This is a genomic window from Curtobacterium poinsettiae, from assembly GCF_025677645.1.
GTDB lineage: Bacteria > Actinomycetota > Actinomycetes > Actinomycetales > Microbacteriaceae > Curtobacterium > Curtobacterium poinsettiae_A.
In genome coordinates, this window is the sequence record NZ_CP106879.1 from 2,910,797 (window position 1) to 3,368,963 (window position 458,167).

At 71.3% G+C, this 458,167-nt stretch carries 432 protein-coding genes, 7 tRNA genes, 1 other RNA gene, 5 pseudogenes and 1 riboswitch (2 of these 446 cut by a window edge); of the genes and pseudogenes, 193 read left to right on the plus strand and 252 right to left on the minus strand.

Annotated features, from left to right (window positions below; genetic code table 11):
- The 4 genes from OE229_RS13850 to manA all read right to left on the minus strand — a co-directional run.
- Positions 1–525, minus strand: the 5' portion of a protein-coding gene (locus tag OE229_RS13850; protein WP_262138516.1) for a glycosyltransferase. The gene continues 2,313 nt to the left of window position 1, outside the view; 525 of the gene's 2,838 nt are visible here — the first part of the coding sequence; its start codon is at positions 523–525; the stop codon falls past the left edge of the window.
- Between the two features lie 178 nt (positions 526–703).
- Positions 704–1,036 carry a WhiB family transcriptional regulator gene (locus OE229_RS13855; protein WP_081827389.1) on the minus strand — a complete coding sequence of 111 codons (333 nt, stop codon included), beginning with the start codon at positions 1,034–1,036 and terminating at the stop codon, positions 704–706.
- Between the two features lie 188 nt (positions 1,037–1,224).
- Positions 1,225–2,187, minus strand: coding sequence for a UDP-glucose 4-epimerase GalE (gene galE, locus OE229_RS13860; protein WP_182065953.1), 963 nt, complete (start codon positions 2,185–2,187; stop codon positions 1,225–1,227).
- 100 nt (positions 2,188–2,287) lie between these two features.
- Positions 2,288–3,496 carry a mannose-6-phosphate isomerase, class I gene (gene manA / locus OE229_RS13865; protein ID WP_259579310.1) on the minus strand — a complete coding sequence of 403 codons (1,209 nt, stop codon included), beginning with the start codon at positions 3,494–3,496 and terminating at the stop codon, positions 2,288–2,290.
- Positions 3,497–3,562: 66 nt separating this feature from the next.
- Between manA and OE229_RS13870 the strand changes: the two genes are divergently transcribed.
- Entirely contained in the window at positions 3,563–4,942 is a 1,380-nt protein-coding gene (locus OE229_RS13870) for an O-antigen ligase family protein (protein WP_182065955.1), read from the plus strand.
- Between the two features lie 13 nt (positions 4,943–4,955).
- On the opposite strand, the gene OE229_RS13875 is transcribed toward OE229_RS13870, so the two are convergent.
- Positions 4,956–6,308, minus strand: coding sequence for a hypothetical protein (locus tag OE229_RS13875; RefSeq protein ID WP_262138522.1), 1,353 nt, complete (start codon positions 6,306–6,308; stop codon positions 4,956–4,958).
- 92 nt (positions 6,309–6,400) lie between these two features.
- On the opposite strand from OE229_RS13875, the gene OE229_RS13880 reads away from it, so the two are divergent.
- Positions 6,401–7,702: an O-antigen ligase family protein gene (locus tag OE229_RS13880; RefSeq protein WP_263344595.1), complete on the plus strand. Its 1,302-nt coding sequence runs from the start codon at positions 6,401–6,403 to the stop codon at positions 7,700–7,702.
- 169 nt (positions 7,703–7,871) lie between these two features.
- Here the strand turns inward: OE229_RS13880 and OE229_RS13885 are convergent, their stop codons facing one another.
- Both OE229_RS13885 and OE229_RS13890 read right to left on the minus strand, forming a co-directional pair.
- The gene (locus OE229_RS13885) at positions 7,872–8,618 is read right to left on the minus strand and encodes a polyprenol monophosphomannose synthase (RefSeq protein ID WP_182065958.1); all 747 of its coding nucleotides are present in this window, start codon (positions 8,616–8,618) and stop codon (positions 7,872–7,874) included.
- Positions 8,615–11,101: a glycosyltransferase gene (locus OE229_RS13890; RefSeq protein ID WP_209135155.1), complete on the minus strand. Its 2,487-nt coding sequence runs from the start codon at positions 11,099–11,101 to the stop codon at positions 8,615–8,617. The genes OE229_RS13885 and OE229_RS13890 overlap by 4 nt, the downstream gene beginning before the upstream one ends.
- Positions 11,102–11,239: 138 nt before the next feature.
- Here OE229_RS13890 and OE229_RS13895 point away from each other — a divergent pair, with 138 nt between their 5' ends.
- Positions 11,240–12,526, plus strand: coding sequence for a glycosyltransferase family protein (locus OE229_RS13895; protein WP_209135153.1), 1,287 nt, complete (start codon positions 11,240–11,242; stop codon positions 12,524–12,526).
- 140 nt (positions 12,527–12,666) lie between these two features.
- Here the strand turns inward: OE229_RS13895 and OE229_RS13900 are convergent, their stop codons facing one another.
- Positions 12,667–15,234, minus strand: coding sequence for a hypothetical protein (locus OE229_RS13900; protein WP_262138525.1), 2,568 nt, complete (start codon positions 15,232–15,234; stop codon positions 12,667–12,669).
- A complete protein-coding gene (locus tag OE229_RS13905; RefSeq protein ID WP_262138527.1) occupies positions 15,234–15,833 on the minus strand; it encodes a hypothetical protein in 600 nt (199 codons plus the stop codon). Before OE229_RS13905 ends, OE229_RS13900 begins: the two co-directional genes overlap by 1 nt.
- A 189-nt stretch (positions 15,834–16,022) precedes the next feature.
- On the opposite strand from OE229_RS13905, the gene OE229_RS13910 reads away from it, so the two are divergent.
- From OE229_RS13910 to OE229_RS13930, 5 genes are all read left to right on the plus strand, one after another.
- On the plus strand, positions 16,023–16,925 hold the full coding sequence (locus OE229_RS13910) for an ABC transporter permease (RefSeq protein WP_111235512.1): 903 nt from the start codon (positions 16,023–16,025) through the stop codon (positions 16,923–16,925).
- 3 nt (positions 16,926–16,928) lie between these two features.
- Positions 16,929–18,158: an ABC transporter ATP-binding protein gene (locus OE229_RS13915; RefSeq protein WP_262138529.1), complete on the plus strand. Its 1,230-nt coding sequence runs from the start codon at positions 16,929–16,931 to the stop codon at positions 18,156–18,158.
- Complete coding sequence (locus OE229_RS13920) at positions 18,077–19,252, plus strand: glycosyltransferase family 2 protein (RefSeq protein ID WP_259362824.1); 1,176 nt, start codon at positions 18,077–18,079, stop codon at positions 19,250–19,252. Before OE229_RS13915 ends, OE229_RS13920 begins: the two co-directional genes overlap by 82 nt.
- Positions 19,253–19,326: 74 nt before the next feature.
- Positions 19,327–20,496, plus strand: coding sequence for a glycosyltransferase family 4 protein (locus tag OE229_RS13925; protein WP_220456601.1), 1,170 nt, complete (start codon positions 19,327–19,329; stop codon positions 20,494–20,496).
- Positions 20,493–21,347, plus strand: a complete 855-nt coding sequence (locus OE229_RS13930) for a glycosyltransferase family 2 protein (RefSeq protein ID WP_182065857.1) — start codon at positions 20,493–20,495, stop codon at positions 21,345–21,347. The genes OE229_RS13925 and OE229_RS13930 overlap by 4 nt, the downstream gene beginning before the upstream one ends.
- A 141-nt stretch (positions 21,348–21,488) precedes the next feature.
- On the opposite strand, the gene OE229_RS13935 is transcribed toward OE229_RS13930, so the two are convergent.
- The 3 genes from OE229_RS13935 to OE229_RS13945 all read right to left on the minus strand — a co-directional run bounded on the left by OE229_RS13935 (position 21,489) and on the right by OE229_RS13945 (position 24,761).
- Entirely contained in the window at positions 21,489–23,177 is a 1,689-nt protein-coding gene (locus OE229_RS13935; protein ID WP_262138531.1) for a glycosyltransferase family protein, read from the minus strand.
- Between the two features lie 101 nt (positions 23,178–23,278).
- Positions 23,279–24,142 (minus strand): glucose-1-phosphate thymidylyltransferase RfbA, encoded by an 864-nt coding sequence (gene rfbA / locus OE229_RS13940; RefSeq protein ID WP_262138533.1) that lies wholly within the window; start codon positions 24,140–24,142, stop codon positions 23,279–23,281.
- Between the two features lie 10 nt (positions 24,143–24,152).
- The gene (locus OE229_RS13945) at positions 24,153–24,761 is read right to left on the minus strand and encodes a dTDP-4-dehydrorhamnose 3,5-epimerase family protein (protein WP_071406436.1); all 609 of its coding nucleotides are present in this window, start codon (positions 24,759–24,761) and stop codon (positions 24,153–24,155) included.
- An 85-nt stretch (positions 24,762–24,846) separates the two neighbouring features.
- Between OE229_RS13945 and OE229_RS13950 the strand changes: the two genes are divergently transcribed.
- The 6 genes from OE229_RS13950 to OE229_RS13975 all read left to right on the plus strand — a co-directional run bounded on the left by OE229_RS13950 (position 24,847) and on the right by OE229_RS13975 (position 32,069).
- Positions 24,847–25,788, plus strand: coding sequence for a glycosyltransferase family 2 protein (locus tag OE229_RS13950; RefSeq protein ID WP_071406435.1), 942 nt, complete (start codon positions 24,847–24,849; stop codon positions 25,786–25,788).
- Positions 25,778–27,337 carry a glycosyltransferase family 39 protein gene (locus OE229_RS13955; RefSeq protein ID WP_262138535.1) on the plus strand — a complete coding sequence of 520 codons (1,560 nt, stop codon included), beginning with the start codon at positions 25,778–25,780 and terminating at the stop codon, positions 27,335–27,337. Before OE229_RS13950 ends, OE229_RS13955 begins: the two co-directional genes overlap by 11 nt.
- Positions 27,334–28,890 carry a glycosyltransferase family 39 protein gene (locus tag OE229_RS13960; RefSeq protein ID WP_262138537.1) on the plus strand — a complete coding sequence of 519 codons (1,557 nt, stop codon included), beginning with the start codon at positions 27,334–27,336 and terminating at the stop codon, positions 28,888–28,890. Before OE229_RS13955 ends, OE229_RS13960 begins: the two co-directional genes overlap by 4 nt.
- Entirely contained in the window at positions 28,887–29,873 is a 987-nt protein-coding gene (gene rfbB, locus OE229_RS13965; RefSeq protein ID WP_110892679.1) for a dTDP-glucose 4,6-dehydratase, read from the plus strand. The genes OE229_RS13960 and rfbB overlap by 4 nt, the downstream gene beginning before the upstream one ends.
- Positions 29,874–29,884: 11 nt before the next feature.
- Positions 29,885–30,736 carry a dTDP-4-dehydrorhamnose reductase gene (gene rfbD, locus OE229_RS13970; protein ID WP_182065851.1) on the plus strand — a complete coding sequence of 284 codons (852 nt, stop codon included), beginning with the start codon at positions 29,885–29,887 and terminating at the stop codon, positions 30,734–30,736.
- A gap of 190 nt (positions 30,737–30,926) precedes the next feature.
- Positions 30,927–32,069, plus strand: coding sequence for a glycosyltransferase family 4 protein (locus OE229_RS13975; protein ID WP_182065850.1), 1,143 nt, complete (start codon positions 30,927–30,929; stop codon positions 32,067–32,069).
- A 13-nt stretch (positions 32,070–32,082) separates the two neighbouring features.
- Here the strand turns inward: OE229_RS13975 and OE229_RS13980 are convergent, their stop codons facing one another.
- The 6 genes from OE229_RS13980 to OE229_RS14005 all read right to left on the minus strand — a co-directional run bounded on the left by OE229_RS13980 (position 32,083) and on the right by OE229_RS14005 (position 38,095).
- Positions 32,083–32,850, minus strand: a complete 768-nt coding sequence (locus OE229_RS13980) for a family 16 glycosylhydrolase (RefSeq protein WP_262138539.1) — start codon at positions 32,848–32,850, stop codon at positions 32,083–32,085.
- A 237-nt stretch (positions 32,851–33,087) separates the two neighbouring features.
- Positions 33,088–33,360, minus strand: coding sequence for a hypothetical protein (locus tag OE229_RS13985; protein WP_182065849.1), 273 nt, complete (start codon positions 33,358–33,360; stop codon positions 33,088–33,090).
- Between the two features lie 40 nt (positions 33,361–33,400).
- Positions 33,401–33,868: a 5-(carboxyamino)imidazole ribonucleotide mutase gene (gene purE / locus OE229_RS13990; RefSeq protein ID WP_182065864.1), complete on the minus strand. Its 468-nt coding sequence runs from the start codon at positions 33,866–33,868 to the stop codon at positions 33,401–33,403.
- A 54-nt stretch (positions 33,869–33,922) separates the two neighbouring features.
- Positions 33,923–35,020, minus strand: coding sequence for a glycosyltransferase (locus OE229_RS13995; protein ID WP_262138542.1), 1,098 nt, complete (start codon positions 35,018–35,020; stop codon positions 33,923–33,925).
- 60 nt (positions 35,021–35,080) lie between these two features.
- Positions 35,081–36,736: a glycoside hydrolase family 6 protein gene (locus OE229_RS14000; RefSeq protein WP_262138544.1), complete on the minus strand. Its 1,656-nt coding sequence runs from the start codon at positions 36,734–36,736 to the stop codon at positions 35,081–35,083.
- Positions 36,737–36,958: 222 nt separating this feature from the next.
- The gene (locus tag OE229_RS14005) at positions 36,959–38,095 is read right to left on the minus strand and encodes a 5-(carboxyamino)imidazole ribonucleotide synthase (protein ID WP_182065846.1); all 1,137 of its coding nucleotides are present in this window, start codon (positions 38,093–38,095) and stop codon (positions 36,959–36,961) included.
- A gap of 113 nt (positions 38,096–38,208) precedes the next feature.
- Between OE229_RS14005 and OE229_RS14010 the strand changes: the two genes are divergently transcribed.
- Complete coding sequence (locus OE229_RS14010; protein WP_259579361.1) at positions 38,209–38,697, plus strand: GtrA family protein; 489 nt, start codon at positions 38,209–38,211, stop codon at positions 38,695–38,697.
- 15 nt (positions 38,698–38,712) lie between these two features.
- Entirely contained in the window at positions 38,713–40,269 is a 1,557-nt protein-coding gene (locus OE229_RS14015; RefSeq protein ID WP_259579364.1) for a DUF2142 domain-containing protein, read from the plus strand.
- 298 nt (positions 40,270–40,567) lie between these two features.
- Here OE229_RS14015 and OE229_RS14020 read toward each other — a convergent pair whose 3' ends face one another.
- Both OE229_RS14020 and OE229_RS14025 read right to left on the minus strand, forming a co-directional pair.
- Entirely contained in the window at positions 40,568–41,599 is a 1,032-nt protein-coding gene (locus tag OE229_RS14020) for a lysylphosphatidylglycerol synthase domain-containing protein (protein WP_182065843.1), read from the minus strand.
- Positions 41,600–41,710: 111 nt separating this feature from the next.
- Positions 41,711–43,573, minus strand: a complete 1,863-nt coding sequence (locus tag OE229_RS14025; protein WP_263344607.1) for an ArnT family glycosyltransferase — start codon at positions 43,571–43,573, stop codon at positions 41,711–41,713.
- Between the two features lie 115 nt (positions 43,574–43,688).
- Here OE229_RS14025 and OE229_RS14030 point away from each other — a divergent pair, with 115 nt between their 5' ends.
- Both OE229_RS14030 and OE229_RS14035 read left to right on the plus strand, forming a co-directional pair.
- Positions 43,689–44,966 carry an acyltransferase family protein gene (locus OE229_RS14030; protein WP_259579377.1) on the plus strand — a complete coding sequence of 426 codons (1,278 nt, stop codon included), beginning with the start codon at positions 43,689–43,691 and terminating at the stop codon, positions 44,964–44,966.
- Between the two features lie 136 nt (positions 44,967–45,102).
- Complete coding sequence (locus OE229_RS14035; RefSeq protein ID WP_263344609.1) at positions 45,103–46,047, plus strand: GH25 family lysozyme; 945 nt, start codon at positions 45,103–45,105, stop codon at positions 46,045–46,047.
- Between the two features lie 6 nt (positions 46,048–46,053).
- On the opposite strand, the gene OE229_RS14040 is transcribed toward OE229_RS14035, so the two are convergent.
- Both OE229_RS14040 and OE229_RS14045 read right to left on the minus strand, forming a co-directional pair.
- Positions 46,054–46,281, minus strand: a complete 228-nt coding sequence (locus OE229_RS14040; RefSeq protein ID WP_259579381.1) for a hypothetical protein — start codon at positions 46,279–46,281, stop codon at positions 46,054–46,056.
- 129 nt (positions 46,282–46,410) lie between these two features.
- Positions 46,411–47,634 (minus strand): polysaccharide pyruvyl transferase family protein, encoded by a 1,224-nt coding sequence (locus OE229_RS14045; RefSeq protein ID WP_259579383.1) that lies wholly within the window; start codon positions 47,632–47,634, stop codon positions 46,411–46,413.
- Between the two features lie 47 nt (positions 47,635–47,681).
- Between OE229_RS14045 and OE229_RS14050 the strand changes: the two genes are divergently transcribed.
- Positions 47,682–48,884: a glycosyltransferase gene (locus tag OE229_RS14050; protein ID WP_262127025.1), complete on the plus strand. Its 1,203-nt coding sequence runs from the start codon at positions 47,682–47,684 to the stop codon at positions 48,882–48,884.
- On the opposite strand, the gene OE229_RS14055 is transcribed toward OE229_RS14050, so the two are convergent.
- The 4 genes from OE229_RS14055 to OE229_RS14070 form a co-directional block, all read right to left on the minus strand.
- Positions 48,851–50,269 carry a hypothetical protein gene (locus OE229_RS14055; protein ID WP_262138547.1) on the minus strand — a complete coding sequence of 473 codons (1,419 nt, stop codon included), beginning with the start codon at positions 50,267–50,269 and terminating at the stop codon, positions 48,851–48,853. The genes OE229_RS14050 and OE229_RS14055 overlap by 34 nt on opposite strands.
- Positions 50,270–50,280: 11 nt before the next feature.
- Positions 50,281–51,588 (minus strand): UDP-glucose dehydrogenase family protein, encoded by a 1,308-nt coding sequence (locus OE229_RS14060; RefSeq protein WP_259579387.1) that lies wholly within the window; start codon positions 51,586–51,588, stop codon positions 50,281–50,283.
- A gap of 69 nt (positions 51,589–51,657) precedes the next feature.
- The gene (locus OE229_RS14065) at positions 51,658–52,206 is read right to left on the minus strand and encodes a PH domain-containing protein (RefSeq protein ID WP_259579388.1); all 549 of its coding nucleotides are present in this window, start codon (positions 52,204–52,206) and stop codon (positions 51,658–51,660) included.
- A 4-nt stretch (positions 52,207–52,210) separates the two neighbouring features.
- Positions 52,211–53,011, minus strand: a complete 801-nt coding sequence (locus OE229_RS14070) for a biotin--[acetyl-CoA-carboxylase] ligase (RefSeq protein WP_259579390.1) — start codon at positions 53,009–53,011, stop codon at positions 52,211–52,213.
- Between the two features lie 74 nt (positions 53,012–53,085).
- Here OE229_RS14070 and OE229_RS14075 point away from each other — a divergent pair, with 74 nt between their 5' ends.
- Positions 53,086–54,681 (plus strand): acyl-CoA carboxylase subunit beta, encoded by a 1,596-nt coding sequence (locus tag OE229_RS14075; protein ID WP_071406413.1) that lies wholly within the window; start codon positions 53,086–53,088, stop codon positions 54,679–54,681.
- Entirely contained in the window at positions 54,681–54,986 is a 306-nt protein-coding gene (locus OE229_RS14080; protein WP_262138550.1) for an acyl-CoA carboxylase subunit epsilon, read from the plus strand. The genes OE229_RS14075 and OE229_RS14080 overlap by 1 nt, the downstream gene beginning before the upstream one ends.
- Before the next feature lie 656 nt (positions 54,987–55,642).
- On the opposite strand, the gene OE229_RS14085 is transcribed toward OE229_RS14080, so the two are convergent.
- The 4 genes from OE229_RS14085 to OE229_RS14100 all read right to left on the minus strand — a co-directional run bounded on the left by OE229_RS14085 (position 55,643) and on the right by OE229_RS14100 (position 60,124).
- Positions 55,643–56,692 carry a hypothetical protein gene (locus OE229_RS14085; protein WP_209135093.1) on the minus strand — a complete coding sequence of 350 codons (1,050 nt, stop codon included), beginning with the start codon at positions 56,690–56,692 and terminating at the stop codon, positions 55,643–55,645.
- Positions 56,689–57,942, minus strand: coding sequence for a sensor histidine kinase (locus OE229_RS14090; RefSeq protein WP_209135091.1), 1,254 nt, complete (start codon positions 57,940–57,942; stop codon positions 56,689–56,691). Before OE229_RS14090 ends, OE229_RS14085 begins: the two co-directional genes overlap by 4 nt.
- Before the next feature lie 5 nt (positions 57,943–57,947).
- Positions 57,948–58,667 (minus strand): response regulator transcription factor, encoded by a 720-nt coding sequence (locus OE229_RS14095; RefSeq protein ID WP_017888757.1) that lies wholly within the window; start codon positions 58,665–58,667, stop codon positions 57,948–57,950.
- A gap of 197 nt (positions 58,668–58,864) precedes the next feature.
- Positions 58,865–60,124, minus strand: a complete 1,260-nt coding sequence (locus tag OE229_RS14100) for a class I SAM-dependent RNA methyltransferase (RefSeq protein WP_262138551.1) — start codon at positions 60,122–60,124, stop codon at positions 58,865–58,867.
- 14 nt (positions 60,125–60,138) lie between these two features.
- On the opposite strand from OE229_RS14100, the gene OE229_RS14105 reads away from it, so the two are divergent.
- Positions 60,139–60,927 (plus strand): Maf family protein, encoded by a 789-nt coding sequence (locus OE229_RS14105; protein WP_262138553.1) that lies wholly within the window; start codon positions 60,139–60,141, stop codon positions 60,925–60,927.
- 79 nt (positions 60,928–61,006) lie between these two features.
- Positions 61,007–62,791, plus strand: coding sequence for an acetyl/propionyl/methylcrotonyl-CoA carboxylase subunit alpha (locus OE229_RS14110; protein WP_262138555.1), 1,785 nt, complete (start codon positions 61,007–61,009; stop codon positions 62,789–62,791).
- Between the two features lie 82 nt (positions 62,792–62,873).
- On the opposite strand, the gene OE229_RS14115 is transcribed toward OE229_RS14110, so the two are convergent.
- The 13 genes and pseudogenes from OE229_RS14115 to OE229_RS14175 form a co-directional block, all read right to left on the minus strand.
- Entirely contained in the window at positions 62,874–63,800 is a 927-nt protein-coding gene (locus OE229_RS14115) for a hypothetical protein (protein WP_262138558.1), read from the minus strand.
- A gap of 173 nt (positions 63,801–63,973) precedes the next feature.
- Positions 63,974–65,650 (minus strand): phospho-sugar mutase, encoded by a 1,677-nt coding sequence (locus OE229_RS14120; protein ID WP_262138560.1) that lies wholly within the window; start codon positions 65,648–65,650, stop codon positions 63,974–63,976.
- Positions 65,647–66,488: pseudogene (locus OE229_RS14125) on the minus strand (purine-nucleoside phosphorylase). Before OE229_RS14125 ends, OE229_RS14120 begins: the two are co-directional and overlap by 4 nt.
- A 29-nt stretch (positions 66,489–66,517) precedes the next feature.
- Complete coding sequence (locus OE229_RS14130; protein ID WP_259579403.1) at positions 66,518–66,796, minus strand: PTS sugar transporter subunit IIB; 279 nt, start codon at positions 66,794–66,796, stop codon at positions 66,518–66,520.
- Positions 66,793–67,239, minus strand: coding sequence for a PTS sugar transporter subunit IIA (locus OE229_RS14135; protein ID WP_140448904.1), 447 nt, complete (start codon positions 67,237–67,239; stop codon positions 66,793–66,795). The genes OE229_RS14130 and OE229_RS14135 overlap by 4 nt, the downstream gene beginning before the upstream one ends.
- Before the next feature lie 3 nt (positions 67,240–67,242).
- Complete coding sequence (locus OE229_RS14140; protein ID WP_262138561.1) at positions 67,243–68,355, minus strand: adenosine deaminase; 1,113 nt, start codon at positions 68,353–68,355, stop codon at positions 67,243–67,245.
- A gap of 120 nt (positions 68,356–68,475) precedes the next feature.
- Complete coding sequence (locus tag OE229_RS14145) at positions 68,476–69,774, minus strand: thymidine phosphorylase (protein ID WP_262138562.1); 1,299 nt, start codon at positions 69,772–69,774, stop codon at positions 68,476–68,478.
- Position 69,775: 1 nt separating this feature from the next.
- Positions 69,776–70,258, minus strand: a complete 483-nt coding sequence (locus tag OE229_RS14150; protein WP_182065823.1) for a cytidine deaminase — start codon at positions 70,256–70,258, stop codon at positions 69,776–69,778.
- 19 nt (positions 70,259–70,277) lie between these two features.
- Positions 70,278–71,570 carry an ABC transporter permease gene (locus tag OE229_RS14155; protein ID WP_182065822.1) on the minus strand — a complete coding sequence of 431 codons (1,293 nt, stop codon included), beginning with the start codon at positions 71,568–71,570 and terminating at the stop codon, positions 70,278–70,280.
- Positions 71,567–72,934, minus strand: coding sequence for an ABC transporter permease (locus OE229_RS14160; protein ID WP_262138563.1), 1,368 nt, complete (start codon positions 72,932–72,934; stop codon positions 71,567–71,569). Before OE229_RS14160 ends, OE229_RS14155 begins: the two co-directional genes overlap by 4 nt.
- The gene (locus OE229_RS14165; protein WP_262138564.1) at positions 72,931–74,451 is read right to left on the minus strand and encodes an ABC transporter ATP-binding protein; all 1,521 of its coding nucleotides are present in this window, start codon (positions 74,449–74,451) and stop codon (positions 72,931–72,933) included. Before OE229_RS14165 ends, OE229_RS14160 begins: the two co-directional genes overlap by 4 nt.
- A gap of 87 nt (positions 74,452–74,538) precedes the next feature.
- Positions 74,539–75,603, minus strand: coding sequence for a BMP family lipoprotein (locus OE229_RS14170; RefSeq protein WP_182065819.1), 1,065 nt, complete (start codon positions 75,601–75,603; stop codon positions 74,539–74,541).
- 198 nt (positions 75,604–75,801) lie between these two features.
- Positions 75,802–76,917 carry a mannose-1-phosphate guanylyltransferase gene (locus OE229_RS14175; RefSeq protein ID WP_110861300.1) on the minus strand — a complete coding sequence of 372 codons (1,116 nt, stop codon included), beginning with the start codon at positions 76,915–76,917 and terminating at the stop codon, positions 75,802–75,804.
- Positions 76,918–77,083: 166 nt separating this feature from the next.
- On the opposite strand from OE229_RS14175, the gene OE229_RS14180 reads away from it, so the two are divergent.
- The 6 genes from OE229_RS14180 to OE229_RS14205 all read left to right on the plus strand — a co-directional run bounded on the left by OE229_RS14180 (position 77,084) and on the right by OE229_RS14205 (position 82,616).
- Entirely contained in the window at positions 77,084–78,319 is a 1,236-nt protein-coding gene (locus OE229_RS14180; protein ID WP_262138566.1) for a glycosyltransferase family 4 protein, read from the plus strand.
- A gap of 78 nt (positions 78,320–78,397) precedes the next feature.
- The gene (gene sdhC, locus OE229_RS14185; protein WP_017888739.1) at positions 78,398–78,847 is read left to right on the plus strand and encodes a succinate dehydrogenase, cytochrome b556 subunit; all 450 of its coding nucleotides are present in this window, start codon (positions 78,398–78,400) and stop codon (positions 78,845–78,847) included.
- 11 nt (positions 78,848–78,858) lie between these two features.
- Complete coding sequence (sdhD, locus tag OE229_RS14190; RefSeq protein WP_027466446.1) at positions 78,859–79,305, plus strand: succinate dehydrogenase, hydrophobic membrane anchor protein; 447 nt, start codon at positions 78,859–78,861, stop codon at positions 79,303–79,305.
- A 49-nt stretch (positions 79,306–79,354) separates the two neighbouring features.
- A complete protein-coding gene (gene sdhA / locus OE229_RS14195) occupies positions 79,355–81,148 on the plus strand; it encodes a succinate dehydrogenase flavoprotein subunit (RefSeq protein WP_262138567.1) in 1,794 nt (597 codons plus the stop codon).
- A 1-nt stretch (position 81,149) separates the two neighbouring features.
- Positions 81,150–81,923, plus strand: a complete 774-nt coding sequence (locus OE229_RS14200) for a succinate dehydrogenase iron-sulfur subunit (RefSeq protein ID WP_262138568.1) — start codon at positions 81,150–81,152, stop codon at positions 81,921–81,923.
- A 51-nt stretch (positions 81,924–81,974) separates the two neighbouring features.
- Entirely contained in the window at positions 81,975–82,616 is a 642-nt protein-coding gene (locus tag OE229_RS14205; protein ID WP_262138570.1) for a TNT domain-containing protein, read from the plus strand.
- Between the two features lie 68 nt (positions 82,617–82,684).
- Here the strand turns inward: OE229_RS14205 and OE229_RS14210 are convergent, their stop codons facing one another.
- The 5 genes from OE229_RS14210 to OE229_RS14230 all read right to left on the minus strand — a co-directional run bounded on the left by OE229_RS14210 (position 82,685) and on the right by OE229_RS14230 (position 86,500).
- Positions 82,685–83,389, minus strand: coding sequence for a DUF805 domain-containing protein (locus tag OE229_RS14210; RefSeq protein ID WP_262138572.1), 705 nt, complete (start codon positions 83,387–83,389; stop codon positions 82,685–82,687).
- The gene (locus OE229_RS14215) at positions 83,386–83,970 is read right to left on the minus strand and encodes a DUF805 domain-containing protein (RefSeq protein ID WP_182065814.1); all 585 of its coding nucleotides are present in this window, start codon (positions 83,968–83,970) and stop codon (positions 83,386–83,388) included. The genes OE229_RS14210 and OE229_RS14215 overlap by 4 nt, the downstream gene beginning before the upstream one ends.
- 82 nt (positions 83,971–84,052) lie before the next feature.
- Positions 84,053–84,625 (minus strand): DUF805 domain-containing protein, encoded by a 573-nt coding sequence (locus OE229_RS14220; protein ID WP_262138573.1) that lies wholly within the window; start codon positions 84,623–84,625, stop codon positions 84,053–84,055.
- A 121-nt stretch (positions 84,626–84,746) separates the two neighbouring features.
- On the minus strand, positions 84,747–85,691 hold the full coding sequence (locus tag OE229_RS14225; RefSeq protein WP_262138574.1) for an NADP-dependent oxidoreductase: 945 nt from the start codon (positions 85,689–85,691) through the stop codon (positions 84,747–84,749).
- A gap of 161 nt (positions 85,692–85,852) precedes the next feature.
- A complete protein-coding gene (locus OE229_RS14230) occupies positions 85,853–86,500 on the minus strand; it encodes a hypothetical protein (protein ID WP_262138576.1) in 648 nt (215 codons plus the stop codon).
- A gap of 149 nt (positions 86,501–86,649) precedes the next feature.
- On the opposite strand from OE229_RS14230, the gene OE229_RS14235 reads away from it, so the two are divergent.
- A complete protein-coding gene (locus OE229_RS14235) occupies positions 86,650–87,300 on the plus strand; it encodes a TNT domain-containing protein (RefSeq protein WP_262138578.1) in 651 nt (216 codons plus the stop codon).
- A 175-nt stretch (positions 87,301–87,475) separates the two neighbouring features.
- On the opposite strand, the gene OE229_RS14240 is transcribed toward OE229_RS14235, so the two are convergent.
- Genes OE229_RS14240 through OE229_RS14260 form a run of 5 tightly spaced genes read right to left on the minus strand, consistent with a single transcriptional unit; the run spans position 87,476 to position 91,436 of the window.
- Complete coding sequence (locus OE229_RS14240; RefSeq protein WP_262138580.1) at positions 87,476–87,997, minus strand: hypothetical protein; 522 nt, start codon at positions 87,995–87,997, stop codon at positions 87,476–87,478.
- Positions 87,994–90,372 (minus strand): TNT domain-containing protein, encoded by a 2,379-nt coding sequence (locus OE229_RS14245; protein WP_262138582.1) that lies wholly within the window; start codon positions 90,370–90,372, stop codon positions 87,994–87,996. The genes OE229_RS14240 and OE229_RS14245 overlap by 4 nt, the downstream gene beginning before the upstream one ends.
- A complete protein-coding gene (locus OE229_RS14250; RefSeq protein ID WP_262138584.1) occupies positions 90,369–90,752 on the minus strand; it encodes a DUF6507 family protein in 384 nt (127 codons plus the stop codon). Before OE229_RS14250 ends, OE229_RS14245 begins: the two co-directional genes overlap by 4 nt.
- 1 nt (position 90,753) lies before the next feature.
- Complete coding sequence (locus tag OE229_RS14255) at positions 90,754–91,071, minus strand: pore-forming ESAT-6 family protein (RefSeq protein WP_262138586.1); 318 nt, start codon at positions 91,069–91,071, stop codon at positions 90,754–90,756.
- 29 nt (positions 91,072–91,100) lie between these two features.
- Positions 91,101–91,436: a WXG100 family type VII secretion target gene (locus OE229_RS14260; protein WP_027466433.1), complete on the minus strand. Its 336-nt coding sequence runs from the start codon at positions 91,434–91,436 to the stop codon at positions 91,101–91,103.
- Between the two features lie 99 nt (positions 91,437–91,535).
- On the opposite strand from OE229_RS14260, the gene OE229_RS14265 reads away from it, so the two are divergent.
- The 8 genes from OE229_RS14265 to OE229_RS14300 are packed head-to-tail and all read left to right on the plus strand — an operon-like array spanning position 91,536 to position 101,237.
- Complete coding sequence (locus OE229_RS14265) at positions 91,536–92,648, plus strand: FHA domain-containing protein (protein WP_262138588.1); 1,113 nt, start codon at positions 91,536–91,538, stop codon at positions 92,646–92,648.
- Entirely contained in the window at positions 92,645–93,754 is a 1,110-nt protein-coding gene (locus OE229_RS14270; protein ID WP_262138590.1) for a DUF6177 family protein, read from the plus strand. Before OE229_RS14265 ends, OE229_RS14270 begins: the two co-directional genes overlap by 4 nt.
- Positions 93,738–94,016, plus strand: coding sequence for a hypothetical protein (locus tag OE229_RS14275; protein ID WP_262138591.1), 279 nt, complete (start codon positions 93,738–93,740; stop codon positions 94,014–94,016). The genes OE229_RS14270 and OE229_RS14275 overlap by 17 nt, the downstream gene beginning before the upstream one ends.
- Positions 94,013–95,380, plus strand: coding sequence for an EsaB/YukD family protein (locus tag OE229_RS14280; RefSeq protein WP_262138593.1), 1,368 nt, complete (start codon positions 94,013–94,015; stop codon positions 95,378–95,380). Before OE229_RS14275 ends, OE229_RS14280 begins: the two co-directional genes overlap by 4 nt.
- Positions 95,381–95,382: 2 nt before the next feature.
- Positions 95,383–96,237, plus strand: a complete 855-nt coding sequence (locus tag OE229_RS14285; RefSeq protein WP_262138595.1) for a hypothetical protein — start codon at positions 95,383–95,385, stop codon at positions 96,235–96,237.
- Positions 96,234–100,298, plus strand: coding sequence for a type VII secretion protein EccCa (gene eccCa / locus OE229_RS14290; RefSeq protein ID WP_262138596.1), 4,065 nt, complete (start codon positions 96,234–96,236; stop codon positions 100,296–100,298). The genes OE229_RS14285 and eccCa overlap by 4 nt, the downstream gene beginning before the upstream one ends.
- Complete coding sequence (locus OE229_RS14295; RefSeq protein WP_262138597.1) at positions 100,288–100,632, plus strand: hypothetical protein; 345 nt, start codon at positions 100,288–100,290, stop codon at positions 100,630–100,632. Before eccCa ends, OE229_RS14295 begins: the two co-directional genes overlap by 11 nt.
- 35 nt (positions 100,633–100,667) lie before the next feature.
- Complete coding sequence (locus OE229_RS14300; RefSeq protein ID WP_262138599.1) at positions 100,668–101,237, plus strand: hypothetical protein; 570 nt, start codon at positions 100,668–100,670, stop codon at positions 101,235–101,237.
- A 72-nt stretch (positions 101,238–101,309) separates the two neighbouring features.
- Here OE229_RS14300 and OE229_RS14305 read toward each other — a convergent pair whose 3' ends face one another.
- The 4 genes from OE229_RS14305 to ptsP all read right to left on the minus strand — a co-directional run bounded on the left by OE229_RS14305 (position 101,310) and on the right by ptsP (position 106,273).
- On the minus strand, positions 101,310–102,467 hold the full coding sequence (locus tag OE229_RS14305) for a mannitol-1-phosphate 5-dehydrogenase (protein WP_262138601.1): 1,158 nt from the start codon (positions 102,465–102,467) through the stop codon (positions 101,310–101,312).
- Positions 102,464–102,901 (minus strand): PTS sugar transporter subunit IIA, encoded by a 438-nt coding sequence (locus OE229_RS14310; protein WP_182067233.1) that lies wholly within the window; start codon positions 102,899–102,901, stop codon positions 102,464–102,466. The genes OE229_RS14305 and OE229_RS14310 overlap by 4 nt, the downstream gene beginning before the upstream one ends.
- An 88-nt stretch (positions 102,902–102,989) precedes the next feature.
- The gene (locus OE229_RS14315) at positions 102,990–104,546 is read right to left on the minus strand and encodes a PTS mannitol transporter subunit IICB (protein ID WP_182066618.1); all 1,557 of its coding nucleotides are present in this window, start codon (positions 104,544–104,546) and stop codon (positions 102,990–102,992) included.
- 68 nt (positions 104,547–104,614) lie between these two features.
- On the minus strand, positions 104,615–106,273 hold the full coding sequence (gene ptsP / locus OE229_RS14320; RefSeq protein ID WP_182066619.1) for a phosphoenolpyruvate--protein phosphotransferase: 1,659 nt from the start codon (positions 106,271–106,273) through the stop codon (positions 104,615–104,617).
- A 251-nt stretch (positions 106,274–106,524) separates the two neighbouring features.
- On the opposite strand from ptsP, the gene OE229_RS14325 reads away from it, so the two are divergent.
- From OE229_RS14325 to OE229_RS14370, 10 genes and pseudogenes are all read left to right on the plus strand, one after another.
- A complete protein-coding gene (locus OE229_RS14325; protein WP_071406394.1) occupies positions 106,525–107,295 on the plus strand; it encodes a DeoR/GlpR family DNA-binding transcription regulator in 771 nt (256 codons plus the stop codon).
- Positions 107,296–107,364: 69 nt separating this feature from the next.
- A complete protein-coding gene (locus OE229_RS14330; protein WP_022905912.1) occupies positions 107,365–107,637 on the plus strand; it encodes an HPr family phosphocarrier protein in 273 nt (90 codons plus the stop codon).
- Positions 107,638–107,765: 128 nt separating this feature from the next.
- Positions 107,766–108,608 carry an exodeoxyribonuclease III gene (locus OE229_RS14335; protein ID WP_182066621.1) on the plus strand — a complete coding sequence of 281 codons (843 nt, stop codon included), beginning with the start codon at positions 107,766–107,768 and terminating at the stop codon, positions 108,606–108,608.
- A gap of 40 nt (positions 108,609–108,648) precedes the next feature.
- Entirely contained in the window at positions 108,649–109,659 is a 1,011-nt protein-coding gene (gene trpS, locus OE229_RS14340) for a tryptophan--tRNA ligase (RefSeq protein WP_262138603.1), read from the plus strand.
- A 2-nt stretch (positions 109,660–109,661) separates the two neighbouring features.
- Positions 109,662–110,216 carry a GNAT family N-acetyltransferase gene (locus OE229_RS14345; RefSeq protein WP_262138605.1) on the plus strand — a complete coding sequence of 185 codons (555 nt, stop codon included), beginning with the start codon at positions 109,662–109,664 and terminating at the stop codon, positions 110,214–110,216.
- A 91-nt stretch (positions 110,217–110,307) separates the two neighbouring features.
- Positions 110,308–111,402 (plus strand): bifunctional diaminohydroxyphosphoribosylaminopyrimidine deaminase/5-amino-6-(5-phosphoribosylamino)uracil reductase RibD, encoded by a 1,095-nt coding sequence (gene ribD, locus OE229_RS14350; protein ID WP_262140040.1) that lies wholly within the window; start codon positions 110,308–110,310, stop codon positions 111,400–111,402.
- A gap of 8 nt (positions 111,403–111,410) precedes the next feature.
- Positions 111,411–112,055, plus strand: a pseudogene (gene ribA / locus OE229_RS14355) (GTP cyclohydrolase II); the annotation flags it as partial.
- A 219-nt stretch (positions 112,056–112,274) separates the two neighbouring features.
- Positions 112,275–113,654, plus strand: coding sequence for an MFS transporter (locus tag OE229_RS14360; protein WP_262138607.1), 1,380 nt, complete (start codon positions 112,275–112,277; stop codon positions 113,652–113,654).
- 143 nt (positions 113,655–113,797) lie between these two features.
- Positions 113,798–114,013 carry a hypothetical protein gene (locus OE229_RS14365; RefSeq protein ID WP_262138608.1) on the plus strand — a complete coding sequence of 72 codons (216 nt, stop codon included), beginning with the start codon at positions 113,798–113,800 and terminating at the stop codon, positions 114,011–114,013.
- A gap of 7 nt (positions 114,014–114,020) precedes the next feature.
- Entirely contained in the window at positions 114,021–115,874 is a 1,854-nt protein-coding gene (locus OE229_RS14370) for an ABC transporter ATP-binding protein (protein WP_262138611.1), read from the plus strand.
- 46 nt (positions 115,875–115,920) lie between these two features.
- Here the strand turns inward: OE229_RS14370 and OE229_RS14375 are convergent, their stop codons facing one another.
- The 16 genes and pseudogenes from OE229_RS14375 to OE229_RS14450 all read right to left on the minus strand — a co-directional run bounded on the left by OE229_RS14375 (position 115,921) and on the right by OE229_RS14450 (position 130,568).
- Positions 115,921–117,426 carry an NAD-dependent succinate-semialdehyde dehydrogenase gene (locus OE229_RS14375; protein ID WP_410007317.1) on the minus strand — a complete coding sequence of 502 codons (1,506 nt, stop codon included), beginning with the start codon at positions 117,424–117,426 and terminating at the stop codon, positions 115,921–115,923.
- A complete protein-coding gene (locus OE229_RS14380; protein WP_182066628.1) occupies positions 117,423–118,043 on the minus strand; it encodes an isochorismatase family protein in 621 nt (206 codons plus the stop codon). Before OE229_RS14380 ends, OE229_RS14375 begins: the two co-directional genes overlap by 4 nt.
- A gap of 23 nt (positions 118,044–118,066) precedes the next feature.
- Positions 118,067–119,578 (minus strand): D-alanyl-D-alanine carboxypeptidase/D-alanyl-D-alanine endopeptidase, encoded by a 1,512-nt coding sequence (gene dacB / locus OE229_RS14385; protein ID WP_262138613.1) that lies wholly within the window; start codon positions 119,576–119,578, stop codon positions 118,067–118,069.
- Positions 119,579–119,651: 73 nt separating this feature from the next.
- The gene (locus OE229_RS14390) at positions 119,652–120,647 is read right to left on the minus strand and encodes a Gfo/Idh/MocA family protein (protein WP_182066630.1); all 996 of its coding nucleotides are present in this window, start codon (positions 120,645–120,647) and stop codon (positions 119,652–119,654) included.
- Between the two features lie 52 nt (positions 120,648–120,699).
- Positions 120,700–121,140: a BLUF domain-containing protein gene (locus tag OE229_RS14395; RefSeq protein WP_071404995.1), complete on the minus strand. Its 441-nt coding sequence runs from the start codon at positions 121,138–121,140 to the stop codon at positions 120,700–120,702.
- Positions 121,141–121,328: 188 nt separating this feature from the next.
- Positions 121,329–122,126, minus strand: coding sequence for a glycoside hydrolase family 16 protein (locus OE229_RS14400; RefSeq protein WP_182066631.1), 798 nt, complete (start codon positions 122,124–122,126; stop codon positions 121,329–121,331).
- A gap of 181 nt (positions 122,127–122,307) precedes the next feature.
- Positions 122,308–122,380: transfer RNA gene (locus tag OE229_RS14405), tRNA-Thr, on the minus strand.
- Between the two features lie 44 nt (positions 122,381–122,424).
- Positions 122,425–123,060, minus strand: a complete 636-nt coding sequence (locus OE229_RS14410) for a TetR/AcrR family transcriptional regulator (protein ID WP_182066632.1) — start codon at positions 123,058–123,060, stop codon at positions 122,425–122,427.
- A 24-nt stretch (positions 123,061–123,084) separates the two neighbouring features.
- On the minus strand, positions 123,085–124,227 hold the full coding sequence (locus OE229_RS14415; protein ID WP_259579474.1) for a DNA polymerase III subunit delta': 1,143 nt from the start codon (positions 124,225–124,227) through the stop codon (positions 123,085–123,087).
- A gap of 25 nt (positions 124,228–124,252) precedes the next feature.
- On the minus strand, positions 124,253–124,888 hold the full coding sequence (gene tmk / locus OE229_RS14420) for a dTMP kinase (protein ID WP_262138614.1): 636 nt from the start codon (positions 124,886–124,888) through the stop codon (positions 124,253–124,255).
- Positions 124,885–127,712 (minus strand): annotated as a pseudogene (gene topA, locus OE229_RS14425) (type I DNA topoisomerase). The gene tmk and the pseudogene topA overlap by 4 nt, the downstream one beginning before the upstream one ends.
- Positions 127,688–128,167, minus strand: coding sequence for a hypothetical protein (locus tag OE229_RS14430; RefSeq protein ID WP_209135065.1), 480 nt, complete (start codon positions 128,165–128,167; stop codon positions 127,688–127,690). The pseudogene topA and the gene OE229_RS14430 overlap by 25 nt, the downstream one beginning before the upstream one ends.
- Position 128,168: 1 nt before the next feature.
- Entirely contained in the window at positions 128,169–128,474 is a 306-nt protein-coding gene (locus tag OE229_RS14435; RefSeq protein WP_262138618.1) for a TadE family type IV pilus minor pilin, read from the minus strand.
- 10 nt (positions 128,475–128,484) lie between these two features.
- Entirely contained in the window at positions 128,485–128,724 is a 240-nt protein-coding gene (locus OE229_RS14440) for a DUF4244 domain-containing protein (protein WP_262138619.1), read from the minus strand.
- An 84-nt stretch (positions 128,725–128,808) separates the two neighbouring features.
- Positions 128,809–129,642: a type II secretion system F family protein gene (locus OE229_RS14445; protein ID WP_262138620.1), complete on the minus strand. Its 834-nt coding sequence runs from the start codon at positions 129,640–129,642 to the stop codon at positions 128,809–128,811.
- Positions 129,639–130,568 carry a CpaF family protein gene (locus tag OE229_RS14450; protein ID WP_209135059.1) on the minus strand — a complete coding sequence of 310 codons (930 nt, stop codon included), beginning with the start codon at positions 130,566–130,568 and terminating at the stop codon, positions 129,639–129,641. The genes OE229_RS14445 and OE229_RS14450 overlap by 4 nt, the downstream gene beginning before the upstream one ends.
- A gap of 802 nt (positions 130,569–131,370) precedes the next feature.
- Between OE229_RS14450 and acs the strand changes: the two are divergent.
- Positions 131,371–133,322: pseudogene (gene acs, locus OE229_RS14455) on the plus strand (acetate--CoA ligase).
- Between the two features lie 78 nt (positions 133,323–133,400).
- Here the strand turns inward: acs and OE229_RS14460 are convergent.
- Positions 133,401–133,862, minus strand: coding sequence for a RidA family protein (locus OE229_RS14460; protein ID WP_209135056.1), 462 nt, complete (start codon positions 133,860–133,862; stop codon positions 133,401–133,403).
- Positions 133,859–134,017, minus strand: a complete 159-nt coding sequence (locus OE229_RS14465) for a DUF4177 domain-containing protein (RefSeq protein ID WP_017888699.1) — start codon at positions 134,015–134,017, stop codon at positions 133,859–133,861. The genes OE229_RS14460 and OE229_RS14465 overlap by 4 nt, the downstream gene beginning before the upstream one ends.
- A gap of 50 nt (positions 134,018–134,067) precedes the next feature.
- Between OE229_RS14465 and OE229_RS14470 the strand changes: the two genes are divergently transcribed.
- From OE229_RS14470 to OE229_RS14490, 5 genes are all read left to right on the plus strand, one after another.
- Positions 134,068–136,632: a transglycosylase domain-containing protein gene (locus OE229_RS14470; protein WP_182066641.1), complete on the plus strand. Its 2,565-nt coding sequence runs from the start codon at positions 134,068–134,070 to the stop codon at positions 136,630–136,632.
- Positions 136,629–137,585, plus strand: coding sequence for a metallophosphoesterase (locus OE229_RS14475; protein ID WP_182066642.1), 957 nt, complete (start codon positions 136,629–136,631; stop codon positions 137,583–137,585). The genes OE229_RS14470 and OE229_RS14475 overlap by 4 nt, the downstream gene beginning before the upstream one ends.
- Positions 137,586–137,678: 93 nt before the next feature.
- Positions 137,679–137,752, plus strand: a tRNA-Pro gene (locus OE229_RS14480).
- A gap of 156 nt (positions 137,753–137,908) precedes the next feature.
- Entirely contained in the window at positions 137,909–138,934 is a 1,026-nt protein-coding gene (locus OE229_RS14485; RefSeq protein WP_262138622.1) for a sensor histidine kinase, read from the plus strand.
- Positions 138,931–139,548, plus strand: coding sequence for a response regulator transcription factor (locus OE229_RS14490; RefSeq protein WP_182066644.1), 618 nt, complete (start codon positions 138,931–138,933; stop codon positions 139,546–139,548). Before OE229_RS14485 ends, OE229_RS14490 begins: the two co-directional genes overlap by 4 nt.
- Before the next feature lie 85 nt (positions 139,549–139,633).
- Here the strand turns inward: OE229_RS14490 and OE229_RS14495 are convergent, their stop codons facing one another.
- The 13 genes from OE229_RS14495 to ffs all read right to left on the minus strand — a co-directional run bounded on the left by OE229_RS14495 (position 139,634) and on the right by ffs (position 153,551).
- On the minus strand, positions 139,634–140,680 hold the full coding sequence (locus OE229_RS14495) for an LLM class flavin-dependent oxidoreductase (RefSeq protein WP_262138623.1): 1,047 nt from the start codon (positions 140,678–140,680) through the stop codon (positions 139,634–139,636).
- 128 nt (positions 140,681–140,808) lie between these two features.
- Entirely contained in the window at positions 140,809–141,435 is a 627-nt protein-coding gene (locus OE229_RS14500; protein WP_182066646.1) for a thymidine kinase, read from the minus strand.
- Positions 141,435–142,136: a response regulator transcription factor gene (locus tag OE229_RS14505; RefSeq protein WP_247737937.1), complete on the minus strand. Its 702-nt coding sequence runs from the start codon at positions 142,134–142,136 to the stop codon at positions 141,435–141,437. The genes OE229_RS14500 and OE229_RS14505 overlap by 1 nt, the downstream gene beginning before the upstream one ends.
- Entirely contained in the window at positions 142,123–142,563 is a 441-nt protein-coding gene (locus OE229_RS14510) for a hypothetical protein (RefSeq protein WP_263344640.1), read from the minus strand. Before OE229_RS14510 ends, OE229_RS14505 begins: the two co-directional genes overlap by 14 nt.
- Positions 142,564–143,353: 790 nt before the next feature.
- The gene (locus OE229_RS14515; RefSeq protein ID WP_262138626.1) at positions 143,354–144,574 is read right to left on the minus strand and encodes a sensor histidine kinase; all 1,221 of its coding nucleotides are present in this window, start codon (positions 144,572–144,574) and stop codon (positions 143,354–143,356) included.
- Between the two features lie 170 nt (positions 144,575–144,744).
- Positions 144,745–145,899, minus strand: a complete 1,155-nt coding sequence (locus OE229_RS14520; protein ID WP_262138628.1) for an Rv2578c family radical SAM protein — start codon at positions 145,897–145,899, stop codon at positions 144,745–144,747.
- Between the two features lie 47 nt (positions 145,900–145,946).
- The gene (locus OE229_RS14525; protein ID WP_262138630.1) at positions 145,947–147,434 is read right to left on the minus strand and encodes a malate:quinone oxidoreductase; all 1,488 of its coding nucleotides are present in this window, start codon (positions 147,432–147,434) and stop codon (positions 145,947–145,949) included.
- A gap of 96 nt (positions 147,435–147,530) precedes the next feature.
- Positions 147,531–148,583 (minus strand): aspartate-semialdehyde dehydrogenase, encoded by a 1,053-nt coding sequence (locus tag OE229_RS14530; RefSeq protein ID WP_182067004.1) that lies wholly within the window; start codon positions 148,581–148,583, stop codon positions 147,531–147,533.
- Positions 148,584–148,626: 43 nt separating this feature from the next.
- Complete coding sequence (locus OE229_RS14535; protein ID WP_017888681.1) at positions 148,627–149,892, minus strand: aspartate kinase; 1,266 nt, start codon at positions 149,890–149,892, stop codon at positions 148,627–148,629.
- Positions 149,893–150,008: 116 nt separating this feature from the next.
- On the minus strand, positions 150,009–150,608 hold the full coding sequence (recR, locus tag OE229_RS14540; protein WP_017888680.1) for a recombination mediator RecR: 600 nt from the start codon (positions 150,606–150,608) through the stop codon (positions 150,009–150,011).
- A complete protein-coding gene (locus OE229_RS14545) occupies positions 150,608–151,198 on the minus strand; it encodes a hypothetical protein (RefSeq protein WP_263344642.1) in 591 nt (196 codons plus the stop codon). Before OE229_RS14545 ends, recR begins: the two co-directional genes overlap by 1 nt.
- A 28-nt stretch (positions 151,199–151,226) precedes the next feature.
- Positions 151,227–153,359 (minus strand): DNA polymerase III subunit gamma and tau, encoded by a 2,133-nt coding sequence (locus tag OE229_RS14550; protein ID WP_263344644.1) that lies wholly within the window; start codon positions 153,357–153,359, stop codon positions 151,227–151,229.
- A gap of 95 nt (positions 153,360–153,454) precedes the next feature.
- Positions 153,455–153,551, minus strand: an RNA gene (gene ffs, locus OE229_RS14555) — signal recognition particle sRNA small type.
- Between the two features lie 37 nt (positions 153,552–153,588).
- Here ffs and OE229_RS14560 point away from each other — a divergent pair.
- On the plus strand, positions 153,589–154,263 hold the full coding sequence (locus tag OE229_RS14560) for an SDR family oxidoreductase (protein WP_182067000.1): 675 nt from the start codon (positions 153,589–153,591) through the stop codon (positions 154,261–154,263).
- Between the two features lie 207 nt (positions 154,264–154,470).
- Here OE229_RS14560 and OE229_RS14565 read toward each other — a convergent pair whose 3' ends face one another.
- Together OE229_RS14565 and pta are read right to left on the minus strand one after the other, a co-directional pair.
- Positions 154,471–155,667, minus strand: a complete 1,197-nt coding sequence (locus OE229_RS14565; protein WP_259579519.1) for an acetate/propionate family kinase — start codon at positions 155,665–155,667, stop codon at positions 154,471–154,473.
- Between the two features lie 49 nt (positions 155,668–155,716).
- Positions 155,717–157,825, minus strand: a complete 2,109-nt coding sequence (gene pta, locus OE229_RS14570; RefSeq protein WP_182066996.1) for a phosphate acetyltransferase — start codon at positions 157,823–157,825, stop codon at positions 155,717–155,719.
- 119 nt (positions 157,826–157,944) lie between these two features.
- Here pta and OE229_RS14575 point away from each other — a divergent pair.
- A tRNA-Ser gene (locus OE229_RS14575) sits at positions 157,945–158,029 on the plus strand.
- Positions 158,030–158,330: 301 nt separating this feature from the next.
- On the plus strand, positions 158,331–158,972 hold the full coding sequence (locus OE229_RS14580) for a YdbT family protein (RefSeq protein ID WP_182066994.1): 642 nt from the start codon (positions 158,331–158,333) through the stop codon (positions 158,970–158,972).
- A gap of 148 nt (positions 158,973–159,120) precedes the next feature.
- Here OE229_RS14580 and OE229_RS14585 read toward each other — a convergent pair whose 3' ends face one another.
- Positions 159,121–160,377 (minus strand): multidrug effflux MFS transporter, encoded by a 1,257-nt coding sequence (locus OE229_RS14585; protein ID WP_209133789.1) that lies wholly within the window; start codon positions 160,375–160,377, stop codon positions 159,121–159,123.
- 227 nt (positions 160,378–160,604) lie between these two features.
- Here OE229_RS14585 and OE229_RS14590 point away from each other — a divergent pair, with 227 nt between their 5' ends.
- Complete coding sequence (locus OE229_RS14590; RefSeq protein ID WP_262138634.1) at positions 160,605–161,186, plus strand: TetR/AcrR family transcriptional regulator; 582 nt, start codon at positions 160,605–160,607, stop codon at positions 161,184–161,186.
- A gap of 11 nt (positions 161,187–161,197) precedes the next feature.
- Here the strand turns inward: OE229_RS14590 and OE229_RS14595 are convergent, their stop codons facing one another.
- The 5 genes from OE229_RS14595 to OE229_RS14615 all read right to left on the minus strand — a co-directional run bounded on the left by OE229_RS14595 (position 161,198) and on the right by OE229_RS14615 (position 167,943).
- Complete coding sequence (locus OE229_RS14595) at positions 161,198–161,800, minus strand: substrate-binding domain-containing protein (RefSeq protein WP_111022264.1); 603 nt, start codon at positions 161,798–161,800, stop codon at positions 161,198–161,200.
- A gap of 1 nt (position 161,801) precedes the next feature.
- The gene (locus OE229_RS14600; RefSeq protein ID WP_262138636.1) at positions 161,802–163,232 is read right to left on the minus strand and encodes an MFS transporter; all 1,431 of its coding nucleotides are present in this window, start codon (positions 163,230–163,232) and stop codon (positions 161,802–161,804) included.
- Positions 163,233–163,370: 138 nt separating this feature from the next.
- The gene (locus OE229_RS14605) at positions 163,371–164,516 is read right to left on the minus strand and encodes a cystathionine gamma-synthase (protein ID WP_056070707.1); all 1,146 of its coding nucleotides are present in this window, start codon (positions 164,514–164,516) and stop codon (positions 163,371–163,373) included.
- 13 nt (positions 164,517–164,529) lie between these two features.
- Complete coding sequence (locus tag OE229_RS14610) at positions 164,530–165,894, minus strand: cystathionine beta-synthase (RefSeq protein ID WP_262138637.1); 1,365 nt, start codon at positions 165,892–165,894, stop codon at positions 164,530–164,532.
- Between the two features lie 174 nt (positions 165,895–166,068).
- Positions 166,069–167,943, minus strand: a complete 1,875-nt coding sequence (locus OE229_RS14615) for an ABC transporter ATP-binding protein (protein ID WP_209134225.1) — start codon at positions 167,941–167,943, stop codon at positions 166,069–166,071.
- 125 nt (positions 167,944–168,068) lie between these two features.
- Here OE229_RS14615 and OE229_RS14620 point away from each other — a divergent pair, with 125 nt between their 5' ends.
- Positions 168,069–169,493: an amino acid permease gene (locus OE229_RS14620; RefSeq protein WP_262138638.1), complete on the plus strand. Its 1,425-nt coding sequence runs from the start codon at positions 168,069–168,071 to the stop codon at positions 169,491–169,493.
- A gap of 357 nt (positions 169,494–169,850) precedes the next feature.
- Positions 169,851–170,609 carry a hypothetical protein gene (locus OE229_RS14625; RefSeq protein ID WP_259579528.1) on the plus strand — a complete coding sequence of 253 codons (759 nt, stop codon included), beginning with the start codon at positions 169,851–169,853 and terminating at the stop codon, positions 170,607–170,609.
- A gap of 162 nt (positions 170,610–170,771) precedes the next feature.
- On the opposite strand, the gene rplL is transcribed toward OE229_RS14625, so the two are convergent.
- The 4 genes from rplL to OE229_RS14645 form a co-directional block, all read right to left on the minus strand.
- Positions 170,772–171,155 (minus strand): 50S ribosomal protein L7/L12, encoded by a 384-nt coding sequence (gene rplL, locus OE229_RS14630; protein WP_027466380.1) that lies wholly within the window; start codon positions 171,153–171,155, stop codon positions 170,772–170,774.
- 51 nt (positions 171,156–171,206) lie between these two features.
- The gene (rplJ, locus tag OE229_RS14635; protein ID WP_182065696.1) at positions 171,207–171,722 is read right to left on the minus strand and encodes a 50S ribosomal protein L10; all 516 of its coding nucleotides are present in this window, start codon (positions 171,720–171,722) and stop codon (positions 171,207–171,209) included.
- A gap of 281 nt (positions 171,723–172,003) precedes the next feature.
- A complete protein-coding gene (locus OE229_RS14640; protein ID WP_262138640.1) occupies positions 172,004–173,515 on the minus strand; it encodes a sensor histidine kinase in 1,512 nt (503 codons plus the stop codon).
- On the minus strand, positions 173,512–174,252 hold the full coding sequence (locus tag OE229_RS14645; protein WP_110861513.1) for a response regulator transcription factor: 741 nt from the start codon (positions 174,250–174,252) through the stop codon (positions 173,512–173,514). The genes OE229_RS14640 and OE229_RS14645 overlap by 4 nt, the downstream gene beginning before the upstream one ends.
- Positions 174,253–174,355: 103 nt before the next feature.
- Here OE229_RS14645 and OE229_RS14650 point away from each other — a divergent pair, with 103 nt between their 5' ends.
- From OE229_RS14650 to OE229_RS14670, 5 genes are all read left to right on the plus strand, one after another.
- Positions 174,356–175,390: an acyl-CoA dehydrogenase gene (locus OE229_RS14650; protein WP_262138641.1), complete on the plus strand. Its 1,035-nt coding sequence runs from the start codon at positions 174,356–174,358 to the stop codon at positions 175,388–175,390.
- A complete protein-coding gene (locus tag OE229_RS14655) occupies positions 175,387–176,742 on the plus strand; it encodes a PIG-L family deacetylase (protein WP_262138643.1) in 1,356 nt (451 codons plus the stop codon). Before OE229_RS14650 ends, OE229_RS14655 begins: the two co-directional genes overlap by 4 nt.
- Positions 176,739–177,449 carry a glycosyltransferase family 2 protein gene (locus OE229_RS14660; RefSeq protein WP_182065692.1) on the plus strand — a complete coding sequence of 237 codons (711 nt, stop codon included), beginning with the start codon at positions 176,739–176,741 and terminating at the stop codon, positions 177,447–177,449. Before OE229_RS14655 ends, OE229_RS14660 begins: the two co-directional genes overlap by 4 nt.
- 129 nt (positions 177,450–177,578) lie before the next feature.
- Complete coding sequence (locus OE229_RS14665; RefSeq protein ID WP_262138645.1) at positions 177,579–179,129, plus strand: ABC transporter permease; 1,551 nt, start codon at positions 177,579–177,581, stop codon at positions 179,127–179,129.
- Positions 179,130–179,230: 101 nt separating this feature from the next.
- Positions 179,231–179,980 carry an ABC transporter ATP-binding protein gene (locus OE229_RS14670; RefSeq protein WP_263345289.1) on the plus strand — a complete coding sequence of 250 codons (750 nt, stop codon included), beginning with the start codon at positions 179,231–179,233 and terminating at the stop codon, positions 179,978–179,980.
- Between the two features lie 8 nt (positions 179,981–179,988).
- Here the strand turns inward: OE229_RS14670 and OE229_RS14675 are convergent, their stop codons facing one another.
- From OE229_RS14675 to OE229_RS14700, 6 genes are all read right to left on the minus strand, one after another.
- Positions 179,989–180,936 (minus strand): TolB family protein, encoded by a 948-nt coding sequence (locus OE229_RS14675; RefSeq protein ID WP_182065690.1) that lies wholly within the window; start codon positions 180,934–180,936, stop codon positions 179,989–179,991.
- Between the two features lie 144 nt (positions 180,937–181,080).
- Entirely contained in the window at positions 181,081–181,920 is an 840-nt protein-coding gene (locus tag OE229_RS14680; RefSeq protein WP_017888647.1) for a carbohydrate ABC transporter permease, read from the minus strand.
- Positions 181,913–182,908, minus strand: coding sequence for a carbohydrate ABC transporter permease (locus OE229_RS14685; RefSeq protein WP_017888646.1), 996 nt, complete (start codon positions 182,906–182,908; stop codon positions 181,913–181,915). The genes OE229_RS14680 and OE229_RS14685 overlap by 8 nt, the downstream gene beginning before the upstream one ends.
- Positions 182,909–183,089: 181 nt before the next feature.
- Positions 183,090–184,391 (minus strand): ABC transporter substrate-binding protein, encoded by a 1,302-nt coding sequence (locus OE229_RS14690; RefSeq protein ID WP_209133804.1) that lies wholly within the window; start codon positions 184,389–184,391, stop codon positions 183,090–183,092.
- A 114-nt stretch (positions 184,392–184,505) separates the two neighbouring features.
- Entirely contained in the window at positions 184,506–185,657 is a 1,152-nt protein-coding gene (locus OE229_RS14695) for a Gfo/Idh/MocA family protein (RefSeq protein WP_262138651.1), read from the minus strand.
- Positions 185,654–186,400: a sugar phosphate isomerase/epimerase family protein gene (locus OE229_RS14700; RefSeq protein WP_262138653.1), complete on the minus strand. Its 747-nt coding sequence runs from the start codon at positions 186,398–186,400 to the stop codon at positions 185,654–185,656. The genes OE229_RS14695 and OE229_RS14700 overlap by 4 nt, the downstream gene beginning before the upstream one ends.
- 144 nt (positions 186,401–186,544) lie before the next feature.
- On the opposite strand from OE229_RS14700, the gene OE229_RS14705 reads away from it, so the two are divergent.
- A complete protein-coding gene (locus tag OE229_RS14705) occupies positions 186,545–187,756 on the plus strand; it encodes an ROK family transcriptional regulator (RefSeq protein ID WP_182065686.1) in 1,212 nt (403 codons plus the stop codon).
- A gap of 67 nt (positions 187,757–187,823) precedes the next feature.
- Positions 187,824–188,537: a YqaJ viral recombinase family protein gene (locus tag OE229_RS14710; RefSeq protein WP_182065685.1), complete on the plus strand. Its 714-nt coding sequence runs from the start codon at positions 187,824–187,826 to the stop codon at positions 188,535–188,537.
- Here OE229_RS14710 and OE229_RS14715 read toward each other — a convergent pair.
- The 6 genes from OE229_RS14715 to OE229_RS14740 all read right to left on the minus strand — a co-directional run bounded on the left by OE229_RS14715 (position 188,534) and on the right by OE229_RS14740 (position 192,204).
- Positions 188,534–189,142, minus strand: a complete 609-nt coding sequence (locus OE229_RS14715) for a Pr6Pr family membrane protein (protein ID WP_262138655.1) — start codon at positions 189,140–189,142, stop codon at positions 188,534–188,536. The two genes, OE229_RS14710 and OE229_RS14715, sit on opposite strands and share 4 nt — an antisense overlap.
- 142 nt (positions 189,143–189,284) lie before the next feature.
- The gene (gene rplA, locus OE229_RS14720) at positions 189,285–189,974 is read right to left on the minus strand and encodes a 50S ribosomal protein L1 (protein WP_017888639.1); all 690 of its coding nucleotides are present in this window, start codon (positions 189,972–189,974) and stop codon (positions 189,285–189,287) included.
- A gap of 90 nt (positions 189,975–190,064) precedes the next feature.
- Positions 190,065–190,496, minus strand: a complete 432-nt coding sequence (gene rplK, locus OE229_RS14725) for a 50S ribosomal protein L11 (RefSeq protein ID WP_017888638.1) — start codon at positions 190,494–190,496, stop codon at positions 190,065–190,067.
- A 158-nt stretch (positions 190,497–190,654) separates the two neighbouring features.
- The gene (gene nusG / locus OE229_RS14730) at positions 190,655–191,698 is read right to left on the minus strand and encodes a transcription termination/antitermination protein NusG (RefSeq protein ID WP_262138656.1); all 1,044 of its coding nucleotides are present in this window, start codon (positions 191,696–191,698) and stop codon (positions 190,655–190,657) included.
- Between the two features lie 134 nt (positions 191,699–191,832).
- Entirely contained in the window at positions 191,833–192,096 is a 264-nt protein-coding gene (secE, locus tag OE229_RS14735; RefSeq protein WP_371830607.1) for a preprotein translocase subunit SecE, read from the minus strand.
- Between the two features lie 35 nt (positions 192,097–192,131).
- A tRNA-Trp gene (locus tag OE229_RS14740) sits at positions 192,132–192,204 on the minus strand.
- Positions 192,205–192,355: 151 nt separating this feature from the next.
- Here OE229_RS14740 and OE229_RS14745 point away from each other — a divergent pair.
- Positions 192,356–193,582, plus strand: a complete 1,227-nt coding sequence (locus OE229_RS14745) for a pyridoxal phosphate-dependent aminotransferase (protein WP_262140045.1) — start codon at positions 192,356–192,358, stop codon at positions 193,580–193,582.
- 117 nt (positions 193,583–193,699) lie between these two features.
- Here OE229_RS14745 and OE229_RS14750 read toward each other — a convergent pair whose 3' ends face one another.
- The 3 genes from OE229_RS14750 to OE229_RS14760 are packed head-to-tail and all read right to left on the minus strand — an operon-like array spanning position 193,700 to position 195,602.
- Positions 193,700–194,728, minus strand: coding sequence for a UDP-N-acetylmuramate dehydrogenase (locus tag OE229_RS14750; RefSeq protein WP_262138658.1), 1,029 nt, complete (start codon positions 194,726–194,728; stop codon positions 193,700–193,702).
- Between the two features lie 2 nt (positions 194,729–194,730).
- Positions 194,731–195,156 (minus strand): MaoC/PaaZ C-terminal domain-containing protein, encoded by a 426-nt coding sequence (locus OE229_RS14755; RefSeq protein WP_071247385.1) that lies wholly within the window; start codon positions 195,154–195,156, stop codon positions 194,731–194,733.
- Positions 195,153–195,602: a MaoC family dehydratase N-terminal domain-containing protein gene (locus OE229_RS14760; RefSeq protein ID WP_262138661.1), complete on the minus strand. Its 450-nt coding sequence runs from the start codon at positions 195,600–195,602 to the stop codon at positions 195,153–195,155. Before OE229_RS14760 ends, OE229_RS14755 begins: the two co-directional genes overlap by 4 nt.
- A gap of 131 nt (positions 195,603–195,733) precedes the next feature.
- Here OE229_RS14760 and OE229_RS14765 point away from each other — a divergent pair, with 131 nt between their 5' ends.
- Both OE229_RS14765 and OE229_RS14770 read left to right on the plus strand, forming a co-directional pair.
- Complete coding sequence (locus tag OE229_RS14765; RefSeq protein ID WP_262138662.1) at positions 195,734–196,132, plus strand: hypothetical protein; 399 nt, start codon at positions 195,734–195,736, stop codon at positions 196,130–196,132.
- Positions 196,133–196,243: 111 nt separating this feature from the next.
- Entirely contained in the window at positions 196,244–198,139 is a 1,896-nt protein-coding gene (locus OE229_RS14770) for an ABC transporter ATP-binding protein (RefSeq protein WP_182065679.1), read from the plus strand.
- A 75-nt stretch (positions 198,140–198,214) separates the two neighbouring features.
- Here OE229_RS14770 and OE229_RS14775 read toward each other — a convergent pair.
- The 5 genes from OE229_RS14775 to OE229_RS14795 form a co-directional block, all read right to left on the minus strand.
- A tRNA-Met gene (locus OE229_RS14775) sits at positions 198,215–198,288 on the minus strand.
- 32 nt (positions 198,289–198,320) lie between these two features.
- Positions 198,321–198,392 (minus strand) — tRNA-Thr (locus tag OE229_RS14780).
- 93 nt (positions 198,393–198,485) lie between these two features.
- Complete coding sequence (locus tag OE229_RS14785; RefSeq protein ID WP_262138663.1) at positions 198,486–199,655, minus strand: M23 family metallopeptidase; 1,170 nt, start codon at positions 199,653–199,655, stop codon at positions 198,486–198,488.
- Positions 199,656–199,803: 148 nt separating this feature from the next.
- Positions 199,804–200,634: an inositol monophosphatase family protein gene (locus OE229_RS14790; protein ID WP_262138666.1), complete on the minus strand. Its 831-nt coding sequence runs from the start codon at positions 200,632–200,634 to the stop codon at positions 199,804–199,806.
- A gap of 58 nt (positions 200,635–200,692) precedes the next feature.
- A tRNA-Tyr gene (locus OE229_RS14795) sits at positions 200,693–200,777 on the minus strand.
- A 223-nt stretch (positions 200,778–201,000) separates the two neighbouring features.
- Between OE229_RS14795 and OE229_RS14800 the strand changes: the two genes are divergently transcribed.
- Positions 201,001–201,489, plus strand: a complete 489-nt coding sequence (locus OE229_RS14800; protein WP_182065676.1) for a YajQ family cyclic di-GMP-binding protein — start codon at positions 201,001–201,003, stop codon at positions 201,487–201,489.
- A gap of 39 nt (positions 201,490–201,528) precedes the next feature.
- Positions 201,529–202,989 (plus strand): cardiolipin synthase, encoded by a 1,461-nt coding sequence (cls, locus tag OE229_RS14805; protein ID WP_262138668.1) that lies wholly within the window; start codon positions 201,529–201,531, stop codon positions 202,987–202,989.
- Positions 202,990–203,149: 160 nt separating this feature from the next.
- Here cls and OE229_RS14810 read toward each other — a convergent pair whose 3' ends face one another.
- The 4 genes from OE229_RS14810 to OE229_RS14825 form a co-directional block, all read right to left on the minus strand.
- Positions 203,150–204,265: a heparan-alpha-glucosaminide N-acetyltransferase domain-containing protein gene (locus tag OE229_RS14810; protein ID WP_262138670.1), complete on the minus strand. Its 1,116-nt coding sequence runs from the start codon at positions 204,263–204,265 to the stop codon at positions 203,150–203,152.
- A 7-nt stretch (positions 204,266–204,272) separates the two neighbouring features.
- On the minus strand, positions 204,273–205,646 hold the full coding sequence (locus OE229_RS14815) for an FAD-dependent oxidoreductase (protein ID WP_259579554.1): 1,374 nt from the start codon (positions 205,644–205,646) through the stop codon (positions 204,273–204,275).
- Between the two features lie 82 nt (positions 205,647–205,728).
- A complete protein-coding gene (locus OE229_RS14820; RefSeq protein WP_209133828.1) occupies positions 205,729–206,805 on the minus strand; it encodes a polyprenyl synthetase family protein in 1,077 nt (358 codons plus the stop codon).
- 31 nt (positions 206,806–206,836) lie between these two features.
- The gene (locus OE229_RS14825) at positions 206,837–207,628 is read right to left on the minus strand and encodes a demethylmenaquinone methyltransferase (RefSeq protein WP_017888622.1); all 792 of its coding nucleotides are present in this window, start codon (positions 207,626–207,628) and stop codon (positions 206,837–206,839) included.
- A gap of 86 nt (positions 207,629–207,714) precedes the next feature.
- Between OE229_RS14825 and OE229_RS14830 the strand changes: the two genes are divergently transcribed.
- On the plus strand, positions 207,715–208,974 hold the full coding sequence (locus OE229_RS14830) for an isochorismate synthase (RefSeq protein WP_209133829.1): 1,260 nt from the start codon (positions 207,715–207,717) through the stop codon (positions 208,972–208,974).
- A 77-nt stretch (positions 208,975–209,051) separates the two neighbouring features.
- Here OE229_RS14830 and menD read toward each other — a convergent pair whose 3' ends face one another.
- Together menD and OE229_RS14840 are read right to left on the minus strand one after the other, a co-directional pair.
- Complete coding sequence (gene menD, locus OE229_RS14835) at positions 209,052–210,800, minus strand: 2-succinyl-5-enolpyruvyl-6-hydroxy-3-cyclohexene-1-carboxylic-acid synthase (protein ID WP_262140047.1); 1,749 nt, start codon at positions 210,798–210,800, stop codon at positions 209,052–209,054.
- On the minus strand, positions 210,793–211,152 hold the full coding sequence (locus OE229_RS14840; RefSeq protein WP_182065670.1) for a PLDc N-terminal domain-containing protein: 360 nt from the start codon (positions 211,150–211,152) through the stop codon (positions 210,793–210,795). The genes menD and OE229_RS14840 overlap by 8 nt, the downstream gene beginning before the upstream one ends.
- Before the next feature lie 64 nt (positions 211,153–211,216).
- On the opposite strand from OE229_RS14840, the gene OE229_RS14845 reads away from it, so the two are divergent.
- Positions 211,217–211,552: a DUF4229 domain-containing protein gene (locus OE229_RS14845; RefSeq protein WP_182065669.1), complete on the plus strand. Its 336-nt coding sequence runs from the start codon at positions 211,217–211,219 to the stop codon at positions 211,550–211,552.
- Between the two features lie 47 nt (positions 211,553–211,599).
- Here the strand turns inward: OE229_RS14845 and OE229_RS14850 are convergent, their stop codons facing one another.
- From OE229_RS14850 to OE229_RS14865, 4 genes are read right to left on the minus strand one after another with little or no spacing between them, the layout of a single operon-like run.
- Positions 211,600–212,601, minus strand: coding sequence for a 1,4-dihydroxy-2-naphthoate polyprenyltransferase (locus OE229_RS14850; protein ID WP_262138673.1), 1,002 nt, complete (start codon positions 212,599–212,601; stop codon positions 211,600–211,602).
- Positions 212,602–212,641: 40 nt separating this feature from the next.
- Positions 212,642–213,781 (minus strand): AMP-binding protein, encoded by a 1,140-nt coding sequence (locus OE229_RS14855; RefSeq protein ID WP_262138675.1) that lies wholly within the window; start codon positions 213,779–213,781, stop codon positions 212,642–212,644.
- Positions 213,781–214,710 carry a 1,4-dihydroxy-2-naphthoyl-CoA synthase gene (locus tag OE229_RS14860; protein ID WP_182065666.1) on the minus strand — a complete coding sequence of 310 codons (930 nt, stop codon included), beginning with the start codon at positions 214,708–214,710 and terminating at the stop codon, positions 213,781–213,783. The genes OE229_RS14855 and OE229_RS14860 overlap by 1 nt, the downstream gene beginning before the upstream one ends.
- 31 nt (positions 214,711–214,741) lie before the next feature.
- Entirely contained in the window at positions 214,742–215,287 is a 546-nt protein-coding gene (locus OE229_RS14865; RefSeq protein WP_262138677.1) for a hypothetical protein, read from the minus strand.
- Positions 215,288–215,406: 119 nt separating this feature from the next.
- On the opposite strand from OE229_RS14865, the gene OE229_RS14870 reads away from it, so the two are divergent.
- Positions 215,407–216,402, plus strand: coding sequence for an o-succinylbenzoate synthase (locus OE229_RS14870; RefSeq protein WP_262138679.1), 996 nt, complete (start codon positions 215,407–215,409; stop codon positions 216,400–216,402).
- 274 nt (positions 216,403–216,676) lie between these two features.
- Here the strand turns inward: OE229_RS14870 and ccsB are convergent, their stop codons facing one another.
- The 6 genes from ccsB to OE229_RS14900 all read right to left on the minus strand — a co-directional run bounded on the left by ccsB (position 216,677) and on the right by OE229_RS14900 (position 223,024).
- Entirely contained in the window at positions 216,677–217,696 is a 1,020-nt protein-coding gene (gene ccsB, locus OE229_RS14875) for a c-type cytochrome biogenesis protein CcsB (RefSeq protein ID WP_263345291.1), read from the minus strand.
- A 5-nt stretch (positions 217,697–217,701) separates the two neighbouring features.
- Positions 217,702–219,426 (minus strand): cytochrome c biogenesis protein ResB, encoded by a 1,725-nt coding sequence (gene resB / locus OE229_RS14880; RefSeq protein ID WP_262138681.1) that lies wholly within the window; start codon positions 219,424–219,426, stop codon positions 217,702–217,704.
- Complete coding sequence (locus OE229_RS14885; protein WP_110861628.1) at positions 219,410–220,108, minus strand: cytochrome c biogenesis CcdA family protein; 699 nt, start codon at positions 220,106–220,108, stop codon at positions 219,410–219,412. The genes resB and OE229_RS14885 overlap by 17 nt, the downstream gene beginning before the upstream one ends.
- A 45-nt stretch (positions 220,109–220,153) precedes the next feature.
- On the minus strand, positions 220,154–220,810 hold the full coding sequence (locus OE229_RS14890; protein WP_262138682.1) for a TlpA family protein disulfide reductase: 657 nt from the start codon (positions 220,808–220,810) through the stop codon (positions 220,154–220,156).
- Positions 220,807–221,463: a histidine phosphatase family protein gene (locus OE229_RS14895; protein WP_262138683.1), complete on the minus strand. Its 657-nt coding sequence runs from the start codon at positions 221,461–221,463 to the stop codon at positions 220,807–220,809. The genes OE229_RS14890 and OE229_RS14895 overlap by 4 nt, the downstream gene beginning before the upstream one ends.
- A 67-nt stretch (positions 221,464–221,530) precedes the next feature.
- Entirely contained in the window at positions 221,531–223,024 is a 1,494-nt protein-coding gene (locus OE229_RS14900; RefSeq protein ID WP_262138684.1) for a SulP family inorganic anion transporter, read from the minus strand.
- A 42-nt stretch (positions 223,025–223,066) separates the two neighbouring features.
- On the opposite strand from OE229_RS14900, the gene OE229_RS14905 reads away from it, so the two are divergent.
- Positions 223,067–223,468 carry a MerR family transcriptional regulator gene (locus OE229_RS14905; RefSeq protein WP_410007318.1) on the plus strand — a complete coding sequence of 134 codons (402 nt, stop codon included), beginning with the start codon at positions 223,067–223,069 and terminating at the stop codon, positions 223,466–223,468.
- A gap of 169 nt (positions 223,469–223,637) precedes the next feature.
- Here the strand turns inward: OE229_RS14905 and OE229_RS14910 are convergent, their stop codons facing one another.
- Complete coding sequence (locus tag OE229_RS14910) at positions 223,638–223,991, minus strand: hypothetical protein (protein ID WP_262138685.1); 354 nt, start codon at positions 223,989–223,991, stop codon at positions 223,638–223,640.
- 171 nt (positions 223,992–224,162) lie between these two features.
- Here OE229_RS14910 and aspS point away from each other — a divergent pair, with 171 nt between their 5' ends.
- Positions 224,163–225,503, plus strand: a complete 1,341-nt coding sequence (gene aspS / locus OE229_RS14915) for an aspartate--tRNA(Asn) ligase (protein ID WP_209133834.1) — start codon at positions 224,163–224,165, stop codon at positions 225,501–225,503.
- Positions 225,504–225,628: 125 nt separating this feature from the next.
- Here aspS and OE229_RS14920 read toward each other — a convergent pair whose 3' ends face one another.
- From OE229_RS14920 to OE229_RS14940, 5 genes are all read right to left on the minus strand, one after another.
- Positions 225,629–225,922: a Dabb family protein gene (locus tag OE229_RS14920; protein ID WP_182065657.1), complete on the minus strand. Its 294-nt coding sequence runs from the start codon at positions 225,920–225,922 to the stop codon at positions 225,629–225,631.
- Positions 225,919–226,173 carry a glutaredoxin family protein gene (locus OE229_RS14925; RefSeq protein ID WP_182065656.1) on the minus strand — a complete coding sequence of 85 codons (255 nt, stop codon included), beginning with the start codon at positions 226,171–226,173 and terminating at the stop codon, positions 225,919–225,921. Before OE229_RS14925 ends, OE229_RS14920 begins: the two co-directional genes overlap by 4 nt.
- 87 nt (positions 226,174–226,260) lie before the next feature.
- Positions 226,261–226,359, minus strand: coding sequence for a 30S ribosomal protein bS22 (locus OE229_RS14930; RefSeq protein WP_003792170.1), 99 nt, complete (start codon positions 226,357–226,359; stop codon positions 226,261–226,263).
- Positions 226,360–226,468: 109 nt separating this feature from the next.
- Positions 226,469–226,663, minus strand: a complete 195-nt coding sequence (locus OE229_RS14935; protein ID WP_017888579.1) for a helix-turn-helix domain-containing protein — start codon at positions 226,661–226,663, stop codon at positions 226,469–226,471.
- A 156-nt stretch (positions 226,664–226,819) separates the two neighbouring features.
- Entirely contained in the window at positions 226,820–227,335 is a 516-nt protein-coding gene (locus tag OE229_RS14940; protein WP_110861584.1) for an ArsR/SmtB family transcription factor, read from the minus strand.
- Between the two features lie 74 nt (positions 227,336–227,409).
- On the opposite strand from OE229_RS14940, the gene OE229_RS14945 reads away from it, so the two are divergent.
- Together OE229_RS14945 and OE229_RS14950 are read left to right on the plus strand one after the other, a co-directional pair.
- Positions 227,410–228,843 carry a TrkH family potassium uptake protein gene (locus OE229_RS14945; RefSeq protein ID WP_182065654.1) on the plus strand — a complete coding sequence of 478 codons (1,434 nt, stop codon included), beginning with the start codon at positions 227,410–227,412 and terminating at the stop codon, positions 228,841–228,843.
- On the plus strand, positions 228,836–229,531 hold the full coding sequence (locus OE229_RS14950; protein ID WP_259579571.1) for a potassium channel family protein: 696 nt from the start codon (positions 228,836–228,838) through the stop codon (positions 229,529–229,531). The genes OE229_RS14945 and OE229_RS14950 overlap by 8 nt, the downstream gene beginning before the upstream one ends.
- An 85-nt stretch (positions 229,532–229,616) precedes the next feature.
- Here OE229_RS14950 and proC read toward each other — a convergent pair whose 3' ends face one another.
- Positions 229,617–230,447, minus strand: a complete 831-nt coding sequence (proC, locus tag OE229_RS14955; RefSeq protein ID WP_259579572.1) for a pyrroline-5-carboxylate reductase — start codon at positions 230,445–230,447, stop codon at positions 229,617–229,619.
- A 64-nt stretch (positions 230,448–230,511) separates the two neighbouring features.
- Between proC and OE229_RS14960 the strand changes: the two genes are divergently transcribed.
- Complete coding sequence (locus OE229_RS14960; RefSeq protein WP_259579573.1) at positions 230,512–231,468, plus strand: cation diffusion facilitator family transporter; 957 nt, start codon at positions 230,512–230,514, stop codon at positions 231,466–231,468.
- Here OE229_RS14960 and OE229_RS14965 read toward each other — a convergent pair.
- On the minus strand, positions 231,449–231,883 hold the full coding sequence (locus OE229_RS14965) for a nucleoside deaminase (protein ID WP_259580320.1): 435 nt from the start codon (positions 231,881–231,883) through the stop codon (positions 231,449–231,451). The genes OE229_RS14960 and OE229_RS14965 overlap by 20 nt on opposite strands.
- 76 nt (positions 231,884–231,959) lie before the next feature.
- Here OE229_RS14965 and upp point away from each other — a divergent pair, with 76 nt between their 5' ends.
- From upp to OE229_RS14990, 5 genes are all read left to right on the plus strand, one after another.
- Positions 231,960–232,595, plus strand: a complete 636-nt coding sequence (upp, locus tag OE229_RS14970) for a uracil phosphoribosyltransferase (RefSeq protein WP_110861591.1) — start codon at positions 231,960–231,962, stop codon at positions 232,593–232,595.
- A gap of 518 nt (positions 232,596–233,113) precedes the next feature.
- Entirely contained in the window at positions 233,114–233,881 is a 768-nt protein-coding gene (locus OE229_RS14975) for a winged helix-turn-helix domain-containing protein (protein WP_182065651.1), read from the plus strand.
- Positions 233,882–234,139: 258 nt separating this feature from the next.
- Positions 234,140–234,652, plus strand: coding sequence for a MarR family winged helix-turn-helix transcriptional regulator (locus OE229_RS14980; RefSeq protein WP_182065650.1), 513 nt, complete (start codon positions 234,140–234,142; stop codon positions 234,650–234,652).
- Entirely contained in the window at positions 234,649–235,998 is a 1,350-nt protein-coding gene (locus tag OE229_RS14985; protein WP_262138686.1) for a cryptochrome/photolyase family protein, read from the plus strand. Before OE229_RS14980 ends, OE229_RS14985 begins: the two co-directional genes overlap by 4 nt.
- The gene (locus OE229_RS14990) at positions 235,995–237,446 is read left to right on the plus strand and encodes a serine hydrolase domain-containing protein (RefSeq protein WP_262138687.1); all 1,452 of its coding nucleotides are present in this window, start codon (positions 235,995–235,997) and stop codon (positions 237,444–237,446) included. Before OE229_RS14985 ends, OE229_RS14990 begins: the two co-directional genes overlap by 4 nt.
- A 29-nt stretch (positions 237,447–237,475) precedes the next feature.
- Here OE229_RS14990 and OE229_RS14995 read toward each other — a convergent pair whose 3' ends face one another.
- Positions 237,476–238,447, minus strand: a complete 972-nt coding sequence (locus OE229_RS14995; protein WP_263344666.1) for a carbohydrate kinase family protein — start codon at positions 238,445–238,447, stop codon at positions 237,476–237,478.
- A gap of 153 nt (positions 238,448–238,600) precedes the next feature.
- On the opposite strand from OE229_RS14995, the gene OE229_RS15000 reads away from it, so the two are divergent.
- A complete protein-coding gene (locus tag OE229_RS15000; RefSeq protein ID WP_182065646.1) occupies positions 238,601–239,182 on the plus strand; it encodes a TetR/AcrR family transcriptional regulator in 582 nt (193 codons plus the stop codon).
- A 149-nt stretch (positions 239,183–239,331) separates the two neighbouring features.
- Here OE229_RS15000 and OE229_RS15005 read toward each other — a convergent pair whose 3' ends face one another.
- The 5 genes from OE229_RS15005 to OE229_RS15025 all read right to left on the minus strand — a co-directional run bounded on the left by OE229_RS15005 (position 239,332) and on the right by OE229_RS15025 (position 245,523).
- On the minus strand, positions 239,332–239,946 hold the full coding sequence (locus OE229_RS15005; RefSeq protein WP_027466323.1) for a superoxide dismutase: 615 nt from the start codon (positions 239,944–239,946) through the stop codon (positions 239,332–239,334).
- Between the two features lie 44 nt (positions 239,947–239,990).
- The gene (locus OE229_RS15010) at positions 239,991–240,500 is read right to left on the minus strand and encodes a flavin reductase family protein (RefSeq protein ID WP_262138688.1); all 510 of its coding nucleotides are present in this window, start codon (positions 240,498–240,500) and stop codon (positions 239,991–239,993) included.
- A gap of 264 nt (positions 240,501–240,764) precedes the next feature.
- Positions 240,765–242,288, minus strand: coding sequence for an MFS transporter (locus OE229_RS15015; protein WP_262138689.1), 1,524 nt, complete (start codon positions 242,286–242,288; stop codon positions 240,765–240,767).
- A gap of 212 nt (positions 242,289–242,500) precedes the next feature.
- Positions 242,501–243,508, minus strand: a complete 1,008-nt coding sequence (locus OE229_RS15020; RefSeq protein WP_259579579.1) for a LacI family DNA-binding transcriptional regulator — start codon at positions 243,506–243,508, stop codon at positions 242,501–242,503.
- Positions 243,487–245,523, minus strand: coding sequence for an aldo/keto reductase (locus OE229_RS15025; RefSeq protein ID WP_262138690.1), 2,037 nt, complete (start codon positions 245,521–245,523; stop codon positions 243,487–243,489). The genes OE229_RS15020 and OE229_RS15025 overlap by 22 nt, the downstream gene beginning before the upstream one ends.
- A gap of 155 nt (positions 245,524–245,678) precedes the next feature.
- Between OE229_RS15025 and OE229_RS15030 the strand changes: the two genes are divergently transcribed.
- Positions 245,679–246,227 (plus strand): TetR/AcrR family transcriptional regulator, encoded by a 549-nt coding sequence (locus OE229_RS15030; RefSeq protein ID WP_027466318.1) that lies wholly within the window; start codon positions 245,679–245,681, stop codon positions 246,225–246,227.
- A 65-nt stretch (positions 246,228–246,292) separates the two neighbouring features.
- A complete protein-coding gene (locus OE229_RS15035; RefSeq protein ID WP_017888559.1) occupies positions 246,293–246,463 on the plus strand; it encodes a hypothetical protein in 171 nt (56 codons plus the stop codon).
- An 88-nt stretch (positions 246,464–246,551) separates the two neighbouring features.
- Here the strand turns inward: OE229_RS15035 and ribH are convergent, their stop codons facing one another.
- The 6 genes from ribH to OE229_RS15065 form a co-directional block, all read right to left on the minus strand.
- The gene (gene ribH, locus OE229_RS15040; RefSeq protein WP_262138691.1) at positions 246,552–247,031 is read right to left on the minus strand and encodes a 6,7-dimethyl-8-ribityllumazine synthase; all 480 of its coding nucleotides are present in this window, start codon (positions 247,029–247,031) and stop codon (positions 246,552–246,554) included.
- A complete protein-coding gene (gene ribB, locus OE229_RS15045) occupies positions 247,028–247,717 on the minus strand; it encodes a 3,4-dihydroxy-2-butanone-4-phosphate synthase (protein ID WP_182065641.1) in 690 nt (229 codons plus the stop codon). Before ribB ends, ribH begins: the two co-directional genes overlap by 4 nt.
- Positions 247,717–248,370 carry a riboflavin synthase gene (locus OE229_RS15050; RefSeq protein WP_262138692.1) on the minus strand — a complete coding sequence of 218 codons (654 nt, stop codon included), beginning with the start codon at positions 248,368–248,370 and terminating at the stop codon, positions 247,717–247,719. Before OE229_RS15050 ends, ribB begins: the two co-directional genes overlap by 1 nt.
- Before the next feature lie 93 nt (positions 248,371–248,463).
- Positions 248,464–248,598, minus strand: a riboswitch (FMN riboswitch).
- Between the two features lie 301 nt (positions 248,599–248,899).
- Positions 248,900–250,762: a cell wall anchor protein gene (locus OE229_RS15055; protein ID WP_262138693.1), complete on the minus strand. Its 1,863-nt coding sequence runs from the start codon at positions 250,760–250,762 to the stop codon at positions 248,900–248,902.
- 87 nt (positions 250,763–250,849) lie between these two features.
- The gene (locus OE229_RS15060; RefSeq protein WP_263344668.1) at positions 250,850–251,662 is read right to left on the minus strand and encodes a hypothetical protein; all 813 of its coding nucleotides are present in this window, start codon (positions 251,660–251,662) and stop codon (positions 250,850–250,852) included.
- On the minus strand, positions 251,659–252,144 hold the full coding sequence (locus tag OE229_RS15065; RefSeq protein ID WP_263344669.1) for a hypothetical protein: 486 nt from the start codon (positions 252,142–252,144) through the stop codon (positions 251,659–251,661). The genes OE229_RS15060 and OE229_RS15065 overlap by 4 nt, the downstream gene beginning before the upstream one ends.
- 111 nt (positions 252,145–252,255) lie before the next feature.
- Between OE229_RS15065 and OE229_RS15070 the strand changes: the two genes are divergently transcribed.
- The gene (locus tag OE229_RS15070) at positions 252,256–252,687 is read left to right on the plus strand and encodes a GNAT family N-acetyltransferase (RefSeq protein WP_182067112.1); all 432 of its coding nucleotides are present in this window, start codon (positions 252,256–252,258) and stop codon (positions 252,685–252,687) included.
- A gap of 13 nt (positions 252,688–252,700) precedes the next feature.
- On the opposite strand, the gene OE229_RS15075 is transcribed toward OE229_RS15070, so the two are convergent.
- Positions 252,701–253,228: an Lrp/AsnC family transcriptional regulator gene (locus tag OE229_RS15075; protein WP_209133844.1), complete on the minus strand. Its 528-nt coding sequence runs from the start codon at positions 253,226–253,228 to the stop codon at positions 252,701–252,703.
- 9 nt (positions 253,229–253,237) lie between these two features.
- A complete protein-coding gene (locus OE229_RS15080; RefSeq protein WP_262138695.1) occupies positions 253,238–253,804 on the minus strand; it encodes a TetR/AcrR family transcriptional regulator in 567 nt (188 codons plus the stop codon).
- 119 nt (positions 253,805–253,923) lie between these two features.
- Here OE229_RS15080 and OE229_RS15085 point away from each other — a divergent pair, with 119 nt between their 5' ends.
- Positions 253,924–255,399 carry an MFS transporter gene (locus tag OE229_RS15085; RefSeq protein ID WP_262138696.1) on the plus strand — a complete coding sequence of 492 codons (1,476 nt, stop codon included), beginning with the start codon at positions 253,924–253,926 and terminating at the stop codon, positions 255,397–255,399.
- A 174-nt stretch (positions 255,400–255,573) separates the two neighbouring features.
- Positions 255,574–256,014, plus strand: coding sequence for a phage holin family protein (locus OE229_RS15090; RefSeq protein ID WP_262138697.1), 441 nt, complete (start codon positions 255,574–255,576; stop codon positions 256,012–256,014).
- Positions 256,015–256,025: 11 nt separating this feature from the next.
- On the opposite strand, the gene OE229_RS15095 is transcribed toward OE229_RS15090, so the two are convergent.
- Together OE229_RS15095 and OE229_RS15100 are read right to left on the minus strand one after the other, a co-directional pair.
- Positions 256,026–256,532: a hypothetical protein gene (locus tag OE229_RS15095; protein ID WP_017888550.1), complete on the minus strand. Its 507-nt coding sequence runs from the start codon at positions 256,530–256,532 to the stop codon at positions 256,026–256,028.
- Between the two features lie 53 nt (positions 256,533–256,585).
- The gene (locus OE229_RS15100) at positions 256,586–256,981 is read right to left on the minus strand and encodes a DUF5997 family protein (RefSeq protein WP_262138698.1); all 396 of its coding nucleotides are present in this window, start codon (positions 256,979–256,981) and stop codon (positions 256,586–256,588) included.
- A gap of 33 nt (positions 256,982–257,014) precedes the next feature.
- Here OE229_RS15100 and OE229_RS15105 point away from each other — a divergent pair, with 33 nt between their 5' ends.
- Together OE229_RS15105 and OE229_RS15110 are read left to right on the plus strand one after the other, a co-directional pair.
- Positions 257,015–257,821: a LysR family transcriptional regulator substrate-binding protein gene (locus OE229_RS15105; RefSeq protein ID WP_220456645.1), complete on the plus strand. Its 807-nt coding sequence runs from the start codon at positions 257,015–257,017 to the stop codon at positions 257,819–257,821.
- Positions 257,818–258,288, plus strand: a complete 471-nt coding sequence (locus OE229_RS15110) for a GNAT family N-acetyltransferase (RefSeq protein WP_262138699.1) — start codon at positions 257,818–257,820, stop codon at positions 258,286–258,288. The genes OE229_RS15105 and OE229_RS15110 overlap by 4 nt, the downstream gene beginning before the upstream one ends.
- Positions 258,289–258,487: 199 nt before the next feature.
- On the opposite strand, the gene OE229_RS15115 is transcribed toward OE229_RS15110, so the two are convergent.
- The 5 genes from OE229_RS15115 to OE229_RS15135 form a co-directional block, all read right to left on the minus strand.
- The gene (locus OE229_RS15115) at positions 258,488–259,168 is read right to left on the minus strand and encodes a DJ-1/PfpI family protein (RefSeq protein WP_182067126.1); all 681 of its coding nucleotides are present in this window, start codon (positions 259,166–259,168) and stop codon (positions 258,488–258,490) included.
- A 92-nt stretch (positions 259,169–259,260) separates the two neighbouring features.
- Positions 259,261–259,881 carry a DNA-3-methyladenine glycosylase I gene (locus OE229_RS15120; RefSeq protein ID WP_209133857.1) on the minus strand — a complete coding sequence of 207 codons (621 nt, stop codon included), beginning with the start codon at positions 259,879–259,881 and terminating at the stop codon, positions 259,261–259,263.
- Between the two features lie 37 nt (positions 259,882–259,918).
- Positions 259,919–260,335 carry a VOC family protein gene (locus OE229_RS15125; protein WP_262138700.1) on the minus strand — a complete coding sequence of 139 codons (417 nt, stop codon included), beginning with the start codon at positions 260,333–260,335 and terminating at the stop codon, positions 259,919–259,921.
- Between the two features lie 176 nt (positions 260,336–260,511).
- Complete coding sequence (locus tag OE229_RS15130) at positions 260,512–260,847, minus strand: hypothetical protein (RefSeq protein ID WP_071247515.1); 336 nt, start codon at positions 260,845–260,847, stop codon at positions 260,512–260,514.
- Between the two features lie 22 nt (positions 260,848–260,869).
- Positions 260,870–262,540, minus strand: coding sequence for a sodium:solute symporter family protein (locus OE229_RS15135; protein ID WP_262138701.1), 1,671 nt, complete (start codon positions 262,538–262,540; stop codon positions 260,870–260,872).
- Positions 262,541–262,682: 142 nt separating this feature from the next.
- Between OE229_RS15135 and aroQ the strand changes: the two genes are divergently transcribed.
- Positions 262,683–263,126, plus strand: coding sequence for a type II 3-dehydroquinate dehydratase (gene aroQ, locus OE229_RS15140; protein WP_209133863.1), 444 nt, complete (start codon positions 262,683–262,685; stop codon positions 263,124–263,126).
- Positions 263,127–263,318: 192 nt separating this feature from the next.
- Here aroQ and OE229_RS15145 read toward each other — a convergent pair whose 3' ends face one another.
- Positions 263,319–263,915 (minus strand): NAD(P)H-dependent oxidoreductase, encoded by a 597-nt coding sequence (locus OE229_RS15145; RefSeq protein ID WP_209133865.1) that lies wholly within the window; start codon positions 263,913–263,915, stop codon positions 263,319–263,321.
- An 88-nt stretch (positions 263,916–264,003) separates the two neighbouring features.
- Between OE229_RS15145 and OE229_RS15150 the strand changes: the two genes are divergently transcribed.
- A complete protein-coding gene (locus tag OE229_RS15150; RefSeq protein ID WP_263344678.1) occupies positions 264,004–264,471 on the plus strand; it encodes an MSMEG_6728 family protein in 468 nt (155 codons plus the stop codon).
- A gap of 22 nt (positions 264,472–264,493) precedes the next feature.
- Here the strand turns inward: OE229_RS15150 and OE229_RS15155 are convergent, their stop codons facing one another.
- From OE229_RS15155 to OE229_RS15185, 7 genes are all read right to left on the minus strand, one after another.
- On the minus strand, positions 264,494–264,784 hold the full coding sequence (locus OE229_RS15155; RefSeq protein WP_182066123.1) for a hypothetical protein: 291 nt from the start codon (positions 264,782–264,784) through the stop codon (positions 264,494–264,496).
- 217 nt (positions 264,785–265,001) lie between these two features.
- Entirely contained in the window at positions 265,002–265,268 is a 267-nt protein-coding gene (locus OE229_RS15160) for a hypothetical protein (RefSeq protein WP_209133867.1), read from the minus strand.
- Between the two features lie 79 nt (positions 265,269–265,347).
- Entirely contained in the window at positions 265,348–266,487 is a 1,140-nt protein-coding gene (locus tag OE229_RS15165; RefSeq protein ID WP_262138702.1) for a cysteine desulfurase family protein, read from the minus strand.
- 2 nt (positions 266,488–266,489) lie between these two features.
- Positions 266,490–267,413 (minus strand): carboxylating nicotinate-nucleotide diphosphorylase, encoded by a 924-nt coding sequence (gene nadC, locus OE229_RS15170; protein WP_262138703.1) that lies wholly within the window; start codon positions 267,411–267,413, stop codon positions 266,490–266,492.
- The gene (locus OE229_RS15175; protein WP_262138704.1) at positions 267,410–269,146 is read right to left on the minus strand and encodes an L-aspartate oxidase; all 1,737 of its coding nucleotides are present in this window, start codon (positions 269,144–269,146) and stop codon (positions 267,410–267,412) included. The genes nadC and OE229_RS15175 overlap by 4 nt, the downstream gene beginning before the upstream one ends.
- 32 nt (positions 269,147–269,178) lie before the next feature.
- The gene (gene nadA, locus OE229_RS15180; protein WP_209133875.1) at positions 269,179–270,450 is read right to left on the minus strand and encodes a quinolinate synthase NadA; all 1,272 of its coding nucleotides are present in this window, start codon (positions 270,448–270,450) and stop codon (positions 269,179–269,181) included.
- Between the two features lie 8 nt (positions 270,451–270,458).
- Positions 270,459–271,166, minus strand: coding sequence for an NUDIX hydrolase (locus tag OE229_RS15185; protein WP_262138705.1), 708 nt, complete (start codon positions 271,164–271,166; stop codon positions 270,459–270,461).
- 144 nt (positions 271,167–271,310) lie between these two features.
- On the opposite strand from OE229_RS15185, the gene OE229_RS15190 reads away from it, so the two are divergent.
- The 3 genes from OE229_RS15190 to OE229_RS15200 all read left to right on the plus strand — a co-directional run bounded on the left by OE229_RS15190 (position 271,311) and on the right by OE229_RS15200 (position 274,598).
- Positions 271,311–271,592: an acylphosphatase gene (locus OE229_RS15190; protein WP_071247546.1), complete on the plus strand. Its 282-nt coding sequence runs from the start codon at positions 271,311–271,313 to the stop codon at positions 271,590–271,592.
- 168 nt (positions 271,593–271,760) lie between these two features.
- The gene (locus OE229_RS15195; RefSeq protein ID WP_262138706.1) at positions 271,761–273,242 is read left to right on the plus strand and encodes an MDR family MFS transporter; all 1,482 of its coding nucleotides are present in this window, start codon (positions 271,761–271,763) and stop codon (positions 273,240–273,242) included.
- A 108-nt stretch (positions 273,243–273,350) separates the two neighbouring features.
- A complete protein-coding gene (locus OE229_RS15200; protein ID WP_262138707.1) occupies positions 273,351–274,598 on the plus strand; it encodes a D-arabinono-1,4-lactone oxidase in 1,248 nt (415 codons plus the stop codon).
- 23 nt (positions 274,599–274,621) lie between these two features.
- Here OE229_RS15200 and OE229_RS15205 read toward each other — a convergent pair whose 3' ends face one another.
- Positions 274,622–275,131 carry a 2'-5' RNA ligase family protein gene (locus OE229_RS15205; RefSeq protein ID WP_262138709.1) on the minus strand — a complete coding sequence of 170 codons (510 nt, stop codon included), beginning with the start codon at positions 275,129–275,131 and terminating at the stop codon, positions 274,622–274,624.
- Positions 275,132–275,299: 168 nt separating this feature from the next.
- On the opposite strand from OE229_RS15205, the gene OE229_RS15210 reads away from it, so the two are divergent.
- Genes OE229_RS15210 through OE229_RS15220 form a run of 3 tightly spaced genes read left to right on the plus strand, consistent with a single transcriptional unit; the run spans position 275,300 to position 278,030 of the window.
- Positions 275,300–276,250, plus strand: coding sequence for a MetQ/NlpA family ABC transporter substrate-binding protein (locus OE229_RS15210; protein ID WP_209133885.1), 951 nt, complete (start codon positions 275,300–275,302; stop codon positions 276,248–276,250).
- On the plus strand, positions 276,250–277,359 hold the full coding sequence (locus OE229_RS15215) for a methionine ABC transporter ATP-binding protein (protein ID WP_209133887.1): 1,110 nt from the start codon (positions 276,250–276,252) through the stop codon (positions 277,357–277,359). Before OE229_RS15210 ends, OE229_RS15215 begins: the two co-directional genes overlap by 1 nt.
- On the plus strand, positions 277,356–278,030 hold the full coding sequence (locus OE229_RS15220) for a methionine ABC transporter permease (protein WP_017888525.1): 675 nt from the start codon (positions 277,356–277,358) through the stop codon (positions 278,028–278,030). Before OE229_RS15215 ends, OE229_RS15220 begins: the two co-directional genes overlap by 4 nt.
- A gap of 882 nt (positions 278,031–278,912) precedes the next feature.
- On the opposite strand, the gene OE229_RS15225 is transcribed toward OE229_RS15220, so the two are convergent.
- Positions 278,913–279,689, minus strand: coding sequence for an endonuclease/exonuclease/phosphatase family protein (locus tag OE229_RS15225; RefSeq protein ID WP_182066111.1), 777 nt, complete (start codon positions 279,687–279,689; stop codon positions 278,913–278,915).
- Between the two features lie 133 nt (positions 279,690–279,822).
- Positions 279,823–281,232, minus strand: coding sequence for an MFS transporter (locus OE229_RS15230; RefSeq protein ID WP_182066110.1), 1,410 nt, complete (start codon positions 281,230–281,232; stop codon positions 279,823–279,825).
- Positions 281,233–281,471: 239 nt separating this feature from the next.
- On the opposite strand from OE229_RS15230, the gene OE229_RS15235 reads away from it, so the two are divergent.
- The gene (locus tag OE229_RS15235; RefSeq protein WP_262138712.1) at positions 281,472–282,719 is read left to right on the plus strand and encodes a hypothetical protein; all 1,248 of its coding nucleotides are present in this window, start codon (positions 281,472–281,474) and stop codon (positions 282,717–282,719) included.
- Between the two features lie 122 nt (positions 282,720–282,841).
- On the opposite strand, the gene OE229_RS15240 is transcribed toward OE229_RS15235, so the two are convergent.
- The 3 genes from OE229_RS15240 to OE229_RS15250 all read right to left on the minus strand — a co-directional run bounded on the left by OE229_RS15240 (position 282,842) and on the right by OE229_RS15250 (position 285,676).
- Positions 282,842–283,333, minus strand: a complete 492-nt coding sequence (locus OE229_RS15240) for a pyridoxamine 5'-phosphate oxidase family protein (protein ID WP_262138714.1) — start codon at positions 283,331–283,333, stop codon at positions 282,842–282,844.
- Positions 283,334–283,701: 368 nt separating this feature from the next.
- Complete coding sequence (locus OE229_RS15245) at positions 283,702–284,364, minus strand: hypothetical protein (protein WP_262138715.1); 663 nt, start codon at positions 284,362–284,364, stop codon at positions 283,702–283,704.
- Positions 284,365–284,566: 202 nt separating this feature from the next.
- On the minus strand, positions 284,567–285,676 hold the full coding sequence (locus tag OE229_RS15250) for an LLM class flavin-dependent oxidoreductase (RefSeq protein ID WP_262138717.1): 1,110 nt from the start codon (positions 285,674–285,676) through the stop codon (positions 284,567–284,569).
- Positions 285,677–285,821: 145 nt separating this feature from the next.
- Here OE229_RS15250 and OE229_RS15255 point away from each other — a divergent pair, with 145 nt between their 5' ends.
- On the plus strand, positions 285,822–286,760 hold the full coding sequence (locus OE229_RS15255) for an SDR family oxidoreductase (RefSeq protein WP_182066107.1): 939 nt from the start codon (positions 285,822–285,824) through the stop codon (positions 286,758–286,760).
- 68 nt (positions 286,761–286,828) lie between these two features.
- Here the strand turns inward: OE229_RS15255 and OE229_RS15260 are convergent, their stop codons facing one another.
- Positions 286,829–287,620 (minus strand): NRDE family protein, encoded by a 792-nt coding sequence (locus tag OE229_RS15260; protein ID WP_262138718.1) that lies wholly within the window; start codon positions 287,618–287,620, stop codon positions 286,829–286,831.
- Between the two features lie 64 nt (positions 287,621–287,684).
- On the opposite strand from OE229_RS15260, the gene coaBC reads away from it, so the two are divergent.
- The 7 genes from coaBC (at position 287,685) to OE229_RS15295 (ending at position 293,283) form a co-directional block, all read left to right on the plus strand.
- Positions 287,685–288,953 (plus strand): bifunctional phosphopantothenoylcysteine decarboxylase/phosphopantothenate--cysteine ligase CoaBC, encoded by a 1,269-nt coding sequence (coaBC, locus tag OE229_RS15265; RefSeq protein ID WP_262140050.1) that lies wholly within the window; start codon positions 287,685–287,687, stop codon positions 288,951–288,953.
- A 46-nt stretch (positions 288,954–288,999) separates the two neighbouring features.
- On the plus strand, positions 289,000–289,398 hold the full coding sequence (locus OE229_RS15270) for a DoxX family protein (RefSeq protein ID WP_182066105.1): 399 nt from the start codon (positions 289,000–289,002) through the stop codon (positions 289,396–289,398).
- Positions 289,395–290,186, plus strand: a complete 792-nt coding sequence (locus OE229_RS15275) for a YqjF family protein (RefSeq protein ID WP_209133901.1) — start codon at positions 289,395–289,397, stop codon at positions 290,184–290,186. Before OE229_RS15270 ends, OE229_RS15275 begins: the two co-directional genes overlap by 4 nt.
- Positions 290,183–290,650, plus strand: coding sequence for a DUF1810 domain-containing protein (locus OE229_RS15280; RefSeq protein WP_262138720.1), 468 nt, complete (start codon positions 290,183–290,185; stop codon positions 290,648–290,650). The genes OE229_RS15275 and OE229_RS15280 overlap by 4 nt, the downstream gene beginning before the upstream one ends.
- Before the next feature lie 177 nt (positions 290,651–290,827).
- Entirely contained in the window at positions 290,828–291,478 is a 651-nt protein-coding gene (locus OE229_RS15285) for a GntR family transcriptional regulator (protein WP_182066102.1), read from the plus strand.
- A gap of 176 nt (positions 291,479–291,654) precedes the next feature.
- A complete protein-coding gene (locus OE229_RS15290; RefSeq protein ID WP_138803909.1) occupies positions 291,655–292,110 on the plus strand; it encodes a MarR family winged helix-turn-helix transcriptional regulator in 456 nt (151 codons plus the stop codon).
- Positions 292,111–292,407: 297 nt separating this feature from the next.
- Positions 292,408–293,283 (plus strand): aggregation-promoting factor C-terminal-like domain-containing protein, encoded by an 876-nt coding sequence (locus OE229_RS15295; RefSeq protein WP_262138722.1) that lies wholly within the window; start codon positions 292,408–292,410, stop codon positions 293,281–293,283.
- Positions 293,284–293,371: 88 nt separating this feature from the next.
- Here OE229_RS15295 and OE229_RS15300 read toward each other — a convergent pair whose 3' ends face one another.
- Genes OE229_RS15300 through OE229_RS15315 form a run of 4 tightly spaced genes read right to left on the minus strand, consistent with a single transcriptional unit; the run spans position 293,372 to position 295,040 of the window.
- Positions 293,372–293,680 carry a hypothetical protein gene (locus OE229_RS15300; RefSeq protein ID WP_262138724.1) on the minus strand — a complete coding sequence of 103 codons (309 nt, stop codon included), beginning with the start codon at positions 293,678–293,680 and terminating at the stop codon, positions 293,372–293,374.
- A complete protein-coding gene (locus tag OE229_RS15305) occupies positions 293,677–294,330 on the minus strand; it encodes an Asp23/Gls24 family envelope stress response protein (protein WP_263344693.1) in 654 nt (217 codons plus the stop codon). The genes OE229_RS15300 and OE229_RS15305 overlap by 4 nt, the downstream gene beginning before the upstream one ends.
- Positions 294,327–294,881, minus strand: coding sequence for an RNA polymerase sigma factor (locus OE229_RS15310; protein ID WP_182066098.1), 555 nt, complete (start codon positions 294,879–294,881; stop codon positions 294,327–294,329). Before OE229_RS15310 ends, OE229_RS15305 begins: the two co-directional genes overlap by 4 nt.
- 9 nt (positions 294,882–294,890) lie before the next feature.
- Positions 294,891–295,040, minus strand: coding sequence for a hypothetical protein (locus OE229_RS15315; protein WP_262138725.1), 150 nt, complete (start codon positions 295,038–295,040; stop codon positions 294,891–294,893).
- A gap of 195 nt (positions 295,041–295,235) precedes the next feature.
- Between OE229_RS15315 and OE229_RS15320 the strand changes: the two genes are divergently transcribed.
- On the plus strand, positions 295,236–295,865 hold the full coding sequence (locus tag OE229_RS15320) for an MOSC domain-containing protein (protein WP_182066096.1): 630 nt from the start codon (positions 295,236–295,238) through the stop codon (positions 295,863–295,865).
- Between the two features lie 24 nt (positions 295,866–295,889).
- On the opposite strand, the gene OE229_RS15325 is transcribed toward OE229_RS15320, so the two are convergent.
- Positions 295,890–296,273 (minus strand): MmcQ/YjbR family DNA-binding protein, encoded by a 384-nt coding sequence (locus tag OE229_RS15325; protein ID WP_262138727.1) that lies wholly within the window; start codon positions 296,271–296,273, stop codon positions 295,890–295,892.
- 141 nt (positions 296,274–296,414) lie between these two features.
- Here OE229_RS15325 and OE229_RS15330 point away from each other — a divergent pair, with 141 nt between their 5' ends.
- Positions 296,415–296,714, plus strand: a complete 300-nt coding sequence (locus OE229_RS15330) for an excalibur calcium-binding domain-containing protein (RefSeq protein WP_209049853.1) — start codon at positions 296,415–296,417, stop codon at positions 296,712–296,714.
- A gap of 138 nt (positions 296,715–296,852) precedes the next feature.
- Here OE229_RS15330 and epsC read toward each other — a convergent pair whose 3' ends face one another.
- The 3 genes from epsC to OE229_RS15345 form a co-directional block, all read right to left on the minus strand.
- Positions 296,853–297,437 (minus strand): serine O-acetyltransferase EpsC, encoded by a 585-nt coding sequence (gene epsC, locus OE229_RS15335; protein ID WP_259362860.1) that lies wholly within the window; start codon positions 297,435–297,437, stop codon positions 296,853–296,855.
- The gene (gene cysK, locus OE229_RS15340) at positions 297,434–298,372 is read right to left on the minus strand and encodes a cysteine synthase A (RefSeq protein ID WP_111022171.1); all 939 of its coding nucleotides are present in this window, start codon (positions 298,370–298,372) and stop codon (positions 297,434–297,436) included. Before cysK ends, epsC begins: the two co-directional genes overlap by 4 nt.
- Before the next feature lie 259 nt (positions 298,373–298,631).
- The gene (locus tag OE229_RS15345) at positions 298,632–299,669 is read right to left on the minus strand and encodes a dipeptidase (RefSeq protein WP_262138730.1); all 1,038 of its coding nucleotides are present in this window, start codon (positions 299,667–299,669) and stop codon (positions 298,632–298,634) included.
- A 43-nt stretch (positions 299,670–299,712) separates the two neighbouring features.
- Here OE229_RS15345 and OE229_RS15350 point away from each other — a divergent pair, with 43 nt between their 5' ends.
- Positions 299,713–300,288 (plus strand): GNAT family N-acetyltransferase, encoded by a 576-nt coding sequence (locus OE229_RS15350; protein WP_262138732.1) that lies wholly within the window; start codon positions 299,713–299,715, stop codon positions 300,286–300,288.
- Positions 300,285–300,794, plus strand: a complete 510-nt coding sequence (locus OE229_RS15355; protein WP_262138733.1) for an SRPBCC family protein — start codon at positions 300,285–300,287, stop codon at positions 300,792–300,794. The genes OE229_RS15350 and OE229_RS15355 overlap by 4 nt, the downstream gene beginning before the upstream one ends.
- Here OE229_RS15355 and OE229_RS15360 read toward each other — a convergent pair.
- The 6 genes from OE229_RS15360 to OE229_RS15385 all read right to left on the minus strand — a co-directional run bounded on the left by OE229_RS15360 (position 300,761) and on the right by OE229_RS15385 (position 308,006).
- Positions 300,761–301,594 (minus strand): MurR/RpiR family transcriptional regulator, encoded by an 834-nt coding sequence (locus OE229_RS15360; protein ID WP_262138735.1) that lies wholly within the window; start codon positions 301,592–301,594, stop codon positions 300,761–300,763. The genes OE229_RS15355 and OE229_RS15360 overlap by 34 nt on opposite strands.
- On the minus strand, positions 301,591–302,850 hold the full coding sequence (locus OE229_RS15365; protein ID WP_262138737.1) for an allantoate amidohydrolase: 1,260 nt from the start codon (positions 302,848–302,850) through the stop codon (positions 301,591–301,593). The genes OE229_RS15360 and OE229_RS15365 overlap by 4 nt, the downstream gene beginning before the upstream one ends.
- Complete coding sequence (locus OE229_RS15370) at positions 302,847–304,100, minus strand: pyridoxal-phosphate-dependent aminotransferase family protein (protein ID WP_262138739.1); 1,254 nt, start codon at positions 304,098–304,100, stop codon at positions 302,847–302,849. The genes OE229_RS15365 and OE229_RS15370 overlap by 4 nt, the downstream gene beginning before the upstream one ends.
- A gap of 43 nt (positions 304,101–304,143) precedes the next feature.
- The gene (gene allB / locus OE229_RS15375) at positions 304,144–305,520 is read right to left on the minus strand and encodes an allantoinase AllB (protein ID WP_262138740.1); all 1,377 of its coding nucleotides are present in this window, start codon (positions 305,518–305,520) and stop codon (positions 304,144–304,146) included.
- Positions 305,517–306,281 carry an aspartate/glutamate racemase family protein gene (locus OE229_RS15380; RefSeq protein ID WP_262138741.1) on the minus strand — a complete coding sequence of 255 codons (765 nt, stop codon included), beginning with the start codon at positions 306,279–306,281 and terminating at the stop codon, positions 305,517–305,519. Before OE229_RS15380 ends, allB begins: the two co-directional genes overlap by 4 nt.
- Positions 306,282–306,440: 159 nt before the next feature.
- Complete coding sequence (locus OE229_RS15385) at positions 306,441–308,006, minus strand: NCS1 family nucleobase:cation symporter-1 (protein WP_262138742.1); 1,566 nt, start codon at positions 308,004–308,006, stop codon at positions 306,441–306,443.
- A gap of 261 nt (positions 308,007–308,267) precedes the next feature.
- Between OE229_RS15385 and OE229_RS15390 the strand changes: the two genes are divergently transcribed.
- On the plus strand, positions 308,268–308,831 hold the full coding sequence (locus OE229_RS15390) for a VOC family protein (RefSeq protein ID WP_071405071.1): 564 nt from the start codon (positions 308,268–308,270) through the stop codon (positions 308,829–308,831).
- Positions 308,832–308,835: 4 nt separating this feature from the next.
- Here OE229_RS15390 and OE229_RS15395 read toward each other — a convergent pair whose 3' ends face one another.
- Positions 308,836–309,567 carry a FadR/GntR family transcriptional regulator gene (locus OE229_RS15395; RefSeq protein ID WP_182066087.1) on the minus strand — a complete coding sequence of 244 codons (732 nt, stop codon included), beginning with the start codon at positions 309,565–309,567 and terminating at the stop codon, positions 308,836–308,838.
- 86 nt (positions 309,568–309,653) lie between these two features.
- Between OE229_RS15395 and OE229_RS15400 the strand changes: the two genes are divergently transcribed.
- The 4 genes from OE229_RS15400 (at position 309,654) to OE229_RS15415 (ending at position 313,955) form a co-directional block, all read left to right on the plus strand.
- A complete protein-coding gene (locus tag OE229_RS15400) occupies positions 309,654–310,559 on the plus strand; it encodes a proline iminopeptidase-family hydrolase (protein ID WP_262138743.1) in 906 nt (301 codons plus the stop codon).
- Between the two features lie 165 nt (positions 310,560–310,724).
- Positions 310,725–312,131, plus strand: coding sequence for an APC family permease (locus tag OE229_RS15405; protein ID WP_262138744.1), 1,407 nt, complete (start codon positions 310,725–310,727; stop codon positions 312,129–312,131).
- Complete coding sequence (locus OE229_RS15410) at positions 312,128–313,057, plus strand: acetamidase/formamidase family protein (RefSeq protein ID WP_262138745.1); 930 nt, start codon at positions 312,128–312,130, stop codon at positions 313,055–313,057. The genes OE229_RS15405 and OE229_RS15410 overlap by 4 nt, the downstream gene beginning before the upstream one ends.
- A gap of 142 nt (positions 313,058–313,199) precedes the next feature.
- Positions 313,200–313,955: an SGNH/GDSL hydrolase family protein gene (locus OE229_RS15415; protein ID WP_262138747.1), complete on the plus strand. Its 756-nt coding sequence runs from the start codon at positions 313,200–313,202 to the stop codon at positions 313,953–313,955.
- On the opposite strand, the gene OE229_RS15420 is transcribed toward OE229_RS15415, so the two are convergent.
- The 3 genes from OE229_RS15420 to OE229_RS15430 all read right to left on the minus strand — a co-directional run bounded on the left by OE229_RS15420 (position 313,928) and on the right by OE229_RS15430 (position 316,346).
- The gene (locus tag OE229_RS15420) at positions 313,928–314,431 is read right to left on the minus strand and encodes a GNAT family N-acetyltransferase (RefSeq protein ID WP_262138749.1); all 504 of its coding nucleotides are present in this window, start codon (positions 314,429–314,431) and stop codon (positions 313,928–313,930) included. The two genes, OE229_RS15415 and OE229_RS15420, sit on opposite strands and share 28 nt — an antisense overlap.
- 4 nt (positions 314,432–314,435) lie before the next feature.
- On the minus strand, positions 314,436–315,839 hold the full coding sequence (locus tag OE229_RS15425; RefSeq protein WP_220032959.1) for an LLM class flavin-dependent oxidoreductase: 1,404 nt from the start codon (positions 315,837–315,839) through the stop codon (positions 314,436–314,438).
- A 138-nt stretch (positions 315,840–315,977) separates the two neighbouring features.
- The gene (locus tag OE229_RS15430; protein ID WP_111087383.1) at positions 315,978–316,346 is read right to left on the minus strand and encodes a VOC family protein; all 369 of its coding nucleotides are present in this window, start codon (positions 316,344–316,346) and stop codon (positions 315,978–315,980) included.
- Positions 316,347–316,408: 62 nt separating this feature from the next.
- Between OE229_RS15430 and OE229_RS15435 the strand changes: the two genes are divergently transcribed.
- On the plus strand, positions 316,409–316,861 hold the full coding sequence (locus tag OE229_RS15435) for a MarR family winged helix-turn-helix transcriptional regulator (protein ID WP_182066082.1): 453 nt from the start codon (positions 316,409–316,411) through the stop codon (positions 316,859–316,861).
- Here OE229_RS15435 and OE229_RS15440 read toward each other — a convergent pair.
- The gene (locus OE229_RS15440) at positions 316,849–317,418 is read right to left on the minus strand and encodes a uridine kinase family protein (protein WP_182066081.1); all 570 of its coding nucleotides are present in this window, start codon (positions 317,416–317,418) and stop codon (positions 316,849–316,851) included. The two genes, OE229_RS15435 and OE229_RS15440, sit on opposite strands and share 13 nt — an antisense overlap.
- Positions 317,419–317,471: 53 nt before the next feature.
- On the opposite strand from OE229_RS15440, the gene OE229_RS15445 reads away from it, so the two are divergent.
- Positions 317,472–317,927 (plus strand): GNAT family N-acetyltransferase, encoded by a 456-nt coding sequence (locus OE229_RS15445; RefSeq protein ID WP_262138752.1) that lies wholly within the window; start codon positions 317,472–317,474, stop codon positions 317,925–317,927.
- Here the strand turns inward: OE229_RS15445 and OE229_RS15450 are convergent.
- Complete coding sequence (locus OE229_RS15450) at positions 317,881–318,456, minus strand: TetR/AcrR family transcriptional regulator (protein WP_262138754.1); 576 nt, start codon at positions 318,454–318,456, stop codon at positions 317,881–317,883. The two genes, OE229_RS15445 and OE229_RS15450, sit on opposite strands and share 47 nt — an antisense overlap.
- A gap of 95 nt (positions 318,457–318,551) precedes the next feature.
- Between OE229_RS15450 and OE229_RS15455 the strand changes: the two genes are divergently transcribed.
- Both OE229_RS15455 and OE229_RS15460 read left to right on the plus strand, forming a co-directional pair.
- Positions 318,552–319,604: a zinc-binding alcohol dehydrogenase family protein gene (locus OE229_RS15455; protein WP_209133935.1), complete on the plus strand. Its 1,053-nt coding sequence runs from the start codon at positions 318,552–318,554 to the stop codon at positions 319,602–319,604.
- A gap of 18 nt (positions 319,605–319,622) precedes the next feature.
- Complete coding sequence (locus OE229_RS15460) at positions 319,623–320,435, plus strand: hypothetical protein (protein ID WP_262138757.1); 813 nt, start codon at positions 319,623–319,625, stop codon at positions 320,433–320,435.
- Here OE229_RS15460 and OE229_RS15465 read toward each other — a convergent pair.
- The 7 genes from OE229_RS15465 to OE229_RS15495 all read right to left on the minus strand — a co-directional run bounded on the left by OE229_RS15465 (position 320,428) and on the right by OE229_RS15495 (position 327,733).
- The gene (locus OE229_RS15465) at positions 320,428–320,898 is read right to left on the minus strand and encodes a GNAT family N-acetyltransferase (RefSeq protein ID WP_262138759.1); all 471 of its coding nucleotides are present in this window, start codon (positions 320,896–320,898) and stop codon (positions 320,428–320,430) included. The two genes, OE229_RS15460 and OE229_RS15465, sit on opposite strands and share 8 nt — an antisense overlap.
- 27 nt (positions 320,899–320,925) lie before the next feature.
- A complete protein-coding gene (sufU, locus tag OE229_RS15470; protein WP_071405057.1) occupies positions 320,926–321,375 on the minus strand; it encodes a Fe-S cluster assembly sulfur transfer protein SufU in 450 nt (149 codons plus the stop codon).
- Entirely contained in the window at positions 321,372–322,664 is a 1,293-nt protein-coding gene (locus tag OE229_RS15475) for an aminotransferase class V-fold PLP-dependent enzyme (protein ID WP_262140051.1), read from the minus strand. The genes sufU and OE229_RS15475 overlap by 4 nt, the downstream gene beginning before the upstream one ends.
- A gap of 134 nt (positions 322,665–322,798) precedes the next feature.
- Positions 322,799–323,011, minus strand: coding sequence for an antitoxin (locus OE229_RS15480; RefSeq protein WP_259579726.1), 213 nt, complete (start codon positions 323,009–323,011; stop codon positions 322,799–322,801).
- 95 nt (positions 323,012–323,106) lie between these two features.
- Positions 323,107–324,390, minus strand: coding sequence for a chloride channel protein (locus OE229_RS15485; protein ID WP_027466237.1), 1,284 nt, complete (start codon positions 324,388–324,390; stop codon positions 323,107–323,109).
- A gap of 100 nt (positions 324,391–324,490) precedes the next feature.
- The gene (locus OE229_RS15490) at positions 324,491–326,602 is read right to left on the minus strand and encodes an alpha-galactosidase (RefSeq protein ID WP_262138761.1); all 2,112 of its coding nucleotides are present in this window, start codon (positions 326,600–326,602) and stop codon (positions 324,491–324,493) included.
- A gap of 147 nt (positions 326,603–326,749) precedes the next feature.
- Complete coding sequence (locus tag OE229_RS15495) at positions 326,750–327,733, minus strand: magnesium and cobalt transport protein CorA (protein ID WP_111124308.1); 984 nt, start codon at positions 327,731–327,733, stop codon at positions 326,750–326,752.
- A gap of 153 nt (positions 327,734–327,886) precedes the next feature.
- Here OE229_RS15495 and OE229_RS15500 point away from each other — a divergent pair, with 153 nt between their 5' ends.
- Positions 327,887–328,714: a tryptophan-rich sensory protein gene (locus OE229_RS15500; RefSeq protein WP_262138763.1), complete on the plus strand. Its 828-nt coding sequence runs from the start codon at positions 327,887–327,889 to the stop codon at positions 328,712–328,714.
- A 169-nt stretch (positions 328,715–328,883) separates the two neighbouring features.
- Here OE229_RS15500 and ald read toward each other — a convergent pair whose 3' ends face one another.
- From ald to OE229_RS15515, 3 genes are all read right to left on the minus strand, one after another.
- Positions 328,884–329,993: an alanine dehydrogenase gene (ald, locus tag OE229_RS15505; protein ID WP_209133950.1), complete on the minus strand. Its 1,110-nt coding sequence runs from the start codon at positions 329,991–329,993 to the stop codon at positions 328,884–328,886.
- Between the two features lie 141 nt (positions 329,994–330,134).
- Positions 330,135–331,094: an AraC family transcriptional regulator gene (locus tag OE229_RS15510; RefSeq protein ID WP_315973829.1), complete on the minus strand. Its 960-nt coding sequence runs from the start codon at positions 331,092–331,094 to the stop codon at positions 330,135–330,137.
- 48 nt (positions 331,095–331,142) lie between these two features.
- Complete coding sequence (locus tag OE229_RS15515) at positions 331,143–332,105, minus strand: sugar-binding transcriptional regulator (RefSeq protein WP_247737623.1); 963 nt, start codon at positions 332,103–332,105, stop codon at positions 331,143–331,145.
- A gap of 192 nt (positions 332,106–332,297) precedes the next feature.
- Between OE229_RS15515 and OE229_RS15520 the strand changes: the two genes are divergently transcribed.
- The gene (locus OE229_RS15520; RefSeq protein WP_262138764.1) at positions 332,298–334,031 is read left to right on the plus strand and encodes a glycerol-3-phosphate dehydrogenase/oxidase; all 1,734 of its coding nucleotides are present in this window, start codon (positions 332,298–332,300) and stop codon (positions 334,029–334,031) included.
- Positions 334,032–334,164: 133 nt separating this feature from the next.
- On the opposite strand, the gene OE229_RS15525 is transcribed toward OE229_RS15520, so the two are convergent.
- Positions 334,165–334,821, minus strand: coding sequence for a histidine phosphatase family protein (locus tag OE229_RS15525; RefSeq protein ID WP_259579758.1), 657 nt, complete (start codon positions 334,819–334,821; stop codon positions 334,165–334,167).
- A 28-nt stretch (positions 334,822–334,849) separates the two neighbouring features.
- A complete protein-coding gene (gene ykgO, locus OE229_RS15530) occupies positions 334,850–334,972 on the minus strand; it encodes a type B 50S ribosomal protein L36 (RefSeq protein ID WP_182066828.1) in 123 nt (40 codons plus the stop codon).
- A 45-nt stretch (positions 334,973–335,017) separates the two neighbouring features.
- Between ykgO and OE229_RS15535 the strand changes: the two genes are divergently transcribed.
- Complete coding sequence (locus OE229_RS15535; protein ID WP_182066827.1) at positions 335,018–336,046, plus strand: GTP-binding protein; 1,029 nt, start codon at positions 335,018–335,020, stop codon at positions 336,044–336,046.
- Between the two features lie 114 nt (positions 336,047–336,160).
- Here the strand turns inward: OE229_RS15535 and OE229_RS15540 are convergent, their stop codons facing one another.
- The gene (locus tag OE229_RS15540) at positions 336,161–337,693 is read right to left on the minus strand and encodes an MFS transporter (RefSeq protein ID WP_262138765.1); all 1,533 of its coding nucleotides are present in this window, start codon (positions 337,691–337,693) and stop codon (positions 336,161–336,163) included.
- Positions 337,694–337,884: 191 nt separating this feature from the next.
- Between OE229_RS15540 and OE229_RS15545 the strand changes: the two genes are divergently transcribed.
- Positions 337,885–338,409, plus strand: a complete 525-nt coding sequence (locus tag OE229_RS15545) for a DinB family protein (protein WP_182066825.1) — start codon at positions 337,885–337,887, stop codon at positions 338,407–338,409.
- A 228-nt stretch (positions 338,410–338,637) separates the two neighbouring features.
- Here OE229_RS15545 and OE229_RS15550 read toward each other — a convergent pair whose 3' ends face one another.
- On the minus strand, positions 338,638–339,600 hold the full coding sequence (locus OE229_RS15550; RefSeq protein ID WP_259579780.1) for a sugar-binding transcriptional regulator: 963 nt from the start codon (positions 339,598–339,600) through the stop codon (positions 338,638–338,640).
- 115 nt (positions 339,601–339,715) lie between these two features.
- On the opposite strand from OE229_RS15550, the gene OE229_RS15555 reads away from it, so the two are divergent.
- From OE229_RS15555 to OE229_RS15570, 4 genes are all read left to right on the plus strand, one after another.
- Positions 339,716–340,198, plus strand: coding sequence for a ribose-5-phosphate isomerase (locus tag OE229_RS15555; RefSeq protein WP_182066823.1), 483 nt, complete (start codon positions 339,716–339,718; stop codon positions 340,196–340,198).
- 81 nt (positions 340,199–340,279) lie between these two features.
- Complete coding sequence (locus OE229_RS15560) at positions 340,280–341,356, plus strand: LolA family protein (RefSeq protein WP_262138767.1); 1,077 nt, start codon at positions 340,280–340,282, stop codon at positions 341,354–341,356.
- An 86-nt stretch (positions 341,357–341,442) separates the two neighbouring features.
- Positions 341,443–342,372, plus strand: coding sequence for an ABC transporter ATP-binding protein (locus OE229_RS15565; protein ID WP_262140054.1), 930 nt, complete (start codon positions 341,443–341,445; stop codon positions 342,370–342,372).
- The gene (locus OE229_RS15570) at positions 342,359–343,219 is read left to right on the plus strand and encodes an ABC transporter permease (RefSeq protein WP_259579794.1); all 861 of its coding nucleotides are present in this window, start codon (positions 342,359–342,361) and stop codon (positions 343,217–343,219) included. Before OE229_RS15565 ends, OE229_RS15570 begins: the two co-directional genes overlap by 14 nt.
- An 88-nt stretch (positions 343,220–343,307) precedes the next feature.
- Here the strand turns inward: OE229_RS15570 and OE229_RS15575 are convergent, their stop codons facing one another.
- The 4 genes from OE229_RS15575 to OE229_RS15590 all read right to left on the minus strand — a co-directional run bounded on the left by OE229_RS15575 (position 343,308) and on the right by OE229_RS15590 (position 347,220).
- Positions 343,308–344,369 carry an NADP-dependent oxidoreductase gene (locus tag OE229_RS15575; RefSeq protein WP_209133962.1) on the minus strand — a complete coding sequence of 354 codons (1,062 nt, stop codon included), beginning with the start codon at positions 344,367–344,369 and terminating at the stop codon, positions 343,308–343,310.
- A 211-nt stretch (positions 344,370–344,580) separates the two neighbouring features.
- Positions 344,581–345,501, minus strand: coding sequence for a metallophosphoesterase (locus tag OE229_RS15580; RefSeq protein ID WP_262138768.1), 921 nt, complete (start codon positions 345,499–345,501; stop codon positions 344,581–344,583).
- Between the two features lie 25 nt (positions 345,502–345,526).
- Entirely contained in the window at positions 345,527–345,868 is a 342-nt protein-coding gene (locus OE229_RS15585; protein ID WP_259579798.1) for an L-rhamnose mutarotase, read from the minus strand.
- Positions 345,865–347,220 (minus strand): MFS transporter, encoded by a 1,356-nt coding sequence (locus tag OE229_RS15590; protein WP_262138769.1) that lies wholly within the window; start codon positions 347,218–347,220, stop codon positions 345,865–345,867. Before OE229_RS15590 ends, OE229_RS15585 begins: the two co-directional genes overlap by 4 nt.
- A 408-nt stretch (positions 347,221–347,628) precedes the next feature.
- On the opposite strand from OE229_RS15590, the gene OE229_RS15595 reads away from it, so the two are divergent.
- The 11 genes from OE229_RS15595 (at position 347,629) to OE229_RS15645 (ending at position 363,462) form a co-directional block, all read left to right on the plus strand.
- Positions 347,629–348,639, plus strand: coding sequence for a LacI family DNA-binding transcriptional regulator (locus OE229_RS15595; protein ID WP_182066817.1), 1,011 nt, complete (start codon positions 347,629–347,631; stop codon positions 348,637–348,639).
- 43 nt (positions 348,640–348,682) lie between these two features.
- On the plus strand, positions 348,683–349,789 hold the full coding sequence (locus tag OE229_RS15600; protein ID WP_262138771.1) for a LacI family DNA-binding transcriptional regulator: 1,107 nt from the start codon (positions 348,683–348,685) through the stop codon (positions 349,787–349,789).
- A gap of 529 nt (positions 349,790–350,318) precedes the next feature.
- On the plus strand, positions 350,319–351,638 hold the full coding sequence (locus OE229_RS15605; protein ID WP_182066815.1) for an ABC transporter substrate-binding protein: 1,320 nt from the start codon (positions 350,319–350,321) through the stop codon (positions 351,636–351,638).
- A gap of 5 nt (positions 351,639–351,643) precedes the next feature.
- Complete coding sequence (locus OE229_RS15610) at positions 351,644–352,576, plus strand: carbohydrate ABC transporter permease (protein ID WP_241660435.1); 933 nt, start codon at positions 351,644–351,646, stop codon at positions 352,574–352,576.
- A 101-nt stretch (positions 352,577–352,677) separates the two neighbouring features.
- The gene (locus OE229_RS15615) at positions 352,678–353,484 is read left to right on the plus strand and encodes a carbohydrate ABC transporter permease (RefSeq protein WP_259580324.1); all 807 of its coding nucleotides are present in this window, start codon (positions 352,678–352,680) and stop codon (positions 353,482–353,484) included.
- A 119-nt stretch (positions 353,485–353,603) separates the two neighbouring features.
- Entirely contained in the window at positions 353,604–355,922 is a 2,319-nt protein-coding gene (locus OE229_RS15620; protein ID WP_262138772.1) for an alpha-L-rhamnosidase, read from the plus strand.
- Between the two features lie 168 nt (positions 355,923–356,090).
- Positions 356,091–357,263, plus strand: a complete 1,173-nt coding sequence (gene rhaI, locus OE229_RS15625) for an L-rhamnose isomerase (protein WP_262138775.1) — start codon at positions 356,091–356,093, stop codon at positions 357,261–357,263.
- 4 nt (positions 357,264–357,267) lie between these two features.
- Positions 357,268–359,352, plus strand: coding sequence for a bifunctional aldolase/short-chain dehydrogenase (locus OE229_RS15630; RefSeq protein ID WP_263344709.1), 2,085 nt, complete (start codon positions 357,268–357,270; stop codon positions 359,350–359,352).
- A gap of 52 nt (positions 359,353–359,404) precedes the next feature.
- Positions 359,405–360,892, plus strand: coding sequence for a rhamnulokinase (locus tag OE229_RS15635; RefSeq protein WP_262138777.1), 1,488 nt, complete (start codon positions 359,405–359,407; stop codon positions 360,890–360,892).
- Positions 360,889–362,214, plus strand: a complete 1,326-nt coding sequence (locus OE229_RS15640) for an alpha-hydroxy acid oxidase (protein WP_410007319.1) — start codon at positions 360,889–360,891, stop codon at positions 362,212–362,214. Before OE229_RS15635 ends, OE229_RS15640 begins: the two co-directional genes overlap by 4 nt.
- Positions 362,215–362,505: 291 nt before the next feature.
- Positions 362,506–363,462: a glycoside hydrolase family 16 protein gene (locus tag OE229_RS15645; RefSeq protein WP_262138778.1), complete on the plus strand. Its 957-nt coding sequence runs from the start codon at positions 362,506–362,508 to the stop codon at positions 363,460–363,462.
- A 109-nt stretch (positions 363,463–363,571) separates the two neighbouring features.
- Here the strand turns inward: OE229_RS15645 and OE229_RS15650 are convergent, their stop codons facing one another.
- Entirely contained in the window at positions 363,572–363,934 is a 363-nt protein-coding gene (locus OE229_RS15650) for a hypothetical protein (RefSeq protein ID WP_182064720.1), read from the minus strand.
- Between the two features lie 133 nt (positions 363,935–364,067).
- Between OE229_RS15650 and OE229_RS15655 the strand changes: the two genes are divergently transcribed.
- The 3 genes from OE229_RS15655 (at position 364,068) to OE229_RS15665 (ending at position 367,352) form a co-directional block, all read left to right on the plus strand.
- Positions 364,068–364,691: a flavin reductase family protein gene (locus OE229_RS15655; RefSeq protein ID WP_262138780.1), complete on the plus strand. Its 624-nt coding sequence runs from the start codon at positions 364,068–364,070 to the stop codon at positions 364,689–364,691.
- A gap of 146 nt (positions 364,692–364,837) precedes the next feature.
- On the plus strand, positions 364,838–366,379 hold the full coding sequence (locus OE229_RS15660; protein WP_315973831.1) for an MFS transporter: 1,542 nt from the start codon (positions 364,838–364,840) through the stop codon (positions 366,377–366,379).
- A complete protein-coding gene (locus OE229_RS15665) occupies positions 366,372–367,352 on the plus strand; it encodes an alpha/beta hydrolase (protein ID WP_262138782.1) in 981 nt (326 codons plus the stop codon). Before OE229_RS15660 ends, OE229_RS15665 begins: the two co-directional genes overlap by 8 nt.
- A 59-nt stretch (positions 367,353–367,411) precedes the next feature.
- On the opposite strand, the gene OE229_RS15670 is transcribed toward OE229_RS15665, so the two are convergent.
- Positions 367,412–367,783: a hypothetical protein gene (locus OE229_RS15670; RefSeq protein ID WP_262138783.1), complete on the minus strand. Its 372-nt coding sequence runs from the start codon at positions 367,781–367,783 to the stop codon at positions 367,412–367,414.
- Positions 367,784–368,363: 580 nt separating this feature from the next.
- Between OE229_RS15670 and OE229_RS15675 the strand changes: the two genes are divergently transcribed.
- Genes OE229_RS15675 through OE229_RS15685 form a run of 3 tightly spaced genes read left to right on the plus strand, consistent with a single transcriptional unit; the run spans position 368,364 to position 370,924 of the window.
- On the plus strand, positions 368,364–368,969 hold the full coding sequence (locus OE229_RS15675; RefSeq protein ID WP_182064724.1) for an acyl-CoA-like ligand-binding transcription factor: 606 nt from the start codon (positions 368,364–368,366) through the stop codon (positions 368,967–368,969).
- Positions 368,970–369,007: 38 nt separating this feature from the next.
- Positions 369,008–370,564, plus strand: coding sequence for an FAD-dependent monooxygenase (locus OE229_RS15680; protein ID WP_262138784.1), 1,557 nt, complete (start codon positions 369,008–369,010; stop codon positions 370,562–370,564).
- A gap of 3 nt (positions 370,565–370,567) precedes the next feature.
- Complete coding sequence (locus tag OE229_RS15685; RefSeq protein WP_182064726.1) at positions 370,568–370,924, plus strand: hypothetical protein; 357 nt, start codon at positions 370,568–370,570, stop codon at positions 370,922–370,924.
- 219 nt (positions 370,925–371,143) lie between these two features.
- On the opposite strand, the gene OE229_RS15690 is transcribed toward OE229_RS15685, so the two are convergent.
- Positions 371,144–372,250, minus strand: coding sequence for an SGNH/GDSL hydrolase family protein (locus tag OE229_RS15690; RefSeq protein WP_262138785.1), 1,107 nt, complete (start codon positions 372,248–372,250; stop codon positions 371,144–371,146).
- A gap of 218 nt (positions 372,251–372,468) precedes the next feature.
- Between OE229_RS15690 and OE229_RS15695 the strand changes: the two genes are divergently transcribed.
- Genes OE229_RS15695 through OE229_RS15705 form a run of 3 tightly spaced genes read left to right on the plus strand, consistent with a single transcriptional unit; the run spans position 372,469 to position 374,724 of the window.
- Positions 372,469–373,041 (plus strand): ArsR/SmtB family transcription factor, encoded by a 573-nt coding sequence (locus OE229_RS15695; protein WP_262138786.1) that lies wholly within the window; start codon positions 372,469–372,471, stop codon positions 373,039–373,041.
- Positions 373,026–374,285: an MFS transporter gene (locus OE229_RS15700; protein ID WP_262138787.1), complete on the plus strand. Its 1,260-nt coding sequence runs from the start codon at positions 373,026–373,028 to the stop codon at positions 374,283–374,285. Before OE229_RS15695 ends, OE229_RS15700 begins: the two co-directional genes overlap by 16 nt.
- A gap of 40 nt (positions 374,286–374,325) precedes the next feature.
- Positions 374,326–374,724 (plus strand): hypothetical protein, encoded by a 399-nt coding sequence (locus OE229_RS15705; RefSeq protein WP_263344712.1) that lies wholly within the window; start codon positions 374,326–374,328, stop codon positions 374,722–374,724.
- 12 nt (positions 374,725–374,736) lie between these two features.
- Here OE229_RS15705 and OE229_RS15710 read toward each other — a convergent pair whose 3' ends face one another.
- A complete protein-coding gene (locus OE229_RS15710; protein WP_262138789.1) occupies positions 374,737–375,720 on the minus strand; it encodes an aldo/keto reductase in 984 nt (327 codons plus the stop codon).
- Positions 375,721–375,809: 89 nt separating this feature from the next.
- Here OE229_RS15710 and OE229_RS15715 point away from each other — a divergent pair, with 89 nt between their 5' ends.
- Complete coding sequence (locus tag OE229_RS15715; protein WP_262138790.1) at positions 375,810–376,217, plus strand: MerR family transcriptional regulator; 408 nt, start codon at positions 375,810–375,812, stop codon at positions 376,215–376,217.
- Between the two features lie 274 nt (positions 376,218–376,491).
- Here the strand turns inward: OE229_RS15715 and OE229_RS15720 are convergent, their stop codons facing one another.
- The 4 genes from OE229_RS15720 to OE229_RS15735 all read right to left on the minus strand — a co-directional run bounded on the left by OE229_RS15720 (position 376,492) and on the right by OE229_RS15735 (position 381,262).
- On the minus strand, positions 376,492–376,797 hold the full coding sequence (locus OE229_RS15720; RefSeq protein ID WP_262138792.1) for a hypothetical protein: 306 nt from the start codon (positions 376,795–376,797) through the stop codon (positions 376,492–376,494).
- A 63-nt stretch (positions 376,798–376,860) separates the two neighbouring features.
- Positions 376,861–377,394 (minus strand): hypothetical protein, encoded by a 534-nt coding sequence (locus OE229_RS15725; RefSeq protein WP_182064734.1) that lies wholly within the window; start codon positions 377,392–377,394, stop codon positions 376,861–376,863.
- Positions 377,395–377,426: 32 nt separating this feature from the next.
- Positions 377,427–379,925, minus strand: a complete 2,499-nt coding sequence (locus OE229_RS15730; RefSeq protein WP_262138794.1) for a bifunctional lysylphosphatidylglycerol flippase/synthetase MprF — start codon at positions 379,923–379,925, stop codon at positions 377,427–377,429.
- Between the two features lie 5 nt (positions 379,926–379,930).
- A complete protein-coding gene (locus OE229_RS15735) occupies positions 379,931–381,262 on the minus strand; it encodes an alpha/beta hydrolase (RefSeq protein ID WP_262138795.1) in 1,332 nt (443 codons plus the stop codon).
- A 181-nt stretch (positions 381,263–381,443) separates the two neighbouring features.
- Here OE229_RS15735 and OE229_RS15740 point away from each other — a divergent pair, with 181 nt between their 5' ends.
- A complete protein-coding gene (locus OE229_RS15740) occupies positions 381,444–382,136 on the plus strand; it encodes an NUDIX hydrolase (protein ID WP_259579840.1) in 693 nt (230 codons plus the stop codon).
- A gap of 15 nt (positions 382,137–382,151) precedes the next feature.
- On the opposite strand, the gene OE229_RS15745 is transcribed toward OE229_RS15740, so the two are convergent.
- Entirely contained in the window at positions 382,152–382,649 is a 498-nt protein-coding gene (locus tag OE229_RS15745) for a hypothetical protein (protein ID WP_262138797.1), read from the minus strand.
- Positions 382,650–382,717: 68 nt separating this feature from the next.
- Positions 382,718–383,878: an ROK family protein gene (locus OE229_RS15750; protein WP_182064738.1), complete on the minus strand. Its 1,161-nt coding sequence runs from the start codon at positions 383,876–383,878 to the stop codon at positions 382,718–382,720.
- A gap of 132 nt (positions 383,879–384,010) precedes the next feature.
- Here OE229_RS15750 and OE229_RS15755 point away from each other — a divergent pair, with 132 nt between their 5' ends.
- The 6 genes from OE229_RS15755 (at position 384,011) to OE229_RS15780 (ending at position 391,350) form a co-directional block, all read left to right on the plus strand.
- The gene (locus OE229_RS15755) at positions 384,011–385,309 is read left to right on the plus strand and encodes an extracellular solute-binding protein (protein WP_262138799.1); all 1,299 of its coding nucleotides are present in this window, start codon (positions 384,011–384,013) and stop codon (positions 385,307–385,309) included.
- 11 nt (positions 385,310–385,320) lie between these two features.
- Positions 385,321–386,277 (plus strand): carbohydrate ABC transporter permease, encoded by a 957-nt coding sequence (locus OE229_RS15760; RefSeq protein WP_182064740.1) that lies wholly within the window; start codon positions 385,321–385,323, stop codon positions 386,275–386,277.
- Positions 386,277–387,191, plus strand: a complete 915-nt coding sequence (locus OE229_RS15765; RefSeq protein WP_262138801.1) for a carbohydrate ABC transporter permease — start codon at positions 386,277–386,279, stop codon at positions 387,189–387,191. The genes OE229_RS15760 and OE229_RS15765 overlap by 1 nt, the downstream gene beginning before the upstream one ends.
- Positions 387,192–387,314: 123 nt before the next feature.
- The gene (locus tag OE229_RS15770) at positions 387,315–388,973 is read left to right on the plus strand and encodes a glycoside hydrolase family 13 protein (RefSeq protein WP_262138802.1); all 1,659 of its coding nucleotides are present in this window, start codon (positions 387,315–387,317) and stop codon (positions 388,971–388,973) included.
- 224 nt (positions 388,974–389,197) lie between these two features.
- Positions 389,198–390,133, plus strand: a complete 936-nt coding sequence (locus OE229_RS15775; RefSeq protein WP_111235848.1) for an ABC transporter ATP-binding protein — start codon at positions 389,198–389,200, stop codon at positions 390,131–390,133.
- Positions 390,130–391,350, plus strand: a complete 1,221-nt coding sequence (locus OE229_RS15780; protein ID WP_209133993.1) for an ABC transporter permease — start codon at positions 390,130–390,132, stop codon at positions 391,348–391,350. Before OE229_RS15775 ends, OE229_RS15780 begins: the two co-directional genes overlap by 4 nt.
- A 25-nt stretch (positions 391,351–391,375) precedes the next feature.
- Here the strand turns inward: OE229_RS15780 and OE229_RS15785 are convergent, their stop codons facing one another.
- The gene (locus OE229_RS15785) at positions 391,376–392,008 is read right to left on the minus strand and encodes a hypothetical protein (RefSeq protein WP_182064743.1); all 633 of its coding nucleotides are present in this window, start codon (positions 392,006–392,008) and stop codon (positions 391,376–391,378) included.
- A gap of 90 nt (positions 392,009–392,098) precedes the next feature.
- Positions 392,099–392,764: a nicotinamide riboside transporter PnuC gene (gene pnuC / locus OE229_RS15790; protein ID WP_071404263.1), complete on the minus strand. Its 666-nt coding sequence runs from the start codon at positions 392,762–392,764 to the stop codon at positions 392,099–392,101.
- Positions 392,765–393,157: 393 nt separating this feature from the next.
- Here pnuC and OE229_RS15795 point away from each other — a divergent pair, with 393 nt between their 5' ends.
- From OE229_RS15795 to OE229_RS15825, 7 genes are all read left to right on the plus strand, one after another.
- Positions 393,158–393,712 carry an alternate-type signal peptide domain-containing protein gene (locus OE229_RS15795; protein ID WP_110862326.1) on the plus strand — a complete coding sequence of 185 codons (555 nt, stop codon included), beginning with the start codon at positions 393,158–393,160 and terminating at the stop codon, positions 393,710–393,712.
- 102 nt (positions 393,713–393,814) lie between these two features.
- A complete protein-coding gene (locus OE229_RS15800; protein ID WP_263344718.1) occupies positions 393,815–394,336 on the plus strand; it encodes a CalY family protein in 522 nt (173 codons plus the stop codon).
- The gene (locus tag OE229_RS15805; RefSeq protein ID WP_262138810.1) at positions 394,333–395,229 is read left to right on the plus strand and encodes a hypothetical protein; all 897 of its coding nucleotides are present in this window, start codon (positions 394,333–394,335) and stop codon (positions 395,227–395,229) included. Before OE229_RS15800 ends, OE229_RS15805 begins: the two co-directional genes overlap by 4 nt.
- Positions 395,226–396,041 carry a signal peptidase I gene (locus OE229_RS15810; RefSeq protein ID WP_262138811.1) on the plus strand — a complete coding sequence of 272 codons (816 nt, stop codon included), beginning with the start codon at positions 395,226–395,228 and terminating at the stop codon, positions 396,039–396,041. Before OE229_RS15805 ends, OE229_RS15810 begins: the two co-directional genes overlap by 4 nt.
- Positions 396,007–396,438, plus strand: coding sequence for a hypothetical protein (locus tag OE229_RS15815; protein WP_259579866.1), 432 nt, complete (start codon positions 396,007–396,009; stop codon positions 396,436–396,438). The genes OE229_RS15810 and OE229_RS15815 overlap by 35 nt, the downstream gene beginning before the upstream one ends.
- A gap of 247 nt (positions 396,439–396,685) precedes the next feature.
- On the plus strand, positions 396,686–398,005 hold the full coding sequence (locus OE229_RS15820; RefSeq protein ID WP_259579868.1) for a GNAT family N-acetyltransferase: 1,320 nt from the start codon (positions 396,686–396,688) through the stop codon (positions 398,003–398,005).
- Positions 398,005–398,472: a DUF2087 domain-containing protein gene (locus OE229_RS15825; protein ID WP_259579870.1), complete on the plus strand. Its 468-nt coding sequence runs from the start codon at positions 398,005–398,007 to the stop codon at positions 398,470–398,472. Before OE229_RS15820 ends, OE229_RS15825 begins: the two co-directional genes overlap by 1 nt.
- A 147-nt stretch (positions 398,473–398,619) precedes the next feature.
- Here OE229_RS15825 and OE229_RS15830 read toward each other — a convergent pair whose 3' ends face one another.
- From OE229_RS15830 to OE229_RS15875, 10 genes are all read right to left on the minus strand, one after another.
- Positions 398,620–399,624, minus strand: a complete 1,005-nt coding sequence (locus OE229_RS15830; protein ID WP_111047198.1) for an ABC transporter permease — start codon at positions 399,622–399,624, stop codon at positions 398,620–398,622.
- The gene (locus tag OE229_RS15835; protein WP_259579873.1) at positions 399,621–400,556 is read right to left on the minus strand and encodes an ABC transporter permease; all 936 of its coding nucleotides are present in this window, start codon (positions 400,554–400,556) and stop codon (positions 399,621–399,623) included. Before OE229_RS15835 ends, OE229_RS15830 begins: the two co-directional genes overlap by 4 nt.
- Positions 400,553–402,295 (minus strand): dipeptide ABC transporter ATP-binding protein, encoded by a 1,743-nt coding sequence (locus OE229_RS15840; RefSeq protein ID WP_263344723.1) that lies wholly within the window; start codon positions 402,293–402,295, stop codon positions 400,553–400,555. The genes OE229_RS15835 and OE229_RS15840 overlap by 4 nt, the downstream gene beginning before the upstream one ends.
- Positions 402,292–403,959 (minus strand): ABC transporter substrate-binding protein, encoded by a 1,668-nt coding sequence (locus OE229_RS15845; RefSeq protein ID WP_262138815.1) that lies wholly within the window; start codon positions 403,957–403,959, stop codon positions 402,292–402,294. The genes OE229_RS15840 and OE229_RS15845 overlap by 4 nt, the downstream gene beginning before the upstream one ends.
- Before the next feature lie 204 nt (positions 403,960–404,163).
- On the minus strand, positions 404,164–405,090 hold the full coding sequence (locus OE229_RS15850; protein WP_262138817.1) for a cation-transporting ATPase: 927 nt from the start codon (positions 405,088–405,090) through the stop codon (positions 404,164–404,166).
- Positions 405,091–405,184: 94 nt separating this feature from the next.
- Positions 405,185–406,459 (minus strand): D-arabinono-1,4-lactone oxidase, encoded by a 1,275-nt coding sequence (locus OE229_RS15855; protein ID WP_262138820.1) that lies wholly within the window; start codon positions 406,457–406,459, stop codon positions 405,185–405,187.
- A 17-nt stretch (positions 406,460–406,476) separates the two neighbouring features.
- Positions 406,477–408,009, minus strand: coding sequence for an L-arabinose isomerase (gene araA / locus OE229_RS15860; RefSeq protein WP_182064754.1), 1,533 nt, complete (start codon positions 408,007–408,009; stop codon positions 406,477–406,479).
- Positions 408,006–408,716, minus strand: a complete 711-nt coding sequence (locus OE229_RS15865; protein WP_182064755.1) for an L-ribulose-5-phosphate 4-epimerase — start codon at positions 408,714–408,716, stop codon at positions 408,006–408,008. Before OE229_RS15865 ends, araA begins: the two co-directional genes overlap by 4 nt.
- Positions 408,713–410,416, minus strand: a complete 1,704-nt coding sequence (locus OE229_RS15870; protein ID WP_262138822.1) for a xylulokinase — start codon at positions 410,414–410,416, stop codon at positions 408,713–408,715. Before OE229_RS15870 ends, OE229_RS15865 begins: the two co-directional genes overlap by 4 nt.
- Before the next feature lie 509 nt (positions 410,417–410,925).
- The gene (locus OE229_RS15875) at positions 410,926–411,924 is read right to left on the minus strand and encodes a LacI family DNA-binding transcriptional regulator (protein WP_182064757.1); all 999 of its coding nucleotides are present in this window, start codon (positions 411,922–411,924) and stop codon (positions 410,926–410,928) included.
- Positions 411,925–412,087: 163 nt separating this feature from the next.
- On the opposite strand from OE229_RS15875, the gene OE229_RS15880 reads away from it, so the two are divergent.
- The 4 genes from OE229_RS15880 (at position 412,088) to OE229_RS15895 (ending at position 417,411) form a co-directional block, all read left to right on the plus strand.
- Positions 412,088–414,073, plus strand: a complete 1,986-nt coding sequence (locus OE229_RS15880) for a glycoside hydrolase family 127 protein (RefSeq protein ID WP_262138824.1) — start codon at positions 412,088–412,090, stop codon at positions 414,071–414,073.
- A complete protein-coding gene (locus OE229_RS15885; protein ID WP_262138826.1) occupies positions 414,070–415,386 on the plus strand; it encodes an ABC transporter substrate-binding protein in 1,317 nt (438 codons plus the stop codon). Before OE229_RS15880 ends, OE229_RS15885 begins: the two co-directional genes overlap by 4 nt.
- A 98-nt stretch (positions 415,387–415,484) precedes the next feature.
- The gene (locus tag OE229_RS15890; protein ID WP_262138827.1) at positions 415,485–416,453 is read left to right on the plus strand and encodes a carbohydrate ABC transporter permease; all 969 of its coding nucleotides are present in this window, start codon (positions 415,485–415,487) and stop codon (positions 416,451–416,453) included.
- Positions 416,454–416,457: 4 nt separating this feature from the next.
- On the plus strand, positions 416,458–417,411 hold the full coding sequence (locus OE229_RS15895) for a carbohydrate ABC transporter permease (protein WP_027466164.1): 954 nt from the start codon (positions 416,458–416,460) through the stop codon (positions 417,409–417,411).
- Positions 417,412–417,473: 62 nt separating this feature from the next.
- On the opposite strand, the gene OE229_RS15900 is transcribed toward OE229_RS15895, so the two are convergent.
- Positions 417,474–418,523: a LacI family DNA-binding transcriptional regulator gene (locus OE229_RS15900; protein ID WP_182064760.1), complete on the minus strand. Its 1,050-nt coding sequence runs from the start codon at positions 418,521–418,523 to the stop codon at positions 417,474–417,476.
- Between the two features lie 179 nt (positions 418,524–418,702).
- Between OE229_RS15900 and chvE the strand changes: the two genes are divergently transcribed.
- From chvE to mmsB, 3 genes are all read left to right on the plus strand, one after another.
- Positions 418,703–419,830, plus strand: coding sequence for a multiple monosaccharide ABC transporter substrate-binding protein (chvE, locus tag OE229_RS15905; protein WP_182064761.1), 1,128 nt, complete (start codon positions 418,703–418,705; stop codon positions 419,828–419,830).
- Between the two features lie 102 nt (positions 419,831–419,932).
- Complete coding sequence (gene mmsA / locus OE229_RS15910) at positions 419,933–421,486, plus strand: multiple monosaccharide ABC transporter ATP-binding protein (protein ID WP_182064762.1); 1,554 nt, start codon at positions 419,933–419,935, stop codon at positions 421,484–421,486.
- Positions 421,473–422,654 carry a multiple monosaccharide ABC transporter permease gene (mmsB, locus tag OE229_RS15915; RefSeq protein WP_027466160.1) on the plus strand — a complete coding sequence of 394 codons (1,182 nt, stop codon included), beginning with the start codon at positions 421,473–421,475 and terminating at the stop codon, positions 422,652–422,654. Before mmsA ends, mmsB begins: the two co-directional genes overlap by 14 nt.
- Positions 422,655–422,725: 71 nt before the next feature.
- Here the strand turns inward: mmsB and OE229_RS15920 are convergent, their stop codons facing one another.
- Entirely contained in the window at positions 422,726–424,063 is a 1,338-nt protein-coding gene (locus OE229_RS15920) for an alpha-amylase family glycosyl hydrolase (protein ID WP_262138830.1), read from the minus strand.
- A gap of 81 nt (positions 424,064–424,144) precedes the next feature.
- On the opposite strand from OE229_RS15920, the gene OE229_RS15925 reads away from it, so the two are divergent.
- The 3 genes and pseudogenes from OE229_RS15925 (at position 424,145) to OE229_RS15935 (ending at position 425,977) form a co-directional block, all read left to right on the plus strand.
- Entirely contained in the window at positions 424,145–424,543 is a 399-nt protein-coding gene (locus OE229_RS15925; RefSeq protein WP_262138832.1) for a DUF3253 domain-containing protein, read from the plus strand.
- Positions 424,544–424,580: 37 nt separating this feature from the next.
- Positions 424,581–425,682: pseudogene (locus OE229_RS15930) on the plus strand (SDR family oxidoreductase).
- Positions 425,683–425,800: 118 nt separating this feature from the next.
- Positions 425,801–425,977 carry a CsbD family protein gene (locus OE229_RS15935; protein WP_152999032.1) on the plus strand — a complete coding sequence of 59 codons (177 nt, stop codon included), beginning with the start codon at positions 425,801–425,803 and terminating at the stop codon, positions 425,975–425,977.
- An 82-nt stretch (positions 425,978–426,059) separates the two neighbouring features.
- Here OE229_RS15935 and OE229_RS15940 read toward each other — a convergent pair whose 3' ends face one another.
- The gene (locus tag OE229_RS15940; protein ID WP_262138836.1) at positions 426,060–427,133 is read right to left on the minus strand and encodes a spore photoproduct lyase family protein; all 1,074 of its coding nucleotides are present in this window, start codon (positions 427,131–427,133) and stop codon (positions 426,060–426,062) included.
- Positions 427,134–427,177: 44 nt separating this feature from the next.
- Here OE229_RS15940 and OE229_RS15945 point away from each other — a divergent pair, with 44 nt between their 5' ends.
- Positions 427,178–427,483, plus strand: coding sequence for a biopolymer transporter Tol (locus OE229_RS15945; protein ID WP_262138839.1), 306 nt, complete (start codon positions 427,178–427,180; stop codon positions 427,481–427,483).
- Between the two features lie 111 nt (positions 427,484–427,594).
- Here OE229_RS15945 and OE229_RS15950 read toward each other — a convergent pair whose 3' ends face one another.
- From OE229_RS15950 to OE229_RS15965, 4 genes are all read right to left on the minus strand, one after another.
- Positions 427,595–429,424, minus strand: coding sequence for a glycoside hydrolase family 35 protein (locus OE229_RS15950; protein WP_262138840.1), 1,830 nt, complete (start codon positions 429,422–429,424; stop codon positions 427,595–427,597).
- 101 nt (positions 429,425–429,525) lie between these two features.
- On the minus strand, positions 429,526–430,860 hold the full coding sequence (locus OE229_RS15955) for an ABC transporter substrate-binding protein (RefSeq protein WP_209134031.1): 1,335 nt from the start codon (positions 430,858–430,860) through the stop codon (positions 429,526–429,528).
- A 97-nt stretch (positions 430,861–430,957) separates the two neighbouring features.
- Positions 430,958–431,929: a carbohydrate ABC transporter permease gene (locus tag OE229_RS15960; RefSeq protein ID WP_220032968.1), complete on the minus strand. Its 972-nt coding sequence runs from the start codon at positions 431,927–431,929 to the stop codon at positions 430,958–430,960.
- Positions 431,926–432,870 (minus strand): carbohydrate ABC transporter permease, encoded by a 945-nt coding sequence (locus OE229_RS15965; protein ID WP_182064770.1) that lies wholly within the window; start codon positions 432,868–432,870, stop codon positions 431,926–431,928. Before OE229_RS15965 ends, OE229_RS15960 begins: the two co-directional genes overlap by 4 nt.
- A gap of 197 nt (positions 432,871–433,067) precedes the next feature.
- On the opposite strand from OE229_RS15965, the gene OE229_RS15970 reads away from it, so the two are divergent.
- The gene (locus OE229_RS15970; protein WP_182064804.1) at positions 433,068–434,093 is read left to right on the plus strand and encodes a LacI family DNA-binding transcriptional regulator; all 1,026 of its coding nucleotides are present in this window, start codon (positions 433,068–433,070) and stop codon (positions 434,091–434,093) included.
- Positions 434,094–434,453: 360 nt separating this feature from the next.
- Here OE229_RS15970 and arfA read toward each other — a convergent pair whose 3' ends face one another.
- Positions 434,454–435,959 carry an arabinosylfuranosidase ArfA gene (gene arfA, locus OE229_RS15975; protein ID WP_182064771.1) on the minus strand — a complete coding sequence of 502 codons (1,506 nt, stop codon included), beginning with the start codon at positions 435,957–435,959 and terminating at the stop codon, positions 434,454–434,456.
- A 295-nt stretch (positions 435,960–436,254) separates the two neighbouring features.
- Between arfA and OE229_RS15980 the strand changes: the two genes are divergently transcribed.
- The 3 genes from OE229_RS15980 to OE229_RS15990 all read left to right on the plus strand — a co-directional run bounded on the left by OE229_RS15980 (position 436,255) and on the right by OE229_RS15990 (position 439,579).
- Complete coding sequence (locus OE229_RS15980) at positions 436,255–437,610, plus strand: extracellular solute-binding protein (protein WP_259579916.1); 1,356 nt, start codon at positions 436,255–436,257, stop codon at positions 437,608–437,610.
- 84 nt (positions 437,611–437,694) lie between these two features.
- Positions 437,695–438,666, plus strand: coding sequence for a carbohydrate ABC transporter permease (locus OE229_RS15985; protein ID WP_182064773.1), 972 nt, complete (start codon positions 437,695–437,697; stop codon positions 438,664–438,666).
- A gap of 1 nt (position 438,667) precedes the next feature.
- On the plus strand, positions 438,668–439,579 hold the full coding sequence (locus OE229_RS15990; protein ID WP_027466145.1) for a carbohydrate ABC transporter permease: 912 nt from the start codon (positions 438,668–438,670) through the stop codon (positions 439,577–439,579).
- A gap of 461 nt (positions 439,580–440,040) precedes the next feature.
- Here OE229_RS15990 and OE229_RS15995 read toward each other — a convergent pair whose 3' ends face one another.
- On the minus strand, positions 440,041–440,871 hold the full coding sequence (locus OE229_RS15995; RefSeq protein WP_138804112.1) for a siderophore-interacting protein: 831 nt from the start codon (positions 440,869–440,871) through the stop codon (positions 440,041–440,043).
- A gap of 157 nt (positions 440,872–441,028) precedes the next feature.
- On the opposite strand from OE229_RS15995, the gene OE229_RS16000 reads away from it, so the two are divergent.
- Genes OE229_RS16000 through OE229_RS16015 form a run of 4 tightly spaced genes read left to right on the plus strand, consistent with a single transcriptional unit; the run spans position 441,029 to position 445,138 of the window.
- Entirely contained in the window at positions 441,029–442,003 is a 975-nt protein-coding gene (locus OE229_RS16000) for a FecCD family ABC transporter permease (protein ID WP_259362690.1), read from the plus strand.
- 11 nt (positions 442,004–442,014) lie between these two features.
- On the plus strand, positions 442,015–443,145 hold the full coding sequence (locus tag OE229_RS16005) for a FecCD family ABC transporter permease (RefSeq protein WP_262138841.1): 1,131 nt from the start codon (positions 442,015–442,017) through the stop codon (positions 443,143–443,145).
- Positions 443,142–444,107 (plus strand): ABC transporter ATP-binding protein, encoded by a 966-nt coding sequence (locus OE229_RS16010; protein WP_262138842.1) that lies wholly within the window; start codon positions 443,142–443,144, stop codon positions 444,105–444,107. The genes OE229_RS16005 and OE229_RS16010 overlap by 4 nt, the downstream gene beginning before the upstream one ends.
- Before the next feature lie 11 nt (positions 444,108–444,118).
- Complete coding sequence (locus OE229_RS16015) at positions 444,119–445,138, plus strand: ABC transporter substrate-binding protein (RefSeq protein WP_262138844.1); 1,020 nt, start codon at positions 444,119–444,121, stop codon at positions 445,136–445,138.
- A gap of 81 nt (positions 445,139–445,219) precedes the next feature.
- Here OE229_RS16015 and OE229_RS16020 read toward each other — a convergent pair whose 3' ends face one another.
- On the minus strand, positions 445,220–447,274 hold the full coding sequence (locus tag OE229_RS16020) for a transglycosylase domain-containing protein (protein WP_262138846.1): 2,055 nt from the start codon (positions 447,272–447,274) through the stop codon (positions 445,220–445,222).
- 286 nt (positions 447,275–447,560) lie between these two features.
- Between OE229_RS16020 and OE229_RS16025 the strand changes: the two genes are divergently transcribed.
- The 3 genes from OE229_RS16025 to OE229_RS16035 all read left to right on the plus strand — a co-directional run bounded on the left by OE229_RS16025 (position 447,561) and on the right by OE229_RS16035 (position 450,266).
- On the plus strand, positions 447,561–448,130 hold the full coding sequence (locus OE229_RS16025) for a GNAT family N-acetyltransferase (RefSeq protein ID WP_259579927.1): 570 nt from the start codon (positions 447,561–447,563) through the stop codon (positions 448,128–448,130).
- Between the two features lie 55 nt (positions 448,131–448,185).
- Positions 448,186–448,377, plus strand: coding sequence for a hypothetical protein (locus tag OE229_RS16030; RefSeq protein WP_110862603.1), 192 nt, complete (start codon positions 448,186–448,188; stop codon positions 448,375–448,377).
- A gap of 122 nt (positions 448,378–448,499) precedes the next feature.
- Positions 448,500–450,266, plus strand: coding sequence for a hypothetical protein (locus tag OE229_RS16035; protein WP_182064777.1), 1,767 nt, complete (start codon positions 448,500–448,502; stop codon positions 450,264–450,266).
- 109 nt (positions 450,267–450,375) lie between these two features.
- On the opposite strand, the gene OE229_RS16040 is transcribed toward OE229_RS16035, so the two are convergent.
- Positions 450,376–450,870 (minus strand): MarR family winged helix-turn-helix transcriptional regulator, encoded by a 495-nt coding sequence (locus OE229_RS16040; protein ID WP_182064778.1) that lies wholly within the window; start codon positions 450,868–450,870, stop codon positions 450,376–450,378.
- 103 nt (positions 450,871–450,973) lie between these two features.
- Between OE229_RS16040 and OE229_RS16045 the strand changes: the two genes are divergently transcribed.
- On the plus strand, positions 450,974–451,906 hold the full coding sequence (locus OE229_RS16045) for an NADP-dependent oxidoreductase (protein ID WP_262138848.1): 933 nt from the start codon (positions 450,974–450,976) through the stop codon (positions 451,904–451,906).
- Positions 451,907–451,962: 56 nt separating this feature from the next.
- Positions 451,963–452,952, plus strand: a complete 990-nt coding sequence (locus OE229_RS16050; protein ID WP_262138849.1) for an alpha/beta hydrolase — start codon at positions 451,963–451,965, stop codon at positions 452,950–452,952.
- Between the two features lie 48 nt (positions 452,953–453,000).
- Here OE229_RS16050 and bla read toward each other — a convergent pair whose 3' ends face one another.
- Positions 453,001–453,960: a class A beta-lactamase gene (gene bla, locus OE229_RS16055; protein ID WP_262138850.1), complete on the minus strand. Its 960-nt coding sequence runs from the start codon at positions 453,958–453,960 to the stop codon at positions 453,001–453,003.
- A 42-nt stretch (positions 453,961–454,002) separates the two neighbouring features.
- On the opposite strand from bla, the gene OE229_RS16060 reads away from it, so the two are divergent.
- The 3 genes from OE229_RS16060 to OE229_RS16070 all read left to right on the plus strand — a co-directional run.
- A complete protein-coding gene (locus OE229_RS16060) occupies positions 454,003–454,560 on the plus strand; it encodes a GNAT family N-acetyltransferase (protein WP_262138852.1) in 558 nt (185 codons plus the stop codon).
- Positions 454,561–454,856: 296 nt separating this feature from the next.
- Complete coding sequence (locus tag OE229_RS16065; protein WP_209134040.1) at positions 454,857–455,495, plus strand: TetR/AcrR family transcriptional regulator; 639 nt, start codon at positions 454,857–454,859, stop codon at positions 455,493–455,495.
- 87 nt (positions 455,496–455,582) lie between these two features.
- Positions 455,583–458,167 carry the 5' portion of an MMPL family transporter gene (locus OE229_RS16070; protein WP_262138854.1) on the plus strand. 67 nt of this gene lie beyond the right edge of the window, so only the first 2,585 of its 2,652 coding nucleotides appear in the window; its start codon is at positions 455,583–455,585; its stop codon lies beyond the right edge, outside the window.

The window sequence follows — 458,167 nt, forward strand, 5'->3', positions numbered from 1 at the left end:
GAGCATGCCGCCCGCGGCGACACCGAGCACGTCGGTGTTGCGGTCGTGCTGGCCCTGGTCGAGTTCGTCCTGCACCAGCACGATCGACCGGCCGAAACGGGTCATGCTCTCGCCGAAGTCGCGGATGACCGAGGGATCGTCGTCGGCGACGAGCTTCGGACCGGCGACGACGACCGACGGCGCGATCTCGACGGCGGACAGCAGGTCGGCGAGCGCGGTTGGTGCCGGCGCATTGTCGTGGCCGAGGATCCACAGCCACTCGTCGACCGGCTCGTCGGTCGCCGCTGGTGGCGCGCTGCGTTCGCCCTGTCGGACGGCGTCACCGAACGCGGTGCCGGCGGGCAGCCGGACGAGCTGGGCAGACCCGCCGAAGGACAGTTCGGCGGTCGATCCGTCGGTCGTGCCGACGTCGACGACCACCAGATTCTCGGGGTGGCGGGTCTGGGCGGCGAGCGCGTCCAGGGTCCGGTCGAGGTGGGCCGCCCCGTTGGCGGCGACGAGGATCGCGGTGACTCTGGGCTGCATGACGGGCGTCACTCTACGGTCTGGAGGCGCGGTGTCGGCTGCGGACGGCGGCGCGCCGTGAACCTTTGGATGCGCTCACTGCACGGTGCGGGACGGGCGGAGGTGGCCGCCTTCCGGCGCCTTCGTCGCAGGCTCCTCAGGGGCGCAGTCGCACGGCGCTGGCGCGCCGAGAACGCTCCTACGCCCGTTTCCGCAGCTTGCGGCGTTCGCGCTCGGAGAGGCCGCCCCAGATGCCGAAACGTTCGTCGTTCTCGAGCGCGTACTCGAGGCACTGCGCCCGGACCTCGCACGAGGTGCAGATCTTCTTCGCCTCGCGCGTGGAGCCGCCCTTCTCGGGGAAGAACGCCTCGGGGTCGGTCTGCGCGCAGAGCGAGTCGACCTGCCAGGCGAGCGGGTTCTCCTCGTCGTCGGTCTCCGGACGTCGGACTCCCGGGACGCCGAGCGCCACGGGATCGACGTGCCAGTCCTCCGGAACTCCGGCGTGGAACTCGGAACCGTTCACCCTGATCACCCCTGCCGCCTCGACAACGAACCCCAACTCTTGCGGCCGTTGCCTGTAATTACAGCGGTGTCATTCGCCTGAGTCAAGTCGCGGATCATAGAAGGCACTGACCGCTCCAGCGTGTCATGTCCCCCGTTTGGGCGTGTCGGACCGCTCGGGTGGGCGTTCCGGGGGACAACTGACTCGTCCTCAGGCGCTCAGGAGGCGCTGCGACGGGCCTCCCAGGCGCTCGACACCATCTCGTCCAGGGAGTGCCGCATGGCCCACTCGAGGTCACGGGCGGCGGCTTCGCCGGTCGCGACGATGCGGGCCGGGTCGCCGGGGCGTCGCGGCGCGATCTCGGGCTCGAAGGCGATCCCGGTGCCCGCCGCCATGGCGTCCATGATCTGCCGGACGCTCACGCCGTCGCCACTGCCGAGGTTGTAGGCGCGCTCGAGCGGGTCCCCCGCCTCGAGCTTCCGCGCGGCCACCGCGTGCGAGTGCGCCAGGTCGGCCACGTGCACGTAGTCGCGCACGCAGGTGCCGTCCGGGGTGGCGTAGTCGTCGCCGTTGATCCGCGGCGTCCGGCCGGCGAGCAGCGCGTCGAAGACCAACGGGAACAGGTTGTGCGGGCTGGCGTCGTACAGGTCGGGCTCCCCCGAGCCGACGACGTTGAAGTACCGGAGCGACGTGGTGGTGAAGCCCGCGGCGACCTCCATGTCGCGCAGCAGCCACTCGCCGATGAGCTTCGACTCGCCGTAGGGCGACTCCGGGTTCTTCGGGGTGGACTCGACCACGGTCTCGACGTCCGGCGTGCCGTAGACCGCCGCGCTCGACGAGAAGACCGCCTTGGTGACGCCGGTCTCGGCCATGGCGCGCAGCAGGGTCGCCATGCCGGTGACGTTCTGCTCGTAGGTGTGCAGCGGGCGCTCGACCGAGACGCCGGCGTACTTGAACCCCGCGACGTGCACCACGCCGGTGACCTCGTGCTCGCGCAGGGTGCGTGCGACGAGCTCACCGTCGAGGATCGTGCCCTCGACGAACGGCACGTCGTCCGGGACGAACGCGCGGAAACCGCTCGACAGGTCATCGAACGCGACCGTGTCGATGCCGGCCGAGCGCAGGGCGCGGACGACGTGGGACCCGATGTACCCGGCACCGCCGGTGACCAACCAACTCATGCTCGCCACGCTAGCGGACGTCGGCGACGCCCCGGTGGCGGTGTGCGGCTCCACGCCACGGCGTGCGCGCCCGCGCCGGCCTCGGCGCCGGTCCGCTCCCCTAGGCGCCGGTGGCGATGAACACGGTCGACGTGATGCCGCCGGAGGAGTCCGCCTCGACCGTCACGTCGCCCTCGTCCGGCGTGATGAAGCACGACTCGCCCTTGCGGAGCAGGGTCGCCGAGTGCGCGCCGACGAGCGTGACGACGCCCTCGGTGCAGATCGCGATCGACGGCCCGTCGAGCGGAGCGAGCCCGCCCGTGCTCAGTCCCACCGGGCGGCCGTCGCCGTCCACCCGCAGCAGTGCGAAGCCGACGCCGTCCGGCGCGAACCGGTCGACGCCCGGGGCGATGCGCTCGGGCTCGAGGACCGGGGCCGGGTACGCGGAGAAGTCGAGCACCCGCAGGAGCTCCGGCACGTCGACGTGCTTCGGCGTGAGCCCGCCGCGCAGCACGTTGTCCGACGGCGCCATCAGCTCGATGCCGAGTCCGTCGAGGTAGGCGTGGATGTTGCCGGCGGGCAGGTACATCGCCTGCCCCGCGGCGAGCGTCACCCGGTGCATGAGCAGGGAGACGACGATGCCGGGGTCGCCGGGCCAGCTGGTGGCCAGGTCGCGGACGGTCGCCGTGTTCGGGGTGAGCAGGTCGTCGTCGAGCGAGACGGCCAGGTCGCTCGCGGCCTGCACCACGGCGAGCGCGGACTCGTCGGCCGTCTCGAGCCAGCGGACGGTGTCCTCGAGCCCGTGCAGCAGGTGCACTTCCAGCGGACCGAGCCGTCCGGTGCCGGCGTCGAGCACGCGCACCTCGGCCAGGGTCTCCTCGACGGGGCGGAAGCCGCTCAGCGCCTCGAACCGTTCGCTCAGCGCGACGACGAGCTCGGGCTTCGGGAACGGGTCCTTGTAGTTGCGGGCCGGGTCGTCGAGCGCGATCCCGTCGCACTCCTCGCGAGCGAACCCTTCCTCAGCCTGCTCCGGGGTGGGGTGCGCCTGCAGCGACAGCGGTGCTGCCGCCGCGAGCACCTTGAGCAGGAAGGGCAGGCCGGTGCGGTCCGGACCGAGTGCGGTCTCCGGCTCGTCGGCGATCCAGTCGCGGAGTGTGTCGGCCCCGCCGACCATGGCCGGGTTGACGACGACACTGGGGCTGCCGGCGTGGGCGCCGAGCCAGAGCTCCGCCTGCGGGGCACCCGTGACGGTGCGGCCGAGGAGCTCCGGGATCGCGGTGACCGAACCCCAGGCGTAGTCGCGGGGGGTGTTCGTGATGCCGAGGAACATGGGCCAGAGCCTACCGGCGCTGCCGAGGGAGTCCTGCGGACGGCGACCGGCCGGTAGCCTGGCGTCGTGACGAACACCTGGCCACTGGCGCGCGGGACCGTACCGGAGCGCGAGGCGTTCGCCTTCGGGGCGACGACCCTGTTCGTGCTGTTCGCGGGCGACGCCGTGCCGAACACCCTGACCTGGGTCGGGGCCGGCGTCCTCTGGGCCCTCGTCGCGGCGTGGGGCATCACGATCCTGGTCCGGGCGAAGCCGCCGCTCGTCCGCACCCCCTGGGCGCTCTGGGCGTTCCTCGGCTGGTGCCTGGTGACCCTGGTCTGGTCGCACTGGCGGTTCGCGACGATCTCGAGCCTGACCGTGCAGGTGATCTGCGCAGCCGTGGCGTTCACGATCGCGTCGACCCTGACGTGGCGCCGGATCACCGATGCCCTGAGCCTCGCGCTCCGCTGGGTCCTCGTGCTCTCGCTCCTGTTCGAGGCCGCCGTCGCGGTGTTCGTCCGGCACCCGATCGCCCCGATCTGGACGGACTACGGCGACCGCGACGTCCCCGACGCGTTCTACTTCTCGCGCGCCGAGCTCTTCACCGGTGGCCGGATCCAGGGGCTGCCCGGCAACGCCAACCTGCTCGCCATGGTGGCCCTGCTGGTCGCCATCGTGGTCGCCGTGCAGTTCGCCGAGGGCCGGATCCGCCGGAACCAGGCGATCGGCTGGCTCGTCGTCGCGGCGCTCGGCTTCGTCCTCACCCGCTCGTCAACGGTCATCGCCGCCGCGCTCGTGGTCGCCGTGGTCGCGCTGGCCGCCGTCTGGATGCGCCGTGTGCCGACGGAGCGCCGAACCCCGCGCTACCTGCTGCTCGCGGTGGGTGCCGTCATCGTCGCCGTCGCCGCGTTCGTGCTGCGCGGCCCGGTGTCCGAGCTGCTCGGCAAGGGCTCGGACGCCACCGGGCGCGGGGAGATCTGGGCCAAGGTGCTCGGCCTGATCGACCAGCACCCCGTGGGCGGCTGGGGCTGGATCGGGTACTGGTGGCCGGGCATCCCGACCCTCGCCGACCTGGCGCAGCGCAAGGGCGTCACCTACCTGCAGGCACACGACGCCTACCTGGACGTCTGGATGCAGACCGGCGTCATCGGCCTGGTGCTCTTCGCGATCTACGTGGTCACGACGCTGTCCCGCTCGTGGGCCTGCGCGACCCGCATCGGGTACGACGCAGCGCTGCGTCCGCGGGCGTTCGACCCGGTGTCGCTCCTGCCGCTCCTGGTCGTCGTCGCCCTGCTCGTGCAGTCCGTCGCCGAGTCCCGCCTGCTCTACCAGGGGAACTGGGTGCTCTTCGCCCTGCTCGCCATCAAGACGCGCATCGTGCTGACCGGCGAGGAACCGGTCTCCACCGGCGACGGTCCGCGCACGCCGCCCGCCAAGCGGGAGTTCCGCTGGGCAGGCACGCGCTGACCCGGACGCTCGCTCAGCGCGACAGCCACGAGCACGACACGGGGGACGACCACGGGTTCGACTTCACCCGGGCGACCTGGAGCGTCGGGTCCGCGTCGCACGCCTCCACCGCCGCCGGCAGCTGCCCCGCCCACACCGGCCCGCCGCTCCGCCGCGTGTCCGACGGCGCGACGTGCAGGACCGCCGACGCGACGACGGCGGTGACCACGCACCAACCGGCCAGCGCGCCGACCAGGCGACCGGGGCCTCCCGTCCGTCCTGCAGCACGCGACCAGCTGCGGGCGTCCACGAGCGTGGCGGCGGCGACGACGGCGGCGCTCACCAGCAGCAGGCCGGCGGCCGCGGCGTAGCGCTGCGGCGGCACGGCGGCCATGGCAGCGACCGGGGCCGCCCACCGAATGCCGTCGCCGCCGTTGGCGAGCAGGGCCGCCCACCACACCGCGACGGAGCCGACGGCGAGGGCCGCGACCATCCACCGGGAGCGCGCCCGCCCGACGACGACGGCCGCCACCAGGACGACGAGCAGCAGGGCTGCGGGCACCACGACCACCGCCCACCCGTGCTCGACCACCGCCGTCAGGACCGCGCCGAGGTCCGGGTCCCAGGTGCCCGCCACGGGCCGCAGCAGGTACCCCGCGAACACGTCGCGCGCCGCTGGCGACCCCGTGGCGAGTGCACGCGGACTCGTCAGGGTCGTCACGCCCTGCACCACCAGGGCGGCGACCACGACGAGGGTGACGGGCAGCGCGGTCCACCTCCCTGCCGGCCCGGGCGCACGGCCACGCGGCGTCCAGGCGAGGAGCAGGAGGGGCGCGAACAGGGCGGTGAGCGGTTCGGTGAGCACGGCCGCCCCCGCGACCACGGCGAGCGCCCCGGCCCCCCACCACGACCGAGCACGCCATGCGAAGACCCACGGCACCAGGACGAGCAGGAACCAGTGCAGGTTCGCCGCGTTGCCGCTGATCTCGTACGGAGCGAGCGGCAGGACGACGGGGACGGCGGCCAGCACCAGCCGCAGCGGCCACGGGCGGACGACCTCACGGGACAGCACGAACACCAGGGCGCACACCCCGCCGACGACGGTGCACGCGGCGAGCGCCACCACCTGCGCGTACCGCTCGGGCGGCAGCGCGTACCCGAGGTCGACGATGAGCCGTGGCAGCAGGTGCACGTACCCCGCGTAGGGGTGCAGCAGGGTGTCGACGGGCCCCATCGCGATCCGTTCGCGCAGGAACACGCCGCCGTCCTCGGCCCAGACGGTGTTCCGCGGTACCGGGCCGAGCCGGTACCAGGCCAGGGCGGTCGTGAGCATGCCGACGACGACCGCGACGAGGGGGACGCCGGCGACCCTGCGCGCGAGGTCCATCCGGTGAGGATAGTTCGGTCATCGCGCATCGTCGATACAGCCACACCGCGATGCGGTGCGCTCGTCACAAGGTCGTGCGCCAAGATGGACGCGTGACGGACGGCCGGGTGAGCAGACAGGTGCTCGGGCGCCGGTACCTCTCCGCCTGGATCGGCTTCTCGGCCGGTGGACGGTTCAGCCAGGCGCTCGCGACGGTCATCGTGCTGTTCGGGTTCGGGCAACCCACGGTCGAGGCCCTCGTCGGCCGTGCGGGCACCTGGGCCGTGCTCGTGACGCTGTTCGTGCTCGCGGGACTGAGCCTGCTCGGCCAGCGGTACCGCATCGAGTGGCACGGAGTCCTCCCCCTCTCACTGCTGGCCTTCGTCGGCTACTGCGCGTTGAGCGTGCTCTGGAGCGAGTACTCCTGGGTGGCGCTCCGCGGACTGGTGCAGACCGTGTGCTTCATCGGTCTCGGGCTGTACCTCGCCCTCGGCCGCGACCTGGTGCAGGTGATCCGGGCCTCGGGGGACGCGTTCCGGATCCTGCTCGTGACGGCCCTCGGACTCGAGGTCCTGTCCGGCCTGGTCCTCGACGTCCCGTTCCCGGCGTTCGGCATCCGCGGCGACATCGCGTACGGCGGCCCGATCCAGGGCATCGGCGGTACCCGCAACTTCATGGGCTTCATCGCCGCGATGGCCCTGGTCACCTTCGTGGTCGAGTTCCTCACCCGGTCGGTCACGGTCTGGCGGGCGATCGCCTCGACCTCGCTCGCCGTCATCGCCCTGATGCTCGTGCAGTCCCCCATCACCGGGCTCGCGATGATCGCGCTCGCCGTCACCGCGCTGGCGCTCTGGTCACTCCGGCACGCACGACCGGCGACCAGGCCGGTGGTCAACGGCGTCCTCGGCGCGGCCGTCCTGCTGACGCTGGCCGTCGGGGTGCTCGCCCGGCACCGCCTGCTCGCCGAGATCGGCGCGGCCGGCGGCACGGCCACCCGGACGGACCTCTGGTCCCAGATCCGGGTCCTGGTGGAGCGGTACCCGATCCAGGGCTGGGGCTGGGTGGGCACGTGGCCGACCGAGCCCGTCGTGCCCTACGTGACGCTCATCGACCCCGCCGGGGTCCGGTTCACCTCGGGCCTGAACGCCTTCGTGGACGCCTGGCTGCAGATCGGCTTCGCGGGCACGCTCATCCTCGGCATCACCGCGCTGCTCGCGTTCGCGCGGGCCTGGGTGACGGCGACGACCTTCCCGGGCGTGGCGTACGTGTGGCCGGCCGCCGTGCTCGTCCTGCTCGCCGTCACCAGCACGGCGGAGAGCTACCTGCTGCACGGCGCTGGGCTGATGTTCTTCGTGACGGTCCTCGTGATCGCCGCGCGGCGCCGCTCGTGGCGCCGGCACCTGCCGCGCGTGTAGCCGCGGTACGGCGCGGCCCACCGACTGCCGGGAGGCCCGTCGCGACCCCGCACAGCGTCTCCGGGCCGTCACGCCGAACGTTCCTGGCGCGCGCTTCGTGAGCAGGGGAGGTCGCTTCCGCCGAGGCGACCCGACCGTTCCTCCCCACGGAGTGGCGGGGCGGCGCGCGCTACGGGCGCGTGCGGCGACCGAGGCGGCGCTGCACACCCCACCGGGTGACGCGGAGCATCGCCTCGAGGACGATGGACCGGCTCATCTTGGAGACGCCGTGCACGCGGTCACGGAAGCGGATGGGCACCTCGACGATGCGGCCGCCGAGGGCGTCCACGCGCAGCGTCATGTCCACCTGGAAGCAGTACCCCTTCGAGTCCACCGACCCGAGGTCCATCCGCGCGATCGCCGACGAGCGGTACACGCGGAAGCCGGCGGTGATGTCCCGCACGTCGAGCCCGAGCACCAGGCGGGCGTAGGTGTTGGCCCCGCGGCTGAGCACACGGCGCCGGAGCGGCCAGTCGACCACCGACCCACCGGCGACCCAGCGGGACCCGATCGCGAGCAGGACGGCGTCGGACGCGGTCACGGCGTCGACCAGGGCCGGCAACCGGTCAGCCGGGTGCGAGCCGTCGGCGTCCATCTCGACCAGCAGCGGGTACCCGCGCTCCAGACCCCACCGGAACCCGGCGACGTACGCCGTGCCGAGCCCGAGCTTGCCGGAGCGCTGCAGCAGGTGCACACGGTCGTCCGCAGCGGCCAGGGACCGCACGATGTCCCCGGTGCCGTCCGGGCTGCCGTCGTCGACGACGAGCACGTGGGCACCGGGCACCGCCGCCAGCACGGCGGCGGTGATCGCACGGACGTTCTCGGCCTCGTCGTACGTCGGGACGATGACGAGGGCGGTGGCCTCCCCCGGGGTCACCGGTTCAGACGCCGCTTCACCTTGCCGGCGACGCTGCGGGGGCCCTCGGTGCGCAGGTAGTGCACGGCACGGCCGAGGTCGTAGCGGACGCCCGAGAGCTTCTTGCGCTCCGGGACGCGGACGCGCATCTTGTGCGGCTCGATCGACGAGGCGGTGTCACGCACCGACTTGTCCGCAGCACGGATCGGGTTCCGGCAGAACTCGACGAGTGGCGCCAGGACGTTCTCCCACGTGAACTGCTCGCGCACGCGGTCGACGTTGCCGATGAACTCGGTGCGGGCCTTCTTGTCGAAGAGCGCCGTCTCGAGCGCGGTGGCCAGCCCGTCGACGTCCTGCTCGTGCACGGCGATGCCGAGCTTCTCCTCCGCGACGAGGTCGCCGAACGAGTCGCCGGCCGTCGTGACGATCGGCAGGCGTGCCCACAGGTAGTCGAGGATGCGGGTGCGGAACGAGAACGTGGTCTCGAGGTGCTCGTAGTGCGTCGAGACGCCGGCGTCGGCCTCGAGCAGGTAGGCGCCGCGCTCCTCGTACGGGATCCACTGGTCGTTGAAGAACACGTGCTTGCCGGTCAGGCCGAGCGCGTCGGCCTCGGCGCGGACCTTCGCGACGATGTCCATCTCGGGGACGTCGGGGTTCGGGTGCTGCACGCCCATGAAGAAGAGCTTGACCGACGGACGGCGCTCGGCGAGCTGGGCGATCGAGCGGACCAGGGTGATCGGGTCGAACCAGTCGTAGATGCCCCCGCCCCAGACGACGAGCTTGTCGTTCTTGCCGATGCCCGGCACGACGCCCTTGACGCGCTGCTGGTCGTGCACCGGCGGCGTCGAGGACAGGCCGAACGGCACGACGCCGATGAGCGAGCGCAGGTCGGCGTCGCGCGAGTAGGTGCGGGCGTTCACGCGGCCGGAGCCGGCGAGCTGGCCGAGCCAGAACATCCGCTGGCGCTCCGAGGCGCAGATGAAGTAGTCGCCGAGCTCGAGCTGGTGGTTCAGCGTGTCCGACGCGTCGAGGATCTGGCGGTTCCACTTGTCGACGTCGTCGCTGCGGCCCTGTTCGAGCTGCTCGAGGTGCAGCGGGTCGTAGACGTCGACGACCAGGATCTTGCTGGTCGACTCGAGCACCGGGAACAGCCGGAGCGCGTGACCCTGCACGATGATGACGTCGGCCCAGCCCTCGTGCTCGACCATCTGACGCGGGTGGCGGTGCGGGACGGTGACGACCTCGTACGACGGGTCGATCGACGACGAGCGGGTCAGGCTGACCACGCGGACGTCGTGCTCGGACGCCAGCTGCTTGGCCATCTGGGTGGCGCGGATCGCCGGACCGGCCATCTTCGCGCCGATCGAGTCGCCCGTGATGATCAGGACACGGCGACGGGTGCCGACCTTGAGCACGCCGAGGGAGTGCACGATCTTGTCGTAGCCGGCCAGGTAGTTCTCGATCGGGTACGCGGGCTCGTCGCGGTTGCCGAACAGGCGGAGGAGCTCGCGGTCGGACCGGACACGGGTCGCCTGGATCCGGCGACGGGACTCGGTCATCGACGGCAGCTGCTCGACGAACTGGTCGACGCCGTAGATGCCCGCCATGCTCGTCTTCGGCACCGGGATCGTCGGGACGCTGTCGTCGCCGGGGTTGCGCAGGTCGAGCTCGGTGGAGTCGAGCTCCCCGCGACCCACGGCACGGCGGACGGCGAGTGCCAGGGAACCGGGCAGCGCCGCGGCGAGCTGCTCGTCGCCGAGGTTCTTGTAGAGCGTGAACAGCGCGTTGCGTTCGAGCAGGTAGGTCTCGCGGAAGTCGCCGAACTTGTTCATCGACGCGTGGTGCTTGTGGAACGCGACGGACTTCGGCTGGTACCGGAAGCGCCAGCCGAGCAGGTTGAGCCGCCAGCCGAGGTCGACGTCCTCGTAGAACATGAAGTAGCGGTCGTCGAAGCCGTCGAGCTGCTCGAAGAGCTCGGCGCGGATGAACATCGCGGCACCGGTGCCGAACAGGACGTCGGTCTCGCTCTCCCACCGGCCGGTGTCCGGTGACCCGGCGAAGGGCTTGTAGCCCATGCCGTACCAGGTCATCGCGGCCTCGGTGAAGTCGACGTTGACGCCTTCCCAGTCGAGGACCTTCGAGGCGACGGCGCCGATGTCGGCACCGGAGGCGAAGGTGGCCATCGCCTCGCGCACCCAGCCGGTGTCCGGACGGGCGTCGTTGTTGAGGAACGCCACGACCTCGCCGGAGGACTTCTCGACGCCGAGGTTGCACCCGCCGGTGAACCCGAGGTTCGCACCCGCGTCGATCAGGGTGAAGTCGAGGGTCGAGGCCTGCAGACGTCCGAGGTGCTCGGGGCCCGAACCGTTCTCGACGACGATCACCTCGAGCTTGTCCTGCGGCCAGTCCTGCTTGCGGAGTTCCGCGATGCTCGTCAGGGTGTCGTCCGTGCCCTTGTAGTTCACGAGGATGACGGACACGACTCCCGGCTTGCGCTCTGTCACGCGAGTTCCTCCAGCAGCTGCCGCGCACCGGGCGCGGGTCGATGGCTCGGCCGACGGGGTGCCGCGGGCCGATGACACCCTACAAGGCGCGCCCACGGACTCCCTGTCGCCGCTGCGGATTCGTGCAGAATGGCGTGCGTGACCGCAGTGATCCCGAGCACCCCCATGTCCTCCCCCCTCCGCGAGGACTACGCGGCCCTCGCGGCCGACGAGCACGCCGAGGGCCCCCGCGGCACGATCCGCTTCGCGGTGTCGACCGCCGACCCGGCCGAGGGCAAGGGCGACCTGTTCGTCGCGCTCGGACTGGCACGGGCGCTCCGGGCCGAGGGCTGGGGCGTGGCGATGTGGCCGCTCGAGCGCTGGGGCGAGGAGCTCCCCGCCGACACCGCCGTCGTGGTCAGCATGATCGAGTCCTTCGTGCCCGGGTACGTCCCCGCCGGCACCGCGCTGGTGGCGTGGGTGCGGAACTGGACCGCCAAGTGGGCCGCCCTGCCGTACCTCGACGAGTTCGACGCGGTCTGGACCTCGTCCGGGATCGCCCGCGATGCGATCGCCGCTGCGTACTCCGGCCCCGTCGAGGTGGTGCCGATCGGCGTCGACACCGAGCTGTTCACGACCGACACCCCCGTACCGCGGGAGCGCACGGACCGCGCCGTGACCACCGTCAACTTCTGGGGCGTCCGCCGCCGGGTGCAGGACGTCCTGGCCGAGGTCGCCCCGGCCGAACCGATCGTCTGGTTCGCCGCGAACGTCGACCACGTCGAGGCCTCCGCGGGCGTCGAGCTCCGCCCGGCCGTGTCCTACTTCGCCCTCCCCGAGGTCTACCGCGCCGCCGGCTTCGTCGTCGACGACGTCATCGAACCGGCCGCCGAGTACGGCACGCTGAACTCCCGCCTGTACGAGTCGCTCGCCTCCGGGGCGCTGCCCGTCACCGACTGCGCGCTCGGGCTCGACGAGCTCGGCCTGTCCGACGTGCCGGTGTTCGACGATGCCGACTCGCTCGAGCGCGTGCTCGCGATGCCCGGGGACGAGCGCACCGCCCTGGTCGCCCGCCTCCGCGCCGTCGTCCTCGAGCGGCACTCGTTCCGCAGCCGCGCCGAGCAGGTCGGTCCGTCGCTCGACGCCGCCGTCGCAGCCGCCTCGGGCCGGCGCGGCGAGCGTGGCGCGTTCCTGCGGTGGGCCACCGCCCAGCGCGAGACGCTCCGGCAGGCCGAACACGACCGCGACGTCCACCTCGCCGGCGTGCACGACATCAACGCGCGCCTGGTCGAATCGGAGCAGAAGGTCGGCGCGTACGACACCGCCCGCCGCCTGGCCGAGGCGGAGCGCGACCAGATCGCGGCCCGCTTCGCGGGCCTCACCCGCTCCCCCGAGTACCGGCTGCTGCACGGCGTGGGCCTGATGGCGCGGCGCGCGCGCCGCTGACGGCGGTCGACGCGACCACGTGACGGACGGGAGGCCCGGTACCAGCTGGTACCGGGCCTCCCGTCTCGGCCGTCACCCCGCTGGCGCGGTGCGCCGGTACCGGCTGGTGGGGTCCGCCTCCGGACCGTCGTGGTGGCGGCCTACTGCACCGTGACGGTCTTCGTGCCGAAGCTCTTGTAGGTGCCGCTCGGCAGGTCCTGGAAGTAGACGCGCACGGTGTGCGTGCCCTTCTTCACCCCGGTGAACTTCCGCGACAGTCCGACGTCCGATCCCCAGTCCGGGTGCACGGCCTGCACGTCGGTGCGGGTCGCGTTGACCGTTCCGGGCGCGACGGCCACGCCGTCCAGGTGGATCTTGTACTTGACCGGGTCCCAGACGTCCGGGTCGATCGCCCAGCCGGCCACGGTGATGGTGCCCGTGCCGCCGGTGACGGACTCGTACAGGCCCTTGACCGATCCGGTCTTGCCCGTCTTGCCGGTGGTGGGCGGATCGGTGACCGTCACGCTCTTCGTGCCGAAGCTCTTGTACGTGCCGCTCGGCAGCTCCTGGAAGTACACGCGCACGGTGTGGGTGCCGGCTGCCAGCTCCGGGATCTTCAGGGCGAGTCCCACGTCGGAGCCCCATGCGGGGTGCACGGCCTCGACGTCGGTCCGCTTCGCGTTCGCGGTCCCGGGGGCGATGGCGACACCGTCGACGTGGATCTTGTAGGCGACGGGGTCCCAGACGTCGGGGTCGATCGCCCAGCCGCGCACGGTGGCACTGTTCACGCCACCGACCGCGGACTCGAACGCACCCTTGACCGAGCCGGTCTTGCCCGTCTTGCCGGTCGTCCCCGACGCGTCGGGTTCGGCGGTCGACGCGGCGGTCACGGTCACGGACTTGGTGCCGAAGCTGACGTACTTGCCGCCCTGCAGGTCCTGGAAGTAGACGCGCACGGTGTGCTTGCCGGCCTGCAGGCCGGTGAGCCGGAGCGTCAGGCCGACGTCGGAGCCCCACGTGGGGTGCTCCGCCTCGACGTCGGTGCGGGTGGCGTCGGCGACCCCGCTGTCCGTGCTCACGCCGTCGACGTGGATCTTGTACTTGACCGGGTCCCACACGTCCGGGTCGATCGCCCAGCCCCGCACGGTGGCCGTGCCGACGCCGCCGGTGACGGAGTCGTACGAGCCGCGCACGGCACCGGTCTTGCCGGTCTTGCCGGTGGTCGGGGCGTCCACGACGACCGACTTCGACGCGACCTTCACGTACTTCGTGCCGGGCTTGTCCATCACGTACAGCGTCACGGCGCGCGTGCCCGCGCTGATGCCGCCGATCGTCTTCGAGAAGCCGAGGGTGCTGCCGACGCCCGGGTAGACCTTCGCCACGTCGGTGCGCGTCTTGTCCGCAGTGCCGGTCGCCTTGCTCACGCCGTCGACGAGGATCTTCCACGAGCCGGGCTTGGACGAGTCGGGATCGAGGACCCAGCCGGTCGCCGAGATCGTGCCGACGCCACCGGTCACCGAGTCGAGGACGCCCTTGGGTGCCGCGCTCGTGATGGTCCGGGTGTAGCAGCCGAGCAGGGTGTTCGCCCCGCGGCCCTGGTTGATGGCGTAGCTGCAGACGGAGTGCTTGCCGAGACTCAGCCCGGTCAGCTCGGCCGAGAACCCGTGCTTGGTGTTGTTCGCGCCGAGGGTGCCGGCGAGGTCGCTCCGGGTCTTGTCCGCCGTGACGGTCTTCGCGCCGGCGCCGTCGACGTAGAACGCGACGCGCAGGGCGTTGGTGGTGTCCGGGTCGGCCGCCCAGCCGGTGACCGTGATCGACGAGGTGGAGGTCGCGGTCACGGAGTCGACGTCGCCGTAGGGGTTGCCACCGCCGGCCGCAGCACCGAACCAGTCGGTGTACATGCGCCAGAAGTTGCGGTTGCCGTAGGCCGAGCAGCTGTCACCGGTGCCGTAGAGGTTCGACATGGCCGCGGCGTTCGGGGTGTATGGGGTGTAGATGTACAGGCTCGCGGTGGCCTGGTTCTGGATGTAGACGGACTTCCGGCCGCAGGCCGCGTTCGGGTTGAGCAGGATCGAGTTCGTCCGGCCCGCCTGGTACGCCCACGAGGTCGGCGACGCCTGGTACCGCTTGAACTGGAGCGCCGCGGCGTAGACCTGCTGGCCGAAGCCGTAGTAGGCCGGGTCGCACGGGGCGGTGTCCGGGCACGCGAAACCGGTGGCGTGCAGGTACATGTAGGACGTCGGCGAGGACGTCGTGACGATGCCCTGCTCCTTCTGCAGGAGCACGAGCAGCACCTTCTGGCTGATGCCGCACGCGGCACCGACCTGGGCGATCATCGTCGCGGCGGTCTTCGTGCCGCCGGCGATGGCCGCGCACCGGCCGGAGACGGCGCCGATCGAGCTCATCTTCTGCGAGAAGTCCTTCAGGCAGGCGGGGCCGCCGGAGGCCTTGCGGCAGTTCGGCGCGACGCTCGTCAGGAACGACTGCACGGCGGCGGCGTTCATCGCCGAGCCGTTGTAGAAGTTCGCGTCGCTGATGATGTTGCCCGGGTCGAAGTCCGAGGCGACCGCGGCCGAGGCCGCCTGGGTCGTGGTCTGCTCCGCGAGCACCGTGCCGAAGGTCAGGCCGCTCACCGCGACGGCGAGGGCCGCAACCATGGCGAGGGAGCTGCGGAGGGGACGACGGGAGCGGGCTGCTCGGGTGGTGCGGGGGGTGCGGGAGTTGCGCATCACGGGACCTCGGCGGTCAGGGGGTCGGACGTCGTCGACGCGGAGCCGACGGCGTAGGTCAGGGTGACGGACCAGGTGCCGCTCGGCACCTTCGCCGCGGGGAACGACACCTGCGCGCAGTTCACCGACGACGCACTCGCCTGTGCGGTGCTCGTTGCGGTGCGCGTGACGCCGTCCTTCGTCGCGGTGAAGGTGCACTTCCCGCTCGTGTCGGTCGTGCCGGAGACCAGGCCGCCGGCTTGGAGGGTCTTCGACCCGGTGTCCCAGCCGGCGAAGGTGACGACGGCCGTGGCCGGGTACTCCGACGGGTCGGTGTCCGGCTGGTTCGTCGCGCCGCTGCCCGGGAACGCGCCGGGGGTGTCGTCGTCGGAGGCGTCGTCGCCGTCGCCGTCGGACGCACCGTCGGTCGGCGTCGAGGCCGTGTCGGTGGGGGCAGTGGTCGCCGAGTCGTCGCCCGTCGGGGTCGCACTCGGGGTGCGCGAGACGGACGCGGACGGCGACGGGGTGGCGTCGTCGCCCCCACCGGAACAACCGGCCAAGAGGAGACTGAGTGCGCCGACCACCGCGAACGCAGCGATCGGCCTGGATGCGAGGAGCATGCTGACGGGCCGTCCTGTGGATGTTGACAAGGGTCCGGGTTGCAACAACGGTAACTCGAAAGTGAAGGTTGAGGGTTGGATCGGCCGGAATCACCCCCACTCGGGGTGCACGACGACCGTCGCCCAACCCCGTCCCGCGGGCCCGGTGAGTATGCTGTTCCGGTCCTGCCCCCACGAACGAAGAGACGTATGGTCGACCAAGCCCGCATGACCGCGCTCGCGAAGGAACCCCTCGTCGTGATCGGCGCGCCGACGAGCGCCTTCCGCGGGACCTTCCGTGAGCTGCGCGACGTCTTCCGGCAGCGCGAGATGCTCGGCATGCTCGTCCGGCGTGACCTGAAGGCGCGTTACAAGGACTCGGCACTCGGGTTCGTCTGGACGCTCGTGCGTCCGTTGACCCAGCTGCTCATCTACTACTTCGTCATCGGCAAGGTCCTCGGCGCCGCCAACGGCATCGACAACTTCGCGATCTACGTCTTCACCGGCCTGACCGCCTACACGCTCTTCAGCGAGATCGTCGCCGGGTCGACCGGCTCGATCGTCGGCAACTCCGGGCTGATCAAGAAGGTGTACGTCCCCCGCGAGGTCTTCCCGCTCGCCAGCGTCGGCGCAGCCCTGGTGAACTTCACCATCCAGTTCGCGATCCTGCTGGCCGCGACGGTCGTGATCGGCGTCTTCCCGTGGCACGAGGGCCTGGTCTACCTGATCCCGTCGCTCGCGGTGATCCTGGTCTACGGCGCGGCCATCGGTCTGGTGCTGTCCGCGCTCAACGTGTACCTGCGTGACGTGCAGTTCGTCATCGACGTCGGCCTGATGGTCCTGCTTTGGGCCTCGCCGATCGTCTACTCGTACTCGCGGGTGGTCGCCACCGTGAACGCGGACTGGCTCCTCACCGTCTACACGAACAACCCGCTGACCCTGTCGGTGCTCGGCCTGCAGAACGCGATCTGGCTGCACGACCCGGCCGACGTCACGTACCCCGACCACCTGATGCTCCGGCTGGGGATCGCGTTCGTGATCGGCCTCCTCTGCCTCATCGGTGCGCAGCGGATCTTCTCCCGCCTGCAGGGCAACTTCGCGCAGGAGCTCTAGACCATGGCCATCAGCACCCCCGTCGCCCCGACGACCCCCGGTGAGACCGCCGAGCGTCCTGACGTCATCGTCATCGACCACGTCCGCAAGCGCTTCACGGTCCGCAAGGACAACACCCTGCGCGAGCGCATCGTCACGCTCGGCCGCGCCGGGCGGAAGCACCGCCAGGACTTCTGGGCACTCGACGACGTCTCGGTGTCGATCCAGGCCGGTTCGACCGTCGGGCTCATCGGCCAGAACGGCTCCGGCAAGTCGACCCTGCTCAAGGCGATCGGCGGCATCATCCAGCCGACCTCCGGCACGGTGTCCCGCCGCGGTCGTCTCGCCGCCCTGCTCGAGCTCGGCGCCGGGTTCCACCCCGACCTGTCCGGCCGCGAGAACGTCTACCTCAACGCGAGCCTGCTCGGTCTCAGCCGCAAGCAGACCGACGAGAAGTTCGACGACATCCTGGCGTTCTCGGGCATCGGGGACTTCATCGACACCCAGGTGAAGTTCTACTCATCGGGCATGTACGTGCGGCTCGCGTTCGCCGTCGCCGTGCACACCGACCCCGACGTCCTGCTCGTCGACGAGGTCCTGGCCGTCGGCGACGAGGCGTTCCAGCGCAAGTGCCTCGACCGCATCCGCACCTTCCAGGAGGCCGGCAAGACGATCATCATCGTCACGCACTCCCTCAGCCAGGTGCAGGAGATGTGCGACCGCGTCGTCCTGCTCAACAAGGGCAAGGTGCTGCACGACGGTGACCCCGTCCAGGCCGTGAGCATGTTCCGCGAGGTGCTCGAGGAACGCCGTCAGGGCGAGCTCAGCACCGACGTCGCCGTCGGCCGCGGCAAGGTCGTCGGCGCGAGCGTGCACGTGGACGGCAAGAAGCCCCGCGCCGACGTCATGCCGGGCGACGACCTCGTCGTGGACATGGAGTTCGAGCACCTGGACGGCATCGCCGACTGGGAGGCCGCGGTCCAGATCAACAACGCCGGGGGCCAGGTCGTCTACGGCACCACCACCGGCATCATGGGCCTCGAACTGCAGCCGCTGCACGGTCGCCGGAAGCTCCGCCTGCGGATCGCCGACACCGCGTTCGGCACCGGCAAGTACTTCATCAACGTGTCGATGATGGACTCCGCTGGGCGCCACCTGCACGACATGCCGGAGTGCGACTCGTTCGAGGTCCCCGGGTTCGAGCACGCCGTGGGCACGGTCTACGCCGAGCCCTCGATCGAGGAGCTCGACTGACCCCGGACGACGGCGACACCGGGGACCGCGTCGACGGCACGCCCCGTGCCGGCTCCGCGCCCCGGACCGACGGCACGCTCCGCACCGCGGTCGTCGTCGTGAACTGGAACCGTGCCGACCTGACCACCGCGGCCGTCCGCGCCGTGCTCGACGAGGGCACGGCCGACGACGTCATCGTCGTCGACAACGGGTCGTCCGACGACTCCGTCGCGGTGCTCCGCCGTGCCCTGCCGGACGCCACCGTCATCGCACGCGGCGACAACGGCGGTTTCGCGGCCGGTGCCAACACCGGCATCCGGCATGCGGGTGCCGACGTCGTCGTGCTCCTGAACAACGACGCCGTGCCCGCACCGGGCTTCGTCGCGGCGCTCCGCGACCACCTGGCGCACGCCGGGCCCGAGGTCGCCGCCGTGACGGGCCGCATCGTGCTCGCCGGACGTTGGACGGGCCTCCCGGCCGGGGTGGAGCCCGCACCCGGCGAGCGCGTGCTGCGCGACCACGACGGCCGGCGCTGGACGCCGTCGGCGGACGGCGAGGTCCGGCTCAACTCGACCGGCGTCCGCGTCGACCGCGACGGCAACGGGATGGACCGCGACTGGTTCGCGCCCGTCGACCGGGTCGCCGACGTCGACGTCTTCGGGTTCTCCGGTGGCGCTTCCGCCCTCCGGCGCACGGCACTGGACGACGTCGGCCTGCTCGACGAGTCCCTGTTCATGTACTACGAGGACACCGAGCTCGCCTGGCGGCTGCGCCGGCGCGGATGGCGCGTCGAGCACGCGGCCGACGCGGTCGTCGAGCACGACCACTCGGCGTCGTCCGGCGTGCAGAGCGACCTGTTCGTCTTCCGCAACGCCCGCAACCGCATCGTCGTCGCGCTCTGGCACGCCCCGTGGCCGATCGTCGCGCGGGCGAGCGCCCGCACCCTGGTGCGCGGCCTGCGCGCACTGGCCTCCGGTCGCACCCGCCGGGAGGCGCGGCTCGTCCTGACGGCGTTCGCGGACGTCGCGGGGACCCTGCCGGTCCACCTCGCGCGCCGACTGCGAGAGACCCGGCGCGCGTCCGTCCCGCGCCGCCGCGTGGACCCGGGCGCATGAGTGCAGCGGGCTATCCTGGACACTCGCCCGTCGACGGCCCCGGCCACGACGACCCCGCCCGGAAGGATCCACGCGTGCCGCAGCTCACCGTCCTCGTCGACGGGACCGCGGTACCGCGTGAACTCGGCGGTGTGGGTCGCTACGTCGAGGGGGTCGTGTCGCACCTGACCGACCCGGCGCTCGACGTCCACCTGGTGGTCCGACCCGTGCACGCTTCGCACTTCCGCACCGTGGCGCCGCACGCCACCGTGCACACCGCGCCGGCGTGGACCGACTCGGTGCCGCTCCGGTTCCTGTGGGAGCAGACGGGCCTGCCGGCGCTCGGCCGACGACTCGGCGCGCAGGTGCTGCACTCCCCGCACTACACGTTCCCGTTCGGCTGGCGTGGCGGGTCCGTCGTCACGCTGCACGACGCCACGTTCTTCTCCAACCCCGAGTGGCACTCCCGCCTGAAGCGCACGTTCTTCACGTGGTGGAGCCGCCGGTCCCTGCGTTCCCGCCCGGTGGTCATCGTGCCGAGCGCGGCCACCGCGACCGAGGCCGCACGGGTCGTGACCGGCATCCGCGCCGACGTCCGGGTCGCACCGCTCGGCGTCGACCGTGCCGTGTTCCACGAGCCGTCCACCGCCGAGGTCGAGGACGCCCGGATCGCCGCGACCCTGCCCGAGGGAGCGCCCTGGATCGCGTTCCTCGGCACCATCGAACCGCGGAAGAACGTCACGGCGCTGCTCGACGCCTACGCGTCCGTGCGCGCCGCGCGTGCGGCTGCCGGGTCGGACGGTGGTCCGGGCTCGGAGACCCCGTGGCTCGTGCTGTCCGGTGCCCGCGGGTGGGACGAGTCCGCGATCGCCCGGCTCGACGCGCTGCAGCCGGAGGACCACGTGATCGAAGCCGGCTACCTGCCGCTCGAGGACCTGGCGGGCTACCTCGGTGGTGCCGAGTTCGTCGTCTACCCGTCCCTCGGCGAGGGCTTCGGGCTGCCCGTGGTCGAGGCGATGGCCTCCGGCGCGTGCGTCCTGACCACCCGGCGGCTGTCCCTGCCCGAGGTCGGCGGGGACGCGGCCGTCTACAGCGAGCCCGACGCGACCTCGCTGGCGTCCGCGATGACGGCACTGCTGGACGAGCCCACCCTCGTGGCCTCGCACCGTGCGGCGGCGCTGGCCCGCGCTTCCTCGTTCACCTGGGAGGCCACGGCGGCCGTGCACGTCGCGGCCTACGAGTCCGTCGCCGGGGGTGCGCGGTGATCCGGGTGGCGGTGCTGACGGTCACCTACAACACCGGCGAGACCATCCGGCCGTTCCTGGCGAGCGTGGCCGGTGCCTCGAAGGACCCGGTCGCGGTGGTCATCGCGGACAACGGTTCGGCCGACATCGACGCACTCCGGGCGATCGGCGAGTCGTACGGCGCCGTCGTGGTCTCCTCCGGTGGCAACCGCGGCTACGGCGGCGGGATCGATGCGGCCCTGAACGCCCTCGACGACGTGCTGCCGGACGTGCGCCCGGAGTTCCTGCTCGTGACGAACCCCGACGTCGTGCTCGGCGAGGGCTCGATCGACGAACTCGTGGCCGCCGCGGACCGGTTGCCGTCCGGCGGGTCGTTCGGTCCCCGGATCCTCGACGACCAGGGCGAGACCTACCCGTCCGCGCGGCAGCTCCCCTCGCTCCGGACCGGCCTCGGCCACGCCGCGTTCTCGCGGTTCTGGCCGGCGAACCCGTGGAGCCAGCGGTACTGGTCCACCACCGAGGTCGTCGAGCGCGAGGCCGGCTGGCTCTCCGGTGCGTGCTTCCTCATCCGCACGTCGCTCTTCCGCGAGCTCGACGGGTTCGACGAGTCGTACTTCATGTACTTCGAGGACGTCGACCTCGGCCAGCGCGTCGGTCGGTCGGGGCGAGCGAACGTGTACGTGCCCTCGGCGGTCGTCACCCACACCGGAGCCCACTCGACGTCGTCCAACCGGCGCCGCATGGAGATCGAGCACCACCGGAGCGCGTACCGGTTCCTGTCGCGGAAGTACCGGGCGTGGTGGCTCTGGCCCCTGCGGGTCGCCCTGCACGCGGGCCTCTCCGCCCGTGCCCGCTGGGTCACACGCAAGTAGCGCCCGCTCGCCGGGCTGTCCCGTTCGCGGGCGGCCCCGTTCGCGGGCGGCCCCGTCCGCAAGACACCGGTGTTCGCGCGTTGCACCGCGGTCTGCGGGTGTTCCGAGCACGAACACCGGTGTCTTGCGGGCCAGACGGCGTCAGGGGCGGCGGGCGCGCTCGGCGCGGGCCGCCGCCAGCAGCACGGCAGCGCGGGCGTCGAAGGAGTGCTCGACGGCGATGCGCTCGGCCACGGCGGCACGTTCGGCAGCGGCCGGCCACGCGTGCGCCGGGTCGAGCAGGTCGGCCAGCTCGTCACGGGAGCCCGCCACCTCGAGGGTCGGCACGTCCAGCACGTCGGACAGCCCGGCCACCGGGTCGGTCACGACGACTCCCCCGGACGCCAGCACGTCGAACACCCGGTTCGACACGAAGCCCCCGGCCGCCATGTCCGGCCAGTGGTCGTTCAGCACCACTCGGGCCGAGGCGTAGGCCGTCGCGACCTCGGCTCGGCTCAGGGATGCTTCTCCGAGTGACTCCGCGGGGACGAGTGCTCCCCAGCCGGGCCCGTACACGCGGAGGTCCGCCCGAAGCGCCACCGCATCGGAGACCACGGGGCGCGCGGCGCCGCGGGTCGAGCCGACGAACACCACGCGGTCGGCGTCCGGACTCGTCGCCGAACGGGCCCCGGGGTGGAACACCGACGGGTCGGTCGCCTGCAGGAGCGTGCGCACCGGCACGCCCGCACGCGCAGCGGCCGCCGCCGCCCACACCGGCCCGGCCGCGAACGCCGCGTCGAAGGACCGCAGTTCGGTGTCCGTGACGTCGTCGGGGTGGCTGATCACCCAGAGCAGGTTCACCGACGCCGGGTTCGGCGCAACCCGGTCGAGTCCCCGGATCACCAGCGTGACGTCGTCCGAGGCATCGTCGTCCCGCACGTGGGCGTCGCGTCGGTCGATCCGGACGCGCTGCCCGAGCCGCTCGAGTGCCCCGGCGAGCTCGGCGGCGAAGTGCACGTCGCCCCAGCCGTCGCCCTCGGGCCCGGCGGGCGCAGCGATCTTCAGCGACCAGGTGGGGTGTTCGGCGTCGCCACCGGTCACGCGCGCGGCCGGGGACACCGGCCGCGCGCCCCACGGCGGCAGCGGCGGTCCGGCGACGACACCGTCGCCCTCGGACGCGCGGTCGCGCCAGGCGGTGAACGCGTCGACGGTCGCGGCGTCGACCGTGCGGCCGGCCTCGACCGAGCGGGTCGCCTCGCCGACGACGCGCACCGGTCCGCCGTGCAGGTCGGCGACCGCGCGGCTCCAGGCCGTCAGGGTCATGCGTTCGTCCGGGAGGCACGGTGCCGGCACCAGCGCCGCCCCCGGCACCGAGAGCACCGGCTGGTCCGCCGCGAACACGGTACTGACGTCGGCGCGGTCGTCCGACCACGGCAGGGCACCGGGGCGGAGCAGCCGGGCACCCGACCGCACCGTGCCGTCCGGCAGCCGGACACGCGCCTGGGCGACGGTGTCGGCGGCGGCGAGGGCGCGGAGCGTGGGGACGTCGACCTGCACCGACGAGTCGACGAGCACGAGGGTGCGGCCCACGCCGCCGGCGACCCCGGCGTCGATCGCCGCGCCGAGGCCGTCGACCGGGGCGCGACGTACCCAGGGCAGGCCGCGGCCGAACGGGGCGACCGGCGAGGCGTCGGCGACGTAGCTCGCCGCGCGGACGTCGGCGGAGCGGCCGAAGGCCCGGCGCGCGACGGCGACGAGCGGAGCGACCTCGGCGTGCCGGTCCGAGCGTGTGGTGACGAGCACCGTGACCTCGGCGGCGGACCGCAGCGGAGCGTCCTGCGACCTGGCCATCCCGTCGCCGTCAGCCGACGTCGGCGACGCGGGGCGGGCCTCCCGGCCGGAGGGGTCGCGTCGGCGAGCGAACCACCCGGTGCCCGACGCCACGACGGTGACTACGCGCCGAGGAGACGCTGCAGGTAGACGCCGTAGCCGCCCTTGACCAGCGGCGCGGCGAGCTCGGCGAGCTGCGCGTCGTCGATCCAGCCGTTGCGCCAGGCGATCTCCTCGATGCACCCGATCTTGAAGCCCTGCCGGTCCTCGATGACCTTGACGTACTCGGACGCCTGCATCATCGACTCGAACGTGCCGGTGTCGAGCCAGGCGGTGCCGCGGTCGAGGACCTGGACGCCGAGTTCGCCGGCCTCGAGGTAACGCTCGTTCACCGTGGAGATCTCGAGCTCGCCGCGCGCACTCGGCTCGATCGTCTTCGCGATCTCGATGACCTTGTTGTCGTAGAAGTACAGGCCGGGGACGGCGTAGTTCGACTTCGGCTCGGTCGGCTTCTCCTCGATGGACACCGCGGTGAAGTCGTCGTCGAACTCCACGACGCCGTACGCCTTCGGGTCGGCCACGTGGTACGCGAAGATCGTCGCGCCCTGGACATCGGTGTTCTTCCGCAGGTTCGTGCCGAGGCCGGTGCCGTGGAAGATGTTGTCGCCCAGGACGAGGGCGACGCTGTCGTCGCCGATGAACTCCTCGCCGATGACGAAGGCCTGCGCCAGACCGTCAGGGGACGGCTGCACGGCGTACTGGATCTCCATGCCGAGCGCCGAGCCGTCGCCGAGCAGGGCCCGGAACTGGTCGTTGTACTCCGGCGTCGTGATGACGAGCACTTCGCGGATGCCGGCCATCATGAGCGTCGACAGCGGGTAGTAGACCATCGGCTTGTCGTAGATCGGCATGAGCTGCTTGCTGATGCCCTTGGTGATGGGCCAGAGGCGCGTGCCGGAACCGCCGGCGAGGATGATGCCCTTCATCGCTTTCCCCTTACTTCTTCGTCCGGAGCGACTCGGTGTACGCGACGCACTCCTCGTACGTCGGCAGCAGGCCCTGTGCCGCGGCTTCCTCGAGGGTGGGGGCGCTGGTGTCCTTCTCGGACAGCACCAGCTCGCCGAGGCCCTCGGGCAGGTCGAGCCCGACCGTCGGGTCGAGGATCGTGATCCCCTTCTCACGCTCGGGGTTGTAGTGCGCGCTGACCAGGTAGTTCACGGTCGACTGGTCCTCGAGCGCGACGATCGCGTGGCCGAGCCCCTCGGACAGGTAGACGGCCTTGCGGTCGACGTCGTCGATCCGGACGGAGTCCCACTGGCCGAACGTCGGGGACCCGACCCGGATGTCGACGATGTAGTCGATGAACGCCCCGCGCACGGCGGTGACGTACTTCGCCTGGCTCGGCGCGACGAGGGCGTAGTGGATGCCGCGGGCGACACCGGCCGCGGAGATCGACATGTTCACCTGGCGGAGGTCGAGCGGGTGACCGACGGTCTCCTCGAGCACGTCGGCGCGGTACGCCTCGAGGAATGCTCCTCGTGCGTCGCCGTGCTGGACGGGCGTGAACTCCCACGCGCCAGGGATCTTCAGTTCGCGGATCTGCACCGGGGAAGCCTAGCAAGCCGTGAGTTCGCATAGGCTGTCATGGTTCTGCGCATTGCCGACTCCCGAAACGAGACCAAGCGAGCCCGTGAAGCTATTCGTCCAGATCCCCTGCCTCAACGAGGAGAACACCCTCGCCAGCGTCATCGACTCCATCCCGCGGGAGATCGACGGCATCGACGAGATCGAGATCCTGGTGATCAACGACGGCAGCACCGACCGCACCGTCGAGGTCGCCAAGGAGCACGGCGTCAAGCACTTCGTGCACCACACGACGAACATGGGCCTCGCCCGCTCGTTCCGTGACGGCGTCGACTACGCGCTGCTGCACGGTGCGGACATCGTCGTGAACACCGACGGGGACAACCAGTACCCGCAGGCGCAGATCGCCGAGCTCGTGCAGCCGATCCTGCGGAAGGAAGCCGAGATCGTCATCGGCGACCGGCAGACGCGCACCATCGAGCACTTCTCCGGCTTCAAGAAGGTCATGCAGCGCTTCGGCTCGTGGGTCGCGAGCCGTGCGGCCGGACTCGACCTGCCCGACGCGGCGAGCGGGTTCCGGGCGTACTCGAAGTACTCGCTCATCCGCCTGAACATCGTGACGCGCTTCAGCTACTGCATGGAGACCATCGTGCAGGCCGGCTACAAGCGCCTGGCGATCGCGTCGGTCCCGATCACGACGAACCCGAAGACCCGCGAGTCGCGGCTCTTCAACAACATCTTCCAGCACATGTTCGAGTCCGGCTCGGCGATCGCCCGCGTCTACCTGATGTACCGGCCGATGGCCCTGTTCCTCTGGGTCGCGGCGGTGCTCGGCGCCCTCGGGCTCTGGCCGCTCATCCGGTACCTGGTGCTCCTGGCGATGCAGACCGGCGGCAACCACCTGCAGTCGATCATCCTCGGCGTCGTCCTGCTCATCACGGCGCTCCTCTCGATAGTCATCGGCGTCGTGGCCGACCTCACCCGCCTCAACCGCACGCTGGCCGAGGAGCAGCTCGACCTGCAGAAACTGCAGCGGTATGGCGACTGACACGGCACCGGCCGTGTCGCGCCCCGACGTCCGACCCGCGGTCGGGCGACGTGAGCGCATCCTCGTGATCGCGTTGACGGTGGCGTTCGCCGCCGTCCTCGCCGTCTGGGCAGTCGTCACCACGACGTACAAGGCCCCCGACGAGCCGACCCACGTCGACGCCGTACTGCACCTGGCGATCGGTGACGGCTGGCCCGCGCCCGGGGCGATGCACTACCTCAACGCGGTGCACGACACCCAGATCAGCAACATGCGGCAGTCGACCGACGCGAACCAGACGTGGGGCGAGCTGCTCCGCGAGTTCCCGGGGGTGCACCCGACCAGCATCGACCAGATGTCGCAGCACCCCGCGACGTACTACGCCCTGGCCGCCGGGGTCCTGCAGCTGGTGCACTTCGAGGACCTCCGCTGGGACCTCGCCGTCATGGTGCTGCGACTGTTCGACGCCCTGCTCGTCCTGCCGCTACCGTTCCTGGCCTGGGCGACCGTGCGTCGGCTGACGCGGTCACCGCGTGCCGCACTGGTCGGCGGTGCCGCGGTGTTCGCCCTGCCCGAGGTCGCCTCGATCGGCACCTCGGTCACGAACGACGCGCTCATGCTGCCGTTGGCCGGGGCGCTCGTGTACTTCGTGGTGCGACTGCTCACGGGGGACCTGCGGGTCCGCACGACCATCTGGATCGGACTGCTGCTCGGTGCGATGCTGCTCGTCAAGGGCACCGCACTCCCCGCGATCCCGTTCGTGGGCATCGCCGTGATGGCCGCCGGCTGCACCCGGGCGACCGTCTGGCGGAACGCGCTCCGGACGCTGTGGACGCTGGGGCTCGCCGCCGTCATCGGCGGCTGGTGGTGGCTGCGCAACATCCTCGTGTACCACGACATCCAGCCGGACGGCATGGCCGGCGCACGTCCGCCGATGCCGTTCCCGGCCGGCACCGCCGCGAGCCCCGAGGTGTTCCTCCGCGACTACTGGAACGGCGTCACCCGCACCTTCTGGGGCAGCGTCGGTGGTCTCACCCAGTTCCAGCTCGCCCAGGTCCTGATCGACGGGCTGACCGTCGCGTCGCTCGTCGGCATCGTCGTCTGGGGCTTCCGGCGCGGCCCGTCGCTCCGCCCGGCGATCGTGCTGGCGTCGTTCCCCGTCATCCTCATCACCCTGCACCTGCAGAGCGGGTGGGGCGGGTACGTCCGGAGCACCATCGTCGCCGGCACCCAGGGGCGCTACTACTACCCCACGCTCATCGCCCTCATCGCCCTGAGTGCCCTCGCCTGGCGCCGGGTCTCCGTGACGGCAGTGGGCGCCACCCGGCTCGCCGTCGGGATGTCGATCGCGGCGATGGCCATCGCGCTGTACGGCGTCGTCTACGCGCTGCGGGCCTTCGGGCACGACGCCGCCTTCTGGGTCGACGAGTTCGCGGTCGGCCGGTTCGACCGCTACGGCATGGTCCCCGCCGGCACGAACTTCACCCTCGTCGCCGTCGCCGCGGTCGCACTGACCGTCACCGCCGTGCTGCTCGTCCGGTTCATGCGCCGTCCGGAGGTCCCCGCGTGAGCGCCCCGCCACCGCGCGTCGGCCGGCACGAGTGGGTCCTGCTCGGCACCGTGACGCTGGCTTGGCTCGCCTTCCTGCTGACCTTCGCCCTCGTCACCCCGGCCTTCGGGGCACCCGACGAGCCGGCGCACGTCGACGCCGCGTTCCGCCTTGCGCTCGGACTCGGTTGGCCGCACGGCGGGGAGATGCACTACCTCGCCGCCGTGCGGCAGATCGTCGAGCACCCGGTCCCGGCCGTCGACCGTCCCACGCTCGACGCGCTGCTGGCGGCGGTGCCCGGGGACTCCCCCGCGATCGACCCGATGTCCCAGAACCCGCCGACGTACTGGTTGGTGGCCGCCGGGATCCTGCGCGTCACCCGGTTCGGCTCGCACGACTGGGCGACCTCGGTGCTCGTGCTCCGCGTGTTCGACGTGCTGCTCGTCACCGCGCTGCCGCTCCTGGTCTGGGCGACGGTCCGACGGGTGACCCGCTCGCGCCGCACGGCGCTCGTCGCCCCGGTCCTGCTCTTCGCCGTCCCGCAGCTGGCGCAGGTCACCTCCGGCGTCACCGTGTGGGCACCGGTCGTCCTGCTCGGCGCCGTGCTCGTCTGGCTGAGCGCCCGCGTGCTGACCGGCGACCGTTCGTGGTGGACCACCGCCGGGCTCGCCGTGGCCGTCACCGGGCTGGCCGCCCTGAACGCGCTGGGGCTCCTGGCGATCCCGTTCGTCGTCCTCGTGTTCGCCCTGGCACCGGGCCGGACGTGGGGTCGCCGGGCCCTGCATGCCGGCGTGGTCGTCATCGCTGCCGTCGCCGTGTCCGGCTGGTGGTGGGTGCGGACGCTGCTCGTCAGCGGGACGCTCCTGCCCGACGCCCTGCGCGCCGTCACGACCGTGCAGCCCTACCCGGCGGGCGGTGCGAACCCCGGGGCGTTCGCCGGACGCCAGTGGGACGGCCTGACCGCCTCGTTCTTCGGCGCACTCGGTGCGAACCAGTGGCCGTTGCCGCCGATGGTCGTCGACACGCTCGCGGTCGTGGGGCTGGCCGTCATCGCCTGGTCGTACGCCCGCCGGACCCCGGGCCGCCGGGTCACCACGATCCTGCTCGTCTGGCCGACGGTGGTCCTCGTCGCCACCCTCGCCTACAACTGGCGGAACTACCTCGGCACGCACCAGGGCAACGGGCTGCAGGGCCGGTTCCTGTTCGTCGCGGTCGTGGCGCTCGTGCTCGCCCAGGCGGTCGCCTGGCACGCCCTCGTCGTCCGTCCGGAGCTGCGTCGGCGCCTGGCCCGGTCGGCGGTCGTCGGTTCCCTCGCGATCGGCACGTACGGCATCGGCCTGACCTACCGCGGCGGATGGGAGAACACGCAGTTCCGCGTCACGCCCGGCGGGATCTCCGCGATGGCCGGCGGCGCACTCACCGGGCCGGCCGTGATCGCGCTGGTCGCCGTGGTGTTCGCGGCCGCCGCCGTCGCGACCGTCGTCCTGGCGTGGCGCACCGCCGCCGACCCCACCGGTGGCCCGCTAGAATCGCCGCCGACCCACGAACCGACCGTCAGGAAAGAGAACTCGTGAAGATCCTCGTCACCGGAGGAGCCGGCTTCATCGGCTCGAACTTCGTCCGCCGCACGCTGGAGGACGCGTACCCCGGCCTCGAGGGCGCCGAGGTCGTCGTCTACGACGCACTGACCTACTCCGGCAACGAAGCGAACCTCGCCCCGGTCGCCGACTCCCCCCGCTACACCTTCGTGCACGGCGACATCCGCGACGCCGCGAAGCTCGACGAGGTCGTCCCGACCGTCGACGCCATCGTGCACTTCGCCGCCGAGTCCCACGTCGACCGCTCGGTCCGCGACTCCGGCATCTTCGTCGAGACCAACGTCGTGGGCACGCAGCGCCTGCTCGACGCCGCGCTCCGCCACGGCACCGAGCGCTTCGTGCACGTCTCCACCGACGAGGTCTACGGCTCCATCAGCGAAGGCTCGTGGGACGAGGAGCGCCCGCTCGAGCCGAACTCGCCGTACTCGGCGTCGAAGGCCGGCAGCGACCTGCTCGCCCGCAGCTACCACCGCACGCACGGGCTGAACCTCTCGATCACGCGCTGCTCGAACAACTACGGGCCGTACCACTTCCCCGAGAAGGTCATCCCGCTGTTCGTGACCAACCTCATCGACGACCAGCACGTGCCGCTGTACGGCGAGGGCAACAACATCCGCGACTGGCTGCACGTCGACGACCACACCCGTGGCATCGCGATGGTCCTGACCCGTGGCCGCGCCGGCGAGATCTACAACATCGGCGGCGGCACCGAGCTGACCAACAAGGAGCTCACGCAGCTGCTGCTCGACGCGACCGGCAAGGACTGGTCGTACGTCGACCGCGTCGCCGACCGTCTCGGCCACGACCTGCGGTACTCGGTCGACATCTCGAAGATCCAGGCCGAGCTCGGCTACGAGCCGCTCGTGCCCTTCGAGCAGGGCCTGGCCGACGTCGTGCAGTGGTACCGCGACAACCGCGCCTGGTGGGAACCGCTCAAGCAGCGTGCGGCCCTGAGCTGAACCGGCACACCGTGACCAGGTACCTCATCACCGGCGCCGCCGGCATGCTCGGTCAGGACCTCCAGGCCGCACTCGCCGGCCGCGACGTCACCGCGCTGTCGCGGGCCGACCTCGACATCACCGACCCGGCCGCGGTGGACGCTGCCGTCGCCGGACACGACGTCGTGATCAACTCGGCCGCCTACACGAAGGTCGACGACGCGGAAGACCACGAGGACGACGCCCACGCGGTCAACGCGACGGGGCCGAAGCTGCTGGCCGAAGCGTCGGTCCGCCACGGCGCGAAGCTCGTCACCGTGTCGACCGACTACGTCTTCGACGGCAACGGCACCGCGCCCTACGCCGAGGACGCGCCGACCGACCCGATCAACGCCTACGGCCGCACGAAGGCCGCCGGCGAGGCGTTCGTCCGTGCGATCGCTCCGGACACCTCGTACGTCGTCCGCACCGCGTGGATCTACGGCGCGCACGGGCCGAACTTCGCCGCGACCATGCTCCGGCTCGCGGGGTCGCACGACACCGTCAGCGTCGTCACCGACCAGGTCGGCCAGCCGACGTGGACGGGCGACCTCGCCGCACGGATCGTCGAACTCGTCGACGTGGACGCCCCTGCGGGCACGTACCACGGCACGAACGCCGGCCAGGGTTCCTGGTTCGACTTCACGCAGGCCATCTACCGCGAACTCGGGCTCGACCCGGAGCGCGTGCTGCCCACGGACAGCGCCGCGTTCGTCCGACCGGCACCGCGTCCGGCGTACAGCGTGCTCGGGCACGACGGCTGGTCACGCGCCGGACTCGCGCCGATGCGCGACTGGCGCGACGCGTTGCACGCTGCGGTCGCGGCGGGTGCGCTGACCGCGTAGGCACGGCTCTCGACCCGGAGGCGCGGGTCGGGTCCCGCACACCGCGGACCCGACCCGCGCCTCCTGTCCGACCACCGACCGCGCCCAGGGGGCGCCGGGACCACCCTGGTAGTGTCGGGCAGCCGAGCGCGGGGCCGGCCCTCGGCCCCCTGCCCACGGGTCCACGAACCACGACGAGGAGCACAGCACCATGACCACCCTCCACGTCATCGTCGACCAGATCGTCGCGCCCGTGCCGGGCGGCATCGGGCGCTACGCCGAGGAGCTCGCACGTCACCTCGTCGAGCACGCGCCGAGCGGCTGCGAGGTCGCGGGTGTGGTCTCCGCCGTCGGGTCCGACGAGATGGCGCACCTGCGGACGCTCCTGCCCGGGCTGTCCGACCTGCAGCGGCTGCCGCTGCCGCGTCGCGAGCTGTCGCTCGCCTGGCAGGGCGGGTTCGTGGGCGGCATCGCGAAGGGCATGGTGCACGCGCCGAGCGTGCTCGCACCACTGGTCAAGCACGACCGTTTCCAGGACCCGGGTCGGCAGACCGTGGTGACCGTCCACGACGTGGTGCCGTGGACCAACCCCGAGACGCTGACGCCGCGCGGCGTCCACTTCCACAAGGCGATGGTGAAGCGGGCGTGGAAGCACGCCGACGCCGTCGTGGTGCCGACCCACGCCGTGGCGGGGGCGCTGAACGAGATCCACCGGTTCGACGACCGGCTCCGCGTGATCGGCGGCGCGCCGAGCGGACGCCTCCGCCTGCCTGTCGACGCCGACCTGCGCGCCGAGCGCCTCGGCCTGCCCGACCGCTACGTGCTCGCGGTCGGCACGCTCGAACCGCGCAAGGCCCTCGCGTCCCTGATCGAGGCGATGGCCCACCCGGACGCCCCCGGCGACGTGCCACTGGTCATCTCCGGTCCGGACGGCTGGGGCGACGTCGACGTGTACGGCACCGCGGAGCGCGCGGGCCTGTCACGCGACCGGGTGAAGGTCCTCGGCCGCATCGACGACGCGGACCTCGCGGTGGTCTACGACCGTGCGACCGTGTTCGTGTTCCCCAGCCTCGCCGAGGGCTTCGGCCTGCCCGTGGTCGAGGCGATGAGCTTCGGCACCCCGGTGATCCACTCCGACGATCCCGCCGTGGCGGAGGTCGCCTCGGACGCCGGCGTCACCGTGGCACGGTCACCGCGGGAGTCCTACCCGGCACGGCTCGCACAGGCGGTCTACCAGGTCGTGAACGACCCGCACCTGGCCAGCCAGCTCGCCGTCGCGGGGCCGGACCGCGCACGCATGTACGACTGGTCCGACTCCGCCGCGGAGACCTGGCAGTTGCACGCCGACCTCTGACGGTCGGAGCGCGTCAGCCCTTGTACGTGTAGGTGCTGACCCAGTCGATGTACAGGTGACCGGCGTCGCCCCAGTCGCCCACCTGGAACATGTACCGGTGCGCGGTCTTCGGCACGTGGGTGGTGATCGTCTTGATCACCTTGCCGTCGAGGCGGTACCGCACGGACTTCCCGGGCACCCACTCGATCGAGTACGTGTGCCACGAACGCCACGAGACGCCGGTGCTCATGCTCGTCGCGTTGGCCTCCTGGCCCGCGATCATCGAGTGGTGGTGCAGCATCGGCTGCTGGTCGAAGTTGGCCTCGGGGTAGTCGATCTCCCCGTCGGCCCAGCGGTCGGACGACGGCCAGAGCATGAAGGCCGCGCCGTTGCCGGCACCGCCTGTGGCCTTGGCGCGGACGATGAACTTGCCGCCCTTGTGGCCCCAGGCTCCCGTCGGCGTGCCGAAGGTGCCGGCGGCGCCGTGCTTGCCGTCGAGCTTGACGTCCATGTACCCGTTGTGCGAGCTGATCTGCGAGCCCGAGTAGTACATGCCGCCCGTCCCGTCCGGGTACGGCTGCCACGAGTTCGCGTACTTCTTGGCGAAGGCGCCCTTGGCGCTCGCCGCGGTGCTGAACTGCTCGCGGAAGGTCTGCTTGAAGCTCCCGACGTCGCCGAGCGGTGCCGAGCTGGCGGTCGCTGCGGTCCCCTGACCGAGCGGTCCGGCGACGAGTGCTGCTCCGAGGAGCACGACGGCGAGTGCGGCCCTCCTGGTGGTGCGCTTCTGCATGAGGTCGGTCACTCCCTGACGTGACTGTTCGCACCCGTTCCCGTGGGTGCCGGGCGGTCGGATCTCGACTGCCCGGCGTTCACGGTAGTTGCTGTCCACAATCTGCGCCCGGGGGTTGACACGACTGCGCACCCCCAGTACACGGGTCTTGCGTGAGGATCAGCCGTCGGGCAAGAAGTCCTGGTCAGTGGGCGTGGCGTGGCATCCGCATCGTTCGGATCAGCCGCGCGTAGACGTCGCGTGGTGGGGTCAGGGCCGTGCGCGACGGCGTCGAGCGACCACGGCGACCACGACGGCGGCCACCACGGCGAGGACGGCGACGACCGCTGCGGCCTCGGCGACGTGGAGCGCCGCGAACCACGAGTCGAACTGCGACTTCGTCGCCACGACGTCCTGGCCCGCGCCACGGAACCACCCCGCCACGGGGTTCATCGGACCGGCCGCGCCCGCAGCGACCACGCAGACCACCGCGGCGACCACGGCGACCACGGAGAGGACGAGGACGGGGACGGCGCGGCGCATCCCGCTACCCTAGCGCGGCTCGGACCCCGCAGCGGCGACCTCATAGCGAGTCGCGGAGGCGCGCCGCCTTCTCCTCGACCAGGCGCTCGAGCCCGTCGGCGTAGTCGGTCAGGCGAGCGGCAACGGGCGGCTCCGAGGAGCCGATGATGCGCGCGGCCAGCAGACCGGCGTTGGCGGCACCGTTGATCGCCATCGTCGCGACCGGGATCCCCGCCGGCATCTGCACGATCGAGAGCAGCGAGTCGAGGCCGTCGAGACGCGCGAGCTGCACCGGGACACCGATCACCGGCAGCGTCGTCATCGAGGCCACCATGCCCGGCAGGTGGGCAGCCCCGCCGGCCCCGGCGATGACGACCCGGATGCCACGGTCGGCGGCGCCGCGGGCGAAGCGGGTCATCTTGTCCGGGGTGCGGTGCGCCGACACGACGTCCGCCTCGAACGGGATGCCGAGTTCGGTGAGGATGTCCGCCGCGGCCCGCATCGTCGGCCAGTCGGAGTCCGACCCCATGATGATCGAGACGAGCGGCTGTGCGGGTGCGGCGGTGGCGGTCACGCGACGAGCCTAGCCGAGCAGCACCCGTCGCCAGGTGTCGCCGTCACGGCCGATCGTGCGGTCCTCGGCGACCCAGCGCGCCGCCCCCTCGTCGGCCCGGCCACGGTCGACGGCGGTGCGGACGGCGTCCCGCCACGCCTGCACGTCGTCCGGTACGGCCACGGCCCCGTGGCCCCGTGCGACGGCGTAGGACGGACGGTCGGACACCACGGCCGGCAGTCCGAGCGCGGTGTACTCGAGGAACTTCAGGTCGCTCTTCGCTCGGTTGAACTCCTCGTCGCGGAGCGGCGCGACGCCCGCCCGCCAACGCTCCCGGTGCGCCACGAGCCATCGGGAGAACGCCGGGTAGTGCCCGTCTGGGACCTCGACCCGGCGGAACCAGTCGGCGCCGCCTTCCTCGGTCACCCCGATGACCTCGAGCCGGATCGGGGTGCCGTCGGCGGTGGCGAGGTCGGCGAAGACGCCACGCAGGAGCTCGAGGTCCGCGGCGTGGGTGAGCGTGCCCATGTACAGCACCCGGTGCTCCCCCGCGGGCCGCTCGTCGTCCTCCGCCGGTGCGCCGGCAGTCCAGATCGCCGGGTCGAGGGCGTTCGGCACGACGACGACGTCCCGCGCGACCGGACGGACCACGTCGGCGAGTTCGGGCGTGCTCACGACGACGGTGTCGGCACCGCGCACCAGGGCGTCGATCGAGGCGAGCCGGTCGGGGTCGTACTCGGCGCGGGCCAGACGCGCGCGTCCGGACTCGGTGAAGAAGTCGTCGTCGACCTCGGCCACGACACGGATGCCCCGGGAGGCGGCGGTTGCCAGGAAGGGCTGCACACCGTCCCGGGGAAGGATGTCCCGCTGCACCAGGAGCGCGGCGTACGGCGTCTGGTCGGAGCCGTCGACGAACGCTACCGGATCGACCTGACGCACCTCTGCCGTGCCGGTCGCCGCCAGGTGCTCGGTGCGGCGGACGACACGGACGTGTGCCGAGGCCGGGTGGGCGCCCCCACCACCGGCGACGACGTACCCGAGGACGGGCAGGGGCGCCGGCTGCGGTGGGGCCCCGGCGACGGCGCGGCGCAGGCGTCGGGCGGCCCGGCGGACGAGATCACGCGGCATGCCCCCATCCTCTCGCATGCCTCGCAGCGTGCGAGGTCACTCGCGAACGGTGCCGCCGCTTCAGCGCACCGTCACCGTCCGACACGGCGACGCCCTGCGGTCCGCTCCGCTCCCGGTGTTGTGGACGATCGCGCAGACGATGTGCTTGCCGGCCGCCGCTCGGACGGTGCCCGAGAAACCGTGCGACGCACCGGAGCCCCAGGTCGCGTCCACGTCGGCGCGCTTGCGGCCGGCGTCCAGCGACGTCACCCGCTTGCCGTCGACGGTGATCGCCACCCGGCTCGCCGAGGCCACCGCGTCGCCGTCGAACGCCCAGCCGCGCACCGCGATGCCCCGGGTCGCGGCCGTGGCGGACTCCAGTGCGGCGTACGGGTCGTGCCGGTACGCGCGGACGGTCGAGCACCCGAGCGGGGTGTCCGAGCCCGCGCCGATGTTCACCGCGGTGACGCAGACGCGGCGAGCGCCGGCCGCTGCCGGCACGACGGCGTCGAAGCCGTGGGTCGCACCGACGCCGGAGCGTGCGTCGACGTCGGGCCGGTCGAGGCCGGCGGTGGTGACGCCGGCCGAGACACCGTCGACGGTGGCACGGACCCGCACGGGCTGCGTGGGGTCGTCCTCGTCGTAGGCCCACCCGGACACGCGGACGCCGCCGCCGGCCCCGGCGACGGTCTCGAGCGTGCCACGGGGCGTCAGGTCGGCGGCGGCCACACCCAGGCGTGCGTTCGCGACGAGCGCCTGCGCGTAGGTCGAGAACCACTTGCCGGCGGCCGGGGCCCCGTTGCAGGTGCCGTCGCTCGCGCCGGGGGTCTTGACCCACAGCAGGGCGTCGAGCGCCGTGCCGTCGGACACCACCCGGGGCGAGGTGCCCAGCCCGGCGCCCGGCCCGTTGCACCAGGTGCCGCGCCAGCCCTGCCCGTTGCGCGAGGTGTCGATCACGTAGTGCGACCCCCCGGTGGCGGCGGACACCTTCTGCGCGTACGCCTGCTCCTGCGCGGTCGGGTAGTAGTTCGCGACGTTCGTGAAGAACCCACGGGCCTGCTGCACGCCCGCACTGTTCAGCCGCGACGCCATCAGCGCGGGCTGCACCCAGTTCGAGTTGCCGGCATCCAGGTAGGCGGGGACCCCGGCGGCGGTCAGCCCGGCGACGGTGCGCGACAGGATCCGGTAGCGCTGCTCGTCGAGCGCGGTGCTGCACGCGGCGTTGCTGAGCATCGCGAGGGAGTCCGGTTCGACGATGACCGCCGCGCGGTGCCCGGCGAGCGCCGCGGTGACCTGGTCGACCCAGGCATCGTAGGACCCCTCGTCGAAACCGCCGGCGGAGTACCCGCCGCAGTCACGGTCGGGGATCGCGTAGAGCACGAACACGGGGGTGGTGCCGGACTGCTCGGCACCGGTGAGGGCGGTGCTGATCGTCTTGGTCAGCTGCGTCCCCTGGCTCCAGTCGCCGAGCCAGGTGGCGACGGGGTAGCCGGCGATCTTCGCCGCCGCAGCAGCCCCGGCCGGGTCGGTGGCGGCGAGAGCGGCCTGCGCCTTCGCGGCCTCGCTCGTGGGCGACCGGTACGGCCCGGCGCCGTAGAGCGACGCCGACGTGGCCGAGCGGATGGTCGAGGCCGAGGTCGCTGCGGAAGCGGTCGCGGTCGGCAGCAGGCCGGCGACGGCTGCGACGAGGGCGACGGTTGCACCGAAGACGGCGGCACGACGCGGACGGCGGCGCATGGAGACTCCCTGGACGGTGGGCACGGACTGTTCCAGGGGAACACGCGCTCCCGGCCCCCGCCAGCCTCCCGAGCGGGTGCCACCCGATGGGGTGTCCGCAGAGCGACCGACGAGTGTGTCCCGCACGATCGACGGACGGGAGGCCCGTGGCGGCGTCGCCACGGGCCTCCCGTCCGTCAGCCGGTCACGTCGCGGACGCGACCCGGTGTGGCGGACACCGTCTCAGTCGTCGAAGTGGGCCGCGGCGGCGCGGGCGCGGTAGACGACGTCGTCGACGTCGTCGCCGAGCACCGTGACGTGCCCGATCTTCCGGCCGGGCCGCGGGGCCTTGCCGTAGAAGTGGTACTTCGCCTCGGGGAACGCTCGGAGCGCTGCGGGGTACCGGGCGGCGAGGTCGCCGTCTGCGGGTCCGCCGAGCACGTTGACCATGACGGCCGCGGGGGCGAACGATCCGGTGGCTCCGAGCGGCAGGTCGAGGACGGCCCGCAGGTGCTGCTCGAACTGGCTCGTCGTGGCGCCGTCGATCGTCCAGTGCCCGGTGTTGTGCGGACGCATCGCGAGCTCGTTGATCAGGATGCGCTCGTCGTCGGTCTGGAACAGCTCGACCGCCAGCACACCGGTGACACCGAGTTCCTCCGCGATGCGGACGGCGATCGACTCGGTCAGGTCGGCGACCCGGCCGGCGCTGTCCGGGGCGGGTGCGATGACCTCGGCGCAGACCCCGTCGCGCTGCACGGTCTCGACGAGCGGCCAGGCGACCACCTGCCCGGAGGGACGGCGTGCCACGGACTGCGCGAGCTCGCGGGTGAAGGGGACGAGCTCCTCGACCAGGAGGGCCTGGTCGCCGCCGGCCTCGGCCACGGCGATGAACCAGTCGTCGACGTCGGACGCGTCGGAGACGACCCGGACGCCCTTGCCGTCGTACCCGCCCCGCGGCGTCTTGACGACGGCACGGCCACCGTGGTCCGCCAGGAACGCGCGGAGTTCGTCGGGCCCGTGCACGGCGGCCCAGTCGGGCACCGGCAGCCCGAGTTCGCTCAGCCGGCGACGCATGGTGATCTTGTCCTGGGCGACGGCCAGCGCGTCCGGTCCGGGGTGGACCGACACACCCGCGTCGACCAGGCTGCGCAGGACGTCCTGCGGCACGTGCTCGTGGTCGAAGGTCACGACGTCGACCTGTCGGGCGAACTCGAGCACCGTGTCGGCATCGTGGTAGTCGCCCTCCGCGGTGGCGGCGATCGCGGCGGACATGCCCGGTCCCTCGGCGAGCACCCGGATGTCGACCCCGAGTTCGACCGCGGCCGGCACCATCATCCGTGCCAGCTGCCCTCCACCGATGACCCCGACGCGCAACGCCATGCTGTGTGATCCTTCCGGCGCTCCCATCGTGCGGTGGGAACGCGTTGTCTACAATCGCTGTTCGGGTCGCGCTCTGCACGACCGGTCACAACTCTACGGATCCTGGAGGGCTCGTGCGGCGCCTCATCGCCCAGCTGGCACGCTTCGGCGTCGTCGGTGCCGTCGGCTTCGTCGTGGACACCACGGTGTTCAACGTGCTGCGCATCACCGTCCTGGACCCCGAGGACGTCCACTCGGGACCGTTCTGGGCGAAGGTCATCTCCACCGTCGTGGCGATCTTCGTGAACTGGATGGGCAACCGGTACTGGACGTTCCGCGAGCAGCGTCGCGCCGTGGCCACCCGCGAGGGCGTCGAGTTCGTCGTCGTGTCGCTCGGCGGCATGGTCATCGCGCTCGCCTGCCTCGGGGTGTCGCACTACGCGATGGGGCTCACCTCGGTGCTCGCCGACAACGTCGCGAACGTCATCGGGCTCGTGCTCGGCACGGTCTTCCGGTTCTGGCTCTACAAGGTCTGGGTCTACCACCCCGAGCGCACGGCCACGCAGCCGGCCGCCGCCGACGAGTCGGTGTCCAACGGGCCGCGGGTCCCCCACGACGCCTGACCTAGGATCGGTGGGGTGACGGCCGAGACGACCACCACCCCCACCCCACCCCGCACCGCGCGCTGGGAACGTGTCGCGATCGCGGTGGTCACGGCGACCTTCGGGCTCTGGCTGGTGGCGTGGGCGTTGCTCGTCCCGGTGTTCGAGGCCCCGGACGAGACCGCGCACATCGACGCCGCCGTGCACGTCGCCCTCGGTGACGCGTGGGCGGCCCCCGGCGAGCTGCACGTCACCAACGCCGTGCAGGCCGCGAAGGTCGAACAGGCGACGAAGCCGTCCGACGAGTGGTCGACGGTGAGCGAGCTGCTGCAGAACACCCCGGGACCCTCGGCGACGGTCAACCAGATGACCCAGCACCCGCCGACCGCCTACCTGGCCGGGGCCGCCGTGCTCCGGGCCGTCGACTTCGGCGAGCTCCGATGGGACCACGCGTTCATCGCCCTCCGTCTGGCCGACGTGCTGGCCGTCACCGCGCTCCCCCTGCTCGCCTGGGCGTCTGTGCGCCGGGTGACCCGCAGCCCTCGCGCCGCGCTGATCGGGGCCCTCGCCGTGTTCGCGACGCCCGAGCTCGCGTCCATCGGCTCGTCGTTCTCGAACGACGCCCCGGTGCTGCTGGTCGCCGGGATCGTCGTCTGGCTCGCCACCCGCCTGCTCACCGGCGACACCCGCTGGCGCACCACGATCGCACTGGCGGTGGCCCTCGGTGCCCTGGTCTGGGTCAAGGGCACCGGGTTGCCGGCGGTGCCGTTCGTCGCGGTGGTGGTGCTGTTCGCGGGTGCGGGGGTGCTCTCCCTGCGGCACCGGATCGTCCGCACGGTCGTCACGATGGCGGTCTCCGGCGGCATCGGTGCCTGGTGGTGGCTGCACAACGTCGTCTCGTACGGTCGGATCCAGCCGAACGGCTACACGGCGATGCGGCCCCCGAAGGACTTCCCGCCCGGCGAGAGCCCCACGCTCGGACACTTCCTCGACGTCAGCTGGGGCACCCTGTCGCGCACGTTCTGGGGCAGCTTCGGCGGTCGGGCCCAGGTGACCATCGGCGACCTGCTCACCGCCGTCCTGACCCTGGTCGCCCTCGTGGTGCTCGTCGGCTGGGCGTTCCGCCGGGGTCCGGACCTGCGGGTGGCACTGTGCCTCGCGGTGTTCCCGGCGCTGCTGATCGGCATCCAGAACCGCACGAGCGCGCACTCGTACCTCACCACCACCGAGGTCGCCGCCACCCAGGGCCGGTACTACTTCCCCGCGATCATCTGCCTGATCGTGCTGAGCGCGCTCGCGTGGCGACGACTGGTGCCCTCCGGACACGCACGCTCGTGGGTCGCGGTGGCACTGGCCGTGCTGCTGCCCGCGGTGGGTGTGTACGGGTTCGCGGTGGCGTCGGCCTGGTTCTGGAACGCCGCCCTGTTCCCGGTGACGGGCCGCGGACTGCTGCGGTACTCCGAGATCGGGCCCGTGCCGCCCGCGGTGCTCGTCGTCGTCGTGGCCCTGGTCGCGGTGGGGCTCGTCGCGTCGGTCGTGCAGGTCGCGCGCGCCGACCGCCGCGCACTCGCGGCGACGGTTCCCGTCCGCTGACACGCCCGGCCCCGGAGCGCCGGGTCGGCACGACGTGCCACAGGCGCGGCCTGGAGGGGTCGCGAACCGTCGGCAGGCGCGGGCTCAACCGACACTTCGTGACCCCTCGGCGGACGGCGCGCGGCGCGCGGCGTGGGGTGGACGTCCCACGCGACGGACGGGAGGCCCGGTGCCAGCTGGCACGGGCCTCCCGTCCGTCGTCACGCGCGACCGGTGCCCCACTCCGTGAGCAGCAATGGTCGGGTTGGTCATCCGGACCCGACCATTGCTGCTCACGAAACGCCCTGAGCGACGCGCGTCAGGCGGCGGGCACGCCGCCCTCGACCGCTGAGGCGTCGTCGGTCGGGCGGTTGCGCCGGAACCACGTGGGTGCCGCGGCGCAGAGCAGGAAGAGTCCGTCGACCGCCAGGCTCCAGATACGGGTGACCACGACCACCACGAGGGCGACCGGCACCGGCATCACGAGCGCCAGCAGGAGGGCCTGCACGCCCTCGCGGACGCCGAGCCCGCCCGGAGCGAAGACGGCCAGCATGCTGATCGCCGAGGCCATGCTCGCCGCACCGATCACGAACGCCGCGTCGGAGAGCTTCAGCGACGGGTACACCGCCAGCGTGATGAAGTAGTAGGCCGTCCCGGAGAGCACCGCGCCGGCGACGTACAGCCCGGCACCGCCGAGCACCGTGCCGAGGTTCGGACGGACGTCGGCCTCGAGCGGCTTGCGACGCAGGATCTTCAGCGCGATGCCGATCAGGAACACGAACACGCGCGGGATCAGGCAGACGACGCAGCCGACGAACGCCGCGATCATCAGGACGATCAGCCACGGGTCGAGGTCGTGCGTCCGCGGGTCGATGAGCAGCAGCACGAGCGCCAGGGCCAGGGTGGCGGCGATCTGCAGGGCACCCTCGAGCAGGCCGCTCACACCGAGCCGCGCCTTCGAGACGCCGTGCTTCGAGGCGAAGTAGACCTTGCCGATGATCCAGGTCGCGGCGCCGGGGATGTAGCGGCCCATCCACGACTTCGCGTACACGTACGTCAGGGTGACGCCGCTGCCCTTGAGCCCGGTGGCACCGAGCCGTCGCAGCAGGTAGAACCAGATCCCGACGCCCCAGTAGCGGAACCCGAGGCTGATCACGGTCGCGACGACCACCCAGGACCACTGCCAGTCGAGCCCGGCGAGCTGTCCCCAGTCGACGCCACGCAGGTACAGCACGAGGAACACCGCGAGCAGGACGTAGAAGACGATGGGGATCGCCTTGCCGAGGAACCGTCGTCGCTTCGACGGACGCTTCCCCTCGGGCGCGGGGGTGTCGCTGGTGCTTGCGGACAAACGGGTCTCCTGCTCAGGTCACGGGCTCAGGTCATGGTAGACGGTGGGGCGTGCCGCTCCCTGCGGTGCTGCTGCGGGGAGCGGGTCGCGGGCACGGTCACCGGTCGAGCGTCACCGGGCGAGCTTGACGATCTGCACGCGGCAGGGGATCTCCGGGTCGGTGGAGCGGTCCGCGCTGCACGAGATCGTCGCGTTGTACGTGCCGACCAGCTTGCCGGCCACCGAGTAGTCGCGCGCCGGGGCGGTCGCCGGGTCGAACTGCACGAAGTACTGCACGCCCTCGTCGATGAACAGGTTGCGCATCGCGTCCGAGTGGTAGGTGTAGCCCTGACCTGAGCGACCGTACACACGCGTGTCGGTCAGGAACGCGAGCGAGGAGAGCGAACGGTAGTTCGAGCCGATGACGGTGGCGTCCTCGGGCAGCGCGCCGCTCGCCCGGATCTGGTCGGCGAGCCGGACGATCTCCGGCACGTCGGTCGGCCCGAACACGCGCAGCGCCTCGGTGCGGTTGACCGACGGGTAGAACGGCGCCGGGGACCCGAACCAGTTCTGCGTGTACGAGGCGATCGGCACGACCGCGATCGCGACGCACGCCACGATCGTCCGGACGACACCCCGCCGGCGCACCAGCCGCCAGACGGCCGGCAGCATGAGCGCCCCGATCATCGCCGTCAGGTAGAACAGCGGCCAGTAGTACCGGGCGTTGCCGCCGCCGCTCGACGACGACGTGATCATGCCGTAGCCGACGAAGTACACAAGGGTCGTCGCCGCGACGATGCAGGTGAACGCGTAGCGGCGGAACCGCACGACACCGATGACGAGGGCTGCCGCGAAGAGCAGGGCGATCGGCGCCGCGAACGGGGCGAAGGTGCTGATCTTCTGCAGGTAGTACGGCAGAGCGAGCATGCGCTCGTGCAGGTAGTACCCGGCGCGGGCGGCGATGCCGGACTCCTTCGTGACCTTCGGCGCGGTGTCCTCGGTGGTCGACTGCGTGGGCGGCGGCACCACGGCGGGGTCCGGGTTGTCCATCGGGCCCTGCTTGTAGACCGACGGGGTGAAGTCCTCGTTGGGCGAGAAGGCGTGGTCGTTGGGCGGGACCGGCAGGAACGGCCAGTCCGTGGCACGGCCGCCGTCGTCGAACTTCGAGCCGATGTTGACCGACAGCGACGACCCGAGCGTCACCGTGCCGTACTTGACGGTCAGCGCGCCGACCCACGGGGCGATCACGACGGCGAACACGACGATCGTGGTGACCGGGGCCGTCCACCAGTGCCGGACGGGCTCACGGCGTCGGCGGGCGGACCAGACGCGCAGCAGCAACCAGAGGATCACGGCACCGACGGCCACCGGCAGCAGGAAGAGCTTGGTGAAGTACCCGAGCGCCGCGACGACGCCGAGGACCGCGCCGGAGACGACCCGCGCGCGCGTCGAGCCGTGCAGCGCCTGGTCGGCCCACCGGAGCGCCCAGAGGAACCCGACGACCCACGCGACGACGAGCAGGTCCGGGGTCTGCACCGACACCGCGCTCATCAGGGCGGGGATCGCGGTGACCATGAAGAGCACGGCGGGGACGATGCGGTGGTTCTGTGACCAGACGAGCCACCCGCCGATGCCGAGCACGACGGCCACGGCGAAGCAGTTCACGATCGCGAAGGCCGTCTGCATGCCGAGGCCGAGGGCGATGAACGGCGCCATCATCCACGAGACCAGCGGCGACCAGTACGCGTTGATCGCGTCGGGCAGCCAGCCGTTCGCGTACTCGCGCGCGATGCCCATGTAGGAGATGCCGTCGACGTTCGTCACGCCGAGGCGGTTGTGGTACGCCACGGCGGCGCTCAGGGCGACCCCGATCACCACGAGGACGCCCAGGATCAGGGGCGCGACGACGTGCCGGTACCGTCGCGCACCCGCCCCCGAACGCCGCCGTGCGGGCTCGTGGGTTGCCTGATGTGCTGCGGTCGTCGTCACGGTCACGTGCTTCATCATGACATCCGTTCGCTTGTCGGACCGCACCGAGGCGGATCGCGAGCCCCGCTCGGCGTGTGGGAGACTGCCGGGGACCCCGCTCCGACCACCTCGAGGACGTTCGTTGGCCACCGAAACCCGCGCAGCCGAATCCGCAGCCGAACCGACGACGGCCGCTCCCCGCGCAGGGGGTCGGCTCGAGTTCCCGTACCTGGACGGGCTCCGCGGTCTCGCCGCCCTGGCCGTGGTGTTCTACCACGCGTACCTCTTCACCGGGACGACCGGCACCGGGCCCACCGAACTGCCGTGGCTCCGACCGTTCATCGGGTGGGGCTACCTCGGCGTCCCGCTGTTCATCGTCCTGTCCGGCTACGTCCTGATGCTGCCCGTCGTGACCCGGTTCGACCGCTACCGGCTGCCCGGCGGCTTCTGGAAGTTCATCTGGCGCCGCGCCCGACGGATCATCCCGCCGTACTGGGCGTCGCTCGTCGTCTTCGCGCTCATCATCCTGTTCGTCCCGGTGATGGGGCAGCCCGGCGGCACCCAGTGGGACACGAAGCTCCCGATGGGCTGGGGCACCTTCCTCACGCACTTCTTCCTGGTGCACGACTTCTTCCCGCAGTACATCGGCAAGATCAACGGCCCGATGTGGACGGTCGCCGTCGAGTGGCAGATCTACTTCCTCATGCCGCTGCTGATCCTGCCGCTCTGGAAGGTCTTCGGTGGGTGGGCGACCGCGTCCTCGCTGGTCCTCATCGGCATGTGGATGGGCTCCGAGAGCCGCTACTCGTGGATGCACCCGTGGTTCGTCGGCCTCTTCGCGGTCGGCATGCTCGCGGCCGAGCTCACGGTGAAGGCCCGTGACGAGCACCTGACCGGCAAGCTGAACACCTCGAAGCTCGGCGGGCCGCGGTGGCAGAGCGGCGTGTTCGTGGCCGCGATGTTCGTGGGCATGCTCCTCGTCTTCTTCCGCAACCGCGACTACTGGCAGCACCAGACCTGGCCGTCCGAGGTCGTCCTCGGCATCTTCGCCGGCATCCTGCTGACCTGGATGGGGCGCAAGGCGGTCACCGGGCAGCACACCTGGCTCGCACGGTTCTTCGCCTGGAAGCCCTTCGTGCTCGCCGGCCTCGTGTCGTACACGATCTACCTCTTCCACAGTCCGTTGCTCGGACTCGGCAACCTGCTGCTCCTGCCGATGGGCCTCTACCCGAAGTGGCAGTTCCTGATGATGGTCTTCGTGGTGATCCCGATCACCCTGGCGATCTGCGTCGGCATGTGGTGGCTCGTGGAGCGCAACTTCCTGAACCGCCGGCAGAAGCACGCCACCCGCGAGGTCTCCTCGCGGGGTCGCCTGCCCGAGGTCGAGACGGACGACGAGCGCACCCGCACCGACCGCTAGCCCCGACAGGGGACGCTGCGGTCGACGCCGTCCGGGTGCGTCTGACGGACAGGTGTCGCCGAGGCCGGGTAGCATCGCCCGGACCGCGGCGTGGGAGATCAGGCCCACGGCATCTCGACAGGGAAGACGAGACCACATGCGCGCACCCATCAGCAGGATCCTCGGGCTCGGCACCGCTGCCGCCGTCGCCGGGGCCATCACCTTCGGCAGCGGCCCGGCGGTCGGCGCGACCGCGACGGAACCCGCCGACACCGGCCAGCAGCTCTCCATCGCCGAGATGGACCGCACCGGTAACCACACGATGGGTGCCGGCATCGCCGCCCACGCCGGTGAGACCCACGTGACGACCTCCCCCGACGCGACCTCGGGCGGCGGGGTGAGCGCACAGTCCCTCAGCTCGTCGGCCGCTGCCGCCGCCGCAGGCGGGCCACCCCCCGGCCGGGTGCAGGGCTTCGACATCAGCGCGTGGCAGCCGAGCGTCAACTTCCTGCAGGCCTACCGCAACGGCGCCCGGTTCGTGTACGTGAAGGCGACCGAGGGCACCTCGTACGTCAGTTCCACCTACAAGCAGCAGTACGCCACCGCCAAGCAGCGCAACCTGTACCGCGGCGGCTACGTCTACGCACAGCCGAGCCAGGCCAGCGGCGCCGCGACCGCGAACTACTTCTTCGCCCACGGCGGCCAGTGGAGCAAGGACGGCAAGACCCTGCCACCGCTGCTCGACATCGAGTACGGCAGCGCTGCCCAGGGCACCTGCTACGGCAAGTCGTGGTCGTCGATGCGGAGTTGGATCAAGGACTTCAACAGGACCGTCGTCACCAAGACGGGCCGGTACCCCGCGATCTACACCACGACCGACTGGTGGAAGCGCTGCACGAACAACAGCAACCAGTTCTCGAAGAACCCGTTGTTCGTCGCGATCTACCCGGTGAAGAACTTCACCACCCCCGGCACCCTCGGACGCAGCTGGTCGAAGTGGACCTTCTGGCAGTGGGCGGCCAGCGGCACGCTCCCCGGGGACCAGGACGTCTACCGCAACGACATCACGTACCTGAAGCGCTTCGCGTCCCGGACGAGCTGACGCCGGTCAGGGATGTGGGTGCGACCGACGGCCCTGCCACCAGCCGACGGCGAACAGCACCGCGCCGACGAGCAGGAACGGCCCACCCGCGAAGACGAGGAACGCCGCGCCGAACGGGAAGCTCCCGCCGGTCGCGGCGGACACGGTCAGGATCAGCGCCCCGGTTCCGGAGACGGCTCCGCCGAGGGCGGCGGTGACGCCGCCGGCGATGGTGAGGGCTCGACGTTCGCTCATGTCGTCAGCCTAGGGGCGCGCCCCCGGCGCTCCGCCACCACGAACGGACAGGAGGCCCGTGGCGGTGTCGCCACGGGCCTCCTGTCCGTCACGGGCGCGCGTTCGCACCCGCCGTGTCAGCGCACGGTGTCAGCGGACGTCGCGCGTCGCCTCGGCGAAGTCGGCGTCGAGGGCGGTCGCCATGCGGGCCACGCCCTGCGCGAGCTGCGCGCGGACCGCGTCGCGGTCCGCGTCGAGCGCCTCGAGCTGCGCCGTGACGTCGTCGACGAACGTGGGCTCGAGTGCGGCCTCGATCGGCTTCGAGTAGGCCTGCTGGCCCATCTGCTCGAAGAACAGCCGACCCTTGTCGACGTAGTAGAGGACCGCGGCGGGGACCCCGGCGATGGTCGCGACGATCGCCGAGTGCAGGCGGCTCGCCAGGAACAGGCGGCTGCGCGACATCAGCCCGGCGTACTCGGACGGCGAGAACTCGTCGGCCTCGACCACGTGGGTGCGGTCGGCGTGCCGCATCAGCGCGATGACCTCGCGGGCGAAGGCGGCGTCGCCCTCGGACGCCTCCATGTGCATCGGGTAGAACACGACGTCGGCGTCCCAGCGGTCGATCACACGATCGGCGAGGTCGGCGACGGCCTGCCGGTAGGTCACGAGCTTGTCGCTGTCGACACCGGTCTGGCGGAAGCGCTTCGGCAGGAACCGGAACGGGATCCAGCCGCTGCGCTTGTAGTGGAACCAGCGACGGACGCCGAAGCCGATCGAGCCGTCGAGCCGCTCGGCGGTCAGGCCGGTGGTGCGCTCGAGCCGCTCGAGCACGTCCGCGTCGGGCGGGGTGACTGTCCCGACGACCGCGGGGTCGAAGGACGACACGATCGGCGTCGTCACGCCCCAGGACAGGAGCTTCTCGCGGGACTCGTCGTCGCGGACGGCGAACGCGCTGCAGAGGTCGACGGTGGCGCGGATCAGGCGCTTGCTGACCCCGGCGGTGGTCGGGCCGATGCCCTGGAACGCCCCGACGAGGTTCTTGTTGACCGCACGGACGAGCAGCATCTTGCCGAACCAGTACACGAGGCCGAGCTTGTTCGTGTAGTCCTTCAGGATCTCGCCGCCACCCCAGAGCACCACGTCGGCGCCGCGAGCGGCACGGAGCAGGGCGAAGAGGTCACCGATGCCGGTGCTGTACGGGGAGACCGGCAGGAACCGGATCCCGAACCACGCGGCGTCCCGCTCGGGGTACTGGGACAGGGAGACGATCTCGGCGTCCGGCCACCGGCGGCGGACGAGCTCGACGTTGCCGGCGAGGATCGCCCGGTCCCCGCGGTTGTGGGGCGAATCGCTATTGTGGATCAGTACGCGCACGGGGTGAGAGCCTACCGGACCGTCCCCGCCAGCCCCGGAAAGGCACGATGTCCCGCACCACTCGCTCCGCCCGCTCCCGCCAGGACCGCCCCCGCCTGCTCGTCCTGGGCTCGACGTTCCCGGCCCGTCCGGACGACGGCGTGCCGGCGTTCGTGCTCGACCTCGCCCACCAGGAGGCCACCGAGTTCGACACCCTCGTGCTCACCCCCCGCGTCCCCGGTGGCGCCGCGAAGGAGCGCATCGGCGAGGTCGCGGTGCGCCGCTACCCGTACTTCCCGCGTCGTTTCGAGGACCTGGCCGACGGCGCGATCCTCGACAACCTCAAGGAGCGGCGCTCCCGCATCGTGCAGGTGCCAGCGCTGGTGCTCGCGCAGTACCTGGCCGTGCGGCGCGTGGTGCGCTCCGCGAGGCCCGACGTCATCCACGCGCACTGGGCCATCCCGCAGGCCCTCGTCGCGACGCTGGCCGCCCCGGGCGTGCCCGTCGTCGTGACGACCCACGGCGGGGACATCTACGCGCTCCGTGCGGCTCCCCTGGTCCGGCTCAAGCGCTGGATCTTCGGACGGTCGGCGCACGTCACCACCGTGAACTCCGAGATGCGCGAGCGCCTGACCGAGTGGGGCGTCCCCGAGTCGCGCTCGACGGTGATCCCGATGGGTGTCGACCTCGGCCCGGCCCGCGACACCCGCGCCCGCGTCGCGCCGCAGGAGCACCACGTCGTCGCGGTCGGTCGTCTGGTCGAGAAGAAGGGCTTCGGCAACCTGGTCGAGGCACTCCGCGGCCTGGGCGACGACGTGCCCTGGCGGCTCACCGTCGTCGGCGACGGCCCCTACCGCGCCCAGCTCGAGCAGCAGGCGGCGGGGCTGCCGGTGACGTTCCTGGGCCAGCGGGGCCGCACCGAGGTGCTCGAGACCCTCGCCTCGGCCACCGTCGTCGCGGTGCCGTCGATCCCCGCGGCGAACGGCGACCAGGAGGGCCTGCCGGTCACCCTGCTCGAGGCCGCGGCGGTCGGGGCCGCGATCGTGGCGAGCGACCTGCCGGGCATCCGGGACGTCGTACAGGACGACGAGTCCGGCGTGCTCGTGCCCCCGGGGGACGTCTCGGCACTCCGCACGGCGCTCCGGCGGGTGCTCACCGACGACGCAGCGCGCTCCCGCTACCAGGAGCAGGCCGTCGTCTCGGCTGCGGAGTTCTCCACCGAACGGATCGGCGAGCGCTACCGGGCGGTGCTGCGCGCGGCCATCGCGTAGAGCACCACGACGGCCGCGGCGCACACCGCCGCGGCCGAGGACGCCAGCACGACGACGGTGCCGGAGTGGCCCACGAGCTCGGACCCCGCGGTGTCGACGAGCGACCAGGTCGGCACGACGGCCGCCAGTGCCCAGGCCAGCGCGGCCCACGTGCCGACCCGGCCCCAGGCGAGGAACCCCGCCGACATCGCCAGAGCGATCGGCACCAGGACGGTGAGCGTGTAGCGGTTCAGCGGCGCCCCACCGCCGGCGGCGTAGCGGATCTCGACGACGACGAACAGCACGGTGACGACCACGAGCATCGCGACGACGAGCCGGCGCGACCACCGGTCGTCATCGGCCGGGGCCCAGGGCCGCAGGCGACGCGCCGCCAGGGCGGCCACGAACAGCAGGACCGGCAGGAGCAGGAGCACCCACGGCAGCGGTGACGCGATGGGGAGTGCGCCGCGGAAGAGCGCGAAGAGCTGACGCCAGAACCCCAGCATCGAGACGACCTCGACCTCGGAGTAGTGCGGCCGGGGCGTGTACCCGGGCCACGCGGTCGGCCGACCGCTGAACGAGCCGGTCAACGCCTGGTTGCGGAGCCAGAACCACCCGGACGCCACGGCCGCGGCGGCGAGGGGCACCGCGGCGACCAGGACACGGGCCCCGAGCCCCCGCAGGCGACCGAGCCGCACCGTCCGGGACAGCGCGAACGCGACGACGATCGCCACGAGCCAGAGCGCGAACGTCAGTCGCGTCGTCATCCCGGCGGCGGCGACGAGTGCTCCCCCGACCGCGAGCCCCGGGCCCACTCCGGAGCGGAGCGCCGCACCGGCCACCCCGCACGCGAGGGCGCAGGTCAACGCCGCCAGCGAGTCGTTGTAGACGACACCACCCTGCACCACGAGGACACTGGTGGACGCGGTGACGACGGCGACGGTCGCGGGCAACCGCACGACGCCCGGGAAGCAGCGTGCCGCCGCCCACGCCGCACTCGGCACGACCGCGGCGGCGAACACGGCGTTGACCAGCCGACCGAACACGACCGCCTGCACCGGGTGGCCGGCGTCCACGAGCGGTCCGACCACCGGGGCGAGCAGGACGTAGTACAGCGGCGGGTGCTGGGCGACCCACTGCACGGGAGGCGTCCCGCCGAAGCCCGGCCGGAAGCGGATGCCGTCGAGCAGCACGGGCAGCTGCCCGTTCCACACCCGCAGCACGTAGTCCACGTGCGCGGACTCGTCGACGCTCGCGAGCGGCATCGACGAGAACGTCCGTGCCACCGAGGCGGTCAGGACGAGCAGCGTGGCGGCGAGGACGACCGGTGTCGCCCAGTCCCGGCCGCGGAACCCCGTGGTGAGCAGCGCGTGGACGCGGTCGGAACGCCGGGGGTGCCGCCGCACGTCAGGCGACGTCAGCGTCCCATGCCGCGGTACGTGAAGCCGGCGGCGGTCCACGCGTCGCGGTCGAGGCAGTTGCGGCCGTCGATGACGACGGGCGACGCCACGAGTGCAGCGGCGGCGGACGCATCGAGCTCGCGGAACTCGGTCCACTCGGTGAGCACGAGCACGAGCTCCGCCCCGCCGAGCGCCTCGGCCGCGCTCTCGACGTAGTCGAGCTCGGGGTGCACGCGGCGGGCGGTGACGACGGCCTCGGGGTCGTACGCCGAGACGACGGCGCCGAGTTCGTGCAGGCGGGCTGCGATGTCGAGGGCCGGCGAGTCGCGCACGTCGTCGGAGTTCGGCTTGAAGGCCAGGCCCAGCACCGCGACACGCTTGCCACTGACGACCCCGCCGAGCAGCTCCTGCGCCAGCTCGACGACGTGGGCGCGACGTCGCAGGTTCGTGGCGTCGACGTCGGCCAGGAACGCCAGGGACTCCCCGACCCCCAGCTCGTTCGCCCGCGCCTGGAACGCACGGATGTCCTTCGGCAGGCAACCGCCACCGAAGCCGAGGCCGGCGTTCAGGAACTTGCGGCCGATGCGGGCGTCGTGACCGATCGCGTCCGCGAGCGCCGTGACGTCGGCACCGGCGACCTCGGCGATCTCGGCCATCGAGTTGATGAACGAGATCTTGGTCGCGAGGAACGCGTTGGCGCTGATCTTCACGAGCTCGGCGGTGGGCAGGTTGACGACGAGTCGGGGCGTGCCGGCGGACAGCGCCTCGGCGTAGACCTCGTCGAGGGCGGCGACGGCCTGCTCGCCGGCCTCGCCGTCCGGCACGCCGTAGACGAAGCGGTCCGGCGCGATGGTGTCCTGCACGGCGAAGCCCTCACGCAGGAACTCGGGGTTCCAGACGAGCGTGGCACCGGGGACGGCTTCGCTGACCTCAGCGGCCAGCCGTGCGGCGGTACCGACGGGCACGGTCGACTTGCCGACGACGAACTCGCCGGCGGACAGGTGCGGGGTGAGCGCGGCGACGGCGGCGTTCACGTAGGTCAGGTCCGCAGCACCGGTCGGACCCTGCGGGGTGCCGACGGCGAGGAAGTGCACGCGGGCACCGGCGACCTCGGCCATGTCGGTGGTGAAGCGGATCCGACCGGACTCGAGGGCCTCGGTCAGGATCTCGGGCAGGCCGGGCTCGAAGAAGGGGGCCTCGCCCGCGGCGAGCCGCTCGATCTTGGTGGGGTCGACGTCCACGGCGACGACCTCGTGTCCGAGTTTGGCCATGGAGGCGGCGTGCACGGCACCGAGGTAGCCGCAGCCGATCACTGAGATACGCACGTCGAAGAAGGTACCGGTTTCTCGCCGAAGTCTCATCACGGCGCCCGCAGCGACGCTCGCAGCGCCCGGTCAGGCCCGCACGTCGCCCCACGGCGGACGGTCCGGTCCGCCGACGATCTCGTCCCAGTCCGGCTCACGGTGCCGACGCCTGGCCTCGTACGCCTCCACCAGGTCGTGCAGGACGGCGACGACGAGGTCGGCGTGCGGCACGTCTGCGAGCACCACCGCGGGGTCGTCCCCGGGGAACACGAGCACGTCGCCGGAGCGGAACAGTCCCTGCAGCCCGCGGCGCCGTACCGTGACGTCGTAGCCGCGGGAGTGCAGGAGTTCCCGTCGGGTACGCGTGCCGAGTCCGTTGACCACGACCAGGCGACGGGTGGTGACGACGTACCGCTCCGACATCCAGCGGAACAGCGGGACGGCGCCGCCGAACACGACGAGCACCACGACGACGAGCGCGACGACGGCGTTCAGCCACGCCAGCTGTGCCTGGAACACGCCGAAGCCGAACCCGCCGGCCGCGGTGACGAGCACGACGAACACCGCCGGGCGCACCAGCCGACGGGCGTGCGGTCGCAGGCGTGCGACGACACGTTCGGGCGGGGGCTCGACGGTCATGCCGTCATGCATACCGCAGGTGGGTGACGTCCCCCACCGCGACGCCCCTGGTGACGCCCGCCTGGTCCCGGATCGTGATGCGGCCGGCGTCGTCGATGCCGGTTGCGTCGGCCTCCTCGACGGTGCCGTCCGGCAGCTCGAGGCGGATGCGGCGACCGATCGTCCCACACGCGGCGCGGACGTGGGACCGGACCGTCTCAGCGGCTGGACCACCCGTGACCAGGCCGGCCACCGCCTCCAGGACGGACCGCAGGAAGGCGGCCAGGACCGCGTCGGCCAGGGCGGGTGCGTCGTCGACCGCGCCGGCGAGCAGGAGCGAGGTGGACGTCGGGGTGGGCAGTCGATCCGTCGGGATCGTCAGGTTCACGCCGGCCCCGACCACGACGCTGCCGTCGTCGGCGACCTGGCAGAGGATCCCGCACACCTTGTCCCCGGCGACCTGCACGTCGTTCGGCCACTTCACGACGACGTCGGCGCCGGCGGGGAGCACCGACGCGATCGCGTCGCGCATCGCCGCCCCGGCGACCAGCGGCAACCAGCCGCGGTCGTGGTCGTCCAGGTCCGCACGGACGAGCACGCTGGCGGCGAGCGTCTCACCGGCCGGAGCGGTCCAGGTGCGGTCCAGCCGGCCCCGACCCGCGGTCTGGTGCAGGGTGACGACGACGCTGCCGTGCTGCTGCTCGGGGGCGGCGGCGAGCAGGTCCGCGTTGGTGGACCCGGTCTGGGCGGGAGCGGTGATCGTCGCGCCCGCCGACCGGACGGCCGCGCTGGTGGCGGGGAACGACGGCGACGGGGATGTGGACATGCACGCAAATGTACGGGCAGGAACCGTGGGGGTCCTCCAACCGGCACCGTCCCACCCGCCGGTAGGGTGAGCGGGTGACTTCAGGAGACACCCCCGATCTGTCGACGACGGCCGGCCGACTGGCCGACCTCCGCGACCGGTACCACGAGGCCGTGACCGCCGCGGGCGAATCCGCCATCGCCAAGCAGCACGCGAAGGGCAAGGGCACCGCGCGCGAACGCATCGAGCAGCTGCTCGACGAGAACTCCTTCGTGGAGTTCGACGAGTTCGTGCGGCACCGCACCACGTCGTTCGGCATGGACGCCAAGCGCCCCTACGGTGACGCGGTCGTCACCGGCGTCGGCACGATCCACGGCCGCAACGTCGCCGTCTACGCGCAGGACTTCACGGTCTTCGGCGGGTCGCTCGGCGAGGTCGCCGGCGAGAAGATCATCAAGGTCATGCAGCACGCGCTGAAGACGGGCGTGCCGATCATCGGCATCCTCGACTCCGGCGGCGCCCGCATCCAGGAAGGCGTCGTCGCCCTCGGCAAGTACGGCGAGATCTTCCGCCTGAACACGCAGGCGTCCGGGGTCATCCCGCAGCTGTCGATCGTGATGGGCCCGGCGGCCGGCGGTGCCGTGTACTCCCCCGCCCTCACCGACTTCGTCATCATGGTCGACAAGACCAGCCACATGTTCGTCACCGGCCCCGACGTCATCAAGACCGTCACGGGCGAGGACGTCGGCTTCGAGGAGCTCGGCGGCGCCCAGACGCACAACGCGGTCTCCGGCGTGGCCCACTACCTGGCCGAGGACGAGACCGACGCGCTCGACTACGCGCGCTCGCTCATCGGGTTCCTGCCGGACAACAACCTGTCCGACCCGCCGGCCTACGACGTCGCCCCCGAGCTCGAGACCACCGACGCCGACCACGAGCTCGACCTCGTGATCCCGGACTCGACGAACCAGCCGTACGACGTCACCACGATCATCGAGCACATCGTCGACGACGGTGAGTTCCTCGAGGTCCAGCCGCTCTTCGCGCCGAACATCCTGATCGGCTTCGGCCGGGTCGAGGGCCGCACGGTCGGCATCATCGCGAACCAGCCGCAGGCGATGGCCGGCACCTTGAACATCGACGCCGGCGAGAAGGCCGCCCGCTTCGTTCGGTTCTGCGACGCGTTCGGCATCCCGATCCTGACCCTGGTGGACGTGCCCGGCTACCTGCCCGGCACCGACCAGGAGTGGACCGGCGTCATCCGCCGCGGCGCGAAGCTGCTGTACGCGTACGCCGAGGCCACCGTCCCGCTCGTCACCGTCATCACCCGCAAGGCCTACGGCGGCGCGTACATCGTGATGGGCTCGAAGCAGCTCGGTGCCGACATCAACCTGGCGTGGCCGACCGCCGAGATCGCCGTCATGGGCGGCCAGGGTGCCGTCAACATCCTGTACCGCGCCGAGATCAAGCGCGCCGAGGAGTCCGGCGAGGACGTCGCCGCGGTCCGCACGAAGCTCGCGAACGAGTACACGTACAACGTCGCGTCCCCGTACCTGGCGGCCGAGCGCGGTGAGCTCGACGGCATCATCCAGCCGCACGCCACCCGGGTGTCGGTCATCAAGGCCCTCCGGTCGCTGCGGGGCAAGCGCGCCACGCTGCCACCGAAGAAGCACGGGAACATCCCCCTCTGATGGAACCGGTCGAATCGCCGCGCACGGGATCATCACGGTCCCGCGGCCTGATGGGTCGCCACGCAGCAGCCGTGCCCTCGGACGAACCGGCCTCGGTGGCGGACGTCCGGGTGGTCTCCGGCGACCCCAGCCCCGAGGAGCTCGCCGCCGTCGTGGCCGTCCTGCAGCGGCAGGCCGACGAAGCCGCAGCGGCCGGACGCGCCGCCGTGGTCGTCGAGCCTCGCACGGGGTGGGACGCCGCGGCCCGCGGACTGCGCCGCCCGCTCGACCACGGACCGGGCGCCTGGGGCCGATCGCTCCGCTGATGTACCCCTGGTGCGCAGGCGTCCGAGAACGGTCGCAGGGCGTACTTCCCGGTCGGTATCCCCTCACTCGGGGGACACGATCAGCGGATGCGGACCGGAAACGCCGGAATTGTCCCCCATAATGACGACTGACATGCAACACGGGTGTGGGCATAGTTGGTGGTGTTCGGTGTCCTTCAACGAAAGACATCGCAGGTCGGTGGCCGACTAGGGTACGAAGCCACCGTCCGCTGCGAGGCAGGGCGACATTCGGGTTGTCGCTCAGCCTCGGGTCGTGAACGGGCCGGTCGGCATCCGACCGGCCCGTTCCCCGTCCCCGGGGCGTGTCGCCGGTGCGGGCGGGCGCAGGTGCGGCTGGCCAGGGCGTGGACGGAGCCGATGCGGAACGACGCCGTCGACGTCGTCCGACGACGACGCGGTCGCTTCCGTGCGCGCGCCAGCCCGGCGCTCCCACGTGACGGCCGGGAGGCCCGTGGCGATGCCGCCACGGGCCTCCCGGCTGTCCCCCATCACGTCCACCGTCGCCCGCACGCCCGGCCGCGCCACCCGCCTCCGCAGCGCCCTCCACACCACGTTCGCGACGATCCACGCGTCGATCACGTGGTGCATCGTCGCGGCACGCGTGCCGGGCGGGGCGTGCGTCCGCGTGCCGCGCGCTACGCCGGCTCGTGCCTCGGGATCTCCAGCCAGAGCGCGACGGAGTCGTCCTCGTCCCCGTCGTCGTCGTCCATCCCCGCTCCGAGCGCCGCGGACTCGCTGGCCGCGCCGTCGAGCCGGAGTCCGACGACGGTCACCGCGGAGTCGGAGCCCTCGCTGACGGTCCGGACGATGACGTTGTCGGCATCGCGGGCCTGCCGGAGGGCCTCGGCGACGCGGGCGTGGATGCGGCGGATGTCCGGGGCGTCCAGGTCGTCGAGCCCGCCGTCGTCGTGCAGCTGGACGGTCGCTCCGCGGCGGCGCAGGCGCATCACCTCGTCGCGGACGTCGTCGGACAGCAGGGACCGGCCGCGGATCTCGTCGCGGATGGCCTGCTCGAGGTGCAGGCACTCGGCACGGTCGGCGTCGTCGAGGTCGCCGCAGGAGTCGATGATGCGCTGCAGCATCGGCAGGGCCATCCGGGTGGTCTGGCTCAGCCGGAACTGCCGCTCGAACACGTGGGCGTCCTGCGCGGCCTGCCAGTCGGCGGTCTCCTGCTCGGCGAGGACGAGCTCACGGGTGTTCCGGGTGGCGCGGCTCATCGCGGCGGCGAAGACCGTCGCGATCGCGACCCAGGCGACGCTGCCGACCACACCGAGCCCGCCGAGCGAGCCGAGACCGGCCCACGCGACGGTGTACACGGTCAGGAACAGCACGCCGGCCCATGCGAAGGGACCACGGCCGCGCACGACGAGCACCACCATGAGCGTGCCGATGGCCGCGATCCACCACGTGGCGGAGCCCGGACCACGACCATCGACGAGGACGGGGGCGGCGATCACCGGCATCACGATGGCGGTGGCGAGGGAGAAGCAGGCCGTCCAGACCGGTAGGACCCTGCCGGGGACGAACAGTGCGAGGCCGGTGGCCGCGGCGTACAGGACCATGCACGCGATGATCGGGGCGACCTGGTCGACGCGCGGGAGCGTGGCCGCGGCGAGGACCAGGTGGTAGAGGGAGAACAGCGACGCCAGGCCGATGGCGATGCTCGCCGGCAGGGAGACCTTCATACGGTCACCTTCGCGGCCGGTGACCACGTCAGCACGATGCGGGTGCCCTCGCCCGGTGCGGTGTGCACCTCGGCGCGACCGTCGACGGTCGCGACCCGCTCCACGATGGAGCGGCGGACACCGAGCCGTTCGGCGGGGATGGCCGCGACGTCGAACCCGCGCCCGTCGTCACCGACCTCGACGAGCACCCCCTGGCCCTGCTGCTCGATGCGCACCCAGCGCGAGACGTCGCCGTCGCCGGCGTGCTGCACGCTGTTCACCGCGGCCTGCAGTGCCGCCGAGGCGAGCGCGTCGGCGACCGATGCGGGCAGACGGACCGACCCGGTCGGTGTCGGGACCAGACGGACCGGGGCGGGCAACGCCCCCACCCCCTCGCGGATGCGCGCCCGGAGTTCCCCGAGGGCGACCGGCGCGACGTCACCGGGACCGTCGGTGGCCGCGGCCTCGAGGTGGTCGATCGCGTTCCGGGCCATCCGCGCGGCGAGGGTCTTGGCCTCGAGCGTGTCGGCGCGAGCGGCGGAGAGCAGCGTCGTGAGCACGCTGTCGTGCACGATGGCGTCCACCTGGACCCGCTCGACCTCGGTGGCGTGCTCCCGGATGGCGAGCGAGTACCGCCGCACGGCCGTGGACTGCGCCGTGTCGACCGACGTGGCCGCACGCCGCAGCACCACCGCGATGACGAGCACCGCGCCGCTGAGCAGTGCCGTGTAGACGCCGTCGAGCAGGACCGCGAGGACCCCGACGTCGCCGCCGAGCGGGCTGAGCCGGATCACCACGTAGACCGCGGGCACGAGCGCCGTGTAGACCGTCGCGCGCCACGTCGCGAAGCCCATCGCCGCCGCCGTGCAGCCGACCGTGCAGAACCACCACGGCCACGGCTGCTGCGACGACGGGATGGGCTCCTGCACGGTCGCCGTCCACGTCACGAGCACGACGAGGAACAGCAGCGCACAGACGATCTGCGCCAGCTGCGCGACCCGCTGCACGAAAGCGGAGACCCCGACGAACACGAACGACGCCGCGAGGGCGAGCATCAGCGTCGGACCCCAGAACGGGTCGAGGTACGGCAGCTGCTGCAGGACCGCGGGCGCGTCGACGATGCCGAGGCCGATCGCCGCCATCGCGAGGAGGATCGCGAACGCGCGCTCCACCGACGCCTGCGTGATCGAAGCGCGGACGCTGCGCGCCGGATCGGCGCCGAACGGCGCCGGTTCGACGACCGTCCGCGCCGACTCAGCCGCGGTCGCCATCCGTGTCAGCGACCGTCGCCGTCGGGGTCGATGCCCGAGTCGAGCCCGGGGAGGATCCCGTCCTCGACGGCTCGACGCAGCAGGTCGACCTTCGTCGGGGCCGGGCGGCCGACCTCGACGTACTTCACCCGGATCCGGTCGAGGTACTCACGCGCCGTCGAGTAGCCGATGCCGAGCTGCTGGGCGGCGAGCTTGAGCGGGAGGCCCGAGGCGTAGAGGTGCAGGATCTCGCGCTCCCGGCGGCCGAGCTGTGCCTTCGCGAAGTCGCGGTCGGCGTCGATGGCGCTCGCCCACTCGAGGTTGTTGAGCACGTCACCGCGTGCGACGGTGGCGACCGCGGCCATCACGGTCTTGGTGGCCGAGGACTTCGGGATGACGCCGGCAGCCCCTGCTGCGAGCGCCTCACGCACGTTGGCGACCCGGTCCGCGATGGAGTGCACGAGCACCGCCGATCCCGTCCCCTGCACGCCCTTGACGTTCTCGGTGACGGTCGAGCCGTCGCCGAGGGACAGGTCGAGGACGACGACGTCGACCTCTCGCCCGTCGAGGTTCTGGACGTACTCCGGGACGCTCGCGGCGGTGAGTACCACCTCGAACCCCTCGTTCTGGCACGCCGCCTGGATCCCGAGTCGGACGGACTCGTGGTCGTCGACGATCGCGACCCGGACCGGCCTGGTGGCCGCCCCTGACGTCTCGGTGCTGGTGGTTGTCGTTCCTGCTGCCACAGTGGCCTCTCGTTCCGATGCGCGACGCCGGCCCCTGAAACCGGAGTGCCATCAACGACCCAGGATACCCAGCCCGGACTCAGGTGCGGGGCTTCTGGGCTGCGCCACGCTGGCCGGTCCGCCGATTGGTGGACACCCCGGCACGCAAGGAACGGCAGCCGGACCCGCCCCGGTCGCGCCCGGGTCGCGCCCGGACCTCAGCGGGCGGGGACCAGGCGTGCGACGGCTTCCAGGTGGTGGGTGTGCGGGAACAGGTCGAAGGCCCGCAGTGCTTCGAGCCGGTAGCCGAGGTCGGCGAACGTCGCGACGTCGCGGGCCAGCGCCACCGGGTCGCACGCCACGTAGACGACCTGCTCCGGCTGGAGCGCGGCGATCTGCACGACCACGTCACGACCGGCACCGGCGCGGGGCGGGTCGAGCACGATCGTGCCGGCGCGGAAGCGGTCCTTCTCGGCGCGCGAGGCGTTCGCCACCGTGTTCGTCAGCCAGCGGTCCACGCGGCCGGTCTCGGCGCGGGCGCCGAGCCACTCGGACAGGTTCTCCTGCGCGTGCTCGGTGGCACGGGCGGCGCTCTCGACGCTCGTGATGCGCGCCTTCGGGCCGACCAGGTCGCCGAGGGCGGCGGCGAGCAGGCCGACACCGCCGTACAGGTCCAGGTGGGTGCCCTCGGGGTCGAGGCGGTCGCGGTCGACCAGGTCCTGCACGGCCTCGGTGAGCACGGTCGCCGCGGCGCGGTGCACCTGCCAGAACCCGTTGTCGTCGACCTGGAACGTGCGCTCGCCCACGACCTCGGTCACCACGGTCGGCTTCTGGTCGTCGATGACGAGCCGCGCGCCCTCGGAACCACTCGGTGCGAGGACGTCGATGACCGACGAGCCCGGCAGTGCCCCACGGCCGAGCGGGGCGCTCTGCTGCACGACGGCGGTCGCGAGCGGCAGGCCGGTCACCGGGATGACGGAGTGGGAGCGGGCCGCGAACGGACCGGCGGTGCCCTGCTCGTCGACGTGCAGCCGGACGCGGGTGCGCCAGCCGAGGCCGTTCGCGGCGTCGTCGCCGGGCGCGGCCTCGACGACGACGTCGTGGCCGAGCACCTCGGCGAGGTCCATCCGTGCGAACCGCGCGAACGAGTCGACGAGGACGTCGTGCTTGAGCGTGCGCTGGTGTGCGAGGGCGATGTGGCCGAACTCGGCACCACCCGGGCGCGTCTCGGGGTCACGCCCGAGCGCGGCCTCGGGCCAGACGTGGTCGACGCGGTGCTCGCTCGGCGTGACGACGCTGACCGTGTCGGCGCGCCAGAACGACTTCTTGCGGTCCTCGGTCACCCGGGCGACGACGCGCTCCCCGGGGATCGCGTCCGACACGAAGACCACCCGTCCTTCGTGCCGTGCCACCGAGATGCCGCCGTGGGCGATCCCGGTGACGTCGAGTTCGAGCAGCGTGCCGACGGATTCACCCATGGTGAGATGGTCCCATGCGTCTGTACCTCGCGAGTACATCCCCCGCCCGCCGAGCACTCCTCGCCCAGTCCGGGATCGAACCCGTGCTCGTGTCCCCCGGGGTCGACGAGGACGCCGTCGGTGCCGCCGCAGCGGCATCGCTCGGCCGTGCCCTGACCGGTCCGGAACTCGTCTCGCTCCTCGCCGTCGCCAAGGCGTCCGCAGTCGCCGACTCCGCCGTCGCCGGGTCGCCGGTCGACGGGGTGGTGTTCGGCGGGGACTCCGCGTTCGAGGTCGACGGACAGCTGTACGGCAAGCCGCACGACCCCGCGGTCGCCCGGGAGCGCTGGCGGCAGATGCTCGCCGCGGGCGGCGGGACGCTGTGGAGCGGACACTGCGTGATCGATCGACGGCGCGGCGACCGGCGCCGGGACCCGGCCACGGGACGGCCTGGAGGCGCGGCACCGGACCGCACCGTGCCTCCCGTCCGGTCCCTGGTCACGTCCACCGCCGGCGTCCCGCAGCTGGGTGACGTCGCGCCCGGTGGGTCGGCGCTGGCCGCCGGTGGCGACCGCGTGGTCGCGGTCGACAGCGCGGTGCTGACCTTCGCCGACGACGTGTCCATCGACGAGATCGACGCGTACGTCGCGACGGGCGAGCCGCTCGAGGTGGCCGGTGCCTTCACGATCGACGGTCGGGCCGCGGCGTACATCACGCGGATCGACGGGGCACCGTCCGCCGTGATCGGGATGTCGCTTCCGGTGCTGCGATCGATGCTCCTCCGGGGCTTCGGCATCGCCTGGCACGACCTCTGGGCACTGTAGACATCCGCACCTCTTCGGGGTGGTTCTTTGTGGGTGCCAGTCAAAACGCACTCCCGCCGCACGAATACGCTGATGTGTCATGCCCCGTATCAGCAAGGTCCTCATCGCGAACCGCGGCGAGATCGCCGTCCGCATCATCCGCGCGGCCCGCGACGCGGGCAAGGCATCGGTCGCGGTCTACGCCGACCAGGACCGCGACGCCCTGCACGCCCGCCTCGCCGACGAGGCCTACGCGCTGAACGGCACCACGAGCGCCGACACGTACCTCGTCATCGACAAGATCATCTCGGTCGCCCGCCGCTCCGGCGCGGACGCCGTGCACCCGGGCTACGGGTTCCTCGCCGAGAACGCCGACTTCGCCCGCGCCGTCATCGATGCCGGGCTCGTCTGGATTGGCCCGTCGCCGGAGTCGATCGAGCGTCTCGGTGACAAGGTGTCCGCGCGCCACGTCGCCGAGAAGGTGGGCGCCCCGCTCGCCCCCGGCACCATCGAGCCCGTCAAGGACGCCTCCGAGGTCATCGCGTTCGCCGACGAGGTCGGCCTGCCGGTCGCCATCAAGGCGGCGTTCGGCGGCGGCGGCCGTGGCCTGAAGGTCGCACGGACGCGCGACGAGGTCGCCTCGCAGTTCGAGTCCGCCACGCGAGAGGCGATCGCCGCCTTCGGTCGGGGCGAGTGCTTCGTCGAGAAGTACCTGGACAAGCCCCGCCACGTCGAGACCCAGTGCCTGGCGGACGAGCACGGCAACGTCGTCGTCGTCTCCACCCGCGACTGCTCGCTGCAGCGTCGCCACCAGAAGCTCGTCGAGGAAGCTCCGGCGCCCTACCTGACGCCCGAGCAGCAGACCGCGCTGTACGAGTCGTCGAAGGCGATCCTGCGCGAGGTCGGCTACGTGGGCGCCGGTACCTGCGAGTTCCTCATCGGCGCCGACGGCACCGTGTCCTTCCTCGAGGTCAACACCCGCCTGCAGGTCGAACACTGCGTGTCCGAAGAGGTCACCGGCATCGACCTGGTGCGCGAGCAGTTCCGCATCGCCGAGGGTGGCGTGCTCGACTACTCGGATCCCACGCCGCGGGGACACTCCTTCGAGTTCCGCATCAACGGCGAGGACCCGGGTCGCAACTTCTTCCCCGCGCCCGGCCCCGTGCACGCCTTCAACGCGCCGTCCGGCCCCGGCGTGCGCGTCGACTCGGGCGTCGTCTCCGGCGACGTCGTGTCCGGCTCGTTCGACTCCATGCTCGCGAAGCTGATCGTCACCGGCGCCACCCGCGCCGAGGCGCTGGAGCGTTCGCGTCGCGCACTCGCCGAGTTCGAGGTCACCGGCCTGCCGACGGTGCTCCCCTTCCACCGCGCGGTCGTGTCCGACCCCGCCTTCGCGACCGACGACTCCGCGCCGTTCTCCGTGTACACGCAGTGGATCGAGACCGACTTCGTGAACGACATCCCGGCCTGGAGCGGCTCCCCCGAGGAGCTCCCGACGCCGGCCGCGCGCGACAGCGTCGTGGTCGAGGTGCAGGGCAAGCGCATCGAGGTCACCATGCCGTCGATCGTCGGTGGCGGTGCCGCCGGCGGTGCCGCCGGTCGTCGTCCGGCCGGCCCCTCCGCTCCCCCGAAGCGCCGTTCCTCGGCCGTCCGCGGGGGCCTGGCGAAGTCCGGGTCGTCTGTGGCGTCGCCGATGCAGGCCACCGTGGTGAAGCTCGCGGTCGCCGAGGGTGACACCGTGGTGAAGGGCGACCTGCTCGTCGTGCTCGAGGCCATGAAGATGGAACAGCCCGTGCAGGCCCACAAGGACGGCGTCGTCACCGGGCTGAACGCCCCGGTCGGCCAGACGGTCTCGTCCGGTCACGTGCTGCTCGAGCTCGCGTAGCGCGGGCTCCCGCAAAACACCGGTGTTCGCCGGTTGAACACGCGCAGACCGCGGTTCGACTCGTGAACACCGGTGTTTTGCCTCATCGAACACGACGCACTCCGGCTGCCTCGAGTGCCACGGGGCCGTTGCCGCCCGGCTCGACGTCCGGCCACGTCACGCGGACGACCCTCCGGACGTCGCGGTGCGCACGGAGCCGGTCCTCTCGGAGCTTCTCGTCGATGACGACACGCTCAGGGGTCCGACCAGCGCGCATCGTCCGGTCGCGGTACTTGACCAGCCCGTCGAACTCCACGACCACGCCGGCGTCCTCGAACCAGAAGTCCACCCGGCCGATCAGGCCGGCCGCATCGCGGAACTCCTGCTGCAGCATCGGCGCCGGGAACCCCGCTGCTGCCCAACACAGCCGCGCCACTGACTCACCCGGCGAGTCAGCAGCCGCGTCCGCGAACTCGATCGCCCGTCGCGCGCGGGTGGACGCCCGCGGACGAGGCTCCCGACTGCGCAGTTCGGCGAGCAGCGCTTCGCGCGACACTCCTCGGGCCAGCACCGCGTCCAACACGACCACCGCAGTGCGGAACGACGCTCGGAGCGCGACGTCGACCCCGGTGACCAGGAGGGTCGTGACGGGCAGGCCGCCGACGCTCGCACAAGCGATGGGACGACCCGCCCCTCCGACCTTCTGCAGATGGGCGCGACGTTGACCGGTGGCTCGACGCGGATCGGTGGCGACGACGTGCTCGGGGAACTCTCCGAGCCACGGGAGTCCGAGCATGGCCGCAGCCGACTCGTGGGAGATCACGAGGGCGGGGTGGATGTTCGGCGCGACCGCTTCGACCCGTGCACGATGGCGTTCCGCTGCACTCGCTGCTCCGAACGCGTCTCGGTCGACGTACCGGCCGGCCGTGAGGCGGATGAGCGTCCCTCGGCGTGCGGCATCCGCGAGCCGTCTGTGCGCCCTCGGATCGGGATCGCCCGGAGCCGCGCCGAACACCGTGATGTGAGCCATGGCCCCACCGTCACGGCTCCCGCAGGACCCACACGACGACGACCCGCTCCTTGTGAGGAGTCCCTCGCTCCCCCACCCCCTGTGGAGGAACAGCAAAACACCGGTGTTCGCGCTCTGCACCGCGTTGTGCGGGTGTTCAGAGCGTGAACACCGGTGTTTTGCGGACCGACGCCCTACGACACCAAGGGGCGGACCGAACTCGCCAGGGCGTCGACGAGCCGCTGCGCCTCGGCGGGGGTGCCCGCGACGGTGTCGATGTAGACCTTCACCTTGGGCTCGGTCCCGCTCGGGCGGACGATCACCCGGGCGTCGCCGGACAGGTCGTAGCGCAGGATGTCCGAGGGCGGGAAGCCCGCCACCCCGTCGGCGTAGTCCGTCACCGTGTGCACGTCGAGGCCGCCGAGCGTCGTCGGCGGCGTGGACCGGAGCGACGCCATGATCTCGCCGATGCGCGACAGGTCGTCGACGCGCGTCGCCACCTGTCCCGACGCGAACGCCCCGAACTCGGCGGCGAACGCCTCGAGGTGGTCGGCGATGGTCGAGCCCGAGGCGGCGAGCTCGTCGGCGAGGGACAGCAGTTCCAGTGCCGCCGAGATGCCGTCCTTGTCGCGCACGACCGACGGGTCGACCAGGTAACCCAGGGCCTCTTCGTAGCCGAACAGCAGCTCGGGCACGCGCGAGACCCACTTGAAGCCGGTCAGGGTGTCGCGGTACTCCAGCCCGTGTCGCGCAGCCACCCGGGCCAACGCCGGCGACGAGACGATCGACGCGGCGAGCGTGCCGGTCGCACCGGACTCCGATGCCCGTGCGGCAGCCCGCCACCCGAGCAGCCAGCCGACCTCGTTGCCCGACAGCCGACGGTAGGACGGCGCACCGGCGTCCGAGGCCGTGGGGATCGCGAGCGCGAGCCGGTCGGCGTCGGGGTCGTTCGCGATCACCAGGTCCGCGCCGACGGCGAGACCGCGGGCGATCGCCAGGTCCATCGCACCCGGCTCCTCGGGGTTCGGGAACGACACCGTCGGGAACGCACCATCGGGATCGATCTGCTCCGGCACGACCGCCGGCTCGGCGAACCCGGCCGCCGCGAACACCGCGCGAGCGGTCTCCCACCCGACGCCGTGCATGGCCGTGTAGACGACCGTCGGCTGCTCGTCGACTCCGAGTGCGGGAGCGGGCACGATCGCTGCCGTGGCGGCCACGTAGGCGTCGACCAGGGCCAACGACGCAACGGTGTAGTCCGTGTCGCGCAGCAGGTCCGTCACGGATCCCGCGGCGACCGCGTCGATGGCGTCCGCGATCTCGCCGTCGACGGGCGGCACGATCTGCGAGCCGTCGTCGTCCTGACCGAGGTAGACCTTGTACCCGTTGTCCCGCGGCGGGTTGTGGCTCGCCGTGACCATGACGCCCGCGCCGACGTCGAGGTGCCGGACGGCGAACGCGAGCACCGGCGTCGGCAGGGCCGACGGCAGCAGGGTGACCTCGAGCCCGAGGCCGCGCATGACCTCGGCCGAGTCGCGTGCGAAGACGTCCGAGTTCACCCGGCCGTCGTACCCGATCACGACGCTGCGCGAGCGACCGGTGTCGATGAGGAACCGGGCGAGCCCCGCAGCGGCCTGGGTCACGACGACCCGGTTCATCCGCAGCGGGCCCCAGCCGAGCTCCGCGCGGAGTCCGGCGGTGCCGAACTGCAGCCGGCCGTCGAACCGCTCGGCGAGCGCCCGGACAGCGGGCCCGTCGCCGTCGGCCGCCGCATCGATCGCCGCGGCCAGCTCGTCGCGGGTCTCGGGGTCCGGGTCCTGCGCCAGCCACGCCCGCGCGGTGCCCAGCACCTGGTCGAGGTCGAGCTTCACGACGCCGGCTGCCCGAGTGCGGCGACCACGCGTGCGAGCAGGTCCGCGATCACCGGCTCGGCCTGCTTGCCGGCCTCGAGGACCTCGGTGTGCGACAACGGGGTTTTCTGGATGCCCGCGGCGAGGTTCGTGATGAGCGAGAACCCGAGGACCTCCATGCCGGCCTGACGGGCCGCGATGGCCTCGAGCGCCGTGGACATGCCGACGATGTGCCCGCCGATGGTCTTCGCCATCTGGACCTCGGCCGGGGTCTCGTAGTGCGGGCCACGGAACTGCGTGTACACGCCCTCGTCGAGGGACGCGTCGACGGACCTCGCGACCGAGCGCAGCCGCGCCGAGTACAGGTCGGTGAGGTCGATGAACGTCGCACCCTCGAGCGGGCTGTCCGCGGTCAGGTTGATGTGGTCGCTGATGAGCACCGGCGTGCCCGGGGTCCAGTGCTCCTTGATGCCGCCGGCACCGTTCGTCAGCACCATGATCGAGGCACCGGTCGCCGCGGCCGTGCGGACGCTGTGCACGACCCGACGGACCCCGTGGCCCTCGTAGTAGTGGGTGCGGGCACCGATGACGAGCGCGTGGCGGCCGTCGGCGAGGCGGATCGACCGGATCGTGCCGGAGTGTCCAGGGACGGCCGAGGCGCTGAACCCGGGGACCTGCTCGGCCGGGATCTCGGACACGGTCTCACCGATGATGTCGGCGGCCTTGCCCAGCCCGACCCGAGGGTCAAGGCGATGTCGTGCCGCTCGATGCCGGACTGTTCGGCGATGGCGGCTGCGGCGTCCCGCGCGACCTCGAACGGGTCGGCAGCGGGGTCGTTCAGCGGGTTCTCGGTGCTCATGCCCCAACTCTAAAGGGCGGACTGAGCGCTCAGTGCTCGCCGAGCGCCCGGTCCACCGCCGCCGTGATCTCGCCCTGGTCGAAGTGGTTCGCGATGACGATGACCTCGGCGTAGGTGTCCCCGATCGCCTCCACGAACTCCTGACTCGTCAGGATCACGTTCGCGTCGTCGGAGACGTCCCGCACGGACGCGACGTCGGCCGCGACGACCGTCGCCGACAGTCCGAGGGCGTCGAGCGCCTTCTCGGCGTTCACCTTGAGGATGCCGCTCGACCCGATGCCGGCTCCGCAGATGGTCACGATCTTCACGCGGAGACCCCCATGATCGCGCGGACCTCGTCCGCGGTGGTCGCCGCCGCGATCCGCCCGGTCACGGTGGCGTCGTTGAACAGGTTCGCGATCTCGCCGATCGACTCCAGGTGGGTGCCGACCTCGGCCACCGCGAGCCCGAGCACCACACGGACGGGGTCGTTGTGCGGGTGTCCGAACGCCACCGGCGACGCGAGCGTCACGACCGCGAGTCCGTCCCGCACGACGGCACCACCCGGCCGGGCGTGCGCGAACGCGAGCCCCGGCGAGATGACGATGTACGGCCCGTGCTCCTCGACCATGCCGATCATGGCGTCGGTGTACTCGTCGGTGGTGGCGCCCGAGGCGACGAGCGCACCGCCGACCAGGCGCATCGCGTCACGCCACGCGGGCGCGTCCGCACCGAGGAGGACGGCGGTGTCCGGCAGCGGTGGCAGTCCCATGCGTCAGGCCTCCTGGTACCCGGCCGTGATGGTGGCGATGATCTCCTCGCGGTCCTCGAGCGGCAGGAACGACCCGAGCGCGGCGTTGATCTGGAACGCCGCCAGGTCGTCGAGGTCGTACCCGAACGTGCCGGCGAGCAGCGCGAGCTCCTTCGACAGCGAGGTCCCGCTCATCAGGCGGTTGTCGGTGTTCACCGTGACGCGGAAGCCGAGCTGGTAGAGCACGTCGAACGGGTGGTCGGCGAGGTAGTCGCCCCACGCGGCGATCGCCCCGGTCTGCAGGTTGGACGACGGCGAGACCTCGAGCGGGATCTCGCGGTCACGGACCCACGAGGCGACCTCGCCCAGGGAGGCCAGCGTCGAGCCGTCCCCGGCGTCGGACAGGGCGACGTCCTCGAAGATGCGGACGCCGTGCCCGAGACGGAGCGCCCGGCCGTCGACGAGGGCCGACCGGATGGAGGCGAGCCCGTCCGCCTCGCCCGCGTGCACGGTGACGGGGAACAGCTCGGACGCCAGGTGGTCGAAGGCGGCGCGGTGGTTCGAGGCGGGGAACCCTGCTTCGGCACCGGCGATGTCGAAACCGACGACCCCGGCGTCACGGTGGCGGACGGCGAGCTCGGCGATCTCGAGCGACCGGTCGGCGTGCCGCATCGCGGTGACGAGCTGGCCGATGCGGATGCGCCCACCGGCGGCGTCGACGGCTTCCTCGATGCCGGCCTGCACGGCCTCGACCGTCTGGTCGAGCGTCAGTCCGCCCTGCAGGTGCTGTTCCGGCGCCCAGCGGACCTCGCCGTAGACGACACCGTCGGCCACGAGGTCCTCGACGAACTCGCGGGCGATCCGGGTGAGCTGCGGTGCGGTCTGCATCACCGACGTGGTGACGTCGAACGTCTTCAGGTACTCGACCAGGGAGCCGGAGTTCGACTGGTCGGCGAACCACTGCCCGAGTTCGGCCGGATCGGTGGTGGGGAGCGTCACACCCGCCGAGGCCGCGAGCTCGATGATGGTCGCGGGACGCAGACCGCCGTCGAGGTGGTCGTGCAGCGAGACCTTCGGCAGGTCGTTGATGACCGCCCCGGCGTCGGGCAGGCGGTAGGTCGGGGCGTCGGCGCTCATGCTCCCAGGCTATCGGTGGTCGCCGCCGCCGCGCAGGCACCTGTGCACAACCCACAACGGAAGACACTGGAGGCTCCCCACAGGTGTGCAGGGAGCCTCCGGTCGGTCGGGTGACCGGGTTCAGGACCCGATGCGCTCGCGCACGATCGGCCCACGTGCCGCGGCAGCAGAGCCGGCCGCGCCGATGGTCCACGCGCCCTCGAGCGACTCCAGCGCGCGCGGGATCCGCGACGCGTCGTCGGAGTGCAGCGTCCAGAGCGGCTGTCCCTCGGTCACGGTGTCCCCCGGCTTGACGTGGAGCTCGATGCCCGCACCGGCCTGCACCGGGTCCTGCGCGCGGGCACGACCGGCCCCGAGCCGCCAGGCCGAGACACCGAACGGCAGCGCGTCCTGCTGCGTGAGCACCCCCGACGTCCCAGCGGTGACGACGTGCTGTTCGCGGGCCACGGGCAACGCCGCGGACGGGTCGCCGCCCTGCGCCTCGATCATCCGACGCCAGGTGTCCATCGCGCGGCCGTCCGCGAGCGCGGCTGCAGGGTCGGCGTCGGGCAGTCCGGCCAGCGTGAGCATCTCGGTCGCGAGCGCCACGGTCAGCTCGACGACGTCGGCCGGGCCGCCGCCGGCGAGCACCTCGACCGACTCCCGCACCTCGAGCGCGTTGCCGATCGTCAGCCCGAGCGGGACCTCCATGTCGGTCAGCAGCGCCGAGGTCGCGACCCCGGCGTCGTTGCCGAGGTCGACCATGGTCTGCGCGAGCTCCCGGGACGCCTCGTAGGTCGGCATGAACGCCCCGGACCCGAACTTGACGTCGAGCACGAGCGCACCGGTGCCCTCGGCGATCTTCTTCGACATGATGCTCGAGGCGATCAGCGGGATGCACTCGACCGTGCCGGTGATGTCGCGGAGCGCGTAGAGCTTCTTGTCGGCGGGTGCGAGACCCGAGCCGGCGGCGCAGATGACCGCGCCGACGTCGGACAGGATCTCCATCATCCGGTCGTTGGACAGCGCCGCCTGCCACCCGGGGATGGACTCGAGCTTGTCGAGCGTCCCGCCGGTGTGGCCGAGACCGCGGCCGGACAGCTGCGGCACGGCGACGCCGAACGACGCCACCAGCGGCGCGAGCGGCAGCGTGATCTTGTCGCCGACGCCGCCCGTGGAGTGCTTGTCGACCGTCGTCTTGCCGAGCGACCCGAACGACATCCGCTCCCCCGACGCGATCATCGCGAGCGTGAGGTCCTTGATCTCGCGCCGCTCCATCCCGTTCAGGAAGATCGCCATCGCCATCGCGGCCATCTGCGGGTCCTCGACGTAGCCGCGGGTGTACGCGTCGACGAGCCAGTCGACCTCGGCGGTGCTCAGGGCCCCGCCGGAGCGCTTCGTGCGGATGAGGTCGACGGTGTCGAACGGCTCGACGGCCATGTCAGTGCTCCTGCTGGTACGTGGCGAGGGTGCGCGGCCCGAAGGCGTCCGGCAGGACCTCGTCGATGGTGCGGATGCCGGAGAGCGTCTCGAGGAGCATGCCCTCGGTCGAGTGCTCGAACAGCAGCTGGCGGCAGCGCCCGCACGGCATCAGGGTCGCCCCGTCACCGTCGACGCACGTGAACGCGACGAGCTTGCCGCCGCCGGTCATGTGCAGCTGCGACACGAGGGAGCACTCTGCGCAGAGCGTCACCCCGTAGCTCGCGTTCTCGATGTTGCAGCCGGAGACGATCCGGCCGTCGTCGGTGAGCGCCGCGGCGCCCACCGGGAACGACGAGTACGGCGCGTAGGCGCGCCGCATCGCGGCCGTGGCGGCGTCCCGCAGGGCGCCCCAGTCCACGTCGTCGACCGGGAGGCCCGTGGCGGCGTCCGTCGGGGCGGTGGCGGTGACCCCCTGGTCACCTGCAGCGTGCGTGTCGGTCATGTGTCGTGCCTCCAGGCCGTCAGCTCTTGATGTACGGCTTGCCGGACGCGGCTGGGCCGCGCGACTGGCCGACCAGGCCGGCCACCGCGAAGATCGTCACCACGTACGGCAGCATCAGCAGGAACTCGCTCGGTACGGGCGAGCCGACCGCGCTGAGCGTGTTCTGCAGATTCGACGCGAAGCCGAACAGCAGCGCCGCGAGCGTGGCCTTGATCGGGTCCCAGCGGCCGAAGATGACGGCGGCCAGGGCGATGTAGCCCGCGCCCGCCGTCATGTCCTTCGTGAACCCGCCCGTGGCGTCGAGCGTGAAGTACGCGCCGCCGAGGCCCGCGATCGCCCCGGCGAGCGAGACGTTCCAGAACCGGGTGCTCGTGACGTTGATGCCCACCGTGTCGGCGGCCTGCGGGTGCTCGCCGACGGCGCGGAGCCGCAGACCCCAGCGGGTCTTGAACAGGCCGAAGGTGACGACCGCGACGGCGATGTAGGCCAGGTAGACGACGACCGACTGCTCGAAGAAGATCGGTCCGATGATCGGGATCTGGTGGAGCACCGGCACCTCGAACTTCGGGAACCGGATGCCGATGTTGAGCGTCTGCTGGTTCGGCGACAGCACCTGCGAGTACAGGAAGCCGGTCAGGCCCGAGATGAAGGCGTTGATGACGACACCGACGATGACCTGGTCGACCAAGTACTTGATGCTGAACGCCGCGAGGACGAACGACACGAGCACACCCGCGACGAGCGCTCCGACGAGACCGACCCACGGCGACCCGGTGAGCGAGGCGATGAGCGCCGAGGTGAACGCACCGGCGAGGAACTGCCCCTCGATCGCGATGTTGACCACGCCGACACGCTCGGAGATCACGCCGCCGAGTGCACCGAAGACGAGCGGGACCGCGAGGCCGAGCGCACCGAAGAGCATGCCGGGGATGGTGATCGAGTCGCCGGCGACCGCCCACGCCAGGAAGCCGACCACGAAGACGATCGCGAACACCGAGGTCACCCAGAGCGGCACACGACGCGAGGCACGGGTCTCGACGATCGCGTACACCGTAGCGAGCGCGAGCAGCACGGTCACGACGATCCCGGTGGCCGTCGCCGGCAGCGGGACGTTCGGCAGCGCGAAGAAGTCGCCCTTCGAGGCCAGGCGGAGCGTCGCCGTTCCGGGACGGTGTCCGAAGCCGAACAGCACGAGCGCGAGCAGCGTGAACACGCCGTACCCGATCGGGAGCTTCCAGCTGCGGGTCGTCTCGACCGGGCGGTCGTCCAGGGGCATGCGCGGCGCGGCCGCGGTGGGGCTGAGGGTGCTCATGCGGCGACCGCCTTCTTGCTGTTCTTGCTCGTCTTCGTGCGCTTGCGGGCACCCGGCTGCGGGATCCGGAAGATCGCGCGGACGAGCGGCGGCGCCGCGATGAAGAGGACGATGAGTGCCTGGATGACGCCGACGATGTCGATCGGGATGCCGTTGGCGGCCTGCATCGCGTAGCCGCCGTTCTTCAGGACGCCGAACAGGATCGCCGCCCAGAACACGCCCCACGGCTTCGAGCGGCCGAGCAGGGCCACGGTGATGGCGTCGAAGCCGATGCCGGCGTCGATGCCCGAGGTGAAGCCCGTGGTGACCGCGCCCTGCACCTGGTAGGCGCCGGCGATGCCGACCAGGGCACCGGAGATGACCATGACCCAGATGGTCAGCGACGGGACGCTCATGCCGGCCACACGGGCGGCGCGGGGGTTCTCACCGATGGTGCGGAACCGGAAGCCGAGCGACGACTTGTTGACGAGCCACCAGACGACGACGACCGCGATGATCGCGACGATGAACCCGAGGTCCACGCCGTACCGCACGCCGAAGAGCTGCGGCAGGAGCGCGCTGTCCTTCGTGGCGGGTGAGATCGGGTTGCTGCTGCCCGGGGCCTGCAGCAGGCCCGGGGTGCGGAGCAGGTAGCTGACCAGGTAGAGCGCGACGTAGTTGAGCATGATCGTGACGACCACCTCGTTCGCGCCCGTCCGGGCCTTGAGCACCCCGACGATGCCACCCCAGACCGCGCCGCCGACGATGCCGGCGATGATCGTGAGCGGGATGTGGATCGCGGCGGGGCCGTCGAACGAGAACCCGACCCACCCGGCGGCCGCGGCCCCCATCAGGATCTGACCCTGGCCGCCGATGTTGAACAGCCCGGCGCGGAACGACAGCGCGATCCCGAGCCCGGCGGCGATGAGCGGCACCGAGTAGTCGACGGAGCGCGTGAGCGGCCCGATCGCCTGCTGGAAGGAGTCCGCACCGAAGTTGAACACCGAGCCCTGGAACAGCGAGGCGTAGGCGCCGCCGACCGCGGTGCCGATCGCCTGGAGCATGTCCGTCGGGCGGGCGAAGAAGTAGCCGGCGGTGGCACGGACGTTCTCGTCGGTCACCGCGATGAGGATGCCGCACGCGACCAGCGCGAGGACGACGGCGAGCACCGTGACGAGCACGGAGCCGTTCAGGATCCCCTGCAGGGCGGCCTGCCAGCGGTCACCACCGGCGCCGTTGCGGCGCTCGGTGTCCGCTGCCGAGTCCGTCATCAGGTGCGGGGTCGACTCGACCTCCTGCAGACGGTCGTCGGTGAGCGGGGCGTCCGCGGTGCCGTGCGCAGCCGGGGTCGGCTGCTGCGTGTTGTCTGGTTCCTGCGCGGTCACGCGGCCAGCTCCGTTCCTTCGGGGATCTCCCCGGCCATCATGAGGCCGAGGACGTCACGGGGGGTGGTCGCGGGGACGATACCGACGATGCCGCCGCGGTACATCACGGCGATCCGGTCGGCCAGGGCCACGACCTCGTCGAGCTCGGTGGAGACGACGATGACCGGCACACCGGTGTCGCGGGTGGCGACGATGCGCTTGTGGACGAACTCGATCGAGCCGACGTCGATGCCGCGGGTGGGCTGCGCGGCGACGAACAGCCGCAGCTCGCGGCTCAGTTCGCGCGCCAGGACGATCTTCTGCTGGTTGCCACCGGACAGCCGACCGGCCGCGGTGGTGCGACCCGGCGTCCGGATGTCGAACTCGGCGATCTTCTCGTCGGCGAAGGCGTCGCGCTCGGCCGATCGGATCGTGCCGGCGCGGACGAACTCGGCGTGGTCGGCCCGGTCGAGCATCAGGTTCTCGGCGATCGTGAACTCGCCGACCAGGCCGTCCTCCTTGCGGTCCTCGGGGACGAAGCCGACGCCCGCGTCGAGCACCTGCTTGACGCTCCGGCCGGTGAGTTCCTTGCCGTCGAGGGTGATGCGGCCGGCGTGGGCGGGCTCGAGGCCGATGATCGCCTCGGTGAGCTCGGTCTGCCCGTTGCCCTGCACCCCGGCGATCGCCAGGACCTCGCCGCGGCGCACCGTGAAGGAGACGTCGTCGACGAGCACGATGCCGGACGGGTCGGTCACGGTCAGGTTCTCGACGACCAGGGCGTCGGCGCCACCGGTCGCGGGAGTCTTGTCGACCACGAGCGAGACGGCACGGCCGACCATCAGCGCGGCCAGCTCGTTGTTCGTGGCGGTCGGCGATGCCTCGCCGACGACCTTGCCGAGGCGGATGACCGTGATGCGGTCGGCGACCTCGCGCACCTCGCGGAGCTTGTGGGTGATGAAGACGATCGCGGTGCCGGCTTCGCGGAGCTGGCGCATGATGCCCATCAGCTCGTCGGTCTCCTGCGGGGTGAGGACGGCCGTCGGCTCGTCGAACACCAGCACGGAGGCGTCGCGGGACAGCGCCTTGATGATCTCGACGCGCTGCTGCACGCCGACGGGCAGGTCCTCGACCTTGGCGTCGGGGTCGACGTCGAACCCGAAGCGGTCGGAGATCTCCTGCACGCGCTTGCGGGCACCGGCCAGGTCGAGCCGCCCGCCGAAGGTGGTCTGCTCCTGCCCCAGCATCACGTTCTCGGCGACGGTGAACACCGGCACGAGCATGAAGTGCTGGTGCACCATGCCGATCCCGGCGCGCATGGCGTCACCGGGGCCGTCGAAGTCCTGCACCACGTCGTCGAGCAGGATCTCGCCCTCGTCGGCGTCGTACAGGCCGTACAGGACGTTCATCAGGGTGGACTTGCCGGCGCCGTTCTCACCCAGGAGGCAGTGGACCTCACCCGGCTCGACGGTGAGCGAGATGTGGTCGTTGGCGACCAGGGCGCCGAACCGCTTGGTGATGCCGCGGAGTTCGAGCTTCATGTTCGGGAGTCTATTTCTGTCTCGCGTGCGCCACGCGGGCGCACAAGAACGCGGGCGAGGGAAGATCCCCCGCCCGCGTCCATGGGATTAGGACTGGGTCTTGACCTTGATCGAGCCGTCGATGATGCCGGCCTTCACGTCGTCGAGCTCGCCCTGCAGGCCCTTGTCGACCTTGGACTCGAAGTCGTGGAACGGGGCGATGCCGACGCCCTCGTTCTCGAGGGTGCCCACGTACGGGTCCTTCGAGAACTTGTCGTCAGCCGCCTGCTCGACGACGTCCTTCACGGCCGGGCGCATGCCCTTCTCGACCGAGGTGAAGGCGATGTCCTTGTAGCGGGGGTCGGCCTCGTAGAGGTCGCTGTCCGCACCGATCAGGACGGAACCGTTGTCGGCGTCCTTGATGGCCTCGGCAGCGGACTGGTAGATCGGGCCACCGACGGGGAGGATCACGTCGGCGTCCTGGTCGAGGAGCGTCTGCGCGACCGACTTGGCCTGCGTGCCGGCCTCGAAGCCACCGGTGAAGGAGCCCTTGCCGGTGTCGACGTTCCAGCCGACGACCTTGACGTCCTTGTCCTTCTGCTCGTTGTAGTACTTCACGCCGTCCGCGAAGCCGTCCATGAAGATGGTGACCGTCGGGATCTGCATGCCGCCGAAGGTGCCGACGACGCCGGTCTTCGAGTAGGACGCCGCGGCGTAGCCGGCGAGGAACGCCGCCTGCGAGGTGTCGAACGTGATCGGCTTGACGTTCTTCGCGTCGATCGAGTTGTCGTCGATGATCGCGAAGTCGGTGTCGGGGTTCGCAGCGGCCTGCTTCTTCGTGGCGTCGGCCAGGTTGAAGCCGACGGTCACCACGAGGTTGCAGTTCTGGCCGATGAGCTGCTCGATGTTCGAGTCGTAGACGGTGGCGTCCTTCGACTCGGCCTCCTTGTAGGTGGCACCGAGTTCCTCGGCGGCGTCCTTCATGCCCTCGTAGCCGAGCTGGTTGAACGACTTGTCGTCGAACCCACCGGCGTCGGAGACCATGCAGGGGCGGAAGTCGGTCTTCTTCGCCGAGTCGGTGGTGGACGGCGCCGAGGCGCAGCCGGCCAGGACGGCGACGGTGCCGGCGAGCGCGAGGCCGCTGAGGACGACCTGTCGGGTACGAGATGTCACGGGTTGGTTCCTCCGGGGAGCGTGCCCGGACCACGTGCGTTCCGGGCGATCGTGGCGACAGTACACGACCGTCGGGTCGGTACAGGACCCGTTGCGGGGGTCCTGCGGATCGGTTACGGGATCGCGACCCCGCCGAAACGCGCCCGTAACGCGGGGTCGCGCACAGACCCCCAGTTCGAGGGGTTTGTCGGTGGAGCGCTACAGGACGTCGCCGCGGCCGCTGATCTTCAGCGCATCCACCACGCTCTTCACCCGTTGCGCGTTCGCGCTCGTGGTGACGAGCAGGGCGTCCGGGGTGTCCACGACGACGATGTCCTCGACGCCGATGAGCGAGATGAGTCGCTGGCTGTGCGAGATCACGATGCCGCTCGACGAGTCCGCCAGGATGCGTGCACCGTCCCCCAGCACGGCGAGGTTGTTCGGCCGACCGCCGGACTGCAACTTGGCGAGGGAGGCGAAGTCACCCACGTCGTCCCAGTCGAAGTCACCGGGGACGACCGCCATGCGTCCGGCGGCGGCGGCCGGCTCGGCGACGGTGTAGTCGATCGCGATCTTCTCGAGCATCGGCCAGACGGCATCGACGACGGCGCCGCGGGCCGAGGTGTCCCAGGCGTCGGCGAGTTCGTTGATGCCCGCCAGCAGCTCCGGCTTCGTCCGGCCGATCTCCGCGAGCAGCACGTCGGCGCGCGCGATGAACATGCCGGCGTTCCAGAGGTAGTTGCCCTGCTCGACGTACGAGCGGGCGGTGTCGAGGTCGGGCTTCTCGACGAACGACTTCACCGCGTGCGCGGTCGGGGCGCCCTCGATGTCGAGCGCGACGGTGTCGGCGTTGATGTAGCCGAAGCCGATCGCGGGTTCCGTCGGGGTGATGCCGATGGTGGTGACGTAGCCGGCGCGGGCGACGGCGACGGCCTCGCGCACCGAACGGCGGAAGCCACGGGCGTCCCCGATGACGTGGTCGGCGGCGAACGAGCCGATGACGACGTCGGGCTCGCGGCGCACCAGGATCGCCGCGGCCAGGCCGATGGCGGCCGTGGAGTCCTTCGGCTCGCTCTCGAGCACCACGTTGTGGTCCTCGACGCCGGGCAGCTGCGACTCCACCGCGACCCGGTGCGCACGGCCGGTGACGACCATGATCCGCTGGTCGCCGGCGAGCGGCGCCAGGCGGTCCCAGGTCTGCCGCAGCAGCGAGGTACCGGAGCCCGTCAGGTCGTGCAGGAACTTGGGTGCGTCCGCGCGCGACAACGGCCACAGGCGCGATCCGATGCCCCCTGCGGGGATGATCGCGTAGAAGTCTTCGAGAGCGTCAGCCACGCGCTCACCGTACCGGTCCCGCCGGGCGGATCCTGGGTGGTCTCCGCACGATTCCCGCATGCGGGCTCCCGCAGCGTCGGCCGCCGCGTTGTTCACCCGGCGCGCGCGTCCCGTTCACGTCGTCGGCCCCGCCGGGTCACGTCCCGCCCGGAGCATGGGCAGCACCATGAGCGCACGCAGCGTGGAGCGCGGCACGTCCCCCCGGACCGTCGCCGTCGTGACCGAGAGCTTCCTGCCCACCCTCAACGGCGTGACCACCAGTGTCCTGGCGGTCCTCGACCACCTGGAACGACGGGGCCACCGCGCGGTCGTGATCGCACCGGACACCCCCGGGCTCGCCCAGTTCCGGTCGCGCAGCGCCGTGGAGCGCTACCGCTCCTTCGACGTCCACCGCATCCCCGCCGTCGCCTACCGCCAGTTCCCGGTGGCACTCCCCCACCCGGTGCTCGACACGATCCTCGCCGCCTCCGGCGCCGACGTACTCCACGCCGCCAGTCCGTTCCTGTTGGGTGGACGCGCGATCACGGCAGCCGGGAGGCTCGGCATCCCCTCCGTCGCCGTCTTCCAGACCGACGTGGCCGGGTTCGCCCGCCGCAACGGCCTGACCGCGACCGTCCCGTTGGTGCGGAAGATCCTCGGACGCATCCACGCCGGGGCCTCGCTGACGCTCGCCCCGTCGAGCGCGACGGCCGCGATGCTCGCCGAGGAGGGCGTGCCCCGCGTCGCCCGCTGGGGTCGCGGCGTCGACACCGAGCTGTTCCACCCCGCGCGCCGGTCGACCGGGCACGTGCGGACGCTCCGCCGCCGCCTGGCCCCGAACGGCGAGACCATCGTCGGCTACGTCGGCCGACTCGCCCCGGAGAAGGAGGTCGAGCGGCTCGCCGAACTCGGCGGCGTCCCCGGCATCCGGGTCGTCGTGGCCGGAGGAGGTCCGTCGCGGGCGATGCTCGAACGTCGGCTCCGGCACCTCGACGTCACCTTCACCGGCCCCCTGCGCGGCGACGCCCTCGCCGACGCGTACGCGGCGCTCGACCTGTTCGTGCACACCGGCCCGGCCGAGACCTTCGGGCAGACCCTGCAGGAGGCCCACGCCTCCGGCCTGCCCGTGATCGCACCGGCGTCCGGCGGCCCGCTCGACCTGGTCGCCCCGGGGCTCGACGGCGAGCTCTACGACGCCGGTGCTCCGCAGGCCCTGCGGCACGCGGTCCTGCGGCTGCACCACGACCGCGCGCTGGCGGAGCGGATGGGTTCCGCCGGACGGCTCCGGGTCGAGGGAACCGCCTGGGAAGCCGTCGGCGACCAGCTCCTCGACCACCACGACACGGCCCGCACCATCGGCGCGCCGCCCGTCGGACGGGGCCTCCGGGCCGGTCGGGACGAGAAGGTCAGCGCCCGCGCATAGGATGGGTCGTGTTCCACACGAACACGAACGGCAAGGGCTCGCCGATCGGGCGAGCCCGTCCTATGGAAGGACGAGCTCATGGCTGAGCACACCGGCGGGGGTACGGCAACCGCGGTGCCCGACGTCTCGATCGAAGCCCCGCGGGCTTCTCGGACGCCACAGGGCACGCTCTACCGCGGTTCGATCGGGATGTGGTCGTGGGTCCTCCACCGCATCACGGGCGTGGCGATCTACTTCTTCCTGCTCGTGCACATCCTCGACACGGCGCTCGTGCGGCTCTCCCCAGAGGCGTACAACGCGGTCATCGGCACGTACAAGACCCCGATCATGAACCTCGGCGAGATCGCGCTCGTCATGGCCATCGTGTTCCACGCCTTCAACGGCCTGCGGATCATCCTGATCGACTTCTGGTCGAAGGGCCCGAAGTACCAGCGGGCCATGTTCTGGATCGTCATGGTCCTGTGGGCGGTGGCGATCGCGGGCTTCCTGCCCCGCCAGCTCATGAACCTCGTCGCGGACTTCAACTGAGGGGCACGGACATGACCACGCAGATCGTCGAACCTCCCCGCTCGGCCGCAGCCGCCCGCAGCACCACCAACTGGGAGAAGTGGGGCTGGATCTACATGCGCGCCTCGGGCGTGCTGCTCGTCGTGCTGATCTTCGGCCACCTCTTCGTCAACATGGTGGCTGGCGAGGGCGTCAAGCAGATCGACTTCGCCTTCGTCGCCGGCAAGTGGGCCAATCCCTTCTGGCAGGTCTGGGACTCGCTCATGCTGGTCCTCGCCCTCATCCACGGCTCGAACGGCATGCGCACGATCGTCAACGACTACGTGTCGAAGCCCGGCATCCGCAAGACGCTGCTCGTCGCGATCCTGGCCGCCTGCGTCGTGCTGATCGTCCTCGGGCTCCTCGTCTGCTGGACCTTCGACCCGTGCCCCGCCGGCGCGGCTGCCGCCGACCTGCCGTCCTTCTGCCCGGCGCAGTAGCACCACCACCGCCACTGCCCGCGTTCCCACCGTCTACGGAAAGACCCCTGTGACCGAGACCACCGTCCACCACCACCAGTTCGACATCGTCATCATCGGCGCCGGAGGCGCGGGCATGCGAGCCGCGATCGAGGCCGGCCCGAAGGCGAAGACGGCCGTCATCTCGAAGCTCTACCCCACCCGGTCGCACACCGGTGCGGCGCAGGGCGGGATGGCCGCGGCCCTCGCGAACGTCGAAGAGGACTCGTGGGAGTGGCACACCTTCGACACGATCAAGGGCGGCGACTACCTGGTCGACCAGGACGCCGCCGAGATCCTCGCGAAGGAGGCGATCGACGCCGTCATCGACCTCGAGAACATGGGCCTGCCGTTCAACCGCACGCCCGAGGGCAAGATCGACCAGCGCCGTTTCGGTGGGCACACCCGCGACCACGGCAAGTCCCCGGTCCGCCGCGCCTGCTACGCCGCCGACCGCACCGGGCACATGATCCTGCAGACGCTGTTCCAGAACTGCGTGAAGCTCGGCGTCGAGTTCTACAACGAGTTCTACGCACTCGACCTCATCATGGTCGACGTCGTCGGTGACGACGGCGTCACCCGCCAGCAGCCGGCCGGCGTCGTCGCGTTCGAGCTCGCGACCGGTGAGCTGCACGTCTTCCACGCCAAGGCGATGATCTTCGCGACCGGCGGCTTCGGCAAGATGTACAAGACCACCTCGAACGCGCACACCCTGACCGGCGACGGCGTGGGCATCGTCTGGCGCAAGGGCCTGCCGCTCGAGGACATGGAGTTCTTCCAGTTCCACCCGACCGGGCTCGCCGGGCTCGGCATCCTGCTGACCGAGGGCGCCCGCGGCGAGGGCGCGATCCTCCGGAACGCCTCGGGCGAGCGCTTCATGGAGCGGTACGCCCCCACCATCAAGGACCTCGCTCCGCGTGACATCGTCGCGCGCTGCATGGTGCAGGAAGTGGCCGAGGGCCGGGGTGCCGGACCGAACAAGGACTACGTGCTGCTCGACTGCACGCACCTGGGGGCCGAGGTCCTCGAGACCAAGCTCCCGGACATCACGGAGTTCGCCCGCACGTACCTGGGCGTCGACCCCGTGGTCGAGCCGGTGCCCGTGATGCCGACCGCGCACTACGCGATGGGTGGCATCCCGACCAACACCGACGCCGAGGTGCTGTACGACAACACCACCGTCGTCCCCGGCCTCTACGCCGCCGGCGAGTGCGCCTGCGTCTCCGTGCACGGGTCGAACCGCCTCGGCACGAACTCGCTGCTCGACATCAACGTCTTCGGCAAGCGCTCGGGCAACAACGCCGCCGAGTGGGTCAAGACCGCCGAGTTCCTCCCCCTGCCGGAAGACCCGGCTGCCGGCGTCCGCACCATGCTCGACCGGCTCCGTGCTTCCACCGGCACCGAGCGCGTCTCCGCGCTCCGCAAGGAACTGCAGGAGGAGATGGACAAGAACGCGCAGGTCTTCCGCACGGACGAGTCGCTCGCCCGTGTGACCGAGACCCTGCACACGCTCCGCAACCGCTTCATGCAGGTCTCCGTGCAGGACAAGGGCAAGCGGTTCAACACCGACCTGCTCGAGGCCGTCGAGCTCGGGTTCCTGCTCGACCTGGCCGAGGTCGTCGTCTACTCCGCACGCAACCGCAAGGAGAGCCGCGGCGGCCACATGCGCGACGACTACCCGAAGCGCGACGACGAGAACTACATGCAGCACACCATGGCGTACCTGACGGGCGACCCGCACTCGTCCCTCGCCGACGACCACATCACGCTCGACTGGAAGCCCGTCGTCATCACGCGGTACCAGCCGATGGAGAGGAAGTACTGAGATGACCGACACCCTGGTCTCCGAAGCGCGCCGCACCGACACCGTGCAGGACGCCCCTCCCGGATCCTTCTCCGTCACGGTCATCGTCCGTCGCTTCGACCCCGACGTCGACGACGAGCCGCGCTGGCAGGACTTCGACGTCATGATGCTGCCGACCGACCGCATCCTCGACGCCCTGCACAAGATCAAGTGGGAGCAGGACGGGTCCCTGACCTTCCGCCGATCCTGCGCACACGGCGTCTGCGGTTCCGACGCCATGCGGATCAACGGTCGCAACCGACTGGCGTGCAAGACCCTGATCAAGGACCTCGACGTCTCGAAGCCGATCTACGTCGAGGCGATCAAGGGTCTGCCGCTCGAGAAGGACCTCGTCGTCGACATGGAGCCCTTCTTCCAGAGCTACCGCGAGGTCCAGCCGTTCCTGCAGTCGTCCTCAGCCCCGACGCCCGGCAAGGAGCGTGTGCAGTCCGTCGCCGACCGCGCCCGCTTCGACGACACCACGAAGTGCATCCTCTGCGCCGCGTGCACGTCGTCCTGCCCGGTGTTCTGGACCGACGGGCAGTACTTCGGTCCCGCCGCGATCGTGAACGCCCACCGCTTCATCTTCGACTCCCGCGATGACGCCGCGGACGTCCGCCTCGACATCCTCAACGACAAGGAAGGCGTCTGGCGCTGCCGCACGACCTTCAACTGCACCGACGCGTGCCCGCGCGGCATCCAGGTCACGAAGGCGATCTCCGAGGTCAAGCAGGCGATCATGCGGGGCCGGGCGTAGTCCCGGCTCCGTCCGAGGCCCAGCACCACGCCGACCGATAGGCTCCCGACCATGACGTTCGCGGACACCCGCCCCATCCTCGACCAGCTCGGCTACACGACCCGGTACGTGCAGCTCCCCGGCGAGACCCTGCACGAACCGCCGGTCGAGGGAGCGCTCCGCGTCGTCCAGACCGACGCCTCCGGCTACGCACTCGAGGTCGTCGACTACGGCACGGCTCGTCGTCTCGCGCAGGCCACGGGTGAGGACGACGCGGTCGAGATGCTGCGCCGGTTCCTGAACCGTCCGTTCCCGGAACCGCGTGACATCCCCCGCCACGAGCTCGACGGGCTCCGCGACCGCGCAGCGTCGACCTACCCGCAGCTCGCGCAGCAGGTCGCGCAGGCCGGCGAGCAGGGGCTGACCATCCAGATCCCGGCCAGTGTGCCCGTCGACCGCATCGGTGGCCCGGACGGCTACCTGCTGCACCCGCTCGATACCCCGCTGCCCAGCCGGTCGCTGCCCCCGCACGTGGCGGCGTCGCCGGAGACCCACCGGTACGTCGTCGACCGGCCGTTCCTGGTGAACGTCCGCTTCGTCCAGCCGTGGTTCGAGCAGCCGGGCGGCGCGCTGCGCTTCCAGATCGCCGACCCTTCGGCCACCGTTCGGGACCTGGTCGTAGACGGTGCGCTCGTCCGTCTCCGGGCGGTCTGAGCTCCGCCGACACACGAACAGCCCGCCCCGCGCTCGATGCGCGGGGCGGGCTGTTCTGGTTCGTGGAGCTAGCGCAGGTCGGGACGGTCGTACTGCGCACCGGCAGGGTTCGACGGCAGGCAGCCGAACACGATCGCAGCTGCGCTGACGAAGAGCGCGATCAACCAGAACGGGCCTGCCAGGTTCGCGTCGTGCACGCGACGCCAACCGAGGGCGATACCCGGCACGATCGTGGCGAGCCACCAGATGAAGTAGAGCGCGAGCAGGACGAAGGCGAACGGCGACGGCGCGCTGCTCCCCGTGGGGTTGCCGTACTCGTCGACGGCGCCACTCGTCCCGACCGTCGCGAAGAGGACGGCGTAGAACCCGCCGAACAGCACGATCGTCACGATGGCGTTGGCGAGCACGAAGTACCAGAACTCGCTCCGGCTGGCGCGGCCGTCGAACCGGGCGTACTTCTTGAAGAACCGGGTGAACGCGTCGAGGAACCCGATGCCGTACCACGGTGCCCAGATCGGCGGGACACCGTCGGGCCCGAGCGGGACCGGCTGCGCGAACTGCGGGTACGGGTCAGCGTACGGCTGCGCGTACGGCTGCTGGTGCGGCTGCTGTCCGTAGCCCGGCTGCTGCCCGTACTGAGGCTGCTGCCCGTACTGAGGCTGCTGCCCGTACCCGGGCTGCTGCCCGTATCCCGGCTGCTGCCCGGAGCCCGGCTGCCCCTGCTGCTGATCGCCCCCGGGCTGGCCCCACTGGGGCGTCCCGTCGTTGCTCATCGGCTCGAGTCGGGGCGGTCGTACCGCGCACCCTGCGGGTTCGAGGGCAGCAGGCCGAAGACGATGCCGACGATGCCGACGAAGAGCGCGATGATCCACAGCGCACCGGGGAGGTTCGCGTCGTGCAGGCGGCGCCATCCGAGGGCGAGCGTCGGGACGATGATCGCGAGGCCCCAGAGCAGGAACAGGATGCCCGAGATGACGAAGAGTGCCGACGGGTCGGTGACGGTCGACTGGACGCTGGTGGACGTCGCGGTCGACGTGGACACGGTCGAGCGCTCTGAGGTGCCGATACCGATGCCGTACAGGATGCTGAGGACGACGAACACGATCCCGTTCGCCAGGTACCACCACCAGAACTCGCTCCGGCTGGCACGACCGCTGAACGTCGCGTACTTCTTGAAGAAGCGACCGACGGCCTTGCCGAACGAGATCCCGTACCACGGCGCCCAGAGCGGCGGTTCGCCGTCGGGCCCGGTCGGCGGCTGCTGGCCGTACTGCGGCACGCCACCGTACTGCGGTGCGCCGCCGAACTGGGCGTTCGGCTGGTTGTTCGGATCCTGCGGGTACTGGTCGCTCACGTGGTCCCCCTCGAGTGGTGTCCGGCGTTTTCGTCCGAGTCAACCAGAACTCCTGAGGGGCCGTCAGAACCGGTGCCGCGCGTCAGCCCTGCAGCGGGCGGTCGTACTGCTGCCCCTGAGGGTTCGAGGACATCAGCCCGATGATCAGCGAGAACAGGATGCCGATCGGCGGGACGATGAACAGCAGGGCGAGCAGGCCACTGAGGTTCACGTCGTGCAGCCGCCGAACCGTCAACGCGATGAACCCGAGGGCACAGGCGAGACTCCACAAGCTGCCGAGGCCGTCCGAACCGTCGTCGACGAACGGCAGCACGTCGAACCCGCTGCCGATGATGCCGGCCACCGCCGAGCCGATGAGGTACCAGAGCGCCCAGAACCAGTACTCCGACTGGCTGGCCCGACCGTCGAACCGCACGTACTTCTTCCAGAACCGCAGGAACGCTTGGGGGAAGGGGATGCCGTACCAGGGCGCCCAGAGCGGCGGCTCGGACCTCCCACCACTCGGCTGCCCCGGACCGGGCCGCGCCGACTGCCCGTACTGCCCGTTCTGCCCGTACTGCCCGTACTGCGCCGGAGGCTGCTGGCCCCACGGCTGCTGTCCGTACGGGCCCGGCTGCTGCCCGTACGGGTCGCGGGGCGGGTACTGGTCGCTCATCGGTGCGTTCCTTCCGGCGGGGGCTGTCGGTCCACACAGAGTGTGGCACTCCCCCGAGCCGGCGAGCGTCATCCGTGCGGACGACTCCTGTCCCGACCGTGCACCTGACCCGACCGTGCGGTCAGGGCAGGAGCGCGAGCTTGCCTCCGGGGTGCCCGGACTCCAGCAGTTCCGCCGCCGCCTTCGCCTCAGACAGGGGGAAGGTCCGCGCCACCGGGACCTCGAGCTTTCCGGCGCCAGCGAGGTCGATGAGCCGCTGCCGAACGGAGTCACGGAACGCCTTGCTCTCCGGCTGTGCGCCGCCGATCGCCCGGATGCCGTCGGACTCCGCGCGGCCGGGTGCCGCGATGGTCACGATGCGCGAGCGGTCTGCGACGAGCGCGAGGGAGACGTCCACCGCCTCGTCGGTGCCGACGCAGTCGAGCGCCACGTCGACGCCGTCGCCCGTGCCGTCCGCGACCAACGCTCGGACCCGCTCCTCGAGCCCGTCCCCGTAGGCGATCCACTCCCCACCGAAGTCCGCGACCACGTCGGCGTTCCGTTCGGACGCGGTCCCGATCACCCGGGCGCCGAGCAGGCGGAGCTGCTGGAGCAGGCTGATCCCCACGGCTCCGGCGGCGCCGTGCACGAGGACGGTGTCGTTCCCGGAGGCCCGGGTGACCCGGAGCATGTCGGCTGCGGTGGTCCCGGCGAGGAGGAGGTTCGCGGCCTCGGGGAAGCCGAGCGAGGCGGGCTTCGCGAACACGTCGCGCGCGGGCACCGTCAGTTCCTCGGCCCACCCGCCCTGGACGCGGAACGCGAGGACATCGTCACCGACGGCTCCCCCTCCGGACGCGATCTCGGTGTCGGGCCCGATCGCGCTGATGGTGCCGGCGACCTCGTAGCCGACGGCGATCGGCAGGTCGGACGGGTCACCCTGGCGGGTGTGCTTCGTGTCGGCGGGGTTCATGCCGGCGGCGCGGACGCGGATGGTGACCTCGCCGGGGCTGGGCGTGGATACCGCTGTGTCGGTGTACTCGAGGACCTCGCTGCCGCCGAACCGCGGTGCCACCCAGTGCTTCGTCATGCGGGCGACGGTACGCCGATGGCCTGCTGGCGTGACGAGCCACGAGCAACCGACGAGCCTCGCGGACCTCCTGAGAGCCCGTACGGAGAAGGGTTTGGCCTTGGTCGCGTTCGAAGACCCGCGCAATCATGTCGACGCCGTCGTCATGGACCGGCTGGACGTCAGCCGCATCGCCGTCTGCAGCAGCGCTCGAGGACGCGCTCGCGCGAGCACGCGCCGGCCGCCGCGCCCACGACCACTTCCGCCGCGAACACGATGCGGAGGTGGCAGCGTGGCGATCGCGAGGAGGCGACGCGTGGATGCGCGGTGAGTCCGGCTTGTGGATGAGGGGGTTTCCACAGCGCTGACCCCCGAATGCAGGTGTTCACGCGTCGGGAGGACTGGGGCAGCGGCACGGGACCGCCTCCGAACCACGCGCGGTGCGAAACCTCTCTGACCGTCCACCCGAGCAGATTCCTGTTGTCCTCGACGGACAAGGACATCCCACTGGGAAGTTCGTCGCGGCGTTCGAGGAGCCAGTGCGCAATCGGGAGACCATGAGCCTCACGCAGGTATCCGCACGCGTCCGCGACGATCCACAACTCAGCATCTGCCGCCGATTCGAAACGTGTACCCGTCAGAGCGCCCGTCCCTCGGCCCCGCCGCCACTCGACCACCGATCCGTCCGATACCGCGAAGCGCTGAACCGTCTCGAGATCGCCGTGCTGGACCTTCTGCGCGTCGACGACGACGCGGTCGTTCCCGGCGCGCCGCAGGACACTCTCGAGGAGCCCCATGTGACGGAACACTCCCGGAGCGTCTTTGGTCATGACAGGACTCCAGAGCACCCGAGGGCACGCACGGAACAGCATGTGGATCTCCACGAGGTGCTTTCTCGCTTCACCGAGGACCGCGCGGGAGCTGGTGTAGCACAGCGACTCGCTCCACGAGCGCCGACGTCCATTGTTACGCTCGTCACGTGACGTTCGAACAACTGCGCGCGGCCCTCGACAACCGGGGACACAGCCCCGAACAGGTGCTCCTCCCCGACGAACGTCCGGTCGGGCCGCCTGTCGAGGGCGCGCTCCGGGTGGTACAGATCGGGGAGCGGTTCGAGGTCCACTGCACGGACTACGGGCGAGCGCGGCTCGTCGCCGCGTCACCCGACTTCGACGGCATCGCTCGGTCGTTGTTGTCGTTCCTCGACCGGCCGCTTCCACCTGTCTTGGCGATGACCTCCGCTGAGGTCGCGGCGATCGAAACGCGACTCGCTCCGTATTACCCGAAGTTGCGCGAGCAGATCACCGCTCGTGGTGGAGCGAGCCTGATTCAGCTTCCGCCAGGAATCCTCCTCGACCGGATCGGTGCGCTCGACGGCTGGCTCCTGACAGAGCTGAATTCGTCGTTCGAGTCCCGCTCCTTGCCGCCGACGGCGCTTCGCGAGCCGTCTGGCGTCCACCAGTTCGTGACCGAGGCAACAGTCCTCGTACAGGCATCGATCGTGCCGAGCTGGTTCGGCCAGCCCGGAGGTTCTGTTCGCTACGCGATCGCCGACGAGTCGGTCACGATCCGGGACCTCATCGTCGACGGTTCGCTTCGGCGGGTTTCCGTGCCGGTCGGGGCGCGGTAGCTGGGGTAGCGCTCGATCCGATGACCGGGGAAGGACCCGGCGAAAGTTGCCCCCGGTCCTCAATCTTCTGGCCGCGTCGAACTCGACGCCTCTGACGCGCTGCTTTCGGACGGGGCTAGCCAGGCCAGGCTGGCGCGCGCAGCGCGCTCCGAAGCATTTCGGCTGTCGTCGGGGTCTACGTGCGAATCCCGTGCGCTGCCAGCCGCTCCATCGGGGAGGACGCGGAAACGACGTCGATCACCTGCTCGAGTGGCAAAGCGCGCACCCAGGCGAGTCGGTACGCAGCACTCGCTGCCGGTATCCCGAAGGCCCGGACGATGTGCTCGTCACCGTGCCCCCAGGAGAAGACGTAGGTGCCATCGTCCGATTGCAGGGTCACGGCCTCTGGCGCAGTGGCCCGGCCAGGGAACCACAGGCCCGACGAACGATTGCTGCCGTCCCTGATCGCGATGAAGCGCTCGACGTCGTCGATGTGCGAAAACTCTGCCGCTGTGGACTCGTGCGCTCGGTCGCGGTCGACGAGCCGGTACCCTTTTGTGCAGGATTCGACCCTGCTGGAAGTCTCTGTGTTGCCGTACTCGAAAATGACCTCCGGCTGACGAAGAATTCCCGGTAGGCCAGACCAGTCCGGTCCGGAATTTCCGACGAACGCTCCGAGCTGGGCGGCATGGGGAATGTCAGCAGGCGACGGGGTCACGGGATGACCACAGCCTTACGGACAAGCGTCGGTCGCCAACCGAAGTCTGGTACTCCTTCGAGCATCTGCTTCACGGTCAGGGCCTTCCCACTCGACGGATCGATGATCTGGACCTGCAAACCTCCGCCCGGTTGCGCGAACGCAGGATCAACCCGGCTGATCTGCACCCGGAAGCCGTTCTCCTTCATCGCAGCCGTGTCCATCTCGAATACGGAGTAGGGGTCACGGAGATTCGTGGGAGGAAGACCGCGTTGTTCGAACGACGTTCCCGGGAACGAGAAGTACCCGCCAGTGTCACCTCCCATGCGATCGACGGTCGTCGAGTAGTACTGATCGAACGTGGTCGGATCTTCGAACTCGATCCGCGATCCGGCGACGGCGCCGTTGTTTTCCGGGTAGCGAGGCCGCCCGTCCGGCTGGATGTAGCGCTCAACGTACTCGTCGCGGGTCAGCGGGGTGCCGTCCGCATGGTGACCGTAGTACCCGTCAGGGCCGGGTTTGGTCGTGAGGAACTGCTCAGTCGCGGGATTGACACGGCCGCTGCCTTCGTAGAGCGGATCGCCTGGCGCGGCGAACGCAGGGTTGAACGCGCCGTGGTCGGGATGTGCTTCCCCGTACCCCGGCTCCGTGGTGCCCGGCGATTCGTCGACTGGAGCGACCTCGTCGCGGACGTGGGTGACCCCCTTCGGCAGTTCGCCGTCGGCACGGGTGAGGTCGTCAACGAGCGGACCGCCGCCGGGGCCCGCGTGGTTCGCCACACCGTCCCCGTACGGCACCTGCCCGAACGACTCCTTCGGGTTCGCCTCGTGCCCACGGTCCGGCGGAACGCCGTCGCCCGGCTCGGCACCCGACCCAGTGCCGTGGTCGGCGTCCGTCCCGTGGCCGGAGCCGCCCTGGCCCGTCGGACCGCCACCGTTCGCGCCCGAGCCGTCCCCGTGCCCAGCCCCGCCGTGCGACCCCGACGTCGAACCACCGTCCGCCGTCGCGGTCCCGCCGTGTTCCCCGCGCCCACCGGCCCCGATGGGTGCAAGCTCCCGCTCCGGCACGCGCACCGTCGCATCGCTGCCGCCGTCAGCGCGCGCGCTCGCGTCACTCCCCGGACGCACGTCCGCGTCCGCCTCCGTCCGAGCCGGCGGCACCTCTACGTCGGTGTCGCCGTGTCGTCCGTGCAGGAAGTCGCCGAGCCCGGTCTTGAAGTCGGCGAGGCGCCCGGTCGACCCGACGGCGTCGTCACCGACGCCCTTCGTCATGATCGTCTTGAGCTCATCGAGCTTGGGCAGCACCTTGGTCAGGCCCTTCGAGACCCACGCGCCGGGTTCGACGAGCTCGAGGTACTTGCCCGCCTTGCCGACGCCCCCCGCGACTCCCCCGACCTTGCCGACGGCACCGAGCTTGCCCGCCTGCCCGGCGATCGGGATGACGATCGAGCCGATCCCCCACAGGGCCTGTCCGGCGGCGCGACCGGGGTCCCTGCCCCATTCGTCCCAACCGATGGTGGCCTTCCCCACCTGGGTCCACGCCTCGCGCTGGAGCTCAGGGTCCTTCTGCATGGTCTTCGTGTTGAAGCCGGTGAGGGCGAGCACTCCGCTCCACGACGTCGCCGCGGTTTCCAAGTGGAAACCCGTGCCGTCCAGACCGACGAGGGTGCCGAGCCCCTTCACGGTGCCCCAGATGCCGTCGACGACGACGGCCTTGAGCATGTTCGGCAGGAAGTCGACGGTCTTCTCGGAGCACGATTCCTTGCGTTCCGATGCGGTCCCCCACGGCAGCTTCGTGCCGGCGGGCAGTTCGTCGTAGCCGTATGCGAGGGCATCGTCCGAGCCACTGCCGCTCATCGCGTGCAGCGGTTGCAGGCCGGACAGCCCGCGGATGGTGTTCGCGCAGGTGCGCTCGGCAGCCTGGTACGCCACCACCTGGGCGGCGACGCCGTTGATGATCGCGTTGTTCTCGTCGGTCAGGGTCGCATCCTGATCCCAGGACTCGACGACCGCGTTGTTGCCGTACTCGGTCGTCGCGGTCTTCGGGGTGAACGCGTCGACATCGCGGTGCAGCTGCTCGGCACGTGTGACGTAGGCCTTGAGCGCTGCGACGATCGGCGTGACCTCGGTGACGAACGTGTCCAGCGCCTTCGCAGCGGTGTCCAGGTCGTCGCCGAACGTCGTGCCCTGGGGTCCGACGGGCGTCATGACCGCGAACAGTTCCTCGTCGCTCGGGCCCTCGTAGGATCCGGAGATGCCACTCCAAGCGGTCACGATGTCGGCAGTGCCGTCACGGACTGCGGATGCGACGGTCCGCAGCGAAGCGGCCCCGCTCGTGATCGCCTCGAGTTGGACGTCCGTGTACGGAATGGCTCCCGTCTCGACGACGCCGGTCACCGGTCGAACATCCCGTCGAACGCTCGGAAGTCGCCGTTGGTGGACGCCGTGACGGCGTTCGCCTGCGCCGTCGCTGCACCCATCTCGTCATCGCCGTCGACGATGGCGCGTGTTGCGCCGGCAGCACCGTACAGCGACGCCTGGATCCGATTCTGGATCCCCGTGAGTGTGGCCTGCCGGTGCTCGAAGAACCCGGCAAGCGCCTCACCGATCACCTGTGACTGTGCTGCCGTCGCGGCGTCCTGCACGACTTCTCCGACGCCCCGCATGGATCCGTCCTCGGATCCGCCCAGTGCGTTGTTCATCGTCGTGGCCTTGGTGGACACGTCCGCCAGCACAGCCTCGACCCCCGCGGGGTCGACCCGCCATCCGTCGACCACGTCAGCCGATGTTGCCGACGGCTGACTTCGCCTTGCTGATGGCCGACTGCGCCGACTCGTCGTTCGACTGCAACGATGCACGCAGCGTCGCGATGATCTGCTTGACCTCGCCGGCGACGGTGTTCCACCGCTGTTCCTTGGCGTGGTACTCGTCCGAGACGCCGTCGGCCTGGTAGTCGGCCATGGCTGCCTTCACGGCCGAGTCACGCTGCGCGATGAGCGACTCGAGCTGCGCCGCCACGGCGTTGAAGTTGTCCTGCGCGTTCTGCGAGGCCGCGACGTCGTAATCGCGACGATCTGCCTGATTGCCACCGCTCATGGTGTTCTCTCCCTCTCCCCGGAGATCCGTCAGGCGCGGCCGCTGAAGCGGGCCGCGTCGAAGTTCGAGCTGCCCTCGAGCGAGCTCGTGGACTGCGCCATGTCCTGGTCGCCTTCCTGGAACGAACGGTCCATGCCCGAGATGCCCTGCAGCACGCTCGCGAGCGCACCGTTCAGCTCGTTGGCGATGGTGTCGGTCTCGGCCTTGAAGCGGTCGAAGGCCTGTCGACCGGCACCGTTGAAGCGACCCTGCAGCGGCTCGGCCGAGTCGGCGAGCTTGCGGACGAGCGTCCCCAGGTCACCGGAAGCACCGGACGTCTGCTTGGTCAGGTTCGTCAGGACCTGAGCCCCCATCGCGAACTTCATCGCGCATCCCCTTCGTCGTTTCCCCCACCCCGAACGGGTGACAGCGAACACTCGCAGCGTAGACCACGTCCGCCGCGCGCGTCACCCCCGGGTTCTGACATGATCGTTCCTGCCGAGGGGAGGTGGGGCATGTCGTCGATCGTGGTCGAGTCCGTGGTGCCCGTGCTGACCTGTGGTCGATGCGGGGTCGCAACGAGCCAGGGCCAGCGCTTCTGCACCGACTGCGGCGCCCTCCTCGGGCGCACGACCGGCTCCGCCGAGTACGACGCACTGCAGGGCGTCGCCACGGCCCCGGCCGGTTCCGTCCTCCTTGCCCGGCTGGTGGACGTCGTCGTCTGCCTGCTCGGCGGTGCCGCCGGCGCCGCCCTCCTCTTCCTCGCCCGCGCCGCGGTCCGCTCCTCTGACCCCGTGGGCACCGGCGTCGCCGGAGCGGTCGCCGGGCTCGTCGTGACGACCGTGATCACGGTGATGCGTGCCTCCAGGACGGGCCGCGGGCCGGGCGGGTTGCTCCTCGGTACCCGCGTCGTCGACGTCGACGACGCGCTGCCCGCCGGGCCCGTCCGGCAGCTCACCCGACTCGGTGACCGTCGGTACCGGCGTGCGGCCGGAGCCGGCTCGTGGGCCGCGGCGACGGGCACGCTGACCGCCTCGCTGAACCGCGGACGCGAGCCGCTCGACCCCGCGGTGCCCGCGCTCGGCACCGCCTTCGGTGCCGCCGCGTCGGCGGGTGTCCGTCCGGGGTCGACGCCGCTGCCTGGAGGCGCGGTGCAGGCTGGTCTGGACGCCACCCGTCGTGCGGGGTTCGGTCCCACCCCCGCGCCCGGATTCGCGGCGGTGCCCGCGCCGACCGAACCGGTGGCCGACGACTCGGTGCCGCCCGACGCGGTCGTCCTGCGGTTCGACTCCGGCGCCGTGCACTGGTTCGGCGGAACCTGCGTGATCGGCCGGAACCCCGAGGCGGAGCCCGGCGTCGCGACGGTTGCGGTGCCGGACCTGTCGCGCACGCTCTCGAAGACGCACGTCGCCCTCGTGCAGGCCGGCGGGGTCGTCGTGCTCCGCGACCTCGGTTCGACCAACGGCACCTCGGTGGTCCGTCCGGACGCCTCGTTCCAGGACCTCGTCCCCGGCGTGGACCTGCCCGTACCCGTCGGCTCGACGGTCCGGATCGGCGACCACGCGTTCGTGGTCGACCGGGTCGGAGCCGCGACGTGAACCCGCTCCGAGGCGACACCGCCGAGGACGACCGCCCGGTCGCGAAGCACCCGCTCGTCGACTCGGCGGGCGACGGCAGCATCCGCTACGAGACCCGCTCGGGAATCGTGCGGCTCGGGCGCGCCCAGGCCGACCTGCTCGCCACCGCGGCACGCGAGGGCGCCCGCCCGATCCTGGTGACCGACGGCCTGTCCGTCGTGACCGAGGCCTTCCGCCAGGCGTTGCTCGACTGCGGCGGGGCGTGGGTCGTCCGCGGTGACGACGGCCTGCGGAACGGACTCGACGGCGGACGACTCGACGACTTCAGGGACGCGCTCCGGACCGACCCGCCGACCTTGGTGCAGGACGTCGCCGTTGGGTACCTGCGGCCGTGGACGCCGACGGCGGATCACCTCGTCGTCTCGGTGTCCGTCCGGCACCGGGCCGCGGACGAGACCGTCCTCGGGGCCACCACCGAACTCCTCGCGACGGAGCTCGCCGGGGCGGCACCGACCGGTTGGGGGACGCACGAACCCGCGGGTCACGCGTGGGACCGGTGCACGCTCACCGAGGCCGCTCGCTCGCGGATGCCCGACGCCACGCGGTTCCTCGCCGTCGGTTCACCCCACGCGCCCCTCGCGGTGACGATCGCCGTGCAGCGCACCGAGCACGGCGTCGAGGAGCTCACAACCGGGCTGCTCGCGGTCGGTGCGCTCGGGGACACCGTCTCCGACATGCGGGTCGCCGCCGTCCCGCAGGTGCTCGGGCGGCTCGCCACGACGCAGCTGCCGCTCTTCGCCCTGGTGCTCCGGCGCCCGGGCCGCGCGGACCTCGCGCAGGCGCCACGCCTGTCCCCGCCCCCGCTGCCGGTCGCGATGCTCCTCGGTGCGCCGGCGGTCCGGCAGCTCGACCTCGACGTCGAGGCGATGCGCGACCGCTTCGGCGCCGTCATCGCCGGACGCCCTCGGATCCCGGCGCTCGTGCTGCCCTTCGGGCGGCAGCAGGAGCGCAACCCGGTCGAGGAGCTGGCCGACGTCGTCGGCCACATCGGCCCCGACCGCGTCGCCGACGCCGTCGGGATGGACGACCGGACGAGGGAGCAGGTGCAGCGTGCCGCGGAACAGTGACTCGATCCTGCTGGAGAGCGTCTCGACGCACCGCCGACGACTCCGGCAGGCGTTCGTGCTCGGGCGCCTCGCCGACCGCCGGTCGGTGAACGACAACGTCAAGCGGTTCATCGGCAGCGTGGTGCTCGCCGCGGTCGTGGGGGTCGGGTGCCTCGGGTACTCCTTCGTCACGAACGCACTAGCGCAGCAGGCCGCTCAGCAACAGGCGCAGCAGACACCGCGACCGGTGCCGACCACGCAATCCCAGCAGGAGACCAATTGAGCGACTTCACCCGCGTGACCGTCGTCGGTGTCGGCCGCCGTGCCGACGTCGTCGTCGCCTCCGATGAGCCGTTCGCCGGACTGCTGCCGCGCCTGGTCGACATCCTCGACGAACCGATCGCGGACAGCGCGCAACCCGTCGCCCTCGTGCGCGTCACCGGCGAAGAGGTGTCTCTGGCCGCGGACGCCGCCACGCAGGAGATCGCCGACGGCGAGGTCCTGCACCTCGTCCGTCGCGCCGACGCACCTCCGCCGCCCGAGGTCTCCGACGTCACCGACGCCGTCGCGGACTCGCTCGGCCGTCGTCGCGACGGCTGGGGCACCGCCGCACGCCAGTCCGTCGCCGCCGCAGCCGTCGGGGCCACCGCCTCGGTCGCGGGCACCCTCGTGGTCGCCGCGTTCACCGTCGCGTCGGTCCGAGCCGCGTTCGACGGCGGGACCGTCTCCCCCGCACTGTTGCCGTCCGTGCTCGTCGGCAGCGGCGTGGTCCTGGCGATCGCGGCGCTCGTCGCGGGTCGTGCCGGGGCCCGCTGGACCGGCATCGCCCTCACCGCCGCGGCCACCGGGCTCGCGCTGCCGATCGGGCTGGCCGTCGGACCGGTCGTCGGGCGGGACGGCGACCAACCCGCGATGGTCGCCGCCCTGGTGCTCGTCTGGGCGTGGATGGCGCTCGGTTTCGGACTCGGCGTCGGACAGCGCACGCGCACGATCGGCGTCGCGGCCGTCGTCGGCGTCGTGCTCCCGCTGCTCGGCATGCTCACCTGGCTCACTCCGGCCCCGCAGGCCGCCGGTTGGGGCGTGGTCGGGATCGCAGCCATCGCCGTCTGCGGGCTCCTGCCCTCGGTCGCGATGTCCTCCGCCGGACTGACCGGCCTCGACGACCGGGTGAGCGGCGGCGAGCCCGTCGCTCGCGCCCGCGTCGTCACGGCGCTCGAGGACGCGTACCGGGCACTCGACTGGACGACCGCCGCGGTGGCCGCCCCCATCGCCCTCGCCGGCGCCGCACTCGTCTCCGACCGCGGCCCCTGGGCCGCCGGGCTCGGCGCCGCGGTGGTCGTCGTCGCCGCACTCCGCACGCGCGCCTTCCCGCTGACGCTGCAGGGCGTGCTGCTCTGGAGCGCCGTCGTGGTCGCCGCGGTGCTCGGGCTCCTCGGCCATGCCACCACCGCACCGTTCCAGGTGTTCGGCGCGCTCGCAGGCCTCGGGGTGCTCGGAGCCCTGCTTGCCGGGGTCCGGCCGGCCGCACACCAGCGAGCCCGGCTGCGGTCGCTCGGCAACGTCCTCGAGACCATCTCGGTCGTCGTGGCACTGCCGCTGCTGCTCGGTACCTTCGGTCTCTTCGCCGCACTCCTGGAGACGTTCTGACCATGCGGCTCCTCGACGACCTCGTCCCCGCGCTCGGGCGGGCGTTCTTCGGCAGCGTGGCCGGTGGTGCACGCGAGCTCGACGATGCGCACCGGGCCATCCGGCAGGCCGTTCCCACCAGTCGGCGCATCGCGTTCGCCTCGCTCCGGGGCGGCACCGGCTGCTCCGTGACCGCCGCAGCCGTGGCGACCGTGCTCGCCCGTCGTCGCTCCGGACGGGTGCTCGGCGTGGACGGTGCCGCCGGGCTGCGCTCGTTCGCCACCCACGCTGGCGCCGACCGGACGGACCCGACGCCGCGGTCCGAGCGCCGTGACGCCGCCCGGACGTCCTGGGACGCGACCGACGGTCTGGCGGTGACCCCGTCCGGACTGCACGTGCTCCGGATCGGCGACCCGCGCCTCCCGAGCCGACAGGCCTCACCCGCCGAATGGACCGACGCCGTCGAACCGATCGCGCGGTTCTTCGACGTCGTCGTCGGGGACTGGGGGTCAAGGAGCCCGTTCGTCGACCTCGGCGCCGTGGCTGCCGATGCCCACGTCGTCGCCCTCGTCACCGGCACGGACCGCCCCGCCATCGAGGAGGGCGTCGCCCACGCCGACGCCGTCCGGCGGCACGCGCCGGACACCCGCGTCCTGGTCGTCCCGGTCGACACCACGGGGGCTGGCCTCCGGGCCGCGCGCACCGCCGTCCGGTGGCCCGGGCACGCCGTCCACCCGATCCCGGGCGACCCGAGCGCCGCCGGGGTCGGCGAACGCCCCACCTCCTCCCGTATCGCGCTCATCCACCTGACGGCAGCGCTCGTCGACGCCGCGGTCGACCGTCGCACCAGCCACACGACCCCGGAGGTCGCCCGGTGAACCGCGTCGTGCACCGGCCCGCCCGGGTCTCAACCCCGCTCGTCCGTCCCGAGGCCGACCAACTCGCCCCGCCACCGCAGCTCCCGGAGGGGCCGAGTGGCGGCCTCCCGCTGCAGTCGCTGCTGCCGGTCGTCGGTGCGATCTCGTCGGTCGTGATGATGGTCGTGCTCCGAGGAAACAACCCGGTGCTCATGGTCGTCGCCGCCCTGGTCTTCGTGGTCGCCCTCGTCGGCGGCCTCGGCATGGCGTTCACCCAGCGGGGCAATGCCGTCCGGAACCGACGGACGCAGCGCGAGCGGTACCTCGACTACCTCGAGGAACTGCGCGGTGCACTGCGGACGCGGACGACCGCCGTCCGCGAGCGCGCCGAGCACGTCGACCCCGCACCTGACACCCTCCCCCGCCTCGTCGGTGACCCGGCACGCCTCTGGGAACGGCGGCGCACGCACGGTGACTTCCTGCGGGTCCGCGTCGGATCAGGTGACGTGGGGTGGCTCGACCTCGCCGTGCCGCCGGACCAGAACCCGGTGCAGCCTCTCGACCCGCTCATGCTCGCCGAGCTCGAGCAGGTCGCCGAACACTACGGCACCGTGCACGCCATGCCCATCGCGGTCCGACTCGACGGCGCCGGGGACGTCTCGGTCGTCGGTGACCGCGACGCCGTGCTCGAGGTCGCGCGGGCACTCGTCGTGCAGCTCGCAGCGCTGCACGCCCCGGACGACCTGCACCTCGCGGCGGCGTTCCCGGCGACGCACGCCGATGACTGGGACTGGTTCGACCTGCTCCCGCACGCACGGATGGACCGCACCTTCGACGGGCCGCTACGTGCGCGCCGGGTCGCCGAGGACGTCTCGGCGCTCGCACGCACCCTCGCCGGCGAGTTGGGCGAACGCGCCCGGACCGCCGCGATGTACCGGCGGTCCGGCGACTCGGCCAAGCGCAGCGACCTGCCGCGCCTGGTGGTGTTCGCGGACGAGCACGGCGCCGTTGCCGTTCCGCTCGCGCTCCCCGAGGGCGAGACCCGGCCGGAGGACCTCCGGATCACGGTCGTGCACCTCGTCGCCGACCGGCTGGACGAACCGTCGGACGTCCGGGTGCGGGTGACTGCGCGGTCGAACGCCCCGGGTGCCGACCGTGGCACGGGCTCCGGATCCGGTGCACGCACGACGCTCCTCGAGATCGTCGACGCCCGCGACGTCGAGGAAGGTGAACCCGCACCGGTCCAGCTCGCTGTCTGCGACCCCGTCGCCCCGCCCCTCGTCACCGCCGTCGCACGAGCGCTCGCGCCCCTCCGTCTGTCCGCCGACACCGAGCAGCGTGCCGAGTCGTCGGCCGCCATCGGCGTCTCGGACCTGCTCGGGGTCGACGACGTCGCCACGATCGACCCGGACCGCACCTGGCGACCCCGAGCCCCGCGGGACTTCCTGCGCGTGCCGATCGGTGTCGATGACTTCGGCGCTCCGCTGCTGCTCGACCTCAAGGAGTCGGCGCAGCTCGGCATGGGTCCGCACGGCATCTGCATCGGCGCGACCGGGTCCGGCAAAAGCGAGATGCTCCGCACCCTCGTGCTCGGCCTCGCGGTGTCACACCCGCCGGAGGACCTCGCGATGATCCTCGTCGACTACAAGGGCGGTGCCGCGTTCGCCCCGTTCGCCCGCCTCCCGCACGTCGCGGGTCTCATCGACAACCTCGCCGACGACCCGCAGCTCACCCGGCGTGCTCGCGCGTCGATCGCCGGAGAGGTCCGACGGCGTCAGGAGATGCTGCGCGACGCCGGATCGGCGCCCTCGATCACGCACTACCGGGAGCTCCGCACCCAGCGACCGGACCTTCCGCCGATGCCGCACCTCGTGCTCGTCATCGACGAGTTCGGCGAGCTGCTCACCGCGGAACCCGAGTTCGTCGACCTGCTCCTCATGATCGGCCGCATCGGACGATCGATCGGCGTGCACCTGCTGCTCTCGAGCCAGCGCATCGAAGCCGGCAAGCTCCGCGGCCTCGACACGTACCTGTCCTACCGGCTCGGCCTGCGCACGTTCTCCGAAGCCGAGAGCCAGGTCGTGCTCGACACGGGCGACGCGTTCCACCTGCCCGCGGTGCCCGGCTACGGCTACCTCAAGGTCGACACGAGCGTGTACACCCGGTTCCGATCCGGCTACGTGTCCGGCCCGGTCGAAGACGCCGCTCCCGCGTCGGCCGTCACCACGTCCGCGGTCGACACCGCCCCCGAGCCCTTCGAGCTGCCCGTCTACAACACGCTGGCCGCCGAGGACGACGGACCCGGTGAGGTCACGCTCGAGGCACCCGACGTCGGAAGGAGCGTCGTCGACGAGGCCGTCGAACGCCTCGACCGCGGCGACCGCGACACCACGCCGGTGTGGCTGCCGCCGCTACCGACGCGTCTGGCACTCGGCGCCGTCCTCGACCCGAACGCCGTCTCCGACCCGACCGGGGTCACGGTGCCGATCGGTTTGCTCGACGACCCCGCGCGGCAGCGACAGCGGCCGTGGATGCTCGACCTCACGCGCGGCGGCGGACACGTCGCCGTCATCGGGGCGCCCGGCTCCGGCCGGACCACGTTCCTCCGCACGCTGGCCGCATCGATCGCGTTGACCACCACGCCCCGGCAGGTCAGCGTCTACGGGATGGACCTCGCCGGCGGCGGCCTCGGCCGCATCGAGGGCTTCCCGCACGTCGGCGGTGTCGCCACGCGTGCCGACCGGAACCGCCTGCTCCGGCTGGTCGAGGAGCTGCAGGCGATGATCCGTCTGCGCGAACGGGTCTTCCGCGACCACGGCATCGACTCGCTCGCGATGCTCCGCACCCGGCACGCCGCCGGACGTGTCCCCGAACTGCAATCGGCGGACGTGGTGCTCCTCGTCGACGGCTTCGGCGTGATGCGCACCGAGTTCGAGGAGCTCGAGGATGCTTTCGCCGACCTGATCCAGCGCGGCGGCAGCTTCGGCATCCACGTCGTCCTCGGGCTCACCCGGTGGAACGAACTCCGGCTCGCGAGCCAGCCACTGATCGGGCAGCGGTTCGAAATGCGCCTCAACGACCCGGCAGACTCCACGATCGCCCGCGCCGCCGCGGCGACCCTGAAGTCCGGCGAGCCCGGTCGTGTCCTCACGGACGGCGAGTTGTTCGGCCAGGTGGCCCTGCCGGTGCTCGACGACGTGGAGGACGGTGTGGTCGGCGACGAACTCGGCGCCCTCGCCCGGCGGGTCGCCGACAGCTGGGGCGGTCCGGCTGCCGCGCCGATCCGCCTGCTCCCGGAGTCGTTTGACCCGGCCGAGCTCCCGGACCCGCTCGACACCCCGACGAGGGTGCCGTTCGCGCTCCGCCAGGACACGATGGACTTCGTGGCGTTCGACCCGGCCGTCGACCAGCACCTGCTGGTGTTCGGTGACACCGCCAGTGGTAAGACCGCACTCCTCCGGGGGCTGGCGGCCGGGTTCATGGATCGTTCGACGCCGGACGAGCTCGTCCTCGCCTTCATGGACGTCCGCGGCAGCGCTGCGGCAGGGACGCCGGACGACTTCCTCGGCGGGCACGCGGCGAACGGCCGGGACGCCCGCGGGCTCGCCGCGGCCATCGCCGCCGAGCTCGAGCAGCGCGCAGCCGGCACGTCCACCGGCCCGCGGCCGCGCATCGTGGTGCTCGTCGACGACTACGACATCGTCGCCTCGGCCGGCACCGACCCGCTCGCGCCCCTCATGCCGTACCTGCCGTCGGCGCGTGACCTCGGGCTCCACGTCGTGCTCACGCGGCCCGTCGCCGGTGCGGCACGCGCGATGTACGACACCGTGATCCAGTCGATCCGCGACTCGGGTGCGACCGGGCTCGTGCTGAGCGGCGAGCGGTCGGAGGGGCAGGTGTTCCCGAAGGTCTACGCGGAGCAGTTCCCGCCCGGCCGCGGGCGTCTCGTCCGACGCGGGACGCCCGCACGAATCGTGCAGGTCGCCCACTTCCCCACGGCGACGACCGTCACCCTGGCGCAGGCCGACCCCGCCGGTCAGACGACCGTGCTCGACCCGAAGGGAGCCGTCGATGCCCCGTGAGGTGAACCTCCTGTCCGCTGCGGCTCCGTCGTCGCTCGCTCTGGTCGAGGCCGGAGCGCGGATCGCGCCGGATCTGCGGGTGCGAACGCTCGACCGCGTGGTCACCGAGATCGTCGACGACCGCGGGCGTGCCGTCCTGAGTGTCCAGATGCCCGAGCGTGTCGACAACGCCGCCGAGATCGCACGACTCGCCCCGTGGGCGACGCTCGCCGCACCCGTCTGGTGGACAGAGGCCTGGGTTCCGTGGGGGCCGACGGGCGAGGTCGGTGTGGCGATCGTCCGGGCCTTGGCAACGTCGATCGACGCCCAGCTCCTCGTGGAGAACGGCTCGTGAGCACCCCACTCCCGACCTCAGGTCCGCTGCCGCCGATGCCTGGCTCGCGGCGGGCCGCCGCGCAGCGCGCCCGGACGGTGCTCGTCACCGGGGTCGCCGGGGGCACCGGGACGACGACCGTCGCAGCACTCCTCGCCGATGCGATCGGCGGACGTCTCGACGTGGTTGTGCAGGCGACGGACCACTCCGGTGGCGAGCTCGCCGCACGACTCCCCACCCTGCAACCAGCCACCTCACGCGTGACGGTGCACGACATGGGGGCGCATGTCGACCCTGCCGTCGTGCTCGCGGCGACGCCGGAGAACTCCCTCGTCGTGGTCGGGCGGGCCACTGCCGACGGTGCAGCGGAGGTCCGGGCAGCGCTCGCGTCCATCGCCGAGGCTCCGGATCCGGCGCTCGTCGGCCGATCGGTCGTGGTGCTCGTGGACCGCGGCGTGACACGCGATCCGGTGGACACCCGTCAACTGGACGATACGGGAGTCGCGGCGGTCCTCGTGCTGCGCGCCGACCGCGCTCTCAGCCGGCCCGGTCGGATCCAGGTGGGAGCGATCAGCGACACCACGATCGCGACGGTGTCGGGTCTGCTCACGGCCCTGGGTTGGTAGCCGTGACCGGTACGCACGGGAGGCCCGTCACCAGCTGGTGACGGGCCTCCCGTCGGGGAGACGCGGGCGTCGTCAGGCGCGCGCCTGGCGCACCCGGTCCGCGAACGCGGCGTGCAGCGGGTGCTCCGTGTCGAGCCCGGTGATCTGCGTGACCACGTCGGCGTCGGATGTGTCCGACGCCAGCAGCGCCTGCAGTTCGACGCTCTGTTCGTCGTCCGCGACGTCGAAACGGAGCGCCGCTGCCATCGCGTCGAGGAGCGCGGTCGGCTCGGTACCGTCCTCGGCCAGCGCGGCGGCGGGCGAGACGAACCGCTCGTCGCGCGACAGCTTGCGGAGCGGCTGACGGCCGACGCGGGTCACCGTGTCGGGCAGGTGCGGGTTCTCGAACCGGCCGATGATCGCCTGCACGTACGCGCGGTGCACCTCGGGGTCGAGCTCGTGCCGGCGGATGAGCAGGTCGCTCGTCTCGGCGAGCACGGACTCGAGCTCGGAGCGCACGGCGGGGATCGCGATGGCGTCCGAGATCTTGTCGGCCCCGGCGACGAAGCCGTGGTACGCGACGGTGGCGTGTCCGGTGTTCACCGTGAAGAGCTTGCGCTCGATCGACGCCGCGAGGCCGTCGACGTAGTGCGCGCCGGGGATCTCCGGCTCGTTCCCACCGAACGGCGTGCGGTCGATGGCCCACTCGTAGTAGGTCTCGACGGTGACGTCGAGTCCGCCGCCCTCGGGCTGTGCGGGCACGATGCGGTCGACGGCGGTGTTCGCGAAGACGGCCTTCGCGAGGGCCGCGTCGCGGCCGTCCTCGGGCAGGGCCGCGACGATGAACTCGCGCAGGCGGTCCGTGGCGTTCAGGGCGTTCTCGCACGCCATGACCGCGATCGGCGCGGCGTCCGCGTCGCGGGCGACGAGCGCGCGGGCGATCACCGGTGCGATGAACCTCAGGACGTTCGGGCCGACGGCGCACGTGACGACCGCGGCGGTCGCGATCTCGGCGACCACGCCGTCCTCGTCCTGCGCGCTGTTCAGCGCACGGAAGTTCGTGACCTCGTGGTCCTGGGCGCCGGCCCCGACCTCGTGCACGGTGTACGAGTCGGCTGCGGCCAGAGCGTCGATGAGCGGTGCGGCGACGTCGGCGAAGACGACCTCGTACCCGGCCTCGTGGAGCAGGAGCCCGACGAAGCCGCGGCCGATGTTGCCGGCACCGAAGTGGACGGCGGTGCTGGTGCTCACTCGTTGACCTCGCCGAGGATCGACAGGATCGCTGCGGTGTCCTGGGCGTCGGTGAGCTTCTGGACCTCGTCCTCGTCCGAGAACACGATCGCGATCTTCGACAGGATGTCGAGGTGCTCGTTGTTCACACCGGCGATGCCGACGACGAAGCGCACGGGGTTGCCGTCCCAGTCGATCGGGCTGGCGTAGCGGATGAACGACAGGGCGGACGACTTGATGGCGTCCTTCGCGTCGTTGGTGCCGTGCGGGATGGCGAGGAAGTTGCCCATGTAGGTGGACACGCTCTTCTCGCGCTCGAGCATCGCCGGGTAGTAGTCGGCCGTGACCGCGCCCGCAGCCTCGAGGATCTCGGCCGCCTCCTTCATCGCCTCCGACTTGGTCGGCGCGGTGTCCTCGGTGTGGATGCGGATCTGGCTCTCCTGCAGGACGGGCATCGGGGGTTCTCCTTGTGTTGAGGACGAGATGGAGGGGACGGGTCAGCCCCGTCCCCTCCGATACTGCACTTCGTTACTGGTTGTGGCGTTACTGGTTCTTGAGCTGCTCGACGACCTGGTCGTACTGCGGCGCGTTCATGAAGTTGCCGACCGACACGTGCTGCGCGTTCGGGTTCTTCTGCTTGGCGCGGTCCGTCAGTTCTTCCTGCGTGATGATCAGGTCCTCGTCACCGGACAGGTTCGCGATCGCCTTGTTGGAGACCGTGACCCCTTCGATGCCCGCCTTCTTGATCTTGTTGCGCAGGACGCTGGCACCCATCGCACTCGAGCCCATGCCGGCGTCGCAGGCGAAGACCAGGTTCTGGACCTTCGTCGCCGTCGCCGTGTTCGCCGAGCCGACGCCGCCGAGGGAGGCCTCGGCTTCTTCCTCGTTGGCCGGGGAGTTGTTGCCGAGCAGGCCGGCGGTCGCCGAGTTGACGTCGCGGCCCTTGTTGGCCTGGAGCTTCGCCATGGCGGCGCTCATGTCACCGCCGCCGTTCGCCAGGTCGCGCTTGCGGCTGGCGAGCAGGAAGAAGGACGAGACCGCGAACGACACCGCGGCGGACAGGACGACCGACAGGATCACGCCGAGGAAGCTGTTGCGCTCGGTGGCGCCGAGCACCGCGAAGATCGAGCCGGGCGACGCCGGGGCGACGAGGCCGGACTGGAACGCCACGTTCGTGGCGACACCCGTGGCACCACCGAGGATGACGGCGATGAACAGGATCGGCTTCTGCAGCACGTACGGGAAGTAGATCTCGTGGATGCCACCGAAGAACTGGATGATGATCGCGCCGGGAGCGGTCGAGCGGGCGATGCCGACACCGAAGAAGGTGAATGCCAGCAGCAGACCGAGACCGGGGCCGGGGTTCGCCTCGAGCAGGAACAGGATCGACTTGCCGGACTCGGCGACCTGCGCCGCGCCGAGCTGGTCGAGCACACCGTGGTTGATGGCGTTGTTCAGGAAGAAGACCTTCGCCGGCTCGATGATGACGCTGGCGAGCGGCAGGAGCGAGTGCTGCACGAGGAAGTCCACCGCGGAGCCGAGGCCCTCGGCGATGAGCTTGAACAGCGGCGCGAGCCAGAAGAAACCGATCATCGCGAGGACGAAGCCCAGGATGCCGGCCGCGTAGTTGTTGACGAGCATCTCGAAGCCGGGCTTGATCTTGCCGTCCCAGATCCGGTCGATCTGCTTGATCAGGTAGGCACCGAGCGGGCCACAGATCATCGCGCCGAGGATCATCGTGGTGCCGGAGGCCCCGATGATGACGCCCATGGTCATGATCGACCCGACGACGGCACCGCGGGTGTCGTAGATCATCCGGCCGCCCTGGATGGCGATCGCGAGCGGGATCAGGTAGGTCAGGATCGGGCCGACGAGGCCGGGGTTGGCGACACCGGCCGTCTCACCGAACCCGCCGAGGACGCCGACGGGGGTCCACCCGGTCTCGATGAAGAAGGCCGTGATGATGCCCCACGCGATGAAGATCGCGATGTTGGGCATGACCATGCCGGAGAGGAACGTGCCGAACTTCTGAACGGCGACGCGTGCGCCGCCCCGCGACTTCGCGGGTGCGTCGGGCGCTGCAACGGACGACGTTGTCATGTGCGGTGACTTTCTGTGTGGTGGAGCTGCTGCGTGGTGATGGGACGGGTGGTGCTGGGGGTGGTGGCTCAGGCGGCGTGCGTCGCGGCCGCGGCAGCGGACTTCGCGGCCGCCGCCGTGCTCGCGGCGAGTGCCGCCGTCGCCATCTCGCGGGCCTGTTCGAGCGTGTAGCGGCCGAGTTCGGCGCGCACGTCGGCCAGAGCCGCGGGGGTCATGGAGAGGGTGGTGGCGCCGAGACCGACCAGGACGACGGCGAGCAGCGGGTCGGCTGCTGCTTCACCGCAGATCCCGACGGCCTTGCCGGCGGTCGCGCCCGCGGAGCCGAGCTGCGCGACGAGGCGCAGGACGGCGGGGTGCCACGGGTCCTGGTAGGACGCGACGGTGCCGAGCATGCGGTCGGCAGCCATCGTGTACTGGGTCAGGTCGTTCGTGCCGATCGACACGAAGTCGGCGTTCTGGAACACCTGCTCGGCCATCAGCGCGAGCGACGGCACCTCGGCCATGACACCAGCGGTGCGGATGCCGAGTTCGCGGGCCAGGGTGACGAAGTACTCGGTCTCCTCGGCGTCGGCGACCATCGGGGCCATGACCCACAGGTCGGCCTCGGTCGCGGCGTCGGCCTGGGCGAGCGCGGTGAGCTGGTCGCGCAGGACCTCGGGGTGGTTCCGCAGCGCACGCAGGCCGCGGCGCCCGAGGGCCGGGTTCTCCTCGTCCTTGTCGGTGAGGAACGGCAGGGGCTTGTCGGCGCCGGCGTCGAGCGCGCGCACGACGACCTTCTTGCCGGGGAACGCCGCGAGGAGCTGGCGGTACGACTCGGTCTGCTCGTCGACCGTGGGGGCCTTCGGCGAGTCGAGGAAGAGGAACTCGGTGCGGAAGAGCCCCACGCCCTCCGCACCGAGAGCAACGGCGCCGGCGGCGTCGGCGGGGCTGCCGAGGTTCGCGAGCAGGGGCACGACGTGGCCGTCAGCGAGCGCACCGGCGGTGAGCGGTGCCGCTGCGGCGGCGAGACGGTCGGCGATGCGCTGCTCGACCTCGGCCACGAGCTCCGCGGAAGGGTCGGTCACGACGGTGCCGGCGAGGGCGTCCACGACGACGGACTGGCCGTCGGCCAGGTCGTCGGCGCCGGTCACGCCGACGATGGCGGTGATGCCCTTGGCGCGGGCGAGGATCGCGGTGTGCGACGTCGGGCCGCCGTCGCGGGTGACGAGCGCGAGCACCTTCTCGAGGTCGAGCAGCGCGGTGTCCGCCGGGGCGAGGTCGCGGGCGACGAGGACGAAGGGGGTGTCCGACTCGGGGACGCCGGGTGCGTGCACGCCGCGGAGCTTGGCGATGATGCGCTGGGCGACGTCGTCGAGGTCGGCCGCGCGCTCCCCCATGTAGCCGCCCATGCCGACGAGCAGGTCGCGGAACTGGGCGAACGCCTCGTACACCGCGCGCTCGGCGTTGGTACCACCGTCGATGCGGGCGTGCACGTCGTCGAGGAGCGTCGGGTCCTGCGCCATGAGCGCCTGGGCCTCGAGCACGGCCTGGGCGTCGCCACCGGCGAGCTGTCCGCGCTTGTTGAGGTCGTCCGCCACGGCGGCCAGTGCGTCGTGCACGGCCTGTTTCGCGTCCTCCGCCGAACCCACCAGGGCGTCCTTCGACGGTTCGCCGAGCGGGTCAGCCATCCGGAGCACGGGGCCGTGGGCAACGCCACGGCCGACGCCGGTGCCGAGCAGTTCGGACATTCGAGACTCCTTCATCTCACACGCGCTTGCGGTGGGGTGGATCGTTCGGTGCACACGACACGGGAACGGACCACGCCCGTGCGGCTGAGCAGCACACTACCCCGCTTCGCGTTGACAAACAAACACATCCGGGGATAAAAATGCAGAAACAGATGCCCGTTTGCGTCTGGCGGATCGAACACACGGCACGACATCGCGGATGCCGTGCCCGAGCATGTCCGTTCCGTTCCGACCCGAGACGACGAGGTCCGATGTACGCACCAGAACGCCACCAGCGCATCGTCGAGCAGGCGCGCGCGCAGGGCCGGGTGGACGTCAAGGACCTGGCCGAGTCGCTCGCCGTCACGCCCGAGACCATCCGCCGCGACCTGACGAGCCTCGAGCGCCGCGGTCTCGTCCGTCGTGCGCACGGCGGTGCGATCCCCGTCGAGCGCATCACCCTGCACCCCGGCGTCGGCGACCGAGGCGGCATCAACCAGACCGAGAAGATGGTCATCGCCGAGGCCGCCCTGGCGGAACTGCCCGAGAACGGCTCGATCATGATCGACGCCGGCACCTCGACCATCTGCCTGGCCGAGCTGCTGCCGACCGACCGCGGGCTGACCGTGGTCACGCACTCGCTCCCGGTCGCCACCGCCGTCGCGAACCGCCCGGGCATCGACCTGCACCTGCTCGGCGGCAACATCCGCAGCGACTCCCTGGCCGGCGTCGGCACCTGGACGCACCAGCTCATCGGCATGGTCAGCGTCGACGTCGCCTTCATCAGCATCAACGGCATCACGCCGGAGCGCGGCCTGACGACCCACAACATGGCCGAAGCTGCCGTGAAGAGCGCGATGATCAAGTCCGCCCGACGGAGCATCCTGCTCGCCGACCACACCAAGTTCGGCCGCGAGGAGTTCGGTCGCGTCGCCCCGCTCGCCGCGATCGACACGATCATCACCGACCCCGCCGTCAACCTCGACCTGGTCCGCGAGGTCGAGGCCGCCGGCACAGAGGTCTTCTGGCCCGGCCGACCCTGACCGTGCCCCGTTCCCGCCCACCCAGTGCTCGCTAGCATGAGCCAACCACCCATCGACAGGAGTACATCGATGTCCGAAGCCACCCGCACCGTGACCGTCGCCAGCGCATCCGGCCTGCACGCTCGCCCCGCATCCCTCTTCGTCCAGACCGTGACGGCGTCGGGGCACCAGGTCACGATCGCCAAGGGCGACAAGTCCGGGAACGCCGGCAGCATCCTCGCCTTGCTCGGGCTCGGCATCGAGAACGGCGACGAGGTCACCCTCACCGTCTCGGGCGACGACGCCGAGACCACCGCGGACAGCCTGGTCGAGTTCCTGAAGACGGACCACGACGCGGCCTGATCGCGCAGGTCGCGTCCTGCACGCGACCACCAGACGGACGGGAGGCCCGTGGCTGCGCAGCCACGGGCCTCCCGTCCGTCTGTCGGGGGCGTCCAGGGCTGTCGGCACCCGCCGATAAGGTGTTCTGCATGACACGCCTGCGCCTCGCATCCGTCAACGTGAACGGCGTCCGCGCCGCCTTCCGCAAGGGCATGGGCGACTGGCTCGCCACCCGTGACGTCGACGTGCTGGCCCTGCAGGAGGTGCGCGCGTCGAGCGACGACCTTGCGGCGCTGCTCGGCGACGAGTGGGACATCGTGCACGACCCGGCGACCGCGAAGGGCCGGGCCGGCGTCGCGATCGCATCTCGACACTCCGCTCAGATCCACCGCGTCGCCCTGGGCGCCGACGACTTCGACTCGGCCGGCCGCTGGCTCGAGGCCGACTACGAGATCGGCGGCACGACCGTCACCGTCGTCTCCACCTACGTGCACTCGGGCGAGGTCGACACCCCCAAGCAGGACGAGAAGTGGAAGTTCCTCGACGCCATGACCGAGCGGCTGCCGAAGCTCCGCGAGCACAACCCGCTCGCGGTCGTCGTCGGTGACCTGAACGTCGGGCACGACGAGCGCGACATCAAGAACTGGAAGGGCAACGTCAAGCGCGCCGGCTTCCTGCCCCGCGAGCGTGCCTACTTCTCGCGGTTCTTCGGCGCCGACGGCGAACCGGTCGAGGGCGCCGACGGCTCCACGGGCCCCGGCCTCGGATGGGTCGACGTGGGTCGCGCCCAGGCCGGCGACGTCGACGGCCCGTACACGTGGTGGTCGTGGCGCGGTCAGGCCTTCGACAACGACACCGGCTGGCGCATCGACTACCAGATGGCGACGCCCGATCTGGCCGCCAAGGTCACGGAGTACACGGTCGACCGCGCCGCGGCGTACGACCAGCGATGGTCCGACCACGCCCCCGTGGTCGTCGACTACGAACTCTGACCCTCTTCTCTCGCTTCACCTGACGCACCGGAGCACCACCATGACCAAGACCCGCATCTTCTCGGGCATCCAGCCGTCCGCCGGATCGCTGCACCTCGGCAACTACGTCGGGGCGCTCATGCAGTGGAGGACCCTGCTCGACGACTACGACGCCATCTACTGCGTCGTGGACATGCACGCGATCACGTCACCGCAGGACCCGGCCGAGCTCCGGGCGAACACCCGGGCCACCGCTGCGCAGTACATCGCGTCGGGCATCGACCCGTCCAAGGCGACGCTGTTCGTGCAGTCGCACGTGCCCGCGCACGCCGAGCTCGCCTGGGTGCTGAACACGCTGACCGGCTTCGGGGAGGCGAGCCGGATGACCCAGTTCAAGGACAAGTCGGCACGCCAGGGCGCCGAGGCCGCGTCGGTCGGGCTCTTCACCTACCCGATCCTGATGGCCGCGGACATCCTGCTCTACGACACCAAGGTCGTGCCGGTGGGCGACGACCAGCGCCAGCACGTCGAGCTCACGCGTGACCTGGCCGGACGCTTCAACTCGCGGTTCGGCGACACCTTCGTCACGCCCGAGGCGCGGATCCTGACCGAGACCGCACGCATCTACGACCTGCAGGACCCGACCAGCAAGATGAGCAAGTCCGCAGCGTCGGACAACGGCCTCATCCGCCTGCTCGACGACCCGAAGCGCACCGCGAAGAAGATCAAGTCGGCCGTCACCGACGCCGAGCGCGAGATCCGGGCCGACCGCCAGACGAAGCCCGGTGTGACGAACCTGCTCTCGATCCTGTCGGCGTTCACCGGCACCTCGATCGCCGCGCTCGAGGAATCGTTCGCCGGCAAGGGCTACGGCGACCTGAAGGGCGAGGTCGCCGACGCCGTCGTGGCCGAGCTCGAACCGGTCCGCGCCCGCACGCTCGAGCTGCTCGACGACCCGGCAGAGCTCGACCGGCTGCTCGCCGTCGGCGCCGACCGTGCCGAGTCGATCGCGCGGGAGACCCTGACCCGCGTCTACGACCGCATCGGGTTCGTCCCGCGGTCGCGGGGCTGATCGTGCAGCCCGTCACGCTCGAGTCCGCGCGGGTCCGGCTCGACCTGCCCACCCGCGCCGACACCGCGGCGATCACCGAGGCCTGCCAGGACCCGGAGATCGTCCGGTGGACGACGGTGCCGACGCCGTACCGCGAGCAGGACGCCCGGACCTTCGTCGACGCCCTGGTCGGACCGGGGTGGGCCTCGGACCGCGAGTACACCTGGGCGATCCGACCGGCCGGTTCGACGTGGCTCGCGGGCATCATCAGCTACCGCACCGCCGGTCGTGACCTCGGGTTCTGGCTCGCACCGACCGCGCGCGGTGCCGGACTCATGCACGACGCCGTCCGGCTCGTCGTCGACTGGGCGTTCGAGCAGGGCGCGCCGGACGTCTACTGGGAGTGCTACCAGGGCAACACGGCCTCGGCGGCCGTCGCCCGTGGGGCCGGGTTCTCGTTCACCGGCCTCGGCGCGGCCCGGGTCCCGGGTCGCGACGGCGGCCCGACCACGGCGTGGACCGCACTGCGACGCGCCGACGGTGCTCCTGCCTCCGAGCTCCCGTGGCCCAACGCCTGAACGCGCTCACAACCGTGGTGACGTGTCACCCAACCACCGCCGGTAGGCTCGGCCCGTGAGCGACACGGCACGACCCACCGAGGTCCGGGCGATGCGCCGCGGACTCGAACTCGCGGCCCTCGGACCCGTCGTCGGCGACCATGCCCGCGTCGGCGCCGTGATCCTCTCCCCCACGGGCGAGGTCCTCGCCGAGGGCTGGCACAAGGGCGCCGGCACCCCGCACGCCGAGGTCGACGCGATGGCCAAGGTCGACCCGGCACTGCTGCGCGGCGCAACGGCGGTCGTCACCCTCGAACCCTGCAACCACGTCGGCCGCACCGGACCGTGCGCCGTGGCACTGCTCGACGCGGGGATCGCCCGGGTCGTCTACGCGATCGACGATCCCGGCGCCGACGTGCACGGCGGCGCCGATCGACTCCGTGCCGCCGGAGTCCAGGTCGTCTCCGGGGTCCTGGCCGACCAGGCCGAGGCGTTCCTCGAACGCTGGCTGCTCTCGGTCCGGCTCGGCCGACCGTGGGTCACCGTCAAGTGGGCGTCCAGCCTGGACGGGCGCGCCGCCGCCGCCGACGGCACGAGCAAGTGGATCACCGGCGCCGCCGCACGGCAGCACGTCCACGAACAGCGCGCCGCCCACGATGCGATCCTCGTCGGCACCGGCACCGTCCTGACCGACGACCCGAGCCTGACCGCGCGCGGGGACGCCGGCGAGCTGCTCGCCGACCAGCCGCTCGCCGTGGTGCTCGGCGACCGACCGGTACCGGCCGACGCCGCCGTCCGTCGGCACCCGCGGGGGCTCGTCACCCTGCCCGGACACGACCTGGCCACCTCGCTCGGTGCGCTGCGCGGGCAGGGCGTGCACTCGGTGTTCGTCGAGGGTGGTCCCACGGTGGCGTCGGCTCTCATCGCCGCCGGACTCGTCGACGAGTACCTGGTGTACATCGCCCCGGTGCTGCTCGGCGGGCCCCGTGTCGCGCTCGACGAGCTGGGCGTGGGAAGCATCTCCGATCGTCGGCGGTTGGACGTACTATCGACCACCAGCCTCGGCCCCGACCTGCTGGTCCGAGCCCGACCGCAGCGCTCGCAGCACCATGACCAGCGCCAGCACCAGCACGACAGCAAGCAGCAGCACGACGCGACACCCGGGCTCGGGAACGACGGGCCCACGAACGACCGGAGCACCCCATGACCGATGCGTTGACCTCCCCCACGCCGGGGAGCCCGGTCAAGTTCGAGGTGTCGACGAACGTGCCGACCACCCACGGCACCTTCCAGATGCGCGCCTACCGCGACCTCGTGACGAGCTCAGAGCACGTCGCGATCATCGGCACCCTGCCCGACGGCTCGATGCCCACCGACGGCGCGCTCGTCCGGGTGCACTCCGAGTGCCTGACCGGTGAGGCCTTCGGCTCGCTGAAGTGCGAGTGCGGCCCCCAGCTCGACGCCGCGCTGGACACGATCGCGGCCGAGGGCGGCGTGGTCATCTACCTGCGCGGGCAGGAGGGCCGCGGCATCGGCCTCATCAACAAGCTCAAGGCCTACCGCCTGCAAGAGGACGGCCTCGACACCCTCGACGCCAACCTCGCGCTCGGCCTGCCCGCCGACTCCCGCGCCTACGGCGGCGCCGCGGGCATCCTCGCGGACCTCGGCATCACCCGCGTCCGGCTGCTGTCGAACAACCCGGAGAAGCGCCGCCAGCTCGAGGAGCACGGCATCACCGTCGATTCCCTCGTGCCGCTCGTCGTCGGCATCTCCGCGCAGAACGCCGGGTACCTCGACACCAAGCGCGACCGGATGGGCCACCAGCTGCCCGAGCACCTCGAAGCGGGGGCGGGCGCCTGAGCGCGCGCGGGCGACCGATGCCGCGGCCAGCTGACTCTGGGCTGATTCGCAGGCAGACGACATCTGTCGTATGATCGGGCTTCCGTCACAAGCGGTCCCCCTCAGCCGAACGCACCCGACCGGTGCCCGCGCCACCCCGCGCGAACCGATCGGTGTCCGCCGTTTCGGATCCTCGTGCTCCCCGTCGGGAGCACGCAGCACGGAAGACCCCGCCCTGTCATGACCGCCGCCCCGGCACCCGCAACCCCCACCTCCGCTCCGGCACCCGCCGGCAACCCGCGCTCCCGCGTCGTCATCGCGAGCCTCGTCGGCACGTCGATCGAGTTCTACGACTTCTACGTCTACGCGACCGCCGCGGTGCTCGTCTTCCCGACGCTGTTCTTCCCGAACGAGGACCCCACGGCCTCGCAGCTGTCGTCCTTCGTCACCTTCGCCCTGGCGTTCTTCGCCCGGCCGGTCGGGTCGATCATCTTCGGGCACTTCGGTGACCGGATCGGCCGCAAGACCACCCTCGTCGCGTCGCTGCTCGTGATGGGCACCGCCACGTTCTTGATCGGCTGCCTGCCCACGTTCGACACCATCGGCGTCTGGGCCCCGATCCTGCTCGCCGTGATGCGCTTCGCCCAGGGCGTCGGGCTCGGCGGCGAGTGGTCCGGTGCGGCCCTGCTCGCGACCGAGAACGCACCGAAGGGCAAGCGCGGCGTGTTCGGCTCGATGCCGCAGCTCGGTGCCCCGATCGGCTTCCTGCTCGCGAACGGCCTGTTCATCGCGATCAACGCGGCGATGCCCGCCGGCGCCGACGGCACCCCGAACGCCGACTTCCAGGCGTGGGGCTGGCGCATCCCGTTCCTGCTCTCCGCCGTGCTCGTCGTCATCGGCCTCTACGTGCGCTTCAAGCTCGTCGAGTCGCCGGTGTTCCGTGGCGTGCAGGAGTCCGGCACGGTCGCGAAGGTCCCGCTCGGCCGGGTGTTCCGTACCTCGTGGCGGGCCGTCATCGTCGGCACCTTCGGCATGGTCGCCACGTACGTGCTCTTCTACTTCATGACGACGTTCACGCTGTCGTACGGCACCACCGGCGCCGAGGCGAGCGCACTCGTCCCGAAGGTCGGACTCGGCTACACCCGTGGCGAGTTCCTGACGCTGCTGATGATCGGCGTCGTGTTCTTCGGCATCTTCACCCCGATCGCTGGGCTGCTCGCCGACAGGTTCGGCCGCCGCAAGACCCTCATCCCGACCACGATCGGCATCGCCCTGTTCGGCCTGACGTTCCAGTTCTGGTTCGCGGCGTCGAGTGGGCCGATCACCGTGGTGACGTTCCTCATCGTCGGGCTCTCGCTGATGGGGCTGACCTTCGGTCCGATGGGTGCGCTGCTGCCCGAGCTGTTCCCGACGAACGTCCGGTACACCGGCTCGGCCATCGCGTACAACGTCGCGTCGATCCTCGGTGCGTCACTCGCCCCGACCATCGCGTTGGCACTCTGGAAGCCGGACGGCAACATCTTCCTGGTCGGCCTGTACCTGACGATCGCCGCGGTGGTGACGCTGGTCGCGCTGCTCTTCGTGCGCGAGACGAAGTCGAAGGACATCGCCGACGCCTGATCGGCAACCACCCGCGGGACGGGAGGCCCGGTGCCAGCTGGCACCGGGGCTTCCGTCCGTCATGGCGGTGACCCCACTGCCCGGTGCGAGACGCCGTCAACGCAGGTTGACGGATGTCGGTGCGTCAATGTAGGTTGACGGGCATGGACCGACCGACCATCACGAGCCTCGCGGCCGGAGCATCGGGGGACGACCCGTTCTCCGCCCTCGCCAACGTGCGGGAACTGCGCCGTGAGCTCGACCGGACCGAAGAGCTCGCCGCGCGACGTGCCCGCTCCGCCGGCGCCTCGTGGCAGGAGATCGCGACCCTGCTCGGTGTCAGCCGACAGGCAGTGCACAAGAAGTACGGCAGAAACTAGGAACACGATGAGCTTCCCCTTCGCACGCCCGAAGACCTCCGACGGCCCCCGCGCCACGTTCGGTCGCCTGCTGTCCTACCTGTTCGAGAACAAGCCCGCGATGGTCGTGATCATCGTGCTGAGCGTCCTCGGTGCGGGGGCCTCGCTGGCGCAGCCGCTCCTGGTCAACCAGGTCATCACCGCGGTGCAGCAGGGCAACACCCTCAGCACGCTCGTGTGGCTGCTGGTCGGGCTCGTCATCGTCGCGGGGGTGCTGAACGGTGTGCAGCACTTCCTGCTGCAGCGCGCGGGCGAGGGCGTCGTGCTCTCCACCCGCCGCAAGCTCATCGCCCGCATCCTCAACCTGCCGATCTCGGAGTTCGACACCCGCCGGACCGGTGACCTGGTGTCCCGCGTCGGCAGCGACACCACGCTCCTGCGTGCCGTCCTGACCCAGGGACTGATCGAGTCGATCGGCGGCGCCCTCACGTTCATCGGCGCCATCGTCGCGATGGCGGTCATCGACCCGCTACTGCTCGGCATCGTGATCGTGATCGTCCTGATCGCCATCGTCGTCGTCGGCGGACTGAGCCGTCGCATCCGGGTCGCCTCGAAGCGTGCGCAGGAGAAGGTCGGCGACCTCACCGCCGCGGTCGAACGCGGGATCGGCGCGGTCCGCACGATCCGTGCGGCCGGCGCCACCGAACGCGAGGTGCGCGAGGTCGACGGCCACGCGACCGAGGCCTACAAGCGGGGCCTCGACATCGCCAAGATGTCCGCCTTCGTCGTCCCCGTCGCGAGCATCGTCATGCAGGTCGCGTTCATCGCCGTCCTGGGCGTCGGCGGGGCACAGGTCGCGGCCGGCACCATCACCATCGCGACGCTCATCACGTTCATCCTGTTGCTCTTCATGATGATCATGCCGCTCGGCCAGGCGATGGGCGCCGCCGTCGCCGTCGCCCAGGCGCTCGGCGCGCTCGGCCGGATCGAGGAGATCCTGCACCTGCCGACCGAGTCGCAGGACGACGAGTCGGTCCGGCCCGCCACGGCGGTCGCCACCGACGACGCCATCGCGTTCGAGCACGTGTCGTTCCGGTACCGCGCCCAGGCGGACGCCTCGGGTGCCGACGGCGCGGTCGCGTCCGACCCCGCGGACCGTCCAGGAGGCCCGGATCACGTCGACGACGAGCGCTCGGCTGACGACGTGGTGCTCCACGACGTGTCGTTCCGGGTGCCCCGCGGCTCGCGTGTGGCACTCGTCGGCCCGTCCGGTGCCGGCAAGTCGACGACGCTCGCGCTGATCGAGCGGTTCTACGACCCCACCGACGGCGTGATCCGCCTGGGCGGCATCGACGTCCGTGGCATGGACCGCGACGAGCTGCGTGCCCAGATCGGCTACGTCGAGCAGGACGCGCCCGTCCTCGCCGGCACGATCCGCGCCAATCTGCTGCTCGGGTCGCCGGACGCCACCGAGGACGACTGCGTCCGGGTGCTCGAGGCGGTCAACCTCGGCGAGGTCCTGCACCGCGATCCCCGTGGTCTCGACGCACAGGTCGGTGAGGACGGCGTGATGCTCTCCGGTGGCGAACGGCAGCGCCTGGCCATCGCCCGCGCGCTGCTCGCCGCTCCCCCGATCCTGCTGCTCGACGAGTCGACGTCGTCACTCGACGGGGTCAACGAGCAGAAGATGCGGCTCGCGATCGACGCCGTCGCCGAGGACCGCACCCTGCTCGTGATCGCGCACCGGTTGTCGACGGTGGTCGACTCCGACGTGATCGTCGTCCTCGAGCACGGCCGGGTGGTCGGCAGCGGCACGCACTCCGAGCTCGTGGAGTCGACGCCGCTCTACCGCGACCTGGCGAAGCACCAGCTGCTCGTGTGAGTGACGGTACGGCCGCGTGCACCGCGGCCGTACCGTCGATCCAGGCTCAGGCGGCGAAGGGGTCCGGCGTCAGCACGTAGACGGTCTCGAGGTACTCCTCGATGCCCTCGTGCGAGCCCTCGCGACCGAGGCCGGAGGACTTCACGCCGCCGAACGGGAACGCCGCGTTCGAGACGACGCCCGTGTTCAGCCCGAGCATGCCCGTCTCAAGACGCTCGGCGAGCCGCTGGCCACGGCGGAAGTCGGTCGTGAAGGCGTAGGAGATGAGCCCGTACTCGGTGTCGTTCGCGAGCCGGATCCCCTCGTCCTCCGTGCTGAAGCGCGTGACCGAGGCGACCGGACCGAAGATCTCCGTCGTCATGATCTCCGAGCCGGGCTGCACGTCGTCGATCACCGTGGGCTCGTAGAACGTGCCCGGGCGGTCGATCCGGTGCCCGCCGGTCACGAGTCGGGCACCGCGGCCGAGGGCGTCGTCGACGAGCGAGGCGGCCTTGTCCACGGCGCGGTCGTCGATGAGCGGTCCGAGCGTCGTACCGTCCTCGGTGCCTCGGCCGACGCGCAGGGCGTCCACCTTCGCGGTGAGGGCCGCGACGAACGCGTCGGCGATGCCGTCCTGCACGAAGAACCGGTTCGCAGCGGTGCAGGCCTCGCCCGTGTTGCGGAACTTCGCGAGCATCGCCGCGTCCACCGCCTCGTCGAGGTCGGCGTCGTCGAACACGAGCAGCGGGGCGTTGCCGCCGAGCTCCATGCTCGTCTTGAGCACGTTGTCCGCCGCCTGCTTGAGGAGCGCCGAACCGACCGGGGTCGAACCGGTGAACGTCAGCTTGCGCAGGCGCGGGTCGGCGATGATCGGCTCCGACAGCCCCTTGGCGTCACTCGACGGGATCACGTTGAGCACACCGTCCGGCAGCCCGGCACGGCGGAACAGCTCGACCAGGAACAGGGTCGTCAGCGGGGTGAGGTCGGCCGGCTTCGCGACCACCGTGCAACCGGCGGCCAGGGCCGGTCCGATCTTCCGGGTCGCCATCGCGAGCGGGAAGTTCCACGGCGTGATCGCGTAGACGGGGCCGACCGGACGCTTCAGCACGATCGCGCGGCCGGTGCCCTCGGGGTTCGTGCGGTAGTCGCCGGTGATGCGGACCGCTTCCTCCGAGAACCACCGCAGGAACTCGCCGCCGTAGACGACCTCGCCGCGGGCCTCGGCCAGCGGCTTGCCCATCTCGAGCGACATCAGGGCAGCGAGGTCGTCGGCGTGCTCGTGCACCAGGTCGAAGGCCCGGCGCAGGATGTCCGACCGTGTGCGCGGGGCCGTGGCTGCCCAGGACTCCTGCGCGGCGGCTGCGGCGTCGAGGGCGGCGATGCCGTCCTCGGGGGTGGCGTCGGCGACCTCGGCCAGGACGGCACCGGTCGACGGGTCGTGCACGGCGAACGTGGACCCGCTCGACGAGGCACGCCAGGTGCCGCCGATGAAGAGTCCGGTGGGGACGCCCTCGACGCGGACGTGCTCGTCGGCGACGGTGGTGGTGGTTTCGTTCGTGGTGGTGTCGGTCACAGTCGTGCTCCTCCTGGGTTCGCGAGGCCCTCGTCCATGTCGCTGCGGTCGACGTGTCCGCCGGCCGCCCGGATCTCGTCGAGCGCCCGGGCGCTGCGCTCGGCGTCGACGCCGGCCACCAGGTCCTCGTACACGGCGACGTCGAGGCCCGCGGCACGGGCGTCGAGCGCCGAGGCACGGACGCAGTGGTCGGTCGCGATGCCGACGACGTCGATCGTGTGCACGCGGCGCTCGGCGAGCACCTCGGCCAGCGGGACGCCCGCCTCGGTCCGGGCCTGGAACGCCGAGTAGTCCGGCGTGCCCTGGCCCTTGAGGACGTCGACGTCGATCAGTGCGGTGTCGAGATCGGGGTGGTAGTCGGCGCCGGGTGTGCCGGCGACGCAGTGCACCGGCCACGTGTCGACGAAGTCGGGCCCCTCGGGTCCGGCGAAGTGTCCGCCGTTGTCGTCGTCGCCGTGGTGCCAGTCGCGGGACGCCACGATGAGGTCGTACTCGTCGCCGTGCCGACCGAGGAACGCGGTGATGCGCTTCGCGAGCGCCGCTCCCCCGGTGACCGCGAGCGCACCGCCCTCGGTGAAGTCGTTCTGGACGTCCACGACGAGCAGTGCTCTTGCCATGGGTCCATCCAACACCCGTCGGCTCAGGAGCCGGTGAGCTTGCTCCCGCACGAGTAGGTCGCGGCGGTCACCGCGTCGAGTGCTGGCAGTGCCGCTGCACGCGGCGATCCGATGGCGTAGAAGGCGAAGGTCAGCCGCGACCCGTCGGCGGCGTCGATGTAGCCCCCGAGGGTGTTCGCGCTGTCGATCCAGCCCGTCTTCGCGTGCACCTTGCCGCGGGCGACCGCGTTCGCGCCGGTGAACCGGCTGGCCAGGGTGCCGGACTGGCCGGACACCGGCAGGGCGTTCGCGAGCGTGCCGAGGCCCTTCGCTCCGGAGGCGACCTGCACCATCAGGTGCGCGACGAACTCCGGCGACACGGCGTTCGAGGCGCTCTCGCCCGAGCCGTCCTTGATCACGATGCCGGCCGGGTCGAGGCCGTAGGACCGCAGTGCCGACTGGTACACGGACGACAGCGACGCCGCGGAGCCGTTCGACCCGGACTCCTTCGAGGACACCCGGGCGAGCATCTCGGCCAGCGTGTTGTCCGAGTTCGGGATCATCTGCCCGATGAGCGTCGACACCGGCTGCGACGACACCGTGGCGATCGTCTCGGTGCCGGTGGTCGCCCGCTTGACGATCTGCGCGGACGCGGCGCCGACGACGCCGGCGTTCGCCAGCGCGGTCCGGAAGGCGATGCCGGCGCGTCCGACCGGGTCCTCCGACCGGGGTGAGGTCGCCGCGGCGGGGTTCGCCCGGTCGCCATCGACCATCAGCGCCGTGACCTCCGGCTGGTACCCGATGGTGCGCTCGGACACCGGCCACGTGGGGTCCCAGGCGTCGGCGTCGCTCCAGTACGAGTCGTCGGTGACGATCGTGGTCACCGGGGTGTCGCCGACCTTCGCCTTCACCTGCTGCGCGAGCTGGGCGAGGGTCGGGGCGCCCGGGTACACCGTGCCGCCCCCGGCGGACAGCGTCGCGTCGCCGTGGCCGACCAGGGCGACGGTGTTCGCGGACTCCCGCGCGACGGTCGTCGGGATGCGGTGGTCGCCCCCGAGCACCGACAGTGCGGTCGCCGAGGTCAGGGTCTTCATGACGCTGCCGGTCTGGGCGGCCCGCTCACCGTGCTCGGAGAACAGGACCTTGCCCGTCTTCGCGTCCATCACGTACCCCTCGAAGTCGCCGAGGCCGCTCGCCGACGCGGCCGTGGCGATCGAGCAGGTCCGGAGCGCGGACGGACCGGCGAGGTCGTCCGGCACCGTGCGGGCATCGGCGGTCGGGGTGGGGGACGGCTTCGTGGTGGGGCGCTTCGTGGTGGGCGTCCGGTCCGGAGCCGAGGACGCGGTCCGGGTCGGGCTCGACGCCGCAGCGGTCCGGGAGTCCGGGGTCGTGGCCGCCGCGACGGCGACGGCCCCACCGGAACCGACCACCAGCAGCGCCGCGAGACCACCGGCGATCCATGGGACCGGGCGTCGTGCAGCGGAGGCGCGCACCGCGGTGACGGCGGCGCGGAACCGCTCCGGGACGGAACGCGGGGTGGGCTGCTGCTCGGACATCGCGACCGATCCTACGGAACTGCGGCAGGAGCCTCCAGGCCGGATCCGGGATCCGTCGCGGACGGGAGCCGGGTCAGGGAGCCGTGACCGGACCGTCGGCCGGGTACCGGACCCCGACCTGGCGTCGTGCCTCGTCCAGCACCGCCATGATCGCGACGGTCTCGTCCGGGTCCATCGGCCCGCCGTCGTGGTGGCCGGACGCGATCATCGTCTCGAAGGCGCGGGCCTCGTGCTCGTAGCCGGCGAGCTCCTCGCGGCCGTCGAACTCCTCGACGATGGCACCGTCGCGGTCGCGGATCCGCCAGGTGGTCGGCGTGTACCAGGTGGAGTCGAGGTCGATGCGGCCGGTCTCGCCGATGATCGACGCCGTGTTCGGGCTCCGCAGGTCCATCCCGAAGTGGATCATCGACTGCGCACCGCCCGCGTGCGTCATGACCAGGCCCATCTGCTCGTCGACGCCCTGCTCGCTCAGCGTGCCCGCCGCGACGAGCGCGGTCGGCACCCCGAGCACGTCCACCGCGAAGGACACCGGGTAGATCCCGAGGTCCAGCATCGCTCCCCCACCGAGTGCCGGGTCGCGCAATCGGTGGCCGGGATCCGTCGGGAGCGCCTGGTGGTGGGTCGCCTCGACCACCATCGGGCGGCCGATCCGACCCTCGGCGACGATCTCGCGGATCATCGCCATCTGCGGCAGGAAGCGGGTCCACATCGCCTCCATCACCGCGACTCCCGCATGCCGAGCGGCGTCGACGACCGTACGGGCCTCGTCCGCGGTGATCGTGAAGGCCTTCTCGACCAGGACGTGCTTGCCCGCCCGGATCGCGAGCAGGGCGTCCTCGGCGTGCCGGACGTGCGGGGTCGCGACGTAGACCGCGTCGATGCGCTCGTCCGCCACCAGGTCCTCGTAGGAACCGTGTGGCTGCTCGATGCCGAACTCGGCGGCGAAGGCCTCGGCGTGTTCGCGGGTGCGGCTGCCCACGGCGGTGAACACGATGCCGGCCGCGGTGCAGTCACCCACGAAGGACCGTGCGATGCCGCCTGTGCCGATGACTCCCCAGCGAACCGTCATGGGTCCTGTCTACCAGCGCGGGGCGGGGTGCGGCGGGGCCCGCCTCGCCTCGTCAGCGGCGGTGCTTGCCGAGCGCGGCGTCCGGGGCGGCCATCGGGTGGTTCCGGAACCAGCGCAGGAGCTCACGGGCACGACTCGTGTCGGCGCTCGCGTCCCCCTCGGCGAGGAACGAGTCGAAGCCGTCGGGCAGGTCGGCTTCGGCCTCCCGGTGGAACGCCATCTTCCACTCGCCGAAACGGCGGGTGTGGATGCGCTCCTCGACCAGCAGGCCGACGTCGGTGTGCCGCGGGTCGTCGATGATGCGCTGGTACGTCTCGAGCACGGCCGCCTCGGGGCCCTCGAGCAGCTGCATGAACCGGCCGTCCTTGTAGACGAGCAGACCGGACAGGCCGGATGCGGTGTTGCGGACCCGTGCGTGCTCGAGCAGTGCGTCGAGCCGCTCCTGGTCGAACACCTCGTTCGCTGCGCTCATGTAGACCAGGGACAGCAGCATGACGACCTCTCGGTGACGACGGAACGGGTTCTCTCTCATCGTGGACCGCGCCGACGCCGTCGGGCAGCCCCAGAACGGGGATCGTTCCCGCCCGCGCACCCGCGTCGAGGTTCGGGTCATCGACGCGAGCACACGGGTGTCGGGTCGTACGACCGGACTGATTCGGAGCCCCCGTCCGGGGGGTTTGGTCACTCCGCGTCGTAGGTACGGACCCAGTCGATCTGCACGTGCCCCGGGTCGCCCCAGTTGCCGATCTGGAACATGTAGCGGTGCGGCGTGGTGGGCACGTTGCGCGGCACCGTGAACACCAGCTTGCCGTCGAGGTAGTACCGGATGATCTTCCCGGGCACCCACTCGGTCGTGTAGGTGTGCCAGTCGTTCCAGGACACCCGGGTGTTGTAGTGCTCGGTCCGCTTCTCGAGCCCCTGGAGCATCGAGTGGTGGAAGACGCGCGGAGATCCGTCGAACTGCCCCTCCGGGTAGTTCAGCTCACCGTCGGCCCACGCGTTCGACGTCGGCCAGAGCATGACCGCGATCCCGTTGCCGTCCCCACCGGTCGCCCGCGCACGGATGCTGAAGGTGCCGCCGACGTGCGACCAGGCACCGGTGGGCGTACCGAACGTCCCGGCAGCGCCGTGCTTCCCGTCCATCGAGACGTCCAGGTAGCCGTCGTGAGCGCTGATGAGCTTGTCCGAGTAGTACTTGCCGCCCGTGCCGTCGGGGTACGGCTGCCACGAGTTCCGGTACGTCTCCGCGAAGGGGCCGCCGGCTGCTGCCGGGGTGTCGAAGTCCTCGGAGAAGGTCGGCTCGCGGTCCGCCAAGTACGCGGGACCGGTCGCGGACGCCGTCGGGGTCGCGGACGAACCGGTGCTCGGCGACGAGGTCGAGGCGGACGTGGCACGGGACTCGGGCACGGCTGCCGCGGTGACCGCCAGGGCTCCGGCGGTGGCAGCGACCACGACGATGACCAGGACACGCTTCAGCACGGCGTCACCGCCGGTGGAGCGCTGGGCTGGTGGTCGGTCATCGTGTCCCCCGTATCGCGGACAAGGCTAGCCCGCGAACACGCGCGACGTCTGCCCCTCGGGCGAGGGACACGGGTTTCGTCCGGAATACGAAAACCCCGGTCAGAGCCACATCGAGTGGGTCTGACCGGGGTGTTCACGGAGCCGCCTGTCGGAATCGAACCGACGACCTATTCATTACGAGTGAATCGCTCTACCGACTGAGCTAAGGCGGCGCACACCCCATGTCCGGAGTGGCACGAGCAATGACTATACAGGTTCAGACGAGTGAACGCGAAACCAGCACGCCGAGCTCGGAGAAGGACCGTTCGAGCTCGTCCACCAGGTGTGTTCCGGCTTCGGAACCCGACCACTCCCACCATGCGTGACGCAGGGCGGCGAGGGCGACGATGGCCGCGAGACCCGCGCGGCGGCGGAGTGCCTCGGCGTCGGCGGCGAGCTCCGGGTCGGCGTGTTCGAGCCGGCGCGCGACGGCCGCCTGCAGCTCCGCCTGGAACTCCTTCATGGACGCCATGCGACGACTGAACAGCTCCGGGTTCGCGCGGAGGACCTGCTGCCGCTCCTCGATGAGCCCGCGCTCCTCGATCAGTTCGCGCGTGGAGTGCACGAGCAGCGTGCCGATGTCCGCGAGCAGGTCACCGCTCGGACCACCGTCGACGAATGCCTGCAGCGCAGCGTCGTCCGGGAGCCGCGGGTCGTCCCCGAGGATCGCCTGCTCCTTGCTCGGGAAGTAGTTGAAGAACGTCCGGGGCGAGACGTCCGCCCGCCGGGAGATCTCGTCCACCGTGACCGCGCCGAGGCCGTCCTCGATGGCGATCCGGAGCGCAGCCTGCTGGATGGCGCGCCGGGTGGCGCGGCGCTTCCGTTCGCGCAGGCCGGGTTCAGCGTCGGGCATGCCGTGATTGTCGCACGCCGGGCTTCAGCGGCGGGCTCGGGCGATGGTGACGAGCAGTGCTTCGAGTGCCAGGAGTGCCGCCACGTTCGCCGCGATGCGCTGGCGCGCCAGGGCGACGGCGTCGAGGACCTCGAGCGCGGCAGCGGGCGGAGTCGTCGGCAGCGCGTGCTCGAGCTGGTCCCGCATGGACAGGTTGACCGGTTCCGCCGGGGCGCCGAGCCCCAGCAGGAGCAGGTCGCGGTACAGGGACGAGACGTCGACCAGGATCCGGTCGAGGCCGTCGCGCAGGCTGCGGGTCGCCCGGCGTTTCTGGTCGTCCTCGAGGGCACGGAGCTGCGACCGGAGCGCCGGCGGGATCGTCCCGCCCGGTTCGACCCCGAGCGAGCGGAGGGCCGCGTCGCGCTCTTCGGAGTCGCGCTGCTCGGTGATGGACTTGGCGTCCTCGTCGGCGACGGCGAGGAGCTCGGCGGCCGCCATGACGGCGTCACCCACGCTCCGCACGCCGAGCACGGTCGTCAGGGTCCGGCGGCGACGATCACGTGCTGGCTCGCTCGTGGCCAGGCGCTGTGCCATGCCGATGTGGCTCTGTGCCTGACGAGCGGCGTCCATCGCGAGGGCACGGTCGACGCCGGTCCGGGCGACGAGGAGGTCGGCGACGGACTCGATGCCGGGCACGCGCAGGCGGACCGAGCGGACGCGGGACCGGATCGTCGGCAACAGGTCCGCCTCACTCGGGGCGCAGAGGATCCACACCGTGCGCTCCGGGGGTTCCTCGAGCGCCTTGAGCAGCAGGTTCGAGGTTCGCTCGGTCATGCGGTCGGCGTCCTCGATGATGACGACGCGGTAGCGCCCGACCGACGGCGAGTAGTACGACGAGGTGACGAGCTGCCGGATCTCGTCGATCGTGATGATCACGCGCTGGGTCGTGAGCACCGAGACGTCGGGGTGGGTCTTCGCGGTGATCTGCCGCAGGGTGTGGTCGTCATCGGGGCCGTTGCCGACGAGCGCCGCGGCGAAGGCGGTCGCCACGTTGGAACGCCCCGACCCGGGCGGACCGGTGATGAGCCACGAGTGGGTCATGCCGCCGGTGCCGTCGGTCGACTCGGCCGCGTTGCGCAGCGACGCGACCGCTTCTTCCTGCCCGGTCAGGCCGTCCCACACGCTCACGGCACCATCCTGTCAGTGACCACCGTCATGCCCGGTCGATCCCGACGAGCGGGGCGACCGCTCGACGGACCGCGTCCTGCACGGTGTCGGTCGGGGCCGAGGCGTCGACCACCAGGAAGCGCGCCGCCTCGGCCTCGGCCATCGCAAGGAAGGCCTGACGCACGGACTCGTGGAACGCCGCGGCCTCGGACTCGAGACGGTCGAAGGTGTCACCCCGTGCCGCGGCCACCCGGGCGCGGCCGACGGTGACGTCGAGGTCGAGCAGGATCGTGAGGTCCGGTGCCAGACCGTCCGCTGCCCACTCCGAGACGGAGCGGACCTGCTCGGCGCCGAGCCCGCGCGCGACGCCCTGGTAGGCGACGGACGAGTCGATGTAGCGGTCCTGCAGGACGACCTCGCCGCGTGCGATCGCCGGACGGACGACCGTCTCGACGTGCTGGGCACGGTCGGCCGCGTACAGCAGCGCCTCGGCACGGGGCGCGACGTGGCCCCGCTCGTGCAGGACCATCTGCCGGATCTGGACACCGAGGTCGGTGCCGCCGGGCTCGCGGGTGCGGACCACGGTCCGACCGTGCGCACCGAGCCACGCCGAGAGCAGCTCCGCCTGGGTCGTCTTGCCCGCGCCGTCGCCGCCCTCGAGCGTGATGAAGCGACCGGTCACTTCTTCTTGGCCGCCGTCCGACGAGCCGGGGTCTTCTTCTTGACCGGCCCCTTGGCGCGCTTGTCGGCGATGAGCTGGACCGCGCGGGCGTGGTCGACGGCCTCGACGTCCTCGCCCTTCGGGATGGTCGCGTTCGTCTCGCCGTCGGTGACGTACGGGCCGAACCGGCCGTCCTTCATCTTGATCGGCTTGCCGGACACCGGGTCGGCGTCGAACTCCTTGAGCGCGGCGCTCGCGGTGCGGTTGCCGCCGTACTTCGGCTGCGCGAACAGCTCGAGTGCACCGGGCAGGTCGATCTCGAAGATCGCGTCCTCACCGGGCAGGGTCCGGGTGTCGGTCCCCTTCTTCAGGTACGGACCGTACCGGCCGTTCTGTGCCGTGATGTCGTTGCCCGTCTCCGGGTCCTGGCCCACGACGCGCGGAAGGTCGAGGAGCTTCAGCGCGGTCTCGAGGTCGACGGTCTGCGGGTCCATCGACTTGAAGAGCGAAGCGGTGCGTTCCTTCGGCGCCGCGGCCTTCTTCGTCGTCTTCTTCGCAGGCGCCTTCTTGGCGGGGGCCTTCTTCGCGGTCGCGGTCGCCGTCTCGCTCGTCGCGGTCGCAGCAGCTGATCCAGCCGCCGGGGCCTCTGCCGCTGCGGGCGCCTCGACGACCTCGCCGGTCTTCGGGTCCACGGTGGGTTCGGGCTCCGGGGTGCGCTCCGTGACGTAGGGGCCGAAGCGGCCGTCCTTCGCCAGGACCTCCTTGCCGGTCTCCGGGTTGATCCCGACGACGCGGTCGCCGATCACCGGGGCGTCGACGAGTTCCTTCGCCTTCTCGACGGTCAGCTCGTCGGGAGCGAGGTCCTCAGGCACGTTCACGCGCCGCGGCTTCTCGGGGTCGTCGCTCGGCACCTCGATGTAGGGGCCGTACCGACCGATCCGGAGCGTGAGGCCCGGAGCGAGCTCGACCGAGTTGATCTCGCGGGCGTCGATCTCACCGAGGTTGTCGATGACGGTCCGCAGGCCGCGCTGGTCGTCGTCGCCGCCACCGAAGTAGAAGCCCTTGAGCCAGTCCACCCGGTCGGCATCGCCGCGGGCGATGCGGTCGAGGTCTTCTTCCATCTCGGCGGTGAAGTCGTACTCCACGAGCTCGCCGAAGTACTCCTCGAGCAGGCGCACCACGCTGAACGCGATCCAGTTCGGCACCAGCTGCGTGCCGCGGAGCGAGACGTAGCCGCGGTCGATGATCGTCGGGCTGATCGTGGGGTAGGTCGACGGGCGCCCGATCCCCAGCTCTTCGAGCGTCTTGATGAGGCTCGCCTCGGTGAAGCGCGGCGGCGGGGTGGTGTCGTGCCCCTTCGCCTCGACGTCGGTGACCGTGAGGTGCTCGCCCTGGGCCACGTTCGGCAGGGCGACGTCCTGACCGGCACGCTCGGAGGACTCGTGGCGGTCCTCGTCACGGCCTTCTTCGTAGGCGCTGAGGAAGCCACGGAAGGTGATGACGGTGCCGGAGGCGGTGAACTCGGCGTCCGTGCCGTTCGCGGTCGCGGCGATGCCCTCGACCGACTCGGTGGAGGAGATGCCGAGCACGATCGACGCGGTCGAACCCTTGGCGTCCGCCATCTGGGACGCGATGGTGCGCTTCCAGATGAGGTCGTAGAGGCGCCACTCGACACCGGTCAGGGTGCCCTGCAGGTCCTGCGGGGTGCGGAAGGAGTCGCCGGCGGGACGGATCGCCTCGTGCGCCTCTTGCGCGTTCTTGCTCTTGCTCGCGTACAGGCGGGGCTTGTCGGGCACGGTGGCCGAGCCGTACAGGTCCGCTGCCTGCTTGCGGGCCGCGTCGATGGCCTGCTTCGAGAGCGAGACCGAGTCGGTACGGATGTAGGTGATGTAGCCGTTCTCGTACAGGGTCTGCGCAGCGCGAGCGGTCTGTCGCGGGGACAGGCGGAGCTTGCGTGCGGCCTCCTGCTGGAGCGTCGACGTGGTGAACGGCGCGGCCGGGCGCCGCGTGTACGGCTTGGAGTCGACGCTGTGCGGACGGTGGCGTCGCCGGCGCGCTCGAGGACCGTCGTCAGCGACGCGGCAGCGGCCTCGTCGAGCCGGACGAGGTCACCGCTGAGCGTGCCGCGGTCGTCGAAGTCACGGCCGGAGGCGACGCGGGTGCCCTGGACCCGGGCGAGTCGCGCGGAGAAGGAGGACTCGCCGGCCTTCTCGAACCGGGCGGAGAGGTCCCAGTAGTTGGCGGACACGAAGGCCAGGCGCTCGCGCTCACGGTCGACGACGAGACGGGTGGCGGCGGACTGCACACGGCCGGCGGACAGACCGGGGGCGACCTTGCGCCACAGGACCGGGGAGACCTCGTACCCGTACAGACGGTCGAGGATGCGGCGGGTCTCCTGCGCGTCGACGAGCGCGGTGTCAAGCTCACGGGTGGCTTCCTGCGCGCGCTGGATCGCCTCCTTCGTGATCTCGTGGAAGACCATCCGCTTGACGGGGACCTTCGGCTTCAGGACCTGCAGCAGGTGCCACGCGATCGCTTCACCCTCGCGGTCTTCATCTGTTGCGAGGTAGAGCTCGTCGGCGTCCTTGAGGGCGCGCTTCAGCTCGGAGACGGTCTTCTTCTTGGCGTCGGACACGACGTAGTACGGCTCGAAGCCGTTGTCGACGTCCACCGAGAACTTGCCGAGGGAGCCCTTCTTGAGCTCGGCCGGCAGGTTCTTCGGCTCGACGAGGTCGCGGATGTGTCCGACCGAGGCCTGGACTTCGTATCCGTCACCGAGGTATTGCGCGATCGTCTTCGCCTTCGCAGGGCTCTCGACGATCACGAGCTTCTTCGTGCCTGGCACGTGTCTCCTTGATCGATGGTGCTGATCGGCCCTGTCCACGAGCGTGTCCGGGTCGACCGGGACATCGGTGACCGCGGGCCGACAGGCACACCATACACATAGTGTTCGGGCGGGTCGCCTGCCGGACCGGCCACCGCGACTGCGTCGACGACGAACGGACCCGTGCCCACGACCACGCGGACACGGGCCGTGGTGGCGACGAGTTGGCAGGCGTCGAGGATGGCCCCGTTCGCCCTGGCGATCCGGGTGGCGATCGCACACGGTTCCCCCGGTACCAGTCCGGTGGCGGCCGCGGCGGTGCCCACGGCGGCGGCGTCGGCGGTGCCCTGGGCGCGGAGGGCCTGTGTCCGGTGACCGGCTGCGGCGAGCGCCGACGACCCGACGAGGACACCCACGCCGAGGACCGCCACGAGCAGGACGGTCGCCGACCCGCGTTGACCGTCGGAACTCGTCACGTCAGCCCCCTCGGGCCAGGGCGCACCCCGTCGCGGTCAGCGGGAGCGCCGCGAAGGGACCGGCCCCGCCGCGCGTGGCGTCGACGCACACCAGGTCATCGTCCGACCGGACGACTATCGAGACCCCCGGCACGATCCGGTCGGCCGCGGACCGGCCCTGGCGCTCGTCGTCCCGACCGACCGCCCGGGCCGCGGTGGCTGCGGCGAGTTGCAGACGGCCCTGCGCGTCGACGACCATGACGGCCGCGACGAGGGCGGTCAACACGAGCGCCACCACGGGGAGGGCCACCGCGAACTCGACGGTCACCGAGCCGCGCTCACAGCGACAGCGCGCCACGGACGAGGTCAGTGAGGATGGTCTGGACCTCGCCGGAGCGCATGACGGCGACGAGCACACCGGCGAAGGCCACGGCGGCGAGGATGACGACCGCGTACTCGGCGGTGGCCGATCCCCGGTCGTCCCGCAGCCGGGACGACCACCGGGCGACGGGGGGACGCGGGCGACGGCGGCGGATGGCCGGACGGCTGCGGCGGTCGGGGGATGACGTGGTGCTCATGGAGCCCTTCCTTTCTGTTGGGTGGGACCAGCGTGTCGGGGCTGGGGTGTCGACGAAGCGGCCTCGGCGCCATCTGTGGAGAGGTCACGCCACCCCGCCCACCGTGGAGGAGAGGACCCCGACCACCACGGGCACCACCCCGACGAGCACGAACGCCGGCAGGACGCAGACCCCGAGCGGCAGCACCAGTCGGACGGCCAGTCGTTCCGCCGCCACGAGCCCCTCGGCAGCGGCTTCGTCGCGCACGTCCTCGGCGGCGCGGCGGAGCAACCCCGCGGCGGGCACCCCCGCCCGACGGGCGAGGTCGAGGACCTCTCGCAGCCGGTCCAGGTCTCCGGCGGGCGGGGCGGCTCCCGCGGAGGCCTGGGCGACTGCCTGCCCGGCGGCGGTCAACGACCCGCCTCCGGCGACCGCCACGGCCCAGGCGTCGAGGAGCGCCCCGGGGACGCGGCCGTCGGGGGTCGCGGAACGGACCAGCCGGGTGGTCCACCGTCGCCCGGCCAGGACGAGGGCCGCCGCGGTGCACGAGCACGCCCAACCGGCCGGTGAACCCACCAGGACCTCGACGGCACCGGCACCCCAGGCCGCACCGAGCCCCAACCCGAAGAGCGGCAGCGCGAGCACGACCCGCGCGCTCGTCCGCGGGCCCGCCAGCGCGACCCGGATCGCCCGGTCAGATGCCGCGGTGCGTCGGAGCGCGCCGGCGAGCCCGCGGAGGGTCTCCGCGACGGGCGCTCCCGTCCGGTCCGCCACGCGGAGGACGACGACGATGTCCTGGTGGGCGGGTGCCGCGGCCCCGGGCAGCCCGCCGACGAGCCGCCAGGCCCGTGGCGGCGGGACCCCGGCTGCGACCAGCGTCGCAACCCGGTCGAGCACCCCGGCCACCCGCGCCGGGCCGTCGAGTGTGGGTCGTCTCACCGCAGCCCGTCCACCGGGCGCACCTCGAGCCTCCCGTCCGGGCCGACGCGCAAGGTGCCCACGCCACCGAGCCGCCGCTGTCCCGCTCGTCGCTCCACGTGCAGGACCAGGTCGAAGGCGCTGACGGCCTGCCGGGCGAGCGCCTCGGCACCGAGGCCGGCGAGCGCGCCGAGCGCTTCGAGGCGAGCGGCCACGTCGGCGATGCCGTTGGCGTGCACGGTGCCGGCTCCCCCGTCGTGCCCGGTGTTCAGGGCAGAGAGGAGTTCGCGGACCTCGGCGCCGCGGCACTCCCCCACGACGATCCGGTCGGGTCGCATCCGCAGCGCCTCACGTACCAGACGGTCGAGGCCGAGTGCGCCGACCCCCTCGGCGTTCGCCTGCCGCGCCTCGAGCGCGACGACGTGCGGATGGGCGATCCGGAGCTCGGCGACGTCCTCCACCGTCACGATCCGCTCGTCGACGGGGACGGCGCCGAGCATCGCCGCGAGCAGGGTGGTCTTGCCGCTGCCGGTCGCACCGGTGACCAGGACGTTCCGTCGCGCGGCGACGGCGTCCTCGACGACCGAACGCGGCACGAACGCGAAGGTCCCGCCGCGTTCGAGGGTGGCGAGGGTGGGTCGCTGGACCTGCGGGAGTCGGATCGACACCGCGGTGCCCCCGACGGACACCGGAGCGAGGACGACGTGGACCCGGACGCCGTCGCCGTGCCGGACGTCCGCGCACGGTGTGGTCTCGTCGACGTGGCGCCCGCCGAGCGCGACGAGCCGGGTCGCGAGTTCGCGGGCACGTGCTTCGGTCAGTCGCGGCTGGACGGCTTCGAGTCCGGTCCCGCGGTCGACCCAGGTCCCGACGCCACCGACCACCAGGACGTCCGTCACGGTGGCATCGGCCACCAGGGTGGCGAGCTCCTCGAACTCGACGACCACGGCCGCCCGGCGACGAGCGGGAGGCGCTGCTCCGGGCAGGAACGGGGCCGACGGAGCATGTGCCCGCGCCGAGGTCGAGAACGCAGGCGATGCCGACGCGGGTGGCGACGAGACGTGCGATGGCGGCGAGGCGGACAGCGACGGCGACGGCGAAGGGGACGCCGTCGCACGGGGAAGAAGCGGAGCACGGTGCAGGGGCATGACGCCGACGGTAGGGAGCAGATCAACCGCCAGCCGAGACGGTCCCCACTTCTGTGGACAGCGTCCGGCACGCCCGACCAACGGGCCGGTTTGTCCCCCGAAACGGAAAGCCGTACCCCGGTCGATGATGCGACACCGACGCGCTCGGGGTTGCCCACCACCCCCGCTTCCCACAGCTGGACTGTGCAGAGCACCCACTCCGCAACAACATGCAGAACGCATGCACGAGCTTGGACCGGTCTGTCCACGCGACCGGCGTCCCTGCGCGGATCGGGGCACACGGCGAAGCCCGACGAGCCTCCATCGCTCGAGTCGGACCCCGGGAAACAGAAGAGGCGGCACCGGTTGGGGGGAACAGGTGCCGCCTTGACATCGAGGGATTGGGGGGAATCCGATTCGATGCCGCCGGAAACGAGTCCAGCGAGAACTACTGTACCCCACGATCGGCCGTCCAGGGCAACCCCGGACACGACCTCCGGGCGTGCCGCGCCTCGACCCGGCCGAGGGGTAGTCTCCGGATGCACGCACGCACCCGCCACGGATGCACGCACGCACCCACGACGGATGCCACCAGAGGCCGCAACGACGCGAAAGGACATCGATGTCCACTCCGACCCAGACCGACCCCCGAGGCGACGACGGAGCGACCTTCGCTCCGCCGCCCGAGTTCGTGGCAGACGCGGTCGCCGGTGAGGACCTGCACCACGCGGCAGCAGCAGACCGCGAGGCGTTCTGGGCCGAGCAGTCCCGCTCCCTGCTCGACTGGCGCACCCCGTTCACGCAGACCCTGGACTGGTCGGACGCCCCGTTCGCGAAGTGGTTCGCCGACGGCACGCTCAACGTCGCCGAGAACTGCCTCGACCGGCACGTCCGCGCGGGTAACGGCGACCGCGTGGCGATCCACTTCGAGGGCGCGCCGGGCGACACGCGCCGGATCACCTACGCGGAGCTGACCGCCGAGGTCCAGCGCACCGCGAACATGCTCACCGACCTCGGCGTGGGTCGGGGCGACCGGGTGGTCGTGTACCTGCCGCTCATCCCCGAGGCCGTCGTCACGATGCTCGCCGTCGCCCGCATCGGCGCCGTGCACTCGGTCGTCTTCGGCGGGTTCAGCGCCGAGAGCCTCCGTGCCCGGATCGAGGACGCCGGCGCGAAGCTCGTCGTCACGGCGGACGGCGGCTGGCGCCGTGGCGCGGTGTCAGCGCTCAAGCCGGCGGTCGACGAGGCACTCGAGGGCGAGGGCACCGACAGCGTCGAGCACGTCCTGGTCGTCAAGCGCGGCGGCAACGAGATCGTCTGGAACGACCGCGACCTGTGGTGGCACGACGAGGTCGCGAAGGCGGCCCCGGAACACACGCCCGAAGCCTTCCCCGCCGAGACCCCACTGTTCATCCTGTACACCTCGGGCACGACCGGGAAGCCGAAGGGCATCGTGCACACCTCCGGCGGGTACCTGACGCAGGCCGCCTACACGCACAAGAACGTGTTCGACATGCACCCGGAGAAGGACGTCTACTGGTGCACCGCCGACATCGGCTGGATCACCGGGCACTCGTACGTCGTCTACGGCCCGCTCGCGAACGGCGTGACGCAGGTGCTCTACGAGGGCACGCCGGACGAGCCGAAGCCCGGCGCTGGTGGGACCTCGTCGACGCCTACGGCGTCACCGTCCTCTACACGGCACCCACGGCGGTCCGCGCGGCGATGAAGGCCGGCCGCGAGATCCCGGAGGCGCGCAGTCTCGAGACCCTCCGCCTGCTCGGCAGCGTCGGCGAACCGATCAACCCCGAGGCGTGGCAGTGGTACCGCCAGGTCATCGGCCACGACCGCACGCCCATCGTCGACACGTGGTGGCAGACCGAGACCGGCGCGATCATGATCTCCGCGCTGCCCGGCGTCACGAAGCTGAAGCCCGGTGCCGCGCAGACGCCGCTGCCGGGCATCGTCGCCGAGATCGTCGACGACGACGGCAACCGCGCCGACCCGGGCGAGAGCGGCTACCTCACGATCACCGAGCCGTGGCCGTCGATGGCGCGCGGGATCTGGAACGACCCGGACCGTTTCGTCGAGACCTACTGGTCGCGGTTCCCCGGCCGCTACTTCGCCGGCGACGGTGCGCGGCTCGACGGACAGGGCGACATCTGGATCCAGGGCCGCGTCGACGACGTCATGAACGTGTCGGGCCACCGCCTGTCGACGGCCGAGATCGAGTCCGCCCTGGTCGGCCACGAGGGCGTCGCCGAGGCTGCCGTGGTCGGCGCCGCGGACGAGACCACCGGGCAGGCCGTCGTCGCGTACGTCATCCTGACGGCCGAGGCCGCCGCCGACGTCGACCGCGAATCGGCGTCGACCGAACTCCGCAACTGGGTGGGCAAGCGCATCGGTGCGATCGCGAAGCCCCGCCAGGTGGTCATCGTCCCCGAACTGCCGAAGACGCGCTCCGGCAAGATCATGCGGCGCCTGCTGCGCGACGCGGCCGAGGGCCGACGCATCGGCGACACGACGACGCTGGCCGATCCGACGATCATGGCGACCATCGCGGAACTCATGTAGTCCCGGAAACGGAAGCAGGGCCTCCAGTCAGATCCGGACTGGAGGCCCTGCTCACGTTCGTTCCGTCGGTCGCCGCCGTCAGGCGGTGAGCTCCACCACCAGCTCGACCTCCACAGGAGCATCCAGCGGGAGCACAGCCACGCCCACCGCGCTCCGCGCGTGGACGCCGGCGTCACCGAAGACCTCGCCGACCAGGGTGGAGGCACCGTTCGCGACCCCGGGCTGGCCCGTGAAGGACGGCTCCGACGCGACGAACACGGTGACCTTGACGACCCGAGCGACGCGGTCGAGCGAGCCGGCGACCGACTCGACAGCCGCCAGCGCGTTGAGCGCGGCCATGCGGGCCTGCGCGGTGGCGGTCTCGGCGTCGACCGACGCCCCGACCTTGCCGGTGACGGGCAGTGCGCCGTCGACGAACGGCAGCTGACCGGCCGTGTAGACGTACTGACCGGTGACGACCGCGGGGACGTAGGCGGCGACGGGTGCGGCGACCGGCGGGAGCGTCAGCCCCAGCTCGGCGAGGCGGTCCGCGACGCTCATGCGTCGGCCTTCGGGCGCTTGAGGTACGCGACGAGCCCACCCTCGGGGCCGGTGACGATCTGGACCAACTCCCAGCCCTCGTCCCCGTAGTTGTTGAGGATCGCGGTGGTGTTGTGGATCATCAGGGGCGTGGTGAAGTACTCCCAGCGAGTCATGCGGTTCCTTGCCAGCCTTTCAGTCATGGGTGTCGTTTAGGCTGTATCCTATGTCTGCCCAGAAGACGTCTGCCTCGCGGACCAAGCCCGTCTCAGCAGTCGGCGCCTTCATCGGATTCGTCGGGTTCAGTGCCCTCGCCGGCCTGCTCGTCACGATCGGGGTCACCCCGGCCATCGCGGTCGCCGGTGTCACGACGACGTCGACGATCGGTGTGTTCGAGTCGCTGCCGGAGTACATCGAGATCGGTGACCTGCCGCAGCGCAACGAGCTGTACGCGTACTCGGGCGGCAAGTCCGTGCACTTCGCGACGGTCTACGACCAGAACCGCGAAGAGCTGAAGTTCGACCAGATCAGCGACCAGCTGAAGAACGCGGCGATCGACGGCGAGGACAAGCGCTTCTACGACCACGGCGGGGTCGACATGACCTCGCTCATCCGTGCCGGTGTGGGCAGCATCGCGGGCGGCCTCGGCGAGTCCGGCGGTGGGTCGACGCTGACCATGCAGCTCGTCCGCAACATCAAGATGCAGCAAGCCCTCGAGCTCCCCACCAAGAAGGAGCAGGTCAAGGCCTACAACGAGGCCGTCGAGCAGACCATCCCCCGCAAGCTCGAGGAGATGAAGCTCGCGATCGGGTTGGCGAAGAAGTACTCCAAGAAGGAGATCCTCACCGCCTACCTGAACATCGCCTACTTCGGCGACCAGACCTACGGCGTGCAGGCCGCGGCACAGCACTACTACAACAAGAGCGCGACCGACCTGACCCCGGCCGAAGCCGCGTCGCTCATCGCGATCGTGCAGTACCCCGAGGCGCGCAACCTGTCGAGCCCGAAGAAGTACGACGCCAACGTCGCCCGTCGCAACGTCGTGCTCCGTTCGATGTACGACCAGAAGAACCTCACCGAGGCCGAGTACCGCACGGCCCGCCAGTCGAAGCCGGCGGACTACGTGCACCTGACGCAGCCGTCGCAGGGCTGCCGCGCCTCGGTCGGCGACGGCTCGCAGTTCTTCTGCGACTACGCGGTCAAGATCGTCAAGGAGATGTCGCAGCTTGGGTCGTCGCAGAAGGCACGTGACACCGCGTGGCGGAACGGCGGCTACAAGATCCAGACGTCGCTGAACATCGACTTGAACGCCGAGCAGAAGCGCCTCGTCAACACCTACGACAACAAGGCCGAGACGAACCTCGCCCTCGGCGCCACGCTCAACTCCATCGAGGCCGGTTCGGGACGCATCATCACGATGGCGCAGAACAAGGACTACGACCAGTCCCTCAAGTCCGCGCCGACTTCGACGAGCATCAACTACAGCGTCGACTACAAGTACGGCAACTCCGGCGGTTTCCAGACGGGATCGACGTACAAGCTCTTCACCCTGCTCGCGTGGCTGCAGGCCGGACACGGTCTCAACGAGGTCGTCAGCGGTGCGCCGCGGAACATGTCGACCGGCTGGACCGCGTGCGGACAGCCCGTCTACGCGGGCGACTACAACCCCAAGAACGACAGCCCGGGTGAGAGCGGCAACTACACCGTTGCAGCAGCGACCGCCGGATCGATCAACCTGGCGTTCCTGAACATGGCGCAGAAGCTCGACCTCTGTGACATCCGCGACACCGCCGAATCACTCGGTGTGCACCGCGCGGACGGCGGCGAGCTGCAGTACAACCCGTCGGCGGTCCTCGGGACGAACGACATCGCACCCATGACGATGGCCGCCGCGTACGCAGCCGTGTCCAACAACGGCATCTACTGCAAGCCGATCGCCATCGACGAGATCACCTCGCCGTCCGGCAAGAAGCTCGGCGGCCAGACGAAGGACTGCAAGCAGGCGATCGACCCCGAGGTCGCGCACGCAGCTGTCTACGCAATGAAGGGCACGATCACGAGCGGTACTGCGCGTGGAGCCCAGACCCCGGACGGCACGCAGCTCTTCGCGAAGACCGGCACGACGGACACCGCGAACCAGATCTGGCTCGTGGGCGCGAGTTCGCGCGTCGCGACTGCCTACTGGCAGGGCAACACGGACGGCAAGCTGAACAACCTCCGTCACTACAGCAACGGGGTGAACGGCACGTACGCCGGTGTCCGTGCGGATGTCTGGAAGCAGGCGATGACCCCGATCAACGCGACCTACCCGGCGGGCCCGTTCACCGACCCGAACAGCTCGGCGCTCCGCGGCAACGCCAAGGCACTGCCGAACCTGCAGGGCAAGACGGCGGACGAAGCGCGTGCGACCGTCTCGGGAGCCGGCTTCACCTACGTCGACGGCGGTGCACGCCCCGGTCCTGGCGACCCGGGGTCGGTCCTGTCGACCTCGCCGGCAGCGGGCGCGCTCCTGTCCTCGGGTTCGAGCGTCACCGTCTACACCTCCGACGGTACCCAGGCGACCGTCCCGGAGATCGGCGGCGACTCCCTCGGGGACGCCCGCTCGGCCCTGAACGACGCCGGGTTCACGAACGTCAACCTCGCCGACAGCTACGCCAAGGGCGGCGGTGGCAAGACCTGCAAGGTCGCCGCGGTCGAGCCGGCGATCAACGCCACGGCGAACAAGAACGACAACGTGACGATCCAGCTCTACGGCGACAAGAACGGCAAGGCGCCCAAGGACTGCAAGTGACCCGCGGTCGCACCGCACTCGGTGTCCTCGCTGCCGGCGCGGCCGTCGGGGCTGCTTCGGCAGCGTGGGGCTCGCTCGTCGAGCGTCGTCGCTTCGGGATCCGGTGGGAGACCGTCCCGGTGCTCCCGCCGGGCTCCCGTGACGTCACCGTCCTGCACCTCTCCGACATCCACATGGCCCCGTGGCAGGCCGACAAGCAGCAGTGGTTGCGCGACCTGAGCCTGGTCGAACCGGACTTCATCGTGAACACCGGGGACAACCTCGGCCACGCGACCGCGAACGCTGCCGTGGAGTACGCGCTCGAGCCGTTCCGCGGGGTGCCCGGTGTCTTCGCCTACGGGTCGAACGACTTCTTCGGGCCCTCCCCGCGCAACCCGCTGAAGTACTTCTCCGGGCCGAGCCGGATGCACAAGGCCGCGGAGCCCGTCGGTCTGGACATCGATCGGCAGACGGCGTTCTTCGAGTCGCTCGGCTGGCTCGACCTGAACGACCAGGCGCACGCGATCGAACTCCGCGGCTCCCGGTTCGAGCTGTTCGGCACCTCGGATGCGCACCGCGACTGGGACCGCCTCGACCTGCTCCCCACGAACGTCGACGAGATGCGCAGCGACGTACCGTGGTCCGAGGACGAGGACGGACCCGCTCCCGTCGCGATCGGTGTCACGCACGCGCCCTACCGTCGCGTGCTCGATGCGTTCGTGACGCAGGGTGCCGACATCATCTTCGCCGGACACACCCACGGCGGTCAGGTGGCGCTTCCGGGAGTCGGCGCGCTCGTCACGAACAGCGACCTCCCCCGCCGGTACGCGAGCGGGTTGCACAAGTGGGAGCACCGCAACCACTGGTCGTGGCTCGAGGTCTCGGCGGGCCTCGGCACCTCGATCTACGCGCCCGTCCGGTTCGCCTGCCGACCCGAGGCCGTCGTGGTCACCCTCACCGCCCGGGCTTCCTGAGCCGACGCGCCCGGGAGTTCGCCGGATGGTCGTGAGCATCCCCGATCATCGGATAGTATTGTCTGGTTGCTCCGGTACGGAGCGATCACACCGCGGGGTGTGGCGCAGCTTGGTAGCGCGCCTCGTTCGGGACGAGGAGGTCGCAGGTTCAAATCCTGTCACCCCGACACTGTGTTGAGACAGTACGAAGAAGGCCCTGGTTCTCCGGAACCGGGGCCTTCTGCTTTCCGCGGGTGCATCTCGGTCGTCGATGGGTCGCACGACCCAGTCAGCCGATTCCTGCCCCATCGCGAGCAGGCGCTCCCGCTACGCTCGCAAGCGCCATGCAGAACGACAATCCCCTCGCCGCCGTGCTCGCGGCGATCGCCGCCGAGTTCCCCGACATCGCGGACGACCCGGCGCTGGGGCAGAGCCTGACCGACAACGTCTCGTCGATGATCGCCGAGGCCCACGAGCGCTACACCGCGGGGACCGACGGCAGCGTCGTGAGCCACGCGTTCCTCGACCCCGAGCACCTCGCGACCGGCAGTCTGCACGCCGAGCACGCACAGCACCCTGCCGGTGCCATGCTCGCGGCGGAGATGCTGTTCGACGCCTACCTGCCGGTCTTCATCGACGAGGTCGGTGCGACGTCGACCGCCGAGGTCCTGCGGGCCACCAGGGCCCTGCACGCCGGCATCTGGAGCCGGTTCCCGGCCGGGGCGGTCGCGTACACGGAGGCACTGCGCCAACGCCTCACCACGGCGCACCTGGACTCCCGGACGCAGATCGCGCGGGATCTGCACGACCGCATCGCCCACGGCATCCTCGCCGGGTTGCAGCGCCTCGACCTCGTCCTGCTGACGGACCCGTCGGCGGACGAACGAGCCGACCAGCTCGACGACGCAGCGCGGTTGCTCCGGAGCGCGCTCGGCGACGTGCAGGACCTCGCAGTGAGCCTGCACGCCCGGGTCGGGGATGCACTGCTCGACGACGCGCTCCGACGGCACGTGCGCGACCTGTTCCCCGACGATGATCTCCTGTTCATCGAGTCGACCGGTGTCTCCGGTTCCCTGCCGAACTGGCAGGCCGAGGAAGCGCTGACGATCCTGCTCGAGGCGCTCACCAACCGCGGCAAGCACGCCCCCGGCTCGACGACGTCGGTGCGCTTCGTCTGGTCACCCGCGACGTTGCTCGTGACGGTCGCCGATGACGGGCCGGGCTTCGACGTGCAGGGCGACACCGACGGCCGCCTCGGGCAGCAGACCATGCGCGAACGTGCCGCGGTGATCGGCGCGCGACTCGACGTCGAGAGCGCACCCGGTTCCGGCACCACCGTCCGCCTGACGATCCCGAGGGGCACGCTGTGACCATCACGCACGTCGCCATCGTCGACGACCACCGGCTCTTCCGCGAAGGACTCGCCACGATCCTGGCCGCGGTCCCCACGATCCGCGTCGTGGCGCACGGTGCACGACCGTCGGAGGTGCTCGACTCCCCCGAAGCCCCCGCGATCGACGTCCTGCTGCTCGACGTCGAGCTGGACGGCCCGCCGGCACGGACGACGATCGCCACGGTCCGCCGCACCCGCCCGGACATCCGGGTGGTGGTGCTCACGATGCACCGGGACGCGGTCCTCCGCCGCACGCTGCTGGACGCCGGCGCGGTCGACTTCGTCACGAAGGACACGCCGAGCCGCGAACTGGTCGACCGGATCGCCCGCGCAGCCCACGCCGATGCGGCACCCGTCACGTTCCCCGTCGACCTGGTGACCGAGGCCCGAGCGGGCTCACCGTTGAGCGACCGCGAGCTCGAGGTCCTCCGGCTCCTCGCGGCCGCGCGCACCAACGCCGAGATCGCGGCGGACCTGCAGCTCGCGATCGGCACGGTCAAGCGGCACGTCTACAACGTGTTCCGCAAGCTCGACGTCGGCTCCCGCGTCGGGGCGGTCGCCGCAGCGACGCGCCTGGGCCTGCTCGCCTGAGGCCCACCCACTTCGTGAGCAGGAATGGTCGGGTGCCCGCGGGCGACCCGACCATTTCTGCTCACAAAGCGAACGAACGAAGGAACTAGACCGACGCCGCCGCCGCACCCGCGGGCACGAGCTTGCCGGCGGTGTGCAGCCCGGCCACGACGTCGAGCGCCTGGTGCCGGTACCGCGCCTGTGCAGCACCGGGCGACACGATCACGCCGTTCGCCCCGGTCGACGCCACGAGTGCGTTGATCTTCTCCGCGACCTGCTCGGCGTTCCCGTAGGCCTGACGCTCGGTGCGGGCGGCGATGAACCGGCGCTCGAGGTCGTTGAACTCGTACGCACGCGCCTCGTCCATCGAGACCGGTTCGGGCTTCCGGCCGGAGCGCATCCGGATGAAGGAGATCATGCCCGGGGCGCTCTGCTCGTCGATGACGGCGGGGTCCTCGTCGGTGACGACCTGCACGCCGATCAGCGCGTTCGGCGTCTGCCGGAAGCGCGACGGTCGGAACGAGTCGCGGTACAGAGCGAGCGCGGCCTCGGTGTTGTCCGACGCGAAGTGGTGGGCGAAGGCGAACGAGACACCGAGCGCGCCGGCGACCTGGGCGCTGTAGCCGGAGGAGCCGAGCAGCCAGAACTCGGGCACGTCGCCGTAGCCCGGCACTGCTCGGATGCCGGACAGCGGGTTCGACTCGTCCATGCCGGTGAAGAACCCGATCAGGTCGGACAGCCGCTCCGGGAAGTCGTCGACGTCGAGTCGGTCCGTGCGGCGCAGCGCCATCGCGGTCGCACCGTCGGTCCCCGGCGCACGACCGAGGCCGAGGTCGACGCGGTCACCGTACAGCGCACGGAGCGTGCCGAACTGCTCGGCGACGACGAGGGGGGCGTGGTTCGGCAGCATGACGCCACCCGATCCGATGCGGATGGTCGAGGTGGCCGCACCCACGGCGCTCAGCAGCACCGCCGGGGCCGAGGACGTGATGCCCGGCATCCCGTGGTGCTCGGCGACCCAGAACCGCTCGTACCCGAGCTGTTCGGCGTGCACGGCCATGTCGATGGACCCCTGCAGGGCCTCGGTGTTGGACTGGCCGTACTCGCGGGTGGCCAGGTCGAGGACGGACAGGTGCAGGGTGTCGTCGGTCATGTGGTCACCAACGCGCGCCGGCGCACGTGCATTCCTGTGCACAGACGGACGGGAGGCCCGTGGCGGCGCCGCCACGGGCCTCCAGTCCGTCTGGTGGGTGCGTACCGGACGCGCGCCGGCACGAGCGGTCAGGCGCCGTCGAGGCGGCCGCCGGACTCCGTCAGGTAGCAGTTGGCGCAGAGCGACTCGTAGGCGACGTCGACGCCGTCGATCGCGACCTGGGAACCGTCGAAGACGAACCGGCCGTCGACCGTGCGGGCGTTGAAGACCGCCTTGCGGCCGCAGCGGCAGATGGTCTTGAGTTCCTCGAGTGCGTGCGCGACCTCGAGCAGGCGGGCGCTGCCGGGGAACGCCTCGGTACGGAAGTCCGTGCGGATGCCGTACGTGATGACCGGGATCTCGTCGAGCACCGCGATGCGCAGCAGGTCGTCGACCTGACGCGGGGTGAGGAACTGCGCCTCGTCGACGAGCACGCAGCTGACGGGCCGCACCATGCCGTCCAGGCGGTCCGACTCGGGGTCCAGGGCACCGGCGGCGGTGACGGCCTGCCGTACGTCGGCGTCCGGCGAGAAGACGATGTCGACGGTCCGGGTCACGCCCAGGCGGGAGACGATCTCACGATCGCCCTTGGTGTCGACCGCGGGCTTGGCGAGCAGTACCCGGTGCCCGCGCTCCTCGTAGTTGTAGGCGGCCTGCAGGAGCCCCGTGCTCTTGCCGCTGTTCATCGCGCCGTAGCGGAAGTAGAGCTTCGCCACTACGCGAGGAACCCGTCCTCGGCAGCCCGACGGATGAGGTCGGACTTCTTCGAGGCGGGGCGGCCCACCTTGCTGTACTTCTCGCGCACGCGACGCAGGTAGGTCTTGGCGGTCTCGTACTGCACGTTCATCTGCGCGGCGACCTCGTTGGTGGAGTAACCGGAGACGTACAGGCGGAGGGCCTCTTCTTCGCCGGCGCTGAGCTTGGGTCGCTGGTGGGCCTGGGCGCCCGTCGGCAACGGTCGCCACTCGCGGGGCTGCGGGGTCTCGCGGGCGACGCCCATGATCTCGCGTGCGACGTCCATGACCTCGCGCATCGGGAGCGACTTCGACAGGAACGCGGCGGCACCTGCGGCGAGGGCGCGGTCGCGGGACTCACGGCTGTCGACGCTCGAGAGCACGATCACCTTCGCCCCGGCGGCGCGGCAGGTACGGACGCGGGCCTCGATGGAGACCGGTTCCTTGAGCTGGAAGTCCAGGAACACCAGGTCGGTCGGGAAGCTGTCGCTGTGGACCATCTCGAGCCAGGTGTGCGCGGTCAGGGCCAGGTCGAAGTCGAACGCGTTCACCGCGATCCAGCTCGACAGGCTGTCCAGCAGCACCTCGTGGTCGTCGAGGATGGCCAGCCGCACACGTCGTGCTCCCGGGTTCGGGAGGGACGGCGACCCCTCCGAGAGCCTGTTCGGGTCAGTGCTGGTCATAGGAGAACCTTAGTGCGAGGGCGGAGGGGCGGACCGCGACGTCGAGGTCGGGGAACGTCACGCGGAGGACGGCGAAGTAGGGGTCGAAGGTGCGGTGGATGCCGATGTCGGAGTCCGCCACAGCGAGCTCCAGCTCGACGGACACCCGAGCGGGTGCGGGCGACTGCGCGGGCCGGGCGGCCGGGGCTGCCCGGGCCGCCTGGGACGCCGCGGCCGCCACGGTGTCCGCTCGGCGCACCCTCGCGCGGAAGCCGGCCGGGTCGACGGTCGAGGCGCGGAGGGCCGCACGGACGAAGGTGCGGACGACCGCCCGCTGGTCGGTGTCGAGCGTCGCGATGAGGCCTTCGGGGTCGTCGACCACCGGCGCCTCGCCGCCGTCGACCCGGACGGCGTGCTCGAACCAGGTGCGGTCGGCGTCGGCGACCATGGACGCCCGGATGCCGTCGGCGATCGCGCGGGCTCGGGCACGGTCGGCATCGGTGATGACGTGCGCGTGCGGAGCTCGGCGAAGAACGGGGCGACGTTGCGGGACAGGATCGTCGCGCGGTCCTGCTGCACGCTCTGCGCGATGCCGTCCCGCTCGGCACGCGCGACGGAGTACGACCCGGCACGGATCTGCACCCGTTCGGCGAGCCCAGCGAAGGTCCAGGCGAACACCGCGGACGCAGCGGTCAGCACGAGCGTGGGGGCCGCGGCCAGGAACGCCGCGACGGCGACCGGCACCTCGTGTGGGAACTCCGCTGCACCAGCGCCCCAGGTCACGGCGTTCACCGCGGCCAGGACGACCCCGCCGATCGTCAGGTCGGTCCACGGACGGTAGGGCGCGACCATGACGATGCCGGTCGCGGTGATCAGGGACATGAAGTCGTTCAGGGCACTCCGGTCCGGCCCCCACTGCGCGGCGACGCTCGTGACCGACGCCAGGCCGAGCAATCCGACGTGCGCGACGAACGCCCAACGCGGGAACGGCGCACGGAACGGACTCGAGGCAGCGAGCACCACCACCGCCGAGGCCGCGACGAGCAGCACGGTGAGGGCGCTGAGCGTCGGGCTGCCCTCGACGTCGCGGTCGAAGACCGACACGAGCAGGGCCCAGACGACGCTGCCGGCCCCGAGGACGACGGCCAGGGGCCGCGACCCCATCGCGCCGAGCGGGTCGTACTGCTGTGCGGTCCGGCGGGAGCCCCATCCGGACCCGTGGCGCTGCCCCGCCGCCGTCATCGCTCGGCCTCCCTGCCGTCGCCGAGCGCCGGCACGGTGACCGCGCCGGTGACCGGTCCGTAGGGCACGGTCATCATGACGCTCGTGCCGGAGCCGGGCGACGACCAGATCTGGACGTCACCGCCGACCCGGCCGATGCGCTCACGCACCGAACCGCGGAGGCCCATCCGGTCGGCGCCGGTGGCGTCCTCGTCGAACCCGCGGCCGTCGTCGACGACCATGACGGTGCAGGACGCGCTGTCGTCGAAGACGCTCACCTCGGCGGCGTCGGTCCCCGCGTGCTTCCGCACGTTGGCCAGGCACTGCCCGACGGCCCGGACGACCGCCGACAGCGCGCGCTGGTCCAGGCGCTCGAGTGCGGAGGGGTCCCCGGAGACCGTGACGTCCAGCCCGAGCGTGCGGTGTTCGTCGACCATGGCGCCGAACGCCTCGGCCGCAGCCCCGGGACGCGGACGGGCGATCGGCGTGAGCCACCCCTTGCCGGTGAGCACCGCGACGTCGGCGTCGACCGTCTCGGCGAGGTGGGGGTCCATCGGGCCGTCCGGCGCGAGGGTGATGGCGCCCAGGTGGTTGAGCACGGTGTCGTGCAGGATCGCGGACGCCTCGGCCTCGACCCCGGCCCGGTAGGCGGACACGTGTTCTTCACGCGCAGATCGCAGGAGCTCGGGCTGCACCCGTTCGCTGCGCCCCGTGCTGCGGGTGGTGAAGAGCACGAGCGCGACCACGAAGCCAAGCGTGACCCACGCCAGGATGAGCGGACGGGGCGTCTCTTCGGCCTGCACGATGGCGATCCAGGTCGCGAGTCGTCCGGTCAGGAAGCCCACGAAGGACCACAGCACGACGCGGCTCGGCACGGCCCCGGCTCCCCCGACCAGGATGAGCGGGATCACGACGAGGGACATCAGGTACGAGGTCACCCACCCGGTCGGTACCTGCTGCTGCACCCCGACGGCGAACCACCAGGCGCAGACACCGCCGACGACCAGGAACGCGATCGCCGAGACCCGGCTGCCGAACTGCACGTGCACGCCGATCATGGCGAGCATCGGGACGACCGCCAACACGGTGCCGACGACCTGCACCCCGGGCTCGGACAGGCCGTAGAGCACGAGGGTGATGGCCGCGGCCAACAGGGACCCGACGGCGCCGGCGTGGAACGCGCGCACGGTCGACCACGCGTTCACTCGCGGTGCGAGGTGCGTGGGGATGCCGAGCACGAGGTGGATCCTTCCGGGTGGCGAGGGCGCCGTCCACGATCCAACCACCGGAGCAGCGGCCGTGTACCCCGAATCCGGGGCCGTGCGGCGACCCGCACGATGATAGCGGCCCGGACCGGGGGCTTGCTGTCCCCCGAACGCGGACCGGACACGACCCGGGCAGACGCCCCTCAGAACAGCGTCTGTGCCGCCGCCGGCCGGAGCAGCCGCTGGTCGAACCCGGGATCGGCACGCTTCAGCGGTGACACCGTCGGCACCGACTGCTCCTGCGGCAGCGCCTGTGGCCCGCCCGGGCCCAGCCCCTGCGGTACACCCGGCTGCGGCGTTCGCGGTTCGGAGAACCCCATCGACCCCGTCGCCGGGTCCACACGACCCAGCCCCACCCCGTGCGCCGCCAGGATCGGGCGGATGCGCTCCGACAGCCACCGCCGGTAGTCCTTCGGCGCGTAGGTGTTGTCGAGGTACATCGCGCGGTACCGCTGCACCAGGTCGGGTCGCTCACGGCCGAGCCACTCGAACCACCACGGCTTGACGCCGGGCCGCAGGTGCAGCGCCGAGTACATGATGCTCGTCGCACCTGCCGCGGTCGCCCGACCGATGGCGTCGTCGAGGTGCGCGCGGGTGTCGGTGATGTACGGCAGCACGGGCATCAGGAACACGGCGCAGTCGAGCCCCGCGTCGCGGATGGCCCGCACGGTCGCCAGCCTGGCCGACGTCGTCGGCGTGCCGGACTCGACCGACTGTTGCAGCGAGTCGTCGTACACGGCGATCGACATCGCGAGGTCGACCGGCACCACCTTCGCCGCCTCGGCCAGCAGCGGCAGGTCGCGGCGCAGCAGCGTGCCCTTCGTCAGGATGCTGAACGGGGTGCGCGACTCCGCCAGTGCCTCGATCACGCCGGGCATCAGCCGGTACCGCCCCTCGGCCCGCTGGTACGGGTCGGTGTTCGTGCCGAGCGCCACCGGGTGACGGTCCCACGAGGGCTTGCCGAGCTCACGACGCAGCACGTCGGCGACGTTCGTCTTCACCACGATCTGCTGGTCGAAGTCGGCGCCGCCGTCGAACTCCAGGTACGTGTGGGTCGGGCGGGCGAAGCAGTACACGCAGGCGTGGCTGCACCCGCGGTACGGGTTGATCGTCCAACCGTACGTCCCCGAGCCGTCCGCGCTCGGCACCCGGTTCAGGGCGCTCTTCGCCAGGACCTCGTGGAAGGTCACCCCGGCGAACTCGGGCGTCGTCACGCTCCGGACGAACCCGCTGTTCGATTCCATCCCGGGCAGCGCGTCGCTCTGCTCGGCATCGATCGCCTGTCCACTCCACCGCATGCCGTCATTCGAACACACGTTCGAACGGACCGCAAGCCGGGCGTCGCCTAGTGGTGGAGCCCGAGGACCTTCGCGGTGCGCTCGAGCGTGGCGTCCGCCAGCTCCGGGTCGTCGCCGAGGTCCTTCCCGTAGGTCGGCACCATCGCACGGACGTCGTCCTGCCAGCCGTCCCACCGGTCCGGGAAGCACCGGCGCAGCATCGTCAGCATGATCGGCACGGCCGTCGAGGCACCCGGGGACGCCCCGAGCAGGCCGGCGATCGAGCCGTCGGCGGCGGTGATGACCTCGGTGCCGAACTGCAGCACACCACCCTTGTCCTTGTCGGGCTTGATCACCTGGACGCGCTGCCCCGCGGTGATCCGGTGCCAGTGCTCGGGTTCGGCGCTCGGCATGAAGTCGCGGAGCGCCTCGAACTTGGTGCGCTTCGATGCGAGGAGCTGGCCGACCAGGTAGCGGACCAGGTCGAAGTTCGAGAACGCGACGCTCAGCATCGGGCGGAGGTTGTGCGGCCGGATCGAGCGGAACAGGTCGAGGACCGAACCCTGCTTCAGGAACTTCGGGCTGAACCCGGCGTACGGCCCGAACATCAGCGACGAACCACCGTCGACGATGCGGGTGTCGAGGTGCGGCACCGACATCGGCGGGGCACCGACGCTGGCTTTGCCGTAGACCTTGGCGGAGTGCTTCTGCACGACCTCGGGATCGTCGGTGCGCAGGAACTCGCCCGACACCGGGAAGCCGCCGTAGCCGCGGATCTCCGGGATGCCGGACTTCTGCAGCAGGTGCAGGGCCCCACCACCGGCGCCGACGAAGACGAACTTCGCGGCGATGCGCTGCGTCGACCGGCCGATCTCGTTGCGGACGTTCAGCACCCAGCCCTCGGACACCTTCGACCGGGTCAGGTTGGTGACCTGGTGCGAGGGCTCGAACTCGACACCGTCGATCTCGAGCTGGTCGAAGAGCTGGCGGGTGAGCGACCCGAAGTCGACGTCCGAGCCGGCCGCCGAGTAGGTCGCCGCGATCGGCTGGTCCTTCCTGCGACCCGGGATGAGCGCCGGCGCCCACCGCCGGATCTGCGCCGGGTCGTCCGAGAACTCGATGCCCGCGAAGAGCGGGTGGTCACGCATCGCCTCGTACCGGGCGCGCATGTAGGCGACGTTGGCCTCGCCCCACACGAAGGAGATGTGCGGGGTGGGGTTGATGAAGTTCGTGGGCTCCGGCAGCACGCCGGTCTCGACCAGGTGCGCCCAGAACTGCCGCGAGACCTGGAACTGCTCGTTGACCGTGACGGCCTTCGCGATGTCGACGCGGCCGTCCGGCAGTTCCGGCGTGTAGTTCAGCTCGCACAGTGCCGAGTGCCCGGTACCCGCGTTGTTCCACGGGTTCGAGGACTCCTGCGCCACCGTGCCGAGCCGCTCGTACACGCGGATCTTCCAGCTGGGCTCGAGCCGGTGGATGATGGCCCCGAGCGTGGCACTCATGATGCCTCCGCCGATCAGGACGACGTCGATGGGGTCCACATGCTGCTCTGCCACCCGTCGATCCTACCGGCGGCGTCCGACAGACGGACAGGAGGCCCGTGGCGGTGTCGCCACGGGCCTCCTGTCCGTCTGCTGGTCGCGCTCGGCGCGCTACGCGTCGACGGAACGGCGCGCGACGATCGTCTCCGCGATCTGCACCGCGTTGAGCGCGGCGCCCTTCCGCAGGTTGTCGTTGCTGACGAACAGGACGAGGCCGCGGCCCTCGGGCGCGGACTGGTCGGCGCGGATGCGGCCGACGAACGCCGGGTCCTGGCCGGCGGCCTGCAGCGGGGTCGGGACCTCGGAGAGCTCGACCCCGGGCGCGCTCGACAGGATCTCGGTGGCGCGCTCGGGCGACAGCGGACGCTCGAACTCGGCATGCACCGAGATGGAGTGCCCGGTGAACACGGGGACGCGCACGCAGGTGCCGGCGACGAGCAGGTCGGGGAGTTCGAGGATCTTCCGGCTCTCGTTCCGGAGCTTCTTCTCCTCGTCGGTCTCGCCCAGGCCGTCCTCGACGATGCTGCCGGCGAGCGGCACGACGTCGAAGGCGATCGGGCGGACGTACTTGACCGGCTCGGGGAACGTCACGGCGGATCCGTCGTGCGTCAGCGCGGCGGTGTCCTGCTCGAGCGCGGCCGTCGCCTGGCCCAGGAGTTCCTCGACCCCGGCGAGCCCGGAACCCGAGACCGCCTGGTAGGTCGTGGCGACGAGTCGGCGGAGCCCGGACTCGGTGTCGAGCACCTTGAGCACCGGCATGATCGCCATGGTCGTGCAGTTCGGGTTCGCGATGATCCCCTTCGGCGCCTGGTCGATGGCGTGCGGGTTCACCTCGCTCACGACGAGCGGGACGTCGGGGTCCATGCGCCAGGCGCTCGAGTTGTCGACGACGAGTGCCCCGGCGGCGGCGAACTTCGGCGCGAGGGCCCGCGAGGCGGTGGCCCCGGCGGAGAACAGCGCGATGTCGATGCCGGACGGGTCGGCGAGCTCGGAGTCCTCGACCACGATCTGCTCGCCCCGGAACGGCAGCGTCGTACCGGCGGAACGGGCGCTCGCGAAGAAGCGGACCCGGTCGGCCGGGAACGCGCGCTCTTCGAGCAGGCGACGCATCACGGCGCCGACCTGGCCGGTGGCGCCGACGACGGCGACGGTGAGGGTGCTCATGCGGTGCTCCTGGTGGTTCAGCGGATCGACGGGGCGGCGGGCGTCAGCGGCCGGTACCGGCGTAGACGACGGCCTCGGCGTCGGCGTCGAGGCCGAACGCACTGTGCACGACGCGCATCGCCTCGTTCAGGGTGTCGGCGCGGGTCACGACCGAGATGCGGATCTCGGACGTGGAGATCATCTCGATGTTGATCGATGCGTCGTGCAGGGCGCGGAACAGCTGCGCCGAGACGCCGGCGTTCGTGCGCATGCCGGCACCGACCAGGGCGAGCTTGCCGATCTGGTCGTCGTACTGGATGCTCTCGTAACCGATGTCGGCCTTCGCGACCTCGAGCGCCGTCAGCACGGTCTGACCCTGGTCCTTCGGCAGGGTGAAGGAGATGTCCGTCCGCCCGGTCGAGGCTGCCGACACGTTCTGGACGATCATGTCGATGTTCGCCCCGGCGCGCGCGACGTTCGTGAAGATCTCGGCGGCCTTGCCCGGCTGGTCCGGGACCCCCACGACGGTGATCTTGCCCTCGGAGAGGTCTCCGGCGATCCCGGTGATGATCGGTTCTTCCACGGTTTCCCCCTCGGCAGGGTTGTAGACGATGGTGCCCTCGTTGTTGTTGAACGAGGACCGGACGTGCAGGGTGACGCCGTGCCGCCGGGCGTACTCGACGGCGCGGATGTACAGGACCTTGGCACCCGAGGCTGCGAGCTCGAGCATCTCCTCGCTGGTGACGCGGTCGACCTTGCGTGCCTTCGGCACGACACGGGGGTCGGCGGTGAAGATGCCGTCGACGTCGGTGTAGATCTCGCAGACGTCGGCGTCGAGTGCAGCGGCGAGGGCGACGGCCGTGGTGTCCGAGCCGCCTCGACCGAGCGTGGTGATCTCGCCCGTGGTGCGGTTGAAGCCCTGGAACCCGGCGACGATCGCGACGTGACCGGAGTCGAGCGCCTCACGCACGCGCTTCGGGGTGACGTCGACGATGCGCGCCTTGCCGTGCTGCGCGTCGGTGAGCATGCCGGCCTGGCTGCCGGTGTAGGACGACGCTTCGACCCCGAGGCTCTTGATCGCCATCGCGAGCAGCGCCATCGAGATGCGCTCCCCCGCGGTCAGGAGCATGTCGAGCTCACGGCCGGCGGGGATCGGCGTGACGGAGTGCGCGAGGTCGACGAGTTCGTCGGTGGTGTCGCCCATCGCCGACACCGCCACGACCACGTCGTTGCCGGCCTTCTTCGTCTCGACGATCCGCTTCGCCACGCGCTTGATGCTCTCGGCGTCCGCGACGGATGAACCACCGAACTTCTGCACGATCAAGGCCACTGGACGGTACTCCCGGAGACGGCGACACCGCGAGGTCACGCGGTCTCACAATGGTAGTCGGTGTTTCGGGGATGTTGCGTGCGAGCGGGCCCGCACGCAAGGATCCTGCGTGGCGGTCAGCCGCCGACGACGCGGCGCCCCTCGAAGGCACGACCGAGCGTGACCTCGTCGGCGTACTCCAGGTCGCCGCCGACCGGCAGCCCCGACGCGAGCCGGGTGGTGCGGATCCCCATCGGGACGAGCAGCCTGCTCAAGTAGGTCGCCGTCGCCTCGCCCTCGAGGTTCGGGTCGGTCGCGATGATGACCTCGGCCACGGTGCCGTCGGCCAGACGCGTCATGAGCTGCTGGATGCGCAGGTCGTCCGGTCCGATGCCGTCGATCGGGCTGATCGCCCCGCCGAGCACGTGGTACAGCCCGCGGAACTCGCGGGTGCGCTCGATCGCCGCGACGTCCTTCGCCTCTTCCACCACGCAGATCGTGGCCGGCGAGCGGCGCGGGTCGCGGCAGATGCTGCACTGGACGTTCTCGGTGACGTTGCCGCAGATCTCGCAGAAGCGGACGCGCTCCTTGACGTCGGCGAGCAGCTCGGACAGCCGGCTCGGGTCGAACGACTCGGTCTGCAGGATGTGGAAGGCGATGCGCTGCGCCGACTTCGGGCCGATGCCGGGCAGGCGACCGAACTCGTCGATGAGGTCCTGGACGATCCCGTCGTACATCAGGCACCGTCCTGGTGGAGCGCGGTCTCCTCGATGAACTGGGCGTTGAGGATCTCACGCACGACGGCCTCCCCGTACCGGCCGGCGACCGGGGCGCGTCGCGCGGGCGGCGCGGTGCGCGCGGGAGCGGCGGCCGGCTGTGCCGCGCGCTGCGGGGCGGCCTGCTGCGTCTGGCCCGCCGACGCCGCGGCTGCGGGCGCTGCGGATGCTGCGGGCGCTGGGCCTCGTCCGATCCCCGGGTCGGGGAACGGGGCGCCGTCGTCGTACGGTTCGTCGTCGAGCGGGTAGTCGTCGACCGGCACACCCGGGACGACGGGTCCGCCGGGAGGCGCGGCTGCCGCTCCGGGAGCCGCCTGCGGACCCGGGGTGGTCGGCTGGTCGGGCTGCCCGGCCGTGACACCGGCCGGTCGCGCGGGCGCGGCCGACGGTGCCGGCTCGGTCGGCTGGGGCGCGCTCGTCTCGGCCGGGGCGACCGGCGCGGACGCCGGCACGGTGCCGAAGGGTGCTGCCCAGCTGGGCTCGACGGACTCCGGGACGGCGTCGGCGGTGGGGTCGCTGGCGGGGATGGTCGCGACCGCCCAGTCCGTCACCGGCGCACCGGAGGGAGCGGGGGTCGACTCAGTCGGTGCCTGGCTGCGCTGCGGCGCGGACGCGGTCGGCGTTGCCTTCGGCGCCGGCGCGGACTTCGGTGCCGGCGCCGCCGTCGGCGCGGGAGCTGTCGTCGACTCGGGCGTTGCCGACGCGGCCTGCGACTCCGTGGCAGGGGCGGCCGTCGGCGTGGGAGCGGCAGCGGCCCTGCGTGGCGGGGGCCGGACGCTGGGCCGGTGCGGCCTGCTGTGCCGGAGCCTGCTGCTGGGGACGCTGCTGCTGTCCGGGACCGCGGGCGACGAACTTCACCCGGAGCCCGAGGACGTCCACGATGGCAGCGCGCAGCAGTTCGCTGACGCTGGCCGACGGGTCGGACATCTCCTTGAACGAGGCGACGTCCTGCTGGCTCGGGAACGTCAGCGTCAGCACGTCGTCACGCAGCGCGGTGACCTGCGCCGTGACGACCACCGACCACGCCGAACGCTTGGCGTGCTGCACGTGCTCGACGATCTGCGGCCAGGAGTCGCGCATCTGCTGGAAGCCGACCGCACCGACGGTCCGGACGGCGGGCTCGTCACCGATCGTCGTGCCCTGGCCGGTGGACGACGGGCTGACCGGCTCGGCCGCGGGCTTCGCGGGCTCCGGCTTGGACGGCTCTGACTTCGCGGGCTCTGACTTCGCGGGCTCTGACTTCGCGGGCTCTGACTTCGCGGGCTCGGTCGAGGTCGGCGCAGGCGCCCCGGGAGTACTCGGAGCGACCGCTGCCCACGACGCTGCGGCGTCGCGAGCCACGGCGCCGGAGTCGGCCTGCGGCGCGGCGGGCTGCTCGACGGGACGCTGGGCCGTCGTACGAGCCGCTGCAGGAGCGGGCGTCGGGGCGAGGGAGGGAGCAGGCGCTGCGGGTGCCGCGGCTGCCGGCTGCTCACGACGCGGTGCAGCGGCGACGGCGGGAGCGGGAGCGGACTGCTCGCCGACGCCGGCGTCGTGCCCACCGGCGTCGCCCACCCCGACACGACGTTCCAGCCGCTCCACGCGGGCGAGGGCTCCGCGCTGGGTGTCGTCGGCCTCGGGCACGAGCATCCGGGCCGTCATGAGTTCGAGGTGCAACCGGGGCGAGGTCGCGCCGGTCATCTCGGTGAGGGCCCGGTTCGCGATGTCGGCTGAGCGGGAGAGCCCGGTCGCACCGAAGACCCCGGCCTGGCGGCTCATGGTGTCGAGTTCTTCCGGTGAGACCCCGCGCAGGACGGCGGCGGCGCTCTCGTTCGTCGCCGCGACGACGATCAGGTCGCGCAGGCGCTCGAGCAGGTCCTCGACGAAGCGCCGGGGGTCCTGTCCGGTCTGGACGACCCGGTCGATCGCAGCGAACGCGGACGCCGGGTCGGCGACGGCCAGGGCGTCGACGACGTCGTCGAGCAGGGCGGCGTCGGTGTAGCCGAGCAGGGCCACGGCACGCTCGTAGGCGATCGCACCGTCTTCACTGCCGGCCATGAGCTGGTCGAGCAGCGACAGGGTGTCGCGGACGGACCCACCGCCGGCGCGCACCACCAGGGGCAGGACGCCGGGGGCCACCGACACGGACTCCTGCGTGCAGAGCTGCTCGACGTACTCGAGCATCGCCGCGGGCGGGACGAGCCGGAACGGGTAGTGGTGGGTGCGCGACCGGATGGTGCCGATGACCTTCTCGGGCTCGGTCGTCGCGAAGATGAACTTGACGTGCTCCGGCGGTTCCTCGACCAGCTTGAGCAGCGCGTTGAAGCCCTGCGGCGTCACCATGTGCGCTTCGTCGAGGATGAAGATCTTGTAGCGGTCGCGAGCCGGCGCGAACACGGCCCGGTCGCGCAGGTCACGCGCGTCGTCGACACCGTTGTGGCTCGCGGCGTCGATCTCGATGACGTCGAGTGAACCGCTGCCGTCGCGGGCGAGTTCCACGCAGCTCGGGCAGACGCCGCACGGGGTGTCGGTCGGGCCCTCGGCGCAGTTCAGGCAGCGCGCGAGGATGCGGGCCGAGGTCGTCTTGCCGCAGCCACGGGGCCCGCTGAACAGGTAGGCATGGTTGACGCGGTTCGTGCGGAGCGCCGTGCGGAGCGGGTCGGTGACCTGCGACTGCCCGATCAGCTCGGCGAAGTTCTCGGGCCGGTAACGGCGATACAGGGCGGTGACCACGCGACAAGGGTAGCCGTCACGACCGACAAGCCGCGTGCCCCTCCACAGCTCCGGTCAGCGCACGTGCGCAGCCCCGGTTCCCCCTCCCCGGAAACGAAGAAGACTCCTCACGCACCCGCCAGAGCCTGGTTACCCTTGCTGCGTTTCCGCCCTGGGGGAGTTGGCCTGGATGGCGTCACGTGAGGAGCCGCCGAGAAGTCTACCGGACGCGACGGGCAGACTCGAACACATGAAGATCGCCATCGCCGGAGGACACGGCCAGATCGCCCTGCTCCTCGCCCGCCAGATCACCGACGCCGGCCACGACGCCGTCGCGATCGTCCGCAACCCCGCGCACGTGGCCGACGTCGAGCAACAGGGGGCGCGTGCGATCGTCGCCGACCTGGAGCAGCTCGGCGACGACGACCTGGCGCTCCGCCTGCGCGGTGTCGATGCCGTGGTGTTCGCCGCCGGTGCCGGGCCGAACAGCGGCGCCGAGCGGAAGCTCACCGTCGACCGTGACGGTGCCATCCTGCTCGCCGACGCCGCCGAGCGTGCCGGCATCGAGCGCTACGTGATGATCTCCGCGATGGCGGCCGACACCTACGACCCCGAGCTCGCCGTCGTGCCCGCGCAGGACGACGCCGCGGTGTTCCAGGTCTACCTGCGGGCGAAGGCCGAGGCGGACGCGAACCTGCGGGCCCGACGCCTCCGCTGGACGATCGTGCGTCCCGGCGGCCTGCTCGACACGCCGCCGCAGGGCACCGTCGACGTCGGTCGGACGGTACCGCGCGGCTCGATCCCCCGCGCGGACGTCGCGACCGTGGTCCTGCACGCCCTGCTCGACGACGCGGCTGTCGGCGTGCAGTTCGAGGTCACCAGCGGCGACACCCCGATCCCGGCGGCGCTGGACGCACTCACCTGAGCGGTCGGTGGAGCCCGCACCGTGCGAGTCCCTCGCCGAAGGTGCTGGGCCGCGCACCGTGCCACCCGCTCACCCGGTGCGGACTTCCGCGCCCCGTGCCGCGCTGCAAGCGCGCACCCAGCCGCCAGCCCCGCACCGACCCACGAACACCGCACCGTGCGCCGCTCCGCCGTGCCGCCGCGCCGCAAGGCGGCTCGGCGTCACGCGTCAGAGCGCGACCGCAGCCGACTGCCGGGCGATCTCGAGCTCCTCGTTCGTCGGGATCACGAGCACCGCGACCCGTGAGCCGTCGGTCGAGATGCGGCGGGCGTCGCGCGACGCCAGCTCGTTGCGGTCCGGGTCGATCTCGATGCCCAGGTGCTCGAGCCCCGCGAGCACGCGCCGTCGCAGCAGCGCGTTGTTCTCGCCGACGCCCGCGGTGAACACGACCGCGTCGAGCCCGCCGAGCTGCGCCGTGTAGGCGCCCACGTAGCGACGGATGCGGTGGCGGTACACGGCGAGCGCCGCCTCCGCCTGCTCGTCGCCCTTGGTGGCCGCGTCCTGCACGTCTCGCATGTCACCGTTGCCGGTCAGGCCGAGCAGACCGGACTGCTTGTTGAGCATCGTGTCGAGCTCGTCGAAGGTCATCCCGGCCTCGCGGTGCAGGTGGATGAGCACCGCGGGATCGAGGTCGCCGGAGCGGGTCCCCATGACGAGCCCCTCGAGCGGCGTGAGCCCCATCGAGGTCTCGATGGACCTCCCGCCGTCGATGGCCGCGACCGAGGCGCCGTTGCCCAGGTGCAGCACGATCGTCTTGAGTTCGGCGAGCGGCCGGTCGAGGAACTCCGCGGCCTGCTCGGAGACGTACTTGTGGCTGGTGCCGTGCATGCCGTAGCGGCGGATCCCGTACTCGGCGGCCAGGTCGGCGGGGATCGCGTACGTGTACGCGTGCGGCGGCATCGTCTGGTGGAACGCGGTGTCGAACACGGCGACGTGCGGGACGTCCGAGAAGACCTGCTTCGCGGCCCGGATCCCCTCGAGGTTCGCGGGGTTGTGCAGCGGCGCGAGGCTGTTGAGGTCCTCGATCTGCTGCTCGACCTCGTCCGTGACGACGGTCGCGCGGTCGAAGGTGGTCCCCCCGTGCACGACACGGTGGCCGACGACGGCGGGCGGGTGCTCGTCGAACGACGGGCCGACCTTCGCGAACGCGTCGATCATCGCCTGGAACCCGGCGGCGTGGTCGGGCACCGACGCCGAGTCGTTCGACGACGACTCCCCCGTCAGCGCGTTGGTGTGCTTCCAGGCCCCGGCGGACTCGCCGATGCGCTCGACGAGCCCTGAGGCGAGCGTGCGCTCGTCCTCGAGTTCGATGAGCTGGTACTTGAACGAACTCGAGCCGGAGTTGACGACGAGGGCTGCGGTCACGGGGTGGTCACTTTCTGTCGGGCCTGGAGGCGCGGTGCGGGTCGGGCGGTCAGGCCGCGTCGGTCGCGGTGCCGGCCTGGATCGCGGTGATGGCGACGGTGTTCACGATGTCGCCCACCAGGGCGCCGCGCGACAGGTCGTTGATCGGCTTGCGCAGGCCCTGCAGGACCGGGCCGATCGCCACGGCGCCGGCCGAGCGCTGCACGGCCTTGTACGTGTTGTTGCCGGTGTTGAGGTCCGGGAAGATGAACACCGTCGCCCGACCCGCGACCGGGGAGCCCGGCATCTTGGTCGACGCGACCGTGGGGTCGGCTGCGGCGTCGTACTGGATCGGGCCCTCGACGAGCAGGTCGGGTCGGCGGTCCCGCACGAACGCGGTGCCGGCGCGCACCTTGTCGACGTCGGCGCCGGAGCCGCTGTCGCCGGTGGAGTAGCTGAGCATCGCGACGCGGGGGTCGATGCCGAACTGGGTCGCCGTCTCGGCCGACGAGATCGCGATGTCGGCGAGCTGCTCGCTCGTGGGGTCCGGGATCACCGCGCAGTCGCCGTAGACGAGCACGCGGTCGGCGAGCGCCATCAGGAACACACTGGACACGATCGAGGTGTCCGGACGGGTCTTGATGATCTCGAACGACGGCCGGATGGTGTGCGCGGTGGTGTGCTTCGCGCCGGAGACCATGCCGTCGGCGAGTCCGAGCTGCACCATCATCGTGCCGAAGTAGGAGACATCGGTGACGGTGTCGCGGGCGAGCTCGATCGACATCCCCTTGTGGGCGCGGAGCCGGGTGTACTCCTCGGCGAAGCGTTCCCGCAGCTCGGGGTCGAACGGCGAGACGAGCTGCGCGGCCTCGAGGTCGAGGCCGAGCTCGGTCGCGCGCGTACGGATGGCGGCGGGGTCGCCGAGGATCGTCAGCTCGCAGACCTGGCGCTGCAGCAGGGTGGATGCGGCGCGGAGGATGCGGTCGTCCTCGCCCTCCGGCAGGACGATGCGCTTGCCGTAGCTGCGCGCCCGGTCGAGCAGGCCGTGCTCGAACATGAGCGGCGTGACGACCCCGGACGGGGCGAGCTGCAGCCGGTCGCGCAGGGCCTCGGCGTCGACGTGCTGCTCGAACAGGGCGAGCGCGAGGTCGGCCTTCCGGGGCGAGTCCGCGGCGAGACGGCCACGGGTCTGGGTGATCCGGAGGGCGGTGTCGTACGTGCCGAGGTCGTTCTGCGCGATCGGCAGCGAGCTCGACAGGCCCTCGAGCAGCCGGGACACCTGCGGGGCGATCTCGAACCCGCCGTTCAGGATGACGCCGGCAAGGCTCGGGAACGTCTCGGACTGGTTGGCGAGCAGCGTGGCGATGAGGACGTCGCTCCGGTCGCCGGGGACGACCACGATGCCGCCCTCGATGAGCCGGGGCAGCACGTTCTCCATGCTCATGCCCGCGACGACGGTGCCGAGGGCCTCGCGGTCGAGCAGGGCGTCGTCCCCGCGCACCAGGGTGGCGCCGGTGGCCTGCAGCAGGGCGCGGACCGTCGGGGCGACGAGCACGCGGTCCTCGGGGATCGCCCACACCGGGACGTCCGGGTGGTCGTCGTGCACGGCCTGCTCGACACTCGTCACGATGGCGGCCAGGGCGTCCGGGTCGGCGCGGTTCACCACGACGCCGAACAGCTGCGCGTGTGCCGCCCGCAGCTCGCTCGTCGTGACGTCCGCCACCTGGGCCATGCCCTCGGGGGTGCGCGCCGCACGTTCGGCGGCGTCACGGCCGCCCAGCACGAGGAGCACCGGAGCGCCGAGGTTCGCGGCGACCTTCGCGTTGAAGGACAGCTCGGTGGGGCTGCCCACGTCGGTGTAGTCGGACCCGAGCACCACGACGGCGTCGCACTGCCGCTCGACCTGCGCGAACCGGGTGACGATGGTGCCGAGCGCCGCCTCGGGGTCGGCGTGCACGTCGTCGTAGGTGACGCCGACCGCGTCGTCGTACGAGATGCCGACGGCCGTGTGCTGCAGCAGCAGCTCGAGCACGTAGTCGGGTTCGACGACCGAGCGGGCGACGGGCCGGAACACGCCGACGCGGCCGACGGACCGGGCGAGGGTCTCGAGGACACCGAGGGCGACGGTGCTCTTGCCCGTGTGCCCTTCTGCTGACGTGATGTAGATGCGGGTCGACACGACGCCCAGGGTAGTCGCCGCACATGTCACGACATCTGGGAGCACGGCCACCGACGACACGCGGTCGTGGGCACCGGAGAACCTGTACCATTGGGTGTCGCCGTCGCGAGACGGTGTCAGGAGAATTCGCCTAGTGGCCTATGGCGCACGCTTGGAAAGCGTGTTGGGTGCAAGCCCTCGGGGGTTCGAATCCCCCATTCTCCGCAGCGAACAGGACAGAACCACCCACGAGGGACCCGCACCGATCGGTGCGGGTCCTTCGTCGTTGCACGACCGCCCAGTCCTCCACCCTGCGGACGAGCGCGTGCCCTGTTCCCCCTGGGTTGGCCGGGAAACGCCGACCAGGGGTGGAACGGGCTGTCCCCGGTACCCGTCGGTCGCCTATGCTGGCCGAGCGAACGGCTCCGGGACGAGCCGACCGCGGTGCATCGAGCGGCAGGGGCGTCGCTCGGAGGGCGTGCTGATCAGCGTGCCCGGAACACCCGAGGGGACGAGGAGACGCGCCATGGGGGAGACAACCGTGCCCGCAGTACCCGTGCGGTCCGCCGTCTTCGACACGGTCCTCCGTCCGCGCCGGTCGCTCGTCCGTTCCACCGCGCTGAGCATCGCCTTCTCGGCCGTGCCCCTCGCCGTCGCCCTGGTCTGGGTCTCGTTCCCGTTCCGCACGTGGGCCGTGTTCGCCGGGATCGTCGTCGCGATGGCCGCGGCCGTCGGCATCGTGTTCGTCCGACTGCACACCGCGTTCATCGGGATCGACGACGACGGCCTGACGATCCGTGGCGTCCTCACGGCGCACCGGCGGGTCCCCCGCGAGCGCGTGCACAGCCTCGTGCTCGCCACGACCTTCGGCTCCTCGGTGGACCGGACCGTACGGGAACTCGTCGCCTTCGACCGGACCGGAACGCACCTCTTCCGGCTCCGCGCCGACGTCTGGGGGGACGACGGGCTCGACCGGGTCGTCGACGCGCTCGGCGTACAGGTCGTCGAGGAGTCCCGGCCGGTCTCCGCCCGCACCTTCGCGAAGCGCTACCCGACGAGCCGCGCCTGGTACGAGCAGCGGTCGGCGTTCCTGCTCGTCGGCGGCCTCGTCGTGCTGGTCGTCGGCGGGCTGCTCGCCGTGGAGTTCGCCGGCCTCAACGCCCGCTGACCCTCCCCGTCGCGGCGCGGCAGGGGCCCGCGGACCGCGGTACCCGGCTCCGTTGGTTCCGCGTCGGTGGCGACCCGAGCCTCCCGGCCGTCGGCCACGCGCCGGACGTGACCCGGGCCGCACGACCGGGCCCGTGGAACCCGTCTTCTCAGTGCGAGAGCGCGGGCACCGTCCGCGGGCGGACCACGAACCAGAGCATCAGGATCGCGACGGCGGCGGTCGACGCCATCACCATCGCCATCGGGGTGGCCGTCGTGATGCCGAGCCAGCCGACCACCGGCGAGATGAGCCCGGCGACGCCGAAGTTCAGGGCGCCGAGCACCGAGGCGGCGGTGCCTGCTTCCTTCCCGTGGGCAGCGAGACCGATGACCTGGACGAGCGGGAACGAGAACCCGCACGCGGCGATGAAGAACCAGAGCGGCACGAGCACGCCGACCAGACCGGCCCCGAGCTGGTCGAGGACGATGATCGCGATCGATGCCAGCAGCAGGGTCGCGGTCGAGCACGCGAGGATCCACTGCGGACCCACCCGCTGGGCGAGCCGCGACGAGATCTGCACGCCCAGGACGACCCCGACGGAGTTGACGGCGAAGAGCAGCCCGTACTGCTGCGCGTCGAGCCCGTAGACCTGCTGGAACAGGAACGGCGACGCGCTGAGGTACGAGAACAGACCGCTGAACACCATGGCGCCGATGAGCGCGACACCGACGAAGATCCGGTCGGAGAACAGCGCCTTGTAGCGCTGGCCGATGGTGGAGTGCCCGGCCTCGTGCCGGCGGGCCGGCGGCAGGGTCTCGACGATGAGCAGGATCGACGCGATCACCACCGCCAGGCCGTAGCAGGCGAGGAAGACGAAGATGCCGCGCCAGCTGGTGAACTGCAGCATCTGCGAACCGATGAGCGGCGCGAGGATCGGTGCGAGGCCGTTCACCATCGCCAGACGGGACAGCATCCGCACCAGCGGCTTGCCGCCGAACAGGTCACGCACCGTCGCCATCGCGACGACACCGCCGGCCGCGGCACCCATGCCCTGCAGCACGCGGAACACCGCGAGCAGCTCGATGTCCGGCGCGGTCGCGGCACCGATCGACGCGGCGATGTGCACCGTGGTCGCGATGATCAGCGGCAGCCGGCGGCCGACCTTGTCGCTCCACGGGCCGACCAGGAGCTGCCCGATGGCGAAGCCGAGCGTCGTCGCGGTGAGCGTCAGCTGGACCGCGCCGTCGGTGACGCCGAACTGGTCCTTGATCGCCGGGAACGCCGGCAGGTACAGGTCGATCGTGAACGGACCGAGCGCCGTGAGGGCACCCAGGACGAAGACGTAGACGAGTCGCTGCCCGCGGGAGAGCGAGTCTCCCGGGTGCAGGACGACCCGGAGCGAACCGGTGGTGGCGGGCGCGGTCACGAGACAGGAGTCCTTCGACGATGAGGGTTGGAGGGGTGATCGCGGGCCGATCGAATCGATTCGTCCGCGGAACCATCCTACGGTCGCCGGTGCGTGCTCGGCGTCGCCGGTGCAGCCCGCCCGCGTGAAGCGGCTCGTGCTGCCCCTCGGCCCTGCGCGGACCATGCGGTAGCGTCGGGTTGCTCGGGGGCCTTCCGGGTGAAGCGGATCAGAAGGGGGTGGGCGTCATGGTGGATGCCCGGATCCTGCACACCACTGCAGCGCTGCGCGAGGCGATCCTGCGACTCGCCGCGGACCGACCGGTCTCGGAGATCACCGTCGCCGACGTCACGCGTGCCGCCGGCATCAACCGGGCCACGTTCTACTCGCACGCCGTCTCGCCCGGGTCGCTGCTCGCCGACGTCCTGACGCCGGAACTCGACCGCATCCGGCAGGACGACGCCGACGAACGCCGAGCCGCCGCCGACCGGGGCGCCGGAGCCGACGAGCTCGCGGCCATCACCCGGCGCGGCATCAACGCCGTCGTCGAGCACGTGACGACGCACCGTGACATCTACGCCAAGGCACTGCCGGACCCGAACGACGCCTCGCTGCACCGGCTGCTCGTCGAGCACTTCACGGTGTCGAGCGCGCTGCACATCCGCGAGCTCGACCCCGCACACCGGCCCGACCTGCTCGACGACGTCGCCGCGGGGTTCGTGGCGCAGGGCTTCGTCGGGGCGATCGAGGCCTGGCTCGCCGGACCCCGGCGGTCGCGGAAGGCGCTGGTGGAGACGATCACGCTGTCGTTCCCGACGTGGTGGAGCTGAGCGGACCGTTCCTACTCGGCGTCGGTCGTGTCGCCGTCCGTCGGGTCGGTCTCCGGCTTCTCGCCGCGCTGCAGGGACTGCACGACGTCGACCGCCGTCGCCGCGGTGTCGGCATCGTCGCCCTCGGACGGTACGCGGTAGTCGGCGGACACCCCGTCGCCACCGGTGCCGGTCGCGGGGAGCGGGTCGCCGAGGGACACCACGACGACCCCGGCATCGTGGGCGGTCTGGATCACGCCGGTCAGTGCGGACGGTCGGGCGGCGTGCACGAGCAGGGCCTTGGCGCCCTTCCGCACGAGCTGGGCGACCGCGGTCCGCTGGGACGCCGCCGCACCCGATGCCGGAGCGACCCGGACGTCCGGCCGGAACCCGGCGTCGGTCAGGTCCGTGCGGAGCCGGTCGGCGAGTGCCGCGTCGTCGTGCACCAGGACGACACCGATCACGGCCTGCTGGTCGAAACCGCCGTCGGAGCTCGTCAGGTCGGTGCTCTGCACGGGTGTGGGGGCGGCCGACGTCGTGCCCTGGCACCCGGCCAGGGTCAGGGCCGCCGCCAGGGCGACGGTCACGGCGACGATGCGCAGCACGGTGGTCTCCTCTTCGGTCCGGTCTGCCACGCTACCCGGCGGCCGGGCCGTGCGACGACGACACGGTCCCGCCCGGGTCCGCCGGGACCGTCGTCGCCGGTGCCGGCACGGGGCCGAGCCGTCGGACGGCCGCGATCGCCAGTGCAGCGAACCCGATCATCGCGGCGAACACCAGGGGGAACGACACGGTGCCGTCGGCTCCACCGGTCGCGGTGAAGAGCAGGCCGGTCACCGCCAGACCGATCACGCTGCCCGCGGCATCAGCGATCGTCAGGGCCGAGCTCGCGAACCCGTCGTCGCCCTCGCCGGAGAACCGCAGGGTCAGCATCGAGGCGCGCGGGTAGATCGCGCCCATGCCCGCACCGCCGACGAACCAGCCGGCGACCAGCACCCACCACGACAGGTCGAACGTCGCGACCGCGAGCGCGGTCACCAGGCTGATGAGCACCAGCGTGAGTCCCACCCCGAAGGTGCGACGGGCGGTGAGCCGCCGCTCCCCCAGACGGCCGTGCGCCCAGCTCGACGCGGCCCAGCTGAGTGCCGCCACCGTCAGGGCGAGCCCCGCGGCCGACGGCGACAACCCGTGTTCGGCCTGCAGCAGGAACGGCACGTACGCCTCGCTCCCGAAGAACGACGCGGCGACGAGCCCGCGCAGCAGCACGACCGACGGCAGCCCGGCAGCGGCCCGGAACGTCCCGCCCGGCAGCAGCGGACGCAGGGCGAACCAGGTGCCGACCAGCCCGACGACGACCGCCGCGACCATGCCCCACGGGGTCAGGTCCGGCGCCACGTTGAGCAGCAGGATCGACACGGCCGCCGCCACCGACCACCCGATCCGGACCCGCTGCCACGGCGGGCGGAGCGACGAGGCCGGGGCGTGCAGCCGGCCGAGCGTCGGCACGAGCAGGGTGAAGGCGGCCAACGCGATCACCAGGGCCCCGGCGAACACCCAGTGCCAGTTCCAGGTGTCGGTGACGATGCCGGCCAGGGCGGGACCGATCAGCGCCGGGACGACCCAGGCCGCGGCGAACCCGGCGAACACCGGTCCGTGCAGCTCGGCGGGGAAGATCCGGGCGACGAGCACGTACAGCACCACGTCGATGGCCCCGGCGCCGAACCCCTCGACGAGCCGCCCGGCCAGGAACACCTCCATGGTCGGTGCGAGCATGACCACGGCGGTCCCCACCGCGAAGAACGCCGCCGAGACCCACGCCACGATCCGACCACCGGCGCGATCGGTCCAGTTGCCGGCGAGCACCATGCCGGGCACCCCGGCGGCGAGCGGGGCGGCGAAGGCGAGCGCGTACAGGGTCTCGCCGTCGAGGTCACGGCTGATCACCGGCATGATCGTCGTCATCGCCAGGTTCTGGAACGCCGCGACGCCGACGATCGCGACCATGCCGATCGTCGCGAGGGCGTACGGCCCGCTCAGCAGGCTGGTCCGCGACGCCGTTGTGCTCACCCGATCATCGTAGGGGCGGGCGCCGACGACACGGCAGCGGGTCGCGCGCCCCGCCGTCCTGCGCCCCGCCGTCCTGCGCCCCGCCGTCCTGCGCCCCGTCGCCCCGCGCCCCGTCGTCCCGCGTCAGCGGGGCCGGCGTCAGCGTGCCAACGCCTGCTCCAGGTCCGCCACCAGGTCGCCGGCGTCCTCGATGCCCACCGACAGGCGGACCACGTTCTCCGGCACGGCCAGCTCGGTGCCCTTCACCGACGCGTGGGTCATCTCGCTCGGGTACCCGATGAGCGACTCCACCCCGCCGAGCGACTCGGCCAGGGCGAACAGCTCCGTCGACTCCGCGAACCGCTTCGCCGCCTCGGCGCCGCCGGACAGCGCGACCGAGAGCATCCCGCCGAAGCCGCGCATCTGGCGTGCGGCGACGTCGTGCCCCGGGTGGTCGGGCAGGCCCGGGTAGTAGACGCGCTCGACACCGGGCGCGACGACGAGCGCCTCAGCGACGGCCTGCGCGTTCCGCGAGTGCCGCTCCATGCGCACCGCGAGCGTCTTGATGCCACGGGTGGTCAGGTAGGCGTCGAACGGCGACGAGATCGCACCCGCGCCGAACTGCAGGAACTGCACCTTCGCCGCGAGCTCCTCGTCCGCCAGCACGACGGCTCCGCCGACGACGTCGGAGTGTCCGCCGAGGTACTTCGTGGTCGAGTACACGACGACGTCGGCGCCGAGCGACAGCGGCTGCTGCAGGTACGGCGACGCGAACGTGTTGTCGACGACCACCAGGGCGCCCGACTCGTGCCCGAGGGTCGCGAGCGCGGCGATGTCGGCGATCTTCATGAGCGGGTTCGTCGGCGTCTCGACCCACAGCACGGTGGTGGCCGGTGCGCCCTGCAGGGCTGCACGGACCTGGTCGAGGTCGCTCATGTCGACGACGACGAGCTCGACGCCCCACGGCACGTGCAGCCGGCTCACCAGGCGGTGCGTCCCGCCGTACACGTCGTTGCCCATCACGACGCGGCCACCGGGGACCAGCGCGGCGCGGAGCAGGGCGTCCTCGGCGGCGAGCCCGGACGCGAACGACGACGCCGCGACGCCGCCGTCGAGGTCGGCCAGGAGCACCTGCAGCGAGTCACGCGTCGGGTTGCCGGCGCGCGAGTACTCGTAGCCGTTGCGCATGCCGCCGACGCCGTCCTGCACGTACGTCGACGTCAGGTGGATCGGCGGGATGACGGCGCCGGTGGTCTCGTCGGGCTCCTGGCCGGCGTGGACGGCCCGGGTGCTGAACTCGGTCATGCTCGGTGGTTCCTTACTCGGAGAGGTAGGTGAGGAGGTCGTGCCGGGTCAGCACGGTGACGGGCTTGCCGTCCGCGACGACGAGGAGCGCGTCGGCCGACTCGAGCGCACGACGCGCCGCGGAGACCGACTCGCCGACGCCGATGAGCGGCAGCGGGTCGCCGACGAAGCCGGTGAGCGCGTCCGACATCTTCGCGGTACCGGTGAACACCTGCTCGAGCAGCGCTCTCTCCTCGACGGCGCCGACGACCTCACCGATGACGACGGGCGGCTCCGCACTGAGCACGGGCATCTGCGAGACGCCGTACTTGGTCATGATGTCGACGACGTCTCGCACGGTGTCGGCCGGATGCGCGTGCACCAGGTCGGGCAGGCGGCCGTCCTTGCCGGCGATGAGCGAGCCGACGGTGCGTTCGTCGTCGGTCTCGGCGAACCCGTAGGAGCGCATCCACCGGTCGTTGAAGATCTTGCCGAGGTAGCCGCGACCGCCGTCCGGCAGCAGCACGACGACGACGTCGTCCTCGGTGAGGTCACGGGCCGCGCGGAGCGCCGCGACGACGGCCATGCCGCTGGAACCGCCGACGAGCAGTCCCTCCTCGCGCGCCAGGCGCCGGGTCATCGCGAAGGAGTCGGCGTCCGACACCGCGATGATCTCGTCCGGCACGCCGGCGTCGTACGCGCTCGGCCAGAAGTCTTCGCCGACGCCCTCGACCAGGTACGGGCGCCCGGTGCCGCCGGAGTACACGGAGCCCTCGGGGTCGGCACCCACGATGCGGACGCCGCCGTCGGACGCCTCCTTCAGATACCGTCCGGTGCCCGAGATCGTGCCGCCGGTGCCGACGCCCGCGACGAAGTGGGTGATCTGCCCCTCGGTGTCGCGCCAGATCTCCGGACCGGTGGTCTCGTAGTGGCTACGGGGACCGTTCGGGTTCGCGTACTGGTTCGGCTTGTAGGCGCCGGGGATCTCCTGCACGAGCCGGTCCGACACCGAGTAGTAGGACTCGGGGTGCTCCGGTGCGACCGCGGTCGGGGTCACGACGATCTCGGCGCCGTACGCCGTCAGCACGTTGCGCTTGTCCTCGCCGACCTTGTCGGGCAGCACGAAGACGCACCGGTAGCCGCGCTGCTGGGCGACCAGGGCCAGACCGACGCCGGTGTTGCCGGAGGTCGGTTCGACGATGGTGCCACCGGCGCGCAGGTCACCGGAGGCCTCGGCCGCGTCGATGATCCGGGTGGCGATGCGGTCCTTGGACGACCCACCGGGGTTCAGGTACTCGACCTTCACCAGGATGGTCGCCCGCACCCCCTCGGTCACCCGGTTGAGCTTGACGAGCGGGGTGTCGCCGACGAGGTCGACGACGGAGTTCGCGTAACGCACGGCGTCGAGTCTAGGACGCGGTCCCCGCGTCCCGCTGGGATGTGTCGTGCGCGGACAGCGCACCGGGATCCCGCGGCGGACCGCGTGCCCTGGTCGCGCTGCGCGCCGGACGGGAGGCCCGTGCGGACGCCGCCACGGGCCTCGGCGTCCGGCGCCCGGTCGCGACCACGACCGTCAGGGGCGGACGACGTCCGCCGACGTGTTCTGCTGCCGGTGCAGCTGCGCGTACGTGCCGTCGAGGGCGAGGAGTTCGTCGTGCGTGCCCTGCTCGACGATCTGACCGTGGTCGAGGACGAAGATGACGTCGGCGTCGCGGATCGTCGACAGCCGGTGCGCGATCGAGATGGTGGTCCGACCGGCGGCCGCCGTGTCGAGCGCCGTCTGCACGACGTGCTCCGAGATGGAGTCGAGTGCACTGGTGGCCTCGTCGAGGACGAGCACCGGCGGGTCCTTCAGCATGACCCGCGCGATGGCGATGCGCTGCTTCTCACCACCGGACAGACGGTAGCCGCGCTCCCCCACGACGGTGTCGTAGCCGTCCGGGAACGACGCGATCGTGTCGTGGATGTTCGCCGCACGGGCCGCACGCTCGAGCTCGTCGTCGGTGGCGTCGGGCTTGGCGTACCGCAGGTTCTCGCCGATCGTGGCGTGGAACAGGTACGTCTCCTGGCTCACGATGCCGACGTGCCGCATCAGGTCCTCGTGCACCAGGTCGCGGACGTCCTGCCCGGCGAACCGCACCGATCCCTCGGTCGCCTCGTACAGCCGGGGCACCAGGTAGGACACCGTCGTCTTGCCCGCGCCGGAGGGACCGACGAAGGCCGCGAACTGCCCGGGGCGGAGCTCGAACGACACTCCGCGCAGGGTCGGCTTGTCGGATTCGCCGTCGGGGTAGGTGAAGACGACGTCGTCGAAGGCGACGTGGCCGACCTTCGACTCGTCCACGGGCCGGGCGGTCGGCGAGTCCGTGATGGCCGGCTGCAGGTCGAAGTACTCGAAGATGCGGGCGAAGAGCGCACCGGAGGTCTGCAGGTCGAGGACCACGCGCAGCAGCCCGACCGTCGGGAACAGCAGCCGGGACTGCACCGTCGTGAACGCGACGATCGTGCCCGCCGTGATCGGGACGTCGCCGATGATCAGGTACGCGGCGACGACGTAGATGATCGCCGGGATGATCGACAGGAAGATCTGCACGATCGCGAAGAACCACTGCCCGGACATCTGCTGGCGTACCTGCAGGGTGATCTGGTTGCGGTTCTCGGCCCCGTAGCGGCGGGTCTCGCTGGCCTGTTGGTTGAAGCTCTTCGCGAGCAGGATGCCCGAGACGCTCAGCGCCTCCTGCGTGATGGCCGTCATGTCGGACAGCGACTCCTGCGTCTGCGCGGCGATGCGGGCCCGGACCTGGCCGACACGACGCTGCGCGATCACGAGCAGTGGCAGCAGGACCACGGCGACCAGCGTCATCTGCCAGCTCAGCAGGAGCATCGCGACCACGGCGGCGATCACGGTCACGGTGTTGCCGAGCACCGACGAGATCGTGTTGTTCAGCACGCTCGCCACGCCACCGACGTCGTTCTGCAGCCGCGACTGGATGACGCCGGTCTTGGTGCGTGTGAAGAACGCGAGCTCCATCCGCTGCAGGTGCGCGAACAGGCGCATCCGCATCGCACCCATGACCTTGTTGCCGACCGTCGCGGTCAGGTACGTCTGCCAGACGCCGACCCCCGCGCTCGCGATCCAGAGCAGGACCATCGCGGACACGAGCTCGATCAGCACGGGCACGTCGGGGCGACCCGACGGCGGGAACAGTCCCCGGTCGAACGCCTGCTGGGTGAGCAGCGGCGGCACGACCGAGATGGCCGCGCCGACCAGCACGAGGACGACCGTGAGCAGGATCGCCCGGCGGTGCGGCTCGAACAACGCTGCGATGCGGCGGACCAGGTGCGGGATCTTCGGCGCCTCGGCGTTGGCGGCCTTCTGCGCGCGGAAGTCGCCGCTCGAGATGCGCCCGCCCCCGCGCGGACCGCCGCCTCGCCCGCCGTGTCCCATGCTCATGAGGCCACCGTAGCCCCGCGCTCGGACATCGAGCGCCCCTCCACGGCACCGCAGTATTTGACCCCGTTCAGGGGGCGTGCGAGCATGTGCCGTCCCCGTCCCCGCACCACCGAGGTCCCATGTCGTCCGCGCCGTCACGTCCCACGTCCCTGGGGGCGCAGCTCGCCCGCCGCAAGCCGATCGAGCAGCTGCAGGCCGAAGCCTCCCGTGGTGTGAACGGCGAACCGCTCCGCCGGTCGCTCGGGGTCTGGCAGCTGACGATGATCAGCGTCGGGGCCACGCTCGGCACCGGCATCCTGGTCGTCCTCGGCACCGCGGTCCCGCTCGCCGGTCCCGCCGTCTGGATCTCGTTCGTCGTCGCGGGGATCGCCGCACTGCTGTCCGCGCTGTCGTACGCCGAGATGGCGGGCGCCGTCCCGACCTCGGGGTCCAGCTACTCGTACACCTACGCCACGATGGGCGAGGGCATCGCATGGATCTGCGGCTGGTGCCTCGTGCTCGAGTACGCCGTCTCGGTGGCCGCGGTCGCCGTGGGTGCCAGCGAGTACGTCGACGAGACCCTCCGCGTGTTCGGGCTGCACCTGCCCACCGCACTCGCCGCTCCCCCGGTCGACGGCGGCGTGGTCAACCTACCCGCGGCGGTCCTGGTCCTGCTCGCCACCGCCGTGCTGCTGCCCGGTGCCCGCGAGAGCGCCTGGGTGAACACGGTCATGGTCATCGTCAAGATCGCCCTGCTGGTCTTCTTCGTCGTCGTGGCGTTCACGGCGTTCCAGGCGCAGAAATTCGAACCGTTGGCCCCGATGGGCGCCGCCGGGGTCACCGCCGCCGCGTCGCGGCTGTTCTTCTCGTACATCGGCTTCGATGCCGCCTCGACCGCCGGTGAAGAGGCCGAGAACCCCCGCCGTGACCTGCCCCGGGCGATCATCGGCTCGATCGCGCTTATCACGGCGCTGTACATCCTCGTCGCGATCGCTGCCGTCGGGGCCCGCTCGTGGACCGCGTTCTCGTCGTCCGAGGCGTCGCTCGTCCGCATCGTCGTCGACGTCACGGGGCAGCCGCTCGTCGCCCTGGTGTTCTCGATCGGCGCCGTCGTCGCCATCGCCAGCGTCGTGCTCACCGTCCTGTACGGCCAGACCCGCATCCTGCTCACGATGTCCCGCGACGGCCTGGTACCGAAGGTCTTCGGGCGGGTCTCCCGTCGCACCGGCACCCCGATCGCGAACACGCTCATCATCGGCATCGCCGTGACGATCGTCGCCGCGCTCGTGCCCCTCGGGGAACTCGCCGACGCCACGAGCATCGGCACCCTCGTCGCATTCGCCCTGGTGAACGTGTCCGTCATCGTGCTCCGCCGCTCGCAGCCCGACCTGGAGCGCTCGTACCGGGTGCCGCTGTTCCCCGTCGTGCCGATCCTCGGCACCCTGAGCTGCGTGCTGCTCGCGGTGTTCCTCGGCGCCACCACCTGGATCGCCTTCGGCATCTGGATGGTCGCCGGCGCCCTGCTCTACCTGGCCTACGGCCGCCGCCACAGCACCTTGCGCTGACGCGCCCGCGGCTGCACACCGCGCCGAGTCTCGGCCAGGCGGACTTTCCACGGCTCACGAAGGCGCGAGAGTGTCTGCTCGGACGAGACTCGGCACATTCCTCGGGACGATCGCGCACCTGCGCTCTCCACAGATCCCGCAGGAGGGCTCACAGCGCAGACCCCGAGTCCGCACACTCGCATCATGCAGCTTCACCGGACACGCCCCGATCTCCTCCGCGCCGAGCGATCGGATCCATCGCAAGCACGACAACTCCGACGGCTCCATGCCGCTGGGCGAGTCATCCGGCTCCGTGCGGGTGTCTACCTCGACAAGCGGGTGTGGGATGCACTCGACACATCGGACAAACACCTCGCCATGGCTTGGGCTCTCGCTCCTGACCTGAGTTCGACCAGCGCGTTCTCCCACGTCACGGCTGCACTCATCCACGGCTGGCCGTTGATCGGGCCGGCTCCGGAACGGATCCACGTCGTCGACTGGAAGCTGGTCGGTGTCGAACACCGGGTCGGGCTCATCCGACACGGCATCGACCCCGCTGGCCTGCGCCTCGGCCCCAGTCGGTTCGACGGCGTCCCCGTGGTCGATGCGCTCGGAACGGCGATGGCCGTCGCGCGAACGTGCGACCCGGCGGTCGCCGCCGTGGCCATCGACCATGCAGTGCGCATGAAGGCGCTCGACAGGAAAGTGTTCGAGGAGCACCTGCCGCCGCCCGCATCACGCGGTGGCCGGAGGGCTCGGCTCGTCGCCACTGCGCTCGATCCGGCACACGAGTCTCCCGGTGAGTCCTACTCTTCGATCCGACTCGTGCAACTGGGAGTGACCAACATCCAGCCGCAGCATGAGTTCATCACGAACGGGTTCCGCGACCGAGTCGACTTCTGGTTGCCCGACGCCGGAGTCGTCGTCGAGTTCGATGGCAAGCAGAAGTACGTCGACCGCGAGATGCTCGCAGGTCGCGATCCCGGCGAGGTCCTCTGGCAGGAGAAGCGCCGGGAGGACCGCATCCGTACCCACCGAGGAGTTCGGTCCGTCATCCGAGTGACATGGTGGCACCTCGAGAGCCTCGACCGGTTCCGTGCGCTGCTCCGATCGCACGGGGTGTCGATCACTCCGTGAGCGGCACCGGCGACAGTCGAGTCTCGGCTCAACGGACAACTTCGCGCTCCAACGGCCGGCAAAGTGTCCGCTCAGCCGAGTCTCGGCGAAAGGCGCCACCCCGCACACGACGAAGGCCGCCGCCCCGAGGGGCAGCGGCCTTCGTGACCGGAACGGTCGAGACTACGCGAGCTCGATCGTGGCGCCAGCGGCCTCGAGGGTCGCCTTCGCCTTGTCGGCGGTCTCCTTGTTCGCACCCTCGAGGATCTTGGCGTCGGCGGTCTCGACGAGCGCCTTGGCCTCACCGAGGCCGAGCGACGTCAGGCCACGGACCTCCTTGATGACCTGGATCTTCTTGTCACCAGCGGACTTGAGGATGACGTCGAACTCGGTCTTCTCCTCAGCGGCCTCGGCCGGAGCAGCTGCGCCGGCGGGGGCGGCAGCGGCGACCGGGGCGGCCGCGGTGACCTCGAAGACCTCTTCGAACTTCTTCACGAAGTCCGAGAGCTCGATGAGCGTGAGCTCCTTGAAGGCCTCGATGAGCTCGTCCTGCGAAAGCTTCGCCATGATTTTCTCCTACTACTAGCTAGTACGTGTGGTTGATGAACGCGAGCCTGATCAGGCCGCGGACTCCTGCTTCTCGCGAAGGGCGTCCACGGTGCGGACGGCCTGCGAGAGGGGTGCCTGGAACAGGTACGCAGCACCGAACAGCGAGGCCTTGAGTGCGCCGGCGAGCTTGCCGAGCAGCACTTCACGGGACTCGAGGTCGGCGAGCTTGTCCACCTCGGTCGCGGAGAGCGGGTTACCGTCGAAGTAACCACCCTTCACCACGAGCTCGGGGTTCGCCTTGGCGAATGCACGCAGCGACTTCGCGACGGCGACGGTGTCACCGTGGACGAAGGCGAGAGCGGACGGACCGGCGAGCTCGTCGTCGAACGACGAGATGCCGGCGTTGTTCGCCGCGATCTTGGTCAGCGTGTTCTTCACCACGGCGTACGTGGCGTGCTCACGGATCGAGTTGCGGAGCTCCTTGAGCTGCGCGACCGTGAGACCGCGGTACTCGGTGAGCAGAACGGCGTTCGAGCTACGGAAGGACTCCGTGAGCTCGGCGACCGCAGCTTCCTTGTTCGCCATGGTTCTCCTTGGGGGGTCTTGCCGGCAGCCCCAGGTCCACGAACGAAAAAAGCTCCGGCGCAGAGGCTCGGAGCTGCTCTCACCAGATGGTGGGAGTGGTTCGGAACACCTGCGCGGGATGCCTCACGAGTGAGGACCTTCGGTCACGATGTTCACAAACACGTTGCGAGCAGCACGACATCCGGCGGTCTTTGGCTTCGAGAACTGTACCAGACGCCGTGGGCGTCACCAAACACCCTCACCGGAGGCGCGGGTCGGCCCCGCCCCGCGCCTCCCGACCGTCAGTGGGCGCCGTCCACCGCGGCGGGTGTCGCCGACCAGTCGGCCGACCCGGCCGGGTCGGCCGTCGACGCGACGGCCCCTGCCGTGGCGGCAGCCGCAGCCGGGTCGCGGGGCAGGTGCACCGTGAAGACGGTGTCCCCCGGCTCGCTCGTCACCTCGACCCGACCGCCGTGCGCCTGCACGACCGCGTCCACGATGGCGAGCCCCAGACCGGTCGACCCGACCGTACGGGACCGCGAACTGTCCGCCCGGGCGAAGCGCTCGAACAGCTTCGGCAGGAACTCCGGGTCGATCCCCTGGCCGGTGTCGCGGACGGTCAGGTCCACGCCGCCGTCGACCGGGGCGAGGCCCACCGTGATGCGGGTGCCCTCGGGCGTGTGGGTCCGGGCGTTCGTGACGAGGTTCACGATGACCTGGTGCAGGCGTGCGGCGTCGCCCGTGATCGTCACCGGTTCCGGCGGGACGTCGACCTCGATGGGGTGCTCCGGTGAGGCGGCGTGCGCATCGTTGACAGCGTCGAGCACCAGGCCGGTCAGGTCGACCTCGGCGAACTGGATCTCACGGCCTTCGTCGAGCCGGGCGAGGAGCAGCAGGTCCTCCACCATCGAGGTCATCCGGATGGACTCGGACTCGATGCGGCTCATGGCGTAGACGACGTCCTCCGGCAGGTCGCCGCCCATGCGCCGGGTGAGCTCGGCGTACCCGCGCACCGAGGCGAGCGGGGTCCGGAGCTCGTGCGAGGCGTCGGCGACGAACTGCCGCACCTTCTGCTCCGAGCGTTCCCGCGCCTGCATCGCACTGCCGATGTGCCCCAGCATGCGGTTGAACGCGCTGCCGACCCGGCCGACCTCCGTGCGGGGGTCGGTGTCGGGCACGCGGACGCCGTCGAGGGCGTCGCTGCGGTCGAGCGGCATGCGCGCGACGGTGGAGGCGGTCTCGGCGACGCGCTCGAGCGGGCGGAGCGACTGCCGGACCACGAACGCGGCGACGACCGAACCGGCGACCAGTGCGGCTGCCAGGACGGAGAGGACCCCCGCGAAGAGCTTCCAGACGCTGTCGTAGACGGGTGCCATCGGGAGCCCCACGACCAGGACGGCCGGGCCGACGTTGACGGCGGCCAGACGGTACCGTCCGACGTCCGAGCCGAGGTCGATCGTCTCCGGGGCGGCGTCCACGCGGACGGATCCCAGTGCCTCGGCGCTCGCCTGCGGGATCCCGCTCGGGCGGCCGTAGTCGTCGAGCACGTTCGCGATCACGACCTGGCCGTCGACGAAGTACGCCGTCAGCGTGCCGGCCGCCTGCCCGGACGGTCGGGACAGGTCGATGCTCGGCTGCCCCGACTGGTTCTGCTGCAGGTACCGCTGCGCCCGGTGCGTGGCACTCGTGATCTGCTTGTCGATCGCGCTGGTCTGGATCGAGAAGAGCGCGATGAGGCTGGCCCCGCCGATCACCGCGCTGACGGCGACGACGAGGGCGACGATGCTCAGGACGAGCCGGCGCCGCAGGGTCACGAGGTCGGCTTGATGACGTACCCGACGCCGCGCACCGTGTGGATCATCGGGGTCTCACCGGCGTCGATCTTCTTGCGCAGGTAGGAGATGTAGATCTCGACGACCGACGACTTGCCGCCGAAGTCGTACGACCACACGCGGTCCAGGATCTGCGCCTTCGAGAGCACGCGGCGGGGGTTGCGCATCAGGAAGCGGAGCAGCTCGAACTCGGTCGCGGTGAGCTCGATCGGCCGACCCGCACGCGAGACCTCGTACGACTCCTCGTCGAGCACCAGGTCGCCGACCACGATGCGGGAGTCCCCGGCCTCGGAGATCGAGATCTGCGAGCGGCGGATGAGTCCCCGCAGACGCGCCACGACCTCCTCGAGGGAGAACGGCTTGGTGACGTAGTCGTCGCCGCCTGCGGTGAGCCCGGTGACCCGGTCCTCGACGGAGTCCTTCGCGGTGAGGAAGAGCACCGGGGTGTCGTCGTTGTTCTGCCGCAGCCGGCTCAGCACCTGCAACCCGTCGAGGTCCGGCATCATGACGTCGAGCACCATCGCGTCCGGCTTGAACTCCCGTGCGGTCGTCAGGGCGTCCTGCCCGCCGTTCGCGCTCTTGACGTCCCAGCCCTCGTAGCGGAGCGCCATGGACAACAGGTCGGTCAGGCTGGCTTCGTCGTCGACGACCAGGATGCGCAACGGGGTTCCGTCGGCACGCGTGAGGCGCGGGGCTGCTGCAGGCTGGGAGATGGTCACGTCTTCGAGTATCGAGAAGTTCCTATGAGCGCTCTGTGGGGCGCCCCTGTGCGTTCTGTGGATCGAGGACGCGTCCACACCTCCTCCTCCGTACGGTGGAGACATGTTGCGATCTGCAGCCTGGCCCGCGTCGGCCCGGCACCTGGACACCGCGCGGATCGAACGGACGACCGGGAGGCCCGGCTCGGCACCGACGGACCGCCTCGCGGTCGCACGAGCGGTCGCCGCCACCACCCCACCCCTGTCATCCGGCACGGCCGGCGGGTTCTTCGGCACGCTCGCCGCGCTCGCCGCGGCGGACGTCGCCACCGCCCGCACCGTCGAACCGCACCTGGACGCGCTCGGGATCCTCGCGCAGGCCGGGGTCGACGCCCCGGACGGCTCGACCTGGGGCGTCTTCGCGGCCGAGGGGCCGGGCCTCCGACTCGACGCCACACCGCAGCACGACGGCGCGTTCCTGCTGCACGGCACGAAGCCGTGGTGCTCGCTCGCCTCGACGCTCTCGCACGCCCTGGTCACCGCTCACCTGGGCGACGAGCGGGTCCTCGTCGCCGTGGACCTGCGCCAGCCCGGGATCGCCGTGCACGACGACACCTGGGTCGCACGCGGCATGCCGGACGTGCCGAGCGGACCGGTCGACTTCGACGGCGTCCGGGCACGACCCGTCGGCGCGCCCGGTTGGTACCTGCGACGTCCGGGCTTCGCGTGGGGCGGCATCGGCGTCGCCGCCTGCTGGTGGGGCGGTGCTCTCGGACTCGCCCGGGTGCTCCGTGACACCGCGTCGGCGCACCCGGATTCCGAGCTGCTGCAGGCCGCCCTCGGCGCCACCGTGGCCGACCTCGCCGACGCCGAGGACGCGCTCGCCGACGCCGCCGCCCGGATCGACGATCCCGACCCGGCCTCCGACGACACCGACTGGCGGCTGCTCGCCCAGACCGTCCGGTCGCGGGTGCGCCGTTCGGTCGACGCGGTGCGCGAGCGGGTGGTCTCGACGATCGGCCCGGCACCGCTGACCGCCGACCCCACCGTCGCCGCGCGGGTCGCCGACCTCGAGCTCTACGTCCTGCAGGACCACGGCGCCCGCGACCTCGCCCGCATCGGCCGGATGGTGCTCGAGCGCGGCGGCGTCGCGTGGTGAGCTTCGACCACCGCGAGCCGGGCACCGACCCGGCGGCATGGACGGGGTTCCTCGACGGCCTGGACGCCCCGGCGATCGACCTGGCCGGTGCCGGGTCGGTGGTGGTCGTCGCACCCCACCCCGATGACGAGACCCTCGGCGCCGGTGGGCTGATCGCGGCCGCTGCAGCGGCCGGTGTCCCCGTGCACGTGCTGCTCCTGACCCGCGGCGAGCGCTCCCACCCGGACTCCCCCACGACGACCCCGGAGGCACTCGCCGCCGCCCGCGACGCGGAGTTCGTGGCGGCCCTGCGCACCCTGCACCCCGACGTGACGTCGACCTCGGTGGGGATCGCGGACGGCGCGACCCGCGAACACCGGGACCGTGTCGTCGACACCCTGGCCACGGTGCTCGCCGGCGTCGCCCGCCCCGTGCTGCTCGTCGCGCCGTGGCGCGGGGACGGGCACCGCGACCACCGCATCGCCGGCGAGGTCGCCGAGGCCGCCGCGGCGAGCGCCGCCGACGTCGACCTGCTCGCGTACCCGATCTGGGCCTGGCACTGGGACGACCCGGGCCACCCCGTCGCCCCGTGGGACGACGTCCGGGCCCTGTCGCTGCCCGACGACCTCGTCGCCCGGAAGCGTGCCGCACTCGACGCCTACCCGTCGCAGACCCGGCCCCTGTCGCCCGCGCCGGGGGACGAGGCGATCGTCGACGACCGGCACGCCGCCCACCACCTGCGGACGACGGAGTGGTTCTTCGCGCCCGGGGCCGCCGCGTCGCGGTCTCGCGAGTCGTTCGACGCCCACTACGACCGGAAGCCCGAGGGATGGGACTTCGACGGGTCCTGGTACGAGCAGCGCAAGCGTGCCGTGACGCTGGCGGCGCTCCCCGGCCCGCGCTTCCGGTCGGCACTCGAGCTCGGCTGCGCGACCGGCGTCCTGACCGCAGCCCTCGCCGAGCGCGCGGACGACGTGCTCGGCACGGACATCTCGGCTGCGCCGCTGGATCGTGCTGCCCGTCGCGCCCCGACCGCTCGGTTCGTGCAGGCTGCCCTGCCGGTGGAGTGGCCGGACGGGCGCTGGGACCTGGTGGTGATGTCCGAGGTCGGGTACTACCTGTCGCCCGCCGACCTCGACGCGACGATCGACCGCGTGCTCGGGTCGCTCGACGACGACGGCGTGCTCGTGGCCTGCCACTGGCGGCACCCCGACGACGAGGCGGTCTCGAGCGGCGACGCGGTGGACGCGCGGCTGACCGAACGGTGGCCGCGCCCCGCCCTGCTCCGACACGTGGAGGAGGACTTCGTCCTGAGCGTCCTGCCCGGCCCGGCGGTCACCTCGGTGGCCCGGGCCGAGGGGATCGTCCGGTGAGCCGACCGGAACCGCGTGCACGCATCGACGTCGTCGTCCCCGCGCACGACGAGGAGGACCGGATCGCCGCGTGTCTCGACGCGCTCCTGGTGGCCGTCGACCGGCTCGCCACGGAGCGGCCCGGGGTCGACGCCGCCGTCACGGTGGTGCTCGACGGTTGCACGGACGGCACCGCTCCGGTGGTCGAGCGGTACCCGGTCGACGTCCTGACCACGGATCGTGTCGGGGTCGGTCGGGCACGGACCATCGGGGCGACGCACGCGCTCCGTGCGCACGACGGCGACCCGGCAGCCCGGTGGCTCGCCCACACCGACGCCGATTCGCGCGTTCACGAACGGTGGCTCGTCCAGCAGTCCGACGCCCTCGCCTCTGGTGCGCAGGTGCTCGTCGGTGCCGTCGTCCCCGACCCGGACGACCTGGCGCCCGCGGTGCTCGACCGGTGGACGCGGGCGCACCCGCCGGGTGCTGCCCTCGGCCACGTGCACGGCGCGAACCTCGGCGTGCTCGCCGCGGCGTACGTCAGCCTCGGCGGGTTCGACCCGGTGCCCGAGCACGAGGACGCGCGGCTGGTCGCCCGGGCGCGGGCGCTCGGCTTCCGGGTGGACGCCACCGTCGACCTGCCCGTCGTCACGAGCGGGCGCTTCGCCGGCCGGACCCCCGGCGGGTACGCGGAGCACCTGCGCCGGCGGTACGGCGACGTCGGTTGACCCGCCCTTAGCCGGCACACAGGTGCGCGATGGGTCGGTCATCGACAGCGTGCCTAGGTTCTCCTCCGTCGGCCCCGCCGCGCGCTCTGCGCGGCCGGTGACCCCAGCCGGCCACCACCGAGGAGAACCATGTTCCTGACCTACCTCAGGCGCGAACTCACGAACCGCAAGAAGCAGACGGTCATCATCGCGATCGGGATGGCCCTGGCCATCGCCCTCGTGGTGATCGTGTCGTCGATCTCGGGTGGCGTGCAGGCAGCGCAGTCGAGCGTCCTGCAGTCCGTCTACGGCGTCGGCACCGACATCACCGTCACCAAGACCGCGACGGCGTCGACGAGCGGCGGGCGTCCGAGCTTCGACTTCGGCAGCCAGGGCGACAGCGACGACGACAGCGGCTCGACCGACCTGTCGCAGTCGCGGCTCGCGGTCGCGCGCGGCACGAGCACCCTGAACGCCGCGAACCTGTCCACGATCACGAGCACCGACGGCGTCAAGGCCGCGACGGGTGTGCTGACCCTCGAGAACAGCACGTTCTCCGGCCAGGTCCAGCAGCAGTCGACCGACGACAACAGCAGCACGGACGGCGGCAACGACTCCAGCAGCGACAGCACGACCCAGCAGGGTCCGCCGAGCGGGGACACCGGCGGTGGCGGCGGGTTCGGCGGCGGGTCGTTCAGCGTCGACTCGTTCACGGTGACCGGCATCCCGGTGTCCGGCGCCGCGGTCGGCCCGCTCACGAGCACCGAGCTCACGAAGGGGCGCACCTTCGCCGCGAAGGACGCGGGCAAGGACGTGGTCGTGCTCGATGCGTCGTACGCGAAGAGCGAGTCCAAGGCGGTCGGCGACACCGTCGACATCGGCGGCACCGACTTCACCGTCATCGGCATCGTCAGCTCCACCGGCTCGGCCTCGACCACGGGCTCGAACACCTACATCCCGCTCGACACCGCGCAGGCACTGGCCGACCTCGACGGCAAGGTCACCTCGATCTACGTCTCCGCCGAGTCGTCCTCCGACGTCAGCACCATCAAGTCCGCGCTGCAGGCGAAGCTGACGAGCGCCACCGTCTCCACCGAGGCCGACCTGGCCTCGAGCGTCTCCGGGTCCCTCAGCACCGCGTCGAGCCTGGTCTCGAACCTCGGCAAGTGGCTGTCGATCGTCGTGCTCGCCGCGGCGTTCCTCATCGCGATCCTCTTCACGATCTCCGGCGTGACCCGCCGCACCCGCGAGTTCGGGACCCTCAAGGCGATCGGCTGGTCGAACGGCCGCATCACCCGACAGGTGGCCGGTGAGTCCCTGGTGCAGGGCCTGATCGGCGGCGTGCTCGGCGCCGCGGCCGGCCTGATCGGCATCCTCGTCGTGAACGTCATCAGTCCGACGATCTCGGCGAGCGCCTCGAGCACGACCGGCGGTGGTGCCGGTAGCGGTGGCGGCATGCCCGGCGGCGCAGCGACCGCGGCCGCGGGCAGCGGCACGACGGGCGGTGCACCGGCCGGGGGCTTCGGCGGCGGCGCGAGCACCGCGTCGACGACCGACGTGGTCCTGCACGCCCCGGTGACCGTCGAGATCATCCTGCTGGCGATCGGCCTCGCGATCCTCGGCGGTCTCATCGCCGGCGCGCTCGGCGGCTGGCGCGCGAGCCGGCTCCGCCCGGCCGAGGCGCTCCGGAGCGTGGCCTGATGCCCGGCCGCACCGACACGACCGAACCGACGACAGGAGCAACCGTGACCAGCACCGACACCGCGACCGGCGAGGCGGAGGCGACCCGTGCCTCCAGTCCGATGTACCGGCTGACGAACGTCAGCAAGACCTACGAGCAGAAGAACCGGACCGTCACCGCCCTGACGAACGTCCACCTGACGATCCCGCAGGGGCAACTCGTGGCCGTCCAGGGGCCGACCGGCGGCGGGAAGTCGACGCTGCTGCAGATGCTCGGAGCACTCGACCGGCCGAGTGCCGGGTCCATCCACCTCGGTGGCGACCGCGACGTGGCGAAGCTCGGCGACGGCGCACTGACCGACCTGCGGGCGACCGAGATCGGCTTCGTGTTCCAGAGCTTCAACCTGATCCCGACGCTGACGGCCCTCGAGAACGTCGAGACGGCGTTCGCGGGGTCGCTCGCGAACCGGTCCCGGACCGAGGTCCGCGAGCGCGCGGTCGCTGCCCTCCGCGAGGTCGGACTCGGCGAGCGGATGGAGCACCTGCCGGCCGAGCTGTCCGGCGGACAGCAGCAGCGCGTGGCGATCGCCCGGGCGCTGGTGAAGAACCCGAGCGTGCTGCTCGCCGACGAGCCGACGGGTGCGCTCGACGAGTCGACCCGCGACGAGATCATGGCGCTCATCGAGAAGCAGTGGCGGGAGCGCGGGCTGACCGTCGTCATCGTCACGCACGACTCGTGGGTCGCGAAGCGTGCCGAGCGGCGCCTGCACATCAAGCAGGGGCAGGTGCGCAGGTCTAGCGGGGCGGGCGCGTTTCGCGCTGCGCGACAGACCACGCGTCCCGCGGCGCGTGGACTGTCCCGCAGCGCGTGACGACGCCGCTACCCCGCCACCGGGTAGTCGCAGTACGCGAACCACGCCGAGTCCGGGGCCCACGGCGGCACGTTGACCGTCCCCTGCCCGCCGTCGAGCGCCACCAGGGTCTCCGGTTGGACCGCGATCCGTGCGCCGCGGACGAGCGACCCCGGCAGCAGCCGCAGCTCGACGCGGTGGTCCGCCGGGTGGCCCTGCACGCCGGGCTCGTACGACAGGTAGAGCAGGTGTGCGCCGTCCGGCGACAGGTGCGGGAACCAGTTCACCCGGTCGTCGTTCGTCAGGCGGACGGGGCTGTCGTGCCCGGGCCAGCGCACGGCCAGCTGCGCGGTGCCCGGGGTGAACCGCTCCGTGTTCCAGAGCAGGATCCCGCCGGCCGGACTGATGGTGCAGCCGTCGTCGGAGTGCTCGTCCCGCGTGACGAACGTCGGCTCGCCGGTCTCCGGGTCGACCATCGCGACGTCGGTCGTCCAGACGCCGTCCTCGGACAGCTCCCCCACGATCGCGGCGAGGGCACTGCCGTCGGGGGCGATGCCGTGCAGGTAGAACTTCCGCTTGGCGGGCAGGGCCGCAGCGACGTCGGTGATCCGGGTCGTGGGGCCGCCCTCGGGCAGCGGGACGCGGTACAGCTCGCCGTCGCGCGCGCTCACCACGATGGAGCTGCCGGACGGGTCGACCACGTGGTCGTTGTTGATCTCGTCGACGCCGTCCATCGGCACCGGCACGAGCGCGGTCTCGTCCAGCACGGTGCCGCTGTCGGCGGACGGCAGTCGCAGCAGCCAGAGGTCGCCGTCGCCGTTGAGCACCAGGGTCTCGGCGTCCAGGACGTTCGGTGCCTCGACGAGCACCGCGGCCGACTCGAACACGAGCCTCGAGGTGCGGGACTCGACGTCGTACACGTGCACGCGGCTGGTCTGTCCGGGCAGCAGCTGCCGCCCCCTGGTCTCGTCGCTCATGGTTCCATCCTGTCGGTCGTCGCGTGGTCGGGTGGTCGGGTGGTCGGGTCGGTGGGGAACGGCAAAACACCGGTGTTCGCGCTGCGCACCGCGTGATGCGGCGGCGTCGAGCACGAACACCGGTGTCTTGCGGGAGGGCTCCGCCTACTTCACGGCACCGGCGGTCAGGCCTGCCACGAACTGGCGCTGCACCACGAGGAACGCGGCCACGACCGGGATCGACACGACGAGCGACGCCGCCATGACCTGGTTCCAGTACACGTTCGTCTGCGTCGAGTACTGCTGCAGACCGACCGCCAGGGTCGAACCGAGGCCGTTCGTCATGACCGAGGCGAAGAGGACCTCACCCCAGGCCGTCATGAACGAGTAGATCCCGACCGCCACCAGACCCGGGCGGGCCGACGGCAGGATGACCCGGAACAGGGCACCCATCGGGCCCGAACCGTCGACCATGGCGGCCTCGTCGAGCTCGCGCGGGATGGTCTCGAAGTACCCGGCCAGCATCCAGATCGAGAACGGCAGTGTGAACGTCAGGTACGTGATGATCAGGCCGAGCCACGACCCGACGAGCTGGATGCCCAGGGTGTTGCCGAGGTTCGTGAAGATCAGGAACAGCGGCAGCAGGAACAGCACGCCGGGGAACATCTGCGTGGAGAGCACCGCGGTGGTGAAGGTGCTCTTGCCCTTGAAGTTCCAGCGCGAGACGCCGTAGGCGGCGAACGTCGCGATGATCAGCGAGAACACCGTCGCCACCGTGCAGACCACGAGCGAGTTGATGAAGTACCGACCGAGCGGCACCGTCGACCACATGTCGATGAACGGCTGGAAGGTGATCCGCGACGGGATCCACGTGAAGTTGTCCTGCACGTCGCCGAGGGGCTTGATGGCCGTGGTGATCATCACGTAGAGCGGCACGACCGTGAACAGCGTCAGGACGACCAGGGTGATGATCTTGAAGGACTTGGCGCCAGTTGTCTCACGCACGGACGGACCTCCGGTTGGTCACGGCGAGGTAGATGCCGGTGACGACGAGCAGGAAGAGCAGGAGCAGGACGCTCATCGCGGCACCGGAACCGAAGTTCCAGGTGATGAACGACGCGTTGTAGATGTGGAAGCTCAGCAGGTCCGCGGCGGGCGGCTGCGCGGTCGAGCCGAACAGCACGAACGGGGTGTTGAAGTCGTTGAACGTCCACAGGAACATCACGAGCACGAGCGTCACGTTGACCGGGCGCACCATCGGCAGCGTGATCGAGCGCCACTGGCGGAACGGCTTGGCACCGTCCACCGAAGCGGCCTCGTAGACGTCGTTGGGGACGGACTGCAGACCGGCCATGAGCATCAGGAACGCGAAGGGCCAGGTCTTCCAGATCGCCACGACGACGACGGCCACGAACGCGTTGTTGCCGATGAGCCAGAACGGGGCGTTGCCGCCGAACAGCCCGAGTTGGTCGACGAGCAGGTGGTTCAGGGCCCCGGAGTCCCGCTGGAACATGAACTTCCAGGTGATGACGCCGGCGTACATCGGCAGCGCGTAGGGCACGAGGAACAGGGTGCGGAAGAGCCCGCGTCCGGCGAACGGCTTCTGCAGCGCGACGGCTGCGGCCATGCCGAAGGTCCAGGAGAGCCCGACCACGAGGACCGTGAAGGCGCACGTGATGAGGAACGAGTTGAGGACCCCACGGCCGATCGCCTGGTCGAAGTCGACGACGACCTGGTAGTTCCGGAACCCGGCGAAGGGCGCGGCGCCCCAGTTCGCGATGAAGTACTTGGTGAGCTGGATGAACGAGATCCAGATGCCGGTGAGCATCGGGACGATGTGGATGAGCAGCTCGAACAGGATGGCCGGCGCGACGAGCGCGTAGGGCAGCCAGTGGGTCTTGCGCTTGCGACCTGGCGGACGGCCCGACATCGTCGGGGCCTTCGTGTGCGTCAGGTCGATGCGCTCCGAGTCGGGCAGGACCGTCGTGGACATCTGGTGGGGCCTTTCGGCAGGAGGGGCGTGCAGGTGCGGTCCGCGCGGGCCGTGGCAGCGGCCGGGAGGCGCGGGGTGCGTGGGGCGTCAGCCTCACGGCCGACGGGTGGTCGGCCCTGGAACGTCAGGGGCTGGAGGCCCGGGCGCGTCCGGCGGACGCGACCCGGGCCTCCAGGGTGGATCAACCGGCGGCCTGGGACACCTGGTCCTGGGCGGTCTGCAGCGCCGACTTGATGTCGGCTTCGGAGACCGTGGAACCGGTCGCGATCTTGGCGAACATGTCGTTCATCGCCTTGCCGACCGTGGACTCGAACTGGTCCTCGGCGGGCACCAGCGGGAGCGGCTTCGCCTTGTTGTTGTAGATGTCGAGGAACGTCTTCGTCTGCTCGTCCGTGACGGAGTCAGCAGCCTCGGCGAGCACCGGCAGGGCCGAGTACGGCTTGTCCAGCGTCGTCTGCGTGTCCATGCTCGTCATGTACTTGACGAACTTGAGCGCGCCGTCCTTGTTCTTCGTGTTCTTGAAGACCGACAGGTTGATGCCGGCCGGGAAGGACGCGATCTGCTCGCCGCCCTCGGGAGCCGGCAGCGCCACGACGCCGTACTCGGACGACTTCATGCCGAGGGACTCGATGGTCGCGTTCGCGTTGTTCTGGTTGAGGATGAACGCGGCCTTCTTCTTCGCGAAGTCCGTGGTCGACTGCGTCGCGTTGTCGTACTGCGCGTTCGACGGGTTGGCGACCTTCGCGTCCTGCATGAGGTCGAGGTAGCGCTTGATGCCGTCGACGTTGGCCTTCGAGGTGAAGGTCGGCTTGCCGTCCTTGTCGAACCACTCGCCACCGTTCTGCGCCGAGTTGATGAACGCGAAGTGCGAGTTCTCGGTGTACGAACCGCCCGCGAGGCTGAAGCCGTAGGTGTCACCCTTGGTCAGCTTCTCGGCGTCGGAGACCATCTCCTCCCACGTGGTGGGCGGGGTGATGCCGGCGTCCGACAGCATCTTCTTGTTGTAGTACAGGCCGTAGGCGAGACCGTAGAGCGGGACGCTCGTGACCGTCTTGTCGGGCGCGCCACCGGTGGACAGGGCGACCTTGCCGAACTTGTCCGCACCGCCGATCGCCTTCATCTCGGCGTCACCGAACTCCTGGAAGGCGCCGGTGGCCTGGAGCGAGGTCGCCCAGGTGTTGCCGATGTTGACGACGTCCGGGCCCTGGCCCGAGGTGACGGCGGTCTGGATCTTGTTCTGCAGGTCGTTCCAGCCGATGACCTGGAGGTCGACCTTGATCCCGGTCTCCTTGGTGAACTTCTTGAGGACGGGGGTCAGCACCTCCTTGTCGTTCTGCAGGGACGTGCCCTGGTTGGACGCCCAGTACGTGAGCGTCTTGGAGTCGCCGGAGTTGCCGGACGATCCGGAGGAGCAGGCTGCGAGGCCGGACACGGTGAGTGCGGCGGCCGCGGTGATGGCCAGTGCGCGGATGGCAGTGCGCATGACTCTCTACTTTCTCGTCGTTGAGATGGTGCAGGGGATGGTGCAGAGGTGGAGCTGGTGCTGCGGATGGTGCTGGTCGGGTGCTGCTGTGGGTTGCGGGCAGCGCCCTGGCGGTCAGGCCAGGGTGCGTTCCGCGGGGTCCCAGCCCTCGGGGAGGGTCGGGGAGGGCGACACGGTGCTCTCGACGAGCACCGCCTCGCCACGTTCTGCCGCCTCGGCGATGGAGACCATCACGTCGAGGACGTGGAAGGCGAGCGCACCGGGGACGCGGTTCTCGTCGCCGGCCCGCAGCGAGCGGGCCAGGTCGACCACGCCGGTGCCGCGCGAGTAGGTGGAGCCGACCGCGGGGATCGTCTCGGGCTCCTCGGAACCGAGGGCGTACAGCTCGGTGTCGCCGTCGAAGTTGTTCGGGTCGGGGAACACGACGGTGCCGGTCTCCCCCGCGATCTCGACGAAGCCGGTGCGGCCGCGGTCAGACTCGAACGAGAAGACGCTCTGCGCGCTCCCGCCGTTCTCGAACTCGATCAGCGCGGAGTGGTTCGTCGGGACGTCCACCGGGAACTCGGTGCCGGCCTTCGGACCGGAGCCGATGGTGCGCGTGGCGCGGGACTTCGACGCCGTCGCCGTGACCTTCTTCACCGGTCCGAACGTCTGGACGAGGGTGGTGATGTAGTACGGGCCGATGTCGAACAGCGGACCGGCACCGTACGCGAAGAGGAACTCCGGGCTCGGGTGCCACGACTCGGGGCCGGGGCTCTGGAAGAGCGTCAGGCCGTTCAGGGGCGTGCCGATGCGGCCGTCGCGGATCGTGCGGAGCGCGGTCTGCAGGCCGGCACCGAGGAACGTGTCCGGGGCGACGCTGACGGTCCTGCCCGCGGCGGCCGCGGCGTCGCGGAGTTCCGCGGCGCTGGCACGGTCGAGGGCGTAGGGCTTCTCGCCCCAGACGTGCTTGCCGGCGGCCAGGGCCTGCAGCGCGACCTCGACGTGGGCGGCCGGGATCGTCAGGTTCACGACGATCTCGATGTCGTCGTCGGCCAGGAGCTCCTCGACGGTGCCCGATCCGGGGACGCCCCACTTCTCGGCCTGGGCGGCGGCGCGCGGCAGGTCGATGTCGGCGATGAAGCGGACCGTCACGTCGGGGAAGACGGTGAGGTTCGACAGGTACTGGTCCGAGATGACCCCGGCACCGATGACACCGACGCCGACCGGGCCGGTGCGGGTGGTGCTGTCGGTCGCCGTTGCAGCGGCGGTCGTGGTGTCGGTCATGCGCGGGCCCCCTCGAGGAACGTGTAGGAGTCGGCGACGGCCTGGAAGACGTCACCCTCGTGGTCGTCGAGCTCGACGACGTGCAGTGCGTCGGGCGCCGCGGCGATGATGTCGCGGATCGGCATGACGCCGTTGCCGACGGCGACCTGCTGCTTGTCGTCGTGCGAGCCGTCGCCGTCCTTCACGTGCAGGAACTGCACCTTGTCGCCGTACTTGCGGATGACCGCGACCGGGTCGTCCCCGCCGACCTGCACCCAGTAGGTGTCGAGCTCGAGCACGACGTCGTCGGACAGGGCGTCGGCGAAGACCTCGTAGGCGCTGACGCCGTCGATGCGGTTCGAGAACTCGAACGCGTGGTTGTGGTACCCGAGCACCAGGCCGTGGTCGGCGGCGCGCGGGGCGAGGGCGCTGAGTTCGCGGGCGATCGCCTCGACGTCCTCGCGCGTGGTCCAGCGCGACTCGTCGATGTGGGGGTCGATGAGGGTCCCGAAGCCGAGGGTGGTGGAGGCGTGGAAGATCCGCTCGAGGTCCTGCTCGCCTGCGTCGAGCAGACGTGCGTGGCCGCTCGGGGCGGCGAGGCCGGCGTCGCGGAGGGCGGCGGCGAGTTCGTCGGCGTTGTCGACGAAGCCGAAGGCCTCGACGTTCGCGTAGCCGATGTCGGCGATGCGCTGCAGGGTGCCGGGCAGATCAGCACCGAGGGCATCGCGGACCGTGTAGAGCTGGACCGAGAGCGGTTGGGTCACCAGGGGTTCTCCTCGTCGAGATGGCGCGGTCGTCACTGACCGATCGTCACACTACGAGCACTTTTGTCGGCGGTCAAGCAGAAGTCCGAGGAATGTCGACGGACTTCATTGCGTGGCGCGAACGATGTGTGCTTCACTCCCCACATGGTCGACTTGAACCGGACGGCAGCGTCGCCTCCGGTCGGGACGAGCGAGCTCTTCCAGATCCTCCGCGACGGCGTGCCGCGCACCAGGGCTGAGCTCGCCGCACTGACAGGACTCGCACGCTCCACCATCGGCGTGCGCCTCGACTCCCTGATCGACATCGGGCTGGTCGGCGCCGTGGACACCGCCGTCTCCACCGGCGGCCGTCCGCCTGCCCAGGTGGCGCTGAAGCCCCGCGCCCGGCTCGTGATCGCTGCCGACCTCGGCGCCTCGCACGGTCGTGTCGCCGTCACCGACCTCGTCGCGGCTCCGCTCGCCACCCGCGAGGCCCGGATCGACATCGCCGCCGGTCCGGTGCCGACGCTGTCCTGGCTCGTCGAGACGATCGACGACCTGCTCGGCGAGGTCGGGCGGAGCCGGCAGGACGTGATCGCGATCGGCATCGGCGTGCCCGGACCGGTCGAGTTCTCCACCGGCCGCCCGGCGAACCCGCCGATCATGCCCGGCTGGGACGGCTTCGACGTGCCCTCGTGGCTCCGCCAGCACATCGCCGCCCACGTCCTGCTCGACAACGACGTCAACATCGCCGCCCTCGGTGAGCGCGAGCACGGCTGGCCGGACGTCGACCACCTGCTGTTCGTGAAGGTCGCCACCGGCATCGGGTCCGGCATCGTCTCCGAGGGCCGGCTGCAGCGCGGCGCCCAGGGCACCGCGGGTGACATCGGCCACGTGCGGGTCTCCCGCGCCGGCGACGTCCCCTGCCACTGCGGCAACACCGGCTGCCTGGAGGCCGTGGCCTCCGGTCCGGCCATCGCCCGCGCACTCCGCGCGAAGGGGCACGACGTGCACACGGGTGCGGACGTGATCGACCTGGTGAACCGGTCGGACCTCGACGCCATCTACGCCGTCCGACAGGCCGGTCGGGACATCGGCGAGGTCCTCGCGACCTGCATCTCGCTCATCAACCCGTCGGTCATCGCACTCGGCGGATCGATCACGCAGGCCGGTGAGCACCTGCTCGCCGGCGTCCGCGAGGTCGTCTACTCCCGCTCGATGCCCCTGGCCAGTGAGCACCTCGTCATCGTCCAGTCCCGCGCCGGGTCCCTCGCCGCGCTGCAGGGGGCCGCGGCCCTCGCCATCGGCTACGCCCTCTCCCCCGCCGGGGTCGACGAGCTCGTCGCCTTCGCCGAGGGGCGCGAACTGGTCTCCTGACGCTCACCCGCGGTCGCGTGAGCGCGTCGGTTTCGGTCTTGCCGGTGGTCGGGGGGACAATCGTCGGGTGACCATCGTGCAGCCCACCCTGTGGGGCGACCTGGACCCCGGTCTGGAGGAGCTGTCTGTCTCCGCCACGCCGGCTACGGTCCCGGGGCGCGACGCGTTCACCGCCCTGCGTGGCCACACCGAGCGCATCGTCGCGCACTCCTCGGACCGCGTCGCCTGGCTCCGCGCCCGCGCCATGGGCATCACCGCCACCGACGTCGCCCGACTGGCCTCGCTGCGCGCCGTCGAGGCCGTCGTCACCGAGAAGCGCTACGGCTCCCGGTTCTCCGGCAACGCGTTCACCGAGCACGGCAAGGACCGCGAACCGGTCATCGCCGCCTGGGTTGCCGCGACCCACGGCATCCAGCCCTCGGCGCACCTGTTCCACGCCGCCGCGAACCGCGCCCACCTCGCCACCCCGGACGGCGTCGGGGTCGACGAGTCGTCCCGCGTGGTGCTCGCCGAGATCAAGACCACAGGCAAGGCCTGGCGGAGCATCCCCCGGCACTACCTGCGGCAGATCTGGTGGCAGCAGTACGTGCTCGGCGCCGACCGCACCCTGTTCGTCTGGGAACGCCACGACGGGTTCGTGCCGGTCGCGGACGAGCCCGAGTGCCGCTGGGTCGACCGCGACGACGACCAGATCCGCGGGCTCGTCCAGCTCGCCGACCTGGTGCTCGACAAGCTCCGCGGCTTCCGCTCCGAGACCGTCGGCCGGACCTCCGCCGGCTAGACCTGCACCAGCCGCAGCCGACTCATCCCCACGACGAGGATGCCGAGCAGGGTGATCGAGACCGCGATCCCGACCACGTAGATCGCGACGACGCCGTAGCCCTGCGCCGGATCGAGGAACGGGTACGGCACCCACCCGTCGGTCGCGCCACGGACGAGCACCACGGTGGTCCAGACCGCCGGGTAGAGCAGGGACCACCACACGTGCCGGAGCAGCAGTCGTGCGCGGTCCGAGAACAGCAGCCAGTCGAGCACCGCGTACACCGGGATGATCTTGTGCACGATGTCGTTCGACCACGGCACCGAGGCCGACACGTTCGCGCCCGTGAGCAGCGTGTTGTACACGATGCCGGTCGTCGCGATGTACACCGTCGCGGCGCCACGGAGCACCGAGACGGCGAGGTCCGCCCGCTTGCGACGGGCTGCGACCACGAGCGTCACCGCGAGGGCCACGGCGACGATCAGGTTCGACTGGATCGTGAAGTAGCCGAAGAAGTTCCAGAACGAGTACGTCGGGGTCTGCGAGCTCTCGAGCCACTGCGCCACGACCGCGACGACGATGGCGATGACGGCGATCAGTCGGAGCGAGTTCACGAGGGTGCGCACGGCTCCACGGTATCGGGACACGGCGACGACGTGCAGGAAGGGCCCGCACCGTTGCCGGTGCGGGCCCTTCCTCGAGTCACTCGACTCAGATGCTGTTGACGTCCAGCGGGATGGCACTGGGATGACGCAGTGCCGAAGGTCGTCAGATGCTGTTGACGTCCAGCGGGATGCCGGGGCCGAAGGTCGTCGAGACGGCGCCCTTCATGACGTACCGGCCCTTCGAGGACGACGGCTTGAGGCGGTTGATCTCCTCGAGCGCGGTCGAGATGTTCTCGTCGAGCTGCTCCGGCGTGAACGAGGCCTTGCCGACGACGAAGTGCACGTTGGCGTGCTTGTCGACACGGAACTCGATCTTGCCGCCCTTGATGTCGTTGACGGCCTGCGCCACGTTCGGGGTGACGGTGCCGGTCTTCGGGTTCGGCATGAGGCCACGCGGGCCGAGCACCTTGCCGAGACGACCGACCTTGCCCATGAGCTCCGGGGTCGAGACGGCGGAGTCGAACGAGGTGTAGCCCTCGGCCACCTTCGCGATGAGCTCGTCGCCACCGACCTCGTCGGCGCCGGCGGCGATGGCGGCCTCAGCAGCCGCACCCGTCGCGAAGACGATGACGCGGGCGGTCTTGCCCGTGCCGTGCGGCAGGATGACCGTGCCACGGACCATCTGGTCGGCCTTGCGGGGGTCGACGCCGAGCTTCAGCGCGACCTCGACCGTGGAGTCGGTCTTCGAGGAACCGGTCTCCTTGGCCAGGGCGACGGCCTCGGTCGGGGTGTAGAACTTGTCGGCCTCGATCTTCGCGGCCGCGGCCTGGTAGGCCTTGGACTTCTTCGCCATGGTGGTCTCCTTGCGAGATACGTGGTTGGCGAGCCGGCGAGGCTCTCCCACGGAAAGGTGTCTGGTGGTGGGCCGGAGCCCGATCGGTGCTTAGGCCTCGACCGTGATGCCCATCGAGCGTGCGGTGCCGGCGATGATCTTCGCGGCCTGCTCGATGTCGTTGGCGTTCAGGTCGGCCTGCTTGGTCTCGGCGATCTGACGGACCTGGTCCATCGAGATCTTCGCGACCTTGACCGTGTGCGGGGTCGAGGACCCCTTCTGCACACCAGCAGCCTTCTTGATGAGCTCGGCGGCCGGCGGGGTCTTCAGGACGAACGTGAACGAACGGTCCTCGTAGACGGTGATCTCGACCGGCACGACGTTGCCACGCTGCGACTCGGTCGCCGCGTTGTACGCCTTGCAGAACTCCATGATGTTGACGCCGTGCTGACCGAGCGCCGGACCGATCGGGGGGGCCGGGTTGGCGGCTCCCGCGTTGATCTGCAGCTTGATCAGGCCCGTGACCTTCTTCTTCGGTGCCATGACTTGTCTTCCTCCTGGAATCGAACACACGGGGATCCGTGCACTCTCCCGCTGGTCCGGCCGTTCCGGACAGCGGTGAAGGCCCGCTCGCACGAGGCGCGCGGGCCCAAACCCGTTCAGTGTAGTCGATCTCGGTGACCGCTACAGCTGGGTGGTCGCTAGAGCTTGGTGACCTGGTCGAAGCTGAGCTCGACCGGGGTCTCGCGCTCGAACAGCGAGACGAGGACGGTGAGCTTGCCGCTCTCCGGCTTGATCTCGGAGATCGAACCCGGCAGGCCCGCGAACGAGCCTTCCTTGATGGTGATCGTCTCGCCGATCTCGAAGTCGACCTCGGCTGCGGGCTGTGCCTGCAGGCCGCTGCCCTTCGCGCCGCCCTTGGTCGGGGCGGCCTCGGCGACCTGCACCAGGGACTTGAGCATGCCGAACGCCTCGTCGAAACGGAGCGGCGTCGGGTTGTGCGCGTTGCCGACGAAGCCGGTGACACCCGGGGTGTGCCGGACGACGGACCACGAGTCCTCGTTGAGGTCCATGCGGACGAGCACGTACGAGGGGATCCGGACGCGGGTGACCAGCTTGCGCTGCCCGTTCTTGATCTCGACGACGTCCTCCATCGGGACCTCGACCTGGTAGATGTAGTCCTCCATCGACATCGAGACCATGCGGTTCTCGATGTTCGACTTCACGCGGCGCTCGAAGCCCGCGTAGGAGTGGATGACGTACCACTTGCCCGGCTTCATCCGCAGCTCGGCCTTGAAGGCCTCGTACGGGTCGACCTCGGCAGGCTCGTCGTCCTCGTCGTCGAGTGCCTCGTCGGCGGCGAGCGTCTCGTTCGCCTCGGCGGCGGTCTCGGACTCGAGCTCGACTTCTTCCTCGTCCTCGACGGCCTCGACGGCGGCCTCGGCCTCGTCGGTGGAGTCGATCTCGAGGGCGTCGTCCACGACGGCGTCTGCCTCGGGGTCACGGGCTTCCTGCAGGGCCGTCAGTGCTTCGTCGAGGCCGGCGTCGACGGTGCCGTCGTCGGGCTCGGAGCTGAGGCCGAGGGACTCGTCGTCGTCGCCCTCGATCGAGATCGCACGCTCTTCAGCGGACTCGACGGAGCGTCCTTCGCCGGTCTCGACGTCGCCTTCCTGGTTCTCCTCGACCTCGGAGGACTGCTCGGCAGCCGTCGCGAGGTCGATGTCATCGCGGGAGTTGTCAGACACAGTCGATTCTTTCCGTTCGGTGGTTCGGGTCGGGGTGGCGTTCGTTCATGGTCACGAGCGACGCCGTCACGATCGACGCCGTCTCGGGCGACCGTACTCCTCGGAACGACCGCACACGGCAGTCGACGTCGGGGTCAGGCCGTGGGCCCGTTGCCGAAGACGTACCCGACGCCGAGACCGAACACGAAGTCGAGGATCGACACCAGGATCATCATGACGACGACGAACACGAGCACGACGCCCGTGTAGCTGAAAAGTTCCTTGCGGGTCGGCGTCACGACCTTGCGCAGTTCGCCGATCACCTGGCGGATGAAGAGCACGATGGCAGCGATGGGACCGCGGCGCTCGGCCCGGTCCTGCTTCGCCTTGGCGACGACGTCGTCCGCCGTCGTCTCCATGTCTTTGCTCGCCAACTTCTACCCTTCCAGAGTTGCAGGGCGGACAGGACTCGAACCTGCAACCTGCGGTTTTGGAGACCGCTGCTCTACCAATTGAGCCACCGCCCTTCGCAACACGGTTCGTCACCGATCCGCGTTCCGGTGGACGAGTCTACGGGAGTCCGTCACACGGTGTCCACTTGGCCCCGTCCACGGCGTGCCGCGCCGGTAGGCTGGGCCCGTGAGCACCGCAGCCCCAGGCCCCGAGTCCACCGCCCACGTGTCCGTCGACACCCTCGCCACCGCGCCGACCGATCGTCCGCGCATCGCGTCCCGCATCGCGGCCATCGCCGAGTCCGCGACGCTCAAGGTCGACGCGAAGGCCAAGGCGCTCAAGGCCGCCGGCCGTCCGGTGATCTCGTTCGCCGCCGGCGAGCCCGACTTCGCGACCCCGCAGCACGTGGTCGACGCGGCCGTCGCTGCCGCGCAGGACCCGAAGAACCACCGCTACACGCCCGCGACCGGCCTGCCCGAACTGAAGCAGGCCATCGCCGACAAGACCGCCCGGGTGTCCGGTGTCACCGTCGAGCCGTCGCAGGTCATCGTCACCAACGGTGGCAAGCAGGCGGTCTACCAGGCGTTCCAGACCATCGTCGACGCCGGTGACGAGGTCCTGCTGCCCGCGCCGTACTGGACCACGTACCCCGAGGCCATCCGGCTGGCCGGCGGCGAGCCCGTCGAGGTCTTCGCCGGCAGCGACCAGGATTACCTGGTGACGGTCGAGCAGCTCGAGGCCGCCCGCACCCCGGCGACCAAGGCGCTGCTGTTCTGCTCGCCGTCGAACCCCACGGGCGCCGTGTACTCCGCCGAGCAGACCCGGGCCATCGGCGAGTGGGCGCTCGAGCACGGCATCTGGGTGATCAGCGACGAGATCTACCAGGACCTGGTCTACGACGGCGTCCGTTTCGCCGGCATCCTGGCCGAGGTCCCCGCCCTCGCCGACACCACGATCCTGGTGAACGGCGTCGCGAAGACCTACGCGATGACCGGCTGGCGCGTCGGGTGGTCCATCGGCCCGGCCGACGCCGTCAAGGCCGCATCGAACCTGCAGTCGCACCTGTCGTCGAACGTCTCGAACGTGTCGCAGCGCGCAGCGATCGCCGCCCTCACCGGTCCGCAGGAGCCCGTCGCCGCCATGCGCGAGGCCTTCGACCGCCGCCGGAAGGCCATCGTGGACGGCCTCAACGCGATCCCGGGCTTCCGCACGCCGACCCCGCAGGGCGCCTTCTACGTCTACCCGGACGTCACCGCACTGCTCGGTCGCGAATGGGCCGGCACCACCCCGACGACCACGCTCGAACTGGCCGACCTGATCCTCGAGCACGCCGAGGTCGCGGTCGTGCCGGGTGAGGCCTTCGGCCCCTCCGGCTACCTGCGCCTGTCGTACGCGCTCGGCGACGACGACATCGCCGAGGGCGTCGCCCGGCTGGCGGAGTTCTTCGCGTAGACGCTGCGCACGCGACACCCTGTGGAACACAGAACGGGCCGCCTCGTCGAGGTGGCCCGTTCTGCGTTCCGGGAGGCCCGTGGTGCGTCGTGCTCGTCCGTCCCGTCGTGCGGACGATCAGCCGAGCAGGTCCCCCACCACGACGGGTTCCGGGACGAGCGAGACACCGAAGCGGTTCAGGACGGTCACCTGCACGAACCGTGCGAGCTCGGCCACCTGCGCCGCCGTCGCGCCGCCGCGGTTCGTGAGTGCGAGGGTGTGCTTGGACGAGATCGCCGCGCGGGAACCCGGCACCGCGTACCCGCGGTGGACGCCGGCGTGCTCGATGAGCCACGCGGCACTGAGCTTGACGTCGTCGCCCGCGGGCCAGCGGGGCGCGTCCGCCGGCAGGGTCTCGGCGAACGCCGGCGAGACGATCGGGTTCGTGAAGAACGACCCGGCGCTCCAGGTGTCGTGGTCGTCCGCCTCGAGCACCATGCCCTTCGAGCCGCGCAGCCGTAGGACCTCGTCGCGGACGGTCGTGGGCGGCACGAGCGCACCGAGCTCGACCCCGAGCGAACCGGCGAGCTGCGCGTACCGCACGGGCACACCGTGCTCGCCCGCGAGCCCGAGTCGGAACTCGACCGTCAGCACGACACCGCGCCGACCGTGCTTGAGGGTCGACGAGCGGTAGCCGAGCGCCAGCTCGGCTGCCGGGACCCACGCGCGCTCCCCCGTGGCGGCATCGAGGAACTCGACGCGGGTGAGCACGTCGGCGAGTTCGACCCCGTAGGCGCCGATGTTCTGCACCGGGGACGCACCGACCGTGCCCGGGATGCCGCTGAGGGCCTCCAGGCCGGTCCAGCCGTTCGCGACGGTCGTGGCGACGAACGGGTCCCACGGCTCCCCCGCGGCGACGCGGACGGTGACGCCGTCGGCGTCGCGGTCGGCTCCGACGCCCGTCGTCCGGACCAGCACGACGGTGCCGTCGAAGCCCTGGTCGGCGACCAGCAGGTTGCTGCCGCCGCCGAGGACGAGCCACTCGTGGTCGTCGAAGGCGTCGAGCGCGTGGGCGACGAGTTCGTCGGTCGTCGTGGCCGTGAGCAGCCGGGTGGCGGCCCCGCCGACGCGGAGCGTCGTCAGGTCGGCCAGCACCGGCTCGGACACGGTCAGCGGAACACCACCGTGACCTGCGCCTTGCCGAGCACGGTCTGCCCGGCGGCGGTCACGGTGAGGTCGATGCGCTTCGGCCGACCGTCCTCGTCGACGGTGCCGACCTTCGCGACGATGCCGACGGTGGCACCCTGCTCCGGGTCCACGACGACGGGACGCGTGAAGCGGACGCCGTAGCCCGCGACCCAGCCGCGGTCGCCGAGCCACTCGGCGACCGGCTGCACGGCGATGCCCATCGTGAGCATGCCGTGGGCGAGCACACCCGGCAGGCCGACCGAAGCGGCCACGTCGTCGCGGTAGTGGATGGGGTTGAAGTCTCCCGAGGCGCCGGCGTACCGGACGAGCGAGTCACGCGTGATGTGCACGTCACGCTCGGCGACGACGGTGCCGACCTCGAGCGCGGTGGCGGGTGCGGCGGTCATGCGTCGTCTCCTCGGACCACGAGGGTGGAGGTCGCCGTGACGACGTGCTCCCCCTCGGCGTCGTTCATGGTGCTCTGGGCGGTGACCATCGCGTTGCTGCCGAGGGTCTTCACACTGGTGACCGTCAGGGTCGCGGTGAGCTCGTCGCCGGCGACGATCGGCCGGTCGTAGGTGAAGGACTGCTCGCCGTGCACCACGCGGGAGAAGTCGATGCCGGCGTCGGGCTCGTTCAGGAGCTGCGCGAGCGTGGCCTCCTGCACGACGACGGCGAACGTCGGGGGTGCGACCACGTCGGCGTACCCGGCGGCACGTGCGGCGTCCGGATCATGGTGGACGGGATTGGTCGCGAAGACCGCACGCGAGAACTCGCGCACCTTCTCGCGGCCGACCAGGTAGGGCTGGGCCGGCGGGAACGTCCTGCCGACGAGCTCGGGGTTCACTGACACCACGGCAGTGTACCGACGCCCGCCCGGGGGCCTGTGATCCATGAGCACGCATCAGCTAGACTGTCTGAGACCGATTCGGGGGAATCGGGGCGTGCCGTGCGGCACGGGTTCGTTCGGGACGGGGAGGGCCGATGGACACCACGACGGAGTTCGCCGTGCACACGGGAGACCGGTGCACCGCCATGGAGGTCGCGGCCGCTGCGCTGCGCCGCACGGGCCACCACGTCGAGTCGACGGGTGGCACGCTGACCGTGACGGCGGGCAGCCGGACGCTCACGATCCTCCTCGGTGCGCTCGTCCAGCCGGCCCGGGAGTACCGCCGCTACGAGCTGTCGACCGTCGTGGACGGCGCCACCACCACGATCACCCTGTGTCGGGCCGGGCACGGCACGGCCGTGTCCGGCGGCAGCATCGGCGCGAACCGTCGTCGCGCCGCCTGGCAGCAGGTCACCGCCGCGGTCGAGGACGCGTTCCGTGCGGCCGGGGTGCTCGCGACGCGGACGAACACCGGCTCCCACCGCACGCAGTAGGCGGCCGGACGGCCTCCGGCGGGTCGCCGCGCGGCGCACCGTCACGGGAGCGGTCACCGAGGACCCGGCGAGCCATCTAGGTTGGGCCAGGGGCACCGGAGAGGAACCGCCATGAGCATGGAGAGCGCAGCCTGGAGCTCGCTGTACAAGATCTCGTCCGCGCAGGGCGGCAAGCACGGGTTCTCCCGCGCGTCCGTCCGGCGGATCCTGACGTTCGCGGTGCCGTACCGGGCGAAGCTGCTGGTCTTCATCGGTCTGTCCGTCGTCGGAGCCTTCCTCGCGGTCGCGACGCCGGTCCTCGCCGGTCGGGTGGTCGACGTCATCGTCGCCCGTGGTGAGGTCGCGACGATCGTCCGGTTGGCCGTGGTCATCGCCCTGGTGGCCGTGGCCGACGCCGCCGTGTCACTGACCACCCGCTGGTACTCGGCGCGGATCGGCGAGGGCGTGATCCTGGACCTCCGCACCGCCGTCTTCGACCACGTGCAGAAGATGCCCATCGCGTTCTTCACCCGCACCCGGACCGGTGCGCTCGTGAGCCGCCTGAACAACGACGTGATCGGCGCCCAACAGGCCTTCAGCGGCACGCTGTCCGGCGTGGTCACGAACCTCGTGGCGCTGGTCCTCACGCTGATCGTCATGCTCAGCACCTCGTGGCTCGTGACGGTCCTCGCCGTCGTCATGCTCCCGCTCTTCCTGGTCCCCGCCCGCCGGATGGGCAGCCGCCTCGCCGCCCTTCGTCGCGAGGCCGCCGACCACAACTCAGCGATGAGCACCCAGATGACCGAGCGCTTCTCGGCACCCGGCGCCACCCTCGTCAAGCTGTTCGGCCGACCCGACGAAGAGGCCGAGGAGTTCCGCGTCCGCGCTGCCCGTGTGCGCGACATCGGGGTCCGGACCGCGATGCTGCAGTTCGTCTTCTTCACCGCGCTGATGCTCGTCTCCGCGCTCGCCCTCGCGCTGGTCTACGGGCTCGGCGGCTTCCTCGCGCTCGCCGGCCGCCTGGACACCGGCGAGGTGGTCACCCTGGCGCTCCTGCTCACCCGGCTGTACGCCCCGCTGACGAGCCTGGCGAACGCCCGGGTCGAGATCATGAGCGCCGTGGTCAGCTTCGAGCGCGTCTTCGAGGTGCTCGACCTCGAACCACTCATCCAGGAGCAGCCCGACGCGGTCACCATCGCCGACGGGCCGGTCTCCGTCGAGTTCGACGACGTCCGGTTCGCCTACCCGTCCGCCGACAAGGTGTCCCTCGCCTCGCTCGAGGAGGTCGCCACGCTCGACACCCGCGGCGGCGAGGAGGTACTGCACGGCCTGTCCTTCCGGATCGAGCCGGGGCAGACCGTCGCCCTGGTCGGCTCGTCCGGAGCCGGCAAGTCCACGGTCGCGCAGCTGCTCGCACGCCTGTACGACGTCGACAGCGGCGCCGTGCGCCTGGCCGGGACGGACGTCCGTGACGTCACGTTTGCCTCGATGCGCCACACCCTCGGCATGGTGACGCAGGACGGTCACCTGTTCCACGAGACCATCCGTTCCAACCTGCGGTTCGCCCGGCCCGAGGCGTCCGACGACGAGGTGTGGGACGCCGTCCGCCGTGCGCGGCTCGAGCCGCTCATCCGGTCCCTCCCCGACCAGCTGGACACCATGGTGGGCGAACGCGGCTACCGGCTGTCCGGGGGCGAGCGCCAGCGGATGACGATCGCCCGGCTCCTGCTCGCCCAGCCGCGCGTCGTCATCCTCGACGAGGCGACGGCGGCACTCGACTCGACGTCCGAGGCAGCGGTGCAGGCTGCGCTCGGCGAGGCGCTCGAGGGACGGACGGCGATGGTGATCGCGCACCGGCTCTCCACGATCCGCAGCGCGGACGTCATCCTCGTGGTCGAGGACGGCTCGATCGTGGAGCGCGGCACGCACGACGAACTGCTGGCCGCGGGTGGCCGGTACGAGGAACTGCACCGCACCCAGTTCGCCGCGCAGGAGAACGTCGCGACCGGTGTGCAGGCGGCGGACTGAACGCGCGGCGGGTCGGGAGCGGCAACAGAGAAGGCCCCCTGACCCAGGGGATCCTGGACGAGAGGGCCTTGCGTGTAGCGAGGGCGGGACTTGAACCCGCGACCCCACGATTATGAGTCGTGTGCTCTAACCAACTGAGCTACCCCGCCAGAGATCCGGAGCGGCACGCGCACCGGGTCGGAGCCCCGAGTCAGGATTGAACTGACGACCCCCTCCTTACCATGGAGGTGCTCTACCACTGAGCTATCGGGGCGATGTGCCGCGAACGGCACCACACGAGGATAGCAGACCTCCGACGCTGCTCCGGAACCGGACGAGACGCCCGGGCGTGCCGCGTCGTGGGCCGCTAGTTCGCGTTGGTCTTGAGCCACGCCAGCGGGTCCACCGGGACCCCGTCGACGTGCACCTCGAGGTGCAGGTGCGGACCCGTGGAGTTGCCCGTGCTGCCGACGAGACCGAGGATGTCGCCGACCTCGACGTGCTGACCGGTGACCACCTTGAAGGAGTTGTCCTCCATGTGGCCGTAGACGCTGACGAACTGCTTGCCGTCGACGTCGTGCTCGACCCAGACGTCGTTGCCGAAGCCGCCGTCGTTCGCCTGCACCTTGATCACGGTGCCGGCGGCGATGACGCCGATCGGGGTGCCCTCGCCCGGGGCGAAGTCGACGCCCATGTGGTTCGTCGAGCAGAACGAGCACCCGGCGACCTGGCGTCCACCGAAGCCCGAGGTGATCGGGACACCGGTCAGGAACGGCCACTGGATCGTGCCGGTCGGGTCGTTCGTGAAGCTGGAGGAGTCGACGTTCGCGTACTGGGTGGCGTCGGACACCGTGTACTGGTCACGGGCGGTCGATCCGTCGGCCGAGGCACCGACCTGCATGGACTGGGTGGCGCCGTCGACGGTGGCACGGGCCGCTGTCGAGCCGGAGGCCGGGACCCAGAGCGCCTGCGCCGGCAGTGAGGTCGAGACGACGAGGCCTGCGGCGAAGAGCAGTGCGCCGACCGCGGTCACACGGGAAGCAGCACGGCCGAAGGACGCGCCCTGCTTCGGCGACGGCGCTGCTGCGGGGGTCGTGGCAGCGGTGGACCGGATGTGACGGGTCGCGCGGTCGACCGGGGTCTTCGTGGCCGGACGGCTGCTGCGACGACGCGACGCGGGGACCTGCCCGGCGACCCGACGCGGCTGCGACACCGAGGGAGCGGGAGTCACCGGCTGGGCCTGCACGTCGGGCGAAGTGGGGGCCGGCGGCGTGGTGATGCGGGAGGCCGGGCGCGCGGGCGAGGCCGGTGCGAGGTCGATCGGCGACACGGGGGCCGCGGGGGTTCCCGGCGTTGCCGCCCCGATCACGTCGTCGAAGCTCGGATCCGTCGAGCCCTGTCCCTCGCGCACCACGACCATGCCCTTCGCCGCTGCTCGTTCTGCCTCGATCCGAGCGCGTCGGGTCAGGTGGACGACCGGGGTGGCGGCGTCGACGGAACCGTCGGTGGGAGCGGACGACAGAGGAGTACGGAGCATGCGTGCGGTGGCGATCCTGATCGGGGAAGGGCTCGCTGGATGGTAACGAGCAGATAACGGGACCTGAGCACGCTAGCAAACGTCGTTGCACGTCGCCAGTCGTGGTCGCGTCCACCCGGCACCCCCAGACCTGGGGCCCGGCGCGTCGTCAGGCCCGCACGGCTCCGAGCGCACCCGCCTCGAGCCCACGAACCAGGGCCTCGAGCTCGTCGACGACCGCCGGGCTCGCGAACAGGAAGGAGCGGGTCCCTCCGGCCTCCCAGATGCGGATCGCCGCGCCGGCCTCCTGCGCGACGAGGGCTCCACCGGCCATGTCCCACGGGTTGATCCCGCGCTCGTAGTACGCGTCCACGACGCCCGCCCCGACGGCGCAGCAGTCGAGCGACGCCGCTCCCCCACGGCGGATGTCCCGCACCTCGCCGATGAGTCCGGCGAGCACCGCGATCTGCTCCCGGCGACGGTCGGCCGTGTACCCGAACCCGGTGGCGACGAGCGTCTCGGCGAGCGACCCGGGCGTGGCGACGGACAACGGCTCCCCGTCACGCGTCGCTCCCTGGCCGACGGCCGCGCGGAAGACGGCGCCCGTCGCCGGCGCCACGACGACACCCGCGATCGGTTCCCAGGTCGTCGGGTCGGGTGCCCCGCGCACCACACCGATGCTCACGCCGTACTCGGCGCTGCCGTACAGGTAGTTGACGGTGCCGTCGATCGGGTCCACGACCCAGGTGATGCCCGAGGCGCCGGAGGCCGAGCCGGACTCCTCGCCGTGGAAGGCGTCGTCGGGGCGAGCCTCGGCGATGCGGGCGCGGATGAGCGCCTCGACCTCGCGGTCGGCGGCCGTGACCACGTCGACGATGCTCGACTTCCGGTCCGCGACCTCGACCCCCTCGGCGCGGCGCCGTGCAGCCAGCGCCGCTGCGTCACGGGCGATCGACTCGGCGAGGTCGGCGAACTGGGACGGTGTGGGATCGGATGCCATGCACCCATCCTCCCGGAAACACCATCGGCCCCGTCCGCAGTGGACGGGGCCGATCAGATGGTGGCAAGTGAGGGATTCGAACCCCCGAAGGCTACGCCGGCTGATTTACAGTCAGATCCCTTTGGCCGCTTGGGTAACTTGCCATGCGCACCCAGCCGGTGTGATCACCAACCGAAGGCGCGCACAAAAGCATAGCGGATGGCTGACGGTGGTCGTGACCATCGGCCCTGGACGCGACCACGCGCCCACCAGGGCCCGCGCTCGGGGGCCGAACCGGGCCTCCCTCCCCGTCGGCACGGCCCGGACGCCGCTGGCGCGTCGCCCGGGAACCGGCGACGGGGGCCCACCGCCGTTAGGCTGTTCTGCATGGCAGACAGTTCCTTCGACGTGGTGAGCAAGGTCGACAAGATGGAGGCGGAGAACGCCCTCAACCAAGCGGCCAAGGAGATCGAGCAGCGGTACGACTTCAAGGGTGCCGACGCCTCGGTCGCGTTCAGCGGCGAGGACGTCCTCATCAAGGCGAACTCGGAAGAGCGGGCCAAGGCGGTCCTCGACGTGCTGCAGAGCAAGGTGATCAAGCGGAACATCAGTCTGAAGAGCCTCGACGCCGGTGACCCGTACCCCTCGGGCAAGGAGTACCGCATCGAGGTGAAGTTCAAGAACGGCATCGAGCAGGACGTGGCGAAGAAGATCGGGGCCTTCCTGCGCGCCAACGCCCCGAAGTCGGTGAAGAGCCAGATCCAGGGCGACGAGCTCCGCGTCTCGTCGAAGAGCCGTGACGACCTGCAGAACACGATCCAGCTCCTCAAGGGTGAAGAGTTCGACGTCCCGCTGCAGTTCATCAACTTCCGCTGACCCGCGGCGCCTGCGACCGACACCCGACACCGGCACCCCGTGGAGCACTGGCTCAGCGTCGTCATCACCGTCCTGCTCGTCCTGCTGGACCTGGCGATCCGCGTCTTCTCGATCATCTACGTCCCGATCAACCGGAAGCCGCAGACCGCGACGGCGTGGCTGCTCGCGATCTTCCTCATCCCCTACATCGGCTTCATCGTCTTCCTGGTCATCGGGTCGACGAAGCTCCCCCGCGCCCGTCGCGAGAAGCAGACCGAGATCAACGCGTACATCCTCGAGCAGACGGAGGGCATCGAGCGGGTCCGCCGTGACCACCCGTGGCCCGCGTGGCTCGAGAGCGTCACGCGGCTGAACCGCGAGCTCGGCGCGATGCCGTTGGTCGGCGGCAACTCCGCGGAGCTCTACCCCGACTCCGAGGAGTCCATCGCCGAGATGACCCGCGCGATCGACCAGTCCCGACGGTTCGTGCACGTCGAGTTCTACATCGCGACGCTCGACGACACCACACGCCCGTTCTTCGAGGCGCTCGAGCGGGCGCAGGCCCGAGGGGTCACGGTGCGGTTCCTGCTCGACCACTGGGCCAGCCGTGGTTACCCGGGCTACAAGGACACGTTGGCGTTCATGGACCAGGCGGGCATCGAGTGGCACCTGATGCTGCCGCTCCTGCCGCTCCAGGGGAAGTTCCAGCGCCCCGACCTCCGCAACCACCGGAAGATCATGGTGATCGACGGCTCGGTCGCGTTCACCGGCTCGCAGAACCTGATCGACGCGTCGTACGACATCAAGTCCCACGTCGAGAAGGGCATGGTCTACAAGGACCTGTTCGCCCGGTTCGAGGGGCCGGTCGTCGCGGGGCTCAACGCCCTGTTCGTCACCGACTGGTACAGCGAGACCGACGAACTGCTGCTGCGCGAGAGCGATCCCGTCCAGCGGGCCGACCGCGGCGACGCGCTCGACTGCCAGGTGGTGCCGTCCGGGCCCGGGTTCGACGGCGAGAACAACCTGCGCTTGTTCAACGCGCTGCTCTACTCGGCGCAGCAGAAGGTCTCGATCACGTCGCCGTACTTCGTGCCGGACGACTCGATGCTCTACGCCATCACCACGACGGCGCAGCGCGGGGTCGACGTCGAGCTGTTCGTCGGCGAGATGGGCGACCACGCGATGACGTGGCACGCACAGCGCTCCTACTACGAGGAGCTCCTGCGTGCCGGCGTGCGGATCTGGCTGTACCGGGCGCCGACGATCCTGCACGCCAAGCACTTCACGATCGACGACGAGGTGTCGGTGATCGGCTCGAGCAACATGGACATGCGGTCGTTCAGCCTGAACCTCGAGGTGTCCGTGATGGTGCGCGGGCACCGCTTCGTCGACGCCCTGCGCGAGGTGCAGGACGCCTACAAGGAGCACAGCTTCGAACTCACGCTCGACGAGTGGATCGACCGTCCGCGCCGGTCCAAGGTGCTCGACAACGCCGCGCGGCTCACGGCGGCGCTGCAGTAGCCGTCTGGAGGCCCGGTGCGGGTCCGCCCCGCACGGTGCGCTGTCCGCCACCCGGTGCGACGTTGACCGCACGGTGCGTCGCCACGACGGGGCACGCAGCGGGCAAGCCCGCCCCGGACGGACAACCCTGCACCGTGCGGCTCCAGCACCGGCAGGACGCTCAGCGCATCGGGACGAGGGATGCCAGGGCCCCGACCATCCGCTCGAGCGGGCCGCGGCCGAGGAACCGCCGCCACAGCATCGCGAAGACCACCGAGCCGAAGGCGAACCAGCCCCAGGCCTCGGCCGACTCGGGGTAGGTCGGCAGCATCGCGATGACCACGAGGTGCCCCGAGTACACCGTCAGCGGCATCGAGCCGACGGCGGCCAAGGGGAATGCGATCCGCTCGGCGACAGGCCCGCGGCCGTCGAACACGAGCAGGCAGAGGGCGATCACCGCGACCGCGACCCCGGCTGTGCCCACCACGTCGACGACCGACGACGAGTGGTCACGCGGGGACAGGAACAGCTGTGCGAGGGCCTGGCCGGGGCTCGAGGCCTCGCCCGCGTACGGGACCCCGGGAAATGCCAGGGCCGCGTCGTCCGGCAGCGGGGCGAGGACCGACCCGGCGACGTACGCGGTGGCAGCGACCAGTGCGCCGGACACGAGGATCAGGACATGCCGGCCACGGTCCTCCAGCCCGACCCGGGCGACCGCGAGCCCCACCAGGACGTACGCCAGGAAGGTGACCACGGGGTAGACCAGGCCGAGCTGCACGCCGACCATGCCGGCGTCGGCGTAGGCCGGCGCGATCGTCAGCGCGGCGAGCGGCGACAGCACCGCGCAGAGCACGGCGATGCCGAGCAGCGCCCCCGGTCGGACGCGGAGCACCGGGACCACCAGCAGGAACAGCACCCCGTAGGTCGGCAGGATCACGTACACAGGGGTGTCGAGCGCCATCAGGGCGAACCCGATGACGACGACCACCGCGGCACGGATCGCGAGCCGGGCTCGGATGCGGCCGATGGTGGGCGGGCCGGGCGGCTCGGTCCGTCCGCTGGTCAGGCCGATCGAGACGCCGGCCAGGACCGCGAACAGCGTGGACGGGCGCCCGTGGGCGACGGCGGTCCAGGTGGCGGGGTCGGACCAGTCGAGCTGCTCCGCGATGCCGCCGATGTGGGCGGCCATCATGCCGAGCAGCGCGACCGCACGGGCCACGTCGACGCCCTGCAGCCGCATCCCCGACGCGGACGCGCCCCGCACCGCTGTGGGCGGGACGGGGCGCGTGTTGGTCATGGCGTCGTCAGCTCGTCGGGGTGTCGACGCGTCCGAGCGAGACGTCGATCATCTCGTCGCGCGGCACCACCTTGATGCGTTCGCGCCCGTCGACCGCACCGAGCGCCTGCTCGTGGGTGTCGAGGTGGTGCCAGCCCTCGAGGTCGGTGTACTCGACACCGCGCTCCCGGAGCAGGGCCGGGATCGCCTCGTCGGACGGGTCCTCCGGGGTCCACCAGCTCGCCTGGTCGTTGACGATGTGCTGCACGGTCTCCATGGCGTCGGACTTCGTGTGCCCGATGAGCCCGACCGGACCGCGCTTGATCCACCCGGTGGCGTACACCCCGGGGATCTGCTGGTTGTCGTCGTCGAGGACCTGGCCCTCGTGGTTCGGGATGACACCGTGCCGCTCGTCGAACGGCACACCGGGCAGCGGGGAGCCGAAGTACCCGACCGCGCGGTACGCGGCCTGGATCGGGACCTCGCGGATCTCGCCGGTGCCCTCCACGCCGCCCTCGCCGTTCGGGCGGGTGCGCTCGTAGCGGATGGCGGTGAGCTTGCCCTGCTCGTCGCCGACGAACTCGATCGGCTTCGCGTAGAAGTGCAGGTGGAGCCGACGGCTGGCCTGGCCGACCTCGCGCGTGCGCCACTGCTCGAGGACGCGGTTGATCACCATCACCTGCTTGTTCGTCGCGATCGCGGTCCTCGAGGCCTCGTCGTGGTCGAAGTCCTCGTCGTACACCACCATGTCGACGTCTCGGACCTCGCCGAGCTCGCGGAGCTCGAGCGGCGTGAACTTCACCTGCGCCGGACCGCGGCGGCCGAAGACGTGCACGTCCGTGACGGGCGATGCCTTGAGGCCCTCGTAGACGTTCGCGGGGATCTCGGTCGGCAGCAGGTCGTCGGCGTGCTTCGCCAGGATGCGCGAGACGTCGAGGGCGACGTTGCCGACACCGATGACCGCGACGCTCTCGGCGTTCAGCGGCCAGGTGCGGGGGACGTCGGGGTGGCCGTCGAACCAGCTCACGAACTCGGCGGCGCCGTACGAGCCGTCGAGGTCGACACCGGGGATGTCGAGGTCGGCGTCCTTGATCGCACCGGTCGAGAACACGACCGCGTTGTAGTGCTTCTTGAGGTCCTCGAGGGTGATGTCCTCGCCGTAGCGGACGTTGCCGAACAGCCGGACGACACCGCGGTCGAGGACGTCACGCAGGGCGTTGATGATGCCCTTGATGCGCGGGTGGTCGGGGGCGACGCCGTACCGGACCAGACCGTAGGGCGCGGGGAGCTGCTCGAACAGGTCGATCGACACGTCGTAGCCGTGCGCCTCGCGCAGCAGGATGTCCGCGGCGTAGATGCCGGCCGGGCCGGCGCCGACGATGGCGAGTCGGAGGGTGGGCACTGATCGTCTCCAGTTCGTTCGGGTGGGGGTTCCCGGGGGCCTCCCGGCCGGGCCGCAGCGCGTGCGCCGTCGGGAGGGGTGTTCAGCGGCTTCGGTCGACGACGGAGTCCGCGAAGCGGGTGAGCGCCCGTTTCACGGTGCCGTCCGGGAGCGGGGCGAGGGCGGCGACGGCTTCGCGGGCCCAGGCGACGGCGACGGCACGGGTCGCCGCGGTGGCCTCGTGCTCGCGGAGCGCGGCGACGGCCGACTGGTACGGCGCGGAGTCGACCACGTCGTCGGGCGCACCGTTGACGTCGCGCTCGATGCGCTCGACCAGGTGCTGGGCGGACGGGTCGGTCGCGGCCATCCGGCGCAGCTGCAGGACCGGCAGGGTGTCCACACCGGCGCGCAGGTCGTTGCCCGCGATCTTGCCGGTCTTGTCCGTCGCGGGGGCGAGGTCGATGACGTCGTCCACGAGCTGGAACGCCACGCCGACCTTCTCGCCGAACGTACCGACGGCGTCGAGGTAGGCGCGGTCGGCACCGGAGAACATCACGCCGGCGCGTGCCGCGGTGGCGATGAGCGAACCGGTCTTGTCGCTGAGCACCTGGATGTAGTGCTCGAGCGGGTCGTCGTCCGGCTGCGGCCCCGTGGTCTCGTGCAGCTGCCCCATGCAGAGCCGCTGGAAGGTCTCGGCCTGCATCCGGATGCCCTCGGTGCCGAGGTCGGCCGTGATCAGGCTGGCGCGGGCGAAGAGCAGGTCGCCGGTCAGGATCGCCACGTTGTTGCCGTAGGTGATCTGCGCGGCGGGGACCCCGCGGCGGACGGGGGCCTCGTCCATGACGTCGTCGTGGTAGAGCGACGCCAGGTGCGTGGTCTCGATGCTGACCGCGGCCTTGATCACGGCGTCGGTCACCCCGTCACCGAGCTGGGCGATGAGGAGCGTCAGGGTCGGACGGATGCGCTTGCCGCCGGCCGACAGCAGGTACCGGCTGGTGGTGTCGGCGAGGGTGTCGGTGGAGCGCATGGCCTCCTCGAGCCCCTGCTCGACGAGTTCGAGCCCGTCGTCGACCGCGGAGATGAAGCGTCGGTCGGCGGGCGTGGCGAACAACCGCTCGCCGATGCCCAGCGATGCGCGCAGGCTCGGCGCGCGACGTGCGACCGGGACGCTCGGATTCAAGTGCTGCTCCGTCTTCGGGGGTGGTGACCGGTCAGTCGGCGGCCGGGTCGACGCGCGGCTGCTCGCCGGTGTTCTGGTGGTCACGGCGAGCCTTCGCACGCCGTGCCGCGGACTCGCGCACCGTGTCGGCGACGGGCTTGCGGCCACGGTGCAGTGCGACGATACCGGCCGTCAGGTTGCGGTAGGCGACCACCGAGAACCCGACACCGCGGAGCCACTGGGTGAGCACCTGCTGGTCGGGCCACGCGTCGATCGACTCGGCGAGGTAGCGGTAGGCGGCCGGGTTGCTGCTCGAGAGCCGCGCGATGCCCGGGAGCACGCGCTTCAGGTAGGTGCCGTAGCCGAAGCGCAGCAGGGCGCGGGGCGGCGTCGAGAACTCACAGATGACGACGCGGCCGCCGGGCTTGAGGACGCGCAGCATCTCGGCGAGCGCCTGCTTCGGGTCGTTCACGTTGCGCAGCCCGAACGAGATCGTGACGGCGTCGAACGTGTCGTCGTCGAAGGGCAGCTGCTCGGCGTCGCCCTCGACGAAGGTGATCTCGGGGTGGCGTTCACGGCCGACGGCGATCATGCCGGCGGACAGGTCGAGCGCGGTGACCTCGGCGCCCTTCTTGGCGAAGGCCGCCGCGCTGGTCCCGGTGCCCGCGGCGATGTCGAGGACCTTCTCGCCGGGCTGCGGGTCGACCGCGCGGACGGTGGCGACACGCCACAGCGGAGCGTTGCCCGCCGACAGGATGTCGTTCGTGAGGTCGTACTTGGCCGCGACGTCGTCGAACATCGCCGCCACCTCGTCCGGGCGCTTGTTCAGGTCCGCTCTGCTCACACGGTCAATCCTAGAGGTCCCGACCGAGCGTTCACCGGACTCGCAGCCACCCGGGCGGTGCGGGATCGGCGCGTAGCATCGGAGCCGTGACCCGAACCACCACGGCGGCGCCCCCGCTGACGGTCTCGACCCGGATCCTCGACGACCCGGGCGCCGTCCTCCGCCACACGCTCCGCGACCGTCCACTCGCCTTCGTCCGGAACGGCGACGGCATCGTCGGCATCGGCGAGGCGCTCCGGTTCACGTTCACCGGACCCGACCGGATGCGTGACGCCGCGGCCCTCTGGCGCAGCATCGTCGAGACCGCCGTCGTCGACGACCCGGTGCAGCTGCGCGGTTCGGGGCTCGTCGCGTTCGGGTCCTTCGCCTTCGCCGACGACTCCGCCGACGAGAGCGTGCTCATCGTTCCCCGGGTGGTCCTCGGTCGTCGGCGTGGCAAGGCCTGGCTGACCGCGATCGACACCACGCTCGGCGCGGAGCCCCTGGCCTTCACCCGGACCTCGGTCCCGGTCCCCCACGTCGGGCCGCACGTCTCCGTGGCGTTGCGTCCCGGACACATCGACGAGGACACCTACGCCGCCAACGTGACCGAGGCGGTCCGGCGCATCGTGGCCGGCGATGCCCGCAAGGTGGTGCTCGCCCGCGACCTCGTCGGGACGCTGCCGCCGGGAGCCGATCGACGGGCGGTCCTGCTCGACCTCGCGTCGGCCTACCCGCAGTGCGTGACCTTCGCGGTGGACGGACTGGTCGGCGCCACCCCCGAGACCCTCGCCCGCACCGACGGCACGCGGTTGACCGCGCGGGTGCTCGCCGGCAGCGCCGCCCGGGGCACCGACGAGGTGTCCGACCGGGCCGCCGCCGAGGCCCTGGCCAGCAGCGCCAAGGACGTCGAGGAGCACACCTTCGCGATCGACAGCCTGCTCGCGGCCCTCGCCCCGCTCGCGACGGACCTGCGCGCCGACGCCGAACCGTTCCGGCTGCAGCTGCCGAACCTGTGGCACCTGGCGACCGACGTGCAGGCCACGCTGCCGCCCGACACCACGTCGCTGGACGTCGCCGACGCCCTGCACCCGACCGCCGCGGTCGCCGGCACCCCGACGGACGTGGCCGTGCGGCTCGTCGCCGAGCTCGAGGGCGTCGACCGCGGCCGCTACGCCGGGCCGGTCGGCTGGATGAGCGCGACGGGTGACGGCGAGTGGATGCTCGCGCTCCGCAGCGCCCGGATCGACGACGACGGCACCGTCCGGGCCTGGGCGGGGGCCGGGATCGTCGCCGGTTCGGAGTCGACGCGCGAGGTCGCCGAGACGGCCCTGAAGTTCCGGCCGATCACCGACGCGCTGGCCTGAGGCAGCCGCGCGACCCGCGCAGTGCCGCAGCCGGGCGGCCACGCAGCCGCGCGGGCGCGCAGTCGCCGCTCGACCGGTCAGTCCGCCAGCGGGACCTCGATCACGACCCGCTCGGCGGGGTCGGTGAGCACCCGCTCGAGGTCTCCCCACGTCACCGCCCGGCGGTACTCCCACCCGAGGCCGGTGACGACCCGCTCGACGTCGACGTGCTGCGGGGTCGACATCATCCGCCGCATGTCGGCTTCCGGCGTGGTCTTCGCCACCTCGAGCCCGCGGAAGATCGCACCGCCGTGGTCGTTGCCGACGACGACCTGCACCCGGTGGGTGCGTTCCTCCGTCCCGGTGACGAACGCTCCGAGGTCGTGCAGCAGCGTCAGGTCGCCGAGGAGCACGCGGGTGGTGCCCACCGAGGCCGAGGCCTGCTCGAGCGCCGCGGCGATGCCGAGCGCGGTCGAGACGGTCCCGTCGATGCCGGCGAGCCCGCGGTTCGCGTGCACCCGGATCTTCTTGCCGAGCACCCGGGCGTCGGCTTCACGGATGAGCTGCGACGCACCGAGGACCAGCCGGTCGTGCGGCCAGGTCACCCCCCAGACGGCCTCGGCGAGCATGGCCCGGTCGACGGGTCGGCGACGGAGCGCGACCTCGTCACGCAGGAACTTGTTCCGCTCAGCGCGGTCGGCGGAGCGCTTGGCATCGAGGTCCGGGCCGGCGTCGCCGTCCCCCAGGATCCGGCGGCTCGCGCCGACCCAGCGGCCGACCCACGCACGGTGCTCCGGACGGGTGCGGCCCGTCACGCGGACGTCGGACACGAAGGTGGTCGCGGCGTCCGGTCGGGAGGCGCGGGCCGGGTTGAAGGGGTCGGCCGCCGGTCCGCGGACCACGATGGTCTCGACCCCGTCGCGCTGCAGGAGCGCAGGGACCTCCCTGCTGAGGGTCGGGTGACCGAGCACGACGGCCCGGCGGACGGCGCCGCCGTGGTCCGGGTCGCGCAGCAGTTCGCGGTAGGCCACGACCAGGTTGCGACCGAAGCGCGCGCCGCTCGAGACCTCGGCGAGGAGCGGCGCCCCGAGTTCCCAGGCGATCCGCTCGGCGTCCTCGCCGGCGTCGTGCCCGGCGATGACGACGGTTCCGGGTTCGTCGTCCGGGGTGAGCTCGGCGACCGGCAGACCCGTGTGCGCCCGGCGGGTCGCGAACACCAGGCCGACCTCGTCGTCCGGCACGGGGCTGACGTGCTCCGGGGCGAGCCCGGCGGACAGCGGCTCACGGAACGCGACGTTGAGCTGCGCGGGACCGGGTTGCCCGGTGTGCCCCGCTGCGGCGGCGACGGCCTGTCGGGCGAGGGTGCGCAGGGTGTCGCGGACCGAGGCGTCGACGCCGTGCGCCGACGGGGCCTCGACGTCGCGGACGAATGCCACGGCCCGGCCGAAGATGCCCGGCTGGACAGTGGTCTGGTTGCTGCCGATGCCGCGCAGTTCGTCGGGTCGGTCGGCGCTCAGCACGATCATCGGCACGCCGGAGTGGTGCGCCTCGAGCACGGCGGGGTGCAGGTTCGCCACCGCGGTGCCCGACGTCGTCACGACCGCTGCCGGCCGGTGTGTCTCGACCGCGAGCCCGAGTGCGAAGAACCCGGCGGTCCGTTCGTCCAACCGCACGTGCACGGTCAGCCCACCGGCGCGTTCCAGGGCGACCGCCGCGAGTGCGAGCGCCTGGGAACGCGAACCGGGGCTCACGACGACGTCGGTGACGCCGGCACGCACGAGTTCCTGCAGGAGGGCGAGCGCGGTGTCCGTCGCCGGGCTGCCCGAACCGGCGGGGCCGTCAGCGATCGGTGCGGCCGTCGTCGTCGCGCTCGTGGAACTGGTCTTCGAGGTCTCGGAGGGTCGCGTCGTCCTGGTCCTTGTCCGTGATGGTGGTGCCCGGCTCCGGCGTGGTGCCGAGGAAGTCCGGGTCGTCCTCGGGTCCACGGTACCGGGCCGAAGCGCCGGGGTCGGCCGCCGGGGTGCGACCGAGCAGGAACCAGAGGACGCCGCCGACGACGGGCAGGACGATGACGAGCAGGAGCCACACGCCGCGGCGCAGGGAACGGACGCGCTGACGGGGCATCGTGCCGCAGTCGATGGCCGCGTACACCGTGAAGGCGACGGCGGCCACGGCGACGATCAACCACAAGCGGACCATGTGGTGAAGTCTAGGTCGCGACCCTGTGATGCCCCTGCCGGTCGGCCGTCCGTAGACTCACCGTGTGAAAGCGTGGCTCCTGTACACCCTGGCTCGGCTCGGCATCTTCGTGGTGGCGCTCGTGCTCCTCCTGCTCCTGACGCCGATGCCGTGGTACTGGGCGACGATCGTGGCCGCCCTGGTGGGCCTGCTCATCTCGTACATCGCCCTGTCCGGACTGCGCACGCAGGTCGCGCTGAGCCTGGCGAACCGCCGCGGCACCCCGGAGCGCGACGCCGACTCGGACTTCGAGGACGACTTCGTGGACGCCGCCGACTCCGACGCCGCAGCCACTCCCGTCGTCCGTCCGGTGTCCGACGCGGACCGGCACGAGGCGCGCCGCGACTCCGACTCCGCCTGATCAGACGGAGCCGGGCGCTGGGCCGTCGGATCAGGGAGCCGGGACGGCTACGGCTGGACGGCCAAGGTGATCCCGAGCACCACCCCGAAGGCGAGCGAGGCGAACGACGACAGCTGCAGGGCCGTGATGAGCTCACGGGGCTTCCGTGACGACACCCCGATCGCCAGGGCCGGCAAGGCCAGCAGCAGCGAGAAGTACGTGAAGCCCGTGCGGAAGTACAGCAGCACGAACCAGAGCAGCACGACGTACGGCAGCATCAGGAACAGGCCGAACAGGACGCGGGCGACCGGACGGCCGACGACCACGGCGAGTGTGCGCTTGCCCGCCAGCTGGTCCTCGTCAATGTCGCGGATGTTGTTCACCATGAGGACCGCGCAGGCGAAGAAGCCGGCGGCCACCGCGGCTGCCCAGCCGCTGACCGTGACCTCGCGGATCTGCACGAACTGTGTGCCGAGCACGGCGACCAGTCCGAAGAACACGAAGACGAAGACCTCGCCGAGGGCGTTGTACCCGTACGGCTTCTTGCCGCCCGTGTAGAACCAGGCGGCGACGATGGCGGCGGCCCCCACGAGCAGCAGCCACCACAGCTGGGTGAGCAGCACGATGACCAGGCCGGCGACCGCGGCCAGGCCGAAGAAGGTCAGGGCGACGGTGAGCACGGTCCGGGGCTTGGCCAGGCCGGCTCCGGTGAGTCGTGCCGGGCCGACGCGGTACTCGTCGGTGCCGCGGACCCCGTCGGAGTAGTCGTTGCTGTAGTTCACGCCGATCTGCAGGAACAGCGCCACGGCCAGGGCGAGCAGCGCGACGGCGAGGTGGCCGTCCTTCGCCAGGTAGTCGCCGAAGTCCCCGGGTTCCCCGCTGTCGACGAACGCGACGGCGGTGCCGAGCACGACCGGGACGACACCGAGGGTCAGGGTGCGCAGGCGTGCTCCGCCGACCCAGTCGCGCGCGGTCGCCTTCCGCTTGGTGCGGGCGGGGGCAGCGGCCTTCGCCGGGTTGCCGGACCGGCCCTGCTTCTGCGTCGAGTTCTTCGTTCGTGCCACGAGCACCGATCTTATTGCCGATGCGGCACCCGGCGGCTCGCAGTCCCTACGGGCGCCCCGGGTCGACGAGCGCCTGCACGGCCCGGCGGTCGGGTTTGCCCGACGGCAGCATCGGGACCCGCTCCACCAGGACCACGTCTGCCGGGCGGGCGGCACGCCCCAGGGTGGCTCCGACGTGGGCACGCACGGCCTCGACATCGAGCGGTCGCTCGGTGACGACGACCGGGACCTCGCCCCACTCCCCCGCCGGGCGCCGGGCGACGACCGCGCTCTCCTGCCCGGGGAGGCCGCGGACGAGCCGTTCGACCGCACCGAGCTGGACCTTCTCGCCGCCGGAGATCACCACGTCGTCGAGGCGTCCGAGCACGCGCACCACGCCGTCGGACAGGGTCGCCGTGTCCCCGGTCCGGTACCAGCGCAGCCCGTCCCGTTCGACGAAGACCGACGCCGTGCGGGCGTCGTCGTCGAGGTACCCCTCGGCGAGCATCGGCCCGGCCAAGTGCAGCTCGCCGTCGACCAGCGCGGTGCGCACCGTGCCCAACGGGACGCCGTCGTACACGCATCCGCCGCTCGTCTCGCTCGCGCCGTACGTCGTCACGATCCGGACCCCGGCGTCGAGCGCCCGCTGCCGGAGTGGCGCCGGGGTGGCCTGCCCGCCGACCAGGACCGCGTCGAAGCGGGCGAGCGCACGGGTGGCGTCCGGGTCGTCGAGGACCCGGGCGAGCTGCACCGGCACCAGCGAGGTGTAGCGACGCGGCGCGGCCGGACCGGTGACGAGCCGTTCGGCCGCCGCGGTGAACGCGGCGGCCGCGAAGTGCCCGGGTGGGACGACGACGGGTTCGGTGCCCGCGGTGATCGAGCGGGTCAGGACGTTGATGCCGGCGATGTAGTGCGTCGGCAGGGCGAGCACCCAACGCCCGGGCCCACCGAGTGCCGCGTCCGCCGCGGCGGCACCGGCGAGGAGCGCCTCGGACGAGAGCGCCACGCGCTTGCCGGTGCCGGTGGACCCACTCGTCTCGACCACCAGGGCGACCGCCTGCCGGACCTCGGCCGGAGGCGGTGTCGGCAGCGCCGGGGCACCCTCGGCGACGGGGAGCAGTGCGGGGCCGCCGGCGAGCGCTGCCTCCAGGCCGCGCAGCACGGCCGTCGGGTCCGACGTACCGGTCGCGACCAGCGGACGGGGCATCAGTAGTGCCAGGGGAACGCGGTCCACTCGGGAGCACGCTTCTCGAGGAACGAGTCGCGGCCCTCGACGGCTTCGTCGGTGCCGTAGGCCAGCCGCGTCGCTTCGCCCGCGAACACCTGCTGCCCGACCATGCCGTCGTCCACGGCGTTGAACGCGTACTTGAGCATCCGGATCGCCGTCGGGGACTTGCCGAGCACGATCTCGCCCCAGCGGATCGCCTCACGCTCCAGGTCGACGTGCGGCACCACGGCGTTCACCGCCCCCATCTCGTACGCGCGCTGGGCGGAGTACTCCTGGGCGAGGAAGAAGACCTCGCGAGCGAACTTCTGCCCGATCTGCTTGGCGTAGTAGGCGCTGCCGTAGCCACCGTCGAACGAGCCGACGTCGGCATCGGTCTGCTTGAACTTCCCGTGCTCGGCGCTCGCGATGGTGAGGTCGCAGATCGCGTGCAGGGAGTGCCCACCGCCCGCCGCCCAGCCGGGGACGACGGCGATGACGACCTTCGGCATCATCCGGATCAGCCGCTGGACCTCGAGGATGTGCAGCCGCCCCATCGATGCCTGTGCGGCCGCGGGGTCCACACCCTCGGGCGGTGCGCCCTCGTCACCGACGTACTGGTAGCCGCTCCGCCCCCGGATGCGCTGGTCGCCGCCGGAGCAGAACGCCCACCCGCCGTCCTTCGGGCTCGGGCCGTTGCCGGTGAGCAGCACGACGCCGACACGGGGGTCCTGCCGCGCGTCGTCGAGGGCACGGTAGAGCTCGTCGACCGTGCGCGGACGGAAGGCGTTGCGGACCTCGGGGCGGTCGAAGGCGACCCGGACGATGCCCTCGGAGACGTGCTTGTGGTACGTGATGTCGGTGAACTGCTCCGCGATCGGAGCGGTGGTCCAGACGTCGGGGTCGAACAGGTCGGAGACGGGAGCAGGCATGCTCCCAACGTACCGCCGGGCGTCTGCCGGGTCAGGCGCCCATGTCGGTCAGGATCTCCGGCGCGACGAACACCATGATCACGATGAGGATCACGGGGTTCGCGAAGAACGCCAGGACGACCCCGACGGCGCCGTACCAGCGTCCGAACGAGCCGACGGCGGCGACGAACCCGAGCACGGCGGCGATGAGCGTCAGGAACACGACGACGAAGCAGATCCCGAAGGCGAAGTTCGTGTCACCGCCCATGAACACGGCGAACGCACTGGCGTCGACCGCGGCGGAGACCACGGCCAGGCCGAGGGCGATCTTGCCGACGACCGGGTTGCGGCGCTTCGTGCGACCCGTCTGCCGGACGTCGACGGTGCCGCGCTGCATGAGGCGTGCGAAGTCGTCGGAGTCGCGCCCTGGAGCCGCCGCGGATCGAGCGCCCGCTGCCGGGCGGGTCGCCGCCGAGGGTCGGGCTGCAGCTGCCGGACGAGCCGACGCTGCCGGGCGTGCCGCTCCGGCGCTCGACGGGTCGGACGGGCGCTGCGATGCGCGCTGCTGTGCTGCGCGCTGCCGCGGATCCACCGCCACCGAGCCTCCCTCGTTCCGGGTCGTTCCCCTCGCCGACCGAGGCCGACCGATGCATGCTAGTGCCCTGCCCTGGCGGTCCCCTCCGAGGAACCGGCAGGGGCCCTGGGTGCGGTGGGAGGATGGCGGACGTGCTCCCCGACCTCGCCGAACTCCTCGCCGACGCCCACGTGGTCGCCCTGCCCATGCGGGTCCGGTTCCGCGGCATCACCACGCGCGAGGCGGTCGTGCTGCGCGGCCCCGCCGGCTGGACCGAGTTCTCGCCGTTCGTCGAGTACGACGACGCCGAAGCCGCCGCCTGGCTGCGGGCCACGGTCGACTTCGGGTGGATCGACCACGAACCCGCCGCCGACTCCGTGCCGGTCAACGCCACCGTCCCGGCGATCGCCGCCGACGACGTTGCCGACCTGCTCGGACGGTACCCCGGCTGCACCACGGCCAAGGTCAAGGTCGCGGAGCCCGGCACGACCGTCGACGACGACGTCGCCCGTGTCGCCGCGGTCCGGCGGGTGATGGGGCCCGAGGCCGCGGTCCGGGTCGATGCGAACGGCCTGTGGAGCGTCGACCAGGCAGCCGCGGCACTCGAACGCCTCGCTCCCTTCGACCTGCAGTACGCCGAGCAGCCCTGCGCGACCGTGCCCGAGCTGGCCGAGCTCCGGTCACGGACGGCCGGCCTCGGCGTCCGGGTCGCGGCGGACGAGAGCGTCCGGAAGGCGACCGACCCCCTCGCCGTCGCCCGGGCCGGCGCCGCCGACGTCCTGGTCGTGAAGGCCCAGCCGCTCGGGGGGATCACCGCGGCGCGTGCCGTCATCGCCGACGCCGGGCTGCCGTGCGTCGTCTCGAGCGCGCTCGACACCTCGGTCGGGCTCGGGATGGGAGCGTTCCTCGCCGCAGCGGCGATGACCCCGGGGTACGCCGCAGGGCTCGGGACGGCCGCGATGTTCGCCGGGGACGTCACGGCCGATCCGCTGCTGCCGGTTGGCGGTCGCGTTCCGGTGCGTCGGGTCGACGTCACGCCGGAGCTGGTGCAGCAGTACGCTGCGTCGCCGCCGCGCACGGCGTGGTGGCGTGAGCGGGTGGCGCGCGTGCACGCCGTGCTCGCGGCCGCCGCCGGGTAGCGCACCCGCACCCGGTCGGGTCCGTCGAAGGCGCAGGACACGCCGCTCGCGTTCACCGAGATCGCGCGTTCCGTCGTTCGGACGGCCCCGGAACGACCGTTCGTGCGCCCGCGCCGCTCCGCACACGGCACGTCGTGACCACTACCGGGGTCCACCGGACCGGTCGCGGCTCTCGACGCACCCCGGACGACGGACGGGAGGCACGGTGCCACTGGCACCGTGCCTCCCGTCCGGTCGTGGTCGCGACCAGGGCCGCGTCAGCGACCCACGCGGCTCACAGACCCGAGTAGCTGTGCAGGCCCTTGAAGAAGACGTTCACGACCGAGAAGTTGAACATCACCGCGGCGAAGCCGATGAGGGCCAGCCAGGACGACCGCGCACCGCGCCAGCCGCGGGTCGCACGGGCGTGGATGTAGCCCGCGTAGACGACCCAGATGATGAAGGTCCAGACCTCCTTGGTGTCCCAGCCCCAGTAGCGACCCCACGCACGCTCGGCCCAGATCGCACCGGCGATGAGGGTGAAGGTCCAGAGGACGAAGCCGACGAGCAGGACGCGGTAGGTCAGGACCTCGAGCCGGTCGGCGTCGGGCAGCGTCGCCATGAAGCGGAGCCTGCCGGTGGCCGTGCGGCCCTGGCGGTACGTCTGCACGAGTTGCGCCACCGCGAGACCCGCGCCGAGCGCGAAGAACCCGGTGCCGGCGATCGCCACGAAGACGTGGATGACCAGCCAGTACGACTGCAGGGCCGGCTGGAGCGGGACGACGGGGACCCAGTAGTTCACCGTCGCGATGCCGAGCAGGATGATCGTCAGGCCGGTGATGAAGACGCCGAGGAACTTCAGGTTCTGCCAGAACTGCACGAGCAGGAAGATCAGGGTGATCAGCGCCGTGCCGGTCAGCGAGAACTCGAACATGTTGCCCCACGGCACACGGTCGGCCGCGATGCCGCGGAGGACGACCGAGGCGACGTGCAGGACGAGCGCGAGGATCGTCATCGCCATGCCGACGCGCTCGAACTTCGTGCCGCGTCCGGCGGAGCCACCCGACGGTGGCGCGGCGACCTGCTCGAGCACGACGGTGCCGCCGCGGACGGTCGCCACCGTCTTCGCTCCGCGTGCTGCCGCAGCGCTGGACGCCCCGGCCGAGCTGTCGTCGGCACCCGCGTTCTTCGCGGCGGCCGTGACGTTGCCGGAGCGTTTGGCCATGTCGAGGGCGAACGAGATGAACGCGACCACGTACACCGCCATCGCGGAGTACGTGAGCACGACCGAGTAGGTCGCGAGGTTCGTGGTCATGTCGTTCACTGGGGCATCCTAACTCCGAGGTCCGACGTGTGGCGCTGTGCGATGTCCGCGACGGCCCGTTCGAGGTTCGGGTCCTCGCCGCGCGCGAGTCCGGCGTACTCGAGGTCGTACTCGCCGCCCGGTGCGTCGCGGCGCGGGACGACCTTCACCCAGACGCGGCGGCGCGGGACGAACAGCGAGGTGAGCAGGCCGAGGGTGGAGAGCAGGGCGAACCCGCCCACCCAGAGCTGCGACGGGTCGTGGTGGACGTCGAGGGAGACGTACCGCTTGACGCCGTCGAACGTGATCGACCCGGCGCCTTCGGGGAGCTTCTTCGTCTGGCCGGGCTGCAACGCGATGCTCGCGGTGTCCGACTGCCGACCGGCGATCTGGTCGAGCCCCTTGGTGCTGAGCGTGTACACGCTCTGCGGCACACCGCTGTCGAGCCCGAGGTCACCCGTGTAGACCTGCAGCGTCAGCAGCGGGTTCTGGGTGTCCGGGTAGGCACTCGAGTACGCGCCGCTCGCGAGCTTCGACGCGGTCGGGTAGAAGAACCCGACCATGCCGAGCTGGTCGGGCTTGGCGTCCGGCACCTTGATGACACCCGTGGAGGTGTAGTTCGCGTCCTCCGGCAGGAACGGCACGACGTCCTTGAAGGCCACGTTGCCGTCGCCGTCGCGCACCGTGACCTGCATCGCGTAGCCGTTGCCGAGCAGGTAGACGTTCGTGCCACCGACGTGCAGCGGGTCGTTCACACCGAGGCGACTCGTCTTCGGCTCGCCGCCCTTCTCGGTGCTCGTGACGGTGGCCGAGTAGTCGAGCGCCTGCCCGAGGGCGTCGAGGTTGCGCTCCTCGTACTTCGTCACGAACTTGTCGAGCCGGAGGTTGTAGCCCTGCAGGTCGGTCTGCTGGAACCAGCGACCGGGGTTGAACGAGTCGTACGAGCCGAGCACGTTCGAGAACGTCTGGCCCTCGACCAGCAGGCGCTGTCCGGTGAAGCCGAAGCCGCCGCCGACGCCGACCGCCAGGAGCACCCCGACGAGGGCGGCGTGGAACACCAGGTTGCCGGTCTCGCGCAGGTAGCCGCGCTCCGCGCTCACTGAGTCACCGAACCGCTCGACGCGGTACCCGGACCGCTTCAGGATCGCCATCGCGCGCGTCACCGCGTGCTCGGCGGACGGGAGGCCCGTGGTCGCGTCGATCCCGGTCGTCCCGTCGATCATCGCGTCCGGCTGCACCGCCACGGTGCGGAAGCCCGCCAGTCGCGTCAGGCGCGCGGGGGTCTTCGGTGGACGGGTCCGCAGTGCCTGCCAGTGGTGCTTCGTGCGGGGCACGATGCAGCCGATGAGCGAGATGAAGAGCAGCAGGTAGATCGCGGAGAACCACACCGAGGTGTAAGTGTCGAAGACCTGGAGCTTGTCGAGGACCGGGTAGAGCTGCGGGTGGTCCGCCTTGTACTGCACGACGCCGTTCGGGTCGGCGGTGCGCTGCGGGACGAGCGAGCCCGGGATCGCCGCGAGGGCGAGCAGCATGAGCAGGAACAGCGCCGTGCGCATGCTCGTCAGCTGCCGCCAGAAGAAGCGGAGGTACCCGACGAAGCCGAGCTTCGGCTGGTTGACGCCGCCGTCGGTGGGGCCGGAGCCGTCGACGTGGTCCGACGGTCGCTGCGGGTCGGAGGCGCTGTCGGCCCCGTCGCCCGTACCCGTCGGGACGTGCTCGTTGAGGTCAGACCGCGGGGACAAAGCTCTGGATCACCGCCCCGACGCTCGACATGACGGCCGACCAGATACCGGTGACCATGAGCAGACCGATGACGATCAGGATCGCTCCTCCGATGATGTTGACGGTGCGCATGTGACGCTTCACCGCCGCGATGGCCCCCGTGGCCCAGCCGGCGCCGAGGGCGACGAGGACGAACGGGATGCCGAGCCCGAGGCAGTACGCCACCCCGAGCCACATGCCCTGCCAGGCGCTGCCCGACTGCACGCTGAGCAGGTTGATGGCCGCCAGGGTCGGGCCGAGGCACGGGGTCCAGCCGAGGCCGAACACGATGCCGAGCAGGGGGGCGCCGAGGAGCCCCGTGGCCGGGGTCCAGCCGGGCTTGATCGTGCGCTGCAGGAACGTGAACCGACCGACGAACACCAGACCCATCGCGATCACGACGACCCCGAGCACCTGCGTGATGAGGTCGCGCCAGCGGACGAGCCAGAAGCCGAGTGCCCCGAACACCGTCGTGTACGCAACGAAGACCGCCGTGAACCCGGCGATGAACAGCAGCACGCCGAGCACTACACGACCCCGACGCTGCCCGCCCTCGGCGACACCGCCGACGTACCCGAGGTACCCCGGCACGAGCGGCAGCACGCACGGGGACAGGAACGACACGAGCCCGGCGAGCGCCGCCACGGGCAGCGCCACGGCCATCTGGCCGCTCAGGATCGCGTCCGCGAAGGGGTTGGAGGTCACGGGTCAGGAGGCCTTGCCGGCGTCGAGCTCGTCGCTGACCAGGGTCTGCAGGATGCTCGTGCCGTCGATCGCCCCGAGGACCCGGGCGGCCACGCGCCCCTTGGTGTCGAGGACGATCGTGGCGGGCACCGCGTTCGGTGCGATCTGACCGGACATCGCGAGCTGCATCGTGCCCGTGCGCTGATCGAGGACGGTCGGGTACCGCACGTCGAAGGTGCGCTCGAAGGCGGCCGCGGTCGCCGCTTCGTCACGGACGTTGACACCGATGAACGCGACGTCGTCGGCGTCGGCGTACTCGTCGTGCACCTGGTTGAGGTACTTCGCCTCGGCGCGGCACGGGGGGCAGCTGGCGTACCAGAAGTTCAGGACGACGACCTTGCCCCGGAGGTCCTTCGACGAGACGGTGTCACCGTTCGAGTCCTCGGCCCGGAAGGTGACCGGGTCGGTGCGGTCCTTCGCGGAGACCTCGGTCACGGCGCCGTCACCGGAGATGTAGTTCTGGGTCGTGCCGTTGCCGTACTGCTTCGCGATGCCGCCGCTGTCCGACGAGCAGCCGGACAGGACGAGGACGGCGGCCACGGCCGTCGCTGCGAGGACCGCGAACCGCTTGCTGATGACGCGCGCACTGCTCGGGCTGTTCACACTGCTCGTGCTGTTCACACTGCTCCTTCGTCGACGGCGGTCGCGCGCAGCTCCTGCGCGGGGTCCGCGTACCCGACCTCGGTGAACCGACCGGTCGACGTGGCGGGCACACGTTCGACGGTGGTGATGCTCGACAGGTCACAGCGGCGCTTGCGCGGGTCGTGCCACAGCGGCTCCCCCGCGAGCTTCCGGTGGACCATCCAGATCGGCAGCTGGTGGCTGACCAGGACGACGTCGCCCTCGTCCACGCTCTCCCACGCCGTGGTCATCGCCGCGAGCATGCGGTTGGCGATCGACTCGTACGCCTCGCCCCAACTCGGACGCAGCGGGTTCGCGATCCACGGCCACTCCGCCGGGCGGCCGAGCGAGCGCTTCGTGAACCCGGGAGGCTGCCCCTCGTAGCGGTTCGTCGGTTCGATCAGGCGCTCGTCGAGCGTCACGTCGAGGTCGTAGGCGGCCGACCAGGGTGCGGCGGACTCCTGCGTGCGCTGCAGCGGGGAGGCGACGATCCGTCGCACGTCGACACCGGCGTCCTTCCAGGCGGTCGCGGAGGCCTGCGCCATCCGCGTGCCGAGGTCGCTCAACCCGAAGCCCGGGAGCCGGCCGTAGAGGACGCGGCCCGGGTTGTGCACCTCTCCGTGCCGGACGAGGTGGAGACGGGTCGCAGGCATGGGTTCCAGTGTAGGTCGCCCGCCGTTCCCACCGCCCCCTCAGGTGATTCACCGGATGCGGAAGCACTCAGCCGCCGAGTTCACCGGAGAGCCGCCCGTGCAGCGCGATCGACCCCGTGTCGAGGTTCACCACCTCGACCGTCGAGCCGTGCTTCGCGAACCGCTGTTCGACCCCGTCGAGCGCCGCGACCGTCGACGCGTCGAACACGTGGGCGTCGGCCAGGTCGATGATCACGTGTTCCGGGTCCTCGGCGTACGAGAACCGTGTGACGAGGTCGTTCGACGAGGCGAAGAACAGCGCCCCCCGGACCCGGTACCGCACGGTGCGGTCGTCGACGGGCTCGCGGACCACGGTCACCACGTGCGCCACCCGGCGGGCGAAGACCAGGGCCGCCACGACCACACCCACGAGCACCCCGGTCGCGAGGTTCTCGGTCACGACGACCACCACGACGGTGACGAGCATGACCGCGGTCTCGCCGAGCGGCATCCGTCGGAGGGTGCGCGGTCGGATGCTGTGCCAGTCGAAGGTCGCGACGCAGACCATGAGCATGACCGCCGTCAGTGCCGCCATCGGGATCTGGGCCACGAGGTCGTGGAGCACGATCGTCAGGACCAGCACCGAGACGCCGGCGGCGAAGGTCGAGACGCGGGTCCGGGCACCCGCGGTCTTCACGTTGATCACCGTCTGGCCGATCATCGCGCAGCCGCCGGTCCCGCCGAAGAAGGCGGACGTGATGTTCGCGACGCCCTGGCCCCACGACTCGCGCCACTTGCTCGACCCCGTCTCCGTGATGGAGTCGACGAGCTGCGCGGTGAGCAGGGTCTCGATCAGACCGACGATCGCGACGCCGAACGCGTACGGGGCGACGACCTGCAGCGTCTCGAAGGTGAACGGCGTCGTGATGCCGCCGAAGCCCGGGAGCGCCGTCGGCAGGGCGCCCTCGTCGCCGACCGTCGGCACGGCGACGCTGAACACCATCGTGATGCCGGTGATCACCACGACCGCGATGAGCGGTGCGGGGATCGCCTTCGTCAGGAACGGGAAGCCGACGATGACCGCGATGCCGAGCACGGTCAGCGGCCAGACGACGAACGGCACGTCGTCGCCGAGCAGGTTCGGCAGCTGGGCGGTGAAGATGAGGATGGCGAGGGCGTTCACGAACGCGACGTTGACGCTGCGCGGGATGAAGCGCATCAGCCGTGCCACCCCGAGGAACCCGAGCACGAGCTGGAACACGCCACCCAGCACGATCGCGGGCACCAGGTACTCGATCCCGTGCTCGCGGACGAGCGGGGCGATGACGAGCGCCACGGAGCCGGCGGCGGCGGAGATCATCGCGGGGCGACCACCGACGATCGAGATCACGATCGCGATGACGACGCTCGAGAACAGGCCGACCGCGGGATCGACCCCGGCGACGACGGAGAACGAGATCGCTTCGGGGATGAGGGCCAGCGCGGTGACGATGCCGGCCAGGACCTCTCGGGTGAGCATGCGGGGCGAGCGGAGGGCGGCGAGGACGCTCGGGGCCGTCGGCGCGTGGGTGATCACGGACATCACTCGGAACTCTACCCTCACGTAAGGGTAGAGTCGTACCCCGTGAGCACCAGCGACGTCCCCGACACGATGCACATCGGCGAGCTCGCCGACCGCGCCGGCATGTCCCTGCGCACGATCCGGCACTACGACGAGGTCGGACTGCTCGTGCCGAGCGGCCGCACCACCGGGGGGTTCCGGGTCTACACGGCGCAGGACCTCGAACGGCTGCTCGTGATCCGCCGGATGAAGCCACTCGGGTTCACGCTCGACGAGATGGCCGAGCTGCTCCGCGTGGTCGACGCCCTCGCGACGAAGGACCCCGAGGACGAACCGGCACTGGCGGCCCGCCTCGATGTGTACCTCGAGGACGCCCGAGCCCGCCACGCCAAGCTCGTCGAGCGGGCCGGCATGGCCGAGGAGTTCATCGGCACGCTCGGGTCACTCCGCGCTTCGCTCCCCTGAACGCTCGTACCGTGCGAGCCATCGCCGCTCTGCCTCGGCAGCTTCTTCCGGGGTGTACTCCAGGCGGGCTTCCACCCGCTCGAACATGGCGATCATCTTCCGCGCCTTCCGTTTCGGGTACGCGTCGAGGATGACCTGGTTGAGCCGGACCTGAGCGCGCCGACGTTCCTCACCCGTCATGTGCATGAACATCCGTTGCATCGCATACCTCTTTTCCGAGTGTTCGTACCAGGACACTCACACCCGAATCATCGACCCGTCCATGAATCTGCATGTCGTACATCGCTCCAGCGACCATCCGACCGATCTCGGCTTTGCCGACGTCGTCGGACGAGACCATCTCGGCCGCCCAGACGACCTGTTGCCACACGTACGCGCGTTCGATCGCGCGCTGCTCTCGCCGCCACCGCATGAACGACCAGATCGTCGCCGTCGTGGTGCCGCCGAGCGCCATCAACGACGCGACGACCGTCGCGACCGCCGCAGGCGGCCAGGTCGCGAGCTCCCCTGTCCCCGTCCCCACCCGGTCCCCCTCTCGTCCCGCGACCCGGCCACGTCGAGAACGCTACGGACCGCACGCACGCCACCACGGGCCTCCCGGCCATCGGTGGAGAACGCCGGACGCAGGCGGCCCTGTGGAGGGAGGAACCCTGCCGCCCACGCCCCCGGACGCAGGCGGTTAGACTCGACCACCGTGATCGAACGCACCCGCATCGCCGACCTGGCAGCCCTCCCCGACGGTCCCGTCTCCGTGGCCGGATGGGTCGAGACCGTCCGAGACCAGAAGAAGGTGCAGTTCGTCGTGCTGCGCGACGAGACCGGCGCCGTCCAGCTCGTGAACCCGGCGACGCGCGAGGCCGAGGACGGCGACGACGCCGCACAGTCCGCCCTCGCGACCACCACCGAGATCTCCGGCTTGGCACACGGCACCTTCGTGCACGTCACCGGCACGCTGAAGCACGACGAGCGCGTGAAGCTCGGCGGGCTCGAGGTCAAGATCGGTGCGCTGCAGGTGGTGAGCGCCGCGATCCCGGAGACCCCGATCGCCGACGACTCGTCGCTCGACAAGCGTCTCGACTGGCGCTTCCTCGACCTGCGCAACCGCAAGCAGAACCTGATCTTCCGCATCCAGACGACGCTGGAGCACGCCTTCCGCACGTACTGGGTCGACCGCGACTACATCGAGATCCACACCCCGAAGCTCATGGCGTCGGCGTCCGAGTCGCGCGCCGAGCTGTTCCAGCTCGAGTACTTCGAGACGACCGCCTACCTGGCTCAGTCGCCGCAGAACTTCAAGCAGATGGCACAGCCGGCCGGCTTCGGTGCGGTGTTCGAGATCGCCGACGCTTTCCGCGCCGACCCCTCGTTCACGAGCCGCCACGCCACCGAGTTCACCAGCGTCGACGCCGAGTTCTCGTGGATCGAGTCCCACGAGGACGTCATGGCGATGCACGAAGCGGTCCTGGTCGCCGGCATCACCGCCGTCAAGGAGAAGTACGGCAAGGACATCGAGGAGGTCTTCGGCTTCGAGCTGCAGGTCCCCGCGACGCCGTTCCCCCGCGTGACCCTGGCCGACGCGCGCAAGATCGTCGCCGACAGCGGCTACGACGTCGTCCGCGCCGACGGTGACCTGGACCCCGAGGGCGAGCGCCGCGTCGCCGCCTGGGCGAAGGAGCACCACGGCTCGGAGTTCGTGTTCGTCACGGAGTACGACGCCTCGATCCGGCCCTACTACCACATGCGCAAGCCGGGCGACCCGTCGGTCACCAACAGCTACGACCTCATCTTCAACGGTGCCGAGATCTCCACGGGCGCCCAGCGTGAGCACCGAGTCGACGTGCTCGAGGCGCAGGCCGTCGAGAAGGGCCTCGACCCGGAGGAACTCGGCTGGTACCTCGACTTCTTCCGCTACGGCGTCCCGCCGCACGGTGGCTTCGGCATGGGCCTCGCGCGCGTGCTGATGCTGATGCTCGGTGAGCCGTCGATCCGCGAGGTCACGTACCTGTTCCGTGGCCCGACGCGCCTGACCCCGTAGGCACCGAGCGCGGCGAGGCCGCGCGCACTTCGTGAGCAGCAATGGTCGCCTCCCGGTGCGGGAGGCGACCATTGCTGCTCACGAAGCGACGAGCGCGAGCGCCGGGCCCGGACGGGAGGCCCGGCTCAGCTCTGCCAGTCGATGGCGGCCCGCGCCGTGACCAGTTCACGGATCTCCGCTGCCGCAGCCTGGTGCTCCGGGTGCACCTGGTACGCGTCGAGCCCGGCGAGGTCGTCGAAGGTGGCGACCACGGCGACGTCGTGGTTCTTGTCCGGGTAGGCGACGTTCTCGACGACCTCGAGCGAGCGGATCGACTCGACGGTGCCGACCAGGCCGGTCAGGAGTTCACGGATGCGGGCGATCGACGCGGTGCGGTCGAGGTCGTTCCGCAGGGACCAGGAGACGACGTGGGAGATCATGCGCGGGCACCGGCCTTCTCGAGCGCACGTGCGAGCCGGTCGGCGTCGACGTGCCAGTTGCTGTGGACGCGCCCGTCGATGAGCACGACGGGGATGTCCTCCGCGTACTCCTGGCGGAGGGCGTCGTCGTCGAGGATCGAGCGTTCCTGCAGGGTGACCCCCGGGTGGTCGGCGACGACGCGTTCGACCACGGGTCGGGCGTCGTCGCAGAGATGGCATCCGGGCTTCGTCAGGAACGTCACTGCGGGCATGGTCCCAGCGTAGTCCGGGAACGCGAAAGCCCCGGCGAACCGGGGCTTCTCGTGCAGGTCCTCCGACCTGCGCAGACCTGTGCGGGTCTACTTCTTGTTGCGGCGCTGGTGACGCGTCTTGCGAAGGAGCTTGCGGTGCTTCTTCTTCGCCATGCGCTTACGACGCTTCTTGATGACAGAACCCATGTGGACCTCGCTCGGACTGATGCTGATGTACGGACACCGGGCCGAAGAGACCGCGGAAAATCAACCTGCCCGAGTCTACCGGCTGCCCGCTGTGATGTCGAACGCGCGCTCAGCCGACGTCCGCCACGCCACCGCGCAGCACGTCGGCGACGGCCGACTCGGGGACGCGGAAGGAGCGGCCGAAGCGGATCGCGGGGAGCTCACCGGCGTGCACCATCCGGTACACGGTCATCTTCGAGACGCGCATCATCTCGGCGACCTCAGCGACGGTGAGGAAGCGCACGTCGTCGAAACTGCCGGTCATGGTCCGCCTTCGGGCTCGCACGCACGCTGCGCACGGGAGTGGTGTGACCTGTGTGGTCAGTGGCAACTGTAGAGGCGTGTGCGACCCGGTGTCCAGGACCGGTCCGAGCAGCGCGCACCGGTCCCGCCCGGTGCTCGGAAGCCCGTGCGGCAGGGCTCAGTCCTCGTCGCCCCGGCGGGTGAAGCGCTTGCGGCTGCGGTCGACGACACGCTCCCAGCCCTGCTGGGCCCCGGAGATCGCCGCGGTGGCCCGGTACGACGCCTCGGCCATCACACGGCCGAGTTCGGTGCCCACCTCGACGGTCGCCTTGCCGGCCGCGCCGTTCCGGCGGATCGACACGGGCTGACCGTCCGGCGTCCACGCGGTGGTGGCCGGGGTGCCGTCGGCGTCGACCGCGCCCGTGAACGGCAGGACCCAGTCCTCCAGGCGTACGAGCGGCTCGGGGTCGAGCCGGTAGTAGCGGTGCTGCCCTTCTTCGCGACTGGTGACGAGACCGATGTCACGCAGGACACGCAGGTGCTTCGACACCGTGGGCTGGCTCACCCCGAGGCGTTCGACGAGCTGGCCGACGCTGAGCTCCCCGCCGGTGACGTCCGAACCGTAGGCGGACAACAGCGTGCCGAGCAGCTCGCGCCGGGTCGGGTCCGCCACGACGGAGAAGATGTCGGCCATGGGGCAAGGCTAGCCGGGGCGCCACGGATGTACCATGACGAACCGTCCCGGCCCATGTCCTCGGAGGCACACGCATGCTCGACCGAACCGAGCCGATCCCGCACCACGTGAGTGTCGGCCGACGGCGAGCGAGCCGGATCGCGACGGTGCTGCGCTCGTCGCCGTCCCGACTGGCGATCGTCGTGTTCATCGCGCTGATCTTCCTGTTCACGGTGCTCTTCATGACGCCGTGGGCCACCGCGGACCGCAGCAGCACCCACTTCGCGGACGCCCTGTTCACCGCGGCGTCGGTGGTCTGCGTCACCGGGCTGTCCACGGTCGACATGGCGACGCACTGGTCGGTGTTCGGCAAGGTCCTGGTGGTCATCGGCACCCAGATCGGTGCCGTCGGTGTCCTGACCTTCGCGTCGATCCTCGGCCTCTTCGTCACCCGCAGGCTCGGCCTTCGCGCCAAGCTCATGGCGGCCGGCGACTCGAACCCGCTCCGCACCCACCACGGCGCCGTGCCCGAGGGACAGGCCGTCCGGCTCGGCGAGGTCGGCACCCTGCTCGCGACCGTGGCGGTGAGCACGCTGTCGATCGAGATCGTCCTCGGCCTGCTGCTCCTGCCGTCGGTGCTCATCGCCGGCATCCCGTTCTGGACGGCGGTCGGCGACTCCTTCTACTACGCGGCGATGGCCTTCACGAACACCGGGTTCTCGCCGAACGCCGACGGCCTCGACCCGTTCGCCCACGACTACTGGTTCCTGACGCTGCTGATGATCGGTGTCGTGGCGGGCTCCATCGGGTTCCCGGTGATCCGTGCCCTGACGAAGCAGCTGCGCACCCCGCGGCGCTGGCCGATCCACGTCAAGCTCACCCTGGCGACGAGCGCGGTCCTGCTCTTCGGTGGCGCGGTCGTCTACACCGCACTCGAGGCGTCGAACCCGACGACCTTCGGCGAAGAAGGAGCCGGGCGCACGGCGTTCCAGGCGCTCTTCCTGTCGACGATGACCCGCTCCGGCGGCTTCTCGCTCGTCGACTTCGACCAGCTCAACGGCTCGAGTCTGCTCGTCACGGACATGCTCATGTTCATCGGCGGCGGATCCGCGTCGACCGCCGGCGGCATCAAGGTGACGACCCTCGCGGTGCTGTTCCTGGCCGCGGTCGCCGAGGCGCGTGGACGCCAGAGCATGGAGGCCTTCGGCCGCCGGATCCCGAGCGACGTCCTGCGGGTCGCAGTGGCCATCGTGCTCTGGGGAGCGACGATCGTGGCCGTCGCGACCGTGGTGCTCCTGCAGATCACCGACGACTCGCTCGACCGTGTGCTGTTCGAGGTGATCTCGGCGTTCTCGACCAGTGGGTTGTCCTCCGGCGTGTCCGCGAACCTGCCGGAACCGGGCAAGTACGTGCTCGCCGCCACCATGTTCCTCGGCCGGGTCGGTACAGTGACCATCGCCGCTGCCCTGGCCGCCAGCCAGAGCCGGCAACTGTTCCGCCGTCCCGAGGAGAGGCCGATCGTTGGCTGACCGCACCCGTTCGTCGCACCAGCACGGTGCCATCAGTCACGACGCTCCCGTCCTCGTCATCGGGCTCGGACGCTTCGGGGCCGCCACCGCCGGCCAGCTCGAACGTCAGGACCGCGAGGTGCTCGTCGTCGACACCGACGCCGGACTGGTGCAGAAGTGGTCCGACCGCGTCACCCACGCGGTGCAGGCCGACGCGACCGACATCGACGCGCTCCGGCAGATCGGCGCGCAGGACTTCGCCATCGCCGTCGTCGGCACGGGCAGCGACCTCGAGTCGAGCGTCCTGATCACGGCGAACCTGGTCGACCTCGGCGTCCCCCAGATCTGGGCGAAGGCGATCAGCCGCTCGCACGGCACGATCCTGTCCCGCATCGGGGCGAACCACGTCGTCTACCCCGAGCGCGAGGCCGGCGAGCGAACGGCACACCTGGTCTCCGGCCGGATGCTCGACTTCATCGAGTTCGACGACGACTTCGCCGTGGTCAAGATGTTCCCGCCGCGCGCAGTCCGCGGCAAGGACCTCGCCACCACCGTGATCCGCACCCGCTTCGGCCTGACCGTGCTCGGCATCAAGCCGCCCGGCAGCCCGTTCGTACCGGCGACGCCGGACAGCGTCATCGGTGAGGACGACGTCATCATCGTCTCGGGTTCCGAGATCGACCTGGAGCGCTTCGCCGCCTACGAGTAGCGAGCGCGGCCCGGGTCGCGACCAGGGCCGGACGGGAGGCCCGTGGCGGCGTCGCCACGGGCCTCCCGTCCGCCTCGTGGTGCGTCTACGACGCGGCGATCTCCTCGGCCCGCGCGATCGCGGCACGCGACGCGCGCAGCAGCGTGTCCGCCAGGTCGGCGTCCTGCAGCACCGCGACGGCCCGCTCCGTCGTGCCCTTCGGGCTCGTCACCGCACGGCGCAGGTCGGCGGGCTCCCGGCCGGACCGCGCGAGCAGCTCGACCGCGCCGCGGACGGTGCCCTGCACCATCGTCGCCGCCTGCTCGTGGGTGAACCCGAGCTCCTCGGCGGCACGTTGCCACTGCTCGACCAGCAGGAAGACGTAGGCGGGACCGGAACCGGACACGGCGGACAACGCGTCGAGCTGCGACTCCGGCACCTCGATGACCTCCCCCGAGGCGGTGAACACCGACGACGCCAGCGCGACGGCCGCGGCGTCGGCCGAGGTGCCCGCGCTGATGCCGGTGACGCCGCGGCCGACGCCGATCGGGGTGTTCGGCAGGGCACGGACGACCCGGACACCGCCGGGCACCCGAGCCTCCATGCTCGCGGTGGTGGTGCCGACGGCGACGCTGACCAGGACGGCGCCGGGTTCCAGGTCGTCTGCGACCTCGTCGAGCAGGTCCGCGATCATGTACGGCTTCACGCCGACCACGACGAGGGCGGCACCGCGGACGGCCGCCCGGTTGGCGTCGGGGTCGGTGTCGCTCGCGGTGGCGTCGAGGCCGCGCTGCCGGTGGGCAGCAGCGGACGCCTCCGACTTCGTGGTGAGGGTCACGGTGGCCGGGTCGAGTCCCGCTGCGAGCAGGCCGTCGAGGACCGCGCCGGACATGGAGCCGACGCCGAGCAGGGCGGTGCGGGGCAGGTCGATCGTCATGCTCCCGACCCTACCGACGCCACCCGCCTAGGATCGTGTCGCAGACCACGAGAAGGGGACAGCTGTGAGCGCTTCCGGAGGCACGAAGGCGATCTTCGCCGCACTCGGTGCCAACATCGGCATCGCGATCGTGAAGTTCATCGCGGCGGCGATCAGCGGATCGGCGTCGATGCTGGCCGAGGGCGTGCACTCCCTGGCCGACTCCGCGAACCAGCTCCTGCTGCTGCTCGGTGGCCGCAAGGCACGGCGAGCTGCGGACCAGGAACACCCCTTCGGCTACGGGCGTGAACGGTACGTCTACGCGTTCGTCGTCTCGATCATCCTGTTCTCGGTCGGTGGCGTCTTCTCGCTCTACGAGGGCATCGAGAAGCTCGCCCACCCGCACCCGCTCGAGAACTGGTGGCTCCCCCTCGTGGTGCTCGTCATCGCCATCGGGCTCGAGGGCTTCTCGCTCCGCACCGCCCTGAAGGAAGCCCGGCCGCAGAAGGGCTCGCTCAGCTGGGTGCAGTTCGTCCGCCGCGCGAAGGCCCCGGAACTGCCCGTCGTGATGCTCGAGGACACCGCCGCCCTGCTCGGCCTGGTCTTCGCCCTGTTCGGCGTCGGCCTGACGGCGATCACCGGCAACGGGGTGTTCGACGCGATCGGCACCATGCTCATCGCGGCGCTGCTCATCGCGGTCGCGGTGGTGCTCGGCATCGAGACGAAGAGCCTGCTCGTCGGTGAGGGCGCCAGCGCCGCCGACGTCGAGCGCATCAAGCAGGCGGTGCTCGACGGACCCGAGGTCGACGCGATCATCCACCTGAAGACCCTGTACCTCGGGCCGGACGAGCTGATGGTCGGCGTGAAGGTCGCCGTGGACGGGGACCGCCGGCTCGGTGACGTTGCCGCCGGCATCGACACCGTGGAGCAGCGGGTCCGGGGTGCCGTGCCGATCGCCCGGGTGATCTACGTCGAACCGGACGTCCTGCGCACCGGGCCGCAGCCGCCGACCGAGGCGATCGTCATCCTCGCCGCGGACTGAAGAAGTCGTCGAGCAGCTCGGCGCACGCCGCCTCGAGCACGCCTCCGATGACCTCGGAGCGGTGCGGCAGCCGGCGGTCCCTGGCGATGTCGTAGACGCTGCCGCTGGCACCCGCCTTCGGGTCCCACGCGCCGAACACGACCCGGGGCACCCGTGCGGCCATGACGGCACCGGCGCACATCGGGCAGGGCTCGAGCGTCACGACGAGCGTGTGCTCCTCGAGGTGCCAGTCCCCCGTCACCGCCGCCGCAGCACGCAGCGCGATGACCTCGGCGTGGGCCGTCGGGTCCTGTCGCGCCTCGCGCTCGTTCCGGCCGGTGGCGACCACGGCGCCGTCCCGGTCGAGCACCACGGCGCCGACGGGGACGTCGTCGGTCTCCAGGCACCGTCGGGCCTCGTCGAGCGCACGCTCCATCGCCGGGACGAACGGGCGGGCTGCGGGCTCCTCCACGGGACCTCCTGACGGTCGGCGGCACGCTAGGCTCGACCCTATGCGAGTCCACGTCGCCGACCACCCGCTCATCACCCACAAGCTCTCGGTGCTCCGCGACCGTACGACGCCCTCCCCCACGTTCCGCGCCCTGACCGAGGAGCTCGTCACGCTCCTCGCGTACGAGGCCACGCGGGGCGTCCGGGTCACGGCGACGCCGATCGACACGCCGGTGGCGCACACCATGGGCGTCGCGATCGCCAAGCCGCGGCCGCTCGTCGTCCCGATCCTCCGCGCCGGGCTCGGCATGCTCGAGGGCATGGTCAAGCTCGTCCCGACGGCCGAGGTCGGCTTCCTCGGCATGGCCCGCAACGAGGAGACGCTCGAGCCGCAGACCTACGCCGAGCGCCTGCCCGACGACCTGTCCGGTCGGCAGTGCTTCGTGCTCGACCCGATGCTCGCCACCGGTGGCACCCTCGCCGCCGCGATCGACTTCCTGTTCGCCCGCGGTGCGCAGGAGGTCACGTGCGTGTGCATCCTCGGTGCTCCCGAGGGGCTCGCCATGGTCGAGCAGGCCGTCGGCGACCGCAACGTCTCGATCGTCCTCGGTGCGCTCGACGAGAAGCTCGACGAGAACGGGTACATCGTGCCGGGCCTCGGCGACGCCGGCGACCGGCTCTACGGCCTGGCCGAGTAGGCAGTCGACGCCACCGACGATCGACGGGAGGCCCGTGGCGACACCGCCACGGGCCTCCCGTCGTCCGTCAGCCCGGTCCACCGCCGCCGGTGCGCGGAGGGCACCGTCCGCGCGGACGGTTGACACCGCGTTGGTATACCGCTGATACTCGTCACATGACTGCAACCGTGTCCACCCGCGTCCTCTCCGAGGCGTGCTCCTCCGCAGGGGCAGTGGGGACCGTCGGCGTGATGATGCCGACCATGCCGGTCATGCGTTGTCGAATGTGTGCCTGATCGGCACCCGTTCCAGCCGGATCCCCCGCGACACCACCCCCGTCGCGAGCGCGTGATCCCCGGGTGACGGACACCGTCGGCGACGCGCACCACGTCACGAGGTCTGTCTCCCGTTCCCCCGGGTCGGCCCCGGTCCGCAGCAGGACCGCAGGGCACATCGGCGTACCGCCGTCCCCGGGATGACGCATTCGACACCGGCCGCCGCGCCACCCGCGCACCGGCCACACCGCCCGGAGAACCACCATGTCGCTCACCATCGCCCAGCCCCGCACCGCGCTCCGCTCCGCACCGGCCCCGACCGACCTCGGCACCGTCACCCCGATCCGTCCGCGCCCGGCCTCGCCGGCGGCGACCGGACCGGGCACCGTTCCGACGAGCCCCGTGGTCGCGCCGCAGCGGAACCGCGCACTCCCCGAGGGCACCGAGGCCCGCGGCTTCGCCCTGTACGTCGGCATCGACGAAGCGAAGGCCGCCGCCGCCGGCACGACCCTGGCCGCGGTGGTCGAGCAGCTCAAGGCCCTCACCGCGCAGCTCGTCCCGTCGTCCGAGACGTACGCGGCCGTCGCCGTCGCCGCCGAGCACTCCGGTGGCCGGGACGTCGACGTCGTCCGCCTCGCCCTGCAGGACCGCTCCGCGGTGGCCGCCCGCAAGCAGGCCGAGAAGCCCGAGCCCGAGGAGACCGGTGTCGTCATCGACATCTCGCGGAAGCGCGTGACCCTCGACGGCGAAGCGGCACCCCTGACCTACAAGGAGTTCGAGCTCCTGCAGTTCCTGGTCCTCCGCGAGGGCCAGACCGTCGACCGTTCCGCGATCATCGAGGGCCTCTGGTCGGACGGCGAGGACGAGACCCCGAACGAGCGCACCATCGACGTGCACGTGCGTCGGCTCCGCTCCAAGCTCGGCGCGTTCGAGGAGATCGTCCGCACGGTGCGCGGCGTCGGCTACCGCTTCGACCGGCACGCGGACGTCGCCGTGCGGTACGCGTCCACCCCGTCGCCCGACCTCTTCTGAGTTCGATCGGCTGCTCTTGGTGAACTCGCAGCGAACCGGCCCCGGACAGGCTGGCGCGCCGTTACCGCTTCGTTATACAGTCGATGGTGCAGACGGTGTTTGCTGTGGCACCGCCTGTGGAATGTGATTGCAGGAAACTCTTGGTGCAAGGGAGAGGGCCGGTCGCCGACAGGCGGCCGGCCCTCGTGCATGTCGCCCGGCTCCTGTCGGACCCCGTCGGTAGTGTGGTCAGACCGTACGACCGGAGGGAACGCGAACGTGAGCGAGACACGCCGCAGTGAGAAGGCGACTGCCGTCGCCGCCTGGGAAGCGCTCTTCCGCGCCCAGGTCGCCGTGATGCGGAGTCTCAACGCGGACTTCCCCGGTGACGAGATCTCGTTCAACGAGTACGACGTCTGCTTCAACCTGTCGACCCAGCCCGGACGCCGCTGCCGGATGCGCGACCTCACCGGGCACCTGCTCCTCACCCAGCCGAGCGTCAGCCGCCTGGTCGACCGGCTCCTCGCCCGCGGCATCGTCGAGAAGCAGCCGGACCCCACCGACGCCCGCGGTGTGATCGTGGCGCTGACCCCGCACGGCTTCGACGTCTACCGCCAGGTTGCCGTGCAGCACGCGGCGAGCATCGCGCAGCAGGTCGGTGCCGGGCTGTCCGACCCCGAACTGCGCACCCTCACCGAACTCTGCACGAAACTCCGGCTGGCGGTCGGCACGGCACCGGGCCGACGGTCGACGGCTCGCTCGGTGGTCGCTCCGGATGCGGCGACGGTGTGACCGGCGCGATCGTCTGGCTCCGTGACGACCTGCGGCTGTCGGACAACCCCGCGCTGCGTGCGGCGATCGACCACGGTGGCGACGTCACGGTGGTGGTCGTCCTCGACGAGCAGTCCCCCGGGCTCCGTCCGATCGGTGCCGCGAGCCGCTGGTGGCTGCACCACTCACTGACCGCCCTCGACGCCGACCTGCGCGACCGGGGCTCCCGGCTGGTCCTCCGGCGCGGTGCCGCGGCGACGGTCATCGACCAGCTCGTCGCCGACACGGGGGCGGACGCCGTGTACTGGAACCGTCGGTACGGCGCCGTCGAGCGGGACATCGACGCCGGCATCAAGGCGGCCCTGCACGACCGTGACGTCGAGGCACACAGCTTCGCCGCGAACCTGCTCTGGGAGCCGTGGACGGTGCTCACCGGGCAGGGCGAGCCGTACAAGGTCTTCACCCCGTTCTGGAACGCCGTCCAGGCACTGCCCGAACCACGCCACCCCCTGCCCGACCCCGACGACCTGCCCGCTGCGGCCGACGTCACAGGTGATGCACTGGCCGACTGGGCACTGCTGCCGACGAAGCCCGACTGGGCGGGCGGGCTCCGTGACGCCTGGATCCCGGGCGAGCACGGTGCCCGCCAGCAGCTCGAGCACTTCGTCGAGCACGCGCTCGAGGACTACGACCAGCGCGACGAGCCCGCGATGGAAGCCACCAGCAGCCTCTCCCCGTTCCTGCGTTGGGGCGAGATCAGCCCCTACCAGGTGTGGCACCGCCTGCACGAGCGGCTCGAGCCCGCGCAGCGCCAGAACGCCGCCGCGTTCCTCCGGCAGCTGGCGTGGCGTGAGTTCAACTGGAACGAGTACTTCCACTGCGACGACATCGCCACCGTCAACGTCCGTCGGAACTTCGACGCGTTCCCGTGGCGTGATCCGGAACCGGCCGAGCTGGACCGCTGGCGGCAGGGCCTGACCGGCTTCGACCTGGTCGACGCGGGCATGCGGGAGCTCTGGCACAGCGGCGCCATGCACAACCGGGTGCGGCTGGCCGCCGGCAGCTTCCTCGTGAAGAACCTGCTCGTCGACTGGCGCGTCGGGGAGCAGTGGTTCTGGGACACCCTGGTCGATGCCGACCCCGCCAACAACGCGGCGAACTGGCAGTGGGTCGCGGGCTCCGGCTTCGACGCCGCCCCGTACTTCCGGGTCTTCAACCCCGATCGGCAACTCGAGCGCTTCGACCCGCACCGCGAGTACGTCCACCGCTGGGTCCCCGCCGACGAGCTGCGCCCCGAGCCGATGGTCGACCTGAAGGCGTCGCGGCAGCGGGCGCTCGACGCCTACGAACGGATGCGGCGCTCGTGACCGGGCCGCACCAGGCGATCGCCACCGTCGTCGACCGGGTCGACGAGCTGTTCCGGTCGCGTGTCGAGCAGGGCATCGCTCCGAGCAGCGTGTGGGGCGTGTTCGACCGCTCCGGGCTCGTCGCGTCCGGTGGGCACGGTGACCGCGGTGACGGACGCCGACCGGACGCCGACACCGTGTACCGCATCGCCTCCTGCACCAAGAGCGTCACCGCCGCGACCCTGCTGACCCTCGTCGCCCGGGGAGCGCTCGACCTCGACGCGCCGATCACCGACTTCGTGCCGGCCTTCGGCGCCGTCGACCTGCCGACCGCGGACTCCCCCGTCCCCACGGTACGGATGCTGCTGACGATGTCGGCCGGGTTCCCGACCGACGACCCCTGGGCCGACCGGCAGGAGTCGATCTCGGACGCCGAGCTCGACGAGGTCCTGCGCGGCGGCCTGCTGTTCGACTCGCTCCCGGGCACCCGCTTCGCCTACTCGAACCTCGGCTACGCGCTGCTCGGCCGGGTCGTCGCCGTCGTGACCGGTCAGCCCTTCACCGCGGCCGCCAGCGAGACCGTGCTCCGTCCCCTCGGACTCACCGACACCGTGTTCAGCGCCGACGAGTCGACCGGCTTCGTCGTCACCGGTGTCCGCGGACACGAGGGCGACTGGGAACCCCTGCCGATGACCGGCCCCGGCGCCTTCTCGTCGATCGGCGGGCTCTTCTCGACCGTGCGTGACCTGGCACGCTGGGCGACGCACCTCGGTTCGGCGTTCTCCGCCGCACCGGAAGCCGGCCCGGTCTCCCCCGCCGACCGCCGGCTCATGCAGCAGGCGATGCGGGTCGTCCCCCCGTCCGTCGTCCCGGGTTCGGCCCGGGCGACGGCGTACGGCTTCGGACTGTTCGTCGAGCAGGACGATCGCTTCGGCGAGCTCGTCTCGCACTCCGGCGGCTACCCGGGCTTCTCCGCGCACATGCGGTGGTCCGTGCGCGACGGCGTCGGGGTCGTCGCGTTCGAGAACGCCACGCAGGCCAAGGTCTCCGCGGCCGCCCAGCGAGCGCACGACCTCGTGCTCGACGCGGTGCTGACGGCCCAGGCGCCCGACGCGACCGGAGCGAGCAGCGGGGCGGCGGCGACCACCCGCGCGACGCGAGCCGCCCAGTCCGCCGTGACGCGCCTCCTGGCTGACTGGCGCGACGACCTGGCGGACGCGATCTGCACCCCGAACGTAGCGATGGACGTGCCGTACGACCGACGCCGGCGGGCGGTGGCGCAGGCCGTCGCCGAGGTGGGCGCCGACCTCGGTGCGGCACCGGTCGCCGAGTACGCGGCGACACCGTCGCACCTGCGCTGGTGGCTCCCCGGCACGTGCGGGCGCCTGCGCGTCGAGATCCGCCTCGCGCCCGCCGCCGCGGGGCGCGTCCAGACCCTGAACGTCGTCGCCGAACCGGCGGAGCGCTGACCAAGGGGTGTGACTCGGGCCGGGACGGCTCAGACCGGCGGTCGACCGCCCACGAAGCCGAGCGCCCGCGCGGCGACCCGTGTGCCCTCACGGGCTGCCGCACCGACGCGGACCGGATCCGTCGCCCATGCACGGACGAACCCGGCGACGAAGGCGTCCCCGGCCCCGATGGTGTCGACGACGGTCGCCGGTGTCGCGGGCACCCGGTGGACGCTGCGGCCCCGGCGTCCGATGAGCGCGCCGTCGGCCCCGGCCGTGACGACGACCAGCGGGACGTGCTCGGTCAGCCGACGCACCGCGGCGTCGAGGTCGTCACCCCCCGCGAGGGCGAGCGCCTCGTGCTGGTCGGGGAAGAGCACGTCGACGCCCCGCAGGGCCTCGAGGAACCGGTCGGCACCGATCGTCTCGATCACCGCGACGGACGAGGGATCCACCGCCACGCGCGCCGGGCCGGTCCGGGCGCACGCCACCAGGTCCGCGAGCCGGTCGGCCCCGCCGCCGAGCATGGCGGCGCCGGTCAGGTGCACGATGTCGGCGCGGGCGACCACCGACGGCGGAACGTCGGCGGCACTGATCTTCCCGCTCGCGGCGGGGTCCGACATCGCGGTGCGGCCGTGGTCGTTGCGGACCGAGACCACGACCCCGGTGGACGTCATCGCGTCGTAGCGCAGGTGGGCGCGGACCCCGGCGTCCTCGAGCGCGCGCTCGTGGCGGTAGACGTCGTCGACCCCGACACGGGCGACGACGTCGACCTCGGCCCCGAGCCAGCCGAGCCAGGTGGCGGTGTTGCCACCGGCACCGGTCGGCCGGTGGCGGATCTCCGCGGCGGGATCGTGCACCCCGATCCGGTGCGCGGTGGTGTGCACGAGGACGCCGTCCAAGACGTTGCCGACGACCAGGAAGCGTTTTCCGGCGCCGCGACGACGGCCCGCGACCACCCGTCCGGCGCGGGTCCCCTCGGGCTGGGACGGCGGTAGAGCGCCCTCGTACGGCATGGACATCCGCAACAGTGTACCTGGAACCGAGTTTTACTCCGTTTCTATCGGTGAAAACGGAGGTTCACAGCGGTTCCGGCAAGCCCATCCGACGTAGTACTGATATACCGATTGCTAGTATGTGGACGGTCGCGCGACCACCCCGACGACGGAGAAGCCATGCCCAGGAAGCCCGACCCCACTCGCAAACCCGCGATCCTCGAGAAGGTCGTCGACCACTTCGTCGAGACCAAGATCGAGGACGTCACGGTCCGGGGCCTCGGCCGCGTGCTCGGGACGAGCGCCTACCCGGTCGTCTACCACTTCGGCTCGCGCGACGCCCTGATCGACTCCGTCGTCGAGCACCTCGCGACCTCGCACCGAGCGCCCGCGCTCGACCCTGCCGCCGACACGGACGCCCTCGCCGACCACCTGATCGCGACGTTCGGCGGGCTCGACGACCCACACCGCGCACTGGCTGCACGGCTCACCTTCGAACTCGGGTCGGTCGAATCCCTCGACGGGCGCGACCGGCAGCGCCGCGCGCACCGCTGCCAGGTCGCAGCCATCCGGGCGTGGTGCCGAGCACACGGCGCCGACCCCGTCCTCGCCGAACGTGCGGCCCAGCACACGGTCTTGGCCGCGCGCGGAGCCCAGTGGGGCGCACTCGTGGACCGTGCGCACATCGACGCCGACGCGGCACTGCGTCGCATCGCCCACGACCTCGCTGCCAGCACGGCTGACGCAGACCGCGTGCGCTGAGCGCACGCACGCGATCGCGGTCCGCTCGCGTCCCCGGCGACGGCGCACGGCCCGGAACGGCACCTGGGCCACGAACGGGAGGCACGGTGCCAGCTGGCACCGTGCCTCCCGTTCGTCAGGTGGTCACCGTGGTGACCCGCCGACGCGGATCAGAGCGTGACGAACCGCTGCGACTTCGCGTTCTCGAAACGAGCGGCGACGTTCTCCCAGTCGACGATGTTCCAGACGGCCTTGACGTAGTCCGCCTTGACGTTCAGGTAGTCGAGGTAGAAGGCGTGCTCCCACATGTCGAGCATGAAGATCGGGACGAGACCGAACGGGATGTTGCCCTGCTGGTCGAAGAGCTGGAACGTGGTGAGCTTCTGGCCCACGGTGTCCCAGGCCAGCACGGACCAGCCGGAGCCCTGGATGCCGTTCGCGACGGCGGCGAACTGTGCCTGGAACTTCTCGAACGAGCCGAAGAACTCGTCGATCGCCGCGGCGAGCTCGCCCTCGGGGACCTTCGTGTCCGGGCCGAGGTTGGTCCAGAAGATCGAGTGGTTCACGTGGCCACCGAGGTGGAACGCGAGGTCCTTCTCGAGCTTGTTGATCGCACCGAAGTTGCCGGACTCACGGGCCTCACCGAGCTGCTGCAGCGCGGTGTTGGCACCGGTCACGTAGGCCTGGTGGTGCTTGTCGTGGTGCAGCTGCATGATCTTGCCGCTGATGTGCGGCTCGAGCGCGGCGTAGTCGTACGGCAGTTCCGGCAGGGTGTACTCAGCCATGTGAGGTCCTTTCGATCAGTGGGTTGTGGACGCGGCTCCGCGGCTCACGAGAGCCGGGAACGATCGGTGAGGGAGTGGAATTCCCGGTTGTGGTAGACCAGCGGCTCGCCGCGGTCGGCACCGACGATGATGTCGAGCACCTCGGCCACGACGACGGTCGAGCTGCCGATGGGCGTCGTCGACAGCGGTCGGCAGCGGAGCGCATTCGCCGCACTCGGCAGGTAGCGGTCGCCCGACGGCAGGGTGCCCCAGATCGGGTCGTCCGCCGCCGGGCTGCCGGTCGAGGCGAACCGCTTGGCGAGTGCGACCCCGAGGGAGTCGACCAGGTGCACGACGAACAGCGGCGCACCGAGCACGACCCCGGCCGAGCCGGAGTTCGTCGAGAGCGAGAAGACGAGGACGGGCGGGTCGACGGCGACACTCGCGACGCTCGAGGCGGTGAGGCCGGTCGGTCCGTCCGGGCCTTCGGCCGTGATGACGGCGACGCCGGCAGGGTGCCCGCGGAAGGCGGACTTGTACGCGTCGGCGATGGTGGCCGGTGCTTCGTCGGGCATGGTGATCGTGGTCGTTCCTTCGGGAGGGGCTGCCGTCACTCGGCGGCTGCCACCCAACGTATGACCTGAACCCTGGTTGAGGTCAACGATTCACAGGTTCGGGCGCGGCCGGGCGCGCCGTCGTGGCACTTCGTGAGCAGGAATGGTCGGGTCACACACGGCGACCCGACCGATCCTGCTCACGAAGCGCAGCGAAGCGAGCGGAGCGACGTGCGCGCGCCCGCTCGACAGCTCGCCCGCTCGACCGCTCAGCCGCGCGACCGCTCAGCGGCGCTTGAGCATGACGAGCGCACCCGCGGCCGCCACGACCATGAGCACCGCCGCGACGCCCGCCGTGATCGTCACGCCAGAGTCGAACGCGGCCCGTGCCGACTCGAGCAACACCTGCCCGGCGCTGCCACCGAGCTGCCCCGCCGCGGCGACCGCGCCGCCGAGGGTCTCCTGCGCCGCGACGTGCGCCGCCGAGGACAGCCCGTCGGGCACCACGACGTGCGCGCGGTAGGTCGTCGCCAGGATCGTCCCGAGGACCGCGGTCCCGAGGACGGCGCCGATCTCGTACGCCGTCTCGGACATCGCCGACGCCGCACCCGCCTTGTCCGCCGGTGCCGTCGAGATGATGAGGTCGTTCGTCACCGTCTCGGACGCCCCGATCCCGATGCCGAGCAGCACGAACGCGAACGCCAGGGCGGCGATGGACGCGTGGTGCCCGAGGACCGCGACGAGGGCGTACGCCGCCGCCGAGAACAGCAGCGCGACCGACACGACCCAACGCGGGGCGACACGTGCCACGACCGGCACGACCGCGAGCCCGGCCACGATGGTCAGGACCGACCCCGGGATGAGCACGACGCCGGACGTGAACGGGTCGAGCCCGGCCACGAGCTGCAGGTGCTGGGCGATGAAGAACAGGAACCCGGTGAGCGAGAACATTGCCGCCAGGTTCATCAGCACGCTGCCGGTGAAGGCCGTGCTGCGGAACAGGCGCAGGTCGAGCATCGGCGTGCGGGACCGCAGCTGCCGACGGACGAACGCGATGCCGCACACGACACCGACCGCGAGCATCGCGATCGCGAGGCCACGCTCCTCGGGGTGCACGACCGACTTGATGGCCCAGGCGATCGGTGCGAGGGCGCCGAGGGACAGGAACATGCTCGGCATGTCGACCGGCCCGGGCATCGGGTCACGGGACTCCGGCACGCAGAACGGCACACCGACGAGCATGAGCACGAGGATCGGCACCGCGACCAGGAACACGCTGCCCCAGTGGAAGTGCGCGAGCAGCGCGCCGCCGACGAGCGGGCCGAGCGCGTTGCCGGCAGCGAACATCGTCGACCAGACGGCGAGCGCCATCCGCCGCTCCCCCGCGTCCACGAACACGTTGCGGATGATCGACAGCGTCGCGGGCATGAGCATCGCGCCGAACACGCCCATCGCGATCCGGGCCGCGACGAGCATCCAGGCGTCGGTCGCGAAGGCCGCGGCGACCGAGAACAGGGCGAACCCGGTCGCGCCGATCACCAGGATCCGCCGTCGGCCGATGCGGTCACCGATGCTGCCCATCACGACGAGCAGGCCGGCGAGCACCAGCGGGTACGCGTCCACGATCCAGAGCTGCGTGGTGGCGTCCGGGTTCAGCGCGCGACTGATCGACGGCAGCGCGAAGCTCAGGATGGTGTTGTCGACCGAGATGAGCAGGACCGGCAGCATGAGCACCGCGAGCGCCAGGAACCGTCGGGCGCGGCTCCCGGTGACGCGGGTGGCGACGGGGCTGGTGAGCAGTGCGGACACAGCGGACTCCTGGGATTTCGAGCCGGACCAGGTCGACGGCGGGTGGTACGTGGGGCAGACGAGACGGGACGCGGAATCGACACGCGCCCCGTCAGGACCCCGTTAGTGTACCGTCTGGACGGTTTTGATTGCAAATGCAACCGCCGTGGCCGGGAGGCCCGTGGCGATCCCGCCACGGGCCTTGTGTCGGTCCACTGGTCGCGTCGTCGGGCCTACGCCGATTCGCGGAGCAGCAACCGGTGTCGCACGGTGCGCTCGACGGCCTCGCCCGAGCGCGGCAGCTCGCCCGCGAGCATGCCGAGCGCCAGGTCGAGGGCCTGGCCCGCGACCTCGTCGAGGTCGACGGCCAGCGTGGTGAGCGTCGGTGCGACGAGCGTCCCGAGCGGGAGGCCGTCGACGCCGACCACGCGGACGTCCCCGGGGACGTCGACGCCGGCACGACGGCAGGCCGACAGCACGCCGAGGGCCAGCACGTCATTGAACGCCAGCACCGCGTCCACCCGGCGGTGCTCGGCGAGGATCCGTTCGGTTCGTTCGGCACCGGCCTCTGCGGTGGGCGCGGCCACGATGACGAGGTCGGGCAGGTACCCGCGACGCCGGAGTGCCGCGGCCATGTGCTCCCCGCGCTGGCTCGGCACGCCGTCGGCGGCGGCGTCGAGCACGACGGGGTGCTTGACCCCGGTGTCGACGAGGTGGTCGGCGAGGGCCTCGATCGCGGTGGTCGGGTCGATCCGGACGGCGGCGCGGGTCACCGGCCCGGAGGGGTCGAGCTCGACGACCGGGACCGAGCCGAGCCGTTCGATCCACTCCGGCGCACGGGACCCGAGGTAGCCGATCACGACGTCCGTCTGGGCGCCGAGGGACTCCACCATCCGGTCCGAGTCGCTCGCGAGCCCGACGTCGGCGAGCATGACGTTCCACCCGCGGGCGGCGGCCAGGCCGAGCACCGCGGACGCGAGTGCCGGTGCGTAGGGGTTCCGCAGGTCGTTGACGACGAGCCCGAGCTGATGGTCGCCACCCGTGACGAGCCCACGGCCGAACCGTGACGGACGGTAGTCGAGCGCGGCCGCCGCCTGGAGCACGCGGTCCTTGGTCGCCGCGCTGATGCCGGACATGCCGTTCATCGCGCGGGTGACGGTCTGCCGGGACACCCCGGCGGCCGCGGCGACGTCGATGATCGTCGTGCGGCCGCCCGGGGTCAGGCGCGGAGGTCCAGCCATGCCACCTGTTCCGGGGAGAGGTCGACGGAGAGGCCCGTCATGGACGACCGGGCCTCCGCGATCGTACGGGGTCCGAAGAGCGGGAACGTCGGGAACGGCTGGTTGAGCACGTACGCCAGGGCGATCGCCGTCGCCGGGACACCGAACTGCTCGCCGAGCTCGCGCGCACGCCGGAGCCGCTCGAAGTTGTCGTCCGAGTAGTAGCAGCGGACGAGTTCGGCGTCGCTGGTGTCCTCGGGCGTCGCACGGCCGGTGAAGAACCCGCGGGCCTGCGAGGACCACGGCAGCAACGGGACCTGACGTTCCTCGAGCCAGGCCTTCGATGCCGCATCGGTCGCGTGTTCGCAGCCGTCCCACGGCACGTCGTACGCCTCGGCGAGACCGAAGTGGTTGCTGAGCACCTCGAACCCGTGCTTGCCGTTGGCACGCGCGTAGGCGTTCGCCTCGTCGAACCGTGCGGGAGTCCAGTTCGAGCCGCCGTACACGCGGATGCGCCCGGCTCGGCGGTGCTCGTCGAGGACGTCGACGAACTCCCCCACCGGGACGTCGGGGTTGTCGCGGTGCATCATGTAGATGTCCGCGTAGTCGGTGCCCTGACGATCGAGGCTCTCGAGCAGCTGCCGGGTGATCGACTCCGGGTCACAGTGCGGGGTGTGGGCGCCCTTCGTGATGACGACCACGTCCTCGCGGATCCCCCGGTTCTGGATCCACCTGCCGAGCCGCCCCTCGAGCACACCGCCGCCGTAGATGTACCCGGTGTCGAACACGTTGCCGCCCTGCTCGACGAACAGGTCGAAGATCGCACTGGCGTGTGCCAGGTCGGGCTGGTTGTCGACACCCATCACCAGGCGGGACATCCGCTTGCCCACGCCCGGCACCTCGCCGGAGCGCATCGGGTTGCCGTCCTGCACGGCGAGCGGTCGGCCGGACACCGTCGGGATGTCGGCGCTCTCGGCCTCGAAGGGGTAGCGCAGGCCGATCGCCGCGCGCCACCGGTCGAGCGTGCGGGCGGTGGCGAGGGTCTCGTCGATGGTCATCTGCGCCGCCTCGACCGCCCCGGCCCGCAGGGCGTCGGTGGTGGCGTCGGCTTCTCGGGCGTAGGGGTGCTCACCCGCGAACGACAGCGAGCGAGGGGGTTCGTCGACGGTGTGGATCTCGATGGTGGGGTCGTCGCCAAGGGTCCACGGGTCCGTGAGCACGATGCGACCGCGCGAGCCGTACACCGACACGGCGTTGTCGTCCTGCACGAAGACGCCGGTCCGGACCGTCGCCGTGGTCCCGCCCTTGTAGGTGAGCTGCGCGACCGTCCACTCGTCGACCCCGGTCGGCCCGAGGGTTCCGGTGGCGGTGAGGTCCACGGGCTCGGCGACGGCGACACCGGTGGCGGCCTGCACGATCGCGGCGGCCATCGTCACCGGGTACCCGCCGACGTCGAGGATCCCGCCGCCGGCGGTCTCGACGTCGAACAGGCGACCGGTGCGCTCGCCCGTCCGGAAGGCGAACGAGGCGTCGACGTGGGTCACGTCGCCGATCACGCCGTCGCGGACCAGGTCGAGCAGTGCCGCGGTCTGCGGGTGGAAGCGGTACATGAACGCCTCGACGAGCGGCAGGCCGGCCTGCCGTGCGGCGTCGGTGAGCGCCATCGCGGTGCCGTGGTTCACGGCGAGCGGCTTCTCGCAGAGGACGGCCTTGCCGGCCTCGAGGGCGGCGAGGACGAGCCGGGCGTGCCCGGTGTGCACGGTCGACACGTAGACGGCGTCCACGCGCGGGTCGGCGAGGACCTGGTCGTAGGTACCGGCGGTCACGTCCGCGAACCCGAAACCGGCGGCCTCGTCGGCGAAGACCCGCGCCCGCTCGGCCGACGAACTGCCGGCCGCGACCAGGACGCCCCCGCTGGCGGGCAGCTGCGAGAGGAAGCGTCGGGCGATGCCGCCGGGGCCGAGGACGGCCCACCCGGGGCGGTCGGTGCTGGTCGAGGTCGGGGTGGTGGCCATGTTCGCCGTCTGCGCTGACATGCGGATCCTTGTCGTCTCGTGAACCTTCACGGTCGGTTCGAAGCTAGCGGACACCGGAGCAATCGGCAACGGTCCTGCGGTGATTCGTGAACGTTCACGGCGGCGATGGACGAGCTGGCGTCCGCTCCCCCGAGAACTGCTCCTAGACTCTCGGCATGGCCAGTGCCCGCGACCGCGTCCTCGACAGCTTCGTCGCCATCGTGTGCGAGGAGGGCGAGCGTCCTGCCACGCTCGACGCCGTCGCCGCGCGCGCCGGTGTCTCGAAGGGCGGGCTTCTCTACCACTTCGGCTCCAAGGCCGCGCTGGTCGAGGGGCTCTGCGAACGGCTGTCGGACCTGTCCGCGATCGACGTCGAGCGGATGCAGGAGGCCGAGGACGGCGCCGCGCGCTACTTCGTCCGCAACTGCCTGTTCGTCGGCAGCGAGCTGGACCTCGCCCTGCTCGCCGCGAGCCGCCTGCAGCAGGCCGGCTACGAAGAGGCCGGACGCACCCTCGACGACACCGAGAACGCCTGGCTCGCGACCCTCGTCGACGCCCTCGGCGACGAGCCGACCGCGCAGGCCGTCAAGCTCCTCGGCGACGGGCTGTACCACCAGGCCTCGCTCGGAGCTGCGAGCGAGGTGCGGCCGAAGCGGGGCAGCGTCGACATGGAGACCCTGCTCACCGTCGTCGACCGTCTGATCGCGACGCGACCCGGAGCGTGAACCGGCACCCCCCGGCTGGGGATAGACTGGGGAACGATCCACTCGTCGACACCCGGAGGTATCCCGTGGGCCGCGTCATCGCCGCTGTTTTCTCGATCCTGCTGCTGCTGGTGTCGATGTACCTGTTCGGGTTCGCCTTCCAGGTCGAGTCGGGCCAGGCCTTCGTCTTCATGGCTGGCGTGCTCCTGATGAGCCTCTCCTTCTTCCTGCCGATCCACGTGTTCGGCAAGCGCTAGCCAGCAAGCGCTGACCAGCGAGCGCAGAACGGCCCCGCACCTCACCGGTGCGGGGCCGTTCTGCGTGGCGCGTCAGGTCACGAGCCGATCAGACCAGGACCCGCAGGGTCCGCAGCGTCACCGCGGTGCTGATCGCCGCGTGCGCGGCCTCGGCGCCCTTGTCCTCCTTCGAGCCGGGCAGCCCGGCGCGGTCGAGCCCCTGCTGCTCGTCGTCCAGCGTGAGCACACCGAACCCGACGGGCTTGCCGGTGTCGATCGCGACCTGCGTCAGGCCGCTCGTCGCCGCGCCCGACACGTACTCGAAGTGCGGGGTGCCGCCGCGGATGATGACGCCGAGGGCGACCGCCGCGTCGAAACCGGCCTCGAGCGCGGTCTTCGCGACCACGGGCAGCTCGAAGCTGCCGGGCACGGGGATGACGTCGGCCGTCGCACCGAGCCGCTCGACCTCGCGCTTCGCCCCGGCCAGCAGGCCCGCGGCGATCGTGTCGTGCCACTGTCCGGCGATGATGGCCACCCGGATCCCGGTGCCGTCCACCTGGTCGCGGTCCGCCGCGCCTGCTCCGCTCATCGTGTCGTTCCTTCCGTGGGCGCTGCGGTCGCTGCCGCCGCCCGGTCTGCCGCGTCCAGCCACTCGGCGAGCGCGGCGATGGTGATGACGGGCACGCCCTCGCGTGCCCCGAGTGCGACGAGCGCCGGCAGCCGCATCATGCTGCCGTCCTCGTCGACGATCTCGCAGATCGCCGCAGCGGGCCGGAGTCCGGCCGCGGTGACGAGCTCGATCGCTGCTTCGGTGTGCCCGGCGCGCTCACGGACCCCGCCCGGTCGTGCGCGCAGGGGCACCACGTGTCCGGGTCGGTGCAGGTCGTCGCGCACCGAGTTCGGGTCGGCGAGGACCCGCAGCGTGCGGGCGCGGTCGTGGGCGCTGATGCCCGTTGTCACGCCGACGGCCGCGTCGACGGTGACCGTGTAGGCCGTGCCGCGGACGTCCTCGTTGTGCGCCACCATCGGCGGCAGGTCGAGGGCGTCGGCGATCTCGGTGCTGACCGGCGCGCAGATGAACCCGGACGAGTGCGCCACGGTCCAGGCGATCCACTCCGGCGAGGCGAGCTCGGCGGACAGGATGACGTCGCCCTCGTTCTCGCGGTCCTCGTCGTCGACGACGATCACCGGGCGACCGGCGGCGATCGACGCGATCGCGGCCTCGATGCTCGACGACCCGAGTGCCTGCGTGGCGGCACCGGCCTCGGCCACCATCACCGGGCCTCCGATCCGACGGTCTCGAGCGACTGCGCCGCGGCGTCGAGCCGCAGCATGCGGCGGACGTGCCGTGCCAGGACGTCGGTCTCGACGTTCACCCGGTCGCCCGGTACGCGGAGCCCGAGCGTCGTCGCCTCGAGCGTCTCGGGGATCAGGCTCACCTCGAACCAGGCGGCGTCGGGCGCGGTGTCCTCGGGCGAGACCGCGCTGACCGTGAGCGAGACGCCGTCGAGCGCGATCGAGCCCTTGTCGACCACGAGCGGGCTGAGCGCCGGCGCGAGCGAGAACCGCACGCGCCGCCAGCCGTCGCCGTCCGCCGTCTCGAGCACCGTGGCGGTGCCGTCGATGTGGCCCTGCACGATGTGCCCGCCCAGGCGGTCACCCACCGAGGCGGCGCGCTCGAGGTTCAGGCGGTCCCCCACCCGGAGCGCGCCGTGTGCGCTCATGTCGAGGGTCTGCTTCATGACGAAGGCCGTGAAGGTCTCGGGGGTCTGCTCGACGACGGTCAGGCAGACACCACTCGTCGCGATCGAGTCGCCGTGCCGGGCGTCGTGCACGACGACGGGGCCGTGGACGGTGAGCGCGACGGAGTCGCCCTGCTGCTCGACGGCGGTGACGGTGCCGAGTTCCTCGATGATGCCGGTGAACACTGGTGTCCTCTCAACGGGACTCCGGGGGCGTTCGACGATCGTCGACATCGACGGACGGGTCGCACCCCACGGGTCGCGGGGTCGTCCTGTCCGCCAGCGCGCCTCCCATCCGGACTTTCACCGTCGGTCCCGGAATCCCACCGGGTCAACCTCTGCCGGGTTCGCACCCGTCATCAGTTCGTGGACTGTCACCACCGGCTCGGAATTCCACCGACCCCGGAGCGCTTGCGTAGTCGGAACGATACCCCAGGCCGCTGACGGCCGCGTCGTTCTGCTCCACCGGCCGTCACGGGGCGTCGCACCCTCGGCGCGCGTGGGCGCATCAGGTGCACCGGCATGTTCCGACAGAGCACTCGTCGATCGACTGGTGTCCTGTCGAACCATGCACGCACATCCGATGCTCGGGCATCTTCCGACGAAGCACGCGTCGATCGACCCGCGTTCCGTCGCGGCATGCACACGCATGCTCCGCCGGGCGGCGTGACGACGAGGGGCGCCGCGGGTGCGGCGTCCCTCGTCGTCCTGTCGGTCAGTGCCGGCGACGGAGCACGAGCGTGCCCGCTCCGGCGAGGAGCAGCAGGAGCGCGAACCCGGCCGGCAGGACCGGCGAGCCGGCTCCCGTGTAGGCGAGCTCCGGCTGGCCGTCACCGGTCGCGGCGGTTGCCGCGACGGTGCCGGCGCTCGTCCGGACCCCGCTGGTGGCAGCGGTGGTGCTGGTCACCACACCCGCCGTGGAGGCCCGGGTCGGCTCGACCACGCCGACCGCGCCCACCGGGATGGTCGCCGTGCCGGGCGTGGTGCCGGTACCGGTGCCCGTCCCGTCGGTGGGGACGGTGCCCGGGTCGGTGGCGGGGTCCGTGCCCGGGTCGGTACCCGGGTCCGTACCGGGGTCCGTGCCCGGGTCGGTACCCGGGTCCGTACCGGGATCGGTACCGGGGTCCGTGCCCGGGTCGGTCCCGGGGTCCGTGCCGGTGCCGGGGGTGGCTCCGGTGCCGTCACCGACGATGCCGATCCCGTTGCCGCCGATGGTGATCGGCAGGCTGATCACCGGGGTGACCTGGGTGCCGGAGAGCAGGCCGCCGTCGCCGGAGGTCGAACCGCCGGTCGTCGGGGTCGTGGCACCGGTGGCCGGAGTCGTCGTGCCGCCGGTGCTCGTACCGTCACCGAGGACGCCGATGCCGTTGCCACCGATGGTGATCGGCAGGCTGATCACCGGGGTGACCTGGGTGCCGGAGAGCAGGCCGCCGTCGCCGGAGGTCGAACCGCCGGTCGTCGGGGTCGTGGCACCGGTGGCCGGAGTCGTCGTGCCGCCGGTGCTCGTGCCGTCACCGAGGACGCCGATGCCGTTGCCACCGATCGTCACCGGGACGTCGACGGCCGGGGACACCTGCGTGCCCGAAGCCGTGCCGTCCGAACCCGAGGTCGAACCACCGGCCGCCGGAGCGGTCCCGGTACCCGTGCCCGCAGCGGGCGCCGTGCCCGTCGCGGCCCCCGTTCCGAGCAGCCCGATGCCGTTGTCCGCCACCGTGACCGGGATCGAGACGACCGGGGACACCTGCGTGCCCGAGGCCGTGCCGTCCGAACCCGAGGTCGAACCACCGGCCGACGGAGCGGTCCCGGTACCCGTGCCCGCAGCGGGCGCCGTGCCCGTCGCGGCCCCGTCACCGAGGACGCCGATGCCGTTGCCACCGATCGTCACCGGGACGTCGACCAGGCCGGTCACCTGGGTGCCGGAGAGCAGTCCGTCGGTGCCCGAGGTCGTGGGCGCCGACGGGGCTTCGGCGGCTGGTGCCGGGGTCGTCGCAGCCGGGGCGGTCGGCGTCGCGGTACCGTCGCCGAGGACGCCGATCCCGTTGCCGGACACCGTCACGGGGACGGTCACGGCCGGGGTGACCTGGGTGCCGGAACCCGTGCCGTCCTCGCCCGAGGTGCTCGGAGCGGGAGCAGCAGGCGCCGGATCTGCAGGCGCCGGAGCCGGGGCCGGAGCAGCAGGTGCCGGAGCCGCCGCGGGTGCGGCGGCCGAGACCGCGTCACCGGCGACGGCCACGGCGTTGCCGCCGACCGTCACCGGTGCCGTGACGTCCGGCACCACCTGGGTGCCCGAGAGCGTGCCGTCCTGGCCCGAGGTGCTGGGGGCAGGAGCGGTCGTGGCCGGAGCAGGCACCGGAGCGGCGGTCGTGGACCCGGTCGCCGTCGACACTGCGTCGCCGAGCACGGCGATCGCGTTGCCGCCGAGGGACACCGGGGCGTCCACAGCGGGGGCCACCTGGGTGCCCGAGACGGTGCCGTCGGCACCGGATGTCGTGGCCGCGTTCGCCGCAGCCGTGCCGCCGAGCGTGAGCCCGCCGACGAAGAGGGCGAACCAGAGCCCTCTGGAGACGTACTTGTTCATGGTCGTACTCCCTGATCGAGATCGTCACCGACCGCGGACGCAGCCGGGATGTGTGCGTGCCTGCCGTGCCGGACAGGCGCACCGATCTCAGTCAGGGGCGACGTCGTGCTCGCCGACGACGGATGCGGGGACCGCGTCGTCGGAGAGCGTGCCGCGAGACCCCGCGGCGAGGGAGACGATGTCGTCGGCCGAGCCGACGATGCCGACGGCTGCTGCGCCTCCGGAGGTCGAGGAGGCGCTGCCACCGAGCACGCCGGCGGCGGCCCCGTCGAACGGGAGCCCGTGGCCCTCGGCGTCGGCGGGGACGAGCAACGCGTGTCCGCCGAAGGTCGCGCCCTGTGCATCGAGGGCCGTGACGACCCGGCCGACCGTGGCGGTCGTCGCAGCTGCGGCGACCGGCTCCGACGGGCGGAGACGGGCTGCGCGGTGGTCCGTGGCGTCGGCGCGGACGGGTGTGGGCACGACGGCCGCGGCGGCTCCGGGAGCGACTCCGGGCCGGACGGGTGCGGTCGCGACCGGCACCGACGGGACGGGCCCGGCGGACGGGTTCGAGCCGCCGCCCACCGGGAGCGTGGGGACGTCGACGACGGGGTCCGTGCCTCCTGGCAGGGTGCCGCCGACGGCCGGGACGACGCCCTCGACCACGTCGGGGACGGCGCCCACGGTCGTGCCGACCGAGCCGAGCGTGTCGTCGACCAGGCCCGTGACCGGGCCGGTCACGGTGCCGAGCGTGTCGTCACCGAGGACCGTGCCGACCACCGGCACGCTGCCGACCACGTCGTCGACGGTGTCGACGACCGCGGTCACGGGGCGCGCGTCGGTGACGTGCTCCACGGTGCCGGTGACGGGGCGCAGGACGTTCGCGACGGTGTCCGTGACCGGCCGGGAGGCGCTGCTCACCTCGTCGACGACCGGTCGCACCGGGCGCGTGGCCGGGTGGGCCGCCGGGGCGGACGTGGTCGGTTGGACAGCCGGTGTGGTCGTGGCCGGAGCGGGGCTCGACGGCGCGGGGGCTGCGGGAGCCGGAGCGGGGGCTGCCGGTGCCGGTGCGACCGCTGCGGGCGCCGGAGCAGGTGCGGGCGCCGGAGCGGTCGCAGCAGGTGCCGGTGCGGGCGCCGGCGCGACGGCCTTGCGGACGGATCCGTCACGCCGCCGAGGACCTTGCCGACCTCATCGGTCGCGCCCTGCACGGTGCCACCGACGCCGTCGACGACGCTGCCGACGAGTCCGCGCTGCTCGCTCGGTGCGGCCGAGGTCGTCGCCGCGGAGGCCGGTCGCGCGCCGAGGAGCAGGGACAGCAGCACGAGGGCGGCGAGGGTCCCGACGCCCAGCAGGACGATGCGGAGTGCGGCGCGCCAGGGTGCGCGCAACGGGTGGTCCATGCGCTCACCTCCTGATCTCGGCTGCGCACGTAGAGTGGTTGACCGGCAATGTACGCCGATCCGGTCCGGAACACACCCCGTTTCGGAAGAAATTCTCAGGAAGGGCCGTCCGTGGTCTCGATCTTCAACGCTCCGACCCGCAACCTGGACATCGTCACGCTGCACGAGATCCTGCGGCTCCGCCAGGACGTCTTCGTCGTCGAGCAGGAAGCCGCGTACGGCGACATCGACGGCCGTGACCTCGAGCCGGGCACCGTGCAGTTCTGGGCCGGCAACGGTTCGGTGGACGCGACGCTCCGCCTGCTCCGCGAGCCCGACGGCACCGAACGCATCGGCCGGGTCGCCACCGCGAAGCACGCCCGCGGCCAGGGGCTCGGCGCGCAGCTCATGGAGGCCGCGATCGCCGAGTCGCGCTCGCGGAGCATCGCCCTCGGTGCCCAGTCGCACCTGGAGCAGTGGTACGGCCGGTTCGGCTTCGTGCGCTCGGGCGACGAGTACCTGGAGGACCGCATCCCGCACATCCCGATGACCCGGAAGCGCTGACCCGTTCCGCGCGTCAGGCCCGCCAGCGCCGCAGTTCGTCGAAGGAGCGGCCCTGGGTGGCCCGGTCGGCGACGAGGCGTTCGAACACGATGTTCGTCTGCGTCGTCGCCACCGAGGGGTCACCGCTGAGTTCGTCGGCGACGAAGTCCCGGAGCTGCTCGGTCGACTCGCACGCGATGTGCACGAGGAAGTCCTTGTCCCCCGCCAGGAACGACACGTCCTGCACGACGGGTACCCGCAGCAGGCGCTTGGCGAAGTCCCGCAGTTCGTGGCGGGCCGCGGCGTGCACCCTGACGGACACCATCGCCTCGATCGAGAACCCGAGCCGAGCGACGTCCACGTCGGCCCGGTAGCCGCGGATCACCCCGGCGTCCTCGAGCGCACGGACCCGTGCCAGGCAGGTCGACGGCGCGATGCCGACGGCGGCCGCGAGTCGGTTGTTCGGGATCCGGGCGTCGGCCGACAGGGTCCAGAGGATGCGCTCGTCGACCTCGTCGAGGCGCGGAGCGGGGTCGGGGCGACGTGCGGGACGGTCGGACACGGCTCGACGCTACCGCGGCGGTGCGAGCAGGGCTCGGAGCGCGTCCTCGAGCGCGGCCGACACGACGGCGTCGTCGGCGGATGCCAGCGGTTCCACCGCGGTGGACTGCCGGAGCATCGACATCCCGAGCACGACCGCCAACGCGATCTCGGCACGGACGAGCAGTTCCTCGGACCCCGCGCCGCCGACCGTGCCCGCGAGCCGTTCGGCGTACCGGCGCAACGTCTCACGGCGGATGGCGTCGGCGCCGTCGTCGCCGGAGGACCGCAGCAGGAGCATCAGCTGCAGGGAGTCGTCGTCGGTGGGGGCCCGCACGATGTGCCTGATGATGCCCGTCAGCGCCCGTTCGAGGCCCTGCTCACTCGTCTCCTCGGCCCCCAGGTCGCGCACGACGCGGTCGAGGCAGGCGCGGAAGAGCCCCTCCTTCGAGCCGAAGTACCGGTTGATCAGGGCGACGTTCACCCCGGCGTCCCCGGCGATGTCGCGCACGGTCGTCGCGCGGTACCCGTCGAAGGCGAACCGACGCCGGGCGGCCTGCACGAGCAGGAGTCGGGTGGCCGCGGCGTCCTTGCTCATGAAGCGCAGCCTAGCGGTCCTCACAGGGATGTAAGCAAGCGTTGACATACCCCTCCGAGCGCGTACGCTCGTGATGTCAGCAACTGTTTACATCAACGACCACGACGACACGGAGCACGATGACCGACACCATGCAGAGCCCACGGACCGGCTCGCACCCCACCACGGACGGGCACCGGCCGAACAGCACGGCGATCATCGTCTACCTGTCCCTCGGCGGCCTGTCCTTCGCGGTGCTGCAGTCGCTGGTCGCCCCGGCACTGTCGACCATCGGGCAGGACCTCGGCGCCTCCACCAGCGCGACGAGCTGGGTGCTCACTGCCTACCTGCTGTCCGCCTCGGTGCTCACGCCGATCCTCGGTCGCCTCGGCGACATGATCGGCAAGCGCAAGGTCCTGATCGTCGTGCTGTCGATCCTGCTCGTGGGCGCCGTGCTCGCCGCCCTCGCCCCGAACCTCGGAGTGCTGATCGTCGGACGGGCACTGCAGGGCGCCGCCGGAGCCGTGATGCCGCTGTCGATCGGCATCGTGCGTGACGAGCTGCCGAAGGAGAAGGTCAGCGTCACGATCGGCCTGCTGTCCGCGATCTTCGGCATCGGTGCCGGTGTCGGCATCGTCGCCGCCGGACCCATCGTCGAGCACCTGTCGTGGCACTGGCTGTTCTGGCTCCCCGCCGTGCTCGTCGTCATCGCACTGCTCGGCGCGGTCTTCGGCATGCCGGAGTCCCCGGTGCGGAAGCCCGGCCGTCTCGACACGGCCGGCACGTTCGTCCTCGCGGTGTCGCTCGTCTCGATCCTGCTCGCCGTCAGCGAGGGCGAGACCTGGGGGTGGGGCAACGGCAAGACCATCGGCCTGCTGGTCCTCGGCGCCGTGGCACTGGTCGTGTTCGTCCTGGTCGAACTCCGGGTCGCCGAGCCGCTCATCGACGTCCGGCTCTTCGCGGTCCGCGGTGTCTGGACCGCCCACGTCGTCGCCCTCGTCTTCGGGTTCGCGATGTTCGGCACCTTCGTCCTCGTGCCGACCCTCCTGCAGCTCCCGACGGCGCTCGGCTACGGCTTCGGCAAGGACGTCACCCAGGCCGGTCTCTTCCTGCTGCCGACCGTCGTGATGATGGTCGTCGCCGGGCCCATCGCGGGCATCCTGGTGCGCAAGGTCGGCCCGAAGCCGCCGATGCTCATCGGCGGGTTCGCCATCGTCGCCGCGTTCGTGCTGCCGGCGATCGCACACGCCGAGCTGTGGCAGGTGGTGGCCTCCGGCGTCCTGACCGGCATCGGCATCGGCATGGCCCTCGCCGCCTGCTCGAACGCGATCATCGAGAGCGTCCCCGCGAACCAGACCGGTGAGGCCATCAGCGCCAACACGGTCGTCCGGACCATCGGCTCGAGCGTCGGCACCGCCGTCATCGCAGCGCTGATCACCTCGCACAGCACGCCGCAGGGGCTGCCGACAGACGACGCCTTCACGATCGGGTTCTGGGCGTGCACGGGTGTGGCGGTCGCGGCCGTGCTCGCCGCCCTCGCCGCGCCGTCGCTGCGTGCCCGCCGCGCAGCGGCCGCCGCCCGCGGGATCGACGACCTCGAGGAGATCGCCGAGTAGGGCACTCGGCCCGATCACCCGGGAGGCCCGTCCTGCGTCGTCGACGCGGGGCGGGCCTCCAGTCCGTTGCGCAACCTGGGAACGCACCGGACGCACGCCGGTCAGCGTGACGATCATCGGACCGGTCGCGTCCCGTCAGGGGACGCGGACCGCCGCGCCCGGACAGGAGACCCCATGAGCAGCACCGACCACGACGACACCACCGCTCCCGGACGACCGTCGTTCCGCGACACGGTGACCGCCGGACTCGTGCAGAAGGCCCTCGAGCCGGTGCTGCGCGCCGTGCGTGAGGAGGTCGCCTCGGCTCGGCGCGAGATCAGCGAGCGGGCGAACGGAGCGAAGACCGGGCTGGTGCTCACGGGCGCCGCAGTGGCCTTCGCGCTGACCACCCTCGTGCTGCTGGCCGGCCTCGTGGTGGCGCTCCTCGCCCTGGCGCTGCCGGTCTGGGCCGCGATCGGGATCACCTTCGTCGTGTTCGCCGTCGTCACCGCGATCCTGTTCGTGGTCGGGCTCCGTGGCATCCGACGGGGTGTGCCGCCGGTGCCGAAGGACACCATCCGCGCTGCGAAGGACCGCGTCACGCACACGGGCGACGCGACGACCCGGGCCGACTGAGCTCCGCGGCGCTACATCGCCAGGGTCATGCCGACCACGGCGACCGTCATCGCGAAGACCTCGCCGCTGCGGACGGCCCGCCGGTCCTCACGACCCCACTCGTACCGCAGCAGCCAGCCGCTGAAGGCGCAGTAGCCGATGACGCCGGCGCCGAGCACCGCGGACAGTGCGATGCCGTGCCCGGCGTGGTCTCCGGCGACGCCCGAGGCATGGCCCATCAGCAGCATCCCGGCCATCACGACGGCGGAGAGCGCACGGTGGACGTCCATCGGCTCCGCACGGCGACCGTCGGCGCGGCGGCGACGCATCACGGGCAACGGCGCGAGCAGGAGCAGGAGGGTCGCGGCGAACAGGGTCCACACCGCTCCGGCGTCGACGACGGGCATGAGCATCGCGACGAGCATCACGCCCGCCGGCACGATCACGCCCGGACGCGGGCGGTAGCGGTCACCGACGATGCAGCACACCGACGCGAACTGCGGCACGACGAGCATGGCGTCGGCGACGGTCTCGTGCACGTGGGGCGTCCTCGGTGCGGCGGAGTGGTGCGGCGGAGTGGTGCGGGGTGGTGTCAGTCCGCGGCGCGGGCAGCGGCCTTGGCGGCGCGCTCCTGCTTCACGCGGGCGTTCTCGGCGTGCACGGCTGCCTGCGTCGCACGCTCGCGGACGAGCCACTCGGGCTTCTGCTCGAGCAGTGTCTTGATGTCCGCCGTCGTCAGGGTGTCGTCGATCCCGGCACGGCTCAGGCCGGAGATGGAGATGGAGATGCCGAGCTTCTGCGCCACGACGGGCCGCGGGTGCGGGCCGTCGCGTCGGAGGTCCTCGAGCCAGGTCGGGGGTTCGGTCCGGAGCTCGTCGAAGGCGGTCCGCGTGAGGGGAGCGCTCTGGAAGGACTCCGGAGCAGCCGTCAGCAAGATGCCGAGCTTCTTCGCAGCCGTTTCGGGCTTCATGGTCTGTTCCTGCGCCATGAGGACAAGGGTACGGCCCCTATGCTCGTCTGCATGACCGCGGCTCTCACCATCGCCTTCGTGCCGGGGGTCTCCCCCGCAAAGTGGGCCCGTGTCTGGCGGGAACGCTTCCCCTCCGTCGAGCTCCGGCTCCGGCCGATCGGCGCCGACGACGTCGACGACGCGCTGGCCGGCGAGGCCGACATGGTGTTCGCTCGCATGCCCGTGTCCGAGCAGCACAACGCCATCCCGCTCTGGACCGAGACGGCCGTCGTCGCGATGCCCAAGGACTCCCCCCTCGCCGAACTCGCCGAGGTCGACCTCGACGACGCCGAAGTCCACGTGATCGACGCCGGCCCGGTACCGGCCGACATCGACGGATCGCTCGACCTGGTCGAGGCGAACGTCGGCGTCGTCGTGCTCCCCCAGTCACTGTTCCGCGCCGCCAGCCGCAAGGACCTGGTGGGGCGTCCACTCATGCACGCCGAGGGCACGCGCATCGCGCTGGTCTGGCGGGACGAGGACGCGACCGAGACCACCGAGGAGTTCATCGGCGTGGTGCGCGGGCGGACCGCCAACAGTTCGCGCCAGCCGGGAGGCCCGGATCGCGACGGCGACGACGGCTCGCGTCCGGCTCGTGGCGGCGCCAAGGCCGGGTCGGGTGCCAAGGGTGCCTCGGCCGGGTCGGGTGGGTCGGGTTCCAGGGGCGGCTCCGCCGGGGCAGGCGGCAAGGCCAAGGCCAAGTCGCCCGGCAGCGGCAAGTCCGGCAGCGGCAAGAAGTCGAACACCGGCAAGGGCCCGACACCCGGACGCGGCAAGATGCGCGGCAAGCCGAGCCGGGGCTCCAAGGGCAACCGATGACGGACACGCGGCTGGTCCTGATGCCGGCCACGCGCCTCCCGGCCTGGCTCCAGCGCACGATGGCCGAGTACGTCGAGTCGCGGATGCAGTCGGGCGAGACCCGCGAGCAGGCCGAGGCGAACGAGCAGCAGTCGCGGGACCGGTGGTTCCCGGGCGGGTCTCCCGCTGACGGGCACCTCGTGTGGGACGTCACCGACCAGGACGACACCGTCATCGGGTACCTGTGGATCGGACCGTTCACACCGGGCGGCACCGATTGGTGGGTGTTCAACGTCGAGATCGACGAGGCGCACCGGCGCCGCGGGCACGCACGTCGGGCGCTCGAGCTCGGGCACCGCGCCGCTGCGGAGCACGGTGCGACGAGCATCGGGCTGAACGTGTTCGGCTACAACACCGGGGCGCAGGAGCTCTACGCGGCGCTCGGGTACCAGGTGACGTCGGCGCAGATGCGCAAACCGCTGGTCTGACGCAGGACGGCTGCGGCGGCGCGGGACGACTGCGGCGGCGCGGGTGCGTGCTGCGGCGGCGCGGGCCACCGCCCGGTCACAACACCCCGCGTGCATGGCCCCGAGCGGTCACGAAGTGTCGACTGGCCGCGCCCGGAACGACGTTTCGTGACCACTCGGCGGAGACCGGCGGGGATTCGTGACCGTCCGCAGGTCCGCGTCAGCGCAGGACGGCTGCGGCGGCGCGGGTCACCTTCGCGCCGCGGGCTTCCTCGGCTGCTGCGCGAGCCCGGGTGACGACGACGGCGTCGGCGCGCTCGGCGGACCCGTTGTCGAACGGTGGCCGGGGGTCGTACTCGATCTGCAGCTGGATCGCCTCGGCCGCGGGCTGTCCGGCGAGCTCGGCCGCGAGCCACAGCGCCATGTCGATGCCCGCGCTCACCCCGGCGGCGGTCACGACGGCGCCGTCCCGGGCGATCCGGCCGTCCGTCGGCTGCGCGCCGAAGGCCTCGAGCATCGGCTTCGACGCCCAGTGGGTGGTCGCGCGCCGGCCGGCGAGCAGCCCGGCGGCGCCGAGCACGAAGGCGCCCGTGCACACCGAGGTGACCCACGTCGCGTGCTCGGCCTGGCGCCGCACGAAGGCCACGACGCCCGGGTCGAGCATCGCGTCGAAGGCACCGTCACCACCGGGCACCACGAGGACGTCCGCGGGGCCCGCATCCTCGATCGTCACGGTGGGGACGAGCGCGAGGCCGCAGTCGCTCGGCACCGGGTCGAGTGTCGCCGCGACGTACTCGACGTGTGCACCCGGCACCCGGCTGAGGACCTGCGCCGGACCGGTCAGGTCGAGCTGGGTCAGGTGCGGGAACAGCAGGAACGCGATCCGGATGTCGTCGGCCATGTCGTGACCATAGTCCCGGCGTTGTCGTACTCGTGGGCTTGCCTGCTCGTGTTCCTGGGCTGGGCTGGGCCGGGATGGGCTGGGCCCGCCCGTCAGCTCCAGACGCCGGAGGTCCCGCGCCGGTGGCTGCCGACCAGGTGGGTGTCGACGATGCCGAGCGCTTCCATCAGGGCGTACATCGTGGTCGGTCCGACGAAGGCGAACCCGCGCTTCCGCAGCGCCTTCGACAGGGCGAGGGACTCGTCCGACTTGGTCGGCACCTCGGCGGACGACCGTGGCTCGGGCGTGGTCGCCGGCTGGAACGACCACACGAAGTCGGCGAGCCCGCCGTCCTGCCGCAGGGCGATCGTGGCGTTCGCGTTGGTGATCGTCGCGAGGATCTTCGCGCGGTTCCGGACGATCCCGGCGTCGGCCATCAGCCGTGCGACGTCGTCCTCGCCGAAGGCCGCGACGGTCTCGGCGTCGAAGTCCGCGAAGGCTGCACGGAACGCCGGTCGTTTCGCGAGGATCGTGCGCCACGACAGACCCGACTGGAACGCCTCGAGCGAGAGCCGCTCGAACACCCCGCGTTCGTCGCGGACGGGCATGCCCCACTCCGTGTCGTAGTACTCGCGCAGGAGCGCGTCCGACGACGCCCAGACCGGCCGGGCGAGGCCGTCGTCGCCGGTGACGAGGTCGGGCACGGGCGGGGCGTCGACGGGCTCGGTGCTCATGCGACCATCCTGGCGGGCGCCGCCGACAGCGCCTGGCTCACTCGGCGGGCGGGCCGTCCTGCGTCGCCTGCTCGTCCATCCACACGTACTCCCAGCGGTGTCCGTCCGGGTCGGTGAAGCTCCGCTGGTACATGAAGCCGAGGTCCATCTCCGGCCGGTCCTCGATGCCCCCGGCGGCGACCGCGGCGTCGACGACCCGGTGGACGTCCTCCTTCGACGGGGCGCTGAGCGAGTTGATGACCTCGATCGTGTCGGCGTCGGCGATCGTCTTGTCGGTGAACTCGGCGAACTTCGCCGTCGTCAGGATCATGACGTAGATCGACTCGGACACCACCACGCACGCCGCGGTGTCGTCGCTGAAGGCCGGGTTGATCGAGTACCCGAGTGCCTCGTAGAACGCCTTCGAGCGCTCGAGGTCCGTGACGGGCAGGTTGATGAAGACCATCGTGTCCATGGCGGTTCCTTTCGTCACGCTCAACCTGGACCCACCTGGACCAGCGCGCAACCGTTTCGTGAGGGAACCAACCGGTCAAGGTGTGTGCAGCCCAGCCCGGAAACGACGAAGTCGCTGTCGTCCGACAGCGACTTCGTCGTTCCGCGTCAGGCCGGGGACGCCCGACCCGAGCGGCCTCAGGCCAACTCGCGCCCCTCGCCCGCGGCACGCTGGTGCGACTCGGCCTCGGCCTGGCCGATGATGTCCTCGGCGGGCACCGGGTTCAGGCGGTCCCAGAGGAAGAACAGGCCGCCGCCGATGAGCAGCGAGATCCCAACCCACAGGTTGATGTGGATCCCGCCGGTCTTCTCGGGGTCGGTGTTCCAGTGCACGATCCCGACGATGGTCGTGATCACGCCGTAGAGCACGAACAGGCCGCCGAGGATGCGGCGCAGGTCGAGTCGGCGGGTGGAGCGGACGAGGGCTGCCTTCTGCTCCTCGGTCATCGCGCCGGGGGTGGTGGTGTCACTCATGAGAAGTGGTCTCCTTCGCGGATCAGAGGAACGGGAGGTACAGGACGACGCACAGCACGAGCGCGACGGTACCGAGCAGGGCGGGCGAGCGGTACCAGGCGGTGTCCGTCGCGACCGAGTCGCCGTGCAGGTCGATCTTGCCGACGCCGTAGACGAGCCCACCGAGCTCCTTCTCGTCCTTCGGCTTGGTGAGCATCGAGACGACGAAGCCGACGACCAGCACGGTGACGAACGAGATGATCGCGCCGTACAGGGTCTCCGCGGTCGCGGTGGCGAACAGGTCCGGGTTGACCAGGTAGGCGATCCAGGTGATCGTCGGGGTCACGATGCCGAGGACGTAGCCCCAGAGCGCTCCCTGCGTCGTCATGCGCTTCCACAGCAGGCCGAGGATGAACACGGCGAACAGCGGTGCGTTGAAGAACGAGAACAGCGTCTGCATGTACGTCATGATGTTCGACGCCTGGGCCGCGATGAACGCGGTCGCGATACCGACCACGACGCCGACGACGGTGACCCAGCGGCCGGTCTTCAGGTAGTGCAGGTCGGGCATGTTCGGGCGGATGTAGCGCTGCCAGATGTCGTAGGTGAAGACGGTGTTGAACGACGAGACGTTCGCCGCCATGCCGGCCATGAAGGACGCCAGCAGGCCGGTCACCGCGATGCCGAGCACACCGGTCGGCAGGTACATCTGGATGAGCTTCGGGATCGCGTCGTTGTAGGTCAGCGTGCCGTCGGCGAACTGGTTGCCCACCACGGCCGCGGCGATGAGGCCCGGGATCACGACGATGGCCGGGATGAAGAGCTTCGGGATCGCGGCGATGAGCGGGGTGCGGCGGGCCGCGGACATGTTCTTCGCCGAGAACGCACGCTGCACCTCGGTGAAGTTCGTGGTCCAGTAGCCGAACCCGAGCACGAAGCCCAGGCCGAGCACGATGGCGAGCCAGTTGGCGCCGATCGGGTTGGTGACGTCGCCGAAGCCGGTGCCGGCCCAGGCCTGCAGGTGCTGCACGCCCTGGGTCTCGGTGATGGCCTTCGACAGGCCGTCCCAGCCGCCGACGCGGTGCAGACCGACGATCGTCAGCGGGATGAGCCCCGCGATGATCACGAAGAACTGCATGACCTCGTTGTAGATCGCGCTCGAGAGCCCGCCGAGGGTGATGTAGACGAGCACGAAGCCGGCGGAGACGATGATCGCCAGCCACTCCGGCCAGCCGAGCATGGCCTCGATGACGATGGCCATCGCGTAGAGGTTGATGCCCGCGATGAGCACGTTCGACACCGCGAACGCGATCGCGTTCACCAGGTGCGGCGCCTTGCCGAAGCGGCGCAGCATGAACTCCGGCACGGAGCGGACCTTCGAGCCGTAGTAGAACGGCATCATCACGAGGCCGAGGAACACCATCGCGGGCACGGCGCCGACGAGGTAGTAGTGCAGGGTGGACATGCCGATCTGGGCACCGTTGGCCGCCATGCCGAGGATCTCGGTGGCGCCGAGGTTCGCGGACACGAACGCCAGGCCGGTGATCCACGCCGGCATCGAGCGCCCGGACAGGAAGAAGTCCATGCTCGTCCGGACCTGCTTGCGGGCGGTGAACCCGATCCCGATGACGACCGCGAAGTACACGATGATCATCAGGTAGTCGACCCAGCCCAAGTCGAGCCGGATCCCTTCGTTCGCTGCAGCGAGAACCATTCACATCTCCACGTCAGTGTGTTGCAGTCGACAACTCTGCCGACCCGGACGGAGACGTTACACCGATTTGTGATCGTTCACATAGCCAGCACATGCATCACTCGAGCCGCGTAGCGCTCCCCCGGTTCGCTACGCTCGGCCCATGACCGACGCGTCGCGCATCCTCGTCCTCAACGGCCCGAACCTCGACATCCTCGGCCGCCGTGACCCGGAGCAGTACGGCACCGTGACGCTCGCCGAGATCGAGGCGATCGTGCACACCGAGGCGGCCGTGCACGGGCTCGAGGCCGACTTCCGCCAGACGAACCGAGAGGGCGAGCTCGTCGAGTGGCTGCACGAGGCGCTCGACGGCTTCGCCGCGGTCGTCATCAACCCCGCCGCCTACGCGCACACCTCGGTCGCGCTGCACGACGCGGTGGAGGCCCTGTGGGTCCCCGTCGTCGAGGTGCACCTGTCGAACACGTGGAAGCGCGAGCCGTTCCGCCACGTCGACCACGTCGCCACCGCCGCGACGGCGGTCATCGCCGGCGCGGGCGCCGACGGCTACCGCCTGGCGGTCGCGCACGTCGCGTCCCTGCTCAGCTGAGCTGACGACCGGACGGGAGGCCCGTGGCGGCGTCGCCACGGGCCTCCCGTCCGCCTGCTGGTCACGCTGGGTCGCGCCCGTTCCTTCCCATGGCACGCGCGATGCCTGGTGGTTCCGGGCACACCTGGTGAGAAGTTCCGACCAGGTACGCCCGGAAGCGCCAGGTACGCCCGGAAGCGCAGTGCGCGCGGATCAGAACTCGGCGGGGCGCCGCACGTCGGTCAGGCCGGCGGTGGCGAAGCCGCCGCGGATGAGCGGCACGGCCCGGCGCACTGCCTGGTCGATGCGGAGCTCCAGGTCGACGCTCGCGATGTCGTAGCCACCCTCGCGCTTGGCGAAGTCCCGCTCGTTCCCGAACACCCCGAGCGGCAGGGTCGTGGACTGGAAGAACCCGAACAGCGGGCGCATCTGGTGCTCGACGAGCAGGGCGTGTCGGTCACTGCCGCCGGTGGCGGTCAGGAGCACCGGGGTGTCGACGAGGTCGTACTGGCCGACCCAGTCGAAGAACAGCTTGAAGGCGCCGGAGTAGGCCGCTCGGAAGGCCGGACTGCCGACGACGAGCACGTCCGCGGCCTCCACCGTCTCGAGGGCCCGGCGGGTGCGCTCGGACATCGTCTCGCGACCCGAGGCCGCTCCGAGGTCGGCGAGCAGCGGGCCGATCTCGATCGTCTCGGTCCGGGCGCCGTCGATCTCCTCGGCCAGCCGGGCCACCGTCGCCGCGACCAGGGTCGAGGTCCGCGAGGGGTCCGATGGGCTGCCACTGACACCGACGACCAGTTCTCCGCTCATGCGGTCGATGCTCACACGCTGCCGGCGCGGGCGGCACGTTCGTGACGACATGTGTCGGGTGCCAGTCGGTCGGGGTAGCGTCCGCGCCATGCAGACCTTCCTGCCGTACGCCGACTTCCGGGCATCCGCCGAGGTCCTCGACGACCGGCGGCTCGGCAAGCAGCGGGTCGAGACCCTGCAGGTGATGCGCGCCCTGACGCTCCCCGACTACGGCTGGCAGCACCACCCGGTGACGGCGATGTGGCGTGGCTACCGTCCGGCGCTGATGGCGTACCAAGAGGCCACGTGCCGCGTCTGGGCCGAGCGCGGGTACGCCGACACGTGCCTCGAGAAGACCCTGCTCGACCTGGGTCGTGTGCCGGAGGACCTGGCGGCGTACGAGCGCGGCAACGTGCCGATCCCGCCGTGGAACGACGACGAGGCCCTGCACGTCTCGCACCGGTCGAAGCTCGTACAGAAGGCGCCGGAGCACTACCGGGAGCTGTTCCCGGACGTGCCCGACGACCTGGACTACGTCTGGCCCGGGACCCCCGAACCGGCGACCCGCGCCGTCTGACCGTCGGGCGACCGCCTGGCCGTCAGGCGACCGGGATCCAGCGACCACCCTCACGCCGGGTGACGACGTCGGAGCGGATCTCGACCGCGTCCCGCAGTCCGTCGACCACGGCGTCGCGGACGGCCGCGGCGACACGGTCGTCGTCGGCCTCGAAGCGCACGACCGCGCACGGGACGCCACGGAGCAGCCGGACGTCCTCGGCCTCGACGACGGCGCGGTCGCGCACCAGTGCGGCCGCGGCGGGCAGGACGGCGTCCGGTGCCGTGCCGGGCGCGAGGGCACCGATCGCCAGGGTCACGCGGTACGAGGGCACGCGACGACGCTACCGGGGAACCGGACCCCGCCGTGGGCTGCAGGGGAACCGACGCCGCTCAGGGGTGCGGACGTCGACCCACGGCGGGATCGCGGTGTACGGCGGGACACGACGACAGGGGGAACGTCGCGCCCCGCGCCGGACGTCGATCAGGGGTCGACATCCGGTCTGGGTCCACCGCGCGGCTCGGTTCAGGGGAACCGCACGGTGGTGGACCTCAAGGGTGTTCGGTGTCCTCTCGGTACCGGTCCGTCTCGGTCGGTGCGGGCATCGACCGGAGGGCGGCGGCTGGCCGGACCATCGGGAGCAGGGCACTCCCGGCGGTCGCGAGCGCTCCGACCACGGCGATGACCCCCAGCGGGGCCGTGCCGAGGTCGTGCTGCGCTGCCAGGGCGAGCGCGACGAGGGTGGCCGGCGCCGGCAGGAGCTGCACCGCTCGGAAGCGGTCGTCCCGTCGCGTCCGGGTCATCATCGCGTTCGCCATGACGACACTCTGACGCAGATCGGTTGTCCGCAGAAGGGGGGACACGTACCCAGAGATGGAGTAGAACGTCTAGTACACCTCAGCCGAGAGCGCGGACGGTCGCCACGGCGTCGGCCACGGCCTCGACGACGACCGGGACGTCGTCAGCCGCGAGGGCCACGTCGAACGTCAGGCGGAGCGCGGTGCGGGCCACGTCCTCCGGGATCCCGAGCGCCGTGAGCACGTGGGAGGCCTCGGTGCTGCCCGCAGCACAGGCACTGCCCGACGACGACACCACGTCACGCTGCTCGAGCTCGAGCAGGACGGTCTCGCCGTTGACGCCCGGGAAGCAGAACGACGCGTGCCCGGGCAGCCGGTGCTCCCGCGAACCGGTGACGAACGCGCCGGGGACCGCGGCGAGCACACCGTCGAGCACCGCGTCGCGCACGGTGATCGCCGCGCCCTCTCCCGACCGAACGGTCTCCGCCGCCAGCCCGAGGGCGGTCGCCACCGCCACGGCACCGGCCACGTCCTCGGTGCCGGACCGCCGCCCCCGTTCCTGTCCCCCGCCGTGCAGCAGCGGCTCGAGCGGGACGCCGGCGCGCACGGCCAGCACACCGGTGCCCTTCGGTGCGCCCAGCTTGTGCCCCGACAGCGACAGCGCGTCGACCCCGAGGGGCCCCAGACCGATCGGCAGCCAGGGTGCGGACTGCACGGCGTCGGTGTGGAACCGCGCCCCGACCTCGTGCGCCACCGCCGCGAGCGCGGGGACGTCCTGCACGGTGCCGATCTCGTTGTCGGCGTGGGCGATCGAGACGAGCGTGGTGTCCGGCCGGAGTGCCGCGCGCAGCACCGCCGGGTCGACGCGGCCGTCCGGCCCGACGGGCAGCACCGTGACGTCGAAGTCGTGGAAGCGGGCGAGGTACGCGCAGCTCTCCAGCACCGCCTCGTGCTCGGTCGCGCTGGTGACGACGTGCCGACCGCGGGGCGTGGCGAGGGCGATCCCCTTGATCGCGGTGTTCGCCCCCTCGGTGCCGCCAGTGGTGAAGACGACCTCGGCGGGCCGGCACCCGAGCACCCCGGCGACGGCGGTCCGTGCGGCGGCGAGTCCCCGGGCGGCCTGGTCCCCGACCCCGTGCGTCGACGAGGGGTTGCCGAACACCCCCGTCAGGTAGGGCCACATCGCCTCGAGCACCTCGCGGCGAACCGGGGTGGTGGCGGAGCGGTCCAGGTAGAACACGGCTAGTCCCGCACGGGCACCGCGACGTGCTCCGTCGGCGCCGCGTGCTCCGTCGGCACGGCGACGTCGATGTCGAGCCCGAGGTCGAGCGCCCGCGCCGAGTGGGTCAGCGCCCCGACCGAGATGACGTCGACACCGGTGGCCGCGATGGCCGCGACGGTGTCGAGCGACACCCCGCCCGAGGCCTCGACGAGCGCGCGTCCGGCGACGATGCCGACCCCGGTCACGAGTTCGTCCGGCGTGAAGTTGTCGAGCATGACCGTGTCGACCCCGGCCGCGACGACGGGTTCGATCTGGTCGATCCGGTCCACCTCGACCTCCACGTGCACGGTGTGCCCGAGTCGCTGGCGGGCCTCGGTGATCGCGTCGCCGATGCCGATACCACCGGCCAGGAGCACCGCCAGGTGGTTGTCCTTGGCGAGCACGGCGTCGGAGAGCGAGGTGCGGTGGTTGTGTCCGCCCCCGCACCGGACGGCGTACCGCTCGAGTGCTCGGAGGCCGGGCGTCGTCTTCCGGGTGTCGACGATCCGCGCCGAGGTGCCCGCGGCGGCCGCGACGTGCGCCGCGGTGGTCGTCGCGATGCCCGACATCCGCTGCACCAGGTTGAGGGCGACCCGTTCGGCCCGCAGCACGGCCCACGCCGCCCCGGTCACGGTCGCGAGGACGTCGCCCGCCGCGAAGTGCGTGCCGTCGGCGACGTGCACCACGGCCTGGATCGACGGGTCGACGGCGTGCATCACGGCGACGAACACCGCCCCGCCGCTCAGCACGCCCGGCTCGCGCGCGCCGAGGGTCGCGGTCGCGGTCGCCTCCACGGGGATCAGGGTCTCGCTGGTGACGTCGCCCCAGGGCGCGTCCTCCTCGAGCGCGGTCTCGATCACGCGACGGAGCGCGTGCGGCGGGATGGTGCCGGGGTCGGTGGTCATGCGGGTACCTCCTGCGGGACGACTGCGGAGCCGTCGGCGCGTTCGTCCGTGTGCTCGTCGGGGTGTGCGTCGGTGTGGTCGGCGACCCAGGCGTACGAGGCCGGGGCGGTGGGGTCGGTGTCGGGGTGGTCGGTGCGGGCGTGCGCCCCTCGGGACTCGGTGCGGGCCTCGGCGGCGAGCGCGACGAGTCGGGCCAGGTCGAGCAGCGCACGGTCCTCGTGCTCGCGAACGCCGCCGCCGGTCGGCGCGGTCAGCGCGTCGAGCTCGCGGCGCGCGCTCGCCAGCCCGAGGGCGTCACGGAGCAGCCCGACGCGGTCCGTCATGACGGACTGGACCGCCTGCCGGACGTCGCCGGCGTCGTCGAGGTGGGTCGCGCCTCCAGGCAGGGTCGGACTCGGCCCACGCCTGCCGGTTCCGGCGCGCTGCGGAGCCTGCGGAGCGGCGTGACGGCCGAGCAGGTGGGGAGAAGAACGGATCACGTCGGCCGCTCGGGGCACGCTGGTGACGTGGAGACCGGCGTCCCCGCGCAGGCGGAGCAGGCCGGGTCGCGGTGCGGCGACCGCGTCCGCTGCGCGGACCGCGAAGACGAGTCCCTCGAGCAGGGAGTTCGAGGCGAGCCGGTTGGCGCCGTGGACCCCGGTGCAGGCGGCTTCGCCGACGGCGAGCAGGCCGGGCAGGCTGGTGCGGCCCTCGGCGTCGGTGGCGATGCCGCCCATCGAGTAGTGCGCGGCCGGTGCGACGGGGACGCCTTCGCGGGTCCAGTCGAACCCGGCGGCGCGGGTGGCCCGGGTGAGTCCGGGGAACCGCGTGGCCAGGAACGCGGCGTCGAGGCCGGTGGCGTCGAGGAGCACGGGTGCGCCGCCCTGGTCGCGCACCGCGGCGGCGATCCCCCGGGCGACGACGTCACGCGGAGCGAGCTCGGCGTCCGGGTGCACGTCGGTCATGAAGCGGTGTCCGGCCGCGTCGCGGAGGACGGCGCCCTCACCGCGCACGGCCTCGGACACCAGGCCGCCGCCGGGGACGGCCAGCCGGGTCGGGTGGAACTGGACGAACTCCAGGTCGGCGAGGACGGCACCGGCGCGCCAGGCGGCGGCGACCCCGTCACCGGTCGCCACCAGGGGGTTCGTCGTCTCGCGGTACAGGTGTCCGGCTCCCCCGGACGCGATGACGACGGCGTCGGCGTCGATCCGGCGGGGTTCCCCGAGCAGGTCGAGGACGTCGACGCCGACCACCACCCCGTCGCGGACGACGAGGTCGGTCAGGCTCGTGCGCTCCAGGATCGTGACGTGCCGTCGGTGCAGTGCCGCGATGAGGGTGCGTTCGATGGCGGCCCCGGTCGCGTCACCGTCGGCGTGCACGACGCGCCACCGGCCGTGCGCGGCTTCGCGACCGCGGGCGAGGTCGTCGCCGTACCGGTCGAGTGTCGCCCGGTCCGACGACCGGTCGAAGGGCACCCCGAGGGCGAGCAGGTCGCGGACGCGGGCCGGGCCGTCGGTGCACAGGACCTCGACGGCCCGGGCGTCGGCGCTGCCCGCCGCGGCGACGTGGGTGTCGGCCTGGTGCAGTGCCGCGGAGTCGTCGGCGCCGAGCGCCACCGCGATGCCGCCCTGGGCGTACGCGGTGGCGCTGTCGGCGAGCGCCCCCTTCGTCACCAGGGTGACGTCGTGCAGGGCACTGGCGCGGATCGCTGCGGTCAGCCCGGCGATGCCGGAGCCGACGATGACGACGTGCACGGTGGTCTCCCTCGTTCGGTCGGGTCCGCGTCTCAGCCGCGGGGCTTGGCCGCGAGCATGCGCTCGAGCGCGACCTTGGCGTCCGCCTGCACGTCGGCGGGGACGACGATCTCGTTGAGGACCTCGCCCCGGACGAGTGCCTCGAGCACCCAGGCGAGGTAGCCCGGGTGGATCCGGTACATCGTCGAGCAGGGGCAGACGACCGGGTCGAGGCAGAAGATCGTGTGCTGCGGGTACTCGGCGGCGAGCCGGTTCACCATGTTGATCTCGGTGCCGATCGCGAAGGTCGTCGGCTCGGTGGCCGCGGCGACGGTCTTCCGGATCAGGTCGGTGCTGCCGGCGTGGTCTGCGGCGTCGACGACGGCCATCGGGCACTCGGGGTGCACGATGACCTGCACGCCCGGGTGCTCGCGACGGGCCTGGTCGATCTGGTCGACGGTGAAGCGGCGGTGCACGGAGCAGAAGCCGTGCCAGAGGATGACCTTCGCCTCGAGCAGGTCGGCGGCGGTGTTGCCCCCGCCCGGCAGGCGCGGGTTCCACATGGGCATCAGGTCGGTGCTGATGCCCATCGCCTTCGCGGTGTTGCGGCCGAGGTGCTGGTCGGGGAAGAACAGGACCCGCTGCCCGCGCTCGAAGGCCCACTCGAGCACCGTCGCGGCGTTCGACGAGGTGCAGACGATGCCGCCGTTGCGACCGCAGAAGGCCTTGAGGTCGGCGGCGGAGTTCATGTAGGTGACCGGGATCACGGGGACACGGCCGTCGGCGTCGGGCTCGGTGCCGTACACGGCCGTCAGCTCCGCCCACGCGGCCTCGACGCTGTCGATGTCGGCCATGTCCGCCATCGAGCAGCCGGCGGCCAGGTTCGGCAGGATCACGCGCTGGTCGTCACGCGCCAGGATGTCGGCGGTCTCGGCCATGAAGTGCACGCCGCAGAACACGATCGCCTCGGCGTCGGGCTTCGTCAGGGCGGCGTTCGCGAGCTGGAACGAGTCGCCGAGGAAGTCCGCGTGCCGGACGACCTCGTCGCGCTGGTAGAAGTGCCCGAGGACGACGACCCGGTCGCCGAGGGTGGCCTTCGCCCGCTCGATGCGCTCGTGGAGCTCGTCGGTCGGGGCCGTCTTGTACTCGTCGGGCAGGACACCCTGGCGCGGGGCACTCGTCGGGATGACGTCGGACATCGACGAACCCGGGCCGTACCCGGGGCGGGAGTCGAAGTCCCAGGTCGGCATCGCGAGGTCGGGCGTGCAGGTGCTGCCGCCGGCCTTGCCGTTGGAGATGAGTTCGATCGTCGTGGCGATGGACACGGGGCTTCCTATCGGTTCCGCTGCTGGTGCTGATCTGCCCCGGTCTGCAGCGGGCCGTTGTCCGCGTAGGCCAGGTCGGGGTTCGAGCGGTACAGCCGGGCCGGACGGTGCCGGCCCCCGCTCGTGGTCTCGTCGGTCGGCAGGACCGCGTCGGTCTTCTCGACCTGCCGACGGAAGTTCGCGGGGTCGAGTGCTCGGCCGAGCACCGCCTCGTACACGCCCCGGAGTTCGGTGAGGGTGAAGCGGTCGCCGAGGAACGCCTGCGCGATCCGCGAGTACGACATCTTGTTGCGCAGTCGCCACAGCGCGTACTCCACGATGCGGTCGTGGTCGAAGGCGAGCGGCGGGTGCTCGTCGGCCAGGAACCACCGGACGTTCCAGTCGTCGGGCACGACGTTCGCCTCGTCCGGGTGCACGAGCGCCCAGTACACGATCGACACGACGCGGTTCGGGGAGCGTCCGACGTCGCCGAACGCGTAGAGCTGCTCGAGGTACCGCGGCTGGACGTTCGTCGTCTCGCGCAGTCGGGCGGCCGCGGAGTCCTCGAGGCCCTCGTCGTCGCCGACCCAGCCGCCGGGGAGCGCCCAGGATCCCTCGAACGGTTCGGCGACACGACGGATGAGCGGCATCCACAGCGCCGGGGCCCCGGTGTCGGGGTGCGGGCGCAGTGCGACGATCACGGTGGAGACCGCGACGCGGATGCCTGCTTCGTCCATGGTGGAGATAGTGTCAATCTGACTCGAAGTGTTCGGGTTGAGATGACACTATCACTGCCGTCGCGGTGTGCTCGTCACGAGCCGGAAACAGATCGTCACGGGGCCGAAAACTCCCACGGGGCAGCCGCGGTTAGCGTGGAGGACATGACGACGGTGACGAGGGTGCATGCCGTGGTGTCGGGGACGGTCCAGGGGGTCGGCTTCCGGTACTGGACCGCTCGGAAGGCGGACGGGCTCGACCTCGTCGGCTACGCGAGGAACCTCTGGGACGGCACGGTGGAGGTCGAGGCGGAGGGACCCTCGGTCGCCGTCGACTCGTTGGTCGAGTGCCTGCGCACCGGGCCGCCGTCGGCGACCGTGACCGACGTCAGCCTGCGTTCGGTCGTGCCGCACGGTGACGCCGACGGGTTCGCGATCCTGCACTGAGCGGACGTGCGTGGGATCGGTGCCGGCGCGCGTCGCGCTCGGCACCGATCGTCCACCTGCGGATGTCACGAGCGAAGCGGAATAATCGCATCCACTCAGGGAGTTGGCCTGTCTGCGCGTCCTGCGCCACACCCGTTCCACCCGTCGTGACCCACCAGGAGCACCCGCATGACCCAGGCCGTCGATTCCGCCCCCCGCACGGGAAGCGTCTCGCAGCCGTCCGCTGCCGAGACCCGACTCGTGATCGGGCTGCTGCTCGTCTCCGCGTTCGTCGTCATCCTCAACGAGACCATCATGGGCGTGGCCCTGCCCCGGCTCATGGACGACCTGGACATCAGCGCCGCGACCGGCCAGTGGCTGACCACCGGCTTCCTGCTCACCATGGCCGTCGTCATCCCGATCACCGGGTTCCTGCTGCAGCGCTTCAACACCCGACCGGTGTTCGTCTGGGCGATGGGCCTGTTCTCGGTCGGCACGCTGATCGCCCTGCTCGCGCCGGGCTTCACCGTCCTGCTCGTCGGCCGCATCGTGCAGGCCAGCGGCACCGCCATCATGATGCCGCTGCTCATGACGACGGTCCTGACCCTCGTCGACCCCGCGCACCGTGGTCGCATCATGGGCAACATCTCGATCGTCATCTCGGTCGCTCCGGCCGTCGGCCCGACGATCTCCGGCCTGATCCTCAACGCGTTCTCGTGGCGGTGGCTGTTCGGCTTCGTGCTGCCCATCGCGATCGCGGCGCTCGTCCTCGGCATGGTCAAGGTGCAGAACGTCTCGACGCCGCGCAAGGCGCCGATCGACGTCGTCTCGGTCGTCCTCTCCGCCTTCGCGTTCGGCGGCATCGTCTACGGCCTGTCCAGCATCGGTGAGGCCGGCGCGACCGGTCCGCTCGTCCCGGTGACCGCCCTGGTCGTCGGCGCCGTCGCCCTCGCGGTGTTCATCGTCCGGCAGACGCGCCTGCAGCGCACCGACAGCGCCCTGCTCGACCTCCGCACCTTCCGCACCCGTGGCTTCACGGTGCCGATCGTCGCGATGGGCCTGAGCTTCATGGCGATGTTCGGCACGCTCATCCTGCTGCCGATCTACCTGGAGCGCGTGCTCGGCCTCGAGGTCCTGCAGGTCGGCCTGCTGCTGCTCCCCGGCGGTCTGCTGATGGGCCTGCTCTCCCCCATCGTCGGTCGCATCTACGACCGCCGTGGCCCGCGCGTGCTGCTCATCCCCGGATCGATCATCGTCAGCGCCGTGCTCTGGGCGCTCTCCACCGTCGGCGTCGACACCAGCGTGTGGTTCGTCCTCGGTGCGCACGTGGTGCTGAGCATCGGCCTGGCCCTGACCTTCACGCCGCTGTTCACCGCAGCGCTCGGCGGGCTGCCCCCGAAGCTGTACTCGCACGGCAGCGCGGTGCTCGGCACGGCGCAGCAGCTCGCCGGTGCGGCGGGCACCGCCCTGTTCGTCACGCTGCTGACGATCGGTGCGGCCACCGCCGCCGAGGGCTCCGGTGCCCGTGGGGTCCAGGTGGCCACCGCATCGGGCGTCGGCACAGCCTTCACGGTCGGCGCGATCATCTCGCTGTTCGGCATCCTGGCGTCGGTGTTCGTCCGCCGGCCGGAGGTGCCCGAAGGCGCGCCGACGCCCCCGCCCGTGCACTGACCGACGGGCCTCGCGCACTGACCGACGAGCCGGGCCGGGCACCGAACCCGTGACGGGAGCGGCGCCCGGCCCGCGCCCGTCTCGCGACCGCGTGGCAGGGTGGGCGCCATGCGGTCGACGACGAGCGAGCTCAACTGGTCCGGCACGGTCACGTACACGGCCGAACGGGTCGTCCGCCCGTCGTCGATCGACGAGGCCGCCCGGGTCGTGGCCGACGCCGATCGGGTGCACGGCCTCGGAACCCGACACTCGTTCAACGACGTCGCCGACACCGCGGGCACCCTGCTCGACCTGACCGGCATCCCCACCGACCTGGTCGTCGACGCCGAGCACCGCACCGTCACGCTCGGGGCCGGCACCCGCTACGGCGACGTCGCGGCCGACATCGACCGTGCCGGGTTCGCCCTGCACAACACGGGATCCTTGCCGCACATCTCGGTCGGCGGTGCGGTCGCGACGGGTACCCACGGCTCCGGGACGACACTGGGCTCGCTCGCCACCGCGGTGCGCGCGTTCGAGGTGCTCGGTCCGGACGGCACCGCCCGGACGGTCGACCGGACGGACCCCGCGTTCGACGGTGCCGTGCTGCACCTCGGACTGCTCGGCATCGTGACCCGGGTGACCCTCGACGTCGAACCGGCCTACCGGATGCGTCAGGACGTCTACGGCGCGATCCCCTGGGACACCTTCACGGCGAACGTCGCCGAGGTGCACGCCGCCGCGTACTCGGTGTGCGCCTACACGGTGTTCGGCGACGCGATCACCGAGGTCCTGGTGAAGTCGCGCGTGCCCGAGGGCGCCGAGGACGTCCCGGTGCCGGAAGCGCTCGCCGACGCACGCCGTCTGCCCGGCACCCCCGGCGACGACCACCGGACCGCGCGCGACGGCTCGGTCGGCCCGTGGTGGGACCGCCTGCCGCACTTCCCGATCGGGTCCGTCCCGAGTCACGGGTCGGAGGTGCAGAGCGAGCACTTCGTGCCGCTCCGGCACGCGGCGGCGGCCCTCGACGCGCTCCGGGGGCTGGCCGACCGCATCCAGCCGCACCTGCACGTGTGCGAACTCCGGACGATGGCCGCCGACGACCTCTGGCTCAGCCCGACCCAGGGCGAGGACGTCCTCTGCATCGCGTTCACCTGGAAGAAGCACCCGACCGAGGTCGCCGCGCTCCTGCCCGACCTGGAGTCCCGGCTCGCTGCCTTCGACGGCCGACCGCACTGGGGCAAGATGAGCTCGCTCGACCACGCGGCGATCGCCGGGCTGTACCCGCGGCTGGCGGACTTCCGCGACCTCGTCGCCCGGGCCGACCCGGAGCGGACGTTCGCATCCGCGTTCGGCGAGCGGGTGCTCGGGACCTGACCCGGGCCTCCAGGCCGCGCCCGCTAGTCGGTCGTGAACGCGAGCGGCGTGATCGTCCGCGTCTCGCCGTCCCAGTGCCGGACGCCGCCGACCTCGAGCGTCTCCGGCAGCGGCACGGTGCGCAGTGCAGCAACGGCGCGCGGCAGGTCCTCGTCACGCACCCGGCGGGCCAGCGTGACGTGCGGTGACCAGTGCCCGGGCACCGACGTCCCGACGCCGCCGGGCGCGACCGCGTGCACCTCGCCGTGGAAGGTCGTGAGCGCCGCGTCGACGACCACCGCGCGCACGAGGACCGACCGGCCGGCACCCGCGGGGAAGAGCAGCAACCCGCCGAGCCGGATCGCGGTCGGCACCGACGTGCGGAACCCCGCCGGCACCGGCAGCGTGTCCCCTGCGGCCAGGGTGACGTGCGGGGCGTTCGACGGCGACGGGTGTCGACCGAGGCTCGGCAGGTCGGCGTCGATCAGGGCCTGCCAGGCGGACCGCACGGCGGCGTCCGACTCCGGACCGAGGACGAGTTCGATGCTGCGCACGATCCGAGTCAACCAAGTCGTGTCGGGACGCGTCCCGCGACGCAGGTCGAGTGCTGCGTAACACGACGGAACGGAACTCGCACCGGGGGTGGACCGCACGTCACACTCGTCTCCACGCCGCGGACCACCGCGGCTCCCCCACACGCACGGCCCACGAGGAGCACCAGCATGTCCGCAGCCCCCGCACTGCCCGAGAAGCCGAAGGGCAAGCGCCCGATCGGCTGGATCGTCGCCGCCGCGATCGTCGTCGTGGCGATCGTCGTCGCCGTGATCGTCGGAGCCGTCCGCTCCGGGAGCAACGACGCCGGTGCCGCAGGTGACGCCGCCCCGAAGACCGTCACGATCGGTGTCGCGGACAAGTCGCTCGGCTACTGGAGCACGTACACGAAGCTCGCGAAGGACAAGCTCGACGTCACGGTCAAGCTGACGAACTTCTCGGACTACTCGCTGCCGAACCCCGCCCTCAAGGACGGCCAGCTGGACATCAACCAGTTCCAGCACATCCAGTACCTGGCGGACTACAACGTCACCTCGGACGACGACCTGCAGCCGATCGGCTCGACCGCCGTGTACCCGCTGCCGCTCTACGCGACGAAGTACGACAAGCCGTCCGAGCTGCCCGCGAACGCGAAGGTCGCGATCCCGAACGACTCGATCAACCAGGCCCGTGCACTCCTGATCCTGCAGGCTGCCGACCTGATCACCCTGAAGGACGGCGGCTCGGCGTTCTCCACCGCGGACGACATCGAGACGAAGAAGGTCGACGTCCAGCCCCTCGACGCCTCGCAGACCGCGAACGCGCTGCAGCAGGGCTCCGTCGCCGCCGCCGTCGTGAACAACAACTTCGCCACCGCCGCCGGCCTGCCGATCTCGGACGCGATCTACCAGGACGACCCCTCGAGCGCGAGCGCCGCCCCGTACGTGAACGTGTTCGCCGTCCGCGACGAGGACAAGGACAACAAGACCTACCTCGACCTGGCGGAGCTGTTCCAGGACGACGCCGTGCAGCAGGCCTTCGCGAAGGACCTGCCCGAGGCCGTCGCCCGCGACGAGAGCGCCGCGGAGCTGCAGGACGAGCTCGCCCAGGTCGAGCAGGACGCGAAGGCGGCCAAGCAGTAGTGCCGGTCCTCGTCGAACTCCGCGGCGTCTCGAAGCACTACCGCCGCGCCGACACCGGCGAGACCGTGGTGGCCGTCGAGGACGTCTCCCTGGACGTGCACCAGGGAGAGGTCCTCGGCGTCATCGGGTACTCCGGTGCCGGCAAGTCCACCCTGGTCCGCCTGGTCAACGCGCTGGAACTGCCGAGCTCCGGCACGGTGACCGTCGCAGGCCGCGAGCTGACGGCGATCCCCGAGCGGGACCGCCGTCTGGCGCGTCGCAACATCGGGATGATCTTCCAGCAGTTCAACCTGTTCCGGTCCCGCACGATCGCCGGCAACGTCGCGTACCCGCTCAAGGTCGCCGGTGTGCCGAAGGCCGAGCGGAACCGTCGCGTCGCCGAGCTGCTCGACTTCGTCGGCCTGCTCGAGCGTGCCCACGCCTACCCGGAGCAGCTGTCCGGCGGGCAGAAGCAGCGCGTCGGCATCGCCCGCGCCCTCGCCGCGTCGCCCGACCTGCTGCTCGCCGACGAGGCGACCAGCGCCCTCGACCCGGAGACCACGTCCGAGGTGCTCGCGCTGCTCCGCCGGGTCAACCGGGAGCTCGGCGTCACCATCATCGTCATCACGCACGAGATGGACGCCGTCCGGCAGATCGCCGACCGGGTCGCCGTGATGGAGCAGGGGCGGGTCGTCGAGGTCGGGGACGTCTACGACGTGTTCTCGACGCCGAAGACCGGCGCCGCGCAGCGCTTCGTCCGCACCGCGCTGCACGACCGGCCCTCCCCCGAGACGCTCCGGCGCCTGCGGGACCGCCACCCCGGTCGACTCGTCACGGTGCAGATCACCGACGAGGCCGGGCTGCAGAACCGCATCGACGCCGCCTTCCGCGCCGCCGGGGTCACCGCCGAGCTCGTCTACGGCGGGGTCGGCGAGATCCGGGAACGTCGGATCGGTTCGCTCACCTACGAGCTGAGCGACGCCGGCGGCGGGTCCGGTGCGTCGGGCGGATCCGGTGCGTCGGGCGGATCCGGTGCGTCCGGCGGGTCCGGTGCGTCCGGTGCCATCGACGCCGCGATCGCCGCACTCCGCGCCGACGGCGTCACGACCGACGAGGAGGCCGCCGCGTGAACAACAACTCGTTCCAGAGCGTGATCGACACGTTCGACGTCTTCCTCGCCGCCATCCGCGACACCATCGTGATGTCGCTGATCTCGCTGGTCATCGCCGGGGTCATCGGTCTCGCGCTCGGCCTGCTGCTCTACGCGACGCGGCCGGGCAACGTGCTCGGCAACCGCACCGCGTACACGGTGCTCAACGTGTTCGTGAACCTGATCCGCCCGATCCCGTTCGTGATCTTCCTCGCCGCGATCGCGCCGCTGTCGCGGGTCGTCGTGCAGACCACGATCGGTGTCCCCGCGGTGACCTTCGCGATCTCGTTGGCCGCGGCCTTCGCGGTGTCCCGGATCGTCGAGCAGAACCTGCTGTCGGTCGACCCGGGCGTCGTCGAGGCAGCGCGGGCCTCGGGTGCGCATCCGGTCTCGATCCTGCTGACCGTGCTCATCCCCGAGGGCCTCGGCCCCCTGATCCTCGGGTACACGTTCATCTACATCGGCATCGTCGACATGACGGCGCAGGGTGCGCTGATCGGTGGCGGCGGGCTCGGTGAGTACGCGATCACCTACGGCTCGCAGCGCTACGACTGGTGGGTGGTCTACGTCTCGGTGGCGGCGATCGTCGTCATCGTGCAGCTCGGCCAGTTCATCGGCAACCGCTTGGCGCGGGCGACGCTGCGTCGCTGATGCGGGCTCGCGGGCTCTGCGGGCGACCGCCTGGAGGCCCGGTGCCGGTCCGCGAGACCGGCACCGGGCCTCCGGTGCGTCGCCGCGCCCCGTCGGACGCGCCCAGCGTCGTCCGCCGAGCGGTCACGACTCCCCGCTCACCTCCGCCGAGGTCACACGAACCGTCGCCCGACGCCCTCGCAACCGACAGTTCCCGACCACTCGACCCCGCGCACGCGGCATGTCGTCCCACCTCGGCACGAGCTACCGACGCGCCCGACGGCTCGCCGCCGAGCGGTCACGACTCCCCGCTCACCTCCGCCGAGGTCGCTTGAACTGTCGCCAGGCACCCCCGCAACCGACAGTTCCCGACCACTCAACGCCGCGCACGCGGCATGTCGTGCAACCTCGGCACGAGCCGCCAACGCGCCCGACGGCCCGCTGCCGAGCGGTCACGACTCCCCACTCATCTCCGCCGAGGTCACACGAACCGTCGCCCGACACCCCTGCAACCGACAGTTCGTGACCACTCGATGCCGCGCACGCGGCATGTCGAGCAACCTCGGCACGAGCCGCCAACGCGCCCGACGGCCCGCTGCCGAGCGGTCACGACTCCCCGCTCACCTCCGCCGAGGTCGGACCAAGTGTCGGCCGGCGCCCCCGCAACCGACAGTTCGTGACCACTCGGCGGCACCCCCGCGGCACGTCGTGCGACCTCGGCACGCGCCGCCGACGCGCCCGACGGCCCCCTGCCGAGCGGTCACGACTCCCGCGCACCTCCGCCGAAGTCGCACGAGTCGTCGCCCTACGCCCCCGCAACCGACAGTTCGTGACCACTCGGCGGCACCCCCGCGGCACGTCGTGCGACCTCGGTGCCGATCAGCCAGCGGCCGATGACGCGGGTCAGGCTGCGGGAGCCTCGACGGTGGTGACGGCGCCGGTCTCGCCGGGGTGCTCGTAGTGGGCACGGACCAGGATCGGACGGTGGTCGGAGATGCCGGCCGGCAGGGTCTCGACGCCGGCGATGTGCAGGCCGACGCTCGTCGCGAAGTCGAAGTGGCCCGTGAACTTGCGGTAGCGCAGGTACGTCGGCTGGTCGGACAGCGACAGGGCGAAGCCGTGCTGCTCGATCTTGCGGCGCAGGTTCGTCTGGAACCACGGGTAGTTGAAGTCACCGACCATGACGGCGGGGACGTCCTTCGCCAGCTCGCGCAGGAACTGGTGCGCCGCCTCGATCTGCTTGCGGCGCAGGGAGTTCGTCGCGGTGAGCGGCGAGGCGTGGAACGAGGCGACGACGACCTCGGCATCGGCCTCGGTGTCGCGCAGGTGCATCGCGATGAGCCGCTCGTGCGCGGGGGCGAGGACCCGGTCGTGCAGCGACTTCTGCAGCGAGTGGATGCTGAAGTCCTGCACCTCGAAGCGGTCGTCGCGCTTGTAGATCGCGAGCCCGAGTCGGTTGGTGCGGGTCGACGCGGCGAGCGAGAGGCCGCCGATCGACGGTGCGAGGTCGTTGCTGTCGCACTCCTGCACGCACAGGACGTCGGCTCCGGACGCCTCGGCCAGTGCGGCGAGCTCGCTGTTCGCGGTGTGCTCGCGGAGGTTGTAACTGACGACACGGAGCTGCGTGGGCTGCACGGTCTGCTCTGGTGCGATCGTGCTCTGCTGCTCTGGCGCGGCCATGCTGCCTTCCTGTCCGGGTGTTCCGGTCACCCTGCCGCGGTCACCGTACTCGGGTACCGCGGACGGTTGCTGAGACTGTAACGCCTGCCGGGTTTCGTCCGTGTGACCGTGACGGAAACGGACAGCGGCGGGATCAGGCGCGGACACGGCGGACCGGGCGGACGGTGTCGCCCGCTGTGCGACTCATCAGGATGCCCTCGACGCAGGCGACCACGAGCAGGGCGGCGATGACCCAGAACGCGGCCGTGTACGGTCCGTCGCCGCCCAGCCCGGAGGCCGCACGGATGACCACGGCGGCGACGGCGACACCGAAACCCGCGGCGGTCTGCTGCAGCGTCGACGACAGCGTGTTCGCGGGGGTCATGTCGGCCTGTTCGACGTCGGCGAAGGCGATCGTGTTGTACGCCGTGAAGCCCACGGATCGGGCCGCACCGCTGACGACGAGCAGCACGGCGAGCAGCCAGAACGGGGTGTCCTCGGTCATGAACGCCATCGCGACCACGGTCAGAGCGGCGACGGCCGACGACACGATGATCACCGGGCGGTACCCGAACCAGCGGAGGAACGGCGTCGTCATCGGCTTGATGCCGAGGTTGCCGACGAACACCCAGAGCACCGCGGAACCGGCGAGCACGGCGCTCCAGCCCCAGGCGTCCTGGAACAGCAGCGGCAGCACGAACGGCACCGCGGACACCGCCAGGCGGAACAGGCTGCCGCCGGCGTGCGACACCCGGAAGGTCTCGAGTCGGAACGCGTCGAGCCCCATGATCGGGTGCGGAGCGCGGCGGAAGTGCCGGATCGCGAGCCAGCAACACACCGCGCCGAGGACCCCGGAGACGACGACCGCGGTGACCGGCACGATCTCCAGCGCGAGCAGCGAGGCCATCACCACGAGCGAGCCGAGCCCGACGCAGGCGAGCAGCGACCCGAACCAGTCGAAGGGCACGCGCTGTGCGGCACGCTCCTGCGGCACGAGCACCAGGGCGGCGACGAAGGCGACGACGCCGAGAGGGATGTTGATGAGGAAGATCCAGTGCCACGTCAGCGTCTCGACGAGGACCCCGCCGATGAACGGCGCGATGATCGGTGCGGCGAGGGCCGGCCAGGTCAGGATGGCGATGGCGGTGACGAGTTGTTCACGCCCGGCGCTCCGGAGCACGACGAGCCGGCCGACGGGCACCATGAGCGCTCCGCCGAGGCCCTGCAGGATGCGCCACAGCGTCAGCTCGACCAGCCCGGTGGACAGCGCGCACAGGGCGGACGCGATCGTGAACAGCGCGATGGCTCCGGCGAACACCGTCCGGGAGCCGATCCGGTCGGTGAGCCAGCCGGAGACCGGGATGAACACCGCGAGGGTCACGAGGTACGCGGTGATCGCGACGCCCACGGCGGCGGAGTCGACCCCGAGGTCACGCCCCATCGCCGGGGCGGCGGTCGCCAGGATCGTGCCGTCCAGGAGCTCCATGAAGAAGGTCCCGGCCACCAGCACGGCGACCGCCGTGCTGCCGGTCCGTCGTCTGGGTGTCGTCGCCGTCGTCGTCATCGCCCACCGAGACTATGCCCGCGGACGTCCGCTCCGTCACGGACGGGACGCCCACCGGACGGGACACCGGGCGCGGCACCGGCCGCCCACCGGACGCCGCACCGGCCGCCCACCGGGCGCGACGCGGCCAGCACGACGCGGGACGGGCCTCCAGGCGCGGTTCCGTGCGATCCTCATGCTCGGGCCGACTACCCTGGCCGGGTGCCGACCCGACCACCCGAACGCCGAGGAACTCGCGCGTGAGCCGCACCGACAGCGCCGGCGTGGTCGCCGCGGGCACGGCCAGCGGTCGACGACGTGTGCTGGACACCGTGGCCTCCCTGCCGGCGTGGGCGGCGGTCCTGCTCGTCTGGACGGGCGGCCGGGTCCTGTCGACCCTGTGGCTCGCGCTCGCGTACCCGCTCACCGATCGTGCACTGCCGGGCAACGCGATCTGGGGCAACGAGCACGGGTTCGGTGCGTTCCTGGTCGCGTGGGACGGGCAGTACTACGAGCAGATCTCGCTGCACGGCTACCCCGATGCGCTGCCGCTCGACGCCGCCGGCAACGTCGCGCAGAACGCCTGGGCCTTCCTGCCGGCGTTCCCCTTCACGATCCGGGCGCTGACCGCCTCCACCGGGGTGCCGTTCGAACTCGGCGCCCCGCTCGTCGCGATCGTCGCCGGGCTGCTCGCCACCTACCTGCTGCACCGCCTGGTGCTGGACCGCGCCGGGCACGCCGCCGCGATGTGGGCGGTCTTCTTCTTCAGCTGCGGTCCGCTGTCGTTCCTGCTGCAGGTCGGGTACGCGGAGAGCATGTTCCTCGCGCTGTCGTTCGGAGCGCTGCTCGCCCTGGAGCGTCGGCGCTACGGGCTCCTGACGGCGCTCGGTGTCGCCGCGGCGTTCACCCGCCCCGGTGCCCTGGCGATCCCGCTCGTGCTCGGCGTCGTCGCACTCGTCCGGTGGGTGCGTGCGCGGCGCGAGACGGGCCGGGTGCTCGAGGCCTTCCCGCTCCGCGAGCAGGTCCGGGTCGTCGCTGCGGGCCTGACCATGGTCCTCGCCGGGCTCGCCTGGCCGGTGATCGCCTCGCACGCCACCGGGACGCCGAACGCCTACCTGGAGACCGAGATGTCCTGGTGGGTGAACTTCATCGGCCGGGTGGACTTCGTGCCGCTGACGCCGTGGTTCCTGATCGCGGGTCGCTGGCTCGGCGTGGGCGGGATCCTGATCGTGGTGTTCCTGCTCGTCACGTACCCGATCTGGCTGCTCCGCCGGTCGACGCTGCGGCTCGGGCCCACGACGGTGCTCTACTCGGCCGCGTACGCGCTGTACATCTTCGCGGTGTCGCTGCCGATGGCCTCGACCCCGCGGCTGCTCATGCCGCTCGCGCCGCTGTTCGGGTCGCCCGAGCTGGTCGCGAAGCCCTGGATGCGGTGGACCTTCGTGACGGCCGCGTTGGCCGGGCAGCCGGTGCTGGTCGCGGTGCTGTGGCTGCTCGGGCCGCCGTGAGCGACTGACACGCAGCCCTCGCAGGCGGCGGCACCGCGCGCCGCGCACGCGCACCGCGCCCCGACACGGCGCCGCCGTCCGGACAGGACGACGGCGCCGTGTCGCGCGTCAGGCGTCTCGCCTCAGAGTTCGATCGTGCCGTGGTCGCCGGTGTCCGGCTGGCTCTGCTTGCCGAGCGCCGCCTTGAACATCTGCACCAGACTGCCGACCGGACCGGTGTCCTGGGTCCAGTACTCGACCGAGACCCCCTCGACCGTCAGCAGCCGGATCGACGGGTCCTGACGGCCCTCGGGGAACCAGGCCTCGGCGAACGGGGACCACAGCTCGTCGACGACCGAGTCGTCCTGGGTCACGGTCGCGGTCCCGGCGATGGACAGGTACCCGCCCTGCGACTCGATCGAGACGTTGACGTGCGGGTTCCGCGCGATGTCCTCGACCTTCTCGCTACCGTCCTGCACCAGGAACCGCAGGGTCCCGTGGAACGCCTTGTCCTGCACCGCGAGGGGCCTGGCGTGCAGGTTCCCGTCCTCGCTCACCGTGGTGAGCAGTGCCGTGTGGGCGCCGTGGACGATGTCCGAGATGGCGGCGCGCTGGTCCGTCTGTGTGTCGGTCATGGTGCTCCTTTGCGTCATGCGCCCCGCTCCGCTCGACGTGCGACCGTCGGTGCACGGGGCCGTACCGTTCCGACCAGTGTGCCCCTCCGGCGCTGGACGCGTCAGCCCGGCGCGTCGACGTGGCCGGGTCGCGGTCGGCCTGGAGGCCCGGCGCACGCCCGCCACGCCGCCCCCGCCCGGCGGGCGCCGGCCTCCGAGCCGTGCATGCGTGTGCAGGAAGCGACAGCACACGCGTCGATCGACAGGTGGAACGTCGTTGCATGCACACGCACCGGATGCGTGTGCATCGAGCGACCGGACACGAGTCGATCGACGCGCGGATCGTCGGAACATGCGCCCGCACGGAATCGACTCCAGGGAGGCCGAGGTCAGGCGGGTTCGCGGATGGTGGTCTCGACGTCGACGACCTGCGGGATCTTCGGCATCGAGGCGAAGCCGAACGCCACGGGCGGGTCGAGCGGCGCCAGGTCCCCGAGGGACTCCCCCGCCCAGCTCCCCCGCACGCCGGTGACGTCGTGCGCCCCGGTCACGCCGTAGTACTCGCGCTGGCCGTTGCCCGCCGAGCCCGCGGTGCCGGATCCCGGCGCGAGCAGCCGTGCCACGGGGTCGATCGCAGCGAGCCAGCGCGGGTCGCGGGCGATCGGCTTCGGGACGATGCGCAGGATCCGGCCGAGCGGTGAGATGCCGCCGACGTCGATCGAGGCCTGCAGTGCCCCGGCGGACAGCTCGAGGCCGCTGGCGGTGCGCCGGGCGCGGACGTCGACGACCGAGACGGTGTCGAAGCGGTAGGTGCCGGACACGTACGCGGCGACGATCTCGTCGGGTGCGAGCAGCACGCTGGTGCCGTCGGGGAGCTCGAGGAACACGTCCGTGAACGGCCCGAACGGCGAACGGTCCCACATGCCGACGACGATCCGGACGCCCGAGGTCGTGCCGACGCCCATGATCCGGCCGCGGAACCGGCGCTCCACGACGGGGTCGGGGGCGTGACCAGCAGCGGGACCGGAGGCGTGGTCGGGGCGTGACGACATGCCCTGGACCGTACCCGCGGCCCCCGTGAGCCGATCTCGGCGGCCGCCCCGGGCCTCCCGGCCGCTGCCCGCGCGCCGCACGGACCGGAACCTGGACGCAGAACACCGGTGTCCACGCTCCGAACACCCGCGAAGGGTGGTGTGGAGCGCGAACACCGGTGTTTTGCGGACCGGACCGGACCCGGGCCCGGACCCGCGTCCGTCAGGCGACGGGGACGGGCTGCGCCAGCAGCTCGCGCACGCGGGGTGCGACCTCGGTGCCGTAGAGCTCGATCGAGCGCATCATGTTGGCGTGCGGCAGGCGACCCGTGGCGTACCGCATGTCGAAGCGCGAGGCGCCGAGGATCCGCATGTTGCGTGCGACCTTGCGGGCGACGGTCTCCGGCGACCCGACGTAGAGCGACCCGCCGGCCGACAGGCTCGCGCGGTACCCGGCGACGTCGAGGGGTGGCCAGCCGCGCTCCCGGCCGAGCTGGTCGGTGACGGCCTTGTGGTAGGGCCAGTAGCGCTCGGCGGCCTCTTCGTCGGTGGCCGCCACGAAGCCGGGCGAGTGCATCGCGATGGGCTGCTGCGGCAGATCGAGCTGCGCGAGGGCCTGGCGGTACAGGCGGGAGAACGGGGCGAACTGAGCCGGCTGTCCGCCGATGATGGCGAGGAACAGCGGGAGGCCGTACGACGCGGCACGGATGACCGACTGCGGCGAGCCGCCGACGCCGATCCACGTCGGGATGGCGCCGTGCTCGAGCTTCGGGAAGACGTCCTGGTCGACCAGACCCGCGCGCTTCGTGCCAGACCAGGTGACGGCGTCGCCGCCGCGCAGGGCCGCCCAGAGCTGGAGCTTCTCCTCGAACAGGACCTCGTAGTCGCTCAGCTCGTAGCCGAACAGGGGGAACGACTCGGTGAAGGAGCCACGACCCAGGATGACCTCGGCGCGACCGTTCGACAGGGCGTCGACGGTTGCGAAGCGCTCGTAGACACGGACGGGGTCGTCGGAGGACAGCACGGTGACCGCGGAGCCCATCCGGATGCGCTCGGTGCGGGCGGCGATCGCGGCGAGGACGACCTCGGGGGCGCTCACGACGAAGTCGGCGCGGTGGTGTTCCCCGACGCCGATGAAGTCGACGCCGACCTGGTCGGCGAGGACGGCCTGGTCGACGACGTCGCGGATGCTCTGCGCGTCGGACTGCAGGCTGCCGTCGGCGCGCTCGGTGACGTCACCGAAGGTGTCGAGGCCGAGCTGCAGCGGCCCGATCCGCTCGGGTGCGGGCGGCGGGACGTCCGAGGGACGGTCGGTGCCGAATGCGTTGCTCATGGTGTCCTCCTGGTCGCACTTCCATGCGTTTGCATCAACATAGCACGGCGGCGGCTTGCGCGCACGGGGTCAGCGGCCGGAACGGGCCCGGGCCCGAGCCGCGCGCGGCCAGGGTCGACCAGCCCGGACGAGTACGGTCACCCGCATGCCGAACCTTCCCGACCAGACCGGACGCCGCATCGTCGTCACCGGGTCCAACAGCGGCACCGGACGGGAGGCCGCCCTGCGCCTCGCCGGAGCCGGCGCCAGCGTCGTGCTCGCCGTCCGCAGCACCGAGAAGGGCGAGACCGCAGCCGCCGGCATCCGGGCCGCCCACCCCGCAGCCGACGTGGAGGTCCGCGAACTCGACCTCGCCGACCTGGCGAGCGTCCGACGCTTCGCCAGCGGCATCGTCGACGAGGAACGTCCGATCGACGTCCTCGTCAACAACGCCGGTGTGATGGCCCCGCCGGAGCGCTTCGAGACCGTCGACGGCTTCGAGCTGCAGTTCGGCACGAACTTCCTCGGCCCGTTCGCCCTGACGAACCTGCTGCTGCCGTCGCTGCTGCGCGCCCGAGCGCCCCTCGCCGACGGCCCTGTGGCCCAGGCTCCGCGGGTCGTCACCATGTCGAGCCTCGCCGCGATCCCCGGTCGGATCCGCTTCGCCGACCTGCAGTGGGAGCGCGGCTACAACGGTTGGCGCGCCTACGCGCAGTCGAAGCTCGCCGACCTGCTCCTCGCACTGCACCTGCACCGCCTGACGGTCGAGGCCGACGTGCCCCTGGTCAGCACCGCCGCACACCCCGGCTACACGCGGACCAACCTGCAGGCCGCGGGACGATCGCTCGGTCGGTCGAAGCCGGTACGGTCGAGCAACCGCGCGCTGCCCTTCACCCAGGCCGTCGAGCAGGGTACCGAGCCGCTGCTGTACGCGGCGGTCGGGCCGAACGCCGTGGGCGGCGCGTACTACGGCCCCTCCGGTCCGTTCGGCATGACCGGGCCGACCACCACCGTGTCGATCCCCGGGTCCGCGCGGAGCGCCGACCTCGCCCGCTCCCTCTGGGCCGTCGCGGAGGACCTCACCGGGACGCGCCCGCCGCTCTAGCCGGGACGCGAGCGCGGGGCGCGGGGCGCGGCCGGGAGGCCCGGGGCGGCTCCGTGGCGTGGCCAGCGTCAGGCGCGGTGCAGCTCCAGCGACCCGTCAAGCCGACCGGGTTCGGTCAGGCGGGCGTGCTGCAGGACGGTGCGGCCCGGCGCGATCGCCGCGGCGACGATCGACAGGGTCGTCATGTGGCCCTCGGCCTCGTGCACGTCGCGGAGGATCGCGTCAGGGTGGTCGCTCGGCAGCGCTGCGGACTCCGCCAGCACGCCGAACCAGCCACCCCAGCCGTCCCCGGCGTCGCCACCGGAGTCCACGGTGCGGAGTTCGTCGAACGGGCCGAGCACCGGCGGGCCGGACGGGGCATCGACGGCACGGAAGGCCTCGAGCCACCGACCGATGCGCGGCGACGCGGGATCGTCGGCCGCACCGTGCGTGACCATGTGGACACCGGGGCCCAGGTCGGTGGTACGGACCTGTTCGCCGTCCCAGGTCAGCACCGAGGCGCCCTCGGCCGTGGCGCGCACCAGGTTGAAGGCCCGCGTCGTCGGCAGGGTGCCGTCGTGTCCGGGCAGCAGGTCGTCGGCGACGGCGTCCACCGGCACCACGCCACGGGTCGTCCACGTGCCGTCGACGCTCGTCACGGGTTCGGCGCGGTTGAGCACCACGGCCAGGCCAGCTCGGTCGGACGCGGCGAGCCACGCACCACCGGCGGACCGGTCACGGACACCACGGAGGTCCGGGTCCCGGTCCGGCCACCAGGCAGCGGGCGGGTCCCACGGGCGTTCGGGCGACTCGTCCCGCAGGGCGAGCACGGTGACGGGCCACGCGGAACCGGGGTCGACGCGGACGACGACGGTGCACATGCCGTCGATCCTCGCACGTGGCCCCGGTAGCGTGAGCCAGGTGAACGCAGCAGCAGAGCGCGCCCTGACCGTCATCGTGGGGATCACCGGGGGCATCGCCGCCTACAAGGCCGTCGGGGTCGTGCGCGACCTCGTCAAGCGCGGGCACGACGTGCACGTCGTCCCGACCGAGGGCGCCCTGCGCTTCGTCGGACTGCCGACGCTCGAGGCCCTCAGCCGCAACCCCGTCACCACGAGCGTGTGGGACGACGTCGCCGAGGTGCGCCACGTCGCGCTCGGTCGCCGGGCGGACCTGGTCGTCATCGCACCCGCCACCGCGGACTCGCTGGCCCGGATGGCGCACGGCCTGGCGAGCGACCTGCTCGGCACGACGCTGCTCGCCACCGAGGCACCAGTCGTGGTCGCCCCCGCGATGCACCCGCAGATGTGGGAGCACCCCGCGACCCGTGCGAACGTCGCCACGCTGCGCGACCGCGGCGTCCACATGGTCGGCCCGGTCGTCGGTGCACTCACCGGCAACGACGCGGGCATCGGTCGGATGGCGGAGCCCGAGGACATCGTCGCCGCCGCGCTCGCCGTGCTCGACCAGCACCCCGCACCGGCCGGCCGCCGCAGTGCGGACACCGGCGCCGCGGCCAGCACCGGGGCCCGCGGTGAGCTGGGCGACCTCGCGGGCGTCCGCGTCGTCGTCAGCGCGGGCGGCACCCGCGAGCCCTTCGACCCGGTGCGGTTCGTCGGCAACCGCTCGAGCGGCCGGCAGGGCATCGCGATCGCCGCCGACGCGGTCCGTCGGGGTGCGTCCGTGACCCTCGTCGCCGCGAACGTGGAGGGCTCGTTGACCGCCGGGCTGGACGCGACCCTGGTGCCCGTCGGGTCGGCGCTCGAACTCGCCGAGGCCGTGCACACCGCCGCAGCAGCAGCCGACGTCGTCGTGATGACCGCCGCCGTCGCCGACTACCGTCCGGCCGAGGTGCTCACCGAGAAGCTCAAGAAGGACGCGCAGGGCGAGCGCATGACGCTCGAGCTGGTGCGGAACCCGGACGTGCTCGCCGACCTCGTGGCGGCACGTCGGACGGGGCAGATCATCGTCGGGTTCGCCGCCGAGACCGAACCCGACCGCGACGCGCGGATCGAGCTCGGGCGCGCCAAGATCAGCCGGAAGCCCGCGGACCTGCTCGTCGTGAACCACGTCGGCTGGTCGGCCGGCTTCGAGCGCGAGGAGAACGCGATCGAGGTCCTGGTGCCCGGTGGCGAGGTGGTCCGCGAGACCTCCGGCACGAAGGCCGAGGTGGCGACGGCGGTCCTCGACCTCGTCGCGACCGCCCTCACGTGAACCGGCACTGACCTGGTTCCGAGGACCGGCGAGCACGATGGGGCGCATGCGACGACGTGAACGGGTCCGACGTGCGAACCGCACGGCCACCCTCCTGGCGGTGATCCTCGGCACGGCCGGTGTCACGCACTTCCTGCGCCCCCGCGGGTACGACCGGATCGTGCCCGACGCGCTGCCCCCGCGGCTGACCACGCTGGCCTCCGGCGTGGCCGAGCTCGGCATCGCCGCCGGGCTGGCGTTCCCCGCGACCCGCCGCGCCTCGGGGTGGGCCGCCGCGGCGCTGTTCGCCGCGGTGTTCCCGGCCAACGTGAAGATGGCGAACGACCTGCTCGACCACCCTCGCTCGAGCCGGGCGATGCGGCTGGTCTCGGTGCTGCGGCTCCCGCTGCAGGCCCCGTTGGTGCTGTGGGGCGTGCGCGTCGGTCGGCACGCACCGAAGCCGTGACCCAGCCGTCGTGGACCCGCGCGGCGGTGCCGTTGCTGCACCGACCGGTCACCCAGCACGCCTGGGAGGACATCGTGTTCGCGCACTGGCGGCACGACCCGGCGTCGCTGCAGCGGCTCGTCCCCCGTGGAACCCGTCCGGACGTCGTCGACGGCAGCGCCTGGGTGGGGCTGTCGGCGTACGTGTTCCGGGAGACCCGGGTGCCGCCGTTCCCGTCCGCCGGGCGGCTCGGCACCATGACCGAGGTCACGATCGAGGTGCTCACGGTGGACGACCAGGGACGTCGCGGGGTGACCTACCGCACGGTCGACACCGCGAACGTGCCCGCCATCGTGGCCGCGCACGCACTGCTCGGTGTGCCGTACACGTTCGCGCACGCACGTTCCCGTCGCCGCGGCGACGCGGTGGCGCACCGGTCCGTCCGGCACCCGGCCCGCGCGCTGCACCCGGTGCGGTGGGCGCGGTCGCTCCGGCAGGAACGCCCGACCGGTGCGGCGCGGCCGAAGCACGCGGCTTCGGTGCGGGTGACCGCCGGCGAGGTCGTCGACACACCGCTGGCCGCCGAGCTCACCACCCGCACCGGCATCCACGCGCGGTACCTGGCGCAGACCCTGTTCTGGCAGCGGCAGCACCCGGTGCTCACCACCCGTTCGGCCACGCTCGACCGACTCGAGGGCGACCTGCCCGACGCCGTCGGCATGCCGGGGTTGTTCGACCGGGCCCCGGACTCGCTGCTCGTGGTCGACGGCACGACCGTCCGGTACGGCTGGGGCGGGGTGGTCCGGTGACGGACGCACAGCCCCACGCACAGGCCGGCGACCCGTTCGACCTCGACCGCTTCGTCCGGGCCCAGCAGGGCGTGCACGACGTCGCGCTCGACGAACTCCGCCGCGGCCGGAAGTCGTCGCACTGGATGTGGTTCGTGTTCCCGCAGCTGGCCGGCCTGGGGCGGAGCGCCACCGCCGTGCGCTACGCGATCACCGGCGCGGACGAAGCCCGTGCCTACCTGGCACACCCGGTGCTCGGGTCCCGACTGCTCACGGCCACCGAGGTCGTGGCGGCAGCCCCCGCCCGCTCCGCCGACGCCCTGCTCGGGGACGTCGACGCGGTGAAGCTCCGGTCGTCGATGACGCTCTTCGCCCGGATCGCAGCCGACCGGCGACCGTTCGTCGCCGTGCTCGACCGCTGGTACGAGGGCGCCGAGGACCCGGCCACGCTCCGCCTGCTCGGCGAGCGCTCGGGACGCGAGTGACGCATGCGACGCACGCAACGCACGGCGCGTGTCACCGGCATCTGAACGTCGACACTGACACGCGCTGAGCCGATCGGAACGCCGTTGTCATATCAGGTACGGTGATGCGAGCACGAGCGATGCCGACCGTGCCCGTTCGCCCGGCGTCCCGACGCCACCGCCCCCGAAGGAGAACGCATGCCGGTCCCCCGCAGCGCCCCGACCGAGCACCAGCTGCTCCGTGACACCGTCCGCCACAAGATCCACGACGCGATCATGGACGGCACGCTCCTGCCCGGCGAACGACTGAACGACGACGAGCTCATCGCCTGGCTCGGCGTCTCCCGGACACCCATCCGCGAGGCTCTGAGCCAGCTGTCGCGCGCCGGCCTGATCGAGATGGCACCGAACCGGTACACCCGCGTCACCACGCCGGACCCCGCCGAGGTCATCGAGGCGATGCAGACCCTCGGCGTGCTGTTCGGTGGCGTGGTTCGACTCGCGGTCCCGCGCCTCGGTTCGGCGGCCCGGAAGAAGATCCTCGCGCAGCTCGACAAGACGATCACCGAGCTCGAGGCGCACGAGGTCGCCGCCGTCAACCACGACGCCCTCGACGTCTTCGCCCTGTACGTCGCCGAGTGCGGCAACGAGAACCTGCAGCGCGTCTGCCGCGACACCATGGACGGCCTGGCGTTCCGGTTGCGCCTGCCGAACCTCGACGAGCTGGTCGACTGGGACCGGATGACCGAGGACTTCCGGCGCCTCCGGGCGGCGACCGAGTCCGGCGACAACGTCGCGGCCGAGCTCGCGACCGAGGCGATCCACCAGCTGCCCGGCGAGAAGCACTGAGTCCACCTGTACCCGCGTACAGGAACCGCCCGTCTCGCCGACGCGAGGCGGGCGGTCGACGTCTGACGGGCCTCCCGGGCGGTGACCCGACCACGCGCGTGACGCTCCCAGTCCCGGGGCCGCGCGGACCGATAGCATCGCTGGCGACCACCTGAACCAGGCACCCGGAGCAGCACATGAACCCCCGCCCGACGGACCGTACCGAGGTCGCCGCACGCCTGGCCGCCGCCGTCGGTCGGATCAACCGACGGGCCCGCACCGACTCGGCCTCGCTCGGGTACGGCATCGTGTCGGCGCTCGCGTCGATCCAGCGGCACGGACCCCTGCGCCCCGGCGACCTGTCGCGGATCGAGGTGGTGACGAAGCCCACGATGACGCGCATCCTGACCGAGCTCGAGCAGCGCGGCTTCATCCAGCGCGAGGCAGACCCGCGCGACGGCCGGGCGTTCATGGTGACGGCCACGCCGGAGGGCATCGAGGCGGTCGAGCAGGCCCGCGCGAACCGCACCGGGATCGTCGCCGGTCTCATCGCCGAGCTCGACGAGTCGGACGTCCAGGCGATCGCCGGGGCCCTGGCAGCGCTCGAGCGTGTCGCGCAGGGCGAGCACGCCCAGGAACCTCACACCTTCTAGTCGCCGATCGACCGTTACCGAACCGTTACCAAGCGGTGGACGGACCGTTCTGCCAGCGTTCCTGGACGCGCTGCCCAGTCTGACCGGTCATGGTGTCGGCTCCGCCTGACCGCGGCCACCCCACGGCTGCCCCGGCGGACGGACGGGCCCCACACCACCGTCCGGTCCTCACCGGCTCGAGGACTCCTCGTCGTCGCCGACGGTGTCACCGACACCGTCAGCCTCCGACGTGCCAGCACGGCCTCGGTCGCGCGAGCACGAGTCCCTCCCCCACCGAGCCGCCGACCCGCGGAACCGATGCGACACACCCCTGAGCTCCCCACCACCACCACCGCCCCGACCCGACGTGAGGCCCTGAACACCCCCACCCGCCGGATGCGCCGGGCCCTGCGGCACCGCGCGACGCTGATCGCCGGCGGAGCGGCGGTCCTCGCCGTCGCCGGAGGCGCCCTGACCGTCGGCACGCAGCCCGCCATCGGCGAAGCCCTCGGCATGCCGACCAGCACCGCGAGCGCCTCGGCGACCGCGGAGCCCGCCCTGCGCGGCACCGCGCTCGACCGTGCCCAGGCCGCCGCCACGATCACCACGGCGAAGACCGTCATGCAGACCGCGAACGACAAGGTCGACACCTCGGCACTCGAACAGCGCGTCGACGCCCTGAGCGACTACCCGGACCTGTCCGGCGCTGCGCTGACGAACCGGATCTCGACGACGGTCGCGTCGGCCACCGACGTCGCGCAGGCCAGCGCCACGCAGGACAAGCGGGACGTCGACGCGAAGGCCGCGGCCGCAGCGAAGGCCGCAGCCGAGCGGCAGGCGGCCGCCGAGGCCGCCGAGGCGGCTCGGAAGCTCGCCGCCGGCAACACCGTCGCCGGTGCCAAGGCCACGGCGAGCTCGCTCGCGTCGTCGGAGTACGGCTGGGGTGCCGACCAGTTCCAGTGCCTCGACAACCTGTGGACCAAGGAGTCGGGCTGGAACTACCAGGCCGTCAACGCGAACGGCGGCGCGACCGGCATCCCGCAGGCGCTCCCCGGCTCGAAGATGGCCACGATCGCCGCGGACTGGCGCACCAACGCCACCACGCAGATCACCTGGGGCCTGCAGTACATCAGCTCGGCGTACGGCACCCCGTGCGCGGCGTGGGCGCACTCGCAGGCGAACAACTTCTACTGATCGGCGCGGGTCGCGACGGCGACCGGCAGACGGACGGGAGGCCCGTGGCGGATCCGCCACGGGCCTCCCGTCCGTTTCGTGGTCGCGGTCAGCCCACCCGCGCGACGCGCACGTCGACGCGGCTGAGCGCCAGGCCGCGTGCCGCGGCGGTCGCCAGGGCGACGTCGTGGACGGCGCGCGCGACCTCGGGGGCCGGGCGGAAGCCGTCCGTGCCGATGACGACGCGCAGTGCGTCTTCGTCGACGACGATCCGGAGTGGTCCGGTGCTCGTGGCGATGCTGCGGACCGCCTGCACGGCGCTCGCGACCGTCGGTCGGGAGCGGTACAGGTCAGTGACCCCGGGGACCTCGAGGACGGCGGCCTCGATCTCGGCGAGGGTCTCCTCGGTGGTGCTCATCGGGCCCCCTCGGGGTCGGTGCCGGGCTCGGGGTCCGGCAACAGGTCGCGGACGACGACGTCGATCGCCTCGACGAGCAGGTCGGTCTGCTCGGCCAGGGTGCCGGCCACGGCGGCGCGGACCAACTCGGCGGTCGCGGGGATCGACGGGCCGGACGCGATCGCGATCTCGACGACGACCCGGATCGGGGACGCGAGTTCGGTGACGTCACCGTCGAGGTGGCGGCAGCGGGCCACGAGCACGCCGGGGACCTCGTCACCGGTGCGCCGGATGAGGGAACGGATAGCGCCCTCGGTCATCACGGGGCGCTCGGTCTCGGACTGGGGGCGGAGGGGGACGTCGCGCCCGGAGCGGGACTCGATCGAGATGTTCGCCAGGACGCCGCTGATCCAGGACTCGTCGGCCGGGGCCTCGTCGCGTGCGGCCGCCTCGAGCGAGCGCAGCGACGCGTGCCGGACGCGGATGATCGCGGCCAGGGCGTTCTGGCAAGCGGGCGAGTCGTCGATGCTCGGGTCCGCCGGCTGCATGCCGGCGTCGAGGTAGTCGGTGAGCTCGTCGATCGAGTGGCCGTCCAGGTCACCGGGTTCGAGGGCGTCGAGTGCTTCGGGGCTGTCGGGCAGGTCCGGCCGGATGCCGTCGTGGTCGGTCATCGCCATCCCTCCATGAGTCGGATCATGTTCTTCCTCGCTCGGGACAGCAGTCCCCGGACCGTCGAGGGCGGCAGGTCGAGTTCGGCGGCGATCTCGTCGTACCGGTACTCGAGCACCTCCTTCATGATCCAGCACCGTCGTTGGGCTTCGGGCAGTTCGGCCAGCGCACGCTCGGCCGCGTCCTCGCGCGAGCGCGCCTCGGCGACCCGGTCGGGTGCGTCATCTGCCGGCGCGGCGACCTCGAGCTCGGTGACGTCGTCGTGGACGCGCCGCGCGCGGATGCGGTCGAGGCACTTCCGGCTCAGGATGCGCATCAACCACGACTTCACGCGCGCGAGGTCCTCGAGGGAGTCGAGGCGGTCCCACGCGGTGATGAAGGTCTCCTGCACGACGTCGTCGAGTTCGTCAGTGGAACCGAGGGTCCGACGGGCGTAGGCGCGGAGCAGCGGGGTGTGGCGACGGATCAGGACCTCGAAGGCCCGGACGTCGCCGTCGGACGACCGGCCGGCGAGGACCGCGTCGTCGAGCTCGGCGAGGGACTGGTGGTGCACGCGTTCCTTCTACTGGTGGTGGATGGAGAACGGCTGGGTGCGCCGGCGTGCCGGCACGACCCTGAACGGTCCGACCGGCCGGGCGGCGAGCGACCGGACCCGCGCCAGGGCGAGCACGTGCGCGGGGGCGTTCCTGGGGACTGCGACGGTGCGGGTCATGTCGACTCCTCGTGGTGTGGTCGACGATGGGACGTGGGTCGCACCGGTTTCGTCACACAGGACGTCGAGAGGCGACCCGCACGGTCCCGGTGCGCTCCGGGTCCGATCACCGTGGTCGCGAGGGTGGCCCCGCCGTCAGCACCAGCTACCGGTCGGGGTCCGGCGCACCGACCCCGGTGCGCCAGACTTGCCTCCATGTCGCTCGTCACCGCCGTCTGCCGCGTCGACCGCCTGCTGCCGGACTCCGGCATCATCGGCGTCACCGCCATCGACAAGCGCCCGGTCACCGGGAGCGTCCGGGTCCGGCCGCTCGGCCTGCGCGCCGACGTGCAGGCGAACCGCAAGTACCACGGTGGTGTGGACCAGGCCGTGTACGCCTACGCCGACGAGGACGCCGCGTACTTCGCCGACCTGCTCGACCGCGAGGTCCCGCCCGGCCTGTTCGGCGAGAACCTCCGCACCAGCGGCATCGACGTCACCGGGGCCATCACCGGGGAACGCTGGCGGATCGGCGACACCCTCGTGCTCGAGGTGACCGTCCCCCGGACACCCTGCGGCACCTTCGCCCGGCGCATGGGCATCGACGGGTGGGTGAAGCGGTTCGCCGACGAAGGGCGGCCCGGGGCGTACCTGCGGGTGGTCAAGTCCGGTTCGGTCGCCGCGGGTGACCCCGTCGAGGTGACGCACCGGCCGGAACACGGGGTGACGATCGGCGAGATCTTCGGCGACCTGGCGCCCGATCGTGCGCGGGCCGTGCTCGAGTCGGGGGAACGGCTGGCGCCGAAGGTCGTCCAGGACCTGTCGAAGGTCGCCGCGCGAGTCTGATGCCGACGAGCCTGCCGAGCCCGATCAGCCCGGCAGCACGCCCCTCGACGGGTCGAGCGGACGCTTCGCCGCCGGCAGCCCTGCGACCACCAGGTCGTAGGCGTTCGCCACGAGGTCCTCGACCAGGGTCTCGTCGATGCCGACACCCGGCGTCAGCGTGATCCAGTGCCGCTTGTTCATGTGCCACCCGGGCGTGATCTCGTCGTGGTCACGCACGAGCGCCGCCCCGTGCGGCGGCGCGCACTTGAGGTTCACGATCGGGGTCCCACGCACCTCGGTCACCATCACGAACATCTTGCCGACGACCTTGTAGACCACGGAGCCCTCGCCGAACGGCTGGGTCTCGACGGCCGCCGGCAGCCCCAGTGCCGTGCGGCTCGCGATGTCGTGCAGCTGCTGGCCGTCCATGTGACCAGGATGCCGCAGGCCGCCGACAGCGCACCCCGTTCGGGGGCAGGTCCTGAGTGTCGATCACGTCGTAGGATCACCACGCCGCGCACCCGACGCGGCGGTCGCTCGCGCGATCACCACCAGTTCCAGGGGGAACCCGTGCGCATCATCCGTACCCTCGGCATCGCCGCCGCCACCGCCGTCCTCGCGACCACCGTCGTCGTCGGCGGGACCTCGACCGCGCAGGCCGCGCCGAAGTCCTACGCCAACTGCACCGCGGTGCACAAGGTGTACTCCGGCGGCATCGCCAAGAAGTCCGTCACGAAGAACAAGGTCGTCTCCGGCGGCAAGACCACCTACCGTGCGCTCAAGGGCACGGTGAAGAAGGACGACGCCCTGTACAAGGCGAACACCAAGCTCGACCGCGACAAGGACGGCATCGCCTGCGAGAAGAGCTGACGCTCCCTCCCGCTTGGTGACACCGGCAAGACACCGGTGTTCGCGTCCTGAACACCCGCACGCCGGGGTGCGATGCGCGAACACCGGTGTCTTGCGATCACGGCGCGACGCGGTGCGACGCGCCGCGGTGCAACTCGCTCAGAGCGTCGGGACGCCCTCGTGCCCGGAACGGGGACGCGGAGTCCCGGCGACGCCCGTGACGACCGACCCCGCCGGCACGTCCTTCGTGACGACCGTGTTGGCGCCGACGACGGAGTCCGGACCGATCGTGATCGCCCCGATCAAGGACGACCCGGCGCCGAGCACCACGCGGTCCCCCACCACCGGGTGCCGTCGGGCTCCAGGGCCGTGGTCTCCGCCGCGTCCGCCCAGGGTGACGCCGTGGAACACGAGCACGTCGTCGCCGATGACCGCGGTCTCCCCGATGACGACACCCATGCCGTGGTCGATGAAGAACCGACGGCCGATGCGCGCGCCGGGGTGGATCTCGATGCCGGTGACGGACCGTGCGATCTGCCCGAGCAGGCGGGCCGCGAACCGGGACCCGGGCAGCCCCTGCGCGTTCCAGAGGCGATGGGTCAGGCGGTAGGTCCAGATGGCGTGCAGACCCGAGTAGACGATCGCGTTCTCCAGGTCGCCCCGGGCAGCGGGGTCACCGCGGCGTGCTGCGGACAGGTCCTCCCGGATGGTCCGCAGCACGCCTCGTCGGAGGGGACGACTCACGCAGTGAGCCCCTCGAAGAGCACCGTCGACAGGTAGCGCTCTCCCGTGTCGCACACGATGGCGACGATCCGCTTGCCGGCGTTCTCGGGGCGAGCGGCGATCTCGAGGGCCGCGTGGATGATCGCGCCGGACGAGATGCCCGACAGGATGCCCTCCTGCGTCGCCAGGGCACGGGCAACGCGCAGCGCGTCGTCGAGCTCGACGTCGAACACCTCGTCGATGACGCTCTGGTCGAGGACCTCGGGCACGAAGTTCGCGCCGATGCCCTGGATCTTGTGCGGACCGGCCTTACCCTCGGTGAGCAGGGGCGAGTCCTTCGGCTCGACGGCGACGATCTGCACGCCGGGCACGCGCTCCTTGAGCACCTGCCCGACACCGGTGATCGTGCCGCCGGTGCCGACGCCCGCGACGAACACGTCGACGTGCTCCTCGGTGTCGCGGAGGATCTCCTCCGCCGTGGTCTTCCGGTGGATCTCGGCGTTCGCGGCCGTCTCGAACTGGTGGGCGAGGATCGCGCCGGGGGTCTCCGCGACGATCGACTCGGCCTTCGCGACCGCACCCTTCATGCCCTCGGGCCCGGGGGTCAGGACGATCTCGGCCCCGTACGCGCGGATGACCGCACGGCGCTCGACGCTCATGGTCTCGGGCATGGTGATGACGACCCGGTACCCACGGGCGGCACCGACCAGCGCGAGGGCGATGCCGGTGTTCCCGGACGAGCCCTCGACGATGGTGCCACCGGGCTGCAGCGCGCCGGAGGCCTCGGCCGCGTCGATGATCGCGACGCCGAGACGGTCCTTGACGCTGGCGCCCGGGTTGTAGAACTCGAGCTTCGCGAGCACCTCGGCCCCGCCTGCCTTCGGCAGCCGGTTCAGCTTGACGAGGGGGGTGTTGCCGAACGCCTGGGAGATGTTCTCGTAGATGGTGCCGCTCATCCGGTCCGTCCTTCGCAGCTCAGGTCGCGCATCGCTCTTCCTGGAGGCGCGGTGTGCGCCCGATCCTAGCGACCGGAACCCGGTCGGTCCTGTCCGTGACGGCGCATGCGCTCGGACGCGAGTCGCGCCTCCAGACCCGGCTCCCGGACTGCGAGAGCGACAGACACCCGCGGAAGATCGACGGCATTCTGTCGCTGTCGCGGGGGTGAGGACGACCGGCGCCGAGGAGAGTCGCTTCCGAGGCGTTCGCCCCACCGCGTCAGCGCACGAACGCCGTCCGGGCGAACCGCTCGTCGGTCGCCTCCAGCACCCGCAGCACGTTGCCTCCGGCCAACGCCCGCAGGTCCGACTCACCCCAGCCGCGCCGGACGAGCTCCGCCGCGAGCACCGGGTACCGCGACACGTCCCGCAGGTCCGGCGGCAGCACCGGGGTGCCGTCGTAGTCACCGCCGAGGCCGAGGTGCGCGACACCGGCGACGTCACGGGCGTGCTCGACGTGGTCGGCGACGTCCGACACCGTGACCAGGGGCGGTTCGCCGGACATCCCCGACTCCTCCCAGTCCGCCCACGCCCGCGACACGAACTTCGGCACGAAGGTGATCATCACGACGCCGCCGTTGTCGGCCAACCGGGCGAGGACGTCGTCAGGCACGTTCCGCGGGTGGTCGTCGATCGTGACGGTCGACGAGTGGCTGAACACGACGGGCCGGGTCGCCACGTCGAGCGTGTCCCGCATGGTGCCCGGTGCGGTGTGGGAGAGGTCGACGAGCATGCCGATCCGCTCCATCTCGGCGACGACCTGCCGCCCGCGGTCGGTCAGGCCGCCGTGTGCCCGTTCTCCGGTCGCGGAGTCGGCCCAGGGGGTGTCGTCGTTGTGGGTGAGCGTCATGTAGCGGACGCCGAGCCGCGCGAGGGTGCGGAGGACCGCGAGGTCGTCACCGATCGAGTGCCCGCCCTCGGCGCCGAGCAGCGACGCGATCCGGCCGGAGTCGACGGCGGTACGGACCTCGGCGGCGGTGCGGGCGAGCGCGAGGTCGTCGGGGTAGCGCTCGATGATCCGGTGTGCGAGGTCGACCTGCTGCAGCGTCGTCGTCACGGGGTCCGGGTCGTCCGCGGGCACGAACACCGACCAGAACTGCCCGACGACGCCGCCGGCACGGAGCTTCGGGATGTCGGTGTGCAGTGAGTCGGTCTCGGTGTCGATGCCCTCGACGCCGGAGTCGTGGCTGTCACGGCGCTCCCAGGGCAGGTCGTTGTGGCCGTCGATGACCGGGAACAGGAGCGCGTCGAACGTCATCCCCCGACGCTACCGCCCGCGCCCTCGTGGCTAGGCTCGAACCGTGCAACCCGTCACCCTCCGCACCGAGCGACTGGTGCTCTCGATCCCCGAGCTCGGCGACGCCGACGACGTGGTGGCCTACGCCAACGACCCCGACGTCATCGCGTCCACCCCGGTGCCGGTGCCGTACGGGCACGCCGAGGCGCGGTACTGGATCTCGGACGTCGTCGGTGCCGGATGGGCCGCGGACACCCGGTACGAGTTCGGCATCCGGCGCGCGGACGACCTCCGGCTGCTCGGCACGGTCGGCCTGTTCGCCTTCGCCGACGGGGCCGCCGAGATCGGGTACGCCGTGCACCCGGACGGTCGGGGCTCCGGCATCATGACCGAGGCCGCCGAGCGCGTGCTGCAGTGGGCCTTCGCCGGTCCGCCCGAGGGACTCGGTCTCGTCCGGGTGCAGTGGCGCGCGATCGCCACGAACACCGCGTCGGCCGCGGTCGCACAGCGGCTCGGTCTTCGGTTCGAAGGACGCACGCGGTCGAGCGTGCTGCACCGCGGCAGCCGGCACGACCAGTTGCTCGCCGCAGCGTTGCACGACGACGATCGGTCCGCCCCGACGGTCTGGCCGACGTCGTGACCGTCTCGTTCCGGGTCGTGACGGACCTGCCGGTTCCGCCGGAGCGCGCCTTCGCGCTGTCGCTCGACATCGGCGCGCACGAGCGATCGATGGCCGCGACCGACGAACGCGCCGTCGCCGGCACGACGGCCGGCATGATCGGCCTGGGCGAGTCCGTCACCTGGCGTGCGCGGCACTTCGGGATCGTCTGGCGGATGACGAGCAGGATCACCGCCCTGGAGGCGCCCCACCGGTTCGTCGACGAACAGGTGCGTGGGCCGTTCGCCCGGTTCCACCACGAGCACCGGTTCGAGCCGTCGGCCGGAGGCACGCGCATGGTCGACACCATCACGTTCCGCGCACCGCTCGGCCCCCTGGGCCGCCTGGCCGAGGTGCTCGCGCTGGCCCGGTACCTGCCGCGGCTCATCGCCGACCGCAACGCCTCGCTCGACGCCGAACTGCGTGCCGAGGAGCGCGCCGGATCCGACGGCGATCAGGGCGCGGCGAGCTCCCCCAGCGCGTCGTAGGCGGCGGCGACGGCGTCGACCCGCACCCGGCCACCCGGGCCCGAGGCGTCGTAGACGTCGTTCGTGATCGCGGCGACGACGGCGAACAGCGCGGCCATCGAGTCGAACGCCGACGGTGAGTCGACCGGGCAGAGGATCGCGGTGGCGGCGGGAGCGGCGATGACCGCGGCCGTCGGGTCGCCGAGGACGATGACGTCCGCCCCGGAGTCGACGCAGTGCCGGACGATCCGTTCGACCCCGGCGGTGTGCCGACGCACGGTCACCAGGATCACGAGGTCGTGCCGGTCGAGGTCGGCGACCTCTTCGCCGAGCCGCTGCCCGGGCGACGGACCGACCCGGACGTCGGACCGCACCTGCGCCAGCTGGGACCGCAGCTGCAGCGCGATCGGGTACGCGCCGCGTTCACCGAGGACGAGCACCCGGCGGGCCCGGACGATCCGACGGGCCAGTCGCGGGCGGTCCGCTCGGCCGAGGGATGCGAAGGCCGCGTCGAGGTTCCGCGCCTCGACCGCACGCTGGTCGACGTGGGCGGCGTCCTCGGCGACCCACGGCAGGCCCGAGCCCCGTGCGGACATCAGGTTCTGCCGGACCTCTGCGGCGTCCTGGAACCCCAACGACCGCACGAGTCGCGAGACCGTGGCCTTCGAGGTCCCCGACTCGGCCGCGAGTTCGGCGGAGGTGCCGACGAGCAGGAGTTCCGGGTCGTGGCGGACCATGGCGGCGACCCGTCGTTCGGCCGGCGAGAGCCGCTCCCACACGGAGTCGATCCGGGCGCGGACGTCGGGGCCGGCGGTGCTCATGCGCGGGCCACCCGGTCGACGGCGACGGCCAGGGCATCGAGGCCGAGGGCGATGTCCGGCGTCGACACGAACTCGTCCGGGTGGTGGCTGATGCCGTCGGGGTTGCGGAGGAACAGCATCGCCACGTCGGTCACGAGCCCGAGTGACATCGCGTCGTGGCCGGCTCGCGAGAACAGCTCCATCGGCGCGATCTCACCCGTCGAGACGATCCCGGCGCGGACGGCGTCCATCAGCCGGGGCGAGCAGAACACCGCGGGCGCCCGGTGCACCTCGGTCGGGGTGACGCTCACCCCGCGCCGTTCACCGATGAGCGTGAAGGCCTTGGTGAGTTCGTCCCAGACCTCGTCCCGCTCGTCGTCGAACTCGCCGCGCAGGTCGACGGAGAACCGTGCGAGCCCGGGGACGACGTTGACGGCTCCGGGTTCGACCGTCATCGTGCCGACCGTGCCGACCTGGTGCGATGCCCGGCAGATCCGTTCCACCGCGAGCGCGGCCTCGGCGGCGGCGAGCAGGGCGTCGTGCCGGCGCTCGTAGGGGGTGCCACCGGCGTGCCGGGCCTCTCCCACGGCCTCGACCGAGAACCGGCGGGCGCTCGCGATGCTCGTGACGACCCCGAGGGCCTGCCCGGCCTGCTCGAGGTACGGCCCCTGCTCGATGTGCGCCTCGAGGTAGCCGACCACCGACGCAGGGTCGACCGCGGCGTCGCCGACGCACTCCGGGTCGAGGCCGAAGTCGGTGAAGGCCTGTCGGAGCGTGACGCCGTCACCGTCGGCCAGGTCCCACCAGGCGTCGTCCCAGACCCCGGCCACCGCGGACGACCCGAGCAGGGCCTTGCCGAAGCGCGTGCCCTCTTCGTCGGAGAACGCGATGACCTCGAGCGCGACGGGCAGCGGGCCGTCGGCGGTGAGCCGGGCGGCGGTGCGGATAGCCATGAGCACCCCGACGACGCCGTCGTACCGTCCGGCGTCCACCACGGTGTCCAGGTGCGAGCCGAGCAGCAGCACGGGCGCGTCGGGCGTCGCGCCCGCGGCCCGGCCGTGCAGGTTGCCGGCGGCGTCCTGCCAGGTGGACAGTCCGGCGTCCTGCATCCAACCCGCGACGAGGGCGTTGGCCCGGGCGTGCTCGGGCGACAGGTAGACACGGGTGATGCGGCACGGTTCGGCGCTGAGGGCGGCGAGCTCGTCGCACCAGCGGGCGACGAGTTCGGCGTCGGCGGTGCCCACGGCGGTCGCGTTCAGGACGGGCACGGCGCTCACGCGAGCACCTCCGCCCCGGCGGGAGCGACCGCTGCGGTGTCGTCGCGGAAGACGTCGAGGGCGGCGTCGACACCACCGCCGTGCGGGACCGCGTGCCCGGCCCGACGCAGGGTGTGCTCGAGCGCGGCCAGGGTCGTGACGACGGTGTCCTTCCGGGCGTTGTAGCCCATCGTGCCGATGCGCCAGACCCGACCGTGCAGCGGCCCGAACGAGGTGCCGATCTCGATCCCGTGGTCGTCGAGCATCGCGCCGCGCACCTGGTCGCCGACGACGTCGGACGGGATCTCGACGGCGACGACGTTGTGCATCTTGTGGGCGACGTCGCCGAAGACCGGGAGCCCGAGGGCCTGCACCCCGGCGAGCATCGCGCGCCCGGCGGTCTCGTGGCGGGCGACGACGGCGTCGCGGCCTTCTTCGAGCAGGATGCGGGCGCACTCGTGCGCGGCGTAGAGCATCGAAGCAGCCTCGGTGTGGTGGTTCAGGCGGCGGGGGCCCCAGTAGTCGAGGATCATCGCGAGGTCGAGGTAGTTCGAGCGGATCGGTTCGTCGGCGACGTCGTCACCGGGTTCGCGGATGCCGGCCTCGACGCTCCGCCGCTCGTCGAGCACGGCCACGGCCTTGGGCGACAGCGTGACGGGTGCGCTGCCGGACGGGCCGCCGAGGCACTTCTGCAGCCCGGCGCTCACGGCGTCGATCCCCCAGGCGTCGACCTCGAGCGGGTTGCCGCCGACCGTCGCGGTGGCGTCGGTGTAGAGCAGGACGCCGTACCGCTCGCAGATCGCACCGAGTTCGTCGAGCGGCTGGTTCATCGTGGTCGAGGTGTCGCCCTGCACGACCGCCAGCACCTTCGGACGGACGCGGGCGATCGCCGCCTCGATGGCGGACGGTGTGAAGACCTGGCCCCAGTCGGTCTCGATGGTGTGGACCTCGGCCCCGGCACGGCCTGCGATCTCGGCGAGCAGGTGCCCGAACCGACCGAACACCGGCACGAGCACGCGGTCCCCCGGGGCGAGCAGCGACACCAGCACCGCTTCGATCCCCGCGCGCGAGGTGCCGTCCACGAGCAGCGTCGCATCGTTGCGGGTGCCGAACACGCGGCGGTAGAGCGCCTGCGTCTCGTTCATCGTCGAGGTCATCCAGGGGTCGTACTGGCCGACGAGCGGCGTCGACAGCGCACGGAGCACGCGCGGGTCGGCGTTGATCGGACCGGGCCCCATGAGGAGACGAGCGGGTGGATTCACTGGGAGCATGGTGGTTCCTTCCGTTCCTGATCTTACGATACCGGAACGATCGTTACAGGGGTGTTCCCGCCGCGAGCACGGGCCGTCCGGCCAGCTGCCCCTCGACGCCGACCACACCGCCGTCCGCCGTGGCAATGCGACGACCGCGGAGCCAGGTCTCGGTGACGCTGCCGCGCACGCGGAGCCCGTCGAACGCGGACACCGGGTTGCGGTGCTCGAGCCCGGCGACGTCGACGACGGACTCGGCGGACGGGTCGAACACGGCGAAGTGCGCCAGGGCACCGGGAGCGATCACCCCACGGTCCCGCAGCCCGACCAGGGCGGCCGGACCGGTCGTGAACAGCGGCAGCAGCGCCTCGAGCGGGACCCCGCGACGCTCGGCCTCGGTCCACACCGCGCGGAACCCGACCTGCAGGCCGGCGACCCCACCCCAGGCCAGGCCCCAGTCGTCGGTCTTCAGGTCGGCGGTGGAGGGCGAGTGGTCCGACACGACGAGGTCGATCGTGCCGTCGAGCACGCCGGCCCACAGTGCGTCGCGGTTGGCGTCGTCGCGGATCGGTGGGCAGCACTTGTAGGCGGTCGCGCCGTCCGGGATCGTGCCCGCCTCGAACGACAGGTAGTGCGGGCACGTCTCGACCGTGATCCGGACGCCGTCGTCCTTCGCGGCGCGGAGCATCGGCAGCGCGCCCGCGTCGGACAGGTGCAGCACGTGCACCCGCGCACCGGTCGCCCGCGCGCCGTCGATGACCTGCGCGATCGCGGACCGTTCGGCGGCGACGGGCCGGGTGGCCAGGAAGTCGGCGTACCGACCGCCGAGCGCCTGGTGCGGCACGAGGTGCTCCGGGTCCTCGGCGTGCACGATCAGCAGGGCGTCGATCCGGGCGACCTCGGTGATCGCGGCGCGGAGCTGCTCGGGGTCGAGGTGCGGGAACTCGTCGACACCGCTCGGCGCCGTGAAGCACTTGAAGCCGAAGACGCCGGCGTCGTGCAGTGCGTCGAGCGCCCCGAGGCTCGCGGGGACGGCGCCGCCCCAGAAGCCGACGTCGACCGCCACCCGGCCCTCGGCACTCGCACGCTTGACGGCGAGCGCTTCGACCGTGGTGGTCGCGGGGATCGAGTTGAGCGGCATGTCCACGATCGTGGTAACGCCGCCCATCGCAGCGGCCCGGGTCGCGGACGCGAAGCCCTCCCACTCGCTGCGGCCGGGCTCGTTGACGTGCACGTGGGTGTCGACGAGTCCGGGGAGCAGCACCTGCCCGTCCGGCACGGTGTGGTCCTGCACGGCGTCGACGACCGCGTCGACGGACAGGACGCCGGTGACCCGGCCGTCGTGGACGACGACCGCGGCCGGGCGGAAGGCGCCGTCGACCCAGGCTCGCTGCGCGCGGACGACCAGGTCTGCCGTGTCGCCCGCCGGGAGGCCCGTCACGCGCTCGCCCCTGCCGTCGCGACCGTCGCCGGGTGGCGTTCGAAGCCCGCCAGCAGCCCCGACACCGCCTTCACGGGCGGCAGGGCGTACTCGCCGCGCTTGCCCGTGGACAAGCCGAGGCGGACGAGTGACTCCGCCAGGACCGTGGCCGCCGCGACGCCGTCGACGACCGGTGCCCCGATCGCCAGCGAGACCTCGGCGCAGAAGTCGGCCATGCCGGCGCACCCGAGCACGACGGCATCGGCTCCTCCGTCGATGACCGCTCGGCACTCCTCGATCACGAGCGCACGGGCACCGGACTCGGGGTCGTCGAGCTCGAGCACCGGGACCTCGCACGCCCGGATCTCCGTGACGAGCGGGGCGAAGCCGTAGCGCTCGGCGAGCTCGTGGGCGCGGCCGGTCGTGCGCGCCAGGGTGGTGACGACGCCGAACCGACGGCCGAGCATCGCGGCGGCGTGGAACCCGGCCTCGGCGATCCCGATCACCGGCACCGTCGCGAGCTCCCGCGCGGCGTCGAGCCCCGGGTCCCCGAAGCACGCCACGACGAAGGCGTCCACCCCGTCCTGCTCACCGCGGGCGATCTGCTCGAGCAACCCGGGCACGGCCAGGGCCTCTTCGTAGTGGCTCTCGATCGAGGCCGGCCCCATCGAGGGCTCGACCGCTTCGACCAGCGTGCCGGGAGCGGCGACGGCCTGGGCCGCGATGCCGATCGCCCGCGTCATCGACGCGGTGGTGTTGGGGTTGACGACGCGGATGCGCATCGGGGTCCTTCCGGTGGAGCGAGTGGAGCGGTGGAACCGGTGGTGCTGGGTGGTGACCATCGTGGCGGGGGCGGGGCGGGCCTCCCGGCCGTGGTGTGGATCTGTGGACGACCGAGCGCCGCGGCCCGCCCTGTGGAGGACGGGCCACGACGCGGGTGGTCAGACGCGACCGACGGCCGCGCCGTCGTCGACCGAGGGGTCCTCCGCGTCGAGCACGGGCATGCTCGGCCGGACACGCTCGAGCGCCCAGAAGACGACGAGGCCCAGGCCGCACCCGATGAACCAGCTGTAGCTCGCCAGCCACGGCAGCACGCCGAGTGCCGGGGGCAGGACCGCGCTCGCCACCGAGATCGCGCCGGTGACCACGAGGGTCCAGATGGCGTTCGGGTTGAACCCGCCGCGGTACCAGTACCGCGCGGTGCGGCTGGTGGAGTACATGTCGTCGATCGCGATGCGCTGCTTGCCGACGATGTAGTAGCCCGCGATGAGGATGCCGAACAGCGGGCCGATCAGCGCACCGAGCACCCCGAGCGTGTACAGGATCGCCTGGTCGTTGCCGTACCAGTTCCACGGGGTGAGGAGCACGGAGCCGACCGCGGCGATCATGCCACCGGCCCGCCACGAGATCTTCCGGGGTGCCACGTTCGAGAAGTCGAACGCGGGGCTGATGAAGTTCGCCACGATGTTGATGCCGACGGTCGCGGTGACGAAGGTCAGGCCACCGAGCAGGATCGCGAAGGGTGCTCCGATGGCCTGCACGGTCTCGATCGGGTCGGTGATGAGCTTGCCGAACACCGGCACCGTCGCACTGGCGCAGAGCACCGTCAGGACCGAGAAGAACAGGAAGTTGATCGGCAGTCCCCAGAAGTTGCCGCGCTTGACCGCGCGGAACGACCGGCCGTAGCGCGAGAAGTCACCGAAGTTCAGCATCGGGCCGGAGAAGTAGCTGACCACCAGGGCGACCGCGGACAGCATCACCGGGATCGACGCCCCGAACGACAGCGGCTCGCCGGCCGACAGGGTGAACGAGATGTTGCCGATGCCCGCCTGGCTGACCAGGTAGACCGCGAGCACGATCATCACCACGTAGACCGCCGGTCCGGCCCAGTCGATGAACCGCTTGATGGCCTCCATGCCCATCCAGAACAGCGCGCCCTGTGCCACCCACAGGATCGCGTACGAGATCCACCCCAGGGCCGACAGCCCGAGGAACGAGTGGTCGAGCAGCCCCGCCGACGCCGGGATGAACTTGAGGAAGACGATGTTCAGCGACTGGGCGGCGAGGAAGGTCTGCACGCCGTACCAGGCCATCGCGATGAGGCCACGGATGATGGCGGGGACGTTCGCGCCGAGCACCCCGAACACCGCGCGGTTGATCACCGGGTACGGCACACCGGTGCGCTGCGACGGCTTCGCGACCAGGTTGGCGAAGACCTGCACGATGAGGATGCCGACCACCAGGGCGATGAGCACCTGCCAGCTCGCGATCCCGAGGGCGAAGAGCGACCCGGCGGTGACGTAGCCGCCGACGGAGTGCACGTCGGACATCCAGAAGGCGAAGAAGTTGTAGCTCGTCCAGCGCTGCTCGCGCAGCGGGGCGAGGTCCTCGTTCGTGAGCGCCGGGTCGTACCCGGGCTTGACGACACCGGCACCCGCTGGGGCGGGAGCGGCGGTCGTGGTGGGGGCGTGGGGCGCGGCGACTGGTGTCGCGATGTCGGTAGCCATGGCGTCCTCCGAGGGAGTGGGAAGCGGGGCGGTGCGTGCTTGAGCACGAAGCTACGGAGCGACTTCGCCCCCGCCGTTTCCCTCGTGTAACGGTCGTGTGTCCCGGACCCCGTCCTGGAACGAGCGTTCCGGGATGGTGGTGAAGACCGGCGCCGACCGCACCCGGAGCCGCGCTGCGGCTTGCCGCATCGATCGGCGCCGACCCCGCACGGACCCCGCCACGACCCGAGCCGCGGGGACCGCCGGTGGTACGAATCGACCATGAGCAGGGGAATCAGGATCGACCACGTGGGCGTCACGGTGCCGGACATCGACGCAGCCACGCAGTTCTTCGAGGCGGCGTTCGACGCCGTCGTCCTGTACGACATGCGGCGTCGTGACGAGACGCCGAACAGCAGTTCCGAGGCGCACGGCTACCTCGGCATCCCGAGCACCATGGCGCAGGGGGCCATGCGGATGCTCGCGCTGCCGGAGGGGCCGGGGCTCGAGCTGTTCGAGTACCTGGGGCCCGAGCAGCGGAACGCCGCACACCCGTCCGACCTGGGGTGGCAGCACCTGGCGATGTACGCCGACGACCTGGACGAGACGCTCGCCCGGGTCGAGTCAGCCGGCGGGACCCGGAACTCCGACCCGCGCGACCTGCGTGGTGACGAGGCGGGGGCCGGTAACCGGTTCGTCTACACGCGCACGCCGTGGGGGTCGACGCTCGAGCTCGTCAGCTACCCGACGCCGCAGCCGTACCTGGTGTACGCGCCGCGGCCGAAGTGGGCGCCGTGGCCGATGCCGGACGACGTCTACCCGGTGCCGGCACCCGCCGTGCACTGACGACTCAGTGGCGGGGCACCTGCCCCGTCCGCCGCACGGCCCGTTCGAGCAGTTCGACGTCGATCCCGACGTGCTGCCGGGCGATCACGCCCGCCTCGGGCGCCCGCCCCGAACACACCGCGTCCACCAGCAGTTCGTGCTCGCGGAGCGCACGGGTCTCCATCTCCGCCATGCCCTCGGCCGTGCCCCACAAGTGCGCCGGAGCGGCGATGGAGATCTGCGCCTCCAACCCGGCGAGCGCGGTCCGCAGGGCGTCGTTCCGGGCGGCGTCGATGATCGTCCGGTGCAGCACGGCGTCGGCTCGCTGCTTCTCGAGACCCGAGGTGGCGTCGCGGAACACCTCGAGCCGTGCACGGATCAGGGCGGCGTCCTCCGGGGTGACCCGTTCCGCGGCGGCCGTCGCGAGCGCCCCGTGCAACAGCGCGATGGCGTCAGCGGTGTCCTGGATCGCCTCCCACCGGGCGAGCAGCACCCGTCCGACGGCGTCCGATGAGCTGTCCGGCCACTCGGTGCGGACGAACGTGCCACCGCCCCGGCCTCGACGGGTCTCGAGCAGCCCCCGTTCGACGAGTCGCGCGATCGCGCCCCGCACGGTGACCCGGGCCACGCCGAGCAGGCCGGCGAGTTCGCGTTCCGGCGGCAGGTTCGCGCCGGGCAGGTACTCGCCCACGGCGACGGCGGTCACGAGGCGGTCCTCGACCTCGTCGACGCGCGTCTCGGTCGCACGATCGGACACACGGACCCCCTTCGCGGTGTTACGACCACGTTAAGGCAGCAGAAAAGGTATTGCGTGGGACCTTTTTCCACTCCATGCTGACCCCCATGTCCAGCATCACCGCATCCACGATGCCGTTCCGCGACGGCGAGACCTGGTACCGGGTCACCACGCCCGACAGCCCGGTCGCCGGCGCACTGCCCCTCGTCGTCCTGCACGGCGGGCCCGGCATGGCCCACGACTACCTCCGGAACCTCGCGGCCCTGGCCGACGAGACCGGCCGGACCGTCGTCCACCACGACCAGTTCGGCTGCGGCCGGAGCAGCCACCGCCCCGACGCACCGGTCGACACCTGGCAGCCACAGCTGTTCGTCGACGAGTACGCCGCCCTGGTCGAGCACCTCGGGCTCGGCGACCACCACGTGCTCGGACAGTCGTGGGGCGGCATGCTCGGCGCCGAGATCGCGGTGCAGCAGCCCGCGGGGCTCCGGTCACTGGCGATCTGCAACTCCCCCGCGTCGATGCAGCTCTGGGTCGACGGCGCCGCCGAGCTGCGCGCGCAGCTGCCCGCCGACGTGCAGGACGCCCTGACCCGGCACGAGACGGCCGGCACCGTCGACGACCCCGAGTACCTGGCGGCGACGCAGGTCTTCTACGAGCGGCACGTCTGCCGCGTGGTCCCGAGCCATCCGGACTTCGTCGACTCCGAGGAGCAGATGGAGCGCGAGCCGACTGTCTACCACACGATGAACGGCCCGAACGAGTTCCACGTCATCGGCACGATGCGTGACTGGACCATCGTCGACCGGCTCGACCGCATCGCCGTGCCGACGCTCGTCGTCGCCGGCGAGTACGACGAGGCCACGCCCGCCACGTGGGCGCCGTTCGTCGAGCGGATCGCCGACGTCCGGCAGCACGTCTTCCCCGGCGCGAGCCACTGCTCGCACCTGGAGCAGCCGGCGGAGTTCCGCCGGGTCGTCGCGACCTTCCTGGCCGCGCACGACGACGCCTGACCCGGCCACCTCCGGTCTGGAGGCGCGGGACGGGCCCGCCCCGCGCCTCCGGTCCGGAAGTCCCCACCCCCACGGCCGCACCCGCCTTCCCCGACGACACCACCCGCTCCCCTTCCCCGGCACCGCCCCCTCTGCACCGTCCCTCCACCCGAAACGGAACCCGACATGTCGCAGCAGCACAGTGAGCTCTCCGCACAGCAGCAGCTCGAGGCCTACGGCTACAAGCAGGAGCTCAAGCGCTCCGTCTCCACCACCGACCTGCTCATCTACGGCCTGGTCTTCATGGTCCCGATCGCCCCCTGGGCGATCTTCGGGACCGTCTACAACGCCTCCAGCGGCATGGTGCCGCTGGTGTACCTCGTCGGCCTCGTCGCGATGATCTTCACCGCCCTGGCCTACGCGCAGATGGCGAAGTCGATCCCCCTCGCCGGCAGCGTGTTCTCGTACGTCGGCCGCGGCATCCACCCCACCGCCGGGTTCTTCGCCGGCTGGGCGATCCTGCTCGACTACCTGCTCGTCCCGACGCTGCTCTACGTGTTCGCCGCCGAGAGCATGGTCGGGATCTTCCCGGGCACGCCCCGCTGGCTGTGGGCACTCGTGTTCGTCGCGATCAACACCGTCATCAACCTGGCCGGGGTGTCCTCGCTCAAGCTCGCGAACCGCGTCTTCCTGCTCATCGAGCTCGTCTTCGTCGCGATCTTCGTCGTCATCGCCATCGTCGCGCTGACCGGTGGGACGATCCCCGACGCGTCCTTCGGCACCGAGCAGATCTGGGACCCGGCCAAGGTGTCGGCGCCGCTCATCGCCTCGGCCCTGTCGATCGCGGTGCTGAGCTTCCTGGGCTTCGACGGCATCTCGACGCTGTCCGAGGAGTCCACCGGCCGTCGTGGCGGGGCTGGCACGGCGATGATCCTGGCGCTCGTCATCGTCGCGTTCCTGTTCATCCTGCAGACCTGGCTCGCGTCCGCCCTGGCCGCGGGGCGGGACTCGTTCTCGGACAGCGAGGCCGGCAACGCCTTCTTCACCATCGTCGAACAGGCCTCGTCGAGCGGGTGGGCCACCGCGTTCTTCGCCGTCAACGTGCTCGCCGTCGGCATCGCGAACGCCATGGCCGCGCAGGCCGCGACGAGCCGCCTGCTCTTCTCGATGAGCCGCGACCGTCAGCTGCCCGCGTTCCTGCACAAGCTCAACGGGCGCCAGGTGCCGCAGAACGCGATCATCATCGTCTCGGTGCTCTCCGCGATCCTGGTGCTGTTCTTCGTCGGGCAGATCGACACGATCTCGTCGCTCGTGAACTTCGGCGCGCTGTTCGGCTTCATGCTCCTGCACGTCTCCGTCTTCGTGCACCACGTCGTCAAGGGGAAGTCGCGCAACTGGCTGCTGCACCTGGTCGTCCCGCTGGTCGGGTTCCTGATCATCGGGTACGTCCTGCTCAACGCCGCGGTCGAGGCGAAGGTCGGCGGGATCGTCTGGCTGATCGTCGGCGCGGCCGTGTTCCTGTACTACCGACGCACCGGCCGTTCCACCGAGGTCGGCTCCGAAGCAGAACCGACGACGGAGGACGCACGATGACCCCGGACCACTTCCTGCCGAACACCCTCGGCCGCCCCGGGTTCTCCGCGGATCGGGAGCCCGTGCTGCGGGTCCGCCCCGGTACCGGCGAGACCATCGGCTTCGAGACCACCGACGCCGTCTACGCCGAACTCGACCAGCACCACGACATGGCGCAGCTGCAGGCCCCGATCAACCCGGTGACCGGTCCGGTGTTCGTCGAGGGGGCAGAACCCGGCGACACCCTCGTGGTGACCATCCACGCCATCGAGCTGACCACGCACGGGTGGTCGGTGTCCCTGCCCGGCTCCGGAGCCCTGCAGCACGTGATGGGCGACCGGGTCTTCGCCCGCCGCTGCCCGATCTCGGACGGCACGGTGCAGGTGTCCGACCGGCACCGGTTCCCCGTCCGGCCGATGATCGGGTGCATCGGGACGGCCCCGGCCGAGGGTGAGAACTCGACGATCATGCCGGCCTACCCGGAGGGCGGCAACATGGACGTCACCGAGGCCCGCCCCGGCTCGACCGTTTCCCTGCCCGTCCGGGTCCCCGGTGCGCTGCTGTCGATCGGCGACATCCACGCGCTCATGGCCGAGGGCGAGTCGTCGTTCGTCGCCATCGAGGCCCAGGGCACCGCGATCGTCTCCGTCGACCTGGTCAAGGGCGGCCCGGTGCTCCGCGCACCCCGCATCGAGACCGCCGACGACTGGCTGTTCGTCGGCCTCGGCGACCCCGTGCAGGAGAGCGTCCGGCGCGGGTACGAGGACGCCTTCGCGTTCCTCGTCGACGAGCACGGCTGGAGTGCCGAGGACGCCTACGCGGTGCTGAGCGCGGTCGGTGACTCGAAGCTCGGCGGGCCGACCGGCTCCACCGCCCCGGACCCGTTGCACCCCTTCGCGGCCGTCGGCGCGGTCACCCTGCACCGGGTGCCGAAGGCGGTGCTGTGAGGGTTCGCCGATGCTGACGAGCCCTTCGTGAGCAGGGATGGTCGGGTGCCGAACGGTGACCCGACCATCCCTGCGCACGAAGCGCACGACGCTCGCTCCGCCCGCCGGGAACCTGCACAGGGGTGTGCACGATGATGGGCGCATGCACGAGACCATCCGCTACGTCGCGATCGGCGACAGCTTCTCGGAGGGGATCGGCGACGCCGGTCCCGCTCCCCTCCCCGGCTGGACCGGACGACTCGCGAGCGCGATGGCGGCTGCGTCGGACGCCGACGTCTCGTACGCCAACCTCGCGGTGCGCGGACGGCTGCTCGCCGGGGTCCTCGACGGGCAGCTCGACGCGGCGCTCGACCTCGACCCGGCCCCGACGCTCATCACGTTCTGCGCCGGCGGGAACGACCTGCTCCGCCCCCGCTTCGACGTCGACGCCCTCATCCGCCGGGTCGAGTCCGCCGTCGACCGGGTCGAGGCGCGCGGCGCGCGGATGGCACTGCTCAGCCCTGCCGACCCGAGCGCGCGGCTGCCCCTCGGATCGCTCATCAACCGTCGCGGTGACGCCTGGGCCGGAGCGCTCGGCGAGTTGGCCCAGCGCCGCGGCCTGCCGTTCGTCGACGTGTCCCGCGACCCGCACCTGCGCCGTGCGGAGTTCTGGTCCGAGGACCGCCTGCACATGAACGCGACCGGGCACCAGCGTGTCGCCGACCTGGCGCTGCACGCCGTCCTGGACGGCCCGGCGGCCGCCGACCCCGCGTCCGTGCACGCCGGTCGCACCGGCTTCCGGGCCGAGGCCCGCTACTACCGCGAGTACGTCCTACCGTGGGTCGGGCGGCGGGTCACCCGGCGCTCGTCCGGCGACGGCCGGTCAGCGACCTACCCGGCGTGGACGCCGGTCGCGTAGACCCGCGTCGTCCCACCGGTCAGGGCGTGGGCGAACTCGTCGCCCGTCGCCACGAAGCCGCCCGCCTCGTACAGCCGCACCGCCCGGTCGTTGTCGCCGAGCACGTGCAGCGCCACGCGGGGGTGCCCGGCGGCCCGGGCGTCGTGCACCGCCTCGGACAGCAGCGACCGTCCGACGCCGCGGGCCTGCACGCCGGGGCGCACCGCGAGCAACGACAGGTAGGCGGCGTCCGCCGGGTCCGTCGACCGACCGGTGCCCGGTGCCGTGACGAGCACGAAGCCGTCCACCGCACCGTCCGGGCCTGCAGCCACCAGCCAGGCGACGTGCTCCGCCGCGAACTTCTGCCGCGCGCGCTCCCGCACCGCCGGGTCCTCGGCGGCACCGTCACGGGCGGCCACGGCCGCGGCCCACAGGTCGATGCAGGTGTCGGTCTCGTCCGGGGTCGCAGGACGCACGACCACGGACGACTCGATCACCCGCTCAGCCTACGACCGCCCGGCTCCCGATCCTGAACGACGCCCCACGGTGCTCGTCGGGCAGCCGGTCCCCGCGGCCGTGCAGCTTCTGGCGGAGCGACCCCGACCCGTACTCCTCCGGGTAGGCCCCGCGGGCACGGAGCTCCGGGATCACGAACTCGATGACGTCCTCCCACGTGCCCGGGGTCACCGCGTACGCCAGGTTGAAGCCGTCGACGTCGGTCAGCTCCTGGATCTCCTGCAGCCGGTCGGCGATGGTCGCTCCCCCGCCGACCGCCACCGGGCCGAGGCCGCCGATCGCGGTCTGCCGTGCCAGGTCGCGGATCGTCCACTTCGATCCGTCCTCCCCGGTCGCCGCCGCGATGTTCGCCGCCGCCGACTGGATCGCGTTCGACTCGACGTCACCCAGGGGCTGGTCCGGGTCCCACTGCGACAGGTCGACGCCCATCCAGCCGGAGTTGAGCACCAGCGCACCGAGCTCCGACGCGTACGACAGGTAGTCCTCGTACTTCGCCTGGGCCAGCTCGTCGGTGGCGTCCGTGATCACGGTGAGCAACGTGTACACGCGAGCGGCGTACCGGTCGCGACCAGCTGCCTCCAGGGCGTCGCGGACCTTCGCGACGGTCGACGCGAGCTGCTCCACGGTCGGCGCGCCCACGAAGACCGCTTCCGCGTTCTCCGCCGCGAAGCGGATGCCGCGCGGCGACGCGCCCGCCTGGTAGATGACGGGCGTGCGCTGCACCGACGGCTCGGACAGGTGGATGCCCGGCACGTCGAAGTGCGTGCCGTGGTGCTCGATCGGGTGCACCTTCGCCGGGTCCGTGAAGACCCCGGCTTCGCGGTCGGCGACGACGGCGTCGTCCTCCCACGAGCCCTCCCACAGCTTGTAGAGGACCTCGAGGTACTCGTCCGCCACGTCGTACCGATCGTCGTGCGACAGCTGGTCGGTCTGGCCCATGTTCCGCGCGGCACTCGGCAGGTACCCGGTGACGACGTTCCAGCCGACCCGGCCCTTGGTCAGGTGGTCGAGCGTCGACATGCGTCGTGCGAACGGGTACGGGTGCTCGTAGGCGGTGCCCGCCGTGATGCCGAAGCCCAGGTGCTCGGTCACCGAGGCCATGGCCGACACGAGCAGGATCGGGTCGTTCACGGGCACCTGCGACCCGGTGCGGAGCGCGGCCTCGTTCGAGCCGCCGTACACGTCGTAGGTGCCCAGGACGTCGGCGATGAAGATGCCGTCGAACGCCCCGCGCTCGAGCGTCTTCGCCAGGTCCGTCCAGTAGGTCAGGTCGCGGTAGTCCCGCGACCGGTCGCGGGGGTGCCGCCACAGTCCGGAGGACTGGTGCGCGACGCAGTTCATGTCGAACGCGTTGAAGCGGATCTGCCGGTGCTCGCTGCTGGTGGTCACGGGTCGAGACGCTACGTCGGACACCTGCGACCGTCACGCATCGTGACGAAGCGTGACGGTCGGCTCCGGCACCGGCCTGGAGGCCCGCCCCGCGTCCGCCACGCCACCCCGCGCCGGGCGCGTGGCCGGTTCCCGGGCTCAGGCGCGGTCGTGGAGCGTGACGTGGTACCCGTCGGGGTCGGCGAACGTGAACGTCCGGCCGAAGGGACCGTCGATCGGCGCCGAGACGATGCGGTGCCCGTCGGCGACCAGCGCGTCGTGGATCGCCTGCACGTCCGTCGCGTGCAGCCAGATCGCGGCGCCGATGCCGGGCTGCGCCACCGCGTCGAGGTCCGTGCCGGGCACCAGGTCGCGCAGGGCGAAGGCGATCGGGGTGGTCTCGAACACGACGGCGTGCGGCGGACCGGCCTGCGAGCGGACGAGGCCGAGGTACCGCTCGTAGAACGCCTGCGAGGCATCGAGGTCGCGGGTCTGCAGGGAGATGAAGTCGGGGCCGGTGACGGGCATGTGGTGCTCCTTCGGTTTGTGTCAGTCTTCTGACACCGAGCAATCTATGTCAGACTACTGACATGCGTCAAGACGACACCGGCATCCACCTCGAGACGTCGATCGGCTACCTGCTCAAGGAGACCGCGAGCGCCCTCCGCACGTCGATGGAGGCCGTGCTGCGTCCGCTCGGCATGACGGTGACGCACTACTCCTGCCTGGAGTTGCTCGCACAGCGCCCCGGCCTGTCGAACTCCGAACTCGCGCGGGGCACCTTCGTCACCCGGCAGTCGATGAACGTCCTGCTGCAGACCCTGGAGCGGGACGGCTTCGTCACCCGCGCCACCGAGCCGTCGGTCGGCAAGGCGCTCCCCACGCAGCTGACCGACAGCGGGCGGCAGAGCCTGGCGCAGGCGAGTGCGGCGATCCGCGGGGTCGAGCAGCGGATGCTCGCCGACCTGACCGAGGACCAGCAGACCGCGGCCCGTCAGATCCTGCGGAGCATGGTGACGTCGCTCCGCAGTCAGGCCACGTAGCGCACCGACGCGGCACCCTTCGGCGCGTACCGTTCGTCGAAGTCTCGCTCGTTGGGGATCCACACGTCCCGCCAGAGCGCATCATGCCTGCGCCCGAGCGCGCGGTCGCGCGCCATGCCCCGACGTGCCGCCGTGTCGAGGTCGACGTCACACCAGATGCTGAGGTCGAGGTGAGGAGATGTGTCGGGATGGAAGAGCCCGATCAGGTCGACGATCAGCACATCCGTCCGCGGCAGCGGCTCAGCGGGGCCGAGGGCTCGAACCGACCAGTCGAACCGCTGGAACGTGCTCGCCCGACCGGCCCGGTGCGGTTCGAGCACCGACGAGACCAGACGGGGACGATCGACGCCGTCCCAGTCGACGGAGCGCTGATGGGACCGAACGGGGTCGAGGAAGTCGTCGCCTCGGACACGGGCCGCGCCGGGGATCTCCCCGACGAGCGTGCGCGTCAGCGTGGACTTGCCGGATCCGCAGTACCCGGAGACACCGACGACGATCGGTGCACGAGCCGAGGCACGGCGGGACGCGACGAGCTCGATGACGCCGCTGCGGTCCATCGGGCAAGCGTACGAGGTCGATGACGGTGCGCCGGTGTTCGTAGGCTGAGCGGATGGACGTCGCGCTGCGGGACAGCACCACCGAGGACCTCGAATGGCTCGTCGAGCTCCGGGCAGTGGTGCTGCGCGACGACCTGACCCGGCTCGGGGTGTTCGACGAGACGCGCGTCCGGCAGCGCCTCCGCGACGCGTTCCGACCGCCGCTGACCAGCATCGTCGTGGTCGACGGCCGCGACGTCGGATCGATCACCGTGCGGGTCGAGGACGACGTCCGCTGGGTCGAGCACTTCTACCTCGCGCCCGACGTCCAAGGCCGTGGAGTCGGTTCGACCGTGCTGCGCGCCGTCCTCGACGAGCCCCACGACGGTCCGACGCGGCTCAACGTGCTGGTGGGCAGCCCTGCTCGCCGACTCTACGAACGCCACGGGTTCCTGCTCGACACCGACGACGGCGTCGACGTGTTCATGACGCTGCGGGCCGCCGATCGAGCACCCCACGGAGCGCACTGAGCTGCTCGTCGACGATGTCGGCCATCCGGCGCTCGGCCGGTCCGGTGACCCAGGCCTCGAGGGCCAGGTGGAACAGCATCACGGTCGTCTCGGCGATCACCGCCGCCTCGGACGGATCGAGCCCGCGGTGGACGAAGGCGTCGCGTACCGCGTCCGTCAGGTCGGCACGCTTCCGTGCGTCGCGCTCCCGGAGCGAGGACTCGGACAGCACCAGCCGCCGCACCGCGCCGACCTCACTGTGACGCCCCTCGAATCGCTCGTCGGCAACGGTGCGGAGGCCGTGCACGACGATGTCGAGCGGGTCGGTCCCAGCCGGCGCGACCTCGATGGCGGCCCGGGCGAGGTCGGGGATCTCGTCGCCGGCGAAGATCACCTCGCGCTTGTCGGCGAAGTACCGGAAGAAGGTGCGGGTCGTCAGGCCGGCCCGTGCGGTGATCTGCGGCACGGTCGTCGCCTGGTAGCCCTGCTCGGCGAAGAGCTCGAACGCCGCTCGCTCGAGTCGCCCTCGGGCATCCGGAGACCAACGCATGTGTCCACAGTAGTGGTGATGACACGTCGTGTCATGGTTGTATTGGCGATGACACTTCGTGTCATGACCCACTTCGAGCAAGAGATCGGGACACCATGCCGTCATCGGGCAACGCAGCACTCTGGACCACGTCCGCCGGGCGGTTCGCCGTCGGGCCCGCACCGGTCCCCGAGCCCGGCCCCGGCGAGCTCGTCGTCCGCGCCGAGGCAGTCGCCGTCAACCCGGTCGACGCCGTCGGCGGGCTCTTCCGGCACCTGGTGTTCCCGAAGCTGCGGTTCCCCGCGATCCTCGGGTCCGACGTCGCCGGCACCGTCGTCGCGATCGGCCCGGACGTCGAGCGGTTCCGCGTGGGCGACCGGGTCGTCGGGCACGCCGCGGGGCAGGAGCAGCACCGGAACAGTGCCGCCGAGGGCGCCTTCCAGCACCAGGTCCTGCTGCTCGACCGTGTGACGACCCCGGTTCCCGACGACCTGTCCGCCGAGCAGGCGGCGGTCCTGCCGCTCGCTGTCTCGACCGCAGCGGCCGGTCTCTTCGAACCGGACCAGCTCGCGCTGTCGCTCCCGACCGCCGACACGTCCGAGCGCCCCGGCGTCGTCCTGGTGTGGGGCGCGTCCACGAGCGTCGGCGCCAACGCCGTCCAGCTCGCCCGGGCTGCCGGGTATGCCGTGATCGGTACCGCGTCACCGAAGAACCACGGGTTCGTGCAGTCGCTCGGGGCCGAGGCCGTGTTCGACTACCGCGACGACGGTGCCGCACGCCGCATCCTCGAGACACTCGCCGACCGCGAGCTCGCCGGCACCCTCGCGTTCGGCCAGGGCTCACTGACCCGCACGCTCCCGATCGTCCGGGCAGCCACCGGCTCCGGACGACTCGCGTCGGCGTACCCGACGCCGGTGACCACGATCCGTGCGCGGCTCGAGCGCCGACACGGGGTCACCATCACCGCGATCTGGGGCGGCCGCCCGACGGAGTCCGAGGTCGGCCCCGCGATCTACCGCGACTTCCTGCCCGAGGCGCTCCGCACCGGGAGGTACCGTGCCACCCCGACCGCATCCGTCGTCGGATCTGGACTCGCCACGATCCCGGACGCCCTCGCCGAGCTCCGCGCCGGCGTATCCGCCCGGAAGCTCGTCGTGACGCTCCCCTGAGCCGGTAGCGTCAGCGATGTGACCGATGCCCACGAGCAGGACGACGAGACGTTCGAGATCATGATGTCGGGCGGCGCCACGCCGCGGGGGCACCTGCAGGACCCGAGCGCCGTGACGCTGCACCTGGACCCGCGGCTCCTCGGCGACACCACCAGGGGCAAGGAGATGTTCGCCCTGGCGATCGACCAGCAGCACACCGCACTGTCCGACTACGCCACCGCCATCGAGGCCGCCGACGGTGACGTGACTGCTCCGGCCGTGCAGGACGCCGCGACCGCACTGCACGAGGCGCTCCGGTTCCTGCCGATCGCCCACACCGTGTACACGGGCGTCGGTTTCCCCACCGCCCGCGTCGGGGACGACCCCCGCCCGACCTCGCTGCGGCCGGAACGCGGCGAGCGCGGCCTCGGCGTCCACCCGGACGTGCTCACGGCGATCCACGGAGACACCTCGCAGCGCTGGGAGCTCGCGTGCGAAGAGGACCTCCCCCTCGCCGTCGAGATCACACTGGCGACCGACCCGGACGAGAACGTGCGGTCCGCCTTCCTCATGGCGACGAGGTCACGAACCGTCGTCCTGCTCATGGAACAGCGAGAGACCGACCCGGGCGTCCTCGACCAGCTCGCCCAGCAGAGCCACGCGAGCCCCGCGCGCAAGTTCCCCCTGCCGCTCGCCGACCTCGTTCCCCGAGAGCTGGACGGCCTCTACGAGCTCCTCGGTCTCGACGACGATGCGGTCGCGCTCGCGAAGGCCCGCTGGGCACGGGCGCAGGATCGGAACGAGCGCATCAGCGTCGGTGACGCGCTGCGCGAGATCGGCGTCATTAGCTGATCCGCTTGGCGTACCAGCGGTCCGAGTACGGATCATCGTTGAACTGCGACACCCGGACGAAGCCGAGCCGTTCGTAGAGCGCACAGGCCTCGGCGAGCTCAGCGCGGGTGTCCAGCCGCAGCGACGTGATTCCGCGTCCCTGGCAGACCTCCTCGACGTGGCGCAGGAGCGCCGAACCGACGCCTCGGCCGCGGTGCTCCGGCAGCGTGAACACCTTGGTCAGTTCGCCGACGGCACCGACGAAGCGCACGCCGGCGCAGGCGACAGCGGCTTCCGCGTCACTCGCGACGACGAACACCCCGGAGTCACCCTGCAGGTCGTCGTACGGCTCCTCGTCGAGCGCGCGGTCGACCTCGGCCGGCGTCGCCGCCCGCCCGTACCACCGCGACGCGACCTCCGTCAGGTAGGCCCGCACGATCGCGTCGGCCCGGCCTGCGCCAGGTTGCTCCGTCTCGATGGTCATCGCTTCCCTTGCGTGGCCGCAGCCGGGTCAGCGGGACGCGGTCGCCTCACGCGCGGCGGCTTCCGCCGCGACCCAGGCGAGCATGCCGCACTTGACGCGCATGACGAACTTGGAGACGCCGTGGAAGGCGACGAGGTCCTCGAGGACGTCCTCGTCGGGCTCACCGACACCGCGCGAGCGCATCATGGTGCGGAACTCCTCGGTCAGTGCGAGGAACTCGGGCACCGTGCGGCCGACGGCCATGTCGGTGAGGACGGATGCCGAGGCCATCGAGATCGAGCAGCCGTCGCCCTGCCACGCGAGCCCGGCGATGCGGTCGGTGCCGGGTTCGAGCCGCAGGCTGACCGTGATCTCGTCGCCGCACGTGGGATTCCGCTCGAAGTGCGAGGCATCCGCGTCGGGCATCGCGCCGTCGCCGTGCCGCGCTTTCGCGTGGTCGAGGATGACCTGCTGGTACAGGCTGTCGAGGGCGTTCACGCGGACGCTCCGAAGTAGTCACGAATCTCGGCGACGGCTGCGAGGAACCGATCGACGTCGTGGTCGGTCGTGTACACGTAGGTGCTCGCGCGGCTGGTGGCGACCAGACCGAGGCGGCGGTGCAGGGGCTGGGCGCAGTGGTGCCCGGAACGCACGGCGATGCCCTGCGCGTCGAGGTACTGCGAGACGTCGTGCGCGTGCACGCCGTCGACGTCGAACGCGACCAGGCCGGAGCGCGGGACGCCGGCGGGCGGGCCGACCACGCGGATGCCGGGCACAGCGGCGAGACCGTCGAGCATCCGGCGGGCGAGGTGCTCCTCGTGGGCGCGGACGCGTTCCATGCCGATGCCCCGCAGGTAGCGGACGGCCTCGGCGAGGGCGACCGCCTGGGAGACGGGCTGCGTTCCGGCCTCGAACCGCTCGGGTGCCGGCATGAACTCGGAGCCCTCCATCGTCACGGTGGTGATCATCGAGCCACCGGTGCGGAACGGCGGCAGGGCGTCGAGCATCTCGGCACGGCCCCAGAGCACGCCGATGCCGTTCGGACCGAGCATCTTGTGCCCGGAGAACGCGGCGAAGTCGACCCCGAGCTGCTGCACGTCGAGGGGACGGTGCGGTGCGGACTGGCATGCATCGAGGACCACCAGGGCTCCTCGGGCGCGGGCGAGACCGACGATCTGCTCGACGGGAGCGATCATGCCGGTGACGTTCGAGACGTGCGAGAACGCGACGACCTTCGTGCGATCGGTGATCAGCGCCGCGGCGTCGTCGGCTGTCCAGGTGCCGTCATCAGCGACCGGGATCCAGCGGAGGGTGGCACCGGTCAGCGCGGCGAGCTCCTGCCACGGCACCAGGTTGGCGTGGTGTTCGGCCTCGGTCACGAGGATCTCGTCACCGGCGCCCAGACGGAAGCGCTCCGCTTCGGCACCGCCGCGGCCACGGCTGGCGTTGGCCATGCCGTAGGCGACGAGGTTGAGGGCATCGGTGGCGTTCGCGGTCCACACCACCTCGGTCGGGGCGGCGGCTCCGATGAAGCCGGCGACGGTGGCGCGGGCGTCCTCGTAGGCATCGGTGCTGAGCGCCGCGAGCGTGTGGGCCCCGCGGTGGACGGCGGCGTTGTCGTGTTCGAGGAACCGGCGCTCGGCATCGAGGACCTGGCGGGGGCGTTCAGCCGTCGCCCCGGAGTCCAGGTACGCCAACGGCTGCCCGTTCACGTCCTGCGCGAGGATCGGGAAGTCCCGCTTGATCGCCTCGACCTCGGTCTCGGTGAGCGGCTGGTTCGGCGCCACGACTGTCACGTCTCGTCCTCCTGGTGCTGCTGTCCGGAGCAACCCGTCCATGGTGTCCGTTGTTCCCGACCACGTCCAGTCGGCACGGCGACGGCCCAGGACCACGCCGGGTCCCGGGCCGTGCACGTTGCTCGCTACTCGTTGCCGATCTTCTTGTCCGCAGCGTCGCGGGCACCGTCGATCTTGTCGTCGTACTTGCCGCCCGTGGCCTTCTTGACCGCGTCGGCCACGCCGCCGAGCACCTTGTCGCTGACGCCCTCGGCCTTCTCGCTCTGCAGGGCGTCCTGGACCTTGCCGTCCTGCAGGAACTCCTGGGCCTTCTTCGTGATGTCGTCGAACCCCGCCATCGGCTGCTCCTCGTCTCGGTGCGGAGCCCGTCGCTCCGTCCTGTCGCCGACAGTAGGCCGCCGGGCAGCCGTCCGTACCGGAACGCTCGGGGTCTTCACACCATCTGGGCGCTGCGACGGCGGGCGAGCACGTACCCGACGGCGACCGCGCCGGACACCGCGAGCAACGAGGGCACGAGGATGTCGGTGCCCTGCTGGGTGAACTCGACGACGAGCACGAGGGCGGTGAACGGCGCCCGCATGGTCGTGGCGAGGAAGGCCGCCGCACCGACAAAGGCGAAGGCCGCCAGGCTCGGACCGTCGGCCGGCCACAGCAGCAGCCACGCACCGCCCAGGCCACCGCCGATCGCCGAACCGATGGCGATCGACGGGGTCAGCGTGCCACCGACCGCACCGGCCCCGATGGTGGCCGAGGTGGTCACGGTCCGCAGGACACCGAGCAGCAGCAGGAGCACGATCGGCGAGAGGCCGGCGAACGAGGCGTCGTCCAGCGTGGTGTTCATCGCGACGAGGCCGAGCGCCCGACCGTTGCCGAGGATCTCCGGGAACGGGATCGCGATGAGCCCGACCATCGCGAAGACCACCGGCAGCACGACGAGCAGGTGCCAGCCCTTCGGGGCGATGCCCTGCAGCCGGTTGGTCAGCTTGACGAACCCGACCCCGGCGAGCCCCAGCACGGGTCCCACCACGACCGCCCAGACGAGCAGCGACGGCGACAGGTGCATCGCGGGCACGTGGTACAGCACCTCGTCCGGGATCACGAGCCGGGCGGTGATGGCGGCGACCGCACTCGTGGCGAAGGCGGGCAGGGCGGTCGCGAAGCTGATCTCCCCGAGCAGGACCTCGACCGCGAACAGCGCGCCGCCGAGGGGCACGTCGTACACGGCGGCGAGGCCGGCCGCGGCACCGCAGGCGACGAGGATCTTCGTCTCGCGTGCGGTCAGCCCCGCACGACGGGTGACGAGCTGGGCGAGCCAGGCCCCGACCTCGCGCGGCGCGACCTCCTTGCCGATGGACGCGCCGAGCCCCACAGCCAGGATCTGGATGCCGGCGTTCGCGAGCGTCGCCAGGGCCGGCATCCGCTTGCCGTCGACGGCCGCGGTGACCGAGACGATCGAGCGCCCCCACCGACGGAGTGCCCACCAGGCGAAGCCGGTCAGAACGCCGGCTGCCGTGAGCGCGAGGAACCGGTTCAGCCCCGACGGTGCGTCCGCGGCCTCGAGGTGCCCACCGAACCCGTACCCGAAGGCGACGAACTGGATGAGCTGGAGCGCGAGCCAGACCGCGATGCCGGCGATGCCGCCCGAGACACCCACCAGGGCGGTGACGACGGCGAGCTTGAGGGCCCAGACCGGGGTCGCGTGTCCGGAGTGCGGCATGACCGGAAGCCTAACGGGCTGGACGCACCCGATGACGGACGGCGACGGGGCCGCCGGACGCGGGGCGGGCCTCCAGGCCGGGAGCCCCGACCGCCCGCCGTCAGACGGCCGTCACCCGGAACGGCACCACGCAGTCAGCCGGCATGAGCGGCGGCTGCAGACCGACGGTGCCGAGCACCCGGCCGCTGAACACCCGCGGGCCGGACCACCAGTCCGGTCGCACCAGGTCCTGGGCGTCTCCGATGACCACGGGGTCGACGCGGTACGCCGAGTCCGGGTCGAGGTCGCGGAAGGTGACCCGGCCGGTGCCGGAGACCTCGGAGCGCCCGACACTGGCGAGGAAGAAGACGGCCTGCTGACGGTCCGGCGCGACCGTGCCGTACACGAGCCGCGCGTCGTCGACCTCGTCGGATCGCACCAGGTCACCGCCGTGCAGGAGCGGACGGAGCTCCCGGTACAGCGCGATCCACTCGGTGAGCGCGGCGGACTCGTCGGCGGTCGCGCCGGCCAGGTCCCACTCGATGCCGAGGTGGCCGACCAGCGCCGTGCCGGCACGGAAGGCGAGGTCGTGGACGCGACCGGTCGTGTGGTTCCGGCCGCTCGCGATGTGCGACCCGAGCAGCTCCGGCGGCAGGAGCTGCTGCGTCCACCGGTGCATCTGCTGGCGCTCGAGCGGGTCGATGTCGTCCGACACCCACACCCGTGCGGTGTGCTCGATGACGCCGAGGTCGACCCGGCCGCCACCCGACGAGCACGACTCGATCTCCAGGGACGGGAACCGCTCGCCGAGCGTCGCCATGAGCCGGTACGCGGCGAGGGTCTGCTCGTGGACCGCTGCGCCACGGCCCGGGAACCCCGCCTCGACGAGGTCGCGGTTGTGGTCCCACTTCACGGCGTCGACCGCGTACTCACCGATGATCACGGTCATCCGTTCGAGCACGTACGCGAAGGCCTCGGGGATCGCCAGGTTGAGCACCTGCTGGTCGCGGGACCGGGCGGGCAGCCGACCGTCGGCCTGCAGGATCCACTCCGGGTGCGCACGCGCCAGGTCGCTGTCCTCGTTCACCATCTCGGGTTCGAACCACAGGCCGAACTCCATGCCGAGCGCACGGACACGATCGACCAGCGGCCCGAGCCCGTCCGGCCAGACGTCCTCGTCGACGTACCAGTCGCCGAGTCCGGCGTGGTCGTCGCGGCGGCCACGGAACCAGCCGTCGTCGAGCACGTAGCGTTCGACGCCGAGGGCCGCGGCACGTTCGGCGAGGTCGACGAGGCGGGCCAGGTCGTGGTCGAAGTACACGGCCTCCCACACGTTGATCGTCATCGGGCGGGGCGTCGTCGGGTGCTGCGGGCGGCTGCGGAGCCAGCGGTGGAACCGTCGGGCCTGGTCGTCGAGGCCGTCCCCGTGGGCGAAGTACACCCACGGCCCCTCGTAGGTGGCGCCGGTGGCGAGCCGGACCTCGCCGGGCAGCAGCAGTTCGCCGCCGCCGATGACCTGGCGGCCGGTGGCGAGCCGTTCGGCGTGGTGCCGGTGGTTGCCGCTCCAGGCGGTGTGGACGCCCCAGACCTGGCCGTGCGCGAAGCCGAAGCCCGGCTCCCCCACCGTCAGCACGGTCGCGGCGTCGGTGCCGGTGCGGCCCTTCCGGCCCTCGCGCTGGTGGGTCCCCACGACGAGTTCGCGGCGCTGCGGGGTCCGCTCCTTGCCCCAGCGGCCGGCGAAGTCCAGGATCTCGCGGGCCCCCGACGGGATCGGCATCGCGAGCGTCAGGTCGTCGACGGTGTAGACGCCGTCGGCGGTGTTCGTCACGCCCGCGCGGGCCCGCACGAGCCCGGAGCCGAGCATCTCGATGGTCACCCGGACGGTGAGCCCGGCGACGGTGTCCTCGGCGTCGGCGGTCACCGCGGAGTCGGTGACCGCGAGCGACGTCACCGTGAACGCGGGCGACCAGTCGGCGCCGTCACGGTGCCCGGCGAGCCCCGGACGACCGCTCCAGCCCCGGTGCGGCTCGGGCAGCACCGACAGGCGGACCGGGTCGTCCATCTCGTTCGGTGCGACGGGCGCGACGTCGGCGTCGGCGAGGGCCGTCAGCGCCTCGGTGTCGAGCGGTCCGAGTGCAGCTCCCCAGTGCACGACGGCGGGGAGCGCGTCGTCGCGGCAGTCCAGGACGAGCGAGACGCCACCGGCGGTCAGGTGGACGAGTTCGTGCGGCATGCGGGCTCCAGTCGGCGTCGTTGCACGTCAGAGCTTTCCGGTCCGGGGCCGTCCGCTGCAAATCCTGCTGCGGCGCGGCTCCGGTTGCGGCGCGGGTCCGGCTACGGTGCGGCTCCGGTTGCCGCGCGGCTCCCGCTGCGGTGCGGCTCAGAACCAGCGCTTGACCTTGAACACCACGTACAGGATCGCGGCGAACAGGACCATCGCGACGATCGACAGCGGGTACCCCCACGTCCAGCCGAGTTCGGGCATGTGCGTGAAGTTCATCCCGTAGATCGCGGCGATGAGCGTCGGCGCGAACAGGATCGCCGCCCAGCCGGAGATCTTCTTCGTGTCGTCGTTCTGCTTCTGCGCCGCCAGGGTGGAGTCGACGGTCAGGGCGTTCTGCAGCAGCTGCCGGAACGTGTCGAGTCGCTCCACGACCCGGATCGCGTGGTCGAGGACGTCGCGGAACCGCCGCTGCATCTCGATCGGCAGGTGGTACTTCTCGGCGCCGCGGTGCAGGTTCTCGATCATGTAGACGAGTGGACGTGCCGCACGCTGGAAGTCGACGACCTCGCCGAACAGCTCGTACACGCGACGGGACACCCCGGCCTCGCCGGAGAACAGCTGGTCCTCGATCTGGTTGATGTCCTCTTCGAGTCCGTCGATCACCGGCACGTAGCCGTCGACGATGGAGTCCATCAGCGCCCAGAGCTGCGCCTGCGGGCCGACGGTCACCAGTCCCGGCTTGCCGCTCAACCGCTGCAGCGCCCGGGGGACGGTCTGCTTGCCCCGGGGGTCGGCCTTCACGACGGCGAGGAAGAAGGTCTCACCGACGAAGGCGTGCACCTCGCCGAACGCCACCTCTTCCTGCTGGTCGTTGTACAGCGCCGGCTTGAGCACCACGAACAGCGTCGAGCCGTAGCGCTCGAGCTTCGGTCGCTGGTGCCCCTCGGCGGAGTCCTCGACGGCGAGTTCGTGCAGTCCGAGGGCGACCGCGACGTCGCCGAGTTCCTGGGCGTCGGGCTGGTGCAGGACGATGCACGCGCTGGCACCCTGCTCGTCGAGCATCCGGAAGGTGTCGTCGAGGGACGGACTCGCGATCGGGGCGATCCGGTCGATGTAGACGGTGTTCAGTTCGACGCTCACGCGCCCACCGTACGCAGGGTGGCCGGTCTCCGGCCTGGAGGCCCGTGGCACGCCCGCCGTGCACCCCACGTCCTGCCTGAACGCGCGCTGCACGACCGCCACCACCGGCCGCCTACGGTGCAGGTCATCAGCATGCTGACGAAAGGGACTGTCATGAAGAGGATCTGGAAGCGCATCGCGGTGGCCGTGAGCGCGGTCGTCGCCGTCATCGGCGCGTACGTCGGGTCGGGCGCTGCCGGCGGCACGCCCATCCAGGACGCCGCCGGTGGCGCCCTGTCGGCGTCCTCGACCGCGATCGCCCCGGACGGCCCGGCCTTCTCGATCTGGAGTGTCGTCTACGCCGGGCTCATCGGCTACGCGGTGCTGCAGCTCTTCCGCACTGCGAACGACGAACGGCACGAGCGGCTGGTGGTGCCGGCGGTGCTCTCCCTGCTGCTCAACGCCGCGTGGATCCTGTCGGTGCAGTTCGGGTTCCTGTGGGCGAGCGAGCCGATCATCGTCGCGCTGCTCGTCGTGCTGATCTGGACGTTCACGATCCTGCGCCGCACCCCGTCCCACGGTGTGGTCGAGGCGATCCTGACCGACGGCACGTTCGGGCTCTACCTCGGGTGGGTCTGCGTCGCGACGGCCGCGAACACCGCTGCGGTGCTGACGGCAGCAGGCTTCCGGGGCTTCGGACTCGGGCAGGACCCGTGGGGTGTGGTCGTCGCCGCGGTGGCCGGGCTCGTCGGGGTCCTCATCGCGCTGTGGGGCCGGGGACGCATGGCACCGATGGCCTCGGTCGCGTGGGGCCTGGCGTGGGTCGCCGTGGCCCGGTTCGAGGGGCCGCTCGTCTCCGTGCCGACGGCCGTCGCGGCCGTGGTGGCTGCGGCGGCCGTGGTGGCTGCGGCGGCCGTGGTCGTCGTGACCGTGGTGGTGCGTGCCCGCGCCGGCTGGGTCGGCGGGCGTGCCGGTCGGGCGGCGGCCCCGGTGGCGGTCTGACGCGCGACTGACGCGCGCCCGGACCGTGAGAGCGACAGTGCTCACGGCTCCGCGCCCGACAGGGCCGTGAAACCGACAGTTCCCCGCCGATGTTCGGCGGGGAACTGTCGCTTTCGCGTGGGGGGGAGGGAGGGAGGGCGGACAGCCGGGCCGCCAGGCGCCCACGGCCTCAGCGCGACGACGCGGTGGACGCCACCAGGCCGTGCGCGGCGGCGACCGCGGCGTTCGTGACCCGGCCGGCGTGCACGTTCAGGCCGGCGGCGAGTGCGGGGTCGGCCTCGAGCGCGGCCTCCCAGCCACGGTCGGCGATGGCGACGGCGTAGGGCAGCGTGGCGTTCGTCAGCGAGATCGTGCTCGTGCGCGGGACGGCGCCGGGCATGTTCGCCACGCAGTAGTACACGGTGTCGTGCACGGCGAACGTGGGGTCGTCGTGGGTGGTCGGGTGGGAGCCCTCGAAGCAGCCGCCCTGGTCGATCGCGATGTCGACCAGCACCGAGCCCGGCCGCATGTCGGCGACCATGGCGTCGGTGACGAGCTTCGGCGCCGACGCCCCGGGGATGAGCACGGAGCCGATCACCAGGTCGGCGTCGCGCAGGGCCTCGGCGATGGCGTGCGCCGACGAGCGCAGGGTCGTGACGCGGCCGTCGAACCGGGCATCCAGTGCCCGGAGCCGCGGCAGGCTGATGTCGAAGACGGTGACGTCGGCACCCATGCCGAGCGCCATCGTCGCGGCGTGCTCCCCCGCGACGCCGCCGCCGATGACGACCACGCGGCCCTTCGGCGTGCCGGGGACCCCGCCGAGCAGCAGCCCGCGCCCACCGTTCGTGCGCATCAGGTGGAACGCGCCGACCTGGGCGGACAGTCGCCCGGCGACCTCGGACATCGGCGACAGCAGGGGCAGCGAGCGGTCCGGCAGCTGCACGGTCTCGTAGGCGATCGCCGTCGCGCCCGAGTCGACGAGCGCGTCGGTCAGCGGTCGGTCGGCGGCGAGGTGGAGGTAGGTGAAGAGCACCTGGCCCGGCCGGATCATCGGGTACTCCGACGCGACCGGCTCCTTCACCTTGAGGATCAGCTCGGCGCGCTCCCACACCTCGGCCGCGGTGTCGACGATCGTGGCGCCTGCGGTGCGGTACTCGTCGTCGGTGAAGGCCGAACCGGACCCGGCGCCGGCCTGCACCAGCACCTGGTGGCCGTGTGACCCGAGTTCGGCGACGCCAGCCGGAGTGGCGGCGACGCGGTACTCGTTGTTCTTGATCTCGGTGGGGACGCCGATGCGCATGCTGACTCCTTCGTGGGCGGTGCGTTCGTCCCGTCCATTCAGCACCGGATTCGCCCACAGCAGCGCTGAGCCGAACATCCGGACAGCGGCAGCGCGATCTGTGTCACGAGATTCGGCTGAACCGTCCGCAACAGCAGTCGGTCAGTGCCCGCGCAGCGACTCGCTCGGCAGCTCCCCGAAGCGGCTGCGGTAGGTCGCCGAGAAGCGTCCGAGGTGCCCGAAGCCCCACGTCCGCGCGATCTCGGCAACGGTCGTGTCGTCCAGTGCACCGCCGACCAGGTCGGTCCGGGCACCGTCGAGTCGTACGCCGCGCAGGAGTTCCCCCGGCGTCTGGTCGAGGTGCCGGCGGAGCGACTGCTGCAGTCCGCGCGGGCTGAGCCCGGCCGCCGCGGCGATCTCCGGTGTGCCGATCGCTTCGCGCGCGTGCTCGTGCACGAACTCGAGTGCCCGGCGCAGGCGGTCGTGCTCCGGCCCGCTGCCGGACACCGTCGCCCGCCACCTGTTGCGCCGCGGGAACGCCCGGATCGCCGCGGCCGCGAAGGCCTCGGTGATGTCGTGCTGCACCATCGGGCTCATCGCCCGTTCGACGTCGAGCCACGTGGCCGAGTACTTCCGCACCACCGACCGCCACAGCGCGATGCCGTCGGCCGTCGGGCGGCGCATCGGCTCGAAGGCGAAGTCGTCGTCACCGGCCACGGCTCGGACGAAGTCGCGGTCCAGGTGCACCAGGTTCAGGGCGATGTCGTGGTGGTGCAGCGCGTACGGCTCGGCGAAGGGCAGCACGACGGGCACACCGGCCTCGAGCTCGAACGTCTCGCCGCCTGTGGTGATCCGGCTCGAGCCGGACCGCATCCAGGCGACCAGGAACTCGTCGTCGACCTGGCTCTCGCTGCGCAGGTCGACCATGAACCGCGACGAGCGCAGCGACATCCGCTCGTCACCGACGCCGGCGAAGTCCCAGTGGGCGTTCTCGTGGGTGCGCCGGACGACGGGTGCACGGAAGTCGTAGTCGCCCGTGAAGAACGCGAGCGCCTGGTCGACGTCGCTGCCGACCATCCGACGGAAGTACCGCTGACCGGGCTGTTCGAGAGAAAGCACCATGGTCGAGAACGTAGGACGGACCACCGACAAACTGCGTCAGGTCCTGACTCAGGGCTGCAGGATCGCCTGCCCGACGCTCTCGTCCAGGATCAGGTCCGTGATGAGCCCGGCGGCCAGCGCGCCCCGCAGTGACGCCGCCTTCGACCGCCCGGCGACGACGCAGACCCGCCGCGGCGCGCGCTTGATCGTGTCGAGATCCGGAGCGCCGGCCCGTGCGTTCACCCCGATGTCCTTCCACGAGCCGTCCGCCCGGTAGAACACGGTCGAGACGTCACCGACGACCGCCGCCTGCGTGAGCTCGTCACGGTCCTCGGGGTCGAGGTACCCGCCGGAGTACACGTGCGAGGGCACCGGGGCCTGGGGGGCACCGACACCGAACACCACGAGGTCCATCCGCTCGTGCAGGTCGAGCACGCGGCGGATCGAACGTTCCCGGAACAGGGCCTCCTTCGTCGCGGGGTCGTCGAAGAACGCCGGCACCGGGAACTGCTGCACGAACGCGCCGTAGGCCTCACCGAACCGGCGCAGGATCTCGGACGCGTAGACGATCCCGGTGGTCCGGGTGTTCGCGGCGCCGTTGATCTGCACGATCGTCGAGCCGTGGGTGGTCTTCGGCACCAGGTAGCGGCTGACCGCACTCACGGTCGAGCCCCACGAGATCCCGATGACCATGTTGGACTCGACGTACTGCGTCAGGATCCGGGCGGCGGACAGCGCGACCCGCTCGAGCCGGTCGACGTCGCTCGTGTGGTCCGGCACCGGGACGACGTGCGCGTGCACCCCGAAGCGGGAGCGGATGCTCCGGCTCAGCGCAGCGGCCTGGTCCAGGGGCGACCGGATCTGGATGTCGACGAGCCCGGTGTCCCTGGCGTACTTCAGCAGCCGCGACACCGACGAGCGCGAGGTGCCGAGTTCGTCGGCGATCGCGTCCATCGTCAGGTCCTGCAGGTAGTACAGGTGGGCGGCGCGCAGCGCCTGCTGCGTGCGCATGGGCTGAGCCGCATCGCTCATGGTGCTCCGATCTGTCGAACGCAACCATGCACGGACGTGCAGGGCCTCTGCAACCCCTGCCGCGCCTCCTGACCGCCACGTCGGGCCTGGACGACACGTGTGCTGCACGTTCGTGCACGCGAGTTGCCCGCCCTGTCGAACGAGCGCACGATCGATCCTGACCCCACGAACAGACGAAGGAAGCGACGAACCATGTCGAAGAAGACACAGCCCCGGAACACGGTGACCGCCCTCACCGAACGCCCGAACGCGCAGGTCCTCGTCGTCGGCGGCGGCATCAACGGCATCGCGACGTTCCGCGACCTGGCGCTCCAGGGCGTCGACGTCGCCCTGGTCGAGCGTGGCGACTACGCCTCCGGCGCCTCCGCGGCCTCGAGCCACATGATCCACGGCGGCATCCGCTACCTGGAGAACGGCGAGTTCCGCCTGGTGCGCGAGAGCGTGCAGGAGCGCAACGGCCTGATCCGCATCGCCCCGCACTACGTCAAGCCGCTGCAGACGACCATGCCGATCTTCTCGACGTTCTCCGGCATCATGAACGCCCCGCTGCGCATGCTGACGCATAAGCAGCGCTCCACCAAGGAGCGCGGCGCGATGCTCATCAAGATCGGCATGACGATCTACGACTCCTTCTCGCGCGACGGCGGCTCCGTCCCGAAGCACGTCTTCCGCACCAAGAAGGCCGCGCTCGAGGACATGCCCGCCCTCAACAAGGACCTGAAGTACACGGGTACCTACTACGACGCGAGCGTGCACGAGCCCGAGCGCCTGGCCCTCGACGTCCTGAAGGACGGCCTGGCCGCCGGAGCCGACAAGGCACGCGCCGTCAACTACGTCGAGGCAGCCGGCACCCGCGACGGCGGCGTCCTGCTGCGTGACCGCGAGACCGGCGACGAGTTCGTCTTCACGGCCGACGTCGTGATCAACGCCTCCGGCCCCTGGACCGACCTGACGAACGAGGCGTTCGGCGGCGAGACGAAGTTCATGGGCGGCACGAAGGGCTCGCACATCGTCGTGCACAACGACGAACTGCTCGAGGCCACCAAGGGCCGCGAGCTGTTCTTCGAGAACGACGACGGCCGCATCGTCCTCATCTACCCGCTCAAGGGCCGGGTCCTCATCGGCACGACCGACATCGACGCCGACCCCGCGAAGCCGGTCACGACGACCGACGAGGAGATCGACTACTTCTTCGGGCTCGTCAAGCACGTGTTCCCGCAGATCGACGTCACCCGCGACCACATCGTCTACAGCTACTCCGGCATCCGCCCGCTCCCCCGCCACGAGGACACCGCCCCCGGCTTCGTGTCCCGTGACTACCGGATCGTGGACACCCAGATCGCGGGGCTGCCGAAGTCGACCGTGCTGTCGCTCGTCGGTGGCAAGTGGACGACCTTCCGTGCCCTCGCTGCACACCTGTCCACGGAGGCGACGACCAAGCTCGGCATGAGCCGCAAGGTCGACACCACCGGCATGCCCATCGGCGGTGGCAAGGAGTTCCCGACCACCGACGCCCAGCGCGCCCTGTGGATCAAGTCGCACCGCGACGGCCTGGACGAGTCCCTGGTCGAGGGCCTGCTCGAGCGGTACGGCACCCGTGCCGCCGAGGTCGTGGACGTCCTGACCGACGGCCCGGTCGAGCCGCTCGAGTCCGAGCCGTCGCTCACCCGCGCCGAGGTCGCGTACTTCGCCCGCCACGAGCAGGCCGTCCACCTGGTCGACGTCGTCCTGCGCCGCACGAACCTGGCGTTCGTCGGCGGGGTCACGATCGACCTGCTCGACGAGCTGGCCGACGTGCTCGCCGAGGCGCTCGGTTGGACGACCGAGGAGCGCGCGGACGAGGTCCAGCGCACGCTCGACGTGCTGCGTGAGTCGCACGGCGTGATCGTGCCGCTGACGTCCGCGTCGGCGTCGCAGCTCGCGTAGTCGACGCGACCGATAACGGACGGGAGGCCCGGTACCAGCTGGTACCGGGCCTCCCGTCTCGGCCGTCACCCCGCTGGCGCGGTGCGCCGGTACCGGCGGGTGGGGCCGGCCTCCCGTCTGTCTGCTGGTCGCGTCAGAACCGCTCGCCGGTGGGGTCGAGCGCCGTGCGGTCGATGAGCTGGTCGCCGCCGACCGGCTCGCCTTCCCAGTCGACCAGGCGCCAGCCGTCGGCGAACGAGCCCTCGAGTTCGACGATGCCGGTGTTCTCCAGGTGGCGCTTGGTGCCGAAGTGGTCCGGGGTGTTCTGCGCAGCTGCGCTCGCCCACGTGCGGATCGCGGCACCGTGGCTGACGGCGGCGGCGACCGCGACCCCGGTGGTCTCGATCTGCCGGACGGCGTCGTCGTAACGCTCGAAGAACTCGGTGCCGCTCTCGGCACCGGGCATCCGGGTCGTGCGGTCGCCGCCGGACCAGCCGTGCACGGTGGAGATGTAGGTCTGCACGGACACCGTGTCGCTCTTGCCCTGCGTGTCACCCGCCTCGATCTCACGCAGGCCCGGCAGCACCACGGGCTCGAGGCCCAGCGAGGTCGCGAGGGGCGCCGCGGTGATCTGCGTGCGGACCATCGACGAGACGAACAGTCGCTCGATCCCCCGGTCGGCGAGCGCTGCGGGCAGGGCGTCGGCCTGCTGCTGCCCGAGCTCGGTCAGCCCCGGTCCGGGCACCACGGCATCGAGGATGCCGTGCACGTTCGCGGGGGTCTGGCCGTGGCGGATGAGCAGCAGTCGCATGCCGCCACCCTACGGACCGCCGCTGACGTCAGCCCTGCCGGGTGTTCCAGCGGGGGTTCTCCTTGTTGATGACGTAGACGCGGCCCCGGCGTCGGACCACCTGCGAGCCGGGGATCTTCTTCAGGGCCTTGAGGGAGTTGCGGACCTTCACGACGAGCCTCCTTGTTGATAACGGTTGTCAGTTACAGTAGCGGACATGCGTGCTGCTGCCATCACCCTCGTCACCGCCCTGCACCGGGTCGACGCCGACCGCGTCGCCGCCCGGATCTCGGACGGGCACCGGATGCACGTCGCCGGGAGTGCCTTCGCCACCGCCCGTGCCGTGGCCGACCGCGCCGACCAGCTCGACCGGGTCTGCGGGCCAGATGCGCCCCACGGGCTCGTCGTCACCCTGCACCCCGGGGCCGATGCGCGAGCCGTCGGCATGCTGCTCGCCAACGCGGCACGGTCCGAGACCGGCGACGACCGGGTGCTGCGGCACGTCGTCGGGGTGCTGCGGGCCGACGACGTCGCGCACCTGCTGTGGTCGGACGTCGACGACGCCTTCGTCGCCGCGGACCGGATGGCCGCACTCGTCGAGTACGCGACGGTGATCGCCCTCGACCGCATCGAACCGCTGTCCGGCCGTCGGCGACGGGCGCTCGTCTCGCTGCTGCACCGGATGGCGCCCCAGGCCGTGATCGTCGCCCTGCCTGCGATCCGCAGTGCCGCCGACCTGCCGGCCTCGAACGGTGGAGCCGCGCGGGTGCTCGCCACCGGTGCCGGCTGGATGCGGGCGCTGTCGAGCGGTGCAGACACGGGGCGTGAGGCCCGCGACGCCCTGGTCTCGATGCGCTACCGGGAGCCGCTGCCGTTCCACCCCGGGCGACTGTCGTCCGTCATCGCCGAGGACCTGTCCGCCGGGGTGAACGGCCGCGTGCTGCGGTCGCGGGGGTTCTTCCGCCTGGCGTCCCGGCCGGACCACGTCGGCTCGTGGTCGAGCTTCGGGTCGATGCTCGCGCTCGACCCCACCGCGAACCCCTCGTGGGACGCCGACGCCCCGATCGGGCAGGCGCTGTGGTTCGTCGGCGAGCAGCTCGACGTCCGGGCGATCGAGCGGGCGCTCGACGGGGCGCTGCTCACGCCGTCGGAGCTGCTCGCCGGGCCGGACGTGTGGCGCGGCTGGCCGGACCCGTTCCCGGTGTGGCCCGCGGTGGACCCTGCGTCGGAGCACCGGCACGAGTGAGGGGGCGGGCGGGTGCGGCGGGTGGGTGCGTGCGCACGTCGTGACAGAGCACGCGTCGATCGACGCGTGGATCGTCGCAGTGCGCGCACGCACGCACGGACGGGAGCCGCAGCGTCACCGCACCGGCGACGGCTCCCGCGCAGCAGCCTCGCGCGCCGCAGCAGCCGCTGCGTCCTGCGCTGCGAACGGCAGGTCACCGAGGTCCAGGTGCGGATTCGTGTCCTGCGTGAGCACGAGCTCCTTCGCCTCGTCCTCGGTCTCCACCGACGGCATCGACCCGGGCAGCGGGCGCTGCGAGGACTCCTTCATGCAGAAGACACCGATCGCACCGACGACGCTCATCGCCATCAGGAAGTACGCCGGCGCGAGCTCGTCACCCGTCGCGGTGAGCAGCGCCTGCACGATCAGGGGCGTGGTCCCGCCGAACACCGCGATCGCGATGTTGTAGGCGAAGCCCATGCCGCCGTACCGCGTCGAGGTCGGGAACAGCGCCGGCAGCGAGGCAGCCTGGTTCGACACCCACAGTGCGGTCATCAGCGCGAGCAGCCCGAGGCCGGCGAGCGTCGACCACTGCGCCCCGTGCCCGATGAGCATGAACGCCGGCACGACGAGCACGACGGTGGTGGCGGCACCGATCCACATCACCACGCGGCGGCCGAGGCGGTCGGAGAGCTTGCCGGTCAACGGCAGCATCACCGCGAGCAGCAGGAGCACCGGGATCGTCAGCAGCGTGCCGTCGACGGCGGAGTACCCGAGCGAGTCGGTCAGGTACGTCGGCATGTACGAGGTCAGGGCGTAGCCCACGGTGTTCGACGCGGCGACGAGCATGATCGCGATGACGATCGGACGCCAGTGCTGACGCACCATCGCGACGACGTTGGCCGGACGCTCACCGTCGAAGGACGCACGGGACTCGGTTGCTGCCTCCTGCGCGGCCTGGGTCGCCTGGAACACCGGCGACTCCTCGATCCGCAGGCGGAACCAGATCGCCACGACACCGATCACACCGGCGGCGAGGAAGGGGAACCGCCACCCGTAGGCGGTCATCGCCTCGTCACCCAGGGTGATCTGCAGCACCGAGACGACCGTGGCACCGAGCGCGAAGCCCAGGTAGCTGCCGAAGTCCAGGATGCTCGCGAAGAACCCGCGGCGGCGGTCCGGGGCGTACTCGGTGACGAAGGTCGTGGCCCCGGCGTACTCACCACCGGTCGAGAAGCCCTGCGCCAGCTTCAGCACGACCAGCACGACGGGGGCGAACACGCCGATCGTCGCGTACGCGGGGAGCGCGCCGATGAGGAACGTCGACGCCGCCATCATGATCAGCGTCGTCGCGAGCACCTTCTGGCGCCCGATCCGGTCACCGAGCCGACCGAAGACGATGCCACCGAGCGGCCGCGCGATGTACGTCGCCGCGAAGACCCCGAGGCTGAACAGGATCTGCACCGCGGGTTCGGCCGTCGGCAGGAAGACCTTCCCCATCGTGACGGCCAGGTAGCCGTACACACCGACGTCGTACCACTCCATGGTGTTGCCGACGACCATGCCGCTGACGGCTCGTCGCATCATGCTCTTGTCGACCACGGTGACGTCGCTCTCGCGCAGCCGCCGGTGCGGTCGGGGGTGGGTACTGCTGGGGTCGGAACCCATGCATCGCTCCTCGAGAAGATCGGTGGGCCGTCGGGAACCGGCCCAGAACAGCGAGCGACGTTACCGAGCAACCGAAATGTCATTGGCCGGTGATTCTCAGGGAACGGCGTGTCACCCGAACGGGGGCCGCCGCCGATCGGCAGCAGTCCGGCGGACCCGGAAGCTGAGTGACGAGGCCGTAACCTCGGCCCATGGCGATCGAACCGGAGACGAAGAACTGGACGTGGGTCATCGAGTCCGCGTGTCCCGAGTGCGGCTACGACGGCAGCGCGGTGACCGTCCGCGACGTGCCGGGCATCATCGACGAGAACACCGCCGCGTGGCCGGAGGTCCTGCGGCGCGACGACGTCCGTGACCGTCCGGACGACCACACGTGGTCGCCACTCGAGTACGGCGCCCACGTGCGGGACGTGCACCGGAAGATGGCCGAGCGCCTCGAGCTCATGCTCACCGAGGACGCCCCGACGTTCCCGAACTGGGACCAGGACGCCACCGCCGTCGAGGCCCGCTACGGCGAGCAGGACCCCGCGGTCGTCGCCCGGGAGCTGCGGGAGTCGGCCGACCGCGCGGCCCGGGCCTTCGCGGCGGTGCCCGACGCAGTGCTCGAGCGCACCGGGCTCCGGTCCGACGGCAGCGCCTTCACCGTCGCGACGCTCGCCACCTACTACGCGCACGACCCGGTGCACCACCTGTGGGACGTGCGGCGCACGCTCTAGACCTGGGGACCGCCGGCCGGGAGGCGCGGTGCGGCCCCGCCCCGCGCCTCCAGGCCGCCACCCGGTCACCCCGGCCCCGGGCGTACCGACCGAACCCGGGCGTGCCGACCGAACCCGGGCGTACCTGCCAGAACCGGGCGTACCTGCCACGAAGAAACGACCAGGTATGCCCGAATCCACCCTCCATCGCGCGCGTGATGGGAAGGATCGGGCGCCGAGCCGGAGCGCTCAGGCGAGGGCGTCGAGCACGGCGCGCGCCGTCGCGGCGTCCGTCACCAGCTCGTTGACCAGTCCGCCCCGTACCGCGGCGACGATGCTCGTCACCTTGGCGCTGCCCACGGCGACCCCGACCGCATGCGGCACGGTCGACAGGACCGCGCGCGAGGTCCGCACCATCCGGTCGCTGCCGGGGAACTCGATCGGCGAGCCGTCCGCGGCGTAGAAGTTCAGGCAGACGTCGCCGGCGGCACGGTCGAACGCGACGTCCTCGACCGGGATGCCCCGGGCCAGGGCGTCCCGTGTGTGGGTCGGCGCCCCGATGCCGAGGATCGCGCCCTTCGCCCGGCTCCAGAGCCCGACGACGTGCTGGAACGCCGGGTCCTCGTCGAGGGTGGAACGCATCACCGGGGACGGCAGTGCCTGGGCGAACAGGAACGCCGGGATCGCGCCGGAGTGCTCCGCGGCCGTCCGGGTGATCTCGTTCGTCTGGAACCACGGCATCGGGTCGGCCTGCCCGCCCACGGTCGGGACGAGCTGCACCCCGGGCATGGTCGGCATGCCGGACCGCGCGACGTCGTACACGGTGCGGCCGGACGACATCAGGACGGCGTCGCCGGGGACGAGCCCCATGCCCTCGACCGCGGCGGCCAGCGGTGCCGCCAGGTCGGCGCCGAGCGTGGCCGCGTGGGTGACGGCGGCGAGGTGCACCGCGCGGAGCCCGAGCACGACCTGCAGCCGTTCGGCGAGCGCCACGGTCTCGTCCTGGAACGGGTCGACGACCTCGATGCGGACGAGTCCGGCCCTGCGGGCCTCGGCCACGAGCCGCGAGACGGTCGGGCGCGAGACCCCGAGGCGGGAGGCGATCTCGACCTGCGTGGCGTCCTCGAGATAGTACATCCGCGCCGCCTGGTAGACGGTGTCCAGCGGGAACCGGGTGCGGGCTCCGTCCGGGGTGGGGGTCTCGGCCGACATGGTGCGATGCTACCGCCACACGCGACGCAGAAATTGTGTGCTGGACAGATGTCCACGGCCGTCGCAGACTGGTCCGGGAGCGCCCGGAACCCCGTGGCGCGGGAGGAGCACAGACATGACGTACCGTCTCGTGATCGGGTCCGACGACGCCGGGTTCGACTACAAGGAGATCATCAAGGCCGACCTGCTCGCCGACGACCGGGTGTCCGACGTGCGGGACGTCGGCGTCGACGCGGACGGCCACACCGCGTACCCGCACGTGGCGGTCGACGCCGCACGGCTGGTGGCGGAGGGCGAGGCCGACCGGGCGATCCTGATCTGCGGCACCGGGCTGGGCGTGGCGATCAGCGCCAACAAGGTGCCGGGCATCCGCGCCGTCACCGCGCACGACTCCTACAGCGTGGAGCGCTCGGTCCTGTCGAACGACGCCCAGGTCCTCTGCATGGGGCAGCGGGTCGTCGGCATCGAGCTCGCGCGTCGCCTGGCGAAGGAGTGGCTCGGCTACACCTTCGACACCTCCAGCGCGAGCGCCGAGAAGGTCGACGCGATCTGCGCGTACGACGGCAGCGCTCCCGCGGGCGTGGACGCCCAGGCGTAGGACCCACGCGCAACGCCCAGCTGCCTGTCGGGGGCCGGACGTACGGTACCGACGACTCAGATGCTCCACGAGGGGAACCCGATGAAGAAGTCAGCCTGGCTACCAGCCGTCATCGCTCCGGTCGTCGTGGCCGGCGCCGTTGCCGCCCCGGTGATCGCGAACGCCGCGAACGACCCGATCGCGGGGACGAACCCCAGCGCGGCGGCCGTCATCGCCAGCATCGCGAAGTCGTCGGACGCCCAGTACTCGGGCAAGCTCTCGCAGACGAGCGCGCTCGGTCTCCCCGAACTGCCCACCGGTTCCGGCGGCTCCTCGCTCGAGGGCGACGCCTCCGACGTGCTCGGGCTGCTCACCGCATCGCACACCGCCCGTGTCTACGTCGACGGCCCCGACAAGCAGCGCGTCCAGCTGACGCAGCAGCTCGCCGAGCAGGACGTCGTCCGCAACGGCTCGGACGTCTGGACCTGGGACTCGAAGGGGCGCACGGCCACGCACGTGACCCTGCCGAGCGACACCGCGAAGGACCCGCGGGACGGCACGACCACCCCGGCCGACATCGCGGAGCAGGCCATCGACGCGATCACCCCGACCACCACCGTGTCGAATCCGACCGAGGTCAGCGTCGCCGGACACGACGCGTGGCAGATCACCCTGACGCCGAAGTCGTCCGACACCCTCGTCGGAGCCGTCCGGCTGGCCGTCGACCAGCAGACCGGACTCCCGCTCCGCGCGAGCGTCGAGGCCGCGGGCGCGGACGACCCCGCGGTGCAGGTCGGTTTCACGAGCCTCGACTACGGCGCCCCGGCGGCCCGGCTCTTCGACTTCTCCCCGCCGTCGAACGCGAAGGTGACCGAGAAGGACCTGTCCGGGGCCGGATCCCACACGAAGGGTGAGCACGGCGACCACCGTGGCACCCCGAGCGGTGACGAGCCGACCTTCACCGGCACGGGCTGGAGCACCATCACCGAGCTCCCCGCCGGCACGGTCGACCGGTCCGGGCTCGAGGGCGAGGCCTCCGGTCTGCTCGACCAGCTGACGAAGCCCGTCGACGGCGGCCGTGCCGTGCAGACGTCGCTCGTCTCGGTCTACCTGACCGACGACGGCCGCGTGCTCGCGGGCGCCGTGCCGGTCGCTTCCCTGGTCGACGCCGCGAAGTGAGCGCGGACGACCACGAGGTGCACGCAGCCGACCGCGAGCCGACCACAGCCGACCACCAGGTCAGCACGTCCGGGCAGGGACCCGACCTGGCGATCCGCACCACGGGCCTCCAGAAGGTGTTCCGCAAGCAGCGTGCGGTCGACGGGATCGACCTGGCGGTGCCGCGCGGCGCGGTGTTCGGGTTCCTCGGGCCGAACGGTTCCGGCAAGACCACCACGATCCGGATGCTGCTCGGGCTGTCGAGCGCGAGCGGCGGAACGATCGAGCTGCTCGGCGAACCGATGCCGAAGGCGCTGCACGACGTCCTGCCCCGCGTCGGCGCGCTCGTCGAGGGACCGGCCTTCTACCCGTACCTCTCCGGACGGGCCAACCTGCAGCGCTTCGACGCCGCCGACCCCACGTCGGACCCGCGCACCCGCAAGGCCCGCGTCGCCGGTGCCCTCGACCGCGTCGGGCTGACCCACGCGGCGGACAAGAAGGCGCACTCGTACTCCCTCGGCATGAAGCAGCGGCTCGGTCTCGCGAACGCCCTGCGGTCACCGCGCGACCTGCTGGTGCTCGACGAGCCGACGAACGGCCTCGACCCGCAGGGCACGCGCGAGGTCCGCAGCCTCATCCGTTCCCTGGCCGACGACGGCAGCACGGTGTTCGTGTCGAGCCACCTGCTGGCCGAGATCGAACAGGTCTGCACGCACGCAGCCGTCATGCGGACGGGCAAGATCGTCGCGCAGGGCCCCCTCGACGAGCTGCGCGCAGCCGGGGCCCGGACCGTGACCGTACGGACGCCCGACATCGGACAGGCCGGTACCGTCCTCACCCGGCTCGGGCTCACCCCGCGGCACGACGGCGGGGCCGACGTGCTGGTGGCCGATCTGCCGAACGAGCTGCTGCCGGAGACGATCACCGCGGAACTCGTGCGCGCCGATGTCCGGGTCCGCGGCCTGACGGTGGGCGGCGGCACCCTCGAGGACCTGTTCGTCGCACTCACCGGAGAGGGATTCGATGTCGCAGCCTGACGCGGCCGTGCGCGCTCTGCCCGTCCGCCGCCGGCAGCGCCCGTTCGCACTGCTCGGTTCCGAACTCGCGCTGGTGTTCCGGCGTCGCCGCACCTGGGCGATGCTCGGGGCACTCGCGCTCGTGCCGGTCCTGATCGCGGTCGCCGTGAAGCTCACGACCGACGGTGACGACGGCGGGCCGGCGTTCCTCGGCGACATCACCAACAACGGCCTGTTCGTGGCGTTCACCGCACTGACGGTGTCGATCCCACTGTTCCTGCCGCTGACCGTCGGCGTGGTCGCCGGGGACACCGTCGCGGGCGAGGCCAGCCACGGCACGATCCGTTACCTGCTCGTCGCACCGACGGGCCGCGTGCGGTTCATCCTGGTGAAGTTCGCCGGTGCCGTCGCGTTCTGCCTGGCCGCCACGCTGCTGGTGGTGCTGGTCGGTGCGGCGATCGGCGCCGTGCTGTTCCCGATCGGTCCCGTCACGCTGCTCTCCGGCACCCAGGTGGGCGGCTGGTCGTACGCCGGCCGCGCCCTGCTGCTCGCGCTGTACGTCGCGATGTCGATGCTCGGGCTCGTGGCGATCGGCATGTTCACGTCGACGCTGACGAACGTGCCGGTCGGGGCGATGGCCGCGACGGTCGTGCTCGCCGGGGCGTCGCAGGTGCTCGACCAGCTCCCTCAGCTCGACTGGCTGCACCCGTTCCTGTTCTCGCACCAGTGGCTCGGCTTCGGCGACCTGCTGCGCGACCCGATCTCGTTCGACTCGTTCGGGTCGAACGCGCTGCTGCAGCTCGGGTACGTGGTGGTGTTCGGGGCGCTGGCGTACAGCCGGTTCGCCTCGAAGGACATCCTGAGCTGACGCGGCAGGGGCCCGGCACGAAGGTGTCGGGCCCCTGCGACGCTCAGCTCGCTCAGCCCGCTCAGCTCGCTCAGCTCGCTCAGCCCGCTCAGCCCGCGGGCGAGGCCGATCCGCCGGCCATCGTCTCCGTGTCGGTCCCCCGCGCATCGGCGTACCGGTCGCGCAGGTCACGGGCCTTCTCGGAGCGGTACCAGTCGAGCCGCGCCCCGGTCTCCACCGTCTGCATGCCGATCACGACCTTGCCGCGGGACTTCATCTCGGCCAGGTCCTCGTACGCCTCGACGATGTACTCGAACGGGTAGAAGCCCGAGATCAGCACCTGCACGCGACGGTCCTGCACGGCCTTCGTCAGCAGGGTGAGCAACTCACGGGTCTCCTCGTCCTCGGCGGGTGCGCGGAGGAACCGGATCTCGATGTCGCGGCGGTCCTCGGACGACACGAACCGCTCCTGGGCGACGCCGAGACGTTCGGCCAGCAGCTCCGCGTTGCTCTCGCCGTGGTTGTCGATGAACGCGGTGATCGGTCGGCCGTCGGCGATGTCGCGGATGCGGTCCTCCTCGCCCGCACCGTAGGCGACGGGCAGCGTGCCGATCTGTCGCAGGTAGTCGTGGTTGCGGGGGCTGCCGAGGGCGATCACGGTCGCGCCGGCGTCGTGCGCGAGCTGGCACTCGATGTGTCCGACGCCACCGGCTGCGGCCGAGATCACGACGGTGTCCTGCGGTCCGAGACGGAGCGACCGGACGACCGACACCGCGGTGCAGCCGGCCAGGTACAGGCCGCCGGCGACCTCCCACCCGACGTGCTCCGGCTTCTTGATGACGGCGCCGCGCGGCACCGCGATCCAGGTGGCGTGGGCGCCGCCGGTCGGCGCGTGCCCCATCACCTCGTCGCCGATGCGGAGGTCCTTGACGCCGTCGCCCCGCGCGCGCACGATGCCGGCGAAGTCGACGCCCTGGTGTGCGGGGAACTCGAGGTCGACGTGGTCGCGAAGCTTCCCCTCGCGCAGGAACCGCTCGATGTGGTTCAGGCCCGCGGCCACGATCTCGACGACGATCTCGCCCGGTCCGGCCTCGGGCTTCTGCTGGGGGACGAGCTCGACGACGTCGAAGTCGCCGTACCGGTCGTACTGCACTGCACTGCCGACTCGCATGGGTGCTCCTTCGCTCCAGGTGTGCGTCCGTGCTACTCGGTGTTCCCGCACGCAACCCGAAGACGCGGGGTACCGCGGCTGTGGACGTGACCAGACGACGGACTGGAGGCCCGCAGCGGCGCCGGCACGGGCCTCCAGGCCGCCGTCACGCGCGTCCACCGCGCGTGGGGACCGTGCGCGGAGCCCGCGCGTCGAGCCCTCGCAAGCGTGCTCAGTGCTTGCCGGCGGCCGCGATGACGGCGCGGACCGTCTCGGGGTCGAGGCGGAACGCCCGCGGGTCGGCGTCGCCCCGTGACACGCGAACCGGTGTCGACCAGACGGAGCCGTCCGCGGAGACGTCGACGACGAGTGCGCCGCTGTCGACGACGGCCGATTCCTCGTCGTACGGGCCGACGACGTCGGTGTCGTTCGCGACACCGGGGGCGACGAGGACCGGGACGCCGGCGAGCGACCCGGCGAAGTGGTGGTGGTAGTGGCCGGCGAGGACGACCCGCACGTCGGAACCACGGATGACATCGGCGAGCGCCTCGGGGTTCTGCAGGCGGAGGGCCTCGTGCAGCTCGGTCGGGGCGGGCAGCGGCGGGTGGTGCAGGACGACGACGGTGCCGTGCGGGGCGTCGGCTGCGCCTTCGGCGAGGGCCGTGCGCAGGTGCTCGAGCGCGGTGTCGCTGAGCTCGCCGTACCCGGCTCCCGGGACGCTCGTGTCGACGGTCACGATCCGGCGACCCGCGACGACCGACTGCCCGGAGACGGGGACCGTCGGGGGCAGGTACTCCATCGTGTGCATCAGCGCCGTGGCGCCCTGGCCCAGGACGTGCCCGTTCGCCAGGACCTGTCGGAAGCCCTCGCGCAGGTCGTGGTTGCCGGGGACCGCGACGAAGGCCGCACCGTGCCGCTCCGCCCAGCCGCCGACGCGGTCCCGCACGGTCGCGTAGGACTCGGGGCTGCCGTCCTCGGAGACGTCGCCCGAGACCACCACCAGCCCGATGCCGGGCACCTGGTCGACGTGGGCGAGCAGCCGTTCGAGTGCGGCCGTGGTGTCGACCGCGCCCTGGTGCAGGGCTCCGTCGCCGGTCAGGTGGGTGTCGGAGAGGTGGAGGATGCGGAGGGTCCCGGCTGCTGGCGGCTGCATGCGTCCACGGTAGCCACGGCCCCCGTCAGTCCGGTGCGGCGGCCAACTGGTCCTCGAGGTTGAAGACCTCGGGCAGCACCCGCGCCGTCTGGTCGGCGCGCCCGGTGGCCCCGGCGAAGAGGTCCCGCATGTGCGCCTCCCACGCCGCGGCCACCTCGGATGCGGCGAGTGCCGCGTCCGCACCGGCCACCGAATCGGTCTCGTAGTACCCGATGAGCAGCCCGTCGTCGTCGAGGAACAGCGAGTAGTTCCGCCGCCCCGCCGCCGCGATCGCCCGGAGCATCGCCGGCCACACGGCGGCGTGCCGCTCGCGGTAGGCGTCGAGCAGCTCGACCTGCACCTGCAGCCGGAAGCAGACGCGGGTCACCGGCCGGCCTGTTCGCGGCGACGCTGCTCGGCGTCGTGGACGGTGCGCTCGTCGGCGGTGCGGACCGTCCCGGTGACCGTGGTGACGGTGCCGTAGCGCTCGGCCTCGATCGCCTCGAGGGTCTTGCCCTGGGTGCGCGGTGCCCAGATCGTGCCGACCAGGAACGACAGCGCGAGGAGCCCGAGGATCAGGCCGCCGAGGGCCCGCAGCCCGATGTCCGACAGCAGCAGCGGGAACCAGATGCTCAGCAGGCCGACCATGACGCGGGCGGCCAGGAACAGCACGCCCTGGGCGCTGGCGCGGTACCGGGTGGCGAAGAGCTCGCTCGTCCACAGGCCGTAGAACGCCTGCGCGCCGATGCCCGACGAGATGCCCCACGCCACGGCGAAGAACAGCAGGGTGCCGAGGTTGGCGGGCGCGTAGATGAGCACGGCCCACGCGATGATCGCCAGCACGGCCCCGGCGGCGTAGAGCGCTCGGCGGCTGACCCGGTCGGCGTACCGCATGAAGCCGAAGTACGTCGCGGCCACGGTGCAGCCCCAGACCAGGATCTGCAGTCCGTACTGCTCGGTGACGCTCGTGACCCCGGTCGCCGCGTAGACCCGGGGCTGGAAGATGCCGGCCTGCCCGGCGACGGTGTTCCAGAGCGCGTAGACGCCGAACAGGAACAGCATCGCGGTCAGGTTCTTCCGGCGGCTGAACAGCTGCGTGATCCCGTGGAAGAAGTTCGCCGTGCCGGTGGCCGCGCGCTCGTCCTTCCAGATCGCCGACTCGGGCAGCCCGCGGCGGAGCCACCACACGATCGCGGCGACGACGAACAGGTGGGCGAAGATGAGGCGGCTGCCGAGCAGGCCGAGGGGTGCCGCGGCGATCGCCAGGGCGAACCCGACCATCGGCCCGATCGACCACGCGAGCTGTGCCGTGCCGACGTGGGCCGCGCGCTTGTCCGCGGGGGCCTGCTCGGCGATGTAGGTCCAGCTCGCCGGCACGCCCGCCCCGACGGCGATGCCGGTCAGGACGAAGCCGACCAGGAGCATGCCGTAGCTGCCGGCGAACACCGCGAGCAGGATGCCGAGCATGTACAGGAGCAGGTCGTACGTGTAGATGAACTTCCGGCCGAACCGGTCGCACAGCGGTCCGCCGACGATCGCGCCGACGGCGGCACCGAAGGCGTTCGCGGACAGGCTCGCCAGCAGGCCGACCTCGAGGTCGCCGATCCGGAACTCCGCCTGCCACAGGCTCAGGCTCGTGGCGATCGCGATGATCGACCCCGACTCGATGTAGTTCGACATGGCCACCGAGACGGTGGCCTTCCAGCCCGTGGTGTTCCGGGCTCCGATGCGGACCGCCATTGGTCCTCCGTTCGCGTGTTCGTCGGTGAATCGTTTCAACGGGACGACGAGGACGATAGCGCTCCGGTCGGCGTGCTGGCAAGAGCGGGTTCGCCGGGCTGCTCCTCGCACGGTGCGAGCGGGCGCTCGCCCCACGCGAGGTTGCGCCCGCACCGTGCGAGGGGGCGTTCGCCCCGTGCGAGGTTGCGTGCTCCGTGCGAGCCTTTCCACCCCGCACCGAGTGCGGAACCTCGCACCAGCCGCGCGCCTCGCACCAGCCGCGCGCCTCGCACCGTGCGCGGGCAGTGGAAGCGGCCACCCCACGGACGGGAGGCCCGGTACCGGCCCGCCCCGCGCCTCCCGTCCGCGTTTTCCACAGATCACGGCGCGGGCCGACCGCGTGGACCGTGCCGATGCCAGGATGGCCACATGGCGGTCAGTGTGCGAGAGGTGGCAGCGCTTGCGGGCGTGTCCCTCGGCACAGTGTCGAACGTGCTGAACCGCCCCGACAAGGTCGCTCCCGGCACGGTGGAACGCGTGCAGTCGGCGATCGCGACGCTCGGGTTCGTCCGCAACGACTCCGCACGGCAGCTCCGGGCCGGACGCAGCTCCACCGTCGGGCTCATCGTGCTCGACGGCGGCAACCCGTTCTTCACCGACGTCGCCCGGGGCGCCGAGGACGCCGCGATGGACAACGGCCTCGCGGTGTTGATCGGCAACTCCGACGAGTCGACCGACCGCGAACGCACCTACGTCGACCTGTTCGAGGAACGCCGTGTCGCCGGACTCCTGATCTCCCCCGCCGGAGACGACCTGTCCCGCCTCGCGCGGCTGCGTGACCAGGGCACCGCCGTGGTGCTGGTGGACCGCCGCGCCGACGACGAGCACTTCGCCTCGGTCTCGGTCGACGACATCGCCGGTGGGCGCATCGCGGTCGAGCACCTCGCGGCGATCGGCCGCACCCACATCGCCTTCGTCGGCGGGCCGTTCGGCATCCGCCAGGTCGCCGACCGGCACGCCGGGGCACTCGCCGCCGCCCAGGCCGCGGGCATCCGGCTCGAAGCCCTGCCGACCACCTCGCTGTCCGTGCTCGAAGGGCGCCGCATCGGCGAAGCGATCCAGGCACGGCCGGCCGCCGAACGCCCGGATGCGGTCTTCGCCGCCAACGACCTGCTCGCCGTCGGGCTCGAACAGGCCTTCATCATGCGCGGCACCATCGCGGTGCCCGAGCAGATCGCCATCGTCGGCTACGACGACATCGCGTTCGCCGAGTCCGCCGTGGTCCCACTGACGTCGGTGCGGCAGCCGGCGCAGGACCTCGGTCGTCGCGCGATCGAACTCCTGACGAAGCAGGTCGAGCAGGGGCAGGACATCGACCTCGAGCACGTGGAGTTCACGCCGGAGCTCGTGGTGCGGCAGTCCACCGTCGCCGACGCCTAGGGCGCGGTCCGGACACGGCTCCCCCGCCGCCTACGATCGGAGCATGGTGCATGTCCCCCGGCGCGACGGTCCGCCGAGCGTGCACCACGTCGCTGCCCGGGCCGGGGTCTCGCTCGCGACCGTCTCGAACGTCCTGAACCACCCCGAGCGGGTCGCAGACGCGACCGCCGCACGCGTACGGGACGCGATCGACGCGCTCGGGTACACGCCGAACCGCAACGCCCGGGCGCTGGTGTCCGGCAGCACGCGCGCGATCGGTCTGGTGGTGATGTCGCTGCGGAACTCCCTGTTCAGCGACATGGTCAACGGCGCACAGCTGGCTGCGCGGGAACGCGGCTTCACCCTGCTGATCGCCAGCAGCGAGGACGACCTGCAGGCGCAGGGCGAACACCTCGCCTACCTCGAGAGCGCCCGGGTGTCGGGGATCCTGCTCGCCTCGATGACGGAGTCGCGCGACCAGGTCGAGGTCGCACGACGCCACGGCCGGCCCGTCGTGTACGTCAACCACGAGCCGACCGGACTCGACGCGTGCGCAGTGGTCGTGGACAACGAACAGGCCGGGTTCCTGGCGACCGAACACCTGATCGAGCGCGGCTGCCGACGCATCGGGTTCGTGAGCGCCCGTCCGGACCTGCAGCCCGTCGACCGCCGACGGACCGGCGTGCTGCGGGCCGTCGCGGCGCATCCCGGGGTCGAGCTCGTCGACGTCGACGCCGGGGACATCGACCCGCCGGGTGGCACCGACGCCGGGCTCCGCATCGCCCGGATGCCCGAGGACGAACGCCCCGACGGGGTACTGGGTGTGACCGACCTGCTCGCGATGGCCGTCGTCTCCGAGCTCCGAGCCGCCGGGATCCGCGTCCCCGAGGACATCCCCGTGTCGGGCTGCGACCACAACTCCGTGGCGTGGGGTGGTGCGGTGCCGTTGACCTCGGTGACGATGCACGGCTCGGAGATGGGTGCGGCTGCGGTGGAACTGCTGCTCGAGGAACTCACCGACCCCATGCACGTGCACCGGACCGTCGTGCTCGGCAGCGAGCTGGTGCCGCGCGAGAGCACGCTCGGTCGCGAGGGCGCGGCCGCAGCAGCCGCCGCGGCCGCCGTCGCGGGCACGATCACGTCGAGCGACCCGAGGCGCACCGAGGCCTGACCGGCGGCGGATCAACCCGCGAAAGCGACACATCCGCAGGTGGCCACGCCGTCCGGTCCGCCAGAGCGACAGATCGGTGCGAACGTTCGGCGGCGCACTGTCGCTTTCGCGGGCGAGGGGCAGCGGGCCACGGGCCGGCGCGCACGAGGCGATGCGGGACCGCGAACGCGACCGGGCACCGGACGGGAGGCGCGGGGCGGGGCCGGCACGGGCCTCCCGGCCGGCGGGCGGCGCGACCACCGCACGGTGCAGCACCGCGCGTCGACTCGGTGCGAGGTTCCGCACTCCGTGCGAGCCCTGGCGCCCGTCACGGAGTGTGGAACCTCGCACCAGACGAATGGACCCACCCGCACCTCGCTCCGCGGGTTCGCGTAACGAAATCGGCACAGCGATTGACACGCTTCAATCCTCGTGGTTCCATCCTGGTTGAAACGTTCTAAAACGCAGTGACCGGACCCCGCGACGGCGCGGGATCCGGGTCCGTTTCACCCGGGGTACCCCAGCCCCGGGCCTTACGAGGAGGTAAGGAATGTCAGTTCGTTCCATGACCAAGCGCGCGATCGCCATCGGCGGCGCAACGGTCCTGATCGGTGGGCTCGCAGCGTGCTCGTCCGGCGGCTCCGCCGACGAAGGCGGCGGCAAGGTCGAGATCACTTACCAGGCCGACAACGCCCCGGCCACCGCCGCCACCGCGAAGCCGCTCATCGAGGCCTTCGAGAAGGCCAACCCCGACATCACCGTCAAGTTCGACACCCGCCCCCAGGGCACCGACGGTGACAACCTGATCAAGACCCGGCTGTCGACCGGCGAGGCCGCCGACGTCTTCAACTACAACTCCGGCTCGCTCATGCAAGCCCTCAACCCGGACAACACCCTGGTGGACCTGTCCGACGAGGAGTGGGCGGGTGACGTCGACCCGCAGTTCACCAAGGTCGTCAGCACCGACAAGGGCATGTACGGCGCCCCGTTCGGCACGAGCTTCGGCGGCGCGGTGCTCTACAACACGAAGGTCTACGACGACCTCGGCCTCGAGGTCCCGACCACGTGGGACGAGTTCATCAGCAACAGCGAGAAGATCAAGGACGCCGGCGACATCGCGCCGATCATCCAGACCTACGGCGACACCTGGACCAGCCAGCTGTTCGTCCTCGGCGACTTCGCGAACATCACCGCGCAGGACGACAAGTGGGCGGACGACTACACCGCCAACAAGGAGTCCTACGCCGACGAACCCGCACTCGCCGGGTTCGAGCACCTCGCCGAGGGCAAGGACAAGGACCTCTACAACGAGGACTACGCCTCGGCCACGCAGGCGAACGGCCTGAAGATGCTGGCCGACGGCACCGGCGCGCAGTACCCGATGCTCACGAACGCGATCTCGGCGATCCAGCAGGACTCCCCCGACGCCGTCGACGACATCGGCGCGTTCGCCCTGCCCGCCGAGGACGCCGCGGACACGAACCTGACGATCTGGGAGCCGAACGGCCTGTACATCCCGAAGACGACCACGGGCGACAAGCTGGCAGCGGCGAAGAAGTTCGTCGCCTTCGCGAACTCCACCGACGGCTGCCAGGTGCAGAACGACACCGGCACCCCCGCCGGCCCGTACGTCATCTCGACCTGCTCGCTGCCGGACGACGTGCCCCCGATGATCGACGACCTGCAGCAGTACCTGGACGACGGCAAGGCGAGCCCCGCGCTCGAGTTCCTCTCCCCGATCAAGGGCCCGAACCTCGAGAAGATCTGCGTGCAGGTCGGTTCGGGCATCACCACCGCGAGCAAGGGCGCCGACCAGTACGACGACGACGTCGTCCAGCAGGCACAGCAGCTCGGCATCAAGGGCTGGTGATCGGCGTGACCGCGACCCTCACGACGGCGGTGGCTCCGCCGCAGACACGCAAGGCCGGCCGCCCCGGACCAGCGCGCAAGCGGATGCGCTCGTTCTACCCCGCGTGGTTCTTCATCCCCGCGATCGCGCTGTACGTCGTGTTCTTCGCGGTCCCGACCTTCGCCGGGTTCTACTTCTCGCTCACCCGCTGGACGTTGTTCGACCAGACCTTCATCGGCTTCGACAACTTCGTCCGGTTCTTCCAGGACCCGCAGCTCGTCTCCGGGTTCGTGCACACCTTCCAGTACGGCTTCGTGACGAGCGCGGCGAAGGTGGTCCTCGGACTGGCCCTCGCCCTGCTCCTCACGTCGCCCGTGCTGGGGCGCGGCTACCTGCGGGCGGTCGTGTTCTTCCCGGTGCTCGTGTCGACCATCGGCATCGGCATCACGTTCAAGGCGCTGATGGACCCGTTCCACGGGATCATCAACGGCGTGCTGGGTTCGGTCGGCCTGCCCACCCCCGGGTGGCTGACCGACCCGGCGCTCGCCCTGTGGAGCGTCGCCGCGGTGGACGTCTGGAAGGGCGTCGGCATCGCGACGCTCATCTTCATCGCCGGCATCGTGGCGATCCCGCAGGAGTACTTCGAGGCGGCACGGGTGGACGGCGCGAGCGCGTGGTCGATCTTCCGGAACATCACGTTGCCGCTGTCCCGCCCCGCGATGGGCACGGTCATCATCCTGTCGCTCATCGGCGGTCTGCGGTCGTTCGACCTGATCTGGGCGATGACCGGGGGCGGGCCGGGGTTCACGAGCGACGTGATCGCCAGCGTGATCTACAAGCAGTACCAGGCCGGGTTCTACGGCCTGTCCACCGCCGGCAACGTGGTCCTGTTCGTCGTCGTCACCGCGATCATGGTGCCGATCTCGTGGCTCCTCAACCGCAAGGAGGCAGAGCTGTGACCGCCGTCACCACCCCCGGAACCGGCCACGCGCCGGCTTCCGGCAGCCGCCGACCGACACCGGCGAGCCGGTCCCGCCACCCGGGGCGTGCCCGCCGGTGGATCATCGGCTCGATCGCCATCGTCGTCAGCTTCGTCGTGTTCCTGGTGCCGTTCGTCTTCGTGCTGCTCCAGGCGGCGAAGAACCCGGCCGAGGCGAACCAGCTCGGCTTCAGCCTGCCGACCGACTGGCAGCTGTGGCAGAACCTGCAGGCGGTGTTCCAGAGCGGTGACGGCGGGATCCTCCGCGCGTTCTGGAACAGCGCCCTGCTCACCGTCGGCAGCGTCACCGTCATGGTCGTGTTCTCGGCGATGGTCGGGTACGTCCTGCAGCGGCGCCCGAGCCGGTGGAACGGCCTGATCAACTTCTTCGTGCTGGCGGGGCTCATCGTGCCGCCGGCGATCGTGCCGACCATCTGGGTGCTGCAGGGGCTCAACCTGTTCAAGACCATGGGCGGGATGATCCTAATCGAGGCGACGTTCGGCCTGTCGTTCTGCATCCTGCTGTTCCGGGCGTTCGTCGCGACGATCCCGAAGGAACTCGACGAGGCCGCCGTGCTCGACGGCGCCGGCCCGGTCCGCCTGTTCTTCGGGGTGGTGCTGCCGCTGCTCAAGCCGGTGATCATCACGGTCGTGCTCGTGCAGTCGGTGACGGTGTTCAACGACTTCACCAACCCGCTGTACTTCCTGCCGGGGTCCGAGAACGCGACGGTGCAGCAGACGCTCTACGCGTTCCAGAGCCAGTCGGTCAGCCAGCTGAACCTGCTGTTCACCGACGTGCTGCTCATCACGATCCCGCCGCTGATCCTCTACGTCTTCTTCAACCGTCAGATCGTCGCCGGCATGACCAGCGGCGCCGTCAAGGGCTGACCGCCCACCCCGGCCTGGAGGCGCGACCCGCCTCCGCCACACCGCCCACCAGGGCGGACGGCCGGGCCCACGACCTGTGCACCGGTCGACGACGACCGGTCGCGTGAAAGGACCACCACATGACCACCTGGACCGCACCGTTCATCGCGGCCGACACCGACCTCGGCAGCGCCCCGATCCTGCGTCGTGAGTTCACCCTCGACGACGGCCACGGCGCCGTCACCGCCGCCAACCTCGACGTCAGCGCCCTCGGCGTCGTCGAGGCCTGGCTCGGCGGGCAGCGCGTCTCCGACCACCTGCTCGAACCGGGGTGGACGAGCTACGAGTGGCGCATCCGCGTCGTCTCGCACGACGTCACCGCGCACCTCGCCGACACCGCGGCCGGCGGCGCAGCCGTGCTCGCGCTCGTCGTCGGCAACGGCTGGGCCGCCGGACGCCTGGCCTGGGGCGGCGGTGGCGGCTGGTACACGGACGAGCGCGCCGGGTTCGCCGAGCTCCGGATCACGTTCGCCGACGGCCACGAGCAGCACGTCACGACCGACACCGACTGGCAGGCCCTGTCGAGCGCGATCACCGCGGACCAGCTCTACGACGGGCAGGACATCGACGCCCGACTCCGCGACGGCTCGTTCCTGACGCCCGGCGAGGTCACCGTGCCCAGCGTCGACGGCCACCGGGGACGGACGAGCACGGTGCACACGGTCGACATCGGCGAGCGCGAACTCGTCGCCGACACCGTGCCGCCGGTCCGCCCGCTCGCCGAGATCGCCCCGGCGGCGATCTGGACGAGCCCGTCGGGAGCGACCCTGCTCGACTTCGGCGTGAACCTGGTCGGGTGGCTCCGGGTCACCGCGACCGGCCCGGCCGGCACCGTGCTCACCGTGCAGCACGCCGAGGTGCTCGAACGCGACGAGCTCGGCACCCGCCCCCTGCGCACCGCGAAGGCGACGGACCGCTTCACCCTGCGCGGTGACGACGGGCCCGAGACGTTCGAGCCCCGGTTCACGTTCCACGGGTTCCGGTACGCGCAGGTCGACGGCTGGCCGGGCACGCACGACGAGCTCCGCGCCGCGGTCACCGCCGTGCAGGTCGGGTCGGACCTCACCCGCACCGGCACGTTCGCGTCGAGCCACGAGCTGCTGAACACCTTCCACGACAACGTGGTCCGGGGCATGCAGGGCAACTTCCTCAGCGTGCCGACGGACTGCCCGCAGCGCGACGAGCGGCTCGGGTGGACCGGCGACATCGCCGCGTTCGCGCCGACGGCCTCGTACCTGTTCGACACCCGGACGTTCCTGGCGGACTGGCTGCGGGACGTGTGGCTCGAGCAGCAGCACGCCGCCGGGGTGATCCCGTTCGTCGTGCCGGACGTGCTGAAGTACTCCCCCGCCGAGGACTTCGGCACGCCGGACGCGACCGCGCTCTGGTCGGACGCCGGCGTCTGGGTGCCGTGGACCCTGTACCAGGCGTACGGGGACACCGCGGTGCTCGAGGAGCAGTTCGACTCGATGGCCGCACACCTGCGCCGGGTCCGTGACCACCTGTCCCCGGAGGACCTGTGGGACACCGTGTTCCAGTTCGGCGACTGGCTCGACCCGGACGCCCCGCCCGAGGCCCCTGCCGACGCGAAGGCCGACAAGGGCGTCGTCGCGACGATCTGCGCCTACCGGTCCGCGACGATCGTGGCGGACGCGGCGGAGCTGTTGGGCGGTCACGAGGCGGAAGCGGCCGAGTTCCGGGAACTCGCCACGCGCCTCCAGGCCGGGTTCCGCACCCACTACCTGCAGGACGACGGGCGGATCCTGTCGGACGCGACCACGGTGTACACGCTGGCGATCGTGTTCGGGATCCTGTCCGAGCGGGAGCAGGCCGTGGCGGGCGACCGTCTCGCCGAGCTGGTCGAGGCGTCCGGGTACCGGATCTCGACGGGCTTCGCGGGAACGCCCTTCATCACCGACGCGCTGACCCGGACGGGCCACCTGGAGGACGCCTACCGGCTGCTGCTCCAGACGGAGTGCCCGTCGTGGCTGTACCCGGTGACGATGGGCGCGACGACGGTGTGGGAGCGCTGGGACTCGATGCTGCCGGACGGCACGATCAACCCGGGCGAGATGACCTCGTTCAACCACTACGCGCTCGGTGCCGTGGCGGACTGGATGCACCGGGTGGTGGGTGGGCTCTCGGCCCTCGAACCCGGGTACGCCGCCGTGCTCATCGCACCGCAGCCGGGCGGTGGGCTGACGTGGGCGGAGACCTCGCTCGACACCGTGCACGGGCACGTCGCCGTGCGGTGGGAGCTCGTCGACGGGGAGTTGCGCGTCCGAGCGACCGTGCCCGAGGGCGTCTCGGCCGTGGTGCGCCTGCCGGGTGCGCCCGAGCAGCGGCTCGGCGCGGGGACGCACGACCTGCGCGCCCCCGCCGCGGTCCCCGCCGCGTAGGGCCCTGGTCCGCAAGACACCGGTGTTCGCGCGTCGAACCCCCGAACGCGCGTGTTCAACACGTGAACACCGGTGTTCTGCGGTACCACCCCACCCTCCACGGTTGCGGCAGACCGCCGCGAGCCGTACTGTATGAAACGATTCAATCGCACACAAGGAAGTGACACGATGACATCGACACCGAGCTTCGCCGGCATCGCCGACCAGCTGGCACGACAGCAGATCGAGCTGCCCAGCTGGGCCTTCGGCAACTCCGGCACCCGCTTCAAGGTGTTCAGCACGCCGGGCACCCCGCGCGACCCCTACGAGAAGATCGCCGACGCCGCCCAGGTGCACGAGTACACCGGACTGGCCCCGACCGTGGCACTCCACATCCCGTGGGACCTCGTCGACGACTTCACCGACCTCAAGCGCCACGCCGAAGAGCACGGGGTGTCGCTCGGCACCGTCAACTCGAACACGTTCCAGGACGACGACTACAAGTTCGGCGCCCTCACCCACACGGACGCGAGCATCCGGCAGAAGGCGATCGACCACCACCTGCGCTGCATCGACGTGATGGACGCCACCGGCAGCCGTGACCTGAAGATCTGGCTCGCCGAGGGCTCGAACTACCCCGGCCAGGCCGACATGCGTGAACGTCAGGACCGCCTGCACGAGTCGCTCAGCACGATCTACGACCGCCTCGGCGCCGACCAGCGGCTGGTGCTCGAGTACAAGTTCTTCGAGCCGTCGTTCTACCACACGGACGTCCCCGACTGGGGCACGAGCTACGTGCAGACCGCGGCACTCGGGCCGAAGGCGATGGTCTGCCTCGACACCGGCCACCACGCCCCCGGCACGAACATCGAGTTCATCGTGATGCAGCTGCTGCGCCTCGGCAAGCTCGGTTCCTTCGACTTCAACTCGCGCTTCTACGCCGACGACGACCTGATCGTCGGGGCAGCGGACCCGTTCCAGCTGTTCCGGATCCTGGTCGAGGTCATCCGCGGTGGCGGGTACGACAACCCCGACGTCGCGTTCATGCTCGACCAGTGCCACAACGTCGAGGACAAGATCCCCGGCCAGATCCGCTCGGTGCTCAACGTGCAGGAGATGACGGCCCGCGCGCTGCTCCTGGACCGCGTCGCACTGACCGCCGCGCAAGAGGCGCACGACGTCCTCGGCGCGAACGAGGTCTTCATGGACGCGTACCAGACCGACGTCCGGAAGGACCTGGCCGAGTGGCGCGAGTCCCGCGGGCTGCCGGCGAACCCGATGCGCGCGTACCTGGAGTCGGGCTACCAGCAGTCCATCGCCGAGGACCGCGTCGGCGGCGTCCAGGCCGGCTGGGGCGCGTAGGACCATGACGAACACAGTGGAGGCACGGGTGGACCCCGACGCGCACGGCACCGACGCAGACACCACGATCAGTGCCCTCATCGCACGTTCCAACGCGCTCGGCTCGGATCCGCGGATCACGAACTACGCGGGCGGGAACACGTCCGCCAAGGGCACCGACACCGACCCCGTCACGGGCGAACCGGTCGAGCTGCTCTGGGTGAAGGGCTCCGGGGGTGACCTCGGCACCCTCATCCCGGCGGGCCTCGCGGTCCTGCGCGTCGACCGCGTCCGCGCCCTGCGACAGGTCTACCCGGGCGTCGAGCGCGAGGACGAGATGGTCGCCGCGTTTGACCACTGCCTGTTCGGTCGTGGCGGTGCCGCGCCGAGCATCGACACCGCGATGCACGCACTCGTCGACGCCGCCCACGTCGACCACCTGCACCCCGACGCCGGCATCGCGATCGCCACGGCGGCGGACGGTCCGGCCCTGACCGAGCGGATCTTCGGCGACCGGGTCGTCTGGGTGCCGTGGCGCCGACCCGGGTTCCAGCTCGGCCTCGACATCGCTGGCGTCAAGCGTGACCACCCGCAGGCGATCGGCACGATCCTGGGCGGCCACGGCATCACCGCGTGGGGGGAGACGAGCGACGAGGCGCAAGGCAACTCCCGCTGGATCATCGACACCGCCGAGCGGTACCTCGCGGAGCACGGCAAGGCGGACCCGTTCGGTGGCCGCCGAGCGGGGTTCGGAGCACTGCCGGCCGACGAACGTCGCGTCCGCGCCGCCGCCCTCGCCCCGACGATCCGCGGCATCGCCGGGCACGACAAGCCGGTCGTCGGGCACTTCACCGACAGCGACGTCGTGCTCGAGTTCCTGGCGAGCGAGCGCGCCGAAGCACTCGCGGCCCTCGGCACCAGCTGCCCGGACCACTTCCTGCGCACCAAGGTCGAGCCGCTCATCCTCGACCTGCCCGCAACGGCCTCCGTCGAGGAGCAGACCGCGCGCCTGCACGAACTGCACGAGCAGTACCGCGCGGACTACCAGGCCTACTACGACCGGCACGCGACGCCGGACTCCCCCGCGATCCGCGGCGCCGACCCGCTCATCGTGCTGGTGCCCGGCGTCGGGATGTTCTCGTACGGCAAGGACGCGCAGACCGCCCGGGTCGCGGGAGAGTTCTACGTCAACGCGATCAACGTCATGCGCGGCGCAGAGTCGGTCAGCACCTACGCCCCCATCGACGAGGCCGAGAAGTTCCGCATCGAGTACTGGGCCCTCGAAGAGGCGAAGCTGCAGCGGATGCCCGCGCCCAAGAAGCTCGCGACGCGCATCGCCCTGGTCACCGGCGCCGCGAGCGGCATCGGCAAGGCGATCGCGAAGCGCCTGGCAGCCGAGGGTGCCGCCGTCGTCATCGCCGACCTCGACCTCGGGAAGGCCACCGCTGCGGCGGCCGAGATCGGCGGCCCCGACCAGGCCATCGGCGTCGCCGCGAACGTGACGGACGCCGCCGCGATCGACCAGGCGATCCAGCAGACTCTGCTGCACTTCGGCGGCCTCGACCTCGTCGTCAACAACGCGGGGCTGTCGCTGTCCAAGAGCCTGCTCGAGACCACCGAGCAGGACTGGGACCTGCAGCACGACGTGATGGCGAAGGGGTCGTTCCTGGTGTCGAAGGCCGCCGCGAAGGTGCTCATCGAGCAGGGCCTGGGCGGCGACATCGTCTACATCTCGTCGAAGAACTCGGTGTTCGCCGGGCCGAACAACCTCGCGTACTCCGCCACGAAGGCCGACCAGGCCCACCAGGTGCGGTTGCTCGCGGCCGAGCTCGGGGAGCACGGCGTCCGCGTCAACGGCATCAACCCCGACGGCGTCGTGCGCGGCTCCGGCATCTTCGCGAGCGGCTGGGGTGCCAACCGCGCCAAGACGTACGGCATCGAGGAGCAGGACCTCGGCGAGTTCTACGCGCAGCGCACGATCCTGAAGCGCGAGGTCGTGCCCGAGAACGTCGCGAACGCCGTCTACGCCATCTGCACCGACGACTTCTCGCACACCACCGGCTTGCACGTGCCCGTCGACGCCGGCGTCGCCGCGGCCTTCCTGCGGTAGCGACGACCGACGACCAACGAGCGACGACCAACGAACCGAGCAGGAGCACGGCATGCACACCAGCGGCAGCGTCGCCGCGGTCGACCTCGGGGCCACCAGCGGCCGGGTGATCGTCGGCCACGTCGACCCCGACCGGGTCTGGATGGACCAGGTCGCCCGGTTCCCGAACGGCCCCGTCACCCTGCACGAGGGCGACGTCGACACCGGCCGCGACGCCCTGCACTGGGACGTCGTCGAGCTGTACCGACAGGTGACCGAGGGGCTCCGGCGTGCGTTCGCCGAGCACCCCGCGATCGCCAGCATCGGCATCGACTCGTGGGCGGTCGACTACGGCCTGCTCCGCGACGGCCGACTGCTCGGGCTGCCGTCGCACTACCGCGACGACCGGCACCAGGGCGGTGTCGTCCCCGTGCACGACCGGATGGACGCCACCGGGCTGTACGCCCGGAACGGCCTGCAGCACCTGCCGTTCAACACCGTGTTCCAGTGGGCTGCCGACCCGTCGCTGCAGCTCGCGCAGCGTGCGCTGCTGGTCCCCGACCTGCTCGGGTACTGGCTGACGGGGGTCGAGGCGGCCGAGCGCACGAACGCCTCGACGACCGGGGCACTGAACGCGACCACCCGTGGGTGGGACCCGGCGGTGCGGGCTGCTGCGGGCCTCCCGGCCGGGCTGCTGCCCACGCTGCGCGACCCGGGCGACCGACTCGGCCCGCTGCTGCCGTCCGTCGTCGAGCTCGTCGGCGGCCGGGCCGACGTGACGCTGGTCGGCTCGCACGACACGGCGAGCGCCGTCGTCGCGGTCCCCGCGACGGAACCGGACTTCGCCTACATCTCGTCGGGCACGTGGTCGCTCGTCGGCGTCGAGCTCGACGCGCCTGTCCTGTCGGACGCGGCGCGACGCGCGAACTGCACGAACGAGGGCGGTGTCGACGGCCGCGTCCGGTTCCTGAAGAACGTGTCCGGACTGTGGTTGCTGTCGGAGAGCGTCCGCACCTGGGAGCGCGGTGGCGACCACGTCGACCTGGAGGCCCTGCTCGCCTCCGCCGCGGCCGTCACCGCCCCGGTCCCCGTCTTCGACCCCGCGGACGAGTCGTTCACGGCACCCGGCGACATGCCGGCGCGGATCGCCGGGTGGTGCGCGGCGCACGGGCTGAGCGCCCCCGCGTCGCGCGCGGAGTTCGTCCGGAGCATCCTCGAGTCGCTCGCGACGGCGTACGCCGAGACCCTGCGCACCATCGCCGACGTGACCGGCAAGGCCATCCGGGTCGTGCACGTCGTGGGCGGCGGCTCGCAGAACCGGCTGCTCTGCCAGCTGACCGCGGACCGGACCGGCCTGCCGGTCGTGGCCGGACCGGTCGAGGCCACCGCCCTCGGCAACGTGCTGGTGCAGGCGCGCGCCGCTGGACTCGCTGGCCTCGGAGGGGCTTCACTGGAGGCACTCCGGAGCATCGTCGCACGGAGCGTCGAGCCCGTGCGGTACACCCCGTCGGCGTCGTCGCGCGCCGATCCCGATCGATCCCCCGTCAGGAGCCACGCATGACCACGACCGACGACCAGCACCGGATCGACCCCGCGACCGGGGCACCGGCACCCGCCACCGGTTCCGCGTCCGCCGCTCGCACGCGGGTCAAGCGGCAGCTGCCGACGGTGCGGGACCTCGCGCCGCTCATGCAGTTCAAGAAGCCTTCGCTGCCGGGTCGGCGTCAGCGGCTCGAACAGGCCTTGACGATCTGGGACCTCCGCGACATCGCCGCCCGCCGCACGCCGAAGGCCGCGTTCGACTACACCGAGGGCGCGGCCGAAGCGGAGATCTCCCTCGCCCGTGCCCGGCAGGCGTTCGAGGACATCGAGTTCACGCCCGCGATCCTGCGGGACGTGTCCCGGGTGGACACCTCGCGCGAGGTGCTCGGGGCGCCGGTGTCGTACCCGTTCGGCATCGCGCCGACGGGTTTCACGCGGATGATGCAGACCGAGGGCGAGCGGGCCGGTGCCCGGGCCGCCGGACGTGCCGGCATCCCGTTCTCGCTCTCCACGATGGGCACCACCGCGATCGAGGACGTCCGCGACGCCAACCCGAGCGGGCGCAACTGGTTCCAGCTGTACATGTGGAAGGACCGCGAGAAGTCGATGGCGCTGGTCTCCCGCGCCCAGCAGGCCGGCTTCGACACGCTGCTCGTCACGGTGGACGTCCCCGTCGCGGGTGCGCGACTGCGGGACAAGCGGAACGGGTTCTCGATCCCGCCGCAGCTGAGTGCCCGGACCGTGGTGAACGCGATCCCGAGGCCGTGGTGGTGGTTCGACTTCCTGACCACCGAACCGTTGGCGTTCGCGTCGCTCGACCGCTGGTCCGGCACCGTCGGCGAGCTGCTCGACCACATGTTCGACCCGACCGTCACCTACGAGGACCTCGCCTGGATCCGTGACCAGTGGCAGGGCAAGGTCGTCGTGAAGGGCGTGCAGTCGCTGGCCGACGCCAAGCGCCTGGCGGACCTGGGGGTCGACGGCATCACGCTGTCGAACCACGGGGGCCGGCAGCTGGACCGCGCCCCGGTGCCCTTCCACCTCCTGCCCGCCGTGGTCAAGGAGGTCGGGAAGGACACCGAGGTGCACCTCGACACGGGCATCATGTCCGGCGCCGACATCGTCGCCGCCGTGGCCCTCGGCGCGAGGTTCACGATGGTCGGCCGTGCCTACCTGTACGGGCTGATGGCCGGTGGCGAGGCCGGGGTGGACCGGATGATCCAGATCCTGTCCGAGCAGATCGAGCGGACCATGCGGCTGCTCGGGGTGGCCTCGCTCGACGAACTCGAGCCGGGGCACGTGACGCAGTTGCAGCGGTTGCAGCCGATCCCCCGGGTCTGACCCGTCGGCTCGCCGCGCGTTGCATCGTGCACGTTCGACGGTCGGACACCGGGCGTTCGTCGGTCGATTTCCGTGACGCCCCCCGAACGGGTCACAGATGATGCAAGATGTCCGTGGACGCGTCAACGAAACCCTCGGCATCCGGCCGGCTGGTGCGTCCGTCCCTCCCCGCATCCTGCGCCCGAGCATCCACGAGGAGCCCGACATCTCGACCCGAAGCACGTGCACGCCCTCGCGCGGCACGACCCCACGTCACACGTCCACGACCCCGTCCACCCGAGGGGGCGCCCGATGATCCGCCACCGCGCGATCCTGGCGGTCGCGACCGCCGGTGCCCTGGTCCTCGGCGTCCCCACCGCCGCCTCCGCCCGCACCTGGTGGGGCTGGGACGGCGAACGCCGCTGGCACAACGCCCCGGTGAACCCCACCCCGACGCCCGCCCCGGACGAGACGGAGACCCCGGCTCCCACCGATGAGTGGACCCCGGTTGCGGAGCCCACGCAGGACTCCGCGCCGATCGAGGACTCCGCCCCCGTCGCCGAGCCCGCACCCGAGGCCGAGCCCGAGTCCGAGGCTGCGCCGGAAGCGGCGCCCGAAGCGGGTGCCTCCCCCGCGGACCTCTCCGCGATCGCACCGGACGCCTCGTTCGTCGAGGACTTCACCGAGGACGCCGTCACCGGGCTGGTCTCGTCGCTCTACCCGCAGTCGTGGCAGGCCTACCCCGACGGCACCTCGGGCATCTACGCGCCGAGCAAGACGGTGTCGGTGCACGACGGCGTGATGGACGTCGCCCTCGGCACCGGTGCCGGAGCTGCCGGCACCTTCGGCTCCTCCGACGGCGCCTGGGACCACGTCGGCGGCTCGTTCTCGGTCCGCGCGAAGGCGACCGGCGGCGACGGCAACGGCGCGGCCTTCATGCTGTGGCCGACGTCGAACGTCTGGGCCGACGGCGAGATCGACTTCCCCGAGGGCAACTTCGAGGACAGCCCCTCGGTGTTCCACCACTCGATGACCCCGGGCAAGGAAGCCGAGCGCGTCCAGCTCGGCACCGGCGTCTCGTGGCGCGACTGGCACACCTACAAGGTCGACTGGGTCCCCGGCGAGTCCGTGACGTACAGCGTCGACGGCAAGGTCCTCGGCACGATCACGCACGACGTGCCGACGACCCCGCACCGCTTCATGTTCCAGGTCGGCAACTGGGGCGAGAAGGGCAACCTGCTCATCGACTGGGTCTCGACGACCGAGTAGCGTCCGCAGGTCCGCACCACGCACGGACGGGAGGCCCGGTGCCAGCTGGCACCGGGCCTCCCGTCCGTCTGCGTGGTGACCTTCCTGGCGTCACCGCGGAGCCTGTGGGCTAGCGCTCCTCGTCGACGAGCGCGATGAAACGGCTGCCGATGCCCTCGACCTCACGCCGCGTCAGGCCGGCGGTGGGCTCGGGCGCCTGGTAGGGGGCGTGGTAGTCGCACATCAGGTAGTCCCACTCGGGCCACCACTTCTTCGGGCGTGCTTCTTCGTCGAAGCCGCAGACCACGCACTCCAGGCGCGTCCAGACCTTCTTGGTGCCGGTGCGGTTGGCGCGAGACTGCACGAGCCAGGCGGGCGGGTCCTGCTCGATCGCGTCGAGCTCGGCTTCGCTCAGGCGCGACGGGATGCCGTGGCGGGTCGCCATCTCGAGGGGGATGTCGAGCCGGACGGCGGCTTCGCGGCGGGAGAGCATCCGTCCAGGGTAGGTCCTGCTCACCGCCACCTCGAACTGCGACGGCGGGAAACCGCCAGCGACCGCTCCCACGCCTGGCGAGACTGGCTCGGAGCTCGCGACCGCCGCGAAGCCCGACCGAGAGCCGAGCGCCGTGCACCACACCCCCATCGACCCCGCGATCCTGTACTTCGGCACGCCCGTGGCGCTGCTGAGCACCATCGCCGAGGACGGCACCACGAACACCGCCCCAATGTCGTCGATCTTCTGGCTCGGGCAGACCGCCGTCCTCGGCATGGGAAGCCGATCCCAGACCGCTCGGAACCTGCTCGCCACCGGTGAGTGCGTCATCAACCTCCCGTCCGCCGATCTGGTGACCGCGGTGGACGCACTCGCCCTCACGACCGGACGATCACCCGTCCCCGCCGGCAAGGCCCACGTCCGCTACCGCCATGAACCGGAGAAGCTCCGCCTCGCCGGGCTCCACGGCCGCCCCGGCGACACCGTCCGTGCGGAACGGATCGACGAGTGCCCGGTCAACCTCGAAGCGCACGTCGTGCACACGCGACCGCTCACATCCGACGACGACACCTTCGTCTTCGAAGCCTCGATCAGCCGCGTCCACGTGCACGACACCATCCGGATGGCGGGCACCGCGAACCGGATCGATCCCGCGCTGTGGCGTCCGCTCATCATGAGCTTCCAGCGGTTCTACGGCCTCGGCGGCGAGCTCCACCCCTCGCGGCTCGCTGGCATCGACGAGGAGTGGTACCGGTAGCGAGCGGCCTCCGACCGCGGACTTTCCTCGAGCGGGCGGTCCGTGTATGGTCTCGATCACTGAGGTAAAAGGCGCCGCGATCTGCGACGCACCAGCACGCGGCTTCGAACGAGTCGCCACTTCTTCCCTCGAAGGAGTGCGCCATCGTGTCCCCCAGTCCCGCTCTCACCACCGGGCACGTGCCCGGCGGCGGTTCGTCTCCTCGTCTGCGCGACGCCTGGATCGCCCTCGCCGGGCTCTCCGCGGTGTTCCTGTTCGAGATGCTCGACAACTCCGTGCTCAACGTCGCCCTGCCGACGATCGGCCGCGACCTGGGCTCGTCGACGACGGGCCTGCAATGGGTCTCAGGTACCTACTCGGTCGCCTTCGGAGGGCTCATGCTGCTCTTCGGCGCGGTCGCCGACCGCATCGGCCGCCGCCGGGTGATGCTCGCCGGGCTCGTCCTGCTGGCCCTGGCGAGCCTCGCCACGGCGGTGGTCACGTCGACCGAGCAACTGATCGCCGTGCGGGTCGCGATGGGCGTCGCCGCGGCGATGACGACGCCCGGGTCGATGGCGCTCGCGTTCCGCCTCTTCGACGACGAAGGCCTCCGGGTGCGGGCGCTCACCGTCATCTCCACGGCCGGGCTCGTGGGGCTGGCCGTCGGTCCGACCGTCGGCGGGTTCGTGCTCGCCGTCGCCCCGTGGCAGGTGCTGCTGCTGGCAGACGTGCCGATCGCGGTCCTCGCGCTCGTCGGCATCCGGTTGGGTGTCGCACACGACGAAACGGCGGAGCTCCGTCGCGATCCGGTCGACGTGGTCGGAGCGCTGCTCGGCACCGTGACCACGGCCGGAGCACTCGTGACGCCGACGATCCTGGTCGAGTCCGGAGCCACTGGCTGGTGGGGGTGGGCCGTCCTCGCGCTCGCCGTCAGCTGCGGGGTGGGGTTCGTCGCCCGCGAGCGGACCGCGCGGCACCCGCTGATCGACCTGCACCTGCTCGCCCGCCCACTCGTCTCGAGCGGCCTCGCGTTCAAGGCCGCGTCGGGTCTGGCCGTCGCCGGACTGTCGTACCTCGTGACCCTGCAGCTGCAGTTCGCCTGGGGCTGGCCGCCGGCCCTGGCCGCGGTCGGGACGCTGCCGCAGGTGGTCGTGCTGCTCGTCGGCGGCCGCTTCGTCGGGCCGTTCGTGCAGCGGGTCGGCCTGGGCCGCGCCGCCTGGATGAGCGCCGCCTCGGTCGTCTCCGGTCTCGCGGTCTTCGGCGCCCTGAGCCGGTACGGGTACCCGTGGGTGCTCGTCGCGCTCGTGCTCGTCGCCGCCGGCATGCGGGTCGTCGGCGTCGTCGCCGGCGCGTCGGTCCTCACGGGGCTGCCCGCGGATCGCACCTCCGTCGGAGCGGCGCTCGTCGACACCTCGAGCGAGCTCGCGGGCGGTGCCGCCGTCGCCGCGGCGGGGACCATCGTCGCCGCCTTCGTCGCCGGGAGCATCACCACGACCGCCTGGACCGCCGCTCGGCTCGAGCGCTTCCAGGACGCCCTCACCGTCGCCGGCCTCGGCCTCGCCGCGGTTGCAGCACTGCTCGTCGTGGTCGGCATGCTCCGAGCCCGGCCCGCCGTCGAACCGCGAGGCGCGGCGCCGGCCGAACCCGCCGACACCAACCATGCACACACCGACCCGATCACCATCACCGAGGAGACCTTCCGTGCCTGACACCATCGCCCTCCCCCGCCCGCCGTTCGACCCCGAGTTCGTGCCCTTCCTCACCGCCATGGACGCGCGAGGCCGCTTCCACCTCACAGCCGAGATGCTCCCGCAGATGCGACAGCTGGACACGACGGAGGCGCAGCTCGACGAAGGACTGCGTGCTCGCGGCCTCGAGCGGAGCAGCATCACGATCCCGGGGTTCGGCGGCGACCCGATCGACCTCGCCGTGATCCAGCGCGTCGGACGCACCGGCACGGCTGCGCTGGCCTACGCGATCCACGGCGGCGGCATGATGTTCGGCCACCACCTCGGCAACCTCGACTCCTACGACGAGTGGCTCCTGGTGCACGACGTCGTCCTGGTCAGCCCCGACTACCGCCTGGCGCCGGAACACCCGGACCCGTACCCGGTCGAGGACTGCTACGCCGGTCTCGTCTGGGCAGCCGAGCACGCCGACGAACTCGGCATCGACCCGGAGCGCATCGTGCTCGTGGGGCAGAGCGCCGGTGCCGGTCTCGCTGCCGGCACGGCCCTCCTCGCACGCGACCGGCAGGGGCCGAGCGTCATCGGCCAGGTGCTCGTGAGTCCCATGCTCGACGACCGCGACGCGACCCTGTCGGCTCGGCAGTTCGACGGTGTCGGGGTCGCCGACCGGGAGATGACACGGTTCGGCTGGGACGCCTACCTCGGTGATCGGCGGGGTGGCGAGGACGTGTCCGTCTACGCCGCACCCGGCCGCGCGACCGACCTCGCCGGACTCCCGCCCGCCTACATCGACTGCGGCAGCACCGAGGTGTTCCGCGACGAGACCGTCGCCTACGCCAGCTCGCTGTGGGCGGCAGGGGTCCAGGCGGAACTACACGTGTGGCCGGGCGCGTTCCACGGATCGACGAGCATGATGCCCGACGCGACGCTGTCGCAGCGGGCCGTGCGGGCCCTGCGCGAGTTCACCGGTCGCCTCCTCAGTCCGGCCGTGTGACGTCGGCTCCGGCACGAGCGCACCGTGGCGCTCGTGCCGGAGCCGGGTCGCAGCATCGGCTAGATCCGGTCCAGGGACGCCATCGCGACGACGATCGGCCACGGCTCGCCGTCGAGCTGCACGTACCGCAGCCCGCGCGGCAGAGCTCGTCCGTCATCGCACGCGACGACGACTCCCTGCAGCCCGACGAGGTGCCCGGACCCCCGGCTGTAGTGGACACGATCACCGACGACGGGCATGACGATGGTGTCCGCCGCCAGCTCCTCTGCAGCGAGTTCGACGACGAGAGGCCACGACTCCGTGAGCACCTCGGCGAGCTGTGCCTCGAACCCGCCGCGTTCGTCGAGCTCTTCGTCGCGTCGCTCGAGATCCGCGATCCCGGCGGCCGGCAGGGATCGCGGGCCGATCGTGCACGTGGATCCGCATTCCATCGGAACACTCCTGCTGGCGAGGAAGAGCCCCACGCGCGCCACACCGAGCTGCACCGGGACTGGCTCAGCACGGACTCGGCGGAGCCCGAGATGCTTCTTGAACGCGAGGGCGCCAGGCCGTCGCTCGTCACCGTTGTCCATCGGGTCGCCTTCGGGTCGGCTTCTCGCAGCCTCGGGTCAGGCTGTTCCCGGACCGTACTGCCGGACCGTCAGCCCACACGACGGTTCCTCACCGATCTTGCGGTATCCAGCAACGCCGATTCGGAGTTCGCGCCGGCGTTGCCGCCGTTGGTTCCGACCTGGGCCTCTTCGGCGGGCGGGCCCCTCTTCGTCCCGGCGAGCTCTTCGCCGCAGCGCCCGACGGACCCCCGTGAGCACGGCGCCGCACACGACCGTGACGACGATGCCGATGGCCGTCCCGCCGGCCGATCCGCTTCCGTGGTTCGACCATGGCAGCCCGAGAGCCCGCTGGAGCGCGGAGCCGGACCTCGCTCGTCAGCCGTGAACCGATGCTCCCGACAGCAATAGTTGCCCATTGAGTAAACTTGCCCATTGGGCAAATATGTCCTAGGTTGGCGTCATGACAGACGAGGTCTCGTTCCGTGAGCAGAAGAAGGCAGCGATCCGTGACGCGTTGAGCGTGACGACAGTGCTGCTCGCCCGGGAGCGGGGGCTCGACAACATCCGTGTCGAGGACATCGTCAGCGAGGTCGGGGTGTCGAGGCGGACGTTCGGGAACTACTTCTCGAGCAAGGAAGACGCGATCGCGGACCGCCACGTGCAACGCGTGCGCACGGCGGCCGTCGATCTGCTGCAGCGGCCACGCGCGGAGCCGCTGTGGACTGCTGTCACGGAGGCGCTGCTCGCTCCGTACGAGGCGGAAGAGACGACGACCCCCTCGCAGGAGGAGCAGAGCGGACTGCTCGCAGTGCTGTCGACTCCAGGCATGCAGTCCGCCGTCGACCGAGGTGCCCGCGCAGCGAACACCGTGTTCACGGCCGCCATCGCGACCCGCAGTGACGCAGCACCGGATGACCCCGTGCCTGGTCTGGTGTCCGCCGCGGCGCTGTCGACCTTGTTGACGACGCTGGAGGCCTGGGCGGCGCGCGCAGAGCCGCAACCACTGCAGCCGTTCCTGCGCGATGCGTTCCGACTCCTCGGCGACGGTTTCGACCAGCTTCGCTGACCACGCACTCCACGAACATCGTCAGGAAGAAGATCGTCATGTACGACGTCGTCATCGTCGGAGGCGGACCCGTGGGCGTCTTCGCCGCCTGCGAGCTGAAGCTCGCGGGTGCGAACCCCCTCGTCGTCGAACGCCTCCCCGAGATCAACCAGTGGGACAAAGCGCACGGCTTGACCGGACAGGTCGTCCGGCTCCTCGACCACCGCGGCTTGTTCGAGCGGTGCGCCGGGACGTCCGTCCCGGCGCCTGCGCCGCGGTTCTTCTTCGGAGCACTGCCCCTTCCGCTCCATGTGCTCGGCGACCACAACCCGATGTACCTGCTCCACATCAACCAGCGCGACCTCGAGCGCGTACTCAACGACCGCGCAGCAGAACTCGGTGTCGAGATCCGTCGCGGCGTCGAGATGCGCTCCTTCACCCAACACGACGACTCCGTCACCGTCGACGTCGTCGACGTCGCGACCGGAGCTGCGAGCACCGTGTCGGCGCAGTACCTCGTGGGCAGTGACGGGGCGCGAAGCACTGTACGGAAGCGCTCCGGTATCGGCTTCCCTGGCAACACCGACCACCACATCGTGGACCGCACAGCCCTGATCGCACCAACTGCGCAGCTGACGCCCGCCGGCCCCGGGAACGTGCACGTCGCGGGTCTGGGAGAGATCGCCGAGAGCTTCCACCGCACTGAGACCGGCGTCGTCACCATCGCCCTCCGTGACCCGGCGCACCCGCTGGTCTACACCGCGGAATGGGAGGACCAGCCTGACCGCAGCTTCCCCGGTGAGGGAGCAGCCATGACATTGACCGAGATGGAGGACAGCCTGGAGCGCGTCCTCGGCGTCCGCCTCGACCTCAACGCGCCGGCCGCCGACGAGCCGACGCTGCTGCGCCGGCTGACTGGTCGGAACACACGCGTCGCTGACCGCTACCGCGACCGGCGGGTCTTCCTCCTCGGCGATGCCGCACACGTGCACTCCGCCGCAGGCGGACCCGGCCTGAACCTCGCACTCCAGGACGCGGCGAACCTCGCCTGGAAACTCGCCGCCGCCCTCCACGGCTGGGCTCCCGCGGGCTTGCTCGACACCTACGAAACCGAGCGCCGCCCGCTCGGACAACGCGTCTTCATGCAGACCCAGGCGCAGACCGCGCTCATGGCGCCCGGCTCGGACGTCACCGCCCTCCGCGACCTCTTCGCCGAGATGCTCGCAGACACGACCACCGTGCAGCGCATCGGAGATCTCCTCGCCGGGTCGGACGTTCGCTACAACATGGGTTGCATGGACCCCGACGGTCCCACCGGACGGTTCGCGCCGTCGACGACGGTCGAGCTCGTCGACGGGGCCGTCCGCAGGATCCCGGAACTGCTCCGCACCGCCCGTCCGATCCTGCTCGACGCGACGGGCGGACACCACGACACCATCGCCCCGTGGGACGACCGCGTCGACCACGTGCCGCTGGCCACGACGCACGAACAGACCTCGATGCTGATCCGGCCAGACGGATTCGTCGCCTGGTCACACACCGACCCCGCCTCCCTCACAGAGGCACTCTCCGCCTGGTTCGGAACACCCGAACACGGCTGTACCGGAAAGGAGTAACGCGTGAACCTCGACGTGATCGGAGCCGCGATCGTCTCGATCAGCGGCGCGCTCTTCGCGACCGCTTCGATCTGGTGCCTGGTCGGTCTGTTCCTCAGAACACGAGCAGTGCCCGAGCTCCCAGCAGCTTCCAGAGCCCACCTGTTCACGTCGGCATCGACGATCTTCGCCGGGCTCGTGGTCCACATCATCGGCTTCTTCCCCGAAGCCTTCGTGCTGATCTACGGAGGCGCGACGTCGATGCTCGTCGCCGCCTTCTTCGCACGTACGACGGAACAGCCCGCTCCCGGCCGGGTCGCGGGACCAGCACTACTCACGGCGGGCGGGATCGTCGCGCTCACCATCGGGCTGCTCATCTGACCGCTGGTGCAGGTCACCCTCACTCAGGGCCCAGGCCCAGATCCGGTCCGCGACTGCTCTGCGCTCGCGACGGCGGAACGCGGGACGAGCTTCCGCAGGAAGACGAGCCCGCCCGGAAGTCCAGGAGAGACGGATGGGAGGCCCGGTGCCAGCTGGCACCGGGCCTCCCATCCGTCTGGTGGTCGCGTCGACGACGCGACCAGATCCGCCGTTGGAGTGTCAGCGCGATCCGACGATCGCGGCCTTGGTCTGGTCACGCAGGTACGCGATGCCGGCCGCGTTCGGGTGGAGTGCACCGAAGAGGATCCGGTACTTCGTCCCGGACAGCGGTGCGCTGTCGGCGGCGGTGCCGTGGTCGGTCAGGGTGAGTCCCGAGATCCATGCGGAACCCGACGCTGCACAGGGCGTGTGCGCGGCGGAACCACGCAGCGTCGAGACGTAGGTGAAGCCACGAGCCTTCGCCGCAGCCTTGACCGCTCCGTCGAGCGCGTTCTGCGTGCGGTGGAAGTAGGCGGTGTCGGTGGCGGTGAAGGGGAACGCGTTCTGCGGGAACGGCGGTTCGAGTCCGGAATCACCGAGGAGGCTCGAGAAGCATCCCTTCGGGGACCGTGCCGAGCTCGGCGCGATCATCGGGTAGCCGACGACGAACACCTTCGCCCGTGGGGCGCGCTGCGCGATCACGCGGAACGTCGACGCGAGCCGAGGTGCAACGACGGTGCGGATGCGCGCTGCGAGACGATCCCGTTCGACGCCGTGCACGACCGGTGCGTAGTAGTCCTTGCAGCGGTCGTAGGTCTTCCCGTGGATCTCCGAGAACACCGGACCGTCCTTGGTGAGCGCGAGGCAGTTCGCGATGAGGTCGGTGTACCCGAGGTCGTTCCCGCCGATCGACACGGTGACGAGGTCCGTGTCCTTCGACAGCGCATCGGCCTGGACGGGTGCGGTTCCACGTCCGGCACCGGTCGACTGTGGCAACCGGGTGATGTTGTCGGTGGTGGCACCGGTGCAGGTTCGGTCATCGAGTCGCAGACCCAGGGATGCTGCGACCTGGTGGGGGTAGTCGGTCGTGGACTGGAGACAGCCGACCGCAGGGGTCGCACTGTAGGGGGCCACCCCGAAGCCCGCCGCGTACGAGTCCCCGAGGGCGACGTAGTCCGTCCCGCCGGGCGACGAGGACACTGCGATAGCAGACCCGACGGGCGCTGCACCGTCGGTGGTCGCCGCGGAGACAGGCCCGGCCGTCCCGACCGCGAGCGATGCCACCGTCAGGACGCCACTGGTGATCAGCAGGGCACCGGTTCGGCGGAGGCGAGGAGCGTGACGCATGGAGCGGTTCCTTCCAGAGGGCCTGTTCGCCAGACGATCGTCTGACAAGTAGACGGTAGGCCGGTGGAGGGCCTCGCACCATGAGAGGTCCACAAGGCGCGGAGGACGCAATCCGGGCACCGCTGTCCGTGGGCACGGAGCGTCATCCGGTTTGCACGGCCGTCGGGCTCACCTCGCGACCGATTGCACAACATCTCTTGTGCATGTACGGTCGTCCCGTGACCCACGGACGGATCGACGACCCCGCCCAGATGCGCGCCCTCGCCCACCCGACGCGGCTGCGCATCCTCGGCCTGCTGCGCGCGAACGGCGCGCAGACCGCTGCGACCATCGGCGAGGTGATCGATGAGGCTCCGGGCACGATCAGCTACCACTGCACCCGGCTGGCTGCCGCGGGCTTCATCGAACCCGCTCCGGACGCTGGCACGGACCGCCGCGAGCGCTGGTGGCGAGCCGCGCACGACGCCTCCGTCTGGGAGCTCGCCGACGCGTTGGACGACCCGGAGCGGCTGCTCGCCACGAACGCCCTCGACCACGCCGTCGCCCGCGTGTACGCCGCGAACTACGAAGCCTTCGTCGACCATGCACCGACGTTCGGCCGCGAATGGGTGGCAGCGTCCTCGAGCGCAGACCGCGTGCTCCGGCTCACGGCAGCCGAGCTCCAGGACATGGGTGAGGAACTCCGCGGGGTCGTGGAACGCTGGGCCGACGTGGCCGCCGTCCACCGCACCGGCGACGGGTCCGAGCAGGTATTCGTACTGAACCAGGCGTACCGATGGCCGCGCGGTTGAGCCCCCGCGCGCAACTGCGCGCACTGCTCGCGGTGCAGGTGGTGTCGCGCATCGGGAACGTCGTCACCACCATCACCGTGCCGTTCGCCGTCCTCACGCGTGGCGGGTCCGCGACCGACGTCGGCATCGCCGCGTTCATGGCGACGGTGCCGATCGTGCTCGGTGGCCCGTTCGGTGGGGCTCTCGTGGAGCGGGTGGGCTTCGTCCGCTCCAGCGTCGCATCCGACGTGATCAGCGGGCTCACCCTGCTCGCGATGCCGGTGCTCGCCTGGACCGTCGGTCTGCCGTTCTGGGCACTCCTCGCGCTCGTCTTCGTCAGCGGCCTCTTCGACACCCCCGGCGAGTCCGCGCGACGTGTGCTCCTCCCGGGGCTCGCGACGGCGGCGGATGTCCCGCTCGAACGCGCCGTCGGTCACTTCGAGGCTTCTTCACGGCTGTCGGTGCTGATCGGTGCGCCACTCGGGGGAATCCTGGTCGCCGTCCTCGGTCCGATGCCGGCTCTCGCCTGCGTGGCGATCGCCTTCGGGGCGTCCGCGCTGCTCATGGCACTCACGGTCCGCGGTGCGGCGGCACCGGTCGAGTCCGCCGAACCCGTGGAGTCGCAAGGGTACTGGCGCGACATCGCCGACGGGTTCCGGTTCTGCGTCCGCGACCCACTGTTCCGGCTCGTCGTCGCGCTGGTGCTCGTGACGAACCTGCTCGACGCCGCACGCTCGACGACACTCCTGCCGCTCTACGCCGACGAGCAGCTGGGTGGCGCGCAGGCACTGGGGCTCGTCACCGGCGTCTTCGGGGGCGCAGCGTTCCTCGGCTCCGTCGCCTTCGGGTACGTGGCACACCGTGTGCCGCGGCGGGTGGTCTTCGCCCTGTGCTTCGTGCTCGCCGGCGGGCCGTCCCTCGTGGTCCCGGCGCTCGGGCTCGGCCTGCCGTGGATGCTCGCGTCCGCCGCGCTCTCCGGTCTCGCGGCAGGTTCGATCAACCCGATCCTCGGCGCCGTGGAGCTCGAGCGCATCCCCGAGCACATGCGTGCGCGGGTGTTCGGACTGCTCGGTGCCGGCGCGTGGGCGGGCATCCCCGTCGGCGGCCTGCTCGCCGGGCTCGCCGCCGACGGGGTCGGGGTCCAGGCCACCTTCGCTGGCATCGCGCTCCTCTACACCGTCGTGACGCTCACACCGTTGCTCGGCGGATCGTGGCGGCTCATGGAGCGCCGCCGGGTCGCGGTGCCGGCGGGACCGACGGCTTGACATCCGGTGGTCCGCCCGAGCCGCCGCCTAGGCTGCGGAGGTGACCAGGCACCGGACGAACACCCGACGAGCGATCGTCGTGACCGTTCTGATCCTGGGTGCCGCGGCCGTCCTGTTCATCGGACTGCGCGCCGCACTGCTGTTCGCGGGGGCGACGGAAGGCGACGTGCCGACGTCGTCGTCGATTCCCCTGCCTGCCGGGAGCAAGGTGGTCCACGAGGACAAGGAGTGCGCATCCGGTGGATGCTGGTCGGTCGTGTCCGTGCAGCCACCGACGGGGGTGAGCCCGTCCGAACTGTCGACGGCGTTGGGCACCGAGCCGCTCGCGAGACGGCCTGGCACGCTGTGGGATCCCCGCGTCGTCAACCTGACCTCGAAGGTCCAGGGGGAGCTCCTCGTGGTCCGCGCGGACTACTGGTCCCGCGAAGCCCCGCCCTGACTCGCGTCCGGGTCAGCCGCGGTCGCGTGCCATTCCTGCTTCGGTGTTGCGAGTGCCGACAGCCACGCCGTGCGGGGAGGCAGCTTCGATGCGTTCGAGGTCGCTCGTGGTGAGCACCACGTCAGCAGCGGCGACGTTCTCCTCGACCCGGGACGCTCTGGTCGTGCCCGGGATCGGAACGGTGCCGGCTTGGATCAGCCACGCCAGCGCGAGCTGCGCGGTCGTGACGCCCTTCTCGTCAGCGATGACCTTCAGCGCCTCGACGACGCGCAGGTTCGCGTCGATCGCTTCGTCGGAGAACCGTGGAAGGTTCCGCCGGGCGTCACCCACGGGAAGGTCGTCCTTGCGGGTGACGGTGCCGGAGAGGAACCCACGGCCGAGCGGCGAGAAGGGCACGAATCCGATGCCGAGCTCCGACGCTGTGTCGAGGACACCATTGTGTTCGGCGTCACGCTCGAACAGGCTGTACTCGGATTGGATCGCCGTGATCGGGAACGTCGCGTGCGCACGGCGCAGGGTCTCGGCCGAGGTCTCGGAGACCCCGATGAAGCGTGCCTTGCCGGCGGTGACGGCTTCAGCCATCGCGCCGACCGTGTCCTCGATCGGCACGTTCGGGTCGGTCCGGTGGAGGTACCAGAGGTCGACGTGGTCGGTACCGAGGTGACGGAGGGACCGGTCGATCGCGCGGCGCGCGTGCTCCGGGGAGCCGTCGAGTCCGATCGGGACACCGTCGTCAGTGAAGTCGGTCGCGAACTTCGATGCAACGGCCACACGGTCCCGATCCCCGCCGAGCACGCGGCCGAGGAGCTTCTCGTTCTCGAACGGCCCGTATGCCTCGGCAGTGTCGAACAGGGTGATCCCGAGGTCGAGGGCGCGACGGATCGTCGTGACGGAGCCGGCTTCGGTTGCACCGCCGTAGAAGGCGCTCATACCCATGCATCCGAGCCCGAGCGCGGAGGTGACGAGGCCCTGGGAGCCGAGAGGGATCTGCTGCATGCGTGTTCTCCGTTCGTCGCCGGGAGCACCCGGACGATGACGACCCTCCACCCTGGTGTGCACACCATGTCAAGTGGGAGACTCGACTCATGCTGCTGCCCGAGGTCCACGTCGATGAACCGGTCACGATCAGCGCTGCGGCTGAGCTGCTCGGCATCACGGTCGACACGATCCGCTACTACGAGAAGGAAGGGATCGCGCCGGCACCAGAGCGCGGCGCGGATGGGTGGCGGCGGTACGACACGGCCGCGCTGAGTTGGCTCGCTGGGACCGTGATGCTCCGCGGCACCGGGATGAGCGTGCGGGAGATGCGGGAGTACGCGGCCGCGTACCGGGCCGGCGCTGACGACGCCGCACGGCTCGCGCTCCTCGAGCAGCACCATGCGACCGTCCTCGCCCGGCAAGCCGAGGTGCAGCGACACCTCGCGGCGCTCGAACGGAAGATCGCGGCGTACCGCGCGACCATGGCCGCGACCGGTGCCCGATCGGTGGCATGACCTTCCTTCCCGGTCGACCATCGTCGATCGGACGCTCCCTGATCGATCGCGCTACGGGACCGGTCGCTGCACGATCGAGCTGTCTCCTCCGTTGCGTCGGACTTCCGCCAGGGGTCGAAATCGAGGTGTCCGGGCACATCGAGGTCGCCGAGCGTCCTCCGCGCTGCTTCGTCCTGGGGCAGTTCGGGCACGGCCGGGCCGTCGGCCCAGCCGTGGTGCAACAGGCTCGATCAGATGAGCTGCCCATCCGTCCCGAGGTCACATCGACGGCGCGTCAGCCTTCCCAGGGCCAGTACGTCTGGCAGGTCTCGGGGCCGCCGTTCGTCGACACGCAGACCTGGGTCGGACCCCAGAGCGAGAAGGCGACGAATGCGACCTGCAGCACCAACATGCTCAGGCCGACGATGAACAGGGCACGGACGCGGCGACGGTCATTCCGGACGCCGGTCAGCAGCGAGCCGAACGCGGCGAGCAGCCCGCCGGCCGGGACCACGAGTCCGAGGACGACGGTCACGGTCATCAGGAGGGCGAATTCGCCTCGGGTCGCGCCGAAGCGTCGCCCGGCGTGCAGTGCAGTCACGGTGGCGAGCATATTGGCCCGCGGAGCACGCGGATGCTCCCCTTCCGGGCCGACGACCGCGACTCAGCCGTCGCTGCGCTCCCGACGACGCACCTGCAGGGTGCCGATCCCCTGCACGATGCAGAGGACGCCGCTCGCGACGACGACGACCCCGGTCACGACCCGGCCGACGGAGAACCCGCCGAACAGCAGCGGCGCGACCGCGACACCGATGAAGATCGCCCCCATCACGATGACGACGACCGGGTTCTGGGCGACGAAGAACCGGCGGCCACCGTTGGCCTCGGCGATCGCCCGGTCCCGGGCACGAGGGACGGCGTCCGGTGACCGACCCGCGCGGCGGTCTGCACGCCGTCGCCGACCGCGCAGGACCAACCACACCGCTGCGCCGATGACGACGGCCGCTCCGATCGCGATCCACTCGACGAGCTGGAAGAACCCGAAGACGATCACCAGGACGAACCCGACCGCGACGCCCACGAACATGTCCGTGGTCATCCGGTCCGTCCGGCCATCGCCACTCGTGACGTAACCGGGGCGGCGTTCGTACGGGTCGTGCTCGTCCACGGCCGGTTCGTCGGCCCGTTCGGTTCCCATGCTCCGAACCTACCGATAGCGCTGCGGACCCGTCAGCCGACGCGTGCGGCCGGCTGCTCGGCCCGGGTCCCCTGCGCCGGACGCCGCTCGCGCATGATCGCGACCGCCTGGCGGAGCGACAACCCCGGCAGGTAGGTGCGGACGATCGCGACGCCGATCGTGGGCAGCGCGACCGGGTCCGGGTACGCCATCACCAGGGGCTGCAGGTCGGGGCCGAACTTTGCCTTGAAGCGCAGCAGGGAGCGGAACCCGTAGACCGGCTCGAGCGCACCACCGACGACGTCGAGGACCGATTCGACGCCGCTCCGACCGGCACCCTGCGGCTCGGCCGACGACGCGAGCGGGGCGGCGGACAGGCTGAGCCGCTCGGCACCGTCGGCGCGCATCCGGTCGACCGCACTCGCGACCAGGAACTCCATCACACCGTTCGGGGCGTCCGGCGCACGACGCATCGCGTCGAGCGTCCACCCGACCACCTGCCCGGCACGGTACGCGGGCAGCCAGCTGGTGACGGCGAGCACCGTGCCGTCCTCGCCCAGGGCGACGAGCGCCCGGACGGCGGGGTCGCGCATCTCGTCGATCCCACCGAGCGTGAACCCCATCTCGGGCAGTTCGCGCTCGGCGACCCACTCCTCCGAGATCGCCTCGATCTGGCGCGTGACCGAGCCGGGCAGCGAGGCCCAGTCCGACCAGAGTGCTGTGGTGCCGGACCGAGCAGCCTTGTTGACGGCCGTGCGGACGTCCTGCTTGCGCTTGCCCGAGGTCGTCCAGGTGCGCGGGTCGAGGTCGGCGTCCTCGGCAACGGGGAGCAGCGTCCAACCGAGTCGTGTGAGTGCCGTGCCGAGGGTGGCGTCGATGCCGTAGAAGACGGGCGTCCACCCGTGGTCGTCCGCGGCCCGGGCGAAGCCCTCGAGTGCCGCGAGCCGCGCGTCCTCGTGTCCGAAGGGGCCGCCGGTCGTCACCGCGACGCTGCCGGTCCGGTGGTAGGCGACACCGGCGCGGCCGTCCTCGGTGAACCAGTACTCGTTGCCGGGCCAGGTGGTCATCCACCCGAAGGTGTCACCACCGCCCGCGACCAGCAGGGCACGAGCTGCCACCCGGGCGGCGTCCTGCCCGTCGAGGTCGCTGTCCGAGCGTCCGGCCCCGGTCGGCCGGACCGCGGCGATCGCCACGGCGAGCCACAGGAGCGGGCCGGAGGCGCCCACGACGAACCGCAGCGCCGGCTCGGCCTGCGCCAGGTGCGTGGGCAGGGTCACGGGGGCGATCGGACCGAGCACGGCGAGCGCCAGGTGGAGCGGCTCGCGCACGCTGTCGCCCGAAGCCACGGCGACACCGACGACGACGATCGCGAGCACCACGGCCGAGCCTGCGACCGTGATCGCGAAGGTCAGCAGACGTCGCCGGTCGGTCCGGACCGGGAAGTCCGCGCGGCGCAGGACGAGCACCACCGCCGTTGCGACCGGCACCAGCACGGACGCGACGATCGAGAGCGAGACCGCGAGGTGGTCCGACGCCAGGCGCTGCACGACGGCGTGGTGGCGTTCGGGCAGCACGCCGTACGAGACGGCGGTCGCGACGCCGGTGACCAGGTCGACGGTCACGACGAGCCACAGTGCGAACCGGCTGCCGCGCCGGAGACCCACGGCACCGACCGCCAGGACCACGAGCGGCATCACGGCCAGCAGCGAGTGGAACAGGCCGTGCGGGTGCACCGCGGCGAGCGCCCGGACGCAACCGGCGGTCACCCCGGTCACCGAGCAGTGCGGCATCCGCCCGGTCGGCCCGGTGTCGAGCACCACGGCGAGCGGGGCGAGCAGCCCGAACTGGGCACCGGTGACGAGTGCGAGGACGGGACCGACGGCCGACACGGTCACCGCGGCCACCAGCAGCACCCGGGTCTCGCGTGAGGAACTCCGGGTCCAGCCGCTCCGCACCGGTGAGCGTCGCAGCACGCGGCCGAGCACCAGGCCGACGAGCAGGGCGAGCGCCGCGTGCAGGTCGGACGCGTGTCCGGCGTAGAGCAGCAGTGCCGCGACGACGGCGATCGACACCACCCGGATCCGGCGTCGCCACAGCGCGCCGGCGAACGCACTCGCGGTGACGACGGTCCCGACGATCCAGGTCCACGGGCCGACGTGTCCCAGGTGCACGAGGAAGCCACGGTCCGCCGGGGCGCCGTCGAACAGCTGCAGCAGGGCACCGAGCCCGGTGCCCACCACGGTCGTGACGACCATCGCGAGCAGGGTGCGTCGCCAGCCGAGCAGCCGTTCGGACGCCGCGGTGCACACCACGACGGCGACGAAGGTGACCAGGAACCCGACGGCGCTGCTCGTCACCGCGACCACGCCGAGCGGACCCATCGTCCCGCCCAGGGTGTCGGGCGTCCGACCGTCCTTCGTGCCGAGGCACCTGAGCACCACTGCGGCGACGCCGGCGACGATCGTCAGGGCCGAGACGACGCTCGTCAGCGGGTACCGACGGGCTGCCGGCACGAGCCGTCTCGGGTGCGCCCACGCGAGGGCCGCGACCACCGCGCTCACCGGAGGCCCAGGCGCGCGATGACGCCGGGCATCCCCACACGCAGGGCGTAGCGGACGGTGTTCCAGTCATGGGCAGAGCCCTCGGACACGAACAGCCGGGTCCGCATGCCGGCCGCGTCCGCAGCCGTGCGGAGCGCCGTGGTCGAGGCGACGTAGGGCTCGTCCTCGCTGCCGTAGGCGAAGACGGTCAGGTGCCCGGGGTACGGCCCGTGCGCCCGCATGATCGCCCGAGGTGCCGCCGCGGCGTACCGGCTGGCGGAGCCACCGAACCCGTACCGGATGCTGTGCTGGGCGGAGCCGTTCAGGGGTGCCAGCTCGCTGGAGATCGCGAAGGTCGTGCCGAACACGTCCGGGTGTGCGGTGGAGAACTGCATGGCACACGTCGCTCCCTGTGAGAACCCGACGATGCCCCAGGCAGAGGGCGCTGCCCCGACGCGCAGGTGCTGCCGGATCCAGTTCGTGGTGTCGGTCATGATGTACGTCGCGGAACGGCCGAGGGACGAGTCGACGCACATCGGGTTCCGGTCCGGCGCCCCGAGTTGATCCGGCGCGACGACGATCGGGGCGAGTCCGTGGTGGGTTTCGGCGAACGCGTCCATCACCGCGCCGAGTCGGCCCGCCTGGAACATGTCGCTCGGCTGCCCGGGTTGCCCGGCCAGGCTGATCACGACCGGCAGGGTCGGCGGTCGCTCGGTCAGGGCGGCCGGCGGCAGGTACACCACCGCTGACCGTGCGTGGAAGTGGGAGACGGTCGAGGGGATGGTGACCGAGAGCACCTTCCCGCGTCGCGGCATGTCGGCGGGCGCCCGCCAGGTGGCCGGGTCGACCACCGGACTGGAGGCGCGCCCCACCCCCGTCTCGTGTCCCAGCGGACCCGACGGGTACGGATCGGTCGTCACGGCCTGCTCGATCGTGCGGTAGGCACCGAAGTCGACGTTGACGCCGAGGACAGCGGCCAGTGCCACCGCCACCGCCGCGAGCACGCCGAGCACACGACGGAGCCAGCCACCCTGGACGACCGTCACGACGAGGAGTCCGACACCGCCGAAGGAAAGAGCGACCCACATCCGGGTGATCGGGGTGAACGACACCCCGTACAGGTCCTGCACGTCCCCGAACCACCACACCGCGACGAGGCCGATCCCGGCGCCGACGGCCACGGCGCCGAGCCGCCAGCCCAGGCCCCGGACCGGATGGCGGGAGCGAGGACCGAACGCCGGCAGGAGCGCGGCGACGGTGAGGAGCCCGGCGGCGACGTCGACCGGGACGAGCACGGACGGCGCGACGACGGCGACGTGGAACAGGGGTCGGAGCAGATCGTGGAACATGGAGCCTCCCGGCGGACGGTGCAATCGTGGCGGCGGCCCGCTGCGAACGGGGCACCGAGGCGCTTCCGGTTCGCACAGTTCCCACCTGTGGGGCTCTCAGACCCCACTCGACCGACACCCAGCGAAGCCTCCGATGCGTGCCGTCGCGGACCGCTCGGTCGCGCGCACCTAGGGTGAACGGGTGACGCACGACGGATCGGTACGCGCTGCACTCGCGGCGGTCGCAGCGGACGGCTGGGGTGACGGTGGGCCGCTCGTCGAACCCGGCAGCACGGCCTCGCCACGACGGGCCGCGGTCCTGATGCTCTTCGGTGCGCTCGACCACACGCCGAGCGACCGACCGGCGGCGGCACCCGGGGTCCCCCGCGACCTCGACGTCCTGCTCCTCGCGCGGGCCACGACCCTGCGCGCGCACGCCGGCGAGGTCGCGTTCCCCGGTGGACGCATCGACCCCGGTGACGCGGACGCCGTCGCCGCGGCACTCCGCGAGGCACAGGAGGAGACGGGGCTCGACCCCGCGGGCGTCGAGGTGCTCGGCGCCCTGCCCGCCGTGCCCCTGGCGTTCTCGAACCACCTGGTCCGACCCGTCATCGGCTGGTGGCGCGACCCCTCACCGATCCGCGTCGTCGACGAGCACGAGTCGGCGGCGGTGTTCCGGGTGCCCGTGGCCGACCTGCTCGACCCGGCGAACCGCGGTGTGACCGTGATCCGCCGCGGTGGTCAGGAGTGGCGCGGACCGGCGTTCACCGTCGAGGCCGACGGCGACGAGCACCTGGTGTGGGGCTTCACCGCGATGCTGCTGGATGCGCTGTTCGACCGGCTCGGCTGGACGGAACCGTGGGACCGCGAGCGGGAGATCCCGCTGCCGAGGTGATGCGCCGGATCCGCGTCAGCGTCCGGTCGCCCGGCGACGGAGCTCCTCGCGCACGACCTCGGCCTTCGCGAGCGCGCGGGGCGTCGTGATCACCGAGAACAGCAGGAACCCGACGAAGAACGCCACCCCGAACCACCACCAGGGCGTCGAGGTCAGGGCGAGCCAGAGTGCGAGCACGATCATGACGCCGAAGACGACCGGTCCGAACCACAGGTTCCGCCGCAGCTGTCGGTGGTGCTCGTCGACCGTGGCGGACCATGTGGCGGGATCGGCGTCCTCGGGTACCTCGCCGCGCTTCAGCCCGCGCTGCACGTCCGTCAACTGCGTCGCGCCGCCGGCTCGCCGACGAGCGCGGCCGATCCAGGCGCCGAAGAACGCCGTCATCGCGCCGGCGTAGAAGACCGCGCCGATCGCTCGCCCGAGCAGGGACATGTCTCGAGGGGAGACGAACATCCCGATCAGGAACCACAGTCCGCCCGCGAACAGGAAGAGCACCGGCAACAACACGGGCATCGGGAGGGATCGGAGACGGTGCACCATGAGATCCTGTCAGATCAGAGCGTTCCCGGTGCGCCGTGCCGTCACGACGCGAGCGCGGGCCGGAGCGCGAACGACAGCGGGTCGGCCCGCACCGCGTCGACCGCGTGGGCCACGGCCCCGATCACGACGACATCAGCCCCGAGCGAGGACGCGACGAGTTCGGGCACCGGGTCGAAGTGTCCCTTCGCGAGCAGGTCGCGCGCGCGGTCGATGACGGCGACGGCGGGCTGGGCGATCGCGCCGGCGACCACCACGCGGTCGATGTCGAGCAGGCTCGCGAGCAGGATGCAGACGCGGGCCAGGCGATCGCCCAGACGGTCGACGATGGTGCGCGCGACCGGGTCGCCGTTCCGTGCGGCCGCGAACACCAGAGCGGCGTCGGTGGCGAGCGCGGTGTCGGCGGGGATGTGCCCGGCGGCGACGGCGTCGGCCACGAAGGTGCGGGCGACGGCACCGATGCCGTCGGACGACCCGACACCCTCGACGAGTTCGAGCACCCGCATCTCCCCGGCACCACCGTGGGCACCGCGCAGCAGGACCCCGTCGACGACGAGGCCCGCGCCGAAGCGTTCGCCGGACAGCAGCGCCGCGAACGAGGCGTCACCAGAGGACGGCCGCTCGGCGAGCGCGGCGAGGTTCGCGTCGTTCTCGACCAGCACCCGCCCGTCCGGCACGGCGTCGGCGAACCCCGGGTTCATCCGGACCCAGAAGCCGCCGTCGTCGGGCGAGGCACCGGCGGCGTCGACCGGTGCGGGGATGCCCACGACGGTGACCAGGACCCGTTCGCGGTCGACGCCGGCCGAGGCGAGGGCGGCGGCCACGGTGTCGGCGAGGACTCCCAGCCGAACGGGTACGTCGAGGCCCGATGCACCGAGCGCCCCCTCGGCACGACCGAGCACCGTGCCGCGCAGGTCGGCGACGAAGGCGGTGACCCGGTGCTGGCCGGCGTCCACACCGACGACGACCCCGGCGACCGTGTCGAGCTCGTAGCGGCGTGCCGGGCGTCCCATCCGGTACTCCCCCGCGGCCCGGGCGTCGTCGAGCTCGCGGAGCCAGCCGAGCCGCACGAGTTCCTCGGCCGCACCCAGCACGGTGGACCGGGTCAGCCCGGTGGCGTCGATCGCCTCGGTCGCGGTGAACGCCGACGAGTCGAAGGCGTACGCGAGCAGCGTCTCTGCGCTCGTTCCACGGGGTGGCGGCATGTCGTGACCCTATCGCGCGACGAGTTCCTTGCGGAATTAGATTTTCTCGCTACATTTAGTTCCGCGGGCAGCATCGGAGCCGCTCGCGGGACGGAACGGCAGGGACGCCGGGTCCGGACGGACGGAGACGACGTGCAAGCACACGCCACCGCCAGGAGCGCAGCATCGGTCAGCCGACGCGGGTTCCTGCTCGGAGCGGGCGGCATCGGGGCGGGCCTCGCGCTCGCCGGATGCACCCCGATCGGGTCCTCGAGCGCCAAGCCGGAGACCATCACGTTCTACGTGTCGAAGCCCGAGGTCATCGGCTACTTCGACGATGTCATCGCGCAGTTCCACCAGACCCAGTCGAGGGTCCGGGTCGTCCGCGACTCGACGTCGAGCATGTCCGCGAACTTCGTCCGGAACCGGCCGCCGGACCTCGGCTGCTGGAACTACAACTTCTCGGTCGTGCCGTTCGTCGAGCACGGCGCGCTGACCGACCTGTCCGACCTGCCGCAGGCCGACACCATCAACCCCGACCTGTGGCCGCTCATGGAGCAGACCGCCGACTACCCCGGCCGGAAGAGCGCCCTGCCGTACTCGGTGACCGCGGCGTCGGTGATCTACAACAAGGCGCTCTTCGCACAGCAGGGGCTCGAGGTCCCGACGACGTGGAGCGAGTTCGCCGACGTCTGCGAGCGCCTGACCAGGGCCGGCATCGCCCCGATCTACGGCACGTTCAAGGACAACTGGACGATCGCCCAGGGCATGTTCGACTACTCGATCGGCGGCATGATCGACACCCCGGCGACCTTCGAGGCACTCCGGCGCGAGGGCACGGACGTCGGCAAGGGGTCCGCCGTCTCGTTCGAGCGCGACCTGCGGGAGCCGATGGAGCGCATGGTGCAGCTCCGCGCCTGGCACCAGGACGGCGCCGCGAGCCGCGGGTACGGCGACGGCAACCTCGCCTTCGCCCAGGGCAAGGCGGGCATGTACCTGCAGGGACCGTGGGCACTCGGCGAGATCGCCAAGACCACGAAGGACATGGACCTCGGCACCTTCCCGCTGCCCGTCACCGACGACCCGGCCGACCGCAAGGTCCGCGTGAACGTCGACCTGGCGCTCTGGATCCCCGAGGCGTCGCGCAAGCAGGAGGCCGCCCGCGAGTTCCTGTCGTTCCTGATGAGCACGAAGGTCAACGACCGGTACAACGCCGACAACAACGGCTTCGGTGTGCGCAAGGACGCTCCCCCGGCGTCGAATCCCGCCCTCCGCGGCATGCAGTCGTACTACGACGACGCCGCCTTCTACCTCGGCGCATCGCAGCTCATCCCCGCCGAGATCCCGGTCGCGAACTACGCGCAGTCGATCGCCTTCGGCGGCGACCCGCAGCGCCAGCTCCGCACCCTCGACGCCGACTGGGCGCGTCTCGCGCTCCGCACGGCCGCGTAAGGAGACGTCTCATGGCAACCACGACCACCGAAGCCGTCACGACGGCGGCCCGACGCCGACGGGGCGGAGCCGCGCCGCGCCTCCAGTCCGGACGACGGGACGGACGACGCAAGCCCCGCGTCGACCCGCTCTTCCTGGCGTTCCTGCTGCCCACCCTGGTGTTGTTCACCCTCGCGATCACGCTGCCCGCGGTGATGGGCATCGTGCTGAGCTTCACGAACTCCGTCGGCTTCGGCGAGTTCCGGTTCACCGGGCTCACCAACTACATCGCGGTGTTCTCCGACCCCGCGATCCTGCAGGCGTACCTGTTCACGCTGGGGTTCTCGCTCGTCACCGTGATCGTCGTGAACGCGATCGCCTTCCTGCTCGCCATCGCGCTGACGTCGAAGATCCGCGGCAAGATCGCCCTGCGTGCGGTGTTCGTGCTGCCGATGGTGATCTCGGGCATCGTCATCGCGTACGTGTTCTCGTTCCTGTTCGCGAACAGCCTGCCGGCCTTCGCCACCGCGATCGGCTTCGGGCCGCTCGAGCAGAGCATCCTGGCGAACCCCGACCTGGCCTGGCTGGCGATCGTGGTCGTCACCGCCTGGCAGGCGATCCCGTCGACGCTCCTCATCTACATCGCCGGCGTCCTCTCGATCCCCGGCGAGGTGTACGAGGCAGCCGCCCTCGACGGTGCCAGCGCCTGGCGGCAGCTCGTCTCGATCACCGCGCCGCTGACGGCGGGCTACATCCTGATCAACCTGGTCATCGGGTTCAAGAACTTCCTGAACTCGTACGACATCATCGTCGGCCTGACCGACGGCGGCCCCGGCACCTCGACCACCAGTGTCGCGATGTCGATCTTCAAGGGCTTCAACGGCGGCGACTACGCCTACCAGATGGCGAACGCCACGATCTTCTTCGTCATCGCGGTCGTCATCGCCGTGATCCAGCTGCGGGCGACCCGCGGGAAGGCAGCGCTCTGATGTCCCTGCAAGCACCCCTGCGACCGGGGACCACCGCGACCGGCAGCATCCGTTCCGTCGACGCGGACCGGTCCTCCGGCTCGGGCAAGGCCGGCCGCGGTCGTTTCAACTGGCCCGTCACGGTCGTCCTCCTGCTGTGTGCGCTGTCGGTGCTCGTGCCGCTGTACGTCACCCTGACGATGGCGTTCAAGACCACCGGCCAGGCCGTCGACGGCAACGCGTTCTCGCTGCCGGCACCGTTCAGCGTCGACGGCTTCGTGCAGGCGTGGCAGCTGACCGACTTCCCGCGGGCGTTCGGGGTCTCGGTGTTCGTCGCCGCGATCACCGTCGTCGGCACGATCCTGCTCGCCTCGTTCACGGCCTACGCGATCGCCCGGAACTGGGACCGACGGCTGTTCCGCTGGTCGTTCTTCTACCTGCTCGCGGCGATGTTCCTGCCGTTCCCCGTGCTCGCACTGTCGCAGGTGAAGCTCACCGGGCTCGCGCACCTGGACAACCCGCTCGGGGTCGCGATCCTGCACGTCATGTTCCAGCTGTCCTTCAGCGTCCTGCTCTTCACGGCCTTCCTGCGGTCGATCCCGGCCGAGCTGGAGGAGAGTGCACGCATCGACGGTGCGAGCACGGGGCAGGTGTTCTGGCGACTCGTGTTCCCGCTGCTGGCACCGATGAGCGCCACCGTCGGCATCTTCGCGTTCCTCGCGTCGTGGAACGACTTCGTGATGCCGTCGCTGATCACCTCCGACCCGGCGCTGCAGACCCTGCCGGTGCTGCAGCAGATGTTCCAGACGCAGTTCAGCAACAACTACAACGTGTCGTTCGCCTCGTACCTGATGGCGATGGCCCCGGCGATCATCGTCTACCTCGTCACCCAGCGGTGGGTGATGGCCGGCGTGACCCAGGGCGCGATCAAGTGACCGACACCTCCGGTGCAGGCCCGACCGACACCGCCGGTGCGGTCCCGGCCGCGATCGCCGGTGCAGGCCCGACCGACACACCCCTCGAACCCGACGAACCCCTCGACCCACGAAAGGCCCGACGTGACCGACACCCTCGCCCAGCCCGCCGCCACCTCGCACGACGAGACCTGGTGGCGCCAGGCCAGCGTCTACCAGATCTACCCCCGCTCGTTCGCCGACGCGGACGGCGACGGCATCGGCGACCTGCCCGGCATCACCGAGCGGGTGCCGTACCTGGCCTCGCTCGGCGTCGAGGCCGTCTGGCTCAGCCCCTTCTACCCGTCCGCCCTGGCCGACGGCGGCTACGACGTCGACGACTACCGTGACGTCGACCCGCGCCTCGGCACCCTCGACGACTTCGACCGGATGGTCGAAGCACTGCACGCCGCCGGCATCCGAGTGATCGTCGACGTCGTCCCGAACCACACGAGCGACCGGCACGAGTGGTTCCGCGAGGCGCTCGCAGCACCCAAGGGCTCCCCCGCCCGCGACCGCTACGTGTTCCGCGACGGCACGGGGCCGTCCGGCGAGGAAGCCCCCGCCGACTGGATCTCGATCTTCGGCGGGCCGGCCTGGACCGCCGTCGGCGACGGCCAGTGGTACCTGCACAGCTTCGCGAAGGAGCAGCCCGACCTGAACTGGGCGAACCGTGAGGTCCGTGACGACTTCCTGCACACCCTGCGTTTCTGGTCCGACCGCGGTGTCGACGGGTTCCGCATCGACGTGGCCCACGGGCTGGCGAAGGACCTGGGCGAGACCCTGCCCACCTGGGCCGAGCTCGCCGAGATGCCGAAGGACGGCACGCACCCGCTCTGGGACCGTGACGACGTGCACGACATCTACGCCGAGTGGCGGACGGTCTTCAACGAGTACACGCCGGCCCGCACCGCGGTCGCCGAGGCCTGGGTCCCTGCCCACCGCCGCGCCCGCTACGCCAGCGCCGAGGGACTCGGTCAGGCGTTCAACTTCGACCTGCTCGAGGCCGACTTCGACGCCGGCCAGTTCCGCACGATCATCGAGTTCAACCTCGGCCTCGCCGAGCAGTCCGGCTCGTCGACCACGTGGGTGTTCTCGAACCACGACGTCGTCCGGCACGCCACCCGCTACGCCCTGCCGCCCCGCGCCGGCGGCACCGACAAGCAGGGCAGCGCCTGGCTGCTCGCCGGCGGCTCGCAGGACGCGCTCGACCGGTCGCTCGGCCTCCGTCGCGCACAGGCCGCCACGCTGCTCGAGCTCGCCCTGCCCGGCTCCGCCTACCTGTACCAGGGCGAGGAGCTCGGCCTGCACGAGGTCGGTGACATCCCGGACGCCGACCGGCAGGACCCGGCGTTCTTCCGCAACCCGGGTGTCGACGTCGGTCGTGACGGCTGCCGCGTGCCGATCCCGTGGACGCGCACCGGCACGTCGTTCGGCTTCGGTCCGGACGGCTCGCACCTGCCGCAGCCGGCGTGGTTCGCCGACTCCAACGTCGAGGCCGAGGACGCCGACCCCGACTCCACGCTCAACCTGTACCGGAAGGCGCTCGGCTTGCGTGGCCAGCTGCAGTCCGAGGAACAGCTCGAGTGGATCGAGACCGGCCGCGACGACGTGCTCGCGTTCCGTCGGCCGAACGGCTGGACGAGCGTGACGGTCTTCGGCGACGAGCCCTTCGCACTGCCGGCCGGCGAGCTGCTGCTCGCCTCCGCCCCCGTGGTCGACGGCGCCCTGTCGGGCGTGGGGACGGCCTGGTTGCGTTCCTGACGCGACGCTCGCGCCCTGGGCGCGACCGGACGACGGACGGGAGGCGCGGAGCCAGCTGGCACCGCGCCTCCCGTCCGTCGTCCCCGCGTCTCCCCGCGTCTCCCCGCGGAACGCGGCGTCCCTGCCGGAAACGGGCGTCCTGGGCCGGAAGTTCTGATCAGGTACACCCGTTCTCGCATCCCATCGCGGCCGTTCTGGGAAGGAAGTCCCGGTAGGGTCACCGCATGAGCGGGGCGAGCATCAGCGTGCAGGACTTCGTGATGCGGTTCGGCGACCGCAACGTGGTCGACGGGCTGTCGTTCGACGTCGCCCCCGGCGAGACGTTCGGGCTGCTCGGCAGCAACGGCTCCGGCAAGACCACGACGATCCGGGCCCTGCTCGGCATCACCACCCCGACGGCGGGCACGCTGACGATCGACGGCCGGCCCTACCGACCGGCCACCGGCGGCATCGGCTACCTGCCCGAAGAACGCGGGCTGTACCGCAAGGAGTCCGTCATCGACGTGATGACCTACTTCGGGCGCCTGCGCGGGCTCCGCGGCGCCGAGGCGACCGCGTGGAGCATGGACTACCTGGCCCGGGTGGGGCTCGCCGACCGCGCGAAGCTGCGCGTCGACAAGCTGTCCGGCGGCCAGCAGCAGAAGGTCCAGCTCGGCATCACGATCATGGACCGGCCACGGCTGCTCATCCTCGACGAACCGACCAAGGGCCTCGACCCGGTGAACCGGCGGCTCCTGCTCGACCTGGTCGACGAGCGGAAGGCCGACGGCGCGACCGTGGTCCTCGTGACGCACCACATGGACGAGGTCGAGCGGCTCTGCGACCGCATCCTGCTCCTCAAGGACGGCCGGGCCGCCGCGTACGGATCCGTGCCCGACGTGCAGGACGCCTTCGGTGGCGCCGTCGCCCGCGTCGGGCTCGACGGCCCCGTGCCGAAGTCGCCGCTGTACCGGCTCGCCCGCCACGAGGGGCACGTCGCCTACCTGGTGCCGACCCAGGCCGCCGCTCCGGACGGTGCGGACGTCCTGGCAGAACTGGTCGCGGCCGGGGTGCACGTCACCGCGTTCGAGATGCGCCGGATCCCGCTCGACGAGATCTTCGTGCAGGTCTACGGGCACGACGCCCTCGCCGCTGCATCGTCGGACGGAGCAGCGGCATGAGCAGCCTCGGCACGGTCGTCCGGTTCGAGTTCGTCCGCGCGGTGAAGAAGCCCGCGTTCTGGATCGGTACCCTCGCGCTGCCGGTCGTCATCGTGGTCGTGTCGTTGCTCGTGGGTATCGGGCAGGCCGCCGGCACGAACTCCGTGGTGTCCGGGTCGTCCGCCACCAAGACCCCGTTCCACTACGTCGACGAGTCCGGCCTGGTGTCGGAGTCCGTGGCCGCGAAGTGGGGTGGGACGCCGTCCACCGACGCCGCCGCCGACCGCGCCGCCGTCCGGTCCGGTGACCTCGACGCCTTCATCGCGTTCCCGTCGTCGCCGTCCACGACGGCCATCCGGGTCGACGCCGCCGACCGCGGGCTCTTCGCCAACGGCGTGTACTCGTCCCTGGCCGAGCGGGTGCTCGAGCAGAGCGTCGCCGCGTCGGTCGACGACCCCGAGACCGTGGAGCTGCTCCGCAGTCCACCCGCCACCGACGTCACCACCTACGCCGACGGCCGGGTCGCACCGGGCTGGTTGTCCGTCGTGCCGCCGTTCCTGTTCGTCGCCGCGTTCTTCGGGCTCGTCATCCTGCTCGCCGCACGGATGGTCACCGTCGTGGTCGAGGAGAAGGAGAACCGGATCTCCGAGATGATCCTGACCACGGTGACCGCGGGCGACCTGATCCGCGGCAAGGTCATCGCGATGCTGCTCGTCGGCTTCGTGCAGGTCAGCGTGTTCGTCGTGCCCGGCCTGGTCGGGCTGCTCGTCGCCCTGCCGCTGGTGTCGTCGCAGCTCGGTGGGCTGACGGTCGACCCGTGGCGGATGGTGACCGGAGCGCTGCTGCTCGTCGGCGGGGTGCTGCTGGCGTCCGGGCTGTTCGTCGCCGTCGGGGCCGCAGTGCCGTCGATCAAGGACGCCTCGGCCCTGCAGTCGGCGGCGATCTTCGCGCTGATCATCCCCCTGTACGCGGCGTTCTTCGTGATGACGACGCCGACGTCGCCCGTCGCCCAGTTCTTCACGTACTTCCCGACCTTCACGCCGATCACCGCGATGGTGCGGAACGCCGTCGGGGCCCTCACCGTGACGGAGTCGGTGGTCTGCATCGTCGAGGTGTTCGTCGTCGCCGGTCTGCTGCTGTGGTTCGCGGAGTACCTGTTCCGGCACTCGGTCGCGCAGTACGGCTCGAAGGTGACGGTGCGGCAGGTGCTGTCGTGGCGGCGGGGGCGTCGGGGCTGACCTCGTCGGTCGGTGCCGCACGGCGTCAGACGCGGACGGGTGCCTCGTCGAGGTCCCACGACGGGACGGCGTGCCGCTTCCATCCCTGGCGCAGCGTGTTCACCGCGCGGTCGAACTCCACCAGGACGTCGATGTGCGGGCGGACGAGCATCTGGATCTGCAGCCCCTCGTAGACCGAGAGCAGCTGGGTCGCCGCCTGGTACGCGGGGATGCCGGCCTCTTCCGAGCCGCGGTCGAAGTCGCGCTGCAGCCCGACGGTCAGCTGCTCGGCGTACTCCTCGAACCGCTTGCGGAACAGCTCGGCGAAGCCGGACTCCGAGCTGGCCACGGTGATCAGGCCCGCGAGGACCCGGACGAGTCCGGGATCGGCGACGTCCTCGGCCAGGGTCAGACGGACGTGCTCGATGGTGCACGTCGGCGGGTTCTTCCGCCGGGTCCCCCGCAGCTGCGCCCACCGGTCGTAGGTGACCAGGAGCAGGGCGTGCCAGGTCGGGAACAACCGCTCGACGGTCTCGAGCGGGATGCCGGCCACCTCGGCGACCACCGCCGCGTCGACGGCGTCGAACGGGTGCAGCCGGTAGGCGCGGATGGCCGCGCGCACCGTGCGCTCCGCGAGGGACTCGTCGTCCTCGACCCGTTCGCCGTGCAGGGGTTCCATCCGACCATTGCAGCGCATCGCGAGCCGTTTGTCTCGTCCCAGAGCGGGGGCCGTGCTCCCGGCCGCGTCAGCGAGCCTCGGCCACGGCGGTCAGCCGACGGTGACCGGCGCCGCCGGCGGGCGGACCCGCTGGCGCATCCAGACGAAGAACCCCGTCAACGTGAAGACGCCGTAGAAGACGTACATCAACCCGGAGGCGTAGTACCCGGCGGAGAACAACAGCGGCACGCCGACCAGGTCGACCGCCACCCAGATGAGCCAGAACTCGACCCACCCCTTCGCCATGCCGTAGGTGGCGAGCAGCGAACCGACGAAGATCCACGCGTCGCTCCACACCGGCTCGTACGACCCGAGCGCGCGGAAGACGGGGGTCAGCAGGGCGGTGCCGCCGACCATGCCGACGACGAGCAGCAGACGGGTCCGCCAGGAGGCCCAGCGCGGGTCGATCACGGTGGTCGCGTCCTCGGGCCGGTGCGTCCACCGGTACCAGCCGTAGATGCTCACGATGATGAACATGACCTGACGGCCGGCCTGCCCGAGCAGGTTGACGGGGTTCGGGGTGTCGAAGAGCGCTCCCATGAAGACGGTGAAGAGCAGGGCGTTGCCGACCAGTCCGACCGGCCAGGCCCAGACCTTCCGACGCATGCCACCGAGGGCACTGAGCAGCCCGAAGACGTTGCCGATCACCTCGCGCCAGAGCACCGTCTGGTCGCCGATGACGATCTGCGCGTCGAACAACCAGCGCACGATGTCCATGGGCCCTCCTCGTTTCCGGACGGTGCAACGACGCCGTGCGTACCGGCATTCCTTCTGCGATCACCCTGCGCACATGAAGCGTGTGCTCAGAAATCGGGGTACAAATCATGTCCTCCCTAGCGGGGACAAAAATCACCCCCATTCTGGGGTCCGAGCGAACGCTCGTTCTCGCTTGTCGGCACTTTGGGGGACAGGTAACGTCGACACCAGAGCGAGTCCAGCCCGCCCGAGCAGCAGTACCTGCGCTCCGAGGCCCGGCGACCGCTCTCGGCACCGGTCAGCCGCGACCCCCTCCAACCACTGGGTCGATGACAACCTCCCCACCGGACCCGACGCCCGAATGTCCCCGGTGGGCTTCAGCGTGCCCCGAGCACGCAGGAACGGATCCACCCCATGCACAAGATCGTCACCGGTGCCATCGCCGGCGCAGCAGGCGTCGCACTCCTCCTCGGCGGAGCGGGCACGTTCGCCCTCTGGAACGCCAGCGCCTCGAGCGCCGCGTCCGCCGTGAGCGCCGGCACCCTGACGCTGAGCGCCAACAACGACGGCGCCTGGACCGACATCACGAACGGTCGTTCCACCGCGATCGACCCGACGAAGGCCCTGATGGTCCCGGGCAACACGTTCCAGTTCACGCAGACGCTGAACATCGGCGCGACCGGCCAGGACCTCAAGGCCAACCTGACGTACGCCAACCAGAGCATCACCGGCGACGCCGCGCTGCTCGCCGCCACGACGAAGACGCTGGCCGTCACCTCGACGAGCGCCTCGGTCGTGCAGTCCTCGTCGAACGCGAACACCTTCGTCGTCTCGCCGTCCTCGTCCACGTCGACCGTCAAGGTCGTCTTCACGGTGACGCTCCCCGCGTCGGCGACCACCGGGCAGGGCGGCTCGATCAACCTCAGCGCGCTCGCCTTCACGCTGACCCAGACCGCGATCGGTTCCTGATCCCCCGATCGCACCCCACCGACCACGACGACCAGGAGCACGCAGACGACCGCCACACCGCGGACGACGGGACGCCACCGCGCAGCCCGACGGCACCGCTGGGTGTGGCCGGTCGCGATCGCCCTGGTCGTCGCGGTCGGAACGGCGCTCCTCGGCGCCGGCGGCACGTACGCGCTCTGGAACGGGACCGCCAGCATGGCGGCCACCACGGTGCGCTCCGCCACCGCGACCATCAGCGTCAGCGGCACCACGGCGATGAACACCGCGGTCCTCGGGCCGGGCACGAGCACCACCGGCACCTTCACGGTGCGGAACACCGGGTCGATCCCCCTGTCGGTGCGCGTCACGACGACGGCCGCGAAGTCGTCCGTCGCGGCGGCGACCGGTGAACTGACGCTCCACCTCGCGATGGTGTCCTCGGCCGCGAAGTGCGTCCCCGGGCTCACCGGTACGAGCGCGCGGCTCGCCACCTTCGACACCGGCGCCGGGTCCTTCACGCTGCCGGCCGGGGCGAGCGGGATCGCGTGCCTCGAGACGGCTCTCGACGCCGACGCACCGCAGACCGTCGCCGGCGCCACCACCGACTTCACCCTCACCGTCACCGGAACGCAGGTCTCCGCATGAACCGCCGCCTCCGACTCCTCGTCGCCGTGCTCCTCACCGCCGTGTTCGTCGGCGGCGGGTCGAGCGCCGCGTGGGCACTGTGGAGCGCGTCGGGCACCACCGCGGCGAGCACCACGGTCGGCACGGTCGCGGCGTCGATCAGCGGGACGAGCGCCCTCACCACGGCGTTCTCGTCGAGCGTCACCTCGACGACGAAGCCGATCACCCTGACCGACTCGGGAACCCTCGCCGGTACCGCGACCACCACCGTCTCCGTCGTGTCCGGCAGCTCGACCGCACTCGCCAAGGCCGTCTCCGTCGTCGCCTGGCCGGTCGCCTCGACCGCGGGTTGCACCACGAGCACGGCCGTCGGTACCGGGTCCGTCTCCGGCACCTGGGCGTCGCTGCCGAGCATGAGCGCGAAGCTCGCCGCCGGCGCCTCCGCCGTGTGGTGCACGCGCAGCACCCTGCAGTCGTCGGCCCCGGCCGGCTCGACCGCCACGGTGAACGTCAACCTCACCGTCACGAGCGGCACCTGGACGTCGGGGGTCGTCGCCGGCGGCTTCACCCTGACCACCCCGGCAGCGACCGTCGACACCAAGCCCTCGCTGGTCTGCACCGACCACGGCGGCTGGTACGTCGAGATCCGGTGGGACGCCGCGAACCGCCCGATGGACACCTGGTACGGGGCCTTCGTCGGTTCGACCCCGGTCGGGCAGAAGGCGCAGGACTACTCCGCGTTCATCACCATCGCGCCGACGGACGTCCCTGCGAGCGCCGGCACCGCTGGCACGCTGACCGTCACCGTCAAGGTGCTCGACAGCGCCGGCAACCCCACGTCGACCGTCGCGGGCACCGGCAACGTCACGCTCTTCACGCAGGACAACGGGGCGGCGATCCGGTGCGGCGCATGAGCACCCCCACCCCGCGCACCGGATGGCGCGCCGTCGTCCACGCCGTCGTGTTCGGTCTCAGCACCGGACTCCTGCTGCTCGTCGCTGGCCTGGCGGTCGTGCTGATCGTCGTGCCGAAGGCCACGGGATCGATGCCGCTCACCGTCCTGACACAGTCGATGGAGCCGACCCTGCCCCCGGGAACGCTGCTCGTGGTCCGTCCGACCCCGATCGACGACATCCGGGTCGGCGACGTCGTCACCTACCAGATCGTCTCCGGCCAGCCCGCGGTCGTCAGCCACCGCGTGGTCTCGGTGTCGTCGTCGTCGAACGGCGAGCGGACCTTCGTGCTCAAGGGCGACAACAACGCCGAGGCCGACCCGGCACCGGTCACCGCAGTGCAGATCCGCGGCGTGGTCTGGTACTCCGTGCCGGAGATCGGCATCGTCAACCAGGTCGTCAACGGGTCGCGGAGCTGGCTCATCCCCGCGGTCGCCGGCGTGCTCCTGACGTACGGTGCGGTCATGATGACCGCGGGCTTCGTGAGCGCCGCACGTCGTCGCCGCGCCGGCACCAGCCGCGCCGGCACCAGCCGCGCCGGCACCAGCCACGGACGCCGCAGCGCAGCGCACCACGTCGAGCGGACCACCTTCGAGAACAGGACCGAGACGACGACCACCACCCGGTCTAGGCTCGGTGGACGTGACGGACGGAGTGCAGCGGGCGCGGGAGCTCCTCGACGCAGCGGCCCGACGGCTCCGCGCCGCGGACGTCCCGGACGAAGCACTCGGCGAGTACGTGCAGCCGAAGGCCGTCCTCGGGATCCGTCGTGACCCCGCGATGCGACCACTCGGCCGGGTGTGGCGGGTCGGGGCACTCCTGATCGGGTCGTCCCCCGAGACCGCCGGCCGCGTCTGGGCCACCGGGTCGATCACCCGTGTCACCGAACCCGGTCGTTCGCAGTACCAGTCGGTCTCCGCCGAGGTCCGTCGCGCCTACCGAGCTGCCGCCGCGAAGGGGCGGTTCGGCGCCGGTGACACCGTGAACCACGGCGCCGTCCCGATCCCCGTCGACGACTCCCTGGTCGGCGCCGAGGGCGTGCTCGTCGTCATCGACGACGTTCCGTCGGTCCGGTGGTCCCCGACCGCCGGCACCGCAGTCCCCCTCGCCGACTACCTGGACGACCGCGTCGGGCTGCTCGTCGATCCCCCTCGGGGCGCGACCGACTGACCCGGCACCGGGATCGCACGGTGCGGGGTTCGTCGTGCAGTGCCGGTTCCTCGCGCATGCGCACCGTGCAGTGCCGGAGACTCCGTGCGCGTTCCCGCTCCCGGTGCGGGCGCTCCACGGTTGCACGGGCCCTGAACCAGCCGCCCACACACCGCACACGGTCCGCCGGACGCGGTCCGGGCCTCCAGGCCGACCGGACCGACCGCCCGCCTGTCGCGACGTCACCCGGTCCCGATAGTGTCGGAACGTGAGCAACGAGGCATTCGACGACCGCTACGAGCTGCGCGAGTTCGCGCCCGGGACGGACGACAAGGGGGCACCGAACGCCGAGACGGCAGCGTGGATGCAGGCCGTCGGGATGGGCTTCCACGAAGCCGACCCCGATGCCGAGGGCGCAGCCCGCATGGCGTCGCACTTCATCGCCGACGAAGAGACGTTCCTCGGGGTCTACGTGCGCGAGCCGTTCCCGGGGTCCGTCGACGAGACGTGGCCGGCCGGCACCTTCACGTGGTTCCGCAAGGCGCTGAGCTGGGGCGACGGGTCCTCCGTCGACACCCAGGCGATCTCCGCGGTCACGGTCCGCCCGACCGAGCGTCGCCGCGGCATCCTGCGCCGGATGATGACGCACGCGCTCGAGCGCGGGGTCGCCGAGGGGTACGCCGTCGCGTCGCTGACCGCGTCCGAGGGCACCATCTACCGCCGCTTCGGCTTCGGCTGCGCCATCCGCGAGCGTGCCGTGCACGTGCGCCGCGAGCGCGCGCTGCCCCTGCTCGCACCGACCTCCGGCACGGTGTCGGTCGTGACCCCGCAGTGGCTCGCCGACGGTCCCGGCAAGGCGGTCTTCGACCGGTTCCACGTCCGCACCCCGGGCTCGATGGTGCGCAACACCGGTACCTGGCCGATCGCGTTCGGCCTGCGCGGGCCCGACGGCCAGAAGGCCAAGGACGTCCGCGCCGCCGTGCACCGCAGGGACGGCTCCGACGAGGTCGACGGCTACGTCACCTGGCGCGTCAAGGAGGACCGCGGCTCCGACACCGCGCTCGAGATCGTCGACCTGGTGTACGCGGACGACCAGGCCTACACCGCCCTGTGGGAGTTCCTGCTCTCGGTCGACCTCAACGACGTCGTGAAGTACAACCGCTCCCGTCTCGACGACCCGATCGTCGCGGCGCTCGGCGACAACCGTGCGTACGACGTCGACCACGAGGAGGACCACGTCTGGCTGCGCGTCCTCGACGTGCCGGCGGTGCTGGCCTCGCGACCGTTCGCCGTCGACGGGTCGCTGACACTCGGGGTCACCGACGCGCTCGGCTTCACCACCGGCACGTACCGCCTCGACGTCCAGGAGGCCCGTGGCACCGTCGCGCGCATCGCCGACGACGTCGACGTGGCCGGGTCCGACGTCCAGCTCGACGTCGCCGAGCTCGGTGCGCTGCTGATCGGTTCGGTCTCCCCCGTCACGTTGGCCGCCGCGGGGCTCGTCCGCGCCGCGGACCCGGCGTCGGTGGCGCTGCTCCGGGCGATGTTGCTGCCGCCGCGGACGCCGCACGGCATCACGTACTTCTGATGGACGTCGCCCGCGTGGTGGCGCGCGCACGTCAGGTCGTCTCCGTCGTGGCGTCCCCCACCCTGCGAGCGGGGGTGTTCGGCGGAGCCCCGGCCGACGACCGCACCCGGGCGGCGGTCGGCTCGTTCGACTGGGTCACCGACGACGGCCCCGTCGCGTCGGTGCTCGGCCGGACGGCACGCGAGCTCCAGCGGCTGCAGTCGCCGGCCGCGGTGCTCGAGTTCGACCGGATCGAGCGCATGCCGGTCAAGGACGTCGAACGGCATGCACTGTCCGTCCGGATCGTGGAGCTCGTGTTCGAGCGACTCGGACCGGACCGAGTCGTGCCGGAGGCCGTCCTGAACGCGGCCGTCGGCATGTTCGCGGCCGATGTCTCCGTCGTGCGCCGGGATGCCGTGGACCTCGGCGTCCTGACGCGCACGGACGACGGCTCGGCCTACCGGATGGCGCCCGCCCGCCCGGCCTGAAGCTGCTGGGTCGTCCCGCGCGGGGTGCAGAACCTCGTACCGGGCGAGGGGCGAGCGCTCTGGTGCGAGGTTCTGCACTCCGTGGGATGCGTGCAGGCTCGCACGGAGTACGGAACCTCGCACCACACGAGCGGCGGCGCCGCGGCCCTACGCCCGGCGCCGCACCCGCGGGTCGACGAACGCGTAGACCACGTCGACGATCACGTTCGCCGTGACGATCAGCAGCGCCGAGAACAGCGTGAAGCCGACGACCACCTGCAGGTCGAGCGTGTGCACCGCGTCGATGAGCAGCGCGCCGAGGCCCTGCATCGAGAACACCTTCTCGGTGATGACGGCACCACCGAGCAGCGACCCGAGGTCGAGCCCGAACAGCGTCACCACGGGCAGGATCGCAGTCCGGAGCCCGTGCCGCACGACGACCTGGCGCTCCCGTAGCCCCTTTGCCCGGGCGGTCCGGACGAAGTCCTGCGACATCGACTCGAGCATCTCGCCACGGGTCAACCGGGCGTAGATCGCGGCGCTGATGAAGGCGAGCACGCACCACGGCAGGATCAGGTGGGTGAACCAGCCGACGGGGTCGTCGCTGAAGGCCACGTACCCGCTCGTCGGCAGGATCCCGAGCACGAACCCGAACAGCAGGATGCCGAGCAGCCCGACCAGGTACGCCGGTGACGAGACACCGGCGACCGCGACCGTCATCACGGCGCGGTCGACGAAGGTGCCGCGACGCAACGCCGAGACGGTGCCGCCGAACACCCCGGCGACGAGCCACAGCACGGCGGCCCCCACGGCGATCGACGCGGTGACGGGCAGGCGCGCGAGGATCAGCTCGGTGACGCTCTCGTGCAGCTGGAACGAGTACCCGAAGCACGGTGCCGCGCACTCGATCACGCTGTTGCCGCTGCCGAAGGTCCGGCCCGTGAAGATGCCGGCCAGGTAGGCGCCGAACTGTGCGAGCCAGGGCTTGTCGGTGCCGAGGAACGCCTGGACCTCACGGAGCCGGTCCGGTGTGCAGGGCTTGTCGCAGATCGCCCGTGCCGGGTTGGTCGGCAGGAGCATGAACAGCGCGTACGTGATGGCCGCGACGACGAGCAGCACGACGGCGGCCCCGAGCACGCGGATCGCCAGGAAGCGCAGGGTGGCGGCGTTCACGCGGTACCCCCTCGCGGGTCGAGGGCGTCGCGCAGGGCGTCACCGAGCACGTTGAAGGCGAGGGTGATGAGGAACAGTGCGGCTCCGGGGAACACGAGGTACATGGGATCGGTCTGCACCCAGCCGATGGCGTCGCCGATGCTGCGACCCCACGACGGCGTCGGCGGGTTGACGCCGACGGCGAGGAACGAGAGCGCGGCCTCGGCACCGATCATCGACGGGATCGAGATGGTGGCGTAGACGGTGATCGTCGCGGCGAGGTTCGGCAGCAGCTGCGTGCGGATGACGTGCCAGCGACCGGCACCCATCGCCGTGGACGCCACAACGTAGTTGCGGCTGACGAGCGACAGCGTCTGCCCGCGCACGACACGGGCCACGGCCGGCCAGCCGAAGAACCCGACGACGAGCACGACGAGCACGGGCTTCGGGAACGACGACGGCACGATCGCGGTGAGGGCGATCATGAACACGAGCGACGGGAACCCGAAGATCACGTCGACGACCCGCGAGAGCACGCGGTCGTACCAGCCGCCGAAGAACCCGGTCGTGACGCCGACGAGCACGCCGATGACGATCGACACCAGGGTGGCCGCCAGTCCGATGCCCAGCGAGGTCCGTGCACCGTACGTGACGATCGAGAACAGGTCGCGACCGGTCAGCGGCTCGACACCGAACCAGTGCTCACCGCTGATGCCCCCGCCGGCACCACGCGGCGCACCGAAGTCGTTCAGCGCGTCGATGTCGTACGCGTACGGGTCCTGCCCGGACGCCTTCGCGATGAGCGGGGCCGCCACCGCGACCACCAGGAACACCGCGATGACGACGGCCGAGGCCACCGCCCAACGGTCCTGCCGGACGCGTCGCACCACGGCGCGGAAGCCGGTGGTCCGGCCGGACGGTGCGACCGGGCGGTCGACGACGTTGGCCGTCACGAGGCCACTCCTTCCCACGCGCGCCACGCCTCGCGGCGAGCGGCCTGTCGCACGGGGTCGGCGACGGGCGCTGCGGCGAGGAGCATGCGCGTGTAGTCATGGTGCGGGTCGTCGAGCACGGCGTCGGTGGTCCCCCGCTCGACGACCCGGCCGTCGCGCAGCACGATCACCTGGTCGGCGAGCTGGCGGACGACGGCGAGGTCGTGGCTGATGAGCAGCATGCCGAAGCCGAACTCCCGCTGCAGCCCGGCCAGCAGGTCGAGCACGGCGGCCTGCACCGTGACGTCGAGGGCCGAGGTCGGTTCGTCGGCGATGACGAGTGCCGGCCGCAGCGCGAGCGCACGCGCGACGGCGACGCGCTGCCGCTGGCCGCCGGACAGCTGGTGCGGGAACCGCTCGGCCCACGTCGGGTCGAGCTGCACGGCGGTCAGCAGCTCGCGGACCCGCTCGGCGCGGTCCGCAGCGGAGTCGGTGCCGTGCACGAGCAGCGGTTCCGCGATGCTCCAGCCGATGGTCTGCCGCGGGTTGAGCGACGACGTCGGGTCCTGGAACACGATGCCGACACGACTGCGCAGCTCGCGCAGTCGTCGTCCGCGAGCCGTCCGCAGGTCGCTACCGTCCACCTCGACCGACCCGGCGACGACGGGCACCAGGCCCGCGAGCGCGCGCCCGATCGTGGACTTGCCGGAACCGGATTCGCCCACCAGGCCGACGGTCTCGCCGGCGTGCAGGGCGAGGTCGATGCCGGACACGGTCGGTCCGCCCCGGCGCGAGTACCGAACGGCAACGTCGCGCAGGCGCGCGACGAGCGGCCTGGAGGCGCGACTCGCGTCGTCGACGTCGGCCGGGGCCGAGACGGTGCTCGCGTCTGCGGACAGATCGCGGCTTGCCGGAGCCGAGTCCGGTCCGGCAGGCCGAGTCTCGGTCGACGCGAGCGGCTCGTCGGACGCGGGGCGCGCCTCCAGGCTGGGGACGGCCGCGAGGAGCTCCCGCGTGTAGTCGGCGGTCGGGTGGGCGAAGACCTCGGCGACGGTGCCGTGCTCGACCGGGTCGCCGCGGCGCAGCACCAGCAGGTCATCCGCGACGTCCGCGACCACGCCCATGTCGTGGGTGATGAGCAGCACGGCGAGGGACCGCTCGCGGCCGAGGCGCCGGAGCAGGTCCAGGATGCCGGCCTGCACGGTGACGTCGAGCGCGGTCGTGGGCTCGTCGGCGAAGAGTGCGACCGGGTCGCCGGCCAGGGCCATCGCGATCATCGCGCGCTGGAGCTGGCCGCCGGACAGTTCGTGCGGGTAGGCCTTGCGGATGCGCTCCGGCTCGGTGAGTCCGGCGGCACGGAGCAGTTCGTCGACGCGCGCCCGGACCCCGGCGCGGTCGAGCCCGGTCGGGTGCGCCCGGACGGCCTCGGCGATCTGCGCGCCGATCGACAGGACCGGCGTGAACGAGTTCATCGGTTCCTGGAACACCACGCCGATGCCCGCACCCCGGACGGCGCGGATCGTCTCGACGGGGGCGCCGATGAGTTCCTCGCCGCGGAACCGGGCGCTGCCCGACACCGAGGCCTGTGGCGGCAGCAGCCCGAGCACGCTCATGGCGCTGACGGACTTGCCCGAGCCGGACTCGCCCACCAGGGCGAGGACCCGGCCGGGCGTCAGGTCGAAGGAGACGTCACGGACGACGGGCTCCGCGTCGCCGAACGCGACGCGGAGCCCCTCGACATGCAGGATCGGTTCGGTCACTGCTGGAGCGAGACCTTGAGGTAGTTCGGGTACGCGGGGAAGTCAGCGATCTGGAAGTTCTGCACGTTCGAACCGGCGAGGAAGGACTGCTTCGCGTAGATGAGCGGCACGACCGGGGCGTCGGCCATGATCTTCTGGTCCGCCTGGGCCCAGAGCTTCTGCGCGTCGTCCTGGTCGACCGTGGAGCTGGCCTTCGCGATCAGGGCGTCCACCTCGGGGTTGCTGTACTTCGAGACGTTGTAGCCGCCTCCACCGATCTGCGACGAGTCGTACAGGGGCTGCAGGTTGGCGTTCGCGCTCGGGAAGTCCGGCTGCCAGCTCGACAGCGACAGGTCGAAGTCGGTGCCGTTGGTGGTCGCCTGCGTGAAGGAGTCGTAGTCGAGCGGCTTGAGCGTCACGGCGATGCCCGCACGCTTCAGGCCGGACTGCAGCGCCTGGGCCTGGGCGAGGTAGGTCGGGTCGTTCTGGGTGACCAGGGTCAGCTTCAGGTTGCTGACGCCGGCCTCCTCGAGCAGCTGCTTCGCCTTGTCGACGTCGCCGGTGGCCTTGGTCTCGTACAGGTCGTAGTCCTGGCGCCCGGCGATGCCCGGGGTGATGAGCGTCGAGGCGTACGAGCCGGCGATCGCCCCGCCGGCAGCGATCCGGAAGGACTTGCGGTCGACCGCGTACTGCAGCGCCTGGCGGACCTTGAGGTCCTTGAGCGCACCGCGCTGCGTGTTGATCGCCATGTAGCTGATCGGGCCGGCCTTCGACGTGGCGAGGCGGTCTTGGGCTGCCGGGTTGCTGCGGACCTGGTTGAGCTCGGCGGCACCCAGGTAGATGGCGCCGAACGAGTTCTTGGCGTCGCCGTTGTCCGCGATCAGCGTCTGCGTCACCGTGGACTGGTCCTGGCTCTCCTTGAAGACGATCTTCGACGGGCCCGCGGTGCGGACCTCGTCGGTCTTCGCGCTCCAGTTCTCGTTGCGGACGAGCGTGACCTGCGAACCCTGCGTGTTCGACTGCACCTGGTACGGACCGGACGCGACCGGCTTCAGGTCGTAGGCGCCGGTGTCCTTGCCGTCACCCTCGGGCACCGGGGTGAATGCCGGCATCGACGCGAGCCACGGCCAGTCGCCGTACGCGTCGTTCAGCTTGAAGACGATGGTCTTGTCGTTCGGCGTCTCGATGCTGTCGAGCGACTTGCCGTCGAACGGACCCTTGTAGTCGGCACCGCCCACCAGGAGCGACTTGTGGTAGCTCAGGCCACCGCTCAGGGTCGGCGCGAACGACCGCTCGATGCCCCACTTGATGTCCTTCGTGGTGATCGGCGTGCCGTCCTGGAACTCGACGCCGTCCTTCAGCGTGTAGGTCCAGGTCTTGCCGTCGTCGCTCGAGACCCCGGTGTTGGTCGCCAGGTCGGGGACGACCTTCGCCGTCTTGCCCGGCTCGACGTCCCACGTGGTGAGCCGTCGGGCCACGAGGCCCAGCGACGTGATGCCGAGGCTCTGGCTGGTCGCGGGGTCGAGGTGGAACGAGGTCTGCGGCGTCAGGATGTTGAGCGTGCCGCCCTTGGCCGTGCCCTCGGCGCCGTCGTCGGACGAACCCCCACCCGAGCAGCCGGTCAGGACCAGGGCTGCTGCTGCGGCGACGGCCGCGGTGATCGTCAGGCGGTCGGGGCGTCTCATGACGGTGCTGCTCCTCGGGGAAGGGGGTCGCGATCGCGGTGGCGGTCGCTGCGACGGCGGAACGGTCCACCTGCCGGGCGGCGTCCATCCTGACACCGCGACGGTGGCCCGTCCGAATCTCGCGTGCGTCGGACGACGCACGACGAAACATTGCAAGCGCCTGACGTCGACCCGCTATTCCCGATGCGTTCGCACAGCAGTGCGTCAGCGGTCGAAGAGCCCGCCGAGGAAGTCGTTGCCGAGGTTCGACGCCTGCTCGCCGAGACCGGACGCCTGCTCCCCCAGGCCCGCGGCCTGCTCGCCGAACCCGCCGAGGAGCTGCTCGCCCTCGCCGAGCACTCCCTCGACGCCACCGCCCAGCTCACCGAGCCCGAGGTCGCCCATGCCCGAGGCGATCCCCTCGAAGTCGACGCCGAGGTCGGCGGCCCCTGCCAGCACCGGCCCTGCGGCGGCACTCAGCACCGCTCCCCCGGCCACCGCGGCGGCGAGGCCACCGAACGCCATCGCGCCGGCGCCGACCGCCGCACCACCGGCGAAGGCCCCGGCGCGGCCGCGACCGTTGCCGTTGCCGTTGCCGTTGCGGCCGGAACCGCCGAGGACCCGTCGGACCAGACCCGGTCGCGACACCTCCCCGCGGGTCATCGCACGGGCCATGCCGCCCGCCGAGTCGTCGCGCAGGTGCTCATGGGGCGGGAGCTCGGAGTTCAGGCGGTCGCGGACCTGCTGGCGCTGCGCGGGGGTGAGCCGCGCGAAGGCGTCGTGGTGGACCTGCTCGAGCTGCTCCGGCGACGAGGCGCGGAGCAGGTAGTCGTACTTCGCCAGGGCGACCTTGTCGGCGTCGGCCCCGTGCTGCGGCGTGCGAGCGTGCTGCTGCGGCTGCTGGCCGTACTGCTGTGGCTGGCCGTACTGCTGCGGCTGGCCGTACTGCTGTGGCTGGCCGTACTGCTGCGGCGGCTGCTGGTTCCGGTCGTCGCCGGTCAGCTTGTCCGCAGCGCTGCGCACGATGCCGCGCCAGTCGGTTCCGCCCTGCTGTGCCCCGGCGCCGGGCGCGGTTTCCCCCTGCCCACGCTTCTGGAGCTGCTTGTCGATGACCTTGGAGGCCATGCCGATGATGCGGTTGAGGTTCGCCATGCCCCGACCTTTGCGTCCTCACATGTGAACGCCCGGCGCTGCTCCGGTGCGACACCCGGACAACGCATCCCGATCCCCTGGGAACCGGTGCGGCTCAGGACAGGACGCGCGCGAGGAACGCGTTGCGGAACCGCCCCGTGGGGTCGAGGTCACGGGCGAGTGCGGCGAAGTCGGACAGCCGCGGGTACGCCTCGTGCAACCGCTCGGCACTCGCGGCGGACACCTTGCCCCAGTGCGGCCTCGGGTCGAACGGCGCGAGCACCTCCTCGATCCGCTCGACGGCGGTGGCCACCGCGGCGGCGTCCCGGCGGAACGTGAAGTGCAGGCCGACCGACTGCCGGCCGGCCGAGGGCGCGAGCCAGGCGGTGTCGGCCGCGATGGTGCGGACCTCGGCGGCGATGAGGATCGGGGCGAACAGCGACGCCAGCGGCCGGAGCGCCTCGAGCGCCTCCACCGCCGAGGCTGCGGGGATCAGGTACTCCGCCTGGATCTCGGCCCCGGTCGACGGGGTGAACGAGGACCGGAAGTGCGGCAGCCGCTCGGACCAGGGCCCCGGCACGCCGCCCTGCTCGGTGACGCCGGCCGGGTCGTTCTCGCCCGGGTGCACCGGTCCCGAGGCGACCCGGGCACCGAGGGCGACGAGGTCGACGGTCGGTGCAGCCTCGTCGACGCGGTGCTTGACCCAGACCTGCCGGGCACCGCGGTCGTCGAAGGAGGTGAACATCGACACCGAGTACGCATCGGACATCACCTGGTCGAACTGCGTGGCAACCGCGTCCCACGGCAGGTCGAGGTGCACCGTCGTGGCGACCTGGAACGTCGGCTCGATCGCGAGCTCCACCGCGGTGACGACGCCGAGCGCGCCGATCCCCACCCGGTGGGCGTCGAGCAGCCCGTCGGGCGACGAGGCGTCGACGTGCGCGAGCTCCCCGGAGGCGCGGACGACGTCGAGGCCGACCACCGCCTGTGCGAGCGACGGGTTCCGCACGCCGGAGCCGTGCGTGCCCGTGGCGACGGCCCCGGCCGTGGAGATGTGCGGCAGGGACGCGAGGTTCCCGAGCGCCCAGCCACGGGCCTCCAGACCGGCCGCGACCTGGCTGTGCGTCATGCCGGCGGCGACGCGCACGACGCGACGCGACGTGTCGATGTCGAGCACGGGCGGCAGGTCCGACAGCGACACCTGGACGGCGTCGGTGTCGGCGATGGTGTTGAACGAGTGTCGCGAGCCGAGCGCCGTCAGGCGCGGCGTCGAGGCGACGAGCTGCTGGAGCTCGTCCACCGACGTCGGCCGGGCCAGCGCCGCGGCACGGTAGGTGACGTTGCCCGCCCAGTTGGTGCGGGTGCGCTCGGCCGCGATCACGTCGTCCATCGTGGGTCCTGACTCCTCTAGAAGCCGCGGTCGAGACGGTGCCACGTCTGCTGGAGACGCAGTTCGTCGCGGAACCCGCGGGCGGTGGTGTGCTCGTCGATGACCAGGAACTCGGTGCCGACCATGGTCGCGAAGTCCTCGACGACCTGCAGGCCGACCGCCGTCGTCATCACGGTGTGGTGGGCGGCGCCGGCGGTGAGCCAGGCTTCGGCGGCGACGGGGAACGACGGCCGGGGCTCCCAGACCGCGCGGCCCACGGGCAGCTTCGGCAGGGCCTCGGTCGGGGGCACGACGTCGACGACGTTCGCGGTGAGGCGGAAGCCGTCGCGGGTGTCGGACAGCGCGACGACGACGGCCTCGCCGGAGTCGGCGGTGAAGACCAGGCGCACCGGGTCGTCCTTGCCACCGATGCCGAGCGGGTGGATCTCGAGCGTCGGCTTCGTGGTGGTGAGCGTCGGCGAGACCTCGAGCATGTGCGCCCCGAGGATCTTCTCGGCGCCCGGGGTGAGGTCGTAGGTGTAGTCCTCCATCAGGGAGGCACCACCGGGCAGGCCGGCACCGGCGACGTTCATCGCGCGGACCAGGACCGCCGTCTTCCAGTCACCCTCGGCACCGAAGCCGTAGCCGTCGGCCATCAGGCGCTGCACCGCCAGGCCCGGCAGCTGCTTGAGCGAGCCGAGGTCCTCGAAGTTCGTGGTGAACGCGGCGCTGCCGTTCTGCGCGAGCAGGGTGCGGAGGCCGATCTCGATGGCGGCACCGTCGCGGAGCGCGGCGTGCCGTTCGCCGGCGCTGCGGAGTGACGGGTCCACGTCGTAGTCGCGTTCGTACGTCGCCACGAGCGCGTCGACCGCTGCCGTGTCCGCTGCTGCGGCGTCCACCGCTGCCGCGAGCTCGTTGACGGCCCACGTGTTGACCTGCACGCCGAGCTCGATCTCGGCCTCGGTCTTGTCGCCCTCGGTGACGGCGACGTAGCGCATGTTGTCGCCGAAGCGGGTCAGCTTCAGCTCGCGGACGGCCGCGGCGCCGGCGGCGGCACGGGTCCAGTTCGCGACGCGCTGCTGGACGCGGGGGTCCGAGACGTGGCCGACGGCCGTGGCGTGCCGGACGCCGAGGCGAGCGAGGGCGTAGCCGAACTCCCGGTCGCCGTGCGCGGCCTGGTTGAGGTTCATGAAGTCGAAGTCGATGTCCGCCCAGGGCAGCGTGACGTTCGCCTGCGTGTGCAGGTGCAGCAGCGGCTTGGTCAGCGCCTGCAGGCCGCCGATCCACATCTTGGCCGGGCTGAACGTGTGCATCCAGGTGGTGACGCCGATGACCTTGTCGTCGGCGCTCGCCTCGATGAGGGCCCGGCGGATGCCGTCGGCGTCCTTGAGCACGGGCTTCCAGACCAGCTTGACCGGCAGGTACCCCGCGAGTTCCGCGTGGACGGCCTTGCTCTGCTCCTCGACCTGGCGCAGGGTCTCCTCGCCGTACAGACCCTGGGAGCCGGTGAGGAACCAGACCTCGTAGCTGTCGAGCGTGGCCTGGGGGTCGACGGTGGTGTCCTGCGTCATCGCATGGCTCCTTCGGGGTTCTGTCCGTAGACGTTCTGGTAGCGATCGAAGAGTCGATCGATGTTCTCCGGGGCGATCGGGACGAGCTCGCCGCCCTGCTTCGCGATGTGCACCGTGCGGGCGACGTCCTCGCACATCACGGCCGCCTTGACGGCGTCCTTCGCGTCCTTGCCGATCGTGAAGACGCCGTGGTTCTGCATCAGCACGGCACGGCTGCGGTGCCCGCTCAGGGTGTCGACGATGCCGTGGCCGATCGAGTCGTCGCCGATGATCGCGAACGGGCCGACCGGGATGGGTCCGCCGAACTCGTCCGCCATCGCCGTGATCACGCACGGGATCGCCTCGGCGCGGGCGGCCCAGGCCGTCGCGTAGGTCGAGTGGGTGTGCACGACGCCGCCGACCTCGGGCATGTTCCGGTACACGTAGGCGTGCGCGGCGGTGTCGCTGGACGGGCCGTGCTCGTTGCCCCAGCCCTCGGCCGGCACACCGTCGAGGGTGCAGACGACCTGGTTCTCCGGCGTCAGGTCGTCGCTCGACACTCCGCTCGGCTTGATGACGAACAGGTCCGTGCCGGGCACGCGCTCGGAGACGTTGCCGCCGGTCCAGATCACCAGGCCGTAGCGGACGAGTTCGCCGTGCAGACGGGCGACGCGCTCCCGCGTCGCGGCGACGGCCTGTCGCGTGGTCTCGTCGATCGCGTCCGTCATCGGGTCACTTCCTCTGTCTGGAGGCGCGGGTCGGCGCCGTCGGTCTCTCCGGTCGGTCCTGTGGCCGCGCCGGGGCGGGTCGCCGCCGCGGCGACGTCCTGCACGGGCAGTGCGGACCGGTAGCGGTCCAGGTACGTCTGGAACCCGGCGACGTCCGCCGGCTCGGGTTCGGCCACGTGCACGGCGTCCCCGCCGAACACGGTGTCGGACAGGTAGTCGGCGAGCTGCTGGTCGGTGTGCTCGAGGTAGGCCGCCAGTACCGCGATCCCCCACGCGCCGCCCTCGCCCGCGGTCTCCTCGAGCGCGATCGGTACCCGCAGGGCCGCCGCGAGGAGCCGCTGCGGGGCACCCGGCGTGCGGAAGAGCCCACCGTGCGCGGTCATCCGGTCGACCTGCACCTGTTCGCCGTGCAGGACGTCCATGCCGATGGCCAGGGTCGCGAAGGCCCCGTGCACCTCGGAGCGCACCAGGTTGCCGAGCGTGAAGCGTGCACCGGGGGCGCGGAGCAGCAGCGGCCGGCCGTCCGCGACGTGGGTGACGGGTTCGCCGGCCAGGTAGTTGAAGGAGAGCAGACCGCCGGCGTCCGGGTCGGTGTCGTCGGCGACGGCCTCGGCGAGCAGCGTTGCGTAGACGTCGTCGGTGCCGATCGGGGTCGCACCGGTCCGCTCGCTCGAGGCCTCGGCGAAGCGTCCGAACACCCGGGCCCAGCTCGCGATCTCGCTCGCGCCGTTGTTGCAGTGCACCATCGCCACGGCGTCGCCGGCCGGGGTGGTGACGACGTCGAGTTCCTCGTGCGCGGTGGTCAGCGACTGCTCGAGCACGACCATCGCGAAGATGCTGGTGCCGACGCTCACGTTGCCGGTGCGCGGGGCGACGGCGTTCGTCGCGACCATGCCGGTGCCGGCGTCGCCCTCGGGCGGGCAGAGCGGTGCACCGGGTTCGAGCGTGCCGGTCGGGTCGAGCCAGGCCGCGCCCTCGGGGGTCAGCTCGCCGGCTTCGGCACCGGCGACGAGGACCTCGGGCAGCAGGGACCGCAGGTCCGGCAGGCCGATCAGGTCCTGGGCGGTGGCGAGCATGGCGTGGTCGAAGTCCTTGGTGCCCGGGTCGCCGGGGCCGCTGTCGACGGGGCCGCCCTCGATCGGGAACATGCCGCTCGCGTCGCCGACGCCCAGCACGTTCCGGCCGGTCAGGCGGCGGTGCACGTAGCCGGCCAGGGTCGTGACGCCGGCGATCGACGGCACGTGCGGCTCGTCGTCGAGGACCGCCTGGTACAGGTGCGCGATCGACCAGCGCAGCGGGATGTTGAACCCGAGGGCCTCGCTGAGCCGTTCGGCCGCGGGGCCGGTGGAGGTGTTGCGCCAGGTGCGGAACGGCACGAGCAGCTCGCCCTCGGCGTCGAACGCCAGGTAGCCGTGCATCATCGCGCTCACGCCGACCGCGCGGTAGCTGCTCGGGGCGACGCCGTACTGCGCCTCGACGTCGGCCACCAGGGCTGCGTACGCGGCGCGCAGTCCGGTCTCGACGGCCTCGAGCGAGTAGGTCCAGCGCCCGTCGACGTACTCGTTCTCCCACTCGTGGGAACCCGCCGCGATGGGCACGAGGTCCTCGTCCACCAGGCAGGCCTTGATGCGGGTGGAGCCGAGCTCGATCCCGAGCGTGGTGCGGCCGTCCACGATCCGCTGTCGGCGGTCGTCGCCCATGCGTTCCTCCAGAACCTCGTCGTCCTCAGTGAGCGCTCACATCCTGGCACGTGAGCGCTCACTCGTGCAACGCCGCGGCGCGCCGCCCGTCCTGCCCGCCCGTCCCGCCCGCCCCGCCCGTCCCGCCCGGCTCCCCCAGCGGTCGGAACACCCCGCTCAGCTGCCCCGACCGGTCACGGACCGTCGTCCGGCGCATACACAGCCGACCGTTCCTGACCACTCGACGTCCCACGCACGACGGGTCGTGACCGAGCGACGCACGAGGGCGACGACGACGTGCGACCACCGCAGCCACGCACCCGCGCGAGCCCCGACCACTCGCCACCCCACATCCGCGCGGGGCCTGACCATCGGCCCGCCGAACCCGCGACACCCCGAGCGGCAGCGCCCGGGAAGGTCACGACACCCCGCTGCCTCCTCACCGCGGGGTCACGAACTGTCGGCTGGAGGCGCGCCGAACGACGACTCGTGACCACTCGACCACGGCGGACGGGGGTGTCGTGACCGCCCTACGCGCCGACGGTGCTCTCGCGGATGACGAGCGACGGGGTCACGGCCGCCGACGACGCCGTCCCGCCGTCGATCAGGGCGAGGAGCGCCTGCCCCGCGACGCGTCCGAGCTCCTCGAGCCGCAGGTCCACGGTGGTCAGCGGCGGCCTCGAGGCGAGCGCCATCACGTCCCAGTCGTCGAACCCGGTGACCGCGACGTCTCCGGGCACCGAACGCCCGAGCTCCCGCAGTCGGTCGCACACGCCCCGGGCGATCTGGTCGCTGCCGCAGACGATCGCGTCGACGTCGGGCGACTCCCGAGCCAGCACGTCCACGGCCTGCCGCCCCCAGCGCTCCGACCACTCGCCGTACAGCGGGTCGGTGACCAGGTGCGACCCGAGGACCGACGAGGCACCAGCCACCCGTCGCGCCGCGGACCGGTGTCGGGCCGGCCCCGTCACGATCGCGACCCGCTGCCGCCCGAGCGAGCGCACGTGCGAGGCGACGAGTGCCGACCCGGCGGCGTCGTCGAGGGTGATCGACACATCGGCGTCGTCGGTCGAGGGCGTGAAGGCGTAGACGACGGGGATGGACACGTCGATCGGGGGCCGGGCGTCGGCGGATCGGCCGGTGACGATGATGCCGTCGACGCCGCGGGCCGCCAGGGAGCGCAGGTAGTGGGCCTCGCGCACGTGGTCGTCCCGGGTGTCGCACAGCAGGACGGCCATCCGTCCCGCGGACAGGGCGTCCTCGGCGCCGAGCAGCACCGGGATCGAGAACCGGCCGAACGAGTCGGTGGTGATCATGCCGACGGTGTAGGTCCGGCCCGACGACAGCGCGCGGGCTCGGGCATCGCCGACGAACCCGAGCTTCTCGGCGGCGTCCTTCACGCGCAGCCGGGTGGCGTCCCGCAGCTGCCCGGTGCCGTTCAGCGCCTTCGACGCGGTGCCGATCGACACCCCGGCGAGCGCCGCCACGTCGGTGATCCGGATCGGTTGTCCGGTTCGTTCGAGCGTCACGGCAACCACCTTTCCGATGATCAGTGTGTGCCGACGACCTTACACAAAACCGCGGCGAGGCCCTTGCGCGATGTCCACCCCGTGTCGTAACGTCCCCCGCAGAAACCGTTTTCCGGATGGCCGAACCCATCCGACGGTGCCAGTCACATCGCAAGGAGGCGACATGACCACCACGCTCGCGACCGATCGCGGCGCGCACACCGCGACCCCGGTCCTCCCGACCGCCGACGCGCACCTCACGCTCCGGCCGCTGCCGACCGGCGACGCCCGGATCACCGGCGGCTTCTGGGCGCTCCGCCAGGAGCGCAACGGCCGCGACGCCGTCCGCAGCGGCTACCAGCAGCTGGAGACGGCCGGCAACTTCCGCAACCTCCGCATCGCCGCCGGACTCGAGGAGGGCGAGGCCGTCGGCCCGATCTTCATGGACTCCGATGTGACGAAGTGGCTCGAAGCCGTGGCGTGGGAGTACGGCCGCGCCCCCGCCGAGGACCTGCTCGACCTGCAGCGCGAGGTCACCGCCCTGTACGCGCAGGCGCAGGCGGACGACGGGTACCTGGACTCCGTGCAGCAGGTCCGCGGCAAGGGCGAGCGGTACACGGACCTCAAGTGGAGCCACGAGATGTACTGCGCCGGGCACCTGTACCAGGCGGCCGTGGCCCAGCACCGTGCGACGGGAGACACCGGGCTGCTCGACGTCGCGATCAAGAACGCCGACCACCTGGTGCGCACGTTCGGCCCGGGCGACGACCACGTCCAGGACGTCGACGGCCACCCCGTCGTCGAGATGGGGCTCGTCGAGCTGTACCGCGAGACCGGCAACCGTGACTACCTCGACCTGGCGCACTGGTTCGTCGACGCCCGCGGGCACGGCATCATCGAGCGCGCCGGCGGCGAACCGACGTACTTCTCCGACCGGGTGCCGAGCCGGCAGGCCACGACCGTCGAGGGCCACGCCGTCCGCGCCGTGTACCTGGCCGCGGGTGCCGTGGACGTCGCGATCGAGACCGGTGACACCGAGCTCCTGGCCGCGAGCGAGACGCAGTTCGCGGACATGATGGCCACGAAGGCGTTCATCACCGGCGGACTCGGGGCCCGGTGGGACTGGGAGGCGTTCGGCGACCCGTACGAGCTGCCGACCGACCGCGGCTACGCCGAGACCTGCGCGGCCATCGGCGGGGTCCAGTGGGCCTGGCGCCTGCTGCTCGCCACCGGCAAGCCGGTCTACGCCGACGCCATCGAGCGCCTGCTGTACAACGCGTTCCTCGCGGGCGTGAGCCTGGCCGGCACCGAGTACTTCTACGTCAACCCGCTGCAGCAGCGTGACCACGCGCACCAGGACGAGAACCGCTCGCCCGCGCACGGCCGCCGCGGCTGGTTCGACTGCGCCTGCTGCCCGCCGAACATCATGCGGACGTTCGCGAGCCTCGACGGGTACCTGGCCACCGCGACCGACGGCGGGCTGCAGGTCCACCAGTACGCCACCGCCGACCTCGGCCCGGTGCGGGTCGAGACCGACTACCCGCACGACGGCCGCGTCCGCGTGACGGTCACCGAGGACGGCCCGCTCGCCCTGGGTCTGCGGATCCCGGCCTGGTCGGACACCACGACCGTCACGGGTCCGGACGGGTCCGCGAACCCTGCGGCGGGCACGCTGCACGTCGTCGACCGCGAGTGGTCGGCGGGCGACACGGTCGAGCTCCTCTTCGACACGACGCCGCACCGCTACGTCGCCGACGCCCGCATCGACGCCGCCCGTGGGCAGGTCGCGATCGAGCGCGGCCCGCTCGTGTACGCGGTCGAGCAGGCGGACCAGCAGGGCTTCACGGTCGACGACCTGACGGTCGACGCGGACGCGCCGATCACCGAGGAGCGCCGCGACGACCTGCTCGACGGCGTCGTCACGCTGCGGATCCCGGGGCACGCCCCGGCCGAGCACGTGCAGCCGGCCTGGCCGTACCAGCGGCTGGACGGTCCGGGAGGCGCGACCACGGCCCGCGACGCGACCAGCGTCGACGACGTGGCTGGTCCGCAGGGCGCCACCACGGGCCTCCAGGCCGGTCGCGACGTCACCGCGACCGCGGTCCCGTACTACGCGTGGGCCAACCGGGGAGCCGCGCCGATGCGCGTCTGGCTCCCGCTGGCGCGGTGACCGGCGTGGACCGCCGTGCGTTCCTCGTCGGCGGCGTCGCCGGCGGAGCCGCCCTCGCCCTGGCCGGGTGCTCCGGCACCCTGCCGAAGGTCGTCGCGAAGCCCGCGAGCTTCGGGAAGGACGCGACCGGCACCGTGCAGGTGTGGTGCCGGTCGGCGACCCAGGCCGGCCTGACGTCCGCTGTCGCCGGGTTCAACAAGGCGAACCCGGAGCTGCAGGTCCAGCTGACGCCCGTGCCGGACGCGCAGTACGTGACCAAGCTGGCGACCGCGATCCGTGGGGGTGAGCCGCCGGACGTCGTCGACATCGACGACATCAACTCGCAGCTGTTCATCTTCCGAGAGGCCTTCGCGGACCTCACCGACGTCGTGCAGGGACTCGACTACTTCGACGCGATCTCACCCGGCCACCTGCGGCTGCTCGAGTACCGCGACCGGTACTACGGCCTGCCCTACCTGGCCGACAACTCGCAGCTGTTCGTGAACACCGAGCTGTTCGAGCGCGCGGGCCTCGACGTCGAGGAGTCGACGAAGGACCTGTCCACGCTGCTCGACGCGGCGAAGGCCATCCGCAAGCTCGACGACGACGTGTACGGCTGGTCGATCTCCGGCAACGCCGCCGGCATCATCGGCTTCGTCACGCAGCCGCACGTCTGGGCGACCGGAGTCGACATGATGACCGGCGAGGTGGGATCCCAGCGGGCGAACATCACCGGCAACGAGGCCCTCGAACGCATGCTCGAGTTCTACCGGCAGCTGTGGAAGGACGGCGTGCTGTCGAAGGCGACGTACTCCGACGCGGGCACCACGTGGGGCGCCGACTTCCGGGCCGGCAAGGTGGGGATCTTCCCGACCTCGTACGGGGCGACCGTGCCCGCGGCCACCAAGGCGATGCGGGCGAAGATGCAGACGGTGCTCATCCCGTCGTGGGACGGCCGGCGGTCGTTCTTCGACGGCGGCGACAACATGTGCATCCCGAACGGAGCAGCGAACCCGTCCGGCGGGTGGGCGTTCATGCAGTACGCGAACGGCCTCCAGCAGCAGCAGGCGCTGCCGGACGGCGGGTACTTCCCGACGCGGTCCGACGCCGCCACCCCGGAGTACCGCAAGCGGTTCCCGCTGGCGTACGGGCCCCTCGACGCGATCGAGAAGGGCTACGCACCGCAGACGCTGGCGTACAACCTGCTCAACAACCAGCCGTCGTCGCCGTACTTCGCGATGTTCCGCCAGGCCGTGTTCGGGTCGGGGAGCGCTGCCGCCATGCGGACGGCGCAGTCCGACTACCAGCGGATCCTCGACCAGGTGCAGGCCTGAGCCGGCCTGCTCCGCTCGTCTGTCGCCCGTCTCGGGCTCTGACTCGTCCCGCTCGTCTCGCTCGTCTCGCTCTTGTTGATGCACAGAGAGGTGCACGCATGTCGACCATCTCCACCCGGCGCCCCGCCGGCCGGACCGGCCCGGGCCGCCCCACCGTGGGCCGCGGCCCGGGGCGCGGCGGTTCCGTCCGGACCCGCAGCTCGCTCACCCACCCGCCGCGCACCGGCGCCGTCCTCGTCGCCCCGGCGATCCTGTTCGTCGCCGTCTTCGTGCTCGTCCCGCTCGTGTTCGCGCTCTACATCTCGTTCACGAACTGGCCCCTGATCGGCCCGTACCGGTTCATCGGGCTGCAGAACTACCTGACGCTGTTCCAGGACCCGACGTTCGTGCACGCGATCGGCTACACGCTGCTGTACACGGCGATCGTGACCCTGCCGATCCTGGCGCTCGGGTACTTCCTCGCGGTTCTCGTCCGCGCACGCCGCCGTGGCAGCACGATCCTGCGGACGGTGTTCTTCCTGCCGTACGTGGTCGGCCTGACGACGCTCTCGTTCATGCTCGTGCTCGAGGCGCAGCCGAACTCCGGCGCCGTCAACATGGTGCTCCGCTGGCTCGGGATCACCGACGGCAGCACCGCGTGGCTCGTGAACGGTCCGTTGGCGACGCTGCTCATCTGCGTGCTCGTGGTCTGGGCGGTGTCCGGGCTGACCATGGTGCTGCTCATGTCGGCGATGCAGGGCGTCCCCGACGAGGTCTACGAGTCGGCGCAGCTCGAGGGGGCGTCCTGGTGGCAGACCGAGCGCCTCATCACGTTCCCGATGATCCGTTCGACCGTCGCGCTGAGCGTCATCATCTCGGTGATCGGGTCGCTCCTGGCGTTCAACCAGTTCTACATCCTGACCCAGGGCGGCCCGGGCACCGAGACCACCACGATCGTGAACGCGATCTACAACCGCGGGTTCGTGAACCTGCAGCTCGGGGCGGCGACCGCCCAGTCGATCGCCCTCGTCGTGGTGATCGCCGCCGTGACGGTGTTCCAGTTCTGGGCACTGCGAGAGAAGGACTGACGCCATGAGCACCACGACCTCCCGTGCGGCCCTCGCAGCGCCGGACCTGTCCACCAGGACGCTGACCACGACGGGCGACGGCCGACGTCGGCGCCACCAGCAGGGCAGCGTCCAGCACCCGCGCGACACCACCGTCAAGCGCACCCTGTACGCGATCGCCGGCATCGGTTCGGCCCTCGTGTTCGGCGTCCCGCTCATCTGGTCGATCCTGCGGGCGTTCCAGTCCGAGGCCGTCATCACGCAGGCCCCGGACCCGGCGACGTTCTTCCAGCTCGGGTGGCAGAACTTCGCCGCCGTCTTCGCCTCGTCGTCGCACCTGCTCACCGGCGTCGTGAACTCGCTCATCGTGTCGATCGCCACGGCGGTGCTGACCGCGGTGATCGCGACGATGGCGGGCTACGGGTTCGCACGCTTCCGGTTCCGGGGCGCCGGACTCGTGTTCGGGCTGGTGCTGCTGACGATGATGGTGCCGTTCCAGGCCATCCTCACGCCGCTGTACCTCGAGATGAACGCCATGGGGCTGACGAACTCGCTGCTCGGGCTCGTGCTGTTCTACACGACCGTGAACCTGCCGTTCGGGGTGTTCGTGATGCGCAACGCGTTCGAGTCGATCCCCACCGAGCTCGAGGACTCGGCCTTCGTCGACGGAGCCTCGCGCTTCCGGGTCGTCGTGTCGGTGCTCCGCCCGCTGCTCCTGCCCGGGGCGGCGACCGCGGCGCTCTACGCGTTCCTGGCGTCGTGGACGGAGTTCCTCGGAGCCCTGACGTTCCTGACGAAGGACTCGCTGTACACGCTGCCGGTCGCGCTGCTCAACCTGCAGACCGGGGCGTACGGGCAGGTGTCCTACGGCAACCTCGTCGCCGGGTCGGTGGTGGCGATGATCCCGTGCATCGCGCTCTACGTCGGGTTGCAACGGTTCTACGTCGCCGGGCTGTCGTCCGGGGCGTTGAAGGGCTGACGGTCGGGTCAGCTCGCTGTCGGCGCCCCTCGCACCGTGCGAGGGGCGCCGACCGGTGCGGCCTACGTGCTGCGCCGCACCACCAGCTCGGGCGCGAGCAGCGTCTCGTCGCGGGGCTCCCCCTCGACCAGTGCCCGCACGGTGTCGAGCACCCGCTCCCCCATCGCCCGGAAGTCCTGCCGCACGGTGGTCAGCGGCGGCGTGAAGTGCGCGGCCTCGGGGACGTCGTCGAACCCCACCACGGCGATGTCGTCGGGGACCCGCAGCCCCTCGTCGGCGAAGGCGTGCAGCACCCCGAGCGCCATCTGGTCGTTGCCGGCGAAGACCGCGTCGACCGTCGTCACGTCGATGTGCCGGGCGGCCGCGAAACCGCTCGCGGGGGTCCAGTCGCCCTCGAGCACGACGGGTTCGAGCCCGGCGTCCTGCATGATCCGCAGGTAGGTCGCCCGGCGCACCTCGGACTCCTGCGACACGTGCGGCCCGGCGATGTGCACGATCCGGCGGTGTCCGCGGTCGAACAGGTGCTGCATGACGAGCGCGGTGCCTGCCGCCTGGTCGATGGCGACGGCGGCGACGCTCGGCGCGACCGGGGTCCGGACGGCGTCGCGCTGCACGGCGTTCGACACCACGACGGGCACCGTGACCGGCACGGTGAGTGAGGCGAGGGCGTCGAGCACCCGGTTGTCGGCTGCGACCAGCACGATCGCTGCGACGTCCTGCGCGAGCAGCGTGGTGAGTGCGCCGGACAGGTCGGACGGCCGCGGCTCCTCCGGCAGCGTGGACAGCAGCACGTGGTACCCGGCGGAACGGGCCGCCCGTTCGAAGCCGATCGAGGTGCTCGACGGACCGTACAGCGCATCGCCGGCGGTGATGATGCCGAGGGCCTTGCTCCGCCCTCCGGCGAGGGCGCGGGCCGCGGCGCGGGGCCGGTACCCGAGCTCCGTGACGGCGTCGGTGACCTGTGATCGGTACTGCTCGCGGACGGTCGGGTCGCCGTTGATCACGCGGGAGACGGTCTGGTGGGACACGCCCGCACGCTCGGCGACGTCGAAGATCGTCGGGGCCTTCCGGCGCTTGCCGCCCCTGCCCTCGGGGGCGGTCGTGGTGCTCACGTCGCCAACCGTACCGCTCGGTCCGGCCACCGCGGCAAGATCACGAAACGGCGACGCTGAGTTGACACCCCGTCACGGAACCCACAAGATGTGAGCGCTCACACGAGCGCATCCCACGGGGCACAGCAGCCCCGGCACCCGAGGCGTCGAGGACGACGTAAAGGAACAGAGGTACTTCGATGATGAAGCGCAGGATCATCGCGGGCGTCGCAGCCGTCGGCATCGCGATCTCGCTGGCCGCTTGCTCGGCCGGCGGCCGTGCATCCACCGACGGTGGCGGCAGCGGCGACAACAAGGGCGCCCTCGTCGGCGTCGCCATGCCCACCAAGGTCTCCGAGCGGTGGATCAAGGACGGCAACGCCGTCAAGAGCGACCTCGAGAAGGCCGGCTACAAGGTCGACCTCGAGTACGGCGACAACAAGGTCCAGCAGCAGGCTCAGCAGGTCAGCAACATGATCACCAAGGGCGCGAAGGTCCTGATCATCGCGTCGATCGACGGTGGCGCGCTCTCCGACCAGCTCGACGCCGCCGCCAAGGCCGGCATCAAGGTGATCTCGTACGACCGCCTGCTCACGGGCAACAAGAACGTCGACTACTACGTGTCCTTCGACAACGAGAAGGTCGGCGTCGACCAGGCGAACAGCCTGCTCACCGGCCTGGGTGTGCTCGACGCGGACGGCAAGAAGACCGGCGAGAAGGGCCCCTTCAACATCGAGGTCTTCGCCGGTTCGCTCGACGACAACAACGCCGGGTTCTTCTTCAACGGCGCCATGAAGACGCTCAAGCCGTACCTCGAGGACGGCACGCTGAAGATCCAGTCCGGCCAGGACGAGCTGTCCCAGGCCGCCACGCAGCAGTGGGACCCGGCCACGGCCAAGGCCCGCATGCAGAACCTGGTCGCCAAGTCCTACTCGGGCGGCACCACGCTCGACGGCGTGCTCTCGCCGTACGACGGCATCTCGATCGGCATCATCTCGGCGCTGCAGGGCGCCGGGTACGGCACGAGCGACCGTCCGCTCCCGACCGTCACCGGCCAGGACGCCGAGGCCGCCTCGGTCAAGTCGATCATCGCCGGTCAGCAGTACTCGACGATCTACAAGGACACGCGCAAGCTCGCCAAGCAGTCGGTCACCATGGCCGAGGACCTGCTCAGCGGCAAGGAGCCCGAGGTCAACGACACGAAGAGCTACGACAACAAGGTCAAGGTCGTCCCGACCTTCCTGTTCCAGCCGACGGTCGTCACGAAGGACAACTACAAGGAAGTCCTCGTGGACTCGGGGTACTACACCGAAGCCGACCTGAAGTAGTCAGGTCCATCTCACGGACCGGAGGCGCGGTGCCAGCCCGCACCGCGCCTCCCGTCCGTCTCCACCAGCGCGCCCACGCGCGCACGACGGAAAGGCGTCCACATGGCGGACACCATCCTCGAGATGCGGGACATCACCAAGACGTTCCCCGGCGTCAAGGCCCTGCAGGGCGTCTCGATCGAGGTCGAGCGCGGCCAGGTCCACGCGATCTGCGGCGAGAACGGCGCGGGCAAGTCGACGCTCATGAAGGTGCTGTCGGGTGTCTACCCGGCCGGTTCCTTCGACGGCGAGATCCTGCTCGACGGCGAACCCGTGCGGTTCGCGGACATCAACGACTCCGAGGCTGCGGGCGTCGTGATCATCCACCAGGAGCTGGCGCTCAGCCCGTTCCTGTCGATCGCCGAGAACATCTTCCTCGGCAACGAGCAGTCCAAGGGCGGCTTCATCGACTGGAACAAGACGAACCTGACGGCCGCCGAGCTACTCAAGCGCGTCGGGCTGAAGGACAACCCGGTCACCAAGGTCGTCGACCTCGGTGTCGGCAAGCAGCAGCTCGTCGAGATCGCGAAGGCGCTCTCGAAGGAGGTGAAGCTCCTCATCCTCGACGAGCCCACCGCGGCGCTGAACGACGACGACTCCGCGCACCTGCTCGAGCTCATCCGCTCGCTGCAGGCCGAGGGCATGACGGCGATCATCATCAGCCACAAGCTCAACGAGATCAAGGCGATCGCGGACAAGGTCACGATCATCCGTGACGGCAAGACCATCGAGACCCTGGACATGCGGGCCGACGACGTGTCCGAGGACCGGATCATCCGCGGGATGGTCGGCCGTGACCTGTCGAACCGGTACCCCGAGCGCGAGAACCCCGTCATCGGCGAGGAACTGCTGCGGATCGAGGACTGGACCGTCCACCACCAGCTCGACTCGTCGCGCGAGATTATCCACCAGGCCAACCTCAGCGTCCGCGCCGGCGAGGTCGTCGGCATCGCCGGGCTCATGGGCGCCGGGCGCACGGAACTCGCGATGAGCGTCTTCGGCCAGTCCTACGGCACCGGCATCAGCGGCACCGTCTACAAGCGCGGCACCCCGATCAAGACGCACACCGTCTCGCAGGCGATCGACAACGGCATCGCCTACGTCACCGAGGACCGCAAGCGCTACGGCCTGAACCTGATCGACGACATCAAGCGGAACATCTCCGGGTCGGCGCTCGGCAAGCTCGCGAACTGGGGCTTCGTGAACTCCTCGGAGGAGACCACGGTCGCCAGCCAGTTCCTCAAGAGCCTCAACATCAAGGCGCCGAACGTCGACGTCGTGACGGGGAAGCTCTCCGGCGGGAACCAGCAGAAGGTCGTCCTGTCGAAGTGGATGTACGCCGACCCGGACGTGCTCATCCTCGACGAGCCCACCCGCGGCATCGACGTCGGCGCCAAGTACGAGATCTACACGATCATCAACCAGCTCGCCGACCAGGGGAAGGCGGTCATCGTGATCTCCTCCGAGCTCCCCGAACTGCTCGGCATCTGCGACCGCATCTACACCCTCTCCGAGGGCACCATCACGGCCGACGTCCCGCGCGCCGAGGCGACGCCCGAGGTCCTCATGCAGTACATGACCCAGGAACGGGAGACCCCTGTCAATGAACGCGCTTAAGTCCGCCGTCGGCTACCTCACCGGGCAGCTCCGACAGATCGGCCTGTTCATCGCGCTGATCGTCATCGTCATCTTCTTCCAGGTGACCACGAACGGCATCACGCTGGCCCCGATCAACGTCTCGAACCTGATCGTCCAGAACAGCTACATCCTCATCCTGGCCATCGGCATGGTCATGGTCATCATCGCCGGCCACATCGACCTGTCGGTCGGGTCGGTGGTCGCCTTCACGGGCGCCATGGCCGGCGTGATGATCACGCAGTGGAACATCCCGTGGCCGATCGCGGTCGTGCTCTGCCTGGTGGTCGGTGCGCTCGTCGGCGCGTGGCAGGGCTTCTGGATCGCGTACTTCGGGATCCCGGCGTTCATCGTGACGCTGGCGGGCATGCTCGCGTTCCGCGGCGCGGCCCAGATCGTCCTGCAGAACCAGCAGATCTCGCCGTTCCCCGCCGGCTTCCGCTCGCTCGGCTCCGGCTTCCTGCCGTCCTTCGGCACCACCGGGTACGAGCCGCTCACGATGATCCTCGGCTTCGCCGCCGCGGCCGTCATGGTGATCGCGGCGTTCCGCGGTCGCATCACGCGTCGCAAGTACCAGCTCGAGAGCGAGCCGTTCGCCTGGTTCATCGTGAAGACGGCGTTCGGTGCCGTGCTCGTGATCTACGTGGCGCTCCTGCTCGCCAGCTACAACGGCACCCCGATCGTGCTCGTCGTGCTCGGTGCCCTCGTGGTGATCTACTCGGTCGTCATGCGGAGCGCGGTGTTCGGCCGTCACATCTACGCGATCGGCGGCAACGCCCTGGCCGCGCAGCTGTCGGGTGTGAAGACGAAGCGCGTCACGTTCCTGCTCTTCGTCAACATGGGTGTCATCTCGGCCCTGGCGGGCGTGGTCTTCACCGGCCAGCTCAACCTGGCGGCACCGGGCGCGGGCAACGGCTTCGAGCTCGACGCCATCGCCGCCGTGTTCATCGGTGGCGCGGCCGTCACCGGCGGCATCGGCACCGTGCCGGGCGCCATCGTCGGTGGTCTCATCATCGGTCTGCTGAACAACGGCATGTCGATCCTCGGCGTCGGCACCGAGTTCCAGTCTCTGATCAAGGGTCTGGTGCTGCTCGCCGCCGTCGCGTTCGACGTGTTCAACAAGCGCCGGGCGGCGTCCGCGCGCAAGTAACGCGTCGGAGTCGCCCCCGCCGAAGCGACAGAAGTGCACGGAACAGCCGTGCACTTCTGTCGCTTCCGCGTTCAGCGGGACAGGACGGCCCAACCCCCGGCCGGGAGGCGCAGGGTCCCGTCCCCGAGATCGGCCCCGCCCGCCTCGACCTGCGTCGCGTCGGCCACGGGCACCTCGACGGGATCGTCCGACAGGTTCAGGGCGGTCACCACGGCGGCGTCCGCCGTCGCGGTCCGCAGCACCACGGCGGTGTTCGTCAGGTGCACGACGTCGGTGTGCGCGCGGTGCAGCCACGGGTTGCGGCGACGCAGGGCGATGAGCGCCTCGTACGCGTGGGTCAGGTCCGTCGGCGTCGGGACCTCGGCCGGGAACTCCGGGCGGACCGCGTCGTCGCCGCCCTCGCGTTCCTCCTTCACCCCGGTCCAGCCGTACTCGTCGCCCGCGTAGACCACCGGGGTCCCCGCCACCGTGAACAGCACGGCGGCGGCGTGCCCGGCGAACCGCTCCCCCACCGCGCTCGCGATCCGGGTGACGTCGTGGTTGCCGACGAACGTGGTCGGGGCGAACGTGGCCAGCAGCGCGTCGTGCCGCTCGATCGCGTGCGCGAGCTCGTGACCGTTGCGGTCCGCGATGCCGTGCCAGATCCCCTGCCACAGCTCGTACTGGGTCAGCGAGTCCATCGTCGAGTCGCGAGCGATCGCCGCCGCGTCTCCGTGGATCACCTCGCCACTGAACCAGGCGTCCGGGAACCGCTCCCGCATCCGCGGCAGCACCCGCGCCCAGAACGCCGGCGGCACCGCGTACGCCGCGTCGAGCCGCCAACCGTCGACGCCGCGGGCCAGCCAGTGCGTCATCACTTCCACCACGAGGTCCTCGGTGGCGCGGCTGTCGTGGTCGAGCGCGACGAGGATGTCGTGGCCCTCGAACAGTCCGACGGGCACGGGCTGCCCCGGCTGCCAACCGGACCAGTCGATGGCGAACAGGTCGGCGGTCGGCGCCTCCGGGCCGTAATCGGACAACGCGCGGAACGCCGGGTGCTCACGGCCGACGTGGTTGAACACCCCGTCCAGCAGCACCCGAACGCCCCGCTCGTGCGCCGCCGCGACCAGGGCGGTGAAGTCGGCGTCGTCGCCCAGGCGCGGGTCGATGCGGAAGTGGTCGACCGTGTCGTACCCGTGGGTCGAGCTCGCGAACACCGGGCCGAGCAACAGGCCGTTCAGACCGAGGTCGACGACGTGGTCGAGCCACCCGGCTAGGCGGTCGAGGCGGTGTTCGAGTGGACGCTCCCCCACGGGCGCCGCGGGGCGGACCTCGGAGCCGACGAAACCGAGCGGGTAGACGTGCCACCACATCACGTGCTCGACCCACGCGGGTTCGGGGTGACGGGTGGGTGCGGTGTCGGTGTTCACCGGTCCGATGCTGCCAGCCGGACCTGCGTCGGGTGTGCTCGTGCTGGGAACGGACAGGAGCAGCAGGACGAGGATGAGGGCATGGGACGCGCGATCAGGACGGCAGCGGACGCTGCGGCGAACGAGGCGGAGCACGCCGAACGTACGTGCGCGTCGTGCGGGCGAACGATGCCCTCGTCGGCGGCACCGGAAGCGCGGTACTGCTCCGCAGCGTGCCGCAAGCACGGAGTCGACGCCACCGACCGGGCCCTCGAACAGCGCATCGACGAGCTGCTCGCCGCGCGCGCACGGACCTCGAGCATCTGCCCGTCCGAGGTCGCTCGGTCGCTCGAGCCCGACGACTGGCGGCCGCTGATGGAACCCGCCCGCCGAGCCGCCCGCCGCATGGTGGCCCGCGGCGAGGTCGAGATCACGCAGGGCGGCTCCGTGGTCGACCCGTCGACGGCGAAGGGGCCGATCCGCATCCGTCGCCCGCGCTGAGGGAACACGTGTCGTTCATCGTCGGTTGCATGCAGGGATGACTGCAACCGGATCGACCGAACCGACCCCTGTCCAGCCCCGAGCCCTCGTCGTGGGAGCGAGCGGCATCACCGGCTCCGCCCTGGTGAGCCACCTGCTCGACGACGGCTGGGAGGTCACGGCGCTGTCCCGCCGGCCGATCGGCCGCGACGGCGTCCGGACCGTCGCCGCGGACCTCCGCGACCCCGAGAGCCTGTCCGCCGCGCTGGCGGACGAGCAGCCGACCCACGTGTTCTTCACGGCGTGGCAGCGCCAGGACACCGAAGCCGAGAACATCCGCGTGAACGGCGGCATGGTCCGCGACCTGCTAGCAGCGCTGTCGCACGCACCTGCTGGCGCACGTCGCCCTGGTCACCGGCCTGAAGCACTACCTCGGCCCGTTCGAGGCGTACGCCGCCGGCGAGATGCCCGACACGCCCTTCCACGAGGAGGAGCCGCGCCTCGACACCCCGAACTTCTACTACGCGCAAGAGGACGAACTCTTCGCAGCGGCCGAGCGCCAGGGGTTCACCTGGTCGGTGCACCGCTCGCACACCGTGATCGGGCACGCCGTCGGCAACGCCATGAACATGGGGCTCACGCTCGCCGTGCAGGCCACGCTGGCGAAGGAACTCGACCTGGACTTCGTGTTCCCGGGCAGCGAGGCGCAGTGGAACGGCCTGACCGACATGACCGACGCCGGCATCCTCGCCGAGCACATGGTGTGGGCCTCGACTTCGCCCGAGGGTGCGGACGAGCCGTTCAACATCGTCAACGGCAACGTCTTCCGGTGGCGCTGGATGTGGCCGCGCCTGGCCGCGCACCTCGGTGTCGACCCCGCGCGCGTGGTGGGCTACCAGGACGCGCCCCGCCCGCTCGAGGTCCAGATGGCCCCGTACGAGGCCGAGTGGGCCGGCATCGCCGAGCGGCACGGCTTGGTCGAGTCGGACATCACCCGGCTCGCCTCGTGGTGGCACACCGACGCCGACCTCGGTCGTGCGATGGAGGTCGTCACCGACATGGGGAAGAGCCGCGAGGCCGGGTTCACGGCCTTCCGACGCACCGAGCAGGCCTTCGCCGACCTGTTCGCCCGGTACCGCGCGGACCGCCTGATCCCCTAGCCGGTCACCGGGGTACGTCGTTCCTCGGACCCGGCCGCGAGCGTCGCCGACCCGCGTGGTTGTCTCGTGGTCACACGCGCCGGGAGCCCTCGGCGGTTCCCGGAGGAAGGAAGACACCATGTCGCTCGGAGACAAGGCGAAGGACGTCACGCAGAAGGTCGTCGGCAAGGTCGAGGAGGCCGTCGGCAAGAAGACCGACGACGCCGAGCTCACCCACCAGGGTCAGAAGGACCAGGTCATGGGCGAGGGTCGTCTCGACAAGGAGAAGGCCAAGGACGCGTTCGACGGCAAGTGAGCCTCGGGATCAGACGCCCGTACCGCTCGTCGGTGCGGGCGTTCGTCGTTCCCTGAGGCGGCCGCGTGGACCGCGCGCAGTGTCAGAACGCGTACCGGATGCAACAGGAGGGCAGGTGCTCGGCGACGAGCTCGCGGAAGCGCTCGACGAGCTGCCCCTTCATGCCGGACCGGTAGCGCACGTTCGCGGCACCGTTCTGGGACACCTTCTGCTCCTGCAGGTCCGGACGCCACAGCAGGTCCTCGGCCTTCGGGTGCCACCCGAGGTTGACCTCGTGCAGGGGTTGGTTGTGGGTCAGGAAGATCACCTCGGCCGCGAGCTGCGCCTTCGCCGCCGGGGACAGCACGTCGTCCACCTGGCGCAGCAGCTCGGCCCAGTCGGACTCCCACGTCGGCGTCAGGATGACCGGTGAGAAGTTGAGGTGGACCTCGTACCCGGCGTCCACGAAGTCGTTCACCGCGGCGATCCGCTCGGCGATCGGGCTCGTGCGGATGTCGGTGACCTTCGCGGTCTCGTGCGGCATCAGCGAGAAGCGGATCCGGGTCCGGCCCATCGGGTCCCAGTCGAGCAGGTCGCGGTTGACGTACTTCGTCGCGAACGAGGCCTTGGCCGTCGGGGTCATCCGGAACAGGTCGCAGAGGTCACGGACGTTGTCGCTGATCATCGCGTCGACGGAGCAGTCGCTGTTCTCGCCGATGTCGTAGACCCAGGAATCCGGGTCGCACTGGTTCGGCTCGGTCTTCGGCCCCTGCTTCGCGATGTTCCGCGCCACGTGCTTCGTGATCTGGTCGATGTTCGCGAACACCGTCACCGGATTGCTGTAGCCCTTGCGCCGCGGCACGTAGCAGTAGGCGCACGCCATCGCGCAGCCGTTCGCGGTGGAGGGGGCGATGAAGTCGGCCGAGCGCCCGTTCGGCCGGGTGACGAGCGACTTCTTCACGCCGAGCACGAGGGCCTCGGTCTTGATCCGCACCCAGCGCTGCACGTTGCGCTCGTCGCCGTGCACCTCGGGGATGTTCCAGTGCGACTCGACCGGGACGATCTCGGCGTCCGGCCACTGCCCGACGATCTCCTGCCCGCGCTGCAGCTCGAGGGCGGCGGGCTCGGCGTAGATGCGGTGGACGTCGAGCATCGGGCGGACACGTGCGTTGCTCATCGACACCTGTCTACCGGGTACCACCGACGGTGCAGACTCGGGGCATGACCGCCGAACCCGACGACCACTTCTTCGTCGTGGACGGACGACGCTGGCGCCGCACCGACCCGGCGCTGCCCGAGCACGTCGCCGCCGCCCTCCGCTCGCACCTGGGCCGCGGTCGCAACGCCGTCAAGCAGGCGAAGCGGGCGGGCGACGACGCTGCCCTCGAGGCCGCGCGACACCGCAACGGTCTCGCCAAGCACGGCCTCGGCGAACGGGGTCCGGAGTGGTGGACCCGCCCCGAGGCCGACCGGATCGCTGTTGCCGAGCACGCCCTCGCCGAGCTGGACGCCCGCGACCGCGACTGATCCTTCCCATCACGCCCGCGATGGAGAGCAGCATCGGGCGTACCTGGTCGAAAGTTCCGACCAGGTACGCCCGATTCGACCAGGTACGCCCGATTCGACCAGGCCGCGCGGCTAGGCCTCGGTGTGGCCCAGGTCGGGCTCGACGAGCAGGCACGCGGTGCGGGACGCGGCGGCGTGCAGTTCGAGCACGACGAGCTCGTTGCGACCGCGGCGGAGCACCGGCCCCGGGATCGCCAAGGTCTGCTGCGGGCCTCGTGACCAGTACCGACCGAGGCAGAACCCGTTGACCCAGGCGACACCCTTCCGGAACCCGTCGAGCGACAGGTACCGGTCGTCCACGGCGTCGAGGTCGAACGTGCCAGCTGCGAACGTCGGCCCGGCGAGCACCTCGCCACCGGTCGGAGCGACCTCGGACAGCGCGGCCACGGCGGCAGGTGCGATGGGGTCGAGGGCGAGCGGCGATGCCGTCCACCGGGCAACCGGGACGCCGTCGATCGAGACGCCCCCGACCAGGCCCTTCGGCTCGCCGATGCGGATGCCGTAGTCGACGCGGCCCTGGTCCTCGACGAGGAGCTCGAGCGTGCCGGTCACCGGCGGCAGGGTGATGGCGCGGTCGTGGTGCTCGCGTTCCAGGACCCCGACCACGACACCGTCGGCCGAGACGATCGCACGGTCACGCACCTCGGTGCCGACGGTCAGCACCCCGCCGGCGGGCAGGTCGACCTCGGCGCGGTAGGCGACGAAGCCGCTCGCAGCTCCGAGCGAGTCGAAGGTCGGCGGCTCGTCGTGCGCGGACCACGTCGTGAGCGTGGGCAGCAGGGAACGGAGCGACGCGACGCGGTCCAGACGGACGGCGAGGTCCGTGGCGGGGGTGATCCGGGCCTCCAGGCCGACTCCGTCCGCCACATCGGACGCGAGCCGACCCGATCCACCCGGCTCCATCGACGCCGGCAGCGGCGGGACGGGCGCGTAGCGCTCGATGACCGCGCGGAAGGCGTGGAACTTCGCCGTCGGTCGGCCGGCCTCGTCGAGCGGGGCGTCGTAGTCGTACGACGTCGCGATCGGACGGTAGACGCCCTTGTCGTTCGCGCCGTTCGTGAAGCCGAAGTTCGTGCCGCCGTGGAACATGTAGATGTTCACCGATCCCCCGGCGGCGAGCAGGTCGTCGAGGTCCGACGCCGAGGCAGCCGCAGGGGTGGTGTGGTGGTGCTCGCCCCAGCTGTCGAACCAGCCGTCCCAGAACTCCGAGCACATGAGCGGACCGGTCGGCTGCGCCTGGCGCAGGCGGGCGAGTCGTTCGGTGGAGCGCGACCCGAACGAGCCGGTCTTGTGCAGCGAGGGCAGGGAGCCGTCCTCGAGCATCGTGCCCATCGGCTGGTCGACGCTCGTGAAGGGAACGGTGAGCCCGATCGACCGGTGCATCGCCTCGAGCTCCCGCAGGTACGAGGGGTCGGAGCCGTAGGCGCCGTACTCGTTCTCGACCTGCACCAGGACGATGGGCCCGCCCTGGTCGATCTGCCGCGGGACCAGCACGGGGGCCAGGTGCTGCAGGTACGTCTCGACCGCTGCGAGGAACCCGGGCTCGTTGCGCCGGACGCCCACGGAGCCGTCCGCGAACAACCAGTACGGCAGCCCGCCGTTCGTCCACTCGGCACAGATGTAGGGGCCGGGGCGGACGATGGCGTGCATGCCCTCGGCGGCGACGAGGTCGAGGAAGCGGCCGAGGTCCAGCCCACCCGACAGGTCGAACACCCCGGGCGACGGCGCGTGCGCGTTCCAGGCGACGTAGGTCTCGATGGTGTTGAGGCCCATCAGCTTCGCCTTGCGGATCCGGTCGGCCCACAGGTCGGGGTGCACGCGGAAGTAGTGGATCGCACCGGACAGGATCCGGTGCGGCTCGCCGTCGAGCAGGAAGTCGGTGTCGCCGATGGCGAAGCGCATGGTGTGATTCTCTCGTTGCCGGCCGGGCCGGTCGTGGAGCCGGCGGGGCGTGGAGCGGGGCCGTGCGGACGTGTCCGCACGGCCCCGCCAAGGGTGCGGTGCTACTTGGTCGAGACCGTGAAGCCCTGGTCCTTGCCGTACTTGGCGAGGGCCTTCTGCCAGGCCTCGAGGCCGGCGTCGAGCGAGGTGCCGTTCTCGTACGCCTGACCGACGGTGTCGGCGTAGACGCTGTTCGCGTACACCTGGTACGGCAGGTAGGTGAAGTCGTTGTCCGAGGACTTCGACGCGTCGACGAGCACCTTGTTGATCTGCTGACCGCCGAAGTACTCCGGCTTCTCGTCGAGGAACGCGGCCGAGTCCAGGTCGGCGGTGGTCGACGGGAAGCCGCCGGACTCCATGAAGACCTTCGTGGACTCCTTCGAGGAGTTCAGCCACTTGAGGAAGCCGGCGGCCAGGGCCGGGTTCTTCGACTGCTTCATGACGACCTCGGCGCTGCCGCCGTTGTTCGCGGTCTGGGCGGTGCCGCCGTCGTAGGTCGGCATCGGGGCGACGCGCCAGTCACCAGACGCCTGAGCGACGCCGGACTCCAGGTTGCCGGGCATCCAGGCGCCGGTGATCATCGTGGCGATCTCACCGTTGCCGAGCTGCTTGTACCAGTCATCGGTCCAGCCGACGGTCTTCGACAGCAGGCCCTGCTCGACGAGCTCGTTCCAGGTGCTCGTCCACTTCTTGGTGCCCTCGTCCTGCAGGTTGATGGTCACCTTGTCACCGTCGGTGGTGAACGGGGTGCCACCGGCCTGGGCGATCATGCTCGTGGTGAAGCCCGCGTCGCCGGAGTCCGCCGCGAGGTACGCGTTCGGGTCGGCGGCGTGCAGCTTCTTCGCGGCGGCGACGTACTCGTCCCACGTCTTCGGCACGGCGAGGTCGTACTTGTCGAAGACCTTCTTGTTGTAGAACATCGCCATGGGGCCCGAGTCCTGCGGCAGGCCGTAGACCTTGCCGTCGATCGTGACCGAGTTCCAGGTGCTCTTCGCGAACTTGCTCTCGAGGGAGTCGAACCCGTACCCGCTCAGGTCGAGCAGCGATTCGGACAGGGCGAACTGCGGCAACGCGAAGTACTCGACCTGCGCGACGTCGGGGGCGCCCGAGCCGGCCTTGATCGTGTTCTGCAGCTTGGTGTACTGGTCGGCGCCGGTACCGGCGTTGACGAGCTTGACCTGCACCTTCGGGTACTGCTTCTCGAAGGCGGCGACCTGCGCCTTGGCCGACGGGGTCCACGACCAGTAGGTCAGGGTGCCGCCGTCTTTCAGGGCCTTGTCGATGTCGTCGGCCGAACCGCCGGCGGACGACCCGCCGGAGGCGCACGCGGCCAGCGCGATGGCGGCGGTGACGCCGATGGCGAGGGCGCTGAGCCCGCGCCGGAGACGCTTGTTCATGGGAGTGCCTTTCACTTCTTCGTGGAGGGGGTGGAGCTGCTGTGTGCCGGACCGGCCGGCGCGTGGCGGGGTCGCCACGGGCCTGCCGTCCGACGGATCAGGCCTTGACCGACCCGGCCGCGAGGCCGGACTGCCAGAAGCGCTGGAGGAAGAGGAACGCGACCACGATCGGGATGATCGTGAGGAGCGATCCCGTGACGACGAGGTTGTAGATCGGCTGCGCGCCGGACCCGGTGGCCTGGGCGTTCCACTGGTTCAGGCCGACCGTCAGCGGGTACCACTTCGGGTCGCTCAGCATGATGAGCGGCAGGAAGTAGTTGTTCCAGGTGGCGACGACCGCGAAGAGCAGGACGGTGACGACGCCGGGCGCGAGCAGGCGGAGCGCGATGGTGAAGAAGATCCGGAACTCGCCGGCGCCGTCCATGCGGGCGGCCTCGAGGAGCTCGGCGGGGATCGCGTCGACCGCGTAGGTCCAGATCAGGTACATGCCGAACGGGCTGATCAGCGAGGGCAGGATGATCGCCCACGGGGTGTTGGTCAGGCCGACCTGCGAGAAGAGCAGGAACGTCGGGACCGCGAGGGCCGTGCCGGGGACCGCGATGGCGCCGAGGACGACGGCGAAGACCGCGCGCCGACCGGGGAACTGGAACTTCGCCATGCCGTAGCCCGCGACGGTGGCGAGCAGGGTGGCTCCGCCGGCACCGACGACGACGTAGAGCAGCGTGTTGCCGAACCACTGCAGGAAGATGCCGTCGTTGTAGGTCAGCGTGTCGACGATGTTCTGCCAGAGGTTGAAGTCCCCGCCGAACCACAGACCGAACGTGGAGAGCAGCGACGCCTGCGTCTTCGTGCTGTTCACGAGCAGGTAGAACAGCGGCGCGAACGAGTACACCACGAAGACGACCATCACCGCGGTGAGCAGGCCGGAACGCTTCGGCTTGCGTCCGTCGACGTGCTGTTCGGCCTTGCGGGAGGCGCGGATCGACCGGGTGCGCGGCGCACGTTGCGTCGTGGTCGCCTCGGTCACCGTGGCCGCTGCGGGCCCGGCGGGGTGCTGGATGGTGCTCATCGGTTCTCCTCGCGGGTGCCGCGGACCTGGACGACGTAGGCGATCACCGCGGTGATCACGCCCATCACGATCGCCACCGTGGCGGAGTAGTTGAACTGCTGGCCGCTGAAGGACAGCGAGTAGGCGTACATGTTCGGGGTGAAGGCGCTGCCGATGACGTTCGGGGCGAGGGTCTTGAGCAGGTTCGGCTCGTTGAAGAGCTGGAAGCTGCCGATGATCGAGAAGATCGTGGCGATGACCATCGGGCCGCGGAGCGCCGGGAGCTTGATCGAGAAGACCGTGCGCAGCGGACCGGCACCGTCGAGCTCGGCCGCCTCGTACAGCTCACCGGGGACGGTGCGGAGTGCGGCGTAGAAGATCAGCATGTTGTAGCCGAGGAACTCCCACGTGACCACGTTGCCGATCGACGTCAGGACCCAGCTCGGGCTGAACGGCTGCAGCAGGTCGATGCCGAGGGCGTCGTTCGCGGCGCCCGTCAGACCGAACTGGTTGCCGTAGATGAAGCCCCAGATCAGGGCCGCGACGACCCCGGGAACGGCGTAGGGCAGGAACACCGCGATGCGGAAGAAGCTCGTCCCCCACAGTCGGGCGCTGTCCAGGGCCAGGGCGGCGACGAGCGCGAGCCCGAGCATGATCGGCACCTGGACGACCAGGAAGACGGCGACCCGACCGAACCCGGACCAGAACTTGGCGTCCTGGAAGAGCTGCACGTAGTTGGCGAACCAGACGAACTGGTTGCCACCGATGAGCTGGTCGCGGAACAGGCTGAGCCAGAGCGCGTACCCGATCGGCACGATGAGCATCAGGACCAGGACGACGACGAACGGCCCGACGAACAGCCATCCGGTGAACCGTCCCCGCGGCTTGGGGCGGCGGCCGGCGGGGCGCTCGGCGGTGGGGCGCGGTGCTGCCTCACCGGGGCGCGCTGCGAGCGTGCTCATGTGACTCCTTCGTCTGCTGCGTTCGGGCGGTCGGTGTCGGCGACTCGGCCCGGGCCGGATCAGGGTGTCCGGGCGGTCACCGATGTTGACGTCAACATCGAACGACGCGACGATAGCATGGCAACGTCAACATGCGCTAGCGTCCGGGGAGGCCGACCGTTCGGCCCTCTCGATCCGGAAGGAGCGCCAGCGTGACGATGGAGTCCCCCGCCGGCACCCGCCGCGCCCCCTCGATGGCCGCCGTTGCCGACGTCGCCGGGGTGTCGATGCAGACGGTCTCGCGCGTCGCCCGGGGCTTCGACAACGTCAGCCCGGAGACCCGCGACCGCGTCCAGCGCGCGATGGAGTCCCTGGGCTACCGGCCCAACCGTGCCGCCCGCGCCCTGCGCTCCGGCCGCTTCCGCACCATCGGCGTGATCATGTTCACGCTCGCGTCCTTCGGCAACATGCGCACGCTCGAGGCGATCGCCGACGCCGCCGGGGTCGCCGACTTCACGATCACCCTGCTGCCCATGGCCTCGCGCACCGAGGCGGGCGTCCGCTCCGCGTTCTCGCGCCTGCACGAACAGGCCGTCGACGGCGTCGTGATCATCATCGAGTCGCACATCATCGACACCGCCGAGGTCGTGCTGCCCGACGGCGTGCCGATGGTCATCGTCGACTCCACGGGCAGCACCGACCACCCCGCGATCGACACCGACCAGGCCGACGGCGCTCGGCAGGCCACGCAGCACCTGCTCGACCTGGGCCACGAGACCGTCTGGCACGTCGCCGGGCCGGAGTCGTCGTACTCGGCAGCCCGGCGCCTCGCCGCGTGGCAGGACACCCTGACGCGCGCCGGTCGACCGGTTCCCCCGGTGTTCCACGGCGGATGGACGACCGAGCACGGCTACGAGGCCGGGCTCGAGATCGCCGCACGCCCGGAGATCACCGCGGTGTTCGCCGCGAACGACCAGACCGCTCTCGGTGTCCTCCGCGCCGCACACGAGTCCGGTCGCCCGGTGCCGTCCTCGCTCAGCGTGGTGGGGTTCGACGACTCCCCCGAGTCCGACTCGTTCTGGCCGCCCCTGACCACCGTGCACCAGTCCTTCGACGAGGTCGGCCGCCGAGCGGTCGCGAACCTGCTCGCCCAGATCGACGGCGAGCGGGTCAGCGTCGTGGCCGACCTGGTGCCGGTGCGGCTCGTCGAGCGCGCGAGCACGGCGGCGCCGCCGGCGCGCTGACGCGGCGCGCCCGTCCACCGAAGCGACACGCTGCCGCCGAAGATCCGGGGAGAACTGTCGCTCCCGCGGACCTGACCCGCCTCCCTGCCGGCCACCTGTCGCTTCGGCAACCACACGCCGGACGGGAGGCCCGGTGCCAGGCCGCCACGGGCCTCCCGGCCGCCGCGCGGGCCACGTCACAGGCCCGGCGACAGTCCACGCGCCCGTCACCCCGTGAGACGTCCCCCAGCCCGTGACGGCGCGGTCGCCGCGCGGTCGCCGCGCACCCGCGCCCGCAACGAGCAGAGGACGTCGGGCGCGAGCGCCCGACGTCCTCTGTGCTCACTCGACGCCCGCCGTGGCGTGCGCCGAGGCGTCCGGTCAGCCGATCGAGACGGCGGTCCAGGAGACCGGCGGGAGCTCGATCGTGACGGTGTCCCCCTCGCGGCGGACCGACTCGTTCGTGCGCAGCCCCACGCGCGAGGTGTTCTCCAGGTCGTTCACGGCGTGCAGGTCGTCGTCCCAGACGCCCTCGGCGTGGACGTCACCCGTCGCACCGATGCCGGCGAGGTCGATCGTCACCGTGGTCGGCTCGGACGGGTGGCGGTTCACCAGGAAGACCGCTGCCTTGCCGTCCTCGGACACGGTGGCGGCGGAGTCCACGACCGGGACCTCACCGTACTTGCCGCCGTCGACCGTGTCGCCCGAGGCCTTGACCTGCAGCGAGGTGCCCTGCGCCAGGCGCGAGGTGACCGAGAACGGGAAGAAGGTCGTCTGGCGCCAGGCCGGTCCGCCGGGCTCGGTCATGATCGGGCCGATCACGTTGACGAGCTGGGCGAGCGAGGCCGAGGCGACGCGGTCGGCGTGCCGGAGCAGTGAGATGAGCAGGCCACCCACGACGACGGCGTCGGCGACGGTGTAGACGTCCTCGAGCAGACGCGGGGCGACGGGCCACTCGTCGAGCGTGAAGGTCTTGGCCTTCGCTTCCCACTTCTTGATCGACCAGACGTTCCACTCGTCGAACGAGATGTCGATGCGCTTGTCGGACTTCTTCTGCGCCTGGACGTGGTCGGCGGCCGTGGTGACCGTCTTGATGAAGTGGTCCATGTTGACGCCCGACGCGAGGAACGACGGCAGGTCGTCGTCCTCCTCGTAGTAGGCGTGCGCGGAGATGTAGTCGACGTCGTCGTAGGTGTGCTCGAGGACGGTGCGCTCCCACTCGCCGAACGTCGGCATCGACGCCCCGGAGGAACCGCAGGCGACGAGCTCGAGGTCGGGCTGGATCTGCCGCATGGCCTTGGCGGTCATGGCGGCGAGCTTGCCGTAGTCGTCGGCGTTCTTGTGGCCGAGCTGCCACGGGCCGTCCATCTCGTTGCCGAGGCACCACATCGTGATGGCGAAGGGTTCCTGGCGACCGTTCGAACGGCGGTATTCGGACAGTGCCGTCCCGGCGTCGATGTTGGCGTACTCGAGGAGCTCGATGGCTTCCTGCGTGCCGCGGGTGCCGAGGTTCACGGCGAGCATGAGCTCCGAGCCGACCTGGTCGAGCCAGTGCTGGAACTCGTGCAGGCCGACCTCGTTCGTCTCGGTCGAGTGCCAGGCGAGGTCGAGGCGGCGGGGGCGCTGCTCGACGGGGCCGACGCCGTCCTCCCACTTGTAGCCGGAGACGAAGTTGCCACCGGGGTAACGGATGGCGGAGACGCCGAGTTCCTTGACGAGCTCGACGACGTCCTTGCGGAAGCCGTGCTCGTCGGCGGTCTCGTGGGCGGGCTCGTGGATGCCGTCGTAGACGTGGCGGCCGAGGTGCTCGACGAACCCGCCGAACAGGCGACGTCGCACCGGCCCCACGGTGAACGCGGCGTCGAGGACGAGGTGTGTGCGGGGCATGGATCTCCTTCGATCGTGGCAGTGCGGTTCGTGCGGGGAGCGGGTGGGGCCACGGACGGGAACCGAAGCGGGCCGTCACGAAAGTGAGCGCTCACCTGCCGGAAACGCTACCGGGTTCCGCGCCGTCGCGAAAGGGGTGGCGGATGCCGGGAGCGAGCGCTAATGTGAGCGCTCACGGAGCACCGGAAGGTCGTTCCGTGTCCGGAGCAGCAGTGCTCCGGGTCCGGAGCAGCGATGCTCCGGCGGGAGCACCGACCCTGTTCCCGAGCCCGGCCCATCCCGATGGAGTGATGCCATGCCGATCCCACCCGCAACACCCGCGTCGCGCCTCTCGCGCCGGGGCTTCCTCGCCGCCGGCGCAGCGGCCGCGACGGTCCTGCCGCTCGCCGCCTGCTCGAGTCCCCTCGCCGCCGGCCTCGCCGGCAGTGCGCTCAACCCCGAGACGCTCGTCTTCTGGAACCTGTTCGGCGGCGGCGACGGCGTTCGCATGCAGGCCATGGAGGACGGCTACGCGAAGCAGCACGGCGGCTCGAGCGCGCTGCAGGGCACCACGTTCGCGTGGGGCAACCCGTACTACTCGAAGCTGACACTGGCCACCGTCGGGAACAAGCCGCCGGACGTCGCGGTCGCGCACCTGACCCGCGCGAAGCCGCTCTGGGACGGTGACCTGCTCGACCCGATCACGTCCGACGACCTGGCGAGCGTCGGCCTGAGCGCCGCCGACTTCAACCAGAAGGCCTGGGCGGCGCAGAAGACCGACGGCAACAACATCGCGGTCCCGCTCGACACCCACCCCTTCGTCCTCTTCTACAACGTCGACGTCTGCAAGAAGGCCGGTCTGATCGACGGCGACGGCAACCTCGTCGACCTCAACGGCATGGACAACTTCGAGAAGGCCCTCGCCGCGGTCGCCAAGGTCACCGGCGGCACGGCGCTGAACGTCGCGAACGTCGTGCCGGAGACGGCCACCCCGTGGCGCTTCTTCTGGACGATGTACAACCAGCTGAAGGACGCCACCCCGTTCATCAGCGACGGCGGGTCGAAGCTCACCGTCAACGAGGACGCCTACAACGAGGTCACGAGCCGGACCCAGAAGTGGGTGAAGGAGGGCTGGCTGAACAAGGCCCTCGACTACGCCACCGCGCAGTCGCTCATGTTCGACGGCAAGGCCGGCTTCTTCATGCAGGGCGAGTGGGAGATCAGCACCGCGCAGTCGATCAAGGGCCTGAACTTCGGCATGGCGCCGATCCCCCAGCTCTACGACAAGCCGGCGACCCAGGCGGACTCGCACACGTTCGTCCTGCCCAAAAAGGACCGCACCCCGGAGCAGCGCAAGCAGCACATGCTCTTCATCAAGCAGATGCTCGAGCAGAGCCTGACGTGGGCCGAGGGCGGGCACGTGCCGGCCTACATCCCGACGTTCGACAGTTCGGCGTACAAGAAGCTCACGCCGCAGTCGAACTACGCGGCCGCAGCCGAGACCGCCGTGTTCGACGACGCCGCCTGGTACGGCGGTTCCGGCTCGACGTTCGAGGGCACGGTGGGCGCCCAGCTCGCCCTCGTGCAGCAGGGCAGCTCGTCCCCCGCGCAGGCACTGCGCGCCATCAAGTCGCAGCTCGCGACGTACCTCAACACCCCGAGCCCCCTGTGACCCGGCACGCAACCGCCCGGCAGGCTCCCTCCGGGCAGACGACCCCCGCGATCGCCGTGAACACCGCGCGAAAGGCACGATGACGTGACCACAGCACCTGTCCTCGACCGGCCGACGGACGCGACCACCGCGCCGCGTCCACGCCGGAACCGCTCCTACGGCTCCAGTGTGAACCGCGGCCAGGGCCGCAGCGGCTGGCTGTTCCTCGCCCCGTTCGGCCTGTTCTACGTGGCCTTCCTGCTCGGCCCGACGGTCTGGATGATCGTCACGAGCTTCTTCAACACCTCGACCGTCCGCACCGGGCTCGGCAGCTTCGCGGGGTTCGCGAACTACGCCGAGATGCTCGGGCGCAGCGACTTCTGGTCGTCGCTCTGGCACACGCTGCAGTTCACGCTGTACACGACCCCGCCGCTCGTCATCCTGGCGTTCGTGTTCGCCGTACTGACGAACCGGATGAACCGCGGCCAGTGGTTCTTCCGCCTGGCGTTCTTCCTGCCGTTCATCCTGCCGTCGGCGACGATCTCGCTGATCTGGGTGTTCATCTTCACGCCGAGCACCGGCCTGTGGGCGAGCCTGCAGTCGGCGATCGGCATGACCCCCGGCTCGGGCATGCTCTCGAGCCCGAACACGGCCATGATCGGTGTGGCGATCGCCACCGTGTGGTGGACCCTCGGCTTCAACTTCGTGCTCTACCTGGCCGGTCTGCAGGAGATCCCGCGCGAACTGTACGAGGCAGCCGCGGTCGACGGTGCGTCGAACTGGCAGCAGATCAAGTCGATCACGCTCCCCCTGCTCGGCCGCACCACGACGCTGGTCGTCCTGCTGCAGATCATCGCGAGCCTGAAGATCTTCGACCAGGTCTACCTGATGACGAACGGCGGGCCGGGCATCTCGACCCAGGTCTCGCTGCAGCTCATCACCGGCGTCGGCTTCACCGACAACCGGCTCGGAGCCGCATCGGCCGCGTCGGTCCTCCTGTTCATCGTGATCGTGGCGATCGCGGTCATCCGGCAGCTCGTCGAGCGCGCTGCCGCCAAGCGAGAGATCGGGGCCTGACATGACCGCCACCGAGAGCATCACCACCGGCCGCAAGCTCCGCACCGGCGTCTCGTCCGCCGCTCCCACGAGCGCCGCGAAGATCGGCGTCAGCGGTCGTGGCTTCACGATCGCTTCGGGGATCGTCCTGACGATCTTCGCGATCATCTGGCTCATCCCGAGCGTGTTCGCCCTGAAGACGTCGCTGTCCGACAACGGCGTCGCCGCCCTCGGCGCCAATGCGATCCTGTCCAACTGGAACCCGACGCTGCACTCGTACTCGTCGCTGTTCCAGGCCGGCGACATCTGGAACTGGTACCTCGCCAGTGCCATCACGAGCGTCGTCACGGCCGCACTCACCGTGCTGTTCGCGTCGATGGCTGCGTTCGCGCTGTCGCGGCTGGTGTTCCGCGGCCGCAACATCGCGTTCCTGCTCATCATCCTCGGGATCATGATCCCGACGCAGGTGCTGATCATCCCGATCTTCCAGGAGCTCAACGCGGTCGGCCTGCTCAACACCTACTGGTCGGTGATCTTCCCGCAGGTGCCCGCCGTGATCGCGGTGTTCATCTTCAAGCAGTTCTTCGACGGCATCCCGAAGGAGCTCGAAGAGGCCGCGCGCATCGACGGGGCCGGCATCTGGAAGGTCTACTGGTCGGTCATCCTGCCGCTGTCGCGTCCGGTGATCGCGGCCGTGACGATCCTGACCTTCGTCGGGGTGTGGAACAACCTGCTGCTGCCGCTGTTCGTGCTGTCCAACCCGGACCTCATGACGATCCCGGTCGGGCTCGCCACGGTCCAGGGCAGCTTCGGCCAGCGCTACGCCGACATCCAGGCGGGTGCGATCCTCGCGGCGCTGCCGTTGATCATCCTCTACCTGATCTTCCAGCGGCAGATCGTGGAGGGCGTGACGGGCTCGGGCCTCAAGGGCTGACGCGACCCCACCACGGACGGGAGGCCCGGTGCCAGCTGGCACCGGGCCTCCCGGCCGTCCGTTGGTCGCGTCGCGTGCGCGGCGCGGCTGGTGCTGTCGGGCGTACCTGGCGGAACCGGACGTACCTGGTCGGAAGATCTGTGACGGTACGCCCGAACGCACCAGGCAGCGCGCCCGCCAGAGGAAGGAACACGCGTACCTGGGCGGAACGGGCATACCTGGCTCGATCGGGCGTACCTGGTCGGAACGGGCGTACCTGGTCGGAAGATCTGTGACGGTATGCCCGAAAGCACCAGGCCACGCGCGCGCCAGGAGAAAGACCGGGCGTACCTGGTCGGAACGGGCGTACCTGGTCGGAAAATCTGTGACGGTATGCCCGAAAGCACCAGGCAACGCGCCCGCCAGGGGAAAGACCGGGCGTACCTGATCGGAACGGGCGTACCTGCCAGGCACCGCGCGGGTCAGGCGGGGACGGAGACCTTCGTCTCGTGCTTCCAGAACCCGGAGAACGTGATGCGCGACTTCGGCAGGCCCGCACGGTGCAGGTGGCGGCGGCCCTCGGTGGCGAGTCGCGACTCCCCCACGACGAACGCGTACCCCTGGTCGTCGGACGGCACGTGCCGCTGCAGTTCGGCGAGGGCGCCACTGCCGGGGACGGCACCCGGCTGCCGCACGATCCAGGTCACCTGCACGCCGGTGGGGGCGTCGAGGTCGCGGATGTCGGCGGCGGTCGGGACCTCTTGGATGATGCGGCCGACGGTGTCGCGCGGCAACGAGGCGGCGATGCCGACGACGCCGGGCAGGCCGGTCTCCTCGGCGGCGACGACGACCTCGCTGGTGCCTGCGGGGACGTCGAAGATGCAGCCCTGGTCGAGCATCGCGAGCTCCTCGCCGGGGCGTGCGGCGCAGGCCCAGATCGCGGCCCGACCCTCGAGCTCGCCGCGGTGGTCCAGGTGCACGACGAAGTCGATGTCGAGCTCGGCGGTGCCGTCGGCGAGCAGGCGGTACGCGGCGACGGTGTAGTTCGCGCAGTGGGGGCGGATGTCCTCGGGGATGCCGAGGAACGTCGGCCACCACTTCTTGCCGTCCAGGTCGGGCATCCGGAAGGCGTCCTGGTCGGGGCGCCGGACGAACAGGCGGAACCAGTGGTCGAAACCGAGGTAACCGAACTCGTGCAGGTCGTCCCCGGTGACGGTGACGCGCTGCATCGAGGGGGTCACCCGCTGGGTCCTGAGGACACGGGCGCGGAAGAGCCGGGGGTTCGTCGGCAGGAGCCGCGGGGTCTTCGCCATGAGGCAAGGCTAACCTAAGATGACTTCCGTGCCAGCCCCCAATCCCGTTCTGGCTTCCGGTCCGGAGGTCCCCGAACCCGTCGCGTCCAGCACCCGACGCGGCGACGCGTCCCGCGCCCTCGGCGTCCACCGGACCGCTGTGCGCAGGCGGGCCGTGGTGATCGTCGGACTCGTCGTCGCGCTGGTGCTCGTCGCCGTGGCGAGCATGCTGCTCGGCAGCAACCGCATCGGTGTCGCCGAGGTGTGGGCGGGGCTCACTCGCTCCGGGTCGAGCACCGACGAAGCGATCGTGTGGGGCTCCCGCATCCCGCGCACGCTCATCGGTGCTGCGGTCGGCGCGGCCCTCGGCATCGCCGGGCTGCTCATGCAGGGACACACCCGCAACCCACTCGCCGACCCCGGCCTGTTCGGGGTCTCGTCGGGTGCGGGGCTCGCGGTGGTGCTCGGCGTCTACGTGTTCGGGGTCACGAGCACGAGCGCGACCGTGTGGTTCGCCCTGGTCGGGGCCCTGGTCGCCAGCGTCGTCGTCTTCTCGGTGACCATCGCCGGCAGCGGCACCGCCAGTCCGGTGCCGCTCGCCCTCGCCGGGGCCGCGGTCTCGGCGCTGCTCGCCGCCCTGACCTCCTTCGTCGTGCTGACCGACCAGGCCTCACTCGACGCGTACCGGCTCTGGGTCGTCGGGTCGCTCGCCGCACGCCAGCTCGACATCCTCGGGGCGGTGTGGCCGTTCCTGGCCGCCGGGCTCGTACTCGCGGTGCTGAACGTCCGCGCCCTCGACGCCCTCGGGCTCGGGTCCGAGCTGGCGAAGGGGCTCGGAGAGAACGTGCTCGTCGCCCGGCTCGTCGGTCTGGGCGGGATCACGCTGCTCGCCGCCGGGGCGACGGCTGCGGCCGGCCCGATCGGCTTCGTCGGCCTGACGGTGCCGCACGTCGCCCGCGCGCTCGTCGGCACCGGACACCGCTGGACCCTGCCGGTCTCCGGTCTGGTCGGCGCCGCCCTCGTCCTGCTCGCCGACGTCATCGGTCGCCTGATCGGCGGGTTCTCCGAGGTCGAGGTCGGCATCGTGCTCGCCGTCATCGGCGGCCCGGTGTTCGTGGCCGTGGCCCGCCGCCGATCGCTGGTGTCGCTGTGAGCGGGGCAGCGGTGCGCAGCACCGGGCGCACGCCCGGCAGCACGCCCGAGACCACCGCACCGGGCACGCCCGCCCCGGCTGCACGAACCCCCCGCCGCACCGGCATCCGCATCGGGCCCGTCGGCCTCGCCTGGCGCCCCCGGGTGTTCTGGTACACGGTCGCGTCGCTCGCCGCCGTCCTGGTGCTCATCGTCCTCGGGACGGCGGTCGGCTCGACGTGGATCGCTCCCGGGGTCGTCATCCGGTCCCTGCTCGGCCTGGAGTCCGGGCCGGACGCCTTCATCATCACCACCCTGCGCCTGCCCCGCGTGCTCACCGGCGCGCTCGTCGGCCTGACGCTCGGGGTCGCCGGCGGGCTCACCCAGACCTTCACCCGCAACCCGCTCGGCACCCCGGACATCATCGGCGTCACCGCGGGTGCGAGCGTGGGTGCGGTCGCGGCGATCGTCCTCGGCGGCGGGACGTACTCGGTGTCCTCCCTGGTGCTCGGTGGCGGGATCCCGGTGGCCGCAACGATCGGCGCCCTGGTCGCAGCGGTCCTGGTGTACGGCCTGGGCTGGCGCGGCGGCGTGCAGAGCTACCGACTCGTGCTGGTCGGCATCGGCGTGAGCGCGACCCTCGACGCGGTGACCAGCTACCTGCTCGTCCGCGCGAAGATCACCGTGGCCACCGCGGCGTCGCAGTGGCTCGTCGGCAGCCTGTCGAGCACGTCGTGGGAGAGCGTCTGGCCGCTGCTCGCGGTGGCCGTCGTCGCGGTGCCGATCGCGCTCGCGACGAGTGCAGCTCTCGGCATCGGGCAGCTCGGCGACGAGGTCGCGACGGGCGTCGGACTCGGCGTCCAGCGGCACCGGCTGCTCGTCATCGCGCTCGCGGTCGTGCTGACCGCCGCCGCCGTGGCCGCCGCCGGACCGGTCGGCTTCGTCGCGTTCGTCGTCCCGCAGGTCGGGCTCCGGCTCGCCGGTACGAACCGGCCGCCGCTGCTGCTCGCCGGTGCCCTCGGTGCCGTGCTCGTGCTCGCCGCCGACCTGCTGTCCCGTTCCGCGTTCCCGTGGCAGGTGCCGGTCGGCATCATCACCACCGTGATCGGGGCGCCGTACCTGATCTGGCTCCTCGTCCGTCACCGCAAGGAGATGTCCCGATGACAGCACCACACCAGCACCAGGACCAGCACCAGAAGGGGCACCAGGGCCAGGGCAACGGCCAGCTCGACACCCCCGTCCTCGAAGCCACGGCCCTGTCCGTCGGCTACGACCGCCAGCCCGTGCTGCGCGACCTGGACCTGCGCATCGAACGCGGCACCGTCACGACGTTCCTCGGCGCGAACGGCTGCGGCAAGTCGACCCTGCTCAAGGCCTTCGGACGCGTGCTCAAGCCGCAGGCCGGCGAGGTCCTGCTCGACGGCACCCCGATCCGCAGGGAGCCGAACCGCCAGGTCGCCCGCAAGCTCGCGATCCTGCCGCAGTCCCCCGTCGCCCCAGCGGGCACCAGCGTGCTCGACCTGGTGATGCGGGGCCGGAATCCGCACCAGTCGTGGGCGAAGCCGTGGACCGCCGAGGACGCCGCCGTCGCCGAAGAGGCGATCGCCGCCACCGGTCTGACCGAGGTCGCACACCGCGACGTCACGAGCCTGTCCGGCGGGCAGCGCCAGCGCGCCTGGATCGCCATGGTCGTCGCGCAGCAGGCCCAGACGCTCCTGCTCGACGAGCCGACGACCTACCTGGATCTCGCGCACCAGCTGGAGGTCCTGCGGCTCGTCCGGCGGCTGAACCGCGAGCAGGGGTCGACGATCGTGATGGTGCTGCACGACCTGTCGCTCGCGGCGCGGTACTCCGACCGGCTCGTGGTGCTGCACGACGGCGGGGTCGTGGCCGACGGCACCCCCCACGACGTCCTCACCCCGGCACTGCTCGAGCACGCGTTCGGCCTGCACGCCCGGGTGTTCCCCGACCCGGTGACCGGTGCACCGATGATCGTGCCCGAGACGGACGAGCACGACCCCGTCCCGGGCGCCCCGACCGAGCACACAGACGCGAGCGCCCCGACCGAGCACACGGAGCCGACGAAAACCGAAGACGCGCTGGCGAGTGCTGCGAACTTAGGTTAGCCTCTCCTAACGTGAAGACCTCCCGACGTGGCCACCTGCGCGCCGCCCTCCTGACCTCCGTGACCGTCTCGGCACTCCTCCTCACCGGCTGCTCGAGCACCGGCAACTCGAACGACTCCGACTCCGACGGCGGCACCGCCGCGTCGGAGGCCTGGTCGTACGAGGACGCCACGGGCGCCACCGTGAAGGTCGACCACACGCCGAAGCGCGTCGTCGTGCTGAATGACATCGCCCTGTCGTTCATCGAGTACGGCCTGAAGCCCGTCGGCACCTTCGGGCAGCTGACGATGGCGAAGGACGCCCGGTTCAAGGGTCTCGACACCGACGGCATCACGCAGCTCGGTACCGCCTACGGCGACATCGACCTCGAGCAGCTCGCCGCGCTCAAGCCCGACCTCGTCGTCACCTCGGTCTACCCCACCGATGCCAAGGGCACGCTCGACACGAAGCAGCCCGGCTACGGCTTCAAGGACAAGGCGCAGGAGAAGCAGATCGAGGCCATCGCGCCGGTCGTCCAGGTGAAGTGGGGCGGCAAGGGCGAGGACGTCATCGAGACGATCGCCGAACTGTCCGAGTCCCTCGGTGCGAAGGAGTCGACGGTCGACGCCGCCGAGGAGCGCTTCGACACCGCGGCCGACGAGCTCGAGAAGGTCTCGAAGGAGAAGGACCTGTCGGTCGTCTCGATGTACGCCGACGGTGACGGCGCGTACGTCACCCGTCCGACCGACGAGCCGTCGCTGCAGATGTACGCGTCGTACGGGGTCGACTTCGTCGACCCGAAGCCCGAGGGCTTCTACTGGGGCATCTACTCGTGGGAGAACGCCGGCCAGATCACCGGTGACGTACTGCTGCTGTCGCAGCAGGGCTACCAGGTCGCAGATCTCGAGAAGCAGCCGACCTTCGCCGACAACGCCGCGCTTGAGGCGGGGCAGGTCCACAGCTGGACGTTCCCGGCCCTCGACTACGCGTCGCAGGCCGACTACATGACCAAGCTCGCGGGCTGGCTCGAGGACAGCAAGAAGCTGTCCTAGGACGCAACCGAGAACCGGCCGGGAGGCACGGTGCCAGCTGGCACCGTGCCTCCCGGCCGTTCGTGGTTGCGTTCCGGGCCGTCAGCCGACCGGCAACGCCGCGTTCACCGCCGTCTGCGCGTCGCGCCAGACGGCCGCGCGTGACCCCGCGTAGGTGCCGCCCTGACCGTTGGAGAACGACCGCAGGTTGTGCTTGGCGCCGTCCGTGTTGCCCTGCCAGTAGGCGGTGACGGCCCGCGCGGTCCCGCCCACCAGCCACACCTGGTCGGCCGCGTCCGTGGTACCGGTCTTGCCGAACAGCGTCGCGCCGTCGGGGGTCTGGCCACCGCTCGCCGTCCCGCCGCGGAACGCGCCCTGCATGACGTCGAACGCGGTGGCCGCCGTCTGCGGCGACACCGCCTGCGTGCACGTGCGGGGTTGTCCGCCGAGTTCCTCGCCGTCGGGGGCGATGACCTGGTCGATCACCACGGGTGCACAGAACCGCCCGCCGTTCGCGATGCCCGCGTAGGCCGACGCCATCGTGAGCGGGGCGATGCTCTCGGTGCCGAGCAGGGACGCCGGGTTCCAGGGCAGCTCGCCACCGGTCGCCAGGTGCACCCCCAGCCCCTCGGCGACGTCGCGGATGTCGCACAGGTCGAGCTGTTCGGCCATCGACTGGTACGCCGCGTTCACGGACTGCGCCGTCGCCGACCGGACCGAGTACGGACCACGCTGCCCGGGTGAGTCGTTCTTCGGCTGCCAGAACGCCGAGGTGGGTCCACCGCAGGCGGTCCACTCGCTGTGCGGGTGCGGTGTGCCGTTGACGACGGTGTCCGGGCTGCGGCCGGCCTCGATCCACGCCAGCAGGGTGAACATCTTGTAGGTCGAACCGGTCTGGAACCCCGTCGAGCCGCCGTCCGCCTGGTCGGTGGCGTAGTTCAGCGAGGTCGCCGTGCGGGGCGCGTCGGACGACCGGTCGTGGTCGGTGTTCTGCGCCATCGTCAGCACACGACCCGTCCCGGCCTCGACCGTGTTGAACGTTGCCCCCAGCGCCAGCCGCGTCTCGGTCTTCGGGTCGTACTGGTCCAGCAGCCGCTTCTGTTGAGCGTTCAGGTCGAGGTCGAGCGTCGTCTGGATCCGGTACCCGCCGGTGCGCCACGCGTCCGCCCGCTGCTGCTTCGTCGTGCCGAGCTGCGGGAGCCGTTGGGCGATGGTCTCCGCGTGGTCACAGAAGAACTCCGCACCCACCTCGACCGCCTCGCACCCCTGCTGCGGTGCCGTCAGGTGGACGTAGTCGGCGACACGGGACAGCCGAGCCGTGCGGTACTCCCCGGTCGACAGGTGCCCCTGCTCGTGCATGGACCGCAGGATCACGTTCCGCCGGGCGGCGTTGTCGCGGTGGTGGTCCGGCGTCGACAGGTCGCGTCGCTCCGGCCACTGCACGATCGCGATGAGGGACGCCGCCTCGGCCGGGGTCAGGTCGGTCGCCGACTTGCCGTAGTAGTGCTGCGCCGCCGACTGCACCCCGTAGGTCTGGTCGCCGAAGTAAGCGATGTTCAGGTACGCCGCCAGGATCTGCTGCTTCGTGTACTGCTTCGCCAGGCTGATCGCGAGCTTCATCTCGGCGAGTTTGCGCTGCGGCGTCCGCCGGGTCGCGTCCTCGTAGGCGGCCTCGCGCTCCTCGGCGGTGGGCAGTTCGCTCGCCTGCTGGATCTTGATGTTCCGCACGAGCTGCATCGTCAGGGTCGAACCACCCGACCCGCCCTCGGTCCCGGACGTGGCGACGCTCACGAGCGACCGGACGACGGACGTCGCGTCGACGCCGCCGGTCTCGTAGAACCGCTTGTCCTCGCCGTCCACCGCGGCGTGCTCCAGCTCGTCGCTGATCTGCTCGAGCGAGAGCTCCTGCCGGTCCTGGTCCCACACGTTGGCCAGGTGCACCGGCTCGCCGCCGCGGTACGCCCAGATCTGGTTGCGCTGCGGCAGCTGCCCGATCTCGATGTCCTCCGGCAGCGACTCGAACACCCCGATCGCCGAGGTCGTGCCGACCCCGGCGACCGCGATCACCGGAGTCACCCCGACGCTCACCAGCAACCCGGCGAGCACACTGCCACCCACGAAGCCGAGCGCGGCTCCCCCTGCACGTCGCATCGTCATGTCGTCCGTTCCCCCTCGGTCGCACCGCCATCGGCGCGGTCCGGAGAGGCTCCCAGTCCTGCTCGGGCAGGCGCCGTGACTTCCCCGCGGAACACCGTCGTGTCCGCTGGGAAAGTGCCGGTGGGATCCGCTGCCGACGTGGTCGGCATCGGGCTCGGCGTCGCGGCGCTCGTCTCCGGCCTCGCAGCCGCTCGGCGCAGCGCGGCCTGACCACCGGTCGCGCGCCGCTCCGAACGCCACGGCCGCGGTGGTGGCGGGACCGCCAGGACCAGAGGATCATCGGCTCATGGAGTACTCGACGGCGATGCTCACCGAGGAGACGTGGCCCGACTTCGCCGCGCTCGTCACCCGCAGCAACGGCGTGTGGGGTGGGTGCTGGTGCATCGGTTTCCACCCGGACGGCCCACGCGGCACGCCCGACCCGACGCTGTCCCACCAGGAGGCGAAGCACCGACACGTGCGGAACGGCACGAACCACCAGGTGCTCGTCTACGCCGACGGAACGGCGGTCGGGTGGTGCCAGTTCGGTCGGCCCGTCGAGCTGCCGACGATCCTGAACCCCGGCGCGTACGCGCGTGATGCCTCGACGCCGCCGGACTGGCGGATCGGCTGCGTGTTCGTGGAGTCCCGGCACCGCGGCCAGGGCGTCGCACGTGCCGCGGTGACGACGGCGCTGGAGGAGATCCGGCGGGCCGGCGGCGGGACGGTCGAGGCCTACCCGGAGCAGACCGTCGAGCGGAAGCCGCAGCGCGGGGCCTACCTGCACACCGGACCGGAGGAACTGTTCACGCAGTTCGGGTTCGTGCGCGACCGCCGCATCGCCAAGTGGCGGTGGGTGATGCGCACCACGGTGTGACCGGCGTGCCCGCTCGACGCCGCACTGCCAGGCCGGCGCGCGTACCGTTGGAACAGTGACACGCACCGCTCCGGTACGACCGCACCGCCTCGCCCTCATCGGCGCCGCCGTGGCTCTGGTGATCGGGGTCGGACTGCTCTTCACCCCCTGGGACGGGCCGGTCATCGTGCTCGCCTGGGCGCTCATCGTCGCCGCGGTCGTCCTCGGCGCGGTGACGCTGTTCCTGGTGCGGGCTCCCCGCAGTTAGTCCCTCACGCTGGGCACTTGTCCCCTTTTCTCCCGACTGTCCGAGCGCGGCAACGGGTCTACGGTCTGTCCCGTGCGGCAACGACGCCGCACGATGACGAATCGAGCATCATGCAACGACGGATGAACCGCGTCCTCGCGCTCGCCCTGAGCCTCGGTGTCGTGGGGGCACTGGCGCCGGCGATCTCGGCCCAGGCGGTCGCCACGAGCGACACCCCGGACTTCGGCAGCAACGTGACGATCTACGACCCTTCGGTGCCGGCGTCGACCATCCAGGCCGACGTCGACGCGGCGTTCAACAGCCAGCTGCGCAGCACGACGGCGCAGTTCGGCACGCAGCGGCACGCCTTCCTGTTCAAGCCCGGCAACTACGGCCGCGTCTGGGCGAACCTCGGCTTCTACACGTCGGTCGCCGGGCTCGGAAAGAACCCCGACGACGTCACGATCAACGGCGCGGTGAACGTCGACTCCGGGTGGAACGCCGGTGACGAGAAGAACGCCACCCAGAACTTCTGGCGGTCGGTCGAGAACCTGGCGATCACGCCCGAGACCGGAACCGACCGGTGGGCGGTGTCCCAGGCCGCTCCGATGCGTCGGGTGCACGTCAAGGGGAACCTCACGATGGGGCCGTCGAACCAGGACGGCGGCCAGGGGTACTCGTCCGGCGGCTACATCGCCGACACGAAGGTCGACGGCACGGTGACCTCCGGGTCGCAGCAGCAGTGGTACACGCGGAACTCCACGATCGGGTCGTGGCAGGGCGGCAACTGGAACATGACCTTCTCCGGGGTCCAGGGCGCCCCGGCGAACGACTTCTCGAAGAGCTACACGACCCTCGCCACGACGCCGATCACCCGTGAGAAGCCGTACCTGTACGTGGACTCGTCGAACAAGTACCACGTGTTCGTCCCCTCGCTCAAGCAGAACGCGAGCGGCGTCACGTGGCCGAACACCGCCGGCACCGACCTCCCGATGCGCAACTTCTACGTCGCGCACCCGGGCGACTCGGCGGCGACGATCAACGGCGCCCTCGCACAGGGGCTGAACCTGTTCTTCACCCCGGGCACGTACCAGCTCGACGCCGCGATCAACGTGCAGCGGGCGAACACCGTCGTGACCGGCATCGGGTTCCCGACCCTCGTCCCGACCAAGGGCAACTCCGTCCTGGTGTCGAACGACGTCGCGGGCGTGAACGTCTCGAACATCGTCGTCGACGCCGGCACGCAGAACAGCGCACAGCTGATCCGGCTGGGCACGGCGAACTCGCACATCGACCACGCGGCGAACCCGCAGAGCATCCAGGACGTCTTCTTCCGCGTCGGATCGAGCATCCAGGGCAAGGCGAGCGCCTCCCTGCGGGTCAACGCCGACGACACCCTGATCGACCACATCTGGGCATGGCGTGCAGACCACGGCGGTGCCCCGACCGGCTGGAACGTCAACACGGGTGCGACCGGTGTCGAGGTGAACGGCAACGACGTCCTCGCGACCGGACTCTTCGTCGAGCACTACCAGCAGTACGAGGTGCTCTGGAACGGTGAGAACGGCCGCACGATCTTCTTCCAGAACGAGATGCCGTACGACGTCCCGGACAACGCCTCGTGGCAGAGTCCGACCGGCGCCGGCTACGCGGCCTACAAGGTGGCGTCGTCCGTGACGAAGCACGAGATCTGGGGCGGCGGCGTCTACGCCTTCTTCAACACGAACCCCGCGGTGCACGCGGACCGGGCGTTCGAGGTCCCGCAGACCGCCGGCGTCCGCGCCCACGGGCTCGTCACGGTCTCGCTCGGCGACACGGGCACCATCTCGAGCATCATCAACGGGGTCGGCGGCGCGGTCCCCACACCGGCGGGCAACACCGCACCGAACCGACTCGCGTCGTACAACTGATCGGTGCCGGCGGGAGCGGCTGCTCCTGATCGGTGTCGACGGGAGCGACCACTCCTGATCGAACGACGGCCGACTGCTCCCGCCGGAGCAGTCGGCCGTCGCGCTGTCGTCAGTTCCTCCGCCGCGCGCCCGCGGATCGCGGTGGGTTCGCCCGGAGGTGCTCCGCCGCTCCCCCGAGGATCCGCGCGAGGTCGTCGACGTCCGCGTCCGACATCGACGCGAACAGCAGGGTGTGCAGCGCCTCGATGTGTCCGGGGAAGACCGCGGCGAGGACGTCACGACCGGCCGGGGTGATCGTCACGACCGTGCTGCGTTCGTCGTCGGGCGAAGGCCCGCGCGTGACCAGCCCACGCTGCTCGAGCAGTTGCGCCTGGTAGGTCAGCCCGCTGCGGCTGTAGACGACCCCGTCGGCCAGGTCGGTCATGCGCTGCTGCCCGCCCGGAGCGTCACCGAGCCGGGCGAGCAGCTGGAACTGCACGTAGCTCAGGCCACCCACGTCGCGCAGCTGCCGCTCGACTGCGTGGCGCAGCAGGCTGCTCACCTCGGTGAAGGCGAAGTACGCCCCGAGCTGCGTCGGGGTCAGGGAGTTCGGCGCATCGGTCACGAGATCCATCCTACCCGTTGCTTCGAGTTCGAAGCAGTGCTAGCGTCATCGTCAGTTGCTTCGAACTCGAAGCACACGAGCAACACCGACGAAGGGCACGATCATGCAGGCAGTACGGTTCCACGAGGTCGGCGGTCCCGAGGTGCTCCGCACCGAGGACGTCGAGCAGCCCACCCCGGGCGCCGGGCAGGTGCGACTCCGCGTCGCCGCCTCGGCGTTCAACGCGGCGGACAACGGGATGCGGGGCGGGTTCCTGCCGATCCCGGTCCAGCTGCCGCACGTTCCCGGCTACGACGTGTCCGGCACCGTCGACGCGCTCGGCGACGGCGTCGAGGGGATCGCGATCGGGGACGCAGTCGTCGCGTTCCTGCCGATGGAACTCGACGGCGGGGCGGCCGAGTACGTCATCGCCCCGGCGGACGCGGTGGTCGCCGCACCGACGAGCATCCCGTTGGCCGACGCGGCGGCACTGCCCTCGGTGGCACTCACCGCGTGGCAGGCGCTGTTCGACGACGGGCGGCTCGAGGCCGGCCAGCGCGTGCTGGTCATGGGCGCTGGCGGCGTGGTGGGCAAGTACGCGATCCAGCTCGCCGTCCGCGCCGGCATCCACGTCATCGCGACGGCGAGTCCGCGCAGCATCGAGGCCGTCCGGGCAGCCGGCGCCCACGAGGTGATCGACCACACCACGACCGACGTCCGCGCCGCCGTGACGGAACCGGTCGACGTGCTCCTCAACCTCGCCCCGATCGACCCGCAGGACTTCGCAGCACTCGTCGACGTCGTGCGCGACGGCGGTGCGGTCGTCAGCACCACGGCGTTCATGGCCACGCCGGACGACGAGTCCCGCGGGGTCCGGGCGGCGACGGTGTTCGTCCTGCGCAACCGCGAGCGGCTGGCGGAGCTGGTGTCCATGGTCGACGCCGGGGCGCTGACGGTCGAGGTCACGCGACGCATCCCGCTGACCGAGCTGCCGTCCCTGCACGCCGAAGCGGCCGCGGGACGGATCAGCGGCAAGGTCGTGGTCCTGGCCGGGTGACGGCCGCACACCCCCGCACCAGCACCACCCGCACCAGCGCCGGATACGCTCGGCGCATGACGGACCAGGGGTGGCACGAGGACGTGCTCGGAGCACCGTACGAGCGGCTCGAACTGCCGCTCGGCACCGACTCCGAGGGGCCCGTCGTCGCCACCCTGGTCCGCCGCCGGCACACCCCGACGGACCTGCTGCTGCACGGTCGCGGGCCCCTGCACGGCGTCGACGTGCTCTACGTGCACGGCTGGTCGGACTACTTCTTCCAGGTCGAGCTCGCCGAACGCCTCGAGCGGCTCGGTGCCCGGTTCCACGCGCTGGACCTGCGGAAGTACGGTCGGAGCCTGCGCCCGTACCAGACTCCGGGCATGGTCGACGACCTGGCGGTCTACGACGAGGACATCGCCGCGGCCCTCGACGCGATCTCGGCCGAGCACCCCGGCTCGGACCGCCGCAGGCTCGTCCCGATGGGCCACTCCACGGGCGGCCTGACCCTGTCGCTCTGGGCTGCCCGGCACCCGGAGCTCGTGCACGGCCTCGTGCTGAACAGCCCGTGGCTCGAGTTCCAGGCCACCGCGGTCGGCCGGGCCATCGTCGCACCGGTCATCAAGCTCGGTGCCCGCCGGAACCCCCTCGCGCCGATGCCCGCCGTCGACCCCGGCTTCTACACCCGCACCGTCTCGGCCGAGGGCGAGGGGTCGTGGACCTACGAGCAGCAGTGGCGGCCGGAGCGCGGCTTCCCGCTGCACCCCGGGTGGCTCGCCGCGGTCTTCGACGGTCAGGCACAGGTCGAGAAGGGCCTCGGCATCGGGGTCCCGACCCTGGTGATGCTGAGCGACAAGAGCATGCTCCAGCCACGGTGGGACCCCGGGATGGCGCACGCGGACGTCGCCCTGAACGTCGACACGGTGGCGCACCGCTCGCTCTCCCTCGGCGATGAGGTCACGGTCCGCCGACTCGCCGGCGCCCTGCACGACGTGGTGCTGTCCGCGCCGGAGGTGCGGGAACGGGCGTACGACACGATCGGGCGCTGGGCGACCACCCTCCGCTAGTCCGGCGACGCCCCGCGACGCCCTGCGACACCCCGCGACGCGTGCGACTCAGTCGGTCAGCCCGGCCACCGCGGCACGGGTCGCCTCGGCGACGAGCGCGTCCGACGGCTCGGCACCGGGGTCGGCCCGGCTCGTCATCACCACGAGCACGACGGGTGCCCGCCCCGGCGGCGTCACGACCGCGATGTCGTTCCGCACCCCGTAGGACGCCGTACCGGTCTTGTCGGCGACCCGCCACGACGGGTCCACCCCGGCACGGATCGTCGCGTCCCCGGTCGTGTTGCCGAGCATCGCGTCGCGGAGCACCCGTCGGTCTGCGGCGTCGAGCGCGTCTCCGAGCAGCACGGTCCGGAGGTCCGCCGCGAACCGCTCCGGCGTCGTCGTGTCCCGCCGGTCGCCCGGGATCGCCTGGTTCAGGTCGGGTTCGGCCCGGTCGACGTTCGTCGTCCGGTCCCCGATGCCGCGCAGCCACCGCTCGACGGCGTCCGGCCCGCCGATCCGCTCCACCAGCAGGTTCGCCGCGGTGTTGTCGCTGGAGCGGAGCGCGGCGTCGATGAGCTCGCGCACCGTCATCCCGGTGTCGACGTGCTCGCGCGTCACGGGCGCGTACTCGAGCAGGTCACCACGGTCGTAGTGCACGACGGTCGCCAGGTCGGCGTCGGACGAGGCCTCGAGGACCGCCGCCGCGACGAACACCTTGACCGTCGACGCGAACGCGAACCGCTCCCCCGCACGGTGCGCGATCGTCCGACCGCTCCCGGTGTCGACCGCGGCGACCCCGAGCCGTGCGTCGTACCGACGCTCCAGCGCCGCGAAGGTCCTGGCGGTGGCGGTGTCGGTCGCCGGGTCGGTCGCCGTCGCCGCTGCCGACGCAGAAGCCGAAGCTGACGCGGACGCGGACGACGCCGGCCCGGTCGTCGCACCACCCGGCGCACCGGAACACCCCACCAGCCCGGCCAGCACCAGCGCCGTCAGGGCCGCGGCCGTCATCCCCGTCCCATCTCGCACGCCCCGAGCCTGCCCGACGACCGTGCAACTACCCTGAGCGGCATGCCAGCTCCCGCCGTCCGCCTCACCCGCCTGGACCCCACCGGCGCCGACCGCCAGGAGCTGCTCGCGTTCCTGACCTCCGAGGAGTTCCCGTTCCACGTCCGACGGCGCATCAGCGCGGCCGACGCGGCGAGCGCCGTCGACTCCGGTGCCTACCGCGACGACGAGCACGACACCTCCTGGCTCGACCACGACGAGCACGGGCGGATCGGACTGGTCCGCCTCGAGGACCTGGCGGACCCCGTCCCCCTGTTCGACCTGCGCCTGGCTGGCCGGTTCCGGGGAAGGGGCCTCGGGGTCTCCGCCCTGCGTGCCGTCACCGACCACGTGTTCACGACGATGCCCGCGATCACACGCTTCGAGGGTCAGACCCGCGAGGACAACACCGCCATGCGCCGGGTCTTCGTCCGCGCCGGCTGGGTGCAGGAGGCCCACTACCGCGAGGCGTGGCCCGTCGACGGCGGTCCCGCCGTCGGGTCGGTCGGCTACGGCGTGCTGCGCCGCGACTGGGAGACGGGCGAGACCACCCCGGTGCCGTGGGACGACGGCGCGCGGTGAGCGGCTGACGGTTCTGGTTCACGATCCTCGGGGTTCGCGAACCGGAACCGTCAGCGCGCGGACACGATCCGCCGTCCCGCGCCCGTCACGTGGCCAGCAGACGAACGGGAGGCCCGTGGCGGCGCCGCCACGGGCCTCCCGTCCGCCCGTCCGTCGCGTCGCAAGGCCGCGACAGAGACTCCGTGGTGGGGTGCACGCCGTCCGCGATGAGCCGGTTGCGGGGATCGGGGGACGAACCTGGGGATGCACTCAACCTCGTTGCACCGAGTGCATCGATGCACCTAGTGTTCGATGTCGTGACCATCGCGACCGACCGCCGTGCTGCCCTCAAGGCGAAGCACCGTGCCGCGATCCTGCAGGCCGCTCGCGACCTGATCGACGAGCGCGGCGGCCGCGACTTCAGCGTGGACGACCTCGCTGCCCGCGCCGACATCGCCCGGCGCACCGTGTTCAACCACTTCGCCTCGCTCGACGAGGTCCTGCTGGCGGTGTGCGAGCAGGAGCTGTCCGTCATCGTCGACCGGTTCCTCGCCGACATGGCCCGGACCCCGGTGGGCGACGGCAGTCGGGCGTCGATGTTCGACGAGCTCGAGTCCGCCGCCCGCGGTGCCGACCTGGCACCGGCGATCGCCAGCATGTACCGGATCCTCGGTGACCCCGGCAAGGACGACCCGAAGGCCGCGGTCCTGACCCAGACGGCGTTCTCGCGTGTGACCGAACGGCTCCGGCACGAGGTCGCCCGACGCTACCCGGCCGCCGACCCCCTCGACGCCGCGTTGCTCGTCGAGTCGCTCATGAGCGGCATCGTCGTCATCGCGGAGCACTGGCTGGCGACGTCCGGCCCCGAGCTCGACCAGCCGGCGCTCGACGCGTGGGACGACCTGCTCGCCCGACTCGTGCACAGCGTCCGCAGCGGCTACATGGCCGACGGCTGACACCGCTCCACCTCCTCGTCCCCCAGGGGTCCACCGGCGCACCCCGCACCACCAGCACCTGACAACGAAAGGACCGCAGGCACCCGCATGGCCGGTCTCCTCTACCGTCTCGGACGGTTCTCAGCACGACGCCACTGGCTCGTGATCATCACCTGGGTCGTGATCATGGCCGTCGCGGGCGTCACGTACACGCTCTTCGCCGGCACCATCTCGTCGTCGATCACGATCCCGAACACCAAGACCAGTCAGGTGCAGGACCAGCTCGCCGACAAGTTCCCGTCGGCGAACGGCGGCAACGGCACGATCGTCTTCGAGACGAAGGACGGCAAGGCGTTCTCGTCGTCGCAGCAGTCCGAGATCGACGAGTTCCTGAGGAGCCTCGAGAAGCTCGACGGCGTCAAGGGCACGACGAGCGGCTTCGAGACCCAGCAGCAGCTCGACGACCAGCGGCAGAAGATCGTCGACGGCCGTGACCAGATCGAGTCCGGTCGCGCGAAGATCGAGACCGGACAGGAGCAGCTCGACGCCCAGAAGGCGCAGCTCGAGTCCGGCAAGCAGAAGATCGAGGACGCCCAGGCACAGCTCGACGCGCAGAAGGCCCAGGCGCAGGCGGCCGCTGGCGCAGCCGTCCCCGCCGCACAGGCGCAGGCAGCGGCCGCCCAGCTCCAGCAGGCCCAGGCGCAGATCGACGCCCAGCAGGCCCAGATCGACGCCGGTGAGCAGCAGATCGCCGCCGCCCAGAAGACGATCGACACGAACAAGCAGAAGCTCGACGACAACGAGCAGGAGCTCGAACAGGGCTCGGACCTGCTCGACCTGTCGAAGGACATCCGCTTCGTGTCGGACAACGGCAGCGCCGCGATCGGCACCGTGCAGTTCACGAAGTCGACCTACGAGGTCCCCGCGGACACGAAGACCGCCATCGCGGACGACGCTGAGTCGGCCGACATCCGGGGCGTCAACGTGTACGTCTCGAACGACATTGCACAGGGTGTGCCGTCGATCCTCGGCCCCGGTGAGATCGGCGGTGTCATCATCGCCGCGATCGTGCTGCTCCTGATGCTCCGCACGGTCATCGGCGCCGCGGTCCCGCTCGTCAGCGCCGTGCTCGGCGTCGGCGTCGCCTCGCTCACCGCCCTGTCGTTCTCGAGCGTCGTCGAGTTCATCTCGGTCACGCCGGTCCTGGGGGTGATGCTTGGCCTGGCGGTCGGCATCGACTACTCGCTGTTCATCCTCAACCGGCACCGGACCCAGCTGAAGCAGGGCATGCAGGTGCACGAGTCGATCGGGCTCGCCAACGGCACCTCGGGCAACGCCGTGGTGTTCGCCGGTGCGACGGTCATCGTCGCGCTGCTCGCGCTGAACATCACCGGCATCCCGTTCCTCGGCCTGATGGGCACGGTCGGTGCGGTCGCGGTGCTCTTCGCGATCCTCATCGCGACGTCCTTCACCCCGGCCCTGCTGTCGCTCATCGGCATGCGGATCCTGCGGAAGAAGGAGCGCGCGAAGATCGGCAACACCGACTCCACGCGGATCCCGAACAAGCCGATGTCGAGCTGGCGCGCGGTCATCACGCTCGTCCTCGGCGTCGCGGTGCTCGGCACCATCGCCCTGCCCGCGACCCAGATGCGCCTCGGCCTGCCGAGCGGTTCGTCCGAGGCGGTCGAGTCGAGCCAGTACAAGGCCTACAAGACGCTCGAGAAGGAGTTCGGCGCCGGGCAGAACGGCCCGCTGCTCGTCGTGGCCACCCTGCCGGAGTCGATCAGCAAGAGCGACGTCACCGCGACCGAGGTCACCATCGGCCAGGCCATCGCGAAGAACGACGACGTGGAGGCCGTGCTGCCGATCGGCGCTTCGAAGGACCGCGACATCATCGCGTTCCAGGTGAAGCCCGCCGGCGGCCCGGACAGCGTGTCCACCGAGGACGTCGTGAAGGACCTGCGCGAGCAGACCGTCTCCACTGACGACGGCAAGGTCACCCTCGGCGTCGCCGGCAACGCGTCGGCGAACATCGACGTGTCCGAGAAGCTGTCGAACGTGCTGCCGCTCTACCTCGTGGTGGTCGTCGGGCTGTCGCTGATCATCCTGATCATCGTGTTCCGGTCGTTCCTCGTGCCGATCACCGCCACCGCCGGGTTCATCCTGTCCGTGCTGGCGTCGTTCGGCGGTCTGACCGCGATCTACCAGTTCGGCTGGCTCGGCTCGGTCTTCGGTGTGCACGACCCGGCACCGATCCTGAGCTTCCTGCCCATCATCGAGATCGGCATCCTGTTCGGTCTGGCGATGGACTACCAGCTGTTCCTGGTGTCCGGCATGCGTGAGGCCTACGCCCACGGCGCGAGCGCGAAGGTGGCCGTCCAGCGCGGTCTGCACGCGGGTCGCGCGGTGGTCACGGCGGCGGCGATCATCATGATCTCGGTGTTCGCTGGCTTCATCTTCTCGGACTCGTCCACCATCAAGCCGATCGGCTTCGGGCTGGCGTTCGGTGTGCTGATCGACGCCTTCGTCGTCCGCATGCTGCTCATCCCGGCCGCGATGCACCTGCTCGGCAAGAGTGCCTGGTGGTTCCCGAGGTGGCTCGACCGCATCGTGCCGGACGTCGACGTGGAGGGCGCGAAGCTCGAGCGCACCCACCCGGTCGCCGGCCACGAGGACACGCACACCGGCACCCA

Bases quoted from the DNA above. Each gene is read 5' to 3' on its own strand.
- OE229_RS15390 (WP_071405071.1), top strand. From the start codon at position 308,268: ATGAGCAGGGGAATCAGGATCGACCACGTGGGCGTCACGGTGCCGGAC.
- OE229_RS14935 (WP_017888579.1), bottom strand. From the start codon at position 226,663: ATGACCGGCAGTTTCGACGACGTGCGCTTCCTCACCGTCGCTGAGGTC.
- OE229_RS15805 (WP_262138810.1), top strand. From the start codon at position 394,333: ATGAACCGCCGCCTCCGACTCCTCGTCGCCGTGCTCCTCACCGCCGTG.
- OE229_RS15575 (WP_209133962.1), bottom strand. From the start codon at position 344,369: ATGCGAGTCGGCAGTGCAGTGCAGTACGACCGGTACGGCGACTTCGAC.
- OE229_RS15000 (WP_182065646.1), top strand. From the start codon at position 238,601: ATGCCCAGGAAGCCCGACCCCACTCGCAAACCCGCGATCCTCGAGAAG.
- OE229_RS15970 (WP_182064804.1), top strand. From the start codon at position 433,068: ATGGAGTCCCCCGCCGGCACCCGCCGCGCCCCCTCGATGGCCGCCGTT.
- rplA (WP_017888639.1), bottom strand. From the start codon at position 189,974: ATGGCGAAGAAGTCCAAGGCCTACCAGGCCGCGGCCGCGAAGATCGAG.
- OE229_RS14670 (WP_263345289.1), top strand. From the start codon at position 179,231: ATGTACCGGCTGACGAACGTCAGCAAGACCTACGAGCAGAAGAACCGG.
- OE229_RS15415 (WP_262138747.1), top strand. From the start codon at position 313,200: ATGCACGAGACCATCCGCTACGTCGCGATCGGCGACAGCTTCTCGGAG.
- OE229_RS15650 (WP_182064720.1), bottom strand. From the start codon at position 363,934: ATGCTCTCCCGCCGCGAAGCCGCCGTCCGGCTCGACATCCCCCTCGAG.
- OE229_RS15005 (WP_027466323.1), bottom strand. From the start codon at position 239,946: ATGGCTGAGTACACCCTGCCGGAACTGCCGTACGACTACGCCGCGCTC.
- OE229_RS15640 (WP_410007319.1), top strand. From the start codon at position 360,889: ATGACCACGACCGACGACCAGCACCGGATCGACCCCGCGACCGGGGCA.
- OE229_RS14940 (WP_110861584.1), bottom strand. From the start codon at position 227,335: ATGGCCGACATCTTCTCCGTCGTGGCGGACCCGACCCGGCGCGAGCTG.
- OE229_RS14395 (WP_071404995.1), bottom strand. From the start codon at position 121,140: ATGCTGCTGTCCCTGGTCTACATGAGCGCAGCGAACGAGGTGTTCGAC.
- OE229_RS14110 (WP_262138555.1), top strand. From the start codon at position 61,007: ATGCCCCGTATCAGCAAGGTCCTCATCGCGAACCGCGGCGAGATCGCC.
- OE229_RS14560 (WP_182067000.1), top strand. From the start codon at position 153,589: ATGAAGATCGCCATCGCCGGAGGACACGGCCAGATCGCCCTGCTCCTC.
- OE229_RS14920 (WP_182065657.1), bottom strand. From the start codon at position 225,922: ATGATCTCCCACGTCGTCTCCTGGTCCCTGCGGAACGACCTCGACCGC.
- OE229_RS15775 (WP_111235848.1), top strand. From the start codon at position 389,198: ATGAGCGGGGCGAGCATCAGCGTGCAGGACTTCGTGATGCGGTTCGGC.
- OE229_RS15485 (WP_027466237.1), bottom strand. From the start codon at position 324,390: ATGCCGCACTCCGGACACGCGACCCCGGTCTGGGCCCTCAAGCTCGCC.
- OE229_RS15715 (WP_262138790.1), top strand. From the start codon at position 375,810: ATGCTGCTGCCCGAGGTCCACGTCGATGAACCGGTCACGATCAGCGCT.
- OE229_RS15540 (WP_262138765.1), bottom strand. From the start codon at position 337,693: ATGGGTTCCGACCCCAGCAGTACCCACCCCCGACCGCACCGGCGGCTG.
- OE229_RS14705 (WP_182065686.1), top strand. From the start codon at position 186,545: ATGGTCGACTTGAACCGGACGGCAGCGTCGCCTCCGGTCGGGACGAGC.
- OE229_RS15945 (WP_262138839.1), top strand. From the start codon at position 427,178: ATGACCGCCGAACCCGACGACCACTTCTTCGTCGTGGACGGACGACGC.
- OE229_RS15320 (WP_182066096.1), top strand. From the start codon at position 295,236: ATGTCGCTCGTCACCGCCGTCTGCCGCGTCGACCGCCTGCTGCCGGAC.
- OE229_RS15925 (WP_262138832.1), top strand. From the start codon at position 424,145: ATGGGACGCGCGATCAGGACGGCAGCGGACGCTGCGGCGAACGAGGCG.
- OE229_RS15890 (WP_262138827.1), top strand. From the start codon at position 415,485: ATGTCGACCATCTCCACCCGGCGCCCCGCCGGCCGGACCGGCCCGGGC.
- OE229_RS13995 (WP_262138542.1), bottom strand. From the start codon at position 35,020: ATGCCGCGTGATCTCGTCCGCCGGGCCGCCCGACGCCTGCGCCGCGCC.
- OE229_RS14380 (WP_182066628.1), bottom strand. From the start codon at position 118,043: ATGGCAAGAGCACTGCTCGTCGTGGACGTCCAGAACGACTTCACCGAG.
- OE229_RS15345 (WP_262138730.1), bottom strand. From the start codon at position 299,669: ATGACGTTCGACGCGCTCCTGTTCCCGGTCATCGACGGCCACAACGAC.
- OE229_RS14325 (WP_071406394.1), top strand. From the start codon at position 106,525: ATGTACGCACCAGAACGCCACCAGCGCATCGTCGAGCAGGCGCGCGCG.
- OE229_RS14485 (WP_262138622.1), top strand. From the start codon at position 137,909: ATGCAGAACGACAATCCCCTCGCCGCCGTGCTCGCGGCGATCGCCGCC.
- OE229_RS14765 (WP_262138662.1), top strand. From the start codon at position 195,734: ATGGACACCACGACGGAGTTCGCCGTGCACACGGGAGACCGGTGCACC.
- OE229_RS15210 (WP_209133885.1), top strand. From the start codon at position 275,300: ATGTCCGCAGCCCCCGCACTGCCCGAGAAGCCGAAGGGCAAGCGCCCG.
- OE229_RS14105 (WP_262138553.1), top strand. From the start codon at position 60,139: ATGCGTCTGTACCTCGCGAGTACATCCCCCGCCCGCCGAGCACTCCTC.
- OE229_RS14205 (WP_262138570.1), top strand. From the start codon at position 81,975: ATGACGTTCGCGGACACCCGCCCCATCCTCGACCAGCTCGGCTACACG.
- OE229_RS15785 (WP_182064743.1), bottom strand. From the start codon at position 392,008: ATGGAACCCCTGCACGGCGAACGGGTCGAGGACGACGAGTCCCTCGCG.
- OE229_RS14000 (WP_262138544.1), bottom strand. From the start codon at position 36,736: ATGCGCCGCCGTCCGCGTCGTGCCGCCGTCTTCGGTGCAACCGTCGCC.
- OE229_RS15025 (WP_262138690.1), bottom strand. From the start codon at position 245,523: ATGTCAGCGCAGACGGCGAACATGGCCACCACCCCGACCTCGACCAGC.
- OE229_RS15440 (WP_182066081.1), bottom strand. From the start codon at position 317,418: ATGGACCGCAGCGGCGTCATCGAGCTCGTCGCGTCCCGCCGTGCCTCG.
- OE229_RS15135 (WP_262138701.1), bottom strand. From the start codon at position 262,540: ATGGTTCTCGCTGCAGCGAACGAAGGGATCCGGCTCGACTTGGGCTGG.
- OE229_RS15115 (WP_182067126.1), bottom strand. From the start codon at position 259,168: ATGGCCGACGACATCCGGATCGCGTTCCTGCTGTTCCCGCACCTGACC.
- OE229_RS15750 (WP_182064738.1), bottom strand. From the start codon at position 383,878: ATGCCGCCACCCCGTGGAACGAGCGCAGAGACGCTGCTCGCGTACGCC.
- sdhD (WP_027466446.1), top strand. From the start codon at position 78,859: ATGACCACGCAGATCGTCGAACCTCCCCGCTCGGCCGCAGCCGCCCGC.
- OE229_RS14790 (WP_262138666.1), bottom strand. From the start codon at position 200,634: ATGGCATCCGATCCCACACCGTCCCAGTTCGCCGACCTCGCCGAGTCG.
- OE229_RS14140 (WP_262138561.1), bottom strand. From the start codon at position 68,355: ATGAGCGCCGACGCCCCGACCTACCGCCTGCCCGACGCCGGGGCGGTC.
- OE229_RS14855 (WP_262138675.1), bottom strand. From the start codon at position 213,781: ATGCCCCGTCCGCTGGTCGCGACCGGTACGTCGGACCCGACGGCCGTG.
- OE229_RS15960 (WP_220032968.1), bottom strand. From the start codon at position 431,929: ATGAGCACCATCCAGCACCCCGCCGGGCCCGCAGCGGCCACGGTGACC.
- OE229_RS13915 (WP_262138529.1), top strand. From the start codon at position 16,929: ATGGCCATCAGCACCCCCGTCGCCCCGACGACCCCCGGTGAGACCGCC.
- OE229_RS15680 (WP_262138784.1), top strand. From the start codon at position 369,008: ATGTACGACGTCGTCATCGTCGGAGGCGGACCCGTGGGCGTCTTCGCC.
- OE229_RS13955 (WP_262138535.1), top strand. From the start codon at position 25,778: ATGGCGACTGACACGGCACCGGCCGTGTCGCGCCCCGACGTCCGACCC.
- OE229_RS14200 (WP_262138568.1), top strand. From the start codon at position 81,150: ATGACCGACACCCTGGTCTCCGAAGCGCGCCGCACCGACACCGTGCAG.
- OE229_RS14945 (WP_182065654.1), top strand. From the start codon at position 227,410: ATGCTCGACCGAACCGAGCCGATCCCGCACCACGTGAGTGTCGGCCGA.
- OE229_RS14070 (WP_259579390.1), bottom strand. From the start codon at position 53,011: ATGTCCACATCCCCGTCGCCGTCGTTCCCCGCCACCAGCGCGGCCGTC.
- OE229_RS15435 (WP_182066082.1), top strand. From the start codon at position 316,409: ATGCGTCAAGACGACACCGGCATCCACCTCGAGACGTCGATCGGCTAC.
- OE229_RS14690 (WP_209133804.1), bottom strand. From the start codon at position 184,391: ATGCGCACTGCCATCCGCGCACTGGCCATCACCGCGGCCGCCGCACTC.
- OE229_RS15400 (WP_262138743.1), top strand. From the start codon at position 309,654: ATGTCCAGCATCACCGCATCCACGATGCCGTTCCGCGACGGCGAGACC.
- OE229_RS15250 (WP_262138717.1), bottom strand. From the start codon at position 285,676: ATGAGCAACGCATTCGGCACCGACCGTCCCTCGGACGTCCCGCCGCCC.
- arfA (WP_182064771.1), bottom strand. From the start codon at position 435,959: ATGCCCCGCACACACCTCGTCCTCGACGCCGCGTTCACCGTGGGGCCG.
- OE229_RS15455 (WP_209133935.1), top strand. From the start codon at position 318,552: ATGCCGTCATCGGGCAACGCAGCACTCTGGACCACGTCCGCCGGGCGG.
- OE229_RS14370 (WP_262138611.1), top strand. From the start codon at position 114,021: ATGAGCTTCCCCTTCGCACGCCCGAAGACCTCCGACGGCCCCCGCGCC.
- OE229_RS15200 (WP_262138707.1), top strand. From the start codon at position 273,351: ATGCGGTCGACGACGAGCGAGCTCAACTGGTCCGGCACGGTCACGTAC.
- ribB (WP_182065641.1), bottom strand. From the start codon at position 247,717: ATGGTGGCCGAGGCCGGTGCCGCCACGCAGGCACTCGGGTCGTCGAGC.
- OE229_RS15185 (WP_262138705.1), bottom strand. From the start codon at position 271,166: ATGGACGAAGCAGGCATCCGCGTCGCGGTCTCCACCGTGATCGTCGCA.
- OE229_RS14785 (WP_262138663.1), bottom strand. From the start codon at position 199,655: ATGCTCCGTACTCCTCTGTCGTCCGCTCCCACCGACGGTTCCGTCGAC.
- dacB (WP_262138613.1), bottom strand. From the start codon at position 119,578: ATGTCCGAGCAGCAGCCCACCCCGCGTTCCGTCCCGGAGCGGTTCCGC.
- OE229_RS15965 (WP_182064770.1), bottom strand. From the start codon at position 432,870: ATGAGCACGCTCGCAGCGCGCCCCGGTGAGGCAGCACCGCGCCCCACC.
- OE229_RS14860 (WP_182065666.1), bottom strand. From the start codon at position 214,710: ATGCCTGCTCCCGTCTCCGACCTGTTCGACCCCGACGTCTGGACCACC.
- OE229_RS14580 (WP_182066994.1), top strand. From the start codon at position 158,331: ATGGGGGAGACAACCGTGCCCGCAGTACCCGTGCGGTCCGCCGTCTTC.
- OE229_RS15085 (WP_262138696.1), top strand. From the start codon at position 253,924: ATGACCGACACCATGCAGAGCCCACGGACCGGCTCGCACCCCACCACG.
- OE229_RS15645 (WP_262138778.1), top strand. From the start codon at position 362,506: ATGATCCGCCACCGCGCGATCCTGGCGGTCGCGACCGCCGGTGCCCTG.
- OE229_RS14530 (WP_182067004.1), bottom strand. From the start codon at position 148,583: ATGAGCACCCTCACCGTCGCCGTCGTCGGCGCCACCGGCCAGGTCGGC.
- nadC (WP_262138703.1), bottom strand. From the start codon at position 267,413: ATGACCACCGACCCCGGCACCATCCCGCCGCACGCGCTCCGTCGCGTG.
- OE229_RS15160 (WP_209133867.1), bottom strand. From the start codon at position 265,268: ATGGCGAACGCGATGATGACCCGGACGCGACGGGACGACCGCTTCCGA.
- OE229_RS14100 (WP_262138551.1), bottom strand. From the start codon at position 60,124: ATGGGTGAATCCGTCGGCACGCTGCTCGAACTCGACGTCACCGGGATC.
- OE229_RS15145 (WP_209133865.1), bottom strand. From the start codon at position 263,915: ATGAGCGGAGAACTGGTCGTCGGTGTCAGTGGCAGCCCATCGGACCCC.
- OE229_RS15150 (WP_263344678.1), top strand. From the start codon at position 264,004: ATGCAGACCTTCCTGCCGTACGCCGACTTCCGGGCATCCGCCGAGGTC.
- OE229_RS14255 (WP_262138586.1), bottom strand. From the start codon at position 91,071: ATGAGCGGTGGCAATCAGGCAGATCGTCGCGATTACGACGTCGCGGCC.
- OE229_RS14155 (WP_182065822.1), bottom strand. From the start codon at position 71,570: ATGAGCACCCTCAGCCCCACCGCGGCCGCGCCGCGCATGCCCCTGGAC.
- OE229_RS14040 (WP_259579381.1), bottom strand. From the start codon at position 46,281: ATGAGCGAACGTCGAGCCCTCACCATCGCCGGCGGCGTCACCGCCGCC.
- OE229_RS15315 (WP_262138725.1), bottom strand. From the start codon at position 295,040: ATGACCCGCACCGTCGCAGTCCCCAGGAACGCCCCCGCGCACGTGCTC.
- OE229_RS14460 (WP_209135056.1), bottom strand. From the start codon at position 133,862: ATGAGCGTCGCGGACCGCCTCGCCGAGCTGGGGCTGACGCTCCCGCCG.
- OE229_RS15520 (WP_262138764.1), top strand. From the start codon at position 332,298: ATGTCGAAGAAGACACAGCCCCGGAACACGGTGACCGCCCTCACCGAA.
- OE229_RS15270 (WP_182066105.1), top strand. From the start codon at position 289,000: ATGCGACGACGTGAACGGGTCCGACGTGCGAACCGCACGGCCACCCTC.
- OE229_RS14695 (WP_262138651.1), bottom strand. From the start codon at position 185,657: ATGACCGACACCACGACCGCCGCTGCAACGGCGACCGACAGCACCACC.
- rfbA (WP_262138533.1), bottom strand. From the start codon at position 24,142: ATGAAGGGCATCATCCTCGCCGGCGGTTCCGGCACGCGCCTCTGGCCC.
- OE229_RS14225 (WP_262138574.1), bottom strand. From the start codon at position 85,691: ATGACGAAGCACTGGGTGGCACCGCGGTTCGGCGGCAGCGAGGTCCTC.
- OE229_RS14180 (WP_262138566.1), top strand. From the start codon at position 77,084: ATGAGCGCACGCAGCGTGGAGCGCGGCACGTCCCCCCGGACCGTCGCC.
- OE229_RS14470 (WP_182066641.1), top strand. From the start codon at position 134,068: ATGTCTGCCCAGAAGACGTCTGCCTCGCGGACCAAGCCCGTCTCAGCA.
- araA (WP_182064754.1), bottom strand. From the start codon at position 408,009: ATGACGCAGGACACCACCGTCGACCCCCAGGCCACGCTCGACAGCTAC.
- OE229_RS15385 (WP_262138742.1), bottom strand. From the start codon at position 308,006: ATGGCTACCGACATCGCGACACCAGTCGCCGCGCCCCACGCCCCCACC.
- OE229_RS14840 (WP_182065670.1), bottom strand. From the start codon at position 211,152: ATGGTCCGCTTGTGGTTGATCGTCGCCGTGGCCGCCGTCGCCTTCACG.
- OE229_RS15380 (WP_262138741.1), bottom strand. From the start codon at position 306,281: ATGCGCATCCGCGTCGTCAACCCCAACACCACCGCGTCGATGACGCGG.
- OE229_RS14650 (WP_262138641.1), top strand. From the start codon at position 174,356: ATGTTGCGATCTGCAGCCTGGCCCGCGTCGGCCCGGCACCTGGACACC.
- OE229_RS14165 (WP_262138564.1), bottom strand. From the start codon at position 74,451: ATGAAGCTCGAACTCCGCGGCATCACCAAGCGGTTCGGCGCCCTGGTC.
- OE229_RS14870 (WP_262138679.1), top strand. From the start codon at position 215,407: ATGGCGGACGTGCTCCCCGACCTCGCCGAACTCCTCGCCGACGCCCAC.
- OE229_RS15865 (WP_182064755.1), bottom strand. From the start codon at position 408,716: ATGACGGACGCGATCGACGAGACCACGCGACAGGCCGTCGCCGCGACG.
- OE229_RS15870 (WP_262138822.1), bottom strand. From the start codon at position 410,416: ATGGGCGACGACCGCCGACAGCGGATCGTGGACGGCCGCACCACGCTC.
- trpS (WP_262138603.1), top strand. From the start codon at position 108,649: ATGACCAAGACCCGCATCTTCTCGGGCATCCAGCCGTCCGCCGGATCG.
- OE229_RS15130 (WP_071247515.1), bottom strand. From the start codon at position 260,847: ATGAGTGACACCACCACCCCCGGCGCGATGACCGAGGAGCAGAAGGCA.
- OE229_RS15300 (WP_262138724.1), bottom strand. From the start codon at position 293,680: ATGAGCACCACCGAGGAGACCCTCGCCGAGATCGAGGCCGCCGTCCTC.
- OE229_RS15595 (WP_182066817.1), top strand. From the start codon at position 347,629: ATGGCGGTCAGTGTGCGAGAGGTGGCAGCGCTTGCGGGCGTGTCCCTC.
- OE229_RS15405 (WP_262138744.1), top strand. From the start codon at position 310,725: ATGTCGCAGCAGCACAGTGAGCTCTCCGCACAGCAGCAGCTCGAGGCC.
- OE229_RS15240 (WP_262138714.1), bottom strand. From the start codon at position 283,333: ATGACCGACACACAGACGGACCAGCGCGCCGCCATCTCGGACATCGTC.
- OE229_RS15370 (WP_262138739.1), bottom strand. From the start codon at position 304,100: ATGCTCCCAGTGAATCCACCCGCTCGTCTCCTCATGGGGCCCGGTCCG.
- cysK (WP_111022171.1), bottom strand. From the start codon at position 298,372: ATGAGCGGCACCATCTACGAGAACATCTCCCAGGCGTTCGGCAACACC.
- OE229_RS14810 (WP_262138670.1), bottom strand. From the start codon at position 204,265: ATGACCAACACGCGCCCCGTCCCGCCCACAGCGGTGCGGGGCGCGTCC.
- ccsB (WP_263345291.1), bottom strand. From the start codon at position 217,696: ATGACCACGAACCTCGCGACCTACTCGGTCGTGCTCACGTACTCCGCG.
- OE229_RS14315 (WP_182066618.1), bottom strand. From the start codon at position 104,546: ATGACAACGTCGTCCGTTGCAGCGCCCGACGCACCCGCGAAGTCGCGG.
- OE229_RS13985 (WP_182065849.1), bottom strand. From the start codon at position 33,360: ATGCGCCGCGCCGTCCCCGTCCTCGTCCTCTCCGTGGTCGCCGTGGTC.
- OE229_RS14615 (WP_209134225.1), bottom strand. From the start codon at position 167,943: ATGGGACACGGCGGGCGAGGCGGCGGTCCGCGCGGGGGCGGGCGCATC.
- OE229_RS14005 (WP_182065846.1), bottom strand. From the start codon at position 38,095: ATGGCGTTGCGCGTCGGGGTCATCGGTGGAGGGCAGCTGGCACGGATG.
- OE229_RS15745 (WP_262138797.1), bottom strand. From the start codon at position 382,649: ATGCCCGTGTTGTTGCCGGTGCTCTTCCTGTTCGCGGGCGGACTGTGG.
- OE229_RS14260 (WP_027466433.1), bottom strand. From the start codon at position 91,436: ATGAAGTTCGCGATGGGGGCTCAGGTCCTGACGAACCTGACCAAGCAG.
- OE229_RS15030 (WP_027466318.1), top strand. From the start codon at position 245,679: ATGGCCAGTGCCCGCGACCGCGTCCTCGACAGCTTCGTCGCCATCGTG.
- OE229_RS13900 (WP_262138525.1), bottom strand. From the start codon at position 15,234: ATGCGCAACTCCCGCACCCCCCGCACCACCCGAGCAGCCCGCTCCCGT.
- OE229_RS16020 (WP_262138846.1), bottom strand. From the start codon at position 447,274: ATGACGATGCGACGTGCAGGGGGAGCCGCGCTCGGCTTCGTGGGTGGC.
- OE229_RS15555 (WP_182066823.1), top strand. From the start codon at position 339,716: ATGACGTACCGTCTCGTGATCGGGTCCGACGACGCCGGGTTCGACTAC.
- OE229_RS16025 (WP_259579927.1), top strand. From the start codon at position 447,561: ATGGAGTACTCGACGGCGATGCTCACCGAGGAGACGTGGCCCGACTTC.
- galE (WP_182065953.1), bottom strand. From the start codon at position 2,187: ATGAGTTGGTTGGTCACCGGCGGTGCCGGGTACATCGGGTCCCACGTC.
- OE229_RS14310 (WP_182067233.1), bottom strand. From the start codon at position 102,901: ATGCCCGTCCTGCAGGAGAGCCAGATCCGCATCCACACCGAGGACACC.
- ribD (WP_262140040.1), top strand. From the start codon at position 110,308: ATGCGCCGCGGACTCGAACTCGCGGCCCTCGGACCCGTCGTCGGCGAC.
- OE229_RS15445 (WP_262138752.1), top strand. From the start codon at position 317,472: ATGGACGTCGCGCTGCGGGACAGCACCACCGAGGACCTCGAATGGCTC.
- OE229_RS13935 (WP_262138531.1), bottom strand. From the start codon at position 23,177: ATGGCCAGGTCGCAGGACGCTCCGCTGCGGTCCGCCGCCGAGGTCACG.
- OE229_RS14895 (WP_262138683.1), bottom strand. From the start codon at position 221,463: ATGCCTGCGACCCGTCTCCACCTCGTCCGGCACGGAGAGGTGCACAAC.
- OE229_RS15325 (WP_262138727.1), bottom strand. From the start codon at position 296,273: ATGGACGGCCAGCAGCTGCACGACATCGCGAGCCGCACGGCACTGGGG.
- OE229_RS15230 (WP_182066110.1), bottom strand. From the start codon at position 281,232: ATGACGACGACGGCGACGACACCCAGACGACGGACCGGCAGCACGGCG.
- manA (WP_259579310.1), bottom strand. From the start codon at position 3,496: ATGTTCCTCGGCATCACGAACACCCCCCGCGACTACGCCTGGGGTTCG.
- OE229_RS15285 (WP_182066102.1), top strand. From the start codon at position 290,828: ATGCCGGTCCCCCGCAGCGCCCCGACCGAGCACCAGCTGCTCCGTGAC.
- OE229_RS14900 (WP_262138684.1), bottom strand. From the start codon at position 223,024: ATGTCCGTGATCACCCACGCGCCGACGGCCCCGAGCGTCCTCGCCGCC.
- OE229_RS15560 (WP_262138767.1), top strand. From the start codon at position 340,280: ATGAAGAAGTCAGCCTGGCTACCAGCCGTCATCGCTCCGGTCGTCGTG.
- OE229_RS15305 (WP_263344693.1), bottom strand. From the start codon at position 294,330: ATGACCGACCACGACGGCATCCGGCCGGACCTGCCCGACAGCCCCGAA.
- OE229_RS15780 (WP_209133993.1), top strand. From the start codon at position 390,130: ATGAGCAGCCTCGGCACGGTCGTCCGGTTCGAGTTCGTCCGCGCGGTG.
- OE229_RS15725 (WP_182064734.1), bottom strand. From the start codon at position 377,394: ATGGGAACCGAACGGGCCGACGAACCGGCCGTGGACGAGCACGACCCG.
- OE229_RS14210 (WP_262138572.1), bottom strand. From the start codon at position 83,389: ATGAGCAACGACGGGACGCCCCAGTGGGGCCAGCCCGGGGGCGATCAG.
- OE229_RS14930 (WP_003792170.1), bottom strand. From the start codon at position 226,359: ATGGGTTCTGTCATCAAGAAGCGTCGTAAGCGCATGGCGAAGAAGAAG.
- OE229_RS15125 (WP_262138700.1), bottom strand. From the start codon at position 260,335: ATGGACACGATGGTCTTCATCAACCTGCCCGTCACGGACCTCGAGCGC.
- OE229_RS14440 (WP_262138619.1), bottom strand. From the start codon at position 128,724: ATGAGCACCACGTCATCCCCCGACCGCCGCAGCCGTCCGGCCATCCGC.
- OE229_RS15550 (WP_259579780.1), bottom strand. From the start codon at position 339,600: ATGTCGGCCGAGACCCCCACCCCGGACGGAGCCCGCACCCGGTTCCCG.
- OE229_RS14080 (WP_262138550.1), top strand. From the start codon at position 54,681: ATGGAACCGGTCGAATCGCCGCGCACGGGATCATCACGGTCCCGCGGC.
- mmsA (WP_182064762.1), top strand. From the start codon at position 419,933: ATGGCGGACACCATCCTCGAGATGCGGGACATCACCAAGACGTTCCCC.
- OE229_RS15690 (WP_262138785.1), bottom strand. From the start codon at position 372,250: ATGCGTCACGCTCCTCGCCTCCGCCGAACCGGTGCCCTGCTGATCACC.
- OE229_RS14800 (WP_182065676.1), top strand. From the start codon at position 201,001: ATGGCAGACAGTTCCTTCGACGTGGTGAGCAAGGTCGACAAGATGGAG.
- OE229_RS14755 (WP_071247385.1), bottom strand. From the start codon at position 195,156: ATGACCGCCGCACCCGCCACCGCGCTCGAGGTCGGCACCGTCGTCGCC.
- OE229_RS15570 (WP_259579794.1), top strand. From the start codon at position 342,359: ATGTCGCAGCCTGACGCGGCCGTGCGCGCTCTGCCCGTCCGCCGCCGG.
- ribH (WP_262138691.1), bottom strand. From the start codon at position 247,031: ATGAGCGGAGCAGGCGCGGCGGACCGCGACCAGGTGGACGGCACCGGG.
- OE229_RS15605 (WP_182066815.1), top strand. From the start codon at position 350,319: ATGTCAGTTCGTTCCATGACCAAGCGCGCGATCGCCATCGGCGGCGCA.
- pnuC (WP_071404263.1), bottom strand. From the start codon at position 392,764: ATGGACATCGTGCGCTGGTTGTTCGACGCGCAGATCGTCATCGGCGAC.
- OE229_RS15525 (WP_259579758.1), bottom strand. From the start codon at position 334,821: ATGCGACTGCTGCTCATCCGCCACGGCCAGACCCCCGCGAACGTGCAC.
- OE229_RS15450 (WP_262138754.1), bottom strand. From the start codon at position 318,456: ATGCGTTGGTCTCCGGATGCCCGAGGGCGACTCGAGCGAGCGGCGTTC.
- OE229_RS14465 (WP_017888699.1), bottom strand. From the start codon at position 134,017: ATGACTCGCTGGGAGTACTTCACCACGCCCCTGATGATCCACAACACC.
- aroQ (WP_209133863.1), top strand. From the start codon at position 262,683: ATGACCGACGCGTCGCGCATCCTCGTCCTCAACGGCCCGAACCTCGAC.
- OE229_RS15090 (WP_262138697.1), top strand. From the start codon at position 255,574: ATGAGCAGCACCGACCACGACGACACCACCGCTCCCGGACGACCGTCG.
- OE229_RS15100 (WP_262138698.1), bottom strand. From the start codon at position 256,981: ATGGCGCAGGAACAGACCATGAAGCCCGAAACGGCTGCGAAGAAGCTC.
- OE229_RS15700 (WP_262138787.1), top strand. From the start codon at position 373,026: ATGGCCGCGCGGTTGAGCCCCCGCGCGCAACTGCGCGCACTGCTCGCG.
- ptsP (WP_182066619.1), bottom strand. From the start codon at position 106,273: ATGTCCGAACTGCTCGGCACCGGCGTCGGCCGTGGCGTTGCCCACGGC.
- rplJ (WP_182065696.1), bottom strand. From the start codon at position 171,722: ATGGCGAACAAGGAAGCTGCGGTCGCCGAGCTCACGGAGTCCTTCCGT.
- OE229_RS14050 (WP_262127025.1), top strand. From the start codon at position 47,682: ATGTCCCGCACCACTCGCTCCGCCCGCTCCCGCCAGGACCGCCCCCGC.
- OE229_RS14685 (WP_017888646.1), bottom strand. From the start codon at position 182,908: ATGTCCACGACGGTCCTGCCCGACTCGGAGCGCATCGACCTGACGCAC.
- OE229_RS15020 (WP_259579579.1), bottom strand. From the start codon at position 243,508: ATGGCTGGACCTCCGCGCCTGACCCCGGGCGGCCGCACGACGATCATC.
- upp (WP_110861591.1), top strand. From the start codon at position 231,960: ATGCGAGTCCACGTCGCCGACCACCCGCTCATCACCCACAAGCTCTCG.
- OE229_RS13910 (WP_111235512.1), top strand. From the start codon at position 16,023: ATGGTCGACCAAGCCCGCATGACCGCGCTCGCGAAGGAACCCCTCGTC.
- OE229_RS14330 (WP_022905912.1), top strand. From the start codon at position 107,365: ATGTCCGAAGCCACCCGCACCGTGACCGTCGCCAGCGCATCCGGCCTG.
- chvE (WP_182064761.1), top strand. From the start codon at position 418,703: ATGATGAAGCGCAGGATCATCGCGGGCGTCGCAGCCGTCGGCATCGCG.
- OE229_RS16045 (WP_262138848.1), top strand. From the start codon at position 450,974: ATGCAGGCAGTACGGTTCCACGAGGTCGGCGGTCCCGAGGTGCTCCGC.
- OE229_RS14495 (WP_262138623.1), bottom strand. From the start codon at position 140,680: ATGACCGACGACACCCTGCACCTGTCCGTCCTCGACCTGGCCACCCGC.
- rplK (WP_017888638.1), bottom strand. From the start codon at position 190,496: ATGGCACCGAAGAAGAAGGTCACGGGCCTGATCAAGCTGCAGATCAAC.
- ald (WP_209133950.1), bottom strand. From the start codon at position 329,993: ATGCGCATCGGCGTCCCCACCGAGATCAAGAACAACGAGTACCGCGTC.
- OE229_RS15110 (WP_262138699.1), top strand. From the start codon at position 257,818: ATGACGGACACGCGGCTGGTCCTGATGCCGGCCACGCGCCTCCCGGCC.
- OE229_RS15065 (WP_263344669.1), bottom strand. From the start codon at position 252,144: ATGGACCACCCGTTGCGCGCACCCTGGCGCGCCGCACTCCGCATCGTC.
- OE229_RS14505 (WP_247737937.1), bottom strand. From the start codon at position 142,136: ATGACCAGCACTGACCCGAACAGGCTCTCGGAGGGGTCGCCGTCCCTC.
- OE229_RS14285 (WP_262138595.1), top strand. From the start codon at position 95,383: ATGCGGCTCCTCGACGACCTCGTCCCCGCGCTCGGGCGGGCGTTCTTC.
- OE229_RS14675 (WP_182065690.1), bottom strand. From the start codon at position 180,936: ATGAGCGACGAGACCAGGGGGCGGCAGCTGCTGCCCGGACAGACCAGC.
- OE229_RS15295 (WP_262138722.1), top strand. From the start codon at position 292,408: ATGCGACACACCCCTGAGCTCCCCACCACCACCACCGCCCCGACCCGA.
- OE229_RS15535 (WP_182066827.1), top strand. From the start codon at position 335,018: ATGCGTGCTGCTGCCATCACCCTCGTCACCGCCCTGCACCGGGTCGAC.
- OE229_RS14145 (WP_262138562.1), bottom strand. From the start codon at position 69,774: ATGGCCGTCGAGCCGTTCGACACCGTCGACCTCATCCGCACGAAGCGC.
- OE229_RS15630 (WP_263344709.1), top strand. From the start codon at position 357,268: ATGACGAACACAGTGGAGGCACGGGTGGACCCCGACGCGCACGGCACC.
- OE229_RS15600 (WP_262138771.1), top strand. From the start codon at position 348,683: ATGGTGCATGTCCCCCGGCGCGACGGTCCGCCGAGCGTGCACCACGTC.
- OE229_RS15675 (WP_182064724.1), top strand. From the start codon at position 368,364: ATGACAGACGAGGTCTCGTTCCGTGAGCAGAAGAAGGCAGCGATCCGT.
- OE229_RS15760 (WP_182064740.1), top strand. From the start codon at position 385,321: ATGGCAACCACGACCACCGAAGCCGTCACGACGGCGGCCCGACGCCGA.
- OE229_RS15490 (WP_262138761.1), bottom strand. From the start codon at position 326,602: ATGCCGCACGAACTCGTCCACCTGACCGCCGGTGGCGTCTCGCTCGTC.
- OE229_RS15055 (WP_262138693.1), bottom strand. From the start codon at position 250,762: ATGAACAAGTACGTCTCCAGAGGGCTCTGGTTCGCCCTCTTCGTCGGC.
- OE229_RS14885 (WP_110861628.1), bottom strand. From the start codon at position 220,108: ATGGCCGTGGCGCTGCCCGTGGCGGCGCTCGCCGGGCTCGTGTCGTTC.
- OE229_RS15810 (WP_262138811.1), top strand. From the start codon at position 395,226: ATGAGCACCCCCACCCCGCGCACCGGATGGCGCGCCGTCGTCCACGCC.
- OE229_RS16035 (WP_182064777.1), top strand. From the start codon at position 448,500: ATGAACCGCGTCCTCGCGCTCGCCCTGAGCCTCGGTGTCGTGGGGGCA.
- OE229_RS14150 (WP_182065823.1), bottom strand. From the start codon at position 70,258: ATGACCGACACGCACGCTGCAGGTGACCAGGGGGTCACCGCCACCGCC.
- OE229_RS14975 (WP_182065651.1), top strand. From the start codon at position 233,114: ATGTCGCTCACCATCGCCCAGCCCCGCACCGCGCTCCGCTCCGCACCG.
- OE229_RS14590 (WP_262138634.1), top strand. From the start codon at position 160,605: ATGGTGGATGCCCGGATCCTGCACACCACTGCAGCGCTGCGCGAGGCG.
- OE229_RS14520 (WP_262138628.1), bottom strand. From the start codon at position 145,899: ATGCGGTGGAGTGGACAGGCGATCGATGCCGAGCAGAGCGACGCGCTG.
- OE229_RS14065 (WP_259579388.1), bottom strand. From the start codon at position 52,206: ATGACCGTCGAGCCCCCGCCCGAACGTGTCGTCGCACGCCTGCGACCG.
- OE229_RS14335 (WP_182066621.1), top strand. From the start codon at position 107,766: ATGACACGCCTGCGCCTCGCATCCGTCAACGTGAACGGCGTCCGCGCC.
- OE229_RS14625 (WP_259579528.1), top strand. From the start codon at position 169,851: ATGGCTTGGGCTCTCGCTCCTGACCTGAGTTCGACCAGCGCGTTCTCC.
- OE229_RS15880 (WP_262138824.1), top strand. From the start codon at position 412,088: ATGACCACCACGCTCGCGACCGATCGCGGCGCGCACACCGCGACCCCG.
- OE229_RS15480 (WP_259579726.1), bottom strand. From the start codon at position 323,011: ATGGCGGGGTTCGACGACATCACGAAGAAGGCCCAGGAGTTCCTGCAG.
- OE229_RS14925 (WP_182065656.1), bottom strand. From the start codon at position 226,173: ATGCCCGCAGTGACGTTCCTGACGAAGCCCGGATGCCATCTCTGCGAC.
- OE229_RS15935 (WP_152999032.1), top strand. From the start codon at position 425,801: ATGTCGCTCGGAGACAAGGCGAAGGACGTCACGCAGAAGGTCGTCGGC.
- OE229_RS15855 (WP_262138820.1), bottom strand. From the start codon at position 406,459: ATGGACGACGTGATCGCGGCCGAGCGCACCCGCACCAACTGGGCGGGC.
- OE229_RS15670 (WP_262138783.1), bottom strand. From the start codon at position 367,783: ATGGAATGCGGATCCACGTGCACGATCGGCCCGCGATCCCTGCCGGCC.
- OE229_RS14035 (WP_263344609.1), top strand. From the start codon at position 45,103: ATGCGCGCACCCATCAGCAGGATCCTCGGGCTCGGCACCGCTGCCGCC.
- OE229_RS14390 (WP_182066630.1), bottom strand. From the start codon at position 120,647: ATGACGGTTCGCTGGGGAGTCATCGGCACAGGCGGCATCGCACGGTCC.
- OE229_RS14410 (WP_182066632.1), bottom strand. From the start codon at position 123,060: ATGCCCGACGCTGAACCCGGCCTGCGCGAACGGAAGCGCCGCGCCACC.
- OE229_RS14620 (WP_262138638.1), top strand. From the start codon at position 168,069: ATGTCGTCCGCGCCGTCACGTCCCACGTCCCTGGGGGCGCAGCTCGCC.
- OE229_RS15515 (WP_247737623.1), bottom strand. From the start codon at position 332,105: ATGAGCGATGCGGCTCAGCCCATGCGCACGCAGCAGGCGCTGCGCGCC.
- OE229_RS15510 (WP_315973829.1), bottom strand. From the start codon at position 331,094: ATGGTGCTTTCTCTCGAACAGCCCGGTCAGCGGTACTTCCGTCGGATG.
- OE229_RS16010 (WP_262138842.1), top strand. From the start codon at position 443,142: ATGACAGCACCACACCAGCACCAGGACCAGCACCAGAAGGGGCACCAG.
- OE229_RS15190 (WP_071247546.1), top strand. From the start codon at position 271,311: ATGACGACGGTGACGAGGGTGCATGCCGTGGTGTCGGGGACGGTCCAG.
- OE229_RS14220 (WP_262138573.1), bottom strand. From the start codon at position 84,625: ATGAGCGACCAGTACCCGCCCCGCGACCCGTACGGGCAGCAGCCGGGC.
- OE229_RS13975 (WP_182065850.1), top strand. From the start codon at position 30,927: ATGACCACCCTCCACGTCATCGTCGACCAGATCGTCGCGCCCGTGCCG.
- OE229_RS14230 (WP_262138576.1), bottom strand. From the start codon at position 86,500: ATGACCAAAGACGCTCCGGGAGTGTTCCGTCACATGGGGCTCCTCGAG.
- OE229_RS15825 (WP_259579870.1), top strand. From the start codon at position 398,005: ATGGACGTCGCCCGCGTGGTGGCGCGCGCACGTCAGGTCGTCTCCGTC.
- OE229_RS15620 (WP_262138772.1), top strand. From the start codon at position 353,604: ATGACCACCTGGACCGCACCGTTCATCGCGGCCGACACCGACCTCGGC.
- OE229_RS15545 (WP_182066825.1), top strand. From the start codon at position 337,885: ATGGCGATCGAACCGGAGACGAAGAACTGGACGTGGGTCATCGAGTCC.
- OE229_RS15500 (WP_262138763.1), top strand. From the start codon at position 327,887: ATGAAGAGGATCTGGAAGCGCATCGCGGTGGCCGTGAGCGCGGTCGTC.
- OE229_RS14995 (WP_263344666.1), bottom strand. From the start codon at position 238,447: ATGTCCATGCCGTACGAGGGCGCTCTACCGCCGTCCCAGCCCGAGGGG.
- OE229_RS14300 (WP_262138599.1), top strand. From the start codon at position 100,668: ATGCCTGGCTCGCGGCGGGCCGCCGCGCAGCGCGCCCGGACGGTGCTC.
- OE229_RS14965 (WP_259580320.1), bottom strand. From the start codon at position 231,883: ATGGAGCGTGCGCTCGACGAGGCCCGACGGTGCCTGGAGACCGACGAC.
- OE229_RS15845 (WP_262138815.1), bottom strand. From the start codon at position 403,959: ATGAGACGCCCCGACCGCCTGACGATCACCGCGGCCGTCGCCGCAGCA.
- OE229_RS15735 (WP_262138795.1), bottom strand. From the start codon at position 381,262: ATGTTCCACGATCTGCTCCGACCCCTGTTCCACGTCGCCGTCGTCGCG.
- OE229_RS15990 (WP_027466145.1), top strand. From the start codon at position 438,668: ATGACCGCCACCGAGAGCATCACCACCGGCCGCAAGCTCCGCACCGGC.
- sdhC (WP_017888739.1), top strand. From the start codon at position 78,398: ATGGCTGAGCACACCGGCGGGGGTACGGCAACCGCGGTGCCCGACGTC.
- purE (WP_182065864.1), bottom strand. From the start codon at position 33,868: ATGGGGTCGGACTCCGACTGGCCGACGATGCGGGCCGCGGCGGACATC.
- OE229_RS15430 (WP_111087383.1), bottom strand. From the start codon at position 316,346: ATGCCCGTCACCGGCCCCGACTTCATCTCCCTGCAGACCCGCGACCTC.
- OE229_RS14510 (WP_263344640.1), bottom strand. From the start codon at position 142,563: ATGGTCGCCGACGCCGACCGCACCTGGTTCGAGCACGCCGTCCGGGTC.
- rplL (WP_027466380.1), bottom strand. From the start codon at position 171,155: ATGGCGAAGCTTTCGCAGGACGAGCTCATCGAGGCCTTCAAGGAGCTC.
- OE229_RS15895 (WP_027466164.1), top strand. From the start codon at position 416,458: ATGAGCACCACGACCTCCCGTGCGGCCCTCGCAGCGCCGGACCTGTCC.
- OE229_RS15195 (WP_262138706.1), top strand. From the start codon at position 271,761: ATGACCCAGGCCGTCGATTCCGCCCCCCGCACGGGAAGCGTCTCGCAG.
- OE229_RS15410 (WP_262138745.1), top strand. From the start codon at position 312,128: ATGACCCCGGACCACTTCCTGCCGAACACCCTCGGCCGCCCCGGGTTC.
- OE229_RS14115 (WP_262138558.1), bottom strand. From the start codon at position 63,800: ATGGCTCACATCACGGTGTTCGGCGCGGCTCCGGGCGATCCCGATCCG.
- OE229_RS14135 (WP_140448904.1), bottom strand. From the start codon at position 67,239: ATGGGACTGCCACCGCTGCCGGACACCGCCGTCCTCCTCGGTGCGGAC.
- OE229_RS15850 (WP_262138817.1), bottom strand. From the start codon at position 405,090: ATGGCGAACCTCAACCGCATCATCGGCATGGCCTCCAAGGTCATCGAC.
- OE229_RS16060 (WP_262138852.1), top strand. From the start codon at position 454,003: ATGCCAGCTCCCGCCGTCCGCCTCACCCGCCTGGACCCCACCGGCGCC.
- OE229_RS15080 (WP_262138695.1), bottom strand. From the start codon at position 253,804: ATGAGCAAGGACGCCGCGGCCACCCGACTCCTGCTCGTGCAGGCCGCC.
- mmsB (WP_027466160.1), top strand. From the start codon at position 421,473: ATGAACGCGCTTAAGTCCGCCGTCGGCTACCTCACCGGGCAGCTCCGA.
- OE229_RS14365 (WP_262138608.1), top strand. From the start codon at position 113,798: ATGGACCGACCGACCATCACGAGCCTCGCGGCCGGAGCATCGGGGGAC.
- OE229_RS15955 (WP_209134031.1), bottom strand. From the start codon at position 430,860: ATGAACAAGCGTCTCCGGCGCGGGCTCAGCGCCCTCGCCATCGGCGTC.
- OE229_RS14295 (WP_262138597.1), top strand. From the start codon at position 100,288: ATGCCCCGTGAGGTGAACCTCCTGTCCGCTGCGGCTCCGTCGTCGCTC.
- OE229_RS13875 (WP_262138522.1), bottom strand. From the start codon at position 6,308: ATGGACCTCGCGCGCAGGGTCGCCGGCGTCCCCCTCGTCGCGGTCGTC.
- OE229_RS15225 (WP_182066111.1), bottom strand. From the start codon at position 279,689: ATGGCCGCGCCAGAGCAGCAGAGCACGATCGCACCAGAGCAGACCGTG.
- OE229_RS13905 (WP_262138527.1), bottom strand. From the start codon at position 15,833: ATGCTCCTCGCATCCAGGCCGATCGCTGCGTTCGCGGTGGTCGGCGCA.
- OE229_RS15105 (WP_220456645.1), top strand. From the start codon at position 257,015: ATGACCGCGGCTCTCACCATCGCCTTCGTGCCGGGGGTCTCCCCCGCA.
- OE229_RS15590 (WP_262138769.1), bottom strand. From the start codon at position 347,220: ATGGCGGTCCGCATCGGAGCCCGGAACACCACGGGCTGGAAGGCCACC.
- OE229_RS14665 (WP_262138645.1), top strand. From the start codon at position 177,579: ATGTTCCTGACCTACCTCAGGCGCGAACTCACGAACCGCAAGAAGCAG.
- OE229_RS16050 (WP_262138849.1), top strand. From the start codon at position 451,963: ATGACGGACCAGGGGTGGCACGAGGACGTGCTCGGAGCACCGTACGAG.
- OE229_RS15950 (WP_262138840.1), bottom strand. From the start codon at position 429,424: ATGCGCTTCGCCATCGGCGACACCGACTTCCTGCTCGACGGCGAGCCG.
- OE229_RS15795 (WP_110862326.1), top strand. From the start codon at position 393,158: ATGCACAAGATCGTCACCGGTGCCATCGCCGGCGCAGCAGGCGTCGCA.
- OE229_RS15360 (WP_262138735.1), bottom strand. From the start codon at position 301,594: ATGAGCACCGCCGGCCCCGACGTCCGCGCCCGGATCGACTCCGTGTGG.
- OE229_RS15260 (WP_262138718.1), bottom strand. From the start codon at position 287,620: ATGTGCACCGTCGTCGTCCGCGTCGACCCCGGTTCCGCGTGGCCCGTC.
- OE229_RS15290 (WP_138803909.1), top strand. From the start codon at position 291,655: ATGAACCCCCGCCCGACGGACCGTACCGAGGTCGCCGCACGCCTGGCC.
- rhaI (WP_262138775.1), top strand. From the start codon at position 356,091: ATGACATCGACACCGAGCTTCGCCGGCATCGCCGACCAGCTGGCACGA.
- OE229_RS15010 (WP_262138688.1), bottom strand. From the start codon at position 240,500: ATGCCCGACGAAGCACCGGCCACCATCGCCGACGCGTACAAGTCCGCC.
- OE229_RS15635 (WP_262138777.1), top strand. From the start codon at position 359,405: ATGCACACCAGCGGCAGCGTCGCCGCGGTCGACCTCGGGGCCACCAGC.
- proC (WP_259579572.1), bottom strand. From the start codon at position 230,447: ATGACGATCGACCTGCCCCGCACCGCCCTGCTCGGCGTCGGCTCCATG.
- OE229_RS14360 (WP_262138607.1), top strand. From the start codon at position 112,275: ATGACCGCCGCCCCGGCACCCGCAACCCCCACCTCCGCTCCGGCACCC.
- OE229_RS15995 (WP_138804112.1), bottom strand. From the start codon at position 440,871: ATGGCGAAGACCCCGCGGCTCCTGCCGACGAACCCCCGGCTCTTCCGC.
- OE229_RS14605 (WP_056070707.1), bottom strand. From the start codon at position 164,516: ATGACCGAGTTCAGCACCCGGGCCGTCCACGCCGGCCAGGAGCCCGAC.
- OE229_RS15465 (WP_262138759.1), bottom strand. From the start codon at position 320,898: ATGACCATCGAGACGGAGCAACCTGGCGCAGGCCGGGCCGACGCGATC.
- OE229_RS15940 (WP_262138836.1), bottom strand. From the start codon at position 427,133: ATGAGCAACGCACGTGTCCGCCCGATGCTCGACGTCCACCGCATCTAC.
- secE (WP_371830607.1), bottom strand. From the start codon at position 192,096: ATGGAGACGACGGCGGACGACGTCGTCGCCAAGGCGAAGCAGGACCGG.
- OE229_RS15255 (WP_182066107.1), top strand. From the start codon at position 285,822: ATGCCGAACCTTCCCGACCAGACCGGACGCCGCATCGTCGTCACCGGG.
- OE229_RS15580 (WP_262138768.1), bottom strand. From the start codon at position 345,501: ATGCAGCCGCCAGCAGCCGGGACCCTCCGCATCCTCCACCTCTCCGAC.
- OE229_RS15980 (WP_259579916.1), top strand. From the start codon at position 436,255: ATGCCGATCCCACCCGCAACACCCGCGTCGCGCCTCTCGCGCCGGGGC.
- recR (WP_017888680.1), bottom strand. From the start codon at position 150,608: ATGTACGACGGGATCGTCCAGGACCTCATCGACGAGTTCGGTCGCCTG.
- OE229_RS14770 (WP_182065679.1), top strand. From the start codon at position 196,244: ATGAGCATGGAGAGCGCAGCCTGGAGCTCGCTGTACAAGATCTCGTCC.
- OE229_RS14085 (WP_209135093.1), bottom strand. From the start codon at position 56,692: ATGAAGGTCTCCCTGCCGGCGAGCATCGCCATCGGCCTGGCGTCGCTG.
- OE229_RS15245 (WP_262138715.1), bottom strand. From the start codon at position 284,364: ATGTCGTCACGCCCCGACCACGCCTCCGGTCCCGCTGCTGGTCACGCC.
- OE229_RS14265 (WP_262138588.1), top strand. From the start codon at position 91,536: ATGATCGTTCCTGCCGAGGGGAGGTGGGGCATGTCGTCGATCGTGGTC.
- OE229_RS14090 (WP_209135091.1), bottom strand. From the start codon at position 57,942: ATGGCGACCGCGGCTGAGTCGGCGCGGACGGTCGTCGAACCGGCGCCG.
- OE229_RS15765 (WP_262138801.1), top strand. From the start codon at position 386,277: ATGTCCCTGCAAGCACCCCTGCGACCGGGGACCACCGCGACCGGCAGC.
- OE229_RS15120 (WP_209133857.1), bottom strand. From the start codon at position 259,881: ATGAGCACCGAGCCCGTCGACGCCCCGCCCGTGCCCGACCTCGTCACC.
- OE229_RS15710 (WP_262138789.1), bottom strand. From the start codon at position 375,720: ATGCAGCAGATCCCTCTCGGCTCCCAGGGCCTCGTCACCTCCGCGCTC.